A 461373-nucleotide genomic window follows, 5' to 3' on the forward strand; every position below is an offset into this window, starting at 1 on the left:
AGAGGCAGTTAACGAAACAGAGATTACTCTTTTTAGTGTGCTGAGACAAAGTTATGAGGAATGGCAACTCGAAAGTAAGCTTGCGAATTTACCAGAAAAACTAAAAGGATATTTGCAACCCTGGATGGATGCTCATCAAGTGGTACTGTATTATTTGAAAAAGCAACCAATCAACCCCAGAATAGTCTTTGAGTTCTTGGCTGAAGAAGAACAGGAAGTTAAAAATTTATTGGGTAGTAGATGGTTTGCTTGGACTTTATCCGGATTTCCTCAAGAAAAAATACAAATGACTCAAGCATTGGGGGCTGAATTTTTTACAAAGAAATCCTACTTGGCGGTGTTGAAATCTAAAATCAAGGCGAATGCTCAATCCAGCTTAATTGCCGCTTTAAAGCCATTACAAACAAATCAGGATTTTGATAATTTTCTATTGAAGCAAATTAAAGGATTAAATACGGATCAACCCATAGATGAATCACTCCAGGCATATGGGCTGCAATTGGATGTAGTAAATGGCTTAATTAATTCCTTAACGCGCATTAAAAACCAAAACAACATTGAGTTTCACCGTTGTATTTCATTATTAACTGATGGAATTAAGTCCATAGCACCTGAAAAGTCTTTTTTAACTGCAGTGCAAATGACGAATTTGCTGGATGCTTTGAGCCAAGGAAAAACATGTTTAGTCGCCTCTCCCTTAGCTATTTTATGCAAAATATTAAACGAAACGCCACAATATACAGCGCAGCAGTTACGTGATGCTTTGAGCGAGGTTACTTATCTAACAAAATACCGGGAAGATCTTGGACAAGAGGTGTATGAAAACTTATTACGTTATTCATTCACTCAGAATTTAACCCAGAAATCCTTATTTCCATTAAAAGGAATGATGGGATTGAAGCCCCTAACGGATGCAGACGCAAAACATTCCGAAACTTTATTCAATGCGCTAATTCATGTTATAAAAAAAGCAGATCCAGATGTTGATGCGGAAATACTCCAAAAAGTGATTGATAAAATCACCTCTATTACCCGGACCAAAACCTCAGTACAGTCATTGGTCCCATTACTCACTTTATTAATAAAAACATGTACCAAAGGCAGCAAGGCTGAGTTGACTCGCTTTTACAACACAGTCGATAAATTGGAAGCCACAGAAGATTCAGACTTAAATAATTGGGCAAAAATATTGCTTATATTGGGTGAGCGTGCAACTGAGGAAAATATTCATCAACTCTTGGATGTACTGGCAGGGCTTGAATTAAATCAACAATATCTACAGGAAATTACAACATTATTTGATTATCCGCCTTACCCCGAGATAGAGCCATTTATCAAAATATTAAATGGGTACGTTCAGGATCTTAGGGCTTATGTTGATGCATTTGATAAAGATCCAAAATCTGGGCGTTCCTCGCAAAAAAATGCATTTGATATCGTTCTAAAAGACTCTGAACAAGTTCTTGATGAGCAATTTGAGAGCTCACAAGTGAAACAAGTCATTACCAACATTAAAGATATTTTTGCAGGAATTTCTTTAAGTAGCCAGGAACAATATGATTTAGCCCAACAAGTTACCTACATCAATGCGATAGGAAGAGATAAACCTCTAACTCTAGTTGTGGGCGATGATCCAACGACGAAACAAATTAAAGTCTATAAAAATTTAACTAAAGTCAGCCGCGTTGAGTTGCGTGAATTATCAGATACATTGATTGCTGCACTTAGAAAACCGGATCTTGAGGCTCATGAGAAGCTAAAAGCCCAATTAAGATTGCTTGCTGTGTTGCGGGAGCAATATTCCCGGGCTACAGGAAAGTTTGTTGACGCCACACAGCTTATTGCCATTTTAATGTCATTAAAAAATCAGCAAAGCAATATGTTGTTGGAAATTGATAATGAGGAAAGGAACAGTATTGCAGCTGCATTATTTGCAGTAATGCAATGGGTTGATGCTGATGGCGGGACCATTGATGTGTGTGCTCCCAGCCGTGATTTGATGGCTCAAAGTTATAAAGATCATGCCAAAGATTTTTTTACCTCTCTGGGTATTGCTTCAAGTAGTATTGAGATAGGGGCTCCCAAAGGAACCTATAAAGTGGGCGGGATAAACTATTCCACTATAGGTGACTTGGCATTATATCGTTCTCGGGCCAAAGCTGAGAATGAAAACTTAACCGCTTACAAGGCTGGTCATCGTGTATCAAGTAATTTAATTCTTTATGGATCTGATTTTTCAGAATTAGATGAAAGGATTTTATTTAATCTTGCTATTAGAGCCGAGGGTAATGAGGGTAGCGACAATAATCCTTATGCATGGATTTATTTCTTAGTGAATGAATTTATTAATCAGCAACAATTTAAAATTCTTCATTTGACTAACGGTTGGAGCGTGGATCAGGATATAGACCAATTAAAAGAATTTTTATATGAGTATGCGCCAACAGGTTTGCATAAGGCACAGTTAAACGCCTTATCAAAGGATAAGTTTAGTTTATGGATTAATTCAGCTATAGCTGCTCAACGTTTCGTTGAAGGCGAAGATTTTGTTATTCCGCCTTCTGATACAGCACAGCATTTTGCTATTCCCATAAATCAAAAAACGCACCAAAGCGGTTTAACCTTTATGGAGCATCAATTTTTGCATGCTCGGTTACAAAAAGCATACCCCGATTGGGAATTCGCTATTGCTCCAGAGATGCGTTTTGTTGATTCTGTTTCAACTAAAGAGCTCATTGATGACTATAAAAAGCAAGGACGTATTGTTAGTATTTCTAGAGCTTTAGAAAGACAAGATGGTTTAGTTGAACAATGCAGCAAGTTTGATATGAATGTTGCGTGTCAAATACCACTTCATCAAAAAAATAAACGTAAAGAAGCAGCTGCAAAAGAAACTGCAAATAAAGAAGTTCATTTGCACGCGCTTAATGAAGCTATCAAGCAAGCAAGAAATGGACAGCCTATTGTCATTCTTGCTCGAGACGCCCATGAAGTAGAATTCCTTGAAGGGAAACTAAAAACACAGTTTACTGAAAAAAATATTGCCGCATTTAAAGATGCCGGCCAGTTACATGAAAACTGGGTAAAGAATCAGTCTGGTAAGGACAATACGATAACTATTGTTACCTCAACACTCGGACGAAAATCCTCTTTTGATACAAAGCATTCTAGAGGGCTTTTGACGATTCAGACTGAAATGGATACTCCTCAAGACACACTGCAAATCATGAATCATATTGCAGGAGAGGATAAGCCAGGCAGGCACATTGTAATTTATGAAGAGTATGGAGCATTTTTGTCGCAATCTTGTTTTTATCAGTCCGAGGAAGGCCGGGAGAACATGCTTGCTAAATTAGCAAAGCTAAAAAGACAACGAAATGAGGACATTGCAGTTGAGCGTTATTACATTCAAACGATTTCTAGTGTACAACAAGTTGTTCTACAGCAATTCCAGGAATGGAAAGAATTTTTGCATCTTGTTTATCCAAAATCTGAATGGAGAACATTGGATGCCGAGTTATTGGCCCAAAGAGATGATTTAACTCTTGCTTTGAGCGAACAATGGACTGAATGTCTTGAACATTCTGATCCCCAAAAAAAATATCCCAATCCTTATGTGCGTCGTAATCGTAATGCAAATAAAGAATTACAAACTGGAGCACTGGATGAAGCTGTAGCTGTGTATGAAATTGCTGTAAATATGATTTGGGATCAGCAACGTGTGTTTCTTAAAGAAAAGGTTATGCCTTTCATTGCAGAAGACTCAGTCAATGCGTTGCGTTGCCATTACCTGGAAGGAGTGTCATTGAGTGAGCAATTGCAGCTTCATCGATTGGCAGAACATGAAAGCAAAAAAGAGATGTTTGCTCAGAAGAAAAAGACGCGTCGTTATGTTGAATCTGGATTGGAAGTAAACGGAGCGATGCTGCGGTTTGCTGATGGTAATGTAGAAGCCTATCGCAATGCTTTTGTTAAAAGTCAAGTAAAATTATTTGCTGCAGACATTAGTCGTATTATAAAAAATAATTCTTATTTAAATAAAACCACACGATCATTATTGGTTAAGCAAATTGAGCGTGCAACGAATTTAGATATTCTTGTTGATCTTTTAGTTGATTATACGAATTATCTGCCTGAAGATCGATTTGCTGAAAAATACGCCCTGCAACCAATAATTCAAGAACTGTTAAGGGTGTATCAACAAGCCGGTCTTGAAGAAACAAGCGAGTTGCAGGATTTAAAAACAATCTATTTGGATCAAGTGGCAGTAGAAATTGTTGACGATTTGGAAAGTACTCTATCTTGGGCAATGAAAGAACATCGCGGCTTGGGATATTTCCTTGAGCGTTCCGCTGTTACTGTTGCTGCGGATGCCATATTGAATGCCACTCACATTTTAAAAGGTGCTAAAACACTTCCTGATAGGCAAATTGCAATTAAGAATTTGTATAAAGTATTGACAAAACATGAAGCGCAGCTGGAGGGTTTATGGATATTCTCTTTTGGCCTCCATAAGAACACACATACATTAATAAAAGAAACTTTGGCTACTCTGGATGGATTAGTGGCGATGAGTTCAAATGAAAATGAACTGGATGCTGATTTCATACATGATTGTAAAGAAGAGTCTCTGTATGAAGTGATGAAAGGAAAATTGGATTGTTCAATTCAAAATGTTGAGAAGGAAGAGCCTCGTTTACAAAAAAATAAGGAATGGAATGCGATTAAAAACGCATTAAGTGTCATGCAAGCTGAAAACAACACGATTTATGGTTTTTATGAAATGCATTACTTTCTCGCGAATAAAGTAGAAGAGTTGGCGAGAAAAGGTTCTAAGTTGCAAGAGTTTGTCATTCGTCTGCGAGGAGAGGTTCGCAATCTTTGTGGACGGTTTAGCGAGGACCATAAAGAATTACTTAATACAAGCAAGTTTTTAACACGCAAAGCGGATCATCTTAAAGAAAAACTTAATGGGTTAAATGGATTTGATGTCAAAGAGGTCAAGCTCAAAGAAGGGCATAATGGCTTTAGTGATTATTTTGATTTGGTAATCGAAGGTGCTGGTTCACATCCTTTATTCCATAATTTTACACAATATAATTCACGCGCTCACGTGCTAATCGAAGAACGAAAAGCTTTGGAATTAAGACTAGTCCAAGCTAATGAGCAACTATTAACGTGGGACCGATTGATAAAAGAGCAATTACCTCTGCTTAAGTTTGGAGCGAAAATTAAACCGGATGCGGAGCAGTTTCCTAAGCAATTTCAGGTTCAGGTCAATGAAATTCTGGTTTTAAAAGAATGGGTCGCAGATCAAATGCCTAAAGATTTAAGCTCTTTTTCTGAAAAAGTCCGCAGTAGTTTTCTCGATAGAGAGTTAATCAAAACATTTAAGTTTCCTGATTTACAAGCAGAAGAAATCGATAAAATTCAGGATATCATGTTAAGAATTGGATTTAGGGATTTGCATGAGCGGATAGTTGAAGGAATGAAGCCAAAAACTACTTGGGGTAGTATTACTTCTTATGTAGCAAGCTATGTCTTTACTCCAGAAGATATGGAAGATTGGCGTTTGGATTTTAATGAATTGCTCAGAAGACCGGAACGAGATTTGAGCGATGCATTGGGGCTGGATATTAAAAATAAACAGAGTGTATTGGCTGCTCAGCTTGGTAAATTATATCAACAAACAGGAGACCAAGTAGAGTCGCTAAAACAACAAGTTGCATTTCTCAATGAGAAAATTGATGAGGAAGAGAAAAAAGGTGGAATGTATGTTATGCGGATTACTAACCCATCTGAGCTTTTGGAGTTTGAGAAGCAACTATCGACTATTCAAATGATGCAAAAAGCGAAACCTGTTCCCCAGCTGGAGCCGAAACCTAAGACATCGGTAGAAACGACACATCCACAAGTTGATTTCTCGGATCAGCTAAACAAAATAGTGGAATTGGTTATGTAACGAATCGTGTAGCGCTGAGTAAAAAGCGCTACTTAGGTTACAGGAACAATCTATTAGCCCCTGACTTCCCTTCCGCAATGAACCTGGTAAGCGGTCTATTGAGTATCGCTCCATTCAAAACGCAATCTCTTTTATGTTTAAATATTGAACTATAATCAGATCTAGGTGATATTGAAATTTGGAACTGCAATGTTATCTCCAGAGGTAGTAAAGGTTATTGATACTATTAGTGAAAAAATTGAAGCCAATAATTTTGAATCATTAACCTTCGAAGATATTAAAAATGCATGTTTTATGGTGATGGGACAGATAGAACATTTGAAAGCCAACAATCAATTCCCTACTGCAGATAATTCCAAAGAAAAAGAACTGATTGCATATAAACGTATCGTGATGCACTTAGTAGAATGGCAAGCACGATTCATAGAAATGAAGAAAAGCAACGTGTTGGGAAATTACATTGCGGATTTAAATTTTTTACGGGAAATGGTCCATTCAATACCTGATGTATTAGGTGCGGTTTATAAAGAAGAAAGGGAAAAAATTAACTTTTACATTTCCAATATACTCGGCAACATAGATAAGCTAAAAAATAAATTGCTTGAAGTAAATTGCTTTGATGTTGCGCTAACGGCACATACGCAATGTGCTTATGAAATTACGTGCTTATACTCTAAGCTTCTCGAAATACACTATACAGCAAAAATGCGTTATTCAGTGGTTATTAAAGGCTATTTTGAAGCAATTCAGGAAACTTTTGATTTTTATTTACAAGAAATAACCTATTTTCGTGATCTTGAAATTACCAATGCTAAATGTTTGAGCTACTGCGTGATGAATTATCTTCCCAAAAACGTACGGCACTGAACTGAACTAGACTTTTATCACACACCTTACTCCAGAGGATAGGGTTATCCGCTTTGGGTTTCTTTGTACTTCGTTTTCTGTACCAAGTTTCTGAAGAAATATACAGAGCCAATCACTCTTAAGTCTCATGCACTCATCCCCATGATTTTGTAGGCAAATAATTTACATATTAAACATAATAAATGCATTAGATATAAAAAATACTATACTTTGATAAAATATGGTCATAAATCGGATAGTGAATGATGGGACTCCTTCATATATCACCAGATGAACATTTAAAACGCGTAATGGGTAATCCAAGTGATTTAATCTTAAAGCAACGCGAGTTATCGGAGGCAACTTATCCGCTTTTGGTTTCTTATTTAGAATGGCTCAGAAGACTTAATGCGATTCAAAATAAAAATGATGTAATTCGTCAAAATGAACAATTTTTTGATGAGTTCATCTACTTGTGCGAACATAATTTACTCTTTTTTCTAACTGTAAGTGGTCGTTTTGATATCATTCACGAGCTTTTCAAAGATAAGGATTTATTGGCAAAAGAAGTTGCATTGCTTGAAGAAATTGAAGAAGAACATGCTCTGACCGCAGCAGCAAATCTACAGAATTTTGTGTTTATCCCCAGAAAAAAAGAATCATCAATACTCGAATCCGAACCACCTAAACCATTACCTCTTCCAACATCTGAATGGGAAAAATCGCTTTATGGCATAACTAATATGAGTTTATATGAATATTATGAAGAGGAAATGAAACGAATTACTTATATCCATCATATAAAACAAATTAAACTCATAGATACATCTTATGAGGAACATATTGCCTTGATGCAAAAGGCAGTAAACTTAATTTCCCAAGATGAAAATATTGGTGAAGAAACAAAACAAAAAGCGATAACACTTTATAATAAATTAATTGCAATAAAAAATGAAATGGAAATGGAGTATCCTGAAGGGCCTCTAGTGGATGCAGGTTCATCAGAGATAGAGGTCATTGAGAAACAGTACCAAGTGAAACAAGAAAAACTTAAAGTTGCACAGGAGGTTCTTGAGTCTTTTTTTGAAGAGGCTCGTCACGAAGTGCCACAATTGCAAATGATTTATGAGGAACATCAAGAAATTGTCAGAAACTTTGAAAATGAAAGCCAAGCAATTCAAACTGAGTGGAAGCAAGAGATGGAGACGCTATCTACTCATTATGAGAATGCACGTGTGCATGCTTTAGAAGATATAGACAGTAGTTTGAGTTTAATCATCGATGAATTAAAAAAGTGTCCTGTTGACGAATTAAATGAAGAACAAATCAACACATTGGATGCTACGTTGATTCAATTGCAAAAGTATAAAGAGAAACTAAAAACAGTTGAACATTATGAGTCTACCCAAATTTTATTAAGCGCATGCAATAAAGACTTAGATACAATAGCAAGTATCATTAAACCTGTACTATCAGAGGAAGCAAAAAAACGTTTTGACCTCAATATAACCTTAATGAAACACCTGTTTGTTGCACCACAAGATCGCACTGAGAACTGGATTCCTACCTCAGGTAATTCGTTACAAGAAACGATAGATACGGAGCCTGAGTTTTCTCCTAAACTTAACGCTACTACTCCTTTACCTGCAGAGCAAGGCAATGACGTAAAATCAAATACGCCTACTATTGAGATTGTGAAGATAGAACAACCTCAAGCAGAAATTTCTAAAGGTGAAAAACTTGAAACTGTTCATTTACCTGAAGAGCTAGGCATTGACGTAAAGTCAAGTACACCAGCTATTGAACTTGCGGCGATAGAGCCGCATCAACCAGAAGTATCGGAGGGTGGAAAAACTGATACGATTCAGTTACCTGAAGAGCGAAACCATGTAACGGATGCAAGTAAACCTGCTATTGAGTTTACCAGTACGGAACGGCATGAGTCTGAAGAGCCTAAAAAGTCAGAACCTATTGAACGATATCGATTTTTTATGAATTCGATAAGGGATGCTAGTGAACTTATTGAATTTGATCCGGAGAAACAGCGTAATTATGAATCTGCACTGAAAAAGCTATCCAGTGTTTTAAGCGACTTGCATGAAGAGGTCGAGCCAGAAATTTCAGAAAAAATAAAAAAAATCGAAACTCTTATTAACGATGCAAAATCAATGGGATTTGCTACAGTAAGCCCATCACATATTCAGAAGATTTGTGATGCGTGTGATTTAGGCATTGATTATGAACCCTTGAGTCATGTAAAGGATAATCTTGCCTCAATGTTTCATTTCAAAAATAGCCACCAAAACAGTGTGGGAATGTAGTACATTTTGCCCAATAATCGGAATATTATATGACAGCATGCCCTTTTTTTGGTATAATCTGGCCAATTTTTTATGATAGGGAGAGAAAAAAATGCCGTCAATTTATGAAGATGCATTATGGGAAGCTGTAAGTAAAAAAGAATATGAAAAGGTTAAAACACTGATTACCGACCATCCAGAGTTGGTGAACGCAGTAAATTCCAACGGCAGGACTCTTCTTATGAGAGTGGTGCTTGCTCTGGTTCCACCATTAGACCTAATTCAATTTATTGCAAAACATCCTGATCTCAGTTTCGAAAATAAAAGTCCAGAGGCCACCCAAACAACTGTTGGGGCAATTTTATCTACAGGACGTCCCGATATATTGGCCATTTTTGCTCAAGATGCACGCATTATTTTCGATGGTGATAAATTAGCCTATACAACAGCCAAGAAAAATTTGGAAAGTGCAACAAAAGGCAAGATAGAAAACTATACGAAAATGTTTACTATCATTCGTGATGCGACCATACGCCATGCTATTGCAACCGATGACTCCAGTTTGCTTGAGCGATTAGAAAAAGCGGGAGATAATCTGTCCGAAGCGTTGAGCGATGGAAAACTTCCTGTGCGTCTAATCACTAAAGAGAATCCTGCTCCTAAAGTGAAATCATGGTTTCAATCCCAAATTGGAAAGAACGGGCCGAGTATCGGAACTCATGTTGATTCATTTTTTGCCCAAACCCTTGAAATGCAAAAAACAAAAGAACAAATTGATGAACTTAACCGTCGTAAAGTGGAAGATAATATCAAATTGCTCGATCAGACTTATACGTCCACTTTAGACAGTATGGAAAAGGTTGTAAGCACCATGAGCCTCTCAACCTAAATTAATTTGATTGAACCTGGGTGAGCGCGAAGCTAAGTAAGTAAAATACAAATGTCTCTACAGTCCAAGGGCTTGTCTGCAGGATCGAAAAGGGAGTCACGAAATAGAGATGTATTTAATAAATGCCTACGTACCGCGCGCTTTATGCGCGGTATCCAGAATGATCTTGCGTTACTTTCAAAATCTATTTCTTCTACTATACTGTCTATGGATATTGCGCATAAAGCGATAGGTAGATTACCTATAGCGTTGATAAAAGGGCTAGGAAATCGCCCATACTTCTTCATTCTGATTTATCTTGTAAGCTATCAATAAATTATTTAATTTGCTTGATTAAAAAAAATTACAGGGGTAATTATACTGTGTGGTATCAACACGATGTTGAAGGCTTAATCCTTCATTTATATGTTCAGCCAGGCGCCAAAAAAACAGAGATTGTCGGGATTCATGAGGGTGAGCTTAAAATTCGCTTAAATACGCCCCCAATTGAAGGTCGTGCCAACAAAGCATTGTTGAAGTATATTGCACAAATATTTAAGGTACCGGTAAGAAATGTTATATTACAGCGCGGGGATAAATCAAGACATAAAATACTTAGGGTTATCAGTAGTGAGGTAACACCTGATAATTTGTTTTGAATCGTAATGTAAATTTTGCGATAGTAAAAAATAATAAACAATTAATCATTTAAACACTATGAAAATTGAACAGTTTTCCATCTCCTTTAATACCTCAGGTCGAGGCACGCAAGATATCACTGATGAAATAAAAAATATTATTGCAAAAGCTTCAATACAACAGGGTTTATGCCATTTATTTCTCAAACATACTAGCGCCTCTTTAATGCTTTGTGAAAATTATGATCCTCAAGTTCGTATGGATCTGGAACATTTCCTGGTTCGGTTAGTTCCTGATGGTGATCCTCTTTTTAAACATGTGATTGAAGGTAAGGATGATATGCCTGCACATGTTCGGACTGTGTTAACGCAAACAAGCTTAACTATTCCCATGCAAAATGGAAAATTAGCTTTGGGGACGTGGCAAGGAATCTATCTTTATGAGCACCGCTATCTATCACAAAAACGTCATCTGGTTATTACGGTTGTAGGAGACTAATCAAGCGTTTTTGATATACTATGGTCAACAGACCTTAATTAATTTTTTTTGAATTGGAAGAAAATATGCCTCATATACCCCAATGCCCTAAATGTGATTCAGAATATACTTATGAAGATGGTAGTCAATTCATTTGTCCAGAATGTTCCTATGAATGGTCAAAAGATGGTGTAGAAGAGCATGTACATGACGAGCACCGAATTATCAAAGATGCGCATGGCCAGATCCTCCAGGATGGGGATACAGTGACAGTAATTAAAGATTTAAAAATAAAAGGATCCTCCCAGGTAGTAAAAGTTGGCACTAAAGTAAAAAACATCCGCTTGGTTGAAGGGGATCATGATATCGATTGCAAAATTGAAGGAATTGGCGCCATGAAATTAAAATCTCAGTTTGTGAAGAAGGGATAAACGGCGATGCATAAACCACTGCACATTACTTTTTTATTTTATGAAGGGATGACTGTTCTGGATGCAATTGGCCCTTATGAAGTACTAAGTCGTTTGCCAGAAGTTGTGGTGCAGAGGGTTGGTTTAAATTGCGGACCAGTACGTGCATGTTCGGGACTCACTCTGATTGCTGAGCATGCATTAGCCGATATTTCACATACCGATGTCCTGTTGGTTCCAGGGGCGGGTAATGCAACCGCATTGCGTGAATTTCCCGAAATTCTTGCATGGGTTAAAGCAACTCATGAACATACATTATGGACTACCTCGGTCTGTACTGGAAGTTTGATCCTTGGCGCAGCAGGAATTTTATCGGGAGTTAATGCAACCACGCATTGGGCAGTAATGAATCGATTGAAAAATTGGGGAGCAATACCAACTCAAAAGCGATTTGTTGAAGATGGAAAAATCATTACAGCAGCTGGTGTTTCCGCAGGTATTGATATGGCTTTATATCTTGCTGCAAAACTTACTGATGAAAACGTAGCACAAAGTTTACAACTTGGTTTGGAGTATGATCCTGAACCACCTTTTAATTCTGGCTCACCAGAGAAAGCACCAGAAACACTGGTCCAATCTCTTCGTGAACGTTTGTTAAAAAATAGGTTTGAATCGGAATAATTTAGGGCATGACATAGATTATCAACGCAATTAATCCAGCAATTGCAATGATTGGATGAACTATTACTGCCAATTTGGGGAGCGGTTTCCCTTTCCTGGCAAGCATCACCAAGGTCAAGCCACCTAATGCTGCAACAATCAAGATAATTAAACTTGCAATAAGCAGGGAAGATTGACCTGACATAAATGTAAGCATGTGCACGATCATAATAAGTAGGCCTAATCCTGCAAAAACTCCATGCAGAGCTTTTACTTTTTGATTAACAGGCCTATCTTGCAATATCGCGGTCAAAAGAAAAAAACCACAGATCACTGCAGCAAGAAATAAAACAATAGCGAGTTTTAACATACAATCTCCTGTTTAATAAATCATATCTAATAACATTGGAGCCTGGGTGCAACGAGCGGAACCCAGTTCAGAAATGGGGCACCGCTCGCTGCTGCCTCCGGGCTACAAAATACAAATTGTTTTATTCAGGTGTCACATAGTTTTCTTTTAACTTAGGGAGATTTAGAAGTTCATTTTCTAACTCTTCGCCCAAAGTATCTTTTTTCATAGAAGGAGAGAAATTGATGATTGGCGCAGGATTTTTCAGCGCTTCCGTCAAGCTGATAAATTTATATCCATTTTTTTGATACATTTCCAAAACATCACCTAACGCATAACTATTTAGAAGATTTGCATGGATTAATAATATTTGTTTGGCATTTTTCCCTTGAGAGCGTTTTTCAGCCTTTAAAGTTTGCTTCCATATATAAGCCAAATAGCGGGGTTTTAATTTTTGAATGTAATTTACTCGAGAACGATATGGAACTTTATAAAGCATCGCATTAAAGTCAAAATCTTTACTGTCAATGGTCACTGGGGCAATTGTGTAATTATGTTCTTTGAGGTAATCATATACTTGTTGCTTTTTGGCTTTAGCACCTTCTGCCAGATAGGGATAGCGAAAATATTTGGGCTGGGTCATGATTGGAGTAAGAATTTTATCGGCGCGATCCAAATCAGCAAGGTATTTTTCGGCACTCATTTGATTCAGGTTATAATGTGAATAAGTGTGATTACCTAACATAAAGCCTGCTTGGCGAAATTGCTCAAGAAAATCCCATTGACCTTTTTCTATAGCTCCTGCAATCACAAAACCTGTAACTGGGACTTTATATTTTTGAAAAGTTTGTACAATTTGCGTAAAACGCTCTGTTGAACGCTCACGATTTCCTGGAGTATTCATTCTTGAGGCAACCAGAGGCAAATCATCTATAGTAATTGCAATTTCTTTTTCATCAGCAAAACAAACTGAAGAAAACAATGCAATAAAAAGAAAAAGTAATTTAAGCATCGACAGTCCTTATCAAACTCTAGTAACAAGATGGTAACATAATTCGATGAATACGTTAAAAGAAGATTAGTGTAAACTCTATTATGGACTGAGCCAAATGATTTAGTATAGAACCCTGAGCTATCGTGAGTTTTTGCTTAGAAACTTTGATGCATGATCCATTATTCAATAAAAAGTGCACTTACTTAACTACGTCCCACCCCACGAGTTGTTTGCAAGGTTGTTCACGGGATTTTATCAATCTCAAATCGCAACCTGAAAAAAAGATGACTGTTGATAATCAACCCCAAGTGAGCGATTTGGTACTTTGGTCGTTAAAAATTCTGGCATTTGTAAACATTAAGTGCATATTCTTTATGTCTAAAGGGATAGGTAGGGGTCGGTATTTTTTGACAGTGATCAAAATATTGGTCCAAGCAGCTCTGCCGGTCGTATCGATCGATATACCATGCTTCTTTTAATGTTTTATCGGCAATTTTTTTATTGATGTCAGTGCCCCATAGAGCATATTGATTTTGCGCGGTATCACAACCTAAAGTATAAATGGTCGGTTTATTTTGGAGGAAAAAGAGCATACGTGCCGCAAACCAGCCTGATGTAAAAATCGTGTCGGGTAATTGAGGGTATGTAGCATTAAGTTTTTGAATTAAATGATAAACAACAAGTTTTTTTGATTTAATCACATTAAATTTCGATGTGTTATTAATTAAAATGAAGAGACTGATTACGGCATAAAACATGATCAATAAAATGGCAAATCCACGTTTATAGGCTGTGGTGGCCCAATATCCCAATAAAATTGCACTACTCATTAGATACGGTGTCAGCCAGAATTCCCGGATCCCTGCCTTAGTGGCGGTATATAAGTAAAAACAAAGAAAAGTAATACAAACAATACGGCACAAGGTCACAATTAATGCCTTTTTCTCATCCATTTCTTGGTTTCGTACTAAAAAGGGAGGAAGAAGCATAATGTTGAGTGAGGGTACAAATAGGGTAAAAAATGTTTTTATCGCATGGTAAATGGGGTTTACCTCATGATGGAGTTTATGAGCGGTTAACTGATAGATGAATGATTGCCAATGATTTTGATAATTCCAGAGGATAACGGGACTAAAAATAATAATGGCTAAGATTGTAGCAAAATAGAAATGCTTTATTTTAAAAATTGAGCGGTAAGTAAAAATTGTAAAAATAAGCAGGGAAAGAATTAAAACAATTCCGGAATATTTGGATAACATCATTAATCCGGCACTGATCCCGATTAAATAGAGAGCTCTTACGCTGCTTGTTTGGATAAATTTTATAGTGAAATACAGAGTTGAGGCCCAAAATAAAGCAAGGGGGGTGTCATAGGTGGTTTGCTGTAAAATATCCAAGGTGACAAGAGGCGAAAATAGCCATGATAACATGGCGATAAAGCTTGCTTCCTGGGATAAAAAAAATCGGGAACTCTTGTAAATAATCCAACTGCTGAGAGCCATTACGGCGATGCCTACACTGCTCAAGGCAAACAGATTATTTCCAAACAATGAAGTTGCAAGCCTAATAAAATAAGCAATCATGGGGGAGCCATCATAATAGGATATCGCCAAATGGCGGCTCCAGTCCCAATAATAGTAGGTATCAAGAGATAAGATGTTAATGGGGGCTATCAATAACAGGATGACAAAATAGAGGGTTAAACACAGGTAAACACTTCGCGAGTTAAAAAAGTCCCACGAGATAATCTTGCTATGTGCCTCCTCCTCCAGCGTATCTCTATTACCCAGTTGAATGCCTAAAGGTGAAATTATTTTCCTCAGATTCTTTATCATGAACAAGTTCACCTTTAGCTAGGGACAAGTTTTTCCGCCCAGATATGACGAGAATAAGTATAGTAATTTAAAAGGGATATAAAACCTATGCCAATACCCATGATTATATTTTCGCGCAATGGGCCACTGCCAAAGCAAAGAACTCCAAGCCGCAACCAATAACTTTGCAAATTAATGATAAACACTGAATAAATAGTGAAAAGAAGGAGGCGTTTTATTTTTAAAGACCAGGGTAACTTATGTTTCACATTAAAAGTAAGCCTGTTATTCAAAATGAAATTATTAATAATTGCGGTACATACTGCAATTTGCGACGCTTCGAAAGGAGAAAACTGAAAATATTCACGCAGTACATTGTAGGTAATAAATTGTACAAAAATACCCAATGAGCCAACCAGACACATTTTTAAATAACGTTTGATTTCTTGATAACGCAAGGTAAAAATAACGCGTAATGAATCGACAATACTGTTTTTAGGTAACTTGCTGTATCCAATATTGCGGTCGATAAAATCAATAGGGTACTCGCGAATTTTTGCTTTATTTTTATGTAAAAGCCAAAGCAATTGCATTTTATATGCATAGTGATTCGTGAGAAATTGTTGGGGCAGAATTTTTATAAGCTGTTGTCGGCGAGTAGCACGAAAACCGCTGGTAAAGTCTTTATATTGGGGAGTAAGCACTGCCCTGGCAACATAATTACCCAGAATGGAGAATAACTTGCGATGTAATTCCCAGTTTTTCGGAATACTTCCTCCATCCACATAACGGCTTCCCAGCACACAATCACAGGTTTGCAACATATCCAGCATAGGACGTATATATTTGGGTTGATGGGAAAGATCTGCATCAAACTCAAAGATAATGTCCGCATTCAAAGAAACTAATGCAAAATTCATGGCTTGCAAATACGCAGACCCAAGTCCAGATTTGGTGGGTTCAGTTTGTAAATGTAATTTCGAGTAATTTTTCTGTAATGAAGCAACGATTTCTTGCGTATTATCCGTAGAGGCACTATCAAAAATTAAAATATGTATATCATAGTGATCAATGAGTTCTACTGATGTAAAAACTTGTTCTACTGTTGTTTGAATAACGGACGCTTCATTGTGCGTCGGAATGATAATAACTACTTTCTCTTTTTCTAATGAATTCTTTTCAATGGAATCAGAGGGATTATTTGCATCAAAAATCAACTTTATATCTCGGATTGATGGATATTTGAGGCAATGAGTGTATCAATTAGTTTTTAGAAAAAAAAGAGGTTATTTCCGTTCTGAGCTCCTTCTTTTGATTTTGCTCATTTTTTCTATTTTTAACTGTTTTTTTGCAAAAAATTAACACTATTGTTTTAATCTGTTATTGGTAATCCATAGTACAATTTAGCAATTTCTCTCAATTCCTCTCAATGAGTTTATGGGAAAATCAAAAATTGGTCTCATAAAACATACTTTTTTTAACGATTCATTTAAAAAAAACGATTTTTCTTTTAAAGAAGAAACGTTTCGTTTAGATCAATTAAAATATGAGTTTTCATCTTTATATCAAGTGCTGATTTCTAATAAATCGCAATGGACAGAAGAAAATCTCATAGTGCTTTATATGTACTTTTTGTGTGATTTGCTGATTTCTTATTATCACCTGGATTATGTTGGTTCTGATTTGGAAAAATTAAAACAATGCCGCAAAAAAGTAGAAGCATTTTATAAAATAGACCCGATACAAGAAAAGCAAAAATCGATTGCGGGTTTCTCGGAATTTATACGAGAAGAAGTAGAAACGAGCATCCGCGATTTTCTGTCTTCATTAATTAGAATTTCCAAGCTGCGCCAATATATTGGTACTATAAATACCAGGCGTTCCCAATTTTCCTACAGCCGCGGTTTAGCAAATTATGCAATTATTTATCTGCAGAAGGGTTCTATTTCTGAGTTGATTCAAGAGATAAATAAAGTTTTTGGCAATAAATACAGTTTTATAGAAGGCATTAACTTTTTAAACAAATCCCGTGAAGCCATTACTGATTTGGGTATTTCGCTCTATGCACTTCGCTTCTTCATCAATTTAACACTTATGATCAAACATATTGTCGAGTCGGCAATGAGCGATGAATTATCAACAAGAAAAGTGCTGAAACAAGAAATGGAAAAGCGTGGCTTTACAATGGCTAATGACTTGGTTTGGGCCGTAGTGGGTTTATTGACTACATATGATAAATTTTTTCACGTTGCTGAGACAGCTGTCCCGCTCATCACACTTGCTTTTTTGACATTTGATACACTTTTACTTTTAGCTCAATGGATTTTTGAAGCGAGTCTGCATCATGGGCGTATGCTTGAATTACAGGAGCAATTAAAAGAGGCAACAGTCCCGGAGCAAGCAGTGATTCAGCGTCAGATAGATGTTTTAAACGATGAATGGGAGGCTCAAAGTACTTATTTTGCAATTAACGTTTTAGGAGCAAATATAATTGCCACCTGTTTTGCAGTAAGTTTACTCTGCACCGGTCCGCTTGCTTTAGCCGGGCTTGCATTATTTAGTATGCTGGGCAATGCATTCTATAACACTTCCGAAGAATATAAAAAATATCAAAAATCCTCTATTGCCGTGCGGCGTGAATTGGCAAATGGTGCTATTCTGGATGATGAGCATCATCACCAACTTTTAAGAAGACTCAATGAAGTGTGTAACAGAAATTACTGCGAATTTTGGAAAGGATTGGCATTCAATGTGGGCGGAGTCGCATTTATTATCACTGCAGCCGTAGCTTCGTGGCCAGTTGCTGTAGGCTTAACGCTTATTTATGGGGCTTACCGATTGAACAATGCCTATCAAAAACAACTTCATAATCAGGAGGAGGAGCCTCAAGATATTTACCGGCTTTTAAATCTGGAGCAATCAAATAAACCTTTTTTAGAATTTGCCTTTTAACCCGCTTTTCAAGATCCATTCACTCAATTGATTGATGCACTATTTCTCACTCTTGTTATTTTTATATCGGCTTATATTACAAAAAATACCAACTACACTATATATAACATTATAATTTTTAAGGAATAAAAATTATGACCATGACCACAGGGCTATCAGGAAATGAGATATTTTGTTTGCAACTTAAAAATTATTCTCCTGGGTCGATTGTTGTAGGGAATAGTGTTCATTCCTTGGGAATTATAGGGAGTGTCGGTTCGGGTTTTAAAGCAATGCTAGGTGGTGAATTAACCCAGATTACTTCCCTTATAGAGCAAGGTAGAGAAACAGCATATAAACGCTTATTAGAGGAGGCAGTGAGCAAAAATGCAACAGGGATTACAGGAGTTACCAGTCAATTGATTCTCCATGGGGCAAATGTTGAGTTTTTATCGATAGGCTCAGTGATTTATGCAGAAAGTGGCGCGGATAAGGAAAAGTTTTCAACTTCAGCGGATGGTCAGGAATTATATGCCCAGCTTGATGCGGGTTATAAACCTATTTGTTTTTCTTTTGGTAATGTTGCCTATTCTATGGGTTTAGGCCGAGGGTTAATCGGTAGTTTAAAAACCTTAGGACGCGGTGAGATCAAGGAATACTCTGATATTTTTAATAAAACAAGACACTTGGCATTAAATCGTATCGCTGCTCATGCGCGACAATACAAAGCAAATGCGGTATTGGGCATTAAGACCACCGTTTTGCCTTTTGGCGGTGTGAATGAAATGCTCATGATAGGAACTGCTTCTCAAAATCCTCAATTAATAACCGACGCAAATCACGATGTAGTTACCAGTGATATGACAAATATTGAAATGTGGAATATGGCTCGCCTAGGATATGCTCCTGTTAAATTATTATTAGGCACATCCGTTTACTCCTTAGGGTTAGTGGGCGGGATTACTTCAGCAATTAAAGCGTTTGTGCGGGGTGAAATTAACGAACTCACGCGCATGATTTATCATGCGCGTGAGAATGCATTAGCAATTATCAATGAAGAAGCCCAGTCTATAGGTGCAGATGATGTCGTCGGGGTTAAAACCTATGTGTATCAATTAGGTAATGGTTTAATCGAATTCCTGGCTATAGGTACTGCTGTAAAAAAAACCAATCGCATTAAAACCGAATCCGAACAATTGCCTCCACAAGCGATTGTTGTGGATAAAGATACTTTTTATGATTCAACCAATACAGACAGTATGAATGTCAATATAAACACAGGAGCAAAGCCAATTAATAGAGGGAATCTCTCTTTGCTTGTTCCTTTATTCATAATTATATTTTTTATATTGATTCAATTTTTTATTTGAAGCTATGTTCAGATAGTTTTTTGATGTAACTGACTCTGGATTCTTTGTTGGCTCAGCAGAAAAAAATCGTTTAAGTTCCCCCAAGACGGGACAATTTCAAACTGAATTATTACAGTTAATTGATTATTAATGAATTTTTAATTATGACAAATTGTTCTAACATCTCTTGAAATTATGGGCTATTATTAAAACCCAAAATAAATAAGGAGATTATCATCATGTCACAAAATTCTATGAATCAATTCTGTTGGAACGAATTAGCCACTGCAGATGTGAAAAAGGCGAAAGAATTTTACAGTAAAGTATTAGGATGGCAATTTAAAGAAATACAATCTGGTGAAATGACCTATACCCTGATCAAAGCTGACGATAAGGAGTTTGCAGGTATATGGCAAATCCCTACAGATCAACAAAATGAAATTCCCCCCCATTGGATGGCGTATATTTTAGTGAAGGATGTGGCGGATACTTTAGCAAAGGCAAAACAAAATGGAGCTCAAGAAATAAAAGGAGTTACCCATGCTGGAGATATGGGGCTTTTTGCGATTATTAAAGATCCTACAGGGGCTCATATTGCATTTTGGGAAACAAAATAAAAGATTTTAATTTGGGTCTGTTTGCAGCCTCTTATCGTGTAGCCCGGGTGCAGGCGCAGCCGTAACTCGGGTTTTGCTTTGTTCCCAGGCTACAAGATACTGCAAATTTTTTGACTCTAACTTTTATTCTTTTGATTGAGTTCTTGCCAGAGCTTGTATATTTCGATTGCTTCACGGTGGGCGTGATAAGTCATTGGCAAATTTCTTTCCTGCCAGGGTTTCGCAAATTCATCATAAAAATTATCCAAGGTGAAATATTTACGATCGTCAATATAATATTTTTTATAATCATCTCTTAAAGTAATAAATGTTACCTTTAACGGACTGCAATAATACATCGCGGCCAAACACATGGGGCAAGGATGAGCTAGAATATAGAACTCACAATTAAGAAGATGTTCTGTATGCAGTTTCGCAGTCGCTTTTCTTATTGCCACAATTTCTGCATGCGCGGTAGGGTCGTTGGTTTGGGCTACCAGATTGGTTCCTTCGGCAATAATTTTACCCTTTTCTACAATGAGACAGGCAAAAGGCCTTCCGCCTTGCTTCACATTCTCTTTAGCTAATTCAATGGTTTTTTTAATAAAATCCATTTTTTAAAGTCCTTAGAGTCAAAGTTATTTAAGAGTATAGCCTCTAATATTTAACCCAATCTTGTTCAGGAGGGTTCTCCAATAACAGTTCATAAGTTTTGAAGACATCTCCATCCCGAGATAAAAGAATTGCTATAGACCTGGTTTTTTCAAAATGAGCAAAGATAATCATCATCATGACTGTGATTGGTACTGACAGGAACATTCCTAATATTCCCCATATTGCTCCCCAGACGGCTAATGCAACTAAAATAACTAATGGGCTTAAGTTCAATGAATTACTTAAGTAACGCGGTTCGATTAAATTCCCTACGATAAATTGAATGGTGCCCAAACCCAGAATTATTTCAGTAAAAGGAATCCAACTGGTAAATTGTATTGCTGCTAAAGCGGTTGGGAAAGCAATGGCAATAATCGCACCGATATTAGGAATAAAATTGAGGAAAAAGATAAGAAGCGCCCAAAATTCGGCAAAATCTAATCCTACCCACTTCATGATTACCCAACTGGAAAGCGCAGTAATGAGACTTAAAATGGATTTTAGGCCGAGATAAGTTTGGGTGTTATTCACGATATGGCTAATGATGTTGTTCATCAGGATACGGCCTTCCAAAGTAGGGAATAGGGCATCAATTTTTTTTAGAAAAAAATGTTGTTCGACAAATAAAAAAACAACATACAATAAAATGAGTACCATAGAACCCATAAGTGTCGTAAATACCCCATAAACGTTAACAAAAATCGTTTGGAGGTTCAGGCTTTTGATCATAGTATTCATACTTGCCAATACTTTTATATTAAATTTTTGATCAATATTGTTGAAAATTTTTAATAAATTTTCTTGATAGCGCCCGGATGCTGCAATGACATTATTGACATTATCCGTAATGATACTGGTAAAAATAAAAATACATGCGGTAACTATTGAAAAAGCGAAAATCATACTCAGCCAATCGGGGAGACGGGGGCCTACAGAGGGTATGCGTTGAATGATGTTACTTATGGTATTAAGAAGATGCCAAATAAAAACTGCAATCACAAAAGGAATCAGCACATGACTCCCTACAATCAGGAAGTAGCCAACGATCCAAATAATAATCAATCCCGCTGTAAAGAGAAGCGTTTGGCTCATAGGGTTAACTCCTAAAGAATGACTAGGCTGAGCTGAATGACGTGGATTATTTTTGATACATTTCGGCGCATGAGACAATTCCTTTTGGATTTAGTTATTTATTCACTGATAATAGCATTGATTAGGTAGGATAAGAATTTAAAAATAAAGATTAAAGAATTGATTTTTGGAATGCGAAGATTTACAGAGTCCCGGGCGCATCATAGCGAAACCCGGGAGCTATTTGAAATTTATTCTTATCAGAAGAGTCCTAGACCGCAAGTATCCTCAGAACCGTCACTTCGAAAAACTTCTTTAGTGAGTTCACTTTTTCTGTTGTTATAATTTGTACTGAATTCCGCTTTCAATCCAAGAGCATTTTTCTCGGTGTTAAAATATGACTCAACTCCAAAATAATGTTCCAGAAAAGCATTGATGTATGCTCTGATCTTGTTCAAAGCGCCAGGAGCAGCCATTAATGTGGGCTCGTACCTATAGATGGCTGAGCGACAATCATTAGCAAAATCTCGAACGCGGTGTTGGAATAGAAACAACGGTATCCCTTTTTTAAAATCGTTATCAAACTGTCTTTTGCTATCATTTAATTGGGCTTTTAATTGCTGTACCGCATTGAAGATGTCTGGATGAAGTGGTTCTTCACGATCCTTAGCTAATCTTTCTACGTGGGCTAATTCATCAATTAACTTTCGAACTGTAGTGTAAATTGGCGGGTTGTTTGTCGCAACCTCATCAAATGCAGTGTTTGCCTTGTCATAGTATTTTTTAAAAAAATTAAACCCCATTTTAGTTACCCTCTTTAGAATCTTATTTCTTTTTTACTTTCCACAAAAGCAGAAAGATAGCTAATTTTAACCATATAGACTAGAAAATGATAGTCAAAGTCAAAATAAAATCATTTGCTGATTTACTAAGCATCTAACTGTTCAAAAATTGAATACAAATATTTGCTATAAGTTCAGGATTATCCATATGTACATGATGACCGCCTTGGACCTCATGAAGAGTTAAATTTTTTATTGATTGCATTCTATCTTGAAAAATGTTTTCAGGATAAGGTACTCCTTGCTTGGCGCGAATAAGGCAAGCGGGGGCGGCCAGGGTATGAAACATCGCCCTTATTTCGTCTTCATAAGGAAGCGTAAAACCAACACAGCGTAATCGCTTATCAAAAGTCCAATGCCATCCTTCCTTACTGTTTACAGTACCTCGAGAAACTAAAGCTTCAGCAGCTTGATAACTAATGGACCCGACTTTCATACGATCATGGATTGCTGCGATGCGATTATCAAATAGAGTGCGTTGGTTTTGATTATAGGATAAATAGGTCGCCACATCTTGGGGGAGGTTTATTGTGGCCTGTTCTATCAAATTGACTGTTGGTCCCAAAATATCAAGAAAAATTAATTTTCTGACACGTTCGGGTTGGGCAATTGCGATTGTTGTTGCCAATAAGGAACCCAAAGAATGTGCGATAATATCAAAGTGCTCCCAATCCAATGCTTTGATTAGATGCAACATCAATAACGCATCATTTTTCCAATGGGGCATAACGCCTGGAGGGTAATGGCTGGAAAATCCCGTACCTGGATAGTCAACAGCTACAAGTTGCCTATGAGGTATTAAAGGAGCTAATAGATCAAAGCTTGCTGCGTTATCCAGCTTCCCATGCAAACACAAAATGGGATTAGGTTTTTCGGGATGCCAAATTTTTAAGGCAAGCGTAAAGCCTGGGATATGAATCGTTCTTTCTTGATAGTTTTGCATAAGCAGTCATAGGTATATCCTTGAGCTGAGCGGCGATTATACCTTTAATTTATCTTTTGTGTAGCCTAAGTACTAGGGCTGCATTTTGAATCGAAGAATTTCATTGCAAATGTGCTGGATATTCATTTCTTCGGTATTAATACACAACTCACACTGATCTTGAAAATCAAATCGTTTTAACCAATGAAGTGCTGATCCCTTTAATCGATCCCCTCGAGCTTCTTCTCTTTGGCTAATTACGGCTTCGGAAGCATAAAGATAAACAAATAAAACGCCATATTTTTCCAATGTTTCTTTATAACTGTTAAACTCATCCATGGTTGTAATAAAAGAGTCAACAATAATATTGAACCCTTGCTCGGCAATGAGCTTCAGGACGTTTGGTATGGTTAAGTAGAGTTTTGAACATAAAGCTCCAGGTATAATTTCATAGGTGCCATCGGGATATTGTTGCGCATAGCAAATATCATTAGGCACACCTACTTGAGGGTTATCAGGATGCAATCCGCCAAATTTATCACCCAGCATGCTTAAATACCCATCTGTACTAAAATTAAGCCAGCCATTATCAAGTCGGTTTTGCAATTCTTGGCAAAGAGTTGATTTCCCTGAAGATGAAGTTCCACAAACTATAATAATCATTTTTACCTTGACGTAATGAGATGTATCGTCTCGCCTATATTAGGGCTATATAAGGATTTTGTGCAAATCTAACTTAGACTGCAACTTATTTTTCTTGTTTCGAGCAGGAACGATAAGTTTTTTAATTAATGCTCAAATGATGCTAAAGTATGCCGTGATTTATTTAATCCACAAAGGAAACAGAGGAATGTTGATGTTAGAAAAATATTTGCATAAAGGCATCGATTTTAAAAGAACAGAAGAAACATTAGATGTTGGAATAAAGTTGGCGAAGCAAGCAAATGAAGGAAAAAGTGATTCTAGTTTAGTACAGCAAACAAAAGAAAAAGTTAAGGAAATCATTTCCGAGTACACTAAAATTTATACCTCATCCTCATTATGGGCCGTCAGGCAAACCCAATTAATGCAGGAGTTACGGGAAAAGATAGCAACAGAACAGCCCAAACCTGATGAGTCCGAAATATCTAATGGCATGAGTTTGAAGAGATAAAACAGTTGGTTATTTGAGTGAATAAAAGGAGAGAAGTATGCCGCATCATAATTCGATTCGTCCTGAAGATGTATTGCCTGATGGAGTGGATAGCACATCCATCAATGGCAAAATAGTAAGAAAAGGTACAATTGCTGCTTTTTTAGCAAATGTTGCGATTTTCGAAACACAAGACAGTACGGAAAAGCAAAAGCAGGACGCTATGAAGGCAATGAAAGAATTAGCCCCAGGAGTAATTGCTATTGGTTTGCATCAACATGTTGTATTTAAAAATAGAGAAATCGAGCAAATTCTTATAGATGCTGAATAATAACTAAGGGCTATGTTGATCAATCATCTGTAGCCAACCTCCCGCGATGTGTTCGCGGGATCCAGGACATGGAGAATAAGGTTGGAAAAGAGCGATGCGATGCGTTTATACCCGGGTAATATTCTATACTATGTATTGAATTCGCTCATTTATCATTAATTTTATGAATCCACCAAATCATCAAAACCTAGCTTGGGCTCATCCGCTCGTACAGGATTGGTTTATCCAGAAAGTAGGTCAACCTACTGAACCACAGGTGCAAGGATGGCCTTTTATTTTAGCAGGTCATGATACGCTTATTTCCTCACCAACGGGTTCAGGGAAAACTCTGGCTGCATTTTTAGCGTGCTTGGATGGGTTGGTTCGCAAAGCGTTGTCCGGAAATTTACACGATAGGACTGAGGTCTTGTATGTTTCACCGCTTAAAGCGCTCAGTAATGATGTGCAAAAAAATTTACTTATGCCGCTTGAGGAAATTACTGAATTAGCCAGGGAGCGCGGTATGCATTTGCCAGAAATTCGAGTGGCAGTGAGGACAGGAGATACACCCACTGGCGAGCGCCAAAAAATGCTGAAACAACCGCCGCATATTTTAATAACCACACCGGAATCCTTTTATATTTTATTAACTGCTGAAAAAAGCCGCATCAATTTGGCTAACATTCATACGGTGATTGTTGATGAAATTCATGCTTTAGCAAGCAACAAACGAGGGACGCACTTAGCTTTATCTCTTGAGCGTTTGGAAGCTCTCACTTTAAAACCCTTTATTCGCATTGGATTATCTGCGACCCAAAAACCTTTGGAAAAAGTGGCACATTTCTTAAGCGGTGCCAAAAAAAACAAAGTCAAATTAGTCAATATTGGGCATGCACGCCAACTTGATTTGCAGGTTGTGGTGCCAGACAGTGAGTTAGCTGCCGTTGCTTCCAATGAAATGTGGGATGAAATTTATGAAAAAATTGCTGCTTTTGCACGAGAAAATCGCTCTACCTTGGTATTTGTGAATACACGAAAATTAGCGGAACGGGTTGCCCATCATTTGGAACAACGTTTAGGTGAACACAAGGTTTTAGCACATCATGGAAGTTTATCGCGAAAATTGAGGCTTGAAGCAGAAACAAAATTAAAAAAAGGTGAGCTGCAGGTATTAGTTGCTACCGCCTCTTTAGAGTTAGGAATCGATATAGGGAGTATCGATCTGGTATGCCAAATCGGATCACCGCGTGCCATTGCTACGGCATTGCAACGCATCGGTAGAGCCGGACACTGGCATGCCGCAATTTCCAAGGGGCGAATTTTTGCGACGACGCGTGATGAATTGTTAGAGTGCGCCGCATTGGTTTATGCAATACGTGAAGGGGATTTGGATCAGCTAATCATTCCACAAGAGCCCTTGGATATTCTGGCTCAACAAATTGTGGCTGCATGCGCTACTCAGGATTGGGAAGAGAAAGCACTCTTTCACCATTTTAAAAATGCTTATCCATATCAACATTTAACGAGGAAAAAGTTTAATGAAATTCTTACGATGCTATCAGAGGGAATTGCCGGTTCGCGAGGACGTTACGGATCGTATATTCATAGAGATCAGGTAAATCATGTCATAAAAGCTCGACGTGGCAGTCGCCTTGCAGCGATTACAAGTGGAGGAGCCATCCCAGACAATGGATTGTTTACGGTTATTGCACTGCCTGATAATGCGATGGTCGGTACTTTGGATGAGGATTTTGCAGTAGAAAGTAATCGTGGAGATATTTTTTTATTAGGGACAAACTCCTGGAAAATACTTCGTATTGAAAATGGGCGTGTACTTGTGGAAGACGCACATGGTGCTCCACCTAGCGTACCTTTTTGGTTAGGCGAAGCGCCTGCGCGAAGCATTGAGTTATCATTACAGGTTTCGCAGTTGCGGGAAAAAATAGATGCATTGCTGCCAGAAAAAAGTCCACAAATTGTTGATATAAAACATTACCCCGAAGTTAAGGCAGCCATTCAATGGTTGATGAGTCATTGTGGCCTGGATCATTCTGCTGCAGAGCAGGTACTGGAGTATGTCCGTTTGGGGCGACAAGTCCTAGGGGCGGTTCCTACACAAAAAACAATCATTGCCGAACGTTTCTTTGATGAAAGCGGTGGAATGCAGTTAATAATCCATGCACCTTTTGGTGCTCGTATTAATAAGGCTTGGGGATTGGCATTACGCAAGAAATTTTGTCGATCATTTAATTTTGAATTACAAGCTGCAGCTACCGATAACGGGTTAAATATCGCTTTGGCAGAGCAACACAGTTTTCCTTTGTCTGATGTGTTTCATTTTTTGCATACAAACACATTAAAAGAAGTTGTGATCCAAGCGGTGTTGCAATCCCCTTTATTAGGTGTGCGATTTCGCGCAGTGGCCGCGCGTTCCTTGTCATTATTGCGTTTTCGCGGCGGCAAAAAAATTCCTCCAAACATTCAACGTATGCTTGCAGATGATTTATTGGCAGCTGTTTTTCCAGATGCAGCCGCGTGTCAGGATAATTTGGGCGGCCGGGATGTCATGTTGCCTGAGCACCCACTCATCGAAGAGACTATGAAAGATATTCTCACCGAAGCTTTAGATATCGATGGATTCGCTGAGGTGATTCATGCTATTGAATCCAGGCACATTACGTGTCTTGCAGTAGATACTCCAGTGCCTTCCGTATTTTCTCATGAAATTTTAAATGCCAACCCCTATGCATTTTTGGATGATGCTCCTTTAGAAGAGCGGCGATCACGAGCGGTCGAAATGCGTCGCGTACTCCCTGAGGCTCTACTGGAAGAGGTGGGTAAACTGGATCCCAAAGCCGTAACTGAAGTACAAGAACAAGCTTGGCCAGATATTCGTTCTGCAGATGAGTTGCATGATGTCTTAAACACCGTGATTGTTTTTCCAGAAATAATTCATTTGTCCGAGTACCAAGCTACTTTACCAATATGGAAACACTATTTTATTGAATTACAGCACAAAGGAAGAGCGGCATTGGCCACGGTTGGGAGCAAGAATTATTATGTATCTGCTGAAAAAAAGAAGACTTTTCAGAGTATTTTTCCGCAAGCAATGTTGGTTAACGAGATGATTGATATTGATGAAGAGCCAAGTTCACAAGATGAGGCCATTCTGAAAACTTTACGTGGTTGGTTTTTGCATACAGGTCCAGTCACCCAAAAAATACTTGTTGAATGTTTGCAACTTTCTTCACTGGATGTGGAACATGCTTTATTAAAACTGGAAGCCAGTGGTTATTTATTGCGCGGAAATTTTAGGGCAGGGTATGCTGGTGAAATCGAATGGTGTGAACGTCGGTTGCTGGCACGTATCCATCGTTACACTACTGAATCTTTGCGGAAACAAATCAAACCCGTGACCCGAGCACAATTTATGGCTTGGCTACTCAAGTGGCAACATGTAGCAAAAGGAAATCAGATGCGTGGCGAGAGCGGATTGTTGGAGGTAATCAAGCAACTGCAAGGTTTTGAACTTGCTGCAAATGCATGGGAGTCTGATATTTTTCCTGCGCGTGTCCACGATTATGATTTGTTGATGCTCGATAAACTGTGTATGAGTGGTCTTGTAGGTTGGGGACGCATATCGCCTCATCCCTCTGTAGTCGTAATCGAAGAGGAGACGAAAAAATCAAGACGCCTATCCCCAACGCGAAATGCACCGATTACGTTTTTTGTCCGCGAAGAATCCGATTGGATCCCACCGCATGCCCTAGTGGATAATATTGAGGAGGTGAATAGTTTAAGCCATCCTGCACGGAATATTTATCAATTTTTACAAAAATATGGGGCTTCATTTTATGCAGACATCGTTCGCGGTACGGGAAATTTAAAAGTTGAAGTGGAAAATGGTTTATGGGAATTGGTTGCAGCGGGCATGGTCACAGCAGATAGTTTTGATAATATACGTACTCTGATGAGTACAAAACGTAAATATCATAGTCGACATCGACGCAGACCTCTGTTTCCCCTCAGTACAGGTCGTTGGTCCTTATTGCATGTACATGCACAAGCTGACCATGAAAAACGCGTGGAAGCCGCGGGTTGGGTTCTGCTAAAACGGTATGGTGTAGTATTTCGTGATTTACTTGCACGGGAAAAAAATATTCCGCGTTGGCGAGATTTGTTGATTTTCTTGCGACGTCTTGAATTACGTGGTGAAGTGCGTGGCGGTCGTTTTGTTGATGGATTTTTAGGTGAACAATTTGCATTACCTTATGCTGTGGACTCGTTACGAGCTATGCGAAATGAGGAGCTTGATCCGATATCACAAACCATTTCATCTGCGGATCCTTTAAACTTAATAGGAATTGTATTGCCAGGTGAGAGAGTTTCTGCTGCGATAAAATCGGAGATACAGCTAATTGGAGGACAAGTTGCTTCACACCTGTAGTGAAGCTCAGTCGATTTGTAATAATCTTACCTACGTCCCGCGGTGTGTGTCTGCGGTATCAAGCTTTGGCGGCCATTCACGGAGATATTGTGTTGATTTTTCCTGAAGCTCGGATCTGGATTCCGTGCATAAAGCGCGGAACGTTGGCTTTTTGATTTTCGAACGCAGATATTCTTATTCGTTTTCTACTTCATTCCAACAATGTAGATACGCATTTCATGATTTTATTTCGTGGCTATGTAAGAATTTAACGCCCTTATGTAAAAGTTCAAGTTTAATTCTTTTAAAATCAAGTTTATTTAGGGGGCGAGTAGCATCTTCAATTAAATGACATGTGAAACCTTCCTGAAGCGCATCTTTTATCGTGAAGTAAACGCAAATATCGGCACATAAACCACAAAAATAAAGTTCTTGGATGCCTTTTGCGTGAAGATAACCACCTAAGCCAATGTCTCTTTTATGGTCATTATCAAAAAAACCGCTGTAACTGTCGATTTCAGGATCCATGGCTTTTCGAAAAATAGCAGCTACAGGTCGTGTATCAAGTGTAGGATAAAATTCTGCACCAAAGGTTCCCTGTACACAATGATCAGGCCATAGTATTTGCACTATTCCGTGCAACATAATGGGTCCAAAAGTTTTTTTTCCAGGATGATTGGAAGCAAAACTTTTATGATTTTGCGGATGCCAATCCTGAGTGGCAACAATCAAATCGAACTGGGGAAGTAGCTGATTAATTACTGGGACAATAGAGTCCCCTTGTGGAACTGCTAGGGAACCACCTGGCATAAAATCATTTTGTACATCCAGAATAATTAAGGTTTTCATTCGTAAGTTATTTTTTATATTTTTTAATTAGTTCATTTCGTTTTATTTTAAGTTTCTTACTTAATCCTACCTGATAGGAGCTTGGTTTTTCAAACCGTTTGTACTCCTCAGGTAGCTGGCATAACCGCTTCCTGCTGTATTCTGCAATTTGTTCCAGTGTTTGCGATGGAATTAATCGCTTGCCATTTTCCATGACTTTTTGCAATAAAGGTTCTTGCTGATCATGATCAAGAGACAATAATTTTTCGGTTTCAAAAGGAGCATAAACTCCATCTAAATTCGTCTCATCCATTAAACCAACAACATCAAAACCTAAAAAAGTGTTTCTTTGTAATAACCTGAAAACCTGCTTTTTATAAGGCAAAGTGATTTTAGTTTTTGATTCAGAAAGTTTAAGGCGAGGTTTTTCATTAGCAAAAGCCAGTTTATATACGCCGTCCAAAGCAGCATCCGGAGCGCCAACAACTAAATTTGTGCCCACCCCAAAAATATCAATAGGTGTTTTCTGGTCACGAAGGATTTTTATTCTCGTTTCGTCCAATTGATTAGAGGCTACAATTTTCACATAATGTAAATTAGCTTCATCCAACATGTGACGTGATTTTTTTGCCAAATCCTCCAAGTCGCCGCTGTCTAGTCGAATGGCTTGCAATTGATGGCCATGTTGTTCCATTTCTTTGGCAACACGAATTGCATTAGGTACGCCACTTTCCAGAGTGCTGTACGTATCAACTAAAAGAGTACAATTGTCAGGCCAGACTTCAGCAAAATCACGAAATGCGGCTAATTCACTATCGTAACTTTGGATAAATGAATGCGCCATAGTTCCGGAGATAGGGATATCGTAATCACGTCCTGCACATACATTGCTTGTTGCATCAAACCCTCCGATAATTGCGGCGCGGCTGGCATAATAGCCTCCAGGACCTTGAGCCCTGCGCAAACCAAAATCAATTAATTTGCAATCGCCTGCAACGTGGCGAATACGGCTTGCTTTTGTTGCAATCAGCGTTTGAAAATTAAGTATGTTCAAAAGAATTGTTTCGATGAGCTGTGCTTCAATCATATTGGCTTCAATCGTAACTATGGGGCAAGCTGGGAACACTAAATCTCCTTCAGATGGAGCATAAACAGTTCCATTAAAGCGAAAGTTTTTTAGATAATCGAGAAAGTCGGGATGCATTCCTTTGCTTTGTAAAAAATGAAGATCACGTTCGTTGAAATGATAGTTTTCCAATAGTTCCAATAAGTCTGCTAAGCCAGCAAAAACGGCATATCCTGAACCCAATGGTAGTTTTCTGAAAAAATAATCAAATACAGCAGGATTGTTTTTATGACCTTTCAAAAAATAAACTTGCGCCATAGTGAGTTGATATTGATCAGTATAACTTCCAGTAAAATCAAACATTAGGGTAAGTATCCTTGTTTTGCGGCAATAAAAATCCAGGTCATTGTAAAGCTCGTTATATTGACATAATAATTGGTGAAATACACTTCCATGAAGCATTAACAAGAATAATGTGGCATGCGGTATGTTGCTCTAGATTTAAAATAATTATTTTGTTATATATTTAGAAAAAATGACAATAATTTGCATTAATTGTTGACCCAAATTTGTCGTGTTTCAGTTTTTCCAGTTCATAATTTTTTTGCAATTACTTTCTTAAAAATAACTGCTCAGTAAAGACATGGAGTGAAAAGGATGAAAGTCTATGAGTTAAAAACACACATTGAAGAACTATTTAAAAGCAAGATTGCTCCATTACAAACCCCTGGAGCAATCATTGACTTCATCGCAAAATTAGTTGAGATACTTGAGCCGCTCGAGAAGGAGAGTGAATTCTCTCCTGAAATGATGCCTCCTGTTAAAAAACTGATTGATCAATTTTGGAATTGGGTTGTAGGTAATTTACCGTATGATCAATGGAAAGTGGGGCCTTATGTCACTCCTTGGCTTTCTTTCCAACAGCTTTTAGTTAAAGAGGGTTTATTAGCTACTGATTTTCATCATCCTATTTTGTATGAAGCACTTAAAAATCAGTTTAATTACTTGGCAGGAAATCGCTTGGAAATAACGGAGCTTATGCCTTTACTGATTCGTGCCAGTCGAATGCTTGGTTATAGGGAGTCCACTGAGGATGGTTATCCTTTTGTAAAATTATATGCAGGAATCGCTGCACACATGCCACAAGAGACTGTAAAAATAAAAGATATCATGTTTTTGCTGAGATCGGCTTTTTATTTAATTTATAAAAACTGTACTGTGGAGCAATTAACGTTAATGCCTTTTCTAATTTATTTTCGAAATTTTACCACAGATGAAGAGCGGCGTTCTGAATTAGCGATTTTTGATTATTTAACCCAAAATACAATAGATTGCATCGAGTTTTTTAATACTTATGATGAATACATCGATACTCGATCAATCACTCTAATTGAAGCTTTACGGAATGTATCTGCTTGGATACCCACGAAGCGTACGGATTTTCTTAGTGCTACCAACCGAAGTCGTTGGATTTACCCTTTTATTCAGCACGTACGGCTTGCTCCTGAGAATGATTTAGATGTTGGAGATGATTTAATCAATAGAACACTTCATTTATTAGAGCTGGATTTTGCGACTCGAAAAGATCAATCGTTTACTGGGGCTTTGAGTTTTATTGCTGCAGTCAAAAAGCAAACGCAAGTGCTGACAAATGAGGAAGCAAAACTCGTTCATTCAGCAGCTTTTTTATTTTGTTTGGAAAAGTACATAAAACATCGTAAAGAAGATCCTCGCGGTGACAAACATTCCTTTTTATCACTCTCTGGAGAGACAAAGTGTCACGCAGCTGAAAAAAGAAAGTCGGCAATTCTTGGCAGACCGAGCAAGTTTGGTTTTTTTGAAACCTTAGCCATAAATCAAGGGCGTTTAAAAAAATTGATTGATTTTCTTGAAGAGAGTCCAGAAACAAATTCAGAGGATTATGTTGTGTCGATATAAGCTCAAATTAAATCGATAGGTTTTATTCTACTCACTATGTACTTGATGCCTCAATCTCTCCAAGCTTGGACGAATAGGTTTTGTACAAAAAATTACTTTTATCCCTACAAATGACTTTTGATAAAGTTTTATGAATATTGTATAATTTAATGATTACTTATTGAAAATTAATTCAAATAATTAGGTGTTAATTATGAGGTCCAAACATCTTTTAGATTTAATGTACGATGATGAATTTGATAAATTCGATGAATTCACTGACTTACTTCAACAATGTACCTCTGAAGACTTAAAGCAAGAAGTTACCACTTCTGGTGATAACATTTTATTTAGGGCATTTTACTTTCATGATGCGAGGTATTTTCAAGCATTGCTAGCTAGCAATGCTTGTGATCAATCGGTTTTAGAGTGGGCCACTACGCCAGGGAAAAGAACCATTCTGCATGATGCAATAGAAGAAATTAAAGGTAAAGGAACTTCAGAAATTTCAAAAGTTGGGTTGATTTTAAACCATCCTGGATTCAAAATAGAGTATCTTAAGAAAGAAACGTCTCTTGGGAGCACTCCTATTGAACTGGTGATAAAGCTCCAGCATACCGAAGCCCTAAAACAAATTATTAATCATCCCCAATGTACTGCACCTATCTTTCGTTCTCTTCTTACGCATGCGGTTGTCCATAACAATATTCAAGCTCTAAAAGAAATTATTGGACACCCAAAAAGTCCTGAAGATACCTTTCGTTTCATTCTTCAGGAGGCGATTGTTCACAACAAGCCTGACGTTCTAAGAACAATTATGGAGCATCGTGACTGCCCTAAAGATCTTTTCAGTTTCACCGAAACCCATACGGCTTTACATGACGCGGTTAGAAAAAATCAGCCCAGTCCAGTAGTTATAAAGCTCATTGTTCAGTCCAAGAAAATTGATACTGATTTCTTAAGGATAAAGGATGATAAGGGAAAGACCGCTTTGGATCTCGCCCTGGAAGCTGGCAATGCAGCGGTATTGGAAGTACTCCTCGAGTCTCCCCATTGTACTGTAGATTTTATTAAACAAGAGAATATTAGAGGAAAAGCAAATAAGACCCATGATAAACAGATTATTGATTTAGTTAAAAAACATGAGGGAAGAGACTCTTATAAAAAGATCTACCAATCTGTGAAAAGTGGAGAAGATATTCGACTTCAGCAGGCCGCAGATTTACTCCGTGATTACAGTACTCCATTGCGCTATGCTCGTTTTCACTGGAATAGAAATCATACCAAAAAGGTTGATGAAATTCTTAAGGAAATCGGTAAAGAAATTACCACCATAGACGAATTGGTGGATCGATTAAGTGCACTTCAAGAGACACTACCCAATAAAATAGGTTCCTTGTCAAGACGCATCGAATTCATTAAAAAAGAGTTTGCCCATAGTGAAATCGAAAAAGGTAATGATTTAACCGTGTAAATGGAAGAGGGCTTCTTGAAAAAACAAATTCTAAATAGGAAAAGATGTGACGAAATAAATCAGTAAAAAAGATTCACCAGCGTCTTTGTTGCATTAAGAGGGCTGTTTTATATAAAAATTTTTCCGTTTGAAATTTGCTTTTCCAAAGGGGGTAACATATATTTATTATTAGCTTCAGTACCTTAAAATCATTTTTAAGTTATTTAGAAAAGGAGTTCTTATGCGTGTCATTAATAAGCTTTCACTAGCAACAGTGTTAGGTATTTTGGCAGTTTCACCTAGTGTTTACTCTGCGGATGCCCCTGATATTTCCGGATCCTACAAATGTTCCTATCATGATCCATTTACTACTCCTAATGATGGAACCGAAACTGTAGTGTTCAAAAAAAATGGAGATGTTTATAAAATTTCAGGAATTCCTACAGGGAGTGTATTCCCCTATTATATTGGTAAAGGCATAATGAATAAAAATGTCAGTAATGCGATTGGCTATATCTTTTGGCAACCCAAATCTCCATCCGTAACAACGATTCAACTGTTTACAATCAAACCTGATGGTTCTTTGGATGGTGTTTTTGCAGAAAGCAATAAAGATAAGGGTGGTACTGAAACATGTACTAAGACAGCACAACAATAATAGAGAGTTATTCGCATAAGATGATTATGAGAAAAGGAATTTTATTATGAAAACTGTGATGAAAAGTGTTTATTTAATTACTGCATTATCTCTGCCCACTTTGACGGCCTATGCAGATAATGCCAGTACAAGCAATACCAATGCTTCGACCTCGCCATCGACACCGACTACTGATACTGCGCCAAGCAATACCAGTACCTCGACAAGCAAAACGGGCGCTTCTGCTTTTTTGGGTGATTATCAATGCCAACGTGTTGATGCCGCAAATAATACCGCTTCTTATCCGCTTACCGTATCAAAATCAGGGGATACTTATACGTTACAATGGGAAAATAGTAATGGGGATCCAGTTCTTTACGGCACGGGAGTTATGCATCCCAATATGACTAATGTTGTTGCGACTTCATTTTGGGATCCTAGAAAGCCAGATACAATTGGTATTCAAATGATTGAGATCAAGCCAGACGGATCCTTACAATCCAATTGGGTAGTACAAACAGACAATCAGGTTGGCTCAGAGACGTGTACTCGAAGCAAGTAATTGAATCTTATCATAATCCGCAAAATAAAAAGGGGGTTCCATTAAATGGAACCCCCTTTTATTTGGTGCCAATTGCATTAATTAGTTGAAAGCTCATAATCTATTTCTCATTTTATAATAGAGAATGGCAAGAGGTTCTTTGAGAAAATAACGTGATAGATATTTGTTCTTGGTCCAACAGGTGCTTTTTACTGCAGGTGAGCTGATTACTTTAATCCCTAATTTTTGAGCGACTAGAATGGCTCTGGGGGCATGAAAAGGTTCAGTTACCAACATAATGGATTTAAATTTATTCGTTTGAACTATTTTTTTGGAAAAAAGAAAATTTTCATAAGTCGAAGTTGATGCTGATTCAAGCAGGATGTCTTTGGCAGGAACACCCAAAGAAAGTGCAATTTGTTTCATGGTTTGTGCTTCATTTGCTCCATCTTCGGTGTCAGTACCGCCTGAGAAAAGAAGTTTGGGCGCATAGCCGGCTTTATATAAATCAACCGCATGTTTTATGCGAGCTACAAGACAAAGATTGTATGCGTTATTGCGATAAGCCTTTGCTCCAAGGACTAAAATAACATCCGCCTGTTTTTTTTCATCGTTTTCTGCATTTTTTATAATATAAAGAGCAAAAAAAGAATAAGCAATAATGAATACGAGTAAGACAAAAATACCGATTTGCATGAACAGTTTCATGAAGCCTCTAAATCCATAAATTAAATAATTGGGTTTGGTCCCTTATAAATTTAATCTAATTATTGTATGGATGCTGAATCGAAAGAACAAGCAAAAATCTTTTTACTTAATCATGATTTAGCCAGAAAAATAAGTATTTTACACGCTAAAGTGATGTCAAAAAAGCTGTCATCCCTGCGTAGGGGATGACAGAAGATGCTGAGATGACCGCTTTTAGGATAACTGTGAAATTTTACTTCTTTTTTTATAATCAGTAGTGTTGATGGTAGTGTGGGTATGGAGTGTTGTTTTCCACTACAACGCTCGGTGGAGGTGTCCATCGATAAACATTTTTCCATCTTGAATGATGATGGTGACGATGGAACTTGAATCGTGGATAATCATGATGTGAATGATAAAAAGCGAAGGCTGTTGTAGTGGAAAATAACGTAGCTGTGCTTAATATCCCACACAGCAATAATTTTTTAATCATCTTGTTTTCCCCTCTTAGATTATTATCTGCAGCCTAGTCTAAATAACAAATGTAACAGGGATATAACAAGACACACTGTAATTGTAACAAAGTTGTTACAATGAGGTTATAAATAAAATGCACCCAGCTGCTCCTGTGGTGCATGATTTTTTAGGGACTGGTTTTTAGTTTTTGGGATTCAATATCATGAACCACATCAGTTAAATCAATTTCTTCATTAGGAACGCTAGGCGTTATTCCGCGCGCTATCCCTTTTGCAAGCAAAATAGTAGCGCAGGGGCTAAAACACGCAGTAACAATTATAGTGACAGGTATACATGCAAGAAAAGTTACCGTGGTTGAATAAGATGCTCCAGCTGAACGTAAGATATAATAGATACCAAGATGTATGCCGCTACCCACGGCTGTCATCGCAAGCCCCGTGCCATTTTTAAAAAAACAGTTTGTCTCAATGCGAAAGGAACGGTCATTAACTACCTCTTTTCGTTCTTTTGCATTGGCGAAATAAATATTTTCATGTTCCTTAACCAGGGTCTGTATTGAAGGGTTAACATATTGATCTTCTATTTGAGAAGGCAGGTCTTTATTTTTATATAAAGTAAAAAAAAGATGAGGATTTGTTTTCTTGATTACTTCTGCTGTCAGACTAATAAGCTTGGGAATTTGTTGTGGTTGAATATTTTTTTCATGCATTGTCATAACCTTTTAAACGGATAAAAATTTAATTATATATTAACAAGTTACTATGTCATTATTTTGTTCAAAGTTTTAAATAATAATTTATGTAAAAAAATATGATGTTCTAATGTACCCTTAAGTTATATGATTGGGAGCTGCACGCATATTTCAACATTGGGGAGAAAAATGAAGGATTTTTTTCATGGTATGAGTTATATGTTACGCGGAATTCGTCATCTTTTTACTCGAGGATTGAAACGTTTTGTATTATTGCCTTTAGTAATTAATTTCATAATGTTTGCAGGCTTGTTTTATCTCATTTACCACTATTTGTTGCCTTATGCTTATCATTATCTGGATAAACTGCCTTCTTGGCTAAGCTTTCTCAGCAGCATTTTTTTTGTTATTTTTATCCTGAGTTTTTTCTTGATGTTTTTGTCACTTTTTACGGTATTTTTTAATTTAATCGCAGCGCCTCTAAATGGACTTTTAGCAGAGAAAACCCAACATATTTTTTTTGGAAGTGCCATTCCACCTGTACCATTTTATAAAATCGTGCTTCGCAGTATAAAACGTCAAATTGAGTTTCTGAGCTATTTTTTACCTCGTTTTTTAGTAATAGGAGTTTTATTTTTTGTACCCTTTCTACACCCTATTTACCCTTTTTTATGGTTTCTTTTTAATGCATGGATATTGAGTATCCAATATCAAGATTTTGCTATGGATAATAATCTGATTGGCTTCAAAGAAACACGTAAGAAAGTTGCTCACAATAAAATGTATTCACTTGGATTAGGTTTTTCTATAAATCTGGTCAGTTTTATACCCATTTTAAATATATTGACCATGCCTGCAGCGGTTATAGGGGGCACTATGCTTTATTGTGATCGCAATAAACACTTACTTAAATCTCTTCAAGGCAAGGATTTAATTTAAGAAACTCATAATGCCTTAGTCCGACAATTTCTGAATTAACTCAAAATTAATTTATTCATTGCAAGGGTGGGTCAAAATGCCCCACCCACTTGCTACGTCCCGCGGCTTATCCCTGAGAGATGGTCACAAAAAGTGACCATTCTCTCAGGCATAAAGCGCGGTACGTAGAGAAATTTAAAGCAGTACGTAGAGAAACTTAAGTGGTACATGATAAATTCAAAAAACTGACGATCATTCAGGGTCTGTTTACCTGCGGTATCGTCAGTTTTGAGAAACCTCCACTAAATTTTTCGCCTACCTACCGCGCTTAATTTCTTCGTCTACGTACCGCGCTTTATGCGCGGTATCCAGGGGATCTTGCTATAGAAATGCTCAGCGGCATCTTAAAATATCGTTCTGGATACCGCGCATAAAGCGCGGTACGTAGGAAAGCAGTACGTAGAGAAACTTAAGTGGTACATGATAAATTTAAAAAACTGACAATCGTTCAGGGCTTGTCCGCGGGATCCAGGCTGCAAGTCAGGATTAATAAGCTTGAACTACAATTTTCCCTACCGCTTTCCCTGACTCAAGCAACGAATGCGCTTTATCAATGTTCTCGAAGTAAAAAAGATGAGGGTCAATGAGCGGATTTAAATGGCCATCCTCTACTATCCTTGCGATTTCTTTTAAAATTCTGCCATGACGTTCGCGTTGTACATTATGTAATAATGGCAATAACATAAAAACAGCATGTAAACTGGCTGATTTGGCATGTAAAGGTGAAAGATCATGCTGGGATGCTGCTTGAATACTGATGACGTTTCCATATGTGGCAACAGCAGCCAATGATTTATCAAGATTTTCCCCACCAATTGTATCAAAAACTATATCAAATCCCGTACCATTGGTTAAGCGATTAACATATTCTTGAACCGAATCAATCCGGTAATTAATTGCTTCTTTAGCACCCAACGATTTTGCTATATCTGCTTTATCTGAAGAAGATACAGTAGTATATACTTCAGCGCCAGCCCATTTAGCTAACTGAATTGCAATATGTCCCACTCCACCAGTACCCGCATGGATCAATGCTTTTTGTCCTTTCTGGATATTTACTTTTTCAAATAATGCTTCCCAGGCAGTGATTGATACCAAGGGTAATGCAGCAGCCTCAACCATGCTGAGTTTCTTTGGTTTTTTTGCAATTAACTTGGCATCAGCAAGCATGAACTCAGCCAAAGCACCACTTTCATTGAGAAAACCTCCTGCACATCCATAAACTTCATCACCCGCTGTAAACTCAATAACTCCTTCCCCCACTTCTTCTACGATACCTGCAACGTCACTATGCAGAATTGCTGGGAATGGAGGTGAAATCTGCCTGTATTTACCTGAGCGAACTTTACAGTCAACAGGATTAACACTCGTTGCAATAACGCGAATGAGCACATAGCCTGGTTTAATTTGGGGTTTGGGAAGCTCAATTGTTTCAAAAATTGAAGAATCACCAAAAGATGATATAACTTGTGCTTTCATAGCGTCCTCCTAACTTGATGCACCAGACGTTTTATTAAAAATTATGAAGAGAGAAAACTCATCTTCATGCATGCAGAAAATAACATTCTAAAAAAATCGCAGAACATTTTCCAGCAACTGTTGATTATCTTATTGATCTTTCTAATCAATAATCCGTTTTTTCCCATTTATTTTTCTATTTTAGGCTTTAGCACTAATAACCTGGGATTAAAATAGCAGTATAGTATTCATTAAGCATCAAGTTTATGATTAATAAAATTTAAAAAGGATGTAAACCATGTGGCGGACACGATTGACTGAAAAAATTGGTTTAAAATTTCCAATTATACAGGCCCCTATGGCAGGCGGCGCTACTACTCCTGAGTTAGTTGCTGCAGTAAGTAATTCAGGCGGCCTAGGTTCGTTAGGTGCAGGATATATGACTCCTGCTGAGATAAGGCATGCTCTAAAAACAATTCGTAAATTAACGAACAAGCCCTTTGCAGTGAATCTTTTTATTCCAGAGGCGCATTATGCTTCTGGGGCGCAAATTCAAAAGTCCTGTGCGGATATAAAACAGTCCTGTCATGAATTAAATATAGAGATTGAGCCAGTTACAACACCTTACGCCCAATCTTTTGAGGAGCAAATCAATGTAATTCTTGAAGAAAAAATTCCTGTTTTTAGCTATGCATTTGGTGTGCTGGACTCTGAATGGATATCAAAATTAAAGAAAAATCACACCATTTTAGTCGGTACTGCCACAACCTTAGCTGAGGCGCGTGTACTTGAGGAAAGTGGCATTGATGCAATTGTTGCTCAAGGAAGTGAAGCAGGAGGCCATAGGGGAACGTTTATAGGTAAAGCAGAAGATGGATTGATTGGTTTGTTTAGCCTGGTACCTCAATTTGTGGAGCAAATCAAAATTCCTATTATTGCGGCGGGTGGAATTATGGACGGAAGGGGAATCGTTGCTGCAACTTATTTAGGTGCTGAAGGCATACAAATGGGAACTGCTTTTCTCGGTAGTTTTGAAGCCGGTATTCCCGATGTCTATAAGCACGCTTTACTGACACAGCAACAAGATAATACTGTGCTTACCCGTGCCTTCTCGGGAAAGTTAGCCCGGGGAATACGCAATCAATTTATTGAGCGCATGGAGGAAAGAAAAATCAATATTCTTGATTACCCCATTCAAAATGCTTTAACAAGCATGATGCGAAAGAAAGCAAAGGAACAAAACGACATTGATTTTATGTCAATGTGGGCTGGCCAATCGGCACAATTATGCAGAAGTACGAGTGCAAGTGAATTAATAAGAGCCTTGGTCCTTGAAGCAGAAGCTTTGAATACAGGAAAATCTGATTAATATGTTAATGAGGACTTTTTTTTGATCTTTTGAGAATGGAAGGAGAACTCCCAGTAAACTGTCCTGGGAGTTTATGGAAACTTTAGAAATGATAACTGTTAGTAGACTCAATTTCTTGCATTTCATCTGCTTTTGGGAATTCTTTTCTAAATTCCTTATCAATTTCTTGTCTTTGAAATTTATAGCCATTCTTTGCATCATCTAGGTTTGCATGAAGTTCACTATTGTTTGAGAAAAATGAATGTTTCTCTGAATAAGCGCGGGAAGCCGAGGTGCATTTGGCAAGTTGTTGATACATCTTGCAATAACTTTCGATTTTACGAACAATGTATTGATTGTCCAAAATGTCGACAGAATACTTCTGGGAGTTTACTAATTGTGTTTTAAGATCAATCAGTAAAATAACATATTTATCTCGTGTAGATGAATTTTGAAACGTGATGCATTCAGTATCAATACAATCAAAAATTTTCTTGTGATCTCCGCTGGATAATGCATCCAATACTTTTTTAAAGGAATCACGACGTTGATAATAATCTTTACCTTTAGTTTTACTTAATAAAGATGTTTCCTTCCCCAGAGCATGCAAATGCTGGTGTATCGCTTTTAACCCTTGGACGAAAGGCAGAGGATTAGGTTTCTCGGATAAATCCATTGTCTGGATAGGTGGAAATTCTTTTACCTTTTCTGCATAGCAAGCAGAATATTGTTCCCAAGTCAGCCTTTTCTTTTTAATCGTGCGCATCGTATCATCATAGGTATCGAGTTCTTGTTTTTCCATGAAGAACTCGCCTTGAATATCCTCAATAAGACAGTCTTTAGCCAAAACATTACGCTCATGCAATGCTTCTACTACTCTGTGCAGGCTATATCCTCCTGGTCTGTAATGGCCGCTGGCATTGGTAATTTCAGTGATCTTGCCATTTTGAACAGAAATTTCTCCAGCACAGGCAACAGCTTTCCCACGAGTAAATGCAGGATGACCAATGCGTTTTCCATCTTTAGATTGATTGTCTTCGTGTACAAATAAATTCCCCTGCGTATCCATAACGAAAATATATCGCTTTTTACCGGTTGAAAGCGGCTCCGTTGTTCCGCCAAGGCAAAGTTCATTTTTGATATTTGCGGTGAGCATATGGGAGAGTGATTCTTCATAAGAAAAATAATAATTATTAATATTTGCTTGAGATTTTTTGGCTTCATTAAACTCAACTTCTACGGTCAAATCTTCGCGTTTTGGTTGCTGTTTTGCCCACTCATCATGAATGGGCTCCAGTGCGTTTCGGACAGTTGGGTACAAAGTACCCCATGGACGATGTTGGGGATCTAAGTGTTCTTTTTCCAATCTTTCTGGTAATGCTAACCCTTTTTGCTTTAACAAAGCATCTACATCTCGGTTTACATCAAAAATGGAGTCTTCTGCGATGAAATATGGGCGGGCTTTTGATTTTTCTTGATTAGAAATGTCCCTTGATAAGAGATGCGGTATCTTGTCAAAACTTTCTTTAACGATAATGCTCTCTGCCCATACATTGAATTTTCTACCTTGTCTTAAGAGCATAAATGCTTCATCCCTTATAGCTTGGTAGTGTTCTTTAGTAGAATTAGAGGTTGTAAGAGACGCTTGGCGGCTTGCGTATTTATAAATTTCAATTAATTCACCACGGTTATGTTTGATAAAATTATAAAGCGCAATAATTGTTTCGGTATTTGAAATATTATCCAGGGAAAACTGCTGGAGAACAGGAAGTAATTTAAAATTAAATCGGTCATGATATTTTTTTATTTGGTAATCCAGATAGGTATCTTTTGTACCATGAGTTCCTATCTTTGTTATAAAGTCAAAATTCTTAGCTTTAAGTTGATTTACAAATGAAGTAATTTTCATTGTTCTCTCCGTCGATTGTTGGACTATGGTGTTCATGGTACCAACAAGGATTTAAAGAACGCTTAAACAACGTACGCAAATTGTGTAAAATACGATCAACCCGGTGTCTTCGTCACTCATCGATTTGATGTATTGTGGTGCTGAGATATAAATTAAGCCTGTTACCGGCTTAATTTATAATCACGCTTGAATGGATCAAGGAGGTATCCGATTGTAAAAAAACAGAGTTGAGGAGTTTTACATGTTCATTCCATTGCCATCAACATCCATTTCAAAATCCTTATCAAACTCCATAGAATTGTCTTCCTTTGACTCCTCATGTAAGGATTGAGCAAAAAAACCTCTTCCTGACTGGGTGGCTGACACTGATCTTTGACTTTCTTGAAGCGAAGAGGGAGTTGTAAAAGAAAACTGTGTTTCTTGGATACCCGGTTTCTTCCGTAGATACTCTACCTGTCCTTGCAAATGTTGAATTATTTCATGGTCACTTTTTTGGGGTACTTTGATCGTTTGTAGTGTTCTAATGGCGTGTTTATATGTTTCAATGGTATCTGTTATCCGTTTGTTTTGAACATGGGATTTGGCGAGCGCTAAAAGTTGCATTGCCATATTACGATAAGCGCTATCACTAGGGGTTTCATTGATTAAAACAGGGTTAAAGGGATGTTTATCTGCTGATAAAGAAAGTTGGTTTAACATACTTTCTATACTGTGATCAATTTGCTGCATTTCACTAATGGATATTGCTCCAAATTGTTCAAAGAGGGACTGTTCCTGCCTTGCAAATTGTCCTTCAGCAAGCAGATGCTCGTGATTTGCAAATTTAGATGAAGCAAGATATGACTTTGTTGAGAGTTTCTTTTCATAGTATGCATGAAATTGTTGGAAGTTAATTGCCGGATCACCGATTCGCTGTTCATCAATAGTTTTGTTTTTTATCAGTCCAAATGCTTTTATGGCATTTGACATTGCTTCATCTCCTCCAAGTTGATTGACCGACTCATAACAGGCATCGGCTAAATCAATATACAGTTCGGTTAATTTTCTATAACTTTCATCATTTAATTCAGTATGCAGAAGTTGTTTTATAGCATCCAGGTAACATTGCCCTGCTTTTACATATTCCGTTTTATTAAAATAGAAAGTCGCCAGATCATAATAGGCATTGGTGAGATCATGAAAGTCAGCTGGTGTCTTATTGATGATTCGTAAAAATGCATTGATCCCTTGTGTGTATTCATCGATTATTATTTTTTTTGCAGCATGTTTACGTTCTAGATATTTAGCATTTGTAATTTTTGATTTGGCATATTTTCGGTATTCTTCATCCATAATTTAAACCCTCCATTTAATTTCATCGATTGACTTCACAATCACAGTATCATCAACAGATATAAAAAAACAATGAGCTCTGCTTGTATATGAAAATGAGGGTATGTGAATGAATTTGTGTGGTGTCAAAGAGAAATCCCGAGCTCTTATGGACACTCGGGTTATGATTTTTGTATGAGATTTTTCTATTACTCTACAGTGATTAGGGTTGATAATTCGCGCAGAGCAATGAAGAAAATTGTGTAATCAATACTTGAACTACCAAGCAGCATTTCCAGTAATTTTTCCCATCGTTGGTGGATAAAAGGGTTTTTTTCGAACCAATAGGCAATGAGCTCATCCGAGTTTAGTGTTTTTTGATTATTCATTAAAATGACGATGGTCAGACGCCGTTGCAAATTATCGAGTTCATCACGTAAAGACAATCGTGCCAGACTATTCCAGTGGCCTTCACGAGAATCATTACCAATTTGATCACGGAACCAGACCAGACTGAATTTACTGCCTACTTTAAAATAAACTTCAGCGGTTTTGCCTAAGTCAAATTTATTTTGTGTTGCTACTTCCACTACATTTAATACAGTATACATAGCACGCGTAGCAGCGATTTTTTTTGCAGCCTCTTCAGGCAAACCAATATCTACAAACTGAATCACAATTTGATTAAGATATTCTTTAGTGACACCCGCCATTAAATCAGGAATTGATTTTTCAAGTTTCGCTATAGATTGACTGTAATGAGCAATATTATTGGTAATTCCACCGGCTAGACGTTTATGATGTAAGAACCACCGAGTTGCTAAATTCATTAATTGTCTGACGTGGTGTAGTAACTCATATTGAGTGTGTACTGTTACTTTATAATTAAGTGAATCAATCAATCGATGTAAGTCGTCAATTCGATAGGCTTTTGCAGCAATAATATAAGCACGAGCAATATCTGCTATTGTTTGTCCAGTCTCAACTTGCAAGCGGTACATGAACGTAATGCCCATACTATTAACAATCTGATTGCTCAGTTGTGTTGCGATAATCTCACGTCGCAAACGATGTGTTTGCATGGCTTTGGCATAAGATTTTATCAGCATTGAAGGAAATCCCGTCTCGAGTATGGTTGCAAAATAGGGATCATCCGGTAAATCAGATTTTAATAATTCACCCGTAATATAAATTTTTGTATAGGCCATAATAATGGACAATTCGGGTCGAGTCAGAGCTTGGCCTGCAGCTTTACGATCCAAAAGATGTTTCTCATCAGGAAGAAACTCAACACTTCTGTCTAAGTGCACCACTCCTTCCAGTTCTTTAATGTATGCCTGATATAAACCACTATAAGCTAATGCATTCGTAGCAGAAAAACTCAAAACCAATGCTTGATTGTAATTATCTTGTAAAACGAGCTCTGCAACTTGTTCCGTCATTTTTGTTAGCAATTGATTGCGTTTTTTCTCAGTCAGTATTCCCTGAAGCATTTCCTTATTCAGCAAAATTTTGATATTAACTTCATGGTCAGAGCAATTTACCCCTGCTGAGTTATCAATTGAATCAGTATTAATCAAGCCGCCTTGAAGCGCAAACTCCACTCTCCCAAGTTGAGTAAAACCGAGATTGCCTCCTTCGCCTACAATTTTGCAGCGTAATTCATTACCATTAACCCGACAAAATTCATTCGTTTTGTCGCCAACATCCGCATGTGATTGAGTTGACGCTTTTACATAAGTACCAATACCCCCATTAAATAATAAATCAACGGGTGCTTTTAAGATTTCCTGAATCAGCTCATTAGGTGTTAATGAATCAGCTGTAATCGAAAGTGCTTTTTTCACTTCAGGGGTGATGGAAATGGATTTGCTTGAACGTGGATAAATTCCTCCACCTTTGGAAATTAATCGAGGATTGAAGTCTTCCCATGATGAGGTGGGCAAATTAAATAAACGTTGACGCTCTGCAAAGGTTTTGGGGCCGTTAGGATTGGGATCAAGAAATATATGGCGATGATCAAATGCAGCAAGCAAAAGAGAATGACTGGTGTAAGTCAGTCCGTTACCAAATACATCACCACTCATATCCCCAATACCAACAACAGTAAAGTCCTGCTCCTCTATGCGAATATCCAATTCGCGGAAATGCCGTTTAACAGACTCCCATGCGCCGCGAGCAGTAATCCCCATTTTTTTATGATCATAGCCTGCAGATCCTCCGGAAGCAAAAGCGTCTCCAAGCCAGAAGTTGTATTCTTTAGCAATACCATTTGCAATATCAGAAAAAGTTGCTGTTCCTTTGTCTGCTGCTACTACAAGATAAGGATCTGCACCGTCATAACAAACCGTGTTTTTGGGTGAAACAACTCGGTCATCTTCAAGATTATCTGTCAGATCGAGTAATCCTCGTATAAATGATTGATAACAGTAAATGACTTCTTGTTTTATCTGTTCTCGATCGAGTGCATTGATTGCTTTTTTTAAAATAAAACCTCCTTTAGCTCCAGAAGGTACAATCACAGAGTTTTTTACTTTTTGAGCTTTCATCAAACCAAGCACTTCTGTACGAAAATCCTCGGGACGGTCAGACCAGCGAAGACCCCCACGAGCTACTTTAGCACTGCGTAAATGTATGCCTTCAAATCGTGTTGAATAAACAAAAATTTCGTACATGGGTTGTCCGGGAGGTAAATCAGGCACTTTCGCTGAGTTGAGTTTAAATGACAAATAGTCTTTATGCTGGCCTTCGGAACCTAACTGAAAGTAATTGGTACGTAGTGTCGCTTTGATTAAAGACCAGAAAAAACGGATAATGTGATCTTCATCTAAGCTGGTAATGGCATCGATATCGGTTCGAATTTCTTTTTCCAGTTCGGCCTTTTTATTTTTATTTGTGGTATTTTGTTTTAGACCAAATTTTAAATAAAAAAGTTGAATTAATTTTTTGGCAATTACGGCATATGTGGAAATGGTTTTTTCAATGTATTGTTGGCTAAAGCGAAATCCAATTTGTTGCATGTATTTGGCATAAGCTCGAATAATAACAATCTCTCGCCAGGATAATCCTGCGCCTAAAACCAGTTTATTAAACCCATCATTCTCACAAATTCCAATACTTATTTTTATTAGGGCTTCGTTAAAAATATTTTTTACTTGATCGAGGGTGAGTAGATTGGAGTGGGCATAGGTAACATTAAAATCACTGATCCAAACAAATTGATTGGGTGCGATGGAAATTTTATACGGTCTTTCTGTGTATGTCCTTAAACCCATATTTTCAATCATAGGCAGGATATCGGACAGAGGAATTGGTCTGCCATATCGATACAATTTAATATGTAATGGATATTCGCCGCGTGGTGATTCGAAAAAAACAATTGTTAATGGGTCCTGCAAGGAAAGCTTCTCAATTTGCATGAGGTCGGTGATTGCTTCCTCAACAGTATGTTGTTCACAATAACTCATTGATAGTGATGGGAGGTATTTTTCGGAAAATTTTTTTCCTTTTTTACGGCCTAATTGTTTTATTAGTTCTTGATCCAACTGATCTTTCCATGAGTTTTCCATTTTTCAATCTCACAACGGTTCTCTATTGCTATTCAATAAGTATAGGTCATGAAAATGATTTGCATGTAATCGAGAAAATATCTTAATGAAGCAGCGTCTACTCCTTACAGCATGTGGTTAATAAAATGTTAATCATGTATTGATATAATGCAATAAGTATATATTTTATTCTTCATGAATAGAGGTTTGGATCTATTTTTTAAGAGTAAGTTTAGGAAGACAGAAAAGAAAATGAATTTTTACAATAATCTAGAATCTTTTATTTTTGCTTATGAATTAGGCTCCTTTTCTAAAGCGGCTAAAAGGCTAAATATAACACAAGCTGCGGTCTCACTTCACATTAAGAACTTAGAAGTTTATCTGGGGGAAAGGCTCTTTGAACGAAATGCCAAATGTATTATACCGACTCAGACTGCTAAGAAGCTTTTTACTTTAATTTCAGAACCTTTCGATAAAATTAGAGGGGTAATAGATAATTTCTCAAAATATACAAATTCAATGAGAGGGGAGATACATATAAGCTGTATCAATGAATTTGCTGAAAATCTGTTAATTAAAACGATCGGTGTATGTCTTGAGCATGGAATTAAATTAAAAGTTAATTACATCTCTAACGATTCAATGATTATTAATGACTTACAAGATAATACCATTGATTTTGGTATTACCTCGGTTAAGTATGACAATCCTAATCTAGAATTTATTAAATTATTTGATGATGAACTTGTGTTTGTTGGAACAGAGCGCTGGGAGAAGTACCTAGATAAAACGAGCGAAGCTGCTTTTAACAAAAGCCTTAAATCCATGAGGTGGCTTGTTTATGAGGATGCGATGCCTTTTATTAAAAGGTATGCTGAGCTTGCACTGGATATATCTCCTAATGCCATTGATCCTTCTCTTACATTTGTTGATGTAATGGGATTAATTCGGTCGGTAAGAAATGGGTACGGAGTAGCCTGTTTGCCAAAGTCTTATATATTACCTTACTTGGAAGATAAATCGATTGCTCAGTTGCATTATCCACAAACAGCGCCTCGATATACTCTTTATCTGGTGTATAGGGCTAAAAGTTTGTTGCATAAACGTATGAACTTTTTTAAAGATGCCGCTACTAAAACAGTGCCATGCACAAGTTATGAAAATACTTGATTCCAAGAGCTTCTCTGAACATCCATAAAAATTATAGATAATATTCCTATGGCTCTATTTTTTATTGGCAGGAATATAAATGGAGTATTGTACTATTGAGAGTTGTTGGCCCTAAATTTTTTCTCGAAAAGTCAAATACTTATGTCCAAGATAAGTGGTAAACGCAGGAGAGGCGAGTCCAATTGCGTGCGCTATTTCTAAAGATTTAATGTCCATAGCAGGCAAAAAATAATGAGCAAACAATAAGCTAACAATCAAAGTTTGCGACATGCCAATTAAATTAATCAGAATAAAATAAATAATGGATCGAGTTAATGTCTGCTGGCTTGTCTTAAATACAAAGAATTTGACAAGAATAAACGAGACAACCATTCCAGTAATATAGGCTAAGAGAATGGATGTTGAAAAACTGAATGAATAGCTATAGATGATTCTGCTACAAAAGTTTACGGTAACCGCTATTGCTCCCGCTATGATAAAAGCAATAAATTGTTTTGATTTTAAATAATAGAACACAGAGCAGTCTCTTTTCAATTGATGTATTAAAAAATAATAGACCTTATTTATTCATTTGGGATGTTTGTTGTAGGGCTATGATCCATTGTTCCTACAGTGGGTAAGTCATACTGAATGCAGCGAATGCGTTGGGGCACGTGACAGGAGGATAGGGATCAATACTTCCACAGTAGAGGGTTGGTATGTAAAAAGTAGGGATCAAGATATAGATAATCCTACTGTACTCATCACAATCCAGGTGCCGCGGCGTGTGCGCGGCATCCAGATTTATCAGAGCATCAAACCTGAATATTAGACGAGTTAGTTCTTGTTTAAACTATTCCAAATCTTTTTTCCTATCCAATAGACAATCAGGCAGATAAAAATCCATAACACAATTAACGGTAAAAAATACACAAAAAATTCAATCAAGCCGTAAGTCACAGTACGTAATTGATCTACTAAGGCATGATAGGAATCAATAAATGCTTCTGTTATTTTCCATTGTTTTTGTTGCTCTGTCTGAATTATTGGATTCATATTCAAGTTAATATTGATTAATGAATAAGCCACTGATTCTTTGTAATATTTAAGTTGTCCTTGGATTACATCAATTTGTCCCTGTACATCACTTAATTGTTTGAACACACTAAGAACATCTGATGTTTCTTTTGCTTTGGCCATAATTTTGGAAAGCTGCTCTTTAGCAGTTTGTAAGTTGTTAAGCTGGCTTTGTAGATCGACGAATTGTTGCGTAATGTCTTCGCCCGTTATTGATTCTTGGGTAACTTGTGTTGCTAATGATTTCAATGCAGTTAATGCATTATTTAAACCTTGGGCAGGTACTCTTATGCTGATATTTGCAGTGGTATTATTCGCATCATTATTATCTTGCATTAAATTGGAGCTTACGACGTAACCTCCTGAGTTTTCCGCTAATTGAGAGATTTTTTCCATTGCTGAGTTAATGTTATCCACTTGCAAGGAAATATTCGCGTTACGAATAATCATACCGCGCATTACATTTTCTGGCTGGCTTGCATTAGACTGATTTTTAACTTGCATTGCCATCGAGCCAACAGCGTAATCAGGCCTCCCAACTGCCGCTTGCATTGGCATAGGACTTCCTGCATACATGGTTTGGCCACTTCTGCCAAAAAACCATTGAGCGATAAGAAATAATAGGGCTATTGTGCCAATGAAGGCTAAAAAATAAAGGATGATTTTTTTCATTATTATTCTGTACTCATAAGTGAACAGGTCATATAAAGTGTGGCAAAGGTTTTTTAAATTGTAAAATAAATATACTGGTTATATTTCTGCAGTGTTTAAGGCAATATCTACTACTCCATTTGCTGCAAACATACTGATGAAGTGTGAGTAAGCTTGAGCTTTATTTCCATACTCCGATGAGACAGAAAGAATCTCTTCAGTATAAATAGCGATATCCTCTACGATTCGTTCACATCGGTAATAAGCTAAAAGTGCTTTATTGATCTCCGTTTCGCCATAGCCTCTATAGAAAAGAGTTTCTTGATAGGGTTCATTCCAAACATTGGCGATTCCACCGCCTATAAACATCAGGTCGCGCTCTTTTGGCGCCATTATCGGCTCATCCCAATCTACAATGTAGATAGAATGATGAGGACTTATTAATATATTGCCAGCATGGATATCAGAATGACATAAGACCAATTGAGGGGAGTCGTTTTGTATCTTTTGCGCGAGATGTTCTGCGCGGTCTACTAAGTTAACAATCACCTCACGGTTTGTTCCCATGAATGAGACCAGCTTGAACGCGTACTCATCCACGGCCGATGATTTTTCAATGTGCTCCCAAATTGCTTGTACACTCTTTCTCCATTTCGGTGCATACGATTCGTGTCGAAGTTGTTGTTGAATAAGTGCCGGTACATCGATTGCATGAATTTGCTTTAAAGTGCTTCCAAGTGTAATCCATTGTTCTTTTGTCAAGGCCTGATTAAAACCATTTTGCCCGTGAATAAAAGGATAAACAATGAGACTAAATCCATCAGCATACAAAATGGGTTGATTTGCAACTGTGTTGATGGGTCTAATAATTTGCGGGATACCGTTTTCGTATAAAAGCTCCAGAATATCAATCGCTACATCATGATGATAACCTTTTTTTAGCTTGACAAAATACGACTGATTTTTTGTTTCTGCTTTATATACTGAAGCATTCATATCCGCACCGATGGGGAGATAGGTTAGCCTAAGTGTATCGATGTGATAATCAGTTTTTAGGTGTTCAATAATTTTTTGGTTCGCCAGGGATAGTTTTTCAAGCATTTTTGACTACCAAGCAAGGATTCATCTAATGCTATTCGTATTAATCTCGAAGATCCAGTTATTTATAGCGCTGTTTAGTAAGCAACCAGCAATTTATTGAATTAAAAATTGCTGGTTTGCTTTCGGGTATTTCGGGTAGCCTAAGCCTGAGAATCCTTATTTTTTATTGACGCTTGTCACAGAAAGCAACGCATACTTTATGCTCTTGGACTTCACCGCCACACGCTGAATAACATGCTCTATAGGTAGGTTCACATCGACATGAGTTGGTACAGCTGCTGCCTCGATCAAAATCATTCACGGATTTATTAACCGGTAAACCCATTTTTTTGCGCTCTTCTTTATATTGCTTGTACTCAAACATCGCGTTTTGTTGTGCCCTCATACGGCAATTGTCATTATCCACACGACAACTTTGTTCGCAATCATTTTTACCTTGAATACATTGGGCTGTGCACATTCTTGCGATATCTGATTTTGGGGGAATAAAACTGTATTCTGTATTATAGATAGGACCACAGGCAGTTAACATGCCCACGAGAACCAGAATGGAAAAAATGAAGAACTTTTTTTGCATATTATCCTCTTTTGATGAGTTATGTGAAGCAATAGTTCTGGCATAGTGTTCATGATGCATGCAGACGAGTGTCATACAGAACAAATTAGATGTATTTTATTCATGCCCAATTGAAAAATCAAGCTGAGATCCTCTTTGCAAAGGTTTGGACATGGTTTGCGATCTTAAAAAAGTGTTGTTACTTTTAATCAATTTTTGATATATAATTAACCAACTTATTTCATCGATGTTCCTATTTTTGTACCATCAATATTTAATTGAAACAATGTCTATGAATACCTCATTTTTATTTGGCTTTTTAACGGGTTGTCTTACTACTGCTGTAGCTGGATGGCATGTACAAAAATTCATGAATAATAGAAAAAATACCAAAAATATAAAGAATAAAAAAATATTGGATTTGGATAAGCTTTTTAATGATTATTCTCATTTTATGAATATCATTAAAAATGATGTGACTCATCCAGGCAATAAGGATATAAGAGAGTTTCTTGTGGTTGAAAAAGAGGCAATATTGAATTCGTTTGTGCCTCGATTTCGCTATGAATTGTCTACCGATATTCTCCCTGCTTTAAATAGATTAGAAGAATTGGGTTATATTGAAAAAATAAAAAACAATTGCCTTCATTATAAAATTGAAGAAGAGTTTATAATGCAACTCAAATCAATTAGGGACTCTAATTAACACCCATTACTTCAATGGGTGCATTTAACTTTCAAAGTAGTGTCACATTGAAGCCTCAGTAACCACAGCCGGTTCTGCCGACTTTAGATTCTTCTGACTCTTGATATGTTTATGAATCAAATAAATGAGTACCGTTCCCAAAAGAGCACAGGCTGGTATCAACATCAAAGCATGATGATAGGAGGAAAGGCTGTATTGTTTTACCCCGCTCGCAGCCAGGTTCCCTTCCCAGTACCAATCCATTATTTTGCCTATTAAGGTATGAAAAAATGATCCGCCAAGCATATTGATGCAATTTAAAAAGGCTATGGTTATTCCTAAATGTTTGTTGGAAACAAGAGCGGATCCTGCCGCAAATACAATGACTTGATAACAACACATAAGCCCAATAGTGAAGAATAAAGTTCCAAGAAGCCACCAATTGGTTACGTTTCCAGAGAGAATCACCAAAAAAGCTAAGGCTAATCCGATTCCACAAATTCCTATAACTGTATAATCTCCTATTTTTTTACTAAGAAACGCAAGCAAGGGTCCTCCAAACAACATACCTACAAAAATCAATGAGGCAAGCAGGGCTGCATCAGATTGAGCGAAACCATAGGCAATAGTTAAAAAGGATACTCCCCAAACATCAGCAAACCCTTCAAGGGCACCAACCATTAACAAATTGGCTAGGGCAAGAATCCATAATAATTTTGAGGTGAACACAACAGATAAATGAGATAGATTTAACTCATTAGATTTTTTTGCTTTAAAACTTTTGGGTGTACGCAAGACCAAATAAGCGAATACACCTACGCTTATAGAGCATAGTGCAAGCACTAACCCTATCCGTTGACTGCCGTAGGTCGAAAGCAATTGAGTCAATGGTTTGCCGCCATAGACCGCTCCTAAAAGCCCAACACTGAAAGAAAATCCAACCATTTGGGAATATTGGGTGCCACTAAACCATTCAGAAATAACTTTGGATACGCCCAAAAAACCAACAGCCGAACTGGCCCCGATTAAAAATCTGCTTAATAAGGCCAGATAAAAATTATGAGTAGAGGTAAAGAGTAGGGCACTTAAACCACAAAGTAGCGCAAAGATAAAAACTACTTTTTGAGCTCCAAATTTTTCGAGTAATAATGCCATGGGAATTTGCATTCCTGCATATCCATAATAATAAAATGCAGCTAAGAGGCCAAAACTGGCTGCATCAATTGAAAATCGATTCATTATTTCCTGCATCATCAATCCTGGCCATAGACGCAGTATAAATTGAAGCGCAAAAAACAATAATGGAAAAAACCACATAACAAAGGGCAAGCAATTGTTTTTTAGGTTAAACGAGTTAGTTTGAGTCACGATACCCTCCAGCATTAATATTCAGTTATTTCAAACTCCCGATGTTTACCCCTAGAGAGGTTCGGGAATAAGAAATAGCTGACCGCTCTAGGGTAAAGAGGGCAAAATAATAATATCTACTGAGGAGTTTGCTGTAAGTAAAGAATCATGGCATAGCGGTAACTTTGCAGTGAAAACTGCAGAAAAGTTATTGCTTTTGTTCGTATTACCCTGATTCATAGTGATATTTGATTAAAATTTTATCTACACAGAGTAACATATCAAATAAAACTCCATTGTGTCAATTTAATTCTTTTAATGTATAAATTCTGGGTTGATTTATTTTAGAATTTTCGATCAAGGAGTAATAGGAGATTAGCCTATAATATAGATAAATCATCACAGGAGGAAATATCTATGAAACACATCATACTGTTTTTATTCTTCTTTCTGATGATTTCATTGAATAATGCGTTTGCTCGAGACAGCATAAAATGGACTCTTTCGCCCAATGGCTTGGGTCCTATTAAGATGAATATGACCCTCAAGCAAGCAGAACATGTCACTGGGGAAAAATTTAATTCTACTAAACCTGATCCCAATCAAGCTGAAAATGAAAGCTGCTTCCTGGTCACATTAAAGGGAATTGATGATGTATCTTTTATGATTTCGGGTAATAAAATTGTGCGTATCAATATTACTTCCCCTGCTTATCACACATCAACGGGAGCAAAAATCGGTGATACTGAATCACAGGTACGCGCTCTATATAAAGGTAAATTAACGACAGAGCCGCATCATTATGATCCAAAGGGGCATTATCTAACCCTTTTTGAAAAGCCAGATAATCGCGGCATTCGATTTGAATCAAATGGTAAAGTTATTACCTTAATCTATAGTGGTAATCACGAAGAAGTTCAATATGTTGAAGATTGTCTTTGATTGAAAAAAGCGGGAATTCAATAGGACACTTTTGCGTTCCACTTGTTCCCGTCCAAAATGATAATCATGCTCAAGTCGAAAAATAATAATTGATTGTGCTTTTGCAGCCCTGCCTACGATTAGGATACTGATTAAAATTATTTCACTTTTGCATAAGATAATGCAGTCATTTCATGAATACGTATTTTTTATGTATTATCAAAAGATTATCTAATTTATATAAAAAGGACTGCCATTATGATAATTGAAAAACAAGTTATTCTAGGAGGGATCCTTCTTGGAATTGCTGCCGGAATAATGCTGTTGGTTCGAGGTAGAGTCCTTGGTTGTAGTGGTATACTTTTTCGTGCATGGAACTTTGAAACTTATAGGCCAAATATCGATAATATTTCATTTATTGCGGGATTATTCTTAAGTGGAGTTCTCTTTAATTTTCTTCAGACAGTCCCCAATCCTATTGCTGTTTTTAAAACAAATCATGAGCTATTGATGCTTGGGGGAATATTGGTTGGTGGAGGCACTTATCTGGGGAATGGTTGTACTAGTGGACATGGACTATGTGGAATATCACTTTTACGCAAACGTTCACTAGTTGCTGTGAGTATCTTTTTCCCGGTTGCAATAATCACATCCTGGCTAATACACTAAGGAGTTAAAATATGAATCCTCTCATCTCATTAATCGCTGGCCTAATTTTTGGGTTAGGTTTAATTTTAACGGGTATGTATAGTCCAGATATTATTATTGCAGGTCTAAAAATTGGGGCTGATACATTTAAAATTAATTTATATGTTACTTTCTTTATAGCCTTATTGGTTACTTTCCTGTTGTTTCAGTTGCGAAAATGGTTGGCAAAGCCCTTACTAAACAACTGTTATGAGTTACCTACAAAAGAAAAAATTGATTGGCAACTTATTCTTGGCGCGGCTGTTTTTGGTTTGGGCTGGGGAATTAACGGACTTTGTCCCGGACCGAGTATTGTGGGGCTTGGAATTTTTTCATGGCCATTTTATTGGATAAATTTTGCAGGAATTATTATTGGCTTCTTACTTACACGTTTTTTTATTAAGCAAATGACTCATTCGAAATGACGGATTGAGAGTTATAAATAATCGTTTTATAAGAAGCGGAACCCTCGTTTGGCGTTCTTCAAAAACTCTGCTTAAAAGGAGAAAAAAGTTTATATTATTGTATTAATTGCAATTTTTTTACACGACGGCTTTCTTCTTTTGATTCATTGCTTTAAAATTATCCTGAAAACAATATTTGCTATTAGGTAAGTGAATATTGTTCATTATATTGACTTCATAAATGAGGCACTTTATGTGGCGTAAACTCAAAAGATTTTATCTGGCGATAATTTTACTCACGGTAAGTCCTATTCTTTCTGCTAGGGCTATTATTGATGCTGATGTTTTCCAAACTTTAAAACATTCCAAAACTTCTACTCAAACTCCTTTGTCACTTCTGGTTTTTTTACATAATCTTTCAGAAAAAGAATCGTTTATAGAAGAAATAAAAAAAATTCAGGATGTGCGCGTTCAAGATGTAGGGTTCATGCCTGCAGTAGCAATCCAAGTTCCCAGGAATCGTAACTTACTTTATCAAATTGCTAATTTTGATGCCGCAGCACAAATTTCTTCACATTTTGCCGCTCAATCGGAGCTGGAAGTGACTGCTCAAGTTTTGAAACTTGCACCTTCATCTTTTTACCCTAATGTAAGTAATTGGTGGGATCATGGTTATACTGGTCAAAAAGGAATTATCGGTATAATCGATACTGGCGTAGATCCTTTGCACCCCGCATTATCCACTAAGCGATTAATAACGCATCAAGAGCTTGGTTCCGGCTATTCTAATCTCATTAATGGAGTAAAAGAGCCGCATGCAACCGGTGTAGCCTGTATTTATGCCAGTAATCATGAAAAGTATAAAGGTATGGCTTATGGTGTTTCTACAATTATTTCTGGATTAGCAGGAGAGGAAACAGCCGATCCATCAAGTATCATGCGCACTATGGAGACTTTGGATTGGATGTTGCACCGTTCTGAACTTAAACCTACGCTTATTAATTACAGCATGGGGAATGGACGGCTGGATTTGAATTGCCCTGCTTGTCCAGAGTGGAGTGGGCTTGCAAAAATTATAGACTATGTGGTGAATGCTCAAAAAATTCTCTGGGTAAAATCAGCCGGGAATGCAGGATATATAGAACCCGCACATCAATTTACCTTTGCCTCCACCCTAACTGTTCCGGGCGATAATTATAATGGGATTACTGTCGCCAATATGAATACGCTTGTTTCTGAAAATGAGACCGTTGTAAAAACTGCAGATAGAAGTAAACACCATATTAAGGACACCAGTAGCCGAGGTCCTACACCTTTTGGTAGACGTAAACCGGATTTAACTGCACCTGGCCATGATACTATGACTTGTGCCCCTGATCCCAAGGTGTATGGCTTTATCTATTCCAATGCAATGAACTACAAAGATGGCTATCGTCTTATGGGAGGGACCAGTTCTGCAGCCCCGCATGTAGGTGCTTCGGCATTGTTATTACAAGATGCAGGGATTCAGAATCCTATGGCCATCAAAGCGCTACTCATCAATAGTGCAGATACCTGGACTGATGCAGGTACAGCAGATTCTGGACATTCTAAAATTATGGGTTCAGCCTGGAATAGAACTTATGGCTGGGGTTATCTCAACATGGAAAAAGCATTTCAACAAAGAAACAATATTATTGAAAGTGAACTCACTGTAGAAAACCCAATATGGGAATACCAAACCATACTTAAACGGGGAGAAAAAGTTACTTTAGTTCATGAACGACGTGTGGGATATACTTCTGAAGGAAACGAATGGAAGCTCAGCCATCTGGAGCTAACTCTTATCGATGTAGAACATCAAAAAGTAATTGATAGCGATACCAGTCCTATAGACACAGTACATCAAGTTGCAAATTGTAAGCGGGAGCCGCAGGAAACAAAATGCTCCGCGGAGAGCAAAACGATGAGAGTTTTAATAAGGGTTAAGTTATTGAATAAAATTATCGATGGCAGTTCAAGCGAACCCTTTGCAATTGTAGTTCCTCCACAAGAAGAAGCTGATATCACTTAAGTGATGTAAATCCTAACGAATGAGTCAGAATATTCTTATCTTTCAACAGAGAAAAAAATGAAGCTTACTTATCTTCTTGAATTCAAATTTATATACACTATGATAAATATATGCCCCCAATTATTTGTTTGCGAATCAATTTTTTTCTCTTTTAGGCATTATTCAAGAAGAAATTTTTACACAAGAGAAAAATTAGAGGGCACGCTCTTATGATTCGCAGATAAAGCGATGCTCACAAGGCGACACTGGGAAATGACTCAGGGTAAAAATATATTTAGGATTTAAATTATGAGAGTTAAATTTTTCAGACGAGTTGCCTCAAATAATGAATATTATAGCGCTTTGAAAGAAGCGCACAGAGCACAAAAACCCGGGTTAATAAGTGGCGCCTTATCAGGTTACAGTTGGCGTTATAAAAGCATGGGAAAAACTATAGAGGTGATAACAAACCTTGAAGAACAAAAAAAGTTACAACAACACGCAACAGATAATTTAAAACGTTGGGCAAAAACAAAATCCAGTGCTCCTTTGAAAGTTGAAGTTGTACCTAAAGATTGGGGATCTGCAACTTTTGAGGCAACGAAAGAACATGGTGAACCTTATTCTGTATTGAATATGGCGAATTCACTCTACCCCGGAGGATCCGTACTCGGAGGAGGAAATGCACAAGAAGAAAATATGTGGCATCGAACCACATGTGCGCTTTCATTGATGGATAAATGGATTGAGTTTGATAAAACTACCTACTCATTTTTATATACTGAGGAAGGAAGAAAGCTGGTTGAGGCAAGGAAGAAAATGACTGAGGTGGAAATCACTATTCTAAAAGAACGTTGTCCCGGAGTCTTTTCTTCTGATGAACTTTATAAAACCTTATTTAGTAAAAAACCCAGAGTGTGCTTTAGAGGCGAAGAACTATATTTTGACCCATCATCAGCAGATGAATACCTATCAAGAGGATATGAGCCTAATCCTGATCTAAGTTACCTGTTTCTTCCTGCATCAAGCATTTTTCCTTTTTATGAATTGAGATCGGCTGCTCCCGAACACTTTTCTGAATCACAATCACAAGAACCTAAAGTATTAAAAGCATATGAAGATAATTTGCGCCGACGAATTGCAGCACAATTGGACACACTAATTCTTGAGGAACGACCTTATGCGATCTTCGGTGCATGGGGTTGTGGTGCGTTTAAAAATGATCCCGAACGTGTAGCAAAAATTTATGCTGAAGAAATTGAAAAAAGGGCTAGCTTTTTTCAACATATCCTGTTTCCCATAATTGATACCAAATCAAATTCCCAAAATTTCGATATATTTTCAGGAGTCCTCACTGGAATAGCACTTGGTGAAAGCAGCGCACCTCGCAATACGAATAAAGTTTAAATATTTCTCTTTGAAGTACCAGGGTTTGGTTACAATTTCGCTATCTTGGCCAAAATGCTGTTATTTTATGCGATCCGATACTCACATACTTTGTGTATGCTCCGTTTCGGTGCTCTAAAGTCGCAGCATTTTGGCCAACAGAGTAGAATTGTAAACGAACCCTAGAGCTTAAGGGAATACGTTAAAATGGATTAAAAATGTTTGGCTTTCCTTCGCTATATGTAGTATTAAAATAAAAATAGATTTAAATATGCAATTGGATCAAACTGGACACTTAGCTTTCTGAAAGTACTGCTGAAAAATAAGTAGCGTGCGCACAGACATTTGCGTGCCTGCCTATTAAAGAGTTCCTAATTATAAGGACAAAAAATGATTTTAATGAACTCTTGGAATTTCTTAAAGGAACTATTTAATAATTGGAGCCGTGATAGGGTTTCCAGTAAAGCCGCAGCACTTGCTTACTATACATTATTTTCCCTTGCTCCAATTTTATTAATTTGTATTTTCATTGTAGGAACAATATTTGGTGAAGAAACTTCTCGCGAACAAATTTTGGCTCAAGCAAGCAATTTAATAGGAAAAGAGCCTGCTTTACAAATCCAAGAAATAATTCGAGATAGAAATCATTCAACTCCTTCTTTTTTAACAAGAGTAGTCAGCTTTATAGTTCTCTTATTTACTGCCTCAGGAGTTTTTATTGAAATTCAAGTGGGGTTAAATGAGATATGGGGTGTCAAAACAAATCCTGATGCAGGATGGTTTGTAAAATTAAAAAGTCGTTTTTTTTCTTTTGTTATTGTTTTAGGAATTGCTTTTTTATTATTAGCATTCTTAATTTTGAGTACTGGCTTCACGCTCTTAAGTAAATATTTAAATTATATGAGTACAAATATTTTAGTGGATTTAATAATAAATCACTTAATCTCTTTTTTTGTTCTCACATTATTATTTGCGATGATATTTAAGTTTCTACCGGATGTAGTATTAAATTGGCGCGATGTGTGGTTAGGAGCATTAATCACTTCTTTATTATTTAGTTTCGGAAAAATTCTCATTGAATTTTACCTGATACAATTTCCTAATTATTCAATATTTGGCGCTGCTAGCTCTTTAATTATTATTTTAATTTGGGTGTATTATTCATCCCAAATTTTCTTTATTGGTGTGGAGATCACAAAACTAGTTTCTATAAATAAAGGCAAAAAAATTAGAGCAACGAAAAATGCCATCCTTAAATAAAAAAATGCAGTAGGGCAAAGAGGGCTGTTGCTTTGCGTATCCATGAAGAAACGGTTTGGTATTACTTTACTGACTGGACCTCAGATGAAAAATTAAAGCTAGAAAATGGCGTGTTACACAGCACACTTAATGATACTCAATCACGCGCTCTTGAGTCGCACCTCGAGGAAACAACCTACACTCGAGTCATTGATATTTGTGCTTACATTGAAAAGACGTATGGCGCGCTACACGTATCAGGTTTAACTAAATGGCTGCACCAACATCGCTTCAGTTATAAATATCCTAAGTTGCAGAAACGCCCGTGAATATCAAAAATAGCCCAATCACTTCGGGGCTGGATTAATGATGATTTTCAGACGATAAATCCAGTACCTTCAAGTTGAATGGGTTATAAGGTTTTTCCACAAGCAATACTGTTCGCATAATTGGGAATACATTAATCTGTCCCTCGCATTAACGCTCAAACAGAAATATCCTCATCAATCTTAGACCAATGTACGCCTAATTATGCGATTAGATATTCTTGAGTTGACGGCAATTTCATCGCATAAGGATTATTATACGATGCGAGTTCTTACAACCAGGTTTCATTGGAAAAACAATTCGAGTGCAGCTGAATTTGTTTTATGTTCTAACAACTAGGTTTATAAGATTCATCTACCGCAAGTTCATTACTCATAGGCTCTCTTATAGATACGTTTATGCCTTGATCTAGTTGCATACTCTTTTTGAATTCCTTGAGCATCTCGGACTTAAATAAACAAGTATGCTGACCTGATCTTTCTCTTAGTGCCGTCATGGTTTTAGAGAGTGCCTCAGAAAAATTTACATGTGCACTTTTAACAGCACAATGACTGTTTGGTGATGGTTCTTCGTAATAGCGAGCCCCTGGTTGTTCTGGTCGACTTGGATGAGCTTCAAGCACCTTTGGTTGAATTTTACTTTGATGAGCTTCAACTTGATCGGGTGTTAAACCTCCAACCTCAAAATGACAATTTTTTAGTCTCAAACTGACAGTACCTACACTTCCTTCTAACTGATGTTGTACTCTATAAAATTGGCCTCCTAAAATATCATTTTTTAAGTGCTCAGGCATGCCATCTGCATCATTTATATGTGTATATTCATTAAATGAAAATCCAAATGCATGCGAAAATGCTATTGCATGAGGAGGAAATATAATGGAGCCTTCCTCTAATTTTAAAGGTGCTGACTCTGGCTCCGGACTTTTTAAATTAAGTTCATTTAATGTCATCCTCATTATCGGGCCAAATACTAATTCACGTTCTAATGGGTGCATTACATTAGCTACTACGAGTAAGTCTTTCATGCTATTAACTTTAATTTCAGGGACTTCTCGATTAAAAATTTCGATTAATTTTTGAGAGCCGGGAAATTCAGACATGCTCTCTATCACTTCCGGATCTTGAACACAAAGCGTATGAATAAATCCTTGAAAAAAACAGTTTGCTCCGGAACCAGTTGTGTAAGCAGTTTTTGTAAGCGATTCTATTAACTCGGATTCATTCATCGTGCATTTAATTTATTTAAATTAATTATTATTATAGCATACTTGGAATAGCTCCAGAGCTTCAAATCTTTTAGACGGGAGTTCGAATTCAGTTGTATGAATTTTAGGATTACTTTAGATTAAATTGTACCTAATTCAAACGACACGGGGCATTCCAGTTTGCATTTATCCCTTTTCTGTAATTTAACCCTTTATTCGAGATTGTGCTCATTTTCGCATGACCCATGATGAATCCCATAAATCTCCTTTTGTACCCTATCATCCAGGAATCTTATGAGTTGGTGTGTTGGTTTTTATTTATCTTCGTGATACAACTTCATAGTTTTTATTTCCTGGCTTATGGACATCAGATTTAACAAAAAGGATTGGTTCATGATGAGAAAAGCTGCTTTATGTCTTTTGCTTATACTGAGTGCAATGAGTTTACCTCTGTTAGCTAAGGATAAAATAATAAATTCTGCATTCCAAGGGAATGAGTGTGTTGAAAATATAGAGTCATGTGTCAGCGATGGCGGTATATTTATGGATCAATGTTCCATACATGATCGAGATATTCCGCAAATTCTATCTTATCTCAATGAGCACCCCGAAATTACCCGCTTGAGCCTCTCCGATAATCAGATTGGCTATCAAGGAGCAGAATTGCTCTCAACGAATACTCATATTCGTTATCTGTTTTTAAATGGAAATCGTATCGGCTCATTAGGGGCTGAGATATTGGCAAAAAACACCTCCTTGGTTTATCTCCTTTTGGGAGACAATCATATTGGTCCCTATGGAGCTGAAGCTTTAGCAAATAATACTACCTTGTTTTTTCTTTCTCTTGACGGTAATCCTATAGGTTCTTCAGGTGCTAAATCATTAGCAAAAAATAAATCACTGATTCATCTTTCGCTAAGAAAAGCTCAAATTGGTGCAGCAGGTGCAAAGGCATTGTTTGCGAATAAGACATTGAAAAGTTTATATCTAAGTAGTAATCATTTAGGTAATGAAGGTATAGAATTTCTTGATAAAAACCAATCCCTCAAATTTATTGATTTAGAAGACAATAATATTGGTAAAGATGGGGCGAAAATTATAGCAAGAAAACCTAATTTGCTTTACCTCATTGTTGATCACAATCCTTTACATAATGAGGGAGCCATTTTTTTAGCCCAGGCCAGGGCCCTTGAGTGGCTTTCAATTGTTGATTGTGATGTGGGTCGAGAAGGTGCTCAAGCTTTATCTGAGTTAAATCATCTTACCCTGCTGAACATCGACAATAATTTAATCGATGATGAAGGCATTGCTGAGCTTGCAAAAATAAGTTCTCTGAATAATTTATATGCGGGTAATAATCTTATTGGAGATTATGGAGCAAAAATCCTGGCAACAATGATACAACTGCAAAATTTGGGTTTAAGTCACAACTATATCGGTGATGATGGCGCATTGGCTTTAGCTGAAACAGCAACCCTGTATACGTTAGATGTAGGATTTAATCACATCACTGCAATTGGAGTAAAAGCATTAAAAAACAATGAGGTACTGACTTATTTGAATACTCAGGGGAATCCCGGGGATGAAAAGTAAGTGCAAGGAACGCATCTTGCGAGAAAAATCCGACCATTCGCTCCTCCTGCCTACGTCCCGCAGCTTGTCCGCGGGATCCAGCTTCGATGGCCATTCATGGATGCCGCCGACAAGCCGTGCACCTGGGTGATATGTCTATTGCAATGTAGCCTGAATGCATTGACACGAAACCCAGGCTACAGGTAACAGAGGTACTTATTTTGAGATTAATTGCATGATTGCATCAATTGCTTTATCCAAGCTTAATTGTTGTGTTTCTCCGGTAGCACGGTTTTTATATTCGACACAATTTTGTTCCATATTTCGTTCACTTAGGATGATACGATGCGGGATACCAATTAAATCGTGATCTGCAAACAATACACCGGCTCTCTCATTACGATCATCAATTAATACATCAACCCCCAGCTCTTTTAGACTTTTATATAAATCATCTGCCTGACTTTGGACTTTCATTGATCGATGCCCATTTAAAGGAATTATGACTACCTGGAAGGGGGCAATATTTTGAGGCCAGATAATTCCCTGTTGATCATGATGTTGTTCAATGGCTGCTGCAACCACACGGGTGATACCTAAGCCATAGCATCCCATTAACATGGTTTCTAATTGACCTTGTTCATTAATCACTGTGGCATTCATGGCTTTAGCGTATTTATCCCCTAATTGAAAGACATGCCCAACTTCGATGCCTCGGCAAGAACGTAGTATCCCTTTACCATCCGGACTGACATCTCCTTCTTTTACATTACGCAAATCAGCAGCAAGGTACTCGCTGATATCTTTATCCCAGGCAGCATATTGGTAATGTTTATCTGCCTGATTCGCGCCACAAATAAAAAAATCCATAGCAAGTGCATGATGATCCACAATTACCGGAATGGATAAATTGACTGGTCCTAATGAGCCAATTGGTGCTTTCAAAGTTTTTAAAACAGTTTCTTCATCTATAAATTCTAAGGGGGAATGGACCGAAGGATGTTTTATTGCTTTGACTTCATTCAGCTCGTCATCACCTCTTAAAACCAAGGCAACCATAGGGTGCTCTCTTCCTTTTACAATCAAAGTTTTGATGGTTTGACTGCTTGCAACATCTAGGAATTTTGCCACTTCTGCTATGGTTTTTGCGTTTGGGGTATCTACCAAAATCATTTTTTGGCTGGTAGGGGTTGCCTTTTCTGGTTTTAGGCTGGTAGCTTGTTCGATATTTGCTGCATAATCCCCTTGGTCACTGTAGAAAATCAAATCCTCTCCAGAATCAGCCAATACCTGGAATTCATGAGATGCGGAGCCGCCAATAGCTCCTGTATCTGCTTCAACTGCACGATATTTGAGTCCTAGGCGATCAAAGATACGGCAATAAGCTTGGTACATATCTTTGTATGTCATCTGCAGGCTTTCCAAATTTAAATGGAACGAATAAGCATCTTTCATAATAAATTCACGAGCACGCATTACACCAAAACGCGGTCTGATTTCGTCACGGAATTTGGTTTGGATTTGATAGAAGCTTGCTGGCAATTGCTTGTAGGATTGTAAGTCATTACGCATAATGTCAGTAATGACTTCTTCATGGGTAGGGCCAAAACAATAGTCTCTACCATTAGCATCCTTCATGGTAAGAAGCTGTCCGCCAAAAGTATCCCAACGTCCAGTTTCTTGCCATAGTTCAGCAGGTTGAACTGCAGGCATGAGCAGCTCCATGGAATTAATGCGATTCATTTCTTCGCGAACTATGTGTTCTACTTTGCGTAGTACTTTTAAACCTAAAGGCATCCAGGTATAAAGGCCTGAGCCCAGTTTACGAATCATTCCTGTTCTCAGCATCAATTGATGGGAGACTATCTCCGCATCGTTTGGCGTTTCTTTTAGAGTTGTTAAAAACCATTGAGACGCACGCATTTCTACTCCTGAATAGTATTGTTCTTAATGGAACAGCATTATACAGAAGTTTCCGCTCAAAAACAGGTGAGACAACGTTATACCTCTTGCCAAATTCGGTGAGCAGAGTGAAGTGAAATTTATTCGGGGTTCTGCTTTGGTATATAAATGTGCCATAAAAATTATACCCCCATCTTGGCTTCTTCTAATAATCCATTTAATTTAGAAGCTAGATGTTCATAATTTTTTCCACCCAGCTGACTCAGTTCATACTCATAATTTTTAAAATGAACTTTACCTGTTTGAACATTATAAACGGCACCAACCATGGAAATATCATTTTGTTCTATCATTTCATGCAGAATGGAACTGCGCTCATAAATTTTTTGCATGGTATTGGCTACGTTTAACTCAGTGACGTTATTCATAAATAATGGATTTTTACTGTTACGACTTGCTTCTGTTTCGCTTTCAGCATTGATTGCGGGTTTTATTTTATTAAGCAATTCCGTAATATGACCTTTTTCAACTCCATCACATGCAGATTGAATGGCGCCACAACGGGTGTGACCAAGAATAATAATGAGTTTGACGCCAATAACATCACATGCATATTCAATACTAGCCAGAATATCATTGTTTACCACATTCCCGGCAACGCGCACGCAAAAAATATCGCCAAAGCTCATATCAAAAATTGTTTCTACAGGTACCCTAGAGTCAATACAACCAAGAACGATGGCAATCGGATGTTGTCCCTTGGCAGTATGCTTAATGTCCAGTTGGTTCGAACGGTGGATCAAGTTATCATTGAGGAAACGTTGATTTCCTTCATATAAAATATTTAATACTTGCGCTGGTGACAGATTCGATTGTACGTCATACGTTGTGACATTGATAAAATCAATATAATTATGAATTTTATAATGCTCCTTAAAGCCAATCAGATTCAAGGAGATTTTTTTATTGGGGGCTTGTTCCTCTTTGAATTCTTTTAACAGCTCGGAAATTTCCTTATCAATGTACTGAGTATATCGTGCATCAATAATTAATTGCGATTCTCTAGGTATGGAAGCAAGTTCTGCAACCAGAGCTGCCTTATTAAGAAAGGTCATTTGTTGTGGAAGGATCAGGCGATTAATTTCTCCAGTAGGATGCATTTCCTTAAGAATGTTAATCCGCGCCTGACTGTTTGATTTTAAGATATAGAACAAACTGACGGCCAGCCCAATTAAAATACCCGTTAGCAAATTAAATACAATAATACCAATCACCGTAGCAATAAATGGAATAAAGCGATCACTACCTTGAGCATATATAGTGCGATAAATAGAAGGTTTATTCAGTTTATAACCTGTATAAATCAAAATGGCAGCTAACGAGGATAAAGGTATTTTATTTAACGTACTTGGTATCAACAGTACTGCAAGGAAAATAAAAACCCCATGCAAAATAGTAGATATTTTGCTCTTAGATCCGGCCTGGATATTAATGGATGTTCTAACGATTACAGAGGTAATTGGAATTCCGCCAATTAAACCTGCTGTCATGTTTCCAACTCCTTGAGCAACTAATTCTCTGTTCGAGGAAGAATAACGGCGTTTTTTATCCAGCTTCTCTCCTGCCTTAAGGTTCAATAAGGTTTCAAGAGAAGCAACAATGCCAATGATAAAGGCATAAACATAGACTTTAGGGTTCGTCAGGGCGGACCAATTGGGGTATTCCAATTGGCCAAATAGATCATGAAAACCATTTGTTTGGGGAATGTTAACCAATTGCGGCGAATCTTGAACCAGGCTTGAATCGGTCCATTGAAACAATTCATTAAGTAGTACCCCTAAAATAACTACAAGAATAGGGGCAGGTATTTCTTTTAATACTTTATTTTTTGTCACATCAAAATAAATTAACGTAGTCAGTGAAAGTACCGTAATCAACATTGCCCCAGAGTTGACATGGTGGTATAGAGCAAGAATAGGGCTTAACGTGATTTCTTCCGTTGTTTCTAGTAAATGTGTTTTGAGTTCATTAAAATCTGCAGAAAGTGTGAATGCCAGCGGCAATTGTTTGATTATTAACAAAATACCGATCGCACAGAGTAGGCCCTGAACCACATTAGAGGGAACGTAATCTGCTACAAATCCAGCTCGGAAACTTCCTATTATGATTTGTAGTAAACCGGCAAGTAAGAGAGCAACTAAAAATGAGTTGAAATCCCCAATATGGGCTATGGCAGTAACTACCACAGCAGCCATACCTGCAGCAGGTCCACTGACACTCACATGCGAGCCGCTTATGCAACCGACAACAACTCCTCCAATAATTCCACTTAAAATTCCAGAAATAAGCGGCGCCCCCGAAGCGAGAGCAATACCTAGACATAAGGGGATGGCAACAAGGAATACGACTATGGCTGCTACAAAATCAAATTTAAAATAACGCTTTGCATAGATTCGAAATATACGTGAGTCAACCGTTGCATTTGTAAACATGGATCTATTTTTCCTCTAGTAACAAAGTAAAGTAAATTATTGATGAAGGTTAAATTATTTTAATTTTAGATTATAGTGTTATTTAATAAAACATTATTGTAACAAAAATGTTATTAAATTGTTACGGTTTGGTTAAGATTTTGTGGTTCTTATTATCTCATTGGCTTATATCGATACATTGTGTGTATTTAAATGGTTCATTAAATGATCGGATAATTTAAGGATGAAAAGATCGAAGGAATTTTTAATATTGGAGAGAATGCAGGGGAATGTTAACTCTAAGCCTGGATTTCATTTCTGCACCCAGGCAACTGAACGTTATTTATACTTCAATAGGCTCAAACTCTTCTGTACTAAAGAGTTCGTCGGTATTGGTTGTTTGATTTGTAATCAATCCATGCTCAAGGTTTCTAAAATCCCACATATCTTGATCCATAAGTTGGCTGGGTTTGATGCTCTGCAGGGCATGAAGAATATTACTTGGAACTTTGGGGTTTTCTTCAGCAAGCTGATTAATTAAATTTGCTACTTTTTTGCGCATTAAGTTTTCCTGTGAACCACAAAGAGTACACGGGATGATGGGATAGGATTGTTCCTTGGCAAACGCAATAATGTCTTTTTCTTGCACATAGCATAATGGGCGAATCACTATATGCTTTTTATTGTCGCTAAGTAATTTAGGTGGCATGGAGCGAATATCACCATTGTAGAGGATCGACATCATTAATGTACGAACTAGATCATCGCGATGATGGCCTAGAGCAATTTTATTGAACCCATGTTCTTCAGCATATCGATAGATAATGCCGCGGCGCAAGCGTGAGCACAAAGAGCAATACGTTTTACCTTCAGGTATTTTTTCTTTAACGATACTGTAGGTATCCCGTGTCAGAATTTCATGAGAGATGGAGCGATCAACCAGCCATTGACGCACTGCAGTATCATCCCAGCCAGGTTGGGCCTGATCCAGGGTAAAAGAAAATAGTTCAAATTTATTCCCGGAGCGGCGTCGCAAGTGATCCAGAATCGTTAAAAGGGTAAAAGAGTCTTTACCACCTGATAAACAGACCATAACCCGATCGCCACGCTGGATCATGTTAAAATCTGCAATTGCTTTACCCGTATAATGGAGTAATTTTTTTTCAACTTGAGAAGGATTGGACATTATTAAAAACCTGAATAAAAGTTGTTATTTAGTGGTCTTGCTTTCAGCTGGCGGTAATCTGCTAACCCGGGTTGTTGCTAACCATGAATTGATCAGTTCGAGATCATTTACATTGAGTGTTCCGGCAAGATATTTTAGAGTTAAAACGGCATTAATTAAATTATATTGGTCATTGGCAAGCTGATTCTGCGCTTCAAACAGACGTTGTTGGGCATTTACCACATCCACCATGGTACGAGTACCTACTTCAAATTGAGCTTCTGTGCTTTCCAATGAATTTTGTTGTGAAATAATAGTTTGTCGATCTGCCTTTACTTTGCTAATTCCGTCGGTAATTGTGTTAAAAGCAATTCGGCTGTTTACTACCACATCTCGATAAGTTTGTTCGACCTGCTCACTGGTAGCTTGAAAATTATGTTTTGCTTGTCGTGTTTGTGAGAGTACCAGTCCTCCTTGGAATGCAGGAAAGTTCAAAGCTAAACCAATACTGGATTGCTTTTGATTTGCAGGTAAGAAAGGGCTGGATGTATTGACTTCATTTGTTGTTTCTGTCGACTTTCCCTGGATGGCGATGGTAGGCCAATTTCCTGCAGAAAGCGCCTTCATATTTTGCCGGGCTACTTCAAGATTGTATTTCGCAGACCATAATTTATAGTTTTGCCTGAGGCCTGTATCGATCCACTCGTCCACATCGTTAGGTTCTGGCTTAACAAGGGGAATGGTGCCATTTCGCAGCGGTGCTATGGACTCATAAACATGATTGGTTAATTTTCTTAAGTTTTCGCTTTGATTTTCTTGGTTGTTGCGTGAGGCAATAACTGTAGCCACTGATTGATCATAGGCTGCTTTTGCTTCATATACAGAAGTAATGGGATCAAGTCCGACCTCAAAACGTTGTTTCGCTTGTTCATACTGGCGCATGTTTGCACGTTTTTTTGCTTCGGCAAAATTTAATGTATCTTGGGCAAACAGTATATCAAAATAGGCTTTGGCCGTTCTAAGAATTAAATTCTGAGCTGCATCGTTAAACGTGGCTTGTGCTGCTTTAACAGATGATCGTGCTTGTTGTACTCTGGCCCAGGCTTGATAATTGAAAACAGCCTGTGATGCAGAAAATTGCCATGCTCTGGATTTATAATAGTCGTCTTGGATAGTAAAAAAACCATCATTCACATGGATGAAGTTTCGAGTTGTTTGTGCCGTAAGGCCTGCTTGAGGAAGCAATGCAGACCAGGCTTGAGGTAGCGCTTCTTTATTAGCCATATAAGTATCATAGGCATTTTTGAAGACAGGATCATTTTCAAGAGCTTGATGATAGATATCCATTAGGTCTGTTGCAGCAAATGATTGCGACATCAGACCCAAAGTCATGAGATAGCAGATCAACAATTTTTTCATTTAAAGTAAATCCTAAAATACAAATTCTTTGGGCTTTGATTTATTGATCAATAAAGGGATGTTTGTTTCAAAAAGCAGTGATTCATGCCAATTTTCATGGTGATCCAATTCATATAATCGACCTTGCATTACAGGAGATGTTCCTTCAATAACAAATAATTTCCCCCCGGGAAGTACCTGTAAACGTTGGGTCTCGGTTATTTTTTCCATTGCCCCGGTGAATATGACCACATCATAAGGAGCATCTTCTAACCAACCTTGGTTGGCATCCCCAGTGATTAATTCAACATTATCGCAGTGATGCTCTTTTAATTTATGAGCGGCATTATTCGTAAAATCCGCATAATAGTCTATGCTAATTACTTTTTTACACAATTTACTCAGCATGGCGGTAAAAAAGCCACTGCCTGTACCCACTTCTAAAACTATTTCATGGCCTTGTAAATCAAGAGCCTGCAAAATTTGTCCTTCTTCTAAAGGGGTGAGCATGCGTTGACCATGATTAAGAGGTATCTGCATATCTGAATAAGCAAAATTCATAAATTGTTCGGGAACGAATTCATGTCTAAGTACTACATCATACAAATTAAGTATGGATTCGTCTAAAACATCGCCAGTTCGAAGTTGTTGCTTGACCATGTTAATGCGCGCGCTTTGATAACTCATTTGTTCTACCGTGTTGGTTGTTCTATGTTAATATTGACTATTAATTTGCCATAACCCCGCTTTGCGATGTGTTCGCGTTGATTTCACATTTGGGGATTTCAGAATTCCGCAAATATGCTGCGAAACAAGGTTGTGGAAGCGAATTGTCAACACACTTTAAAAACTTTGGCACAATCTTAGCAAAAAAACAGCGTATGTGCTAAGAAATAATGCTTGAATCCCGAATTTCATGGTGACTCTGTTTAAAGTTTGCTATGATCCACTATTTTTAATAGTTTTCTTAAATAGATTTTTGATTACCTCAGTGGATTTCTTATGAAGTGAGCGATCTGGGGAATTTACGATAATTCAATGAGAGGAGAATGCAGTGCTTGAGCAATTTACTGATTATTTGCAAACTGAAATAGCGACACTTAAAAAAGAAGGCTTATATAAATCAGAGCGGGTTATTTCCAGTCAGCAACAAGCCGCTGTCACAGTAAATCATGAAGAAGTACTCAATCTCTGTGCTAATAATTATTTGGGTTTGGCCAATGATCCTCAACTTATTGCCGAAGGGCAAAAAGCACTAGCTCAATACGGCTATGGTATGGCTTCTGTGCGTTTTATTTGTGGTACTCAAACGCCTCACAAACAGCTTGAACAGAAAATCAGTCAATTTTTAAGTAAAGAAGATACTATATTATATTCTTCGTGTTTTGATGCGAACACAGGTCTTTTTGAAACTTTATTAGGAGAAGAAGACGCGATTATTAGTGATGCATTAAATCATGCCAGTATCATTGACGGTGTTCGGCTCTGTAAGGCTGCACGCTATCGATATGCTAATAACGACATGAACTCTTTGGAAGAGCAATTAATCGCCGCTAAAAAAGCACGATTTCGCCTAATTGCTACAGACGGTGTTTTTTCTATGGATGGGATTTTGGCAAATCTACCTGCAATCTGTGAGTTGGCAGATAAATATGATGCCATGGTTATGGTTGACGACTCGCATGCGGTTGGTTTTATGGGTGAAACTGGCCGTGGGACTCCTGAGCATTTTGGAGTTAGTGATCGCATTGATATTATTACAGGTACTCTGGGCAAAGCTTTAGGTGGTGCATCAGGCGGTTATACTGCAGCAAACCAGACTATAGTGGAATGGTTGCGCCAACGTTCCAGACCTTACTTATTCTCAAATACCTTAGCACCAGTGATTGCACATACTTCGTGTGTTGTTCTGGATAATTTGATGAAAAATAACCATTTGGCTGAGAAATTAAAACGTAACAGTCATTATTTTCGTGAAGGTATGACTCAATTAGGTTTTAAATTAATCCCAGGGGAACATCCAATTATTCCTGTGATGTTGGGTGATGCAAGCTTGGCAGGGCGCATGGCGAATCGTTTATTAGAGTTAGGTATCTATGTGGTTGGTTTTTCTTATCCTGTAGTACCTAAAGGGTTAGCACGGATTCGCACCCAAATGTCAGCCGCACATGAGTTACATCATTTGGACAAAGCGATTAAGGCATTTGAAACTGTAGGTAAGGAATTTTCTGTTATATAAAGCAAGTCATCTTTTCTGAATCGCGGGGAAGATCTTATTTTTGAGGTACTTTTATGAAATCATTAGTCAAGGCGAAAAAGGAACCTGGAATTTGGATGGAAGAGGTCGCTATACCGGAATATGGCGTCAACGATGTATTAATTAAAGTAAAAAAAACAGCAATTTGTGGCACTGATATCCATATTTATTCCTGGGATGAATGGGCGCAAGCAACTATCCCCGTACCTATGACTGTAGGGCATGAGTTTTATGGCGAAATTGTTGCAGTAGGCCAAGAAGTACAAGGACTTCATGAAGGACAACGTGTTTCTGGTGAAGGGCATATAACCTGTGGTTTCTGCCGAAATTGCCGCGCAGGTAAACGTCATCTTTGTCGTAATACTTTAGGCGTGGGCGTCAATAGACCAGGCTGCTTTGCAGAATATTTATCCATACCTGCGAGTAATGTGATTGTTCTTCCTGATAATATTACTGCGGAACAGGCTTCAATTTTTGACCCCTTTGGAAATGCTACTCACTGTGCTTTGGCTTTTGATGTCGTTGGTGAAGATGTATTGATTACTGGTGCTGGGCCAATTGGTATAATGGCAGCTGCTATTGTAAAACATATAGGCGCGCGCCATGTGGTTATTACGGATGTAAATGATTATCGTTTGGAGTTAGCCCGAAAAATGGGGGTGACTCGCGCAGTAAATATTAAGTACGAAAAACTGTCTGATGTAACTTCTGAGTTAGGAATGCTCGAGGGGTTTGATGTCGGTTTGGAGATGTCAGGGAACCCTATGGCCTTAAATGAGATGATGAAAGCAATGAATCATGGTGGGCATGTAGCTATGTTAGGTATTCCTCCTCAGGAAACAGCTATTGATTGGAATCAAGTTATTTTTAAAGGTCTCGTGATTAAGGGTATTTATGGACGTGAAATGTTTGAAACTTGGTATAAAATGATTGCCATGTTGCAAAGTGGATTGGATATCTCGCCAGTCATAACGCATCGTTTCCCAGTTGATGAGTACCAACAGGCATTTCAAATTATGGCCTCGGGCCAATCGGGCAAAGTAGTCCTTGATTGGTAGAAAATGATGCAATCAATAACTGAAAGTTAAGGATTAAATTAAGAATAGAGTTGTAGCCTGGAGCAAGGGGAACATCACCATTGCCATGAAGATGGAAAAGGCCTACATCCCGCGGCGTGTTCGCGTGATCCCGAAAACGAGCCAGAGTATTGTATGCTGGATACCACGAATAAATTGCGGTATGTAATATCCAGGCAATAAAGAGTTTAAAAAAGACGGAGTAGTTATGTCACAATATATTTTTACCATGAATCGTGTCAGTAAAATTGTTGAAAATCAACGTTTTATTTTAAAAGATATTTCATTAAGTTTTTTTCCTGGCGCTAAAATTGGTGTTTTGGGATTGAATGGTTCTGGTAAGTCAACTTTATTACGTATTATGGCAGGTGTTGACACTCATTATGAGGGAGAGGCACGACCACAACCAGGAATTAAAATCGGTTATCTTGAGCAAGAGCCCCAATTGGATCTGGATAAAACGGTACGGGAAGTTGTTGAAGAAGGCGTTAAGGATATGAAAGAAAAACTCGCCCGCTTTGACGAAATCAGCATGCGTTTTGCAGAGCCAATGAGCGATGATGAAATGAACAATTTACTTGCTGAGCAAGGTGAATTGCAAAATGCCATTGAAACAGGTGGCGGTTGGGATTTAGATAGAAAACTGGATGTTGCTGCTGATGCACTGCGCTTACCTGATTGGGATGCTGTTGTAGGCAAGTTATCAGGAGGTGAGCGTCGCCGAGTCGCATTATGCCGTTTATTGCTTTCCAACCCTGATATGTTGTTACTTGATGAACCAACTAACCATTTGGATGCAGAATCCGTAGCTTGGTTAGAACATTACCTTGAGGGGTTCCCGGGTACAGTAGTTGCGATTACCCACGATCGATATTTCTTGGATAATGCTGCAGAATGGATATTAGAACTGGATCGTGGAGAAGGAATACCTTACAAAGGCAATTACTCTTCATGGCTTGAACAAAAAGAAGCACGGCTAGAGATGGAGCAAAAACAAGAAGATGCTCATATGCGTGCAATGAAAGCAGAATTGGAGTGGGTACGTACTTCACCTAAAGGACGTCATGCGAAAAATAAGGCACGCCTCGCTCGATTTGAAGAAATGAATTCGAAAGAGTTTCAAAAGCGTAATGAAACAAATGAAATTTATATTCCACCAGGTGAGCGTTTGGGTGATCTGGTTCTTGAAGGGGAGAAAATTACAAAATCATTTGGTGATCGAATCTTAATTGACAATCTAGATTTTAAACTTCCTAAAGGGGGTATCTTAGGGATTATTGGTCCTAACGGAGCAGGTAAGTCTACATTCTTGAAAATGATTACTGGTCAGGAAAATCCTGATGAAGGTGAAATTCGCATCGGTGATACGGTCCAACTGGCTTATGTAGATCAGATGCGTGATGAATTAAATCCCAATAAAACAGTTTGGGAAGAGATTTCTGATGGACACGACATCATGCAAGTAGGGAGTTTTCAAATGCCTTCACGTGCCTATGTGGGACGTTTCAATTTTAAAGGCTCGGATCAGCAAAAGAAAATGGCTCAACTTTCTGGAGGGGAGCGGAATCGTGTGCATTTGGCAAAATTACTGAAAAGTGGCGGGAATGTATTATTACTTGACGAACCCAGTAATGATTTGGATGTCGAGACTTTACGTGCTTTGGAAGATGCAATTCTCAATTTCCCTGGTTGTGTTATTGTGATTTCGCATGATCGATGGTTTTTAGATAGAATTTGTACCCATCTGATGGCTTTTGAAGGTGATTCCCAAATTACCTTTATTGAAGGAAATTACAGTGATTATGAGGCGGATCGAAGACGTAGGTTAGGTGATGCAGCAGATAGACCATCACGAATTAAATACAGAAAATTAGAGTCGTAAGGTTCAAGGTAACTACTCCCTCTTGCCGACGTCCCGCGGCTTGTCCGCGGGATCCAATGATGTTATGAGATTCCTGGATCCCGCGGACAAGCCGCGGGACGTAGTGTGGTAAGTAGTTATGTTCAAGTTTTAATTAAGTGGAGATAAAATGAATAAGTTGTTTTGGGCAGGTTTGTTACTGTGTGTCGGGGGGTTAACATCCTGTGTCGAGAATGATCCATCTACTTTAATTACTGATGATGCAGGTTATGTGCATCGGACGGTTCATTATACAAAAGATAAACGAGGTCGTGATTATTATCCTCAGAAGATTCAGGCAACAGGTGAGAAGCGCTTTATTTTCGATCCGAACGTCTCTGCATGGGCTGCTTATGATGAAGAGGGTAATCGTTTACTGACCGGCGGCGGATCAGCAGGTATTGATGTATGTGAAGAAAATTCAAATCAATCATGCAGGACGGTTACCGGAACTTTTAAAGTTTATAATCGGAGAGGGGTTGATTGTAAGTCCGGGGAATATCCTGTAGATACTAAAGGCGGTGCAAAGATGCCTTATTGTACCTATTTCTATCAAGGATATACCATTCATGCTGCATATGAAGTTCCTGAACATCCTTCAAGCCATGGTTGTGTCCGTATTTTCCCAAGTGCTGCCAAATGGTTAAGTGAAAACTTTTTCCAAATAGGTACAAAAGTCATTGTATTGGAATATCCGAGTGAGCCTGGTGCTAATAAACCAGCTGTTAAATCCGCATAAACTGAGTTAAGTTAAGCTATCTTAAGCTAATCTTATTCTAGCCCTTGGGTGCAACATGCTTCACCCGAGGTTGCTTTCAATGAGCACATCTCTGCCTACGCCCCGTGGCTTGTCTGGGGGATCCAGAAGATCTGCACTAAAACACTGAACCCCACGGATAAGCCTCGGGGTGTGAGCACATGTGAGCAAGAACCGGTTGCTTGCATCCAGGACTTTCATAAAATGAACTATTTTTATTTGAGCCTGGCTGCAAGCAGCCAGGCTACGCCTTTTCTCACTAAAAAGACAATATCAAATTAAGGAGTGTTTGCTGGAAGTGAGGGTTGTGTGGATCGATTCTCTGGCAAAGTAGGCTGTCCAGGAGTAGCTGGAGTTTGGGTTGCCGAAGGATTTGCAGAAGTTGGCTGTGTTGAGGTAGTAGGAGGTGCAGGTTGAGTCGTTGGATTTGTTGGGGTGGTCGTTGTTGGTGCAGTTGTTGGGGTGGTCGTTTCTATATTTGGATTCATAACAGTAGCTGGATTAGGATTAAAATCAGACGGTAGTTGTTGAGTTACTGTCCCTCTTGGGGCAGCAATCATTTGGGTAATTCCTAAATCTCCAGTTATCTTACGGCCTATAGTTACGTCAACACTGAGTAATTGTGTTACTTTTTCTTTATCATTCTGGTAAACAACTTGCAGTGGCAAATTAATTTTCCATTGATTATCTTTGGCTTCTGTTACTACAATTTGCCCCATTACTTGACTGCTTACTGTCAGTTTTTGGGATTTAATGGCTTCCAAATTACCTGATTTTTGTAGCGCTGTGTTAAAGCCAGTCCATCCTTGTTCCGTAAAACAGGGCTGCAATTTTTGCAGTTGGGAGTCCAAATTATTTGAATTAAAATCAAAAGCCTGAGTAACGGCTTTTGTCGCCCATTTAATAACCAGTGATTGATCTATCGTTTTGGTTTCTGGAGGAATTTTATACTCACAATTGATAGGTGCTGCTGGTGCTTGTGCAGGTTGTACCGATGGTATATTTTGGCCGGGAGGTGTAGGTGTAACAGGGGCTTGCGGCATGGCGCCAGGTGTTTGCTGAGGTGGCGGCGTTACTGGCTGAGTAGTAGTATCAGCATGTACTTGAGTACCAAGCAGGGCAAAAAGGGTACTCCAGAGTATTGTATTCTTCATGAAATCGACTCCTAAATAGTATGTAGCAATTCTGCGATAATAAGGGCCGCCAGTCTAGCAGTTTTTTGTTCGTGATCCAAAGGCGGTGACAGTTCAGCAACATCAAAACTAACTACTTTGCCACTTTGGATAATGTATTTCAAGAGTGGTAAAATTTGCCAAGGAGTAAGTCCCAAGGGTTGTGGTGCACTGACGCCTGGGGCAAATGATTCGGCTAAAACATCCAAGCATAAAGTTAGATAAATATGATCTAGATTTAGCATGAAATCATCAAGAAAAGCCAAGTGCCAGGCTAAGCTATTCGCATATAACTCTTCCGCAGTCAGATAATTAACATTAAGTTCATCAGCTCGTTCAAAAAGGGAGGGCGTATTTCCCATTTTTTGGATTCCAATACAGCAATAATGAAATGGTTGATTGTTTTCTTTACAGTAGGCTGCAATTTGCGAAAAGGGAGTTCCCGATGTGCCTGGTTGGTTTTTTTGATGAGGTCTTAAATCAAAATGTGCATCAAAATTTATAATCCCCAATTTGGCATAATGAGGCGCTAATCCTTGATAATGCCCCCATGCAATTTCATGTCCTCCCCCCAAGGCAACCGTTTGATGCCCTTGTTGATGGCAAAAACTGATTAAATTGGCAAATTGCGCTTGTGCAGTTTCTAGTTCATCCTCTGCACAAAAAATAGTACCTAAGTCAAAAAGAGGTTTATCTATGGAGCAGGGCAGTTTTGCCAATTGCGTTTTGATCTGATCGGGTCCTAATTTTGCCCCAGGTCTTCCCATATTGCGACGAACACCCGCATCACTGGCAAAGCCAAGGAAAACAGTTTTTTTCTCTTTTGTAATGAGATCAGTCTGTTGCGCAGGAAAAATAATTTTTTGAAAGAACCGTTCTGCATTATTCGTATCTTTTCTACCTTGCCAAAGCGAAGGATTGGCGCGTTGGTAATTGGTAAGATGTTCAAACATTAAATTCTCCCTATGTTCATATTAGGATCTGTTCACAAGTGCTTACTTCAGGATAAAAAATGCCGTGACTTCAGGATACAAAACTACAATTTTATCTTAGGTGCTTTTTATAAAATAAACATTCTTTTTCATCCTTTAAATCTTTTTTATAAAATTCCATTCCCGCTTTATGAATAACACGTTGTGAAGCAAGATGATTTATCGGTGTAAATGCAATAATTTCATCCACTGAATGTATTTTTTGTTTTGCCCACTTCAACAAAGTAATTAATGCTTCAGTAGCCAAACCTTTCCCCCAGAATTTAGGCAAGAAGACATATCCCACTTCAATTTCTCCACTAGGAATTGCTCCAAAACCACACCGACCAACAAATTCGCCAGTAAGTAATTCAATTGCAATAAATACCCCAAATCCATTTAACATAAAAAAATCCATATTCTTTTTTATATTTGTTTTAACTTGTTCCGCATTTAGAGTTCCACTCGGGAAAAAGGCTCTTACTTTAGCATCGCTATCAAGCAGTAAATAATCATCAAAATCACTTTCTCTGAGTAATCGATAGCCTAGCCTTTCTGAAGTAAAAATAAATGGTTCATTGTTTTGAGTCATAAAATTTATTCTTGCCTTATTTAAATAAAAATCAAATTTTAACTGTGTATTTCAAATGCACTTAATGGCCATTACTTTAGAAAAATTTGCATTATAAGTCACAGTACAGCTTTTTGTTCCAGCAGGAAGCTTACGAATCAGTTGAACTTTTGTATGTGCATAGTCACATGCAGTCCAAGTTTCTTTTTTCCCAAATGTCCAAGTCAGTTTTTTAGCTTTAGAGTTTTCGTGATTAGGTGCAAGGCTTGCATTTTCTTTAGGATGGCCCGAATAAAATGTAATACGCTCAAATTGATGAACACCATTTAAATCATCTGTAAATACATCCCAATCTTTTATTTCATGGTGTAACGATTGATTTGTTTGAATGACCTGTGGGCATTGTAGCGTAGCAGCATATGCTGAGTGATATAAAATGCCTAATCCACAAAGAAAGTTGATACACACAGGAACTCTCATTAATGACCCCAGGTATTATTTATTAAATTCATTATAACATGATGGCGCGATTCCAGTTCTGCCTTTCTTTTCTAGCTCAATTGTTTTTTTGCCAAAGTTCTTAATGTCCTTCGATCAATTTTTCCCGTAAAACCATAGGGCAGTTGGTCCATAATAATGATTTGAGAAGGACGTTTGCCTGTCGGGAGCGATTCGTTAGTCCAATCCATTAATGTTTGAGCAGTCAATGGGTTATTCTTAATTTTTAGCACTACATAAACAATAATTTTATCATCATTCTTCCTACTAGGATTAGGTAAAGCAATTGCAGCAGCTTCTTTAACCGCATCATGTTGATAAAGAATATTTTCAATCTCCATGGGAGAAATCAATTCTTTTCCGCAGCGAATAATGTCTACTTTACGACTTACAAACCAGTAATAACCCTCGTTATCTTGATATGCAAGATCTCCTGTATGAAACCAGCCATTCTTTATAGTTTTCGCGGTCAAAGCAGCATCTTGCCAGTAACCGGAACACATGCTCTCACCACGCACAATAATTTCGCCTGGTTTATGTGGCTTTAAAATAGGTACCCCTTTTTCATCAATTAAGCGCATTTCCATACCTGCTATAGGAAATCCAATCGAACCGGTTTTCTTTTTTCCATAAGGGGGATTCATGGAATAGATCTGAAGTTCGGACATACCACATCCTTCGGTAATTTCAATGTGGAATCGCAAGTTAAATTGTTCCTGGAGAAAAACGGGTGTTGCATCACCACCTGAAAAGCAAAAGTTGAGTGTGTTGATTTCATAATCCAAAAGTTTAGCTTGATTAATGAGCTCAAGATAAAGTTTAGGAAACCCATAGATTTTCGTAATTCGATGCAAATGAAGTTTTGCTAATGCTTCCTTAGGATCAAACTTGGGTAATAGCACTACAGTAGCTCCAACAGCGTGAAAAGGTAAAATTTGCGAGCCAAGACCAATCAAATAGCATACTGGAAACATCACTAATGTTTGATCGCTATGATGAATCTGAATTTGCGTTATTTGATTTTGTGTACCGTGGCTCAAGCTTTGTTGACTGTGTACAACCGTTTTGGGTAATCCTGTAGTGCCCGATGTAAAAAAAAGCAGGGCTGGTTTTTCCAATTCAATTTCAGTTGTTGAAACGGGCGCATGCATAGGTAAGAGTAATTCTTGAAAGTCAAGGACGCCAGGATAACGATTTGCTTCCGAAGTAAGATAGCATTCCTTAATTTCTTTTATTATTTTTTCATCGTTGAGCAGCTGTGTATAATAATCTGACGTGGTTATAAAAATACTCGCTTCACTGTGTTTCAACACGTAATGAATCAGCTCATTATTAAATTGAATATTAACAGGAACTGCTATAGCTCCTATCATAAAGCAAGCATAGTAACATAAAATAATTTCAATGCTGTTTGGTAGAAGAAAAGCAACACAATCTCCTTCTGAGATCCCTTTTTCTAAAAAAGAGGCCGCAAGATGATGAGTTAATTCATAGAGTTTCTGGTAGGTATAACATTGTTGATTAATCACCAAGGCAATTTTATCAGGAAATTTTTCTGCTGAGTCACTGAGTAATGTACTTAATCGATACATAGATTATCCATTATTCCTTTTGAGAGATAATCAAATATTTACTAGCTGCCCAATCCATAAAATTATTTCATTTTGAAAGATGGGTCCAAGTCATTCAGATCAGCTTCTTCAATATCGTCAATCTCATATAAAGCTTGGGTCACTTTATCTCGTGTTATTTTGTTTTTAACTTCACCAAAAAAAGAATAGAGCGAATTGGTATTTTTAGCAGATTCATCAGATTTTCTAATTTTATCTATTTCATCTTTAAAATCTATATAAGAGGAAAATGAGTCTGCGTCCATCTTCATCATTTGGGCTATTTTCGAAGGAACTTTATAATAGGTGCCATTATACTCGACAAGTGTTCCTCCACCTGCTTTTGTTTTTTCTTGCCAGTATGCGAGGTGTTCATGATTGTGTCTATCTAAATTTAACTTTTCTTTCAGTAGGGTAATTTTATCTAATTCTCCCGCACGAGCTTCACTTAATTGGGCTTGATCCTTTATTTTGTGGATTGCCTTAAGCATAGAATGAGATATATCGATACCTTCAGCATAAGCTCTGTTTTCTGAAAAAAATTCTTTAAGTTCACTTTTAAATTCGCTCTCGCAGTCATCGATATTTAGATTCGTTATAAATTCTCGAAATCCTTTGCTTTTTAAAGCCTCCGTTCTGAGTAAGCTTATACGCTCTTGAAGGAAGTTGTCGATTTCCTCTTTTAACTGAAGATCAGATGGAGCATTTACCTCTTGGATCTTCGTGAGAACTTCCGGGGGATAAACTAATATTCTTAAAATTTGAAGATATACTTCCTTTTTGAATTCTTCATTTTTTCTTAATTCATCTTTTATTTCTTTCTTGAGACCTCCCGCCCATATTGTGGGTTTGAAGGTTTTTGGCGCCAAGATATCATCAAGATCCTCAAAGCTAAAATTGACTTGATTGAGATCATTTTGCATTGACATAATTCTTCTGACAATCGGCCATAAGGAAGAGTCATGATCGATTTTAACGCTTGTTCCGCCAGAATTTACACCAATGTTATCAGCCTTTAGATCAGTTTCAGCAAGAACTAGCGCACTAACGAGAATGCGAGCTAGAGTTTTATAGTCAGTAGGTTTTCCTCCTTGTTCCATAATTGATTTAAACGTTTTAAACCCAGGAACTCCTTCGGAAGCTACATAACGTTTATCTAATTTGTCAGTTACTAATCGTGTTTTAGGTTGGGTATTTCCAATCCAAAAACGATAAACTTCCCCAGAGATAACCTCAAGTTCTAAAGGCTCATCAGGGGAATAGGCTTCTTTGACAAACCAAGATTTTTTATTACGCTGACTATTAGGGCGAGTCTCTTTCGCTTTCTTTTTGTGAATCCCCGCCGTATGTCCGCCAGATGTATCTTTAGCACCTTGTGACTCAAAGTTTTCAAGTGATTTTTTTAATCTATCGTCTTTCGAGATCATATTTACTAGTCTTGAAAAATAATTAACTTCAATATAATTATATCAGATAAAGTATATTTATTGGTCACTTGGTGATAATATTGATCACTTCGGGTAAAAAAATATGATCAACAATAATCAAAATGGAATAATATTGACGCTTAGTCTAAAATGGTTATTTTTTTGATCATTTAGGGCTTAAACATGGGATCCGCCTCACTTCACCCTTATCATTCTATTGAAGAAATGAGAACCGTATGGAGAATCGCCATGCATCTCATGTACATTACTACGCAAAAGAAAACTCATTCGGCTTTGGATTGTTCATTATGCGTGAACCAGGAAGCAAAAATGGAGACAGTTAACCGATTGCAATTGACTCTTGCCGATACAACTTCAGCCGATTTAACATCATTAACTCTTTTCTGTTTAGGTGTTTTAAATACCATTTCACAAGAAGATGAAATAACTTTTCAACGTGGTCTTGAGTATTTAAGGCAATCTGTTTCGAACAAAAATAAGCATGCAGCTTATTACTTAGCTCTAATCCATGCCGGGCGTCATCAAGATAAGATCACTTTAACTCTTAGAGATCAAGAAAAAGCGATCCAGTATTATCTTATTTCTTTTAGATTAGATTATTATGAGGCGTTAAACGATCTCATGTTGAGTTTAAGAACAGGGACAGGAGTCATTTCTAAAGATAAAGCTCGTTGGCATCAATTGTTTATTCAATTATTTATTGAGGCGGGACAGAATAAAGATAATATTCTAATATCTCATTTAATTCGTTGTCTTGTGCAACAAGATTATGTTACTTCAAATAGTGAGCATTTCTTATTTCTTGCTGCTGAGATTATCAATTTTTGGATGAAAACACCTTATTGGAATCAACGTTACACAAAGCTTGTTGAAGGCTACCTGCAACAAGAAAGAACAAAGGAAAATCAAGGAAGCCTCTATTTCTTTTATAAACTCGGGTTTTCCCAATCGCAAGGAACTTATTTCTTTAATTCCAAAGTCATTTTGAATGAAGATGATATCCATTTCATTCAATCCATCCAGCAATTAGATCATGAATTTGAAAATAGAGAAACTTCCGCGCAAGGAGAAAGGATGGAACAATTCAGGACCTGTACTATTTTATAAGTTAGAGAGGGTAGTTTCTAATTGGCTAAATGATTCCATGATTTTTGAATGCTCATTGAAAAATGAATAGGGATTTCCATTGGAAAAAATGTGATGAGTCACTTCACCAATTAAAAAGAGAACATGTTTCAACTCATGATGTCCTCCCCATCTCTGGATTAAATCCTGCTTTGCTTGGCGAATTAATTGAGAGCATTGGTTATGAAAATGAAGCATTTCTCCACGTTCACTTTTTTCTGCATCAATTAAATGATAGAGCTCCTGTTTTATAAGGGATATGGAAGCCAATGAGCATTCAGCCTCTTCCTTAAATTGGGGGGAAAGATTTCTGATTTTTTCTTCTATTGTTTTTACTGCTTCGTATATAGTGAAAAATTTTTTACTCTTACTGAGTATTAGGGGATGATCCTCATTCCACTTTTTGATTGAAGGATTTGTGGCAGTCATCAAGATAGAGCGTCTCAGAGACCTATTCTTTTCCAATAAATTAATAAGGCGTTGTTCATCTCCATATCGCATACAATAGGTATCTTTTGGCTCAAGCGCTTTGCCTATTAATGCATCAATAAACTCTGCGATGTAAGAAGTAGGATTGGTCAAAGGTAGCAGAAGAGAATCCGTCAGATTTCTAATGTTCCGTTCTTGTCCTGAACTCAAAGTCCAATGTTGAAATTCTTTTTGATCAAGGAATGGAGCACAAAAAAAATCCAAGTTGGCTTTAATAAAATTAACTGCTTGTTGAGTGTCTTTATGCATTTGTTTTAGAAAAGTGAAGATTGATATATTTGCACTCATTATAAAGTTCCAGAGTGCACAGCGCTAGAGCATAATGACCTAGAACAAAATTAATTTACAAAGATAAATTAGCAGCTAGATGACAGTCATTGCACGAGTTTCATTTGTCAATGAACAATTAGGTTTATATTGTTAAACTCCTACACGACGCATGCGCATAAAATTATGCCAAGTTTATTCAATGTCTGGTATTATCTGCGCATGGCAAATCAAAAGAGTAAGAGGACATTGTGATTGTTATTACCGGTGGAGGAAGTGGGATAGGAAGATCATTAGCTTTTTCTTTGGCAAAACGAGATCAATCAATCTTAATCGTAGGTAGAAGAGAAGATTTATTGCAGGAAACAGCGGCTTTTTCTTCACAAATCCAATATATCTGCGCTGATGTCTCAACACTTGAAGGTTTAGAGTCGATCAAAAATCGCCTGAATCATGTGAATCAAGTGAGTGCCCTGGTTAACAATGCAGGAACTTTAAATCCCTTGGTTCTCCTTAAGGATGTTGCGCCTAAAGACTGGAGTCATGCATTTAATACCAATTTGAATCCTGCTCTTTTTCTCCCGCAAATGATCTATGATAAATTGACGCATGGCCGTGTTTTAAATATCAGTTCTGGCGCTGCTTATTTTGCAATTAAGGGATGGGGGGCGTATTGTACATCTAAAGCCGCCTTATCGATGTTAACCAGATGTTGGCAGTTGGAGTCTGATTCAATTGCTTTTGCCAGTGTTATGCCAGGAATAATTGACACAAAAATGCAAGAGATTGCTCGAAGTAACGAAAATCCTGCTTATGAGCAGATAAATTTTTATAAGCGCTTACACGATGCAAATCGCCTAATTTCACCGGATACAGTTGCCGAATTCTTGACTTGGCTTTTATTGGATGTGGATAAGAACACTTTTATATCCAAAGAGTGGGATATATATGATACCGAACATCATAAAGCCTGGCTTAAACCGCCTCATCAAGTTCTTTATTGGGATTTTTAATGTCTGCATGTGAAAAATTATTATTAAATGCAACTACCATTGATGCTCATGGAAACCAGTTAACTGAGCAAGCTATTGCGATTAAAAATGGTCTTATTGAATGGTGTGGGCCGCAAGCACAAATGCCTTCGCAATTTTATGAACTGCAACATAAAGAAGAATGTCAGGGACAATTAGTTACTCCGGGGCTTATCGATTGTCATACTCATTTGGTTTATGCGGGGAATCGATCAACCGAGTTTCAAATGAAACTGGCGGGAACGAGTTATGCTGAAATTGCTAAAGCAGGTGGTGGAATCTTATCTACAGTACATCACACACGAGCAGCGTCAGAGGAGGAATTGCTCCAACAATCCTTACCAAGAATTCTTGCCCTACGTGCTGATGGCGTGACAACAGTCGAGATTAAGTCAGGTTATGGCCTGGATTTGCCTAATGAATTGAAAATGCTGCGAGTAGCAAGACGTTTAGGTGAGCTAACCGGATTAAGGGTTAGGAAAACCTTTCTTGGCGCACATGCAATAGGCCCAGAATTTCAAGGAAACAGCCAGGCTTATATCGATGTTCTTTGTCACGAAATGCTGCCCGCATTGTTTGAAGAAAATTTAGCAGATGCGGTGGATGTATTTTGCGAGTCTATTGCTTTTTCACTCAAACAAACAGAACAAGTTTTTACGGCAGCACGGAAATTAAATCTCCCTATAAAATGTCATGCGGAGCAATTATCCAATCTTGGAGCAAGTGAGCTTGCAGCAGAGTTTGGCGCTTTGTCCTGTGATCATTTGGAATTTCTGGATGAGAAAGGAGCATATGCTATGGCAAAGGCAAACACAGTTGCTGTTTTACTTCCAGGGGCCTATTATTTTCTGCGTGAAAAACAAAAACCCCCAGTGGAGTTACTGCGACGAGCTGGGGTGGGGATGGCAATTGCCACCGATTGTAATCCTGGTTCATCGCCAACTACTTCATTACGTTTGATGATGAGTATGGCCTGTCAATTCTTTTCATTATCAGTTCCGGAAGCACTAGCGGCAGTTACAAGTCAAGCGGCAAGAGCATTAGGTTTGCACAAAGCGCTTGGTACACTTGCTAAAGGTATGCAAGCTGATTTGGTATTGTGGTCTGTTAGTGACAGTGCCGCTCTATGTTATTATTTTGCCTATCCCTTATCACATCGTATGATGATTGCGGGGGAGTGGGTTTCTACAGAGAATAATTACTAGGAAATAAAATGATGTTGAAACCATTAAAAACAATTTTCTCTTTATGTTTTATCGTAAGCTCTTTCGCTGTTTGGGCTGTAAATCCAGTATCGATTAAAAAAGAGACGCCTGTTTATATTCTTGATATCAAATACCCACAAGAATTTAAAGACCCCCGTATCAATGCTGCAGTACTGAGTTTCATTGAAAAAACCCAAAAAAGTTTTTTTAAAGAAATCACGGATGATGCGGATATTCCTGCTGATGCACCAGGAAAAACAGGTTTAAATGTCACTTATTCTTTGCCCTATAATACGAAAAATGCCTTAAGTGTGTCTTTTAATATTTCGATTTATCACCGGGGAGCTGCACATCCTTCAAATACAGTGGCGGTATTAAATTTCATTAATGGTCGTCAGGTTAATTTATCTGAGTTATTTCGTCCTGAAGTAAATTATTTAAAACCTATTGCCAGCCTCTGCAGCAAAAAAATTACTGAGAAAAATATTTCCGATAAGAAATGGATTGAAGAAGGTACGAGGCCTATAGATAAAAATTATAAGATTTGGTCTTTTTCTTCAGATGGAATAAATATTATTTTTGATACGTACCAGGTCGCGGCTTATGTCTATGGTCCGCAGACGGTAAAAATACCTTTGTCACAAATTTCTTCTTTACTCAATCCTGAAATAATGCATAGTGTTTGGGGTCGTTAATGGCTGATACTCCTTTTATAGCTGCTGATAAAAATGTAGCAGAACTTACTTTTCGAGTTATTTTTCTTGCAATAATACTGACTGTTTTATTGGCAATGTCCAATGCGTATCTTGCCTTGAAGTTGGGGATTTTGACTTCTGCATCCATTCCGGCTGCGATTATTTCCATGGGGATTTTGCGCTTTTTTAAAAACTCAACCATTCTTGAGAATAATGCAGTGCAAACCGCAGCATCCGCTGGTGAAGCTGTGGCAGGAGGGATTGTTTATACCATTCCAGCCTTAATTATTATTGGTTTTTGGAATCATTTTGATTACCTTACTAATTTTTTCATTGCGGTTTGTGGTGGGGTTTTAGGGGTATTATTTTCCATTCCGCTGCGTCGTATTTTAGTCCATGATCAATCTTTAAAGTTTCCCGAAGGAAGGGCCATTGCGGAAGTATTAAAATCGTCCGTTGAAAAAACGAGCCTTAAGGACATATTAATTGGGGGAGCGGTAGGTTCTCTGGTTGAATTATTCCAAACAGGATTTAAAGTAATTGCTAACAGTTGGGGTTATTGGTTTGTGGTAAAACGATCGCTATTTGGTCTTGGCGCGGGTTTCTCCGCTACGATGATAGGTGCTGGTTATCTTGTTGGCCATGATATGGCGATTAGTATCTTTTTGGGTGCAGTGATCTCTTGGTTAGTTGCATTGCCTGTTGTCAGCCACTTTAATCCTGAATTTGTAAATCATTATCCTGCTGAGCAAGCTGCAACTTTTTTATGGAACAGCGAAATGCGCTATCTGGGCATAGGTGCTATGTTGTTTGCAGGAGTGTGGACTTTTTTAAAATTAGTTAAACCACTCTCTAGAAGTATTCATACTTCACTGAAAGCATATATGTCTAAAGGGGGAAAGGTTGATACTGAGTTGCCGCGAATTGATAAGGACATCCCACTACCTTATATATTGATAGGAACTGGTGCATTTGCCGCAATCTTGTTTCTCTTTTTTCAGTTTGTTCTGCCTCTGGGACAGGTAGGATTGGATAATCAATATTCACCAACTCTAGTTTTTTTTGCTGTACTTTATGTCTTATTTATAGGTTTTATTTTTTCGGTTATTACTGCCTATTTTTCAGGTATGGTAGGGGTTACGGCAAGTCCTGGGAGTTCAGTGGTCATCTCAGGAATGCTTTTTGCCGCATGGCTGTTGTTAGTCGCTATTGATCGTTTATTGCCATTACCCTTAAGTGCGCAACAAATCCAGGCAGCTGAAGCAATTACGATTATTATTGGCGCTGTAGTTACCGGCATTGCGGCAATAGCGAATGATAATACCCAAGATCTCAAAGTGGGACAGCTTGTCGGGGCTACACCATGGAAACAACAATTGATGTTATTGTTGGGGGTGGTGATTTCTTCTTTAGTTATTCCACCGGTAATGCAGTTGTTATTTAATGTATATGGAATTGCGGGGGTAATGCCTCATCCTAATATGGATATAAGTCAATCGTTACCTGCCCCAACCGCCGCTTTAATGGCTGCGATTACGGAAGCTGTGTTCAGAAATTCATTACCATGGAGCATGATGTTGATTGGTTCTGTAATTATTCTGATTAGTATTTTTCTCAATTATATTTTTAAATTACGCCGTTATTTAAATTTATCTATTTTAGGAATCGCCATAGGAATGTATTTACCACTTTCCTCTTCATTTCCACTTTTCATAGGCGGTATGATTGCATTGTTCGTTCAGGAACGTTTGAAACGCACGACTCCTGTTAAAGAAGAAGCGATGATCCGCAAACAACGAGGGACTCTAATTGCTTGTGGTTTGGTAGCTGGTTCTGCAATTATGGACGTGTTGCTTGCTATTCCTTTTTCAATCTTTCAAAGCCCAGATGCTTTGCAATTGGTCGGTCCAGGTTGGGAAAATATAGGTGTATATTTGGGAGTGTTATCTACTTTGTTGCTTGCTTGCTGGATCAGCCATAGGGTTGTTGGGAAAGATAAAGAGAACGTCTCAGCTAATGGTTAATTTAACAAGCTGACTGCTTGACAGCCAGGATTGATGAGGAATACGAGCATGATTTCAAGCAACCTGGCTTGTATCTTTAATCTGTACCCAATTAGCCGACGTATGCGCGGTATCCAGACTTGCCCCGCTTTCAGAGATCTTTCTCTTCATTGGATTCTCCCTGGATACCGCGCATAAAGCGCGGTAAGTAAGTTGTTTTAAAATTATTTTAAAACAGAATATTTTTATAGGGACTCTACCCGGGTTTTATGTTGTAACAGCTTTTCTTTAGTTTGCTGTGCCTGCGCCAATTTTTCACGTTCTTTAGCAATAATTTCTGCAGGTGCTTTATCAGTAAATTTAGGGTTATTTAACTTACCTTCAGCAAGCCCGATGTCTTTTTCTAATTTAGCTAATTCCTTTGTTAAACGTGCCAATTCCGCGTCTTTATCAATCAAATCAGCCATAGGAATGAGTAATTCAATTTCACCCAATACCGCAGTTGCAGATACAGGTACCTTTTCATCTGCTCCCAGATAATGAATATGGTTTAATTTACTCAGCGCTTTTAAAGTATGCTGATATTTTTCCATTCTCTCTTTAAGCGCTGGTGTAATATTACGAATATAAAGCGGAATAAGTTTAGCCGGTGAAATCGACATTTCACTACGGATGGTGCGTACAGCTTGAATCGCTGATTTTAGCCATTCTAATTCTTCTTCAATGGTATCATTGATGAATTCATGATTCACTTGAGGGTAAGCGCTAATCATAATGCTTGTGCCATCATCAGTGGTTAACTTTGTAGTACGCTGCCAAATTGCTTCTGTAATGAATGGCATTAAAGGGTGCAGCATTTTAAGAATTTGATCAAGAACGTGAATCAAGGTTCTGCGAGTGCCTCGTTTTAAAGCACTCAAGGCATGTTCATCTTGTAATACGGGCTTGGATAACTCCAGATACCAATCGCAATATTCGTGCCAGACAAATTCGTAAATCGTGTTTGATAGCAAATCTAATCGATATGTTTCAAAATAATGATGTACTTTGCTTATGGTGTGTTGCAAACGGGATAAAATCCACTGATCTGCTGGAGTATACTGAAACGCTCCATCATCGAAATCTATTTGTTCCTCATCGGTATTGAGTAATACGTACCGCGCAGCATTCCACAGTTTGTTGCAGAAATTGCGATAACCTTCTACTCGACCTATATCAAAGCGTACATTACGACCTGTAGATGCAAGAGAGCAATAAGTAAAGCGAAGGGCATCTGTTCCATAGGCACTAATGCCTTCAGGGAATTCTTTACGTGTGTTTTTGATTATCTTGTCACGAACTGATTGCAACATGAGATTAGAAGTTCGTTTTGCAATAAGTGATTCGAGATCAATTCCATCAACAATGTCCAGTGGATCAAGCACATTACCTTTAGATTTGGACATTTTATGTCCTTCACTATCTCGAATTAATCCAGTAATAAAAACTTCTTTAAAAGGAATTTTTCCGGTAAATTTTAAGCCCATCATAATCATACGGGCAACCCAGAAAAAGATAATATCGAAGCCGGTAACGAGTACCGAAGTGGGGTAGAACTGTTCTAATTCTGGGGTACGTTCAGGCCAGCCCAGAGTTGAAAAAGGCCAAAGCGCAGAAGAAAACCAGGTATCCAGGACGTCTTCATCTTGCTTTAGCACCGTTGAATCTTTTATTTTATATTTAAAACGTACATCGTTTTCACTATACCCAACATAAACATTACCATTACTGTCATACCATGCAGGTATCCGATGTCCCCACCATAATTGACGGCTAATACACCAGTCTTCAATGTTGTCCATCCATTGAAAATATGTTTTGGTCCAGGTTTCTGGGATAAATCGAATTTCACCGTTTTTCACAGCAGCTAATGCTGGCTCAGCTAATGGTTGAGTTTTTACATACCATTGGTCGGTGAGCAGGGGTTCTATAATGACATGCGATTTTTCGCCACGAGGTACTTTTAACTTATGGGGTTCTGTTTTAACTAATAAGCCAGCTGCTTCCAGATCTTTAATCATTTGTTCTCGGGCTACAAATCGGTCCATACCCTGATATTTTAAAGGAGCATTCTTATTAATAGAGGCTTTTTTGGTTAAGATATTTATAACAGGAAGGTTATGGCGTTTACCTACTTCATGATCGTTAAAGTCATGGGCGGGTGTAATTTTAACGCAGCCGCTGCCAAACTCTTTATCGACATATTCGTCAGCGATTATGGGGATGGTCCGATCACAAAGTGGTAGATGAACTTGTTGCCCAATAAGATGTTTGAAGCGCGGATCTTCAGGATGTACTGCAACTGCTGTGTCGCCTAACATGGTTTCAGGACGAGTCGTAGCTACAATAAGTGATTCTTTTGAGTTAACAACTGGGTAGCGAATATGCCAGAGAAAACCATCTTCCTCTTCAGAAAGTACTTCAAGATCAGATACTGCAGTCCCTAACTTAGGATCCCAATTCACTAAACGGGTTCCGCGGTAAATTAGTCCTTCGTCAAAGAGTTGCACAAATACCTTTTGTACCGCAGCTGATAATCCTTCATCCATGGTAAATCGTTCACGGCTCCAGTCTACTGACGCACCCAAACGTCTCATTTGTTGCGTGATGGTATTACCTGATTCGTTTTTCCATTGCCAAACGCGTTCTAAAAATTGTTCGCGGCTAAGATCTTTTCTGGAAATTCCTGAAGCCTCAAGCTGACGCTCAACAACAAGTTGCGTTGAAATTCCTGCGTGGTCAGTACCAGGTTGCCATAAAGTTCTATCACCTGACATCCGATGATAACGGGTCAACGCATCCATAATCGTATGCTGAAAACCATGTCCCATGTGTAGGCTACCTGTGACGTTAGGAGGAGGAAGCATGATGCAATATTTTTTACCGTCACCATGAGGTTGGAAATAATGATGATTTTCCCAATTTTTATAGCATGCTTTTTCAATTGCTTCAGGGGAATAGATTTTATCCATGATTAAACCTGTACTGATAAAAGACGAAATATTATCACAAATTCAATCGTAAGTTGAGTTAATTAGAGGCAACAATGTAAGCTGTTTAAATTTATTAATGGGATACGTAATAACTGTCTTGAATTTTATTTCAAGACAGTTATTACGCTTACTTATTAAAGTGACTTGCATAGTTATATTTTCAAATTCCATTAGAATGATTCATATTGGCATTGTTGAGTGTTTCGCTCTGAGGACGATGAAGATTCTGCTGGAGCAAACAGACCAAATTGACTGAGTCCTTGTGCGCTGCTTTGATGTTCATCCTTTTGCTCGTTATTCGCTTCAAGGTGCTCTTCAAGCTGGAGGTAGCCGAATTTAAGAAGATGCGCCCGTTCATACTCTTTATCCTTATTTAGGGTAAATTTATTCTTGATATAAGGTATAAAGGAGACTATTTGCTCTTCCTCATATTTATTTTTTAACGAATTGATGAAGACATCCAATTTTTCATAAGGGATATCAATCGCTTTTAAGGCTTCCCAATCTTCATTAGTTCTCTCTTCTAATATGATGCCTTTCTCCCAGGCGATTTTAATGGCGTCGCGATTGCTATCATGAATGCTGTCTTTAAAATGCTGGCGAACAAATTCACGAATTTCTTGTTTGATGATGTCCTCGGTAAGGAGAATAAAAAAAGGATGGCCGAGTACGGATTGGAATAAACGACGTTTCACCCCTGAAAAGCAACTGGGTCTGTCGCCTTCGAGATCATCAAATTCCTCCGTGACCTGGTTTTCGTCAGCACCAGCGATGATACGTGTTTTGTCCCAATTATGTGCGCGTCCGATGAGAGCGAGTTCATTGATGAAGTGTTCCAATCTTGATTCAAAGGTATGATGGTCAAGGCATGGCATGGTTTTATCGATAACTGCTAAATAAAGCAGGCCGATGAGCGATTGGTATTCTTCAAAGGTGGACCACTTTTCCTGAGTATTATCCGGATTGACATAAACATAACTGGCATGTTCGTGCATCCAGGGGTTGGGTTTGGATAAATAACGCCATGCAGAATGCACTTTATGTTGATAATAGGCTTTCAGAGCATCTTGATAGGTTGATGCATCGAGATGGAGGGCTTGTAATGCTTCCCAGCCCAGGGGGAGCGTGATTGTGGTTTGGTTTCCTTGTTGCTCGATGGTGAGGGTTGCTGGATTGTTTTCATATTGTTGTGCGAGGGTAGTGTATAAATCCTCCATCACCGCAGGGACACTGGCTTGCTTGAGCATAGGCTGATAATGCGTAATAGCCTTCTCAAGTCGTTTCTGCTCCCCTTGAGTCAACGCAGTCATAGAGGATTCTCTATTTTGAGCTAAAGCCTGCAAATCAAGCCCATTGCGTTGCTCCACACGGTAAAAGTTGTTTTGTGCGGCAAGTTCGCGCACGGCGGGAATTCCTAATAAGAGTTCCGCCGCAGTTTCATTGCCCAAACTGAGGGCAAGACGTAATAATTCATTGGGGTGATTAGGTGTGATTTCGGTATGGGCTAATGCTTTCACCGATGGGATGCCTATCAAGAGTAGAATGTCATCTCTTCGTGCAGGGTCATTTTGGCGGATGAGATTTCTTAAGACATAAAATAAGAGTTTTGCTTCCTCAGAGGAGGTGATATCAAATACTGCATAAGCATTTTCGTGCTCGATGGTATTTTTCAGGGCCTGAAGGTCAGCAAGCTTTTTTGTTATAAAAGGAGTTACATATTCACGATACTCAATCTGGTGCTGTTCGGCGTAGGCAAAGGCATTGGCGTGAGACAGTAAGAAATTGATGATAGGAAGTGGGTCTTGTATTGAAGTAGCCCAAAGAAAAATATAAATGCTGTAATCTGTAATCATTTCTTGAAATTTTCCAGGAACTTTTTCAGCCAGGAATTGAAGGACGGATAAACTACCGTTTTCTATGGTGCGATGAAAAACAGAAAAAATGTTATCACCAATTATTTCTTGCAATTTTTCCGGGACTTTTTCAGCCAAAAATTGAAGAACTGATAAATGACTTTTTTGGAAAGCGCAGCTAAAAGCAAGATAATTCTCAGAAGCGAGCATCTCTTGCAATTTTTCCGGAGCTTTTTCAGCTATGTATTGAAGGACATATAAATGACCGTATCGGATAGATTCGATAAAAATGTAATTGTTATCCGCAGCAATCATATCTTGCGATGAACTGGAATATTTTGTCATTAAATCCTTAAAATAACTCTCATTACCCCATAAAACCGCAGCGTGAAGCATCACTTTATCCGACATCCCTAACATATCTCCTATATGCTGAAGGGATTCTGAATTAAATTCAGGATGACTGAACGCAATCCCTAACCATAGACATAGTATTTCGCTTTTAGAGACTGGGAGGGGGATTGCTTTTAGTCGATCAATTAACAAATGCTCATCTTTCGTTTGCATTAGGGGAATTAAACAGTCAGGGAGTTCTTCTAAAAAAAGTATATCCCAGAGGGTTTGCGGGATTAATTTGGCTTGTGGATGCTGCATTCTTTCTTCATGCGTGGAACATTTCATTTTTATGACCTTGTGAATTATGTGATGAATATGATTTATGATTAACCAATATGCGCATAATAAATGCTCAAAATATTTATTAAAAATTGATTATTTATATGTGAGGTATACAAATTTCTTATGGAGACTTAGGGAGGTTGTTATCCGCAGCAATTTCTGAGGGAATTTGAAAGACTTGCATGTCTTTAAACATGCAAGTCTTTTACCACTTGTTCAAATCTTTAATGCTTGAACTGACTAATCTGGATAACCAATGTACTCCTTCGTCATATTGACTCTTACTGTGCATTACAAGGTAAATAGGGGTTGGTTCCAGATTGAACGGTAGAGGTTGCATTTTTAAATTAAATTGTTCTGAAAAAATATTAATCAAAAAACTAGGGGCCGTGGAGATAACGGTGTCGGAATTGGCTACTGCAAAAATAGCGGGCAAAATATTTTTTACAAAGAGCATGTCATTACGTACTTTTTTCCTTTTATGTAAATATTCCGCTGAATGGCTGTATCGGGCTGGATTAAAACTAAAGGCAATATGTTTACTGGTCAAATAATCTTTTAAAGACATGGGCTGGTTTATTAGTGGATTATTCTGGCTCGCAAAACAAATAATTTCTTCCTCATATAATTTTTCAGCTTTAAGCAACGAGGGGAGTGAGTTTTCATTAATAGCCCCAATGGCGATATCGACGTTCTCATCAATAAATAGAAGAGGGTTATCAGCCATGGACTCAATAGTGGTTTCAATAACAATATGGGGTAGTTTTTCCAGGGCTGAAATTAAGGAAGGCAACAAGATTAATTCAACATAATCCGGTAGCGCAATCTTAAATGATCTCTTTGAATGAAGGGGAGCGAAGCGTTCACTAGGGTGCAAGATATTTTTTAAATCAAACATTACTTGTTCTAATTGTGGTTGCAATTCTTTCGCTTTTGGAGAAAGAAGATATTCCCCTTTAGCGGGAATGAGCAGCGGATCCTTAAATAGTTCTCTAAGTTGCTTCAAAGAAGTACTCATTGCAGGTTGACTGACGAATACTTTAGCAGCAGCACCACTGACACTTTTTTCAGTTAATAAGGCATCCAGATGCAATATTAAATTTAAGTTAACTCGTTTAAAAGGCGTCACAATTTTACCCTTTTAATGATTCTCCCTTATATGAAGTATAAGAAATTTAGAATTGATTACAAAAGATTGAAGACTTAAAGTTAAGTTGGTGGCTGTTAAAATTATCCCGGGTTTGGCTATGCCTCGCCCAGGCTATTATTTTAATGATTATGAGTAGGTACTTGAACATCTGGAATTTTTGCTTCATCAAACTGAGGTTCGGATTTTTTGGAACGATGGTCTTCAGCAATGTAAGTATACAAAGTTGGAACTACAAACAAAGTGAATCCCGTTCCGATGAGCAAGCCAGTTGCAATAACCAGTCCAATATCAAAACGACTTACTGCGCCTGCTCCACTGGCAATCAAAAGAGGTAATACACCAAATACCATCGCAGCAGTTGTCATGAGAATGGGTCTTAATCTGATTCCAGCAGCCTCTTCTACTGCTGCTCGTTTATCCAGATTTTTTTCACGTTGTAAATGGTTGGCAAAATCAACGATTAAAATTCCATGTTTAGAAATTAATCCAATTAGGGTAATCAAACCGACCTGGGTGTAGATATTGATACTTGCCAAGCCCAAATTCAAAGGAATTAAGGCACCACAGATGGACATAGGCACGCTGATTAAAACGATTAAAGGATCGCGAAAACTTTCATATTGGGCTGAAAGTACCAAAAAGATAATGATGATTGCAAAAACGAACGCAAAGAGCAGGGCGCTTCCTTCTTGGATAAACTGTCTTGACTCACCACCATAATCAGCGGAAAAACCTTTAGGCAAAGTATCATTGGCGGCATTTTGTAAGAACGCTAGACCTTCTCCTAGTGTTTTTCCAGGCATCATGACTGCTTGAATGGTCGCTGAATTCATTTGTTGGAAATGTGACGCTGCGTTAGGTGCCGTTTTTTCCTTGGCAGTGACTACGGTTGAAAGGGGAACCATGGTGCCGTTCATGGTTTTTACATATATTTGTCCTAATTGCTCGGGAGTCATACGAAATGATCGGCTTAATTGGGGTATTACCTGATAACTGCGGCCTTCTAAGTTAAAATAATTCACATAACCGCCTGACAAAGCACTGGTTAAACTGCTTCCAACTGCTTGCATATCCAACCCCATTTCTGAAGCTTTGGAGCGATTAATGTCCAATACAATTTGTGGCTTATTGAATTTGAGTGAATTATCGACATAAATAAATAAACCACTTTTTTGGGCTTTTTCGGTCAGTTTATTGGAAACATCGAGTAAGCTTTGAAAGTCATTCGTTGTTTTGATGACGAATTGTACTGGTGTACCGCCCCCGCCGCCTGGAAGAGGAGGAGGAACAATTGCAAAAGCATTTAAGCCTGCAACTTGTGATAGCTTATCTTGCAAAGGTTGTTTTAAAGCAAACTGGCTTTTACTGCGTTGGTTCCATGGTTTCAATACCATTCCAGAGATGGTTTGGCTGCTGTTGTTTACGGTAAAATAATTTTCTGTTTCGGGGAAGCTTTTATAAATCGCATCAAATGGTTTGGTGAAGGCTTCAATATAATTAAGTGTCGCATATTGAGGGATCATCGCCATGACAAAAAAGAAGCCTTGGTCCTCATCAGGAGCAGTTTCTGCTGAAGTATGAGTATAAAGATAAGGCAGCATAATGATAACAACCCCTGCAAAAAACAGCATAATTACTCGGGTGTTCAGTAAACTGTGTAATGCATTTTGATATTTTACTTTAAGCTTATTGAAAAAATTATCGAGAAAATGAACAAACTTACCACTACCAATCTCTTTAGATAACACCCGTGAGCACATCATGGGAGAGAGGGTTAAAGCAATGATTCCAGAAATGATTACTGCACTGGCCAATGTAAAAGCAAATTCTTTAAATAAAGCTCCCGTCAGTCCACCCATAAACCCAATGGGTGCGTACACTGCAGCAAGTGTAATCGTCATTGCAATAACAGGGGTGGCTATTTCCCGAGCCCCAATCAATGCAGCATCAAAAGGAGTTTTTCCTTCCTCAATATGACGATGAACGTTTTCTACGACCACAATTGCGTCATCAACCACCAAACCAATAGCCAAAACAAAAGCAAGTAAGGTAAGTAAATTGACGCTGTATCCAAGCATAAGCATCAAAGTACATACCCCAATTAATGAAAGGGGAATAGTGACGATAGGAATGAATACTGAGCGAATCGATCCCAGGAATAGAAAAATGACTACGATAACAATTACGCCTGCTTCAATAATGGTATGAGTCACTTCATCCAAAGATGCTCTAATAAACTCTGTTGCATCATAAACTATTGTTCCTGATAGAGACGGTGGAAACTCTTTGATGACTGAGGGAAGTATTTTTCTTACATCGCTAATTACAGTAAGAGGATTTGCTGTGGGTGTTGGGGTAATGGATATAAATACTGCTTTTTTTCCATTGAATGTGACTGAGGTATCATAATCCTGTGAGCCTAATTCAACTTTGCCGACATCGCGTAAACGCACAATAGATCCTTTATCGCTTTTGACAATTAAATTACTAAATTGCGTCGTATCATTCAGATCTGTTTTCGCAGTGACACTGATTGCTACATATTCACCTTTAGTATTTCCGGCAGCTGTGAGGAAATTATTTTTAGCAAGTACGGCAGAAACATCTGAAGGGGAAACTCCCAGCGCGGCCATTTTAATTGGATCAAGGAAAATTCGCATGGAGTAAGTTGCGCCACCTAAAATTTCTGCTTTTGCTACCCCATCTACAGTTTGCAATTGCGGTTGTACGACACGAGTGGCGTAATCCGTGATTTGCTGAGGGGTCATTTCTGTACTGTCCAAACTGATGTACATTAATGCTGTGGAACTATCAGATGCTTTTAATATAACCGGTTGTTGGGATTCTTTAGGAAGTTGGTTCAGGGTTTGTTGCACTTTGCTCATTACATCAGTAAAGGCTACTTGCGGATCAAAATTTAATTTAATATTCAAGGTGATGGTGCTTAAACCTTGCGTGCTTGAAGAGGTCATGTAATCAATCCCTTCTGCACTTGCTACCGCTTTTTCTAGAGGCGAGGTAATGAATCCTGCAATAAGATCGGCATCTGCTCCCGGGTAAGCTGTCATAATGGTAATTACGGTATTATCCATGCGAGGATATTGACGAATTTGCATGTTATAGATGGAGTTAATACCAAAAAGAAAAATGAGCAAACTAATTACCATGGCAAGTACAGGCCGCTTGATAAAAAGATCGGTAAATTTCATAACTGTTCCTGATTAAAAAAATTTTTGTAATAGGCCTATACTCAGGCTCACTGTTATTAAGTTAAGAAACCAAGTCTCTTGTCTACATCTCGCGGCTTGTCCGCGGGATCCAGTGATGTCGCATTATTTCTGGATTCCGCGGACAAGCCGCGGAACGTAGGATAAGCTCAAGGTAAACTTAACTTCATGGCATTTCTGTTTCGCCGCATTTAGGCTACGTTACGCGTTCAACTGATTTTATTGTTCCAACATATCCGGATTACTGAGTTCATTTAATTTGACATCATTATTGATTACAACAGGCGTACCGTTTTGTAATTTTATTTCTCCGGCGCTTACAACGAGTTGTCCTTCCTTAACTCCTTTCTTGATTACGGTATAATTTCCACGTTGCTCACCTGTGGTGACAAAAACGCGCTTGACCGTAAGCAGATCGGAACCATCTGGGTTTTTCTTTCCGTCTGCATTTTTTTCTATAATGTAAACTGCATTACCGTATAAACTGTAAGATACAGCCGTTGAAGGAACAATGACCGTTTTAGGTTCAGGGGGTTGGCTTATTTCAATCGAAGCAAACATGCCCGGTACAAAGGTAAAATTATGAATTTTATTTTTACTGTTTAAATCGGTACTGCAAGAGACAATTTGTTTATCTCCCATAGGCTCTTTTCGGGTTTTTATTAATGGAGATTTTTTGGGATCTTTAATTGCTGCTGTAGGGCAATTAGCAAGAGTACCCTGAACTAACATATTGTGTGTATTGACATCCACTTTAGCATTAATTGCAGTGACCTTAGCCTCGAAAAGAGCATTAGGGAATGCTTCTACGGAAAATGTAATGGTTTGATCCGGTCGGATACGTTTGTAGAGTTGTTCTGGGAGATAAAATTCCAGATACAAAGGATCAAGTGCTTGCAAGGTAACAATTGTTGTTTGCCCAGGGCTGATAAATTGCCCAAGGTTGACTTGTCGTATACCTAATTTTCCAGCAAAGGGAGCAGTGATATGTTTTTGATTGATTTGTGCTTGGGTTTGATCCAATTTTGCCTGGGCTTGATCAAGATTTGCTTTGGCTTCATCAACATTGGAAATTGGCGAGGCACCTCGCTTGAATAAATCATTTTGGCGTTTATAACTTAAGGTTTTCAGGGTTAATTCTGCTTGATTAAATTTTAATATTGCTTGATCAATGCTGTCATCAATCGTAATTAAGGGAGCGTCTTTATCAACGTACTGCCCGGATTCAAAATCAATTTTTACTACGTTTCCTGAAGCTTGAGAACTGATATCAACCCCATTAGATGCAACGAAATTACCCACCGCATTAATCGTCGGTTGCCAGTCTACTGCCTGGGCGACAGCTGAAGCAACGGAGACAGCGGGAGGTTGATAGTTTGCAAAGAAACGCTTAATCAATACTCCCTTGATCAGGTTAAAAGCAATGATTCCACCAAAAACAATCAATAAGGCTATCCCCATGATGATCATTCGCTTTTTCATTAATGCTCCCCTGAAATACTTAAACCTAGAAAAAACAATACGTTTTTAAAATTTGCCAAATATAACATGAAAGATGAATTTATTATCCTTATTGTGCTTATAAGTTTCAATTTTATTTATTTCATGGTTATAAAAATATCCTATTGACTAAATACAACACTTTGCTACTATGCTGCTTTCATCACACAAAGGAGAAACCATGAAGTTGAAGTCCTTGTTATTTGCTCTTTGTTTTTGTTTGATTGGTCAAGTTTTTGCAGCAAATGCACATTTGCATCCAAAAGCTACCGAAGCTGACAAAAATCATAAGTCCGCTGGTAAATCAACGATGTATCCAGGTTATTGTGAAATTGAAATCATCAATAACAGTATCGACAATGTCCGTGTATACGGTACTTTTGATGATGGGGCTCCCTTAAATCCTTTCACAATATTCTATTATGATGCACCTCATTACATCGACTTGTATTATTACGGTTACTGCCATTCTGGTATGAATCTTTTAATCCAAGGCCCTTATGGCACTATTTATTCAGGTTGGACTAACGTAAATAGTACTGTACGTATCGTTAATTACATGAATAAAGGTGTTAAAGGCGATAAAGTTGAAATTACTGCAAAAAAATAAGTAATTTATAAAAAATAGGCAATAGCTTATTTGATGATAGGGAAGTTGCATCCAATTGCACCTTCCCTTTTTTATTTGTGTTTCAGGAGTTGTTCATGAAGCGTTTTATCCCTTGTCTTCTGTTGTTACCTTTTTTGACTGCGTGTGAAATGACCCAACCGGAATATTATGAGGCCGGTTATTATCACTCAGTTCCTCCCCGCTCTGAAATTTATGGTTTCGATGAACGTCCACATGATTATCGTCATCCTTCCCGTCATCATCGAGGTCATACAAAAACAAAAGAGGCTTCTACTCAAGTTAAGACACATGGCCATGGTCATCATGCCAATGAACAGAAACAAGTTACTGTAAATAATGCCAAGCCAAACAATGTTCATGGACATAATAAAAAAAATAACCAAGTGGTTAAGCATCCTTCAGAATCTGGACCCACAGTCATAGTTAATGATTAATTTCAAAAGACTTATTCGATAGAATCAGAATCTAACCTTCCCCGGTTATGGATTTTGCAGCTGGGGACGAGTTTTTAATCAAAATAACAGCATTATTTTCGATTTGTATTCACAATTCGTAACCAAGTAAATTTTGTGGTAGTCTTATGACGTTTTTTCTTTAGGGAGTTTTTGGATGCGTAACTCACTTAAAATGCTGTTTTTGGGACTTTTATCTATATTTATCATAGCATGTGTTGCATCTCCAGGTAGTGAAAGCACAGGAGAGTTTTTGGATAGTTCGACTACCACTGCTAAGGTGAAAGCAACGTTAGTGAATCAATTAGGGCGTACAGGTTTAGCTATACAAGTTAAGACCTTTAAAGACGAAGTGCAACTCAGTGGTTTTGTTGCTTCCCCAAGATTGAAACAAAGAGCAGGGATTATAGCTGCGAGCGTGGATGGTGTGAGTAGAGTACGTAATGACATCATCGTTAAACCTTAACATTTTCCCAAGGATTACTCATGTTTAACCAAAGCTATACCATAGAAAATTTTGATGACGAATTATATCAAGCTATTGTTGATGAACAACGCCGGCAAGAAGAGCATGTAGAACTTATTGCATCGGAAAATTACGTAAGTCCGCGCGTTTTGCAGGCCCAAGGTTCCGTATTAACGAATAAATACGCTGAAGGATATCCAAGTAAGCGTTATTATGGTGGATGTGAGTATGTTGATGTTGCTGAAGAGTTAGCCATCGCCCGTGCAAAAAAACTTTTTGATGCGGATTACGTTAATGTTCAACCACATTCAGGTTCACAAGCCAATGCCGCAGTAATGATGGCTCTATTAGCTCCTGGTGATGTTATTTTAGGTATGGCATTACCTCATGGGGGGCATTTAACTCATGGTTCCAAAGTTAATTTTTCAGGTAAGCTTTATGAGGCAATACCTTATGGCGTTGATGCCCACACTGGTTTAATTGATTATGATGTTTTAGAGGGTTTGGCTCTGGAGCATAAGCCCAAATTGATTATCGCGGGATTTTCCGCTTATTCACGTACCCTTGATTGGCCCAGATTCAGAGCAATAGCAGATAAAGTAGGCGCCTATCTAATGGCAGATGTTGCTCATGTTGCTGGTTTGATTGCGGTAGGTCTTTATCCTTCCCCAGTTCCTTATGCAGATGTAGTGACAACTACTACGCATAAGACACTTCGAGGACCAAGAGGTGGGATGATTTTATGCCGTGCCAATGAAGAAATAGAGAAGAAATTAAACTCCTCTGTTTTCCCTGGTAGCCAGGGCGGCCCATTAATGCACGTAATTGCTGCCAAAGCTGTTTCTTTTGCTGAGGCTTTATTGCCTGAATTTAAAACCTATCAACAACAAGTATTATTGAATGCCAGAACCATGGCTTCAGTACTTATGGGACGTGGATACAAGATTGTCTCCGGCGGTACAGACAATCATTTATTATTGGTTGATTTAATTGATAAGAACATCACGGGTAAAGATGCGGATTCGGCTTTAGATAAAGCCAATATTACCGTGAATAAAAATACGGTTCCTAATGATCCTCGTTCTCCTTTTGTAACCAGTGGCTTACGTTTGGGCACCCCAGCAGTAACCACAAGAGGATTTAAAGAAAAAGAAATAACGCTTTTATCCAATTGGATAGCAGATATTCTTGATGATATTAACAATGAAACGACTATAGCAAAGGTTAAAGAGCAAGTGTTGCTTTTATGTCGTGAGTTTCCGGTTTATAGATAATTATGTTTTGTCCTTTTTGCCATGCAGAAGAAACTAAAGTAGTGGATTCACGCCTGGTCGCTGAAGGTGCTCAGGTACGTAGAAGGCGAGAATGTCTTGTATGTCATGAACGCTTCACTACTTTTGAAACCGCTGAATTAATCATGCCGTTAATCGTTAAACGTGATGGTAGGCGTGAGCCGTTTAATATCGATAATTTACGATCAGGTATGTTACGCGCTTTGGAAAAAAGACCGGTAAGTGTCGATGCACTGGAAGCATCAATTATTTCGATTACGCAAGAAATTCGCCGTAGAGGTGAGAGAGAGATTGATTCTCAGCTCATTGGTGAACTGGTCATGAAAGAATTATATGGTTTGGATCATGTTGCTTATGTACGGTTTGCATCTGTATATAAACGTTTTAAAGACGTCAGCGATTTTAGACAGACAATTGATCAGATGAATAAAGAATAGGTTCTCGTTACATTTCGCTAGCTTGAGCCAAATGACCTGATTTTCGGGCACGGAAGCAGGGCAAACACGAAGTATGTGCGCATCGGATCGCAGAAAAATAGGACAGGTTGGCCAAGAGGGTAGAAATTTAAATAAGTCCTGGTAGTGACTTTTTATCCCCTCTCTTAATGTAATGAGAGAAGGGTTTTATAGATGTTTAAGAAGAGTTCATGAGGTTAAGGTGGAAAAGCAGTCAATAAGCGGTAAAAGAAAAGCCCGAAAATTAGCACTTCAGGCTCTTTATCAATGGTTCATGTCCGGAAGCGAATTGCATGAAATTGAAGCACAATTTCGTGTTATTAATAATATGAATAAGGTGGATGTAGATTATTTTTGCCGTATTTTGCACGGTGTGCCTGCTCATGTTGAAACTTTGGAAGCAAGTATTACTCCTTTTCTTGATAGAGAGATCACAGGACTCAATCCAATAGAACTAACTGTACTGCGTATTGGTTCTTTTGAATTACTTTATTGTCCTGAAATTCCTTATAAAGTTGTTCTTGATGAGTCAATATCATTGACCAAAGAATTTGGTTCCCAGGATGGATATCGTTATGTTAATGGCGTATTAAATAGTTTGGCACGACAGGTGCGTTCAATTGAAATCAATCATGGATGAATTCTCACTTATTGAGCACTTTTTTAAACCACTTGATTGCAGACGAGATGATGTATTATTAGGTATTGGTGACGATGCGGCCTGTGTACACATCTCTCAAGGTATGAATCTACTGGTGAGCACAGATACTTTGGTTTCAGGGGTACACTTTCTCCCACAATGGAATGCTTATGACATTGCTTGCAAGTCAGTTATGGCTAATGTTAGTGATATGGCTGCTATGGCAGCAGATCCTTGTTGGATTACTCTTTCTTTAACCTTGCCTGAATTCAATCAACAGTGGCTTACTTTATTTGTGCAAGGATTAAAAGATTCACTTCGCCAATTTAATATGACTTTAATAGGTGGTGATACAACACGAGGCCCTTTATCAATAACGCTCACTGTTTTTGGTACTGCACCAAAAGACAAAGCGATACCACGTAGTGGAGCTAAACCTGGAGACATAATTGTGGTTTCAGGGGAGTTGGGGGCAGCAGCCTTAGCAATTAAATTTCTTGAAAATCAGAAGATATCTAAAGAAGATAACTCTGAATTAATGAATAAACTACTGCATCCCAAACCTCGAATTGATTTAGTTGATTTTTTACGGCGTTATGCAACTGCAGCTATAGATATTTCAGATGGACTTAGTGCAGACTTAAATCATATTTGTGTCGCAAGTAAAGTGGGTGCGTGTCTCAACGAAGAGGCAATTCCAGTACATCCCTTACTGGATAAGTATTGGTCTGATAAAGCAGTTGATTTGGCATTGACTGGTGGTGATGATTATGAGTTATGCTTTACAGTACCAGAGCATCGATTGGCTTCGTTGATGAATGAGTGCAAGGAAGTTCATTTACATTGTTATCCTGTTGGAGTAATTGAAGCGACACCCGGTTTAAGAGTGAAGGATGCGAACAATCATTGTCATGTGTTAAAACCAGCAGGTTACTCACATTTTTAGTGGGCTGAAGGCAAGAACTGTCACTTGATCATCTCTCTGCCTACGCCCCGCGGACAAGCCGTGGGGCGTAGAAATAGAGCTTGACTGGTTTTCGGGGATATTTAGAAAGGCAAGAACTAGGGTGGTCTATGGTACATTAACGTATTTGGATACAGCCTTTAAAATGAGCTAAGTATAGAGAAAAAGAAAATGAAACAAATAAATTTAACAAAAAGTGTTTTCCAAGATCCTATTTACTTCATCGCTTTTGGATTTGGTAGTGGTTTAATGTCTACTGCTCCAGGCACCTGGGGGACAGCGGCAGCAATACCTCTCTATTTGCTACTTATGGGAACTAATTGGGTAGTTTATCTTTTTATTACGCTAATCGCATTTGTATTGGGAGTTTGGGTTAGTGAGAAAGTTTCGCAGGATTTAGGGGTGCATGACTATAAAGGAATTGTTTGGGATGAGGTTGTAGGGTATTTATTAACTATGTTTTTGGCACCCAAAGGAGCAATCTGGATGCTCTGGGGATTCATTTTGTTTCGAATTTTTGATATTTGGAAACCACAACCCATAGGTTATATTGATCAAAAAGTACGCGGCGGGTTTGGGATTATGTTGGATGATGTATTCGCTGCTGTGCCTGCTTGGTTAATAATGCAACTTTTAGCATGGAGTTTTGCGTAAATGAATGAGAACCATAAAGAGCTCATTAGTATGGGTTTGACTGTTGGAATTGTAGTTCTTAGTTTATTCATTATTCATCGCTTTATTCCATCATTGATCTGGGCTTCCATAATTGTTATTGCTACCTTCCCTTTATATGAAAAATGGCGTTATTTTTTTGGGAATAAAGATAATTTATCTGCCTTACTCTTTACAACTTTAATCGGCTTATTGTTTCTACTTCCATTAAGCTGGTTATTGGGTTTGTTGATTAAGGAGTTACAGATATTTATTAATTTCTTGCAAGATATAAATCAACAAGGTGGTGCAGCCCCTAAATTTTTAAAAGACTTTCCATTTATGGGAAATGATTTGATTACCTATTGGGATAATTATATTGGTAAGCCAGGGATGATTAAAAGCTTGCTGTCTAATGTTCACTTATCGTTAACTCCAACGAGCTATTATGTAAAACAAATAGGCTCCAATTTAGCGCATCGAAGTGTTCAAGTAGGTTTTACCCTTTTGAGTTTGTTTTTCCTTTATCGCGATGGCGATCGATTAATATTGCAGATTTATCAAGTTGGGGAATCGTGTTTAGGGAAAAGATGGTTTCGTTATGCAGACAGACTCCCTAGGGCATTGAGAGCCACAGTAAATGGAACAATTGTTGTTGGGTTAGGTGTGGGGGTCCTAATGGGAATTTGTTATGGCCTGGTTGGTTTTCCCGCACCTACTCTTGTCGGATTTATTACAGCACTTGCAGCAATGATTCCCTTCGTTGTGCCTATAGTTTTTATTACGGTAGCGATTATTCTGTTTTCATTTGGTAGTATGATTGGCGCAATCGTTGTTCTGGTTTGGGGGACTTTAGTGATGTTTGTGGCAGATCATTTTGTCAAGCCTGCGTTAATTGGTGGTGCAATCGAGTTACCTTTTTTAGCAGTGTTATTTGGAATTCTTGGGGGAGTAGAAACTTTAGGTCTGCTTGGTTTGTTCGTAGGGCCTTTAGTTATGGTTTTATTTATGACTTTATGGCAAGAACCGCAAATACTGGCTTATTCAAGAATCCATCAACCGCCAGAAAAAAAATAAGCACCCAGCCCCAACTAGGGGGAACGGCTGTATTTGGTACCTCGTGCGAGAAAAACCGCGCGTCAATCCAACCGTCCTAGTATATATTTGAATAAATCCAAGTCAGATTTATTACTTATAATCGCAGTTATTAAAACGATAAACAACGCCAGCACTGCCCATTTGCGCCTGTAATGTCCGACCAAAACTACCAGAACTTGCTGTTGCCAAATAACGATAGGCAGCATTTAATGCCCAGTTTTCTGAAAAATTAAAAGTGAGCCCGGCAGTTCCTTGATAAGCAAATGCATGTTGATGGTCGTCAAAAAGAGTTATGCCAAAGGGGCCTGTACCTTCTAAAGAAGTTTGAATGTAAGCATATCCAATACCAACTCCTACGAAGGGAGAAATTGTGGGTAGGATAACGTCAGGAAAATCATAATAAAAATTGAACATGCCTATATTGGCATTAGTGTTTCCTGATACCCCGATTTGATCGATGAAATCAACCTGAAAGTTTTGGGTGTTGGCACGTAAGTAAGTGTATTCCAATTCATAGCGCATAGGATTGCTTTGATAGCCTAAACGTAATCCAGCATTAAAACCACTTTCGTAATCAACGTTATCAAACTGAAATCCCAAAATGTTTTTAGATACATTTCCATTTAAATGAGTATATCCGCCAAATGCGCCGGAATACCATCCATTGACTGGAGTTGCTGCTGCAGCGATACCACTTGCTAATAATGCGGCTGAAAAAAATGCAAATTTCATAACATCCCTTTGTTATTATTTTTTATCGAATCATGTTAACGTGTTACTTTAATTTTGCAAGTACTCGAAGCGCATATTTTAGAAAAGAGAGGCGCGTAGGTAATTTTTTATTATCAAAATTCAATCGACACATTTTTATGGCAGAATTTAAAACAGAGTCTATACTTCCAATTGGCATCATTTGTATAAAATATTTTATATAAGATGCTGCGATGATTATGCCCATCGAGATGCGGCTGTGACAAATACTTCGTGAATGCACAAGTTTTAAACCTGAAATAAGTCCAATTTTGCCTTTAAAAAATAAGTCTAAGTCTTCGGTTGAAGGAGTGATGTTTGGGGGAAGATAATTATTATAACCTCGCATGATGTAGAAAAATTAACATGACTATACGCATGCGATCAATTTAGCATAATAATTTTCTGCTTGTATGAAATTAATATTAATGTAAAGATAAATTTTGCATCATGAAAAGGAGTTTCAAAATGCCAAAAAAAAAACCATTAAAAATATCTAAAGAATTTGTTGAACAGGTAGTGGCTATAATTGCAAACGAGTCAGAGGAAGGACGCAAAAGAATAGTTGCCATTGCTCAAAGAGCAGAAAAAAAATACGAACAACCTGTGAAATCATGGATAACAGGTTGGGTTTATCAATACACTAGAACTCGTGGTGAAAAAATAGGCCACTCAATTAATGTGATGAAAGACTTCCCTGATGCTTATACTCGGTTGCAAGAATTAAAGCTCATGATAAGTGACGGTGAGTGGAATGTTAAAAGCTCCTATAATTATTTTCTCTTTCTTGAATTGATTGACGCAGTCCCGGATTACCAGCCTTTGGAAGATCATTTAATGCCTAGCTTCATCATGGATCTGAAGGACGAAGTATTGACAGAGATTAATAGCTTTATGGCTCAATATAAGGCTACATTAGAAGATAAGAAAATCCGAGATATTGAGCGTCAAGCAACTCAAGAAAGCGCACGCCAAGTAACTGAAAACGTGTTGGTTTTTAATAATTTAGCCGCTGCGAAACAATGTCAATCCACGCAACAAGGTAAAATTGCTTTTTCTGTAAGTTATAAAAATGATCAATGGCATATTTCTTGGGTCGATGTAACTGGTGATGTTTATCCGCTTACTCCAGGCGACGAGTTAGCTAAAAAGCTGGAGTCATTAGAAGAAAAAGATGTGGAAAAATTAAACAAAGTACATTTAAAACAGATTATACGAGAGTGTCTCAAAGCAAGAGAACAAGCAATAAAACAATATCTCGCTAAAGTTCAATTAGTTATCAATCCAGAAAACCCCAAAACGCATAGTGCTTTGACTAACGATGACCTCATTGCAAATAGGGTGACATCAACTTTTGTTTTACGACGTACAAAGAGTGAAACAAGTCTTTGCTGGATAAATAGTTTGGGAGTGCCGCATAACATTAATTTAACTGCTCATTCAAAGCTGAATTCCTGGTTAGCTGATCATAAAGGTCCCTTACTTGAAAGCGATGTGCAATTAAAAGCTTATTTACTGCAATTAAATACTGCTCACTCAATTGCTGCATCGAAACTGCATGAAATGAATAACAAGTTATCTCATGTGTTGCAAGCAAACAGTATGTTATCTCAAACGTTGCAAAGGAAAGACGAGCAGGGAAATCCGGTGGTTGATAAAACCCGGGAATCTAAAGGCAGAATAGACCTAAAACAATTTGCCTTGATCGAGCAACATATGAAAGCCCGTTTAGAAAAAGCAGCCACTGATAAACCTACTCTATCTAAACCGGAAGTCGTTGAAGAACCCATCCAAGATCTTCCTAAAAAGTTAGATAAAAGCAGGTATGCGGCGCTTTCACAATTACCTACATTCTGGCAACAACGCAAAGTTGCTGAAGAACAATCAGAAGTATGTGAAACTAAATCTTTAGGCCTTTGTTAATGTCTTATGTTCCGACGCAAAGCAATGCTGCATTTTAGTGATTTATTTTGAATCTTTTCCTTACGTCCCGTCCCCAAGGCTTCTGCGCGGGGTTGTGGGCAGGACGTAGGGCAAAAGATTGGACCTTAAACTAAAGGACAATACCGCAAAATTTAAAAACCATTGGTGATTGGGTAACGCCAATCTTTCCCAAAAGCGGTTGGGCTTATTTTAATTCCTGGTGCGGATTGGCGGCGTTTGTATTCGTTGCGTTTAATTAAGTGAATTACTTTAGTTACGGTTTCTGCGGCAAAGCCTTGCTGAATTATTTCTTCGGGAGTTAAATTCTTCTCCATATAGGCCACAATGATTGCATCTAATGTTGTATAGTCAGGCAAGCTGTCCTGGTCGGTCTGATCGGGTCTTAATTCAGCTGATGGAGCCCGGGTTAGAACGCGTTCTGGAATGATTTCAGAACGACTATTACGGTAGCGCGCAAGAGCATAAACTTGAGTTTTAAGTACGTCTTTTAATACGGCAAATCCACCGGCCATGTCTCCGTATAACGTAGCATAGCCTACGGCAGATTCACTTTTATTCGAAGTGGTAAGTACCATTTTGCCCGTTTTGTTAGATAATGCCATAATCAACACACCACGAATTCGTGCCTGAATATTTTCTTCAGTTGTATCGGGGCCTCGCCCTTTAAATACTGGTTCAAGAGTGGTCATTAGGACATTAAAAGCAGATTCAATCGATAGGGTGGAATGTGATACGTGCAATTTTTCTACTTGCGTTAAAGCATCTTCATTACTCATTTGCGCGGTGTAACGTGAAGGCATAAGCACCGCATGTACTCGATCTGCTCCTAAAGCATCCACTGCTACAGCTAACGTTAATGCTGAATCAATACCTCCTGAAAGTCCAATCAGAACTCCGGGGAAATGATTTTTATTCACATAATCTCGAGTACCACACATTAATGCTTCATAGATTAATGGCTCAAACTCAAGAAGGGGAGACAATGCACCTTCAACATGATTTGCTTGGATCGTTACGGTACGTAAATCCTCTTTAAATGCAGGGGAGCGCGCACAGACCCTGCCTTGTGAATCAATTGCTAACGATTGACCATCAAATAACAGTTCATCCTGACCCCCAATTTGATTTACATAGATTATGGATATGCCGCGTTTTGCGTATGATTTTAAGAGGTCCTCTCGTTTTTGATATTTACTGTAATCAAATGGAGATGCATTTAAAACAAGTAAGACAGAAACTCCTTTCTCAATTAAATCTTCTGCGGGACCTGGATACCATAAATCCTCACAAATAATCACGCCTATTTTGTATTGATTTACGTTCAAAATACATGGATTTTTTTCACCGGGGGTAAAATAACGTGCTTCATCAAAAATTTGATAGTTTGGTAAATATTGCTTGTGATATTCTGCAACTTTTTGTCCTTTATAAAAAATACTCACGCTATTGTACAGGCATTGTTCTTTTTGACTTGGGTGTCCTACAAGGACATAGCAATCGTTTGTTACGGATTGGATCTGTTTTAAATGTTCAGTAACTGCTTGTTGAAATTCCTTGCGAAAGAGCAAATCTTCAGGGGGATAACCTGTTAAAGCCAATTCTGGAAAGAGTATTACATTATGATCAGCTTGGTTGCTTTTTATAACCTCTATTATTTGATCCCTATTGGATGCCAAAGCACCTACTGTGGGATTGATTTGTGCCATAAGTACAGTAAGCTTGTTCTGCATGATATATACTCTAAAAGACTCCAAGGTGTGATAAACCAGGAACTGTTTCCATTTTCTACTATGTTGGCCAAATTGTCCTGATTTTACTGCGCTCCGATGATCTCAACACTTTATCTATAACCCTGTGTTTCGGTACGCGAAAATCAGGTCATTTTGTCTTAATCTAATGAATTGTTCAACAGCTCCTAAATATAAAAAACCATTAATTTAAAGATAAAAATGTTAATTAATTTAAAAATTGACTAAAATAGATCCTTTGTCCAGTAAAAAGCACGCCTATGTTAAATGAAGCACTCTCAAAAATGCCAGAGGTCTTTGATGCCAAAATATTATTGCGAGGCCAAGAATATTTTGAAAATGGACATGTGCTCAATATCCGTTTTAGTGACGGTCTATTAAAAGGTCGAGTTAAAGGAAGTTCGAGTCAAATTTATGATGTACATATGGATTTGAAACTCTGGCCAAAAAAACTCGCGCATTGCACTTGTAATTATCAATATAATTGCAAACATGCCGCTGCGTGTCTATTTGCCCTACGTGATAGAGAAAAAGTAAGCTCTCCTTCTTTTGCGGGTAATAAATTAGATAAAAAGCTTGATAGCTGGCTGAAAAATTTGCGTGCCCAAGAAGCTGCAATTGTAAAAGCGCCCGAAGTGACCCATCATTTAGTCTATCTCATAGAACTAAGGCTCGATGGCTATGAGCATCGAATCGCGATTAAGTTAGCTTTAGCCAAGCTATTAAAGCGTGGTGGTTATGGAAAAATGATCCCGTTTAATAGTCTCGCTGATTCTAAAAAACAGCATTTTATTGGCGACGATAATGATTTGGTAGCACTCCTTCTGTTTAAATGCGGTATTTCAGGTTGGTTTGATACATTAACCATTCGCAATAGTGAATTATTAGAACGAATCATCGCAACTGGACGCGCTTTTTTTATACAAAACCAGGACGAGCCAATTCATTTGGGAGAAGCTATTCAAGGGACTTGTGAATGGGTGTTATCTCATAATGGTAATCAAAATTTATTGTTAATGCATGAAGGGAAGGTACTTGAACCTTTGCTGTTGGATGAAAGTTGGTATTTTAATCGTTCCGAAGAAGAAATGGGACGTTTAATTACTTCATATCCAATAAAACAATTGAGTTATTTGTTGAAAGCGCCTCCAATTCCAATAGAACAGGCAGAATTACTAGCAAACAAAATGGCTAAAACATGTCCTGAATTTCCCGTGCCGCAGATTTTTGTAAAGCGAGAGGTTCGACAAGTTACGCCAGTACCTGTACTTATTCTAGATGCCATTAATGAATTGGATAATGAATCTTCCTGGCTTTATGACACTGAAGAAGAACTGCATGCTTTATTTACGGTGCGTATTCTTTTTGATTATGCAGGTTTAATGATTGCAGGTTCTGAAGAATGTAACACCGTCGTATGTCAGCAGGAAGAACTTTTAATTGAATACCCACGCCATAAGAATTTTGAGCAATCAAAATGGGATGAGCTGCAGGAAATACTTCCGTTAAGAACACCCACAGCCTGGGAAAATGATCAATGGAAAAAAGTAAAACAGGCTGATTTTGTTTTGCGGAATATAAATATTTTGGCAGATTTGGAATTTGTTTGCAGTCAATTGATACCCGAGTTAAAGAGCCGCGGTTGGCGGGTCGAATGCATTAGTCCAATGTATCACGAAGTGATTCGCGCTGATGATGTAGAGTGGTATTCAGACCTGCATGAAAATGCAACCGATTTTTTCTCATATCAATTGGGAATTTTGGTTGAGGGTAAACCAGTCAGTATAGTACCTTTGGTAGCAGATTTAATTCATCGTTACAGTGGTAATGATTTGGATAATCTTCCTGACACACAATTAGTCAAGCTGCCTTTACATGACGGACGTGCTTTGCAGTTAGAAATGGGGCGAATTAAACCTTTGGTTCGTCTTTTATTTCAATTTGGCGTACGCCATATAGATGAAAATCAACATTTACAAATTAACAAATATCAACTTATTTTAATGCGTGAAGCTGAATTAGCTATTGCGGCAACCAGAACACGTTGGCAAGGCGCTGAAACTTTAAGAGATCAAATAAGACAATTGTCTCAATTAACCCATATTCCTGAAATACCACCACCCGCTGGCTTGCATGCTCAACTAAGGGATTATCAACGCTATGGTTTAAACTGGTTGCAATTTTTGCGAACAAGCCATTTCAGTGGCATTCTAGCTGACGATATGGGATTGGGTAAAACAATACAAACCTTGGCTCATTTGCAATATGAAAAAGAACAAGGTCGTATTAATGCAGCAACCTTAATTGTTGCGCCAACTAGTCTTGTGGGGAACTGGGAGGCTGAAGCCAAACGATTTACTCCATCATTAAAGGTTTTGGTTTATCATGGTTCCGAGCGTCATCAGGATAATTTTAATGACTATGATATCGTGGTTTCTACTTATGGACTAATTCATCGAGATAAGGAGAAATTTGTCACTTATTCTTTTTATTATCTGATTTTGGATGAAGCACAATTTATTAAAAATGCACGTACGAAAACGACGCAAATTATTCAGCAATTACAGGCTACCCATCGCTTATGTCTGACAGGAACGCCTTTGGAAAATCACTTAGGCGAGTTATGGTCTTTGTTCCATTTTCTGATGCCTGGTCTATTAGGTGATGCAAAGCAATTTAGGCTCTGGTTCCGCACGCCTATTGAGAAATATGCCGATTTGAATCGACGAGAGGTGCTGACGAAGAGAGTACAGCCTTTTATATTGAGAAGAACAAAAAATCAGGTGGCTCGTGAATTACCTCTTAAAACAGAAATGACACGTACCATAGAAATTATTGGCCCGCAGCGCGATCTATATGAAGCAATCCGTATGAGTATGGAGAAAAAAGTTCGTGATGCGATTGCAAAACAGGGCCTGGGTAAAAGCCATATCCTTTTGTTGGATGCACTACTGAAATTACGGCAGGTTTGTTGTGATCCAAGATTATTGTCTTTGCCTGAAGCAACGATTGCGCATGGTACTTCTGCAAAACTAGAGGCATTAATGGATTTGTTGGATAACTTGGTAGGCGAGGGAAGACGGGTCCTGGTTTTCTCACAATTTACTTCCATGTTGCAATTAATCGAAGAAGAATTGCATGCCAGAAGTTATGATTATTTAAAGTTAACGGGTCAAACCGTACATCGGCAAGCAATGGTAGAAAAATTCCAGGAAGGAAAAATTCCAATTTTTCTTATCAGTTTAAAAGCTGGCGGTACTGGACTTAATTTAACGCGCGCCGACACGGTAATTCATTATGATCCCTGGTGGAATCCTGCAGTAGAAGACCAAGCTACAGATCGAACCCATCGAATAGGTCAGGAAAATCCCGTGTTTGTCTATAAGCTAATTACTTCGGGTACAGTAGAAGAAGCTATTTTAGGAATGCAAGACAAAAAGAGACTATTAGTTGAAGGCGTTTTATCTGCTGAGCCGGCCAAAGCAATGGCTTTAAGTGAAGAAGATGTGGAGCAGTTTTTTACGCCACTAGATTAGGGTCTGCTTACATTTCTACTATCTTGGCCAAACTGCCCTGATTTTCTGCGTTCCGATACTCACATACTCATGTATGCTGCGCTTCGGTACTCGAAAGGCTATTTTGACTCAAACTAGCGAAATGTAAACAGACCTTGGGGTTGCAGCGGGTTATCCCATTTATAAAAAATTACTTCTTAAGGCTAGCATAGTTTTCAATCATAGCATAAGCTATTAAATGATTGTAAACATGGAGAAAATTATGAACTTATGGAAGCTAGCTTGTGGTTTTTTTGTTGCTGTGTTTTATTTACCTGCAGCACTTGCCGCATCGCCAGTAGGTACCTGGGTCACAACTGATGATAAAACGGGTAAGAAAAGAGCTGTTGTCACCATTAGTGAATCTGGAGGTACTTTAAGTGCGGTTATTAATAAGGTATTTCCGCAACCTGGTGATACTGGTATTTGCCAGAATTGTCCTGGGATGTTTAAAGGAAAGAAGGTTGAAGGATTGACTTTTATGTGGGGATTGAAGAAGGAAGGAGATAACGAGTGGGGTGGTGGCTCTATTTTAGATCCTAAGTCAGGGAAAATCTATCGCGCCAAAATCACTGCCCAAGGAAATAAACTTTTAGTCAGAGGATATCTGGGTATTTCTTTATTAGGACGTACCCAAGTTTGGAGAAAACAATAGCCTATCAGTATAATTCATCCCGAACAGCTTTGTTCGGGATGACATCCATGTAAAAGAACATTACAATATACCTCGTTCCAAATTTCTCATTACATCACGACCATGTACGATCTGCAAAACTCCAAAAAAACAGTTGATCCATTAAAACGTCCCCCTCATTCTGTGGAAGCAGAGCAATCCATTATTGGTGGATTAATGTTGGACAATCAGGTTTGGGATAAAGTCAGTAATAAATTATGTGAAACCGATTTCTATCGCACCGAGCATCGAATTTTATTTCGAACAATTTCCAATTTGGTAAAAAAAGATCAACCTTTTGATGTAGTGACTCTGCTTGATGCCTTAAAGTCTTATAACGAATTAGATGATGCGGGTGGGGAAGCCTATTTGTTCGAACTGGCTAATAATACCCCCAGTGTTGCTAACGTATCTGCATATGCCGATATAGTTCGGGAAAAGTCGGTACAGAGACAGCTTATTACTGTAGCCACCGAAATTGCTGATTCAGCATATAATCCTGGAGGCAGGCAAGTGCCTGAACTTCTTGATATGGCAGAAACTAAAGTGTTTGCTATAGGTGAGCAAACAGGCGGTGATGGCGGACCTGAAAATATAAAATCAATTTTGGTTCGTGCGGTAGAAAAAATTGATGCACTCTATCACAATGGTGATGCAATTACCGGGCTTGCTACAGGTTTGTCTGATTTGGATGAAATGACTTCAGGATTGCAACCTTCTGACTTAATTATTGTTGCTGGTCGTCCTTCCATGGGTAAAACGACTTTAGTCATGAATATGGCAGAACATGCCGCGATTAAATCTGGAAAACCCGTACTGGCTTTTTCTATGGAGATGCCGGCAGATTCTTTGGCAATGAGGATGATGTCCTCTTTAGGGCGCATCGATCAGCATAAGATTAGAACGGGTAAACTGGATGATGATGATTGGCCTCGCGTGACCTCTGCAGTACATATGCTTTCGGAAGCCCCTTTATTTATAGATGATACACCCGCTTTAAGTCCTGGTGAAATGCGTGCACGAGCCAGGCGGTTGGCCAAGGAACAAGGTAACTTGGGGCTAATTGTGGTAGACTATTTACAATTAATGAAAGTGCCTGGGTTTTCAGCGGATAATAGAACGGCGGAAATATCTGAAATTTCACGCAGTCTTAAGTCGCTTGCAAAAGAACTACAAGTACCAGTGATTGCTTTATCCCAGTTGAACCGAAGTTTGGAACAACGCTCAGATAAACGTCCTGTTATGTCTGATTTGCGTGAATCGGGTGCGATTGAGCAAGATGCTGATTTAATTTGTTTTATTTATCGAGATGAAGTCTACAATGAAGATAGTCCTGATAAAGGAACAGCCGAAATCATTGTGGCCAAACAAAGAAATGGTCCAATTGGTAAGGTTCGTGTAGCTTTTATTGGTAAATACACTCGTTTTGAAGATTTAGCTTATAATGGTTATCAAGGGGTAGATTAAGGTGTCCAGACCTACCAAACTGGTGATAGAGCCAAGCGCTTTGCATCATAACTTAACGCGAATAAGACATTTTGCTCCAGGCACGAAAATAATTGCTATGGTTAAGGCTAATGCCTATGGTTGTGGGGTACATATTGTAGCACCCATATTGGAAGGACACGTAGATGCTTTTGGTGTAGCTTGTATTGAGGAGGCCCTGGTTCTTCGTAAAATAGGAATACGGACTCATTGTATTCTTTTTCAAGGTATATTTAGCCCTGATGAATTTAAGGCGGTAGCACAGCATCAATTTGGATGCGTTGTTCATCAACCGCATCAGGTACAGTGGCTTTTAAATACTCCTCTAGATACGCCAATTAAACTCTGGGTTAAAGTAAATACTGGCATGCATCGTTTGGGTTTTAAAACTCATGAGCTGCAAGGAGTAATGGATGCATTGCACTCTTGTCCTTGGGTGGATAAAGAGATCGGCTTGATGACCCATTTAGCTTGTGCTGATGAGCCTGAACGCATAGAAAATCTTCAGCAAATTTCTTTGTTTGAACGTATTTCTGCCTCAGGGTATAGTCAACGCAGTATTGCCAATTCCGCTGCCATTATTTCTTTTCCGCAAACTCATATGGACGTTGTCAGACCTGGTATTATGCTTTATGGTGTATCACCTTTTGCCAATCAGACTGCAATTGATTTGGGTTTACTTCCTGTAATGCGTTTTGTTTCAGCAATTAGTGCCGTTCATCATAATCCTCCTTTGGCTCAAGTTGGGTATAGCGGTATTTGGAAAAGTGAAAAGCCCTCCATTATTGGTATTGTTGCTGCGGGATATGGTGATGGTTATCCACGACATATTGCGGCAAACACCCCAGTTTGGGTTCAAGGCAAAGAGGTTCCTATTGTTGGGAGAGTATCAATGGATATGCTTGCTGTAGACTTAACGGAGCATCCGGAAGTAAAACCTGGAGCGCCTGTGGAACTTTGGGGTACGCATATTTTAGTTGAGCGAATCGCACAAGCAGCAGGAACTACGGGTTATGAATTATTATGTCAGATTTCAGAGCGAGTGCGTCACGATTAAATGAATTGTTTTTGATTGCACTCCGTACGCATTGTACCAAGGCATAATGATGCGGAATTAGGATTGAGAAAGTTTATTTATTTATCATAAACCTGCGTTTCATTTCGCTGCATCCAGGCTAAAATATTTAGATTTTCTTTAACTATGGATAATAACTGAGCGTGATGTTAGAATTACAACCGATTTCTATAACCTTTTAATTGGGTGATATGTTATGAAAAAAATAGCTGTTGCATCATTGTCTTTATTATTGGTTGGTTGTGCATCAATGAATCATGAAGACGTAGGTACTATCTCAGGGGGAGTTATCGGCGGATTGATTGGAAGCCAATTTGGAGGTGGCCCAGCAGCGAAATTGGCTGCAACAGCAGGTGGTGCTATTGCTGGTGCTTATTTAGGTGGTCAAATTGGTAAATATATGGATAAAGTGGATAGAATGGAAATGCAACGTGCCTTAGAAACTGCACCTACTGGCAAATCAGTACATTGGTCAAATCCAGACACTGGAAATAGTTATACAGTACAACCTACTCGTACTTATTATCGTGAGCGTTTGCCTTGCCGTGAGTATCTAACTAAGGCAATCATTGATGGAAGACCACAAACATTACGTGGTAGTGCATGTCGTCAGCCAGATGGTACATGGCATGTGGTAAACTAACCACGTATACCTATGTAGGCTGGGCTAAACATAGCCCAGCCCAGATTCTTCGAGCTTCGTGCTGGGGTTCGCAAGCTCAGCACCAGCCTACAACAACTATTTTACTTTTTTAGTCTTTTTTACTTCCACAGCCTCTACTTCCCCATCTTTTTTCTTATCACAACAGACGCATTTGCAGCAACTAAATAAGTTGTATAACCAGCCTATCAGAAAACCTGTAATGAAGGCATCAATGAAACCTATAACACCTCCCAATAAACTTCCCATTATCGAAGGCTCATATCCAGGATATAAACTACCTACAGCAGTTACAAAGCCATGTCCATAGGTATAATAGTAAGCAATTAATCCTATTATTAAAATAGATATTCCCCAGAGAACCCCAAGTGCAAGGCCAAGAGCTACAGGGCTTAATTTGCAACCTTTCATGCTCGTCTCCTTTTTATAGTATCGTCCTATAAAAACCGCAGCCTGGGTGCAGCGAGCGAAACCCAGGAATTTATTTACTAAACCCGGGTTTCGCTTCGCTGCACCCAGGCTACAAAGCTACAAAATTGCAATAAATTCAACTGCCTTTCTCAAAGTATAGACTACAACATTAATTAATTAATTAATAATTTTTCACAAATCGAAAAATATAAAATTTCTAATTGGTACAGATCGTTTAAGGAAACACATTCATTCACTTGATGAATTGTGGCATTCACAGGCCCAAGTTCTACTACTTCAACACCATAGGGTGCGATAAAGCGGCCATCAGATGTTCCGCCACTGGTAGAAAGTTCCGGTGAATTTCCAATAAGTTCGAGTATTGCTTCCTTACAGCGTTCCAGTAAGGTACCTTGGGATGTCAAAAAAGGCTCACCACTTAAACGCCATTCAATAATAGGATTCAGATCGTGCTCTTGAAAAGTAGTAATCACTTTTTCTTTTAATGAGTGGTGTGTGTGTTCTGTTGAGTATCTAAAATTTAGATGTAAAATCAATTCTCCCGGAATTATATTTGCAGCATGACCTCCTGATTGGAGGTGAGTAATTTGCATGGATGTTGGCGGAAAATAATTGTTACCCTGATCCCAGAGCGTTGCGGTCAGATTTGCTAGTGCGGGACTAATTTTATGGATTGGATTGTCCGCCAAATGGGGGTAGGCCACATGCCCTTGTTTTCCATGTAAGGTAATTTGGGCGCTCAATGATCCACGCCTGCCAATTTTGATCACATCACCAACACGATGAGTACTTGATGGCTCCCCGACAATGCAATAATCAATGTGAATGCCTTGATTCTCCAGGAGTTGCATGACATAGGGTGTGCCCATATCATAATCATTACCTTCCTCACCACTGGTAATAAGAAAACCTAATCTTCCCTGAAATTTGGGATAAGTGTTTATAAATCGTTTTGCCATAAGCAGCATGCATGCAAGGCTACCTTTCATGTCAGCAACACCACGCCCAAAGAGCATTCCATTTTTATTTTCCACTGTAAAAGGATCAGATAACCATTTTGTTACGTCACCCACAGGAACTACATCGGTATGACCAGCGAATACGAGAAAAGGGCCCGATTCTCCATAAGAAGCAAAGAAGTTGGAAACAGGCCCTTTATTCATACGTTGGCAAGTAAATCCTGCTTGTTCCAAAAAATGGATCATAAACTCCTGGCAGCCTGCATCTTCAGGTGTAATAGAGGGAAAATGAACAAGTTTTGTTAATATTTCTTGTAAGTCTGCCTCCAAATTTGGTGATACTCTATTTTTCTGCCCAGCCATGCTAACTCGCTCTTAATAGTTCATTAATGCTTACTTTTGCTCTTGTTTTGTCATCTACCTGCTTCACAATGACTGCACAATACAAACTGTAGCTTTTGTCTTCACTGGGCAGGCTACCAGCGACTACCACTGATCCTGCCGGGATACGACCGTAAGTAATTTCTCCCGTGAGCCGATTATATATTTTAGTACTTTGTCCCAAGTATACCCCCATAGACAATACGGAATTTCGTTCTACGATCACCCCTTCGACGACTTCGGAGCGGGCTCCGATAAAACAATTGTCTTCGATAATGGTGGGGTTGGCTTGTAAGGGCTCCAAAACACCACCTATACCTACTCCGCCTGAAAGATGCACGTTTTTACCGATTTGGGCGCAGGAACCCACAGTTGCCCAGGTATCAACCATGACGCCCTCATCAATATATGCGCCCACATTGACATAAGATGGCATTAAAACACAGTTCTTTGCAATATACGCCCCTTTGCGAACCATGGCATGGGGTACCACGCGCACCCCTGTTTGTTTGAATTGTTCTTCGGTATAGTTATTGTATTTGAGAGGTACTTTGTCATAAAACTGACAGAAACCGGAATCAATCACTTGATTGGGATAAAGCCTAAAAGATAAAAGAACTGCTTTTTTTATCCATTGATTAACTACCCATTCATTATTTATTTTTTCTGCTACCCGGTACTGGCCGTTGTCCAGACAAGAAAGTACTTCATTCACCGCCGCAGTAAGTTCGGGAGATGCATTATCAATTGATAATGTTTGGCGTTGCTCAAAAGCTTGTTCAATTAGAGTTTGTAAGGTTTGCATCTATTTTTCCTGTATCTTTTGTAGCCTGGGTGCAGCGCAGTGAAACCCTGGAATTCTTAATCAGTTGAGCCCGGGTTTCGCTGCGCTGCACCCAGGATCCCAATTGCATCCTGGCTTTAATATGCAAGCGCATATTCCAAATCAGCTTGTAAATCCTTCACATGCTCTATACCTACTGAGAGTCGAATAAATCCATCTTCTATACCCAAAGCCTTTCGTTTTTCTGGAGGTATAGACGCATGGGTCATAATCGCTGGATGCTCTATCAAGCTTTCCACACCACCTAAACTTTCGGCGAGAGTAAACAATTCACAACGTGCAAGAAAACGCTTGGCTCCATCGATACCACCATCAATTACCATGGAAATCATGCCGCCAAACCCGTGCATTTGTTCTTTAGCTAATCCATGCTGGGGGTGGTTTGTAAGGCCTGGATAAATAACTTTTTTTACTCTGGATTGCGTGCTCAACCAATTTGCTAAATGATGCGCATTCTCGCAATGTCTTTCCATTCGTAAGGAAAGTGTTTTCAGACTTCTTAAAACAAGAAAACTATCAAATGGACCTGCAATTCCGCCGCAGGAGTTATGCAGGAAAGCAATTTTATCCGCTAAATTAGGATTATCACCAACCACTACGACCCCACTGACTACGTCTGAATGACCATTAAGGTATTTAGTTGCTGAATGCAGTGCTATATCAAACCCTAATTCTATAGGTTTCTGAATCCAGGGGGTCGCAAAAGTGTTGTCTGCAACTGCTATGAGATTATAACGTTTGGCTATCACTGCTATTTCACGTAAATTAGCCAGTTTTAGCATGGGATTCGAAGGCGTTTCTACCCAGATCATACGAGTTTTTGGGGTAATTGCGGCCTCTATATTGCGAGTATCCGACATGTCTACAAAAGAAAAGGATAATCCAGATGTACGAGTTTTCACCTTATCAAATAAACGAAATGTGCCTCCATAAAGATCATCCATGGCAACGACATGATCTCCGGCATCTAATAAATCAATAATTGTGTTGATTGCAGCCATTCCAGAAGCAAAAGCAAAACCACGTTCACCTGACTCCAAACTGGCAATACACCCTTCATAGGCTCCACGCGTAGGGTTATGTGTCCTGGAGTACTCATAGCCAAGATGTTCACCTGGAGCAATTTGTTTGTAAGTAGATGTTGCATATATGGGGGTCATAACCGCACCAGTACTTGGACAGGGTTCCTGGCCAGCATGAATGGCTCGAGTTTCAAAGTGATGCTTTTTCATTGGACTATCCTTAAGGGCTGTGAATTTCTTATGTCGATTACTTTCTTCCATTTATTATAAAGTGATCTGTTCAGAGTGGTTTATGTAGGATATTCTAGTGGGGGTTGTATGTATAGGCAAGTTCTACTTTTGCGGGTATAGAAAGGGTATAGCGAAGTGTTCATGTACAGGCAATTAATGTGTCAGGGGTCGTTTTGACAATGAAATTTGATCTTCAAGCTTTATTTTCAGCAAAATACGCACAATGGATTATTATTGCCTTAATTTCACTATTTTCCATACTGATTATCGCTGAGTACGCTTCTTTAATCTTTTCCCCTATAACTCGTCAAGCGGTACCTGAAACCACAAAAGAGATACCGGTGATAGCAAAACAGAATTCCTTTGATGCGATTTTACATTCTTCCTTATTCGGTGTGTATGTTTCAAATAATTTATCCAGTATTAAAAAATCCATGTTGAATGTTACTTTAGTAGGGATCTTATTTGCTAATAAGATAGAAGACTCCCAAGTAATCATTCGTTCTGCGAATGGGGAGGAAAGCACTTATAAATTAGGTGATACGATACCTGGGGGGGCTGTGATCAAACGTATTATGGCTGCTGGGATTTTAGTTGAACGTAATGGTAATTTAGAGAGTTTAAGTTTACCCAAAAATGAATTAATCTTTGAACCAGTAGCAAAGCCTTTGGAAGGGGAATAAAAATTTATGAGACGTTTATTTAATCGATTAATCGTTGTAATTTTTATTTCTGCTCTAGCTGGATGTGCTGTTACTAGCGCGATGAATTTGCGTGAAGGGATTGATAGTTTCAGGGTTGAAGATTACCGTAGGGCTTTTATTCGCTTAAAACCATTAGCTCAGAAAGGGCAGCCTGATGCGCAATACGCTGTAGGTTATATGTATTATTACGGCAAAGGAGTAGTAGAAGATCGGAAAAAAGCGTGGTTTTGGATCAACGCCGCTGCTAATTTAGGCCAACCCGATGCAAAAGTAGCGATTCAAATATTAGCTAGTGGTGGTTCATTAAGTTAAATGAATTTGTAGCCTGGATGGAGCATAGCGAAACCCAGATTAGTGTGGTGTCTTTTAGCAGTTTGAGATAGGGTTAATGCCACATGACTTCCAGTTTAAAAGCTATCTCACGGAACACTCATTTTTTACATCAATGTTGTAATGAAATGTTAATATTTTGCTGGTGGGCTGAGCTAAGCCTAAAGAATTTATTTGTTCTTTTGCAAACCACTGCCCCTGTTTCTCAGACAATGTATTACCTAATGCTTTAGTTTTTATGCTGAGTGCATTAATTTGCAAATGAAAATGACTAAAGCGATGTTTAAATGTCATGAGTTGTCGAGGCGGCTCTCCTGATAAATCATAGTTCAGACGTATAAAGTCAAGTGGACAATCTTCTTCGTCCACACTGGGTAAACACCATAAACCACCCCATAACCCTACAGGAGGCCTTTTTTCTAAATAGATGGAGTCTTGTTCATTGTATAAAACCAGGAACTGTTGGTTTTGAACGGGGATGGTTTTTTTTACTTTTTTCGTGGGATACAGATGTTGTTCTTCATATTTCAGTGCCAGACAATTATTCTGTAAGGGGCAATTAGGACAATTTGGATTTTTAGGGGTACAACACATGGCACCTAAATCCATAATGGCTTGGGTGTAATCAGCGCAGTTTTCCTGTGGCATGCATGAATTAGCCAGTTCCCACAATGTTTTTTTTACTTGCGCTTGTTCGGGATACCCCTTAATCATGAAAAAACGGGTTAAAACACGTTTTACATTTCCATCAAGAATAGCGACAGGTTGATTAAAAGCTTGGGATACAATGGCTGCTGCAGTAGATGGGCCAATTCCTGGCAACTCTTTTAATAATTGATAATCATCAGGTAAAACACCACCATGGGATTGCATCACTATTTTTGCTGTTTGATGAAGATTCCTGGCGCGGCTGTAATAACCAAGCCCTGACCACAAAGAAAGTACTTCATCATCATGTGCTTTCGCCAAAGCATTTATATTAGGAAATCGTTGCATAAAACGTTCAAAATAAGGGATAACGGTTTGTACTTGAGTCTGCTGAAGCATAATTTCAGAAATCCATACTCTGTAAGGTGTTCGAGGAAGTTGCCAGGGAAGATTATTCCGTCCATAAAGGGCATACCACTGCAGTAAGGGTTGACTCATTTTTTTGTATAAATTTTGTTTATCCACGCGCGTAATTCTTGATGGTTTATTGTTGGCGTACTGTAAAAAAAGTAATGGCGCAGGTCAATGAGTAGCGTTCATTAATATCCATTTAAATGATCCGTACTCGTGGTCTGACCTCAGTATTGTATTCAGAATCTTTAGTTTTGTGCAGAGAGTTGAGGAGAATGTCCAGTTTCTTGTTTCTTGGCTGGTTGATAAAAGAAAGAACTTGGGTCAGTAGTGTAAAACTCATTATTAAATTGTACTCTTTCCTCGTCATTCACAAAAATACCAGGACCCAATGCTCTCATAATTGATAATACGGTGTTATTTTCAATCAAATGAGATTTTGTGGGTTCCCCATTATCTAGATTCGTTTGAATTGATAAAACCGGCCTCAGAATTTCAATACACTGTGCAACGTCCTTTTGAGTTTTTAAATCCCTAATACTATGAATAATATTAGAAGGATAAGCATAAATATTTGTATCAGCATAGACTTCACGAATTTGTTGAAACGTTTCCTTATGCGCCCAGCTTTGCTTTAGAATGATTGCATCATTGATCATCTCTTTAACACGTGTAAGCCCATATTTCTTCATTAGATTCATAAGTAAATCATGCAATTGTTGAAATGATTCATCATCATAAATATCCATAGAAAATTGATTTATATTTTTTTTCTTTAAAAAGTCAATAAAGCCATCGACAAATGATGTTGGATTAGTTTCGCTATCTGAAGCAAAATAGGTTTTAATTAAAGTCCAACAGTCTGCAACTTGTGGACTTAGGTCGACGATAATTACTTGCGGTACACTATTTACTTTTTCTCCTAAATCACAGGCCAAAGCAATAGCGCCAAAAATAGAAGTTCCTACAAAAACAAAAGGCTTGTCTGTTTTATACGGTTCCAGATCTTTTTCTTTAATGGGATCATTTCCTAACCAAAATGCAAAGCATTCATTTAATTCCTGAGTCGGTAGTTGTTTGACTTTAGATAAAAGTTGAACTCGTTTTTTCTGATTTTCTTCAATTTGATCAGTTGTTTGTAATTTGCTCTGCATGTTTGTGAACCCCAATAATCCAACAAGTGGGGATATTATATGTCAGTCGGGGCATAAATTAAACACAGCGATCTAAATTAAATCTAATTAAATACTTGAGTATCTTTTTTCGTGGAAAAATAATTGCGAAGATGGTGTGTGTTGTTACATGGAAAGTTAATTCAATGATGAGACAAAGATTTTCATGCGGTGTTGCCATGAAATAAAAAATGGATGGTAAAGATAGCCCATGAACTTTATGTATATTATGAAAAAATTAAAGTTGACTCGCTAAGTGCCGATATATGGTCTATCGTTTTAAATAGGGGTCCTTTCTGTACTCAGGATGAGTAAATCAGCTGAATCATTTGCTAAATATTGTAGCGAATTCACTTAATGCATTGACGATGTGAGTTTTTTTAAGATTTTTTTAATCTAAAAATGGGGCGGTTTTCATATAGTAGAAACGTAACAGCCCTCCAGAATTAAATGCCACAAAGAAAAATAGATCTTAAAAAAGCTTGCAGGTTCAATGCATATGAGTGCGTGCTGTAATTTGTTGGTGAGTGATTTAGGTCAAATCAAGGAGAGATCGATGCACTACGGCCAACATGAAATCGTGGTATTAAAACCTACAGCTGTCTTTTTATCATTTCTTGCTTCGCAATTGCCTGAAACCAAGTTACCGGATCTTAGATTATTGCAAATTGATAACACTGCATATCTGTTGCACAAACAAAACTCTGATGATGCAACTCTGGATGAAATAGAAAAGCATTTTTCAATAATGTTTCGTCATGAAATTTGTCGTTGGCTAGGCGATAAAGCACGCAATGAAATAGAAACCAAATTTCTTGATTTTCTTTGTTGTTTTAAATTTGAATTGCACAACCATATTGTGTTGATGGATCCTTCAATAGAAACAAGTCATCAATTATTGTTCATTAAACCGCGTGTGGCTTTACTTAGCTGGATTAAAAAAACCATGGAAGACCAAGATAATTTGGTTGGTGTTATTGAAAAAGTAGAGTTATCGCATCTGGAGGAAAATGCTACTGCTTTGGTGAAAAATTTTTCTAATTTAACCGACATAAAACCTTTTATCAAAGAAAACTATATTTCCATTTTTGCAGCAGCGATGAGTCGCATGTCAAGTCAGCCCGATCAATGGCCAAAGATGGATTCACTCCAAACTTTTAGCCAGTATTTTTCTATTGAAATTCATACTCAATTGATTCATTTGTCTAATTAAAGGAGTTGACTATGGAGCCAGTCAGTATAGCGCTTATTTGTACTGCAGCATTGGGAACTGTTGTTATTTTGGCTGCGTTTATAAGACAAATCCTGTTAAGCCGAGACAAGCAGTTAAATGATAAGGCACAAAGTAAGGCATTGACCCAAGAAGTAAAGGAACTGGAGCAAATCCGCGCACAAATGCAAAATGAGAAGCGATTTGATTCGCATTACCAAGTGCTAGGAGCGAATAAAGATGCAATTAGATATATAGATACTAAAATAGAAGAGATTTTACACAAAAAAACAGAGTTGGTTGAGCGTTATGCCCAAGTCATTGTTAAAGAGTCAGGCTCGATAGTCAGCGGGGCAGTTTCATCCGAGCGTAAAGCCGTCTGTGATCGATTAAGAGAAGAAATAGATCGTGAAATAGCATTCTATGATAGTGAACTCAAGGAATTACAGGAAAGAAGAGGTTCTCTATGGGATGCGCATACTGACTTTCAAAGATATCTTTTAAACCAGGAAAAGTCACGAAATGCCAGTTTGGATAGTGTATACAAACAGCATTCAGCACTTTTAGAAAAAGTATATTTACGTCATATCGATGATACTGAAATTGTGGCCGTCAAAAGCATGGAAGCATCAACCATAACTTTTAAAGACATGCTCATGATGCCAATACAATTTTTGATGCAATATTTTGGAGTATCAGTAACTCCCGGAATTTCGCTGATTCAAACGCGAGTAGAAAATGTGGCGCGAGCAAACGTAGATAAAGTTCAACATGAAATAAATGATCCAGTACCTGAGAAACAAGAAGATGTAGCGCATAAAGAGGCTAAGCCGTCAAATAAAGTACACAAAGAGGACCAGCATGATGATGTTCATCAAGAGGAAAAAGACAAAGATCATGAGAAAACTAATTCAATGACATTTGCTTGAAAATTATTCTTTTGACTCATTTGATGACATTTTTGTGGTTATATATTACAATTCGCTTGCATTTGGGAGGAATGCACGATTATGGTCCTAACTTGTGGAGATATATTGATGGAAAGACAACGGTTTTTATGGTTTATTACTTTTATGCTATGTTCAATTCTGGCTTTACCAGGACATAGTACAAGTGTAAATTCACTACTTCCTGATGAACAAAATACGGTACAAGTTTTTCATGAGGCTTCCCCAAAAGTAGTTTATGTTCACAGATTAACAACAGTAACCAATAGAGGTTCGCTACAGAAAAGACAAGTTCCTGATGGGGCCGGCTCTGGAATTGTTTGGAGTAACAATGGGTATATGGTTACCAATTTTCACGTGATTAAGGGTGCAGATAAGTTGGCAATTACTTTAGGTAAATTGACTGTACCCGCTAAAGTAGTTGGAGCAGAACCACGTAAAGATATTGCTGTATTAAAGATTGAATCACCGCAAGCTTTGGCTCTGTTAAAAGAGTTTAAACCGTTTGAAATTGTACATCTTAATGATCTCATGGTAGGACAAAAGGCAATTGCGATTGGTAACCCTTTTGGTCTTGATCATAGTTTATCTAAGGGGGTGATTTCTGCTTTGGGTAGAAAAGTTCCTGGCATCGGCGGAGTTACAATTCGTAATATGATTCAAACAGATACGCCAATTAATCCGGGCAATTCAGGTGGTCCATTATTGAATAGTGCTGGACAGTTAATTGGTATGAACACGATGATTTATTCACAATCAGGTTCGTCTGCCGGAATTGGTTTCGCTGTTCCTGCAGATGATATTGATCGTATCGTGACGCAAATTATTAAAAATGGGCGAGTCGTATTGTCTGGGATTGGGATTCAAAGTGTTCCACCGAGTATTGCTCAGCGATTAGGTATACGCAAAGGAATATTAATTGCAGATGTTATACGCAATACCCCTGCAGACAAAGCTCATTTGCGGGGTACTCACCGAGATGCTTGGGGGCATATCGAGTTAGGTGATATTATTGTTGCTTTGAATGGACATGCGGTTCCTAATTATGATGTTTTATACAATATGCTAACTGATATAAAAGTTGGGGAGCAAATAACGGTATCCATTCAGCGAAATAACAAGCAGATGGATGTAAAAATGAAAACGATTGATATCGCTGGGGTTTAGAGATTTACTGTGAAATTCCTCTGCTGATGTACTTACAGCCTGGTTTGTGATTCATCTCACTCAGGCTGTAATTTTTTCTTAGGGTCTGTTTGCATTGCTACTATCTTAGCCAAACTGCTGTGATTTTTCTGCGCTGCTGCGCTCGGGTACACGAAAATTATGCATTTGGGCTCAAGGAAGCGAAATGGGACAGACCCTATGCTTTAAATTCAAGATGTTCAAATTATTCACCAAGGAGAATAAGGATGTTACTTAATAAAGAGGATTCACTCTTATTATTAATTGATGTACAAGAGAAATTAACACCAGCCGTATTAGATAGTGAAGCGTTTATTGCACGTTGTGAATGGCTTTTAAAATTAGCTCGGCGAATGAATGTTCCCATTCTAGTGAGTGAACAATATCCCCAAGGTCTTGGTGCAACTTTGAACCAATTTCAATCCTATTTTAATCAACAAAATGGTGTTGTTGATAAAGTAAACTTTTCTTGTATGGGTGAGCCTAAATATGTGGAGCGCTTAAAACAATTTCATAAAAAACAATTAATTCTTATCGGCATTGAAACTCATGTTTGTGTCTTACAAACTGCGCTGGAAATGAAAGATGCTGGATATGATGTTTTTGTTGTTGCCGATGCAGTAAGTTGTCGTGGTGAACAAAATATGAAATATGGATTGAAACGAATGAAACAAGCAGGGATTCATTTGGTTACCACAGAAATGGTGTTTTTCGAATGGTTAAGAAAGGCAGGGACTTCTGAATTCAAGCAATTGAGCAAGGAGTTTTTTTAGGGTCTGCTTACATTTCTACTATCTTGGCCAAACTGCCCTGATTATCTGCGTTCCGATGCTCACATACTTCATGTATGCTGCGCTTCGGTACTTAAAAATCAGCGCATTTTGGCTCAAGCCAGCGAAATGTAAACAACCCAAGGCTTCAAATCTATAATTTTAGGGAGAATCATAGTGAATTTTACGAATCAAATCGCCTTGATTACAGGCGGTGCCTCTGGTATGGGAAAAGCAAGTGCTCAATACTTACAGAAGCGTGGAATGCGGGTTGTGGTATGGGATAAGCATACAGAGGACCAAAGCGACACTGATTTATTTATCAGTTGTGATGTAACCAGTGATGAATCGGTCGAAAAGGCAATGCAACAAACAATAGAGCAATTAGGAGCACCGAGAGTTTGTGTCAACTGTGCAGGCATTGCTCCAGCTAAGCGTATTGTTGGGAAAGATGGTGCTATGCCTTTGGCTGCCTTTAAACAAGTGATTGATGTAAATCTTATTGGTACTTTCAATGTGATGAGAGTTGCAGCGCATGCAATGAGTACTTTGGAATTAGTACATAGTTCCCAGGAGCGCGGTGTGATTATTAACACAGCCTCTATTGCAGCATTTGAGGGACAAATTGGTCAAGCCGCATATAGTGCTTCCAAGGGTGGTGTTGTGGCCATGACCTTACCCGCTGCGCGAGAGCTCGCTCAGTTTGCCATTCGCGTCAATACCATTGCACCTGGATTAATAGCGACACCAATGCTGTTGAACATGCCACAAGAAGTACAAGATAATCTGGTGGGAACCATGATTTTTCCCAAGCGTTTTGGTAAGCCCGATGAATTTGCTTCGTTAGTGGCGCATATTATTGAAAATGGAATGATAAATGGTGAAGTGATTCGTTTGGATGGTGCTCTTCGCATGAGGTAACCATTCATTTTTAAATGGGGTTTCAACGAGTAGTTGTCGTTCGACTTGAGGTATCGTCACTATTTCATTTTAAATATCTCTACGTACCGCGCTTTATGCGCAGTATCCAGAACGATCTTTAAGATGCCGCTGAGGCATTTCTATAGCAAGATCCCTGGATACCGCGCATAAAGCGCGGTACGTAGGCGAAAAAATTAGTGGAGGTTTCTCATCAAAAAACTGACGATCCCTTAGGGGGTGAGTTTTTGAAGATTTTAAGTTTCTTGATGATGTGTATTCTCTTTTGCTGATTGAATCGTTCCATTGGAAGTATAAACACTGATTGCATTCGCTTGATTTCCTGACAGTGTATTGACAATTTCTTGACGAACATAAAGGTTGTTGGCTATTATTTGTCCATTTACTGCATTTAATTCACGGCAGCGTGTTAATAGTTCAGCAAGCTTAGTATTTAATTGATTGATTTGATTTGTTTCCTCAACGGTACACTCTTTAAGAAACTCAGTTAAAACTAAGTTCATATCTTGATTAGGATTCGTATAGTTAATAAGTTGTAAGCGTTGTTTGGCACTTTCCTCTAACTTATTTGATAATTCCTGTTTTTTATTGGCAAATTCTTCAAGTCTATTAAATTCCCGAGATGTTAGTATTTCCTTCTCCTCGGCCAGCAAAGAATTGAGTGATTCTATCCAATTAATTTCTTGATCCAGGTGGCTACTCAATGTTTTTATCTTATGATCCATATAATAATTGCCCTTAGAATTTATGCAGGTTCTACATTTAACATTTTCATGGCAATTTTGTCACTATCAATCTGATAGTTTCCGAGCGCTATTTCAGATTTAAAATATAAAACTCGAGCCTCATTGATTTCAGAAACTTCCTTAAGGGAGTTTTTTATAGCTTCTAATTGTTTTGACGTATCACTAATGTTGACATGTGATGCGGGATCGTCAATCAAACTTTGGATTTTTTCTTGATGTTTCATTTTTAAACGATTTTCTGTTTCTAGAGTTTTTACAGGAACTGCATCACTGATTTGATTAAACATAATTTATCCTCAATCACGTTCGACTTCTAAATGTATCGGCTATTTTGTAAAAATCTTTAGTAAATTTTAATTATAAAGGGCACGTTTGCGTTACTAATATCTCGGCGAAACTCTCCTGATTTTTGTGCTCAGCTGCTTCATACACGCATGTGTGCTACAACGATCAGAATCAGGCCATTTTACTCAAGCTACCAAAATGCAAATGGTCCCTAGTTATTAAATAATAACATTTACTTTCTTTGAGTCAGTAATCTGAGCTTCAATAATTTTTTTAGAAGAAAGATTGCGTACTTTAATGGTTTCACCCAGCGAGCCTTCTTCCAAAGCAATACCATCCATACTTACAGTTAAATTGCTATCACTAGCAACAATAGAAACATGTTCTCCTTTATTAATCAATTTCGCTGCTTCTATATTATATGGGCTAAGCGGGTTATTGGGGCCAATATTTTGTTTGCATATTTGTCCTATTAATAAATCCTGGTTAGTAAAATAGCCATGATTTAATCTTTGTACATCCATTTCTGCTTGATAAATATCATCTTTAGCCAGTCGGGTTCCTTTAATAAGAGCACGTTTTGCTACGTAGATCGTTTTTAATACTGTTATTTTAACAGGAACGTATAAAGACCAATGATTGTCATTTTCTTGGCATTTTATTCCCATAGTACGGGTATTTAAAATAGGAGATTGGTAGGGATTAAAAACTACTAATTGCTCATCAGCACACGCTTTGAGATTTAAACGGGAATCAATTTTATCCGCTGTAACGCGAATTATTCCTTCTTTATAGGAAGAAAGCTCATTACGTATGTATTGTTCTATTTTGTTCGTTAGTATTTCAGGAGACTGCATTGCTTCAGCATGTAATCCTGTACTTGCAAAAAATAGTAAAACACTTAGTATGCACTTTTTCACAAATAATCCCTTTTTAAATGACTTCTTCCAACTGCAAATATTATGCCAATTTTCAGGAGAGTATTCCATGATGATTCATTTCATTGTATATGCCGTGATTTTATTGATATTCCAATCACCGGTTCATGCAGAAAGCCATCACCCCCAAGAGTTCTTGAAAGCAATTAGTGGTACCAAAGATGAAGGCGAACAAATTTACAATCATTTTTGCGTCAATTGTCATGCGAGCAAACCATTAATTCCTATAGGAGCTCCTAGAATTGGTGAGAAAGCAGATTGGAAAATACGTTTAAAACAGGGAATGGACGCGCTCTTTAAACATACTGATGAGGGGTTAAACGCGATGCCGCCTCGGGGAGGATGTTTTGAATGTACTGATGCACAGTTAATGAATGCTATCCAATTTATGCTCCCAAAACAACCAAAAAAGTAATCATTAAATAAGCGCTGAGTAAATAAAAAATACACAATGTAAAAAAAATTTATAAAAAAACCTAAACCTATTTTTAAATCTCCCGATAAATATAAAAAAAAGAGGGAGAAATAAAGTGAAAAAATATCTAGTGTTAGTTCCAGTGTGTGCTTTAGCAACATCCTGTGCTTCCATGGATAGATCAGTCCCTATCGTTGATGATGCAGGACACACGCATTATACGATGAGTATGAAGTCTGACCACAAGGGTTCTAATTACTTTCCTGCGAAAAGACCAGCAACAGGGAAAAAAGTGATTGTATTCGATCCTAGAGCAACGGCGTGGGCGGCTTACGATAAAGAAGGTAATAGGGTAAATACCGGTAGTGCTTCGGGGGGTAAAGATTTTTGCGAAGATGCAGGTAAACCCTGTCGTACGGTAACTGGAACATTCCGCATCTATTCTAAAAAAGGTGAAGAATGTACTTCCAGTATTTATCCATTAGAAACAAACGGCGGTGCAAAAATGCCCTATTGTATGCATTTCCATGGAGGTTATTCTATTCATGCAGCGTACGAAGTACCTAACTACAATGCAAGCCATGGTTGTATCCGTGTTTTACCCAGTGCAGCAAAATGGTTAAACCAGGATTTTGCTGATATTGGTACTACAGTTATTGTTAAACCTTACTAGTCAATTTGACATTAGATAGTAATTTTTGATGCAAAATTGACCTTAATAAAGGTGATAATCTCCACTACTGCCCTGCATTTGCAGGGTTTTTTTTATAAAGATACTCTGACGATGCCAATTTTTAATAATAAAAATAAAATCCTAACTGAAAATCAATTATATCGTAATTTAATGGGGCCATAATATTTGAGCTATATTTAATAGAAACAGTCATATAAAGTAAAATCAAAATGAGCACAGAAAAATTACCAGATGATTTGATAGAAAGGATTCTTAGAGGGCAAAATCTTGCAGAGGAAATGTCAAAGAAAGTGCAGATTACGCCCGAGGCCCCGGAACAAAAAAAATTTATACTTAGATTACTTATAGAGAAGATTCCATTGCTTTCTGGTTTATTACAAAGTTTAGGAAGTTCCGGGACTGCAACTACAGCTCTAATCAAAAGTCTGGGTGATACGTCTCAAGCTTTGCAGGGAGCGAGTGCTGGCTTCCACTATGCCGGCCTAGGAGTTGCAGCTGTTAATTTTGTTCGTATTCCTTTGATTTATTTCTTTGCACTTATTGCTAGAGAGCGCCCGCCTTTTACGCTATCTAATAATGCGCGTTGGGCTTATTCCGCTTTATTATTGGGTTTGACCTTAACTGCTATTTTGGTTCCTGCAGCAGCCCCTCCTATTGCCTTGGCTATGGCCAGTTTAACTTTGATACTTAGTTTGGTTTCTATAGGGCATATGATTTATAAACGTTACACCATTCAAAAATCGTTACGAGAAACTACAGAAAAAATAAAGACCAAGGAGGACTATTTAGAGGATATGCGGAAAAATGCTCAAGTGTTGATCTTGAAATTAAAAAAGCTGGATAAAAATGCTCAGGATTATGAGGAAAGGGCCAAGGCTATTTGTAAAGAGATTGAAGACTTAAATGCTAAGCATCAGGTTGCAAAAGACGAACTACAGGAGCTTTACAATAAAAAGCTGGAGGATGAGCAAACACTTAAAGGTCTGGGAACTGCTGCATTTATGGATAGAGGTGTCACTGCAGCCCTTACTTCCGTGGCTATTATTGGTTTAGCACTGAGTCTATTTTTCCCTCCTGTTGGTCTTGGTATTGTTGCTGGCAGTGCAGGGTTAGGTGCTCTTTATGTAGTGGGGCGGGTTGCTGTTTCCCTGCTTGCTCCAATAGTTAGTTCCCAAATAAAAAAACTAGGACTGTGGAATTCCAAAACAAATGAAAATGAGGAATCCCCGGAGCCTTCTCTTAACCCAGACGATTCATTAGAAAATCAATCCTCATTATCATTAACAGATGAATACAAAGGTCCTATGAATAATGAAACTTCTCCATCAGCTGAAGCAAAAAATGAGGATTCTACTTTAAAAGCAACGAGGAAACTATTTGGAATACACGCAAGCAAGAGGTTGCAAGAATTAAAAGACGATGCCCTTGAGATGGAAAAACTAGATACTCGATTATCAGCAATCGTTGAAACTCAGAATCATCGAGAAACTTTAAAATTTTTTCAAAATTTAGCAGTAATTGCCCAAATGGAGGAATGTCCTCATGGTGATTTAAGATGTTTATTCGACAAATTTTCTAGCATGGATAAAGTACTCCCCTTACTTGAAGAAGCGCTTGATGAAGTAAAAGAGGGTACGCTGATCATATCAAAAGAAGAAAAAGCTGCCTTATATGCTTCTGAACCTTTAATAGCTATTTTAAAACAAAGTAAAAGACTGACCGATTTAAGCTTTTTAGTTTCACCAAAACAAGACAATGCATCGCCGGAAGAAGACAAACAATTTAATATGGAACAGCAACAATAGCCACTCACGTAGAAAACTTACCCATCTAAATTCTATTGTAGAACTAAATCAAAACACTTTCTTTTTTTACTAAAATTTTTAATTTGCGAATTTCATTTTTTCTAGCGAACAACTTGCTAATATGAACATCGCAATTTACTATCATGTTTTTTAAACTGGATGCTTGGCATTATGATTCTTTGTATTGATGTTGGAAATTCTCATATCTATGGTGGAGTTTTTGATGGAGAAGAGATCAAGCTTCGTTTTCGTCATACATCTAAAATAAGTACATCTGATGAATTGGGCATCTTTTTGAAAAGTGTTTTGCGAGAAAATAATTGTTCTCCTGAAGCAATTAAACAAATTGGTATTTGTTCTGTTGTCCCTCAAATTGATTATTCATTGCGTGCAGCCTGTGTTAAATATTTTTCTTTAGAGCCTTTTTTGTTACAGGCGGGAGTTAAAACGGGTCTAAATATCAAATATCGTAATCCCATAGAAGTGGGTGCTGACAGAATTGCAAATGCAATTGCAGCAACACATATCTATCCAAACCAAAACGTAATTATTATTGATTTTGGCACTGCAACTACTTTTTGTGTCATTAGCGCACAGAAAGTATATATGGGAGGCGCTATTTTGCCAGGAGTTAGACTTTCAGTCGATGCTTTATCCAAAAATACAGCGAAGTTACCCGCTGTAGAAATCATAAAAATTGAAAATTCAGTCGGACGCTCGACCATAGAGAGCATTCAATCGGGTGTTTATTACGGTGCTATTGGTGCTTGCCGCGAATTGATTCAACGCTTGAATCAGGAGGCTTTTGAGGCGGAGAAAGCATTGGTTTTGGCAACAGGTGGATTTGCTTCCTTATTTGAAAAACAGGAATTATATGATCGCCTCGTTCCTGATTTGGTTTTGCAAGGGATAAGATTGGCTGCTTTAATGAATAATTAATTTTAAATAGATTATCAGCAGAAAGAAAACTCATCTTTGTTGTTTCTTTTTTATTCTTTTCTTGGGTAAGTTACAGATAATTTCAAAAAAATTAAATTACAAAACATAAGAAATGTACTTTATACGCAGACGCCTCGTACTTGGCTCATTCCAGCGAGTTTCGAAAAGCCTTTCAAAATATGTTCATTATTTTTAAATAAAGATCTGTTTTTAATCATTTTTCCCATGCGCCTTAAATAAATTATCTAAAAAGTGGGTTTTTATCTTGACGCATGGAGAAATGTGTTTCTATAGTGTATAAAAGTGGGGTAAAATAATAAAAAAGTGGAGAATTGTGGAAGATAAAAACTTCCGCATAAAAGAAAACCATGTTTCGTGGAATAAATGCCATTACCATTGATACTAAAGGGCGCTTAGCTATCCCTACGCGTTATCGAGCCGCGCTGGGAGCTGAAGAAAAAACTCCTTTGGTAGTGACTATTGATACTGAGGAAACATGTTTGCTTCTCTATACCGCAGCTCAATGGCAGATCATTGAAGATAATTTGCAAAAATTACCTAGCTTTAATGCTGCGGCACGCAGAATACAGCGTTTACTAATTGGTCATGCGACCGATGTTGAAGTGGATGCAAATGGCCGGGTGTTATTACCCACAGTTTTAAGAAATTATGCGCAATTGGAAAAAGATGTAGTGATGATAGGTCAAGGTAATAAATTTGAAGTATGGAGTAAGGATCTTTGGGAAACCCGACGTGAGCAATGGTTGGCTGAGGAAAGTTCCGGAACTGGTGGGTTACCCGATGAAATGAAAACGTTTTCTTTGTAATGGAAACAAAAATGGCAACGCATCAATCAGTATTACTTCATGAATCAATAGAAGGTCTAGCCATTAAAAGCGGTGGGATCTATTTTGATGGCACTTTTGGTCGTGGAGGCCATAGCAGAGAAATTTTGCGACATTTAAATGATCAAGGTCGTTTATATGCCATAGATAAAGATGTGGAAGCGATTGCCTACGCCAGAGATCATTTTAGTCAAGATAAGCGTTTTCATATATTTCAAGGTTCATTTGCACGAATTCAGGAGTTTGCTACTGAAGTGGGTGTCTTGGGAAAAGTAGATGGTATTTTGTTGGATTTGGGCGTGTCTTCACCACAATTGGATAATCCAGAAAGAGGTTTTAGTTTTATGCAGCAAGGACCTTTGGATATGCGTATGGATTTGTCTCAACCCATAAGTGCTGCACGGTTTGTTAATGAAGCCGAAGCAGAAGAAATGGCTTCTGTTTTCAAGCTGTATGGGGAAGAACGTTTTGCAGGACGTATTGCAAAGGCAATTGTTGCTGCCAGAAACATTGCGCCTATTTCTACAACGTTGCAATTGGCAGAAATTGTGAAGGAAGCAAATCCCAAATGGGAAAAACACAAACATCCAGCAACACGCGTGTTTCAAGCAATACGCATTTATATAAATCAAGAATTAAACGATTTAAAGAGTTGTCTGGAGCAATGCGTTAATGTTCTGGCTCCCAAAGGCAGATTGGCGGTGATTAGTTTTCATTCCCTTGAGGATCGCATCGTCAAACAATTTATGCGCGATAAAGAACAGGGAGCCAAACCCCCTCCTGAGGTGCCCATTCGTTACGAAGTCCTAAAGACAAATTTTAAAAGAATAGGTAAGGCGATTATGCCACAAGAAATAGAAGTAAAAGAGAACGTCAGATCTCGAAGTGCTGTACTTAGAATAGGGGAGAAATTAGCATGAACGCTGCAGCGAGAGTAATCAATCAAGGTACTTTATTTAATGGTCAACTGGCAGATATGCATATGTCAAAATCATTATACATGCTGATTATATTATTAGTTGCTGTATTAGTGAGTGCTTTGGCGGTTGTATACAGTACCAACTCATATCGGGTGACTTTAAATAAGGTGGAACAACAAGAACAGTTAACACACTATTTACAGCTGCAATGGGGACAGTTACTTCTAGAACAAGCAAGCCTGGCTAGACCGGCGCGCGTAGAAGAGCTGGCCACTGAAAAATTACAGATGCTTTTGCCAACATCTAAAAATACTTATTGGTTACAAGCACAGCAGTAGAAGTTTTTGTTTTAAACGAGTACCATTGCCATTTAGTTTTAGTAACGTAGCCTAGGTGGAGACAAGGCTATAACCTGGGAGTTCTTGTGCAATATAACCTGGGTTATGGTACTTGCCTCCACCCTGGCTACAGATGGATAAATATCCATGAAAAACTCAACTCATTTAAACAGACTGATTGTAGTATCTACTTTTTTTTTATTGCTCTTATTCATTTTGATTTGGCGTATGGTGGATCTGACTGTACTCCATCGTCAATTTCTACAAGGCCAAGGTAATGCTCGTAGTTTACGTGTTGTAGACATTCCTGCTCATAGAGGAATGATTATGGATAGGAATGGTACCCCTTTGGCAATTAGCACTCCTGTGGAATCGGTGTGGGTAAATCCCAAAGAGTTTTCACCCGATAAAGAACAATTTATGTCCTTGGCAGAATATCTGAATTTAACTCCCCAGCAGCTAAGCAGAAAAATAGTAGATGCAGAAAATAAAGAATTAGAGTTTCTCTATTTACAAAGACAATTACCGCCTCCATTAGCTAAAAAAATAAAAGCATTAAAAATCCCAGGCGTTAACTTTCAAAAAGAATTCAAACGTTATTATCCTGATTCAGACAGTATTTCTCAGTTAGTCGGATTTACCAATGTCGATGATCAAGGCTTGGAAGGAGTTGAGTTTGCTTATCAAGATTGGTTGAAGGGTGTTGTTGGCAAGAAAAGGGTAATTAAAGATCGTTTAGGAAGAGTTATTGAGGAATTAGGTGTAATAAAACAACCTCGCCCTGGGCGTGATATGACTTTAAGTATTGATCGCCGTTTACAATATTTGGCCTATAGCGAACTCACTAAAACAGTTGAAGAATTTGCTGCAAAATCGGGTTCTGTTGTAGTTGTTGACACGGAAAATGGCGAGATTTTAGCTATGGCGAATGTTCCATCCTATAATCCCAATTCGCGGGGAGGTTACGATAAAGATACTTATAGAAATAGGGCGGTTACCGATACGTTTGAACCGGGTTCAGTCATTAAGACATTTAGTATCGCCAGCGCTTTGGAAACCGGTCTATTTACACCATCGACGATTATTGATACGAATCCGAGTTGGATGATTGTTCATGGTCATACAGTTCGTGATGTTCATAATTACGGTATCCTTGATGTAACTGGTGTATTACAACATTCAAGTAATGTCGGGGTAACAAAAATGGTTTTAGCCAGTCCTCCAGAGCAATTAATTGGATTGCTGCAGCGTTGTGGTTTTGGACAACGAACTGAAAGTACTTGTCCGGGAGAAAGTGAAGGGGGTATCGTTCATGTCAAAGATGCAAATCCTTTTGTGTTGGCTACTGTGAGTTTTGGTTATGGCTTGTCGGTAACCGCGTTACAATTAGCCAAAGCGCATATGGTTTTTGCAAATCTAGGCAAATTGATTCCAGTAACGTTACTGCATAATGATCCACCAACTCCAGGCGTGCAGGTAATGAAACCCGAAACAGCACAACAGGTTTTATCCATGATGGAGGCTGTTTTAGGTAAAGATGGTACTGGAAAATCAGCAAGAGTGCCTGGTTATCGTGTAGCAGGAAAAACAGGGACGGCACGTGTAGCAGGAAAAGATGGTTACAAAGATAGAAAATATACCGCAAGTTTTATAGGAATTGCGCCAGTTTCAAAACCAAAATTTGTTGTGGTCGTTATCATTCATGAACCTTCTCGTAAAAGTTATTATGCTGCAGCAGTTGCAGCTCCGTTGTTTGCTAAAGTTATGTCAGGAGCTTTACGATTGTTTAATATACCAACTGATGAGTTGGTAGGATAAAATTCGATCATAAGGTAAAGGTTTTGTTATAATGTAGCCTGGGTGAAGCGCAGCGGAACTCGGGTTCGGAAATACTGCATCTCCGGATTCCGCTGCGCTTCACCTGTCTCTTGAGCGCATCTCCGCCTACGCCCCGTGGCTTGTCCGCGGGGTCCAGTGTTTTAGTGCAGATCTCCTGGATCCCGCGGACAAGCCGCGGGACGTAGGAGAGCAGAACAGGACTGGATTTTCAGAGATGTGTAGAAGATTCAGGCGCTTCACCCAGGCTATTTTTAGAATTATTAGGAATCAAGTGATGAAACTCTCACAATTATTGAAACCATGGATGCAACACATTAATTCAGATTGTACTATTGCCGGTTTAGAAAATGACAGTCGTCGTATTCAACCAGGGGATTTGTTTGTAGCTTATGCTGGTGCAGCAGCTGATGGTCGTTTATTTATAAATAAGGCTGTTTCTGCAGGCGCGGTCGCTGTTGCTTATGATCCTATCCATTTTCCCAAGAGTTGCGTATTACCCGAATCAGTTCCTTGTGTTCCTGTCCCTGACTTAGCGACACAACTTGCACCCATTGCAAAACAGTTTTATGAAGATCCTGGTCGTTTTTTAACTGTAACTGGAGTGACTGGAACCAATGGGAAGACAACCATCGCCTATCAATTAGCTCAGGCTCATCATTTATTAGGACAGGGAGCAGCCTACATAGGCACTATTGGTCAAGGCAATGTTGATAAACTTCAATTATTGGATAATACAACTCCTGACTCACTTTGTTTACAAAAGCTATTACATCACTATAAAAATCAAGGTCTGAGACAAGTATGCATGGAAGTGTCCTCTCATGCACTGGCACAACATCGCGTAGATGCTGTTGAATTTAAGCAGGCTATATTTACGAATCTAACGCTTGATCATCTGGATTACCATCTCAATATGGAAAATTACGCGAATGCCAAGGCATTATTATTTGCTAGAGAATCATTAAAATGGGCAATTATTAATCAAGACGATGAATATCAAAAAATAATTTCTGCTGCTGTTAAGTCCCATGCTAAAAAGTTAACTTATGGGATACATCAAGATTGTGATGTGAAAGCTGTAAATTGGCTTATGGATATAAAAGGTACCGAAATTGAAGTGCATTCACCTTGGGGACAGCATCAATTCAGGATAAAGTCCCTAGGCCAATTTAATATATATAATAGCTTGGCCATATTTAGCAGTTTATTGGCTTCTGATTATGCACCTGCCCAGGTTGTCGAAGTGATGACTCAATTAAAAGCAGCTCCTGGGCGAATGGAAATTGTTGCCAATGCGCCCTATGTGCTTGTTGATTATGCACATACTCCTGATGCTCTAGAGAATGCTTTAATTACCTTAAATCAATTAAAAAAAGGTCGACTATGGGTGGTATTTGGTTGTGGTGGCGATAGGGATAAGACCAAGAGGCCGGTGATGGGAAAGGTTGCAAGTAAACTTGCTGATCAAATCGTCATTACTAGTGATAATCCACGTACAGAGGATCCACAGGTTATCGTTGATGAGATAGCACAGGGTATTTCAAATTCATCGAATGTCATTCAACTGGTTAATCGTGAAGAAGCAATTGCATATGCTTTAAATAAAGCAGAGGAACATGATGTTATTTTAATTGCAGGAAAAGGACACGAGGCCTATCAACAAATTGGCACGATAAAACATGCTTTTTCAGATCAGGATGTAGTAAAAAAATTAATGCAGAGGTAAATAAGATCTGGAGGCAATTCTACTATCTTGGCCAAAATGGTGGGATTTTAAGCGCTGAGATACTCCCATACTTCATGCACTCTAAAACGCATTATTTAGCTCAATCCAGCGAATTACCTGTAGACCCTAAATAAACTATAAACGAGGTGTTATGGTTACACATTGTTCCGGCATCCGCGATTCTTCTCGTGTCTTTTGATCACATCACTGCCTACGCCCCGCGGAGTCCGCGGGACTGGTTTTTCAGCGATGTGTAGGAGATTCAGAATGCTTCTCCGGCTACATTCTATTTATGTATATATCGTTTGAACTTCATCGGTGACATTTCTTCATAGCCTTTGATTGCTACTGCAAATAAATTCGGATCGCCTGTCTCATAGATACAAACTAAATCATCATCGCCTTTACCTGACTCAGGAATCCCTGGGGATGTTAAATCAGCTAAAATATCATTGGTGATATCGATTGTATCTTCTTCAGAGTCAGCTTCTACCGGCCCAATAGCGAATCCCCAGCTGGAAGAAGTATTGTAGTTATTGACTGCATAGCCAATATAATAATTGTAAGCGAGTTGAGAAGCCATCGTGATGCCTACAGCTTGAATATCACTCAGTTTAGGACAGACTGGTTCATCAGCAAAAGCAGATCCTGTGAGGACCATTGCAGCTGCAAAAGAAATTAATTTGGTTTTTAAAGACATAATAAAACTCCTTGTTAAATCTAATTATTCCAAGTTGATCCCGAGCTGGATTTTTTTATCCAGACCGAGCAAATATCTATTTTTACTTATGAGCTTTTAGCAAGTGTTGTTTTAATTTCATTGGGCTAATTGCGTAATCTCTAATGGCAACAGAATAAACATAGGGATTGCCTGTGTCATACAAACAAATCAATGTGTCATGATCCAGTTCCAAAGGAAATCCAGGAGTAGCCATATTATTTAAAATTGCATTTGTCGCATCTAATGCATCATCTTCTGCATCTGCTTTTACTGGTCCGATAGCAAAGCCCCAGGTAGCTGAATTGAATTGACTGATAGTGAATCCCATGAAATAGTTATTACCAATCTGTTGAGCCTCTGAGATTCCTTCTGCTTGAAGATCACTCAAATCGGGACAGGTATTATTTGCGAAGGCAGAACCAGCAAGAACCAATGCTGCTGTAAAGGTAGAAAATTTTACTCCTAAAGACATTTACATACTCCTTTGTTTTTTTTGTAAAAATCGGAAAAAGAGTATCATTTGATTTACTAATTTACAATGGGACAAGTTTAGGACCTATTTACATTCCTGCTATCTTGGCCAAACCATCCTGATTCTCCATGCTCCAATGTTCGAAAACCTGGGCCATTTTGACTCAAGCTTGCTAAGTGTAAAGAAGCACTGGATTTAAGCGTATTATTATGTAAACAATTTGAAATTATTTGGTTGTCTTATTTCTTACATACCCAATAATAATTTAGTTTTATAATTCAACATTGACTCCTCGAAATACTGAGAGAAATCGTGACGTGTTTGATGATTTTTACGCAAATTTAAGAAAGCGACTTTTTTATCTGAAGCATGCTTTAGGGATAATGTTTCTTCAAGAGGGTTATAAATTTTTAATATAAGCTCATGCCATAAGTTGTCTTTTTCCAAGACCAAGTCACGGGGCAGTGCGGGGACTGCAAGTTGTGGGGGAGTCAGACCAGCAATTTGGTGCAAAGCGACGCTCACCATAGCAACCGCAGAGTATTTTGCCTCAACACTATGACCTGCAATATGAGGGGTGCATATTGTGGATTGATTAATAATCCGTGTATCGATATCCGGTTCATTAAGATACACATCGGTGCAATAGATTAATGGTTTTGAGGAATGGAGGAGTGCTTCCTCATTGACAATTCCACCACGAGCGGCATTCACAATGACACAGCCTGATTTTAATCGAGCAAGAAAATCCTGATTAATCAAATGAGCACTGGGATAGGGGGGACTATTATGTAATTCAGCATGGATGCACAGCAGATCAACCGAATACAATTCCTCGATAGTACAACTTTGAAAAGCGGGATCACGTTCTGCTTTGAGTGGATCGTAAGTTAAGATTTCAAAACCAGCTGCTTGCAAACGTACAGCAACTTGAGCTCCTACTTTTCCCAGGCCAATAATGCCTGCTTTATTCCCAAGAAAAGGTTGTTGTTGCTCCAGAAAAGCAAGACAGGCAACGACATAATCAGCAACAGCTCGTGCATTGGAGCCTTTTGCATCAATAATTTGAATGTTTTGAGAATTTAGCCAAAAGTGATCCAGATGATCCGTTCCACTGCTTGCAGTAGCAACGTAGCGCAAACAATGATTTTTTAATAAAAATTGGTTTACTTTTAGATTAGCACGGCAAAGCAGAACATCTTGTCCCACAAGTAATCCCGCAATCTCATCAAAATGATGATATCGCGTTAGGCGAAAGGGCATAGGAAAAGCCTGATCTAATCCTGGAAGAGAGGCATCAGCAAGGATATTCATAATAAGTTGACGTTCATATTTTAAAAATGGCACTGAGTGTGATGAGTCCCAGATTAATTATCGGAGTTAATATCATGCCTAAAACTCCGGTAAACACTAAAATAATAAGGATAAAAAATCCAAAAGGCTCTATTTTAGCATAAGCCATAGCTTGTCTTGGAGGTAAAAGGCTACTGACTACTCGACTACCATCCAAAGGTGGAATAGGAAGTAAATTTAATGCGGCCAAAATCAAATTAATAAATATTCCTGCTTGGGAGGTAGCATAAAGAAAAAGTATAGCCATCGATGTGCGCGGGTTGAGAATGAGTGCGAGTTTGTCGCAAGCAGCCCATAAAAATGCCATGAAAAGATTGGAAAATGGTCCGGCAAGAGTGACCAGGATCATGTCGCGCCGGGGATGGTGAAATTGGTTCGCGTTAATTGGGACAGGCTTTGCATAACCTATAACAAAATTAAATTGTGTTAGCACACCAATTAGTAGAGGCATGACTATGGTACCTATGGGATCCACATGACGAAGAGGATTTAAGCTTAATCGACCAAACATTTTTGCCGTCGTATCGCCACATCGATATGCAACATAAGCATGAGCTGCCTCGTGCAGGGTAATGGCAAGCAAAATGGGGATAGCCCAAATACATATTTTTTGGATCAAGGTAAATTCTATCATTGAAAAACTAAGCAGTAATGAAGGTATCGTGATTCTAGCGAATAGTTGCTTCCAATAACAAGTAAAAAGGAAATTAAAAGTCCTTCTTACAGATGGATGTATTTAATTTTTTTTGTCAAATCAGTATGTTAATTGTTGATTAAATTGGAGTCAGAAAGTTGATTGGTTGGTCTATGCATGATATATTTTGCCCGAAATTTAACTAGTCTAGGAGACAAAATGCCAACATTAAATAAATTAACGCCCGAGCTTAAAGATGCTTTAGGGAAAATAAACGATTTAGTATCTCGATATGAGGCGTTAGGTGAAAAAAGCGAAAGTGAATCTCTTAGAGATAATCAAAATGCAATCCAATATGTTGATGACGTTATTAAAAGATATAATCTGCTTAAAAAAACAAGCCCTAGCTCGTCAGTTTTACAAGCAAAAAAAGAATCTTATTTACCTTTATTGAAAGCGCATGCTGCTGAAGTCGGCATACTCGCTTTTTCTAAGCCTGGAGATCTTGCATCTCGACTTAAAGAGCTGGATTTTGAGCCCAGTAAGATTGATGAAATAACTAAGGGTTTAGAACAAGCAGGCGGTGATGATGATTTAGTGGCGATTCTTTTATCATCATTAGTAACCAGTGAAACTTTGTTAACATGCTCTGATAATGGTCATCATCACGGCCATCCTCACACAACAGTGACATCTTATGGTGGTAGTCATCATCACGGCCACTGGTAATTAAAAATAGGAGAGCGGCATGTTGTTGATGAAGGATTGTGCTATAGATCCAGGCGATATAGTGTTTGTCGTCTCAAGTAGTAGAAAACCTTTCATACGTCTAAAACAGGCCGCTCAATCCATTACGACTCCTGGCAACAAACATGGGCATATGGAGGTTGTTACAGTCTTTGTTTGTACTGGCAAGAATGAACACGGGATCATATGCCACAATTATGAGCGACAACTTTCTTCGTCACCGGATGTATTTATTAGAAATCTTCAAGATAAGACCGTAGAGGAACTAACGGTTCTGCTCCTCAATTATTGCAGTAAAGAATTCACATCCGTGCAAATGAAGAACGCACTTGAAGGTGGCGTTAAATGGATGAAACTTTGGGCTTCCAAAATAACAGGAAATGAGGAGGCAGAAGATCTCATCAAACAATTTCTGGTTGCATGCAAAGAGAATAAAGAACGATTAATCCAATTATTGGTTACGTTTTGGCGCGCATCGGGACTAGCAGAAACTCTACTGACAGTTAATTCAAGTTTGTTGGTATTCAAACATACCGACAATAAACAAAGACAACAATTCCTTGAAGCATACAAGGCTCAAGTGAATATTACCAAAAGATTACTTGAACAAGGAAAAAGCCGCACCAGCTTTTGGGCCGTACTTAAATCACTTTTTCAATGGTCAAATAAGCAGGATAAAAAAGATAGAGAAAAGCGCGTTCCTTCTAATGACACTTTTTGCTCCCACAATGTGATGCAAGTTTTAAATCAGGTGAATCCCGATCTTGTAAATAGAGGAAGACATGTTCTGCCCAAATCTTTGGAGGCCGGTCTTCGTGAAGCTACAAAAAATATAAATCAAGCAAACGATGCTGTGGATCAAGAGCAATTCGATGATTTTGAAGCAATGATTGCAGCACAAAAACTCCCCCCATTTAAATTACAAATTTTACCCGTCTCAGGCAAAGAATTGATGCGTACCTTATTAGATGTGGTAGATAATGAAATTCAGCGCATTGAATCCAGGTGGTGGAGTAATCAAAAGAATAGAAAAAAAGCATTTGATTTGAAAAAACTTCTTATGCCTTTTCGTGATCCCAAACTCCAGGATTATCCCATTGAATTACAGGTTGATGAGGCTTTAAAGCTTATCGCCACATTACTTCCTACATTGCAAACAAAAACAGGATTTTTGGGCGAATGGTTTCCCTCAACTTCTTATACTAATCTGAGGGCATTTGCTCGTACTCAAGGCATTTTTGATGGAGATATCTGTGCAGCAACAGAGAAACTAAAGAGTAATCCCAGTATTCAAGGAAAAGCTCAAGAAGAAGTAGTTGAGGTTCTTGAACCAGTGCCTACCGGTCAAATTTATATTTTTTCTGATTGGTCATTTTCCAGCTGGTCAACAAGTAAGCGTGAGTTGATGTTAGCGCATATGATTGAATTGCTTGCTGCTGGGCATGCGCTATATACCTGGGAAAATGGACAATTGGTTCAAATGAACAAAAAGTCCTTACAAAATGCCATAAATGGAGAGGATTTTGATGATTTACTGGCGTCTAAATTAAAACCGGCAACGCGTGCCACAGTACTTGAGCAAGTACAACATCAACAATTAGATACACAACAGATACATTTCCTGGATTATAAGGTCTGTCGAGACTTGGCAGATGACCATCAATCCATGGAAACACAGCTTAATCAGGTAGCGTCGATATTCTCGCCCAAACTGGACGAGTATCATTTGAATCAAACGAAACAAGCTATTCTCGAAGTTGAAATAGCAAATCCTTTATATACTGAAAGAGAACAATTGGAGTTGCAAAGCCTAAAAAAACGCATTATGAGCGAGAAAGAAATAAAACAAAAAACGTATCAAAGCGGTATTGATACAAAAGCTTTTATCGCTCAGCCACAATATAGAAAACCCATATTTACACCAGTTGATTCACTGACTTTTACTCCACCAACTAAGTATTATCGTGATGAAGTTTATCCTGATCTGGTAATTCATGAAAACCCATCTTCTCCATTCCAATATTTTGAATTAGCGGGCATGAATGCTACGGAGAACTTGGTTAAGTGTCGCTATGAGTTTCATGCTGAGGGAATAACAGAAGAACTCATTAAAAAAAGAAAAGAGGAATCCGATCGTGTCCTTTTTAAAGGAAAAAAAAGGTTAAGTTTGACAGAAAATTGGCAAGCCCTACCTTCCTTGCATCCTGGTGAAACCTTGCGAGACATCGCAATTCAAGGATTAAAAAAGGATGATTTTGAAATAAACTATTCTAATAAAAATCATTTGTATTATATTCGCTTACTGGAACCTGCCGCAGAGCCTAGAGAAGCGTTTGTCAATTTATTGTTACGCATGCCCAAACATTATAGGGCACATCCTGTTTTTAGCACGTTAACCGCACACCCTGAGCATCAAGAAATACATCGTTTATTAATGAAATACCTTAGGTATGGTAGAGATCGCGGAGAGTTACGCAATTCCATTGGAGTTACCGTCCATAATGGCAAGGAGTATCTTGAAGAGGCAAGAAAGTTAGGTGTTGCAAGTTGCCGTTTAAGAGCAATTGCCTTTAAAGAAGAAATGAGTCGTTTGTATCCTGAGATTCCTGTATCTATTGATGTTAATCCGGATCATTGTTTTATTGAAATGGAATTGGATGGTCAATGGCAAAGGTATTGTCTCGGTGGATACAGGGATACCCCAACTTTGATGGAATCAGTCAAGGAAGATACTTTAAGTTGTCGATTCTTTACCGAAAACACAAAGCAGCAATCTCACCCACCTGTCGAGGAAGTGAAGTTTGTTAATCGTTTGTAACCTAGGTGCAGCGCAGCGGAACTCGGGGAAACTGATGATAAGTAACCCGGGTTCCGCTGCGTTGCACCCAGGCTACAATGTAATACAGGGAAATATATAAAAGTAGGGACTTCATGATTAATCTGTTTGATGCGCATTTACATATTATTGATTACCGCTTCCCGTTGGTTGCGAATCAATCTTATTTACCTGATGAATTTACGGTTGTTGATTACCTAAAAATTACAAAACCGCTGCACATTCTTGGTGGAGCAGTGGTATCGGGATCTTTCCAAGCATTTGATCAAACCTATTTGGTACATGCGTTACATGTCTTGGGCCCAAATTTTGTTGGGGTGACTCAATTACCTACTACAGCAAGTAACGAGCAAATTATTGAATTAGATCAGCAAGGAATTCGCGGTATTCGATTTAATCTGCGACGTGGTGGTTCAGAAAAAATGGAGCATTTAACTGACATGGCACATCGAGTTTATGAGATTGCCCAATGGCATGTAGAATTGTATGTTGATTCCTCTGAACTCGTGGAATTAACTGATTTGCTACTCAGTTTACCTGCAGTCAGCATAGACCACCTTGGGTTATCAAAAAGCGGACTCCCAGTTTTATTTAAGCTTGTTGAACAAGGGATCAAAGTCAAAGCATCCGGGTTTGGCAGAGTTGATTTTGATGTCGCAAGCATCCTGAAAACAATTGCATCGATTAATCCCGATGCGTTGATGTTTGGTACCGATCTTCCCTCAACGCGCGCACCACAACCTTTTAAGAAAAACGATATTAACCTTATTTTGGATGTCTTTGATGACCGTATAGCCAATAAAATTTTATTGACAAATGCCGTTGATTTTTATCGTTTACAACTCAAGTTTTAAAATGTAGCCTGGGTGAGGCGCAGCCATAACCCGGGAAGTTTTATATCTAGATCCCGGGGTTACGGCTGCGCCTTCCCCCAGGTTGTTTTTTGAAGGATTTCTTAGCCGCTATATCGAAGTTCGAGAAAATCGGGTTATATCAAAGGATAATAATTTAAAATAATCATAGGACATATAGAATTCGCCGTCGTCCCCTACAGAGGTGCCCCAAGAGTTTCTTAAGAACAATAATCCTTTATGCTTCACTCCGTGATTATCCACGGCAACTGCATTATCATCATATCCAGTAATGACCATTTCATGAGCTGCTTCGACATAATCAACGTCTGCAATTATTTCTGGCGTTAAAACCCACGTATCTTTATATATCCATGTTTTATATTTGCCGACTGCACCTACAGTACCTAAATCGGTACGTGGAAGAAGTACCGCAAAAACCAATCGGTCACCTGCAGATAGGGCTTGCTTGACATCATTTAAGTTCTTTGCTGGATCGGTTTTTTGAAATACATCAGACCAATTGACTTCCTTGCCAAAGATGAACTCGCTAAGTGAACTAAATTGTTCAGGATCCATAAACGATTCGGGATCATGATCTGTGTATGTTGGATAGTATTTCATGCCACCACAACCGAATTTTAGTTGTTTTATTTTGTTAACGATTCCGTACTGTTCCATCTGGTCAATTACATAACTCGCATAACTTCCATCCCAGCCGCTTAAACCGTAACCGTGTTTTTCCAAATAACTACCCAACTGTAAATGACACAATTGACTAATATAATCACCTTTGGTCATGGTGGCATCAAGCGCAGCAGTTACTGCAAAAGTGACACAGGTTCCATGTATTCCTTGATCCAAGACTGGTACATTATTCATACCTAATTGAACATGATTAGGTATTGGTGAGGCTGCTCTATTTGAGGAAGCATAAGCAAACTGGTGGGTATGTGCTAATGCATCTTGGGCACGGTTGGTCAGCAGGTTTCTCACTTCGTCAGAAAGATGTACTTGCAGTAATTGGATGCTCTTTTCTTCGTTCACAAGACTTTTGCGCGACAAATTTGCAGGTGCTTGCTTTAAGGTCTGCTTCAGAGTGCCAACCACTGTAATATCCTGGGCATACGCTCCATTAATTACCAGCGCAGCAAAAATAAGCGCTTGGGTTGACCTCTTGAAAAATTTTGTTAAATCCATGCTAATTCCTTCCTGCTGCTAAGAATAAATGTTGAATTGTTATCCTTCTTGGCTTTAGTGTCAACAATATCAATGATTTCAAATTAAGCTCGAGACAGCTAATTACAATGAATTATCTTATGATAAAGATTCTTTATTAAGATTTATTGAATCGTTACAATAGGAAAAAAATTTTGAGGTTATAAGGACATGTCATTTATAAATAGAATTTTTGGAAAACCTCTTTCTTTGAAGTCCAAGAAGCAGCAAGAATTGTCCATATTAACTGGGGTACCTGCAATTGGATTGGATTCATTAGCTTCAACGGCCTATGGGCCAGAAGCCGCACTCGTTATGCTATTACCAGCAGGAATAATCGGGTTACATTATTTTTTTCCCATTTCCCTATTAGTTGTCGTTGTTCTTTTGTTTTTATATGTATCTTATTTACAAACAGCTGCAGCATATCCCGAAAAAGGTGGCGCATATACTGTTGCGAGTGATAATTTGGGCAAGAAATATGGTGTAGGAGCAGCAATTTCATTGCTGCTTGATTATTTATTGAATGTTACGGTCGGTATATCGGCAGGCGTTGGTGCTATCTTGTCAGCAATCCCGGCATTGCATCCCTACACACTGACTTTATGTCTCGTGATCTTGCTGATGCTCACTGTATTGAATTTGCGAGGAACTCGTGAAACAGGGGTACTTTTTTTAATTCCCGTAGTAATTTTTATATTATGCATGTTAATTGCTCTATCGATGGGATTAGTCGATACTTGGATTAGTAGTGGGCACCCACAACCTTTAAATCCTCCCAGGAAAATGCAAACGAGTGCAACTGAAGCAGTAACATTTTGGATGTTGTTAACCGCTTTTTCCTACGGACTAACTGCGATGACGGGAGTTGAGGCAGTAAGTAATGCAGTCTCTTTATTTCGCAAACCAAAAGTTAAAAATGCGCAATGGACGTTGACTATAATTGTTGTTACCCTGGCACTATTTTTAATATTCATAGGTTATCTTTGTCCTGTTTATCATATTGAAGCCATGGATCAAAATCAGCCAGGTTATCAAACCGTATTGTCACAACTCGTTGGGGCAGTTACAGGAAAAGGTATTTTTTACTATATTTCTATTGCCAGTATTTTTATTGTTCTAACCTATTCAGCACAAACCAGTTTTACAGGCTTTCCGAGAATATGTCGTTTACTTGCAGAAGATAATTATTTACCTCATTTTTTTGCTGAGCGTGGGAGACGCCTGGTTTTCTCGGCCGGGATTATCATTTTAGCAATTTTTTCTGCTGTCATTCTGATTGCTTTTAAGGGAATTACGAATAATCTGATTCCATTATTTGCAGTTGGTTCTTTTAGTGCATTCCTTTTTTCTCAGATTGGCATGGTAAAGTATTGGTCGCGTAAGGAAAATCGAAATGAGCGATATAAATTAATAGTTAATGCGGTGGGTGCTGTAATCACAGCACTCGCACTTTTTATTATTCTTGTCACAAAATTTATAGAAGGTGCCTGGATAATTGTTGTTCTTGCGCCTACATTAGCAGTTTTAATGTATCATATTAAACATCATTACGAAAAAATTGCTCGTAAAATTGAAAATCCGATAAAGATAAATCCTCGTTCCTTAAAGTCCCCTGTGGTTATTATTCCAATACATGGTTTGGATTTAATCGCAGAAAGAGCAGTTCAATTTGGAATACTGCTCTCAGATGATATTACCGCGATTTTTATTGATGCAGAATATGAAGACGTTGAACGTTTGCAACAACTTTGGCATGAACTGATTGAAATGCCTGCTAAAAAAGCCGATAAAGGGATTCCTAAATTAGAAATTATTAAATCACCCTATAGGCGTATTTATAAGCCAATATTAAATTTTGTGGATAAAGTAAGAAAAGAGAGGAAAGATAGGCTGATTGCTCTTATTATACCCGAGTTAGTAGAACCAAGGTGGTATGAGCATTTATTACACAATATTCATGCCACAGGATTACGCGCTTTACTGTTTTTAAAGCGAGATCCTAATGTGATTGTTATTACCATTCCATGGTACTTACGTGAAAAATGAGGATTTGATTGATGTCACAATTTGAAAAGTTCTTTAATTTTATGAAAAAGCCTTGGGTTATTATTCCCTATGCATTTTTGGTTATTTTAGCCTATTATTTTGTAGACAAGCCTTTGGCAACTTATTTTTACCAGTTGGATCTTAGAGTCAATATTCCCATTTTGGTCCTGTTGACCGCCTTGGGAAAATGGGTCATTTATAGTATTTTGTTTTTTATTGCGGGATTGTATTTTCGATACATTCAAGTTAATACTGTTTATGAAACCCGATCTTGGTATTTACTGGGTTGTGTACTTTTAGCCAATTTGGTTTGTTTGATTTTGAAAGTGGCGTTGAGTCGTGCTCGCCCTGAGTTGTTATTTTCCAGTAATGAATTTGGATTTTATTGGTTTAAGTTGAGTTCAGATTATTGGTCTTTGCCTTCAGGACATACGACAACGGTTATTAGTTTAGCAGCAGGATTAGGGGTGCTCTTTCCTCGATGTTTTTATGTGTTCCTTGTTGTTGCTCTTTTGGTTGCTGCCTCAAGAATTTTGTTATATTTCCATTATTTGAGTGATGTGATGAGTGCATTTTATATTAGTCTGTTGGTTGTTGGCTTTTTTACGGAATATTTTAAACGGAAGAATTGGTTTAATAAAATGGATTGTACTATGCGATAACTAGGATTTCAGAAAGTTAACGAGTTTTAGCAGTATCGATCCTAAATAGCCAATCTAGGGAGAGGTTATGACTATAGAGACTGAATTAAAAACTCTGGTTAGCATCTATGCCAGTTATGATAAAGAAAAAGATTGTTATACAAGCGATTTGAACCAGGAGGCTCTTTTACGGTTGGACGCCGATTTTATTAAATTAATCAATAAATCATTGCTTAAAGATGGTCCGGATAAAGGAAAAATAAAAAAAAATTATAAAATTTTATCTTTAAATTTTCATCCGGACCTTATGGGAAAATTCAGTTCGGAAGCAAAATGGATTGAGAGTACTCTGTCTGAAAAGCGCAATGATGGAGCTTGTTTTAAAACATTATCGCTTTGCTATGGTAAGTTAATTTCGCCTCAGGATTTTAAACCGATTAAATTTGATGAAATTGCTACTCGCGAAGATCTTAAAAAATGGTTGGAAAACTTAAAAAATACTTCCAGGACATTTACTGAGCGTCATTTCTATGTGAGTCTTCTGGGATTACTTGATCAATCTACCGGATATTTTGATGAAGTAGGGAAAATAAAGCCAAAGGGGATTCGTGCGTTAATTTCATTTCTCCCAATGATTTTTATTAGTTTCAGCACTTTTGTCTTTGCCGAAGAATTATTTGCTGTTTATGCGCTTTATTTTGCTTTATTGAAAAGTGGTCAATTTATGGCAGGCAGCAATTCAACAGAGTTGCAAAAGCTGGGTAATACCTTGCAAAAAATCACTATAGTTTCTGCCACGACCACAACTACCTTATTAGTTCGTTTAGTTGAAATGACTTTTTGGGCATCTCGCCAGTGCTATGAGATGAGCTTGCAAATAGGTTCTACACTTCTTACGCCATTACTTTGTGCCCCTTCAGAGGAGAAATCTGGCAATTCTGCAATAGATGAAAATTTATGTCGCGAATTGATTCTTGCAAGTCAGAATCAAAGTATCAGTGATAATTTTAAAACGCCTGAATTAAAAATGATTGCAGCGCCAATTGAATCCTATCTCGGATTATTAGAACAGCAATTTTTTAGAAACTGGAGAGCAGGGGGGGAAAAACATCGCGCATTAGATGCATTTTTGCTTAGAATGCGTGTAATTGATAAAGACGATGAATTGAAAGTCGAAGAAAAAATTGCAAAAGCCTCTAAAGCATTAGAATTAGTTAAGAAAGATCCCAGTGTTTACACTCAAGGAGGAAAAACTGCCTTGGCAGTTGATCGTGCTGAACGTGTGATTAGTCTGCTCAAAGATGACTCTGGGATGCAACTTGCTGTAGTAGTATGTCCTTCTACAACGTAACAGCTGTATAGGCAGGTATCTCGTTTAATGTCTAAATTTTAGGCGTTATATTCATGGCCTTTACCATTGTCAAATTCAGGGTAAAATTGAAATACCCCTTGAATTTGGCAGGGTATCTCTGGCAAGATGCGTAAGTTTTGATTATCCAGTGAGGAATTATGAAAATTCTCGTGGCAGTGAAGCGTGTAATCGACCCCTATGTGAAAATTCGGGTCAAATCGGACCATTCCGGAGTTGAAACACAAAATATTAAAATGGCAATGAATCCATTTGATGAAATTGCTGTTGAAGAAGCATTACGTTTACGTGAAAAAAACTGGGCTACAGAAGTTGTAGTAGTAAGTATTGGCGGTGAGAGTTCTCAGGAAACCTTGCGACATGCTTTAGCCTTAGGCGCTGATAGAGCAGTTTTGATTCGCACCCAAGATTCATTAGAAAGCCTTAATATTGCAAAAATATTAAAAAAAATTGTCGATGATGAAAAGCCTGATTTAGTATTAATGGGTAAGCAAGCCATTGATGGTGATAATAATCAGACACCCCAAATGTTGGCCTCTCTATTAAATTGGCCCCAGGCAATGTATGCCTCCAAAATTGAAGCAGGCAGCGACTACCTTCAGGTAACCCGGGAAATTGATGGGGGGCTTGAAACAATTCGCGTGAATTTGCCAGCGGTAGTGAGCACGGACTTGCGTTTGAATGAACCTCGATACGCAAGCCTTCCCAATATTATGAAAGCAAAAAAGAAACCTTTAGAAAACTTGGAATTGGATAGTCTGGGGCTGTCGCTTAAAAAACACGTTGAGGTATTAAAAGTCGCTGAACCTGATGCTCGCAGTGCAGGAGTGAAAGTTGAATCAGTGGCTGAGTTATTGAATAAACTACAGCATGAAGCCAAAGTGCTTTGATAAGGGGAACGTGATGGGCACTTTAGTACTCGTTGAACATGATAATCAAACATTACATCCATCTACTCGTAATGTTCTAGCTGCGGCATTGGAACTGGGTGGCGAACCGACTTTACTCGTTATAGGACATCAATGCAAAACGGTAGCAGAACAAGCGGCAATTCTTGCAGGAGCGCATGCTGTTTGGTGCATTGATAAACCGTGTTATGAACATCCGTTGGCAGAGCAAATAAGTGATTTAGTTCTTTCATTTGCGCATTCATTTAAAGCCATATTAATGCCTGCAAGTACCTTCGGTAAAAATATCGCTCCACGTGTTGCAGCACAACTGGATGTGTCTCAAGTTTCTGATGTGAGTAAAATTCTCGATAAAGATACCTTCGAACATCCAATATATGCGGGTAATGCGATAGAGACTGTACGAGTTCTTGATTCAATCAAGGTGTTGACGATTAGAGTAACGGCTTTTAATCCAGTAACTACAAATCAGGCGAGTTGTTGCATTGAGCAAATCGATAAAGAATTTATTGCAAAAAATAGCCAATTTGTTAAACATGAGCTAAGTAAGTCTGAACGCCCTGACCTAGGAAGCGCTAAAATTGTTGTTTCTGGGGGAAGAGGACTTCAAAGTGCCGAGAAGTTTAAGTTGATTGAAGAATTAGCTGATGTACTTGGTGCTGCTGTTGGAGCATCCCGTGCTGCTGTAGATGCCGGGTTTGTTCCTAATGATTACCAGGTGGGGCAAACCGGAAGGATAGTTGCACCAATGCTTTATTTTGCTGTGGGAATTTCTGGAGCGGTACAGCATTTGGCAGGGATGAAAGATTCCAAGATTATTGTTGCAATTAATAAGGATGAAGATGCCCCTATTTTTCAAATCGCTGACTATGGTTTGGTTGGTGATTTATTTGAACTTGTGCCACAGTTAATCGCACAATTAAAAAACCGTTAGAGGGAGAAAGTATGTTAGTAGGTGTTCCAAAAGAAATTAAACCTCAAGAAAATCGTGTAGGTCTTGTTCCTTCTAGTATTAGGGAAATTATACGAGTAGGCAGCTCTGCTATTGTAGAGAAAGGTGCTGGATTGGGAATTGGGATTTCTGATGATGATTATCGACATGCCGGTGCAGAGGTTGTTGATAGCGCGGATGAGGTATTTTCTAGAGCTGAACTCATTGTAAAAGTAAAAGAACCACAACCCATTGAGTGCAAGCGTCTTCGCGAAGGTCAAACTTTATTTACCTATTTGCATTTGGCCCCAGATCCTCACCAAGCACGTATGCTTAAAGAATCTGGAGTTACTGCTATAGCTTATGAAACAGTGACTGAAGACAATGGGGGACTGCCTTTACTGGCACCTATGTCACAAGTGGCTGGACGTATGTCGATTCAGGCAGGAGCGCATTGTTTGGAGATGGCTCAAGGTGGTAGCGGCGTTTTACTAGGCGGAGTTCCTGGAGTAGCTGCGGCAAATGTCGTAGTCATTGGTGGAGGAGTAGTTGGTACTAATGCCGTACGTATGGCAATGGGTATGGAAGCTCGAGTGACAGTACTCGATCGCTCCTTGCAACGTTTAAACGAGTTGGATTTCCAATTTGGATCTAAGATCAATACCGTTTATTCTACTGCGGATGCCATAGAAAGATATACAGCCAGCGCTGATTTAGTCATTGGTGCGGTATTAGTACCTGGAGCAGCAGCTCCGAAATTAATGACGCGCTCAATGCTTAAATCAATGCGACCTGGTTCGGTACTGGTGGATGTAGCTATTGACCAAGGTGGATGTTTCGAAACAAGCCGACCTACTACACATCAAGAACCTACATATGTTGTTGATAATGTGGTGCATTATTGTGTTGCAAATATGCCGGGTGCAGTGCCAAGAACATCAACCTTTGCTTTGAATAATGCAACGTTACCTTTTGTTTTAAGCATTGTAACAAAAGGCATGAAGTTGGCTTTATTGAATGATAAGCATTTACTTAATGGGTTAAATGTTCACCAAGGTAAAATTACTTTTGATGCAGTTGCCCGTGATTTAGGCTATGAGTATACGCCTGCAGGAATCGCATTGGCGGGTCGATAAACTTTAGACTTGGTCTATCTACAATCTTGGCCGTAAGGCCTTGATTATAAATAGACCCTTTTTATTTAACATGGTGGTCCGGTTTTTTATTATACCTAGGATTACATTTTCTCTTCCGTCCCCTCCTACCCTATAATTTATGTTAATGATTTATCAATAAATTGATAAACTCAAGTTCTCTTTCCTAGGCATGAGAGTAATATGAGAGTACTTATTTCTGGAGCAGGTATAGCAGGATTGACTGTTGCTTATTGGTTAAAACGCTATGGTTTTATGATCACCATCGTTGAGCGTGCTCCAGCATTGCTCACCGGAGGTTATAAAATCGATGTTCGTGGAGCAGCACTACATGTTCTGCGACGAATGGATATTTATGAGGCGGTTGTAGCAGAAAGTACGGATATGCAAGGTGCATTGCTGGTTGATAGGAATGGGAAAGTAATCCAGGAAATGAGTGGTAATGAGTTTGGACATCGAGTTGGCGATGATGTGGAAATTATTCGTGGAACTTTATGTCAGATTCTCATGGATCAGGTGCTTGATTCAGAATTTATTTTTGGGGATAGTATTCAAGAGATATCTCAATTTCCTGATCATTTAGAAGTTAAGTTTCAAAATAATAAAGCTCGAGAATTCGATTTGGTTATTGGTGCTGATGGGCTTCATTCAAATGTAAGACAGCTTGTATTTGGTGACGAATCACTTTTTTCCCAGGAGTTAGGTTTATATCTCTGTGTATTTACCGTTCCCAATTATTTAAATTTGGATCGATTAGAAATGCAATACTCAGAGTTAGGTAGAGTTGCGTCAGTTTGGAGCGCTTCAGGAGAGCCGCATGCTAAGGCGTGCTTTGGATTTATTTCTCCAGAGAAAGTTGATCTTCGTAATGTAAAACAGCAGCACCAAGTGCTTAGGACTGTTTATGAAGGGATTGGCTGGGAGATTCCTAAATTTCTGAAAATGATGCCTGAGTCACCGGATTTTTATTTTGATGCGGCAGCACAGATCCATATGGATCATTGGTCACAGGGCAGGGTAGTCTTATTGGGTGATGCTGCTTATTGTGCTTCACCTATGTCGGGTCAGGGGAGTAGTCTGGCTATCATTGGTGCTTACATTCTCGCTGGGGAGTTGGCAGCAGCAAAAGGTAACTATCCGCTTGCGTTGCAAAATTATGAAAATCAAATGCGTCCTTTTGTTAAGCTCAATCAGGAATTAGGGATTAAGGCTGCCCAAGTAATGCGTTCTCAAGAGAAGAGTAATTTACTTTCCTGGTTACTCGAACGGCTTATGAAAATTGCACCAGGTTATTTAATTAAATTTTTTATTAATCGTTCAACTCAGCGTATAAATAAAGCTGCAAATTCAATTACTCTTAAAGATTATTAATGAAACATTAAACTTTATTGCCTCGTAGTTTTGGAGCCTGGGTGGAGGCGAAGCCGTAACCCGGGAAATTTATGCCAGGAATTCCCGGGTTACGCTACGCTTCACCCAGGCTACATCGATTAAAACAATCTATCTATCAACAAAGCTGCTAATTTAATTAACCTTAAAGATTATTAATCGAAACATTAAGTCAGGTCGGCTCGTAGTACCGTAGGCTTGGTTGACAAGCCTGAAGTGTCGTCAACTTTTTTGATTAGCGATTTAGATGTATTGAACTATTATTCAAGAAATACTTTATGTACTTACTACGTCCCGTGGCTTGTCCGCGGGATCTAGGAAATTTGCAATAGACGCTGGATCCCGCGGACAAGCCGCGGGACGTAGAAACAAAAGATTTAGAATAAACTATCCTCAACAGCAGGCAGTTGTTGCTGATCATTACTCGCATTAAAGACAGGTGTTGGATCTTCTTCCGCAGGAACTTCTTTATTACGAAAATACTCGATGATCCCATTTGCCTGATTAGGACGCGCCAATAAACCACTATTTGGATCAATGCGAACTGCGACTACATCCTCAGGTTGTCTCATTTCACTTTCAGGTTTTCCTTTCAATGCAACTTTCATAAAGTCGATCCATAATGGCAAAGCGAGCCCCGCAGCATATTCATGTAAGGATTTGGGATTATCAAAACCTATCCATGTTGTTACAACGAGGTCGGAATTAAACCCAGCAAACCAGGCATCTACTTGATCATTCGTTGTACCCGTCTTACCTGCTATGTCTTGGCGATTGAGCACACGAGCTGCACGGGCAGTACCATGCTGAATCACATCTTTTAAAGCAGTATACATTAGAAAGTTAATGTCTTCGGGAATAACTCGCGGAGCTAGCGTTGAATGGTCCACACTGTTGTCGCAGTTATTACAAACAACGGTTGGTTTGGCTTGCAATAATATCTTGCCATCTGTATCAGTAATGTGATCAATGAGGTAAGGTTCAACTTTATACCCGCCATTTGCGAAAACAGCATAAGCAACAGTCAGATCCATAGGGCTAATTGATAAACTGCCTAAAGCCAGGGATAACCCTCTAGGAAGTGCTTTCCTATTAAATCCAAAACGAGATAGGAAGTCGATGGTGTAATTGATGCCAATGTCATCAAGGATGCGTATGGACACTAGGTTTTTAGATTGGACCAAGGCTTGTTTTAACCGTGTTGGTCCGTTAAATTTCAGGTTCACATTATGAGGACGCCATAAGTTTGGCTGACTTGGATCATCAACGACAATAGGCGCATCATTAATCAATGTTGCCAGAGTATAACCATTATTCAAAGCTGCAGCATAGACAAAAGGTTTAAAGCTGGACCCTGGTTGTCTGCTGGATTGAGTTGCCCGGTTAAATTTGCTTTTTTGGAAATTGAATCCACCCACGAGTACCTCTATGGCACCATTTTTAGGATTAAGTGCCACCATTGCTGATTCAGCTTCAGGAATTTGTGCCAATTCCCAATGGTCTTTTATTGAATGAACATAAATAATATCGCCAACAGCAACAACTTGCATGGCTTTGGATGGAGATTTACCTACCCAACCATTTTTAAGTGCTGGTCTTGCCCAAGATAAACCGGCCCAAGGGATAAGAATGGTTCGGCCACTTTGCAATGTAGCTGTTGCCTCATTTTCCCGGACTTCGGTAATAACCGCCGGAAGAAGATGGTTAAGTTCCGGATATTTTTCCAGGTTTTTTTGAATTGAGTGCAAGGATTTGCTGTCTTTTTCACCAATTGTAGCAACAGGTCCTCGATAACCATGCCGGTGGTCATAAGAGATTAAATTTTTTTCGACTACATCATTGGCTGTATTTTGCAACTTTCCATCAATAGTCGTGTAAACTTTATAACCCTTAGTATACGCATCAGGGCCGAAATTATCGTATAAGGATTGACGAATCATTTCAGCAACATAAGGTGCTTTCACTTCGATAGGAGTGCCATGATACTTCGCTGTAATTGGTTGGTTTATCGCATTTTGATATTGCTCTTCATTGATGTAATGCTCTTCCAGCAAGCGTTCTAATACATGGTCGCGCCGTTTTTTCGCAGCTAAGGGGTTTGCAATGGGGTTTTGAGTTGAAGGTGCTTGGGGTAGTCCAGCAATCATTGCGAGTTCTGCCAGATTTAATTCTTTAAGCGACTTGCCAAAATAAACCATTGCGGCAGCACCAACTCCATAAGCACGATTACCTAAATAGATTCTGTTAAGGTAGAGTTCGAGAATTTTTTCCTTACTCAATTCTCTATCTATTTTAATAGCAAGCATAATTTCATTAAATTTGCGCAAAAAGGTTTTTTTACGACTTAAGAAAAAATTACGCGCAACTTGCATGGTAATGGTACTACCACCTTGAGATTTTGTTCCAGTTTTAACCATACGAACTGCAGCACGTCCAAGACCTAAAACATCCACACCAGGATGCTCAAAAAAGCGTTGATCTTCAGTAGCAATTAAAGCATGGATCAGCATGGGCGGTATTTCATCATAAGTAACAGGAATTCGTTTTTTTTCGCCATATTCCTGAATAAGTAAACCTTCTTTGCTGAAAATTTGTAAAGGTACCTGTAATTGCACTGTTTTCAACGAATCTACGTTGGGGAGTTGGCTTTCAAGATAGAGGTAAAATAGACTACCTGCCACGATTAAAACAAAAAACAGGCTCATCAGCGCCCATAGACCTTTACGCCAGAAGTATGCCATTTTCATAGAGTTCATAGTGTTTTAATGAAATTTGGCGTGTATTATACAGTGATTTTTTGTATGATTGCGAGTTTTGTGCAAAAAAGTGGGTCATTTTTGGTGTTTCATTGAATTTTAAAGAGAAAAATTCAATGAAACACAGTAATTGTATCGTTATTCTATAGACAAATTATGCATGTTGTCCTCAAAATTTTCCGGCTTCGGTATACTTTGTGACGAAGTAGTCGTAGGTTGCTGTTGAAAAAATCGAGGGTTAGTTCCTGATTGAAGCATACTTAATGCAGCAAGACTTCCATAGAATGGGGTGTAAGGAGGGAAACGTCTGGCTTCTTTAGCTTTTTGCAATTCCGCTTTAGTTTTTTCCAGGTCCTTAGTTAATTCTTCAATAGTTGCCTGCTGTACTTTATTTATTTCGGTTAACTCCTGTAACTGGGGTTCTAGTCCAGATTTTTGTTTATCTGCCAATTGTTCTAACTCTGATCGTTGCTCTTCTATTTTTAATTTTTGACTCACTAATTCTAATTGTTGTGCTTCTAATTTTGATTTTTGACTCTCTAATTCCAATTGTTGTGCTTCTAATTTTGATTTTTGAACACTTGACTCTAATTTTAGAGTTTCTGTCTCTAATTTTAAGTTATCTTTCCCTGACTCTTCGGTAGCTTTTTTTAATTTATTACGTTGAGACTCTAGAAATAGTTGCTGTTCCAAACAGATGTTTGTAGCAATATCTTTGAGTTCATCATTAGAGTCATCGGTAGTCATATGAAGTACAAAAAGAACCTCATCGATGAGCAGTTGGCCTGAATTACAATATTTGCCTCCCACATACCGATCATTCAATAAACCAAATAACTCTCGAGTTAGAGAACCTTTGGAATTATTTAAAGTTACTGAATGTTTGAATCCCTTTTTTATATTTAATAATTGGCGAAAATCGATGAATAATTGAGTTAATTGTTCTTGCAATGTCTGAAGCTCTTCAGAATTGAGCGGAGTTTTTCTATCGAGTTGTTCTTTTAGATAGGAAATTTCATTTAAAATGAAAGAAAGGAATTCCTTGCGAGCCTGATAACCTCCTGTGCACGCATTGATCTTGCCTTCTAAGTATGGAGCAAAATTGATCTTTGTATCTTGAATTATTTCTACTGCGCGTTCATGAGATTTTTTTCTACGCGTTGTAGGTTCCAGTGCAGCAACAAGTTTATCTTTAGTTGCTATATTATCTTGGCTGTCATGATAACGAACTATGACGGTTGTCAATGCATAAATTAACTCTTCTAACCTAGTCATGAAAATCTCCTTTTTCAATACATAAAATGCGAAATCCCCTTACAAGTTGGTCTTTCACTATATTAAATGTTTTTGGGAGGCGCAAGTTGTTATAACTAAATGGTGAAAATGACAACTTGACATCATTATGGTAAGTTTAATAAAGCAAAAAACATTGTAACTTTTTAAGAGGTTACGTTAACATCACCATATAATCCTAAAGGAGTTTTTTTGAATGCATGGAAGATTCAAAGGAATAAGAAACATGCTCAAATTGTTTCAGTCTAAGCATCGTTCAATTCTCGGAATAGATCTTACATCAACAGCGGTTAAAGTCTTGGAAATTTCAGGTCAGGAAGGTGCATTTGTTGTTGAAAATTATGGACGGGAAGTATTACCAGCAAATGCAATGGATGGGAACACAATTAAAGATGTTGATGCTGTTTCCCAGTGCATTAAAAAAGTAATTGACCGCTTGCAAACAACATGTAAGCAAGCTGCGTTAGCTGTTCCTGATTCATCAATAATCAGCAAAGTGATACAAATCAATGAAGGTTTAAATGATGAGGAGATGGAAGAACTCATTGTTACAGAAGCGGATAAATACATTCCTTATCCCATAGATGAAATTAACCTTGATTTTGAAATTTTGGGGCAGTCTGAAAAAAATTCAACCATGTTAGATGTACTTATTGTTGCATCACGAGCAGAAAATGTGAATCAACGTGTTGAGACGTCCATTCACGCAGGTTTAGATGCTGTAGTGATTGATGTAGAATCTTATGCGGTGGAGAGAGCAGCACAACAACTTGCTAAGGATTTACCTGCATCGGGACAAGATAAAACCATTGCCATCATTGATATTGGTGCCTGCTATACACATTTATTTGTATTGCAAGGCATGAAATTGGTTTATTCGAGAGAAGAAAAATTTGGAGGCAAACAATTAATAGACTCGATTGCTGAATATTATGAAATGTCTTTGGAGCAAGCTGCTCTGGCTAAAGAAAATGGAGAATTACCTGCAGATTATGAAAAAAAGGTTTTGGAGCCTTTTAAAGAAAATATTTTGTTGCAAATCAAACGTACATTGCAGTTTTTTTATTCCACAAGCCAGGATGGAGAGGTAGATCATATTTTGCTGGCTGGAGGGTTAGCCAAGCTGCCTGGATTAGTAAGTTTGGTTCAGGAGCGATTAGGGATGAGTACCACGATTGCCAATCCTTTTTCGTATATGACTCCAGGAAAAATGGTGAATCTGGACTCTATAAATAATGATGCTCCTGCACTCATGGTAGCGTGTGGTCTGGCATTAAGGAATATTAAGTGAGACTATATGACACAAATTAACCTTCTTCCTTGGCGAGAATTAAAGCGGGAGCAGGAAAAAAAGCTGTTTACAATGATGCTGCTGGTGTGCATTGTAGCCTCGGGATTTATTGTATTTTTAATTAATTCGTATGCTTCAGGATTGGTGAGCAATCAAGTCACGCGAAATCAAATGCTTCAGAAAGAAATTAATACTATGGATGCGCAAATAAAAGAAATAAAAAATTTGCAGAAGGCTAGAGAAATGATCATTTCCAGAATGTCTGTAGTCCAGCATTTACAATCCACGCGAACATTAATGGTTCATTTATTTGATGAATTGATCAATATAACCCCGTCAGGAGTCTATTTAACTCAGGTAGAAGGGAAAAACGATGTTATTACCGTTTCCGGGTATACTGAATCAAATACTTTTGTTTCTATGTTAATGAGAAACATAGAAAATAATGAATGGGTTCATAATCCTATTCTGAGTGAAATCAAGAAAGAAAGTAATGAAAAAAAGAAACAGCAATCTGCTTTGCATGAATTTAAATTAACTTTTGTGCTTGCTCCTCAATTCCAGATCGGGATAATACTATGAATAGCCTTAGCCTGAATGAATTAACTCTGGAAAATGTTGGGCAATGGCCGGTAGTGGTTAAAAGTTGTGTTCTTATGGGAGTGAGTATTTTAATTATTGCTCTGGGTTATTGGCTAATCATACAAGACAACTTCACTCAGTTTAATAAACTAAAAGGGGAAGAGGCTACTTTAAAAACAGATTTTGAAAACAAGCAACGCCAATTATTTAATTTGCCAGCCTATCGCATGCAGTTGCAACTTATGATGGAGCGTTTTGCATTAATGCTCAAACAACTTCCTGAAAAAAATCAGATGCCTGGTTTATTGGAAGATATTTCTAAAACAGGAGTGGCATCCGGCTTGAAGTTTGAATTATTTGCGCCACAACCTGAGGTAGTACATGATTTTTATATTGAGCGACCAATAAAAATTTCAGTAGTAGGAACTTATTTTCAATTGGCAATGTTTATAAGTCGGGTCGCTGAGATGGATCGTATTGTAACCTTGCATGACTTCAGTATTGAAGGGGTGTCCTCCAAAGATAAAAAAGTAGTTTCGGAGGATGAATTGGTGATGAACATCACAGCTAAAATATATCGATATCGCACACAATGATAAACCGAAAACAAAAAATTGGTTGTATCTGTTCATTGTCTTTATTACTGGTTGCTTGTGCCGGAAATAATGATGATCTAGTGCGTTACATTAATGAGGTAAAACACAGAAAAACACGACAGATTGAACCAATCCCTTCCTTTGCGCCCTTGCCTACGTTTAAATTTCCTGATAGTGATAACAGGCGTAATCCATTTAAGCCTATAGTTCAAAAAAAGGAGGAGGAGGTTGATGTTAATGCGCCGGATAAAAATAGGCCGAAAGAGCCTTTGGAAGCTTATCCTTTAGATGCTTTAAAATTTGTAGGCACTTTAATGCAAGGAAATGAAATGTGGGCATTGATCAAACTACCTAACTCAGACATTACTCATGTAGGAATTGGTAATTATATGGGCCAGAATTATGGCCGTGTTGTATCAATTAAGAATAATTCAATTCAATTAATAGAAACAACACAAACATCAGGAAAGTGGGAGAAACATAACATCACGCTTGAATTATATACTGGGAAGTAGGAGCAAAAGTGCGGAGAATTGTTGCTTTATTTATTTTAATGACTATGAGCTTTGGGATGGCTTTTGCCCAGAATAATCCTTTGATATCAGTCAAGGTAATTCCTTTACCACTGGGGAAGTTGCGTATTGATTTCGAGTTTGCGCAACCTATAAAGCGAGAGCCTGCAAGCTTTGTGACCCCAAATCCGGCACGTATAGTCCTTGATTTTATTGACTCTAATCTGGAGTTACCTTCCAAACAGAAAACAAAAGAAATTAAATTAGGTTCTCTCGATAAATATACTATTGTTGCTGTGGGCCCCCGTGTCCGGGCTATATTGGATTTAAATTATCCAGTGCCTTATTTAGGCTCAATTTCTGGAAATGTATATACTCTTATTTTGAATGGCAAAAGAGAGGAGTCAATCCAACCTCCTAAAGAACTTCTAATCACCAATCGTCCAGTCAGAACAAGTTATGAAATCAATCATTTTGATTTTCGAGGAATTGAGCGGCAAGGCGGTCGGGCGATAGTAGATGTTTCCAGTACCAGCGTCCCGATTGAAGTAGAAGAGCATGGTAAGGATATTTTAGTTAAATTTTTAAATACGAAAGTTCCTCAGAACTTAAGGAAACGTTTTGATGTTTCCGATTTCCGCAGCCCGGTACAAATCGTTACTTTTCAACAAAAAGGTAAAAACGCACATATGCTATTGGCGGGTACAGGCGCTTTTGGCCATTATGTTTCTCAGGTTAATAAGCAATTCATGGTTGATGTAGTTCCTTTGACTCCAGAAGAGGCACAACAGGCTAAATTAAAAAAGAAAGTTTTTTCTGGAAGAAAAATTTCTTTAAATTTCCAAAACATCAGCATACGTGCTGTATTACAGTTGCTGGCAGATTTTACTGGAATCAATATTGTAGTGAGTGATAAAGTTGAGGGTAATATTACCCTTAGGTTAAATAATATTCCCTGGGATCAGGCTTTGGATATTATTTTGACGACACAAGGTTTAGCGAAGCGTCAGACAGGGAATGTGATATTGATCGATTATAAAGCTTCTTTTGATAAAATGGAGGCAGAAGAGCTTAAGACCCAACGTGCTATTCAGAAGCTAGAGCCGGTACGTTCAGAGCTGATTCAGATCAATTACGCCAAAGCCACCGATCTTGCGATTTTGATTAAAGACAAACAAAATTCCCTTTTATCGGACAAAGGTCGCGTAAGTGTTGATACGCGAACAAATACCCTCTGGGTTCAAGACAGTGGAACTCGGATAAATGAAGTCAGGGAGTTGATTACACAGTTGGATGTGCCCGTCAAACAAGTACTTATAGAGGCACGTATCGTCGAAGTGACTAAAGATTTTGCTCAAGATCTTGGTATTCGATGGGGAGTTTCCAGGCCGACTCATTTAAGTGGTACATTGGCTGGTGCTAATCAGTTGGCGCAAGGAGTTGCTCCGGCAAATGTCGTACCATTTACAGACAGATTAAACCTGGATTTAGTTGCTGCTCCAATAACGGGCGTGCCTCCGGCTTCTGTAGGTATTGCATTAGCTAAGCTTGGCGATAATATTTTACTTGATCTCGAACTTTCGGCCTTAGAAAGCGAGGGCCTTGCCGAATTGATATCTAGTCCGAGGCTTATTACTGCAAATCAACAGCCTGCGGTAATTGAATCAGGGCAGGAGATTCCCTATCAGGAAGCTACTTCAAGTGGGGCGACAGCAGTAGCATTCAAAAAAGCGGTATTAAGTTTAAAGGTAACCCCGCAAATTACTCCTGATAGTAAGGTACTTATGGAGCTGAAAATTAATCAGGATAATGCATTACCTAACCTAACATTTAATGGAGTACCTGTAATTGCAACTAAAGAAATTCAGACGAATGTGCTTGTCAGCAATGGACAAACTATAGTACTTGGCGGTATTTATCAGCAAGATAAGAGCAAAACTATTAACAGAGTACCTTTTTTTGGTCAGTTGCCGGTAGTTGGGAATTTATTTAAAAATACACAAATTGCCCTTAGAAATGATGAGCTGCTTATATTTATAACACCAAAAATAATCACAAACTCATTATCGATTACAACAATTGAAGGTAGAAAACCAATTCGTTTTGATGAAAAATAAGGTTTATCAGGAGTTGAGATGAACTGAGGCATTCAGTTTAAAGGTAGAGACTCCCTATGATCCACTAGGATAAAGGCCTGGATTCCGTACTCTATGCGCGCAGAATCCAGCTTCGGTATTTATGCGATTAAACAGATGTTATGCATAAAGCATCGCAAGTAGGCCAAAAGGTGCGGTTTTATGTTTAATAATTAGGCGCATTGCCTCCTGATCAAGGAATCTCATCTCAACTTAGGTGTTTTGCCGCACCAAAACTACAAATTTTTAGCGCTATAGCATGATTCTACAGACTTATTTTTTAATGAAGTGATATAATATAAATGATTAAGAGTAAATAGTTATAAAATATGCTCATTTGTTGTAGAATGATGGGCGGGAATTTCTAACTGCGAAAAATACAGTTAGGATTGAGCCCCAAATACCCCCACTTTGGCAAATTACCATACTTTAGATTAATGCTAAAATGGGAAGTTATTTTGGACTCGATCTTTAATTAATGACATTTCAGTTAAAGAGGTATGTAATAAAAAATGAGCATAGTTAAAGTACGAAATATTTTTCTCATCGGACCCATGGGTGCAGGTAAAAGCACTATAGGTCGTGCTTTGGCAAAGGAGCTCAAGTTAGAATTTTTTGATTCGGATGAAGTGATTGAAGAGCGTGCTGGTGCCGATATATCTTGGATTTTTGATATTGAGGGTGAAGAGGGTTTCAGACGCCGTGAACAAAAAGTTATTGAAGAGTTAACTCAAAAGACCAACATTGTTTTGGCAACAGGTGGTGGAGTCGTAATCACTCCCGAAAACAGAAATGCATTAGCAGGGCGTGGAACTGTAATTTATCTTAAAACCTCATTACAGCAACAATTTGAACGAACTAAGCGGGATACCAAGCGTCCATTACTGCAGACAAATGATCTTGAAGGAAGATTGGAATTATTGAGGGATGAGCGCGAGCCATTCTACAATGAGTTAGCTGATGTTAGTTTTGAAACAGATAAATTAACGGTCAAAGCGGTTGCAAATAATATAATAAAATATATTTATGGCGAACTTTGAGGTTTATGAGCAAGTTGATGTTTCTTTAACTGAACATCAATATCCCATTATTATTTGTCGCAATGGTTTGCAAAGCCCGGATTTTTTGCACACTATCGTAAAATCTTCGCAGATTCTAATTGTTACCAACCAGACCATAGCTCCGCTTTATTTAAAGTATATTCAAGCTGCTTTCGCTGAAATTCAAAGTGATGTTTTGATTTTAGAAGACGGTGAGCATTATAAAAACCAAAAAAGCTTATTTGCTATTTATGATGCATTAATCCAAAACAAACACCATAGAGATACGACACTTGTCGCTTTAGGTGGCGGTGTGATTGGTGATATGACTGGATTTGCAGCATCAACCTATCAACGGGGAGTAAAACTCGTTCAAATTCCCACAACTTTATTAGCGCAAATTGATGCTTCTATAGGTGGAAAGACGGCAATTAATCATGCTTTAGGTAAAAATATGATCGGCAGTTTTTATCAACCTCAAGCAGTAATTATTGATTTGAATACATTAAACACTCTTCCGGAAAGAGAGTTTCGTGCCGGTTTGGCGGAAATGATAAAATATGGGTTACTTGCCGGAGGTGAGTTTTTCAAATTGCTCAGTGATGCTATCCAGCAGGGATTAACCGCCAACAGTTTGCAGCTACCCCAATTAATTGCTGAATGTTGCCGTATTAAAGCCCAGTTTGTTGAAACCGATGAAAAGGAAGCTGGACGGCGAGCCTTATTGAATCTTGGGCATACTTTTGCTCATGCGCTGGAAACGTATACTCATTACCAACAATGGTTACATGGTGAAGCAGTAGCGATTGGCTTATACTGTGCCGCAGTTTTATCGTATAAAATGCATTTAATTGATAAGCAATTGGTGGAACAAATAGAACACATTCTGCACCAAGCGGGTTTGCCACATAAAATTCCAAGAACTGTTAATTTGAAAAAACTCAAAGATTTAATGCAATCGGATAAAAAAATTAAAAATAACTGTTTACGCTTTGTGCTGATAAAAAAACTTGGTGATTGTTATCTTGACGCCAGTGTAACAGAGGATTGTTTATATAATGCACTTGATGCGGCTGTAGAGGAGAATAAAAATGAATGAGGGAGTAATTCAGTCTGAGGTAGCGGCTGTGATTCAACCAAGAGTATTGTTTAAACCGGGATCTTGGCTCGCTAAGATTGATTTCATTAATCATTTAATTCTTTTCAACAATGTGCTTATTACGATTTTATCAGAGAAAGAGGGGGGCAAAACTTCCTTTAGTACTTTGCTACAAAGTAATTTAGATCAACAAATCAAATCTGTTTCTATGACAGTGAAACCTCCTTGCAATAGAGAAGACATTATTCAGGAAATTGCAAGCCAACTACATCTTAATCACGATGAAAATACAGATATTAGCTCTTTAGTTGCACAAATTAATGAGCGTAAGGCACATGTATTGCTCTTGATTGATGATGCACAACATTTGCCTGAGTCTCTAATTAAAGAAGCAATGTTAGCAATAAAAAATCAAGAGGATTTCAGTTTCTTCCATCTTTGCCTCATATCGGACTACTCGATTGTCGCAACACTTAATAATTTAGTCGCTTCGTTTTTTGAAAATTTAGTTCATAGCATAGAATTGGGATCATTAAATGAAAATGAAACAAGGACATATGTGTTACAACGTGCCATGGCTGCACATTTGATTAGTAAACCTTTAACTGATGCACAGTTTAAGCAGTTTTATCAACTTACCAAAGGAAATGTAGCAAAAATTAATAGTAATTTGGAATCATTTATATTTAAGTGTACTGCCCAAAAGAAAAAAGAACCACGGAAACTGATAAAAAAAGTAAGTATTGCAGCCAGCCTTGCTGTGATTACAGGACTTATGGGTTTTTATTTTTCTGGAAACCATGATTTTTCATCTTTTTATCATTTTGTGACTCGTCCAGTACAAGATAAAGGCACAGAAGCTTTGCTAGCGAAGCAGCAAGTGCCTCCCCAAGAAGTATTAGTGAGCCAAATCCCTTCTTGGGAGGATTCTTCAACGCGACAATTGGTCTATGCTGCGTTGCCCAAAAAACAAAGTTTGGATGATCTCAATGATGAGATGTCTGTTGATACTGTTGCTATTATTGATAAGGTCGTTGTGATTCCTAAATTACAAATGAAAAATTTAGCGGAGCAAGAGCCTAGAATTCCTGAATCTGAGTTTAAACGGGAAAGTCCGGAATCTGATCTTACACGGGAATCAAAAACAGTCGAGATTCCAACAGCAAAGCAAAATAAAGAAGATCGGTCTTCCAGTTCAAATACAAGCACCCCTCTTTATACCATACAGGTTGCTGCCAGTCATAATAAAAAGGATATAGAGCGTTTTCAACAGAATAATAAATTACTCGCTCAAAATGCCAAAATAAGACATTTCACTAATGCAAAAGGTATTTGGTATATCCTGACTGTAGGGGAGTTTGCAAGTAGGGCTGAGGCACAGCGTAATATAACTAAGTTACCAGCAACTTTAGCTAAATTACATCCTTGGGTTAGACCAGTATCCAATCTTAGCTAATCATAAGAGCGTAGCCTGGGTGCAGCGGATCCCGGGTTTCGCTGCGCTGCACCCAGGCTACGTTCTATTCCTACAAGCTTAAGTGTGCTTGTTTAATGACTCAGTTATTTGCTCAATACGTTCTTCAGCAGCTGCATAGACTTGCTTAAAAAGATCAAAAAAATCAGGAAAAGAAAGTTGTTCCAAAGAATGCGCCGTCACTCCATGAGGGGTACTAACGCCAGCTCTTAATTGGGCAAAGGAGCGTCCAGATTTTTTAGCTAATTCTGCAGCACCCAACACAGATTCCAAGGCAATTCGTTTGGAGAGCTCTTCGGGAATGCCTCTACTCACTGCTGCTTTTTGCAATGCCTCAAGAAATAGAAAAACATACGCTGGAGCACAACCGATAGGGGCTGTAAGCGTATCAAGCGTGGATTCCTTCTCAACCCAAAATGTGTAACCTACTTGATTAAAAAGAGTTTCAATTAATAATTTTTGTTCCGATGTTGTAAAAGAATTAGCAAATAAAGCAGATGTTCCTTTGCAAAATTCAGTTGGGGTATTGGTCATGACACGAATAACTCCCAAGTCTTTCTTGTTGAGCCAATGAGTTATGTTATCAATATCTGTTACACCAACTAAAGAAATAAAAATAGGTTGTTTTAGCTGTATGGATGAGCTAATTTCTTGACATACATTCTGCATAAATTGAGGTTTTACAGCAAGAATAAGTATATCGGCGTTTATGACTGCGTGGGCATTGTTTTTTGCTGACAGCACCCCTAGTTCTTGAGCCAAACGTTCTGATTTACTGGGATCACGATTGCTAAATATTATGGAGCTTGCAGGATGTCCACTTTTAATGAGACCACGCGCTACAGCACTTCCCAAATGACCTGCACCGATAATTGAAATGGTTTTATTTTTAAACATATTGTCTTATATTTTAAATTTTCCTTAAAAATACCAAGATGCATGGGCTTATGTCAAGAATGGAGGGAGACAAAGTATATGTAAAATAACTATTTTACATTGAATATCTTATATATCCTGATACACTAAAAAATTAAAAAAAGGATTTAATCCTATATCTGTCATGCCTGCTTTGTACGAAAGGATTTTGATAAAGTAAGTTGGGCATATCAATTTATCAATTATTTTATATGGACAAAGAATAGTAATGATAGAAACAGTTCAGGTGCGAGAAAAAATTCCTGTAAAATGGCGTGATATTAATGGTTGGAACTATTATTTCTTATTGAAGTTCGCTCTTTTATGGGGTGGATATTTAAATTTTCATCCTTTTGTTAATCTAGTATTTTTGGCTTTTTTATTATTTCCTTTACCATCAATATTTCTTCACCGCTGCCGTAATTGGATAGCTATTCCAATAGGCATCGTACTCTTTTATCACGATACATGGTTGCCGGGTTTAAGTTCAATTATGAGTCAGGGTACAAATCTTTTTGCTTTCAGTTCTAATTATCTTCTTGAGTTATTAAATCGTTTTATTAATTGGCAACTGATAGGTATGGCTTTTATTCTCTTAGTTGCTTACCTTTTTCTTTCTCAATGGATTCGTATTACTACGTTTACAGTAATCGCGTTAGTTTGGTTAAATATTCTCACCCTGAGAGGACCAGCTATTAATCTTTTGCCGATAGAAAGTAAGACTGCTACGACGAAGGTACAAGTTGGAGCCGAGACCACCCTAAGCGAGACAGCAGAGCTTAACAGTAAATTGCCGCCTACCAATGAAAATCTCAATACATACCTGAATCAATTTTATGAGCAGCAACAAGGATTACATACCATCTTTCCAAGTTCTCTTCCCGCCGATGCACTGCCTTTTGATATCATATTTATTCAAGTGTGCTCTCTTGCGTGGGCAGATATAGATGCGGTGCATTTAAGGGATCATCCTATATGGAGCAAATTTGATATTCTCTTTAATCAGTTCAATTCAGCCGCTTCATATAGTGGACCTGCTGCAATACGTTTATTACGTGCAAGCTGTGGTGAAACATCCCATGCTGGCCTTTATAAGCCTGTAGCCCAAGATTGTTATATTTTGGATAACTTAGCCAAACTTGGTTTTTCTACTGAGATGATGCTTGACCACGAAGGTGAATTTGGTAATTTTCTCAAAGAGATAAAAGAGTATGGCGGTTTAGATGACGTGCCTTTAATGTCACGAGCGGGCATTCGTCCTGATCTTGTTTCATTTGATGGAAAATTGCTTTCAGATGACAGTCAATTACTGGATAAATGGATTAAGCAACAGAAGGATTCAGGTAAGAAACACAATGCTACCTATTTTAATGAAATTTCGCTTCATGATGGGAATACATTTATTGGTGAAAATACTCCTGCACCTTATGAGGCACGGGCAAAGAAACTTTTAGATCAAACGATGAATTTCTTTACCGCATTGGAAAACTCAGGCCGTAAAGTAGTTGTAGTTTTTATCCCAGAACATGGGGCTAATCTTGTTGGTGATAAATTACAAATGCCAGGTTTACGCGACATCCCTAGTCCAGCTATTACTCATGTTCCTGTTGGAATTAAATTTATTGGTTTGAAAGCAAAACCTGCTCAGATACAAATAAATGCGCCAAGTAGTTATTTGGCTATTTCAGAATTAATTGCGCGTTTAGTTGATGGAAAGATATTTAATCAGGAAAAGGTAAATTTAGATACACTAACCAAAAATTTACCCAAAACTCCCTTTATTTCATCCAATGAGGGTGTTACTGTGATGAAATATCAAGATAAGTTTTATATTTTATTAAAAGGTGACAATAACTGGGTTCCTTATCCTTAATCTACTTATCTTGGGTGAAGAGACTTAGATACTGTCTTTAAACGTATTTAGAGCTAACTCATTTGGTGATGAAGCATGAAACTTATCGAGACCAAAAGACACAAGAACTTCTTCATTAAATCGTTCAATTTCCAATTGATTAGTAAGGCCTGCCTCAATTGTGCATGTGGAAATTCGGGTGTTCATCTCATTTAATGAAGAAATAATCATTTTAACTGCATTTACATCATCATTTTCCATTGATTGACGCAATTTAAAAAGGTCATATAGAGTTTGGTGATATAAATTTGGGAGGATCTATCTTAAGCAAAAAAACTGCTGCTTAGAATCTGCATAATCCGCATCAAGCACTTGTTCTGCATATTCAATCAAGGAAAGAAAGTTATCAATAAATTTACTTTGATATGCTTTCTGTAATTTATCTGCTACCCCATCCTCTGGAATAGCATATAATTTATGCCAATTTATATCATGTGACATTAAATTGTTTTCCAGAATTAGGGGCAACGTGTTGCAAGTGATTCAACTTCTTCCACCTTTCGATATCAGCGATGATAATCGCCCTCATAGTTGGAATAGCATCTGCTGCTCTGCTGGAATTGATGTAAAAAATTTATTTCTTTGTGGTTCTTGGGGGATATCCGCTGCACATCGTAAGACACTTGAAGATGAGCTCTATAATGAGCACTCTTGGTTGCAGGTAACCGGGAACAAGCCGCGGGGGCTAAAACACCTTTATCTAAAATTAGAATAAGGTATTAAGGGAACGATAGGCATGTTCATATCACCTTGCCAGCCTTCAACTGAGTAACGAATGAAAAGAGCGGCATGGCTTGGTGTGTAGTCTGTTGATTGTTGAAGATCTAACCATCCACCGATAACAAAATGAGAACCGAGTCGACGTTCTACCAATGCAAGTACAGAATAACCGTAACCAGTACTAGGACCTCCAGTTTCGAATGAATTTTGTGAAGGGTCAAAATTTGGAATTAGATTAGGTAATGGATAGGCAATAATATCTTGGTTGTGCGCTCGTGACCACGTTATAGAGCCGCCTAATTCATAAGTCCAGTTTGCAGTGCGTCGGCGATAATTTATTGGAAGTGTAAATGATACATAAAAATCAGGGCTAAAGTACCCGCCTTGTCCAAGATTATATCCAAAGAGATTTTTTTCATAGTGCCAGACCATGTTTGTGATTCCAATAGAAAGACGACGGTTTTCTTCATTAATGATTTTATAATAATAACCATCTAATAAAAGGATACGTGTATTAGGAACAACGTTTTTTCCGGTGAGTCTACTGCCAATGATATTAGCCCAGAGACCATGTGCTTCGCCGCGATCGTAACTTAGTGATAAAGTAAGTCCAGTAGCAACTACTCCTCCCCATATGATTCCGGTGTTTGGATCGACAGTGCCCGAAAAAGAAAGCAGAGAGTTTGTCATAGGGCGCTGGGATGCGGTGATTGTCCAGCCTATATGGCGTATTTTACCGTTGTAATTGATGCCACCAATCCAATTTTTTACCGGAAATCCTATAGGTGTTTGTCCAATATCAAATCCCCAGATGGGATTTTGCCATCCTCCATCCCAGCCAATACCTTTAGTCGCCTGTTTAATATCTGTTGTGCATCCATTGATAGCACAAGTCCCAAAATCATCATCATAGACCCCATCAATTGGAGAAAAGCTTCCCGCACCTAAATTGATTCTATCAGCTCTAAAAAATGCACGACCGTTTGAGTATGCCCAATCTGCCTGTGCAATGGTATCTTCGGCACGTAAATCAGAAACTCCGGCTGAACCCGGCAAACGCCAATAATCTTCATGTACTGTGATACGCGTTTCTTGTTGCCGATAAAGTAAAGCTGACTCGGATCGAATACTACGTTTAAGCCAATCATCTTCGACATGATTACGGGTTAACCAAGTATAGTAATCGTTGCTGGCAGGCCATACTGAAGTAATACTACTTTGAACCATCGCCTTTTTATAATCTTCCTGAGCTAATTTAGGCATACGAAGTTCTGTTTCCAAACGGGCAGCATCGCGAAATATAAGCGCACTATCCTGACTGGGTGCTGCATGAATACTTTCTTGTTTGAGCTGGTTGAAAATAGTTAATGCTTTTCGAGAATTTCCTACAGCACTCCAGGCATTCGCTAACCTTCTTTGCATGTTAAGATTAAAATCCAATTTGAGTTTTTGCTGCTGCTCCAGCAACTGATACGCTTCATTTTTATTTCCCAAAGCGATAAGTGATTCTATTACCCCAAGATTCGCATCGGGATTGAGAGGTTCATGAGTTTTCACCTCTTGATAATAATTCAATGCTTTTGCAAATTCACCATCAAGCAAGGCCCAATCTGCTATAGTGAGTTTGATAGGCGTGGTCTGTGTTTGACGCATTAAATAAGCTACTGCACCTTGCTTATCGCCACTTTCGCGTAATTGTTGGGCATGTTGTAAAATCAATTCCGTGGTTAGCCGTTGTGCCAATTGACGCATGCCTTCATTCCATTGCTTTTGTGGAATAGTATGAAGATGGTTCAGCGCTTGCTGCAACTGGTCTATACTCGATAAATAAAGCGCATAAGCATATACTTGAATCGGATTTTTTCTTTGTTTTGCTATCAACCGCTGAAATAAAGCATGTGCTTTTTTGGTTTCGCCAACCTGATTCAATGCCAAGGCGAGATGATATGTTAACCAAACATTATCCGGGTCAATTTTTAGTGCTTGCCAATACTTTTCTATTGCTTGTTTCCATTGGTTCGCTTTTTCAAGACGTTCTGCTTGCTCTTGTAATAAAGCGCTTTCCAAACTACGTTGGGCGTCTGTAAATTTGCTTTTTAGATCTTCAGGCAAACTATTCAGGTAATTCAAGGCCTTTTGTAATGATTGACGCCTGTAAATGCCAATAAGCCCGAAGACTGCGCTGCCCTTTCCAGGGCTAATGACCAAAGCTCGTTTAAATGCTTGTTCTGCATTGACGAAATTTTTGCGGGCAAATGCTACTTCACCTATCCCAACCCAAGCATCATAACTCCTATCATCTAAAAGGAGGGCTTGCCGATAGTGTTTTTGCGCCAAATCAATATTACCTGCCTGAAATGCAGTTTCGCCACTCAAAACCCATAATTCTGCAAGCCTGTCTTTGAGAGCATAAGACCAATTATCCTGATTGTAATTATTCGAATACACTTTATGTGCATTTAGAAAATTATACAGTTCTTGCAAATGGTTAAATGCATTTTGACGCTGAGCGGGTATTCTTGAGACGATACGCCAATATTCAGTACTTAATTCGAGTGTGGGAAAAACTCCGTGAAAAAGAGCATCATATTGAGCTTTAGCCAAATCGAGATGCCCAGACATTGCCATTATTCTTGCTTGTTGCAATTTTAATTTTGCCCCAGGCCGTGTAAGGAATAAACTCATTTTGGCTTTTTTGTATTCAACAGAATCAGGGGCTTTTTGTTTTAATTCCTCAAGTAGTTCTTCTGCTAAAATCAGGTTCTTTTGACGTATTGCAAGTCTGATGCGTGCTGAAAGAACTTCAGGATCATTGGGGGCGATCAATTGCAAACGATCTAGAGAGCTTTTTACAAAATCATCCCTGTAATACGTCTCCCCCCAAATCACCTGATCCAATAAAATCTGTTTTGGATTGATATCAATGGCATAAACTTTTAAAGCCATTAAGCTAAACAATAATAAACTGAATCTGGCTATGAACATTAACTAATCCAATTATTCTGTCGAACTATTTCCTTGGAGCTTTCGACTCCGGGTTGATCAAATGAATTTATATTCCAAATTACCCCTTGAACAAAAATTTTATGTTCGTATAAAGAAATCAGCGAACCAAGAGTTTTTGGTGAGCATTCGCTCAAAGAGAGAAGATTGACAGGCATTTCGCCGGCAATGTAGCTGTGAGGATTTTCTCCGTGATTTCCACCTTTGGTTAATACTTCTTTATGGGCATGACATATTTTGTTAATTACCTTACCGTCAAACGTTTGATCGTTAATTAAATCAGCTGCTATTTTATGTGTTCCTTGACACAAAAGCTGGTAGTAACTATGTTGTGCATGATTACCTAGGCCACCCCAGATAATGGGGCCGGTCGCATAATCAACGGTACGGCCTTGTCTGTTTATCGATTTACCATTACTTTCCATATCGAGTTGCTGAAGATAGGGAACAAAATACTGTAAGTCTTGAGAATAAGTCATGACCAGCAAGTTATTAATGTTTAAAAAATTAATGTTCCATATACCTAATAATGCCATAAGGACGGGTAAGTTTTTTGCAAAAGGCTCAGTGCAGAAATGCATATCCATTTCATAGGCCCCAGCAAGGATTTCTGAAAAATGTTCGAAACCAATTGCAATACAGGAAATCAAATTAATGGCTGAGCAGAAGGAATAGCGCCCTCCAACCCATTCCCATATAGGAAGTATGGTTTTAAAACCCATTTTTTGGGCTTTTTCAACTTGTGCGGTGACGGCGATAAAATGTTGATTAAAGTGCTGCTCCTGATTTAGCCAAGATACCGCTTTTTGATAATGAGACAAAGTTTCTGGAGTAGTAAATGACTTCGAGGAAATAATAAATAATGTTGTTTCTGGGTTTAGTTTCGCAACAGTACGTGAGAACGCATTGGGATCAATGTCGGAAATAAAATGAAATCCTAATTGGTCTGTTACTAAATCACTTAATGCATTAATACAAAAAAAAGGGCCAAGCATAGAGCCGCCAATTCCTATATTCACTACATCAGTAATGGGTTTTCCGGAATAACCATGCCACTCCCCATTTCTGATTTTTGTGGAAATTAGTTTCATTGTATTTCGCACATGAACTATTTCAGGAATAATATTACGTTCATTAACCAATATGACTTTATTTTCTGGAGCACGAAGTGCTGTGTGTAAAGCAGGTCTGTTTTCTGTATTGTTAACAGGTTTTCCAGCCATCATGGCATGAATATGTTCCAGCAGATCACACTCATGGGCAAGCTCAAAAAGTGAGTCTAGAATCGGGGGGTTAATATGTTGTTCACTGTAATCCAGAGTAATGTTCTCGCTGGATACACAATAATTTTTGGTTTCAGAACTTTGATTAATGTATGTTTTTGCATACTTTTCGAGTTTTTTCCATGAGTTCATTTTCGTAAGTTGTTCCATATACATCCCCAATTAATAAATAATCTAATCTAAAAGCCATTTGGTAAAATTTTTCCCTTCAGTTGGATGCTCCTTTCCCAAATCTACATTAGCTTTAAGAAAACCAAGAATACTTCCGCAATCATAGCGTTTTCCCTCATAGGGAAGTGCTAAAACAGTTTCTTCTTTTACTAATCCATTAATTGCATCAGTTAATTGGATTTCTTTATGTTTTTCATGGGGTAGCTTCCTGATTTGCGCAAAAATACTAGGGGTCAGGATGTAGCGTCCTACAATTGCAATATTTGAAGCAGCAAGATGCGGCTTAGGTTTCTCCACCAGATGATGTATGCTCAAAAGACTTTTATCCCAAGGTGCGCCTTGAATAATTCCATAACACTCTGAGAGTTCTTGAGGAATATTTTCTACTGCAACAATGCTATGACCGTATTGCTCATACATTTGGATTAATTGTTGGATAACTGGTGTTGTACTCGTCATTAAATCATCGGCAAGAATTACAGCAAATGGTTCATTGCAAATGATTTGTTCCACACATAAAACTGCATGCCCCAGACCAAGAGGTTTGGCCTGACGAACATAAAAACATTCCATATCAGCAGGGGTTACTGATTGAACTATAGATAAAAGTTCATTTTTATCATGAATGCTAAGTTCATCCTCGAGTTGGTATGCAAGATCAAAATGATCTTCAATGGCACGTTTATTATGGCAAGTCACAAAGATCATTTGGCGTATGCCGGCAGCATAGGCTTCTTCCACTGCATATTGAATTAAAGGTTTGTTTACTACAGGTAACATTTCTTTAGGGGCTGCTTTTGTTGCAGGCAAGAACCGCGTCCCAAGGCCGGCAACAGGAAATACTGCCTTACGTATCGGTGGAAATGATGCATTCATTGTTAATCTATCCATTTCGTAACAATTAATGTAGATTGTACGGTTCTGTAAGTATGCACTTAAAAATTTTTGATTTATATAGTTTTTATCAAATTTTTGAAAAGGTTAGGTAAGTTTCAATAAGGTTATTATGTATTCTTTAAACTGGTCATACGTTAATGGGCTGCCAAAGTCCATTGCTCGTTTTAAATGCAGCCCAGAAGATTTTCAGGTGAATGAATTTTTTGCTAGCCCATTTTCTGGAGAGGGGGAACACATTGTTCTTAGAATAGAAAAAACTGGGGTTACTACAGAAGAAGTGGTTAAATCTTTAGCAAAATTGGTGCGTAAGCCAGTAAAATCAATTGGTTATGCTGGATTAAAAGATAAGCAGGCACGTGCTACCCAATGGCTAAGTATCCATGCTCCTGGTGAGCATATTCCGGAGATTGCCCAACTTATGGCACCGGGTTGGCGTATTTTGGAATGGACGCGACATCATAAAAAATTGAGGCCAGGATTTTTAACTGGAAATCAATTTATTGTGCGTTTGCGCGAAATCTCCCATAAAGAAGATTTGCTAGAGCGCTTCGAACGAATTAAACAGCATGGTGTTCCTAATTATTTTGGAGAGCAACGATTTGGTCGTAATGCTGATAATTTACTGAAAGCCGAAAAAATGCTCGTTCAAGGACATAGAGTTAAAGACCGATTTCTTCGGGGTATTTATTGTTCTGCGGCACGCTCATGGATTTACAATCTGATTTTGTCTCGTCGTGTTATGGAACAATGCTGGAATACACCTCTGCCTGGTGATGTGATGCAGCTTAAAGGATCAAACAGTATTTTTGCTATTGATCATATTGATAATGAATTACTGCAAAGGATTAAAGATAAAGATATTTCTCCCGCGAGTCCTTTGCCTGGAAAAAGTAAAAACAAAATTAAAGATGAAGCATTGCAATTGGTTAATGAAATTTATATTGATTGGCAGCCATGGTTGGCAGGCTTGGAACATTATGGCTTAGAGGAAGATTGGCGGGCTAATATCTTACATGCAGAACAATTTACCTGTGTTATTAAGAATGATCTGGCGGAATTATCGTTTAGCCTGCCTGCGGGGTCTTACGCCACTGCGGTATTACGGGAGTTGACGCTTTATCAAAATGGATAAACGCTATATTTAGAGGTAATTTTTGTTGATTTGATTCTCGCAGCACTATTTGTTTCTATTTCTCCTTTCTACAGTCTTTTCTAAAACAACTATACTTTCTTTTATAGTGCAGGAGAAAGGATTTGTTCAATGGGTAATGAAGAACTATTCAAAACTGCGATCAAGCAGGGAAATTTAATCCAATTTGAAAGACTTTTGTCCAGTGTTGATGAAGAGTATTTTCTAATGACTGATGAAAACGGTAATACACTGGCGCATCTTGCAGCAATATACGATCAGCCTGAAATGCTGAAAATGCTTATGGCAAAGTCAGAGGAGTTCAATAGTTCAATATTAAAAACGTTCAATGATAATGGATTCACTCCTATAGAGTGTTGTTATTTACATTCATCAATGAAGACAATGCCATTATTACAATCTAATCCCCAATTAAGCAATTCATCTAAGCTGGTTGTCTTACAGCAGTACGATAAGATGAAGGGATTACCCCCAGGTGGTTTCCGTAGGGAGGGACTTGGTAAAATTGCCATCGTTGCGAGTGCATTAGGCGATGTAATGGCATTACAGATTCTTTTGGGCATAACACGAGATAAAGAAAGTTTACTTCGCCACCAAACAAAAGATGGCTGGTCTTGTGTGCATTTCGCTGCATATAACAATCGAGTAGATGTACTTAAATTATTTCCTGAAGAATTCGTTGTAAAAGTGACGGACAATCAGGGGAATAATCCTCTTATGGTTGCTGCTGGGAGAGGAAATTTAGAAGTTGTTGAATATTTACTTCAAAGCGGTTGTGACCCACACCAAAAAAATAAGCTTGGGGAAAGTGCAGTCACGTTTGCGGCTGAAAACGGACAATTAGATGCACTTAAACTTTTGGAAAAAGTGGGTGCTGACCTCGCAGTAGTGAATGATAGGGGTGAAAATGCCTTGTTCTTAGCTGCAAAAAATGGACATTTGGCATGTGTTTCTTATCTGTTGGAACGTGGTTTACTTGCAGATTTGAAAAACAATCAAGGTAAAACAGCTTTTCAACTTGCGCTTGAGTCATCTCAACTTGAGATCGCTGGTTTACTTGTGGCACAGAGCACTGCAAATGAAAAAGATCAAGCTTTAATTGATGCCGTAAGAAGAGGAGATTTAGTATCAGTACAATGGTTAGTGGAACACGGTGCTTCTTTATCTGCTACAGATAAATCCCAAATGACTCCTATGCTATTAGCGGCACATTTAGGTAATATAAAATTAGTCGATTATTTTCTTAGTCTGGATCCTTCACCCGTTCATGATGAGGATAGTGAGGGTGATAACGCTTTATTCGTAGCAATAAAAAGTCGTCAGGATTTTCTAGTTGAACATATAGTCGCTCGTGGTCTTTTTCCACTGGAAGAAAGAAATGCCAAAGGAAAAAACCCTTTGTTAGCAGCAGCTGAAGTTAATTCCGATGTATTGGTCGAGTTCCTCCATAAAGAAGGTGGTTCATTGGAGGCTCAAGATAATGAGGGAAATACCGCTTTTCATTTGTTATTGGCCAAAGGATATTTGGGTGATGCCATGAGTTATTTTCATACTCATAGTCCTGCTTTGATACTAAAAAAAAATCATAAAGGAGAATCACCCTTACACACAGCAATAATCCATAAGCGAACTTATGAAATAGAGAAAATGCTTGGTTTAGTTGCTTTAGAACCTAAGATAAAAAAGGAGTTCATTGAAGCAAAAGATGAGCAGGGAAATACCCCTTTGCTGTCAGCTGTAGCGTGCCAAAATTTTGAGGCAATCCCATTACTTTTGGCAGGGGGAGCTGATGTTTTGGCCAAAAACGATAAAGCTCAATCGGTCATCACCATCGCTCCATTAAATACGTTTCCACAGGAAACCCTCAAATTTTTTTTTGAAGCGCATCAGATTGATTATAGGGAATATAATGGTCGACGCAGACTTTATTTTATCTTTGGTGGAGAAAAGTTGAATGAGGTTCTTAAGTTTCCTAATGCGGATGTTCAATTTGGTTCTGGCTTATTTGATGAAGGGGTTCAGGTTCTTAATGTCTATTTAAAGGCGTTTATTCATGAGAAACATCCAGAATATTCTCTACAGTTCGAACACTTATTAGGTGTGTTAGATAAACTCCAATCTGATGCAACAGTTGGGAATATATTAAATCGCCTCAGTAGGGACAGTATGGCTTTTCAGGCAACTGGTTTTAAGGGGCATGGCGTTCTTGCCACTTTAAAAGATTTGCCAGATGGAAGGATGAAGCTCTCGCTTGCTGAACGAGGTGCTCGCGTAGGGGGAGCTCCCTTTTTAAATGATGAAAACAAGAAATTTGCGGCGGTCCGATCAATTATTGTGCCAAAGGAAAAACGTGAGGAAGTGATTCAGCTTTTATATCAAGCAAAAAATGAATCTCAGGCAAAAGGAGTGAATATCCTCTTTAACCAAATACCGGAGATTGTGGGTGAGCCCTATCAGTTTTCTTCCATTTACCAGAAAAAATTCATGGATATTTGTTTTTACAGTAATCCCAAAACAGGTTTGTATGAACAATTTATTGAGATTCTTGGACCAGAGAATGGCAAATCCTTTTATAAGGAATTTGAACTTTATATGCGCGAACAGGAGTTAGATCGATATAAAGAACTCCGTCGACTAGCACACCCAGATGAAAACCTACAAGAAAATCCAATTATTGTTAAAGCACAGGAACTTATTGATAAAAGACATGAGACACTTATATCGTCTGCAACACAAAACCTCCATACTTAGGGTCTATTTACAATTCTAGTTTCTTGGTCAAAATCTTCCATTTCAGTGCAAAACCGCAGCATCTACCTTAAGATAGCAAATTGTAAACAAACCTTATGAAGGCGAGTTCTAAAATAGCATAACCTGATAGATAAAATTGATCTTTTTATCAAAGCAAGCTATGTTTAAATGGGGAAGTCCGATTTATACACAGCTTATAAGGGTGTACTATGAACAATCAGATATCAGATCCACATGGACTGAGATCTTTTGGGCTTCAGGATGATTTGCTCATACTGAGTAAGATATATTCTTTAACTCAGTTAATGTACGTAGATATTTCAAAACAAGAAATTATCAAAGAAATAATCGAACGCTGGAAAATATTGAAAGAGTTTAGTGAAATTGGCTCAAAAAGATAAATAGGACAAGAGCATGCCAGTAATTGCGTTACAAGGAATCCGTGGAGGGATAGGTGTAACCTCCATTGCTGCGGGCCTGGGTTGGGCTTTAGCGCAATTGAAGGAGTCAGTATTGGTAATTGATTTTACAACGGATAACTTATTGCGCTTGCATTTTAATATGCCGTTTGAACAGGCAGAGGGCTGGGCGCGCACTTATCATGACCACGGTGATTGGAGTGAAAGTATTCACTCTTATAACAAACGCCTGAGTTATTTGCCTTTTGGGAAAATAACCCAAACTGAGCGTATTAACTTGGAAAATGAACTCCAGAAAGATCCTGATTTTTGGAAAAATAATATAGATAATTTAGTCACAAGAAATGATTACCGCTGGATTTTACTTGACCTGGCCTCTGATACTACCTTACTCACTCAACAGGTATTGGACAGAGCAGATATCGTATTCTTATTGTTAAACCCAGACATCAACTGTCACATTCGTTTGCATCAGCAAAAAAATCCAGAGCAGTGTTATTTTTTAATGAATCATTATTCTGCAGCCAAGTTATTGCAAAAAGATTTATATGAGTTATGGCAAAGGCTGTTAACACATTTTTTACCAATAGTACTTCATAGTGACGAGGCACTTGCAGAAGCGCTCGCATCTAAAAAACCTGTAGGAGAATGTCACGCACATAGTTTAATAGCTCAAGATATAAATGCTTTAGCTAAATGGTGCATGAGCAATGATTTTGGAACTACAAAATGAGCAAGATCCTGCATTTGCTTTTGTCACACCCTGCATATAAAAAAGTTGAAAGGATTTACCAAGGTTTTTTTCATCATCAAACTTCATTTTTTACTACGATTTGTATTATTTTACTCCAAATAACCGCATGGACTTTTCTACGATTGGAATCACCCCGTTGGCAATGGGTGCGAAGGAATCATTACGCTTGGTTTCCACATATTTCCCGAAAACATCCTCGTCCAGGAGACATATTTCGTTATTTCATTCAAAGCCTGTGGCTTATTGTGTTTTATACAGAACAAAAAAGAAGAACAAGTCACAATTTTTTGCAAAGAGGTATTAATTATTATTACTCTTGGATAGAAGGACTGCCGGATAAGATCGAAGAGAACAAAGTAGCAGAACACACTGCGAAGCGTTTTAACCAAACAAAAAGTATTGTACGCCGTGTGTTGTTTATTATATTAGGCATTTTTTCAGTCCTATTATTATTGATTTGCATTACCCAGCCGTTTCAACCACTGGCACAATTAATTTTTGTGATACTTCTATGGGGAATGGCAATGAGTATTCGTAAAGCTCCTGGTCAAGTAGGAACTATTATGCTGGTTGTCCTCTCTGTGATTGTTTCATGTCGCTATTTATGGTGGAGGTATGCCTATACTTTAGTATGGGATGATACAGAAAGTGCTGTTTTTGGAATCTTGCTTATCTTTGCTGAAACCTACATTTGGCTGGTTATGATATTAGGATACTTTCAAAGTATTTGGCCACTACATCGTAAGCCGGTACCACTACCTGCTGATCAGTCTATGTGGCCCACTGTAGATATCATGATCACTACTTACAATGAAGAATTAAGTATATTAAAACCTGGCGTTTACTCGGCTCTGGGCTTGGATTGGCCTAAAGAAAAACTGAATATCTATATTCTGGATGATGGAAACCGTCCTGAATTTAAAGCATTTGCCGAGGAAGCAGGAGTACATTATATAGCACGTCCCTCTCATGAACATGCAAAAGCAGGCAATATTAACTATGCTCTAAAACAAACACATGGTGAATTGGTAGCAATTTTTGATTGCGACTTCATAATTACCCATCCTTTTTTACAATTGACTGTGGGCTGGTTTTTAAAAGATCACAATCTTGCGATTTTACAAACCCCGCATCACTTTTTTTCACCTGACCCTTTTGAACGCAATTTGAAATCGTTTCGAAAAACACCCAATGAAAGTGCTTTGTTTTATGGTGTGGTACAAGATGGGAATGATACATGGAACGCAACTTACTTTTGTGGATCGAGCGGCATCATGCGCCGCTCTGCATTGGAAAAAATTGGTGGCCTGGCAGTAGAAAGCGTTACCGAGGACGCACACACCTCCTTGCGACTTCAGCGTCTTGGTTATAATTCTGCTTATATTCGTATTCCATTGTCAGCAGGCTTGGCAACCGAAAGTCTTGCAGGTCACGTAAGCCAGCGTATTCGTTGGGCACGCGGTATGGTACAGATTTTACGTATGGATAATCCCTTGTTCGGTAAAGGGTTAGCCTTTGGACAACGCCTTTGTTATTTTAATGCCATGTTGCATTTTCTTTCTGGCATTCCTCGGTTAATTTTTTTCATCACGCCAGCGGCGTTTTTGATTTTAAATGCGTATGTAGTCTATGCATCTGGGGTTATGATACTACTTTATGCTGTACCTCATATTGTTCATGCAGTATTGACTAATAATCAAATTCAAGGTCGGTTTCGTCATTTTTTATGGAATGAAATCTATGAAACAGTAATGGCTTGGTATATTGCGGTTCCTACAACTATGGCTTTAATCAATCCATATAAGGGAAAATTTAACGTGACGCCTAAAGGGGATATTATTTCAGAAGAGCATGTAGATTGGCTGACAGCACGACCGTATATCGTCTTATTGTTTATTAATATTGCAGGTTTAATCACGGCCGCTTTTCGATTGACTGTGGACCCCGCTGCTACAATTTTAGCTGTTCTTATTACTTCAGCCTGGTCTTTATATAATATAGCTATTCTTGGGGGTGCGCTGGGAGTAAGTATTGAGGCAAGACAACGACGTAGAGCGCCTCGCGTGACATTTATTATGCCAGCAGCAATCATGCGATCGGATGGACATGTATATCAATGCATCCTTAAGAATTATTCTGATAGAGGAGTAGGTATACAAATGGAGGAGCAAGACTTGTTTCATACAGGAGAAGAGATAACTCTTCTCCTCAAACGAGGAAAAGACGAATTTGCTTTCCCTGGAACTATTGCCTTTACATTTTATCGCAATGCGGGTATCAAGTTACATGAGCTATCTCTCAGGCAAAATATCGATTTTATTCAATGTACTTTTGCGCGCGCTGATGTTTGGTCATTATGGCAAGAAGAATTTAGTCAGGATAAGCCCCTGAAAAGTATGCGTGATGTATTTGCACTGGATTTGCGTGGTTATTACGATATCATAGAATTTACACCCAGTAGAGTTCGTAAGCTACTTATAGACTTTACCCAGGCAATTATTTGGTTGGGGACATTTTTTCCACGACGCCCTAGGCCTATACCAAAGAGCAACCTCTAGGCATCGATTGAAATTGGAATAAAATTTAAAACTAATGGATGAGATAATGATAAGAAAAATAATTTGGATTACATTACTGGTTTTTGGATTTCACTTACACGCTGCTCCTGCTGATACAACAAATCCTGGTCAGATTGCAAAACCTATATTATCTGTTCCGGCCAATGTCCCAACACGAAAAGTTAAGTTATATTTTAATAATTTAAATCAGCAGCAAGGCAATTTTACTTTAGGTAACTTTACTACAGGAAGAAATATCGAGTTTACCATGCGTAAAGATGAATTGATATTTCAAGCAGCTTTACATTTGCAATTTATCCCTTCACCCGCACTTATTCCTTTACTTTCACAACTTAAAATTTATCTAAATGACGAATTGGTCGACGTGATCCCAATTAGTACTGAGCAATTAGGTAAATTGAATTCCATAGATATACCCATCGATTCTCGTTTTATCAATGATTTTAACCGTCTCCGCCTTGAATTTATCGGTCATTATAAAGCGATTTGTGAAAATCCAGCACACAGCTCCATATGGATAGATATTGACAAGAACAGCTATCTTGAGTTGAATTTTCAAAGCTTACTTTTGAAAAATGATCTCTCACATTTTCCAGCGCCTTTTTTTGATTCACTAGATAATAATCAGTTAAATCTGCCCATTATATTTTCTGGACAACCTAATTTGGCGCAACAGCATGCTGCAGCAATTCTGGCGTCATGGTTTGGAAGTAAGGCTTTATGGCGTGGATCGATTTTCCCTGTTTCGTTTAACCAGGTGCCTACAAGAAACTCCATAGTATTTGCAACGAATACACAAAGACCTAATTTCTTGAAAAATTATAAAACAGTGCAAGCTCCTACAGTCGAAATGATAAGCCATCCCAATAATCCCTATATCAAATTACTGTTGATTTCGGGGCGTGATGATAAGGATTTAGTCACTGCTGTTCAGGGCATAGCGCAGGGTAATGTCCTTTTTCGAGGACCAAGCGTTATTATCGATAACGTAAAAATGTTAGAACCTCGAAAGCCTTATGATGCGCCAAACTGGATGCCTACCAATAAGCCAGTAACTTTTGCAAAATTAAAAGAGTTTGACGAGCAACTCCAAACAAAAGGGTTTACTCCTTATCCTGTCTCCCTTAGATTTAATGTACCGCCTGATTTATTTTTGCATCATACCAGAGGTATACACCTACTCTTAAAGTACCGTTATTCATTGCCACCGGCCGCAAGCAGGTCACAGCTGGATATTAGCCTGAATAATTCTTTTATAAAAAGTTATGTGCTGGAGCCGAAGGGAGAGAGGGCCTTTTCAGGAAATATGGCAGTAACACGTAAAGAACTCTATATTCCAGCAAAATTGGGTGCAAATAACCAATTTACCTTTAATTTTGCATATGGAACGCAAGTGGCTGGAGGAATGCAAAATGAACAATGCATCACTTATCAGGTAATTAATAATCTAGGAGTTATTGATGATGCTTCAACTTTAGATCTTTCCAATTATTATCATTATTTTGCAATGCCTAATCTAAATGCGTTCATGAGTTCAGGTTTTCCTTTTAGTATTTGGGCTGATCTGTCACAAACGGTAGTTTATATTGATCCCCAATCAAAACCTGAAGCAGTGACTTCTTTACTGAATGTTGCGGGTAACATTGGGGCAGCAACCGGTTATCCTATCCTAGCGATGACTTTGACAGATAACTGGTCGCGAGTTAAAAATAAAGATGCTGATCTTTTAATTATTGGCACCTTGCCTAAAGACCTTCGAGATAATGATGACCTTAATCTGCTGATTAATAAAACCCAAGATTGGATTAAAAAGCCTTTAAATAGAAATGCAATGCCAGACATACATCGACTGACTCCTTTCAGTGCAGCTGAAAGTAAAACTACTGTCACTGCAATGGGTTCTGTGGCAGCTATTGTCGGTATCCAATCCCCATATTATAAAAAACGCAGTATTATTGCTTTATTAGCTGAAAGTCAGCAAGGTTTTGATTTACTGAATAGGGCCTTAACTAATAATAAAAATGTGGACAAAATCTTTGGTTCAGTGGCTGTAATCCGTGACTCTGGAATTAATAGCTTACGGGTAGGTAATCAGTACTATCTGGGATATCTACCGTTTTTGGATCGCATTTGGGACTCGTTGCAAAAACATCCGGTTAGTCTAGCACTTTTATCTCTTTTGGCAGCTGTGATTATCACATTCTTGCTCTGGAATGGTTTGTTAGTGCTCATCAGACATCGTTTGAAAGGCACTCAAAAGGATAAAACGTGATTTTTAAATTAAAAATTAAGAAATGCTTATTAATTATTATTTTATTTATGTTGGGTATTTGTAATGCCATGGCAAGTACCCAATGGCCAATTTGGGAGAAATTTAAGCAGTACTACATCAGTACGGATGGACGAGTCATTGATCCACAACTTTCGGAAAGAAAGACTACTTCTGAGGGGCAAAGTTATGCATTATTCTTTGCTTTAGTTGCTCATGATCAGCCTATGTTTGATAAATTATTACACTGGACGGAAAGCAATCTTGCTGCAGGTGATTTGGGAAAGCATCTACCTGCATGGGAATGGGGACAAAATACTCAGAAAAAATGGACTGTTTTAGACCGTAATTCAGCGGCAGATTCCGACTTATGGATTGCTTATGATTTACTGGAAGCAGGGCGCTTATGGAACAATAAGCGATATAATTCTCTTGGTAAAAAGCTTCTCCAACGTATCCAGAAAGAAGAAGTAGTTCAAATTCCAGGATTTGGACTCATGCTACTTCCAGGTAGATTTGGGTTTAATTTTAAAAACTACTGGCGCCTTAATCCCAGTTATTTACCTCCTCAGTTATTTGCTCGATTTGCTCAACTCAATAGCAAATGGAATATCCTTGAGCGTAATAGCAGGCGGTTATTGTTAGAAACTTCCCCCAAAGGATTTGCGCCCGATTGGGTTATTTGGAAAAAGAATCATGGCTGGCAGCCTGATCTAAAGTCTCCTAATTTAGGTAGTTACAATGCGATTCGTGTTTATCTTTGGGTAGGGATGTTAGCTCATGAGGCACCTCAAGCAGCAAAATTGATAAAACACTTTTCGCCTATTATTGGACTGACGCAACAATTGGGGGCTCCACCAGAGAAAATTAATATTCTGACGGGTGAAACAGAAGGCAAAGGCTCTATTGGTTTTGCCGCTGCACTGTTACCATTATTAGCAAATAATCCTTCAGAGCTTGCAGTGCAAAGACAGCGTATGGACGCAGAAGAACTGACTGCTGACAGTTATTACAGCTCCGTACTGAGACTTTTTGGTCAGGGCTGGGATCAAAATCGATATCGTTTTAACGCTCAAGGAGAATTGATATTACCTTAACAGTCCGGAGGCTGTGGCGGTCAAGTTAATTCTTTTATAACCATTCTGTTTTTACCTTCATTTTTGGCTTGATAAAGTGCTTTATCTGCTAAGGCAATTAAAGTATCAATTTGCAATTTATAATTACCTTGAGTAGAGACTATACCCATACTCAAAGTGATGTGTTTCATTATGGATTTTTTTTTAGATTTCTTATTATTAAATTGATCATTGAATGAATGACATACGCTGAGGCCTTCTTGAATAGTTTGGTTGACCAGAATGATGAAAAATTCATCACCACCAACACGAAAAATTATATCATTGGCACGACGAAATCCTTTTTTTAATAGTTTAGCAAAATAAATTAAAAAATTATCCCCGGAAGTATGCCCCAAATTGTCATTAATCAGTTTAAAGTTATCTATATCAATGGATACTAAAATTATTGAATAATGATTACGCTGCGCTTTATCCCATTCTTTCTGTAAAATAGATTGAAAATAACGCCTATTGTATAAACCGGTTAACGCATCTGTTATCGAGAGCGTTTGTAAATCATCAATTAAGCTTTCTTTTTCTCTGGATAATAGGAATATTTTATTTAATGAAGAGTGATTCATTCTTGCAGAAACGATCAACATTATTAAAAAAAATAAAAGCATAATTGCAAGAGTAATTCGCTCTCCTTTATCTATCCAATAGTTGTAGGCGATTAGTTGAATAAAGATAGGAATGACGTAGGCATAATAAGCAGGAAGATAAACAGTCAATGACGCTATTGCACCAGCACTTAATCCACCTAGTGCTAAAATAATAATAAATTCTTGTACAACTGATATGTAAGAAAACATAAGGCAGTAAAAGACTCCCCATGTAATTCCCATAATGAATGTGAGTAAAATAAAATAGATTAAAATATGGGAATTTTCGTAGTGTCCTAGCCCTTTTTTGAGAAAGTAATGACAAAAAAACCATTTAGCTGCGCTGGCCAGGATAACAGGTGATATCCATATAACTTGTTGCAAAGGAACGTTCACATACAGAAGCTCTAAAGCTAATAATATTGCTAAAACTATATTAAATGGTAGGGATCGAAGTGAGCCTTCAAAAAGAAATACGATTTCCTCTTTATGGGGTAAGGTCATTTAAAACCTCAGGTACAATCCTTTGTATTTATAGTATAGCTCACGATATTGCGCATCTAATTTGCTGCCAATTCACTGTATCCGCTTAATACGTTAAGGAATTGATGTCCATAATGAGCCAATTTATGTTGACCTACACCGGGCACTGTAAGCAACTGTTCCAAATTTTGAGGTTTTACTTCAGTCATAGCATGTAAGGTTGCATCGCTGAAAATCATAAATGGCGGTTTATTTTCTTCATCTGCCAACCGGCGTCTTAATGCACGAAGCAAGTCGAATAACGGCGTGTTTATCGTTTCAATTGGGTGTCGTTCTTTGGTTTTCTTTTTACCCCGTTTAAGATCAGTACTAGGTAACGTAAGCGAGATTTTTTCTTCGCCTTTAAGTAAAGGAATGGCTTTGGGTGTTAATTTAAGAACATTAAAATGATTCATGTCCTGTATACAATAGTCTTTATGAATGAGTTGCCAGGCCAGGTGCTTCCAGTAGTGGGCAGATTTGTCTTTACCAATGCCAAAGGTACTTATTTGTTCATGACCGTATTGTTTTATTTTATCTGAAGAACTGCCGCGCAATACGTCTATGGTATGCGTTAAACCATAATTTTGCCGTAATCGATAAATACAGGATAAGAATTTTTGCGCATCTTCTGTTGCATCAGCGGTTATTGGCGGATTTTCACAGACATCACAATATTGGCATTCCGTGTCACAAGGTTCATCAAAATAGCGTAATAAAATTTGGCGACGACAATAGGACGCTTCAGCGAAAGCAAGCATGTGGTTGAGCTTATTGGTTTCAACTCGTCTTTGTTCATCGAGTGGGTTATTAATAATCCAGGAGCGTAATCTTGCGCTATCCGCTGGGTCATAAAGTAACAGTGCTTGGGCTGGTAATCCATCGCGTCCGGCACGTCCCGTTTCTTGGTAGTAACCTTCAATATTTTTAGGTAAATCATGATGGATAACGAAACGAACATTCGGTTTATCAATTCCCATCCCAAAAGCGATCGTGGCAACAACAATATCAATACGATCATGCCTGAATAAAGTTTGGACTTCTCGGCGTTCTTTATGGGGAAGTCCTGCATGATAGGCACGAGCTTTGAAACCAATTTCTTGTAATTTTTTGGCAAGATTCTCTACGCTTGTGCGGGTCCCACAATAAATAATTCCTGATTGTTGTTCTACTGTTTGCAAAAATTGATTTAATTGCTTCACAGCATTGGTTTTAGGGACTACTTTATAATGGATATTGGGTCTATTAAATGAAGCAATGTATTTTTTGGGTGAATAGTTTAATTTATCAACGATATCCTGGCGTGTTTGTTTATCAGCAGTTGCAGTTAAAGCAATAATCGGAATATCAGGAAAATGTTTTTTTAAAATACCTAAAGCAGAATATTCGGGGCGAAAATCGTGCCCCCATTGAGAGATACAATGGGCTTCATCAATGGCAAAAAGTGCTATATGGCATTCTTGTAAGCGCTCCAGGAATGACGTACTAATTAGCCGCTCAGGAGCGATATACAGCAAATCCAATTCATCCTGATGTAATTGCATTAATACGTTTTTTGCCTCTTCACTGGTTAAAGAGGAGTTATAATATGCAGCACGAATCCCCTGTAATCTGAGTGCAGCCACTTGGTCTTCCATTAATGCAATCAATGGAGAAACAACAATACCTATTCCTGGTCTTACTATGGCAGGTATTTGATAGCATAAGGACTTTCCACCTCCTGTTGGCATTAAAACGAGAACGTCATATCCTGCAATAACATCATGAATGATGTCTTCCTGGGGTGTTCTAAACGAGTCAAAACCAAAATATTCTTTGAGTACGGCAAGTGAGTTATTACGAATTACAGGTGCTGCAAGAGTTTCCATGTGTTTATTCTTATTCTTTTCACGACCAGGAAATTTGCAATCATATCATTATCCTTAAAAAAGCAGTAGATCTCTAGCACGAATGCCTATTGCACTGAATTTTAAAGAGTTTTTTTCCAATAGCAGTAGCTATGCCTTCGTCAAAAAAAATTTAAAAAACTCTTTAAAATTCAGACACACCAGTCATTCCCACTACGAGATCTACTGTTTTTTTAAGGATTAGGGTTTGGAAATAAAAGCATTATCTTTTATATAAAAACGCAGTAATTTTTCTGCCCAATCTTTTGCATAATGAACCCCAATTCTTGGTTTTTCAACAATGGTAAACGGACTTTGGTTTTCTGCTTCTGCAATGTAAAAAATATCACCGGTTAAATCACATTGGTTCAATTGTTTATCTATATGCATTGCTTTGGAGAGCAATCCGGGCCCTTGCGTTCTTCCTTGAATGTTTTTGATGGGTTCAACACCTCGTAACAAGATTGCAGAACCTGTACCCTCAGTTTCTGTAACGACATTGGTACAATAATACATCCCATAAATTAAATAGATATAGGCATATCCAGCTGGACCAAACATGACTTTCGTTCTTGGGGTAAGGCCTTTAGAGGAATGGGAGGCGAGATCATGTTGTCCTAGATACGCTTCTACTTCAACAATTCTTCCTATATATTCAAGTCCGGATTGGTTATGGACAAGGTATTTCCCTAAAAGCTCTTTGGCAACACTAATTGTATCACGTTCATAAAATGTTCTAGGTAATTTTCGAAGCATATCTCTTTCATGGAGGATAAAAATTCGCAATAATAATACATTTGAATAAATTTTCTAAGGACAGTTTATGGATTTTGAATTCACAGCAGAACATTTGGCCTTTCGTGAGATGGCAGCTGATTTTGCGCGCGAGAAATTGGCTCCTATGGCTGATAATTGGGATGAGCATCATTATTTTCCCATGGAGGTGTTACGTGAGGCCGCCGCATTAGGAATGGCTGGGATGATGGCGCGTGAGGATATTGGTGGGGCACAATTAACACGGTTAGACTCCGCATTATTGTTTGAACAATTAGCAACAGGTTGTATCAGTACAAGTGCTTATCTTTCCATTCATAATATGGTTACTTCTTTAATTGATCGATATGCTGATGCTGAGTTACGAATGAAGTGGGGACCTAAATTAACCTCCATGGAGGTGTTCGGGAGTTATTGTTTGACAGAACCTGAATCCGGTTCTGATGCTGCCTCTTTAAAAACCAAGGCTGTGATAGATGGAGACTATTATGTTCTTAATGGCTCCAAAGCCTTTATTTCGGGTGGTTCAGTAAGTGATGTATATTTATGTATGGTTCGTACTGGTGATGAGTCGCATCATGGGATAAGTTGCTTGTTAATTGAAAAAAATACGCCGGGATTAAGTTTTGGGAAATTAGAGAAAAAATTGGGATGGCATAGTCAACCTACCTGTATGGTGTATTTTGAAAATTGCCGCGTACCCATTGCCAATCGTGTGGGTGATGAAGGCATGGGATTTAAAATTGCATTGAATGCTTTAAATGGAGGGCGGATAAATATTGCCTCATGCTCATTAGGAGGTGCCCTTGCTTGCTTACGCTTAACTCAAAACTATATGCATGAGCGTAAACAATTTGGTAAACCGCTCACCGAGATGCAAGCATTACGTTTTTATTTTGCCGATATGCTTACCGATTACGAAGCAGCGCGTTTAATGGTTTATCGAGCAGCAAATGCGATGGATAAAAATGATTCTCAAGTCCCTCTATATTGCGCCATGGCGAAACGTTTGGCTACGGACGTTGCCTTCCGTATTTGTGACAAAGCAATGCAAATCCATGGGGGATATGGTTATTTACGTGATTATCAAATTGAGCGAATATTCAGGGACTTGCGAGTGCATCAAATTCTTGAAGGCACTAATGAAATCATGCGAGAAATTGTAGCGAAGGCAACTTTGGATGAGGAGCACTTTTTGTGTTGATTGATGTGCTTGGAGTTTGTAGCCTGGGTGCAGCGAAGCGGGACCCGGGTTTTAGCGCTGCATACTATCCCGGGTTCCGCTTCGCTGCACCCAGGCTACGGTATGTTCTTACAGAAAAGGAGTAATGAAATGAATTTAATTGAACAAGATTTAGATAGCCAGGGAATTTTGACTTTAACTTTGAACAGACCCGAAAAGTTAAATGCTTTAAACTCCGAAGTATTAGATGCTTTAGAAGAATTATTCCATTATGCAAAAATAAATCCAAAAGTTAAGGCATTAATAATTACTGGCCAGGGTAAAGCCTTTTGTGCCGGCGCAGATATTAACCGATTGGCTGAATGTACTGCACAAACAGGATATGAATTTGCTTGTCGTGGACAAGAGGTCTTCCGTCTTTTAGAAACTTTAGGTAAGCCTTCATTAGCTGCAGTAAATGGATTTGCCTTTGGTGGCGGGTGTGAATTAGCAATTTCTGCAACATTAAGAATCGCTTCAACTAAAGCTCAATTCGGTCAACCAGAAGTAAAATTGGGGGTTATTCCTGGCTATGGCGGCACACAACGATTGGCCCGTTTAATCGGTAAAGGACGTGCTTTAGATTTATGTTTGACCGGACGATTTATTAATGCAGAAATGGCATTACATTGGGGATTGGTGAGTGATATTGTAGAACCTGAGGCTTTGTTGGAGCATGGAAAAACATTATTGCGTGGAATTTTGAGTATGGCCCCTCTTGCGGTTGCAAGTGTTATCGAGGTTATTGATCATGGTTATGATTTGCCTTTAACCGAGGCCTTGCATCTGGAAGCAATTCACTTTGCTAAAGTATGTGCTTCTGAAGATAAACAAGAAGGGGTAACTGCATTTTTGGATAAACGAGCAGCTGAGTTCGAAGGAAGATAATCATGACTGATGAAGTACTTTTTAATCAAGAAGGTTCATTGGGCGTTATTACATTAAATAGACCCAGCGCGCTAAATGCACTGACTTTAAATATGATTCTCAATATACAAAGACAGTTAAGTCTTTGGAAAGACGACGATACGATTCATGCGATAGTCGTGCGTGCTGCCTCAGGAAATGCATTTTGTGCTGGAGGAGATATACGTTCGCTTTATTTTTCCGGACAAGTAAATGATGCAGAGCAAATGCAATTTTTTTGGCACGAATACCGATTAAATCATTTTATTCACCATTTTAGTAAACCTTACATTTCTCTAATTGATGGCATTGTTATGGGAGGAGGGGTAGGGATTTCCATGCATGGAAGTCATCCTATAGCCAGCGAACGTTTCGTATTCGCTATGCCTGAAACAGGTATCGGTTTTTTTCCTGATATTGGTGCAAGCTATTTACTAACACGGTGTCCGGGATATTTGGGTACTTACTTAGGCTTGACCGGGAATCGTCTTGGTGCACACGATGCGGTGAAAGCTGGATTGGTTAAAAAAATAGTGTCTTCGGAACAAATGCCTGCTTTGTATGATGCATTAATGAATGAAGATTTATCAATAGATGCTTTTGAACGTGTCAATCAATGTTTGCAGCGCTTTTCTGTTGTACCTGCTACTGAGGAGGTCAGTCAAATTAAGCCATTGATTGATGTTTGTTTTGCGCACCCAACAATTGAAATGATTCGCGCCTCCCTACAAAGCGCCAACACAGTATGGGCTGAAGCAGTTGATAATACTCTAGCCCAAAAATCTCCCCTGAGCCTTAAAGTTACGTTAGCTCAATTACAAAAGGCAAAGGGGCTTTCTTTAGCACAATGCCTGCAAACCGACTATGACATCGTAAGTCATTTTATGCATGATTATGATTTTTATGAAGGAGTCAGGGCGTTATTGATTGATAAGGATAAAAATCCTCAATGGCATCCAGCGCGTTTGGATTTAGTTTCAGAGGAAATGGTTCAGAAATACTTCGAACGTTCTCATCCAGGTTTGGAATGGGTATAATTTCTTTTGGTTTTTTGTAAGACAAATTTGGATCGGTGTTGATAAATCTAATTTAACTACACCGATCTTTGAGATCATTCATAACGATAAATGATGGGATTAAAATCCAATTTTCATCCCTGGTCCGGATGCATGCAGTTCACTATCATTTTCAAGAGAAACATTTATATCATTTTTACTTTGCTCTTGTCCTTGCTCTTGTTTTTTTGCTTTTTTGTTAATATAAGTTCCGGCGTGATAAATACTACTACCTACTGTAGCTGCGCCAATAGAATAAGCTGTGGTTTCAAGAACTGGTTTGAAGAACATCCCAAGACGTGACATCATTTTATCATCCTTTTTAATAGTGTTAAAAGCTGCAATATATGGCTTAAAATTATGCATTGCAGCTCTCTATAATACACTATTTTTGCATAGAGCAAACTATTTTATAAAATTTAATAAGTTTGCTCTATGCAATTTTTCCTAAACACTATTGTGGTTTGCTACCAGTGTCTTTTTCCTTTTCATTAGTTTCTTGAACCTCTTCAATACGAGGAGTTGTTTGTTTGCCCCCAAACATACTGTGCTTGGATTTCCCTGGTGAAGTGGGTTGATATTTTTCTGAAACAACTTTTGCCAGTGGTTCCGAACCCAGAGTTTCACCAACACCAGCAACCAGAGCAAAGATAACCCCTGTTAAGCCCATTCGCATGGGAACTTGTTTAAGAGCCATTGATCCAAAAGTTTTTAATGAAGCTTCTGGATTGCTGATGAAGCAGTAAAATAACTCTTTGGTTAATTTAATTGTGCTTGCATTGTGCAGATGTCCATCTTTAACTGTAGATTGTACCAGTGCATAATCTTTAAATGATGTAAACGGATAAGAGAAAAAGGCAGCAGCCATACCACTGAACATTCCAGAAGTGAAATGAGCTACGTTTTTATCTTGAATCGGCAAGCTTTTTGCTATTCCTTCTTCAAGCACACATAAAGCAGCAAAATTAACCATTCCAGAACCATATCTGGGTATAAATCCGCCCATCATTAGTTTCCATGCGTTATTAGGAGTTTTCCATACAAAATCAGTAGGGAGTAGACCTGGAACTTTTTTCAAGGTAGACAATGATTCAGGTATCTGGGTTACCAGGATATCGCCTAAAGCCATTGCCATAACATAACTGTAACTAATAGCGTATTTTTTACCCTCTTCTTTACCGATCTCATGTGCCCCTTCTTCTAATGGTTTGCTTCCACCTTTAGCGCCGGTAACGTAACCAGTTCGAACTAATGATCCTGAAATTGAAGCTCCAGTTCCAGCATACAATAGTTTTGCGACACTCCATATTCCTCCTGTATAAGGAGGTATCATTGTACCGCTCTTGGATAAATTAACTAACATCGTTTTTACCGGACTTTGAACAGCTACGATGCTTAAGCTTGTTGCTAATGCAACGGTTGCAAAGTTTGTTCCATTCCAAAGTTGTTGGTGCACTGTTTCCTTTGATGGTACGAATGACCAAGCGTAGCTAGGTAAATCCCATACCGGTGAAGGCGTAGTTTTTTTCCCGGATTTTTGGCTTTGTAAATTATGTTTTACCACATCAAGTGGAGTGATGAACCATGAAGTAGGAAAGAAATTGGGCATACTCCATACTGGCGTAGTTCCAGATTGTTGTTTCACTTTTGGAGTTTGCATTCTTTGCTTTACTATATCGAACGGTGTGCTGAACCATGGCATCTTGCTTAGATCAGGAAACCATGGAGCAGGGGTTAGGTTTGGAAAATTCCATACCGGTGAAGCACCAGGTTTTTGCCCAGTTTTTGAAGCTTGTAGTTTTTGTTTTACTACGTCCAGGGGCATTGTTAATCCTGGAATGGGTACTATGGGTAAAGACCATATAGGTGTCGTAGTTTTTTGTCCTGTTTTAGGAGTTTGAGTTTCTTTTTTAGTCTGCATGATAATACTTTAAGTCAATTGTTAAATAGGATTTGTATTATAAGGAGCAAAAATTAACTGAACCTTAAGAAAAATGAATAATTAGAACAAAAAAAAATCGTGAGGATTATTTTATGGGCACAAGGGTGCCCAAATTGAGCAAAAACTCCCAGAATTTTGCTTGCTTTATTGAGGCTGGCGATGAAAAAAAGTCTTTTATTTATAGACACTTATATCGAGATACATCTGTAGGTGCAGAAATAAAATTTTAATCTGGGAGATAGAGTATATTTATTTTAAAAAATTTAATAACAAAATTGCTTCAATGTAACAATTATTTTAACCAATCGCTGAGAATATCAATAATTTTCTGTGCTTGATCCTCGCTGGATATATTAAATTTGGATTTTTGCCAATATTGATTATTCCGTTTTTGATAACGTCGAATTGAAAATTTAACGGGTCCATAATCATTTTGGGCGTTATCCCAATCCTGATACTTAAACATAATCGTAGTCCAGGCGCCTTTACTCAATACCTTCTTATCCAGCTCTTTAACGGTGTCTGTCCCATTTTCACTAAATGCAACAGTGATTTCATCTATGCTTGCAGTCATTTCAAAACGTACCTCAATAAGTAGTCCAAAAAAAGCAGTGGCCTCATCAATTTAAATAGAGTTCTGCCCTAAAATTTTGAGAGTTTATCTTATTTTTTTAACTTGCCATAGTGTTGAACTGTGATTTGCGAAAAAATAGAGAACAGAATGAATTAAGTAATGATACATCCGATCACATTTTGCGGACTATTGAATGGATTGCAATTTACCATTAACAAAAGTCATGGTAACGGCAGGTTGGTACTCCCCAGGCTGATAGAGCCAAACTTGAGGTTTTTCCGCTGTTGGGACAACTTCATTGATAAACGTATTATTTACCATAGAAGGAGAACCACAGGAATAATACACTTTTTGTACTGGATCCCCTGCCTGAATGTTTGCTCCCTGACAAATAGATACCGCATTACTATCTGAGCCATTTAATTTAATAGAACGTACTTTTTGATTTACAACATCGACTTCCAATGTTGCGCCGCCGCTGCCGGTGGGGACGTTCCATACTCCGTAAAAGGCGGTTTGAGTTCCCATATTATTATAAATGAGCTGTTGCATGGGAATTTTTTGTATAAGAGGTTGATTTGACTCTTGTTGGCTCACTGGTTGGCCACATGCTGCTATTACTTCATCAGGTGTCATTCCTAAATTAATGTACCCGTGGTTTTGTGGGCAATAATAAGATTGAGTATCAGCAAATAAACTAAAAGGTAAAAGGATTAATCCTAAGCCAGTGCTACTGAGGAACGTCAATTTCATAATTCAATCCTGATAATCCTCTGCTTAAAATTAAGTATAGCCGCTTTTATAATAATCTCCAGGGCAGATTTGCGTTAATGAATAAGGTAATAATTTTCAATAAAACCAGGATGATAAAAGGAGAAAAATCAAAACCAGAAATATCCGGGATAATCTTTCTACCGAGTCTTAGCAAAGGTTCTGTTAACAAACGTAAGAAGTCAGCAATTGGACCTTGCCATTCTGGATTGATAAAGCTCATGATGACCCGGATAAGTATGGCATAAAATAAAATATCGCAAGGTTGAATGATTAAGTCAGCAATTATATAAATGAATATGAATACAATCGGGATTATTCCATTTAAGGCAAGGAGGCTAATGCAGATAATTTTTAGTAGTTCAACTAAAACCAAGGTGATAATGGCTGGGATATCATATTTTTGTCCGGGTTTATAAGGCTGTTTTGATATCAGTTGAATTGGGTTGACTATAGGGTTAGTTACTTTATAAATAAGTTGGCTTACGGGATGAAGTGCGCTGACACGTAAATAACGAAGCGCGATGCGAAGCCATAAACTGAAAATAACTAGTGAAAAAAATAAAGAAACAATAAATAGTGTTACGGCAATAAGACCAGACATATTTTCCCCTATCCTGCATTTATTACAACTGACTTATTTGGATTATATCGCGTCGCTTTATTTTTGTCGCTCACCAAATAATGCCCGGCCAACACGTACTATAGTAGTTCCTGCTTTAATCGCAGGGACTAAATCATCGCTCATTCCCATGGATAATGTATCCATATTGAGTCCGAGCTCCTGATTTAGTGCATGCATGAGTTGATTGAGTTGAATAAATAGGTCATATTGTGTTTGTGTATCTAGTTGGGGGGGCGGGATAGTCATCAAACCTCTTAACTTGAGGTGAGGAAGTTGACTGATTGCCAAAGCCAGTTCAGCAGCATCTTCAGGAGGAATTCCTGATTTTGTTTTTTCATCTACTAAACTAATTTGTAAACAGATGTTGAGTGGATCTAAATGAGTTGGACGATACTCATTGAGATACTGGGCGATTTTCAAGCGGCTAACACTGTGAACCCAACTAAATGAAGTGGCAATCCCTTTGGTTTTATTGCTTTGAATGGGGCCAATGAAATGCCAGCATATAGGCATGTTTTTTAATGCATTTATTTTTTGTTGTGCTTCCTGGAAATAGCTTTCTCCAAAATGGATAACTCCAAGATGAAATAATTGGCTAATCGCCTCGATACTTTGTTGTTTGCTGACAGCAAGTAATAGAACGCCCCCGGGTTCTCTGCCAAAATCCTGTTCAGATTGCCTAATTAATTGTTTTATTTGATATAGATTTTGCTGAAGACTCATGATTATTTAGGTATATGTACAAACCTTAACAATAGCAAAAGAAACACTATTTGCCGAGTATCACTTCGTGAGTTAATCTAATAGCATCATAATTTTGTGGTTGGACGGTACTAAGGGTTCAACCTATTATTGATTAATAATCAGGACGAATTAAGCAATGGATATAGCAGAACTATTGGCGTTTTCAGTAAAAAATAAATCATCAGATTTGCATCTTTCTGCAGGATTACCTCCAATGATTCGTGTGGATGGCGATTTGCGCAAAATCAATTTACCAGCCTTGGAACATAAAGAGGTAATAAAAATCATCTATGATGTGATGAATGACCGGCAAAGGAAAGAATTTGAAGAATTTTTGGAAACTGATTTTTCTTTTGAAATAACTAATCTAGCCCGTTTTAGGGTGAACGTATTTAATCAACTGCGTGGGGCAGCAGCTGTTTTTCGTACTATTCCTTCTGAAATTTTAAGTATGAATGATTTAGGATTACCGGCTATTTTTGAAGAAATGGCCAGTTATCCTAAAGGATTGGTACTTATTACTGGTCCAACAGGATCAGGAAAAAGCACGACTCTGGCTGCCATCATCGATTACATCAACTCAAATCGTTATGATCACATTTTAACTGTGGAGGATCCTATAGAGTTTGTACATCAAAGCAAAAAATGTTTGTTAAATCAACGCGAGGTTCATCGAGATACACTGAGCTTTAATGCTGCTTTACGTTCTGCATTACGTGAGGATCCTGATGTGATTTTGGTGGGCGAGTTACGCGATCTGGAAACGATTCGTTTAGCAATGACCGCCGCGGAAACCGGGCATTTAGTTTTTGGCACCTTACATACTAATTCTGCAACCAAAACCATCAATAGGATCATTGATGTGTTCCCCGCTGAGGAAAAATCCATGGTGCGTTCGATGTTATCTGAATCACTGCAGGCTGTAGTCGCGCAATCCTTATTGAAGAAAAATGGTGGTGGGCGAGTTGCTGCTTTGGAAATTATGATTTGTACCGGTGCGATACGAAATTTAATTCGTGAAGATAAAGTGGCACAAATGTATTCTTCTATCCAAACAGGTCAGGCAAAAGGCATGCAAACCTTAGATCAGCATTTAACTGAACTGGTGAAAAAAAATATAATTTCTACTCATACCGCACGTGATATGGCAATTGATAAGGCTTTATTTTAAAGAGTTCCCTCCCGTAGTCTGGAGAGTGCTTAAATGTTTTACTTATTTTTGTTCTAGGTCCCTTTAATATTTGCTTGAAGGTAGATTTAAGCAATGGTACTGACTTAAGGAAATCCAGGCATATAGGCTGGGCTGTAAAAGCCCCGCCTACATTTTGGTGCCAGAATATATTCCTTAAGTTAGTTAGGTGCGTTTACGCATTTTTTTGTAATTCAATTAATTGAGGAATACCCATTTCAGCAAGTGCAAGCATATTGTTTAATTCATCACGATTAAAATGTTTGTCTTCGGCAGTACCTTGAATTTCTATGAAATGTCCTGCTTCATTCATGACGATATTCATGTCGGTTTCGGCAAGTACGTCTTCAGCATAATCCAAGTCAATTACAGCCTGGCCGCGATAGAGTCCCACAGAAACTGCAGCGATAAAATTAAATGCCGGCATTTTACGTATTTTTTCTCGCTCTACCATCCAGTTTATTGCATCTCTCATCGCGACACAGGCGCCTGTAATAGCCGCTGTTCTTGTACCCCCATCAGCCTGAATTACATCGCAGTCTAAAGTTATCGTATTTTCGCCCAGGAATTTTAAATCGACACAAGCTCTTAGCGAGCGACCAATGAGACGCTGGATTTCCATGGTTCTGCCGCCTTGTTTGCCTTTGCTTGCTTCTCGTTCCGTGCGACTGTGCGTTGCGCGCGGGAGCATACCGTATTCAGCGGTAACCCAACCTTGATTTTTTCCTTTAATAAAACGGGGAACTCCGTCAGTTACCGATGCATTACACAATACTTTGGTCTGTCCAAATTCAACAAGAACTGAGCCCTCAGCATGGTTTGTATAGTTTCTGGTTAATTTAACAGAACGTAATTGATTGGCTTCTCGATTACTTGGGCGCATTAGATAATCCTCGATAAAATTAAGAATTATAACGCTTAACTTCTCACGATGCATCCTAAAGTATGTGTGATGTGATAAAAATGCATAATCGTTAATCCCTAGCATTGTCTCAGGAAGTATTACTGGAGCTTTTGAAGTGTTTGTTGACCATCCTTTGTGATCGATAAAAACACTGATGCAAAAAGGGGGTCTTTTAGGTTAAATCCACAAGTATTGTATCGAGGGATAACACTCATGAGTTGGATGAATGAGAAGATGGACGAACTTTTGTCCCAAAATCAGCAAAGAAAATCAATCTCTTCGCCAAAATAAGTAAATTATTTAGTCCCAGATTGAAGAAATAACTCGGGACAATTAGCTGATTTATATTTAATTTTCATGAGAATATTTTATCTTTATATTTAATTAATTATCAAATTGGTGTAAAATTGATCACTTGAATTTATGAGCTGATATCACCTCCAGGCAGATTGTCTCTGTCCAATTGCTTTAAATTGGAGTATATTCGCGCAAGGTAGGATTTTTTTATTGGTATCTATATGCTTCAAAGTATGACGGCTTTCTCGCGGGTGCAAAAGCAAATCGAAGAAGGTCATTTTTGTTGGGAAATTAAGTCTGTTAATCATCGATATTTAGATGTTTCATTTCGTTTGCCTGAATCGTTCCGATTTATAGAGCCACAATTGCGCCATTTGCTGCGCGATAAGATCAATCGCGGAAAATTGGAGTGTCAGCTGAAATATCAAGACACAAGTGCTAATAATCAGTCTATGCTTATAAATATAGGCATGGTAAATGCATTAGTGAATTTAAGTGGGAAGCTTGCTGAGTCGCACCATTTGCCGAATGATTTAGGTGTTAGTCGTGTCCTGTCCTGGCCTGGCGTGATTCAAGCAAGTATGCCCGATGTGGAGGTGTTAGGAGAACATGCACTTTCCTTGTTTAATGAGGCAGTCGAGCAGCTAAGGCAAATGCGCGCCACAGAGGGGAGCGCATTAAAAGCACATGTGGAAGGACGATTAAGTGAATTAGGTCAAGAGATTAAGAGGGCTCGATCGATAGTATTAATGCAAACAGAACAAGTGAAAGACAAGCTATTGACCCGATTGCACTCAGTGAAACTTGAAGTTCAGGAAGCGCGTGTAGAGCAGGAAATTGCTTTGATTTTGACTCGTATTGATGTTAGCGAGGAATTAGATAGATTACAGACTCATCTTGATGAAGTGAATCGGATACTAAATTGCGATAAAATAGCAGGCAGGCGTCTTGATTTTTTGATGCAAGAATTAAATAGGGAGGCGAATACGCTAAGCTCAAAGTCTGACTCTGTGGAATTGACTCAGAGTGCAGTGGAAATGAAAGTGTTAATTGAGCAAATGCGTGAGCAAATTCAAAACATTGAGTGAGTATTATTGTGGGTGATTATTCGGGTAATTTATTTATTGTTGCAGCACCTTCTGGGGGAGGTAAAACAAGTTTAGTAAAAAAGTTAATTGAAACTCTTGATGATATTGAAGTATCCATTTCGCATACAACACGAATGATGCGACCTGGAGAACAGCATGGAGTGGATTACTTTTTTATTGATGAAGAACAATTTATACATATGATTAATGATGGTGCTTTTTTAGAGCATGCCCAAGTCTTTAATCATTTATATGGAACATCGATGGAGCAAATTACTAACCGTTTGCAAAATGGCATTGATGTGGTTCTGGATATAGACTGGCAAGGAGCAGAGCAGATTAGACGTTCCTTTCCGAATGCGGTAAGTATTTTTATTGTCCCGCCGTCATTGGATGCCTTAAAACAACGATTATTGAATAGACGGCAAGATAAGGACAAAGTGATTAGTGACAGGATGAAAAAAGCGCAGGATGAGTTGAGTCATTATTCTGAGTTTGATTATTTAATCGTTAATGATAATTTTGAAAAAGCAGCGATGGAATTAGGTGCAATTGTGATTGCAAACCGTCTACGTATTGGGCGGCAGATAAATAAACAATCAAAATTGCTTTCTTTCCTGTTATCATCGCAGTAAAATGCAAGGTTTTGCTACTGGAGAATGAATTATGGCGCGAGTTACAGTTGAAGATTGTTTAAAAAACGTTGCAAATCGATTTGAACTGGTTATGGTGGCCACTAAACGTGCGCGTCAGATTGCAGTTCGAGGAGATCAACCTATGGTTGAATGGGAAAATGATAAACCTACAGTAGTGGCTTTGCGTGAAATAGCAGAAGGCTTAATTACGCCAGAAATTTTGGATAAAGAATAATTTGGAGGATGGCCCCCTGTTCACAATTTGTTAGATTAGCAAGGCTTTGAGCCAAAGACTAGAATTGTAAACAGAGGGCCTAAGAAAAAAGATTGATGTCGCTTGGGTGAAGTGAAATGGCCCCAAGTTTTAAGTGACTAAAATTTCCCAGATTCGTTTCACTTCACCCAAGCTACGAATCATAAAGGATTGTGATTTATACGGGACACCTTAAATAAGGTGAATTATGGGTATAGGGGTATGGTCATGTTAGATACTAGGGAGTACTGCGTGAGCTACTTTAAGGAGCTCGATGAAGAGCTGAAATGCTATCTTGAGCAGTCGCAAATAGAGAAATGTTACCAAGCCTATCTGGTTGCTGAAAAAGCGCATCAAGGGCAGATGCGGCGTTCTGGCGAACCCTATATTACTCATCCTGTTGCCGCAGCTCTGATTCTCGCCCGAATGCGTCTTGATTATCAAACAATTATGGCGACTTTGCTTCATGATGTGGTTGAAGATACCTCAGTGAGCAAAGATGATTTAACACGCCAATTCGGTGAAGAAATTACCTCCCTTGTGGATGGTGTTACCAAACTGACCAAAATCAAATTTGAATCAAAGGCAGAGGCCCAGGCGGAAAATTTCCGTAAAATGGTCTTGGCCATGGTTAAAGATATCCGTGTCATTATAGTTAAGTTAGCCGACCGTTTGCATAATATGAAGACGCTAGGTGCAATGCCTTATGCAAAACGTAGACGTATAGCCATAGAAACTCTGGAAATTTATGCCCCAATTGCGAACCGTTTGGGGATGCATTCGATTTATGTAGGACTTGAGGATTTAGGATTTCAGGCTTTATATCCTATGCGTTACAGAGCTATTAAATCAGCAGTTGAAAAGTCTCGTGGTAATCGACGTGAATTGACCCAGACAATTGAGCGTGATTTGCAACTGGCTTTAGCGCAATTAAACATTCCTTATGAACAAGTATTCGGCAGACAAAAACACTTATACAGTATTTATAAAAAAATGCGCCAGAAAAAAGCCTCATTTACCGAGATTACCGATGTTTTTGCTTTTCGCGTGATTACTGAAGATATTGATTCCTGTTACCGTATTTTAGGCGCCTTACATTGTACTTATAAACCTGTCCCGCAACGCTTTAAAGACTATATTGGCATTCCTAAGGCCAATGGATATCAATCCCTGCATACCACTTTGTTTGGGCCTTTTGGGGTTCCTCTCGAAGTACAGATTCGTACGCGTGACATGGATAAGGTCGCTGATAATGGAGTAGCTGCACATTGGATTTATAAATCGTCTGGCCTTGAAGTAAACGAAGCGCAACTGCGTGCAAGAGAGTGGGTACAAAGTCTATTGGAAATGCAACGCAGCACTGGAAGTTCGTTAGAGTTTATTGAAAACGTGAAAATCGATTTATTTCCAGATGAAGTATATGTTTTTACTCCTAAAGGCCATATTATGGAGTTACCCAAAGGAGCGACGCCGGTTGATTTTGCCTATTCGGTCCACTCGGGAGTGGGTAATAGTTGTGTTGCGGCGAAAGTAAATAGAAAATTGGTGCCATTAAGTATTCCTTTATCTAATGGGCAAACGGTTGAGATCATTACGGCACAAGGTGCTCATCCCAACCCGACTTGGTTAAATTTTGTAGTTACTGGAAAGGCGCGATCTAATATCCGTCATTTTCTGAAGAGTCAACAAAATACGGAATCAATTAGTTTAGGAAAACGTCTTCTTGAGCAGTCATTAAACGAATTATCCAGTGATTATGCAAAAATTCCGCCAGAATCCTTACAAGCACTATTAAGTGACTTACATTATAAAGCGATGGATGATTTGCTCTATGCGATTGGCGTAGGCAATCAAATGGCTATGGTAATTGCCAAAAGATTGGTAATAACTCAAGACACTAATGAACTGGATAAAGGAATTAAAACACGTCCCTTGGCAATTAAAGGAACAGAGGGAATGGTGGTTCATTTTGGTGAGTGTTGTCAGCCTATTCCTGGCGATAATATTGTTGGGAAATTCCAACAGGGTCGAGGAATTATTGTTCACAGCAGTGATTGCGCCACTTTAAAAAATTCACGAACTAATCCAGAGCAATTTGTTGCTTTACGTTGGGATGAGAAGGTTGAAGGTGAGTACTGGGTTGATATTACAGTTGATGTAGTCAACGAGCGTGGTGTCTTGGCAGCTCTGGCAACTGCAATTGCTGAAGCAGGATCCAATATAGGTAATATCAATGTGGATCCACGAGATGGACGACATAATGCCGTTACATTTTCAATTAGTGTTATCGATAGAACGCATTTGGCTCGGGTAATGCGCAGGTTACGGGCAAATAAAGTGGTGATGCGTCTTTATAGAAAAAAACAAGGGGATAATTAATGCAACCGGTAAATACAAAATTGGCTCCAGAAGCTATTGGAACTTATTCACAAGCCATTAAGTGTGGGGATACAGTTTATCTTTCAGGACAAATACCACTTGATCCGGTAACTATGGAATTATGCAGTGAAGATATTAAATTGCAAATTACTCAGGTTTTGGAAAACTTGTCCGCAGTTTGTGAGGCTGCAGGCGGTAGCTTGGCACATATAGTGAAATTAAATGTTTATCTTACGGATTTGCGTCATTTTCCTTTAATTAATGAAGCAATGAGTCGTTATTTTTCATCACCATATCCAGCAAGAGCGGCGATAGGAGTCTCTGCATTGCCACGTGGTGTTCAAGTTGAGATGGATGGTATAATGGTTTTATCTTCGAAATAATTTATTGAAAGGTAGCCGGGGTGCATAAAAAAGTTGTAACCCGGGTTTATTTGGTTTGCAATCTTCAGGGTTTCACCTCGCTGCACTCAGGCTACACGTTTATAATCAGAGTTTATTTATGAGTATTATTTCCCTTCATAGTGTCTCCCTCAATATTGCGGGTAATCAGTTATTGGATAATGCTGATTGGCAGATCCAACCTCAGGATCGTATTGCATTAGTTGGACGAAATGGAGCAGGTAAGTCCACCTTGCTTAAACTTTTATTAGGAGATTTAGTTCCTGATGGCGGTCAAATCAATCAGCTTTCTGGATTACGAGTCGCTGGATTGACTCAGGAAGTTCCAATTACTGAAGAAGAATCAGTCTATCATTTTCTAGTGAAAAGCCTAGGTGAAGTAGGGGAGGTTTTATCGCGTTTTAATGAATTATCTCAGTTGGGTGATGTGGATAAATTAGTTTCGTGCCAGCAACAAATGGATAATTTACATGCTTGGGATAAATTACCACAAATTGAAACCATGGCCAGTCGTTTAGGCATATCCACTAACGAGCGCATGAATAACTTGTCAGGTGGTATGAAACGGCGTGTGCTTCTGGGCGCGGCACTTATTGCAACTCCAGATTTATTACTATTGGATGAGCCTACCAACCATTTGGATATTGAGGCAATAGAATGGTTAGAAGCTTACTTAAAAAGTTTCAAAGGAGCTGTACTCTTAGTTACTCATGATAGGGAATTTTTAAGTCAAGTATCCAACCGGATAGTAGAAATTGATAGGGGAAAACTGTATCAGCATGATTGTAACTATGAAACTTATCTGGACCGAAGGGAATCCATTCGTCTTAGCGAGCAAAAGCAAAATAATTTATTTGATAAAAAGCTGGCGGAAGAAGAGACATGGATCCGTACAGGAATCAAAGCACGACGAACCCGAAATGAGGGGCGAGTTCGCGCATTAAAGGCACTGCGCGAGGAATATAAGGCACGTCGTAATCAATTGGGCAAGGTCAAATCATTCTCTCTCGATGTAACTCGCTCGGGTGCAGTGGTTATCGAAGCAAACCAAGTGAACTATAATTTGGGTGATAAAACAATTTTACGTGATTTTTCCTTACTACTGACTCGGGGGGATAAGCTTGGAATAATTGGACCTAATGGATGTGGTAAAACGACTCTAGTCCGTCTATTGCTTGGGGAATTAGAACCAGATTCTGGGCAAATAAAACTGGGTACTTCTTTGAGCGTGGCTTATTTTGATCAATTACGTCGTCAATTGCACGAAGATCAAACCGTTATGTTTAATGTGGGTGATGGCGCGGATTATGTAACAATTAATGGCAAACAAAAGCATGTTGCCAGTTATCTGCGTGATTTTTTATTTTCACCCGAACGTTTTAATCAACCGGTTTCAGTACTTTCTGGGGGAGAAAGAAACAGATTATTATTAGCCAAACTGCTTGCCAAACCAGTAAATTTGTTAGTAATGGACGAACCTACCAATGATTTGGATATAGAAACTTTAGAGCTCCTTGAAAGTATGTTAGTTGACTATCCTGGAACTTTAATATTAATTAGCCATGATAGGGCATTTATTAATCAAGTCGTTACCAGTGTTCTGGTTTATGAAGAAGCTGGGCAATTTAATGAGTTTGTTGGGGGGTATGATGAATATAAAATGCATAAAAAACAACAACAGCGAGAGCAGACAGTAAAAACACCGGTTGCGAAAAGAAATCCTGTAACAAACAAATTAAGCTTTAATGAGCAACGTGAGCTGGCGCAATTACCAAAAAAAATTGAACAGCTAGAAGCAAAAATAGCCGAATTACATTTACAGATGGCTGAGCCCAAATTTTACCAACAAGATGCCCAGCTGATTACAAAAATTAATCAAGGTCTGGCCGAAGATGAGGATTTACTAACACGACTTTATACGCGATGGGAAGTATTAGAAGATGTTGAGAAAAGGAACACATAAATGTTATTAACACTGGCTTTGGTTGTTCTTTTAAGTTCAATTCTGGTTTTCTTTTCAGAGGAATTTATTAAAGCCTTTAACAAGCTCTTTGCCATAAAAGGAGCTAAATTGTTAATCCCCATGTTTGCTGCTTCCTGGCTAATTTATACGTTTACGTTTTGGTGTTTGTGGGCAATTTTTTATCTGCGTGAAATGTTGCATGAAATACTGAATTTTCTAGTGCGTATCATGCCTTTTCAGCAGGGAGCGGTCTCCGCGGTACTGATATTCATGTTGACTTTTCTTTCAGTAGTTCCAGTTCTTATTCTTGATATTCTTTCACGAAGAAAAAGATTCAAAGGGTATCAGTATCCTTATGTAACAAGTGGGGTAATCTGGATTCTATCTGTTTTCTTGTTAATCATCATATAGTTAGTCTGTAAAGAAATGTAATTTTTATGTAAAGATTTATTAATTTTGTTAATAAAACCTTAAGTTTTCTTTTTTATACTTCTTGCGTCAAAGTTTGGAATTTAATAAAAATCAAAAAGGAGACTAATGTGGCATTCACCAGCAAACAACATCATCATGATCGAGTGACTCTTGATTCTTATCAGCATGGTCATGAACCTCAACCCCTCTATCCTAAGGTAACACCCTACAATCCCTATGTTGAAGTAACGACCTCACAAAAACCTCATGTAGAGGTCCGTTCTACTGGTCGCTCATACAATAGATATCAACAAACGCATCATAATCATCATCACAGTTATTCTTCTACTGGCCGTGGTGGACGTATCTTATTTATTGGATTTTTTATTCTTTTGCCCATTGTGGTTGTTGCGGCAATACTGAGCTCGACTCTTGGTGCAATGAGTTTAACTACGGCTTCTCTAACTGCTGCTGGAGCGGGTGCTGCAGGTGCAATTGCTTTTAGTGCTTCGACTTTTGGGATCGGTGCACTGATACTCTATGGTGCTCTGGGTTTAGCTTATTTATATTCAAGTGCTAAAGAATGCTATAGCAGCGACAAAAACGTGTTTGATATGATTAAAGCGCATGTTGTAAATGAAGATGGAGTGGGTTTTAAAGGAGTTATGAAATCTATAGGCTCTGTATTGTGGTCTCCATTTTTACTCATTGGTGGTTTGTCGGGTATGGCAGTTAAAGGGGCAATGAATGCTTGTGTTTCAAGTCGTTCGGTGCCGCCTAAAGTGGAACACACCCAAATGACAGAGTCCTATACTTGGATGTCGACCAATGAGTTGGGTGCACAACATAAATCTAAGAGTAGTTCCAAGCAAAAAGAGGAGCCACCGGTTTATTCTCAAGTATTTACTGGAACTCCAGAAAGAACCGAAAAAGAGCATCATCTATTAGACTCTCAGGTTGGTTTTCCTGTTTATCCTACTCTTAACTTTTCTAGTACTAATTAGTAGTGTATTAGCTGCTGCGTGCAGATTTTTCAATCAAAGTGGGTTTGTATAGTTTTTTGGGTTCTGTAATAACGAACCCGAAAAACCAAATAAATCTTCTAAAAAAATTAAGAACCTTGAATTTTAAACCTCTTTGAACTGTGTACAATACTAAGTAAATAGGGCGTTCCCCTAGTGGTGCGTCCGTTTTTCCCGCCAAAATAGCCTATAATTTAATCAAGATGCTTTTCTGGGGGGCTTATATGGCTTCTAATCGATCGGAAACTCCTAAGCGAACAACAGAAACTGTTGCTTCAATGTGGCAAGAGCTAAATGAAGCAGAACAAACACTTATGATGGGGCGACTGCAGCAATGGTTTGCAGATATTGAAAAGAACAATGACCCCAACAATACTGGAACAACTCCATCTTTAGCAACTCAATTTCTTTCGCGTTTTGGACTAAAGAATGCCTCAGAGGTGTTTTATTTTCTTAAAACTGCCGGGGGGAAAGAAGCAGTTACTATGATAGCTAGAGAACTGATGAAAAAAGAGGATCAAATTCAATTGATCAGAGAACAAAATGAAGAGGTACTACGAAAGCGACAACATATAGTTTTTCTTCTTATGGGATTAATTGCAGAGCGGGAAGCTTTAGCTAAAAATGTGGATCAACTATTTAGACTGGAAATAGAAAGGCACCTTACAAAGGATAAACATACTGAACATAAAGAAACAATTTCTGGCCATTCTCAAATAGAAATTATAGACGCTATGATCTCCAACTACCTTATGACTATTCACGCTTTAGATGTAGAACTGAATAAATTGGAAGAGCAATTAAATCAGGTTGAAAAAGAATTGATTGCTATTGAAGAGGAAGAAGAGCAGATCGAAGCTTATCATGACGAGCTTCATACACATATCGATATACTGGATAAGTATCTGGAACTGCCTATTTTGAGTCATCCTCAAGAACCTCCTGCTGCTTTTATGGAACGAAGACGTACTCTTTTGATGCAAGATCTTGAAAGATATAGAGAACAAGAGGCATTACATAGAAATACACTATCTGAAGATCCTAATACTCAGGAAATGGCACGAAACCGTATTAGCCGACACATCAGAACAATTGAGCATGAACTCCATTTTCATCAAGCTCACCTAAGCCAAACAGCCATAAACTATGAGGAATTATTTCGTTTAGCTCTAGAACAAACACGATCTAAAATACAAGAACTTAAATCGCAATCTACTTCAGGACCGTTGGGCGCTGAAATAGAAGGTTTACAATTACGTGAACAAGGATTGGTTTCCGCGTTAAAGGTTATGAGAAATAAGAAAATACTCCTTAACGATAAATTGGAACAAGTTTTTGATTTTTCTCAAGCCCGTTTTATTGTCAAACATGAGGAAGCAAAATGCCTGATTCAAAAAGATGATGGCTCATATGCTCTAATCCCTAAGGATATGGATCCTAAAAAATTGACTCAGGATCAATGGGAGCAAGCTAAGCTAAATTTTGATCAAGAAAAAGAGCGCATTCAAACTCCCCGCTTTAATTTTATGGAAAAGATACAAGAAAATTTGCAAAAACAAATTCAACGCAAAGAACAACACTTAACTCTAAGAGAAGTATTACAAGCCCAAAGATCAGAAATGCATCGTGCCAGAGAAAAAATGGGAGAAACTTTAAGCTTTGCTCAAACTAAAAAAGCAACATTATTAGGCAATACTCCTCGTTTGTCGCAAAGAGTTACTCCAAAATCTGATCCTCATCCAAGCTATACACAAATGATAGAAAAATTTGAATCTTTGGTATTAAAAGCGCCCCAAAAAGAGGATATCGAAAAAGCTCGAGGTGTTGTCAAAAATTTATCAATATCATCTGAGAGCAAAGGAAAGCTTGATGAATTAATCGAACAAGTCACACCAGAGAGGGTTATGGAGCCGCAGCAACGGCTTCAATGGCTATACAGCGCCAAACGAATAATAACAGATACATCGTTAGCTAAGCCTGAAGTGGATCCGAATAAAACGATTAAGTAATATGTTTATGGATACACTCTTCTTTAATTTTTTTATCTTTACACTCCCGCCTACGTTGCGTGGCTTTTCCGCGGGACGTCGCATAGTAGAGTAAGGCAGGCTTTGCAGCAATTTGTAAATTCAGCTTTAATTTCCAGGCAATATTTTATGCAGTAGAGATGATGAATGTTTACATTCCGTGTATAATGATGGCAATTTATTTTCAGGTTGCCCTATGAATAAACAGGATTTTTACTTTGATTTACCTCCGGAATTAATTGCACAGTATCCTTTAGCTAAGCGCAGTGATTCGCGTCTTTTAACTTATAATCGTCAAAAAGGTGAATATGGTCATTATCAGTTTCGCGAAATAGCTGATTTTTTAAATCCTGGCGATTTACTGGTTATGAATGATTCCAAGGTGATCCCTGCTCGACTTTACGGTCATAAAACTACTGGCGGAAAAGTTGAGTTATTAGTGGAACGTATTACGGGTGAATTTACTTTTCTTGCTCATATTAAAGCCAGTAAAGCATTAAAGCCTGGATCAATTATTAAATTAGAGCAAAATAGAGAAATCGAAGTCCTTGAAAGAAAGGATGATTTATTTATATGTAAAGCAAATAGGGACGTTTTGCAATTATTGAATGGAATAGGTCATATTCCATTACCCCCCTACATTACGCGAAATGATGAAATTTTGGATCAGGATCGTTATCAAACAGTCTATGCAAAATATGAGGGTTCTGTTGCAGCACCTACTGCGGGCTTACATTTTGATGAATCTGTATTATCCAGCTTACAAGCAAGGGGAGTTGCTGTAGCTTATCTCACTTTGCATGTAGGGGCAGGAACATTTAGACCCGTTCGTTGTGACCATATCAAAGACCATAAAATGCATAGTGAGCAATTCACAATTAGCCCGGAATTATGTGCCGCAGTACACGCTACAAAAGCAGCTGGAAATCGAGTAATTGCAGTCGGTACGACTGCTTTGCGTAGTCTTGAGAGTGCAGCACAAAATGGAGTATTAACTGCATGCAGCAGAGATACGGATATCTTTATTTACCCAGGATATGAGTTTAAGATTTGCGATGGGCTAATGACTAACTTTCATTTGCCTGAGTCTACCTTGCTCATGCTGGTTTCAGCTTTTATCGGCCACAAACAAGCAATGATGCTTTATCAAGAAGCAATCGAAAAAAGATACAGATTTTTTAGTTATGGTGACACCAGTTTATTGCTGTAAATCAGGAGATCAGGAATGTTGGCTGCAATACAGAATTTTATACCTGTTTTAACTTCAGATGCAGGTTTATGTCTTACAATGGCAAATTGGCACGAAGTAAAAATTACAGCGGCATCTTATTCTTTGGAGCATTTGTTGTATAAGCCGGGCCAGGATGTACTCGAAAAAATATCTGATTTAGCCCGTTACTTGGCTTGTCCTGGAACAGTGGTTATTAATGCAATGTCGCTTATAGCCAATAAGGAAAAAGTTTATGTGCTCAAGTCACCTTATGATGGGTCTAGAGTCAAAGTTTCCTTGGAGAAGTTAATTGAACTTATCCATCATTTAAAACCTAATGCAGTTATTTTACCTCAAAATATCCTGCGCGATTTTCCACAAATTTGGGATAATTGGGATGAGGCAATTGTTCCATTTATTGATGTTAAAGAATTAGAAAAACATGAGATAGTGAAGCCACATGGGGTTTATTTTAATGTTGTGGATGAGCTGAATTGGGAGCGATTAGATCAATGGTCTCATTTAGCACGTTATATTATAGGACGTTTTAATCCTGAGTTAATCAAACGTTTACGTGATAAGGGAATCGAGTTTATTGAGACAGATGAGCCATCACAAGCAGCGACTCAAGGAAAAGTTTACAGCCAGACAGGAACCGTGGATTTAACTGATTCAAAAATGCAGATGCAATTTGAAACGATTGATGCAGAGTGCTGTTGTCCTACATGCTCCCAACAATTTACCCGAGCTTATTTGCATCATCTATTGCAACATACTCCCTTATTATGTCAGCGATTTTTAATTCAGCATAATGTATTTTATGTGCAAAATTATGATGTTTCGTGATGGATTTTACCCATCCCCCTAGCCCTCTTCCCATGTTCCGTCAGGTGGATGAGGAATTTTTTATAATGTTTGACAGTTTTTTCCATACAAGATAGCATTACCAACAATTTGATGGCGCGGGGTGTCGTGATACACGTCTGAGAAATACCCGTTGAACTTGATCTGGTTCGTACCAGCGTAAGAACGCCTTAAATCTGTATTCATTTTAAAGTGATTGCTCTCTTAAAGAGTCCTCTCTTAATTTTATGGGTTCTCTGAATACAGGTTAATTGCTTCAATTAGGCTTTCAATCGATATCTTTTGCCATCCTTTATTTTATTAATTAATACAAGGAGCCCATGGCATGAGTGCATTATCAACAAGAACAACTCTATTACTCAATTGGTATGCAAATCCTTACCACACCCCAATTTTTGTTGCCCATTCATTAGGGTATTATCAGCAAGAAGGCATAAAATTAGCAATTTTGGAACCTAGCGATCCTAGCGATGTAACCGAAATTGTGGGGATGGGGCATGTTGATTTTGGGGTAAAGGCGATGATCCATACCTTGGCTGCACGTGCAAAAGGTTATCCTGTTACTTCAATTGGAACATTGCTGGATGAGCCTCCAACAGGTCTTATCGCGCTTAAATCCAGTGGTATTAGCTCCTTTCAGGATATTGTCGGCAAACGAGTAGGGTATATTGGCGAGTTTGGCAAAATCATTATAGATAATTTGGCAAAGCTAGCCGGCATTGATCCCTCAAGTTATGAGACAGTGCGTATTGGCATGAATGTTACTGATGCGATTTGCCGCGATATCATTGACACGGGTATTGGTTTTATTAATTTTCAGAAAGTTGAATTAGAGCATTTACGCGGTGAAACTGTATTTCTGCGCCTTGATCAGCTTGCAGGCTTAGGGTGCTGCTGTTTTTGTTCCATTCAATTTATTGTGCCAGAACGCATGTTAACGAATCCTGAAATCCTTAAAGGATTTCTCAACGCCACACAGCGTGGAGCTGCCTTTACCACCGAAAATCCGGATGAAGCTTATGAGCTTTTATGTCGTATTAAACCCCAATTGCGAACCCCGATGTATCATACAATATTCATTCGTAGCCTACCCTTTTTCTCACGCACGCTTTTAAATGTGGAACGTGATTGGAATAAAGTAGGGCGATTTGGCAAACATTTGGGAGTGATTGATGAGTCTTTTGCGGTAAATGCTTGTTATACGAATGAGTTATTACCTAAGATGCCTCATTCTGATTTGGAGCCTATCGCGTGTTGCGTGAGTGAATAAAAAGTTTTGTCTACGTCCCGCGGATTATCCGCGGGAGTAGGGGGGAAACTGCGATGAAAAATGCTGCTGTTGTGGGTGCTGGAATAATGGGGTGTTTGCTGGCTTTGCGCTTACAAAAGGAAGGCTGGATAGTAACATTATTTGAAGCAGAAACTTCTTTCAATAATTGCAGCAATGCAGCAGCAGGTCTTTTGGCACCCATGTCGGAGCTTGATAAGGCGGAACAAGTTATTTTCAATTTGGGGATGGAGTCGGTCGAAACATTATGGACACCCATTCTCAATCAATTGCCAGAACCCATATATTTTCGTCAAAAAGGAAGTCTTGTAGTACATCATCCACAAGATAGAGCAGAATGGCAGCAGTTTAGCGCCAGAATTGTCAGTAAATTAAGTAATTCGTGCTACCAATTGCTCAATGAAGAGGTACTAAGACAGTTTGAGCCAGAACTCAGTCAATTCCAACGAGCCTATTATTTTCCTAGAGAAGCACAGCTCGATAATCAGACTCTGTTGCCAGTACTTAAAAATCATCTTTGCGAGCAGGGGGTTATTTGCCGAGATCATACTTTTGTTTCTGCTGTCTCTCCAGGGAGAGTAGAGGCAAGGAAGGAATCACATCAATTTGATTTTGTTTTTGATTGCCGAGGTTTGGGGGCAAAAACCTCTTTTCCGCATCTGCGGGGACTTCGTGGGGAGCTTGTTTGGTTGCATGCACCTGAAGTTCGGTTACAAAGACCTGTTCGACTCTTACACCCTAGGTTCATTATTTATATTGCACCGCGTCCTGATTCTCATTATCTTATCGGTGCGAGTGAGTTGGAAACAGAAGATTCCAGTCCAATTTCGGTACGTACATCGCTTGAATTATTAACTGCTGCATACTATGTGCATCGGGGTTTTGCCGAAGCACGAATAGTTAAGACAGTGACGCATTGCCGGCCGACTTTAGTGCATCATCAGCCTCGCATAAAATATGCGAAGCAATTTATTGCTGTTAACGGGCTTTATCGTCATGGATATTTGATTGCTCCGGCATTAGTAGAGGAAATTCTACGTGGATTAAACAGCAATCAAAAAGACATTTGTTATCCTGAGCTTTGGGAGGCTTATTTATGATTATTTATGTAAATGATCAACCATTAACACTTGATACGTCCTGTACACTTCAGGAAATGCTTGCGCAGAGAGAAGAGATTGCGGCGCATGTAGCAATCGCAATTAATAATCAATTTGTTCCCAAATCTATGTTTTCTAGCATCATCTTGTGTGAAGGAGATCGTATCGATCTAATTGTACCGATGCAGGGAGGATAGCTATGTGGTATTTAGCAGGTAAACCCCTATCAAGTCGTTTGCTCTTGGGAACAGCAGGTTATCCATCACTTGAGGTAATGACACATGCCGTTCGGGCTTCTAAAGCCAACGTGATTACTGTGTCATTAAAAAGACAAATGCCTGGTGAATCTGGCACAGATTTGTTTTGGCAAACCATTCAATCTTTAGATTGTTATTTACTTCCCAATACTGCGGGTTGCCGCGATGCACAAACAGCAATTACTACAGCTGAAATGGCACGTGAACTTTTTCAGACCTCATGGATTAAATTAGAAGTAATTGGTGATGATTACAGCTTGCAGCCTGATCCCTTTGAATTGTTGCACGCGGCAACCGAATTGGTAAAACGAGGATTTGAAGTTTTCCCATACTGTACGGATGATTTGGTTTTATGCCAGCGTTTAATTGATTGTGGTTGTCGGATTTTGATGCCTTGGGCAGCTCCTATAGGTTCGGGAAAAGGAGTGCTCAATCCCTTTGCTTTGGAAACTTTACGCAAACGATTACCAGATGTCACATTGATTGTCGATGCCGGGATTGGCAAGCCATCTCATGCGACACGTATTTTAGAGTTAGGTTTTGATGCAGTACTGTTGAATAGCGCAGTTGCTGCAGCAACTCATCCTATAATTATGGCTGAAGCCTTTTCACATGCAGTCATGGCAGGACGAGGTGCTTTTGAAGCAGGCCTTATGCCTGAGCGAATTACAGCACAATCGTGTACCCCCCTGATCGATACACCATTTTGGCATCAAGAGTCTGCATTATGAGCACTGTCTGGACCAATAGTGACAATGAAGCGTTTAGACGAACTGTCCGAGGGTTGGGCCTTGAACTTCAATCACAGCAATTTGATGAAGATGTTCAACCAGGTGCTATTAAAATTAATGGGGAAATTTCTTCTGAGGATTTTCAGCTTCTCAATCATTATTCCGGTCCAGTGGTTTTCGATGTTACTTTATCTTTAGCCCAGCATAGTGTCGAAAAGAGTTTAAGCGAGGCAGGGTTTTCTTTTGCAGATGTTTTGGTACTGAATACGCTTGAGGCGGAATTTATTTTAAAACGAAAGATTAGGACGCATCAATCCATGCAAGAAGGTGCTCATGAATTATTAACCCTTGGCGCGCAAAGTGTTTTTATCTTGGGAGAACATTTACGGGATTCTTCATGGGGGCATGATTATTGGACAAATGGTGCCGCTTCATTTTGGCTGACTCAAAATCGTTTTTCTGATACAGAATACACAGAACTCCGCTCCATTCTCTCAGCAGCAATTACCGCGTCATTGGCTCTTGGTCATTTGCTTGAAGATGCACTCATCATCGCAAAAATGTACGTACATCGAGCAGTTCGTCGAGCAAACGCCGGCGTGTATTATGGTGGTTTTCCGGAAGAGGAACTGGATTTACCTTACCTTTCCTCCAAACCAGTGTACGAAATACCCACTTCATTTAAGCCATGCCATCGATTAGGCCTTTATCCCGTGGTTGATCGTTTCAGCTGGGTTGAAATGCTGTTGAATCTTGGAGTTAAAACCATTCAATTGCGTATTAAAGAAAAAACAAAGACACTTGAAGAGGAGATGCGGCGAAGTATTGCCTTGGCGAAAAAGCATCATGCCACTTTATTTATTAATGATTACTGGGAAATGGCTTTAGAGTTGAATGCAGAAGCAGTACATTTAGGTCAATCTGATTTGGATACGGCGGATATTGAGGCAATTAGAAAACAAGGACTTCTACTGGGAGTGAGTACCCATTGTTACTACGAAGTCGCACGAGCACATGCTCTTTGTCCCTCATATATTGCCATTGGTCCTATTTTTCCGACTACGAGCAAAGAAATGCCTTTTACAGCGCAAGGTATTGCGTCCCTACAACGCTGGAAACGAACTTTAAATTATCCTTTGGTTGCAATAGGTGGAATTAATATTGAGCGCATGCCTGATGTGGTTGCTACAGGGGTTCACGGTATAGCCCTTATTTCGGCAATTACAAAAGCCACAGATCCAAACCAGGCAACCCTAAAGCTTTTGAGTTTAACAGTAGAATGAGTGCCTAAATATGTCTGGTTCATCCGAATTAAAACGTTACGCACAGCAAACCATATTAGAGGAAATCGGTATTCATGGACAAGAAAAATTGCAAAAAGCGCGTGTATTGTGTGTGGGCGCGGGAGGAATTGGTGCAGCTTTGCTTCCTTATCTTGCAGGCGCAGGAGTAGGAACTCTCGGCATTATAGATGACGATCTTATTGAAGAAAGTAATTTGCACCGACAAATACTTTATCAAGAAAAGGAGATCCACCAATCAAAAGCAGCTATTGCAAAGTTAAGATTACAGGCTTTGAATTCAAAAATTAACGTACAGTCTTATGAGTTTCGATTAAACGCTGAGAATGCTGAGGAAATTATTGCCAAATATGATCTTGTTGCTGATTGCTCAGATAATTTTTATACCCGCTATCTGACTCACGAAGTGTGTTTTAACCTGGAAAAACCTTATATTTATGCCAGTGCTTATCAATTTAAAGGGCATTGTTCATTATTTTATGGTAAACAAAATCCCTGTTTACAATGCTTGTTCCCAGCGATTCCTAATACGATTGTAAATTGTCAGAATGGTGGTGTTTTAGGAACTCTTCCTGGATTGTTAGGCATTCTTCAGGCAACCGAAATTATCAAATGGATTACTCATAGTGGGGTTTCCTTGTTGAATCGTTTACTTTGTATCGATTTTCTAACCATGGAAATGAAAAATATTCATTTGGTTAAAAATGAAGAATGTCAATTTTGCGTTTACGGTAAAACCATTGTGGAAAAAGAGTTTGCTCCATGTGCATTGCCCACAGAGATACAATTTTCTACCGTATCATCACTAACTTTGCCCAGATTCTTGCAAGAAAATCCTGGAGTATTATTGTTGGATGTTAGAACAGTTGCGGAGCATAATATGAAAAATTTAGGTGGGAAATTAATTCCACTGGTTGAATTACCCACCCGTATAAATGAACTGGACCCTTCACAACCTATCTTGATTTATTGTCAGTCAGGTCAAAGAAGCAAACAGGCTTTCAGAATTTTACAGCAAGCGGGGTTTTCTGTTTTGTATCATTTGGAAAATGGAGTTCAGTCTTTATTCGATAAATAGTTGAGATAAAAAGAGGAGCTAAGAGCAAAGTATGGATCATTGTAAGTGAACGCGACCGAAAAGATACTTGCAAAATGATACAATTAAAATTTTCTCAATCGCTGCGATTCACTCACTTTTTTTCCTTTTTATTCATTATTCAGATTAAAATTTTTGATCACTTCCCCTGTATATTTGTATTTTATTGTAGATATTTCTTTCTCTATGGTTAAATTAACTTTATATATTGCATCATTAATCGCTTCAGTCATAAGCAAACACGTTTTAGTTCTGTTGTCCATCTCAGAATAGCCAGGATCAAAGGAAAGTCCCAAAATCTGATGCTTTCCATCTACTTCTGCTTTAGCATATCCTCCACTGGAAATTCCTTGAACAACCAATGATTCTAATTCTTCCAGTTTTGCAGCAATTTCTGCTTCCATTTGAATTCCTTTCACCCTAATTGTTTTCAATGTGTCTGCTCCAAGAGCTTTCAAAATATTTTCATCTACTGTAAAAGTACGTGCTGATTTCATTATTCTATCTCCAATATAGGTGTGATTTTACTCTGTTGAATTACCTAACTTGATTGTATTTGCCTTTTCTGATTTTAGAGCCTCTCCTAAACCATGCTCTTGTAAGATCTGAGGTATACTCGAAGTCAATTGCACGGATACCACCGAATTATTGCTAACACCTCGGCCAAAATTATCGAGAGCACGTTTTGCAAGTACCTCAGCAACCGCTTGCAGGTCTTCTTTATCTACAGCTCCTCCTCTTTCGTGGAGTATTTTAATAATTTCTGCGGTTGCATAAGTGGAAGCTGAATAGCAATTGGATGAATAAAGATCACAATGTTGTGGATCACAAATAGTCTTGTTCGTTCTTTCGATTACTTCTTTTATTTCCTGACCAGTGAGTACTACAAATTTCGAATCGGGTAAGTCCTTCTCACTAATTTTTCTTAATCCAATTGAGGAATGATAAAAGGGTGATTTTTGTGTAATATCCGCAAAGCCTTGTTTACGCGCAAAGCCCACTTCAAATAAATCGTCGTCTTTGATCGTACTTAAGTCATCACTTAACATCTTCTCTGGTGGAACACGTACACAAGCTGCCCCTTCTTCTTTTGAAAACAGCTCTACTTTAAAATCACTGCGTTCAAATAAGTCATAATGTTTTTCATTATCTAACTGAGTTCCCATGCCTTTAATCCACAAAGAGGTAGCATTTATTTTGTCATGTAAATGTCCTTTAGGTGTTTTTTCAGTATCTCGCACATAACCAGGACTTTGCCTACCAAAAATGAGCCAGTTCTTTTCCTGGGCATCAATAATTGCAGGGGTGATTTCTGGTACCGTTTGCATTTTCTTCATTTTTTGCTGAAGACTTTGGTACTCTACTGTCTGTTGAGTAAGATATAAAGCACCAGCCCCCATTGTGGCTGCACCAAGATATTTAGCACCTCGTAAAAACATTATTAGCTCCTAGGTCCCAATTGTAAGCACATGGGTTTATTATAGACTAAAATGTATTTAATTAGATCATTATATATTCGTTGACGATAACTTACTCCTGTGTAAATATAATTAAATAAAATACAGTCTGTTTTGAATTGACATACAAGGGAGTTGCAAGATGTTTACAAAATTACTGAGGAGTCATTTTTCATCCAATTCGGCGAGACCCTCACTGAGTAGATTCGCTATGTTTGCGACCAGAAATCAGCCTAACGGATTGTTGATTGGAAGCAATCTACAAAGAACAATTGATGTGGAAAAATCAGTTTCACTCGAGCCAGAGCCCATAGATCCCGAAAAAATGCGCCCGTTGGAGGATTCATCCAAAGAAGATCAATATGAATTAATGTTTGCAACCAAGCCAGGACTTCCAATCCCTCATCTCCCCATCAGCCATTCTGCTATTGCTTTAAAGAATTGGAAGGATGGTTCTTTTTCCGTATACGGACGTCAAAGTCCCTGGGATTTTTCAAAATGGTTGCGAGATGGAGTAACTTTTCATACGCAAAAAGATAATGAAAAGAAATACTTGAGCAAAGGATATAATTTTATTGGTTATCCCACTGGGGTAACTTTTAGTCAGGTGGAAATCAATAAATTTCTTGATTCAGCGGATAGACTTATCAATCAAAATCAAATGTGCAATATGTATCGCTCCAATTGCTATTCCTATTCAACGACAGCATTAAGCTTTGCTATTGAAACCTTATTAGAGCGTCCACACTTTAATTCTAAAGATGTCAGTGGAGTAATCACTGTTTTAGAGCAACATCCATTACAGGACCATTTTTCTATTGGTGTTCAAAACAATCCAGTTGTGGTTGATAAGCTCAGGTCAGTCCTGTCCTCAGTTCAAAATAGAATTACGCTGTTAAAAACCCCTTCAAAGACAGATAAACAGTTGGCCGGTCAAATCGACACGCTACTTGCCAGGCTTGGAAATGAAAGTCGGGAAGAGAGCACGTACAGTATAGGTGGTTTTATCTAATCGCAAAAGAATGAAAAGCAAAAATATTCTTGAGCCCTCAATAGAATCTTTTCTGAACCATTTAAAATTCTATTTACCTTCGTATTGGGTTTAATAGTCTATATTGCGGTTTTTGAGATAAGTCTATTCCTGAGCGTTTTTTCTGTTGATGAATATCCAGTGCTCAGATAGGTCATCGTAAATAAAAGAACAAACGCGAGCTTAAAATTGTCCAATAAATCTCTTTTTTGAACTGTTCTTAAAAATTGTAGTGCAAAATAGGAACTAATATTATGAAAAACTGTTTTAATTTCCGCTTTGATTCATTTACCTTAAGAGCAATTCACTATATGATGTCACGCGATTATCAATCGTAGATTAAAGGAGACAGTATGAGTTTTTTTATTAGCGATGCTCTGGCTGGAGCGGGGACAGCAGCGCCTCAAGCAGATGGATCTTTTTCGCTCATTATGATCGCCGCTATTTTTGTGTTGTTCTACTTTATGCTGATTAGACCTCAAAACAAAAGAGCAAAAGAACACCGCGAATTAATAAACCGTTTAAAGAAAGGCGATGAGATTATTACCTCAGGCGGTATGTTAGCTAAAGTAGTGAGTCTGGACGATCAATATATTAAGGTCAGTCTTGCAGAAGGCGTAGAAATTAATTTACAAAAAAGTGCAGTAAGTACTGTATTGCCCAAAGGCACTATAAAATCGCTTTAAGAGAGCATAGGGACACGGAAATGCAAAATAAATATCCTCTGTGGAAAAACCTAATGCTGATTATTATTGCGGTTGTTGGGTTTATTTACGCTATACCTAATTTATATACAGAAAACCCTGTAGTACAGATTTCATCTGAGACCCCTGTGGATTATGATGAATTAAAAAATCAGGTAGAAAGTATCTTAAAAAAAGATAACCTGCCTTTTAAATCGCTCATCGCTCAAAATGAAGGGGTTGAGGTTGTTTTTTCATCAACTGACTCTCAGTTATTAGCTCGCGATACCATCAAAAATGCTTTGGGTTCTCAATATACTGTGGCTCTGAATTTAGCTCCATCTACACCACGTTGGTTGGATGCAATTCATGCTGCTCCAATGAAACAAGGTCTGGACTTACGAGGCGGAGTGCATTTTCTGTTAGAAGTTGATGTAGACAGCGTCATTAGCCGTCGTTATGAAGGGATAATGAAGAATATTAGCCAAGAGTTACGTGAGCTTGGTATTCGTTATACAGGTATTCGGTATATAGCAGACAAAGGTGTTAATTTACGCTTCCGTGATAGTGAGTCCATGGAAAATGCTTATTTGGGCTTAAAGGAAAAAATTCCTGATCTCATTTTGGTAAAAAACAAAACAGGCAATGAAATTCTAGCATCGATTTCACCTGTCGAATTAAACAAGACACGCCAAAATACGATTGAGCAAACAATGAGTATTTTACGTAACAGGGTTAATGAGTTGGGTGTTGGTGAAGCAGTTGTGCAACAACAGGGGGCAACCCGCGTTGCGGTTGATTTACCTGGCATTCAAGATGCGGCACGTGCCAAGCAAATTCTTGGCGGAACTGCGACTTTACAATTCTATCTCGTAGATCAGGATAATGATCCGCAAATCGCGAAACAAACAGGCGCTATTCCTGTCAATGATAAATTACTCATGATGGATGGCCGTCCTATTCTGTTAAAGAGACAAGTCGTGTTGAGTGGGGATTCAATTACCTCAGCAGTTTCTAGTTATGATCAGCAAACAGCTACTCCCGCGGTGCAAATACAACTTGGTGGGGGCGGTGAAAGTCTGTTTACTAAAGTTACGCGTGAGAATATCGGTAAACGTATGGCCATTGTTTATGTTGAAACAAAAAACACCCTACAAACTGTAAACGGAGAAGAAAAAAGAGTCACTCATAGAGAGGAGCGTGTTATTAGTGCGCCAGTTATCCAAAATGCTTTGGGAAATAATTTTCAGATTACTGGTCTCACTGACAGTAAAGAAGCGAGTAATTTGGCTTTGTTGCTTAGAGCCGGAGCTTTGCCTGCTGCGATTTATCCAATAGAAGAGCGCACAGTAGGTCCAACTTTAGGTAAAGAAAATATCCGTAGAGGTCTTATTTCTTTGCAAGTTGGTATGGGCATGATTCTAGTCCTGATGTTGGTTTATTACCGGTTTTTTGGACTCATCGCTAATATTGCTCTGTTGCTTAACCTCCTTTTGCTCGGTGCTTTATTGTCTATGATAGATGCAACGCTGACTCTTCCGGGTATCGCCGGAATTGTATTGACGGTAGGTATGGCTGTAGATGCTAACGTACTGATTTATGAGCGAATTCGAGAGGAATTGCGGAATGGATTATCACCTCAAGCGGCAATTAGTGCAGGATATGATCGTGCATTTTCTACAATTCTTGATGCGAATGTGACTACGTTAATTGTAGCAATTATTTTGTTTGCTGTGGGTACAGGACCAGTACGTGGATTTGCAGTAACGCTTTCTTTGGGGTTATTAACCTCTATGCTCACAGGTATCACTTACACCCGAGGAATTGTAAATTGGTATTATGGTGGCAGGGTTGTTAAGAAACTGTCTATTGGTATTTAAGGCGAGGCTCAGATGGAATTTTTTAATCCAAATTCAAATGTGGACTTTATGGGGGCTCGCCGCTGGACGGCGACGTTCTCCATATTAATTTTTGTGCTTTCTATAGGCGCTTTAATGATTCATGGCTTGAAGTGGGGGCTTGATTTTACTGGTGGAACTCAAATTGAAGTTTCTTATGTTTCTGCTGCAGATTTACCTTCGATAAGGGAAAGTCTGAATAAGGCAGGGTTTAAAGAAGCTCAGGTTGTGAGTTACGGTACTTCTAAGGATGTATTAATTAGTATCGCTCCCAGAGAAGATAAAGAGCAAGCTCGTCTGGTTGATCAAGTTATGAGTGCTCTACCAGGGGCTGTTAAGCAAAGAGTTGATTTTGTTGGGCCGCAAGTAGGGCAAGAATTAGCAACCAAAGGAGCCTTGGCTGTTCTCGTTTCTTTGTTAGCGACAATGATTTATATTGCCATGCGTTTTGAGTACCGGCTTGCAGTGAGTTCTGCTGTCGCCCTGATCCATGACCCTGTATTGATATTGGGCATTTTTGCTTTTTTCGGCATTGAATTTGATTTGAAAGCACTTGCAGGTTTGTTGGCAGTTATTGGTTATTCTCTAAATGATACCATCGTGGTATTTGATAGGGTACGCGAGAATTTTATTAAGGTTCGTCGTTCGAGTCCTATCGAAATTATGAATATTTCGATTAACCAAACATTATCACGTACCATCATGACTTCTGTGCTCACACTTTTTGTAGTAGTTGCGCTTTTTATCTATGGAGGCGAAGCCATACGCGGATTTTCTCTGGCGTTGATCATTGGTATTGTAATCGGTACTTATTCTTCAATTTATGTTGCTGGGGCTTTAGCTGTAGCAATGGGACTTGATAAAAAAGACTTTATGCCTAGCCAGCGCAAAGAAGTTGATAGTCGTCCTTAATAAGTAGCCTGCTCTGTAATCTGGATGCGGCATCTCTACTCCAACGTCCCTGGCTTGTCCGCGGGGCGTAGGACGGGAGTGATCAAACGACTGGGCAGTACCCAAACTACTCGTGGCAATTACCAATAAATGCATGCATTCAATTTTGAGTCAGAGTGTAATCCTGAGTAGGCAGCCCAGCTTTTACTTATACCAGTGAAAATGATGATTCCGAGGCTACTTCATCATCATTTTTCTGAGTTTCTTCTTTTTTCTCTGGCTCTTGTTGTATTTCGGTTGAATCCTGTGTTTTAGCACGAGCAGCTAATTGTTTCTTTAATTCCTCAATCACTTCAGGGGGAATCTGTACCGGTTTTTCAGAATCTTTTATTTCTTCTCCTTCAATACGAATTTCACCTGATTCAGTTATTTCAAGAATTTTTTTGGTATACCCTTGGGGTAATGCATTCTCCGGGACTAACTGAATGGGGATACCCGAAACTATTGTAGCTCCATCAACAATTCGTATCCCATCAATTGCGGCAAGTTGTGATGGTTTACTGTAATAACGACTTATTAGAGAACAAATAGACCAAAGTAAATTATATGCGGCGTCAAAGGGAAGGCCTACCCCTATCCCGATGCCTTGTCCCAGATATCCTCCCGCTGTGCTCATAATATGGGCTAAGCTGATAGTACAAAAAGAAGTGAGAAGTTTTGTCGCAATCACTGGTGCCAAGAGAGCAACTCCGGTTGGTCCGGCGGGACTAAAAACTAATAAAGTACTTCCAACCAGTGCTGTTAATTGAACGCGGGGAGAGATTGCGGTGGTCGAATTGGTTATTCCCTCCGCCACTACGACACCTACAGTAGCTCCTGCATATGCCAAAGCGGTGCCGAAGAAGGGTTGGGTGATTGAAATTACAGGGAAATTTGTGTATTGATCTTTAGGTGGTTCTTTGGCACGAGTCATTTCTTTTAAAAAATCTGTGAATTCTTTCCATTCTTTCTCTGTAAAAGGCTTGAGCCCATCTTTTTCCAGGACTATATTAGCATGTTCAAGAGCATGTGGTGTTTTAACGAGTCGATCTGCCGTCAAGTAACAGGCTTCTTTATCTTCATCATCCAGATAATTAATAACAGTAATTCCAAAATAGTCTTCTGTTAAGCGATAAAGTGTGGAGTTTCGTTTTGAACTTCTAATTTGTGATTGCACGTACAAGCATGCAGCGAGCATAAATCGAGATGCGATCATCTTGGCTTGACGTTGAGCTGGAGTTTTGATGTCTTCTTCGTTAACCAAATGTACTTTAAGTATTGCCCTTACTTTTTCAAGGAATGAAATTTGCTTTTCCCTACTGGCTACATCAGTTCCTCCAAAAAAAATCGGTGTACCTATCATTGACGGTTTTTCGCTCAAATCAATTTTCTTTTCTGCTTCATAATCTTTACGTAAATTGTCAAATTTTGCGATACATCCTGGCGCAAGAATAAAGTGCATGATATCCCCCTTCCATTGGCATATTTTTTTGTGTGATACACGTGTAATTCCTTTTGCATATTTTATCTTACTTCGTAATTGTATAAATGCAATGTTATTTGATTATTTTTTACTAAATTGCTTCAATATATTGAACGTTTTTATTTTATTTAGTAATTAACATGTTGAAATGATGCATTTTTTCAGGATTATGATACTTTTAGCTTAATGACAAAGAGTTATTAGGAAACTCACTATAATGAGAGAAGTGCGGAGAGACGCGGAGCGCAGAGCCAGAGTGTGCACGCCAGTACATGAGGATACGAGCACCGCATCGACGAAGCAATTGTTTCTCTGTAATAGAGTTTCAAAGAGGTTTATTGTACGTTGTGGGTGCAAGTAGGGTACTTGGGCGATGCGAAGCATAATCCAAGCAACGAGCAGATGAAGGATATATTCGGAGTCCTGCTTACTTCTCCCAGACTGTATTTTTACAGGAACAGAGAAGGTGATTGAATTGATAAATGATATGAAAAAAGTGAGTTTCATGGAAAGGCTGAAACATTTATTTCTGCTTCTTCGTGTGTCCCACTGGGCCAAAGCAGTCTTTGTGATGCTGGGTTTTTGTTACACACCCATTCCTGGATATTTTATACCTGCTTTACTTGCATCTTTGGCTTTTTGCCTTATTTCAAGCGCGGTTTATATTTATAACGATATTGAAGACCGAATTGAAGACAGTTTGCATCCTCACAAACGACATAGGCCGCTGGCGAGTGGAAAAGTTTCTCTAGCCGAAGCGATTTTTATGTTGTTTTTATTGCTGCTTACGGGGCTTACTTTGGGATGGTTGATCTCTAAGAAACTGGCGATTATTCTCTGTATTTATTTAGTAATTAATATTGCTTATAACCATCTTTTCAAACTGATTCCCATCATCGATGTACTTTGTATCGCTGCAGGATTTATGCTGCGTGTGTTAGCGGGTACTTTGGGAATTGGCTTACCCATTTCCGCCTGGTTAATTATTGCAGTAACTTTGCTGAGTCTTTTTATCGCTTTGAACAAACGACAAATGGAAATGCAATTAGGCTTAAAGCATGCGACACGTAAGGTATTGAAGAAATATAATCCTTTGCTACTTCATTGGCTGATTGTATCCATAGGTCTTGCCAGTTTCATTACTTACCTTTTTTACATTGTTTATGTTCGAGATGAATCGTTTTATTTTATATTAACTGTACCTTTCGCAGCAATTGCATTGTGGCGTTTTGCCTGGCTAGCACGGCAAAATATTGAAAACGATGATCCGGTTATTGTTTTTTTGAGTGATCAATTGTCACGAATTAATCTTTGGTGTTTTGTGATTTTGACCTTTATGGCTTTAGCTCAATGAAAGTTGGGGTGCGTTGGTATGACAGCATCCTGATTTTATTGTTTTTTTATTTATTTGTTCTTCAGATACAAGCGATTTGGCCATTTACTATCGATGATATGTACATCTCCTTGCGATATGCGAAACATTGGGCGGCTGGAATGGGTATCGTTTGGAATGTGCATGCTCCTCCTGTGGAAGGATATTCCAATTTTAGCTTTGTCGCACTGGCTGCTTTAACCATTCTATTAAAAGGTAACCCAGTCATTGTCTTAAAAATGGCTGGATTAGTGGGGCTGTTTTTTACATGTTACTTCGTTTATTTAATTAGCCGATTTTGGTTTACCAGACGCGAATCACTTCTTCCTTGTCTCGCATTATTATTTTATAAAGGACAAATTATATGGGCAACTAGTGGCTTGGAAACCACTGTATACGAATCACTTGTATGTGGCGCTGTATATTGTTGCTTTAGAGGCATGGGGTACAATCTTTTTCCTGATTCACGTCAAGGAGCTGTGAATTCTTATTTCGTAGGTGCTGGGATTTTTCTTGCTTTAGCGGGAATGACAAGACCAGAAGCTCCTGCGTTAATGATTCTCTTTTTTATTTTGATTTGTTGGGATAGGCCTATAAAAGAAATACAACGCTATTGGCATGGAGTTATTCTTTTTTTGTGTTCCTTAGTGCTGTTCTATGGGCCTTATTTTTTTTGGCGTCTCATCTATTTTGGGTATTTTTTTCCTAATTCGGTTTATTGCAAAGGAATATCTGGGGAGCTTACTTTTTCTTTGGATGCCCATTACCTTAAATTAATTTGGCCTTTAGCATTTTTAGCTGTACCTGCCTGTGTTAAGTCCAAAGATAAACGACATTATTTTTTATGGTTACCCAGTCTTATCTACCTAATCATGTTAATCGATTCAGATCCCGTTGTAGCTTTTGATAATCGACTTTTTTTGCCTGCTTTTGCTTTATTTCTTCCGCTGCTCGTACAAAGTACTCGTGTGATAGTGCACTTTTTTAGGAAAAAAATAGACTTTATTTTTGCAGTGTTGTTTTATTCAAGTTTCTTTGTAATTTTGTTTCTTTTTATTCCAGCAATGCGTTTGACAGATTATCATTATTTTAGTCAAAATCCGGTTAAAGGCGAACAATTGCGCGGCAAGGTAGTCGATTGGTTAAACCGTCATGCTTCGGCTGGAGATTGGGTTGTTTTAGCGGACAGCGGGTTAATTCCTTATGCTAGCAACCTGAACTATATTGATTCATACTGTTTAAATAATTTGGCGATGGCCCATTATCCTGCAAAACACCGGTATGAGCAATTTTGTAAGGAAGTTTTGCGCAAAAAGCCAGCAATTATCATTTTAACTTCGCTTATTAAACAAGACGAAGTAATATATACACCGAGTGATGTTTGTTTAAAAACTGAGTTGAGCAAATATTTTAATTACAAATTAAGTAAAACTTATGTAAGTATTAGCCCTGACGCGATTTATCGCTATGAAATATATGAAAGCTCCTCTATTTCTTCACCAGAAGAGATAAATTTAGATTAGGGTTTACCATGGTTGTAGTGATTTTTTGGTGAGATACTATTCAACATAGTGTACTATCTCACGATAATAAGATAATAAAAATGAGTAAAGGATGAGCTTTGTATGAGACATAAAATGTCAGTGTTGTTGCAAAAAATACATAAAAAAACCCCCGTTTTTCTGTGTGACATTTTTGCTATTCCTGCTGCGTGGTATACAGCGCATTGGTTGCGTTATAACATGCAACCCTTTCCTAAAATATTGATTTCGTCGCATTCCATTATGGCATTGGGTTTGCTAACAGTGATTCAAGTATTTTGCTATTTTTATTTCAAGACATACCGTGGATTGTGGCGCTTTTTTTCATTAAACGATGTAGTTCGAATTGTAAAAGCCACCCTGACTACTACAGTGTTGGGAATTTCCGTTTTATATGTCACTTCAATGCTGCATGAACTTCCTCGTTCTGTATTTCCATTATATTGCATGATCTTAACTACTATTCTTTGCAGCTTCAGGTTGTTGAGGAGGATTTATTGGGATAAGCGATCCAGAGGCAATAAATCAACTGAAATTAAACGTGTGCTTATTATTGGTGCAGGTATGGCTGGCGAGGGACTTGCTCGTGATTTAAAACGTTCCAATCGATATAAGCCTGTAGGTTTTATTGATGATAATTTAGCAAAACGTGGCTTAGAAGTTCATGGGATCCCAGTTCTCGGAACCTCCAGCCAAATTACTGAACGTGTTCATAAGTATAAGATTGATTTGATTTTTATCGCGATTCCTTCAGCAAGTTCTTCAGTAATGCGACGAATTGTAACCTGTTGTGAGGAAAGCCAAACGCCTTTCAGCACACTTCCTAGCCTTAATGCTTTAGCTTCAGGAAGAGTAGAGGTAAATGCATTAAGACCTGTCAATATAGAAGATTTGTTAGGCCGAGATCAGGTTAATTTACAATGGGACCGACTATCGGCAGGTCTTGCAGGCAAAAGAGTATTGGTTACGGGTGGGGGAGGCTCAATCGGATCTGAGCTATGCCGTCAAATTTTAGCCCTTAAACCCAAGAGTTTGGCTATAGTTGAAAACAGTGAATTTAATTTGTATCAAATAGAGCTCGAACTGAAGCAAAATTTTCCAAATATTCCTTTAGAGCTTAAGTTGATCAGTGTTACTGATGAAGTAGCAATTAATCATTTATTTACGAATTTCTTACCTGAAATAGTATTTCATGCTGCAGCGTATAAGCATGTCCCTCTTTTGCAAAATCAAATACGTGTTGCTGTGATGAACAACGTACTGGGCACTCAGATTGTTGCAAAGGCTAGTGTCGCGGTTAATGTTGAAAAATTTATTTTAATTTCTACTGATAAAGCCGTAAATCCGACCAATATAATGGGAACTACCAAACGGGTTGCTGAGATTTATTGTCAGAATTTGAATGGAAGATCTAGAACACAATTCATTACGGTTCGTTTTGGAAATGTTTTAGGTTCGGCAGGAAGCGTTGTTCCGTTATTTCAAAAACAATTACAAAGCGGGGGCCCAATCAAGGTGACTCATCCTGATATGCAACGGTATTTTATGACGATACCTGAAGCATCCCAGTTAATTTTGCAAGCCATGGTTAATGGAAAAGGCGGAGAAATTTTTGTTTTGGATATGGGTGAACCTGTTAAAATCAGCTATTTGGCTGAACAAATGATTCGTCTGGCTGGGAAAGAACCCGGGAAAGATATAATGATTGAATACACCGGATTACGCCCAGGAGAGAAATTATTTGAAGAGTTGTTCCATGAGTCGGAGCAATTGGCTTCAACAGAGCATGAAAAATTATTCAAGGCAAAAGTCCGTGAGCTTAACTGGGACGAATTAATCCAAACAATGCGTTTATTAAATACAGCATGTGAAGAAAATCAGGCTGATGAGTTATTTATTCTATTGAAGAGTTTGGTGCCTGAATTAAATACGACCAGCGTGATACCAGTAGTCTAATCTACTGTTGCTGTGTTTTATTGAAAAGAGGTTTTAAAATGATTATTTCTTACGATGATTTTGCTAAAGTTGAATTACGTTCGGGCACTGTTGTTAAGGTTGAAGAATTTCCTCGCACTAAGAAACCTGCATATAAAGTTTGGGTGGATTTTGGTAATGATTTAGGCATCTTACAAACCTCTGCTCAAATTACTGTGCATTATACTCCTGAAAGTTTAATAGGACGTTCCGTAGTAGGATGTGTCAATTTGGGTGAAAAAAATATCGCGGGTTTTACTTCTCAATTTTTGCTGGTTGGATTCTCTGATGAGAATGGAGCCATAAGTCTAATAACTACCGATCCTAAAGTCCCTAATGGACAAAAATTGCATTAAATAGACTGTAACGCGTAGCCTGGGTGCAGAGTAGCCGGATTTTAAAAGAAATCGAATTCTGCTCGTTGCCTAAGCTACAATACCAAAGGTCATAGTCATACTACGTCCTGCGGCTTGTCCGCGGGATCCAGTACTGTGTTCGGCACGTAGCGGGAATCCTGTGTTTCGCTGCAGCGTTCACTAAGCTACATAAACTTCACATATTAAACTGGGGGGAAAAGGTCCTGAAACTTAACTCGAGATTTCAGATGTAATGCTTTTTTCCTTTTCTTCGATAAATCAAAAAGCTTATAGACAATTATAGGCACAATAAAGCTAACCATCCCTATATAAAAAGCAAGTTTATAGGTAGGATCTTTATTCAGCACCAGGAAAAACAAGGCAAAACACATAAGTACGATTGCAAGGATTCCTGTATAAGGAGAATAAGGCGTAACATAGCGAAGATTGGCTGTTGTATATCCAGCTTGATATAATCTGCTTCTAAAACGAATTTGTGATGTACATAAGGATATCCAAGCCAGGGTTCCAGTAAATCCAGATACTAGAAGCAGGGCGATATAAAGTTGGGTTTGTCCGAAAAAGTAACCCACCCCTAAAAGAATCCAGATGGTAATCAAGGTTGCAATGATTGCATTTTGAGGTACCGAGTTGCTATTGAATTTGGAAAAAGTGTGTGGCGCCATACCATCGCGTGCTAATGCATTGAGTGCACGAACCGTTCCATAAAATCCTGAGTTAGCACAAGATAAAGTAGCGCTTAGGGTCACGAAACTGGTTACCGCGCCTGCCCATTTAAGATTGTAATAGTTTAAGGCATCGGCAAATACAGAATTGGATAAACCGGCTTTTTGCCATGGGAAAATTAGTACCAGGCAAAATACGGGAATGATGTAGATAAAAAGAATTCTTAAAGTTACATTTCGAATTGCGTGGGGAATCATTCGCGCGGGGTTTTCAGATTCTCCAGCAGCAAGACCAATGATTTCAGATCCCTGATAGTTTACCAGCAAAAGAACCATCGCTGTTAACAGGGACATTACTCCATTAGGAAGAAGTCCTCCATCGTCTAAAATGTATCTGGAGCCAATAATTCCACTGGATTCTGGGCCATGGATTAGACCAAAGAAAATTAAAATAGCTAAAATTACAAAGCCTAATAAAGCCAAAATCTTAATCAAAGCCAGCCAAAATTCGATTTCACCAAATGTATCTACTTTAGCTAGGTTAATGTAGGTAATAAGTAAACCAAAGCAAACAGCCCATATATAACCATTTACTCCCGTAAACATTTCCATGATTATCCCGCCCGCAACGCATTCCGCGGGGATATACGCTACCCAACTAATCCAATAAGACCATCCTACGCCACAGGCAACAGATGGAGATATAAAATCAGCGGTATACGTTACAAAAGAGCCCGAAATGGGGATAGCGACAGCAAGCTCGCCCATGCAAAGCATGGTTAGGAAAATGATCAACCCACCTAGTATATAGGCTAGAAAAACAGCAGGGCCAACCAGGTTGATTACTTCACCTGTGCCTAAAAAATAACCTGAGCCGATAATTCCCCCCAAGGCAATAAGTTGCACATGGCGGTCCTTTAATCTTCGACTATAACCACTGTCTTTTACAGGTTTATCTGTTTCCATCTTACTCTTTTTCACGGGCTGTTTGTTTCTCACAGGTTGCCATAATTTTGGGTGACGCTATGTTATATTCATCTTTAATAATTTAAAACTAAATTTTTCCTATTTATACTAATTTTTTTAAAAAACTGATATAAAAAATTAACCAGCAGGACATTATAAATCATTTTTTATCTAATTGAACTTTTTTTTGCTAGTTTAATGAAAATTATTACAGGGAAAACCTCAGTTTGAGGCTTATTGAGAGATTAAATCAATAAAAAAGATTATAATCATTGGTTTTTCTGTGAAAAAAATTAATTATCTATTTTTCTTCTGAGATTGATTAATAACCACAAGCAGTTGCATCATCATTTAACTTAAGTATACTTTTCAATACGCCGCTGTAGCTCAGTCGGTAGAGCAGTTGATTCGTAATCAAAAGGTCGGGAGTTCGATTCTTCTCAGCGGCAGTAGTGAAATCAATAAGTTACGCCAATAAAATGCAATTTCTATAAATTAAAGAATTAAAAACGTTCCTCTAAACATTCCTTTATACTCTTTGCTAGGTTGTTATTATCCCTAAATTGTATAATTACTAAACAGCCTATTTTCAACCCCTCTTTTTTAATTCCCAATCAGAAGAATAAAATTAAAGCAATATTCAATTTTAAACTTTTAGGGGGCAAAATACATGGAGTAAATAATGTTCTAATTGTTTATTATTGTTCTTTGTTCAGTTTGAATAAAAATAAAGTTTTTACAGCTAGCACCATTGTCACTTTCGTCACTTTATGAAAAGGCGAAACTACAAAAGGAATTAGAATTTTTTCCTATAATTAATAATGGCATATATATAAATACTTGGGGAACTTACTAAACTGATTAATGATAGATTAATTTTTGTATAGTCAATTGGCGTAAAACTTGACTCAAAACAAAAGATGAATTGAGTGCTAAAATTATAAGCATAGTTAAAGCAGTCAATAATAAGCCTAAAGGATATATTAAATGGGTTATTGTGCAAAATTTAAGGGATGGGATGCTGTTACATTATCCGATTTAATTATTGCTTATAGAAAAGCAAAGGCAGATTGTTTTTTTGAGAATATTTTCTCTTCAGGAATAAAATTTTCTGAGTATGAGCGTGATCTTTTAGCTAACTTAAATAAATTGCTAGAAAAATTACGGACAAACGAAGGTTTTATGAATGATTCCTTTTTGTTGGGAGAATGTCGAATTATTCCCAAAAAACTTATAATTGCTCCAAAAGAATCTAACAATGGACATGCGCATTTCTCTGATCCAATTAGAGCATTTAAAACACTTAAAGAACAAAATAATATTACTCTTGAATTTAGAGTTATCGGTGATTTTCCTGTTGATACTCATATTATTTCAGCACTTTGGATAAATATGATAGGACATAAATTTGATGCATGTCTGGATGCATCATCCTATGGCTCAAGATTGCGTAGAGTTAGAAATGAAAAAATATTAGATAAAAATGCATCTAAACCATTCCACATAACCGCTATAGGGTCTTTTGAACCATATTTTGTGCCATATCAAAAATGGAGAAAAAATGGATTACAAGCAATACGATGGGAGCTTGAAAAAGAACATAAAGTAATCGCAGTCTCCTTAGACTTAAAAAATTACTACCATTATATTGATCCGACATTTTTAGCTTCTAGTGAGTTTCAAAAAGATATAGGTCTCAACATTGAATCTTATAATAAAGAGTTAGATAACGACTTTACAAACCAAATATGTGAGTTATTAAAAAATTGGTCAAGTAAAGCTTCTAAATATATGAAAGAGTTTTTAGGTGAAAATGAGGCTAATGAAATCACTGGGGGTTTAGCAATAGGTCTTACTGCCTCTCGAATCATATCAAATGTATTATTACGTAAATGGGATAAATTAATATTGGAGAAAATAACACCTATATATTATGGCAGATATATAGATGACATGTTTCTGGTGTTACGAGATCCAGGAACAATTAATGACACACATGAATTGATGGAGTATCTCCAAGAGCGTATAGGGAAGGATTGTTTAAGTTGTAATGATAAAAATTGGAGAATTATGTTTGGTGATGATTATCAAAAAAACTCTATTTTTCAACTTCAAGAAAAAAAACAAAAATTATTTATTTTAGATGGTCAAGCTGGTTGTGACCTTTTAGATAGCATAGAAAAAGAGATTTATGAATTATCTAGCGAACGTAGATTAATGCCAATGCCAGATCAATTAGAACAGTCAACAGCAGCGCGCGTATTATCTGCAGCAGGAGATTCAGCAGAGCAAGCTGATACATTAAGACGTGCCGATGGATTAACCATTCGACGTTTAAGTTGGTCACTACAAATGAGACATGTTGAAATTTTAGCGAGAGATTTATCTCCTGACTCGTGGAAAAAGGAAAGACATGAGTTTTATCAATTTGCCCATAATCATATTCTTAGAGCAGACAAAATTTTTGATCATTACATTTATTTACCTCGATTATTAGGTTTCGCTATAAACTTGAATGAATGGGAGCAAGCAGAGATCATTGTTAATCGCTCATTTGATTCAATTGAGAGATTAGCAGAAATTTCTGACTCCAATAAATTGGTAATTAATGGTAATCTATGTAATAACATCAAAGCAGAACTTTGGGAGAATGTTAAGCACAGTCTAGCATTGCAATTTATTGAAGCTGTTGCTAAGTATTATGATTTAAATATTCTATTTAAATATAAAAAATCAAAAAATATGTCAAGGATAGAAGAAACTTTTTTAACTAACCTTCGGGAAAAATTTCACTATCCTGAATATTCCATTAATAGTAATGCTGATTTTTATAATATAATTCCACTGATTGCAATATCTGATTTGAATAAAATTCCATATAAGTTATTAAAAGATAATAAAAAACTATTAAAAGAAATTAACTTTGAAAATGAAGAGGAACTTTTCAATGAATTCGAAAATACTGGTTTACTAGAAATTAAGTTTCTAAAGGAGTTTTTAACATGCTCTCAAATGTTATCCATAAAAAAAAATCGCAGTATTAAAAATATTTTTAAACCTTTCTTATTTCCCACTAGACCATTCACACCAAAAGAAATTGCAGAACTTGTTCCCAAATGTATTCAAACAGAAAGCTCAACTAACATTCTGCCCTCTATGATATGGGCTAAATATGTAAGAGTTTTAAGCGGAGTATGGGTTAAGCAATCTCTATTAGTAAATGACATAGAAAGTTCGAATGAACAAAAAGAAAAAAATATTAAACAAAAATATCGTAAAATAAATGTTGGATCAGAAAAGAAAAAAAGCGTTATTATTGCTATAACAAGTTTACTAACTGAAGATGAGTGTTGGGAAAATGCTGCCTCAAGTAAGCCAACTTTAACACTTGAGAGATATAAACGAATTTCTAAATTAGTAAATGAAGCAATACATTTAAAACCTAAGCCAGATTATCTAATATTTCCTGAACTATCATTACCTATAAAATGGATTTCAAGTATTGGTAATCGCTTAACAAGTTCCGGTATTAGTTTAATTGCCGGCACAGAGTATAGACCTATTCGAAATAATAAAATTTGCAGTCAAGCTTGTCTCGATCTTACTGATGACACACTTGGATATCCATCATCAATAAGAATATGGCAACAAAAAAATTATCCCGCAGCAAATGAGGAGAAGGTACTTTTATCAAAATTTGGAAAAATTTGGCAACCAACTTCATCTAATTCTAAACCCATTTATAACCATAATAATTTTCATTTTGGTGTAATGGTTTGTTCTGAGCTACAAAATTCAAAAGAGCGAATATCCTTTCAAGGTGAAATTGATGCTTTAATGGTTCTCTCTTGGAATAAGGATTTAGAGACATTTTCGTCATTAATTGAGTCAGCTGCTCTAGATATCCACGCTTATCTCATTATGGTTAATAACAGAAAATACGGTGATAGTCGGGTCAGAGTTCCAGCAAAAGAATCATTTCTGCGAGATATTGCAAGATTACGGGGCAGTGAAAATGATTTTCTAGTTACAGTGGAAATTGATATTAATAAATTAAGAACATTTCAAAGCCGTGTTAAACGCTGGCCAGAGGAGGATGATCCTTATAAACCTGTGCCAGAAGGTTTTAATATTTCAAAGAGCCGCGAAAAACTTCCTCCAAAATAGTAATTAGCAGAAGTGGCTTAGTTATTTACAACCAAGATTTCAATTTAGTTTATGCTTACTCACCAAAATTACAACTGTATCGCTCCTATCAAAAACTATAGAGGTATGCATTGACGAATATATCTATTGAGTAAGGTTAACAAAGTCAATAATTTTTTATTATGCTTAATAAATCCTGATTGAAACGTTTAGGCTTTGCCGAGTGCTATTTTGATTTTATTTTGTAATTAGCGAATAGAGCGTAGTGAAGTTTTTTCTTGACAGGGGATTAAATACCTCGTAGCATCGCGCCAAAATGATCAAAATAAGATCAATTTTGAGTAGGCTATGTTCTGCTCATATTAAATAAATAGGTGTATATACCGCGAGTTTTCAAATATAAAGTCAACTCAAAAATACAATAATTATCGGTAGTCACTATTTTAATTTCTTTTTGCAGATGTAGAGATAATCCATGAAATTAAAGGTACTGTTATTGAGTGTGTCATTTTGTCTTATGCAACTAAGTACCTCTTCATACGCCAAACGATATAGCTATCATTATAGGACGCCTAAATACGGTTCTCAGTATAGAACACATAATGTCAGACCATATTTCAAGAAAAATGGTACCTTTGTTCAGAGGCACAGGGCAGGAAATCCTCGCTCTGGTGTGCATTGTCATAATAATGTTTGTTACTAACTAATTAATAACTCAAGTTATGTTTTCAAACAAAAAAATATTTTTCCTAATTTTTTGCCTTGTTATAAATAAATCTATTTACTCAGTAGGAGTATATACAGGCCAAGATTTCCTGCGGGCCTGTGAAGGGAAGGAATATATTCAAAATTTAGAGATATGTAATACAGCCATAGCACAGGCCTTTTCAGCTTATATGGTTTCCATAGAATTATTTGGTGGTGAAGAGCTAGCAAAGTGCTACAGAAATTATTATCCATTTTTAGAACGCAAGTCGGTTAAAGATGGTGTTGAATTTTTATCTGAGCAATACAAAAAAAATCCAAAGCTAATACAACAATTAGTTGGTTTTGGTTTTTCGGTGGTTATGTATTCTAGTTACCCAATACCAAGTAAGTGTTGAAATTAAATTAATAGGTGTATGTGTATGAAAAAAATAAAAATGATGTTTATTTCTCCAATAATCATTTTGGGAATATCGCAACTTCAAAGCTGTGCCGTTGCAGCAATAGGTGCTGGAGTAGCTGCTGTTAAGTATGCAAATGCAAAAAAAATAGAAGCAAATGAAGGCTGCAAAAAAAATTATAACGATTATTTAAAGGTTGCTAAAAAACCAATTCCACTCTCAGAGTACTGTACTAATAAGTGACATAATAATGCCAGAGTGAAATCATTAAAAAAACAATGGAAGAATCAATAATAAAATGGAGAACGTTAATTTCAACTAGGAAACTCGGTGAAAAAATGAAAAAAATAATACCAATTATTTCTCTAATTATTATGTTGTTTGGTTGTTCAACTGGCTACCATCCTGATGGGTTAACTGGAGGGTTTAGTGAGTTACAAGTAGCTAACGATACTTATGTTGTCAAGTTTCAAGGAAATGCTTATACAAATATGGATCAGGCTTTTAAATATGCTTTGAGACGTTCTGCTGAATTAACAAGGGAAAAGGGATATAAATATTTCAAGGTTATTAGTTCATCTTCAAATGTAAATAGAAGTTTTTATCGAACACCAGTTACTGCCAATACAACATCGAATTCGAGAAGCTCAATTTATGGTAACTATGGTTATGGGAACTATAATGCTTATGGAAATTCCACAAGGAATACTACTACAACATTTTCTGGTGGTGATGTGTATACAATGGAAAAACCAATAACATATATTGCAATAAAATTATATAAAGATAATGCTAATGGACTATTGGACGCAGATATCATTTTGAGTAATTTTAAAAAAGAGAATTGACTTATTCCTTATCCAAAGAATAACTCATGTTATTAATAATAAATAAATTTATCGATTGCTAGCCAATCTCTTGCGCAAGCTTTCGACTCTCTTTAATCACCTGACTAACTACTTTTCTTATTGCCTTAGCTTTGACTGTTGTGTGACCGTGTGATAGGGCATTTTTATTACCTTGAGGTGCACCACTACCGGAAGCACCACCATGCATACGACAACGTTTTTTATTACTAACAGCAGGGGCTTTGCAGGATGTTCCTTGTCTGGTTTTAGCTCCACACCGCGGCGAGAATTGAAAAGGATAAGAGGAAGTATTATCTGCTTGTATGGGGTTAATTTCATTTTTCATTATCTACCCCCTTTGAATGAGCGGTTACCTGACCTACAATTGCCTGCCCACCTTCATTGATATGCAAGTGTTCTACCACTACTTTTTGCTGACTATTTCCCTGTAGCTTATGTAACAAGGAGACTTGCTGTATAAATACGTTAGAGAGCTTAGCTATCGCATTTATATAATACTGGCTTTGCTCAGGATAATGCATCGATTTTCTGGCGTAGATAAGAAGTTTTTGCTGCAACTCGTGCACTCCCAATAATTGTGTAGCCAGCATGTGTTGTAATAAATTTTGTGCGCCAAGGGAATGAGCAAAGCATTCTACTATTTGCTGAGCGTTATTTAACTTTAACTGTTTTTCTTCTTCACTCAAATTAGTAAGGTCAATTTGGGTTTCTGCATAATTTAACTGCACATTAGAAATGATTTTTTCCTCCACACCTTTTGCAAAACAGTAAATTTGATCCTTAGGTTGGTTCATTAGGTTTTTATCTTTAGTGTTATGATTCATTTTGCATTCCATTTTATTTCTTGCATCCTTCAATCTGATGCATAATTTAATCAATGTTTTTGTATTCTATCTTATTAGTGAGGAAAGCAACCTTTCCTACATTTTTTTTCTGCACAAGAATTTTGCTCATCCCCAGTCTTTTTTGAAAATTTAATTGATTAACAGGAATAAATCCTCCATCCTGACAAAACATTCGATATTGAGCGTACAGGCGTTTAATTGGTTCATAATTCATAAGATGAGGGAAATAGCCCTCTTCCTCTAGAAAAAGCTTCACACTATCTGATTCTTTTTCATATTTGTCACGAGCAAGTTTTACCGTTTCGCTCTCTGTAAAATGTTTTTTCTGTAATAGTCTTCCAAGTCCCTGAAGTACCCAATTAAATACGCCAGATAATTCATTTTTAATTATTTTTTGTGCTAATTGTTTATCTTGCTCTTGCTCTGGAATAGTTACTTCAAATGGTATAATTATAAATCTCCTGAAATATGCTTCCGTTTGCTCTACATCTTTGGGCAATTCGTTGCAATTAAATATAAGTTTTGCATATTGCGTTAAGGTAAAAGGGCGGCCATAAGGTAATCGTGCTTCTACAGGCTCACCGCTGACTAATTGTTTAAATATTGAAGCTACAAGCTTGCCATTTATTTCACTGGCGTAATTAACCAATTTATTTGCAATCATAGCTCTAAAGTAGCCGTTTTCATTGGTAAGACTTTGTAATGAGAATTCTGATGTATTTTGTTCTCCTAAAAGGCTGCGTACAATTTCATAAAACACCGATTTACCATTAGCACCAGAACCATATAACAATAGTGTTTTTTCTAATTTCAATGTACTTGGCCGGATAAATACATAACCTAAATACTCCGCTAGGATATTTTGTAACGCTTTTTCAGGGAGAACTTTATTTAAATAAGCATTGAAGATCGGCGCTTTTGCTTCTGGATCATATTCAAAGGGTAGTTGATACGTCATGAAGTCGCTTCGATTAAAAGGATTTAACTTATTACCATTTGGAGTGACCTCAAAAGTTCCATTTTTTAGGTTAATGTTAATGACATCTTTTGGTTGTTCCGGTTTTGGCAAATTAGCGGCAGCCATAAACTGCTTATACAGCTGATCTTTAAAATTAAAATGTTGAGCATGAACATTACGAAGTCCCATTTTTGAAGCTGCGTTACCTAAAAAGGTCTTTAATTCATCTTCTTCCACTAAACTCCAATATTCGCTGTTGAATAAATAAAGAAAATCATGTTGTTTGCATAACCCCCAGTTATTATTTTTTGCAAGCATTAAAATTTGATCGATAATAATAACTTGGATTTGACTATTCTTTAGTTTTTCCCCTTCTTTAAGTTCAGCCAATTGTGCAAAATTTACTTCAGTTACTTTTTCAAGCAGTTGATTTAATATGGCTGAGTGAGGCATAGGTTCTGATTTAGAAACGGCTGCTAAAATCTGTTCACGTATTATTGCTAAAGCTTCTGTAGCATCTAAGCTACCTGATACCAAATGAACAAATAGATCATTCATATCAGTGGGCTTTAATTCACTTAATCGCTTTTCTGATAGATTTAAAGTTTCGAAATCAGGTAAGACGTAAGATACCGCCTCAACGTTTGCGCAGACTTTCTTTGCAGCTTTGACACCTGCATGACGTAATTTAACTTCAGCATGCCATCGGTCATCATCCGCAATAATAAGCAATTTTGTTTCTGGATATTTTTTACGAAGGATTTCAGCAACATTTTGCAGGTTATTGCAGTTGAACGTTATGGCTACAGGTAGTCCGCTAGCTTCATAAACAGTAAAGCCAGTACCAACACCTTCTGTAAGAAGTATGGCTTTGCTGTTTTTTGTGGGGTTTCCAATAGGGAAGTAAGCACCATTACGTTGACCACCCTCCAGAGGCCTTTTTTGGTATTTGGTTTTCTCTTTATCAAAATAAATTCGCTCTATGTTTACTAATTCATTATCAGCGTTATAACAAGGCACCAATAAAGTGCCTTTATAACATTCTGCTTGCTTTGTGTTTTCACTTTCACAAGTTATAACTCGCAGTCCATAATTTTTGACTTGTTTTAATTTCATATAACCATGTTCAGATGCTTCTTTTTCACCCGCTACAGAAAATACTCTCTGAGCTAAAGTTGCAACTGCAACATGTCTTTTTTTAGTTTCGATCTCGTTTCTTTTTCTTTCATCTGCTAATCGCTGTTTATAAGTTATCCATTCTTGCTGCGATACTTCATGTTTTTGTTTTGAACAAAAATCATCTTCGATACCGCAATGCCAGCATTTAAAGTATCCTGAAGGAATACCATCGGCATAAAATTTATACCTGGCGTCCGTTGAATTACCATGAGGACATTTTAGGTAATGAAAAGAGCTCGAATCACAATTAACTTCCCCGTCCAATGGATGACCATTGGACGCCAAGAAGTCACTAAACTTCTGTTCTGCTATGGATGATGAGGCAATCATTCATTACCTCCTTTACTTATAGCATCACTTAATACATCGATCTTTTCCGATAATTTATTGTTCGATTTGATTAAATTAATATTATCTATGCGTTTTGCATAATTTCGTTTAAGATCTTTGAGGTAGCGTTCTTCTAGAGATTGAACGAGACTACTTTTTTCTTTGGCCATCGCTGCGAACGGTGGCTTTTGATTCGACCAATACATTATATGACTCCTTTAGTTGTTCTAGCTTTTTCTTGGAACCATTGTTCTACTTCTACGAGATCCCAACCAACAGAATTTTTCCCTAATTGAATCTTTGCAGGGAACCTTTTATCTTTTATCCACCTATCAATTGTGCTTCGACTGATATCATCATTAAAAAGCGTTCTTAATCCTGGCCAACGAATCACGCCACGTATGGGTAATGCTTTTGTCATATTTATTAACCTTATGGTTATCCAAGGAACTTAAAGAGTATCAGAATCTTGATGTTTTTGTATAATAATTGAGCATGACGAGGTTTCGTCGAATTTAATAAAAATAATAAAACTGCGTCATGGAACGGATAGGCATAAAATAAATTACTCATTCTGTATCTTTTATATGGTATCTGGATTCGTTTCCATCTCTTCTAGTAACTTGGCGAATGAAATACTTCCTTTGGTTTTATCTCCATTTACGATTTGGTAAGCATATTTTCCAATCGTTTCATAGTTATCTCCTAGTTCAATACCGATTTCTGCTAAAAGCGGTTTTGCTTCCAATAGAAACTCATAAAAATTTCCGCTATAACGTTCGTACTCGCCTGAACCATAGAAAGATTTTCTATTTGATTTTACTGCTGGCATTTGACCTGTTCCTTCATAAAAAATACCGCACAATTTAGAGATATATATCTGGGTTTTCGAATACCGTTGAGGAATAATTATATTCCAGTGAAGAGCATCAGTATGCTTGTTGATGGTATTTTTTGTAGAGTTAATCGTCTCTTGATTTCGCAAGGAATTCTTTTCTAAAGGAATCAAGGATTTTTCCAAATCACGTACTGTTTTTCTAATTAATTTTTTATCATGCTCTTTCGATTTCAGCTTAAATTCTTCTCTTATTCTTTCTCTATATTGAATACATGAATGAAGTTCTCGAAAATGCTTCACCAAATCAAAGTTAGGATTAAAAGAAAACATTATTTTTAATTTGTTTACAAATTGTTCCCATGTCCATGGTTTGTCATCGCTCATTTTATGCCCCTAAAATTAATAATTTTGCTGTCTTCAACCTCATAAATAACTTCATTAAGCTTCTGCGCCCATGCTTCCAAGGCATTTAGCTTTTCATTATCATACCCATGTCGATCATATATAGCGGTGACACTACTCTCGACATGGTTTAATATTTTGCTAACTACTAATCGTGGAATTCCCATAGAAGTGATATGAGAAGCAACAGTTCTTCTGAGATCATGGGGTGTCCATGCTTTCACGCCAATAAAAGAGCTACGACGTACAGCATGATCAATAGAGGTACCCCTTATATGGGTATCTTTTAATTTTGCTGGGAAAAGAAAATTAGAGTTACCACTTAATTGTTTTGTTTCTTCTAGTAATTTTTTAGCGAATGTAGTTAAAGGCACTCTATGAGCTTGACCATTTTTTGCTTTTGCTGCTGGAATAGTCCACCATCCGGACTTCATGTCAATTTCAGACCATTCCGCTGAGATGATTTCTCCTTTGCGTTGCCCTAGAACAAGTTGCAATTTTAGTACGAGTTTAGTTTGCTCTGACATTTTGATGTCGTGCGTCGTATTTTGATTGGGTATTTTTTCCAATGCATGCCACAGGATTTTGATCTCCTCGGCAGATAACACACGATCACGTTGATTTTCTTTTGCAACTGGTTTAACGGAAGTGCAGGGGCTTATAGTGATAATGTCTCGTTCTACAGCAAAATTAAACATACGACGAATACAAGCAAATCCTCTGTTTGCTGCGATTGGGGCACCTCGTTCTTTTATTTGATCAAGCAGAAGAATAACTTGTCTTTTAGTTATTTCATTTGCTTTTAACTTGCCCCAAAAGGGTTTAACTTCTTTGTATAAAAATCTTTGATCTTCTTGCCAGGAGCGTTTTCTTGGTTTAGCCCAAACTTCAATATATTCCTCTATCAATGCATTTACTGTAGATGCATCGCGCTCTGCAATTTTTACATTTTTCTTTTCAAGCGCAGGGTCTTTTCCTTCTTCTAACATTTTTAATGCTTCGCGATGTAGTTTTCTTGCATCAGCTAAAGAGCAGTGAGGATATTTCCCTAATGTCATCCGTCTTTTACGTCCATGAAAATGATAAATATATATAAAACTTTTCTCACCAGAAGGAAAAATTGTAATTCCAAAGCCATTCCCACTTTTTTCACGAATATCGCGAGGCTTTATTTGTCCTTCCTCTGGTTTAAACGCATTAATTTCTTTATCTGTCCATTTCATATTTAAACCTTATAACTTTATTTAGTGACAAAAGTGACAGATGTGACACCTGTAAAAACTTTTATTTTTCGGAAGCATACATCTAATGATTCATAATGGGAAGAACGTTTTATTAAAAAGTTCCTTTAAACGTTCCCTTTATATGATGGCAATTGGCGAAGTGTGATGATTAACGATGAATAAGAAAAATCATTATACTTCAATGGCTTGTAGTAATTTTTGAATATGTTTTTATTTTTAATGAACTTTGATGAAGTCTCATGAAGCAGGTATATGGTTCGATTCGTAATCAGAAGGTCCGCAGTTCGATTCTGCGCAGCGGCATTGTAAAATCAATAAGTTAAGAATGTCTTTTGAGGGCGAGTTTTAACTCCAAATGCGACAATCATTTTTAAATTGCTGTATAAACAGTTCATTGGGCGTTTTATAGCCGATACCCTTCCTAGGGCACCGGTTCATTTTGGCTGCTATTACATCAAGTTCCTCTTGTGTTATTAGGTTAATTTTAGCATTTTTTGGTAAGTATTTTCTTAATCGACCATTCATATTTTCATTACTTCCTTTCTGCCATGGTGAATGTGCTTCGCAATAATAAACCTCACACTTCATATGCTCTTCAAGATATTGGTGCTCAGCAAACTCAGAGCTCTGATCAAACGTAATTGTTTTCAGCATTTTTTTAGGTAATCCTTCAAACTTCGTAGTGATCTTTTCCATAACAACCCTGGAGTGTTTACTCTTATTTTTTATGAGGAAAACCATTCTGCTAAGAGTTTTCTATCAACGATTATGTGAGGCAGGAAAAGCTTAAATGACCGCTTTAATCGCTTGTATGCGTAAATTACTCATCATTATGAATGTTCTGATTAAGAAAAAACAATATTGGACTTTTGAACAGACGCAACTGTCTTGAAAATTTTTTTCAAGACAGTTGCTACTTGATGTGAAGTGTTCACTGATTTGAACCATGCCGATTTGATATACTTCTCCAAATGCTCCATCGTGGTTGATGATCAGTACTGGGCCGAATTAATATCCATTGATTGTACATTTTTTTCTGGAATCCATCATTTTTCTTGAGTGTAAGCCAATAATTTAAAAAATTTAATAATTGAGGTGAGTTACGCTGTACCATATACGCAATGAGAAATGGTGCAGGAACGCCTGAAGGCACAACAGAAACATAATCAGGATGTGCCAAGACCCACACTTGAGTTTGAGCTTGGCTCCACAAAATGGCATCAATCAGATTCTGCTCGAAGGCTTGTGCAGGCGCGTTACCGCTTATATTTGGCAAGATCACAATACGCGCGTTAGGAAAGTTTTTTTGAATTAATGGAATTAAAACGGGATCATTAAATACACCGATCCTTAATTTTTCCATATTTTTTATCTGATCTGCAGTTTGAAATTGATTTTGCTTATCTTTAGGTACAATTAAAGAAACTGGACTATGAAAATACGGTCGTGTGAACATGCTGCTTGTCAATCGTTGTTCAGTTGCGTAAATGGCCGACATGGCAATATCAAACTTATTGGCTGTCAGGTCGCGAACTAAATATTGCCAAGTAAAAGGGATAAATTCGAGGCGAGAGTTCAATGCCTTGGCAAGTGCATAAGCATAGGCGATATCATAGCCGACTAATTGATTTTGTTTGTTGTAAAAAGCAAAAGGACGCATATCCGCATTAAATCCCACTCGTAATACGCCGGTTCTTTGTATACGAAATAAAGCGTCTTCTATACTTTCTTTCGATGAGATATTTTTTTCATCAAAAGATGGCATGATGGTTGCCTGAGTATTAGCAACAAGTGTTCTGCTTAATGAAAATGAATTCAATCGCGTATAATTTTTTTCTCCCGGGTTGGGAAATACGCTTTTTAAAGCAAAGGTAAGCATGAAGAGTAACGCATAAGCGACGATGAAATGACCAGCTATTTTTTTATAGTTTATTCTTGCATATCCAAAGAACACGAAAGTACCAATGATAGAAATAAAGGCAAAACCCATGACAGACAATAACACTTGTCCATAGCGAATAAGTGGCAATAAGCTCATATAAAGATTAACTGTATCGATAGGCAAGCTCACCCAATTAGCAAGAAAAGCAACAGAGTTAATAGAACTCGATGGTGATCCAATTGATGAGAGATATGAAACAACAGGCAGAAAGATATATTGCAAGTTATTAATTGGCGAATTGAAATAGAGTGAGGCAAACAAGATGAAAAGATATACAAAGAAATTGCCTAATTGTGCGAGAGGATAATTGATCAGTAAGATTGTTTTAATGATATCTTTGTTTTCTTTCGTATCGACCTCATATTTTTTATGAGCAATAAACTTTTCTGTAGTTTTTTGTATATAGGGTAATGCAACGACAGATAATGTCGTGATGGCAGATATAATAAGTGCATCTCGAAGTTCAGGCAGGATTTCTTTATATCGAATATTAGTAAAAGAAGAAATCGTGATGGGGATGATCCAGAAAATAAGCAATAAAATACCAATAAGAAATAAAATCAAAAATATGCTGAGATCATATAATTGGTTGAATTTTATTGTTCCAGAAATATAAGCCAATAAGGCAAAGGTAGCAATAGGAGCGAACTTAACCAGCCGATTCCAAAATAATAGGCAGGTGTCGCTTATTGTTTCCAATACACTAAACAGGGTTGATTTATTTGGTATGAGCTGAAGTATGAATCCAAATAAGATACAAAAAATTACAACAGCCGGAATATAGTTATTTGTTAAATCATAAAATAGATTTTCTGGCAGTAGAAAATCTAAAATTCCTGATTGTTGAGGAGCGTTTGTTTGTTCGTAGGTTGATAATGTGGTCCCTAATGGTATTGCTTGGGCTAATATAATCAATGTGCCATAGGTAAGTAACAATAATAAAAAATAGACCCATATCTTTTTTAATAGCTTGATTGAAAGCGAGGGCGATAAATCTCCAAGGCTGACTAACAGTGTGGACATAATATAAGGGAACACAACGGTTTCCATTAACATTGTATAAATTCTACCTATGGGTTCAAAAATGACTGCCTTATCTCCGATCAGCAATCCTGTCAGAACACCAACAATAACCGCTATGATTACTTGTAGTGGTAGAGAGATAGAAAAAAGTTTTTTAAAAATCATTATGATCTAATCCTTGGTGTTATTTGTCCTTTCTCACCAAGTTATTTTAATGATTTAAATCACAGAATGCATGCAATAAATATTTTATTAACCCGCAAGTTATAGCGTCTTCCAGTGAGCTAGGGAATAGTTTCTAACCAAGGCGAAAAAAATCAACTAAAACAAGTAGCAACTGTCTTGAATTAAAAATCAAGACAGTTGCATTTATTCGAAAATCCAACATTGTTTTTTCCTAATCATGGCATTCATTATAATGAGTAATTTTCTCATACAAGCAATCAAAGCTGTCATTTTGGAGTTTCCAGCAAGACATAATCTATTATAGAAATTCTTTATTTGATGGGTATGTTTTATAGCGACTAGAGTAGGCATATAAAGCGCCGTTCTTACAGAACCTCCACCACCCCAGATGGTTCGTTTACCTTTTAAAGTACCGCTGTCTCGATTAAATGGCGCTAAACCGGCTAAAGCAGCAATTTGCTTTGGTGTTAATGTCCCCAATATTATTGGCGACCATTTTCTGTTGCTGCTCATTATAAACAACGTTAGGTTTTGGCTCCATTTTATCTGTCTTAGCTAATCTTCCTGAAGCTTTAGCGAAATCCCTTATTTGTCGTGGATTTACAACACAGATCTTTAGATTGGCTTTGCTCAGCTCCTGGCTTAGAGGGACTCATATCCACCCGTCGATTCTATAACAATCAATGCATCCGAAAATCGTTGTTGTATTTTACTAAGTAACTTCTGAATGCCGCACATATCATTTGTAAATTGCATATACTTTTTGTTTGGAAGGATAAATATATCTAAAGTTGTTTTGGAGGCATCAATACCGATATAGATTTTTTCTTCTTGAAGCATGATAATAGAGCCTAAATAACTGGATTAAGAGATAATAGATAGGTTTATATTTTATTGCCTACATAAACTTTTAGTTTAACTGTATAATAAAAAATAAACTAATTTCCATTTGATGAATAATATAATTCAATATCCAATTTGGTTCTCCCTGCGGTCCAAATTGGAGACATAATGAAAGGTTATGCTATTTTTGTAGGCTGAATATCAATAACATCAGCAGATTTAGAGACTCCCATACACTTCAAAACATAATCAGTAACAAGCTGCATGGGTTTTCTTAATCGTTCAACATCAACAATAATGTATCCTGCGGTCACATCATTACTCATCTTATGGTTCATTAAACGCTTTAAAGCATAAGCAGGGATATCCAGACTTTCTGCAATGGTAATGAATGTTCGTCTCAAATCATGTATTGTGAAATGAACACCCGAATTTTTTGTCACATGTGCCATTTGTTTGCGTGGTTCAATAATATGGCCTGCGGCTCCTGGTCCTGGGGAAAACATAGTCGTTCATTGCTTTTGTCTTTCTAGCGATCAACAAATCATAAAGGGGAAGGGTATGGGCTTCATTGTTTTTTGTTTTATTAATAGTAAATGTTTTCGCTTTTAAGTCGATGTCAGACCATTTTAATGTAGTACCCTTGCTGGATATTGCAAATTTCTTTGTAATTTCATACCCTTGAGGACATTTATAGTTGCCAGAATCTTCAAGGATGTACAAATGATACTAAGAATAATCGCCACTTTAGTTTTGCTCTTTGCGTTCTCCAGTTTGAGTTGGAGTATAGAAAAGAAAGGCTTAATAAACATTCCTGGATTATATCTTGGACTATCCGTAATTAAAGATACTGCATCTTATAATTTTGAGCGAATCGAATCCAGCAATGCCCTACCTTTCCTCGATTTTGATCATTTTGACTGGCATGGTTCAGGTTATGGAGGTGAACTTTTTTTGGGGTATGGGAAGAGATTTATAAATAATTTTTATCTTGCTTTAGAAGGCTTTTATAACGCCAGCTCCAATGAGGGGAATATTGAATTCACTGATTCCAATGCACTTTACACTCGAGCCCTTCATGGAACATTTCGCCAAAGATGGCAATACGGTATTGCAGCACGGCCAGGATTTTATTTAAATGAACACTCCCTATTATATGGCCGTATAGGATATTTGATAAGTAATATACAACTAAGTGGGGGCATCACCCAAACTGGAGTATTAGGTAATTTTTCCGGAAAATTTTCCTCAGATAAAGATTGCCAGGGCCTACAATTGGGTTTGGGAATGGAAATAGCAGTGAACTCCAAACTCAATGCCCGAATCGAATGGGTATGGAACACCGTGCAAGATTTTGCTAATCAATCATTGATCAAAGACTCAAATTTAAACCCATATACCACGTTTAGAACAGCATCTAATGTGACATTGGAGCAAATTAAAATAGGCTTAAGATGGTAATCAAAATTAGGAACGCTGTGAATAGTTCGAATCATCCTTTGGTAACTCTCAAATCATATGAATATGTTCAGGTAAAATTACATAACCTCAGCTCGATATAAGTATTCCCAAATTTTTCTCAAGTGCATGGATTTTTAGGGAAGGTTTTCTCGTTTTGAGCATATAAGCTGCTAACCATGATAAGAGGTTAATAACAAAATTATCAGGCTTATGATGTCTCGTGTGTTCAATTTGGCAAATTGATTTTAATTGTTCAATAACTGTTTCGACAATGCTGCGTTGTCCAAGGAAATATTTTTCAAAAGGTGAGAGCATTTTGGATTTCATATTTCTGCGTACCTTTGTAGCTTTTCTATCGCTTTATTATCTTAGAATTAACAACATAGTGTGCCCCCATCTGCTTGGCTTCGGCTTCTTTATCAGGAAAACGCCGTTACTTCGCATCCCCATTTATTGAGAAACTGTAACGCCATATGGCCAAGTCCTCCAATACCGATCACTCCTTCACGGTGAGTGGGACGAACATCAGATGAAGTGTCGTATTTTTGTTTTGAAAAGTGTCGTATTTTTGCTATAATCATGTTATAAGAAACTCTCGGAAAACAGAGCCATGTCACGCGTATCACTTAGAAGTAGAATTGAGAAAAAGATCGGCCGATCTAAACGGCAGGTTTTTTTACGCTCTGATTTTGAAAAATTAAGTGATTATGATCAAGTGGGCAGAGCATTAAAAGAATTATCCAGAGAAGGAAAGTTGCTCAAAATAGGTTATGGTTTGTATGCAAAAGCTAGAATAAATAGAATTACTGGCAAACCTATGCTTGCTGCTGAAGGAGGGTTTACAGCCATCTCTAGAGAAGCATTAACTCGACTTGGTGTAAAGTGGCAATACTCCAATGCAACGAAATCTTATCTCACGAACTCTACACAAATACCCGCAAATGCTGAGTTTGTCGTAAAAAGCAGGTTTAACCGTAAAATAGGAACAGATAAATTTACCCTAAAGGTTGTTAGCCCTTAATGGAAGAAATAGACCCTACGATTTTTGCAGATGTTGCTGATGCTCTTGGTATAGAAGAACCAGTTCTCGTAGAAAAGGACTACTATGCTATTCAATTATTAAAGTTGCTTCATTCTATCAATGATCCTGGATATTCAATTGTTTTTGCAGGTGGGACTTGCTTATCCAAGGCTCACATAGAAATATTTCGTATGTCTGAAGATGTGGATATCAAGTTAATACCATCCTCGGATGTTCAAAACGAAACGAGAGGACAGCAACGAAAATTACGTGGTTATCTTCATCAGAAACTTTATGCATTGTTAGATGCGCGCACAATATTTGAGTTGAGTGAAAAAAGAAAGCGCGATGAGGGCAAATATTTACAATTCCATGTGAAATATCCTCGTTTTCATCCTACCATAAGTGCCATTCGTCCTGAGACCAGTTAGAAATAACGGAATCATCCCTTCTTGATACAACCATTAAAGCACCAATTTCTTCAATGTATTCGAAGATACTTAAATTACCTCCAGAAATTCCTCAATGTGATTGCGCATCTATCGAACTTACAGCAAGTGAAAAACTAGTGGCTTTACTCAGAAGAACCGCGTCTTATGAAAGAAATCCTTCAAGAAATGAAGATGATACATTGGTTCGACATATTTACGATCTCCATCTCATAAATCAATCTAATGCAGATAAGAACGAAATAAGTAAATTAGTCAAGGAAGTCATTGAAATAGATATTAAAGAGTTTGGTAACCAGCACCCTCAATTTAGAGATGATCCTTACAAAGAACTCCTATATGGTTTTGAACGGATTCAAGAACAGGAGAAGTTCAAAGTGAGATATCAAAACTTTATTGGTCCTTTAGTATACAATAAAAATCCTGCTAGCTGGGAAGAATCCATGAAATCACTGAGTGAGATTATTACGAGTTTAATAAAAATATAGATATGCTCTACATAATGTTCTACTAGTACCATTGCAAATTTTGAACGTGGAACGCTGATAGCCCAGTAAAATCAAGTTGTCCTCTTAGTTCCACTTGTACCACTCAAAATTATTAATATATTGTTCAAATGTTTTTGTCATTTGTTTGAAGGGGACAATTTCTCTTCTCAGCAATTTGGAACGCGCTGCGTGCCAAATTTAATAATCCGGTTGTCTCCCATAAATCTCCAATATTAGATGAAGTATCCGAAGTTCCGGAATGTTCATTTAATTTAATTAAAATTTCAAATTAATGCAGTTCAGAATTTAACTTTTTATAAATTGCTATTTAGTGGTCAAGGATTACTTGACTACTGAGCTCTCCTGTACGACCCAATAGAGATTTTGAATTGAAATTCATATTCGATTTTCAATTTTCCCGAGAAAAGAATTTTCTAAGGGCGCAATATACATTGCTTTGCAATGTTAAACTTTTGGAATCAAATTTAATATTTAAAATGGTAATCTCCCACATTACAAACTAATGCAAAAAACCATTTAATTAATTCACTAAACTTATAAAGAAATTAATGTTGAGTAATAAAATCATGATTTATTAATCATTGATGTGCTATATTATGATTAATAAAAGATGAGGTTATTAATCATGAAATGGAATTGGCAGCTTGATAATTGGCCTAATTTTACTTGGGACTCAGATAAATTAGTTGTGTTTGAACAGTCTTTTACTGAGAGTGCTGGGATTATTATTGGTTCCTCACAACATATTTCTCAAGAAGGTAAGCAAAATTTATTTATCGATTTAATGTGTACTGATGCTTTGGATAGCTCTGAAATTGAAGGGGAGCATTTAAACAGAGATAGCGTTCAATCTTCTATAAAAAAAGAGTTAGGGTTGTCTACAGAAATTCCTAGAGCGAGCATGGCAGAGCATGGGATCGCTAAAATGATGGTTAATTTATATCAAACGATTCCTAGTCCACTAACACATCAGGTTTTATTTGAATGGCATCAATTTTTAATGGGTAATAGCCATCATTTGGAACATATTGGGCAATATCGTAAGCATGAAGAAGCAATGCAAATTGTTTCTGGCCCTGATTATGATCGAAAAATACATTTTGAAGCGCCTCCCTCATCATCTGTTCCAGCCGAAATGGATCAGTTTATTGATTGGTTTGAACGTAGTTCTCTCACCGGTTCAATTCCTTTACCCACATTGACCCGAGCAGGAATAGCTCATTTATGGTTTGAGAGTATCCATCCTTTTGAAGATGGAAATGGAAGAATAGGGCGAGCTATAGCAGAAAAAGCCTTATCGCAAGGATTTTCAAAACCAGTAATGACGGTATTGGCTAAAATATTATTAAAAAAGAGAAAGGAATATTATCAACAATTAGGTTTGGCAAGTAAAACCTTAGACCTAACATCTTGGCTGATATGGTTTGCTAACATCGCTCTAGAAGCGCAACAAAGTACTTATTTGTATATTGATTTTATTATTAAGAAGGCTGTTATTTTAAGGGAAGCGGAAGGGAAAATTAATCCAAGGCAAGAAAAGGCTTTATTGAGATTATTTCATGCGGGGCCTGATGGATTCGTAGGTGGTTTAAGTGCTAAAAATTATATGAGTATAACAGGCGCACCGATCGCTACAACAACCAGGGATCTAAACGACTTAGTTAAAAAAAATATTCTCAAACGAACTGGCGAACTTAAAGCAACTCGTTATTTTTTAAATCTCGATAAGACTTAAATGGAATGATTTGAGATTTGGTACGCAGTGTGTACCAAATTTAAGTGTCTAGCAGTGAATTCCAAAATAGAACTTACTGGAACGTGTAATTTGGCCGGATGCCAATAATATCAGCAGATTTAATAACACCCATACACTTTAAAAACGTTTGTACTCTGTCTTCATTAGTTGTATTAAAATAAACCGCATCTTCTCCATGCGGCGTATCATTAACCATAAAAACTTGAGTATGTCCAACAACGCCAACTTGAGGTAGCACTTTAACGAGTAAATTGGCTGTTTCTTCATTTTTAACACACAGCATAATCAAGGTATTAAAATTTCCCTCAGATACATCTGCCTTAGCTTTGGAGCCAAGTGCAACTTCCATATCCTGGATAGTCTGAGCATAAGCGGTCACTTGAAACCCAGCACCTCCAGCTTTATTAAGAATCTTCACAAAAGAATCCTGGCGCTTGCACTATTAAATGATTTTAATTAGTATCAATCAATAATACGAATCGTGTTGTTGATAACCCATTGTAAATACGTACTTTTTAGAGTCAATGGGGTATTTCCGTTTGATAGCAAATGAACCTAAATGAACTTGAAAAAAATTATTGGCAGTAGGATTACACAGGCTAGAAAGGCAAATGGGTTGACGATTAAAATCCTAGCTGAAAGGACGGGATTAGGGGCTGCTAGGATTGGGAATTGGGAGCAGGGAACTCGAAGTCCTGGACCAGAGGAAGTTATAGTTCTATCTAAAGAAACCCTATCGCTTAGTGCATTATATTAAAGGGCTCCCAACCCATAATGAACTAGATACTTGGTTTTTACATTTGAGAATAGCAAGCGGAGGTCGGGCCCTTGGCCCGACAATCAATCTTTATCCTTAATATGCTTATAAATAAGGAAAAAATGTTGGGTGATGCGCCCAACCTACGCTTGCTAACATTATATGGATTTAATTGATGTTCAATATGATTCGGAGCTAAATACTCAAAATCTGACAAAGAATCAAAGGTGAGCTAATCTATAATAATCACCATGTACTATTTATATTCACTATGGGCAAGATTATTATAATAGGTGAATCTCATCTTGATTCTATTGCTGAGCTTGTTACCTTACATCTGATGTCTCATTCAAATGTGAAAATATCTGCATTAGGATTAGAACTTCCAGACAATTTAACAACAATCGATGAAACAATACATAGTTTAGAAAAAATTGTTGAAGAGTATTCTGCCATTCTTCAAAAGGTTAGTTTGGACAAACACTCCCCGCTGTTAAATGAGCAATTATCTACGGTCGAGTTTATGATTCAACAAGTGTATCAATTGCAACTCAAGCTTGAGATGTTAAGACAGCTTAAGAATTTCACGTTTAATTTTTATGCTATTGATAAAGTTTTGCAGAAACTGCCTGAACAAGACCTTCAAGCCGTAATGACTGATCCCGAGCGAGATGAGACTATGGCAGCTCATATTGTGGATATGGCTCACAATAATGAAGATATTTCTGTCGTTATTGTGGGGCAAGCTCACCTGGAAAAGCTACTTCCTATACTAAACCAACGGCTCACACAAGAAGTTTTATGTGTCCATTGCTTTAGTAGCATGAGCTATGGAGACAGAGTGCTCACGGAGTTACTTGATAAAGCCCCACCTACGCAAACATCCTGGAAAGATGAAGAAGGAATCTATCATTTAGATTGTAGAAATAAATCGATCGAAGAAATAACCGATGAACTTTTGACGATAAGTGACACGCAAAACTTATCCCCGCCGCCAGTATCCTCCAAAAAAATGATTAGTGGTGAGGGTGCACTTGAGATTGAGAGTGGGCAATCATTAAATTCTTTATTTGATATTTTAAGGCACAAGCCCAGCTATACATTTACCCCCGAGTTTTACAATAATTTTTTATTGGAAGATTATTATGAAGCGATTTCAAGGGACCAGCCTTCTAAAATACCAGGAAATCTACAGGAATTTATTGATTACCTTGAAATAAAGCATAGTCCTGCTGATCCCCGGCTATATCACTTGTATCGCTTATTGGCTTTAAAACAATTAGGTCTTACTGAGGATCCGCTTTTCAAAGAATCATTAAATATTCTGGAACGTCTCTTGAATCAGCAAAAAGTACCTCGCCTTGGTGAAGCGTTGGATCAGGCGACTGTACTGGCACAACAAATGGTTAAAATTATAATTCTCTGTAAAAAGGGAGAGGAAACAAAAGACTCAGCTGTTAAAAAAATTAATCAGTTATTAGATAATTATAAAGAATTGATTGAGAATTATATGGATGAAGGAATCACAAAGGAGGAGGAGCAAATATTGTCAGAGCAAATGGGAAAAATTACTCAACTAAAACAGTTCTTGCCCATGATAATGCAAAATGTAACCAAGTTAAATTCTCTGCAATTAGAAATGGTGCAGAACGTACTCTCACCACCACAACATTCTTTTGCTGACGAGGACTCCCATGAAAGTTATTATGAGGCTATTACATACTTCAGCCAGGGAATGCTTGCCCTCCACCAACTCTCTTCACAACCCCTCTCAAGTGACTCTAATCGATTTATTATTGAACATTTAACGAAGGCGGGAGAGTTAGGATTTGCCCAAGCTTATGTTGAACTGGGGCATTTCTACAAAAAAGAGGGGGATTTTACAAAAGCATTTAATAATTATCTCAAAGCAGCAGCTCAGGGTTCCAAAGCAGGATATGCCAATATTTCTTTATTATTGGCTGAGTATCAACATGAAAAACCTTTGGCTTTCTTTATGTCCTCTGCGTTGCAATTTCTTGCTGCACGAAGCCAAAAGGTGAACAATAATTATAATCTGGATTTCCAAGATCTTGAGTTTATTGATGAAAGACAACAAATTGTCGCTAATCAATTAAGTACAAAAATAAAAAACAGTGTATTTCGTTCCTCTTTGGAGCCAGAGAAGGAAAAAAGCCATTTTTCTTTACTTTCTGCCTTACATAACCCTTCACGCTCGAACCAATTTTTTAGGCAGCCACCTTATCCGACGAAACTACTTGATGATTTTGAAGCAGGATTGGACTTTTTTCTAGGGCAAGCATGTCAAAATTTATATAGAAAAGACAATGGAGAGTTTTTATGTGAGGAATATGCTTCCATCGCGACAAGCTGGTTGAATATCCTTGATAAATATGAAAATCCACACGAGAGGATGATTGCTGTAGCAATGTATTTCACCGAGTATTGTAAAAATTCCCCTCTAGACGGTAGCGATCCAGTATTGAAATTCATCAATTTAGCTGTCGAAACATTCAATAATGCCATGACTTCAGAAAGGACCCAGTTAGCTTCTGAAAGCATTGAAAACCTAAAATCAGGCAGGAAAATAGCTGAATTAGATCTGACCTCAAAAAATTCTACTAAAAACGAGGTGCTAATGTAGGGGTTTTACAGCAAGCCCGTATTAGGCGCAGCCGTAATACGGGGATTATTGGCTCATTAATCATGTCAATTGGATAAAGACTTTAGTTAACATTTAGCAAGCGTAGGTCGGGCTCTTGGCCCGACAATCAATCTCCTTATCCTTAATATGCTTATGATAAGGAAAAAAGGTTGGGCGATGCGCCCAACCTACGCTTGCTGTATGGTATTAATTTACATGAACGCAAGCTATAATTTTTTTAAGGTGACCGGTTTATTTCATCCCACTTCTGAGTTGTTTGTAATAATTTGGAAGGTATTCCTGTAAATCATTTAGATGATTAAAAACGAGTGCAAAAAAGGTTCATGCACTCGCTGTTCTATTCATTAAACACCTGCCCCACCTTTTTGTTTTTTCTTGATACATAAGTTAAATATGAGGATAATTTATTATGCAATATCCATTGTCAAAATGAGCAAGTAGTCTTATAATTGCACACCTCCAGTTTAAATTTAAGTTTTATATGACTCAAAAAATTACTCTATTTAAAAAATCGTATTTCAAAAATCTAATTGAAAAACAAGAATTTTTAACCCATCCTTATGCCGCTTCTGTGTGGGATGATATGGTTACTCATAAAGATACAAGAAAGGAAATGAAAAAGGATCCTGATTTTAAGGTGTTCTCTTCATATATTACGTCTCGATTTGCTTATGAACACGCTAAACTATTTGATGCAAAGTTAAGAGGAGGCGCAGCAAAGGAACGTGCTGATAAAATTGAGGCTAAGCTCCAAGAAAAAGCAAGTGTTGAAGAACAAATAGAATCTCTAATAGGCTTAGAACAGTTGATTAAAGAGGATATAAACCAACATTCTTCTCAAGAGGATAAAATTAAAGCGATTCGTCGATGGAAGGATGCAGCAGTACTTTTATGGAAAAAAGAAAATTACGAAGGATATTCTCTAGTGTGTCAAGCCTTAGCTTCAATTGATAAAAAATTGAAAGATCTTGCCAATGACGATACAAGTGCTGAGGAGCATTTAGAAATTCGGGAAATATTAGGATTTTATATTAGAGAAGATATAACAAAGCACGAGTCCCAAAGTGCTCAAATTAATGCTTTTCATCGATGGATGGAAACAGCGCTTATTTTAATGAAAAAACAGGATAATCCTGAGGGATATTTATTAGTACGTGATAATTTAAGATCAATTGATAAAGAGCTTGATTTGACAAAAAATAAAGCTTTTAAGCCGTATCTTAAGATGTACCAGCAACTTTTCCAACCTAATGCCGCTTTGGATGCCGCACTTATCGATTATGAATTGCGAAAAAAATATGTTGCACTTTCATTAGAGGATTTTAGAAACCCTAAGGGATTAGAATGCTTTAATAAGGCTAGCCCAAATCTTAAAGCGTACCTAAATTTTAGAGAATCTTTACATAAAAAGCTCATAAAGGAGATTAATGAAGCTAAAGGAGACGATAAAATTAAAGTATTTTGCCACTGGGTTGATATCCTACTTGAGCTAAAAAACAAACACAATTATGAAGCACTTGTTTATTTAGGAATCTACTTACAAACTGTAGATAAAGTAATGGAAGAAGAAGGTTTTCCTAAATCTTATCGTGAAAAGTATGAACAAATAGTAAGAGCATCTAATCCCTCAGGTCTTAAAGATAGAATGGATCAAGATCAGTCTCCTTACAAATTTACATCCATTTTTTCTGTGTCCAGGAAGTTAATTTTAATTGAGGGAAATATTGAATCTCTAAAAATGAGATTGGAGGAGGCAGTTGGGGCGGCAAAAAAAGAACTTAATCAATCATATGCAACTTTGTGCGCTGAAAAAAGTAAGGGCATTGAGCATATCCCTGGAGAGATAAAAAATTCCGAGAAATCTCTTATAGGTTCTTCAACCACTCCGAAGCATTTGCAAACTAAATTTGATGAGGTTCGGGAAGCATTTAATAAGGAACAGGAAGCATACGGAAATAGTCGCGAAGTAACAGCAGTAATATCACCCTCCTAATATTTGGCAGCAAGGTAGATTGTGTCTCTTAGCACAATCTACCTTGCTGTACTTTATCGCAATTTGTTTTAGCGAGGTAGGTCGGGTCAAAATGACCCAACCTATTCAATGACATGCCCTAATCATTACTGCAAAATATTTGTTTTTATCTTTTGCGAAATTTATAAATGAAAATTTTTATTGGCGATGGAGTCATTATCTAAATAAAGAACGTAAAATAATTTTTCTTAATATTCTCGAAGACTTAATGTTAATTTCAGTGTTTATACCTCGATGTGGGATTTACAGCTTATTTTCTTGCGTCTATGATAATTGTACGTAAATCAAAAAATAAATCATTTATGTCACCACGAGGCGGAAAAAGAGCGGGGGCAGGGCGTCCCAGGGGTGAGCCTACCAAAGCAGTTCGTCTTCCGGTAGCTCAGATTGCTGAATTAGAGCAATTAAAAAATCATCCTGATTACCAATTGCCGGTATTCGCAAGTAAAATTCAAGCAGGATTTCCATCACCTGCGGATGATTACATTGAGGGATATCTCGATTTAAATGCCAAATTCATTAAACATCCATCTTCCACATTTGTTTTACAAGCTACAGGGGATTCCATGGTGGATGCGGGTATTTTTTCAGGGGATTGGTTGTTAGTGGATAGAAGCCTGGATCCCTCTGATGGGCGTATTGTAATTGCGGCAGTCAATGGGGAACTCACAGTAAAGCGTCTTTCAAAAAAAGGGAGTAGGGTACAATTACTTCCTGCCAATCCCAAATTTAAACCCATTGATATTACAAAAGACTGTGAGATGGTGATTTGGGGTGTGGTCACTTTAGTGCTTCATGAGCTGGCCTAACATGTTTGCTCTAATCGACTGCAATAATTTTTACGCCAGTTGCGAACGTTTATTTCGCCCGGACTTAAGGGATGCTCCCATTGTGGTGTTATCCAATAATGATGGATGTTGCATTGCGCGTTCAAATGAGGCTAAAGCATTGGGCATCGCAATGGGTGAGCCTTATTTTAAGATTAAAAATTTGTGTGCACAGCATGGTGTGGAAGCATTTTCTTCGAATTACACCCTTTATGGCAACATCAGTCATCGAGTGATGTGCACCATTGAAGAAAGCTGGCCACATGTAGAAATTTACTCGATTGATGAAGCCTTTCTTGATTTAAGAAGTTTACCTGTCGCTCATCATAATACTTTTTGCCAGGATTTACAGAAGAAAATCTTAAAGCACATAGGAATACCCACTTCCATAGGCATTGGACCTACTAAAACATTAGCAAAAGTGGCCAATCATTTATGTAAAAAGGTCTTTAAGATTCCGGTATTTAATATCACATCGAATCGTGAGCAATTATTAAAGCAGATTTCAATAGGGGACGTATGGGGAGTAGGGCGGCAATGGGAAAATAAATTAATCGCCAGAGGTATTCATACTGCCTATGATTTGGCAACAACCAATACGCATCTTTTAAAGAAGAGTTTTAATGTGGTTCTAATGCGTACCGCAATGGAGTTGCAAGGAATTGCTTGTGGTGGTTTAGAGGGTATAGAACCTAAGCAAAGTATCATGTCGTCTAAAAGTTTTGGACAGATGCAAACACAACTCGGCTCAATTGCGGAATCAGTAAGTAGTCATTGTGCACGCGCAGTGGAGAAAATGCGTCAACAACATTTGGTGGCGCAACGTATGTTTGTTTTTGTGCATACCAACCGGTTTCGAGAGGATTTGGCACAACACGTTCAATCCATAGAGTTTCGTTTTATTAATCCAACGGATGATTTGCGGTTAATTACCAAAATCGCCAAGCGATGTCTGCAACGTATTTTTAAACCAGGGTATTACTATAAAAAAGCAGGTGTATGTCTTGAGGATTTAATTCCTACAAACCCACGACAGCGGGATCTATTTCATCAGCCAAATGATGAGCAACTCCGCCACACGGAACAATTAATGAGTATTTTTGATCAAATCAATCAAAAATATGGAAGAAGCACAATTCATTTAGCCGCTGAAGGTTATTCAAAACCCTGGGACGCGCGAGCAGAACTTAAATCACCTGCTTATACCACTCGATGGTCTGATGTTCCTCAAGTTCGTATGTATTGAAGAGTTTTATGAATGAATCAAAGGATAAGAAAATGAATCCGATAAGAAAAATCATTCATATTGATATGGATTGCTTTTATGCTGCAATTGAAATGCGTGATTTTCCTGAGCTTGTGAAGAAGCCAATCGCGGTAGGAGGAGCGGCGGACCGAAGAGGGGTTATTGCAACGTGCAATTATGCGGCACGAGCATTTGGTGTGCGTTCAGCCATGCCAACAGCACAGGCATTGAAATTATGTCGTCACCTCATCTTACGACCTGTACGCATGGAGGTTTATCGAAACGAAAGTCAGTACATTAGAGCTTTATTTGAAGAATATACCGATCTTATTGAACCTTTATCTTTGGATGAAGCCTATCTTGATGTGACGGAGTCCACCCATTGTAAGGGGAGTGCTACGTGGATGGCACAAGAGTTACGTGCGCGAATTTATCAGGAGCGGCAACTTACCGCAAGCGCAGGAATTGCGCCAAACAAGAGCTTGGCGAAAATTGCCAGTGATTGGCATAAACCCAATGGGCAAAAGGTGATTAAGCCCGAAGAAGTGGCTTCATTTATGATTGATTTACCCGTGCGCAAATTATTTGGCGTAGGCCCAAAAATGGAAGAAAGGCTAAAAACATTGAATATTAAAACATGTGGGGATTTGCAAGATTATTCAATGGACTATTTAATTAATGAATTTGGTGTTATGGGGCAGAGGCTATATGATTTAGCACGGGGAATTGATGAGCGCCCAGTTAATCCTGAGCGAATTCGAAAATCCATTAGTGTTGAAGAAACTTATTTGCATGATTTACCAGATGTAAAAGCGTGCTTCGCTGCTTTACCTGAATTAATGATTCGACTTGAAGCACGAATTCAGCAAGCTGGAGCATTGTCTTCAATACACACTCTTTTTGTTAAATTAAAATTTAATGATTTTCAGCAAACCACAGTGGAGTGCGTGCATGAGCATCTCGATTTAAATATTTTATGCCAACTCATACATGAAGGTTTTTTAAGAAAACGTATGCCGGTAAGATTGTTAGGTATAGGAATCAAATTGAAGCAAGAGAAGATTTATGAAGGCATTCAACTACCCTTATTTTAATTTATTGGCATTAATACGATCTGCTTAAAAGCAGTATGAAAGAAACAAAAAAGTAGCGGTTACAACTCATCAAGCCTTAATGATTGTTTGAGGGTCCAAAAACTCTGCCAAGGATCTTCTTTTAATTTTTTTAAACGTTTGGGTAACGTTTTAATGGTAAAGCTATTTTCTTCTTTATGATTGCTCAATTCATCCCAGGATAGTGGGGTTGCAACAGGCGCATGAAGTCTTGCTCGAGTAGAGTAGGGGCCTATAGCGGTAGCCGTACGCTGATTGCGTAAATAATCAATAAAAATTTTGCCACCACGTTTTGATTTTGTCATTTTGCTGATGTAGTTTTTGGGATTTAATTTTTCTAAAAATTGGACAAATATGTGGGTAAACTGCTTGACTTCTTCCCACTCGTATTCAGGCAAGATGGGAATGACCACATGCAGTCCTTTTCCACCAGTACTTTTTACAAACGATTTCAGCTTATATTGATTTAAATGGTCGCGAACATCGAGTGCTGCTTTAACTACATCTGCCCAAGGGACATCAGGAGCTGGGTCTAAATCAAGGATAATGATATCGGGCTCTTCTAAATGTTTTATGGTGCTGCCCCATGGATGTATTTCTAACACACCCATTTGGACAAGACTTAATAATCCTTGTTGATCATTTAAATAAATGTATCGTTCATGCTCCTCGTCTTTGGGATCATCGATGGGGTGAAGTGCTTTTTCAGTAGCCTTATTATAATGGCGTTGGTAAAAACACTCATTGTAATGGGACGGACAACGTACTAAGGTTAAAGGTCTTAAAGTTAAGTAAGGGAGAATATAATCGCTTACTTCTTCATAATAGGTAAGTAGATCTTTTTTCCTAATCCCATCTTCAGGATAAAGAATTTTATCGGGGTTGGTCACGGTAAATGTCGATTTTTTGGTGGTTTTATGTGTGCTTTTTTCTTTTTCAACCTGTTTTACGGGAAGTTCAGATTCACGAACTATTTCAATGGCTTTTTTATCCAATCGCATTCCTTTAAAGCTCGGATGACGTAAATGGCCGTCTTCAGTCCACTCTGTAAATTCTACTTCACACACTAAAACAGGTTCTAACCAATGTGCTTGAGAGAAACCAGGAGGTTTGCTTGTGAATGGGTTGGTTTGCCCTTTATTTTGTAATAGCAGTTGGTTGATTTCATTTAATGATTTGCTACTAAATCCTGTTCCTACATTCCCTGCATAGTCCAACTTACCCTCTTTATTGTATATGCCTAGAAAAAGTGAGCCAAAATGCGCTCGTCCTCCTTTAGGGGGAGTATAACCACCAATGACGAACTCCTGTCGTTTAAGGCATTTAATTTTTAACCAGTCTTTGCTGCGTTTGGAAAGGTAGGTGCCCTTCACACGCTTTGAAATAATGCCTTCTAAAGCATGTTTGCATGAATATTCATAAAGCTCTTTTCCTTCTTTAATGATATGGTCACTGTAATGAAGGCGAGGAATATTAGCAGTTAGAATATTTTTTAAAATGGATTTGCGCTCTATTAAGGTTAATTTTCGTAAGTCATAGCCTTCAAAATACAGTAAATCAAAAAGAAAATAGATGAAGGGTGCTTGTTCTTTATTCTTAATTGAATTTTGTAACAGTTGAAAATCAGAACGTCCTTCAGCATCTAATATGACTACTTCTCCATCGAGAACAATTTGCTTAAAAGGAAGGAGAGCTACAGCATCGGCAATAGGTTGTAAATCCTGGGTCCAATCTTTATTATTACGTGATTTTAATGTGACCTCAGATCCATTTTTAAAGGCTAAAATCCGATAGCCATCCAATTTAATTTCATGGGCCCATTGATTTCCTTCAGGTGTTTTGTCAACTAAAGTTGCAAGTTGTGGCGCAATAAACTCGGGGAAATTCGTTTTGCTTATTCCTTCAGGTAAAACAATGGTCGGTTTTGTTATCGCTCTATGTTTTGTTTTTTTTGATTTGACGGCTTTAGCTTCGGAGTTTTGCCAGACATGGGTGTAATGTTCTGCAATTTCCTCTATCGAATGGTTTGATTTAACGCTTTTCGTTAAAGCGCGCGTAATATCATAGTCATTCTCTTCTTTGGCATACTCATCCTGATATTTAATTAAAAACCAATGCTTCTCATCTTTAAAACGAATTAAATCCCAGCGTCCTTTTAATTTTTGAGCATGGAGATTAAAACGCAGGTGGCCTTTTTCATAGGCTTTATAGGGATCATCATCCAAAGGTTCCCATGTTCCTTCATCCCAAAGCATCACAGTACCACCACCATATTGCCCTTTAGGGATAATGCCTTCGAATGAGCCGTATTCAATGGGATGGTCTTCCACATGCATGGCTAAACGTTTCGTTTTGGGGTCAAGACTTGGGCCTTTAGGTATGGCCCAGCTTTTTAAGACACCATGCAGTTCAAGGCGAAAATCGTAATGGAGATGGCTTGCTGCATGTTTTTGAATTACAAAGAGACGAGAGTGGTCTTTAGTAACCTTGCCTTTGGGTTCTGGAGTTTTGGTGAAATCTCTTTTTTTATGGTATTGATTAAGGCCCATTACGCACCTTCTTATTTTTTAGCACTTTTTTTAAGTACAGGGGATTTGTCTGATTTTTTCTTTTTCATACTTTCTTTCAACAGAGATACAAAATCCACTACCGCATCATGACTTCGAGTGGGTTTAGTCACTTTCTTGCCTTTTTGGCTTAATGATTTAATTTGTTTATCCAACCATTTTTGCATCGTTTCGCGGTATTCATTATGATATTTTTCTGGCTCCCAAGAGGTACTCATATCATTGATTAAATCTACCGCCATCTTTACTTCTTTGTCCGAAATTTTATAGTTTTTTATATTTTCTTTTGGAACATTTAGTTCTTCTTCGGAGCGTAAATCTTCTTTAAAATGAATAAGGTATAAAAGAAGGGTATGGTCATGGGGAAGAATAATACTTAAATATTCTTTAGTCCGTAATATGGTTTTAGCGATACCTACTTTATTTGTTTTTTTTAAAGCTTCACGTAAAAGTACATAAGCTTTTTTATTTTTTCCTTCAGGAATCAAGTAATAGGGCTTCGTGTAATATAAGCTATCAATTTCTTTACTATCCACAAATTCTTCGATATCAATGGTCTTAAAGAGTTCGGGGCTTGCTTTTTCAAACTCTTCTTCATTGACAATAATGTAATTGCCTTTATCGTATTCATAACCTTTAACAATTTCATTCCATGGCACTTCTTTTCCTGTTTCTTCATCTACTCGCTGATAGCGTACCCGTGCATTCGTTTTGGAATTTAACAAATGAAAGTGAATTTCATTATTTTCTTCTGTAGAAACCAATGAAATTGGAATAGAGACTAATCCAAAAGAAATATCACCTTTCCAAATTGAGCGCGCCATCCGTATCTCCTTCTTTTTTACATGAAAACGGCCTTTAGGAATAACACTGCTGATTGTTTAATTTTAGACCAAAAATGAATTTTATAATGAAATAGGATCCCTTTTTCCAATAAGTAATTGATTTAGTTTTGCTATGATTAGGTTATCGATTTTTTTTATTTAAAAACCTTATGACCAACCGTGCTGCCATAAGATGGTGTCTTAAAGGGTCTGGAAATCCCCCAGTAATACAATACATGCTTTTGGACAGTAAACTTGATTATTTAATCTACCCAAAAGAATGTATTGTATACGATGTAAAAGATACTGTTTACCAAGTTATTGAAGACATAGAGAGTCATTCTCTCAATACTCCCCTGGAAATATATTATAAATCCATCAATGAGGGATATGGTCGGCATCGAAGAGACTCAGGACAATTCCATCGTTTTCTAAAAAAACTTTTAAATAGGAAAAACTTATTAAAAGCAAATCACCGCTTGGCTTTTGTATTAAAAAAAGAACAGCTAAAACTATTTAAAGACGCCCTTTATTTCCTAGACATTGATTCCAAAAGCCGTGGTAATGCCTTTATAGTCTATTTATGGATGATTGCTTTGAAGGCGACTCGTAGCCGAGTCACTCACGTTATCAAACAAATCTGGAAGGCTCGATTATCGATTCACCGTATGAATAAAATGCATGAAAAAATGTTCGAAGAATTTTATTCTCTTATTCATCATAATAAATAAATGATAGGCATTTTCTTAAGGGGATTAATATGGAGAACAGCAAGCGTAGGTTGGGTCATTTTGACCTGATGGGTCGTCAGTTTTTCATTTTAAATTTCTCTACGTACCCCGCTTTATGTGCGGTATCCAGAACGATATTTTAAGATGCCGCTGAGCATTTCTATAGCAAGATCTCCTGGATACCGCGCATAAAGCGCAGTACGTAGGCGAAAAAATTAGTGGAGGTTTCTCATCAAAAAACTGACGATACCTCAGGTCATTTTGCCCCAACATTCTTTTAAGCATTTTGCTTTATCAAGTCTGATTAAGTTGATTTTTCTTAAGTACATTTGCTTCTTCGGGAAGCGTTTTAAAGCCCCTATTTTGGAGGACACTAAGGGAACAAAATAATCTTTAGCATTGTTTTCAATAAAAACCAAAACCTTCTCATTCTTTACTTAGCCGGGTAATTTGTCTGTCATGTTCCTAGCGTACTGAATTTGACTCATAAGTTTGATGTGATAGGATTAACTATTGTCAATAGGCGATTTTTTAAGAAAATGGCCCACTCGGCTCAATTATTTAAAAAACCGAGAATACATTGATAAAAACTGAGCTAATCGAATAATCGCACTCTTATTCCTCCTATTAGGAGACTAGTTAGGCTAAGAAAGATCACTCTGTTTTTTTATTTAGGGATAGCCATGATATTAAAAAATTTATTGATTGCCAGCGATTTCTCAAAACATGCCGATTGGGCTTTGCAGCGTGCTCTTGATTTAGCAAAGACAAATCAGGCTCAGATTCATTTCCTCCATGTTGTAACATCTCCATTAAGTCGTATTGTGCAGTCTTCAGATACGGAATTGCAGCACAAATTTTTGGCTGAAAAGAAAGAAATCGAAGAGCAGATTTTAAAGAAATTAAAAAGTAATACACTTAAACTCTTTACCAACACGGCAGTGGTATTGGGTAGGGCTTCTGATGAGATTGTCCGATATGCTGATGAAAACCATTGTGAATTGATTGTTGTTGGTGCCCATGGACGTTACTATATTAATGAGTATGTTTTAGGCACTACTTCCGGCTCCGTCATTAGCCAAAGCCATGTTCCTGTGTTGCTGATAAAAAAAGTACCTGATTTTGCTTACAATCGGATAGTGATAGCAACAGACCTTACAGAAGCAAGCAAAGAAACAGTACAATTTACGTTTAACCGCTTTCCCAAGGCTATTTTTCAGTTGTTACACATCATTAATATTCATAACCAAGAATTCTTCAATCCAACCGACATAAGTGAAGAATTTGTAGACCCCAAACAACCTAAAACAAAAGGTATTTTTGAAAAACTGGATGATTTTCTAAATCAATGTCAGGTCGATAAAAGCAAGTTTGAGAAAAAAATTATAGGCGGCTACTATGCTGATTGCATTATTAGACAAGCCCAAAAATGGAATGCTGATTTGTTGGCATTTGGCACACAGAGTAAATCGAGATTGCATTACTTATTTATGGGGAGTGTTGCAAAACGAATTCTTCATCTTAGTACGGTGGATATGCTTGCTGTACCTCCAAAAAAACCAACGAAATGACTGACTTTAAACACAATTAATAGCAAAAATTATAGAAAAGGATAAGATTTAATCCAATGGGCTTTCCGAGTAGGATTAAATCTTATCTTAGTTTGGAGTAGAGATAGAGTTTGTAAATTGTTTATCTAGCTTTCCACTTTTATTGATACTTTTTGTATATTTTTATTATTCTCATTGTTTTTAATTTAAAATTGTTCTTATTCCAATTTTTAATTATTTATCTACAATGGTTTGCTTACGGCATCTGTAAATAATTTTACCAGTAACAAGATCGATGATTTCTCCATTAGCTCCTGAAGATTCTAAATCACATTGTACGCTCAAATGAACCTTCAACGGATCAACTTTTATTCCCGTAATTTTAGATATTATGTGATTCCCAATTTTAACTCGAGCTTCGTAGATATCTTTCACCGTAGATAAGAACATATAGATGACCTCCATTTAACATTTTGATCAAAAATTAGACACGCTACTTTAAGTATAGCTCAAAATCTCATGAGATGTGTGGGGCAAGGAGGATGAATAAAGATTTACTACTTAAGTAAATGATTTATTTTGCGTTTTTGGTGCTAAGTATTTCACCTACTCTGTCAAAAGTGGTCGTGTATTACCGGAGTAGGGGATTGTTGCAAAGTCTGCTTGTACCATTTCTAGGCAGTAGACAAAAAATGCAAGACCAGATCCCAGATATACTGACAAGTGATATAATTTAAAAATAAACGCTTCCGTTATTTGAGTATTATTTAGATGATTAAAGCTTTTCCAAATGAATTTCGTTTCTGTTTCAAACCAATGAACAAATCTCAACATGAACTTATTATGGAATGGATTCATCAGCCACATATTAATGAATGGCTTCATGGGGATGGTCTAAATAATACGATTAAAGACATTGATCAATTTTTAAATGATGGGAAACCGTGGGCTACTCATTGGATAGCCTATGATAATGAAATCCCCTTCGCTTATTTAATTACTTCTGAAATTGGGAAATCAGAAGAATATCTTTTTGGTGCGGTTACATTAGATTTATTCATTAGCAGGATTGACTTAATATCCGTGCTAATTCATAAGGTTTCGCCAGAAATGGTGAGTGTCCAGACGGAAAGGTTAAGATTCTTTCATTATCAAACCCAAAGCGTTTTGCTATATCAAGTTGTGATTCAGGATGCACAACCTTGTCATGATTGCATAAAATATAAGTACTTTTATTTAAAGATTTCCGGTTAGCAACTGCTCGTTGAGGAGTAAGGTCGGGTAGTTTATTTTTAGGTTTAATACGTTGGCTTGCAAATATTTGATCTTCAAGAGTGCAGTCATGATAAAAAATATTTTTAGAAGCTTCAGGGTCAATAGCGCTCCACAATGGATTTTCTGTATGGATGAATATAGAAGGGAGCTCCGAATTATTATATGCAACAGCCATATCAATTAAAGATTTTCCTTCTCTCGGAAGCCAAGCTGCCAGATAAAAAGCATGATGGATTTTATGTACATATTTTTCTACAAGGGGCGCTGCGAGCAATCCTGCAAAGGAATGTACTACCAAACAAAATGGATTATTTATTTTATGGATCTCAGCTTCAACACTATCTTTCAAAATTTCAAAATTAATATCGTTAATTTCTGAAAATCGAGAGCCACTTCCAGGCAAATCAAATCGACTGACTGAATGACCTTGTTTGTATAAATGAGGAACTAATTTGTCCCAACACCACATACCATGCCAAGAGCCATGAACTAACAAATAATGCATATAATTCATCCAGTTACTATCTACCAGTCAGGGTGTTAGTATATTTTATTTTTGGTACTCTCGCTGCAAATTTAATCAATTGGATTAGACTCGATTATTTTGAGAACATAGAACATAATCGAAAACCCCTTATTAGAATGAACTAATTTGGGGCTTTTTCATCATTTAGACAACATCAACACTAATCTTATCGTTATCAATACGTACAGGATATATCTTCAGATTTTTAGGTTTGCTAAGCTTGCCAAGTACCGTTCCAACAGCAGGTGGCCAGGGTGACCAGCATTCAGGTTGGCCTGTCTCAAGATTAAAGGCGCTTTTGTGAAAAGGACAAACGATAGTGTTTTCATCCGTAATGACACCTTTAGTCAAAGGTAATTTGAAATGGGGGCATTGTGAGGCAATTGCATGTACAGTGTCATTATGCCAGATCAATAAAATTTTATGACCATCAATGGTTTCGCAGTGACGTCCCTGTTGTTGCAGTTGATTTAGTGAAATTGTTTGTTTCCAAGACATGGTAATTATAATCCCTCGTAGTTTTTTAAAATTTTTCTAGTAAAATGAAAAACACATTGAAAATTAGCATCGGCTATAAGATAGTTTTTAATTGAAACTAATACAAGATGTAATTGTCTCTAATCAATCTGTTCCATTATTCAAATTAGTTACATTAATTTAGAGGGTAAAAATAAATAATCACGACTTTTTCCTTAGGGAACCCGGCCTGACAGTCAACTGATATTCATCGAGCAGGATGCAGACCATCGGCATTAAGCTGAATGAATAATCATTTGATAGATTAAAGATTGTCACCTCGCAAAGTTTACGCCTAGATCAATTGCTGGAGAAACAAATTGAATATTTTGCTAGTTATAGGGCTTTTTATAATAGGGCTTGTATTGGTGATTTATTTTGCTGAGAAATTGGTAAAGGGAGCCGTGGGGACTTCTGTCAGTTTTGGAATGTCTACCTTTTTCATCAGTGTTGTTTTTATTGGTTTCGATCCAGAAAATCTGGCCGTTGGTGCAGCTGGGGCTTTTAATGAAATGTCTGGTATTGCTTTAGGTTCCATCATCGGCGCCACCATGGTAGCGATTGCATTAGCCTTTGGCATCACTGCATTAATTGTACCGATGACATTTAAGCAAACCCCAAAACGTATTCTTATTTTACCTAATCTAGCTATTGTTCTATTGGGGTTATTAGCATTGGATGGTGAACTTTCGAGAATTGACGGGTTGATCCTATTCGTCAGTTTCATTCTCTCTGTAGCCGTTCTCTTATGGTTCAATAAAAAAGGGTATGACATCAAACCATCCCATGAACTTTCTGAAACTATAAACTCAGTCAAAAAAGAAGAACGGTGGAAATCTTTAGGATTACTTCTCTTCTCCCTTGCAGTTATTATTGTGGGTAGTGAGCTCATCGTTATGGCATCCAAAACCATGATTAGTTACTTTGGACTTTCCGGCACCTTTTTCGGAATGATTATTCTTGCATTTTTGGTGAGTATTGAGGAAATCGCTCGAGAATTGCCTGCAGCACTTAAAGGAAGAGTGGAAATTAGTTTTGGTAACGTGGTTGGTTCAATTTTTGCGTTTTTTTTATTTAATGCAGGCATTATTTCCATGATAAAACCGATTAAGGTCGATCAGCACACATTAATTTTCTATCTGCCTTTCTGTTTGTTCACCATGATCGTAATTTCTCTTTTCATGTTAACACAGCAGATATCACGATGGATGGGAGGAGTCTTGGTTTTTTTGTATCTAATCTTCGCTGCAGGGGGATATTTTTTATAAGAATTTCAATAATCGCGCGGTCGTTTTTTATAATGGAAATTTATATATTTTCTCAAATTTATCGGTATTTGTTTCCTGGGTATTTTCACGGAAAGTATTTAATGCCAGCCTAACCCGGCAACTAACGCGCAAAAAAGGACAACAATCCAGGCTGGAACACGCCAAAATTGCAGCAGGATGAAAGCGGTCATTGCTAACAAATAATCATTCAAGGAAAAAATCGCACTTGTCCAAACAGGTTGATAAAAGGCCGTTAATAACAAACCTACCACTGAGGCATTGATTCCAAGTATGGCTTTTTGCATTGATGGATGTCGACGCAAGTTTTCCCATAAAGGCAATGCTCCGACTATGAGTAAAAATGAAGGCAAAAAAATAGCAACTAAGGCAATGAGTGCGCCAAGCCATCCATTTGGGGTATTTGTTGATATGGCACCAAGGAAGGCTGCGAAAGTAAAAAGAGGACCAGGTAATGCTTGGGCTGCACCGTAGCCCGCAAGAAAAAGAGAATTATTAACCCATCCATTTGGAACAACCTTGGCTTGTAAGAGAGGTAAAACCACATGTCCCCCACCAAAGACCAAAGAACCAGCACGATAAAAGGCATCAAACAGTTGTAAGGGATAGTTTGTGATATAAAAAGACAAAAGCGGTAATAAGGTGAGTAAGATAAAGAAAGTAAGTAATACGATAATCCCTATACGTCTACTGAGTTTAATAGTTAATTCACTGGTGGGAAGCGATTTTTCAGATGATAGAAAAAAGAAACCAAATAGCCCCCCAATGATTATCATCAATATTTGCCCACTAGCATAAGGGATAATACTTGAACCTATACAAGCCAATGCCGCAAGGCTTACTCTTATTTTATCCGGACATAAAGAAACGCTCATTCCCCAAAGTGCTTGAGCAACTACAGCTACAGCAACTACCTTTAATCCATGTATCCATGGTGGATTATCATGAATGCCCATCTTGATAAGAGTTAGACCAAATATCACCATCAGCAAAGCAGAAGGTAAAGTAAATCCAAGCCAGGCAGCGACAGCACCACGAACACCTCCTTTGGACAGGCCTAGTGCGATACCAACCTGGCTACTCGCGGGTCCTGGTAGAAATTGGCATAGCGCAACCAAATCCGCATAAGCATGGTCACTCAGCCATTTTAATCGACCTACAAACTCATCACGGAAATAACCAAGATGTGCTATAGGACCACCAAAACTGATACATCCCAATTTAAGAAAAATCAGGAAAATTTTTGCTATTGTTACTGGTTCTTTTTTATGCTCTTGGTCAATCAATAGCTCTCTCCATACCCAGATAATATGGATCCTTTTTTGGGAATCACAGAAATCATTGTGGTTTGGCAACTATTCTTATCTGCTTTGAGGATAGATACAATTGCCATATGAATTGGCTTGTTGGGAACTTATCTCCATTTTAGAATTAGAGGGGGCTTGTGAGTAGTGGGTAATGTATGTCCTGATGGCCAACCCAGAATAATTGGAGCTACGGCAGTCATTTTTTTAGGTATCTCCAACTCTTTTTTCCATTCTGGTAAATTTAATGCTGGAACTGCAAACCCAACAACACAGGAAGAAAGGCCGTAAGTAAGCGCAGCAAGCATTAAATTTTCAGCCGCTAACCAGCAGTCAGCACTGACAAATTGTCCTTTAAAAGTACTATATATAACAATTAAAGTATGTGCATTATAAAATACATTGAATTCTTTTTGTTGCACTACTTGCAAAACATGCTCTTCTTGTAAGTCTATATTTTTCTTTTTCTCCTTTATTGTTAACAGCTTGGCACTTTCTGAAATACGATCTAATAAAGACTTATTCTGAATTACTACAAATCCTCTGGATTCTTCATGAAGCGCTGAAGGAGCATGTATTGCCGCATCCAGGAGCTGATGAATAATCTCTGAGTCGACTTTTTGAGGTAAAAAATTACGGACAGCTCTTCGATTATATATTGCATCTATTACATCAATTTTGTAACGATTGACTGATTCTGCATTTTCCATGGCCTGCTTTTCCTTTTTCAGTGTTTCACCTAGGTTATTATAGCAAAATTTAGAAGCTATATGATTGATATACCAAGCTTAAATCGTTATGTCGAGTTCATTTCATTATCGCACCACCTATCAGGACATCTGCCATTTTGAATGGCAGTCTCAGCTACTTCATTGCTGTGTCGAATTGCTCCAATTGATTAATTCTTTTTTTAATTGCCCAGCAAGTTGTTCAACTGCACTTTGGACGCATGGAGAAAGAGTAGAGTCTAAAACAATAGCATCTATTTCAATTCCATATAAAATAATATTGTTGGGCAAGGTATTGAGGGCACTGGCTAACTGAAGCGCTTGCCAAACGCCTATGCCGTGAGTTGAGAATTGATTCGCTGGCTCCAAAATATCATCCTTATTAAACCGATGTATCGTTCCTATTACATTATTTGATTTTATTGCGTCAATGAGAAAGACCGTGTGAGCATTATTTATTAATTCAAGCAGACGAATTCCTGGACGATCGTGACTTTCTATCATCACATATGGGGCGACCTTGGAAGGTAAGACGATTTGCTGCTTTAAGATTTCTATTACTTTCCACCCAGCCTGATCATCCCCAAAAGGGGAGCCAATACCTAAAACTTTTATCAGATTCACTCTCGGCTCACTTTAATTTTTAAAAAATGTGTGGAACAAGAAATGCAGGGATCATAATTTCGTATAATCATTTCGCTGTAAGAGCGTAACGAATTTTCATCTTTATCCAAACCTAATTGATCTAAGGAAATAGCGAGATCTTCCTCAATGCGCGCTTGGTTTTGGCTGGTAGGCGGGACAATGCGGGCTGTTTTAACATGGCCTTTTTTATCAAATTGATAATGCTGCCATAAAATACCTCGTGGTGCTTCCGTACACCCAATGCCTATCCCGGAACGCGGTTTGATTTCCTGAGGGGAAGAGTCTTGGGGCATTTCATACCGTTCCAAAATACGAATGGATTCTAAAACACAGTAATAAATTTCAACAGCCCTGGCAATGATACTTTGGTACATATTATGAGAAGGGAAATTAATTTTTAAATTTTGTAACAATAGATGTATGGGTATTGGCAAGTGACCAAAACAATTATTGACTCGTGCTAGTGGTCCCACTAAATAAGGTTTATTTTGCAATAAACAATGTAAGGCATTGGAGTAGGGAACTTGGCTTTCTTTGAAGTAGGCATCGAACTCATCAATGCTAATATTTAATCCATGATTTGATACCAAACTGCCTTCGTTAAAAGGGTATTCAGTAGGATGATACAATGAAACATAAGTAAAATCGTGCGAATTATTTGGCAAGGTAAGCTTAGCAAGCCAGCAAATTAATGCTTCACAGTCTTCAATTCTTGCTTTTGCATTTTCTAATAGTAAATTTATTTCCGAAAAGGAGGGTGCCTTATAAAATCCACCCACGCAAGCCCCAACAGGATGAACAGAGCGACCACCCAATAGTTTAATTAAATCATTACCAAATGCTTGAAGACGCATACCTCGGCGTACTTCTTCTGGATGGACTTTTGCCATTTCGGGCGCTGATTTGAAACCTAAAAAATCGGGCAGTGCTAAAAAATGAATATGCATGCTATGGCTTTCTAACCACTCGCCGCAATAAAACAAACGACGCATGGTGCGCACCCAAGAGGTTGGTTGAATACCAAAACAATTTTCTATTGCTTGGGTAGCACTCATTTGGTAGGCAACAGGGCAAATACCACAAATGCGTGCCACAAAATCCAGCACATCAGTATAACTTCTTCCTTCAAGAAATTTTTCAAACAACCTGGGTGGTTCATAAATTTTCAATTTTAATGTTTTAATTTTATTGTTATGAATTTGCAGTTCTAGTGCTCCCTCACCTTCTACTCGCGCTATGATGGGAACATTAATTGAGATATTTTTACTCATTGGTGATTTTAATTCCCTTAAAATAGTTTCCTGCTGTATTAAATGCAGGAGCTTGATTATTAATATGGAAAAATTTTTGGGAAACGGCTTTTTTACTCATTCCAAGATGTTCAAACCAATTACCCAGAGAGAGGGGGTTGGCGTTGTCTTTTGGTCCATAACAGGCATAACATCCTCGTCCAATTGATGGACAAAGAGAGCCGCAACCTGCTTGGGTTACTGGTCCCATACAAGGTTGTTTTTGGGTCACCAGCACACATACATTTCCTTTACGTTTGCACTCCATGCACTCAGAGTCTCGCTTGATACGTGGGGATGCATTGGATAATAAAAAACGAATGGCCTCTAATACTTGTTTTCCATTAACCGGACAGCCCCATAATTCCCAATCTACTTTGACATGATGGGAAATGGCAGTTGAAGTGCTTAGGTGGCTAATATAATCTGGCGATGGGTAAATATTGCTCACCCATTCTTTGGAGTTATTCACTTGGCGTAGGGCCTGAATACCCCCTGCAGTAGCACATGCGCCAATGGTAATAAGGTATTTGCTGTTTTCTCGGATTTTTTTGATTCGCACTTCTTCTTCTGGCGTTGAAATACTGCCTTCTACAAAGGCTATGTCTATTGTGGCATCAAGATCTACTGCTCCTGCTTCAGCAAAATGCTCGATATCAACCAGCTCTGATAAAGTAAGCAATGCCTCTCCAGCATTTAAAAATGCCAGTTGACATCCATCACATGATGTAAATTTATGCACTGCCACACGTGGTTTCATAGTCGTTAAAATCCTGGTACCTTAAATAATTCCTTAATTTCTGAATAAGCAAAAATAGGACCATCTTTGCATATAAAAAATCCACCATATTGACAATGACCACACTGTCCAATCCCGCATTCCATATTTCGTTCCATACTCAAATAGATGTTATCTTCAGAAATCTCTTTCTTCTTAAGCAGATTGATCGCCGTGTGCATCATGATTTCGGGTCCACACATCATTACTACAGTATTTTCTGGAGTTAGATTGATTTTATCAATCATATCCGTTACATAACCAACGCTCCATGGCCATTTGGGGCCTGCTTGATCTGCCGCAATATGAATTTTAGTATCCGGTGCTTTTTCCCATACCGCATATTTTTTTCTAAAAATAAAATCATCACTGTGTTTCACACCTTGTAAGATACTTAAATTACCGTATTGTTTTCTTCTTGCTAAGATATAATCAATAATTGACACGGAAGGCGCGCATCCAAGCCCTCCTGTGATCACAATAATATCCCTATTTTGTGTTTGCTGAAGAGGCCAACCGCGGCCATAAGGACCACGAACCCCGATTCTATCTCCTTCTTGCAATTTCTGTAATGCTCGGGTCACTCGACCTACAGCCCGGATGGTGTGAGTCAAAATATGTTTTTTTTCGGGATCAGATACAATGGAAATAGCGACTTCGCCAACCCCATAAAGGTAGAGCATATTAAATTGGCCTGGATAAAAATTAAATGTGTCATGAAGTGATGCATCAAGAAAACGTAAATGCAGGGTAAAAATGCTAGGTGACTCCTGGATACGTTCTATAATTTCAGCTTCAAGGGGTACATAAGGATCATTGGGTTGAATCACTTTGTTTACTCCTTACATTGGATTCACCTGAAATCGCTGCTAATTCTTCAGTAATGTCAATTCCGACTGGACACCAGGTCATACAACGGCCGCAGCCCACGCAGCCACTTGTATCAAACTGATCAAACCAGCTGCCTACTTTATGAGTTAGCCATTGCCTGTATTGTTTTCGAGTATCCTCACGGATTATTTTTCCATTCAAATTACTATGGCCTGTTGTAAAACAAGAATCCCACTCCCGTTGATGCTCACTTTGGGTACCGTCTAAGCTCGGTTTTTCTACTTCAGTATGGCAAAAACAAGTAGGACATACCAAAGTGCAATTCCCGCAAGAGAGGCATCTTTCTGCTACCTCATCCCAGCGGGGGTGATTTAAATTGGAAAACAATAAATCACGTAATTCACGTTTGTTATTTAATGGGATTCTTTTGGTTTGCATTGCACCGGCTTGCGCAACATTTTTTATTGACTCATTGCATTGGGCAGGTTTAGCTTCGATTAAATCCAAATTGCTAATAATTTTTTCACCACGCTCACTACCTGAGATGACTACAAATCCATCAACAATTTCAGTCATAAGAATATCGAAAGGGTTCCTCACTTCAGGCCCGGTTCCTGCTGAAACGCAGAAACAATTTTCAGAGGAGTACGTACAATGTACGGCAACGATAAATAATTGCTCACGGCGTTTTTTATAGCGTGGATCAGGATGTGCACTCTCAATAAATACTTTATCCTGAATATTCATTGCTACTAAATCGCAAGATCGTGCGCCAATGAGTGCAACGGGTATTTCCTCTGCTTGATGTGGTTTAAACGTTAATTTTCCCTCTGTGTTACGCTCTACTTTCCATACTGTTTCCTGGGGTTTAAATAATACGGGCTTTATCGCTTGAGGCCCATTAGCAAAAGCAAAAGCTTTGTCTTCTGGAATTTTTTCTAAAGTGTAACTACCTGGAGTTTGAATATCGCGCATACCCCAGGGCAACTGATCTGCATGTTTGAGTACATCATAAACAATAGCGCCATCTCGCATTTGAGGGCCAACACAGGAAAAACCAGCATCTTGTAATACTTGAAAGAGGTTTTGCAATTGCGTGTAAGGTAAAAAATACGATGTCATAAAAATTCCTTTAACAAATTCGTGGCAATTGCTCTCCTGCCAGCCAATCAATAATTCTCATCCCGCCTAATTTTGTTTTTAGTTGAACAAAATGACGCTCATCTTCAATGACTTCACCAATATCTTCCGCATAGAGTCCTAAGGGATGTGAACGCATTGCTGCCAATAGTTTGTTTGCATTATTGGATGGACAAATAGCAATTAGCTTTCCTTCATTAGCAACATACAAAGGATCCAGACCTAGTAATTCACAGGCACTAGCGACTTCAGTACGAATTGGAATTTTGTTTTCATCAATCCTGAATCCAACATTTGATTGTAATGCCAATTCATTTAACGTTGTGGCAAGTCCTCCGCGGGTAGGATCACGTAAACAATGGATATTGGGTACAGCATGGGTCATGCAACGCACCAAATCATGCAACGATGCTGTATCAGATTGTATTTTTGTTTGAAATTGCAAATTATTACGATGTGCCATAACCGTAATGCCATGATCACCAATATAGCCACTGACAATGACACGATCCCCCGGTTTTGCTTGGTTACCTGAAATATGAATTCCTTCAGGGATTACCCCAATTCCAGTGGTAGTAATAAAAATACCATCTCCTTTTCCGCGCTCAACTACTTTAGTATCGCCAGTAATAATTGCGATATCTGCATGCCTTGCCGCATGAGCCATGGACGCTACAATTTTTTGTAAATCAGCAAGTGGAAATCCTTCTTCTATTATGAAGCTGGTCGATAAGTATAATGGCTTTGCACCAGACATTGCGATATCATTGATTGTCCCGTGAACAGACAAAGATCCAATATCACCTCCGGGAAAAAATAAAGGCGAAATAACATAAGAATCTGTGGTCATGACCATTTGGCCAGGTGATACTGAAAAACAGGCTTGATCATTTTTTTGAGCTAACCATTCATTATCAAAAGAGGCTAAAAATAATTGATCGATTAATTGAGCCATAATTCGACCACCGCTGCCATGAGTTAAATTAATTATTCCTTCTTTAAAATTAAGTCTGGGTGTTTTAATTTTTTTGGTTATTGTGGCTTCAGTCATCATGCATTTATCCGTCCATAAGCATATACAGCAGCACATGCCCCTTCAGAAGAAACCATACATGAGCCTAATGGATTTTCTGGCACACATGCTTTAGCAAATAATTTACATTCCATCGGTTTTCTAACCCCTCGAAGTACTTCACCACAAAGACATTGTTTGTGTTCTTGAGAGACAGAATCAGGTAATTGAAAACGTTGTTCCGCATCAAATTCAGCATATTCTGCTCTAATTTTTAAAGCACTTTTTGGAATAAATCCAAGGCCGCGCCATTCAAATTGATCACGTAATTCCAAAACTTCGGCCATAATTTCTTGAGACATCGCATTGCCTAAATGATTTACTGCACGTGTATATTGAATTTCTACTTCGCAACGTTTTTCATTGAGTTGTTTTATTAACATTAAAATGGAGTGTAACAAATCCAAAGGTTCAAAGCCTGAAATCACAATAGGTTTATGATATTTTTTACACACTGCTTCATAGGGTTTACTTCCAATAACTATGCTGACATGTGCTGGACCAACAAATCCATCTAATTTGACTTCGTCGGATTGCAGTAAGCTGTCCATAGCGACAGGCGTCAAGACATGATTGCAAAAAACACTAAAATTAGAGAGTTTCAATTTTTTTGCCTGTTTTATTACCAATGCCGTTGGCGGTGTTGTTGTTTCAAAGCCAATGGCAAAAAATATCACTTCTTTTTGGGGATTTTCCTGGGCTATTTTTAAAGCATCATTTGCTGAGTAAATCATTCGAATATCAGCCCCTAATGCTTTAGCGTGTAATAGAGTTTTTTGCCCAGTACCAGGAACACGCATCATGTCTGCATAAGTGCTAAGGATAACATTAGGTAAAGAGCTTAATGCAATCGCTTTATCCGTGATGGTCATTGGTAGTACACAAACAGGACAGCCTGGGCCATGGATCATCTCAATGTTATTGGGCAGCAAGCTTGGAATCCCATAGCGATGGATGGCATGGGTATGTCCACCACAAAACTCCATAAATTGATAGAATTGATTGGGATTCACTTGAGCAGCAATTTCTTTAGAAAGTACTTTCGCAAAATTGCCATTTCTAAAGTCTTCGATGTATTTCATATAGAGGCACCCTGGGCCATTTGTGCAAATAGGTTTAAGGTTTTTAGAGCTTCTTCCTCGTCTAATCGTGTTAAGGCATACCCGACGTGGATAATAACGTAATCACCTTCAGTTACCTTGTCTAATAAAGCTATTGAAATTTCTTTGACGATACCGCCTAAATTAATTAAGGCTCTTTCTTCATCAAGAATTTGTGTAATTTGTGCGGGTATTGCTAAACACATAAGATTATCCTTTTATTCCACCAATCCAGGCCTGCCCCAAAGAAATGCCACCATCATTGGGCGGCAGTTTTCGTGGTAATAGAGAAGTGATCCCGTATGTACTGAGTGTTTTGATTAATCCCTCAGCCATTACTTGATTCAAAAAGCAACCGCCACTTAATACTACAGTATCAATATTTTTTTCTCGACTTATTTTTTTAATCCATTCTGCAAGACCAGCTATGAGTGTTCCATGAAAGAGATTGGCCCCCATTATGGAATTGTTTAAGTCCAATAACTGTTCCAATGTGGGCATCATATCAAAATAATGATCGTTCATTTGCCAGCCATTAGGGATGATGTGTAAATGAGTTACCAGACTTTCCAATTGCATTGCAGCGTGTCCTTCATATTGTGATATCAGTTGTACTCCTAATAAAGCACTTGCTGCATCAAATAAACGTCCACAGCTGCTGGTACTGGGGCTGTTTATTTTTTTATCTAAAAGCTGGTGGATCAAATTGGCTTGGGGGCAGTTTGGAAATCGTTTGACAATTTCCTTGCTTCTGCCTAAAAAATGTAAAACACTTGCACCCATTCTCCATGGTTCACGTGCTGCGATGTCTCCTCCAGGTTGTAAAAGAGGCTGGAACGATCCGAGCCGTACAAATGAATCATGATTCAGTAACAAGAGTTCGCCTCCCCAGGCCTCCCCATTTAAACCATATCCATATCCATCCAATGCCAAACCAAGGACTTGTTTTTGGATGCCATGTTCTGCAATAACTGAAGCCAAATGGGCGTGATGATGCTGAATTGCAAATGCAGGTATGCCATATGATCTCGCAAATCGAGTCGTATAAAAATCAGGGTGTAAATCATGGGCAATTCGTTCTGGTTTTACATTTAGAAAACCTAATAAATGGTTTAATGATTCATGAAAGAAACCAATTGTTGCCTTATTATTTAGGCTTCCTATATGTTGTGAAACAAAAGCCTCATCACCACGAGTAATACAAAAAGTATTTTTAAGATGTCCCCCAACAGCGAGGGTGGGAGGGATAGCATATGGCAGCTGAATGGGAACAGGTAAAAAACCGCGAGCACGTCGAACATGCAGAGGAGCATCATGAATAAGACACATTACTGAATCGTCGATGCGCATGATAATTTCTCGATTGTAGGTGACAATTTTATCTGCAATAGTTCTAAGCTCATGTGCGGCGCTGATATCTTCCTTAATGAGTGGGTCGCCACCTAAATTGGCACTGGTAACTACTAAAATCATAGGTTGATATTCATCCAGCCAATCACAGCCATTTTTGTTGCCGGCAAATGCATTAAAAAGTAAAAAATGCAAAGGAGTATAAGGGAGCATGATTCCAAAGTGATTTAAATTTGGAGCAACCCCCGCAAGTTCAATCTTTTTTTTGAGTAAGACTATAGGTCGTTCGCGACTTTCCAATAAAGCTCGAGACTGTTTACTGAGTTCAGCAATGCCCGCAACACTTGTGCTATTAGCCAACATCAGGGCAAATGGCTTTTTGTCACGTTTTTTTCTTTCTCGAAGTTTGAATACAGCCGTTTCATTGCTGGCATCACAAAGAAGTTGATAGCCACCCAGACCTTTTAAAGCAATTATTTCTCCGTGTAATAGAAATTGTGCGATTTCTTCTATGGATAATGAAAGTTGGGGGCCGCAGTGAGTGCACGCAGTAGGTTGGGCATGATAGCGTCTATTATCAGGATTTTGATAGTCTGCTTCACACTGTTGGCACAGAGGGAAAGCGTCCATGGATGTATTGCAGCGATCATAGGGAAGATTTTGTGTAATCGTGAATCTAGGGCCGCACTGAGTACAATTTAAAAAAGGATAGCGAAAATAGTGGCTCAGGGGATCAAAGAGCTCCTTTAAACACTCTGAACAAATGCAGGTATCAGGAGAGATAATCGTATTCGACTTACCTTGTTCACTTTCAATAATGTTAAATGTATTTTCATTTGTTTTAGCAGGGACTGTTTTAAGTTGAATGTATTTTATTTTAGCAAGTGGAGGTAAGTTGACTTTTAAATAAGAGACAAATTGGTCTGCTAAGATTCCTTGAATCTCCAATAAAACACCCACAGCGTTATTTTTTATCCAACCGGTTAACTGGAGTAGTTTAGCTATCCGATATACATAAGGCCTAAAACCAACTCCCTGAACTTGACCTTGAATACTAATCTGCAGGCGCTTCATTTTCATGAGTGTTCGTTCATATCATTTTTTGTTTTAACCAGCGATACCAGTCATCCAAGCCGTGTCTTTGAGTAGCAGAGAGAGTGATTATATTCACATTGGGTTTGATCCGACGTGCATATTCAATACATTGCTCGATTTTAAAATCTACATAAGGGAGCAGGTCGGTTTTAGTGATGAGTATTAAATCGGCACAACGAAACATCTCCGGATACTTAAGTGGTTTATTATCCCCTTCGGTCACTGAAAGTATGACTACTTTAAACTGCTCACCTAAATCAAATAATGCGGGGCAAACAAGATTACCTACATTTTCAATAAATAATAGTGACTTTTCTTCTATAGGAAGATCTTCTAATGCATGGCTCACCATGTGCGCGTCCAGGTGGCAGACTTTTCCAGTATTTATCTGAAGCGCACTGCCGCCATGTGCTTGAATTAATTCAGCATCATGGTTTGTTTGTTGATCACCAACAATAACAGCAATGTTTAAGCTGGCTTTTAAATCCTGGATTGTTTTTGCCAAAAGAGTCGTTTTACCTGAGCCTGGGCTAGACATCATATTGATTGCCAAAACATTTTTATTGATCAAATAGTTTTTATTCTCCAGGGCAAACTGTTGATTCCTGGCTAAAATATTTTGCTCAATATGAATTAAATGTTTGTCATGAGTATGATGCTCATGTTCATGTTCATGTTCATGTTCATGTTCATGTTCATGTTCATGTTCATGTTCATGGTGATCAAACGCATTATTTTCTTCAGAACAACCGCATATTCCACACATTATTCTACCACCATTGATTGAACACGTAATTCTTCACCTTGAAGAATCTCTAATGAATGACTACCGCATGCGGCGCATTCCTCATAATACTGTCGCAAAGGAACTACTTTTTTGCAAGACTCACAGAATGCCTCTGCTGGGACATCAATGATTTCAAGCACTGCATTCTCCGCTACAGTTCCTTTACTTGCGATGTTAAAACTAAAAATTAAAGCGTTTTTTTCAACCGCAGCAAGCTGACCAATCTCCAAAATTACTTTTTTTACTTGAGCATGCCCTTTTTTAGCTGTATTTTCCTTAATAATCTCAAGAATGCTTTGGCATAACCATAATTCGTGCATATCAATACTCTATGAAAAATATATTGTGAGGCAGTTCATTATGCCAACAATGAGAGTAAAAAACGCAATGATTAACCCAAACATGCGTGACAATAATAAAGACATTGTATCAGCGCGTTGGAGCAACGTTGAGATAAATAAACCATTCAGTCCATCTGACGTCATCATTCCAAACATAAACACAACCCCTAATAATCCTGAAAACAAAAATCCTGCCATTGTTTTAGCTGAAAGTGAAAATAAAACGACCTGACTTACTGTATCAAAAGAAAAAGCAAAGAGTATCCCAATAAATACAATATAGATGGGATTAATATTTTTCTTGATTATTTTCCTGGATAAATAATTTTTAAAACTGGTAGGTATTGGTGATTTTGCTGGGGATTGAAAAACGTTCCAAAGAGTTAATGAGCCAAATACAAAGAGAAAAGTAAGGGAGATGCCATCGCCAACCCCGTTCAGCCATTCTGGAATATAGGTTGGCGTAAATCCATTACCTATGATTAGACTGATTAAAATGACTACCATGCCATGTCCCAAGGAGAATAAAAAACCTACGATTTTAGAGAGGTTCCGATGTGGACCAACGATTCTTGTCATCGAATCTATAGTTGCCAAATGATCCAGATCAAAACCATGGCGAACTCCTAAAAAGTACGCCATTATAACTGAAAGCCAGAGTGTTTCTTGCATCAATATTCTTCTTCTTTTTCAAGCGCATGCATCCACATGCTTACAATTTAAATATTTTCTGGATAGTTTATTCTGCATCATTCGTTAAATCTATTTTAATTTTTGTGCCCCATGTCAATCTTAATGCATTAAGAATGGCAAGAATATCAATTAGTTCCTGTAAAACCGCACCGGCAACAGGATTAATAAATCCCATCGCGGCAAATATCATACCAATAAGACTCAGAACCATTCCTCCAAGAGCACTTTGTAATGCGATTTTACGGGTATATAAGCTGAGGTGGATTAATTCGTCTACTTTTCTTAATGTATTTCCCATAATTACCGCCCCAGCTGCTTCAGCTGTAACACTACTGGCTTGCCCAAAAGCAATTCCAACTGTAGCAGCTGTTAATGCTGGTGCATCATTAATACCGTCTCCCATAAAAACCGTTGGAGCCTTTAATCGTTCCTGCCGAACAAGAGCAAGTTTTTGTTCAGGACTTTGGGATGCATGCAGCTCAGTCACACTTAATAAGCTCCCTAAATAACTCACTTCAGATTCACGATCTCCTGATACAAGCATAATTTTTTTAAATTGATGATAGGGTGCGAGATGGCTGATAAATGATTTGCTATCTGATCGGGGAGCATCATGAAAATGTAATGCGGCAGCATATTCGCTATCAACTAAAACAATGCACTCTAAACCAGGTGTTGTCGGAGGAAGTAAATTGGCATATTGAGGGTGGTTTTCTAATAATTTTTTTCGTCCGGTAATTTGAATGAGGTGTTGATTAATAGTGCCTTGTAATCCCTGTCCAGGTTCCTCAGAAACATTTACAGAGCTAAGTAGCGTTATATTCTCTTTTTTTGCCGCATTTAATACAGCATTTGCTAGCGGATGTTTAGAATATCGCTCTATACTTGCAACATATTGCAGAATTGGTGCTGATTGATAATTTGCAGCAGGTATAATATCTGTTAGAGTAGGTTTCCCATAAGTAAGAGTACCTGTTTTATCAAAAATAGCAGTTTTACAGGTGATTAATCGTTCCAAAACGGTTGGATCTTTAATGATAATTGCTTGTTTCGCTGCTCTTGAGATGGCACTGATCAACGTAATCGGAATAGCTATTAATAATGGACAAGGTGTAGCAATCACCAGAACAGAAAGAAAACGTAATGAGTCGCCGGTAAAATACCAGGCAGCAAATGCAAAAGTAAGTGCAACTGGCGCAAAAATCGCCCCAATTTGATCTCCTAAACGCCTAATCGAAGGCCGTTTTTGCTCCGCCTCTTCAAGCACCTTAACAATAGCGGCAAATCGTGAATCTGAAGGGAGGGAGGTTGTTTTTACTACCAACAACGATTCCCCATTAATAGCTCCAGATAAAACATGGGTACCTGGCGCTTTTGATATTTGATAAGGTTCCCCAGTCAGGTAGGACTCATCCATGGAGCCATGTCCTTCTATAACGATACCATCTGCCGGACACGTTTCATGAGGATAAATTAATAGTTCATCATCGATATGAATTTCTTGTAATGGAATATCTTCCACACCTGTGGCTATTTTTCGATGAGCAATTGATGGCATACGTTCTACCAGGGTATGTAATACTGAAGAGGCTTTACGCATTGCGAAAACTTCTAAAGTTTGACCGCTCGCTAGCATTAGGATAATTAGGGAGGCGGCAAGATATTCATCTAAAATAACACTGGTTATTAAAGCAATTGCTGCTAATAGGTCGGCACCTAAATTGCCCTGTAATAATTTAAACAAAATTTGTAAAAATAGGGGTATTCCCCCGATAATGATGAGAAAGAACAGTGGAAACAATGAGAATGAGGGAGCAAAAAAACGCATAAATAGATGTACACTAATAGCAATTAATGAAAAAAATGCAATATACGATTGCCAGTGATACTTATATTGGATTGAAGCCATCATATTCCATTGAATTAATTAAATTTTTTAACATAATTCAACAATCCCTTTTGCAAGAATGTTAGAAACATCTATTTGGTTTGTTGAATGTATTACAGTATTACAAGTAATGAGTTGTTTTGCTCCTGCACGTAAGAGCATATTTTCTGTTTGTTTATTAAAAAGAGCATGAACACCAATACATATTGGATTTTTAAAGCCATTGTTTATCAGTTGTTTTAGCGATTCAAACATGCTTGCTCCCGAAGAAATGATGTCATCCACAAGAACAGGAGTATTCTCAATGTTCTGTATCTTAGGTAAAGATACAACAACTTGTTTATCACCCAGACGTTTTTTTTGAGCAACTACAAAAGAAAGATTGCTGAAATTGGCTATTTCAGAAACCCATTGCTTACTTTCTTCATCAGGTCCTATCAAAATAGGATTTTTAATATGGGAAGATATCCATTCAGAAATATTTTTTGTAGCATGTAGTGTTAGCAGCGAAGGCATACTGTATATTTCAGAGAGCTGATGTATGCGATGTAAATGCGGGTCAATAGTAATCATTCCATCGATGCAGCTTGAAAGTAACTGAGCAAAAATAGTCGATGTAATCGCTTCACCAGAATGAAAGCGTTTATCTTGCCGCATATAAGCGAGATAAGGTGCTACTAAGCAAATTTTATTTGCTCCAAGCTCCTTAAGAGTTCTAGCCATAAATATAAGCGCTAGTATTTTGCTATTAGGATGAGCAAGAGTACAGACTAAAAAAACCTTTTTATTTTTAACATCTGAATTAATTCGAACATAAGATTCGCTATCAGGGAATTGATGTATTTCTGCTTTGCCAATTTCAATAGACAGTTTATTGCTTAACGCTTGGGTCAGTTTTTTGTTTCCTGGTAATGAAAAAAGAATAGGCTTGTCCATATTATTGCTCTTATATTTTTTCAGGTGTGATTTTAATAATATTGGGCATGGATAAAGCATTGGTACATGCGTAGTTCAATATTCCTTTAGACTCTGCATGAATTCGATACAACAATTGTCCTTTTTCCACTTGCGTACCTAATCTTGCAAAAAATTCAATACCTGCTGCAGGCTCATAAGGAGCTCCTGCCAATTTCGCTATTTTAGCTAGATCCCGATTATCAATTTCAGTAATAAATCCATTTTGGTTCGCAACAACGTCATGTGTAAATGATGCAGTAGGAGGAACTTTAAAACCACCCTGGGCTTCACAAATTGCTAAGAATTTTTTTAATGCAGTACCACGTTCCAATAGGTTTATCGCTAACTCTGTGGCTTGCTGAAGGGGTATTTTTTTCCCCAACTCAAGTAAGATCGCAGCAAGTGTAATTGCTTTATTTTTTAAATCGATAGGAGCATCCTTATCATTATGTAATACAGCCAAGATATCTTTTGCTTCTAACGCTGGGCCGATACCTTTTCCAATAGGCTGATTTCCATTTGTTCTTAAAGTAATAACATTCAAATCAAGAGCATCGCCTACCAAAGAAAAATATTTTTGATATTTGAAAAACTCAGACTCAGAACGAATTTTTGCTGTCGGCCCAACCGGAACATCTATAAGGACATGCGTAGCACCAACGGCAACTTTTTTGGAAAGTACAGAGGCTATCATTTGGCCCATTGGATCAATATCCAGAACTCTTTCTACCCGAATAAGAATATCATCGGCCGGACTTAAACCTAATGCATCACCCCAAACTATGCATCCTCCTTCACGTGCAACTACCTTTTGTATTTTCGAAAGAGGCAGATTTACTTCTGTCATCGTTTCAATAGTATCGGCAGTACCCGCAGGAGACGTAATTGCTCGGGACGAGGTTTTGGGAATAATGAGTCCCGCTGCAGCTACAATAGCTACAACAATGGGAGTTGTTCTGTTGCCAGGAATACCTCCTACGCTATGTTTATCAAGAATGATAGGGTCGTTCCAATGCAGTTGCTTACCTGTTTTAACCATGGCTTGTGTTAGGTAAATAATTTCTTTAATACTGAGGTTATCATTACCACAAGCAGTGATAAAACTCGACAAATGTATATTGGAATATTTGCCGGCTACAATATCGCTGATAATTTCATAAAGTTGAGAGGCTGATAACGCGTTCCCATATATTTTAGAACGCACATAATCTATAGAAGGTACAGGAAGTAGATGAGATATGTTAATAAAGTCTCCTTCTTTTGCACCAATGTGTTCCCAAGCGTTTTCAGAAAGACTGGCCTCACCCTTTTGTAAGATATCCGAATGAATAATATTCAATGATGCAATTATGGATTTTTTATTTAAGTGAACAATCACTCGTGCTTGTATTTCAAATCCTTCCGAGATACAAATAAAACAATCTGCACGTATAAAAAGAATAAAATCCTGTCTCGTCTCAATCCCTAATTTGACTAACTTCAGTTTACTTAATCTATTATTCGAGTTGTTATTCATCTTAATTTTTCTTTATCTAAATAGTTAGGGATCACACAATTCCAATGAAATTTTTGTTCAATTTTTACTTTAAGAGATTCGGCAGATTCTTTTTCACCATGGGTAATAAAAATTTTCCTGGGCGCGTTTTTTAAGTGCGCCAACCAAGACAGTATTTCAACATAATCTGCATGTGCGGATGTGTTATCCATCTGTATTACCTCAGCATGAATTGGAACCATTTGTCCGAACATTTTTATTTCTTTCTCACCACGAACTATTCTATCACCCCGAGTACCACCTGCTTGAAAGCCACTGAAGAGTATGGTGTTCCTAGAATTGGGAGCAAAATTTCGGATATGATGTACTACTCGACCCCCGGTGGCCATCCCGCTAGCAGAGATTAAAATCATGGGCATTTTCTGTTGACTTAGTGCAATAGACTCTTCTGTGGTACGCACATATTGAGCAATACCACATAGTTCAGCACATTGCTGGACGGATAATCGATTTTCATTTGCATGACGAGAAAAGATTTTTGTCGCATCTGTAGCCATCGGACTATCAACAATAACAGGAATATCTGCAATTACTTTTTTTGATTTTAATTGTTGGATGTAATACAACAAGCATTGTGTGCGACCGACCGTAAAGGCAGGGATTAATACGATACCGCCTCGTTTTACTGTGCGGTTAATTATTTCTCCAAGTTGTTCCTCAGGATTCGTTTTCTCATGTAAACGATTACCATAGGTGGACTCGACAACTAAATAATTTGACTCTAATGGTGCTTGGGGTGGATTCATAATAGGATCCTGTGCTCGACCAAGATCACCTGAAAAAAGTACAGATACATTATGATGACAAATTCGTATAAAAGATGCTCCAAGAATATGACCTGCATAATGAAAGCTTGCATAAAAATCATCATCCATTTTAAACTGCTTACTTAAGTCTATAGGATGAAAATAGTTGAGTGAAAATTCAGCATCTTCCCGAGTATAAAGGGGTAGGGAAGGATGATGTTTGGAATAACTTCTTTTATTTGCATAAAACGCTTCCTCTTCCTGAAGATAGCCGCTATCAGGCAATAATATTTTACATAAATCATATGTCGCCTCAGTACAAATTATTTTCCCCTGGAATCCATTTTTTACCAGTAATGGAATATATCCACTATGATCAATATGAGCATGTGTGAGCAAGACATAATTAATATTTTGAGGCTGGATAGGTATCGATGCCCAATTCCGTAAACGTAATTCTTTATAACCTTGGAAAAGACCACAGTCGACAAGCACTTTCATATTTTTAGTTTGCACTAAATATTTTGAACCGGTGACTGTTTGGGTCGCACCTAAGAACTGAATTTCCATGAGCCATCCTTTACTTTTATGGATACTGTCAATTATAGGTTGGTTTTGGAAATCTATGAACCAAAAAAACATAAAAACCAATAAATTGAATATTGGCCATCCTATTCTCTTTTCTCTGATTAATAAGCTTTTACTGGTGAAACAAAGCCAGGTGGTTTTAACGCAAGCAACGAGCAGCTAATTTTTTGTAGAATATTTTCTGCTGTATTGCCAATAATAAATCCTAATATCCCAGTACGTGCGAGTGTACCCATTACTAAAATATCAAATTTTTTCTGAGCAATAATGGATGGGATAAGTTCCTCTGGTTGTCCTCTAGAAATTTCAATCTGATATTCTCCAGAAATTTGCGAGCGTTTGATCAGATCTCTTAATAACAGTCCATGAGAAAATTTTTCTTGAGCGACCATTTTAGTGATTTCAGCTTCAGGGATTTTTATCCAACCGCTATCACGAAAGTAATTTTCCAGTACAAAATCCCAGCAGGAAATAATGTGTAACTTGGTCTTATAAAAGGAACTCATGGAATGAGCAAATTCTAATAAGCGAAGTGATAAATTTTGGGTGGCAGGTTCCTCATCTTTTGGATCTATAGCGACGGCTATTCGAATATTTTGTTGAGCATGTTTTAGAGGACGATGCAGTAATGTAGCACAAGGGCATTTGCGCAATAGTGCCATATCAAGAGCTTTAAACCCTTTTCCTTCTGGCGTTTCAGCTTCTTTAATGAGAAGGTCATGAGAGTTTTGCAATACATAGCGAATGATTTGGATATCAGGCCTACTGGTGCAATTGGCTTCGATCTGGATAGGGATATCCTTTAAAGTGAAGTCTGATTTGGCCGATTGAATGGTTTTATTCATCTTGTCAATTAAGAATGCTTCATAAGAGGGTTTATATTCACTAAGCGTATCAGGAAAAGGAGGGCAAATAATTAAGATACGAAGTTCTGCCTTATTTTCAAAAGCCAGTCTCAATACCAATTGTAAGGTTTCCATCTCATCTTTAATTCCATGGCTGACAAATAAAATATTATGAAATTGGTTCATCTCTTTTTTTCCTCCTTGAGAGAGCTCGCTGTGGCTAAACTACAAATGCTTTTAACCTATTTTGACTGCCATACCATTCAGATTGCTCAATAAAACTTCATGAAAGTGATCCCAAAAAATAATGATTTCTGTGTCCTTATGAGATCTAAATACCTAACCATTATAGAAATTATAGTATTTAAAAGTCTTCGCGTATTTTTAGAATGGGAGGAGAGGAATTTTTGATTTGCCTTCAAAATGCTAACCTGAAGTTGTTTACATATGGGGTAATCGAGCGTTTGCAACAAGAGATATCTGCCTGGTAATGAGTTCCAAATGGAACTTGCTGTAAATATTATTATAAGAGTTTTCAATTTCTCCGACAAAGCGGTATTCACTTTTGATTGCTGTATGAGGACTCTCATTATAAGAGCTTCGGTCGAGAGCCTCCCTTAGAAAACCTTTTCCTGTTTGTAATATTCTAATTTTATTTTGTCAACATTATGACAGCTTTTATTATGATTGCAGGTTTCATAAAAATTGTTTATTCTCCATATGTTTACTGTGACTATAATAAGAAACCAAGGACTGAGAATAGCTGCTGATTAGGGCCTGGGAAATTTTCCAATATCAGTTTTTCTAGTGCAGTACGGCAAAGTTTGATTTGCTTAAGGGACAAAATAGAAGTGGGGATTTAATAAAAATGAATGGATTTTATCCATACATCTAACCCATATCAAATCTAAATGTACAGTGAAGATGGACAATAAAAATAAATGGATTTAAAACGATCAGTAATTTTTGCGCTAAGCTTACCTCTTATTATTTTCTTGGTTTCTCCTCTTGTTTTTTATTTTGGGAACCATTTTGAATTTACAACGAACCTGGCAGATACGTTACCGCCGCTCGTATTTATTTGTGTTGGCGTTACAACAATTTTACTTGGGTTGTTACTGGTAATTTCCCGGTGGCCAGTGCTTTATGCAATTATTTCAGGGCTGTTGGTGGGGCTTGCGTTATCTGCCTGGGTGCAAAGTCAACTTTTTGCCTGGAACTTTGGTCCGTTAGATGGAAATGGAGTGAACTGGAGCAAATGGAGTACCCACGCCAATGTAGAATTGTTAGTCTGGTTATTTCTTGTTGGTGCTGCTATCACGTTGTCTTTTCGCTCAAGAAATAAATTACTTATTTTGGCTCAAGGCAGCATGCTGTTAGGTGTCCTGTCACTAATTACCGCCTGGGTGAGCTCGGATTACCATCCTAAGAAAAATGATGACCAGGCAGCTGCAAAGAGTCTTTTTTCCTTCCACAATAAGAATAATAAGCTCCTGATAGTCCTGGATAGTTTTCAATCTGATATTTTTAATGAGATAGCACAGAATTGGCCTGAGGAAGTGGCCTTTTTGCGCGGCTTCACTTTTTATCCAAACACGGTTGGTGGTTATCCAAGCACCATTGCTTCTTTACCCTTAATTCTTACGGGGAAATTTTACAAAAATGAAATTCCTCTGAAGGATTGGACGAAGGCAAGCTATACAATCCTAAATATAGCGGATTATCATATTGAGAAAGGGTATGGAGCCAGTATTATTTCAATCATTCCAAATAAATATTTTGAGGGTATTAAAGCCCAAAAAGCGTTCATGGCATCTGTTGGGGAGGAAACATGGGCGGGGATTAGTAAACAACAATTACTATTGCTTAATGGCGGTCTATTTCGAATTGCACCAACCAAACTAAAACCCGGACTTTATAATAAAGACAACTGGCTTTTCTTGAAACTAACCACTGATGATACATTACCCCAAGGTAGAAATGGTGATGATTTGCGCTTTTTGAACGCACTGGAAAAAAACGCCAGGGTTAATTCTAATAAAGAGGGTGAGTTCAAAGTGTATCATTATGCAGGTGCACATGCTCCTTCCCAGGTTAATGAATTTTTTAAATATGAAAAAAACATGCCTAGCACAAGGGAGTCTTATGTGCGTCATGCACGTGGAGTTTTGCGATTTCTGCACAGCAATCTTAAGCTGCTTCACAAATTAGGTATTTATGATTCTGCTGAGATTTTGGTTATCGGCGATCACGGGAGGGGATTTTGGCCAGCAGATATTCACGGTTCTGCAGATACATTAGATGACAATATAAATACATATGCACTTGGTACAGCGCGTCCGCTTTTTTTATATAAACCAAGTACGTCGCTCTCGCCGCTCACCTACTCCAATAAACCGCTTCATTTAGCTGATATCGTATGTATCCTTTCCTGGAATGATGGTAAGTTTGCATGTGGAGCCGATCGTTTATCAAAATTAGATGAAAAGAAAAAACGTACTTTTTTATTCTATAAATGGAGCAATCCGTATTGGAACAAAGCGTACCTTCCGCCAATGTCAGAGTATGTTATCGATGGTGATGTAAGAAATATACAAGCGTGGGAAAATCTTAATCGAGAGTATGCTGCGGGTTCCGTAAAGAAACTAATTAAATTTGCTGAGTATAAACTAGGTATGCCCCTAAGTTTCGCACAGGGAGGCAATGTAGCGAAATTTTTAAAGCAAGGCTGGTGTGGGCAAGAGAAGGAGCATCGATGGACCAATGGATCTCAAAGCCGGCTAGGCCTTTATGTAAAACAAGAAAAATCGCAGTCCTTATCATTGCGACTGCATGCTAAAGCCTTCCCGACCAAAGATAGAAAGCCACAACAAATCAAAGTTGTAGTCAATGGATATGACATTGCTTCCTGGACAATGCTCGAGCTGGATTGGTTCGAAGCGACTATTCCCGCAAAAATAATAAGCAATGGATTATTGGATATTACGTTTGTTATCTCCGAGCCCACTGCTCCCAGCGAAATAAGTGAATCTCCAGACCGTCGTAAACTGGGAATTTTCGCTCAAGAGATAATTATTGATGAAATAAGAAGAGCTTAACATATGAAATATCGCACAAACGATCACAATTACATACCTCATCAAGCATCTTTTCGGGATCCCTCTGGATTTATTTTTACCCATCAGGGAAACATTCACAGGCAGGTAAATTTAATTTACCGCCCTCATTACGATCATTTGATTCACTCAGGATTATATAAGAGGCTAACTGATAAAAATTGGCTTGTTTCACATACAGAAATGGAGCCAGATCCATTTTCCGAGGACGCTTACAAGATTTTACGTCCCACGCCGCTTCAGTTTATTTCTTATCCCTATGAATGGTCGTTCAGTCAACTTAAGGATGCAGCACTACTTACGCTTGATTTACAAGAGCTCTCACTCGAGTATGGGATGACCATCAAGGATGCCTCTGCATACAATGTGCAGTTTGAACAAGGGCATGCTGTATTCATTGACACGCTTTCTTTTGAACTCTATGAGGAAGGGCAGCCTTGGGCGGCTTACAAACAATTTTGCCAACACTTCCTGGCACCTCTGGTTTTAATGGCAAAAAAAGATATAAGGCTGGGGCAACTGTTGCGAGTCTATATTGATGGTATCCCTCTTTGTCTGGCAAGCTCTTTACTCTCAAAACGTTCCTGGACAAATCCTGGACTGTTAATGCATCTTCATCTCCATGCGAGAATGCAAAAGTTATATTCTCAAACGAATAAAACGAAGCGACGCTCAGGCAATCAACGAGCAGCTCAACTCAGTAAGAAGGGATTTATTGGCCTCTTGCACTCTTTGCGACATACAATCCAAAAACTTGACTGGAAACCCGTGGGAACGGAATGGGCAGATTACTATCAGGCAACAAATTATTCGGATTCGTCATTTGCAGAAAAGAACAGAATCGTGAAACAGTATTTGCAATTGTCCAAGCCGAAAGTAGTGTGGGATCTTGGGGCAAATACAGGACATTTCAGCCGTTTGGCTAATGAAATGGGAGCAACAACAACGCTTGCTTTTGATGTTGATCCCGCAGCAGTAGAAATAAACTATCGAAGGATCAAAGAGCAAAAACATCATTCACCATTGCCTCTCTTACTGGAGTTAACAAATCCAACCCCAAATTTGGGTTGGTCTAACAAGGAACGAGATTCTTTGATGGATCGGGGGCCTGCGGATTGCATTATGGCGCTCGCATTGATTCATCACCTGGCAATATCAAACAATATACCCTTGGAGCGCATCGCTGCTTTTTTCGCAGAAATAGGTGATCATTTGATTATTGAGTTTGTACCCAAGTCAGATAGCCAGGTTAAACGCTTGCTGCAATCCAGAAAAGATATTTTTGAAAACTATACACGAGAATATTTTGAAAAGGCGTTTAGTACTTATTTTTCAATAAGCTGCATTAATGAAGTATCAGGATCTGAACGAATACTTTATTTGATGACAAAAAACAAAGAGATCAGCCCGAATTAAGGAGGATATAACATGAGAAATACTTCAATATTAAGTGTATTGACTACATCTGCGCTAACATTTTTGTTGTTAAATAGTTCGCCTGCCTACGCATATTTGGATCCAGGGACTGGAAGTGTGATTTTACAGGGGATTATAGGTGCTATCACCGCAGGTATGGTGATACTAAGAATTTATTGGCATCGATTACTCAGCTTCTTAGGTTTTAGAAAGAATGAGAGTGAAGAAAAGATTAATGAATGAGAATTTCCAGTAAAGTTAATAAGGAAACGATGTCATTCGTAATTATTAACTGAACGCTATTTGGATAATATGGATGATCACCATCCGGATTAGGCTACGGCAAAATCAGAATTATTGTATAACCTTGACGGCATAAGACAAGGACAAGGGGAATGTAATTTTTCTCAAGAGGAACGGGTAGATCGCATAAGCATTCAAATCTATAAAAAAAGCGAGTCTTTTGGGTATCACTGATACAGAGGCTAACTTACAGACAATTACTAAAGAAGTAAGCCAACAATTTAAAGGTTTAATCCACAACGTCAGCTGTTTGTTTGCAATGGTGATTCATTTACCTTGAAGGGAGAATCCTCGTTGCAAGCACCTGACTTGTATCTTTAAATATTGGTTCACACTCAAGACGCAGTGGCATGGCTCAACTCTGCATTTGTTTACTCCACTTAAGCCATAAAAATCCAGATAACAATCTAAACTTGTAATTATTTCCCCGTAGAAAAATAGCTTATACTGATTATTCGGATACTTATTTAAGCTAAATTTAGCTCAAATTAAGATTAGGGCTTTTACATGGAACACTATGAAGCAATGGCATGCATTAACTATTGAAGAAACGGAAAAATTACTAGCGAAAGAAACACATTATGGCATCAATGAGCTTAAAGATATTGAGTCAGTCTATTGGTACCACATATTAGTTCGACAGTTCACTAATATTTTAATTTTAGCTTTACTGCTAGCAACAATTTTATCCTTTATTCTAGGGGATATGATCGATGCAATCGCAATTCTTGTCATTATTATTTTTAATGGTCTTTTAGGATTTATTCAAGAGTGGAAAGCACATACAGCCATCCAAAAATTAAAAAAAATGCTTTCTCCTAAGTGCAGAATTATTCGCGATGGGAAAGAGGAAATAATTCATGCAAATAAACTCATCCCAGGTGATCGTGTACTATTAGATGCTGGAAATATTGTGCCTGCTGATATTCGGCTAATCAGGGCAGTAAACCTTATGGTTAATGAAGCTGCTTTAACAGGGGAATCAGCGCCAATAGCTAAAATTACTAAACCTTTGCCAAAAGAAACTATTCTTTTAGAAAGAAAAAATATGGCATATATGGGGACTCATGTTGTTAATGGGCATGGACAAGGCTTAGTTGTTGCCATTGGCATGAATACGGAATTTGGCCGCATAGCTAAAATGACAGGGACTATCATTGAAGAAAAAACAACGCTTCAAAAACAATTGTCCAATCTTGGACGACAATTTGGATTTTTAGCCTTGTTTATTTCAGCTACAGTTATATTAATTGGAATGTTGTTTGGTCATGACATAATCAATCTGTTGTTGACAGGGGTATCCCTGGCAGTGGCTACTATTCCTGAAGGTCTTCCTGCTGTGGTCACTATCGCTCTTGCTGTAGGAGCACGAGCTATGTCACATAAGAAAGCTTTGCTTCGCCAACTTCAGGCAGCAGAAACATTGGGGGCTGTTTCGGTTATTTGCACAGATAAAACAGGAACACTCACCAAAAATGAAATGAAAGTTCAGAAAATTTGGTTGCAGGGTGAATTCATTGATATTACTGGAACAAGTTACGAACCAAAGGGCGAATTTATAGCAAAGGGACAATCAATAGACCCAAAATCGATCCCGGGATTGATTGTGTTGCTTGATACAGGGCGCAAATGCAATCATGCCCGCATTCACCAAGAGGAAACAAGCTGGAAAGCAATAGGCTCGCCGGATGAAGCGGCCTTAATTGTCGCTGCCTTAAAATCAGGCCTAAGCCAAGAATATCAAAGCCATTTTATTAATGAGTTTACATTTGATTCAACCCGAAAGCGAATGTCTATTATTGAAGAAACAGAAGAGTGTCAAATTGTTCATGTAAAAGGAGCTCCTGAAGTGATTTTACCATTGTGTACTCACTATTTGACACGCGACAATGAAATCAAACTTATGTCTCAATACCAACTCATAATAGAGAAAGCGTACAATAATTTTGCCGAAGAAGGGCTTCGTACCCTGGCACTAGCACGGAAAGTAATACCCAAGCAAGCTGAGTTAACAGTAGATGAAGCAGAAAGTAATTTAACATTTCTTGGAATTGTTGGTTTAATTGATCCACCACGAAAAGAAGTTCCTGATGCTTTAGAGACCGCAAAAAAAGCGGGTATCAAAGTTATTATGATAACGGGTGATTCGCCTGTAACCGCACATGCAATCGCCAAACAGATTGGTCTAAATATTCAGAAAATTGTTACGAGTAGCGAATTAGAAAAAATTAATGATAATAATTTAAATCTTTTATTGAAAGAAGACATCCTTTTTGCAAGAACAATTCCTAAAGACAAATTGCGTATTGTAAGTTTATTACAAAAACAAGGACAATTAGTAGCCATGACTGGTGATGGTGTAAATGATGCACCAGCGCTTAAACAAGCTGATATTGGAATTGCAATGGGAATACGTGGAACGGATGTTGCCCGAAGTGTAGCAGATATTGTCTTACTCGATGACAATTTTGCTTCAATTATTGCTGCAGTAAAAGAAGGCAGGCGTCAATATACTAACATCCGAAAATTTGTGCTTTTTCTCGCATCATCGAACATCGGAGAAGCCCTGGCTGTCCTTATTAATATTATGCTGAGCGGCCGGTTAATTATGGTCCCTATTCAAATTCTTTGGATTAACTTAATTACTGACAGTGCTACAGCGCTCTCATTAAGTGTTGAAGAAGCTGAAAAGGACATTATGAGTACACATCCACGACAAGCGAATCAGTCAATTTTGGATCGCACGTCTTTCTTTTTATTAGGTTTATTTGGCTCCTATATTGGGATTGTAACGTTTCTTATTTATAAGTTCTATTCATCGCAATCTTATGCTTTAGCCAATACTATTGCCTTTACAACTTTAGCAGTTATGTCTAACATCCATGCCTTGAATTTCAGAAATTTATATAAACCAATTAAAGAGATAGGATGGTTCTCAAATAAATGGATTTTAATTGCAATTTCAAGTATGTTAGGACTTCAAATTGCGGCCATTTATACACCTGGATTACAGCGTATTTTACATACTGTACCAATATCTATAATGAACTGGTCTGTGATTATAATATGTTCCTTGCCACTTTTTTTGTTACCAGAGCTTTATAAGTATTTAAAAAACCTGAAAGATAACTCTAAATAATTTTTCTACTTTTTATAATCTTAAAAAGGGGCTAGAAAAATGCTCAGTAAGAAGCACCTTTTTTCCACTTTACTAAATTTATTCATAATAAACTCTAATATAATGAATTCAGCGTATGCTGTTGGCAAAAGAGTTTGAAATAGGGCTATAATGATTGAACGGATGTAATTTTCACAGGGAAGGTTCCAAATGAGAAAGCTATTTCAATGGTTCGTTGAATTTCTTGATGCTATTGTTGGTGTTTCGGAAGATAAATCCAATAATTGCTATATAAGTGTTTATGAGGCTCGGGAAAAATATGAAGCCGGTTTGATTAGTATGCACGAGTACAATGAAACCCTTAAACGCAAGGATTTAATTTAAGAAACGCTTGTCCGCGGGACGTAGGGATAAACTGACGATACCTCAGGACACCTTGGAGTTTCTGAATTAGCTCAAAAATTAACTTCTTAATAGCAAAGCTAGGTTGGATCTTTAGATCCAACACTAATCTAAGTTGCACCATAGAGTGTTGAGTCAAAATGCCCTGAGGTATCGTCAGTTTTTTTGATGAGAAACCTCCACTAAATTTTTCACCTACGTACCGCGTTTCATTTTTTCGCCTCCGTACCGCGCTCTATGCGCGGTATCCAGGGGATCTTGCTATAAAAATGCTCAGCGGCATCTTGAAATATCGTTCTGGATACCGCGCATAGAGCGCGGTACGTAGAGAAATTTAAGCGATACATAGAGAAATTTAAAATGAGAAACTGACGTTACCTCAGGGCAAAATGACCCAAACTACTTGTTGTTGTTTCCTGGGTGAGGAGGTTCAATAGCGGCAATATGAATTACTCGTTTCATTATCAAATGCTGTAGAGCTGTAGGATTCAACTGTATTCCCTTCGATTATCCCATAAAAGAAATTATTGAAGAATGCAGCAGCTCCCGTCTTCCTTGGGTTTATTCTCTTCATCTTTCCTCATGCCCTTGACAACACTTTTCATCTTTTGCTGTATTTCCTGCTGCTGAGGTTCTGGGGACTTTGGACTAGGTTCTAGTTGCAATTCTTCCTGCTGCTGAGGTTCTGAGGGCTTTAGACTCGGTGTTGCTTTGGGGGTGAGTTCCAGCTCCTCCTGTTTTTTCAGTTCTTTCTCCCCTCGAGGCTCTTCTCTAGTAGGAAGAGGTCTTGTTTTGGGATCGAACTCCACTAAAGTATATGGTTTGATACTATCTTCCTCCTTGTTCAAGCACTCTTCTTGATTTTTAGCCATATCATTGTAAGGTTTGCTTTGGCCTACAAGTATAATAGGTTTTCCGTCTTTTGACCTATAAATAGCTGCAGCACCATATTTATAGGAAGGATCCGCAGGATTTACATCTTTTTCCTGTTGCACTAAAATTTTGGGTCCTTCCCCCTTAAAATGTGCGCGTAAGTTATGAGCGAAAGTTAAAGCTTTTCCAGTATTTAATGCCACTCCTTTTTCGAAAATTTGTATTTCTTCGATCTCTGAGGCGGGTATCGTTTCTAGCAACCCATTTCCTCCTGGGACACTTCCAATTTGGATGTTGCTTATAAATGGGGTATTACCATGATAAAGCCCAACATCGCCATTTTTAAATATAAATACAGCTGGAAAACATGAATCTAATGAATGAGTGAATAAAATCCTCTTATCGTTTGCCTTTAATATTCCTATAGTTCCACGTTCTGCCTCTATTCCTCCTCCTTGAGCTGCTTCACTCATCGCCAAAGCAGAAGTATGATAAGTGCCAGGCGATAATTCATGTGTTGATTTGATTTGGGGACTGCTATCAACCCCGGTTCCAATTGATAATGTGGGCATTGTATACTCCAAAAAAGCAAACAATCTATCGATAATAATAGATTATATAGTACTCTTTTGCTTTGATATGATCGAATTATATTGCTATGGTTCACTGTTCCAAGAATATTTTTTTAAATCAACACGACCATTGATAATAACAATGCCTTCTTTTTCTAACAGTTCTTTCTGCAGTAAATAGTTGGGGTCCCCCCTAGGAAATGAGAGTACTCCTCGGGATTTCAGGACGCGATGCCAGGGAAGATTATGACTCATTGTACAGGAATGAAGAAGCCATCCAACTCCACGTGCCCCTCGCGAGTGTCCTGCCAGTCTGGCAATATCCCCATAAGTTACAACTTTACCTCGAGGTATTGATTTAATTAACTTAAGTACTTCTTTTGAAAACTCAGTTTGTATGTTCATTCTTCCAAAAGTTAGTGCATCTATTTTTCTTTTACAGGGAGTGTACCTTATTTGTTGAAAGACGAAAGCTATTTTCAATTTAAGAAAGTGGTGGTGGGGTCTATTGGAAAGCAGATGCAGCAACCGCATTGAACTAAAAATTCAAAACTGCTGCTTTGTTTTTTTTATTTGATCATAAAATAGAAAATTGGTTTATAATTGCGCATCTGCCGTCTAAAGCGCGCAAACCTTGTTAATTTTTTGTTAATTTTTCTAATTTAGAATGTCGCAACAACTGAGCGTGCTGAACTACTGTTATGAAAATTTATAGTAAAATTGATTACTTAGGATTTCAGGAGGTTTATACTCATGGAGATGTGCTCCCAAAGGATATAGAAAAACCAGAGAAAGAACCATTTATCATCCTAACATTACCCGCAGACACCTCGAATATTTCTTATCTAATCCAGAATTTTCCCCTGTTTAAAAAATTGGGATACTGTGAAGTCCGAGATCAGACACAAATTTTAACAATTACCAGCAAAAGAAAAGTTGGGATTGTTATCAATGCACTTCTTTCAAGTCCTGACTACAATCACAGTCAAAATGGTGCTTTACTCGAGCGTTTAGGGTTGTTACAACAAGAATTGGCTAAAACAACCAAAATTTACAATCCACCTCATAAAAGTAAAGAGCGCGCCCAATATCATTCTGCTCCTATTGAAATTATAAGAGAAACGGATGCACCAAAACCGTCCCATAGCGCTGAGAAAGTAAAAAAAGTGGATAAACTCCCTATAGAAATTCTAAAAACGGAAGAGTCTGGAAGAAGAATTACTGAAATTGAAGCCTTCAATGGCATGTGTTATCGCCTTTTATTAAATGACCGTACACCTAGAGTTAGAAGTGTCCATGACAATCAAGGTAATCGAGTGGGGGTTATTTCTAGGGAAATCGATAATTTTCAATCCTTACATGATTACTATTTAAAGCAAAAGAAGCTAATGGGTAACTTGCGTTCTCCCCGGCAGATAGACCTGGTTAAATCAGGTATTGGTAGAATATTAGGTGCTGCCTATACTGAGGAAGAGAACGATCTGCATGGGGGTAATATTGGCTATGATCCAATCAATCTAATATCCTACAAAATTGATCATGATCAAGCAACCTGGCCAATCACCTCAAAATACAAAAACATAAATCCTAATAAACCGCTTTACAAGGGTAACGAACGAGCCTATGGCATAAAACCTAGGGATGCTTTTCCTATAACTCAAAGAGATATTACAAACTTCCCGCATTTACGCGATGCAAAACCGCGTAATTTTCCTGATGAAACTGACAGCGGCATTTTAGACCTGGGAGGGATTGAAGATAATCCTGATTTTATCAAAGATGTTTTTTCGGTTTTTCTTAAAAGAGCCTTATTCAATGAGAAAATTTATCGAGCCATTGCAAATGAAACGATTGGAAATCCCAAATTGCGAGAAGAATTGGTAGCTCACAAAACACGACGTAGTGAACTACTAAAAGCAGAACTTATAAAGAATAAAAAATTTTTAAAATTTCTTATCGAAAATCCTGATTTAAAAAAACAAATCATTGATGAGTTTCGAGAATATAATGCTAACTATAGGGAAAATAGTCCTTTGCGTCTTGATCTTGAAGATTTAGGAAATAAATTTGATATTCTTGTTGAGCAAACATCAGAGCAAATAAATGTGCCAGAAAGTGTAGAACTATTTAAAAGATATTATATCCCGGATCAAGATGTAAATGCATATGAGTATAAAACAGCTCTTAGAGATTCATCGCTACGAAAAGAAGAAACAAAAAGTCATCTCAAATCGGGGCTTCATGTTAATGAGGCTGAAGCTGAATTTATTTTTAATAAACTCAAGAGAATATGGTTAAGTGATCCTATAAATTCTCCAGAGAATATTATTGAAAGGAATGCAGAAAAAACTCTTGCGAATATTTTAGCAGATATCATTAGACTCGATGGTAAAATTGGAATTTTCGGTGGTGAAACACGTAGACTAGATAATGACCATGAAATTACCATATCCAGGGGTGCTGCAGCCATTTTTGATCTGTATCAAAAACATCAAAATGGTGAACTTCCTACAGCGGTTGAAACCTTAGAGGTGATTATTGGACAAGCAGCCATTGCAAATGCTTATCAAGGCCATACCTGGTTTAATCGCCGTCAGCCTGAAACATCGGATTTTTATAATAAGATTGTTGCTATTCAGCATAGAAGGCTTACTGAAGATGTAAGTCATAAAATAAAAACAGAAGACCAACTCTACGGGGTCTGTTTCTAAAGCATTCATGGATCTTACTTTTACCTTTTGCTAAGATGAGGCGAATTTTCAATAAAGTTTGGATACTATGTTGGAAGACGCTATCCCTGAAGAAATTCAAGATATGATATATTCTTTCTTCAAGGAAAGAGAGCTTTTCATCACAAGTCAGGTATCTAAACGTTCTTTAACAATTTCAAGGCGCCGGCTTTTGGAAGAGTCTTATTCTTTGATTCAAAACTTAATAAAATTATCTTTGGAAAGCACTTCTTTATCGAGCTTATTAATCAATCTGCATGGCGCCTATAATGAATCATGCAAATTTGAAAAAATGTTCATCGCATTCAAAATTAAATTTAAAGAATTATCAGATGATAATTTATTCAATATAAGGAAAGGTATTATTGACATTTCTCTCCGTTATATCAAAAAAAAAATGCAAAACCAGTCTGTTGAATATGATAAAGAAACTCAAAAGCTTATGACCCAATACGATGCCTCAATAAATAAGGCGAGTATGAGTAATGAATCACGTTCCACCATGTATGAAATCGTTTACGCTAAAATGGAAGAGCAAACAAACCGATATAACGATTTTTTACAAAGGGAGTTGGCACTCTGGCAGACTCGCCTTGAAGAAATCAATTCGAAGCATAAAGTAATTTTGTGTGTTTTATGACGTATATCCTGCTTTTTGTAGCTCTAATCCAATGCAATAAAATCGGAGGGTTCTCTATCAATAAACTGTTTTATCAATTGCTCCCAAAAAGGTCGATATAAAGCATTAAATAAAGGATGTGAATCATCAATGGGAAAACAGGGACCATGATTCACTTCCAGTAACCAAAGCTTAGCATTCGCCTCAACCATAAAATCAATACCAAAACAGGCAATCCGAGGCTGACTGTCTTGCCAAATGGTTGCAAATTGATTTTTCAAGGTCTTTATTACGAGCTGGCAGATAGAAATAATATTTGATTTATAGGGTTGGAAGATTGCCATCTCATCACTTAATCGTTGAATGACATTGAATCGTTCATCACTGAGATGTTCATTAGTAAGATGCGCTTCCAGCTGGCTGAAATTATCTTCTTGATAAGGTTTTAGGGCAATATTTAAATAGCCGCTGGGAAAGAGTGCTGATCCTGCATGGGTAGATACAACTAATAATTGTCGAATGGAAAATTTATGACCGGATACGGGCCCTTGAATGAGTAACGGTTTAACGATATAACGCTGCAGAACTTGGGGGCCTCCCATACGCTGATGTGAGAGAAAATGTGCCTCAACATCATTTAAATCATGAAATATATGAATATGTTGACCGTTATTTAACATGGAGGGTTTTAATATCCAAGGGCTATTGGCAGATTGTGAACTATCAATTTTAGCTAATACAGAAGGCCAAATCTGATCATCAATATAAAGGGTCTCAGGCATCAAATATTCGAGTTGATTTGCTTGTAGAAAAGCTGCCAGCAGATGTTTGTACTCCAAGGTTTCGCTAACCATAGATGGAAACTGAAGCCAGGATTCATTGACGGACGCCAGCGCTGAAAATCTGCTTGGCTTCCATCCACCAGCTTTCAAAAACCGTGCTAGATTAGCATGCGTTGGTGACGTTTCTGTTACTAAATGAAATTTTCTCATAATTTTTCGTCAATTCTGACATTTCATAACAAGTATAGTCTTGATTCAATGAAGTTTTGCTGCAAGGTTTAGGGAAACTGTATCGTTTAAGAAACAAGGATCATTTTTAAAAGAGTTATTTTATTCCAATTTGTTATACGGCATATATATTCTATTTGAACCCTATCTGCGATTTTTTTAGTCTTTTCTGGTGCATTTCGCTCTAATATTGTGAAATAAAATATTAAATTAGTTCTATATAGGAAAAGTTTATCATAAAGTTTCCAGCAGATTCTTTGAAGAAAAGAAAAATCATAACTTCGAATTTAATACGTAAATTCGATCCATAGCGCTTTCTTCGATAAAATGAGGCGTCATTCGAATTAGGTAATCCCTTATTGCTTGCAATATTTTTGATTGTATATGACACATTTTCCCTATCTCCCATGATTTAGTTACTATATATCGTACTTTTTTAATGCGAGTTGCATTATATGCAGATAAAGCATGTTCATTTAAACCATGTTTTTTTAGAGATAATGTTAAAGTCAGTGCATCTTCTATAGCTTGTGCGGCTCCTTGTCCTAAATTAGGTGTCATCGCATGAGCAGCATCTCCAAGTAAACAAATTCTATTATAATTCCACTGTTTTATTCGTTTTAATTCAGATATATCGGTTTGAATAATTTGCTCAGGCTGCATGTTTTGGAACAATTCAACCTCGGAAGTCAAATACTTCTCAGCAAAAGTTAATAACATCTGATATCTCTCATCATTAGGTATAAAACACGATTGTTTTGCATCAAAAGTGAGATACCAATACATTTCTTTCTCACTAATCAATGAATATCCCAATCGATGGCCAGGTGCCCAAATCTCATACGCCTCATGCCTCCCCTTAGTAATTCCAGATAAATTAATTACTCCTCTAAAACTACTTGTTCCTGAATACCTTATCGGAGTGTTTCCGAACACTAAATTTCTTATGGTTGAGTGGATTCCATCAGCACCAATAAGAATCTTTGCAGTAATCTTTTCTCCGTTTTCAAGAATGACGGACACATTGGAATCGTGGTGTTTTAGGTTTTTAATATGTGAATTAAATTGTATTGACTGAAAGCCTGTTTTCTCGACTAAGAAATTTAATAATCGAGCACGATGCAGGGCCAGTAGTGTAAATTTATATTTATCTAAATAATTATTTAAATTTGTTTCTCTGAGTTTACCCGAAAAAGCAGAAATTAAATTAATCTGATTAATGCAATAACCTAGAGGAAAAAGATCCTTGAGTATTTCTATTTGCTCATAAACTTGTAATGCATTCGGAGGGAGCCAGATACCTGCTCCTATAGCACCAGGCTCCGAATTACGTTCCAAAACTGTTGTTAAAAAGCCAGCTTGCTTGCAGGCTATTGCACAAGTTAATCCCCCCATTCCAGCTCCAATAATCAAAATGTCTACATTTTTTGAAGGCATAAAAAATATCCTGGCGTTTTAAGTTCTCACATTAAGGCTTTAGTCTCTAAATAACAGCATTTCTGATCCAAGGCAAGAATGGTTATTTCATGAACAATTATCGCCTATACTTAACATAGTGTAACCAGCAAAGAGGTAAAAATGCTTGGGCGCAATGATTCAAATGGTGTCACTGTTACGAGGCAAGTGAAGAAATTGATTCCAGATGCCTCATATAAGAGTTCAGATTTTTTTGACAAATGTGAGGAAGAACCAAATTTCAAAGTAGAACAAGAACAGATCACGATTCAAGCATCGGAGACTCCACCTCCAACGGTCAAGGTGGAGGATTTAAATATTCCAGAAACTTTATTAAATGATTTGTCTGCTGATGAGATAGTAACTATTTCGAATCAACTCATAAGTTTCGCTTACGATCCCTTGAAAGTCGCACATCATCTTAAAGATTTAGACGATGAGTTGGGGAAATCAATGCAAGAACGTCAAATTTTACCCTCACAAGAACACATTCTTCCTGATTCTTTGATTGCAGGAAGAGGAAACTACATACCAGGTCCTCCGCCATCTACCTATAAACCTTTAAAAAAGGGAGGGATTCTGGATACGTTATTATTAAAACGCGAGAATTTGCGTGATGTAAATAAAAATGGTTTTATTGTTAAATTTATTGGTTTTGTCAGTAGTATGATCGCTGACCGGGTAGTCTCAAGTGGTCAACTTTTTAATGAAAACAAGCAAGTTAATCGTGTTCTTTTACATGGATCTTATTCACATCGATTACTGCTGGAAGCATTTGCACAGGCTATAGAAAAAGGTGAGATTGATTTAAAGCTTAAATCAGGAAAAAAACTTGACTTTGTTCAATTATTAAGTGTTTTGGTTTCTGTAAAAACAAAAAACTTCCAAAGTCTCTGGGAAATGGCGGTAGATTCTATAGAGGATTCTGAACGCTCTTCCAATGATCCATTGGATTCAAAGCAATTTAGTTTTAGTTGTCGATCTCCTTTTGTTTTAAATTCTCTATTGCTGTGCTTTGGTAAGGAGCTTGAATTACCTAATCTTCAAACGTATTTACTGGACAGTCATTATAAAGCGGCATATGAAATGGTTTTACGTTCCAAGGAAAAAATGGCAAAAAGGGAAAGATTGGATAATTATTCACAACTTGATATTCCGAATGAAAGAATATATGAACGTTGTATGGAATATTTTTCTACAATGACTGAAAGTTATGGAGAAGTAGGAGGAATCACCCCTTTTACCATAGATGAATTAGATATGCTGTCCGATAGTCGTTATATGTCATCATTCTGGGGACCCAGCGTGCGGATGAAAATATCATCATCACAACAACAAACCGGGAATTACACCAGCTGGGCGAGTTTTTTTCAGAGTAAAAGCCCGATAGAGGAACATGTTTCAAGTAAATCTAAAAAACACGAAAGTCCTAAATCAGAGAAAGAGGATGATGACGAACAATTCAAAAAGAGAAAAATAAATCCACAATAAAAGCCGACTTTCATGATAACTATGCAATATCCCATGAATACCTCTCAGGCATAAAGCCTGGAACGATACATTCTACTGCTCTGAATTTTAAATTCGCGAGTAAATACATTTTTTATCTACACACGAGCAAAAATTAAAAGCTTATTGGCGGTTAGTCTGAGGCTGGAGAAAAGGAGCTCACTCACCGATTAATGAGAAATATATGTGCTAATATTAGAGCGAATGCACTCTAAAGGGAGTTATAAATGACTAATATGGAATTAAAGAGTTTAAGTACTCCTGATGAACTTCGTCAATTACCCAAAACAAAAATTGAAGTTGTAAATTTTGAAGAAGTTACCGTCATGCGGGTAACTTTTCAGCCAGGATGGAAATGGTCTGAATGTATCAAACCAACTGTTGGAACGAAAAGCTGCGAAGCTCCCCATATTAATTACATCATCTCTGGACGAATCGTTGTAGCAATGGATAATGGCACCCAAAAAGAAATGGGTCCTGGCGATGTGGCCGTTATTCCGCCTGGGCATGATGCATGGGTAATTGGGCATGAGCCATGTGTTGCGATTGACTTCAGTGCGGGAAAAATGTACGGAAAATCTTAAAATTCAGCAATCGAACCCAAGCTAAAAGGATTGAGTTTTTTATTGCAAGGAGTATCAAAATGAATACACGAATTGATTTTAATAAATTTCCTGGTGCGATTCAGGCGATATTGGGTCTCGAAAAGTATGTGAATAGCAGTGACTTAGAAAAACCTCTTCTTGAACTGGTTAAATTGCGTGCTTCACAAATTAATGGATGTGCTTATTGTGTCGACATGCATACCACTGATGCAAAAAAAGAAGGGGAATCAGATCGTCGCCTCCATGCTGTAGTTGTATGGAGAGAAACTCCTTTTTTTACTCCTCGTGAACGAGCAGCATTGGCTTGGACTGAAGCCGTGACTTTATTATCAGAGACACATGCTCCTGATGATATTTATAATGAAGTCCTAACATGCTTCAGTGAAAAGGAACTCATTGATCTTACTATGGCAATTATCACCATTAATAGTTGGAACCGTATGGCGGTCAGCTTTCGCAAATCTCCAAGCTAAAAAATTGCAAAAGGTAAAGCCTGGGCCAATATGACACATTCATGCTCCCTTTATCGACGACCTCCCGTGCTGAAAATGGAGCAACTTATACTATTTATCTACTTGTATTGAAATATACTTTGGTAGATTAAGAAAAATAATTGAAAAGAAAACTATACTAACCAAATGGATTCATATGAAAAACTTCTGTAATGACTACTGGCAAATTAATCATCCTGAATGGATCATCAAGTTGTGGTAAAACAAGTACCTGTCGCGTATTGCAAGATATGCTTGAGGAGCAATTTATTTTATTAGGCTTAGATGTCTATTCTCAATCCACACCACCAAAACAAAATAACATGATGACAATTGAGCCTAATTACTTTTCTGCGAAAAAATACATGAAAGAAGGTCTAGAATATTATGAGATAGCAACCGGGCCATTATTAGATAGGGTGATCGTTACTTCTTATCGCTCAATTGCGGTCTATCTGGAGGCTGGAATTAATGTGGTGTCAGATCAATTATTTTGGACCCCGCAATGGTTTCGCGCTGCATTAGAGGCATTTATCCCCTATCATGTCTTTTTCGTGGGCGTTTTTGTTTCAGATGCTGAAGGCGAGCGTCGTGAATTGCAACGTAGCCAGGGTGCTGGATCTCATGATATTGTGGGTAATGGCCGGCCTGGTGGATGGAATCGTACAAGTGCCATGGTGACTCACAAGGATATGCTTTATGATTTCTCAATAGATAACACTGCTCTGTCTATTCAGGATACGGCACAACAGATCAAATCTGCATATGAATCAACTCCTAATCCTATGGCTTGGAAAACGCTTTTTCAAATGTTTATATCGGATAAAAGTAGCTAGAAACATGGCCGAAAATAACTTCTTTGTTCAATTGTTACGATTCTTATTCTTAAGGTAATTAAATAAAAAAATCACAAAGAAATAAATAAATAGTGGTTTAATAAAAAAATTAAATATGACGATTAATTGTAAAAACAAACTGGTTGAACTCCATAATATTTGCACCAGTTTTAAAGTATCCAGCGGTTGATAGGGCTTAATATATAAAAACAGCGTTACATGCTTAATAATAAAAAAGCCAAGTATGGTGCAAAAAGAAGCAATGACATGCCTTACCGAATATAGAGCATCAAATCCTGAGGTTTTTTCACTGTTTCTTCCTTTATTCAAAATCATTTATCTCCTTTATTCTGAGGTAAGATGTAAATATTTTGGGGCAATTTCATAAGGTAGATGCAGCACGTTCCACAGGTACTTAATCACCAAAGACTGACCTCTTTTAAATCAAAAACTTATAGAGTTTATAACCTAGAAGAATCGCAGAATTTAATATAAAAAATAAAATAAGCGTATAAATAATTATAAAAAAAAGGGCGCTTATTAAAAGAAATCCATCTCTTTCAATTAATCCTGTGGCAATTGCAATAATGGCAAAAGAAAAAACAAGGTGTACATAAGGAATGGGAAGTATTAAAAAAATGCTTAAAAGGAAGAGAAAAGCAATAAAAAAATATTTTATTGGATTTGAGCTTAGAAATATCCACCTTCTTTTAATGTATTTTTCAAGGAACTGCACATAAGGAATTACTTTTATTATTCCTTCATTAATATCATCGGGTATTTTTTTATTTTTAAGTTTTTGAGGAAGCCATAATTTATTGTGTCGAACCAGAAGTTGAAGCGTTATTAAAGCTATAGAAATGCCAAATATTAAAGAAAAACCTGGAATAAATGCTAAAGGAGTTGCAGGAGGAATCGCTAATAAAATGATCAAAAAGAAATGATCTTTTTCTTGAAATTTATTTAATGTTTTGCCAAGAGTATGGTCTTTTTCTTTTTCCTCTTTAGTTAATTTTTTCAATCGATTGGATATTTTCATTTCAGGCTCAACTCATGCTTTTTACTATCAAATAACTGTCTAATCCAATTTTCTTAGATTACGGCAGTTATTTGATAATTTGCAATGGGTTTATAAGGGGGGAGCAACCTGTTCCCTCTCTTCTTTTTTACAACACATTCCATAGCAAGCACTAATACAGCTCGATAAAGCACCAAGAAAGAATAAAATAAAAAGAATCCAACCGCTCCAAGCTAAATGTTTCGGGTTGGCATTCATTATTTTACCTGCAAGGGCATTTTGTTGAGGGGTTAGTGATACATTGACATCTGCTGCAGACATTTGGGTAGAGGCAAGGGCAGGGGCCAAATTTTCTTCATGAAACGAAACATAATGAGTCATTGGGATGATTAACAGCGCGCTCAAGATTAAAGCCAAACTCCAAGTAATAAACCCATAAAGTACCCCAGCATGACAATAACAATTATAGAAGCGAGCTAAATAACCCGCAACAAATCCTGCAGCGCCCATTGAAACAATCACTCCAATTAATAAACCTAAAACGCCGCCGATAGCTACAGCAGTAGCGCCATTAGAACCTGAGGAATAGGCGCTTAAACCAATTGCCATGCTAAAAATATTAAGTAAAAAGCCAAGTCCCACCCCAACAAATGCACCAGCAATAATAGCTGGCCAATGAAGATGAGTCATAGTGGTTTTGTAACATCTTTGATTGTCCGTAATCATAGGTGTATCCTTAATTTAAATGTGAGAAACTAACCAAATTAATACTAATATACTGACTGGAACACCTAGCAACCATGCAATAATATATCCCATTTTACTCTCCAAAAAGTATTCTCAGTTAATTTTTTTATTTTCCTTAAAATTTATAGAATAAAAAATCACTACGTGTTTGTCTACCTATTAAAATTCGTTTATGGATTCCTACCAGATCATATCCCTCCTAGTGAACTGCATGGCTTTTTTGATGCGAGGTTTTTGCATGTTTTTTATGAGATAAACCTTTATTTTTAGTTGCTAAGGTATGAGGTTTTTTTGTTTTACTTACTTCCCCAGTAAGTCTTTTTATTGTTCTTTCTGTTTCATTCGGAAGGTTAAACCAGACAGAAAATAGCTGGCTCATGTAATTCATATAATTAAGGTTATTTCTTAGCAATACGTTCATCTGTTTTTCCATGAGCTCGTAAGGGGTACGAATTTCACCAAATTCTTGGGGATGAATATAAGCAAAATCGAGAAACATTTTTTTACTTAATTCCATAGTTAGGGGTATGGCGGATGATAAATGACTGTTCATATCTTCCATGTCTATCTCCTTATAAAAACTGTTTAATTAATTATCATAGAAGAAAAAAAACTGAAGTCAAAAAATGAAGTAAATCGAGTTACAGGGGTATTTCACGTCCACTATTAGAGCAGAACAAGGTTGTTTGTGGACCTTGAGTGTAAAAGATCTAAGGGTAAATCCTAGTGCTTATAATTAGAAACATTGATCTAATAATACTAGATAAATAATGTTTATCAGCTAATTTTAAATAAAGGTCAAGGAGAAAAAAAATGAAAAAGATAATGATAATAATAGGATTATGCCTTTTAGGGTCATCTTTCGTATATGCTGAGCAGACGATTCGCATTACCGTAACTACCAATGATCAAAATGCTGCAGGAATAGGATATCTGGTGAATGGTAAAAAAATAGGCGGACCGGGAAAATCTTATACGGGAAAAGGTCCTAAAAATGGTAAGTATTTGTTTGGCTATAGAATAAAATCTGCTCAGGGAAGGGATGTTTCTTGTGGCTCTCATAAATTAACAAGAGATAGCTATGTGATTTTACTCGCAAAAAAAAATAAGTGTCGAAGCATAGTAAGGCGCTGATACACAATAACTAAAAAAGTTAATTAGAATTATCCAAATGGTGGCCTTTGGATTTATTTGCCCATATCATATATAAGATAATAAGTTTGTTGCTTGATAGGCACTAAAAATCTTTATTACGGTGTTCATAACAATTTCTGTCTATCTGAAATAGCGGTATATTTCACTATTAGTTCAGGAGAGGTGATTTTTATGGGATCAATTTATTGTTTCTTCTTACACCATTCTATTCTGATGCCGGCTCTTCGTAATAAGGCCAGAGTAGGTTTTTAGATACTGATATCAATTCCCCCAGTAAGACCATATTTGCTTTTTACTTGTGTGCCATAGTAGCTTTGTAGTAGTGGAACGTTCACACCAAGATAACAGGAGATAACGTGCATGTTGACCCTTAAGCCGGGTAATAAAAAAATACTATGCCCCCCGCTGTTCTGATCAGTCAGACCGGCGATATTATCTTTTGCAATATATTCACCATTGAACTCCATGATGCCATCGATGTGCAATTTAGTCTGTTCATCTTGATAAAGTTCTAAAACGGTTGCAAAATTATAGTCAAATACCGATCCTAGCGTTGTTTCCTGAGCTCCCTCGGTACTTTGGGTATAAATTAAATTCGAACTTAATGAAAACCTTTTAAATTGTTTGGAAATAATAATTCCTGCAAATGGGATCCAGGCACCACTTCCAGGCTGATCTGATGCGGAAAATAAAATGCCATTGTTATCTCTTACGGTGGTTTTACCTGTGGGAGCATTAATTCCCGAGAGCAACCCCAGTGAAACGGGATGCTTGTTTTCTTCAACCAATCGCCAGAGCGAAAAGAAATTAGCATCGCCTAATCCATAGTTATTTCCTAAATTAATCACGCTGCCAACCTGTGTTTCCTCATCAAAGTTCGCAGCGCTGATGGAAGCGTTAAACACATAAGGAAGGCTTCCGCCAATGGTTAGATTGCTCCCAAAGCCATAAAATATAGAAAGGTAATTAGTCAATGCGGACTTTTGGTTTTCGGCTAAAGGATGTTCCAGCAGCACCTGATCAGAAAGGAGGGCATTGGGATAGTATTCTGTCCGTAGACTTATACCTATTTCGCCTTTAGCCATGGTATCGGCGGTTGATGTAGTTATTGGGCTGCCCAGTCCAACGGAGTAATTGATTGATTTTTGAGGAAAAGTAGCTGCATAAAGATTTAAAAAAAAGCAGCAGTACAAACAGATTATCCGTTTTAGAATTATTTTCATTTCGTGAGTTTTTTAAATTTCATTGTAACTTAGATGTTGGTAATGCCCAATAGGTTACTCCATATGATAAAAAATAACTTCAGTTTCCATTAGATCTAATTGATCGAAAACAGTCGGAATCTCTCCAATGGAAAAAAGATTAGGTCATTGGTGATTATGCTCTCGATCCACTATTATTTAAGAGATTGTGATATTTGCCCATTAAAAAATCAAAAAATTCAAATCACTTTATAAAATGGATTATTTTTAATGATAAGGAGATAATCATGAATCCTAGATCAATTAACAAGTTAATTGAACGAGCAAAAAAAGACCCTAAATTTTTCCATTCCCTGGTAGTTGATCCAGAAAAAGTATTAAGTTCTCTTGATTATTTAGATAGAAAAAGTCGTGCGCACATTGAAACTACAAATGAAGAAGAGTTCTTCTCTCGCATACTTGACCAGGAATATGTTAGTTCATATGGAGTTAGCTGTGATAATGCTCGTGGTGGCGGTGCTCGTCGTGGTTTTACACGCGTTAAAAAAGCAAAAGGAGCAGTGTGTCTGAAAGGAGATTGTAATTATACTTGTGCGTATAGTTGTGGTGGATCTTGTGGCGGAACTTGCAGTACAACGTGTGCTTTATTTACAATAATTCATATTTAAATCTACGGCCTTACAAATAGTTGTGTGGCATCCAAGAATTGAATTTAATACGACCAATACGGTAATCTACTTGTCTTTTTGTGCTATAATTTTCATGACGCATTAATTTTTGAGTTTTTTGCTATGCCATCACACTTTGAAATTATAGAAAATTACTTAAAAGAGAGAACACTATATAAAACCCCCCAACAATTATCTCAGGTAATGCCAACAATCTATGCATCAGCACTGGCAGATAAAAAGGCTGCAGAATTACTTCTTAAAGAACCCAATCGATTTATGCAAAATTTAAAACAGCATATCAAGCCTGAGCAATTACGTTTATTTTTACTTAAATATCCCGATTTAGAAGCATCCTTCCAAAAAATGGCTGGGTTAAGTGAAGATGAGATGAATCTTTTGAGGAAGCTCAATAAAGCGGAGCAGCCTAAAGTCGATGGCGCTCCTCCAGTAGTTCGTTCAGAAATGAATAGAACAAAACTTGCTGTTCAACATAATGAGCGCATAAAGTTTATTCATGGGCAGCCGCATATTAACTATCAAAATAATGACTATCCTGTTGCTACGAGGGACCTGCGTAATTTTAATCAAAGAGTATTCTCCGCAGGAACGAGTTCCAGTCGAGAAATTCTTATGCTTGTTCCAGATTCTAAAGCGTTAAAAGATCTCTATTCTGAATTACGACAAGCGATTAAACAAGGCGCTACGACTAAGGAAATTTTAGAAGAAATTTCTAAATTAACTCAAAAAGCGTTTCCTATATCTCAAGACGCTCGTTTAAGTGAATTTATAGCGGAACAACTAAAAAAAGGAAGTCCTTTTATCTCATTAGATTCATTCATGCAAGCCGGTATTGGATTATGTCGTCACCATTCTTTATTAAATGCTTATTTGATGAGTAGATTAGTTGAAGATGGTATTCTGCAAGGGCAAGTGATCCATCAACGGCATTCTTTCCCAAATAGAGGAGTCCACACATGGAATCTATTTCGCGATACCAAAGATGGAAAGTTATATTCGTTGGATTCATTATGGAAAAACGTTACCTCACTAGCAGACAATCCTGGTGATTTAAATAAGCTATATCGTCTTGATGTTGAATCGGGTATTCAAGCAGCATTTGGGAAATTTCAATTACCTAGTAAACAAAAAGCTGAGGCGCCAAATCATTCCCCTCCCAAGCCCATTCCAGCAGTAAACCATGCTCTCCTGGAGATCCTACTCGAAACCCCTCAATATTTAAAAATTAAAAATGATTTACCTTATGATAATTTTAAACCACCTGAAGATGATCTGGAACAGCTTATAAAACATGATTCTGTAGATAAACTTTTTGATAAACCAAAACAAAATCCAGTGAATGAAGAAATCATGCTTATCAAAATAAAACCAGAGAATGAATTAGAGAAAATTGATGACTCTGAAGAATACAACAATGCTAAGTCATTCAAAATCTAAACTGTTAAATTAATAACAATTAGTTTGATCCAAATAAAATCATACTAGATTTCCTAATAAAAAGGGTTGCTATACTATTTTGATAACTTTTCTAAAGGAATTTATTTTTAACTCAAGATGAAATGGTGAACACTATCACTATTGCGACCCGAATGCGGGATGGTGCTTTAAACGTGTTCTAAAAAATCTGCCTTTAGATACTTCTCTTAAATTAGTTGCACCTTCAGGTTCCTTTACATTACATAATAATACGTCTATCCCTGCGGTGTATGTTACTGGTGGCATAGGGATTACTCCTGCACGAAGTATCATTATGCAAGCAACTCATGATCAATTACCTCATCAGATTTTTTTTTCTATTCCAACCATACTCCCGAAGAAGCTGCTTTTCTTGATGAATTGAAGTCCCTTGAAGGTGAAAATCCAAACTATCGCTTTATCCCAACCATGACAAAAATAGCTCATTCAAGTAAAAAATGGGATGGTGAAAGAGGGCATATCGATAAGACCATGCTTAAAAAATACATTAATGATTTATCCAAGCCTATTTATTATATATCTGGTCCAGCAACTATGGTTGCTACGATGCGAAGTAGGTTAAATGGGGCAGGTGTTAATGATGACAACATTCGTACAGAAGAATTTTCAGGATATTAATGTCGATTAGGGCATTCATATTCTCTTAATATACGGTCAATTACTTAGCAAATTTTCAGTTTTAACTTATTGAAAATTAAGTGATTAATAATTTATCTTTTGATTTTTTTTATGATATAGTTGCTAATTTTTGCAGCGCGAGAACAATAATAATGCCTTCAAATCAATTAGCTCTATTATGCCAACACATTGAAAAGCAAAAGACCGATCATTTTGGTAAGTTTTATATGTATGTCAGCTTGTTAAATACTCTGACAGTACGAGATAAAACGTTTACTGAAGGTTTGCCTAAATATTCTGGCTCTTTCTGGCAAAAAAATCATCTGAATATTGGAGGAGAACTACCTGTTGAGTTTGCTGGACAACTCAACTTATATGCTCGTGAGTTTAGTAATTTACAACCTAACTGGACAAAAACAATTCATAATATTGTTATGGCATATCTTCGCAAAGGAAAAATCACTGATCTAATCTATATTATCGATCAAATGCTAAATCATCTAACAGCAATGCACGGTCCGCAAACCCATAATGGCCAAATTTATAAGGACATTCAGTTTGGTAAAAAAAAGGCCGGTTTAAATCAATTTATTGAACACGTTTCGGCCTTTAATCAGCAATTATTGTCTGTTGCCGACAATGGGTGTAATACTGGATTATCCGTACTGGCGGCTGCCACAGGAGCAGTATTGGTTTTAACTTCAGTTTTTTCTATTGTACCGCTTATCATTGGCTTACCGCTCGTTATCGGGGGGGCTGTGGGTACCTATTATTTCGCGACTCAAGCAATGGCACAAGTAGAACTGTTGCAAACACAAGTAAAACAAATATCTGAAAAAATGAAGGCATTTCCCAAAGACACTAGCTTCTTTGGCGATAGCAATTATGTTTCTTTTTTTGCCTCTGTAGTTAAGCCCTTGCCTTATGTAATCGCTACAGTTGGGGAACAACTCATGATGGATGCAGCTCAACAGAAAGAAGTAGAAGCGTACCGTAACAGTTTGGATGATGCATTTAGCTCTTACTCTATGTAATTGTTTCCGTCTCCTACCTTGTCGCAATATTTGGAAAAACTTGGTTGCAAAAAGCAACCAAGTTATCACGGTTAGTTAATAAGATAATTGAGCTTTGGTTAGCTGCTCATTTTCTTGATTATCCTCAACGTCCTTGCTTCTGAAAAAAGTATTGCGTACAAAGCTATAACCGGACCGAGTGATTTTGCTTCCTAAGAAGCTAGCGCATACTGAAGTACCTAGGGCAATTGACGTTTCGAGGAGACTGATTGGGTTGGTTAATAAATTGATACCTACGACAGCTCCTGTAGTGATGTAATTCGATTTATCTTTACTATAACCACCATAAGCATGGAGCACATATCCTGCTAAAGGTGTTGCAATGGCTATATATGCCGAAGAACCCAGTGCCATAAGTAAAAGAGCCCGAATGCCTTGGTTAATCCAATAAATCTGATCGGGTTGATAGTGTAAATGCTTCAAATAGTCTGTTGCTCCCTCATTAACTAATGTGATTAACATGGAGATCAAAAGACCTTGTTGCGCTGCATCGGTGATTAATTGGATTAATTCTGGAGGAAAGAGATCCGATAAATTCAAGGAATGGACAAGGTCACTGATAGGCGTTGAAGTGTTCAGTTCAACCGGAGGAGTTGTATGTTCTGAATTAAGAGGAGCGATTAAATTAGTACTGGAGAATGCTTGCTGATTGGTCATGAAGCATTGATCTGGAGTACAGTAAGGTGTAGGGCTCGTTGGAGTATTAAAAATACTATAAAGCCATCCAGATTCTGATTTTTTATCCTTTTTTTTCTTTTTATTATCCCCCATTGTTTCTCCTTAAAAATTGTAAATAGAGTACAGAAAGTTAAATCTTCGAAGCGATACCTTTCCTTTTTTTGCGACTCAACTATAAATGCTAAATACTGATTCACCAAGATTAAACTAATAAAATTCGCTATCTTTCATTAGGCTGGGCTAAATTTTGCGAATTATTTTTCTTATGTAAAAGCAGGGGATTACACATGTTTACATGTATTTTATTGTTTGAATTGGGTATGATAGCTCTATTAATAAAATAAATAATGAGTCAATGATGAAAAAATTAGTTGTTATTATGGCATTACTTTCACTGAATGCATTTGCTGTTGATCCTGTAAATCCAAATTTATATGCAAATAATAATTGCGAAAGCATACACGATCCTGCAGAGAAAAAAGATTGCTTTAATATTGAAAAGAAAAATGAAGCGGAAGAAAATTTTAGAAATTTCCAAGAAAATAATCCTGACCCCTATCAAGAAGAGTTCTAAATAAAAAGAGAAATAATAAATAGGGGTAGTGCATTAAATTGAACGATTTACTACATGATTTTCTAAGCTCTATTTAGAGCACTGCACTACTTGCTACTTATGTTTCTCCAATCAATTAAAATCAATGCTTAAAATTTCCATTTGGCATGCATAACAGACTCGGATTTGTCTAAAATCAGACAAAATTTAGAAAATTACTAACTAAAATTCTTCATTCTATCAAGACAATATATAAATATTTTCTCAAAAAAACCTGTAAAAAGACCATTTTATAGGCTATATGTATATATGGTGATCATTTTGTATATGCTTTAAGGAGAGACATAATGAAAGTGATAATTGCATCTTCGGCATTATTTATGTCCTTGAGTTTGGTTGGTTGTAATACGCTGAATCAAGCCAGTCAATACAGCAATGCAACAGTAGGTGCTGGTGTAAAATATGGTGCTAACGTGGTAGGTACAGGTGTGGGTTATGTAGTCGATACTGGCGCAACTGTAGGACATGGGATTGGTAAGGTAGTTGATACTGGAGTGGGGGTTGTGACAGGCCATCCAGTTTCTTATCACAAAGTAAAAAAACATCAATAAACATATTGTTTAGCATAATGGCCATATATAAAAAAGGTCATATGTTATGAGTTAATCCTAAGTGGCTCTTCATTAAATTGATTTAAGAAGAGCCTATAATCGAATAATTTACTTAGAAAACATAAGAGAAGCTTGTCCTTGCAATTTCCTAAAGCATTTGTGCCTTAATTTGAGCAATAATATACTGGATAAAAGGGTCTTAAATCCTAAATGAATACCTTTATATGATTAGATGCGCTTATCCCAAGCAACTTATAAGAAGAATGATAAGAAGAATAATTTTTTAACATAGGGTATCAGTTGTTTAGACAGATAGCACAATCATGTTAAGACTGAGCTATCTGGAGAATTAAAGTACTGCTCTAGCTGTTGGATCAGCAGGGGTTATAAGGGACCGCAAATCGAATTTTGGGGTTCATCTTTTAATGTTGTTTCTGGTTTCTTAGCTCCTTGAGCATAAATACTATATGGATTAGGCCACGTAAGTGCTTTTGTATTGAAACTTGATTTGCCCGCTGAATTTCCAAGTTTCAAGCCATCTAAGTATTGTTTAAACACAGGGTAATTTGCTTCATATTGCGTATCTATTATCGGAAATACGATATGCTGAAAATGTTTGGCTCGTTTTTCTATTTCATCACGGTAGATTCTGGCAACAATATCCGGCTTATTTTTAAAACTTCCACATCCCCAGGCTCCCAGGATTGCATCAGTTTTCCCTTTAAGTATTAATGTATCTAGCTGAGCGCCTATACGACGTCTTAAGTCACTGGTGTATTGATTTAAGAAATCTTTATTCTCTAAGTTAATTTCTTTACCAACAAGCTCAGGAGCGGCTGCTCTGAGTTCATAAAAGGGGAATATTCTATCTTTTGGGAGAAAGGTATAGCTCAATATACTGTCAGCAGTAAATTGTTTTTTTGAGGTGAATTCATCTGAATTTGTTGGTACTAAAATCTCCGGTCCTCTAAAGCAAATTTGGGGTTGCTCACTCATAAAAACTTTGAAGGCTTCAGGAACTTTTATTCCCCGTAGTAAACCTAATGATTCCAATTCCTCAGGACTCATTTTCTCCTGCCCGTTCAATAGCCTTCTGGTATTTTCATCATAAAGAAAACATTTTTGTACCTCATCATAATACACACCTTTTGACAATAATGAGCGGGCACAAGATGAGCGATGCCACATATTTTCTTCCTGGGCGCTTCCTCCTTCGAGAGCAGCCCCTCCAGGAAATAAGGAATTGGCCATATTAAGAACTGGGTATACTTTTCCATGCTTTTTAGTCACTTCCAACGCGGTGTCTCCAAAATCCCTGGGAACCACTTCAACTTTTTGGGGCGGTGCGGTTTTTTCTTTTTGCCATGACTTTAAATTATCAAATGCATGGGATTGCAATTCATGATACATCTTAGGATCTGTAATGTGGTTTAATGTTTCTCCCATGCTTTTATGACGCCAACGATCGCCGGAAAAAGTACCCCATAAAAAACTAGGTTTATGTGAGAGATGAACGTCCTTGATTTTCGAAAAATGGTAGGGTCTAGCGTGACGTAATTCTCTTAATGCTCTCATAGATAACTCCCTTAGTATTTAGTCTCATTCAGACATTTACGAGACAGATCCTGTGATTTTGATATAAATTCATCAACAATGATCCATATTTTGCATTATTGTTCTTTTTATACCAGTGTCGTTATCTCATATATTGATCTATCTGGTCAATAAAAATCTTTGATTGAATTGGGAACAGCAAGAAAATAAGGAAATAGTGTTCTTTGTGCTTAAAAATGTTTTGCAAAAGTAACGTTATTGAATATTTTCTTTATATTCAATAACGTTACTTACTATGTTTGAAAGTTACATCTAAATTTTCTTGAATAGATCACCATGTATAATACCATCCAGGGCGATAGGGATAATTTTTATATTTATAATATTTATATGGATAATACTTGTGGTGCTTATATTTATATTTTTTATGGTGATGATATCCGGCAGGATAGTAATACCAATGATGATTTTTATAATACTTATGATACTTATGATGTTTATGATGTCCATGATGGTAAGCATAGTCATTATATGCCAAAGCAAACGGGCTTACGCTCATGAATAATACTATTAAGAGCACCTTGAATATCTTAATCATAAAAACTCCTTTTTTATGTCTCGTGAGTATATTTTAGCTTTAATTTGCATAAAATGGAAAAAAATTAAACAATTATTTGAAATTCACTCTGTTGTTTCTTGCGAAAAGCGCTTTCTAAAATCAGGACATAACGGATGTTCATGGAAAATTTTTATAAAATAAAATTTGGACTAAAATATAAGAAATAATTAGATGATTCCTGGGGGGACCCGAGGTAACGTCAGTTTTTTGATGAGAAACCTCTACTAATTTTCGCTTACGTACCGCGCTTTATGCGCGGTATCCAGGGGATATAGAAATGTTCCGCGGCATCTTAACATATAGTTATGGATACCGCGCATAAAGCGCGGTAGGTAGAGAAATTTAAGTGGTAGAAATTTAAAATGAAAAACTGCTATCCCTCAGGGGGCTTTATTTTAAAATATTCTTAAGAATGATGATTTATCTATGCTCATAGGGTCCGGGAGTGTAAATTAATAGAACATAATTCCGGAGAATTAAGTAAGAGATGAAGTTCCAATTTTCTTAAAGGAAAATTATTTTGGAAAAAGAGTGTTCCTATCTTCAGCTTATTCTAGTGATGTTATTTTCCATTTTTTGCGTAAATGGATGGTCTTCTTCTCAGAGACTACCGCTTTTGAGCGATTTTATGCGAATTAAGACAGTCAGTGAACCTGATATGTCACGAGATGGAAAATGGGTAGTTTATACAGTAGAAGAAAATGTTAGCAAAATAGATGCAGTAAGCAATATTTGGGTAGTATCCTACGATGGTAAAATATCAAAGCAACTAACGAATGATAAAAAAAATAGCAGTTCTTTACCCAAATGGAGTCCTGATGGCCAATGGATTGCTTTTTTATTAGAGAATGATGAAGCGAGCAGCCTTCAATTATTTAACAGACAAAGCGGACAAATTATACAATTAACAAATCGCCTGTATGATGTGAGTGATTTTGCTTGGTCTCCTGATTCCCAAAGTATTGCTTTTATCGCCAGTGAATCAAAGGAAAAGGATACCAACAATGCCCCCATAGTCATCACAAGATATCTTTTTAAAAAAGATACAGAGGGTTATCTTGGCGAAAAAAGAGCGCATCTTTATCGCGTAGCGCTCCAAAACAAACAAATTGAGTTATTGACTCCAGGTCTTTATGATGAATGGGCCCCAGCCTGGTCTCCTAATGGAAATTACATTGCTTTTATTTCTAAACGAGGAACTAAACCGGATAGGAGTTACAATTCAGATGTGTATGTAATAAGCAACAAACCTGGAAGTAAAGCGATACAATTGACCCGTTTTCCAGGAGGTGCAATGGATCCTGATTGGGAATCCACTCCCGCATGGAACCCTAATAGCTCTCAAATAGCTTTTTTAAGCTTTAATAATAAGTCACCTATCTATGCTCCCACGCAATTAGCGGTTGTTGGATTGGCCAGTCATAAGGAGCAGATTATTGCCCCTATAGATCGCTGGTTTACCAAACCTAAATGGTCTGAAGATGGTAAAAAAATATATGCGCTGATTGAGACAAGCAGAACTACTCATCTTAGTGAAATTGATGTCGCTACCGGTGCTGTCAGAGAATTAACTAAAGGTGAGCAAGTTGATAGTGAATTTTCAATAGGGCAACAACATATAGTAATTGTTTCCTCTGATGATCAACATCCACCAGAACTGTTTGCAGTAGAAAATACGTTAAGACCATTAACCCACCATAATCAAAAACTTTTAGATGAAGTACTATTTCGTCCCTTGGAAAACATTGAATTTAAAAGTTCTGATGGAACCTTAATCGAAGGTTTATTGCTCAAGCCTGCATATTATAAACCTGGAAAACAATATCCCGCATTTTTAAATTTACATGGAGGGCCTGTTTACCAATTCGGCCATGAGTTCAATTTTGACTGGCAGTGGCTCGCTGCTCAAGGATATACCATTATAGCTCCTAATCCGCGGGGAAGCTCTGGAAAAGGATTTAATTTTTCCAATGCCATTAAAGCTGACTGGGGAAACCTAGATGTCAAAGATGTCCTTGCTTCTGTGGATTATGCAATTAAGAAAGGTATCGTCGATCCCAATAAATTGGCTGTAGGAGGCTGGAGTTATGGAGGCATGCTTACTAATTACGTTATTGCAAGTACTCCACGTTTTAAAGCGGCGATTAGCGGAGCTGGAACCGGTAGTATTTTGGGAAACTATGGTCAGGATCAATATACTTTAGATTATGAGTCTGAATTAGGAAAACCTTGGTTAAATACTCAAATTTACCTAAAGCTTAGTTACCCTTTAATGAAGGCAAATAAGATTAAAACACCTACTTTGTTTATGTGTGCCAGTTTGGATTTTAACATGCCATGTGTTGGTTCCGAACAATTATATCAGGCCTTAAAATCACTGAATATACCGACACAATTGATCATTTATCCCGAGCAATACCACACGCTTGATAGACCGGATTTTCAAATAGACCGTTTGCAACGATTTAAAGATTGGATGGATTTATATCTTAAAAAGACTAATTAATAAATTAGGCTACTAGTTATAAGGTATTGCATTCTAAATTGGATTTCATATGAAAAACATCAACTAAAACATCTTTAAAATGTGTTCTTTTCAAGTGCTCCATCCCAACTTTTTGTACCACCTTCTTTGAAGCAATATTATCTATTTGAATAATAGAAATTAAATGTGTCAGGCCTAACTGTTTAAATGCATAGTCTCTTATAGCTTTGGCTGCTTCAGTAGCAATTCCTTTACCCCAGGAAGCCCGCTCGAGCCGATATCCAAGTTCAATATATAATTCTCCATCAACGGTTTGCTCTAATAAGCCACAAAAACCAAGGAGATTTTTATTGTCTTTCAGTGTAAGTGCTAATAGGCCAAAGCCTTGCTCTTTATATGAAGCTATCCATGACATCATTTGCTGTTGTACTGTTTCTCTATCAAGAGGTTTTCCTGTACCTATAAAACGCATTACTTCTGAATCCGCACATATTAACGAAAAATGATCTAAATCAGCTAAAGTAAAGGGACGAAGTAATAATCGTTCTGTTTCAATTTTAAGATTGGGATCAAATGTTCTTACTGAGGTAGCTTTCATTTAAAATTCTTTTTATGGAGGTTCCCTTAATTCTAAATTGTCTATTTGATTTTTTCATCCCCTATCCCGGCAGCTAAAAATTAAACTAATTTAATTTATCCTAAAATAGGACGAGCTGAGTTTAAAAATGCGATGTGCTTTAGTATCATGCGCGCTAATCTTGGGTAGGGTATTAATTATTCGAGGGATTAAAATGAGAACTCCAATTACAATTCGTTCTGCGGCTATAAAATATTATCAAACAGCAAAAGTTAAACTGGATAATTCAGAAATTGACAGTAATGAAGTCAAAGAAGCAATCGAAGATTTTAATAATGCAATCAATAAAATTATGGAATTACAAGAAATTGCCAAAGTAGAAGGGTTAAACAGCCAATATTATTTTACTGCTGAAGATTATAGACTTTTAAGTCTTGCTTCTATTGGTATCGCACGCTCCTATGATAAAGTAACCAACGGAGTACAACGAGGTGATATTGACTATAGATTAGAGATGGCAACCCGTTATTTAGAGTTAGCAACTAAGGATCTCATTGCCGATCACCTAACCCAAAATAAACAAGAATCGCCACATGTGGCGCTTTCCATGTTAAAAACATCCCCGTCATCAAATTCTTTAGTACACGATACATTAGAGTCTTCGATCAAATACGAATTGAAATGAAGTTTCTTAAACTTCTATAACTAAAACTGGTCAAAGTAACATCCTATAGACTATAAATATCTATAGGGTACATTTTGCTTCTAGAGTTTTTATGGATAAAAAATATAATATCCTTTATGTTGATGATGAAACGAATAATCTTACCGCTTTCGTCGCAACATTTCGTCGTCAATTTAATGTGTTTACAGCCACTTCAGGACGCGAAGGTATGGATATTATGCGCCAAAATAATATTCAAATTGTTATTACAGACCAAAGAATGCCAGAAATGACCGGGGTACAATTTTTGGAATCGATTATTCCTGAGTATCCCAACACCATTCGTATGATTTTAACGGGTTTTACTGATGTTGAAGCAATTATTAAGGCGATCAATACAGGTCGAGTATTTCGCTATATTACTAAACCCTGGGATCCAATTGAGTTAAAGATAAATATTGATACCGGCCTGAAGATGCTGGGCCTTGAAGAGGAGCGTTTGTCTTTAATTGAAAAACTGAATCAAGAAGTTCTTTATCAAAAACGGATTTTAGAATTGTTTCAAAAATACGTACCTAAAAATATAGTCGATGAAATTTTAAATGATCAGGGGGATAACTCACTTATTCGCGGTGAATACCGTATTATTTCTGCCATGTTTGCAGACATACGCCAATTTACCTCGATATCAGATAAGTTGGGGCCTGTGAAATCTGTGGATGTACTCAATGCTTATTTTGAATTAATGAGTCAAAAAATACGGGACTATCATGGCAGTGTTAATAAATTAATTGGTGATGGAATCCTAGCTTTATTCGGTGCACCTGTTTCGCATATCGATAACCAGTTGAATGCGGTACTTGCAGGATTAGCAATGCTCGATGCGTTGAATGAGTTTAATGACAAATACCGTGGTGAAATAGGTCGTGATATCGCTATAGGAATTGGTATTAATACGGGAGAGGTAATCGCAGGTAATGTAGGTACTAGTGAACATATGGAATACACTGTGATCGGCGACACCGTAAATATTGCATCACGCATAGAGTGCCTTACTAAAGACAATCCCAATACTTTATTGATTAGTGAAACGACTTATAAACCTATTGCAAATGAAATTCTGGTTGAAGAAATAGGGCCCCAGGTAATTAAAGGTAAAGAGGGAAAAATCAAGCTTTATAGAGTGCTTGGTAAGAAAACATGAACCTTAATTCCATAAAAACGTGGCGGTTTTGGTATCAGAATATAATTACAGTTTTTTTATACACCATAAGCGGGTTTGCAAGTAATATTTGGGTCATTCCAAATACAATGGTGACACCCCTTTGGCTTCCCTCAGGCGTTGCACTATCTATGGTTCTTTGGTATGGGAATCACGTTTTTTTCGGGGTAGTTGCTGCTGAAATAATTGTTACTGCGGTACTAGGTAATTTGCTGTCCTGGGAGAACTGGGTTGCGTCTACAATCATAGGAATTGGTGCTGGATTACAGGCAGTCTGGGCCGCTCAATTTATTCAATATTATACTCGGACTAAAACCCCATTTTATACCGTCAGAGATGTTTTAATTTTTACATTCGGGGGTGATTTCCTCTTTTCCCTTGTCAGTTGCACCATTGGTATTATTTCGCTGACGCTATTTGGCTTAATTAAACCAGAACAAATTCTGAATAATTGGTTTGTTTGGTGGATTGGGGATGCTGTAGGTATTATTGTGATCACACCGCTTATCCTGACCTGGTACCAAAGTAAACTCACTTTCAATGTGAAGCTATTTCTTGAGTATGCGCTCTTAGTCGTTTTATTAGGTTGTACTATGAGTATGATCTATATGTTGCATTATCCTTTAGCTTATATCTTGCTGCCTTTCTGTGTATGGTCTGCCGTACGTTTCAGTACTCGATTAGCAACAATCATGGCATTTTTAATATCGATTTCTGTGCTCTGGCTTGAGATACATGGCTATAAGGAATTTGATTTTGCTAATATTTCAACCAGTCTATTATTTTTACAAGCGTTTGTTGCAGTTATATTCTTTACTACCTTAATCTTGTCCGCCGTGATTACGGAACGCAAAAAAGCACAAGAAGAACTACTGCAAGCAAATATTGAGTTGGAATCACGTGTGGAACAACGTACACGCGATCTTAATGAAAAAAACATCCAGCTCAATCATGCGTTAGATACGTTAAAACAGGCAGAGACCCAACTCATTCAATCGGAAAAAATGTCTTCTTTAGGGGTATTAACTGCAGGAATTGCACATGAAATTAACAATCCGGTTAATTTTATTTCTGCCAATATTGGCCCATTAAAAAATGATATCGAAGACATTGTGCAATTGTTAAATAAATATGGTGAAATTACTCCTGAAACATTAATAAAAGAAAAGTTACAGGAAATCGCAAAATATAGCGACGACATTGATCTGTCTTTTACCCTACAGGAAACGCATAATTTACTTGATGGCATTGAAGAAGGCGCACGACGTACAGCAAATATTGTGAAAGATTTACGTACTTTTTCTCGGCTTGATGAAGGAGAGAAGAAGCACGTTAATATTCATGACAACATCGACTCTACATTAACGTTATTGCACAATCAATTTCGCGATCGAATTACCATCAATAAAAACTATAGTGATATTCCCGAAGTAGAATGTTTTCCAGGGAAAATCAATCAAGTATTTATGAATATTCTTACAAATGCAGTGCATGCAATCCCGGAACAGGGAGAAATTACTATTACAACCAGTAAGAGAAATGATCGCATTTTAATTAGTATTCGTGATACAGGGACTGGGATGAGTAAGGAAACAATAGCAAGGATTTTTGAACCTTTTTTTACTACTAAACCCGTTGGCAAAGGGACAGGTTTGGGTTTGTCCATTTCATACAGTATTGTTCAAGAACATCATGGAACTATTTCAATTAACAGTGTCAAAGGAAAAGGAAGTGAATTTATTATTACTCTGCCCATCAAATAGCTTTCACTGAACTGGGTATAAAGTGATGAAACGTTCTTTCTTAAATCTGCTGTGTATTTACACAATGTTTTGCTTAAACTATTTACCAAAATATTTATTATAAAGAGTTAAATAAGTTCCATCAGTTTCTATTTGTAATAAGGCTTTATTAATTTTATCAATGATAGGAGCATTCTTTTTAAGCGCAATTATTCCATATCCATTTCCCGTAACAATAGGGTTCCCTATAAGTTGAAAGCCATCTATGGTTTTGTTGAGTAATAGATATCTGGCAACATGTTCATTCAATAAAGCGGCATCAACCTCTCGATTGCTTACAGCTTGTATTAATGCCGTAACTTGGGAATATGTTTTAATGTTTTTTTGGGATGTATAATTAGGGAGAATATTATACTGGAACGAAGTTGCTTGAAGCGCCCCAATTTTTTTATCTTTAATATCCTCTGTTGAATTGATATTTGAACCTTTTAATACTACAAATTGTCCTCTACTTGTCATATAAGGCAGACTGAATATGTAGTCTCCTGACTCAGTCGAGGAAATAGGACTTGGTAACGTGGTAATGTCTATAACCCCATCATTTAAATCTTTGAACTGTGAGTTCAAATCGGTTCCTTTGAAGGTACAGGTTGCATTAATGCGTTTGCATATTTCATTCATCAGGTCGATACTGAAACCAAAAAAGTGATTGTCTACATCTGCTGATGAAAAAGGAGGCGCAAATTTTAAAACACCCACAATGAGTTGATCGCTGTAGGCAAAGATACCGTGGAACAAGAGGGTTATAAAAACAATTTGCCTAATTAGCTTCATGCTATTTATCCATCCTTTGCATATTAAAACTCTAGTTTGTCAGGAGCGGGTTGTCAATTAGCATTGTTTTTTTATATTCATATACGCAAAGAACTGAATCAAATCATCCAGATCCTTGTCGGATAAAGACTGTTTATCTGAACCGCTCATTCGTCCTTGTGGAAGTGAACGAACTGATTTGGGATCACGAATAAATTTTTTTAATTGGGTTATGTTCGGATAATAATCTAATGGATTTTTCGGACAGTTCAAATCCGGACCAATCTTACTTTTTCCAAAGTGATTCATCATGTGGCAACCTTCACAATGACTAATATAAATTTTATATCCATTAGCAATGGATGAATTTGTTGTTTCGGGAGGAGCAAGAACCTGTTGATAATTGAATTTTCGAATAATCTTTACCGTAATAACACTCCATGCCCAATATTCATTTGATATATAGGAGCGTTTAGGATAAAGCCAAATAATTTCATAAGGACCTGCAGTAAGTCCCGTATGATTATCAATTATTGGCCATTTTGACGCAGGTTCTATAGCCAACATCGCGATGGAGGCATTCTTACTGCAATCCATGATTTTAAGTGCCGGTACATAGACATGAAAATTATCTTTGGCTATGAATTCGACGATATCGTGTTGTCTAATGTGAAAGGGGGCAAGCAGTTTGCATAAGGGGATCACTTTATGATGCATGATTTTGTTTGGGTAGGCTCGATCATTGTTAATAGTGACTTGGGTAAGATCTGGATGAGACAACAAAGCAGAGTTAGTTAGAGTGAATGATTGTTCCGGAGTAATAATACGAAGTGTGGCATATGATGATTCGGTTGCGGTAAAAGCAGTTTCCCATATCAGCCAGATACTAGCCAATAAAAGAATACATTTCAGTCCCTTCACGTTAACTCCTGGCTTTTAATTGTTTTATTTAAATACAACCAAATTACTTTTACACAGATGTGGAAATTTTTCCAGAAAAATAAAATAGGTTTGTTGCCACGACTTGATCCAATTTTGCAGAACCGTAGCTTGGCCGCTTCCAGCTGAATCTTACCAACCCAGCTCTACTCCTACCTCCCGCGCTTTATGCTGCGGTATCCAGAGGATCTTGCTCTAGAAATACTCAGCGGCATCTTAAAATATCGTTCTGGATACCGCGCATAAAGCGCGGTACGTAGGAAAGCAGTACGTAGAGAAATTTAAATCATGATAAATTTAAAAAACTGACGATCGTTCAGGGTCTGTTTACCTGAGGTATCGTCAATTTTGAGAAACCTCCACTAAATTTTTCGCCTACCTACCGCGCTTAATTTCTTCGTCTACGTACCGCGCTTTATGCGCGGTATCCAGGAGATCTTGCTATAGAAATGCTCAGCGGCATCTTAAAATATCGTTCTGGATACCGCGCATAAAGCGCGGTACGTAGGAAAGCAGTACGTAGAGAAATTTAAATCAGTACGTAGAGAAACTTAAGTGGTACATGATAAATTTAAAAAACTGACGATCGTTCAGGGTCTGTTTCCCTGAGGTATCGTCAGTTTTGAGAAACCTCCACTAAATTTTTCGCCTACCTACCGTGCTTAATTTCTTCGTCTACGTACCGCGCTTTATGCGCGGTATCCAGAAGATCTTGGCTAAACACTGGACCCCGCGGACAAGCCTCGGGGCGTAGGCAGAGATGATCAAGAGACAGTATTTACTCAGTGGATTAATTTGAGTTATGTATTTTGATGGATCCCTGTCTACGCGGGATGACAGTCTACTTATTTCTTTAAAGAATATACAAGCTGATTTAAAAAATTTATAAATCGAGTCTGGCGTCTTGATTTTTACATTCACACTCATCATAGTGCAGACCTGACCTTTGAGGGGATTTACAAAAACATCATAGTTAATACATTTTTAAGCAAGGAGTATGATAAATGGGCTACAAATTTCGCTTGAGCTTTGCGTTTTTATTGAGTGTGCCGTCGCTCTTGTTTGCAGATGATACCCTTATTTTTGCTGTTGATATTATTCGACATGGTGACAGAACACCAATTGTTCCACTTTCAGCTGTAAATTACCAATGGCAGGAAGGTCCTGGCCAGCTAACTGCTGAGGGGATGCAGCAAGAATATAAAATGGGTATGGAGTTCCGTAAAAAATACATTGAACAGGCACATTTATTGCCCGAGCATTACGAACACGGAACAATGTATGTACGTTCTACAGATTATGAGCGTACGCTTATGAGCGCTGAGTCATTATTAATGGGATTATATCCGCCCGGTACAGGACCAAATACTTCGGAGTACTCTCTTCCCGCTTTACCGTATGCTTTTCAACCCATTCCTATTTTTAGTGCGCCGTCTAAATATGATGAGGTGATTGTTCAACAGGTAAGTTCTGCAGAACGAGCAAAATTGATGGAGCAGTATGTGTATTCAACAAAAGAATGGCAAGAAAAAGATAATGAACTCAAGAGCAAGTATCCTCTCTGGAGTGCTTTATCAGGTGTTCCAATTAAGAGCTTGCCTGATCTTGAATTACTTGGCGACGCTTTATATATTCATCAAATACATAACGCACCGATGCCCATTGGATTGAGCCCCCAAGATGTTGAATCAATTATCAGTGCGAGTAATTGGGCTTTTATGGCTCAAGAAAGGCCACATCCAGTAGCAACTGCTTACAGCACCAAACTTATGACCCATATCGCTAATTATCTCAACAGCGGCAGTCAGAAAAAATCCAAACTCAAATATGTTTTGTTATCTGCGCATGATACTACAATAGCGAGTGCACTGAGCTTTTTGGGGGCTCCTTTGGAGACAGCACCCCCTTACGCTTCCAATCTCAATTTCTCACTTTATGAAAGTGATGCAAATTATTACCTGGTAAAAATCACTTACAATGGAAATCCTGTTTCAATTCCGGCATGTGGTGGGGCTACTTGTGAGCTGCAACAATTTATCAAATTGGTGAATAATTCTAAAGCAAAGGGATGTTAGGAAATAGGGTTGTATCGGTACATAACGACTAAAGCCTATTCATTGGTAATACTAGTAGATGCGAAATATTCACTGCTATTTTATTGAAAATGACTTAGGATGCGATTGTTCAGTTATCCGACAGTCATTTCTATGTACTGGCATTGCAGCCATAATCCAACTCAATCTGTAATAACTTTAGACATAGTGATTAAAAAGTAATATACTTTTGAGTATACTCTTTTCAGTATTATCTAAGGATAAGCCATGCCTTCTAGTAACTATTCAGATGAATTAAGTACCTTAAGAAAAAATATATCTACTCTTAACGAAATATACGATGAGAATCAAATAAAAGAATTATTTTTAGAGGCTGTGCGATTAGGGAGTATAGAGCTGGCTCATCAACTGATTAATCATGATAAAAAGAATAGGTTTTTAAAATTTGAGCGAGACCCATTCAGCAAGGGTGATTCAATTCAGGAAATGCTCCTAAAAGTTGAAAAATTAGAAGAGCTGGATTCGAAAATTCAAAGATTAAATATTAATTCAGATGAGATGGAATTGAAGCAATTAATGACTGAAGCGGTTGAGTTAGGTTCATTGGAGCGATTAAAAGCCATTCATAAAATAAAACCAGAAATAAGACTTGCTGAAATTGAGGTTGAAAAACAGGGTAAAAAATTAAATCTATTATTTTGTACTGGAACTAATCCTTCTCCAGAGTTAATTAGTTTTCTTATAGAAAATAATGTGCCAATTAGCGTTCATGCAGATGCAACGCAAAAAAAACCTAGTTATTTTATAGATAGCCTTATTAATAACAACCGAAAAGCAAGTTGGGAAGCAAGACGAGAAGCAATTAAACAAGCATTAATTCAGTGCCCTCAAATTCTCTATTCAGACTTTGGGTTTGCGAACCCCTCTCTTATAGCAGAGGCCTCAATGAGGCAAGATTCAGATTTTATAAAATTTCTACTCACTCAAAATTATCCTGTAAATAGAGATGATTTAACCTATATTCTGAGAAACTTTGAGGACATTAGCCTCTATGAATCTGCGGTTCAAAAATTTTTATCCCAAGATAACAAAATAGAAATTTTATCTGTTTCCTTTAATTCTTTAGAAGACTATATGCGGTTACCTTTAGGAAACAGCTTCTCACTCAATATATTTCAACATCTATATGAAAAATCTAAACCGCTGATAACTAATTTACCTGGACTAATGCAGCTTGCTATTAATCAGGGAAATGAAAAAGCTTTAGATTTTTTAATTCAGGAAAATAAAGGGGTTATACCTGAGGATATTAAAGTTTCTCTTTTTGAAAAACATAATGTCAGATATATATTGCAGCATAACCTTACAGAGGAATATAAAAAATTTATTAAAAATCAGGACATAGACTCTGTATTAATGAAAATGTTTATGATTTCTGGATTAGAGGATACATTAAAATTAGTTGAGATTTTAAAAAGTAGTTCAGAGTTTTCTAAAGAAAACAGTAAATTAGAGAAATTTAAAGACGATGTTATTAAATGTGGAAATTTATTTTTTAGAAACATTTCATCCACCGCCAATTCAACCTCAGCAAGACATGCCCGTCATGATAGTGATCGAGCAAAAAGTCAATTTAAATTTGGTATGCTCCTTAGTGAAACAATAGATAGTGCACGTGGAAAGCCATCAGAGTTTCAGCAAGACTATACCCAAGTAATGGATTTTTTTGCTAGTGAAAGAGCATCTGTAGCACGGGCGGGAGGAGCAGGTCGCGAGGCGGCACATTTTGAAATAGTAAGAACAAAGAAAAGTATAGAAGCTGATTATGATCCTGATGTTATGGCTCAGCAAGGTAGAGCCCCAGTTACTTCACTTATGGGAAATGGAGATTATGAATTAGCGAAACCAATAATGAATGCAGTTTTTAAGGCGATAAATGATGGAAGCGCAACTGGAGTAAAAAAATTAACTGATACAAGTTACCAATTAACTTATGAAGCTAATGGAAAAACTTATGGTTTGACTACAGTAAGTTTCGGAGGAATACAGCATCAAACATTAAGAAATGCAAACAGTTTTCATCAATGTTTATGGATACATACAAATCTTGTTGCTTTAGGTGAACTAGAAGGCCAGATGGCCAAGCTGCATCAAGAGCTTTTTAATATGCACATAGATAAAAATGATCCAGAAAGCATAAGTAAATATTATGATAAGCTGGCTGAGGCATATTGGTTGGGTTCTAATTTAATGCGTACGGCAAGGGGTAATGCAAGTAACATGACCAGTTGGCTTGAGTTTATGAATCGCCATCATTCAATGCCCTCTTTATACACTAAAATGGATGTTCCCATGCTAGATAATGTTGCTATTAGTATGCCGTTAACCCAATTTAAAAGAGACTTTAGGGCATTTTTTGAAATGGATAGCAAACTTTATTTAGCTGCCAAACAAGAGTTTGATGAGAGAATAAATGAATTAACAGCTTATTATAAAAAAACCTTTAATACCGAAGATGAATTTGATACGAAAAAGATGGTTTTTGATTTACAAATGAAAGCATCACAAGCACCTGAAAAAGAGAGGAAATCTATAGAAGAAACTTTAAAAAAATTAAATTTTTATGATGATAATTTTGCGAAAAAAATTGATTTTATAAAAGATATTAAGGCATTTGTTGATGGGATTCCATATCATGCAAATCAAGAGAAGAACAGGGCTTTAAATACTATAAAAACCGGACTTAAAAATATTAAAAATAGTTCTGATATAGATGAGATTATTGAGAAGGTTCATGCTTATATTGCTAAAGGTGAGCTAGCACGTCAACATGTTTTCTTTAATAAAGCCAATAAGGCAGGTGTTTTAGCGGTAGCTCTTCTGAACAAATACGATTTTTATGATCGAGGCAAAGTGGTATCAAAGTTAACTAGTGAGTCGCAAAAAAAACTATTTCTAGAAGTTTCAGAGCCCTCAAAGCTAGTAACCATCCAGAAAAAATTTGATAAAGAGCAAGAATCTAAACATTCTAAATTCATATTATTTAAAGGAGTGCTCAGCTCTATATCTACTGATAAAGAGGATAGCAAAGAAGATAAGCAGAATACGCCCTAAGTGAATAAACGTAATTCTGACAGTTGTTGAAGTAGGGCCAAGTTATATTCATAATACTTGGGTGCCTAATTCAAATCTCTTGCTTGGAAAACAAACGCCAAAAACCACTTATTGTGGAAAAGCCTGAGTTATAAATAAAGAAAGTCTGCTAATAGTTATCCAGATAAAGAGAGTATTATTCACCTAAAACTACTAAATCCATCGGACCATCAACCCCCTCTACACGCCTTGATTTACGTTCAATTCTGATTGTTTCATTTTGATAATTTTGTTTCAGTGCTTCTGTCAAAGTGTACACGTCAGTTAATGCCTTTGAATGTTCCACTTTGTTGTGCTTCTCCAATTTAGCTGCCAGGTTTGCGGTTTCTCCAATCACCGTATATTCAAGTCGGTCTGCGTTTCCTATCACTCCAAAAACAATTTCGCCAACCGCAAGTCCTATACCGACATCGATAACAATCTCTCCATTTTTTTTACGTGTTTTATTCCATACAGGCAGTATAGAAAGAATTTCGTCTACAGCTCTTAAAGCATCTGCTGCATAAGTACCTGAAGGAGTTACCGCACCAAAGCTTGCCATGATGCCATCTCCCATAAACTTATCGATGGTACCGTTATGTTTTTGAATAATAGGAACGAGTAAACGCTGATATTCTCCCAGCAACCTGATTAAATCACTTGGCGCAAGTGTTTTTGACGCTTTGGTAAAGCCGCGCATGTCGGTAAACAAAATAGCTGCTTGTCGCGTTTCGCCATATCCTGCTTGTAACACTGACTCGGAATGCGTGATTTTTTGAGCAACACCTATATCAAAAAAGCGAGCCAGATCTTTGGCTGCACTGGTTTGTTCTACCGCTTGCCAAAGTATCTTTTTGGCACGATCGAGTACTAATGCCAAAACAATAGTGACCAATAAAATAGATAAAAGTACATCAAACACAGCACCGAAATAGACACTGCGTGTAGATGCATAGGTTACATAATCCCAAGTGACAACATTCATGCCTGTGTTGGATAAAGTTTGCCAAACAATAAGGCTCCAGCCTATTACTGCACTAAAACCTGAGAGTAATACCCATTCGGGTTGGAAACGCAATGCGCGAAGTGCGATTAAAATGAAAACATAATTGATGTGGGTATTTTTTAAATTAATAGCAGGGGAGGTTTCGTATTGTAAGTAGTAAGTCCAAATAATAAATAACAACAAGAACATTTCTGTGATTACAAATAATCCAAGTACGACAGGTGTTAATTGATTCGTATAAGCAAACCATAATCGCGTTAATATCAGAATTGTAAATAATGAGAGACCCAGATTGGTAGAGTGTACCGGCGCATTAGGGGTATAACCCACCGGAGTTAAATAGTTTATAACCATGAATAAAAAGATTACCCCTAATTGTACCCCTCCTACAAGTAATTCACTCTGATACTGTTGGGCCTTTATCTCGTCGCTGATACGAGACGGCAGTTGTATATGGTTAAACACTCTCTCCTCCTGCAATACGGTCACACAGTCCTTTAGGTAGCATAATGTATTCTTCTGGATCACTATCCGTTGTTGCTTGAGCGGCACAAGAGTGTTTCGATGTTGCGCAGTCATTTTTACCTGCGCGGACTATGTGATAACATCGTTCAAATTCTCCGGTTTGACTCTTTCCAGACAGCCAATCGGTGTTTGTATGTAAAGAAATGAGCGAAGCGCCTACAGCAGCAGCAATAACGGCACTATTTTGTATCTTGCGTTTATTCATATTTGTAAGCGACCCTTGGAATTTTATAAATACCGTTCTTTTATATGCGCAAAATAATAGTCGGGATTTAAGGTTTCACCAGTTGCTTCATGCAATAGTTCAGGATAGGTTAATAATTTTCCTTTTTGATGAATGTTTTCCCTTAACCAAAGTAATATAGGTTTAAAGTTACCTTGCTTTAACTGCTCTTTAACATCAGGAATTGATTTTTTTACTGCCGAGAATAATTGAGCGGCAATTAATGCCCCAAAAGTATAGGCGGGAAAATATCCAAAAATTCCTGCTGGCCAGTGTACATCTTGCATCACTCCATTTTTATTATCACCTTTTGTTGATAATCCTAAATATTTTTGCATGGATAAATCCCAGATTTCAGGTAAGTCAGCAATACGAATCTCGGAGGAAAAAAGCTTCTGTTCTATTTCATAACGGAGTATCACATGTAAAGGATAGGTTACTTCGTCGGCATCAACACGAATTAAACCGGGTTGTACTTTTGTATAATGATAAAAAATATTTTCTTCAGTTATATGTTCTACATCCTTGAAGTATTTTTGGGCAATAGGGACTAGAAAATGGAGGTATTCCAGGCTTCTGCAAATCTGCATTTCAATGAACAAGGACTGACTTTCATGAACTGCCATTCCTAAGGAATGACCAACCGGTTGTGTACTCCATTCTTTTGATAAGCCTTGTTCATATAAGGCATGACCTGTTTCATGGGTAATCGCCATTAAGGAAGATAAAAATTCCTGTTCGTTGTAGCGTGTTGTAATCCGCACGTCACTTGAAATACCGCCACAGAAGGGGTGATGACTCACATCCAGTCTGCCATGATTAAAATCAAAGCCTAGACGCGTCATTACTTCCATACCCAGTTGCTTTTGCTTTTCTACAGGAAATGCTCCTGCAATTGTTTTTATTTGTCGTGTTTTTTGTTTTTCAATAATACTGGGAATCAGTTTTGGTAATTCATCCTTTAAAGAATTAAAAATTGGAGTAATCGTATTACAGTCTAAATCTGGTGAATACTCATCAATTAAAATATCCAGAGGGGACTTACCAAATGTTTGTGATTTAATCTCTGCAATTGTTTTTACTTTTTGAAACAATTTTTCCAGAAAGGGCTTAAACGATTTCCAATCATTTTTTGCTCGTAATTCTCGCCATGCCTGGCCACAAATTAAAGATTCATTAGTAAATTCTTCGACTAAATTTACGGGAATACAGGTTGCCTGCAGATATTCTTTTTCAATCCAGTACAAATTTTTTTGCTGCCATAATGATAAACCTTCAATATCTTTTGCTTGGTTTAGCAAGTCGCCTACTTTTTTATTGGTCAACCAATCATGTTGTACCGCACTTAATGTAGCTAAAGCTTCTGCTCGGGCTTTGCCTCCGCCAACTGGCATCATCGATGCTTCATCCCAAGAAACAATTGCGGCTAAATTTTCAAAATCATAATATTTTTTAAAATGTTGTTCTAATTGTTGGTATGCGTTCATGAATGGCTCTCTTTATTCTGTTTTGAATTGCGCAATTAAAATTAAATATATATCCATATTCAAATGAATCAAAATAAATTCATGCTTCTCTCAATAAATAAAGGGAATTATTTTTCTCTTAACCTTTGTTTTGTATTGTGCATATTCAGGATATTTTTTACTTAATAACGTTTCCTCTTTATTTGATTTGAAATGAAAAAAAATGATTAATCCAAGTGAAGCGATAAAGGAGAGTGGTGAGCCCCAAAAAACTGACCAACCAATAGCAAGGGTAATCAATCCTGTATAGATTGGATGGCGAACCATTCCATAAATTCCTGAGGTAACTAACCGAGCGTTTTCTATTGGGGTGACAACCGGTGTAAACGCAACCCCTAATTGTTTCACAGCAAGTATAAAAATCAAAAAACCAATAATGAACAATAAAAAACCAATTGTCTGTAATGCTAAACTATGGAACCGTGCAAAAGGTGTAAGGACAAGAATTACTAAACTAATCCCCGCTTGTATGGCTACATATTTATCCATGTATTTTGCGATCATAATGGTTATATACTCAGAAGTAGCGATTTTTCTAAATACTTATCAAGCAAGTATATTATAAATATTAATTTGAGACGATTGGGGGCAGGGAGCCTGAGGTATCGTCACTTTTTTATTTTACATTTATCTACGTACCGCGTTTTATGCGCGGTATCCAGCAGATCTTGCTTTAGAAAACTCAGCAGTATCTTAAAGTATCGTTCTGGATACCGCGTATAAAGCGTGGTATGTAGGCGAAACAATTTGTGGCGTTTCTTATCAAAAAAAGGGGTCAATACCTCAAGGTGTGATTCCTTTTAACTAGGTCATTTGTTCCAAGCCGGGAAATATATCAAAATAGCATGTTAAACAAAATGGCCTTGGATAGGACAAAAGACGTAGGTGAAATTGTTTAAGAGTAAGTTTCAAAATATTGACGGGATCAATGTGTCCTTCTTAACCAAAAACCATATATTGTGCATTGTTTTTTCCTTAAATTTTTGTTTAAAATCAGGGCATTACACCATGCTCCTAACTAAAATCGATGATTCTAAATAAAAAATGAAAAAAACAAATTAAATTGTACATTTGCTCTACCAAAATTTGTAAATTAACTGTAAACTTGCTCCCTGAAAAGACATGATCGTAACAAAACGAACTCTTTTCGAGAGGTGCTTTACTATCGGATTTTTAATTATTTTAATTTTTAAGGAGCAATGATTATGCCTCAAACACCACCAGGCTCGCCTAAAGTTGAAAAAAAAGTTGAAGAAGAAAAAAACTTAGAAAGTTCACAGGAAAGCAGTTTTGAAGAAAGCTTTGAAGAAGATTCTGAGCAAAGTGTCGAGGAAAATGCCGAACAATATTCTGAAGAAGAAACTCCAGAAAGCAACCATCCACAACAAAACGAACAACCAAGAAATCCTAATACTTTATTTGGTTTTACTCCTAGAATTCAACGCATAGCAATTTTTGTTTGTCCACATGGTCACGTGCATATGGTGCCAGCAGAATTAATGCCACTCCTTTCGCTCGTATCGATGATGAACGCTTTAGGTATTAGTTTAGACGAAGAAAACGAACTGGAAGAAAGCGTTGGACAAGAGGCTCAACCCGAAGCAAAAAAACCAGAGGGTACAACAGAGCAGCATGACGAAGTGAGTGAAGCAAAAAATCCAAAAGAAGACGGCTCAGACGAAGAAAACGAAGAAGAGCGCGGCTATAGTTACTTTATTTAAGCTCAAATTCCGCAGCCTTAGCTGCGGAATTACCAATCGGACATTTGCTCAGATTCCTGCCTGGTAATATTTTTTTAATTTCCATGTTCTTTTTATTTTCCAGAATAATCAGGATTGATAATCCACTTCAACATCCTATATCATCTCATTTCATCTGAAAAGCGTCTCTGAAATTTAAAGAAAGGAATTAATAATGCAGGGTATAAAATGGATATTAGTTGGTTTTTTTACTTCAATGGCCAATGCCAGTTTACCTTATTTCCCCCTCGATTTTCCTAGAGATGAGGCGGCTCATTATCAAAATATACCTTATTCATTTGATCGCCTCATTGAATGGTGGTATTTCAATGGTAAATTGGTGACTGATGAGGGTAAGCATTTAAGTTTTGATATTGCTTTATTTAATCCGGCTATCAATGTAAAAGGGCGTGTTTATACACAGCCCATGCTGCATATGCAGCTTGCGGATTTGGACAATAAAATAGGCTATGGGGTTGCTAAAGACTATTTCCTTAATGAAGGTAAATTTGCTACGGATACATTGAATATTACCCTAAAAAATGATTACAGCTTACAAAAGAAAGTTCAGAAGGGTAAGGAAGTCTATTTGTTACACGCTGAGGGCCGCCAAAATAATACGGTTTTAAAATTCAATTTAATTTTGGAGCCAAATGCCCCGTTTTTTTTGATCAATGAGAATGGGCTGATGCCAATGGCTGATGACACCAATTCCTATTATTATTCCATACCCCATTTTAAAACAACGGGGACTCTTAAACTGAACGACACGACGTATCAAATTAATCAAAACCCCGGCGATTCTTGGATGGACCATCAATGGGGCGATTTCAATCTGGATGCGAATGGTTGGGAATGGTTCGGGGTTCGCCTGAATAATGGAATCGTTGCTAACATTTTCCTTATTTTCAATTTCAACGGCAACAATGTAATCGGTGGTTTAGCCAATGTCATTCTTCCTTCTGGAGAAAAGCGATTTATTTCTTATCAGGAGATGGAAGTGATTCGTGAGGATTATTGGCTTGATTCAGAATTATCCATTCTTTATCCCACAAAATACTGGATTAATATACCCGGTATCGGTCTGTCATTTACGAATGTTGCAGCTTTTCCCGAACAGGAAAAACACGGTTATTGGGAAGGATATTGCGAGATATCAGGGAGCTACAATCAACAAGAAGTTTCGGGCTTTTCTTATACAGAAATTGTTTACCAGAATCCAGCTTTATCTTTTTCCCCACGGCTGAGAGCATTTGAGAATGAATAATTGATCTATCAAACAGTGAGTAGTTCAAGGCTAACACGATATTAAAGTGAGAATAAATGAGATTATTAATAAAGATGATTAAAAAACTTCTTTTCTTTCCATTCCTAATGATAATTCTCTTCATCGCCATTTCAGTGAATGGTGCCCCTGAGTCTAAAGAAACTCAGCTGGAGATAAATAAACTGGCTGAAATCGATAAAATAGGTACTAAAGTAAGTGCTACACAATTGCCTGCTCCTTACGATAAGTTGTTAACCCAGCCTCTAATGACAAAAAGTATCGAAAAATATTACGCACGTAACGCCATTATAAAAACAATATACGCAAATATGGATCAATCCAACAATACATATAGACGCTCCATCGTAATGTTTGTTGATAGTAACAAAAAACGAAATAACCCGAATGTTGCACAAACCAAACAAGAAGTGGTGGCGGTTGAACTCGCTTTTATCACTATGAACTTTAATGAACTCCCAAAGAGCATGATAAAAGAAGTTCTGCATACGAATACTCCTTTTGGCAAACTGCTGGCCAAACATCATATACAAATACTTACTCAAGATCGAAATTACTATAAGATCAAGTGCAACAGCACATTGGAATCGTTAATCCATTGCAATTTAAATGATTTTATTTATGGGCGTGCCAATACCATTATTAGGGCAGATAATAAAAATTGGATGGCACATGTTGTAGAGATTTTACCGAACCCTATCGCAGCAATTTCCCAAAATAAGGGCAAAAAAAGAGTTAAATAACAGTTTATATCAGTGTGTATTAAATGTTTATTGTGATATTATCCAGGCCAATAAGTTATTACATTAAAACCTTTGATATTTCATAATACTACTGATCTCATTGGGATCTTTTTAGTTAAAAAATAAAGCAAAAGGAACTTGGTGATTTATGTGGAATCAAAAAGCGACAAAACCCTTCCTTATTATTTATATTGGCTTCTTATTTCTTGCAACTTTTTTTCTTGTTCCTACCATCACCAGTTTTTATTATTACGCTTGGGGAAAACACTTGGCTTGGTCTTATTTTGATGGGCCGCCCATGATTGCCTATTTGTTCCATATTTCTCGAGCGATTTTTGGTGAGACATTCTTTTCAATTAATATTATTGGCTTTTTGTGCTTGATCGCAGGTGCCTATTATATATACAAGATAGGTTGTCTCTTGCTCGATCAGCGAACAGGATTAATCAGTGCGCTGATATGGGTTGCTTTGCCTACTACTACAGAAAGTGTTTTTGTTCGTGTTTTATATGATGCGCCATTAAATTTATTTACTATTCTGTCTTTTTATTCTTTTGCTCGTTACATTTCATCCAAGCGAATTTTTGATTTATATCTTTGTGCTCTATTTATTGGCGCTATGCTTTTATCTAAATATACGGCTGTAGTTAGTGTGCTGGGACTGTTGTTGTATGTCGTATTCTCAAAGCAGAGGCAACTGTTTAAAAGTATCCATTTTTATCTTGCCAGCGTTGTCATTATTCTCATGGTTGTTCCCGTGATTTATTGGAATGTGAATCACGATTGGGTATCAATTACTTATTTATTAAATTTTCACAGTCAAACTCAAAATAATACTACGGCAGCTCATAGTCTCTTAGTACTGTTAGGCTCATTATTTGTTAATTATTCAGTTTTTCTATTATTCGCTGCATTGGGTTGGTTCAAGTATCGACAAACTAAAAACTCATCCAATAACCCGGTTTTGGAATTGACTTATGCTGTATTGCTTGTAGGGCTATTGTTCTGGATTATCGCAACTTTATTCGGTGGTGATGCCCGAGCGGTTTACTTAACCCCGCTTGGGATGAATCTTGCCTTAATCACTGGATTTAATGTGGCACGATATCAGTATCAACGTATTTTCATGATTATTTATCCCTGCTTTTTGTCTTTTAGTATTGTTGTAATCATCGCTAATTCATGGCCAATCGCAACCTATCTGAAAAAAGGTAGAGCTTATACGGTATTAAAAAAAGCGATCAATGAGCCAGAAATTATAAAAAAAGGACAGCCAGTTGTTACAGGTTATTTTGCTAATGCCGCAGCTTTGAATTTCTTTATGCCTAGTGGGCCTGTCTATGCCATTCCTTGCGGTGATATTAATCAATATCAATACTGGGGAAAAGCTTTTTTAGATGCTTTATCAAAAGGAAAAATTGACAAAATTTCTTATGTTGACTTTAGAGATACAAAACAATGTGCAGAACGATTTTTTAATCATTGCCAATCAGTGGCGACATTGTCTCATCATAAGATGATTCCGGTAATCCATAAATTGACCAAGCCTATGTATTTGTATGTCTATGAATGTTCGTCACCTCGTGTTCAAACTTCTAATGTATAGATAAAAAATGAATAGGGTTTTCACTACCGCCTTAGCTTGGGGTATGTTTGAATTTATTTTCTCATCCTGGTTTTTTTCAATTGCACTTGTAGTTTTATAACGTAATAATAAACTCGCATTCTACCAGTCAAAAACAGATGGTGTTTTGAATTAAGCTTTATTTTTTTAAGGAAGAGGAATGAAACAAAAATTACTCATTGGATTCACTGCAGCTGCACTCTCTTTTGCAACTCTATCGCATGCAGATTTTACTTTTTATTCTAGTGCTAATAGTTGCGAAGATGTACCTGGGAATTGGACCGGTTCAGGTAAGGCCTCTAATTGGTTAATCGAGTGTATTTATAATGGAGCGGGAACAGTTAGTGCTCTGGATAGTGCTGGGAATTTTAACATCGAGGTCAGTGCGGACAAACGTTCAGGAAGTATTTTGTGCCCCGACCATCATACCACAAAGCTCAAGGGCGTTTGTGTTAATGGAACGGTTACTATTATTACAGAATTCGGTAACTTAAATGGTATTTTCACAAAGAACTCAGGCAATGCAAAAGGAAAGCTAAATGTTTCTCCAGGTGTGGATGTTGATGTAGCAATTCAGTTTAATCGTGCAGATTAAAAGAGCAGGGAGCGGCTGTATTTGGCGCATCTTGCAACCTGCACTCAATCCAACCGTTCGAATAAACCTCCACTAGAGAGGCAAAAGCTCCTAATTTAATGATTTTTTTAAAGCCACTATATGCTGATATGCTTCATTTATTCGCTCTTGGCTGATTTCTCCGGATTGGACTTTGGCCTCAATTATGTTGATGACTTGAACTGGATCTTGCGCAGGAGTAGATAGGTTGTTACCGAACATCAGCATATCTGCGCCAGCATTAATCGCCAGTACTAAAGCTTGCTCCAGTCCATAATTGTCGCTAATTGCCTTCATCTGCATATCATCAGTGATAATAACCCCTTTGAAATGCAGTTGATTTCGTAGAAGATCCGTTAATATCTTATGGGATAGAGTCGCAGGTAATCCAGATGGATCGAGTTGATGATTCACAATATGTGCTGTCATGACCACACCACACGCTTCAGGAGAATTCAGTAATTGCTCAAAAGGAATTAATTCATAAGATTGCCATGTATCGGTAACATCTACAAAACCCAAATGTGAATCTTTGGTCGAACTGCCATGTCCTGGAAAGTGTTTATAAGCACATTGAATTTTTTGAGATAAGAAATGATGTGTATAAATGCTTGCATAGTGTGTTACTTGTTTGGGATCACTGGAAAAACTTCGATCTTTTTTTCCAATCACAGGATTGTCTGGGTTGACGTTTACATCCAGTTCAGGAGCAAAATCCAAATTAAATTCCGCCTTTTTTAAAGTTTGAGCCATAGAATCGGCGATGGATTCAGCTTCTTTAGTTTCTCTTTTTCCAACTTCGGCAGCAGATAGGGTTGGAGGAAATCCATATTGCTCTCCCAATCGATTTACTTGTCCTCCTTCATAATCTACTGAAATGATTAGAGGTAATTGCGGTCGATGATGTTTCAAATTACCTTGTTCGGCAAAATAGTGCAGTTCGTGATTAAGTGTCTTTACCTGTTCCGGACTTTCAATATTTTTATCAAACGTTTTTGTGCGAAAATTGTAATCAAATAAGATAACTCCACCAATATTATTATCTTCAATTGTTTTTACTATTGCAGATTGTTCAGTAATTTTTTTCCCATCAAAGCCGACAAGAAGCATTTGGCCAATTTTATCGCGCAAACTCGCTTCAGATACAACACCAGCGAGAGCGCTTGTGGAAAAAAATAAAGCAAAAAGTAATGAGTAAAAATAGTTCATATGTGGCCTATATATTTACCAAGTGGAGTAAATTCTATCATTTGTCGGTGTTTTGCGCAATCTGAATCTTATTTTATCTATAATAGCTTAGTATACCTGGATGACGGGAGTTGCTATTATTTCTCTCTTTATCTAACAAATACTATAAGGTATAAACTATGACTGCTGCGAGCGAGTACTTTAATAAAAATTGGCAACGGTATCAAAGTGCTATTAAAAATAATACATTATACCATCGTGAAATGGTGCAGGCGTTACAAAAATTTCTCGCAACTCATATAGGAAACCGTCCTTTTTCTTTTACAGATGTTGGTTGTGGGGATAGCAGTACGGTTGTTTCCGTACTTACTGGAACCTCAATAATAAAATATATTGGTATCGATGCAGCACCAGATGTTTTAAAAATGGCGGAAAATACACTTACATCACTGGATTGTGAAAAAGAGTTCATTGCGGATCATATGATTGCTGCGCTTCCTCGTATATCCGCCCCTGTCGATGTGATTTTTACCAGCTATGCGGTTCACCATTTATCTCTGCTCGATAAAAACACCTTTATTGCTATGTGCCAACAAAAACTAGACCCTAATGGTTTTTTATTAATAGTTGATGGTGTTCTTAAGCCGGATCAAACACGGGAGCAATGGCTGGATGCTTTAAAATCACGGATGTTGGAAAGCGACTCCGAGATCACTGAGGATGAGATTATTGCACGAATGGAGCATCCATGTGCTGATGATTATCCCGAAACAATGGATACATTTGCCCAAATCGCCCGTCAGCAATCGTGGAAGAATTTTCAAGTTCTTGTAGACAAAGGAATATTTGCTTTTATGGCATTTATTAAATAATTTTTTATCTACATGGATGAAGTAGAAACTGGGGCATGGCTATTTAAGTAAATAGTTGCGCCTTTTCTGTATTAATATAGATTTTATCTATTACTCCTATAATCAGTGAAGCTGGACCGGAAGCGCTACTTGAAGTTGGGCCAACGCATTCGGCATAAAAACGCACGGCATTTTTAGCGGCTAAAAATGGATCTTTAACCACAGAATGAAAAACGCTAATCATCGCAGAAAGTAAATTACCTATCCCGGCGACTTTTTGTACCAGAGCCGAATCGAAATTAAATTGATCGATTTGATTTGAATTGACAACTAAATGTCTTTTCCCACTGACAACTACAGTGAGCATATATTTTTTTGATAATGACTTGGCGTTTTCTATTATTATCTGATCTCCCATAAGATGGTTATTATCCTGAATTAGCAGTTCTCCAGTCAGCAAACTCGCAATTTCATTAGGGTAGCCGCGGATAATGGAAATTTGATGTGTCTTTATTAAGCGTGTCGCAACATCTGTTCGGTAACGGCTTGCGCCAGCTCCTACTGGATCTAAAATAACGGGAATATTCATTTGGTTTGCTATTTTACAGATGTGATTGCTCAATTTAACAAAAGTGTTATCTAACTTGCCAAGATTGATTATCACTGCTTTAGAAATCCCTAGTAACTCCTCGACTTCCTCTTCTGCGCCACACATTAATGGGAAGCCGCCAATACTACGTATTCCGCTTCCCACATACCCCATAGGAAAATAATTGGTGATGGTTAATATAAAGGGCTTATTCTGCCTTATTTTTCTTAAGGCTTCATTTACTTCTGCTGTCATGAAAAAGTCCATTTTTTCAATAGTTTTAATTGAATTTACTTTAGCGCACTTTTTGAGTTACAACCACTGAATTTATGAATTCAAGCCATTCTCTTGTTGTTCTTACTTACTGCTGTCCCGGAGAGGCAGACACTGCTCTCATACTTTGGTGAAAGGTGGGTTTATGTGCAGCAAGGTCTAGGAGCAATTGACTTTGAAAAGGGGATTTGCTTTTTCAAGTAAGCTCAACTAAGTTTAAATTCGAAGGAAAGGAAATTTAATCTCAAGGAGAGTATAAATGTCAAAACATAATCATAATAAATTTAAAAATGAGTCACAAGATGCACGTCGTCATGATCAACAGCACTCTACTCATCCTGATAAAATAAAACAGCCTCAGGAAAAGTCTAAATTAGAATCTCATTCTAATAAAAAGAAATAAAATAAAAAATTAATCTAATCCTGGGAAGGTGAAAACCTAAACTTAGGGTATATAAATAATCGCATAATACTTATAAAAAATAGGCCATATCATTTAGGAAAATGGTAGGGCCTATTTAGTGATTATCTATAACAACGTAATTGACCCCAAGCATTTCGCCAGCAGCCTGGATGGTACGGAGCTGGTGATGAATTGGGACCTGGAGCATTTAATACACATCCACCATACATGTTCCTATGATATCCCTGGCCGCATCCTTGGGCTGCACTGGCGATGGACGTATAACCTACTGCGAAGAACAATGAGCTTACTATGATACCTGTACGCAGCATTTTTGAAATGCTTGAACTTGTATTCATTACATCCTCCTTGGTTTTACTTTTTTACTCAGATTAAGTATAGAATCTATTTTTTAATTTGCATAAATTTATATCATTTGTGTTGATTTAAATTCAAATTGATGTATATGGGCGCTTACCTGTTGTTGTAAATAGAGATGAAAATTTTTTGGAAAGATGTCATTTGTTGATGATATGTTTCGAGCCCTTTATCATGCATCCTCCCATAGACTTAATTGCTTGTATAAAAAATCTTCTTTTTTACAAAACTTATTTATCTCCAAATGAGGATCAGGGGCGACATTGAGTTGAAATCGCTTACAAGCAAGATGAAATCGAGTCTTTAAGAGATTGGCATATTCTCCTTCGCCACGCATGCGGACACCAAATCGTGCATCGTACTCTTTCCCACCGCGCATTTGGCGAATAAGACTCATCACATGTTCCGCTCTTTGGGGAAAGTGTTCGCTGAGCCATTCTTTAAATAATTCTTTTACTTCATGAGGAAGTCTGATTAACACATAACTTGCCTGTCTTGCTCCAGCGTGTGCGGCAGCTTGCAAGATTTTTTCCAGTTCAATGTCATTGATCATAGGAATAATAGGTGCAACCATGACACGAGTAGGGATTTTGTTTTCAGTGAAGCGTTTTATTATTTTTAGCCTGCCTGATGGTGCTGTAGTCCTGGGCTCCATAATTCGCTTTAGATCGGTTGAAAGAGAAGTAATACTGATCGCAACCTTAACCAAATTTTGTTCTGCCATATCTGATAAAATATCCAAATCCCGTTCTATAAGCGCATTTTTAGTAATAATAATGACAGGGTGACGGTGATAAACTAAAACTTCTAAAAGACTTCGGGTAATAGTAAGTTTTTTTTCTGCGGGTTGATAAGGATCGGTATTTGCCCCTAAGACAATAGGTTTACACGTATAACTTGATTTATTTATCTCCTTTTCCAAAAGTTTCGCTGCATCCACTTTATAGAAGATTTTAGTTTCAAAATCGATTCCCGGTGACAAATTGACATAGGAATGGCTGGGTCTCGCATAGCAATAAATGCATCCATGTTCACAACCCCGATAGGGATTAATTGATTGTTCAAAGCCAAGATCAGGAGAATCATTACGGCTTATTACTGATTTAGAATGCTCGGGTAATAAAAAGGTTTCTAAAGGGGGAAGAATATCTTCTTCAATGTCCCATCCATCAGCAAAATGTTCGCGGGTTTGTGGCTCAAATCGGCCATCTGGATTGCTAAGGGCACCCCGATTTTTAAGTGTTTGCTCAGGTTTCATAACCGCGTGAATAGATCAAATGCAGTTTATTGTATCATAATGTTCAAACAAACAGAGGGAAAAAAAGATCCATAGAGGTTGAATTACTCTTTAGGTCGGTTTATTACAGAAGCCGTCATTCTTGAAATACAAGTTAGTTTTCCTTTTTCATTAAAAATCTTAACTTCCCAAACTTGAGTAGACCGTCCCAGATGTAGGGGAGAGGCGATTGCTGTGACTTCACCTTCTTTTACTGAGTGAATATGATTGGCATTAATTTCCAAGCCGACACAAAAAAATTGATTGAGATCAATAATGGCGTTTGCTGCAGTACTGGCTACTGTTTCGGCTAATGCAACATTGGCACCACCATGCAGAATTCCTATAGGTTGTTTGGTACGTGTGTTTACAGGCATGGTTGCTTTTAAAAAATCGTCACCAATTTCAATAAACCTGATGCCAAGAAATTCAGACATTGTATTTTTCCCAAATTGATTGAGATCTTCTAGAGTAATTTTTTTAAACCATATTGCCATTTTTATCTCCTTGGGGGTCCGATTGCATTTCTACTATCTTGTTGGCTAAATGGCCTGATCCTATGCGTGGCGATGCTCACGTATTGAGCTTCAGTACTCAAAATTCCAGTCATTTTGGCTCAAACTAGCGAAATGTAAACATACTCTATAAAATAAGATAAACTTTATTTACCCAAAAACCAATAAGAAATTTTATGATGAATCAAGCATGTATGAGATGTTATATCTCGGGAAAAGTTCAAGGGGTATGGTATCGCGCTTCAGCACAAAGAGAAGCGAAGAAACTGGATATCACGGGGTGGGCGCAAAATCTGGATGACGGACGCGTAGAAGTATTTGCTTGTGGGACAGTTGAAAATCTGAAATTATTTTATGCATGGTTGAAGGAAGGGCCGCAGCTTGCTGTCGTAGATGAATGTACTTATGAAGAGCTCAGTTGGCAGGAATATGAAGGATTTGATACTTTTTAAGTGTAGCCGAGGGGCAAGCCATAACCCGGGATTCGAGGGGCTGCACCCAGGCTATACAGAGTGTGCTTTGATAAAATGTTCTATAGATTCAATTAATCGAAAGACTTGATCCGGTACAAATATTTCAAGTTGGGCAAAAACATGAATCATTCCCTTAAATTCTTCTAATTCAACGGAAACTCCTAAGGCCTTTATTTTTTTCGCAAACGCAATTGCTTCGTCAAATAAAGGATCGTATTCAGCAGCTGCAATATAGCAGGGTGGCAATAATTCCAAATGTTTAAAATGCATTGGTGATGCATGAATTCGATCGCTACCATTTTTGAAATAATTATCAAAATACCATTTTACTTTTTCTCGTGTGAGTAAAAACCCTTCCCCATTACGTTGATATGAGTCATAGTTCATAGAGAAATCAACAGAAGGATAAATCAATACCAATCCTCTAATTGCAAGATCGCCACATTCTTTCATTTGATGGCAAACAGAAAGCGCCAAATTTCCACCAGCACTATCACCCGCTAAAAAAACATGCTCCATATTCACTTGAAACTCTTTAAGTAGCTCAACTTTGTGTTCAAAAGCTGCTATACAATCGAGTAATCCGGCTGGGTATGGGAACTCAGGAGCTAAACGGTATCCAACAGAAAGAACTACGGAGTTACAGGTAACAGCAATTCGCCGACAAAGCGCATCATGAGTTTCTATGCTCCCTGATAAATGCCCACCGCCATGAAAATAAATAATTAAGGGTAACTTTTTTTGTGGGGCAGGGTGATAAATTCGTGTCGGTATCTCATGATCAGCAAGACGAAGCACTGGGTTGCTAATTAGGGGGACAAATAATTTAGGTAGAGCAAAAGCCTCTGCTGTCTTTTCAGCGAGATCACGTACTTCCTCGGGTATAAAAATAGCTGGTCTTGTATTGGACAAATCCAAAAAATTTTGTAGTGATTGGGGTATCTGACCATGCGACATTGTTGCCTCCTGCTCCAAATTATAGAATTAAATAGTTAATCTACAACCTCATAACACAGCTCTCTACTGAGAAAGAGTTGCTTCGTCGATGCCGTGCCCGAATCCCTATATGCTTGTGTACTCTCCAGTTCATTACTCAGCATCTCCTCGCACTTTGTTCTTCTCAGGGAGTTTGGACGAAGTCTATTGTATTATTAGTCTTTGGGATTTTTATTAATAATAGTGCCACAACAAGTAACCAAACAAAGCTTAAAATAATAATAAAACTTAATAAAGGATTGAGCATCAAATAGCCCATTACGATAACACTGAGTGTTGCAAAACACATATTAACAAAACTCATCATGGCTGCTGCACTGGCTTTGTCCTTAAGTGCATTGGAAGCAACAAATGAGCCCCCCGAAAATAGAAAACTGCTAAATAAATATAAGCTGGCTGTAATAAGAAAAAACCATAATGAGGACTGTTTCCCAAAATACCACATGATCAATAAATTAATTATTCCCACTGCAACGCCAAGAAAACCAATGGAAATGAGTTGGTTTGCTGAAAAACGAGTGAGTAATCGTTTGGCTAATAATCCACCTAAGAGCATTCCTATTATGTTCAGGATATTCCAATACCCATATTCAGCCGCCGAGAGTTTCAATATCTCTTCTGAAATTTGAGGTCCAGCAGCAGAAAAGCAGTAGGATATAGCAGAGCAGCAACCTACTACTAATGAAAAAATTACCAATTTCGCAGAAGCAAGTGCAGCATAATAATCGCGGACAATAGTCAAGATATATATTGATTTAGGATGAATCAATGTTTCGCTAAATATACGGGTCCCCCATAACATGATTAAACCATGTACGAGTAAAATCCAAAAACATCCTTGCCAATGAAAAAATTCAGTAATTATCCCACCTATGACTACAGCGATACCGATACCTAGTGCAAAGGACAAAACTGAATAGGCCATGGCCGTTTTACGTTGCGCTTCAGGTAACCATTCATTAATTAACATGAACGTACAGGCAAGTCCACTGGCAGCACCCAAGGCAGTTATCAACCGTCCCCCTATGAGTAGCCAATAGCTTTCTTGCAATAATGCGAGCAAACATACAACAAGTCCAATTAGGTTAATCACCAAACCTACGCGTAATGCTTTTAAACGGCCAAATCGATTAGCAAGAGGTCCATAAATCAATTGACCAACTACATAACCAATCAAAAATGCCGAGACTATCCACTCAATAACGCCGGGGCCTAAAGCATATTCAGTTTGGATTTTTGGTAAAGCGGGAGTGATGATAGCCGCCGAAACTGATGCAATAGAAATGTAGTTGAGCAACCAGAACAGATTAAATGATGAGGTTTTTTCTGTCGCACCCATGACTATCCTTAATGTATACTTTTAAATTAAGGGATTCATTGTAAGTACTTCTTTATCTGAGTCAATCATTCTTTTTTATGAGTTATCTCATTTAGCCTGAGGAATCATTGTCATTACTACGTCCTGTGGCTTGTCCGTGGGATCCAGTTTTATTGCAAAATCCCTAGATCCCGCGGCCCTGAGAGATCGTCAGTTTTTTAAATTTATCATGTACCACTTAAGTTTCTCTACGTACCGCGCTTTATGCGCGGTATCCAGAACGATATTTTAAGATGCCGCTGAGCATTTCTAGAGCAAGATCCCCTGGATATCGCGCATAAGCCGCGGGACGTAGTAAGTAATTGAAAATGACTCAATAGATCAAGGTTTCTTAAAAAAAACCGACGATCCTCAGTTCATTCAGATGATTTAAAATAATTTTGAGTTGACATTACTCTATAGGTGCTTTGCGAAAGGTACGGACGGTGTTCTTTGTCTGATTATCGATAATCTCACCGCGTATATCATCAAAGTGTCCATTGACTTGAATTAACATCCAGGTATAAAGCTGATCAATATCGTTTCCTGTTTGAGTCGCGATTCTTTCCTCCTTACAGTAGACATTTGCAGTAAATTGCTCGCTCATTTTAAGAATCCTTTGATCCAAACATCATATATATAAGTTTAGCTTTTTTTAACTGTTTCACCACGTTATTTAAAGATATATTGCACTATAATTTATATAGGAGAGATGTTTTTCAGGAGATGGTTATGTATACCAATTTTTTAGCTTCAGTACTAGGTTGGTATTTGGTAATTATGAGCTTGCTTTTACTTGTACGACGTGAAGTTGTAGTCACCGCCATGAGGGAATTGATGGGGCAACGAGCTGTCATGTTAGTTGTTGGTATAATCACATTAGTTATTGGATTATTAATGGTTCTAAGCCACAATGTATGGGTAATGGGCTGGCCAGTCATAGTAACAGTCTTTGCTTGGCTGATACTCATTGGCGGTTTGTTTAGGCTCTATTGTCCAGATACTGTGTATAAAGTTTGGAATAAAATGATAAATAAATCGGGAGCGTTTATCACAAGCGGGGTAATTACGTTAATCATCGGCCTATTTTTATTGTACAAAGTTTATTTTGGTTGATGAAATGATGACCCAAAATATATAGGTTCGGAGAGTCGCGGAGAACTCGAACCTATACTTATATTTTGGCTTTCATTTTAAGAGTAAAAAAAGACTTTATTTTGATTCCTCAATTAGTTCTTTGAATGTTACAGATAAACTGGTATAAAAAATTGTAGTTGTACTTTCAAATCCAGAATCCGTACCGAGAACTAACCATACCTCACCTTTATCATTGGTTCTGGTTGTGTAGTTGGCGAGCTTAGTTTGTATTTCTTCTGTGGGTAAGTAAGGTAATGTCTTTAATCGATAAACAGAATTTGCAGTGTCTACCCCAAATGATCCAATAGTGAGCATATCTTTTCCATCAAGAGCTTGATTTCCTTTATCCAAATTGATTCTGTAATGATTAAGGTCATCCACATATCGAAGGGGTTTATGAGATACAGCTCCAATTTTTACATAAACCGAATCACCCGGGGAGCCTCCTACACCCGTAGAACCATCAGGAGCATTCGAGGCAAATTCTAAAGAAAAACTGACGCGGTAGGTTGTATTAGGTTTTAAATCCTTTACCTTTTTATAAGCATACATGAATAAATCATCACTATGATTATTGCCTGAAATTTTTAATGCATGAAGGGAAGTATTAATTTCATAAGGTAATTTAGCGTCGTTTTTAAATTGAAGTTCAAAGAACTTTTCTTCGCCTTTGGGATAATCAGCGAAAGAAACCTTAAAATTTTCTTTTTTGGAGAAAGTATATTTATAGGATTTTAACTCCGGACTATTTAAAGAAAATCCTGAATAAGAGGTGACTAGAAAAAGAAAAAATAAAACAGGTTTTTTCAAGATTTATCCAATTTCTGGTTGATAATGCTGCATTTTAAAATTAAACCGCCAATAGAGCAATAAAACACTGATGACTGCACCTAATGACATACCCCACCAGAGGCCAATGCCTCCCCATTGCAGAGGAATTGCAAACAAGTAACCTATAGGTAACGCAATTCCCCAAAAGCCAATCATTGAAATGATTAAGGTATAACGTGTATCTTTTAACGCACGTAAAGCGCCAAATAGCGAGATACGGGCTGATTCGAATATTTGAAATACGGCACTAACTGCCAGAAGTTGGATTGCAAAATGTAACATTTCCTGGTTACCAGGATCATGAATATCAAAATCAATAGCGATAAGTAATTTAGGAAAAAACCAATAAATAAGTGCGGCACTAAACATAAAAAATACAGAGGTAAAAGTACCGATATAACCTACATGTTTTGCGCTAATTACATCCCCTTCCCCCAGTAAATGCCCCATGCGTACAGTGATTGCCTGGGCTATTGAAAAAATAATAGACGTCAAAATACATAAATATTGTAATGTGATTTGATTAGCTGCCAACAATTGATTACCCAGTGAACCCATAATTAAAATCAAAACAAAGAAAAAGCCAATTTCAACACAATACATCATTCCTAAAGGAGTCCCAATTTTGAGTAGCTCAATCAAATAGAATGGTTTGACGTAGGTAAAGAGCAGGCGAGTATAGGGTTTATAGTTTTTATTTGTAAAAATATACCAAGAGAAAAATAATACGGTAACCCACAAACCTATAGTTGTACCCCAACCTGCACCTGAAACCCCCATGGCTGGCAAGCCAAATTTTCCAAAAATTAGAGCAAAACTAAACAAAATATTTAAAGAGACATTTAATGCACTAAAGAACAGGGCAAGCCGAGTTTTGCCAAGTCCAATAACAAACTCCATGAGTACCACAGTAATAAAATTCGCGAATAATCCCCATGTAAGTGCATGCAAATAGGATTCAGTCAGTTTCACTAAAGCTTGGTTTTGGCCGAGATATAAGAGCAGGGGAGAAATATGCCAAAAGAAAAAACATGCAGGAATGGTCAAGATACAGGCTAACCAAAATCCATCTCGAAACACTAAAGAAATTCCATGTCTATCTTGAGCACCATGTCGATGAGCTACCAAGACATTAATTGCATTTAATATACCGATAACAATGATGTTAAACGTCCCAAATAGCCAGGCAACCAGTGAGCCTGCTGCTAATGCATCTTGGCTAACATGAGCTAAGAATATAGTTATAAAAAAGTAAACAGAAGATTGCAATAATCCGGTGAGAATTAGTGGAATAGCTAATCTTAATAAGGATTGAAAATTATTTTTAAATGCTCTCACAACTAGTTACTGCCGTAGTTTATCCTTCTCGTTATAGGAAAATTATACGAGAAGAAATTAAATTGATATGCTAAATAACCTAATTATAGTTGTTTACAATGCGTTTACCTAGTACATATCTTTTTCCCTACTTGCAGTGCTTATGCACGGCATCCAGATCGATAGTATATGAAGACAGGAGCTGGATTCCGCACATAAAGCGCGGAACGTAGAGTATTGGATTTTCAGAACCAAGGCATTTTGCTTTTATCTCATGTCTATTAGAGCGTTTTACCTAACAAGTAAGAGAGGTTGCTTTGGCTGATTTAGGACAGTAATCATCATAAAAGCATTTTATGTCTTCATATAGTTCTGTTAATTCTTCTATATCATAAATTTCCTTTTGCGCTCGTTTGTTTAACTCGTCGTATTTTTCGATGTACTCTTCGAAGAGACACTTTATCTCCGAATCATGCATGCGTTTATCTCTTTGAATTGTTACAATAAAATCATCTAATTCAGTTTTTATTCCCTCATATTCATGTTTATTTCCTAGAACTTTCACTTTGGATTCGGATTTATTGAGTGTTTGATACAACAGATAAAATGCAAGGAGTCCGATAGGAATTAAGACAATTAAGCCAAGATAAAAAGCGGCGGGAGGTGTTTCATATTCCTGAGCTTGGCATACAGCCATATCCTGCTCGCTGCAGGCGGCTATAGCTTGGGGCGGCACTGGAGGGACAGGAGGACATACTGACGTTTCATAAGTCCAGTTGGGTTGAACACAATCATCAAATGCAGAGGTTTTTGAGCTCGATTCGAAGAATGATGGACGTAATTGGGAATGGTGATGGGATTTTGACTGCGATGTTCGTGTCGGCAACAATCCCAGTTTTTCCGGTTCTTGTGGTGGTTGCAGACCCTTGAGTTTGTATTGGAATGTGATCCAACGATGCATTGAATCCATCAGTTCATTTAACTCCTGAGCTTGTCCAGCAAGTGTTGCAAAGTCAGTGCTTTTTACTTTATGACCACTTAAATGGCCAATAACATAATTGACTTGCTGTTTTAATGCTTGATTGGTTTTTGCAAGATCGGTTTTTGTTGATGGAAATTGTGCCAAAGTATCTTGATTTTCTATGAATGTGTTTAATTTTTCTTGCTCAGATGTTAACCATTTTTTTAGAAGCGATAAATTTTGTTCTTCGTGAATCGCTTTGTGATAAGCAAGCGTATTTGCATGAATAATTTCTTCTATATGAAAGGATGATTCATCAATAAAATGTTCAATTTGTCTCAATAATAAAGATAGTTGCTCCTTAAATTGAAAAACCGTATACACTTCACCTGCTTGTCCCAAGAGGTCCATTGTTTGCGTAATGACTTTTTGAAATTGGTCGAGCTCATTTAAATCAGTTATCGCTTTGGCATAATGATCTAACACTTTATCTTGCATGTTGATTAACTGGAAATTGGGACAATCTTTAAGCTCTTTACCCGTTAACTGCAAAATAGATATAGGTCTTTCTACGACAGCAGTTGAACTTTTCCCGCATTCTTTTACAGCTTGAGTGGGATAGGCTTTTAAATCTGCCGGCTTATCGATTGCAAAAGTATAAGGGTGAGGATTAACTTGATTCGTATTCAGAGCAAAATGGAGTATTCTGTTGCGTTCAGTAGATAATTGCTCAATGGTTTTGGATAATTCACCAAGGCGATCTCTTAACAATTGAGATTCAATCCTATGCGTTAACTGTGGGTGGATTTCATCATCAATTGTGCTGCGGAAATTAGCTAAAAAGAGTCGATCTGAGCCTGCAAAGGGGGAAATGTTTTTTTCAATAGTACGCACGTAGCGAGTGACATGCTCCAATTGGTCTCTTGTTTGTCTGATATTTGAATTTTGACTTATTCCTTTCAAAATATGATTCAGATCCAATAAGAAAAAATTCATAGGTTGATTTAAATGAGTTTGAGGTAACGCCTGATTCCTTAATAATAAATAATCTCCGGTTCTTTGCATTAAGTCATATAAAGCAGTCCATTGGAGGCGCTGGCTATCAATAGGTTGAACGTGGAAGTCATCTCGGGTTAAAACGTGACGGGTCCTGAATGCATTAGAGTAAAACCAGGAATGTTCATAAACATTGATTAAGGCCTGGGAGTCATCAGCGAACCAGGAGCTTGGGTTCGATAAATAATCTGGATGAATTCCTGAATTACTGCGTGTTTTAAGAATCCAAGTTCTTTGTTCTAATTCTTCCTCAGTATAACAGGATTCTGAATGGACCCAAAAACGAGATTGATGCTGTTGAGACTGATATGAGGTGTAATACTCCCTTTTTTCCTTTGCCATACTTCTCACTCCTTGAGATAGAATAACCTAACGTTATTGTACGGTTGGTAGCTAAATAGAATATTTTTGAACCAATTAATTTGATAACACTCTTTACACAAATATGCAACATTCGCGAAATTGATATTTGCAAATATGGTGCAACATTCTGTTTTTTGTTAAATTACATTTTTAACTTGAACGAGTCACTTATGCCTTCTTTTGATATTGTCTCTGAAACAAATATGGTTGAATTACGTAATGCTGTGGATAACGCTTTGCGTGAGATGGGTACTCGCTTTGATTTTCGAGGAGTAGAGTCAAGTATAGAACTTAAAGATTTGACCGTGACATTACGGGCTGAATCCGACTTTCAGGTCAGACAACTAGAGGATTTATTCCGTAATCACTGCAGTAAACGTAATCTTGATGCTTCTGGAGTGGATATAGAAGATGAACCAGTGCATAGTGGAAAATTTTATTCCTTGAATATGACGTTTAAACAGGGAATAGATCAGCCTACAGCTAAAGACATCGTGAAATGTATTAAAGACTCCAAAGTTAAAGTTCAAGCTTCTATTCAGGGTGATAAAATTCGGGTTACCGGTAAAAAACGTGATGATTTGCAAGAAACAATTGCGCTTTTAAAAAAATCAGATATCAAATTGCCACTGCAGTATGAGAATTTTCGAGATTAGGCCAGTATATGTAGCCTGGGTGAAGGTCTGTAGGACCAAAACCGGGTTCCGCTACGCGCACCCAGGCTACTTTTAATTTACAATTTCATCAATTTTTGCAGAAATCCTCGCTAATAAATAAGAATCATTTTTTGCAAGACTACGGGCTACTTTAAGTTGAGCTACTGCTGCTCTTTTTTGTCCTTCAAGAAGTAAGCACTGAGCCTGGGTAAAATAGGCGTAGCCTTTTTGATGTGATTGCGCTTGGGCTCGAGCTAACTCACGGCATAAAACAAGATCCTGTTTGTATTTCCTGCTGCCTTTAAGCAGGATGCTTGTTGCTTTTTCATGCTGATTTGCAGCCAATAAACCTTGGGCGTATGCCATAAGTGCCGCATAGTTGTCCGGGTAATTTTTTTGTATTTCTTCCAATCGGGAGAGTGCTGCTTTATGTTGGGACAATCCTGTTTCAGTTTGTGCCATAGCAATTTGAAAATACAGATTGTTATTTTGTACCAATAAAGGCGTTAAAATTGCAGCTGCTTTTGCATAATCATTATTATTGATTAAGGCAAGGGCATGACCATATTGGCAAGCATAAGCAGGCGTTTTTTTGTTACATTGATACGCATAATAATCAAGTAACATTTTAGGATCGCGGATGACTGAAGTGCGGATTAATTCTTTAACCAATGGATATTCGGGAGAGTCTATGTATTTTTTGTGCGAAAATTGTGCGGTTCGATTTTCTGATTCAGCGATTCTATCCCCATCAAGAGGGTGAGTGCGTAGAATGGCAGGTACATTTGCAGTGTAATAATAACGAGAGTTTTCCTGCATTTTTTTAAAAAAAGCGGCCATACCTTGAGGGTTATATCCCGCTTTAATCAGCATATCGATTCCAATTCTATCCGCTTCTTTTTCTTTAGAACGGGTAAAATTGATGTTATCTTGGGAAAATCCTGTCATGGCGCCCATCATTCCCGCCATTCCAACCGTGGGATTGATTACACCTAAAGCTGCAGAGGCCAGTATGGTGGCAAGCATAGGAATACGCATTTGTTTTTGATGTTCAATCATCCTGTAGAGATGATGCAAACGCACATGCGCGATCTCATGGGCCATGACTCCCGCAAGTTCACTTTCACTGCTTGTGGTTAAAATAAGCTGTGAATTAATCCCTATATGTCCACCAGGACCTGCAAAGGCGTTGATTTCATTTGATTTCACTATAAAGAAATCAGGTGGTTTAATACGACCCGCATGAGCAAGATTTTTCCCAATACGATTAATGTATTGGCTTGCCAACGGGCTTCGTTCCACACTTTCCGACTGATTAATTTGTTGTACGAATTCTTTTTCTAATTGTTCCAGCTCACTCGTTGAATAGGGGGAAAGCCCCGCAGAGAAAGCGGGGTGAACAAGAAAGGTTGCTAACAGTATCCAACAGATGTTTTTCTTAATTTTCAATTTAATCATTAGGCTACTCAAAAATTGAATAATTTGTTATCATTCACGCATCGTAACGACTCATCTCTTCTCGTTATCCGGAGGCTTGTCCTTGGGAAGACGTCTATTTAGCGCGTGAGCAGTTACCATGCATCTTAGAAAGGTACTAAACAATGCACAAAAAGTTTTTGCTCGCAGCACTTGAACAGGCCCGACTTGGACAAGGCCATTGCGCCCCAAATCCCTGCGTTGGCGCTGTTGCTGTGCAAAATGGAACTATTATAGCACAGGCATGCCATAGAGGTGCAGGGACCCCGCATGCAGAACAATTATTGTTAACACAGATTCCTCCTAAAATGCCAGGGGTTACTCTATATATTTCGCTCGAACCCTGTAATCATTGGGGAAGAACGCCGCCATGTGTCGATGTAATTATTAATCATGGAGTGGAAGAGGTTGTTTTTGCTTATTTAGATCCCAATCCTGTCGTTGCTAAAAATAATTCTTCAGATAAATTACGTGCCCATGGCATAAAGGTAACGTATTATCCTGTCGATGAAATTACAGAATTTTATAAAAGTTACTCCCACTGGACTTCCACCAAAATGCCAAGGGTAACGGTAAAAATAGCACAAACATTGAATGGTAAAATTGGCCGCGCAGTAGGGGAACGTGTTATTTTGTCAAATACCCAATGCGGGGAATTTACACATCAAATGCGTGCTGCAACGGATGTAATTCTTACTACGGCTAGAACAATACAACTGGATAATCCTAAGATGAATGTGCGTTTAGGCCAGAAAGAACAAGCAAAACCAGTTGCAATTATTGATAGACAGTTGGGTCTTAATCAACAATCCCTGATTTTTTCAACAGCAGCTCATTGTCATATATATCATTGTAATGAGCAGGAAGCTTCTTATCCCAATAGTACTTTGTATTTAATGCCCATGAAAAATGGAGCAATGGATTTAGGTGCTGTGATCGGCCATCTGGGGGAGTTGGGGTATCATGATGTTTGGGTTGAAGCCGGAGGCGCTCTTTTTGGTGCGCTGCACCAGGAAAAGTTAGTTCATCGAACTTATTTATATATCGTTCCAAGTATTTTGGAGCACGATGCAATTTCAGCATACCAGCAGAGTGGGATATTTGACCGAGCGCATACTATTTCTTGGCATGCTATGGGTGACAATATGATAGCATGTCTGGATTGGCAGGAGGATTAAATGAACACTGGATCAAATGAGGTCGCGTTATGAAGTATTCATTAGCTACAGTAGAACAGGCAGTGGAAACACTCAAAGCCGGTAAAATGGTTATTTTAATGGATGATGAAGATAGGGAAAATGAAGGAGATCTGGTCGTGGCTGCAGATTATGCAACGCCAGAATCAATTAATTTTATGTCTCGTCATGGTTGTGGATTAATCTGCTTGTCTATGGCTGATGAATTGATTGATAAATTACAATTGCCAATGATGGCGCAAAATAATAAATCACCTTATGGCACAGCATTTACTGTATCCATAGAGGCAGCAGAAGGTGTCTCAACGGGGATTTCAGCTAAAGATAGGGCTCAAACAATTAAAGTCGCAATTAATCCAGAGAGCGGTCCAGCTGATATCATTTCCCCAGGGCATGTTTTTCCCTTACGCGCTAGAAAAAAAGGCGTTTTGGAACGACAAGGTCAAACAGAAGGTAGTGTTGACTTGGCAAGGCTTGCTGGCTTAACTCCGGCTGCGGTGATTTGTGAAATTATTAACGATGATGGTACCATGAGCCGCCGTGATGAATTAGTTTCATTTTCCAAGAAACATAATATTCCTCTGGTTACGATTAAAGATTTGATAGAATATCGAATTCGCCATGAAGTGTTAGTCAGCGCTGCTGCGTCTACACGTATTCCTTTGCAAAATAAAGGTGACTTTAATATGACCGTATTTGCAAACGAACTGGATGATGCAGAACATTTTGCTTTGGTAAAGCCGCCTCTATTTGCGAATCGAGTGCCTTTGGTGCGTATTCATTCGGAATGTATTACAGGTGATATTTTTGGTTCTTGTAAATGCGATTGCGGTCACCAATTGGAAAAATCTTTGGCACTGATTGCTGCTGAAGGTGGTGTTTTAATTTATTTACGCCAGGAAGGACGAGGAATTGGCCTGGCGAATAAGCTAAAAGCTTATGCCTTGCAGGAGCAAGGTTGGGATACTGTTGATGCGAATCATCAACTAGGTCTTCCTGTTGACAGTAGAAATTATGCTATTGCTTATCAAATGCTCAAATATTTTGGTATTGATGCAATAAGGTTATTAACTAATAACCCTTCAAAAATTGCTGCTGTGGATCGTTATGGAATAAAGGTTATGGAAAGAGTGCCTTTAGAAATAGAACCTACTAAGGAAAGTCACAGATATTTAAAAACTAAAAAAGAGAAACTGGGACATTTATTGGCGATAAATTAGGTTCGATATCCTGATTTGATGTAATTCCCAGCTATTGTAGCCTGGGTTAGGCGAAACCTTAACCCGGGTTTTAGAGAACCCTAGGGGCCGCTCTAATTAACTCAGGCTACAATATAACCGATTTTCTATTTTTCTATGAACAGTACTTAATTAGCAGGATACAAGGTCAATTATGACAAATTTTATTTTTATTACAGGTGGAGTGGTATCTTCCTTAGGAAAGGGTATTGCAGCTGCGTCGCTTGCTGCAGTTCTTGAGGCGCGTGGTCTTAAAGTAACATTGATTAAGCTTGATCCCTATATTAACGTTGATCCCGGGACTATGAGCCCATTCCAGCATGGTGAGGTTTTTGTGACCAATGATGGTGCCGAAACGGATCTGGATTTGGGACATTACGAGCGTTTTGTAAATACAACGATGACAAAGCGTAATAATTTTACCTCAGGAAAAATTTATGAAAATGTCATTAAAAAAGAAAGAAGAGGTGATTATTTAGGGGGCACAGTTCAGGTAATCCCCCATATTACTAATGAGATCAAACGATGCATCAAATTAGGTGCCGATGGTTTCGATGTGGCAATGGTTGAAATTGGCGGGACTGTAGGGGACATCGAATCATTACCGTTTCTTGAAGCAATTCGCCAAATGCGCATTGAACTAGGCTCACAAAGAACCTTATTTATCCATTTGACATTAGTGCCTTATATTGCTACTTCGGGTGAGACAAAAACAAAGCCAACGCAACACTCAGTGAAAGAATTACGCTCTATAGGTATCCAACCTGATATTTTGATTTGCCGCTCGGAAAAAGCGTTGCCTATGTCTGATCGCGCTAAAATTGCATTGTTTACCAATGTGGAGAAAGAAGGGGTTATTCCGCTTGAAGATGCGCCAAGTATTTATCAAATTCCAAGAGTATTACATGAGCACGGACTCGATGACATTGTTGTGAAAAAATTGGGTCTCGAGGTAAAACCTGCCGATTTAAGTGAATGGGATCGCGTGGTGGCAATGCGGGCCGTTCAAACCATGACTGTAAAAATTGCCATGGTAGGCAAATATATTGAATTGAATGATGCATATAAATCCATTAATGAGGCTTTGCTGCATGCCGGACTTCATACTCAAACTAAAGTTGAAATTGTTTATTTGGATGCTGAGTTAATTGAAAAACACGGCGCTTCGCTTCTGGAAGGTATCGATGCCATTCTTGTTCCAGGTGGTTTTGGGGAGCGTGGTGTTGAAGGCAAGATTAAAGCAATCCAATATGTTCGAGAGCATAAAGTTCCTTTCCTGGGTATTTGTTTGGGAATGCAAACAGCAGTCATTGAATTTGCCAGGAATGTTGCGGGTTTAAAAGAAGCGAACTCCACTGAATTTAATAAAGATACCCCATATCCTGTACTTGGATTAATTAATGAGTGGATGGATGCAGATGGCTCAAAACAGCTTCGTGATGAACAGGGTGATTTAGGCGGTACAATGCGCTTGGGCGCGCAAATGTGTCAATTGGAAGAAGGTACGCTAGCACGTAAGGTCTATGAAAAGCCACAAATTGTTGAGCGTCATCGTCATCGCTATGAAGTTAATAATAAATATGTTGAAAGCCTGGTGGAGCATGGATTAATTATCTCTGGACGCTCAGCAGATAATTCTTTAGTTGAAATGGTCGAGTTATCGGATCATCCCTGGTTTCTGGCCTGCCAATTTCATCCAGAATTTACATCGACTCCAAGAGCAAGCCATCCATTGTTTAAACAGTTCGTACTTGCTGCTCGTGCGAAACATCAAGGAAAAAATCAAGAATGAAATTATGTGGATTTGAAGTAGGTTTAGATAAACCTTTATTTTTAATTGCAGGACCTTGTGTCATTGAGAGTGAAGAACTGGCTTTGGAAACAGCAGGTTATTTAAAAGAAATATGCAGTCAATTGCAGATTCCTTTTATCTATAAATCCTCGTTTGATAAAGCAAACCGATCTTCTATGTCCAGTTATAGAGGCCCTGGTTTTGAAAAAGGATTGTCCATTTTGGAAAAGGTAAAAAATCAGGTAGGCGTTCCTGTTTTAACTGATGTTCATGAAGACACACCCTTGTTGGAGGTATCCAGTGTGGTTGATGTGTTACAAACCCCGGCCTTTTTATGCAGACAGACCAATTTTATTCAGAAAGTTGCATCAATGAATAAACCGGTTAATATCAAAAAAGGGCAATTTCTCGCTCCGTGGGAAATGAAGCATGTGATTGCCAAGGCAAAAGCATGTGGGAATGAGCAGATTATGGCGTGTGAGCGCGGTGTGAGTTTTGGGTATAATAATTTGGTTTCAGACATGCGTTCTTTAGCCATTATGCGTGAAACTGGATGCCCTGTGGTTTATGACGCGACGCATTCCGTACAATTGCCTGGAGGAAATAACGGTGTCTCTGGAGGGCAACGCGAATTTGTTCCTGTTCTTGCGCGGGCTGCAGTCGCTGCAGGCATTTCGGGTTTATTTATGGAAACCCACCCTGATCCGGATAACGCCTTGAGTGATGGTCCAAACAGCTGGCCTTTGGCTAAAATGAAGCCTTTACTGGAGTCTTTAAAGGCGCTGGATACAGTATATAAAAATACAGGAGAAATTGAGTAATCAATTTCTCTTAATCTACCATGACATAGGCATTATGGGCTATAATATTCTTAGGTAAATTTTTTTCGAGAATATTATGGGTAAGGTTAATAAATGGGATCAGATTAAAGCAAATGCAGAAAAAGAAGCACCAAAGGTAGATATCAAATCTGATCTTGATTTTGATCCAATTGATACTGAAGAAGAATTGAGAAAGATTGAGAAAATGACTCATGATGCAAACGATACTCAACGTGAAATGGAGGTTCTTCGTAACACTTCAGTTGGTGCTCCAGTAAGACTACCAGCACAAATCTCAGGCCAAGAAAATAATTTAGGGGCAGATGATACATCTTTCGAAATTGATGCTCCTAAACCTAATACCCCAAATCCTTAATCATTGCATATTATTCTTATTTGGAGCAGATTTTAATTTCCTGCTATTTCTTAAATTGTGCAGCCATTGTTCTCTATGCTCATTTCCCATATCGGCTTTCTTAGTCACATAGTGCAAAAGATAGATGCCTTGATCATCTTTGAGAAACATTTCCAGCTCATCTTGAACCTGATTTTGAGGTTTTTCTATCCTCATTTCAAGTATTACCCTGTCTTCCGTATCTTCATGGTAATTCACAATAGGCTGGTACCCTAAAGATTTTACATTTTCAACCATGGTATTTGCGAATTGTTTCAGAGTCATTTTTTTCTGCAATCCGGGGAAAAACTGACTTGTAACTAATTCATTCCAATCATTAATATTATCGCCTGCAGGAATGTATTCAATTGTTGTCCCAATTGAATTTTTATTTCCCCACGCCATTTGCCAAGGGCGATCATCAAATACAATGTTTAATTGTTCATAGTTCTTTATTTCAGGATCTACAGTCTGCGTATCAGTTTTTGTTGTATCACAATAAAGAACACCTTTATAGAGGTAGTACTGTATGCATTGAGTATCATTTTTTGGTGTTACTTTAACTAAATTGTCTAAAGAAAAGGAAGCTGCTGATGCGATTGAGCTCATACTAACGAAAGTCCAAAGAAATAGAATCAGTCTGCTGATTTGCTGCATGATGGATCTTTTTTAGGGGGCGTTTATAAAGAATAGCTTATAAATATGAAATAGTTAAAATGAAAATGGTACAGAGTAAACTGTTCCTACGTACCCGCTTTATGCGCGGTATCCATGAGATTTTGCTTTGGCAGCAGCACTCAAAAGTATAGAAAAGTATCGTTCTGGATACTGCGCATAAAGCGCAGTACGTAGGCGAAAAATAGTGAAGGTTTCTTCTGCAGCGTAATATGTTCAGTATAAGAGTTCGGAATATTTGCTCCTATTCTTAGATAACTCCCTGCGTATTTTATATAACTCACTATGTATTTATATAATTCCCTACGTATTTTATATAATTCCCTACGTACCGCGCTTTATGCGCGGTATCCATGAGATTTTGCCTTGGCAACAGCACTCAAAAAGTATAGAAAAGTATCGTTCTGGATACTGCGCATAAAGCGCAGTACGTAGGCGAAAAAATAGAAGGTTTCTGGTTAAATTTTGTGAGGACCTCCCAGGCTTTATGCGCAGTACCCGGGATCTTGCATTAGAAGAGCTCAGTGGTATCTTAAACTATCGTTCTCGATACCGCACATAAAGCGCGGTACGTGGAGAAATTTAAATAAAAAAGTGACGATAGTCAGATTAACAGACTCCAGTGAGTTAAGTAAGTTCGCCCATAGTAGATACCGCATGGTAGCCAGCATCTACATGGACTACTTCACCAGTAATACCCGAAGCGAGATTAGAACATAGAAATGCCGCAGTATTACCGACTTCTTCAATAGTAACATTTCTATGGAGCGGGGTAATGTTGGCATAAGCACTTTGGATTTTACGGAAATCTTTAATTCCTGCAGCAGCAAGCGTTTTGATGGGACCTGCAGATATGGCATTAATACGGATACCTTTAGAGCCTAGGCTTGATGCTAAATAACGTACAGAGGCCTCAAGGCTGGCTTTGGCAACGCCCATAACATTATAGTTGGGTACGGCTTTCTCAGCTCCGTAGTATGTTAACGTTAAAAGAGAACCTTCGGTACCTTCCATCATGGGTAAAGCAGCTTGTGCTAAACCGATTAGACTGTACGCACTGATGTCATGAGCGATTTTAAAACCTTCACGAGTACAGGACTCTACGAAATCGCCACTGATTTGATCGGCTGGGGCATAAGCAACAGAATGGATTAAGATATCCAAATGATCCCAATGCGTGCGAAGATTAGAAAAAAGAGCATTGATTTCTTCATCATAGGCTACGTCGCAGGGAAAAGTCAGTGATGAATTGAATTCTGCTGCCATTGTTTCCACACGCTCTTTCAGCCGTTCATTTTGATAAGTAAATGCTAATTCAGCTCCTTGCTCATGAAATGCTTTGGCAATACCATAAGCAATCGATCTATTGCTGGCCAGACCAATAATGAGTGCCTTTTTACCTGCTAAAAATCCCACCATTCTCTCCTCAAATTAATTAGTGTGTGACGCTAACAATTCACGCATCTTGGCTTGAATCATTTCAATAGCAATCCTGTTTTCTCCTCCGCGAGGAACAATGATGTCAGCGTAGCGACTGGATGGTTCAATAAACTGCAAGTACATAGGACGTACTGTTGTTTCATATTGATGTACTACCGATTCAAAAGTTCTATGCCGTTCAACCACATCTCTTTTTAAACGTCGGGTTAAACATACGTCTAAAGGAGTGGACATAAAAATTCGAATATCCATTATTTCCCGTAATTCTTTATCGCTAAAGAGTAAAATGCCTTCAAGAATAATAATGGCATGTTGGCCAATTGTTCTGGTTTCAGGCAGGCGCATGTGTTTGGAGTGGGAATAAATTGGAATTTCGACAGGTCTTCCATCCCTTAATTGACGTAAATGTTCGCAAAGCAAAGAATGATCAAAAGAATCGGGGTGATCGTAGTTAATTTTTTCTCTTTCAGGGAAAGGCAAATGGCCATTATCTTTATAGTAAGCATCTTCAGAAATAACCACTACTTGTTCTGAGCCAAGCTCATTAACAATGGTATTCGCTAAAAGACTTTTTCCTGATGCAGAAGGGCCAGAAATCCCAATAATTATCGCTTGCTTATTCATGATGATATCGTTAGAAATTTCGTGCAAATACTAAAGCTTTTTTGTGTTAAATTCAATCTTTATATTAGGCTTTACATGCAAAACCACTGGTTTTTAGAGTAATAAAACACACTCATTTCTTTTAATATAAGTTTAGCTGATCTGATAGGCAAACAATGGTTATATTCTATATTATTTCCATAAAGCGGAATCTCATACACTTCGTTGAAAGATCAATCCAGCTCTAGTCTGATATCCCGCCGACAAGCCACGGGACATAGACGAGCTGTGCTCAAGAGACAAGTCAGATTAAATGTCTCTCGATAAAGGCATTTTTAATTAAAAGCCTGTACTACTTCTTGCAAAGGTTGACCCACAGCCGCAGATGGATTTTTTATCATAAGAACAGCGGATAAAGTGGGGGCAATATCTGGAGTGTAAGTCGGTCGAAAAATGCGTTGTGCTTTAAAATCCGGGTGGACGAAAAGAAGAGGGACATAACTGTCATATTGCCAAGGACTTCCATGGGCAACGCGATCGATACTTTTATTACCATAGGATTGATTGGGGGGTTGAATCAGATAAATATCCCCAGACCGATCCGGATAATACATTTTGTCGACCTTAGCACTAAGCCAGTCTTTTTCTATATCAGTAATGGGTAATGCATACGCTTTGAATATTCCGGGTTGCCGGGTTAAAACATGGGCAAGATAATTCTTTACTTCATTAAGTTTCAACTTATGCTGATTTATGACTTGATGATTGAGATAGATGTAAGGCGGTGTAATCGACATTAGAGTTTGCTCTGGAAGTGCATATTGTTCCTTTAATACAGTACGAATGTAGTGCTCCATTTTAAGGATATCAATGGGATTAATTTCATTCATATGATGCGCCTTGAGATAGGTTGGCCCATCATTTACGCCATGATCTGCAGTAAGAACAATAAGGGTATTTTTTAGACCCACTTGTTTATCAATGACTGTAAAAAGATGTGCTAAAGTTTTATCCAATTCCAATAAATTGTCTTCGGACTCAAGACTATTAGGACCAAATTGATGGCCTATCGCATCAACTCCCGAGAAACTTATACCCAAATAATCGGTTTTACCGGCAGATTGTCCTAATCGTTCTTCGGTTAAAAGATGTTCTGCGAAATCTGCAGTTAATTGGTCGGCCTTGGGAGTTCTAGACAAAGATTTAAAAAACTCAGGGCTTGGCGCTTGTGTTACATGGTGTGGAAAACTTTGACCAAAAAGCTCATCTTCATGATGGAAAACAGGTGAATTGGCATTTTGATATTCTGCTTTGGCTCGGCCAAGTATCCAATCATAGTTTTGCGGCTGATAGTTCTCGTTCCACTTCTTAACCCATTGAGGGTATTGCGTATAGTAATAAGTGCTGGTGATAAAACCACCATTGGTTGTATCAAACCAAAAAGCTTTGCCTGCATGACCTGCAAGAGTTATTGCTGAACGATCTTTTAAGGATACCCCATAGGCACGCCCTTTTTGGGAGAGAATGACTTCATCGCTTAAGGTTGAAGTATATAAGTTCTTAGGAGAACGTCCTGGAGTGATAATACGTGTATGAGGTGTATTTAATATATTGGTTTTTAAATCTTCCATGCAATAGACCAGTTGTTGGGATTTTCGGTCATACCACTCATTATTTACGATACCATGTAAGGCTGGAAAACTTCCTGTTGCTACAGTCGCATGCCCTGCGCACGTTGTTGTATTAGCATGAAGATGATGGGTATTATGATAATCAATGGCATGACTTAATAAATAATTAAATCCTCCATGACCAAATTGCTGCTGATGCTGTTGGATTAAATCGCCGCGTAATTGATCAATGACCAGTTGAACAACCAATTTGGGTTGATTGATTTGCGCATAGGTATTTAGGCAGCTTAGAAAAAGAAAAATAAAGTAGATGTATTTTTTCATAACTCATCCTGCAGGACAAAAGTGTAAATTAATCAACAGGGGAGTAAAAAGCAATCAAAATAGGTAAAATTTAAAGGTCTATCCCCAATTTCCTAAGTTTTTCCGTATTGCCTGAAACAGAAAAAAGGTATTCCATCAATCGAGGATATGCTTAGAAATATTACTGTATGTTATTGACTTTAAAGATTAAAAATTAATTAAGCAGTAAAAAGAAAATGCATGACTGGCTTTATGAATTAGTTTAAACTTCCCGTTGGAGTAAATTTTACTAATCCCGATTCATGGAGTTTAAGGAGAGCAGAAATGGGTTTTCAGTATGTTGACTATGATACATTATCGAAGTATATCAGGGAGAGTATAGCAACTGAATTAAAAAGTCATAAACTGGATGCAAAAAATTTACCAAAAGCATTAAGGACTCTTTCTATTAAACATCCTGATCGAGCAATCCAGTGTAGGTATTTACTTGCAGTACTTAATTGTCTTGATAAATCCGGTAACCCAGAAAAGACAAGGATACTCAATGCAGCCGCTTTTTATGTTCGTGAGCAAATTTTTGATAGTTATCAAGGAACTGTAACTGCATTTTTCCTATCTCCTGAGAACAGTACTTTATATAATGCATTAACAACTTCACTCAATCTTACCCTGGAAAATTTCCCCGACTCCAAAGATTTGCTCGATATGTATGAAGCTCTAAGTAAATTTATGCATTCCCATGTATATATAGATTCAGATCCTAGTAAAGGGTACCTGGATTTAAGTAAACAGTCCTTCTCAAGTCAAAAAATTAAGAATTATAAGGTAGAAAAAGTGCTGAAGGACTTGGTTAAAAAAGTGGCAAATTTCACGTTGGAACAGATTGAACAGACTCAAGAAAAACAGTTGAAAGACTCAGATAAAAAAGCAAAGAACCGCATAGGTCTATTTGCAGATAAAACGATTCCCTCAACCCCATCTGAGATTGATGTAGAGCAGGTAGTGATCAGTACACCACCATAATGAGGCTACGAAATTTTGTAGTCTGGATACAGCAAAGCAGGATTTGGGTTATTTGTTTCAAACATCCGAATTCTGCTTGCTGTGCCTAGGTCACATTATAATTGGAGTTCGGATGTTTTCTGCTGCTCTATAGGGTAACCCGACATTGCCCAATCGATAATACCACCATCAACCGAATAAACTTCTTGATACCCTAAATCCATTAAGGATTGTGCAGCAAACAAAGATCGCACTCCACCTTTGCAATGCAAATAAATGGGTTGATCTTTATTGGGGATTGTCGCTGCAATCGACGATGCAATGATGTCTTTAGGAATGTGGAGTGCTCCAGATATATGAAACTCTTGCCACTCTTCCAATTCACGGACGTCAATTAAACAAAGATTGGGATTATTCGCCATCATTTCTTTTAGTTGATGCACATCGATGGTTTTAATATTAGGTTTGGTCATAGCGAACCTCTCTTATAGTCGGTCTTGTAAGTGTGGAGTGATGCAGCAACCAATAAATTGTTGCCGTGATCACACCACCTATTAACGTTGCAAATGCCCAGGTCGCTGCAGAAACCAAAACTGGTTTTTGGCCCATTCGATTCATGTTTCCAGCATCATGGGCGACAGCGCCAGCAAAAATCAAATGTAAAATACCATTGATGAGCATCATGATATATAAAAAAGTTTGTATTTGCGTGGAAAATTGTTGCACTAGCTCGTTGATCATGAATAAGATTCCTTTAGTTTGTTAATGGACTTCTTCGAAAACTCGAATCAATGTTTGTTGGACATTTAAGTCGAACAAAACTTATTCCGTTAGCAATATCATGCAATTAAAAGATTATATTGAGCACAAAAATCTAACTTGCTATATAATAACAGAAAATCAATAAGATCTTTTATTTCTGTGTTAACCTCGGTAACATCATCGAAAAAAATAAAAAGAGAGTAATCATGAATGTTCATGAAATCCCTGTTCCTCATTTGACTACAGCACATTCTGGACCATTGTTTCATGTGGAAAAAATTGTTTTAAATCAAATAGCAGCAATTGAAGCTTGGTTTAGACACCAATGGAAAGAAACTCCTCCGCCATTAACTTCATCAGTTGATTTGCGGCATGCTGGATTTAAACTGGCGCCTGTAGATACTAATCTATTTCCAGCTGGTTTTAATAATTTGAACCCTGAGTTTCTTCCATTATGTATTCAAGCAGCACAATCAGTATTAATCGATTATGTTCCTGATTGCACCAGAATTTTACTGATTCCTGAAAGTCATACCCGCAATAAGTTTTATTTAAAAAGTCTTAATGTACTACGAACTATTTTTATAAGAGCTGGATTTGTAGTTCGTATCGGCAGTTTAGATCCTGAGCTTAAAGAACCTACAGAAGTCGTTCTTGACAGTGGAGAAGTGCTCTTGTTAGAGCCCATACAACGACAGGGAGATCGAGTAGGTCTGGCTAACTTTAACCCATGTTTTCTCATGCTGAATAATGACCTATCCCAAGGCGTTCCTGAGATTTTGCAAGGAATACAGCAAAAAATAAGGCCTACAGCACAGTTAGGTTGGTTTTCGCGATTAAAATCAAATCATTTTAATTTTTATGATGAGATTGCTACAGAATTTTCCGAGTTAGTAGGTATGGACTCCTGGTTAATCAATCCTTATTTTAGTGCCCTAGAGGGTTTGGATTTTATGGCTCAAGAGGGTATAGATAGGTTAGCAATCGAAGTAGAGAAAATTCTCACTTTAATGAACGATAAATATGCGACATATGGAATTAAAGAGAAGCCATTTGTTGTTATTAAAGCAGATAATGGCACTTATGGCATGAGTGTGATGATGGTGCATGAGGCTGAAGAAGTTCGCCAATTAAATAGAAAACAACGCACTAAAATGTCAGCCAGTAAAGGCGGTCGTAAAGTAGACAGAGTCATTATCCAAGAGGGTGTATATACTTTTGAAACAATGCCAAACGGTGCTGTTGCCGAGCCTGTAGTTTATATGATTGGCCAATTTGTAGTCGGTGGATTTTATAGGGTCCATCAAGAGCGGGGTATTGATGAAAATCTGAATGCGCCAGGTATGCACTTTGAACCTTTAGCTTTTGCACAGGCGTGTAATATGCCTTGTGATGATTTAACTGAATTAGATGAATCCAATCGTTTTTATGTTTATGGGGTAATTGCTCGATTGGCTGCACTTGCTGCAGCAAGGGAAGTTGCAGCTATTGGAGGTGAATAATGAAGCTTGCTGTACTGCTGGATCCGTTACACCAATTGAAACCCTATAAAGATACCACTCTGGCTATGATCAAGAGAGCACAAGAGCTGGGTTGGTCTTGTGTTGTTTTTACTCAAGAAGATTTATTCTGCAGGGAAGGGCGCGCTTTTGCACACGTTTATGATTTAAGCATAGGCGATGTGCAAAGTAAGGATTGGGCGACAATTAAAGGCTTATCTGAAAAACCCTTAGGCGAATTTGACGTCATTTTGATGCGTAAGGATCCTCCTTTTAATACAGAGTATATTTATACTACATATTTTCTGGAGCTCGCAGAACGTGAAGGAGTTCTTGTAGCGAATAAACCACAAAGTTTACGGGATGCAAATGAGAAATTTTTTACTTTAACTTTTCCTCAGTGTTGTCCAGCAACACTTGTTTCGCGAAATATGAAGCAATTAAAATCTTTTTGGGAAGAGCATAAACAAGTTATTTTTAAGCCTATGGAAGGAATGGGAGGAAATTCTGTATTTCTTGTTGAGGAACAAGGGAAAAATTTGGCGGTTATTTTAGAAGTTTTAACTAAAAATCAGACGCAAACCATTATTGCTCAAAAGTACATTCATGAAATAAAACAATTGGGTGATAAACGTATTTTATTAATTAACGGAGAACCTGTTCCTTATGCATTGGCACGTATTCCTGCGGAAGGGGACTTGCGAGGAAATTTGGCGGCAGGTGCGCGAGGTGAAGTGGTACCTATTACAGAAAGAGACCGATGGATTTGCGAGCAAATAGCGCCTACCCTTAAAGCTAAAGGTTTATATTTTGTTGGCATTGATGTGATTGGTGATTATTTAACAGAAATTAATGTGACAAGCCCAACGTGTCTGCGAGAAATAGAAGCAGAAACACAACTCGATATCGCGGGTGATTTTTTACGTTGTCTTGAGAAGATATGCCGAGCCTAATTACCTTACAGCTTCTTCAATGACTCAGTAGGGTCAATATAATCACCGCACACTGTTAATCGTGTGCGTGAACTCACTCCCCAAATTTTAGACATATAGTTTTGCTATTCTTAGTTTGTAAATCTGAGCTTCACCTTGTTTCATTCGGCTTACTTGCTTGTTTTATAGTCTCTTTCTGTGGGGGCAAAATGACCCAAACTACTTGCGTTCGCCAACATTTCAACCCGATAATGTACCGTTTAATGATACACGCATAATAGTTTATAAACGTTCGCTGGGATTCTATTTATGACACTTCTAGATTTGTTAAAAAAAATGTATTTAATCAAAGACGTCATCCAGGGAAGTTTTAATCCCCAGAGTGAACTTTTTTCTTACATACAAAGCTATCAAGACAAAGAGTTAATCTTAGCCTTTTCTACAGAACTCAGATCCTTGTTAGTAAGGACCCATCCGATTTTTGATAGAGATGCGAATAATCGTCTAACAACACGCTTTGCATTATACCTTGAAGCCTTCATGAAATTAACCCAAGGTGATTTAAAGCCGATGCTGACCTATCTTGAGAAACACAACGATGTGATGTCATTTTTATCTAACCATTGGAACATACTTGAAAAACTTTATTATGGATATAAGAGTAAAGGGAAAGATATAATCATACTTGAAGAGTATTCACTTTTATTAGATGAGGATTATAAGGTTATTAGAGTAGAGCTTAAAAAGGAAATTGAACTAAGCAATGAACCCATTAAGAAAGAATTTTTGTATGGCTTTTTTCAAAAAATAAGGGACAATAAAGAGATTTTTTTTGGAAAAAGCCAACAAGAGCGCGAAGAATTTATAGAGATAATGGGCTCTTTTTTCTCTTCTTTCCGTATTTAAAAAGTTATTAATTAACACGAACTTCATAATTACTATTGGATGAAAGTCGAAACAGTTTAGAAAACTTGGGTGCTTGCAACTGAATTTATACGCAGCTCTGGGAAACCAGTCCAACTCTACTCCGCGGTGTGGGCAGAGATGTTATGAAGAGACAGTTAGACAGCCTGGTTGCTTGCAACCAGGAATCTATCTTCATTTTATTCATCTACATAATCATTACCCATTTCTACAGCAGCTTCCTGATCTGCTTTTTTATCATCTACATACAAAGCCCCGGTATCTGGTTGGGCACCGCTGATAAGATGATTACGATATTGTAGGTAGGCATCTCTCATAAAGGCATATTTATCCAAAGCCTCATCCATTATTTGATCAGTATCTAACAGTTGTGCACGTAAATCTACTGCACGTAAAGCAAGCAAACTGTAAACTACTGTATCTTCATTGATGTAAACATATGGGCTGTATAATGCAAATTGAAATAACCATCCTGCTCCATCTCGAAGAGTACTTGGACCTAACAAGGGAAGAACCAGGTAGGGGGAATCTTTATCGCCCCATTTGGCTAATGTAAGCCCTAAATCATTAGAATGAGGGGGTAGGCCAAAAGTTTTGGCTACATCAAATAAGCCGCCCACACCTAAAGAGGAGTTTATAATGAATCGCCAGGAGTCTCGAATTGCCCACTTTCCCTCTGCTTGTAGAAGATCATTTCCTACGGTTGGAATAAGATCTAAATTGTTGTAAAAATTATTTACACTTTTACGAACAGGTGCAGGAAGGACGGTTCGATATACTTTTGCGGAGGGTCTTAAGATTGCGTTGTCTAAGGCGGTATTAAATTTATATACTTTTCGGTTAAAAGGTTCAAAAGGGTCCGTGGGAGTAGTTCCCTTCCAGACACAACCAGTTAAAACGATACTGCTGATAAAACTGATAACTATTGAAATTAATCGCATGATTTTTTTTATTATTTAACTTAATGAAAGATGTTACACGAGTTTGATGTTCTTGCATACAATCATAGTAGCTTGTTGCTTTAAGGCTCCGCTTGAACAGTTAATATTAGAATTTTAATAAAAAAGTCACAGGTCCGTCATTGCACAAATGAACCTGCATATCAGCACCAAAACATCCACTTTGTGTATGAGGATATAACTGAGCGGCTCGCGTCAGGAGATTGTCAAATAATTGTCGACCCTGTTCAGGCGGTGCCGCATTTGAAAAACTGGGACGCAATCCTTTTTGAGTTTCGGCCATTAATGTAAATTGAGGTACTAATAATAAACCACCCTGAACTTCTTTAAGACTTATATTCATTTTACCTTGGCCGTCGCTAAAAATACGATAATTGATGCATTTATCTAACATTTTATTGAGGTTATGCTCTGTATCATCGGGTTCAAATCCACAGAGGACCAAAAGCCCCAGATCTATTTTTCCAACAGTTTCACCCCCAATATCTACGCGGGCGTGTGTTACTCTTTGAATTACAATCAACATGCATCAAGTCCTTGCCTGGAAATTTCTTTACTCGCATAAATTAGGGCATCAATTATCCCCGATTCTCTATCTGAATGTCCTGCATCACGAACTATTCTTAAATTGGATGCTGGAATTGCTTGGTGAAGCTCAAAAGCACCAGCTAGCGGAGAAATTAAATCGAAACGACCATGTACGATGTAAGTCGGGATGTGCCTTATTTTATGCACATTAGCCATTACTTGATTTTCTTCAATGAAAAAATGGTTGTTGATGTAATGGGATTCCAATGTAGCAAGGGCCAGAGCAAAATGTGGGTCACTAAATTGATCAATAACATATAAATGAGGTTGCAAACTACTGCAACGTGCTTCCCACAAGGCCCATGATTTTGCTGCACTCATGCGCGCCAGTTCATTAGAGCCTTGCAGGCAATTGGCATAATATTTGGGAATTTGATCCAGCATGTTTTCAGGAACACTACTAATAAATTCATGCCAATAATCAGGATAAACCAGGTTGGCACCATGCTTGTAAAACCAATCAAAATCTTGTTGTCTTCCTAAAAAAATTTGATGCAGTTGTAGGGCCTTAATTTGTTGAGGGAACTTTTGAGCGTAAAGTAACGCAAGCAAAGAACCCCAGCCGCCGCCAGATAATACAAATTCAGATAATCCTAAAAAATCTCGGATGGCATCAATATCATCCAATAATAAACTGGTGGTATTGTCACCAATTTCCAAATGAGGGGTAGAGCGTCCGCATCCGCGTTGATCAAAAAGTATAATGCGATAATGTTGTGGGTCAAAAAAACGCCTAAGGTAACCATCCCCAGACGAAGCACCTGGGCCCGGATGTAATACTACAACCGGAATCCCCTCTGGATTTCCTGTTTCTTCAAGATAGAGCGTATGCAATTCACTGACTTTTAATTCATGTTGCGCATAAGGTTTAATTGATGGATAGAGCGAGTGCATTTTAGTCCTTTTAGGAAGTTTTGTTTTTTGCATATTGCATTATTTTGCGCTGCGAAGCGCTTGAAAGCAACAAGTATTCACTTTAAAACAAGGTTTATACTTATAGTGAGTATAGCTCTCCAATTCTTCTTTCGCTTGCGAGAGAGTGGGATCTATTAATAGAATACAGCATCTTTTTTTTCCTGGACTTTATTTATGACACTTGCTGCAATTCTTAAAGGATTGAATGAACGACAACGTGAAGCAGTTACTTCTCCACTCGGCAATACGCTGGTCCTCGCTGGGGCAGGGAGTGGTAAAACGAAAGTTTTGGTCAGCCGTATTGCCTGGCTCATTGAAGAAGAACATATTTCACCGCATGGGATTCTTGCAGTAACTTTTACAAACAAGGCTGCTGGTGAAATGAGGGCACGATTAAGCAGTATGTTAAGTGCACCTGTACTGGGATTATGGGTTGGAACTTTTCATGGACTGTGTCATCGTTTGCTCCGTCGACATTATAAAGAAGCTCATTTGCCTGAACTATTTCATATTTTAGATTCTGAAGATCAAGCACGTCTGGTAAAGCGAGTAATTGGTTCATTAAATCTCGACGCGGAGCAATGGCCAGTGAAACAGGCTCAATCCTTTATTAATGGACGCAAGGATGAAGGGATACGACCTCAACACGTACATACGTTGCCTTATGGGCCAGGTAAAACGTTGCTCAACATCTATAGCGCATATGAGCAAGCCTGTCAGACAGCGGGAGTGATTGATTTCGCGGAATTGTTATTGCGGACTCATGAGTTATTGCGCGATAACCCAGAGATTCTTGCCCATTATCGTCAACGTTTTCAAGCAATATTGGTAGATGAGTTTCAGGATACCAATACAATTCAGTATGCATGGATACGTCTTCTTGCTGGTGAGCATGCTGCTGTTTTGGCTGTAGGTGATGATGATCAATCCATTTATGGTTGGCGTGGAGCCAAGGTTGAGAATATTCAGCAATTTGCTAATGATTTTAAAAACACACAAATTATTCGATTGGAACAAAATTATCGTTCAACAGCAACGATACTCGATGCAGCAAATGCATTAATTACGCATAATAATTCACGGATGGGAAAAGACCTGTGGACAAATGGAGCCACTGGAGAAAAAATTCTGCTCTACAGTGCTTTTAATGAGCTTGAGGAAGCGCGCTTTGTCTGCGAACGAATTATGATGGAAATCAGTCAAGGTATAAGTGCTGATGAAATTGCTATTTTATATCGCTCCAATGCTCAATCCAGGGTTTTAGAGGAGGCGTTATTACGTGCTGGCATTGCCTATCGTATTTATGGTGGATTACGTTTCTTTGACCGTGCCGAAGTAAAAGATGCCTTGGCTTATTTACGGTTATTGGTTAATCCCGATGATGATACTGCCTTTGAGCGCATCGTTAATTTCCCCACCCGAGGTATAGGTGAAAAAACGCTTGATGAACTGCGTCATTATGCCAAATCAGAACAGTGCTCTTTATGGCTGGCAGCAAAAAAAGTATTACAATCAGGTGGAATGGCACAACGGGCAGGTTCTGCACTATCAAAATTCATCGAGTTAATCGAACAGTTGCAACATAATACAGCAGCAATGGAATTAGACGAGCAATTATCGGTAGTAATTCAGTTGAGTGGATTGTATGCTCATTTCAGCAAAATCAAAGGGGATAAATCGGAGTCCCGACTGGATAACTTACAAGAATTAATCAATGCTGCAAAACAATTTCGTTATGAGCAAGAGGAGGAAGAAGAAATTCCTTTAGTGAATGCATTCTTGGCACATGCTTCTTTGGAAGCTGGAGAAATGCAGGCGGGAGAACATGAGCGTTACGTACATTTGATGACTTTGCATGCTGCTAAGGGCCTTGAGTTTCCCATTGTATTTTTAGTAGGCATGGAGGAGGGGGTATTTCCAGGAAAGCAGTCTTTAGAAGAGCCTGGGCGTTTGGAGGAAGAGCGTCGTTTATGTTATGTGGGCATGACACGTGCGATGCGCAAACTGGTTTTATCTTATGCTGAAATAAGACGACAATACGGGCGAGAAGAATACCATCGGCCTTCACGGTTTTTAAGGGAACTACCTCAAGAATTACTTGATGAAATTCGCGTCAAGGCGAAATTTCAAGCACCAGTTATATCCCGAAATAAACCCTCCATTGTGCCGGAAACTTCAGGGTTGTCTTTAGGCCAAAGTGTGACTCATGCAAAATTTGGTCAAGGGGTAGTCCTGGCAGTAGAAGGAAGTGGGGCCCATACTCGTGTTCAAGTGAAGTTTAGCGAGCATGGGGTTAAATGGCTTGTTTTAGCTTATGCTAATTTAGCTGTTGAAATGTAGTGAGTTAGTCTGGTGGGCAAATTGGATTTAATTCGATATAATATTGGGTTATGCTTCGCTATATTGCCATTAAGTTAGGAGAAGATAGTTCTTCCTACGTCCCGCGACTTGTTCGCGGGATCCAGCTACAGAGTCAGATTCATGGATTCCGCGAACAATCGCGGAACGTAGGCCGGAGAAATATCCACTTCACTTAATGGCAGCGATGTCCATTATTAACCTTTATAATTCTGCGATACAAAAATTAATGCAATAACACATTAGCTAGGGGCTTTTTACAATCCGCCATTTGGACTCAAGATAGTAGAATTGTAAACAGACCCTATTGAATTTTCTTCAAGCGGATGCTAGGGTGCCGATTGGAAAGTTGTTGGTATTATGTTAACTATTAAAAAAGGGGAACTGTGTGAAATTTACAAATTTATTAACAGTAGGAGCGCTGGCAGCATCTTTAGTATCACCTGCAATTATGGCAGCAGATACCAATAATACAACTCCTATGTCTGATGCACAAAAAAAGGAAATTGAAAAAGTAGTGCACGACTATTTAGTAGCGAATCCAGAAGTGCTTTTGGAAGCGTCACAAGCGCTGCAACAAAAACAACAACAAAATATGCAGCAACAAGCACAATCTGCAATTAAAGAAAATACAGATCAGTTATTCCAAGGAAAAACTACTGTTGTAGGCAATCCTAAAGGTAATGTGACCATAGTAGAGTTTTTTGATTATCAATGCATTCATTGCAAAAAAATGTCACCAATTATTGACAGCCTGATTAAGAAAGACAGTGATTTGCGCGTCATTTATAAAGAGTTCCCCATTTTTGGTAAGAGCTCTGAGTTAGCTTCCAGAGCTGCTTTAGCTGCGGGTATGCAAGGTAAATATCAAGTGATGCATAATGCATTGATATCTATTGACAAACGCTTAAATGATCAAATCGTTATGTCTACTGCTAAGTCTTTAGGCTTGGATATGAAAAAATTTAAGACTGATATGCAAAGCAAGGAAGTAACCGCTATTTTAGACGCAAACCGTGAATTAGCAGAAAAGTTACATCTGATGGGAACTCCAGCATTTATAATTGCCTCAACTCCAAATGGTCAATTTAAAGCGGGTTCTGAGCCATCATTTATACCTGGTGCTGCCAGTGAAGAGTCGCTACAAGAGTTAATTAAGAAAGCAGCAGGTAATTCATAAGTACAGTAGCAACCTGGGTGAAGGTGAGTCCCTAACCCAGGAATATCTCTTCTCTGCAAACAATTCCCGAAGTTCGGGTTTCGGCTTTTACCTAGAATATGTTGAGATCTTCATGACAAAACCATCTACATTTCAGGACATTATTCTCACTCTGCAGCAATATTGGGCTGCTCAAGGATGTGTCATTTTACAACCTTTTGATATGGAGGTTGGCGCGGGTACTTTTCATCCGGCAACCTTCTTGCGAGCAATAGGACCTGAACCTTGGTCGGCTGCTTATGTACAGCCCTCTCGAAGACCTACTGATGGTCGTTATGGGGATAACCCAAATCGTGTACAACATTATTACCAATTTCAGGTAGTACTCAAACCTTCTCCTTTAGATATACAGGATAAATATTTAGATTCATTACGTGCACTCGGAGTGGATCCCTTAGCGGATGATATTCGTTTTGTTGAGGATAATTGGGAGTCACCTACTTTAGGTGCATGGGGTCTAGGATGGGAAGTTTGGCAAAACGGAATGGAAGTATCCCAATTTACCTATTTCCAACAGGCTGGTGGCTTGGCATGTTCACCAGTAACTGGTGAGTTAACTTACGGTTTAGAACGTTTGGCAATGTATATATTAGGAGTGGATAATTTATTTGATCTGCCCTGGAGTAATACAGCCAATGGCATAATAACTTATGGCAACGTATTCCATCAAAATGAAGTGGAGATGTCTGCTTATAACTTTGAGCATGCTAATGTAGAAGAGTTATTTAAACAATTTGATTATTATGAAAGTGAAGCACAAAAACTAATCGCGTTACAATTACCGCTTCCGGCTTATGAAATGGTAATCAAAGCATCACATTCATTTAACTTACTTGATGCGCGCAAAGCGATATCCGTTACCGAAAGACAGCGCTATATTTTACGTGTAAGACATTTATCAAGAGCAGTAGCGCAGGCTTATTACCAGGCGCGTGAGGCTTTGGGCTTCCCGATGCTTAACCAAAAGGTGTGTGATGGTCAATGATTTTATTTTTGAATTGGGTTGTGAAGAATTACCTTCTGGTTCAGTTTGGCCTTTAGCTGATGAATTTGCTAATCAATTATTGGCTTCTTTGGATAAAGCGCAATTAAGCTATGGGCAAGTTAAGCGTTTTGCTACCCCAAGACGTATCGCGATTACTATTTTGGATTTGCAAGAAGAGCAAAAATGCCAGAGTGTTACCCGTCGGGGTCCCGCGTTACCTGCTGCTTACGATAAGGAGGGTAAACCAACACCTGCTTTACTTGGTTTTGCCAAATCATGTGGCGTAGAAGTAGAGCAACTTTCTCGAATCGAAACCGAAAAAGGGGGGTGGATTGTTTATGAAACGCAAAGCCAGGGTAATAAAACCAAAGATTTGTTACCTGTTTTAATTAGTCAATCCCTGGCTGCCTTGCCTATTGCTAAACCCATGCGCTGGGGAGCAGGGGATGAAGAGTTTGCTCGCCCTGTACATTGGGCAGTGATGCTTTACGGTGATAAAGTAATTGAGCATGCTCTTTTAGGAATTAAAAGTGGTCGCACTAGTTGCGGACACCGTTTTCACCATCCACAACACATTGCAATTAACTCAGCACAAAGCTATGAATCCCAAATGAAGGAAGCTTTTGTTATTGCTGATTTCGTAACTCGAAAGCAAATGATTAAAAAGCAAGTTGAGGAATTAGCAGCATCCATTCAGGCTATTGCAATCATGCCTGAAGATTTGCTTGATGAGGTAACTTCAATTGTTGAATGGCCTCAGGCTTTAATGGCTAATTTTGAAAAAGAATTCCTCGAAGTTCCTGCTGAATCATTAATTGCGTCGATGCAATCCCATCAAAAGTGTTTTGCTTTAAAGGATAAACAAGGAAAGTTACTACCCCATTTTATTACGGTTTCGAACATTGCGAGCACCAATCCAAAACAAGTAATTTTAGGGAATGAAAAAGTGATGCGAGCACGTTTAAGTGATGCAGCCTTCTTTTTCCGACAAGATAAAAAACAGCCTTTAAGTCAGCATATTTCAGGTACAGAACAGGTTGTTTTTCAAGCAAAATTAGGAAGTTTACAAGATAAAGCGTTACGAATTGAAGCTCTAATGACTTATTTGAGCCCTGCTATACATTTGAACTTAGAACAGGCACAACGTGCTGCACAGTTGAGTAAATGTGATTTGTTGACAGGAATGGTTGGTGAGTTTCCTGAGTTACAGGGATTAATGGGATATTATTACGCACTCAATGATGGTGAAGATCAAATAGTTGCCCAAGCTTTAAATGAACAATATATGCCACGTTTTGCTGCAGACAGTTTACCGGAATCTGATTTGGGTTTGGCTTTATCTTTAGCAGACCGGATCGATACTTTAGTTGGTATTTTTGGTATAGGCCAAAAACCTTCCGGAGTAAAAGATCCATTTAAATTACGCCGTCATGCTTTAGCTGTTGTCCGTTTACTTAGTGCAACACCAGCACAACTCAATTTAAGTACATTAATTGAGCAAGCAATGATTCATTATGGCACTCCGATATCCGTTGAGCCTAACCTATTGAATGAATTGAAATCTTTTATTCTCGAACGGTTACAATCTCATTACCAAGGCCAAGGATTAAGTATTGATTTGGTACATGCCGTACGAGCTCGCCAAGATGACTGGTTGTATGATCTGGACAAGCGTTTGAGTGCGCTGCAGTTGTTCGTAAAACTCCCTGAAGCAGCTTCTCTTTCTGCTGCATGCAAGCGGGTGAATAATCTGCTTTCTCAAGCAGGAGGACAAACTTTGTCACCTGTTAATGAACAACTTTTTGAGGAAGAACCGGAGAAGTTTTTATATATCCATATCAATCAAATTGCACGCGCGGTAGAACCTTTATATCGTTCTGCTGATTATGGTCCATTACTTAAATTACTTGCCAGCCTTAAAGAACCGGTAGATCTTTTCTTTGATAAAGTAATGGTGATGGTGGAGGACCCAGCAATAAAAGCAAATCGTTTAGCACTTCTCGCTCGATTGCAGGAGCTATTGCAAGGAGTTGCTGATATTTCATTATTGCAGATGGGGTAATTGATGCAGATGTAGCCTGGGTGAAGCGCATGAATCTTCTACACATCGCTGAGAAACTATTCCAGTTCTATTCCGACGTCCCGCGGCTTGTCCGCGGGATCCAGGTGATCTATGCTAAAACACTGAACTCCGTGGACAAGTCGGGGAGCGTAGGCATAGATGAGATCAAGAGAGCAGGTGAAGCGCAGCGGAACCTGGAAAAATACGATTTATTGCCCGGGTTTACTGCGCTCCCCCTAGGCTACAATTCAATAAATCAACTATGATCAATATTTCTGTAGTAGGCTATGAGCACGAGGATCTGCACGATAAAGCACAAGCAATTGCAAAACAATTGAATTTTGTTTTAGAAAAAAATGCAAATCTTTGTCTCTATGTTACTAAAGATAAACTGTCATTAAAAATACCTGGTTTTTCCCCAATTTTTGCTGAATTCAGTGCTGCTTTTTGGAGTAAAAGAAAGTCTGAGGGAAAAAAGCAAGGATTAGTTCGTGCCTGCAAACCCTCTCCGGGGCTTAAAATTATTGATGCAACTGCAGGCTGGGGGCGTGATTCTGCCATTTTAGCCAGTTTTGGTGCTGAAGTATTAATGCTTGAACGTCATCCAGTTATGGCTTTTTTATTATCAGATGCTTTAGTTCGCAGAAATGAGTTAGAGCAACGTCCACTGCATTTGATGCTTCGTGCCGTAGATGCTTATTCCTATTTGAGCTCCTTAGCAGAACAAGACTATCCTGACGTGATTTACATTGATCCCATGCACCCAGAACGTAGTAAATCAGCATTGGTAAAAAAAGAAATGCAAGCGTTACAACAAATAATAGGCGCTGATGAAGACGCACTCGAACTCATTCAATTGGCGATAACTCGGACCAAGCAAAAAGTAGTAGTAAAATGGCCGCAAAAAACAAAACCTTTATTGCCTGCACATGCAGCGGTAGAGGGAAAAACAGTGCGGTTTGATATTTACTTTTCTAAGCCAGGGTAAATTTTATCCTGGGTACAGGGCAGCGGAAACCTGGTTTCTGATATAAATCTCCCAACCTCGGTTTCCGCTGCCTTGCACCCAGGCTCAAGCTACACGGTTAACCATATTCAGAAAGTTCTTCTCGGAGACGTTTTTCTTCAAATAAGTCTTCTATTCTTCTTCTTCGTTCCAATTTAGTCGAAGGATTGGTTTCCGTAGTTAGGAGTGTGTCGACACCGAACTCTTCCGTATCGTTCACGTCTTCTTCAAATTCACGAGCATCCATAGCTATCTCCTTAGCCTAACCCGTAGTTAATCTTACAAAATAACAGAAATTAAGTTGGGGGAATAGTGGAATTTTTTGACCATATTTTGGAGAAATTACCAGAGAATGAGAATCCTAGTTTTAATTTTAAAAAATCAAAACCAGGATTGTAGTTAATGACCGAGAATACCTTGTATCTCTTGCTCGCGTTCGGCTTCTTTTCTACTTATTTTTTGTTCTTCTGCCTCTATCTCTTCCTTGGTTTTTCCTGTCATTTTTGCCTGAATCCTTCCCTTATCGATTTCTTCACGAAATTGTCTGGTGGTTACTTCTGGAGGTTCTTTCTTAGGCTCTTCTTTGACTAATTCACTGAGCTTTTGACGTCTTTGTGCTGCCTTTTCATGAAGCATTTGCAATTCCTTAGCAGAGAAGATGTCTCTTGGATCAATTTCCTTGCCCGTGGATTTATCTATTAGATGAATGCCTTTTTTCCGCTCTTTTTCATCTACTTTCTCTTGTCCAGGTAGTGGCGCTGGATCAAAGCCCGCTTCAAGTGCTGCTTCATAGGCTTGTTTCGCTCTGTCTTTTAGGGTTTTCTTATCGTCGAAATTAATCGTCATGGTGATTGAGTCAAACCCAGAAGCTCTTACTGCTTGAGCCATAGTCAACATGTCTACCTTAGGATTTTCTTTATTGCTTAAATAGTAAAAAGGAGAAAAGATGCGTGATGACATCTCTACAGTCCAAATACCGGGTTCGCCTTCTTTTGTTCCCTTTTGCTGTTTTATCTCAGATCCAGATAAGGAAATGATAAAATCTAAATCGTTTGGATCTATGGCGGAAATTGTTTGATTTTCAAAATCTACATAAGCTGTTGTATTTCTTTCTGGCAGGGTTATACCTCGTTTTTTACGATTCTCTTCCCTTGCCCGCTCCATTTCCTTATCCATTCTGTCTCTATCGGATGCACTGAGTTGATCTTGCCAGCTTTCCAACATACCAGAGAAAATAACACGTTTATTTTCAAGAGCAGAAGCTTTATCGAGTATAGTCAGGTTTTCTTTAGCAGAGTCGTTAAATGCAGAAAGTTGCTCTGCATGTTTTTTTTCCATCTCTGCTATTAAATCTTTTTTTATTGTTTCTACTTCTTCAGTAGTTTTGCCTAAGGCTTTTTTGATTTTTTCTGAGAGCGCACCGGGGAGCGTACTATCTAGTGCAGCTTTAAAATCCTCCAGTTCTTTTTTTTGCTGGGCTTCTATCGCCTTTCTGCCTCGCTGATTAATTTGTTCAAGATAGCCTCGGGTTTTATCTACTGTAAGCTCAGGAATTTGGTTGATCCGTTTTTTAAAGAACTCCATTGAGTCTTTATATGTCTCTTGAGCATCTGTATAAAACTCTTTAGGTTTCAATAGGTTTTCGAATGCTGTTCTAACTTCTTGTTTCTCAGGAGGATTATCTCCTTGGATTAATTTTGCAAAAGTATCTTCCTCATTTGGACCTACTTTTGTCGTAAAACCTGAAGAATTTTGGAGTCGCTTATCAGCATGAGCCTTCAAAGCCTCTGCTCCAAAGGTAAGATTTTGAGTTAATCCAATAGAGTCGCGATAATTTTGTAAAATTCTTTCCTGTTCTTGTTCAGAAAATTGATCCAAGAATCGTCTAGATTTAAGTATATTATATAATGCTTGTCTCAATGAAGGCATAGAATGGTACCTCAGAAGCTCTCTTTTTTATAAAGTATAACACTTTTATAAGTATAACACCGATTCATTAAGAGAGAATTAGGGTCCGAATGGTAAAAATTGTTAAGATAAGGTAAATTGAGCTAATTTTTGAACATAAAACTGCCCTTTTTGGCCTATTTGCGTCCTACCCTCATGAATGACGAGCTTCGCTTCACCTGAATCTTATAGGCATCTCTGAAAAATCAGTCCATCGCGACACCAACGTCATGCGTTTTGTCCCTGAGAGTTCGAAACAGGAAAATACATATTCTACATCTACAGTGATGCATGAAAGACTGTCATCCCTGCGTAGGCAGGGGACCCATTTACAATATACTGGGAAAAACAAATTAAAAAGTGAAAAGAAAATGGAACATTGCCTTTAAGTGAGTGAACCAATCCTCAGTGGCTTATTAATTTGAGTAATGAACTATTTTGATGGATGGGTCCCCTAAATTCGCAGGGATGACAGCCTTTTTGACTTCGATATAGGGTCGACCATTCCTTAGACTGGATGGATTCAAGTAACTAATGAGTTCTACCTGGTTAAATTTTCTGAGGAACGCTCAGGACTTGTCCGCGGGATCCAGAAGATCTACGCTAACACACTGGACCCGGGTGTAGCAGAGATGGGATGTGGTCAAAAGAAAGTTCGCTTTACCCGGGCTTTAAAATCTAACATAGAGCCTACCAAGCAGGAATTGCTGAGTCTCCAAATAAAACTTTAGCCTTTTCTTTAACTTCTTCAGAGTTTAACGCTTTAACAAATAGTTCCAGTTGTTCTTTTTTAGGAGAGTTGCTGCGAATGACGATGATATTGGCATAAGGGGAGTTTTTATCTTCAGTAAATAAAGCATCACTTGAAGGATTCAGACCTGCAGGTAAGGCAAAGGTTGTATTGATTACTGCTGCATCCACATCGGGTAAAACTCTTGGTAATTGTGCGGCATCCATTTCTTTGAACTGCAGGTTATGTGGATTTGTTGCAATATCTTTTAGACCGGTATTTTCAGTGGGTTTTAAGGTAATCAAGTGTGCTTTTTCCAATAATTGGAGTGCTCGCATTTCATTGCTGGGGTCGTTGGGGAGGGCAATTACTGCTTTTTCAGGCAGTTGCTGTAATGAAGTATATTTTTTAGAATAAATTCCCATGGGGTAAACAAATGTTCTACCTATTGCCTCTAAAGTATATCCATGGGCTTTAACAGAACTATTAAGGTAAGGTAAATGTTGGTAGACATTCGCATCCAAGCTTCCATCTTGTAATGCTTCATTGGGTAAATTGTAATCATTGAAAGTTACAATTTTTATATTTAAGTCGTATTTGTTCTTTGCTACTTCTTTTGCTGTTTCTACCAGTTCAGTTTCAGGACCAGCAATGGTTCCTATTACCAAAGTATTTGGTGACGGCTTGTTACATGCAACAAGACTCAATAATAAAACGCCATAAGCTAAAATCCGCATTTAATACTCCAAAAAAATAATACAGGGTTTATTTCCATTCCTACTATCTTGGCTAAACTGTGCTGATTTTCTGCGTTCATATGCTCACATCCCCCGTGTATGCGGTGCTTCGGTACTCGGAAATCAGACCATTTTAGCTCAAGCTAGCGAAATGGAAGCAGCCCCTAGTTATGTAAAAAACGTTTTGCCAGATAATCTCCGGCCATTTGCATCAGTTGTACCATCACAATCAAAATAATTACTGTCGATATCATGACTCCGGCATCAAAACGTTGGTAACCATAGTTAATTGCCAAAGTACCCAGACCGCCAGCACCAACAGTTCCTGCCATTGCTGAATAATTCACTAATGTAATCGCTGTAACAGTAATAGCATGAATTAACGCAGGCTTCGCTTCGGGTAATAAAATATGCAAGATAATTTGTTGGGTGTTCGCGCCCATTGAATACCCTGTTTCGATAAGGCCTAAAGGTAAGCTACGATAAACATTATCTACCAATCGAGCAAAAAAGGGTGTTGCGCCAAGAGTAAGGGGTACTATGGCTGCATTCATTCCAATTGAAGTACCAACGATGAGCCGGGTGAATGGAATAATTGCTACTAATAAAATAATAAAAGGTATGGAGCGCGCCATGTTAATGAAGGCAGACAATGCTTTATACACTTTAGGCATTGGTTTAATGTGACTGGACGAATAGAGCCAGGTTCCTAAAGGCAAGCCGAGTATAATTGCAAATAAAGTACTGATAGCTACCATATACAGTGTTTCACATGTTGCAATGATTAAATCATATGCCATCGGGAAGGACATAACCTAAAACCTCCACAGTTAAATTGGCTTTTTCACAGCGTTCGATAAATGCCTCAAGTAAAAATTGATGTGCAGTTAATTCAACAACCACAACGCCACAGGTTACCGTATCATAACGATCTATATTGGCCAGCAAGATGTTAATGTCCAGATTTAACTCACGACTTGTTTGACTAATAAAAGGTACTGTTGCTTCTTCACCCTGGAAGAATAGGCGCAGTAAAGGTTTATCGGTTACGTAATCTGCGAGTCTTTTAGTAAGACATTCAGGCAATTGGGGGCTGAGTTGCGCATAAAGCATACTTCGAGCCAGGCTGTCTTTTTTATTAAATACATTAGCAAGGGCGGTGGTTTCAACCAACTCGCCATCAACCATTACCGCCAACCGGTTACAAATACGCTTCACTACATCCATTTCATGAGTAATAAGGATTATAGTGATGCCATAAAGCGCGTTAATTTTTTTTAGCAACGCTAAAATAGAGTCTGTTGTTTCGGGGTCTAATGCTGAGGTTGCCTCATCGCAAAGCAGAATTTTAGGTGAGCAACTTAAGGCACGAGCAATAGCCACTCTTTGTTTTTGCCCGCCACTGAGTTGGGCAGGGTATGCCAGTTTTTTATCGTTTAATTCGACAATTGGCAATAATTCTTCGATTTTATTACGAACGACCTCTTCGTCAATTCCTTGAATGCGCATGGGGAGTGCAATGTTGTCATAAACATTTTTGGAGTTGAGTAAATTGAATTGTTGAAAAATCATTGCCATTTTGTGGCGCGCTAAAGCCAAATCTTTTCTTGAAAGACGCGTCAAATATTGGTTATCAATAATGACATGGCCTTCATCAGGCCGTTCTAGAAGATTAATGCATCTTAATAAGGTTGATTTCCCAGCACCACTTTTACCAATGATTCCGAAAATTTCACCTTCTTGGATAAATAGATTAATGTCACGCAGAACAGATTTACCCGAAAAGGATTTGGATAATCCACTTAATTCAATCATTATTATAACCTGAGATTATGCATGCGGACGGAAGACTTAGAGGAATGTAATCATATCCGCTTTAGCCGTATTTTCAAAAAAGAACTCTTTTTTGAGCGTCCGCAAGCTGAATTTCAAATCGACGCCATTGCAGCATTATACACAAGTTCTTGGTATAAACAAATGCAGTACCTCTAATTTTATTCGAGTTTTAATGTGACGAATGAGTTTTGGAGTAAGCGACGCAGCAGGTGCTTGTGGGAGCAGTGCCACACATCGAATCATGTTGCTTGATTATTTGTGAGGGGTATCCTATTTTAAAAATATATAAGTTTCACTATCAAGATTAATAACCCCTTCGAAATATGCATACAGGAGAAAAATAATGCCTCGTCCTAGTAAGTCACTCCAAAAAAAAGATGGGAAGTGGATATTTGATGGCTATCATTTTGATGAGGATGATCCTGCAAATCAAATGGCTTATCTTTTTGCTGGGCAAGAGGCACAAAAAAGGGCTAAAGCAATACGTGAAGCAGCTGAGAGAATACAAAATCCTGAAGAAAGAAAACAGTTTATAGAACAAGAAATTAAGAAAAGAGCAGCAGAAGTAGATGAAGGATTTCAAAAAGGACTTATAGATATTATTAAAGGATTACCTACTTCAGGTAAAGATAAAAGCGGCAAAGAGGCTGGGAAAGATTTAGCTATCTCCCTGATGAAAGGGCTTGGTTTAAATGTTAATCCTGATAACGTACAAACACATTATTCTTCAGGACCCCCACAATGTTTCAGAATTACATGGGTTAATCGACCAACTGAAGAACTTAAAGATGAAAAGTCTGAAATCAATCAGCTGAGTAAATGTTATGCCAATTCTTTGAGCCCTGAGGCACAACAGGATTTTAACGCAAAGTGGGATACACATAGGATGCATGCAACGAATGATGGTCCAAAAATAGACAAAACTGCCTTTGAACTGGATTCTGCAAAATCGTGGGGTGAGTTTAAAAGTAAAGTAAAACAAGAATATGAGCAATCTGAGAGTTTAAATCCAGATGAACGCGACAATTTAAGCACTGGGCTATAGTAAATACAAAAATAAGTCGTTAAATTGGTTAAGAATTTTCATTGCCATGCAAGGGCTCACAGATTTTTCAAGAGATAATTTTATTCATAGTTATGGTACTGCTGCATTTTGGTAAAAATGCAGCATCTATTTTTTATTGTTGTAATTCTTCGCGATTTTTAAAATAATCTAATGCCTGAGGATTTGCCAGAGATTGCAAATTATTTACAGGTAAGCCATGCACGACTTGCCTGACAGCTACTTCTACTATTTTTCCACTAATTGTTCTAGGAATATCTGCAACTTGCAATATTTTTGCTGGTACATGTCTTGGTGAGGCATTCTGACGAATCGTTAAGCGAATTTTATTTATTAACTCTTCCGAGAGCTTCATATCGTCACGTAATTTAACAAACAGAACGATACGCACATCATCTTGCCAATCTTGACCAATTACAATGCTGTCCACCACTTCATCTATTTTTTCTACTTGTCTATAGATTTCAGCGGTACCGATACGCACGCCTCCAGGATTTAAAACAGCGTCTGATCGTCCATAAATGATTAATCCATTGTGGGCGGTAATCTCTGCAAAATCTCCATGAGCCCATATTCCGGGAAATCGTCCGAAATAAGCGTGTTGATATGCGGTTTTTTCGGGATCATTCCAAAAACCTACGGGCATGGATGGAAAGGGGGCAGTACAGACTAATTCCCCACGTTTTTCACGAACGGGATGTCCATGTTCATCAAAGACATCAACAGCCATACCAAGGCCAAAGCATTGCAATTCACCTCTGTAAATTGGCAGCATTGGATTACCTAAGGCAAAACAAGAAATGATGTCTGTCCCCCCTGAAATAGAACAAAGCTGGACGTCCTTTTTGATTTGTTCATAAACGTAATCATAGTTTTTAGGTAGAAGGGGGGAGCCTGTAGAGAGGATGCAACGCAAATGAGTAAAATCAAACTCTTCTTTGGGTTTAACTCCTTCTTTTTCTACTGAAGAGATGAATTTGGCACTCGTACCAAAAACAGTAACCTGTTCTTCCGCAATGAGTTTGAATAAACGATTGCTCTCTGGATAAGTTGGAGAACCTTCGTATAACGTGAGAGTCACTCCTAGGGCAAGTGCGGAAACAGTCCAGTTCCACATCATCCATCCGCACGTAGTATAAAAGCATAAGTTGTCCTTAGCATGCAGATCGGTATGTAATCCTAATTCTTTAAGGTGTTGTAATAGGGTTCCTCCTGCTCCATGGACAATGCATTTGGGTTTTCCAGTAGTTCCTGATGAGAACATAATGTAAACTGGATGTTCAAAAGGCATGGCAACAAATTCACAATGACTTGCTGGGCGAAGGAAATCCCTCCAATGTTGTGCTTTAGGCAGTGCAGAAATATCGATGGACTCGTTTATATTAGGACAAATTACAATTTGGATGAGTGAGTTAATCGCATCATTCAGTTGTTTGATCTTTTCTGCCCCACTGTGTTTTTTTCCTTGATATTGATGCCCATCACAGATAAACAATACTTTAGGATCAATTTGGCCCAAGCGATCAATTGCGGCTTGAGCGCCAAAATCAGGGGAACAAGAAGACCAAATCGCTCCTAATGAGGTAGTAGCAAGCATGGCGATAATTGTATGTGCGGTATTGGGCATTAAAGCAGCTACTCTGTCGCCGGCAGTAACTCCGATCGCTTTTAAACCTGCTGCACATTGTGCAACCAAATCATGTAGCTGCTCGTAACTAATTACTTGTTTGCTGTTGTCTTCATTGAGGCTAATTAAAGCAGGATGTTTATCTCTGCGTGATAACAGTTTTTCAGCAAAATTAAATTGAGCCCCAGCAAACCAATGTGCGTTTATCATTTCATTTTCATGATTCAGGATTTGGTAAGGTTCTGTATTAAACTGCACATGAAAGAAATCACAAAGTGTTGGCCAAAAGGAGTCAGGATGCTTAACGGACCAGGTATGCATATCTTGATAATTTTCAAAAATCTGACTGTTTTGTTTGGCAGCGAACTCCATAAATTGCCACATTTTACTTTTTTTAGGATGTTTGGGCTTCCATAAGATGTCATTCATTTCATTCTCTCTTATTGTAAGTGCTCAGCCTCAAATCCGACCGTTCAATGAACACAGGAATTTGAGCTATTACCTTTTATTTATCATTTTATTTCAGCCAGACTCTATATAATTAACAGAGGCAGTCTGGGAGAAGTGGGGTATAACGTGATAAATATTCTAATTACAGGGATTTGCTAACATTGCATTCGCGACTTTTGATTGATTTTTACGTCCTAAAATTTTACAGATCATGTCGCCAGCCGTCACAATTTTAAATATATCTACACCTGTATTTATTCCTAAACCATGCATTAAGTATAGAACGTCTTCGGTAGCAACATTACCGCTTGCACCACGGGCGTAAGGACAACCACCAAGTCCAGCAACTGAACTGTCAAAACGGTGGACTCCGTGTTGTAATGAAGTATAAATATTTGCTATAGCCTGACCGTAAGTGTCATGAAAATGCATTGCCAATTGATTCAGTGGCAATAATTTAAGTATTTGTTCGAGTAATAGATGGGTCTGATATGGAGTTCCAACACCTATAGTATCTCCTAATGAAATTTCATCTACACCCAAATCCAATAATTTTTTCGTTACTTCAACTACCCTTTCGGGAGCTACACTCCCTTCATAAGGACAACCAAGGACACAGGAAATATATCCTCGTACCTTGATGTGTTTTTCTTTTGCTAAAATAAGGACGGACTTAAAACGAGAAATACTTTCGTCGATGGAGCAATTAATATTTCGTTGGTTAAATTGTTCGCTTGCTGCAGTAAATACTGCAATTTCTTTAACACCAGCATCCAATGCTTTGAGCATGCCGTGCTCATTAGGAACTAACGCAGAATAGTGTATGGATGGGACTTTATCTATGGCACGGAATACTTCATTATGGTCTGCCAGTTGTGGAATGGCTTTTGCAGATACAAAACTAGTTACTTCGATATATTGCAAGCCAGATTCACTGAGTAAATTGATTAATTCAATTTTGTGTTTGCTGGATACAAAAGAAGACTCATTTTGCAAGCCATCGCGCGGGCCTACTTCTATAATGGTTACATTTTGCGGATAGTCCATAATTATCTCTTTTAATTTTCCAAGGTGGTCATACGTTGCTGTGGTATAGCAAACCTGTAATCATATGCTCTTCTGAGTTAGTTTCGTTTCATCCAGCAATATATTTTAACGACCAAACCTATATTTTAAGAATCTTCTTCACTTAATGACAGCAGTTCTTCTCCTTCATTCACTTGTGCACCAACGGTATAAAATATATCCAACAAAGTGCCGTCAGTAGGGGCATGAATGGTATGTTCCATTTTCATTGCTTCTAAAACGATTAAACGTTCACCTGCTTTTACCTTTTCACCGATATTTTTTAAAATTGCGACCACAGTTGCTGGCATTGGTGCTGTAAGCTGTCCTTTATGAACGTTGGTTTGCGCACCAAGTGTTCCCCAGTTAAACCGCTCAATAGTAATTTGCCCCTGACTCGCATACAAGGTCAAAGATTGTTTTTTATTTTCAACTGTAGCGTGATGCTTTTGTTTCTTTGTTTCAATATAGATTTTATCGCCAGTTAAATGAGCATAAACCAAATGTTCCTGTGTTTTGAATCGAACTTTAAAGTGGTTTTTATCCATTGGCGTGATAAATGCTTCAATCAATTCATCCTGATCTTTATAGCGCCATATCCAATGGCTTGATATTTGGGATTGCCAGGCAAACGCTTCTTGCAATAAGGGATCCCGAAATGTATTAATGTTGTTTAAATAATCAAAACTCACAGCCATGACTAAGGCTCTTTCCTTATCTGTTGCTGGAAGTTTGATTTCTTCCTGGCTTAAAAAATCGGTACTGAGTTTTGCCTGCCTGAATTTGGCGTGTTGACAAATCGCTTGTAAAAACGGAATGTTCGTTTTGACTCCGCCAATAAAATAACTGGATAAAGCAAGCCCTAATCGAGACAATGCTTCATCGCGATTAGCCCCCCATACGATAAGCTTGGCGATCATAGGATCATAGTACATAGTAATTTGTGATGAAATTTGTACCCCTGTATCAATGCGTACTCCATCTCCAGAAGGTTCTTGCAAAAAGTGGATTTGTCCTATTGATGGAATAAAGTCATGATGCGGATCCTCTGCATAGATACGGCATTCGATAGCATGACCATGTGCTTGAATTCTATCTTGGGTTAAAGGTAACGTTTCATTGGCAGCAATTTTCAGCTGCCATGCGACTAAATCAAGCCCGGTAATCATTTCAGTCACTGGATGTTCTACCTGCAACCGAGTATTCATTTCCATAAAATAGAAATGTTCTGAATCATCTACTAAAAACTCAACAGTACCTGCGCCACTGTATTTTATAGATCGAGCTACCTCACAAGCTGCCTCAGCAAGTTTTTGTCGTAAAGAAACAGATAAATTGGGTGCTGGAGCTTCTTCAATAATCTTTTGATGTCGCCGTTGAATAGAACAATCGCGTTCGAATAAATGAACAACATTGCCATGATTGTCTGCCATGATTTGTAATTCAACATGACGAGGATGAAGCACCAGTTTTTCTATAATCATTGTGTCATCGGCAAAACTTGCCATTGATTCACGTTTTGCTCCGGCCAGAGCAGCACTAAACTCAGATTCGTGATGAACAGCACGCATCCCTTTGCCACCACCGCCATTAGCCGCTTTGAGTAGGACAGGAAATCCTATTTTTTTTGCTTCAGCCAGTAATTTGTCTTCTGCTTGTTCGCTGCCGTGATAGCCCGGGGTTAATGGGACTTTGGTTTTTTCCAGTAATTGTTTAGCTAATTGTTTGGATGCCATTGCTTCCATTGCTTCGACTGAAGGACCAATAAAAACAATGCCAGCTTCTTTACATGCATTGGCAAATTCGGGGTTTTCAGATAAAAATCCATAACCGGGATGAATGGCTTGCGCTCCACATTCCTTGGCAATATGAATAATGTTAGTGATATTCAGATAGCTGTCTTTAGCAGGTGCGTCACCAACACAATATGCACTGTCAGCACTTCGTACATGCAGACTGTCTTTATCAACCGAGGAATAAATAGCTACTGTTTGTATGCCCATAGATTGAGCAGTTTTGATAATTCTGCAGGCAATTTCACCGCGGTTGGCAATAAGAACTTTATTAAACATTAGTGCCTCATCTAATTTTTACTTTTATAACCACTTAAACTCATTTAATGGAGTCCGAGTACTTTATAGCCTGGGTGCAGCACAGCGGAACCCGGGAATACATCGTTTACCGATCCCGGGTTTCGCTGTGCTGCACCCAGGCTACTAATTCCAGTTTGGTGTTTCTTTCTTTAAAAATGCATTAAGCCCTTGTTGTCCCTCAGCGGATACTCTTTTTTGAGCGATTAAGGAAGCAGTGTAATAAACAAGTTCATCATTTATTTTTTTATTTGCTACATAGCTTGCCAGTTGTTTTGATGCTCTGACTGCATCGGGTGCATTGTTGCTGATTTGTTTTGCATAATTAAGTGTAAATTCCAACAAGTTTTCCTCAGGAACACAGTGTTGTACTAAATGTAATGACAATGCCTTTGCTGCATCAAAAACCTCAGCACTCATAAATAATGCTTTAGCGCTACGTTCCCCAACGGCTTGCACGACGTATGGACTAATTACTGCCGGTATAAGACCCAATTTAACTTCTGAAAAACAAAAACGTGCTGATTGGGAAGCTATAGTAATATCACATGCCGCTGCAAGACCTGCTCCACCACCAAAAGCAGAGCCATGTACCATAGCTAAAGTGGGTTTAGGGCTTTTATTTAAAGTGTACATCAGATTACCAAGTACCATGGCATCCTTGAGATTTTCTTCTTCATTATAACGTGCCATGTTTTGCATCCAGGCTAAATCAGCCCCTGCAGAAAAATGTTTTCCATTTGCTTTGAGCACTATGACACGAACATTAGAATTGGCAATAGCAGCATCAAGCTGATGTTGCATCTCGCTTAAAAGCTGATTATCAAAAGCATTGTGCTTACTCACACGATTTAAAGTGAGTAAATACAAGTGATCTTGAATTTCAAACAACAAGTCGCTCACCTTGTGTCTCCTTACATGCGAAATACGCCAAAGCGTGTTGATTCAATAGGGGCATTTAATGCGGCTGATAACCCTAACCCTAATACTTTGCGTGTATCTTGAGGGGCAATAACACCATCATCCCACAATCGGGCGCTGGCATAATAAGGATTTCCCTGAGCCTCATATTGGGAGCGTAATTGCTCTTTAAAGCGTTCTTCCTCTTCTACAGGCCAATCGTTTCCTTGCTTTGCCAATTTGTCTCGATTCACTTGCGCCAAAACATTAGCAGCTTGTTCTCCTCCCATGACTGAAATGCGTGAGTTAGGCCAAGACCAGAGAAAATTAGGATTATAGGCACGTCCGCACATGGCATAATTCCCTGCGCCAAAACTACCCCCAACGATTACTGTAAATTTAGGAACATTGGCATTGGCAACTGCGGTTACCATTTTTGCGCCATGTTTGGCAATACCAGAGGCTTCATATTTAGAACCAACCATAAAACCAGTAATATTTTGCAGGAACAATAAAGGAATTTTACGTTGGCAACAAAGTTCTATAAAGTGGGTTCCCTTCAAGGCACTTTCGCTAAATAGGATGCCATTATTTGCAATAATTCCTATGGGATAACCGTATAAGTGTGCGAAGCCACAAACCAATGTAGTGCCAAAGAGCGCTTTAAATTCATCAAATTCAGAACCATCAACAATGCGTGCAATAATTTCTCGAATATCAAAGGGTTTTCGGGGGTCAGCAGGTACTATGCCATTTAATTCTTTGCTGTCATAGAGTGGCTCTACGGTTTCAATCCGCGTTAATTGATGTGGTTTTTTACGATTTAAATTGCTTATAGTGGTTCGTGCTAGATGAAGAGCATGGGCATCATGTTCGGCGTAGTGATCAGCTACGCCTGAATGCCTGCAATGGACATCAGCACCGCCTAATTCTTCAGCACTGATGACTTCACCTGTAGCTGCTTTGACAAGAGGTGGTCCGCCAAGAAAAATCGTGGCTTGATTTTTAACCATAATTGATTCGTCGGCCATTGCAGGAACATAAGCGCCACCCGCAGTACAAGAGCCCATCACTACTGCAATTTGCGGAATATTTTGCGCAGACATTTGCGCTTGATTAAAAAAGATTCGTCCAAAATGATCGCGATCAGGAAAGACTTCATCTTGATGGGGCAAATAAGCTCCACCGGAGTCTACCAGGTAAATGCAGGGCAAATGATTCATTAGCGCGATTTCTTGGGCCCTTAAGTGTTTTTTTACTGTTAAGGGATAGTAAGTACCGCCTTTTACCGTGGCGTCATTGACAACAACAACACACTCAATACCTGAAACCCAGCCGATCCCTGTGATAATTCCTGCAGCAGGGACTACATCGTCATATACTTGATAAGCTGCAAGTTGGGATAGTTCAAGAAAAGGACTTCCAGGATCAAGTAATTGCTGCAATCGTTCTCTTGGTAATAATTTACCATGTTTTAAATGACGGGCACGTGCTTTTTCATCACCGCCTAAAGCAATGTACTGAATTCGATTGTGTAACTCATCCACTAAGGATTGCATGGCTGCTTGATTTTCTTTGAATTCTTGACTACTTGTGTTGATTTGACTGATTAATTTTGCCATGCCTGTTCCTTATCGTAGTACCAAAATATCGCTTAAAACAATGATTGTCCAAATAATCCAAGTAATCGCAATAAAGTGAGGCATATTGCCTCCTTTGATGAACTTGTAAATAAGCGCTGGGACGGCAGTAATCACTACCGGTAATACGACAAGAACTAAAATTTTGCGAACTACAAGCCCCCAGCCTGTTTGGCTGAATATAGGGGTTAATTTCAAATTAACGTAGGTAAAAAACATATCAACATAGACAATAACAAGATGTGCGTATTTTGCGAAGAGTACTACCAAAATACTCAGTAACAGGTAGATAAGACTGTGTCGTAGCATGAACATCCTTTTTTGTAAGGGCTCAGTCCCTATCAGGAACAGCTGTATTTGGCGCAGCATGTGCGAAAATCCAACTGCTTAATATGGGGACATGAGCTATTACTTTTTTTGTAAGAGATCCCCTATTCCATTTATGGAAGAGGGGGGCTTTTTTATTTTTAAATTAATTCAATTGCCATAGCAGTTGCTTCTCCACCACCAATACACAAGGAAGCGACACCGCGTTTTTTCCCTTGATGCTTCAGGGCGTGTATCAACGTTACTAAAATACGTGCACCGGATGCACCAATTGGATGACCTAAAGCACAAGCTCCGCCGTGAATATTAACGTGTTCTGGATTTAATTCAAGTTGTGTTATAGCGGCCATTGCTACTACAGCAAATGCTTCATTTATTTCATAAAGATCCACATCATTTTGTTTCCAGGATGCTTTATTCATGACTTTGCGAATGGCGTCTACTGGTGCTGTAGTAAACCACTCTGGTGCTTGTGAATGACTTGCATGAGCAACAATGCGGGCAATGGGTTGAATACCGCGTTTTTCTGCCTGTCCAGCACTCATTAAAATCAGACTGGCTGCACCGTCAGATATAGAACTTGAGTTGGCAGCAGTAACGGTTCCATCTGCTTTAAATGCAGGTTTTAATTGGGCTATCTTAGCGATTTTTGCAGCATCAGGACCTTCATCCACATTCACTGTAATATCACCCTTACGTGTATTAATTGTTACCGGGGCAATTTCTTCTTTAAAATCTCCATTTTCTATTGCTTGGAGTGCCCTGTTCATGGAACGGGTAGCGAATTCATCCTGCTGCTCTCTGCTAAAATGAAAGTGACTCGCCGTAGCTTCTGCGAAAACCCCCATTAATTTTCCTTTATCATAGGCATCTTCTAATCCGTCGAGGAACATATGATCTTTTAATTCACCATGTCCTAGCCGGTATCCTGAGCGTGCCTTGCTCAATAGATAAGGTGCATTACTCATGCTCTCCATACCACTGGCAAGGATAATATGTGCAGTGCCTGCTCGAATTAAGTCATGAGCTAACATGACTGCTTTCATTCCTGAACCACACATCTTATTGATGGTGGTAGCTCCTGAAGAGTTGGGCAATCCTGCTTTAATTGCAGCTTGTCGTGCCGGCGCTTGACCAATTCCAGCTTGTAAGACACAGCCACTGATTACTTCATCTATTTCTGCTGGGCTAATTCCTGCTTGAGATAGGGCAGCCATATGTGCAATTGCTCCTAATTCTGGAGCCGAAAGAGCTGATAAATTTCCTAGCATGGCTCCCATAGGAGTTCTTTTTGCCGCAACGATTACTATGTCATTCTGTTCCATTTTCATTTTTCCTTATGCTGTTTCTTTAAAAAGTTCTCGTCCAATAAGCATTCTTCTGATTTCAGAAGTACCAGCCCCTATTTCATATAATTTTGCATCACGCAGTAAACGTCCTGTGGGATACTCATTAATATATCCATTACCGCCAAGAATTTGAATTGCTTGTAATGCCATTTGTGTTGCTCTTTCAGCCGTATATAAAATCACACTTGCAGCATCTTTACGGCTGACTATACCTTGATCACATGCTCTGGCAATAGCATATAAATATGCTCTTGAGGCGTTCAGATCAGTGTACATATCGGCTAATTTACCTTGGATGAATTGAAATTCACCTATGGGTTGTTCGAATTGTTTTCGCTCATGTACGTAAGGTAAAACAACATCCATACACGCTTGCATAATTCCTACTGGGCCTGATGCCAGAATGGTACGTTCATAATCCAGTCCACTCATTAATACTTTAACACCTCGATTGACTTCGCCCAAAACCTGTTCCGCCGGAACTTCACAATGTTCAAATACCAATTCGCAGGTATTTGAGCCCCGCATTCCTAACTTGTCGAGTTTTTGAGCTGTCTTAAAGCCTGGCATTCCTTTTTCAATTAGAAAGGCAGTGATTCCCTTGCTTGCAGCGTGTTTGTCAGTTTTGGCGTAAACAACCAGGACATCCGCATCAGGCCCATTGGTGATCCACATTTTGGTGCCGTTGAGAATATATTTGTTGCCTTCTGGACGAGCATGTAATTGCATACTGACTACATCGGATCCTGAATTGGACTCACTCATAGCCAGAGCCCCAACATATTCTCCACTAATAAGTTTAGGCAGATATTTTTGTTTTTGCGAATGCGTACCATTTAAATAAATTTGGTTAACGCATAAATTGGAGTGAGCACCGTAACTTAGACCTATAGATGCAGATGCTCGAGAAATTTCTTCCATAGCGATGACATGGGCAAGGTACCCCATATTGGCGCCGCCATACTCTTCGCTTACTGTAATTCCCAGTAAACCCATTTCCCCTAATTTTTTCCATAAATGATTGGGAAAACTATTGCTTTCATCGATTTGAGCAGCAAGTGGAGCAATTTCAGCACGAGCAAATTGGTGGACACTGTCGCGCAACATGTCGTAAGTTTCCCCGAGTTGATAGTTCGGTCCTGTGTACATAGCTGGCTTCCTGTTGTTATTACTACTTATCTGGGCAAGAATTCTGATGATGCTTGAATTTGACGCATCGTGATGCAGATAAGTGGTCTGTTGATTTTTACAAATGTGTTAGACTATACCCAATCAAATTAAAGATGCAAATAGAATTTCTCAGATCTTTTTTCATATCGGGAAAATTAAGGAAATGATCTTACAATACTTCTTGACGACAATGGCTTTTTTAGGAGCGGAACTTCCCTCAATTTAAAATTAAAGAGAAGAAGATGTGTTTTTCTATGAAATTATTTATAAAGTAGTTTGATGAATTACAGACCGAAATTCCTGCTTAATTTCTGATTCTCATTGGTTTTTCTCATGTGTTCGATATTGTAACCACAAGTTTCTTTTTTATCTTTTTTTATTCCTCTTAAGGATTCACAATTCGATTTATGGTGAAAGCCAATTCGATTATCTCTCCTCAAAGCGATCAAATTCCATTCAATTAGAAAATATTTACTACATGTTTTTTTTATATGGATCCGAATAAGTTTTATGCAAAGCACTAATAAATTCTTAATCCTTCTTTTTTAAAATAATCCTTGCACAAGTTGTCTTAAAATTTATCTGTAGGTCAAAAGTAAATCATAATCATTTCCCTATAGAAAAATACTTAAACATTTTGTGAATTTTTAATCATATTTTTTAGGGGTATAATTATGTTATCAAAGAACGATAAAGAGTTACAAAATCAAAAATCAACGAATGACGATCAACCAAAAAAAGAAACTTCTGTGGAATACGATCCATACGGTGCCAACCAGTTTGATCATGTTGATAAGGATGATATTGACGAAGTTGAGAAAGCAAGAAAGCAGTATGTTATAAGCCAAGGCAAACAGTTCGTGGGTGGATTAGCAGCTGGTATTTATTATACTGCTACGGGGGAGCCAATGGCAAATCCTCCAGCTGATGGTATATATCATCAAGGAAACAGGCAGAAATTTGCTAATAAACTGAATACTGTTTCTAAGGATCCGGATGTGCAAGCCTCACAGCATGCTACAGAGTCAGTTGGCGTGATGAAAGGGCAAAATTACGCTCAGGAATGGCAAGGGGAGCCCATGCCCAAAAAGCCTATTCCTATCTTTGTAAAACAAGTTAAGGGACATGCGGAAATGGATAAGCAAGCAAGAGAACAAGGAAAGCCACATGCATCAACTAATGCACATAAAAATTGGGATATTGAATGCCACGAAGAGCACGAGGACGCTTTTTATGAGTCTGGCTACATTAGCGGTTGGATCTTGCATAAAATAGCAAAGTGGAAAGAAATATTTACAAAAGAAGGAGAAGTGCATACTTCAACAGGTTCTATTGATGATCCAGAATTAAGTTATCATGAATACACAGAGGAAGATTACGACAGAATGCATAGTTCAGCTCAGAGCAGCTATAATAGTGAGTCTGATTCAGAGGAAAATTCTGTAGAAACAACAATAGTAGTAACTGCAGAACAAACAGTAGAGGGAACAATATCAGATAATTCAGAATGTACAGTAGAGGTAACTGCAGAACAAACAGTAGAAGAAACAATTTCAGATAATTCAGAATCTGTAATTGTAGAAGAAACTATTTCAGTTTCACAATGCTCATCTTCCTTTTTCAGTGTACAAAGGGATAATGAAGACGATATGGATTATCTGACAAGACTGGATACAATGTTAAATTAAAATGACTTTAAGAAAAAATAATCAAAGATCTCCGAGTTGCAATGCAACCCAAAGGAGGTCTTTCTCTACCATAAATTGTTGATCCCATAAAACGCAACCAATGGAAACCTATCTCCTCATATAATGAGTGGCAATAATCACTGGTTTATCTTGATCACCTAATTCCGTTATTTCCTTTGCAAGCTCTGTAAACGCATTGCACGGGTGTTCTTTAGGAGGAAAATTGGCGCTAAAAGAATAGCATGAGTCTCCAATTTTGCTTTTGCCAAAAGCAATTGTATGTCGTGCACGACCTGCATTTTTGACAGGGTATGTTACGATGTTATTTGGTCCAGCCTCATCTACTATTTGTGCAAGGGATTCCGAATTCAGATCAGATACTTTTACTGTATCAGAACTGGAAAAGTAGGGAGCCTTCTTATCCACAAAAGCACTATGCAATCCATCCTTGCCGTGCTTGAATAAATCCTCCTGATGTCTCCTTTCTTTTAATGCTGCATCATAAATTTCTTGCGAAGTGCCGTTTAGAAAATCAGGTGTGCTCGATGGAGACCCATCCATCTGGTATTTGGTATAGAGATTGGCTAATTGTGCACAAATACCTTTTTCACCTTCCTCAAGTTTAACATGGCTTAACACATCTGCTTGATTGGTGAAGCCTTGATTTGGGTTAGCCTCCTCTTTTGTTCCAGAAAAAAAATTGTACATTTTCCCAAACATTTAATAATACTCCTTTCAGTTAATACATTGATTAAAGTGATTGCATATTATTCTAATTGTTGTGTGGAAAGACAATGTAATATCTATCTGGAAAAAAATCAATGATCTGTTTATCAATATTAAAAATTATTACACCCTTTAAGACACCCATTCCACCGGGATTGCCCATAGTGATTAGAGTGCCCAATATTCTTGTTATATCAAGGATTATTTTATAAATACCTACGGTAAATTAAGAAGAGCTCGCAAGAAATCGAGAATATTTTGACCATTTTTCTTGATTCCCATTCTCATCAAGTATTTGGTTATAGTAGTTTTTTCTAATATGAATAAATTTATCCAGAGTGGGCAAACTCAAGCCATTGCAGACTTCAATTCGAATATCAAATAGGCTATAAATTTGATCCCATGAGAGATCAAGTTTATTCAGTGGATAATAACTTACTGCGTATTCCGAATTGCAGGCTGATTTCATTAGATTTAATGTATGTAGAGAAGGAATATTATCACCAATAAATAATAGACGTTTGCAATCACGTTTATGATACCTGGAAATTACTACACTATGGGAAGTAAAGCGTGAAAAGTTAGTTAAATGCCTTATTGTTTGGAGCCATGCCGTATGCTTTTTATGAAATAGGACAATATTTCTCTCACCTAAGGTGCGAGAATATCCTTTTTTAGTTGCGCTACCTCCCTCAATATGACCTATAATTATTCGTGGTTCATAAATCACTTTAAACCCAGCAAGGTTTACTCTTAGGCAATAATCACTATCTTCCCAGTAAGCGGGAGCATAGATGACATCAAAACCACCTAAACTTTGGAATAAGTCTTTAGGAGTTAGCAAAAATAGCCCAGAACAGTAATCTACATGCCTCTGAAAGTTAACTTCAAAAATATCAGGCTTTTTATCGCGTCCATATTGATAAATACCTTTCTGTGTTATAAACACGCCTGCTTCTTGGAGTAAACTATTGGGAAGAATAATTTTACCCCCGACAGCGCCAATTTTTTTATTACTATTTAGTGTTTGTAATGCAATAGCAAAAGCATCTATATTTAATTGCCAGATGTCATTGTTAAGAAATAACAAATTTTTGCCTTTAGCAATTTGGGCTCCTTGATTTGCAGCCTGGAGAAATCCAACATTTTGAACGTTTTTTATGACTAAAACGTTATGACAACAATCTAAAAGCTGATGAGTTAAGTCACTTGAGGCATTATCAATAATAATAACCTCAAAAGTTATATTTCTTTGTTGTTGTAATAAACGCAGACACTCAAGGGTAAATTGTGCTTGATTGTAAAGAACTAAAATCACAGAAATTTCAGGTTCATTAGATACTGTAAATTCGATTTTTTCGTTTCTTAAAAAAAATAACTTCAAATTACGATGTAATTTTGCGATTAATTTTTTTCTTTTATAGAGATCTACATACTTCTGAGAAATTTTTTTAAGAATGAAGCTTTTTTCAATAAATTGTAAAAATCTTTCCATGTGATTTGGATTTTTCCTTAAGTTATTTTTTTAAATTAATTATAAAACATTTTGATCTAAGCGACTAGGTATATGAAACGGCTACTGCAGAAGCAGAGCGATAGTGAAAGAGTGATAACAAAAAGCGCCACGTAGTTCGCTATCGGACCACTCGAGAAAATAAATTAATTTTTTTTGAATAGATAAATTCTTTCATAAACCCAATCCATGAGCTATGCACATGCAAGTTGTTATAATATTCTGGAGCTATTTTTCTTAATTGAGAAGTTCTGGACCAGGGGATGCCTGGAAAATCATGATGCTCAACATGATGTCCAAAATTAAAAGTAAGATAATTCAATGGACCATAGTAGGAATACGTTTCCTGTTGTTTATGCGCTACATAATGCTCGGCGATAAAATGAGTTGCCAGGGGATGAATACTCATCCCCACTAAAGTAGATAAAATTAAAAAGCCTAAAAACTTCCAACCAAATAAAAAAATCACTAGAACATCAAACAATAATTGCAGAGTAATATTACTTATCTCCCAGGAAGACATTTTTTGTGGCCATTTAATTATGGGACGAAGGCTGTAAGTAAGAGGTTGAATAAGTAACCAGAGTAGTTTGCCTGGTATGGAATTGAATATTTTTGCTTCAATCAATAAAGGGACATCACCATCTTTTTTCTTATCACCTAGATGTCGATGATGCAAATGATGATATTTTTCAAAACTGATTGCTGCAGGAATTCCTAATGGCAGATTAACTAAGAGTGCAAAATAACGATTAGCCTTTTTTGATTTAAATGCCAAATTATGAGTTATTTCATGAATCGCAGTAAAAAGGGCATGATTTATTGTGGCTCCTATAAAATACAAAATAAATAACCACCAAAATAGTGTTGTTGCTCTGCACCAATAAGCTAATATTAGCTGAAAGGATAATAAAGCCAAACTAATATAAATGGTTTTGGATTCATGACCAAATAAATCTTTAACTACAGGATATTTTAATAATATTTCTTTACGCCGCCGCCTATGAAAATCAGCTTCATTCACAAAAATAAATGAAGAATAACTCTTATTTGTCATGGATTTCCAAGCCCTTATTTATATTAAAATTTTTCCAGATTTTTGTGTATATATAATATAAGCTAGCTAATGTAAGATTCATAGCGATTTAAAATTGCATCTACCGGTCTTGAGGGAAGTAAATGAGCTAATTTGATTAGCATATGCAAAGGCCATGGAAAGACAATGGACGCTTTATTTTTTAGTAATCCTTTTTGTATTATTTTTGCTGCTTTCTCGCTTGACATTAAAAAAGGCTTCAGCCCTGTAAGTCGATCCGACATATCCGTTTTAATATACCCAGGGCAAATCACATTAACATGGATCTGATATCGAATAAGCCAAGCACGTAAGGACTGGCCGTATATATGAAGTGCTGCCTTACTGGCGCAGTAGCTTGGAGACTGGGGTAATCCACGTAAGCCAGCAATGGAACTCATCATGGCTATTTGTCCCTTTTTTCTTTCTATCATTCTGTGGATTAGCGGGGTGACGGTATTCATAGTCCCTTGCAAATTAATAGCAAAAACCTGGTTAATATGCTCTTCCTTTTCTGGTTGCCAATCAGGTTGTAATGTAGATGAGATCCCCGCGTTAGCAATCACTAAATCGATAGGCATTTTATTATCAACATCGATAATAAATTTTTTTAATTGAGCAGCATTTTGGACATCAATACTTTCATAAATTGTATTTGCACCTTGTTCTTGACAACGTTGGGCAACGTTGTTCAGAGCATGGAGATCTCGCGCAACTAAAATCAAATTTATATTGGTTGCAGCATAATGTATTGCTAATTGCTCGCCAATACCACGACTTGCTCCTGTAATTAATATAGTTTGTTTATTCATTCGGCTTATACTCTTTCATATCTTTTCTACGGACTCTATTGCTAGGTAGGTTAGGCATTATTTAATTATTATTTTTTGTTAGGGTTGTAGGTATTAAATATAAAATCCCATAAAGGACTTGTTACTCCAAAGCGTTTCGGGGGGATGTGATGATGATGTATGGCATGATTTCTGCGTAAGTAATAAATTATCCTGTTTTTTGATTTACTATGATGAAGTGTCCAATGTAAGTAATCATATCCTAGATAACTTAACGTGAAACCGAAGGTAAAGCTAAAGAAATTGTTTAATGTAAAAAAACGAGAAAAAATATATAAAAAAAGCAATCCAATGGGAATGCTCATTAGTGGTGGTGCAACCAGTCGCAAAGGGTCATGCGGATCCTTGTGATGAATTCCATGGATGGTATAACTTATTTTTTTTGCCCACTTGGTATTAATTGGCAAATGAAAAAAAAATCGATGCATTGTGTATTCAACAAAGGTCCACAAAAAAATACCCGAAAAAATCAAGATTAGGGATTGCAAGGATACTTGCATATGAAAACTGCAATAAAACAATATGGGGATATAAATAATCGCGGGTATAATTGGGTGGACAACAGAGAAACGTTCTAGAAAGTCCGATTTAAATAATCTTATCCTTTTATAATCTTGCATCTTAAATCCTTATATGCCCTAGAGTCTGATTACATTTCTACTCTCTTAGTCAAACTGTCCTGATATTTTCCGATGCTCACATACTCCATGTTACTGTGCTCGGTACTCGAAAATCAGGCCATTTTAGCGCAAGCTGGCGAAATGTAAACATACCTTGGATTCTGTAACCAATATTTTTCCTTTTGTGGAAAATATCATACTATTCTCTGTTAAACTCCGCCTGATTTGTTTTTGCACAAAACAAATGATTTAAAATTGTTACAAAAGTAAGTAAATCAATAAAAAATAGGAGGGAATTTATATCCCTATAAATGATTAACTAAACAGTTAAAAGCAAGTTAGTGAGATGACGGTCTTGTAATTGTTTGTTATTATCTTCTATATTAACTAATGGCAATTTAGGATGTTGCTGCATTTATTGTTATAAAATCTATCAAGTTTTTATATATGTTTAATTGGATTTAATCATGATAAAAGAAAAATCACGGACCTGGCAAAAGACTTCCATGTTTCTCGGTAAATTTTTTGCAAAATATAGTCCTTTCCCTGCGGGATTTTATACAATAAATTCTTTAATTTTAGCAACGGTCGCTGTTTTTTATTCTTATTCCCATTACTATATTACTGCCATTTTACTTTTTCTTTTAGCAGGTATCTTTGATGTCATTGATGGCTCTGTTGCTCGAGCCCGAAATAAAGCGTCCAATTTAGGCGCATTTGTCGATGGAACCATTGATAGGTTTGTGGATTTTGCTATTATTTTTTCCTATTTCTTTTGTGAAATTAAAGCATTTTATTTAAGTTTGGATCAATTAATCTGTATTACATCCTTTGTAGTTATTTTGCCATCATTTATAGTTGCTTATGCCAATCATCGCGGCGCAGTATCCGATGATAATGAAACATTAATTTGGCGTGTTATGAATCGTGGGGAAATGCTTTTTTTCATGATAGGAATCTTGATTACCTCCTTATTTAGTTCTTATTGGGCAGGAGTTTTGCTCCTGCTTTTAATTTTTCTGTCAACATTTACGATAATACAGACAATTTTTTTGACTATTTATCATGCGAGTAAACATAAATCTGCCTGAGTGGTCATAAGTAAAGTACTAGAAATTGGGATTATTATTCACTTAGGTTGAATTTATGTTAACAGTAGCTTTATTGGTTATTATTTATCTCATTATTTCGACTTTTATTTTAGGGATGTCTAACCCTAGAAAAAAAAAGTTACGCCTTACTTTTATTTCCATTAATTGCATCGTTATATTATGGGAAGCGTTTCCATTTTTTATGCCTATTCATTCAAACTCTTTAAAAATCTTATATGATTGGTCTCCTTTATTATTTTTACCCTTGTTGCATAGAGAAACTGAGGTATTAGCATCTGCATTTAATAAGATTTATTATGATGAAAAACTCATACATCTTGAGGAAAAATATTTTGCTTGGGTACTAAATTTTCATCATAACAATCGTGCAAACTCACTATTTCTTTCCGAGTTCCTGCATTTATGTTATTTAACTTTTTTTATACTGATTTATGGGGTGCCTTTATTTTTTTATCTTAGACAAGAATTTGTACCATTCTATGAGTGTCAATTTGTTATCTTATTGTTACTTTTTTCATGTTACCTAACCCATAGCATTATTCCAGCTTATGGGCCTCGTAACATTTTTGAGAAAATTAAAGATCATCGTAGTCGCGGTTTTTTCTTTCGACTTACTCATAAATTATTACAAGATGGCTCGACCCCTGGCACTGCATTCCCGAGTGGCCATACAGGCGTTGCTTCTGCTGTGTTATTAACAACGTGGTATTTACATACCCCATTATTTTACTACATCTTACCTTTTGGAATGGGATTGATAATTAGTACAATTTATGGAAGATTTCATTATGTTATTGATATGATATTTGGTTTTTTGTATGCGTTGATTGCTTTTTTTGTAGCGACATCCTTAATGTCCTATTATTCATAATATAAGATCAATCAGGGGGAAATTTAAATTGTAGTCTGGGCTGCACCCAGGCTACAAAATACCCGTGTATGAATTCAGACACACTGTTCTTCTAAACTCAGTGGGTTGGCTTTGCTATTCGCATCGTGTTCTTTTCTAACTTTATTTTTGAAAAATACATAGTTTCTCAATAAGCTTACAGTTTTATAGAGTTGTTCTTCTGTATGTAAACAATTCATAAATAATCTTACTCTTGCTAAGTTTTTTTCTACTGCAGGGTAAATAATAGGTAAAGCCAAAATGTGATTTTCTTTTAAGTAATGACTCAGTTGAATTGCTGCTGAGTCTTCGCCGACAACAATTGGAATAATTGGTGTGCTATTGCTTAATCCTGTGGGGATGTTTTGCTCTTTTAATAAAGACAATAACAGCGTATGCCTATCACGCAGCATACTTACTCGTTGAGGTTCTTTCTTCATTACTTCAATCGCTGCTAATGCAGCGGCAGTATTTGCAGGTGATATGCCCGCTGAATAAACAAAACCAGCTGCGGTATACCTAAGATTTTCAATTAATTCATGAGAGCCCGCTATGTAACCTCCACAACTTGCAAATGCTTTACTTAGTGTTCCCATCCAAATATCGACATCTTTGGAATCTAAATTATAATGTTCACGAATACCTTTGCCGGTTTCTCCTAATACACCAATCGAATGCGCTTCATCTATCATTAAAAAAGTATTAAATTGCTTTTTAATGGTAATAAGATCGGGAACATCAGCAATATCTCCATCCATGCTAAAAATCCCTTCCGTGACAATTAATACTTTTCTATATTGATCGCGATATTTTTCGAGAAAATCAATGAGGAATTGGTGATTATTATGTGGAAAGGCAATACGTTCAGCTTCAGAAAACACAGCAGCTTGAATAATACTATTATGTGAGAGCTCATCATGAATAATAAGATCATTTTTGCCAAACAAATGTGTAATAACAGTGATGTTGGTTGAATATCCGGAAGGGAATACGAGACAATCTTCTGTACCGATTAAATCAGCGATTGCCTTTTCTAATTCTCCATGAAGTGATTTTTCACCCGAAACCAGGCGACTGGCAGAAACAGAGGTACCCAGTTTTTTTACTGCAGCAATTACCGCCTCAGTAACACTAGGTTCGCCAGATAAGCCTAAGTAATTATAACCCGAATAATTAATATAATGTTTTCCATCGATTATAGTTGTATTGCTGGATATACCTTCATTAACATTGAAATAAATTTTTTTTAAATCATTAATAAAATGATTATCTAACTTTGTATCAGAATGTTGTATCAAACTTCCTAATCCAAACGATACAGGAAAATCCACAAGACTAAATGACTCACCATTGACTGATGATTTATGCATGAATTGTTTATCTACTAAAGAGTGAATCACCTGTGTGTTTTTAATTTGTTTTAAATCTTTAGCAGGAATGTTTTCCGCCAAAAAAGCGATGAGTTGATTTAAAGTATATTGTTCAAATAAAGGCAGTAATTCAATCTGTTTTCCTATTTTAGTTTGTAAATCATTGGATAATTCCACTGCTGCAATAGAATTTATACCTAAAGCAGTAATTGATTTATCATAATCATGTTCGGACAAAACCATGCTGAGGCGACGCATTAACCAATCGGTTAACCATTGTTTAACTTCCTTGACTGATAAGGTTAGAGAAAAGCCATCGGTTGGATTTTGGTCTTCTTTTTTCCAGAATGCGATATTTTTTAAAGTTTTATCGAGGAATGACTTACGGGTAAGCCAACGTTGGATTTTCCCACTTGAAGTTTTAGGAAGGGTATAAGGTTTTATTAAAACGATAGAATAGGGTACTAACCCAAATTGATCCAAAAGAACGGCTCGAATTTCAGAAAATAATAAGTCAAATTCAACACGATTTAGTGCAACACGTTTGACCTCTTGGACCACAATTAACTCTTGTCTTTCATCCACCTCTATAGCAAAAGCAGCTGCTCCTTGAGGTTCAAAGGCCGCCTGATTCTGAGTAATGGCTTGCTCAATATCTTGAGGATAATAATTTTTACCATGAATAATAATTAAATCTTTGATTCGTCCTGTAACGTATAAATTTCCTTGGTGGATGAAGCCAAGATCTCCGGTTCTTAAATAGAATAGATCAGGAGTATTAGGTAACTGGTTTTCAAAAGTGGCTTTAGAGAGGTCCGCTTTATTCCAATACCCTTTTGCTATGCTTGGTCCACTTGCCCATATTTCACCTATACTGCCTTCGGGCAATTCATTTAATGTATGAGGGTCAACAATGCGAATATTATGATCTGAGAGGCAATGGCCACAATTTACTATATTCATAGTAGAATGATTTAATGACTCTGGTGCAATGGAGATCGTTCCTGATTCAAAATTCGATTTAATTAATTTTAATGAAATATCTGGTGCATTATATTGTTTTGCAGTGAGCATTAATGTAGCTTCAGCTAGACCATAACATGGGTATATTGTTTGTGGCGATAGGCCTGTGATAGCAAATGTATTAATAAATTGCTGAACTGATTCAAATTGAATTGGTTCAGATCCATTGTATATACAACGCAAAGAGCTTAGGTCCAATTGCTTGATTTGAGCTGGGGTAATTTTCTTTACACAGAAATCAAAAGCAAAATTAGGAACACAGGTGAGTGTAATTCGTTCTTGAGAAATAATTTCTAACCAGCGTAGGGGTGAATGTAAAAAGTAAGCTGGCGGCATTAAGATAAGCTCAAATCTTTTATATATTGATGTAAGTACACATCCAATTAAACCCATATCATGATAAGGAGGCAGCCAGGAACACACTTTGTCTCGCTCAGTTTCTTTAGATGGGGTAAAGCTGAGTATCCCCTTAATATTTGCAACCAGATTTAAATGACTGATTAGTACACCCTTGGGTGTGTTTGTCGATCCAGAGGTATACTGCAAAAAAGCAATTTTGTTTTGTTCAACAGGAAACGAGCGGTATTTCTCAACAACTTCTTTGCGCGTGGAATCAATGTCTATAACCGTATATTCCATAAACTCAGCGGCAAGAGTTTGATTTGTAATCACAAATTTCGCTTGTGAATCCTCAAGAATAGAAAAAACACGATTTTTATGCTGATTTCTTCTGGGTGGATATACTGGAACAGCAATGACTCCTGAGTAAAGGCAAGCAAAAAAAGCAACAACGTAATCTAATCCAGGTGGTAACAGGATGACAGCACGCTCATCATAGTAAGATTCATGTTGTTGCAATATATAAGCCAATCGACGAGCTTGTTGATCAAGTTCCTTATAAGTCAATGTTTCATAATTTTTTTGTGTTAAAAATTTAATAGCGATACAATCAGGATATTCTTTTACATGTCCTTGGAGAGCATCAACGATAGAAATAAAATCTTGCATTGAGTTTTATCCATTTTATAAACTGCATACATCTAGTATATTTTTGCTTGGTTGATAAATACTAGTTCCTACTTTCTCATTCGAACACGGTTATAATTCAAATCTACTTAAAAAAGCAGGTTTTAATTTGAGTGACATTCCTTTATAAATCATATAATTCGTTCCTTGATAATGTAGTTACAGCTATGATATGTTGAATGGGAGCTAAAAGTAAATATTTGTTAAAATAGCTGTTTTTGCCAAGTGGAACTATAACGGCGTAAACAAGAACAGCATTACTCCCCCAATTTGCAATTGCATTAGGATCTATATTTTGCATCTTCTATTGCTTCTTGCGCCAAAATTAATGCAAATTGTGCAAAGCGCATGTCACTGCAGTCTACTTTATTGTATGGGCGAGATACCTGATTCACTATGGCAAAGGAGATTTCCGAAATCTTTATGATTATTTCTCAGCGCTGAAATAGCCCCCTAAGCCAGTGATAACGACATGATTAGGTCATACAGCACTGTGCTCAGTAGCTTGTTGCATTAAAGTATCAATGATCACAATAATGTCATAAACGGTTTTAGCTTCTTTTGCTTTATCTGCAATATCTAGGTTAAACTCTTCTTCTAAAGTAAATACTAAATTAACCATATCCAGGGAGTCGTCACAAATCTCATGCAGGGGTTGAGTTATCTGTATATTTTCAGGTGGAAGAATAAGAACTTTTGCTATAACCTGTAAAACACGTTTTTGTACTTGCTGATTCATAAAAATCCTTATTTAGATAATCAAATTTAAATTGTATTAACGAATCTAAATCGCATAATGCTTTTCAAAAACTTAGATTCTATGTGAACAATTTTAAATTGAAAAACTTAGCAATACTGATTGAAGAGATCTTACAACTTCTGCTTTTTTATGCAAGTAACAGGTTGCATAAAATAAGTAAAGAACGCATACTCAAATCCTGCATTTAAATGGAAGTGATAACGTTTTAAAATGGAGGTTTTATGTCAATTGACGTGGTTTTATGCGAAAAATCGAAACACTTTAATGATTTTTTACACGTCCCCTTTCAACTACATAAATACAATGAGAACTGGGTTCCCCCATTACACCATACTACAAAACGTATCCTAGATAAAAAAAATCCATTTTATAAAGAGGCAGAAATTAATCATTGGGTTGCTTACCATAGAAATAAGGCTGTTGGTAGGATATCGGCTATCATTAATAGATTGCATCACAAAATACATGATGAAAAAATTGCTTTTTGGGGCTTTTTTGAATGTGAAAACTCGAATGAAGTAGCGAGTGTTCTTTTTAAGCACGCAGAACGTTGGGTTGTTGGACAGGGCATGCAGGGTATGCGTGGACCAATGAATCCTTCAATAAATTATGAATGCGGGTTACAAATTTCTGCTTTTGATACGAAACCCTATATTATGATGCCTCAAAATCCTGAGTACTATATAAATCTAGTAGAACAAGAAGGATATAAAAAAATAAAGGATCTTCAGGCATGGACTGTGGGTATGGATGAGATTGCATTTGACCCTAAAAAAATACAGATCATAAAAAAAATATGTGATAAATATCATATTACAATCAGAACAATCAATATGAAGGATTTTAAAAATGAAATAAAATTGATCGTTAAAATTTATAATGATGCCTGGGCAAAAAACTGGGGTTACTTACCTTTAGATGTCGAGGAATTTTATTATTTAGCTTCAGAGTTAAAATCTTCAATTTTACCTAATTTAATATTTATTGCTGAGGTAGATGGAGAACCATGTGGATTTTCAGTGGGACTTCCAGATCTGAATCAGTTATTAATTCATGCAAGAAACGGTAAATTATTTCCTTTCAATTTCTTAAAGTTACTTTGGCAATTCAAAGTTAAAAAAATAATTAATCAAGGCCGTGTTCCATTATTGGGTGTACTTCAAAAATATCAGCATCTTCCAATAGGAGGGCTGCTTTATTATGAATACTTCCGAAAAATAAATCAGCTCAACTATCAACAGGGAGAGTTGTCCTGGATATTGGAAGACAATCATGCCATGCAAGCAGGACTTGAGTTAATTAATGCAACACACTATAAAACCTATAGAATTTATGAGAAAAGCTTGGGCAACGTTTCCTGAGTTTTCATTTCCTCAGAACCTATAGTCCTCTCTTGCGGAAGGAATTTAAATCGTATGATGTTATTTTTTCCGAAGATTGGGAAATGAGGAAAAGGAAAAATCTACGCTTTTTAATCGATTGCTTGGAATGGAGAATGAAACAAATATTGCTTGGAATGTCTCGATTGTTATTACATGTCATTTTAGGACGTCGTCCAACAGGAATCGATCGAGTGATAATTTCCTATTTACACTATTATAAAAAAAACGTCCGAGGGGTATTTCAGCTTAAACTTGTTCGTTGGCGATTTAATTTTATTTTGTCGCATTGTGCTACACGTCAGATAATGCACTTGATAGATTCCAAATCAAAGTTTTATCGGGTCAGGATCGCATTATTGTTGATTAAATCGGTTTTGAGGCAACAAAACAAACAAAATTTAGCGGGAAGTTTTTTGTTGAATATTGAGCCTACCCGATTTGATGGTTATCCTCAAATAAGCAAACAAGCAGGAGTTATGAATCTATTTATGGTACATGATTTAATTCCTTTGAAATATCCTGAATATTGTCCCCCCAAAAGACCTAAAAAGTTTTTAGCGATGGTTGCTCATGTAGTAACGTTTGCACATGGTATCCTGACTAATTCGAGATCAACGTTAGAAGAACTGCACGCATTTACCGCATCCAGTCATAAACAATTACCTCCAACTGAGGTTGTATTATTAGGGAGTAATACTTTGTTTGACTCTCCAGCAGTGATGACAAAACAGCTGCTCGCTCAACCTTATTTTGTGATACTGGGAACTATTGAACCGAGAAAAAATCATTTACTGCTGCTCCAAGTGTGGCGTCGTTTGGCGGAACGAATGAAGGAAAAAACGCCTCGATTGGTCATAATAGGCAAAAGAGGTTGGGAGTTGGAAAATATCGTTGACTTTTTAGAACGATGTGAAATTTTACGAGAATTAGTTATCGAACGTTTTGTAGATGATAATGAGTTAGTGAATTATTTAAGTCATGCGCAGGCTTTATTATTTCCAACTTTTGCAGAGGGTTATGGGCTACCCTTAGCGGAAGCTTTATCTTTAAAAGTACCTGTCATTGCCAGTGATTTGCCTGTTTTTAAAGAAATTGCTGCAGATATTCCAGAATATCTTGATCCACTTGATGGGTTATCCTGGTTAGCAATGATTGAAGCCTATACTGACAACAATAGCGCACAACGAGTATCTCAGCTTAAAAGATTATCTCATTATAGCCTTCCCACATGGGCAGATCATTTTACAAAGGTAGATGCTTTTATGGACAGTTTAAGAAGAGAGCCCTTGAATTAGGTTTTAAGAACAAATTATCAAGACATTTTAATTATTGACTTAATTGTTCATTATAATATTCCAAGGTTTCTTTTGCTAAATTTTTCCAGGAGTAACGCTGTACACTTATTTTAGCCTGTTGAATTAACCTCTGACGCAAAACCGGATCGTCGATAAGCCGTTTTATGGCCTGTACTAATGCGTTACTGTCTTTGGGTGGAACGAGCAAAGCGTCATGATTATCACGCACAACACTCATATAACCTTCAATCTTTGTAGTAACAATAGGGATGCCCGCTGCCATTGCTTCAATTAGAACAATACCAAAACTTTCATTACCAATTGATGGAGCGCAAAAAATATCTGCGGTTTGATAAAGGGCAACTAACTCTTCATCACTCACTGTCCCTAAATAGAGAATGTCTTGCAGATCAAAATGATTCAATTCATGGGGAACAGACGCTCCTGTCCATCTTGTTCCAGTGACTATCAGCCGTAGTTTAGGGTAATTTACTTTTAAAAGTTGATAAGCTTCCAATAAATATCGCAAACCTTTTCGTTTATATTGTGCATGGCCGACAAATAATAAATTAATATAATCCGAATCATCTAACAGGGGAATAGATGGGACAGATGAAGAAAACTTATCCAAGTTAACTCCATTAGGAATAATTTTATAATCATAAGGAAAATATTGTTCGATATATTTTGTTGCTGGTTGGGAAACAGTGATTCGTCCATGTAGCCGGTTTAACCATGTGTTTAATATAGGACGAAACATCCGATAAAGCAGTTGTCCTTCTTCATAATATGTATGAAAAGTAGCAAATAAGGGCGTTTTTTTGTGGAACAATGCACTGATACACAAGGGCGGTATTAAAGGTTCTTGGATATGGACTATATCAAAGTTCTCGGAGTTTAAAACTTTATATAAAAAGGAGATTGCTTTTGGACTGAGTAAGATATGCGGGGGGATGTATCTTCCTGTTTTCGCTGCCGAAGGAAAAGAAGTAATCTGAATAAAATTGGGTATACGTGAGGTTATGGAGGGTTTCGAAGATGGTCCGATAATATAAACCGAGTTTCCTTGATTTGTTAACTCATTCGCCAGGTCGCAGACATGATTTTTAACACCGCTAGGGGTAGCATAGTCACAAGTTGATACAAACGCTATTCTCATTTTAGTAGATTCATATTTTTATAAAATAGACAAAGCTTACTTATTAAAAGTCAATTTCTGATTTAACGAAACAATCTAAAAACGATCCACCACTATTAAGGAATATCTCAGATTGAACATACAGTATCATCACAATGAAAGTTTAAAATAGCCTTTTATTCCACTCCTGTCAATGAGATAAATTGCTTATAAGTATCGTGTAAAAAATAGTTAATTTTCTATAGGCTTAATAAAGAGATTTTTTAGTTTAAGTATAAATCCTGCATTAGCTGATTAAATACATCTAAATTTTCCTTATTAACAACTAAACCGTCGTTAATACAGAATCTGGTAGGCTTATCTTTTTTTATTGCATTTAGACTGTTCTCCAGATTGCGGCAATCTAGACGAAAAAAATAATCTTTCTCTTGAATAAGATAAGCTTTTTTAAAATACAAGTTTATGAAGCAAGATAAAAAGACAGCATGTATGTTGTCATCAGTTCTAAAACGAGATTGACTTGTTGCCAAAAGTTTTTCTTTGATTGTATTGTTTGCCCACATTTGTTGATAACTGCTTTTAAATAAAGGAGTACATTGATGTATTGGAAATTGAAAAAAAGAGTAGCCTAAGTTTTTGGGAGGCATATATTTTTTTTTAAAAATTTGATATGCATTAAAATAATGACGATCATGACCTGATATAATCCTCTTAGGTAAAATATTGGGTATGATTTTAGTGCTTACAGCGAATCGAGCTTGATTGTTATCAAAGAAATATTGTTCTGGCACTAGCCGACCAAGAAACATATCATTATTAAAATAAATAAATTGTTCATTAAGTGCCGGAATTCTGTGTAAGTTTGCTTCGATAGCAAGACTATTAAATGTTGGGGAAAATTGATCAATATGTATTTCCGGAGGGCAAATATCGATTTCATCGATCCAAATAATTTTTTTTTTAATGATTTGGGATAATCCATCAATTTTAGGAAATTGATAGCGTTTTTTTATAATAAAGATTTTTTCTATCCAAGGTGCAAACTTTTCTAGGCTTAATAGACTATAAAATAGCTCTCCATAATCTCGGAAGCGAGCCTTGTGAATGGAGCTTGATAAATTTGATGATATATTTTTGTATTGGTTAAATTCATCAAGCCATTGAGGATCATTACAATTTACCCAGGTATATACTGCATCTATTGGTTGATGCATTTTTTTGCTTCTCCTAAAGGTTTACATTTTGTACTATATTTTCAGAGCATTGGCATAGCAATGATCTGATGCTTGATTTATACGCCTGTTTGAATAAGAATTTAACTGATCATTTAAGAGTTCTTATCATCCTCTACTAATGGCCTTCTTTTGTACAACGACCTTTGTTCTCGAGGAGGGTAGATTTCCTCCTAACGCCTTATAAAGATTAATTTGAGTTACTTGAAGTCGAACCATATTTTGTAAGTAAGCAAACTCTATGGAATTCAATTCTTCTTCTGCACGAAGCACTGTATTAAAATCAGAGGAGGCTTTATGATAAGCAGCTCGAGCCAGTTTTAAAGCAAGACGTTTTTGTTCCACTGCACGCTTGAGATGACTGAGACTTTTTTTATGATGCTGAAAATAATCATATTGAGTTTCAACCTCATGCAATGCACGCAATACAGCGATTTGATATTGGATGACTGCAATAACTTTTTCACGTTTTCGTAATTCAATACTATTGAATAAACCAACATTGAATAAGGGCGCTCCAAAAGTTCCAAAGAATCTGGATTCGGGATTTTGTACTGTGAAAAAATTACGTGCAGTAAGAATACTGCCTGCAATAGTTTGTGTTTGCCATCCTAATAACCATCCTACTGTGATTTGAGGCAATAAGTTTGCCATGGTAACACGAATATTAGCATGAGAAGCCGCTACTCGTCGTTCCGCTGCTCTAATATCTGGCCGTCGACGTAATAGTTCAGCAGGAATTCGCAGATTAATATTTTGAGTGATTTGAGGAATTGGTTTAGGTGGTAATAATTTTTTTGCCAATACACCTGGATTATTTCCAGTTAATAACTCTATTTTGTGCAGTAGGGCGGTAATGTATGCTTTATTTTGTTCTAATTCAGCTGCTTGCGTTTCAATTAGTCCATCTTGTTGCGATATATTCAGGTAACTTGCATATCCTGCTTTATAGCGGGACTTGATAAATTGCAGTGTTTGTTTGTTGCCTGAAATATTATGGAGCAATACAGCATTTTTTGTCTGTGCTTCACGTAACTCCAAGTAGGAGGAGGCAATTTCGGAGTATAAATTAATCAAGGCAAAATCCAGGTCTGCTTGCTCAGCTTGTAAATTTGCTTTAGCCATTTGGTTCATTTGGCGCTGTTTTCCAAAAAAATCGGGATTTAAAGAGCCACTTAACGCAATCAGTTGATTGATATCAAATCCTGTTCCAGTAGGAGGGGACGCAGTAAGACCTAATGATGGCAATAATTGTGCTACAGCTACAGCGTGTTGGGCTCTTGCTACATTTACTCTTGCTTGTGCCATTTTTAAATTTAAACTATAGACTGCTTGTTGTTCAATCAGATCGTTTAATAAGGGATCGTGAAAATTACGCCACCACGCCTCTTCGTTGTTTACCAAGTTGGCACGTTGTACTTTGTGACCCCAGCTGGATGGCAGGGGAGTGCTGGGCGGAACATATTTTGGACCTATGGAACATCCATTCAGAATTAGAGTAACAACTAATGTAAAATAAGAAATATAATATTTCATGGGATGATCATGTCTTTTTCTTAACAGCAATATGGGCATCAAGTTGTCGACCAGCAGCAAGATCAGGGTAATCTTTTCGATCAAAAAAGTATAAAGCTTCTTGTACTCGCGCGTTGAGGCGATCATTAGTGATAATGTAGCGATCAAGTTGAATAAAGGTTAAAGGGATCTTTAGTTTATCTCCAGTTAAATAAACGGAGGCTTCAGGGGAGTATTTTTTCGCATCCCGCTCCTCTATAGAAACTCGGACAATCACTTTTTGATCATCTCCTAAGAGTATCACTTGACTTCCTGCTCCAACAAATTCATCAACATGCGCATTAATTTGTAAAACAATGCCATCTTTGGGCGAGGCAATGTAAAATTGATTCAGTGCTAATTTTGCATTTCTAAGATTCGCTTTTGCAGCATCTAAGCCGTTCTGTAATTGTTTGATTTGAATTTTACCCATTTTCACTTCATATTCTTTTTCCCGTAATTCAGCTGGATTAAGAGCACGCTTATCAATACTCTTTAAGCGTTTTAATTGCGATTGGGCATGCTTTAAGTTTTTTGTTTGAATCATGAAATTATTTTCTGCTTGTTGAAGCGCAATCTTACTGACGGTTACATTATGTAGTCCTATGGTGTCATCGAGTGAGAATAAAATCTCTCCTTTTTTTACCATCTGCCCTACTGTGACATTGATTTTTTTTACAATTCCACTTTGAATGCTTGGAACATGAGTCATATCGTTCCCAGAGTCAAGAATCGCGGGGGCAATTATTTCTTCAATTGCAGCAACTGGAACAGATATATTTTGAGCGATTATCATTTTGCGACTCAATAAAAAAGATGAGCATAAGCCAATGATCAAAAGTAACAGAAAACTCCCACCAATAATTTTTCTTTTCATACTGTTTCCTTTCGATAAGTTACTTGATAATCATTTAATCCCTTAAACTCAAGTATTTTATCCGCATGTGACATAATACGATAATCATGAGTAGAAATTAAAAAAGTACATCCATACATTTGAGCGTATTCCTGTATTAGCGAAAAAACCAAGTCACTGCTATCCCTATCTAAATTGCTGGTGGGTTCATCACAAAGAATTAAATGGGGTGCGCGAATTAATGCACGTCCCATCGCTATTCTTTGTTTTTGTCCCCCGGACAGAGTATCTAATTTGGAATGAATATGGATTTCCAATCCTAAACGAATCATCAATTGTTTTGCTTTCTGATGGGCTTTCTCAGGTGACTCCCCATCGATCAATAACGGCAACGCTACATTTTCAAGAGCAGACAAAGACGGAAATAAATGAAGATGTTGAAAAAGGAAGCTGATATGGGCGGCACGAAAAGCAACTTTTTTTTTCGGTGACATTTTATAAAGGTCATTCCCTGATATCGAACAAATTCCTTGATCAGGAGAGAGAATTCCTCCGGCGATCATGAGCAACGTTGTTTTTCCGCATCCAGATGCACCTATTAACATGCCTATTTCGCCTGGATTAAGTGCTAATGAAAAATTATCTAATACAGAAATCGTGGTAGTACCCGTTTGGTAGGTTTTGCCAATACCCATACAATGTAAGACTGGAGATTCACTGGTATCCATTAATTTGAGTCGCGACATAATTCTACCGTATCCAAACGTAAGACTTTTAAGATAGCAAAATAGGATGAAAAAACAATGATTATTGTTGAACCTAATGCACCTAATAAAATGATCTGCCAAGTGAGATGGAATGCAACAGTAGTATCATGAAAAATAAATCCAAATAGGGCTGTTAATATTAGCCCAAGGGTATAGCCCAATCCACCGATAATAGAAGCTTGAAATAATACCATGTTAATTAATGATGAACTGGAAACTCCTAACATTTTCAACATGCCAAATTGATGAAGATGGGTTAAAACAAAATTAGTAAAAATCTGCCACATCATAACAAGTCCAATAATAAACCCAACAATGGCTATAGCAATGAACGCAATAATAATAGGTGTTTTTTCTCGGAAAAATTTATTGGCGCGATCGATGAATTGAGAGGGGGTTAATGGGAGAAGTCCCGTTGCATTGCGAATGGCAAAGGCAACTTGATAGAGATTAGATGAAGGCTTTAGTTTGACTAAAATAAAAGAAGGCTTATTAGAAATATTGGGGATATGATTGCTCGTCATATAAGCTTTAGGCTCGTACATATAAGTACGTAGGGGTTTTGTAATCCCTGTTATGATCCACTTATTTCGTCCTTCAACCAATTTGTCGCCAAGTTGGAGGGATTTTTTATTCGGTCTTTCAAACTGTTTTAACGCATAACCATCAATGATAATTGAATTGGCACGGTGGATTGTGGAGCGGTCGCCTGCAATCATAGTGTCAGGTAAGCCAAGTAGGGTGTCAGGATCTACCCCAATTAGCTCCCATGTTATAGTTTTCGCAGTTTTAGGATAAATCATCGTTTGCCAGGATCGATATATTTGTTTCGCCCAGAGTACTCCAGGAATACTACGAACACGATAGACATCTATAGGCCCAAAACGCACAGGATCAGCAAATGTAAATGAGTTGTCTGTCATAACCCATAAATCCACTCCAGTGATCGCCCGAATTGGTGCTACAATGCGATCAGTTACTCCTTGGTAAATAGCCGGTTGCTGCATGATAATGAAGGCAGAAAATGTAGCGCCAACTACCATACCAATAAACTTGCGTTTACTGTTCACGAGCATTTTAAAAGCGACTGAAAACAAATTGATATGTGTTACATTAAATAATGAGTGAGCTATTCTACGAATCATTTCTCTAAACTTGGTGCTCTGTGGCAACCCTAATATGTTTATCCTTAACCATAACAGCACTTAGTAGTTTAAACATACCCTTTAGATAGCACAAGCTAATTTGAGATATTTAATGAGATGTTTTTCATAAATATTATGGTATACAACGAGTTAACATGTTTTATTTGTACGATGACTTAGGCGTTGTATGTATTTTCATTGAATGCTGTTGTATAGTTCCAATCTGGATGTGTACTTGTTAGGGAATGAAATGGGTCGGTATTTATCAAAAAATCATCCTGCACAGATGTTTTTAATGTTATGGCGTCACCATAACCTTATTTTCCAACTCATTAAGCGAGATATCTTAATGAGATATCGTGGTTCTTTTGCAGGAGTATTGTGGCTAATACTCGCCCCTTTACTGATGCTAGGTCTTTATACGCTTGTGTTTAGTGTTTTTATGCGTATCCAATGGCCAGGTGTCACTAATAATCTAATGTATTCATTACTGATCTATGTGGGTTTAATCATTTTGAATTTTTTTTCTGAATGTATGAATCGCTCACCTATTATGATCGTTAGTAATGCTAATTTTGTAAAAAAAGTGGTTTTTCCTATTGAAGTTTTTCCATGGGTGATCATTGGAACAACTCTATTTCATGCAATGATTAATACGTTAATATTAGTAGCATTTTCTTTCTTTTTACTAGGAAAAATTAACATAACGATTTTGTTACTTCCTTTTTTGTTTCTCCCTTTAATCTTCTTTACTTTGGGTCTGAGTTGGTTTCTTTGTTCGGCAGGGGTATATATAAGAGATATTGCTCATCTGATGGCTTTTCTTTTACAAATTGTGATGTATCTTTCGCCTGTTTTCTATTCAATCAGTATGTTACCTGAGATGTTTCAAAAAATTTTACTCCTCAATCCATTGACTTTCATAATTGAACAAGCTCGAGGTCTTGTTATTTTTGGAACATTTCCCCAATGGACTACTCTAAGTGTCTTTTTTGTAATGAGTATGTGTGTTGCCTATATAGGATTTCTTGGATTTCAGAAAACAAAGGATGGTTTTGCAGATGTATTGTAGCTGAAATAATCTTCCATTATATAAGCTTAAAAGAGCGTCAATGTATATTCGCTACAATCAAATACACTTCCTTTATTTTTAATTCATAGGTATAGAGGCGCTCCTTTTTAATGGAGCCTAATTTTCAAATAATTATTTTAGGCTCTGTTACATTTCTACTATCTTGGTCACTAGCGAAATGTAAACAGAGCCTACTATCGAAAAATTTACGCGGGAATTGTGTTGTGGCATGATTGATACTTTTTATTGCTCAAAAAATCATGGTAAGTTTTTACAATTCCTTCGCGTAAAGAAGTCCGAGCAACCCAGCCAAGTTCTTTCATACGATCGATATTTAATAGTTTCCGTGGCGTGCCATCAGGTTTCTCTGGATCAAATGCGATAGTTCCAGTATACCCAATCACATCCATGATGAGTTCAGCTAACATATGTATACTCACATCCATTCCACTACCAATATTAAAGATGCCTTGAGCGGCAGGATGCTCCATAAGAAATACACAAGCATCGGCCATATCATCTACATAAAGGAATTCTCGTTTAGACCTACCTGTACCCCAAATCAAAAGATGTTCATCGTGTCGCAATTTCGCTTCATGTGTTTTGCGGATCAGTGCGGGTAGCACATGGCTATTATGCAAATCATAATTATCATTGGGACCATAGAGGTTCGTTGGCATGGTACATACATATTGCGTCCCATACTGGCGGTTATAACTTTCACAGAGTTTTATCCCGGCAATTTTAGCTATGGCATAAGGTTCATTTGTTTGCTCTAAGGAATCTGTTAATAAATAGTCTTCGCAAATCGGTTGAGGACAATCTCGTGGATAAATGCAACTGGATCCCAAAAACAATAATCGCTTAACGCCAGCCTGCCAGGCAGCATGAATTACATTGGTTTGTATCATTAAATTTTGATAAATAAATTCAGCACGATAATAATTATTGGCATGAATTCCACCGACTTTCGCAGCTGCTAAAAAAACATAATCTGGTTTTTCTTGATTAAAAAATGCCATGACATCTGCTTGATTTGTAAGATCCAGTTCAGCACGGCTACGAAGAAGTAGATTTTTATATCCTTTCGCTTGCAATTGTCGAACAATAGCTGATCCCACCATACCGTGGTGACCAGCAACATAAATTTTTGATGAAGTATTTATCGTCGTATCTTTATTCGTGATAATCATAAGCTGCAAATCCATGTTGTTTTACTAACTCATCTCGTTGCGCTATTTTGAGATCTTCTAGCATCATTTCAGAAACCAATGATTGGAAGCTGGTTTTGGGAATCCAGCCTAATTTTTCTCTTGCTTTAGTTGCATCCCCTAATAAATTATCTACTTCAGAAGGACGGAAATAACGCGGGTCCACGCATACAATCTTGTTACCATTTTGATCACAACCAATCTCTTTATCGCCTTCACCATGCCAAGTAATGTTAATATTGACAACTTGTGCAGCTGCTTCTACAAATTCTCTGACACTAAATTGTTGGCCCGTAGCTATTACGAAATCTTCCGGTTGTTCCTGTTGTAGCATGAGCCATTGCATTTCTACATAATCCCGCGCATGCCCCCAATCCCGCATTGCATCCAAGTTTCCTAAATAGAGGCATTTTTGTAAACCCAGCTTAATTCTTGCCAGAGCTCGTGTAATTTTGCGGGTTACAAAAGTTTCGCCGCGGATTGGACTTTCATGATTAAATAAAATTCCATTACACGCATAGATACCATAGGCTTCCCGGTAATTAACAGTGATCCAATAAGAATAAAGCTTGGCAACAGCATAGGGGCTGCGCGGATAAAATGGTGTGCTTTCTTTTTGTGGCACTTCTTGCACTAAACCATAAAGTTCTGATGTAGATGCTTGATAGAAACGAGTTTTGCCATTCAGTTTAAGCAAACGAATGGCTTCCAGGATTCTTAATGTGCCAATCCCATCCGCATTAGCTGTGTATTCTGGAGTTTCAAAACTGACTGCAACATGACTCATTGCAGCAAGATTATAAATTTCATCTGGCTGAATCTCCTGAATAATGCGAATTAAATTCGTAGAATCCGTGAGATCCCCATGATGCAAAATAAATCTTCGATCTTCTTGATGAACATCTTGATAGAGATGATCAATTCTATCGGTATTAAATAAAGAGGAACGACGTTTAATTCCATGAACTTCATAGCCTTTACGAAGTAAAAGCTCTGCCAAGTAGGTTCCATCTTGCCCTGTAATTCCAGTAATTAATGCTTTTTTCATTTTTTCCCTTACGAAATACTTTTCTTAAAGTAAAGTTATATTCCATTGCCTTTAATAATTTTAAGCACGTCCATAATTATCGTGAAAGCGAACAATATCATCTTCACCTAGATATTCACCGCTTTGTATTTCAATCATTACCAAATCAATCACGCCTGGATTTTCTAAACGATGTTGATGACCTGCTGGAATGTAAGTAGATTCGTTGGTATTGACAAAAAAAGTCTGCTCACCATTTACTACCTTGGCCATACCACTTACCACTACCCAATGTTCGCTGCGGTGATGATGCATTTGCAGGCTTAGACTGGCTCCTGGTTTTACTTCAATACGTTTAATTTTGAAACGATGGCTTTCTTCCAACACCGTGTACGTACCCCATGGTCGATGAACAGTACGATGGAGCTTATGTGCGTCATGCCCTTGCATTTTAAGTTGTGTGTAAATGTGTTTCACATCCTGTGTGCGGGATTTATCAGCCACCAACAATGCATCAGGAGTATCAATGATAACGAGATTCTCAACGCCAACCGCACCTACAAGACGCTCATCACTTTGAATATAACAATTAGCGACGTCATGCAAAAAAGCTTCGCCTTCAATTCGGTTCCCTTGATTATCTGCTTCCACCAGATCACCTAATGTGGCCCATGAACCTACATCTGTCCAGTTGATATCACAGGGAACTACTGCGATTTCTGACGATTTCTCCATCAAAGCATAGTCAATTGAAATATCGGGTACTAAATTAAAACTCGCTGCATCCAGTTCAAGTTGGCTAAATCCTTTTCCTTCTGCATGACTGGATTGATCGATACAATGTTTGGCTGCAGATAAAATAGCGGGGCAATATTTTTCCATTAGATGCAGCACGCTCTCTACAGTAAAAAGAAACATGCCGGAATTCCATAGAAATCGATTCGTTGCCAAATAAGTTTGCGCCTTCTCGAATGAAGGTTTTTCAATGAAACGAAGTACTTGGGAACCTTCTGCTTCGATATAACCATAAGCAGTGCTTGGCGCATCAGGTTGAATACCAAAAGTGACTAATTGACCTTGCATCGCCAATTCCCTGGCTTGTGCTACCGCATTTTGAAAAGCATCTTGATCATGAATTAAATGGTCTGCCGCCAGGACCAGCATTAAAATATTTTCACCGTATATTTTGTTAATTTGCAAAGCTGCAATAGCAATCGCGGCCGCTGTATTCCGTCCAAAGGGTTCTAGAATAAAAGAAGTTGAAACGGCGTTTTTATTAATCGCCCGATATTCGTCTTCTATCTTAAAAAATAATTCACGATGAGTTACTGTCATTACCTCTTTGACTTCGGGTAATAAGGATGCACGTAAAAAAGCTTTCTGTAATAGGCTTTGCCCATCATGTATTCGGATAAAAGGCTTAGGATGTAATTCTCGAGAAACTGGCCAAAGGCGCGAACCTGCACCACCACAAAGAATTATAGGTATTAACTGCATAAACTTCCCCTGTATTTTTGATGACATGCCTTTGTTCTTTTACTAAATGGTAAATTTAGCTTGCTCGTTAATGTAATTTAATTTTACTAAATTGTCGATGGACTCAGAGACGTTTCTTCTTTAAAAATTTTAAATTGCATAAAAAAATCAAGTACATTAGAATTTGCAAGCATAAGTTAAAGGGACTTAAATAAACTTAACTCGCTGTACAACTCGAGTCTAAATAAGGAAACTATGTCCTCCAAGACAAAAAGCTAGAAAACTGTTTTACTATTTGTCTTTCTTTAACCAAGAAAAAACATTTCTAATGTATTGCGCTACACAATGCGTTGAAGATGTAAATTTGTTGCCAAATGAGAATTAAAAAACTATAGGTGGAATGCAGTAATTAGCTGAAGCGCTAACTGCTTTGCTTTAGATTTAACGAAGAAAGGATGTCGAGTTAAGGATAAATAGCCGAATCAACATCTTACACTAGTATTTTAGTGTTACTGAGCACATGAAGAACAAGACATTGCACTAAGGAAAAACTTGTGTTGATTCGATGGGAATAAGGAGTGATGCCCACTAGGTTTCCAGGTGGAAAACTTATTTTACATCATTTTATTTAAGACTATTAAAGGGATGTTATTATGTTGTTTACCACCCCAATATTTTTATTTTTCTTTTTACCTATTTTTATCTCTCTATATTATTTATGTCCAGCTTATGGTGAATGGCGCAATTTATTTGCCCTGATAGGAAGTATTGTTTTTTTTTCCTGGGGGGAGCCTGTGTATGTGTTTCTTTTGCTAGCTTTTGTTTATTTTGATTATCTTATATCAAAAGCGATATCGGAAACGTCATCTCTATCACTTGCAAGAAAAAAAGTACTTTTATGTTTGGGGATTGTTCTCAATGTAATCATATTGATTGCATTCAAATATACTACGTTTATACTCAAGGATATTTTTTATCCATTGAAATTATATCAGGGAGAGCTGCCTCTAGGCACTGGGCCTTTATTATTAGGAATTTCTTTTATCACATTCCATAAAATCAGTTATTTGGTAGATAGTTTTAAGGGAAGGGCTACGCCTCCGAGAAATTTTTACGATTGCGCTCTGTATATTTTTTTATTCCCTCAGCTGATTGCAGGACCAATTATTCGATACCATGATATAGGTAACCAAATCCAAAAAAGAACATATCCGAGTTCATTGTTTTTAGTGGGATTTTTTCGTTTTTGTGTCGGATTTTCTAAAAAAATATTAATTGCTGATCAATTAGGTTTCGTTGCTGACCGTGTTTTTTCTCTCCCTTTACATGAATTGTCTTTGGGCGCGGCGTGGGCAGGAGCATTTTCTTATATGCTGCAAATTTATTTTGATTTTTCTGGATACTCTGATATGGCGATTGGTTTAGGTGCCATGATGGGTTTTCGTTTCCCCGAAAATTTTAATCAACCTTATTTATCTAAAAGTATCAGCGAATTTTGGCGACGATGGCATATCAGTTTATCCAACTGGATGCGTTTGTATTTGTACATTCCTCTTGGGGGTAATCGAACTTCTAAATTCAGATCCTTTATTAATTTATGGATTGTTTTTCTGATTTCTGGTTTTTGGCACGGAGCCAATTGGACTTTTATAGCATGGGGGGCCTATTATGGTTTTTTCCTGTGCTTGGAAAAATATTGTTCAGAGCTCTATCCCAAACTAAAGGATTATTTTCCCGATTTGTTGCGTTTTGCTATGACCATGGTCATTGTTTTATTTGGTTGGGTACTTTTTAGATCACCAACATTTGCCTATGCTCTTGGTTTTATAAAAGTGATGTTGGGCATTACTACGTTGAAATTCAATCACCACCCCTGGGGTTTATTGATTGGCAATCGTGATTTATTTTTATTACTTCTTGGTTCTATTATCGTATTTTTTAAAGTTCCTGGAATTACATTACGTTTGCCCACATGGTGGCATAGTGCCTGGAGCGATACTATGGTGATTCAGGGTATTAGGGAGCAATCATTTCTATTTGCTGCGACTGTGGTTTTGTTAGCATTGGCAACTATGGGGATGTTTAGTTCAGATTATACTCCTTTTCTTTATTTTAGGTTTTAAACATGAACAGCAAAGAAAAGGAATTTACTCGGATATTTTCAATTATCATCGTAGTGTTGTTATGTCTGCCACTCCTTCAATCAGTTTTTCATGTATTTTATGAAAAACCGTTGTATGGTTATGTGGAAAAGAATTTGGAAAAACCCAGTAGTTTGGTTACGAGTTGGTTTGATAGGAAATGGCAAAAATATTGGGAAAACGTATTTGATGAGAAAGCGGGATTTAGAACGGTTCTGATTCGCGGTTTTAATGAAATTTCCTTTCGTCTTTTTTCAGAGATGCCACGCCTAAATCTTTATTCGACCAAAGAACATGGACTATACAGCAAAATGTCGATTGACCAATTAAATTATGAATATACTTATCGTAAGAATTTAACCAAGTCTTATAATGAATTTGCTAAAAGAATTCAGGAACTTCAACAATTGCTAGCAGCCAATAATAAGCATTTTGTCGTTGTTATTAGTAGCTCCAAAGCTTATGTTCATCCCCAAGGGCTAGGCAAAAGATTATTGGTTTCTACAGATAAAAATCTATTTCGAAAAATAGCGAGTCTTGGTTATGAGTTGAAGAAGCAAGGAGTGAATGTTATAGATTCTGCACCGTTTTTGCGCAAATTTTATCGAAAGAAAGCTATTGAAACTCATGCTAATACAGGATTTCATTGGAACTATTATGCTGGATGCATGGTTGCTCAGCAGTTATTTTATAATGCCGAGAAGACACTCACAGATATTCCTAAGCTTGAGTGCGGTAATCCGATTTATAAAAAACCAGAACTGGTTGATTTGGATGGTTTATGGCTGTTGAATGTATTTTCTAATGTTAATTTGGCAAAACTCAGTCCATACCCTCAACCATCAGCGAAATTTCCTGCAAAGTATCTACCAAAAATCCTTCTTGTAGGCGATAGTTTTATGGACCAAATCATATCTGCACTGGATCGTTCAAAAGCTTATGATGATTTAATTTTTTCACGCTACTTTAAAACCCGGACAGTTCATAAACCAGAACGCAGTTTCTCTTTTAACGATTTTCCGTCATTGACCGAAAAACAGATCCAAGGCGATATCTTAGATGATGTTATGAAGAGCGATTTAATTGTATTACAAATGGTGGATTACAATATTAATGCATTCGGGTATGGGTTTGTAGATGCTTTGTTGGAGCGATTAAATCCTGAAGTTCAACCCCATTCCATACCCCCTATAGTTGAGCTAAAAATTATTCACGTTAATAATGCATATCCTCAAGAGAAGAATGAGAGAAATTGGTGGTATTGGGTTAAGGATAAAATTATCTTCCAACTAAAACCTCTGGATGTATTTTTAGAAATGAAAAATACAAGATTATATTTTGAGTATGATCTTCATGGTGCGCAACAATTGGTCGTTTATCTGAAAGGAAAGGATATTGAACATAAAATTATTATTGATCACCCTACAAACGGAAAGAGGGCGGTCTATGATCAAATACTTGATATCCCTCCTGCATCCCTAACTGAAATTACCATTACGACAAATGGCAATGCCACACGTTTAAATGAAGCCGATTCCAGAGTTGCTGCTTATGCCATCTTTAATCTAAAAACTATACCAATGAGTTGAACAAATATCTCAGATAGTCCCGAAATTATCTATTTTGATAGAATTTTTTCTATAGCAGATCCCCAAGTTAAGACAAGAATCCTAACTAAACATTAATTGTCACGGGGCATATTGATAAATTTCGCATTATCCAAGCAGCTTTTCACTGATTATTTGAACTTAAAGAAGACGCTTTGCCATGCATCAACAATAATTTCTGCTAATTCATTGGGTGATGTTAAAAATCTGATTATTCATCTCCCTACACTAAAACATTGTCTTTTCTTAGTCATTTCTATTGTGAGATAACTCTCAATAATCTCGCGACTTGTACATCTACCATTTTTTGAATCATATCTTGGATATTTACTCTTGGCTCCCAATTTAAAACCCGTCGTGCTTTGGAGGCATCTGCAACCGTCTGTGACGTTTCTAAAGGTCGAATCAGGGCTGGATCGCTGATTACATGTGCTTGCCATTCTTTACCCACATGTTGGTATGCGATAGCACATACTTCAGCTAAAGTGTGTAATTTTCCTGTACCAATCACAAAATCCTCGGGTTTATCTTGCTGCAGCATAAGCCACATTGCATGCACAAAATCGGGTGCATAACCCCAATCACGTGCAATGTTTAAATTACCCAGCGCTAATTTACCTTGTGATACCAGTGCAAGGCCTCGTTCGTTCACATCGGGTGACTTATTAATCCCGAGCTTAGCACAGGCCGCACCATAAGCTATCTTTTGGGTAAGAAAATGAAGAGGGCGACGCTCGCTTTCGTGATTGAACAAAATACCATTAACAATAAATAACCCATAGCTTTCGCGATAGATACGCATCATCTGATGGCTAAATACTTTGGAAGCAGCATAAGGATTGCTTGGATTAAAAGGTGTTTCTTCATTTTGAGGGGATGTTTTAGTGTGTCCAAACATGTCTGAAGATGATGCATGGTAGCATCGTGCTTCGGGGCATAATCGACGCAAAGCTTCCAAGAGATGAATCGTTCCCATGCCATTCGCATTCAAGGTTTGATGTACTTGGGTCCAGGATTGGCCAGGGCGTGATTGGGATGCGAGATGGTAAATCTCATCGGGGCTTGAAACGTCAACTGCAGCAGAAATATCCGCTTCATTGGAAATATCCCCATAGATCATCTGTACGTTGCTTAATGGCTCGGGTATCTCTGAGCTTGCCTGAGATGTTTTACGAGCAAAGCCAAATACTTGATATCCTTTTTTTAACAACAACTCTTTGAGAAAAAAACCATCTTGGCCATTAATCCCTGTGATCAAAGCACGCCGCATAAAGACCTCACTCACTTAAACTATTTTCAGCATCCCATTTAAAACTTTTGTTTTATTTTTTTGCCAGTTTATTTGTAAAGCCGCAATAGAGTCTCTTATTGAATTTAAGAAGTCAATCTTTCGATGAGCGTAATTGCAATTACCTTTTGATTTTATTGATTCTTAATGAACTTTATATTATTTTAAGGGATGGTTGAACCCGAGGCAGATTGGGTTTTAAAGTGGGGAAAAGGATTTGCGGATTGTACTTAAAATGATTTATTACTTTGCAACCATGAATGGTAATTGTCACGATCCTCAAATAATAAGAAATCATAATACATTGAGTATATACCCGTGACTTCTGAAATTGTTATAGATGTTGCTAACGTTAGCAAGCGCTATGAATCTTACTCAAAACCTCAAGATAGATTGAAGCAGGCTCTAATGTCTCGGCTCTGTCAAACAGGCGCATCTTTAGGTATTGTTAAAAATAAAAAACCTACTTACTACCAAGAATTCTGGGCATTACAAAATGTATCGGTTCAAGTGCGTAAGGGGGAAACCCTCGGAATCATTGGTCGTAATGGCAGCGGAAAAAGCACCTTATTGCAAATTATTGCGGGGATTTTAACCCCAACAAGTGGAAGTGTTATCGCTAAAGGTCGACTCGCGGCGCTCTTGGAGTTAGGCAGCGGCTTTAATCCAGAATTCACAGGAAAAGAGAATATCTTTCTTAATGGATATATATTAGGACTCAATCAAACAGAAATTCAGCAACGGTATGAGCAGATTGTCGAATTTGCTGATATTGGTGATTTCATTAATCAACCTGTAAAAACATATTCGAGCGGAATGTTTGTGCGGCTGGCTTTCGCAGTTCAAGCCCATGTTAATGCGGATATCGTTATTATTGATGAAGCACTCGCTGTGGGCGACATATTTTTCCGTCAGAAATGTTATGCTCATTTAGAAAAATTAAAAGAATCGGGTACCGTCATTTTATTAGTGTCCCATTCGATGAATGAAATAGAACAGCACTGTGAGCGAGCAATTTTATTGGAAAATGGTAAACCATTTTTTATTGGTAATGCTGTCGAGACTACAAAACATTATTATTTATTGCATCAACCCGGGTGGCAAGCAGTGCAAGAATCTTCGACAAAGCAAATAGTTCCAGAGCAGCGCATACAAGAGGCTCATTCTAATAAAACAGATATTTGGGATGACAATTCTATATTTATGGATGCTTCTCAACTAAAGCAAGTTACCAATCATATGGCCAAATGCACACGATATGTTTTATGTGATAAGTTGGGGAATCCGTGTACCCGATTTTCTCAAGGTGACGTAGCAGTTTTTTATTACGAATTTCTTTTATTACAGGCTATAGCTATTCCTCTGGGGGGTATTGTCATTCGAAATGATAAAGGCATCATTGTTCATGGTAAAGGTTCTTTAGAACACAATGTCGATGTTTCTTCTGAACATTTCAAAGCAGGGACGCTTATTCGCTGCAAACAAATGATTACTTTAAAATTACAGCCGGGCGAGTATAGCTTTGAATTAGGATTCGCTAGTATTGATTCCAAGAGTTATAAAGATAAATCTTTCCTGAAGCACGAAGAACTATTCAGTCAAATTATTCGAATCTGTCATTTACCCGATGCTGGTGTTCTGAGTGTAAGAATGCGTACTGGCGAACGCTCCGGTCCACCATTAACTCACCATGGAATTGTTGATTTACCAGGAAAATTCATGTTTGATTTTTCGCAACATGATGAAAAATTATCGTTAGCTCAATCAGTTGAAATATCCAAGAAACGAAATATAGCCTATGCAGTATTGGGTAACGATGAATAAGCATCCTTCGGATAGAAGATAGTTAATAGACCATTGGCTCTAACGAACTAAAACTATGCAATAAGCAAAAACTATTATTGATGATTTAGATTTGAATTTGAGATGCGGCTAGCATTATCCACAGGATTCACTGGAGTGTAATTATTTAAGGCTACTCCATGGTCTGCGGACTTGTGGATAATGTGGGCTCTGAGAGTTAGGTGCTAAATTTTAGACCCACTACCCCCTCGAGGGAGTCTTCTACCAGGTCAGGGGAGAATGGGGTAGAGCAAAGATTACGAAAATAGATTAATAAACTCCTTGGAACAGGAGTTCACATAGAAGGGGCTTACGCTTTATGTTAAAAACTAAGCAATTATTAGGAAAACTTCTTTCTGATCAAATTAAGCAAAAATCTCTTAAATCGCCAATCAAAGATGTGGAATTTGCTGTTTATTCACAGTTTGGAGAAGACGGTATTATTCAGTTTATTACACATCATTTAGCAGACGCCATAAAAAATAAGATATTTATTGAAATTGGTGTGGAAGATTACACTGAAGCAAATACTCGTTTTTTACTAGAAAATAATAACTGGGAAGGCATTATTATTGACTGTTGTGAAAAGAGCATTAACAGCATTAAAGCAAGCAATTTTTTCTGGCGAAATAATCTTTTTGCTAAGAAACATTATATTACGAAAGATAATATTCATAGTGTTATAAGTGAATTGGATGTACCTGACGAGATCGGGCTATTTTCATTGGATATTGATGGTAATGATTATTGGGTCCTGAAAAGTCTGATGGAATGCAATCCAAAATTTGAACCGGCGATTATTATTTTGGAATACAATAGTTTCTTTGGCAAGGAACTATCGGTATCTATCCCTTATAAAGAAAATTTTACTTGGAATACAACCTATCCACCAACTTATTTTGGAGCGTCTCTTCGTGCCTATTACGATTTATTGAAAAATCACGGGTATGTTCTTATAGGATCTACTATGGCGGGGAATAACGCCTTTTTTGTGCATAATAATGTTAACCAAGGAAAACTAGAGGCACTCAGTGTTGAACAAGCTTATCGAAGAGCATTGTTTAATTTAATGCCCTGTTACACAAAAGATAAATTTGTAGAACAATTAAAGTCCTTACGCTATTTACAAGTTATTAATCTGAAAGACAATCAACCTTTACGTTTGACCGGAACGGAGCTTACCAGTAACACAGTATTAGAAGAATTTAATTGCATTAAAGATTTTTTGGTATACGAGGATATTCAGTTCCTTAAAAATGCTTATCGTTATTTATTATGTCGAGAACCAGATGAAAATGAATTTCAAAACTTCCTACCTCAACTAAATCAAGGAGTCCCGCGAGAAGAAATACTCCACGCCATTCGATTTTCTGAGGAAGGAAATAAAATAAATGTTATCCTGCTCGATTTAAAGGAGCAGATGTTTGTCTAGCTTAAGCAAATAAGGTTTCCGCTGTTAATGGGAATTTCTAGAGCTCAGAAATAGATTGTAATACTTCTTTTTTTTTCTAAAAATTTTCTTTGATAGCGTGATTAATATGATCTTGAAGCTTTTTGTGGCGTTGTTATTCAGAGTTATTTATCAATTATTGTTTACAAAATTTCCATGTGATGTTTTTATTGTATTCACTAAAAAAAGTAAGATATACTGCAAATAAGAAGTTGTATCGGATTTGGGTTAGGTGATTATGCTCGTGGATTGAACTGCTTTCCCCTGTCTTAAGTATGTTTTATTTTTTCAGATTGACTGAGTATGAGCATATTTTTTTTTGAAAAAGCTTCGGTGGGTATTTAGATTTTATCATGTAGTCAATGCAAGTCACTTTCCTGTATGTTTATCAAAAAAGTCCTATTCTGATACATTTTGCATTTGCTAACTTGGGAAAAGATGTGCATAGGTACATTGAAGAATTATTGATTAAAATTATCTTTCATCGAGGTTCTCCCTCGCACTTGTGCATCATCAAAGGACAATATTAGTTTGCAAGAGCTCTAATAAGAGGCGCAGCCCCAAAAATAAAGGAATCCAAATGAGAAAATGTTGGTGTGGGACTACAAAAAATTTAAGTAAATTTGGACCAAATTATGGATTTTGTCTTGATTGCCAGACTCTGGTTTCACAGGCCGGACTTAATGATGAGGAGTTATTAGTAAAGGATGATGAAACGGATTTTTATGGAAAAAAATATTGGATTGAGCACCAGACCCACGATCTAGAACAAGCAGATATTTTTACTCGCTCCAGAACTGATTTAATCGAAAGAAACTTACATTGGATGCAGACCTTACTTAAATATCAAAGCCCTCCGGCCAAGGTACTTGAAATAGGCTGTTGCCACGGCAGCTTTGTTGCGTTGATGAAACAAGCAGGTTATATGGCGTGCGGATTAGAACTCAGTCCTTGGGTTATTGAATATGGCCAACATATTTTTGATGTTCCTATATTGCTAGGGCCAGTTGAACAAGCTAAGCTTGAGCCGGCAAGTTTTGATGTCATTGCATTAATGGATGTGCTTGAGCATTTACCCGACCCGGAAAAAACAATGCGACTTTGCCTTCAATTACTTAAGCCCGGGGGCTGCTTAATCATTCAAACGCCTCAATTCAAAGAAAATGATGTCTATGAAAATCTGAAAGCTGCTAGAGCTCCTTTTTTACAACTGTTAACGCATGATGAACATCTCTATTTATTCAGTCAAACATCAATCAAGCGTTTGTTCTCTAAATTAGGGGCAAATCATATTGCTTTTGAGCCGGCAATATTTGCTCACTATGATATGTTCCTGATTGTTAGCCGTCAACCTCTTAATCCACATTCTCAAGATGAGATTGAAAAGAGTCTTCTTGCAACTGCAAGTGGAAGGATGACCCTGGCATTATTAGATCTTCGCTCTAATTTTTTAAAGTGTCAGAATTCATTAACTGAAGTAGAGGCTGATCGTGCTGAACGGGGGAAACACATTCAATTGTTGTCCACATGGCTTACTGATGCCCGTCAAGAAGTAGAGGAGCTTCAAGAGTATAAAACAAATGCTGAAGCCCAAATTCACTCATTGACCACATGGCTTACTGATGCGCGTCAAGAGGTAGAGGTTCTTCAAGAGTATAAAACAAACGCGGATGCTCAAATCCACTCATTGACCACATGGCTTACTGATGCGCGTCAAGAGGTAGAGGTTCTTCAAGAGTATAAAACAAACGCGGATGCTCAAATCCACTCATTGACCACATGGCTCACTGATGCGCGTCAAGAGGTTGGAGTTCTTCAAGAGTATAAAACAAATGCGGATGCTCAAGTTCAGTCGTTGACTATATGGCTTACTGAAGCGCGTCAAGAGGTAGAGGTTCTTCAAGAGTATAAAACACATGCTGATGCTCAAATTCAATCATTGACAGTCCAGCTTACCGACGCACAGAATTTGCTCTCCTTACCGCTAATAAAAATTGCTCTTAAGACTCTCAATACATGGAATAACCTTTTTACAAAAGTACAATTTTTTAAGAGAATTAAAAATGAAGCAAGAAAATAATCTGCCAAAAATTTCTATTGTGACTCCCTCATATAACCAAGGCTCTTTTCTTCGGCAATGTATTGAATCCGTTCTCTCTCAAAATTATCCAAACTTGGAATATATTATTATTGATGGTGGATCCCATGATGATTCCTTATCAATTATTCATGAATTTGAGCCTTATCTTACTTATTGGGTAAGTGAGCCAGATAAAGGTCAAAGCGATGCAATAAATAAAGGATTCATGAAAGCATCTGGAGAGTTAGTTGCTTGGCTTAATTCCGATGACTACTATCTTCCAGGCGCGTTTGAACAAGTGGTCAATGCGTATCAAATAAATCCACACGCTCCCTTTTTTTTCGGAGATGGATTTCGAGTTTCGAAAACAGGGGAAATACGAACTCGGTTCTTCCCTAAAAACAGTTTAACTTTTGACCGTGCTGCATTAGTTATGGGTTTGAACTATATCTTGCAACCTTCGACATTTATGAATCGCCATTGTTTAGAACAAATAGGGTATCTTAATGTGGAATTAGAGTATGGAATGGATTTTGATTTGTGGATGCGTCTTTCCACATTAGGTGATCCTCATCCTATCCATGGTGTTTTGTCTGCAAATCGGGAATATAACACCACTAAAACCTCAACAGGTTCATTCAAACGCATAGAAGAACTTCGACGTATCTCAATGCAACATTCGGGACTGGAGATGACTCCAGGCGTTTTGCGTTATATGTTGGATAATCTTTATAAATTTGCAAAAAAAAATGAAGATATTTTTCCTGGATGGTATCAAAAAGACATCATAAAATTTGGGAAGAAAACAGGACAGTTAATGGCACAATTTAATGCAAACAAAAATGGTTTTCCACGAAGATCATTAATAAGCCTTCTCAAAAACAAGATAAAATAAATACATGGAATTACGATATGATTATAGGAATTGAACTTCGCCAATTAGTGATTGGTGCTTCTGGAGGCATTTCTCAGCTAGTGAAAGGGATTTGTGAATCGATGTTTATCCTCTATCAAGAGCATCAATTTTTAGTATTTTGTACTCCTTTTAATAGAGCCATGCTGGAGTCTCACTCAGAAAACATTCGTTTTTTTACTTTATCGAGTACTACTTTTTTCTCTGATTTGGATAGAATTGCGGCTGAAAATAACCTTGATGTTCTTTTTCGTACTTATCCTATGGAAGATACATTACAGTTTCCATTAAACAAGCAAATTTTTTTAATCCCTGATATACAACACGAAGTTTATCCTGAGTTTTTCTCTAAAAAAGTACTTCAATCTAGAAGATCATCCTTTTCAAAAGCACTGACTCAGGCAGGAGCTATCGGCACTATATCAGAATTTGCAAAAAAATCCCTTTATGATTTTCCCCAAACAAAATGCAACGATATTTTTCTTATGGAACCCTCTTTACAAAAAGTCCATAGTCTAACAACAACCGAAGATTGTTTGACTGATAAAGAAAAGGCTTTGATTCCTAAAACGCCATTTTTCTTCTTTCCTGCAAATATCTGGAAGCATAAAAATCATATTCGATTGCTGCAAGCTTTTCGTTTCCTTTTAAAAAATAATCGTGATTTAAATGTGACTCTTGTTTTAACTGGTAATAGAGATGGGTGGAAAAAGCTTCATAAAAACAACAAGGACTTGCCTGTTTTACATCTGGGCTTTATTCGGCCTGAATTTTTTCGAATACTTATGGAACGCGCCCAAGCATTGGTTTTTTTCACACTCTACGAAGGCTTTGGGATACCTTTATTAGAAGCTTTTAATACAGGTACCCCCGTTTTATGCAGTAATACTACCAGTCTTCCTGAAGTAGGGGGGGATGCTGTGATTACGTGCTCTCCTTTAGATATCTCAGCAATGGCTTATGCTATGAAAGAGATTCTGCAAAATAATGAGTTGCGTGAAACACTAGTTCAACGTGGTAAAGCACGATTAAATGCATATTCTTGGGAGCGATCAGCACATAATTTATTTGCGGCTTGTGCTCGAGTTGCAGAAAAGACCAGACAAAAGGTCTATGAAGAATCGACATCAAAAAACTTACCCTTAGTATCTATTATCACTCCCTCTTTTAATCAAGGAAGATTTCTCAAGCGCACCATAGATAGTGTACTTACCCAAGACTATCCTCATATTGAATATATTGTAATTGATGGAGGCTCTACTGATAATTCCGTAGATATTCTTCGTTCTTATACTGATCGGTTTTTTTGGAGTTCAGAGCCAGATAATGGACAAACTCATGCCATTAATAAAGGTATGAAGCAGGCAAAGGGAGAAATTCTTGCTTATTTGAACTCTGATGATGTGTTAACTCCCGGCGCTATTCGGAAAGTTGTTGATTTTTTTCTGAATCATCCGCACTGTGATATGGTTTATGGTCAGGCAGATTATATTGATGAACATGATAATATCATTGGTACTTATAAGACGGATGAATATTCATTTAATAGATTGTCCCAAGACTGCATGATATGTCAGCCTTCTGCTTTTTGGCGACGTCGTGTAGTCGAAGAAATTGGATTTTTTGATGAACAACTCCATTTTGTTATGGATTATGACTTCTGGTTACGTATTGCAAAAGCCAACATGGATATCCAGTTTTTGCACGAAAAACTTTCCTGTTCACGCTTATATCCAGAAACTAAGACCCTTTCGGGGCGTATCAAGATCTATCAAGAAATATTTAGCATATGCAAACATCATATTGGTCATACACATCTCAATTATTACCAGGGATACTGGCACCACTTGATTTATGAGAAAAAAAATGCAATCAGTAAGATAGTTGGCTTATTATCCATTAAAGGGATACATCATCCTATCAGCAAGCTACATTACCATTGGTCACGTCGGACTCAGAGCCTTTCAAATCTGACTAAAAGAATTAAAGAATTTGGAAAAACTTCTCTCAAAAAAATTCGTTTTATCAATAAAACTATTTCAAAATCTAACATTCGTGGTTTTTTTTCGGATAATTGGCTCTCAAAAGAATTTTCATGTAACTCGGGCAAGAGAGCCGTTGGAGAAACTCTCTACATAGGTGGAGTTACGCCAATGGACTCAACCATGCTTATTATGGCAGGTAAAAAAAGAGTAGGTCAGTTTCAATTTACTGCCCATCAGTACCAACAAGTATCTATTCCCAATGAGTTAGTAAATAACAAACGAATTTATATACAATTCACTGAGTCTTTTATCGATGCTGCAGGTAGAGAGCTCGCATTCTTACTTCATGATACGAATTTTTTTTCCGAACGAGATACCTGGGTAACTTGAGTATGGTGAGCAGCTATAAGAGATAAACTGCTTTTAAATATTGTTCTCTTTATTATGAGTGTGCTATCTTGAGCAAACGAAAATGCTTTATTAAATATAGGAATTATAAGGATTAATTATGAAAAAGAAGGATTTTTTTGGAGGATTTTTTTTAGGCATAATCGTGGGCGTGATAAGTTTATCTGCTCTGAAATACCCGGGAATTGCACAGAAGACTGAGGCTGATTCAGTACAGGGTATGCAAAAGATCCCTAATGATAAAACGATGAATGTATCTTCAGAAGATGCGCGTTTGCACAATTTATCTCGAGCCGAGATAAAAATTATTAATGTAAGCAATTCATATCCCGAAGAGAAGAGTGGTGATAATTGGTGGTATTGGGTTAAAGATAAGATTGTTTTCCAATTGGAACCCTCCGATGCATCTTCAGAAATGAAAAAAATAAGGTTATTTTTTGAATATGGGATACATGGAGATCAGCAATTAACCATTTATTTGTGGGACAAGAATGACCCCCATAAAATTGTGCTTAATGCAAAAAACGGAGAACGATCCGTTTATGATAAAGTACTTGATATTTCCCCTGCATCGTTGACTAAACTTACCATTGTGACTAATGGAGCAGCTAAGCCTTTAAGCAAAACCGATTCAAGGCGTGCTGCTTATACTATTTCTAATTTAAAAGTTACCCCAGTATAAGTCGACGAAGAGTTGAGGAGCATTGGCCTTACAAAAACAATTAAAATTAAAAGAATCTAAATCACGTGCGGATAATTAAATTTTTTAAGGAATTAAAATGAGGCAAGAAAATAATCTGCCAAAGGTTTCTATTGTGACTCCCTCATTTAACCAAGGCTCTTTTCTTCGGCAGTGTATTGAATCCGTACTCTCTCAAAATTATCCAAACTTGGAGTATATTATTATTGATGGTGGATCTCATGACGATTCCTTATCAATTATCCATGAATTTGAGCCTTATCTTACTTATTGGGTAAGTGAGCCAGATAAAGGTCAAAGCGATGCAATAAATAAAGGGTTCATGAAAGCATCTGGAGAGTTGGTTGCTTGGCTTAATTCCGATGATTACTACCTTCCAGGCGCGTTTGAACAAGTGGTCAATGCGTACCAAATAAATCCACACTCTCCCTTTTTCTTCGGAGATGGATTTCGTGTTTCGGCAACAGGCGAAGTATTGGCCCATTTTTTCCCCAAGAACAGCTTGACTTTCGACCGTGATGCATTAGTTATGGGTTTGAACTATATCTTGCAACCTTCAACATTTATGAATCGCCATTGTTTAGAACAAATAGGGTATCTTAATGTGGAATTAGAGTATGGAATGGATTCTGATTTGTGGATGCGGCTGTCAGCATTGGGTGATCCTCATCCTGTCGATGCTGTTTTGTCTGCAAGCCGAGAATATGCTGCGACTAAAACCTCTATAGGTTCGTTTAAACGCATAGAAGAACTCCGACGGATCTCAATGCAACATTCTGGATTCGAAATGACTCCCGGTGTTCTGTGTTATCTGCTTGATACCTTATATAAATTTGCAAAAAATAACGAAAATATCTTTCCTGGATGGTACCAAGAAGACATCATCAAACTTTGGGAAAAAACAGGACGGTTGATGGCTCAATTTAATGCAGGAAGTGATGGTTTCCCACAAAGATCGCCATAAGCCTTTTCTCTCAAACATAAAGTAAAATCAATGAGTGTAAATTTTTCAATACAGAAACATGGCGATAGTTAATGAATATATTAGATACGAAAATATCTGAAGTGAAAATTATAGAACCTCGAGTTCATGGTGATGAGCGTGGTTTTTTTTTCGAATCATTTCAAGCTGCTCGATATGCGGCATTACTGGGCATACACGATACTTTTGTTCAGGATAATTTATCGAGGTCGCGTAAAGGAGTTTTGCGAGGCTTACATTACCAATATCAGCATGCTCAGGGAAAATTGGTTTCTGTTTTGGCTGGAGAAGTCTTTGATGTGGCTGTTGATATCCGGTTAGGCTCACCAACTTTTGGATTGTGGGTAGGTGTCATTCTTTCTGGAGAGAATAAGCGTCAACTTTGGATCCCCAAAGGCTTTGCCCATGGGTTTTATGTTTTAAGCCCTACTGCCGATTTTTTTTATAAATGCACAGACTTTTATCATCCAGAAAGTGAATTGTCGATTAATTATCGCGATCCAGAATTGGCTATCAATTGGCCTCTATCTGATGATGTGCGGCTTTCGGCAAAAGATATTCAAGCAAGCCCTTTGAACTTAATCGATCGCCAATTTCTGCCGAGATTTATATGAAAATACTAGTTATAGGGGCTAATGGTCAGGTTGGTTCAGAAATTATTCGGCTGTTTATGTCAACAGAACATCAAATTGTTCCTTTGACGCGAAAAGAATTGGACTGTGTTCAGGTCAGTGAAGTGATCTCAACTCTTTCTTTGATTCAACCTGAATTGATTATTAATGCATCTGCATATACGGCTGTAGACAAAGCTGAAGATGAAGTGATGTTGGCTCATATGATTAATGCAGAGTTTGTGCGGCAGTTAGCTCTATATTGTGCCCCGAAAAAAATAAGCTTAATTCATTTGTCCACGGATTATGTTTTTGATGGTACCAGGAAAGGTGCTTACCGCGAGACAGATATTACTCATCCTCAGGGTGTTTATGCTCAATCCAAATTAGCAGGCGAACAAGCAATTATCTCACAACTCAAGGAGCATATCATATTACGTGTGAGTTGGGTCTTTGGCGTGTATGGAACAAATTTTGTAAAAACAATTTTAAAACTGGCTTCATCGAGAGAGGAACTGAGCGTCGTTGCAGACCAATGGGGTAGGCCAACTGCAGCGCAAGATATTGCCAGGGTAGTACTGGCGATTGTAGCGAAAATAAGTACGCCATCTTTTAACGATTGGGGGATTTACCATTATGCGGGGAAGGGTATAACTAATTGGTATGAATTCTCACGTTTTTTTATTGATCTTGCCAAGAAAAAAGGAATGAGTTTGACGCTCACTCATTTAAGGCCCATAAAATCGGAAGAATATGTGACTAAAGCGGTAAGGCCAAAAAATTCAGTTTTAAATACAACAAAAATCGAACAAATATTAAATATTCAATGCCAAAGTTGGAAGGATTATTTACCAGGAGTAGTGGAGCATCTCATGGAACAAAATATCTCATAACGAATCACTTGGCCCCATTATACTTACTACTCCACGCCAAGTTTGTCTTTTATCATTTTTGTTCAATTAACTGAAGTAAATAAGTTCCATAACTATTTTTACTTAGTTTAAGACCAATTTCTTTAAGCATTTCTGCGCTTATCCAATTGTTTTTGTAAGCGATTTCTTCTAAACAAGCGATTTTCAATCCTTGACGATGTTCAATAGTTTGTACAAAGGAACTTGCGGCTAAAAGACTTTCAGGAGTACCCGTATCTAACCAGGCAAATCCACGTCCAAGTAGCTCGACGTGAAGATTTCCGCATTCAAGGTAGAACTGATTAATACACGATATTTCCAGTTCACCCCGATAGGATGGGCGTACTTGTTTGGCAAGGTTTATCACTTGATTATCATAAAAATAAAGTCCGGTTATAGCATAGTTTGATTTAGGATTTGTTGGCTTTTCTTCAATTAATATTGCTTTCATGTGCTCGTCAAAAGAGACAACGCCAAAGTGTTCGGGGTCTTTTACTGGATAAGCAAAAATAGTGGCTCCTGTTTGACGTGCGGAAATTTCTTGTAATTTTTTTGTAAATCCAAGCCCATAAAATATATTGTCACCTAATACCAAACACACATTATCTTGACCTATAAACTCTTCACCAATAATAAAGGCTTGTACTAAGCCATCTGGACTGGGTTGTAATGCATACTGTATTTTTATGCCAAATTGTTCCCCATTTCCTAAGATTCGTTGATATGCTGGGCGATCTTCGGGGGTAGTAATCACAAGAATTTCACGAATACCCGCTAACATGAGAACTGATAAGGGATAATAAATCATGGGCTTATCATAAATAGGAAGTAATTGTTTTGAGATGCCCTGCGTTATAGGGTAAAGACGTGTACCTGAGCCTCCTGCGAGCACGATTCCTTTCATGTTGATAATTCCTTTTCAGTAACTCGTAATTGTTTCTGTTGTAGAAGTTTGTTTAGAATATTTTGGCACCAACTTTGATTATTTAAATACCATTCCACTGTTTTCCGTATTCCTGTTTCAAAGGTTTCTCTGGGCTTCCATCCTAATTCCCGTTGAATTTTTGTTGCATCAATAGCATAACGTAGATCATGGCCTGAGCGGTCTTTAACGTACGTAATTAAGTCTTTGTAGAAAGAAATATGTGCTGGTTTTTGGGGGACTAATTCTTCTAATAGATCACATACTGTATGAACTACTTCAATATTTTGTTTCTCATTATTCCCGCCAATATTATAGGTAGAACCTATTACCCCATTTTTTAAAACCATGTAAAGAGCATGAACATGATCATTGACATACAACCAATCTCGAATTTGCGTTCCATTGCCATACACGGGTAAATTTTTTCCAGCAAGGGCATTCAGAATTATAACCGGAATTAATTTTTCAGGATATTGATAAGGACCATAATTATTAGAACAATTCGTTATTATTGTTGGTAATCCATAAGTTCGATGCCATGCTCTAACTAAATGATCTGAACTTGCCTTACTTGCTGAGTATGGAGAGCTTGGCGCATAAGAAGTTGTCTCCGTAAAGAATTCATTTTTATTTTCAAGATCACCAAATACTTCATCTGTAGAGATATGATGAAAACGAAATGATTGGCGTTGTATTGCAGGCAATGATTGCCAATAAACGCGTGCGGCTTCAAGCAAACTATAAGTCCCAATAATATTTGTTTGTATGAACTCAGCTGGCCCATCAATAGAGCGATCGACATGACTTTCTGCTGCTAAATGCATGATTGCATCTGGCTGAAATTTAGAAAATAGATGATTTATTTGATCGTGGGAGCGAATATCTACTTGTTGAAAAATATGACGTGGGTTGTTGATGATGCGATTAAGCGAATCTAAATTTCCAGCATAAGTCAGTTTATCAACATTGATTACTGTATCCGTAGTACTTTCAATAAGATATCGAACCACTGCAGAACCAATAAAGCCCGCGCCACCAGTAACTAGAATTTTCATTTTACTACCTTGTAAAACGTTCCTATTATCCTATCTCAAAGAGATTTAAAGGTATTTATCTTATTGATTATTGCCATTATTCTCAATGGGAGAGGAAACTGTCAAGATTAAAATTATTTATTGCATTATGGTTGCATTTCTTAGACTGAAGTTTCACCAAAATTTAAATAAATCGATATCTACAGCATGTCCGAATGCGTTCATTTTGTTCAAAACTGCATGAATGTTTTTAAAAATGCTCCTTTACCTGATTTAAAAAATCGCCTAATCTTAAGCCAAGGAAAACTACCAACGAGTAGTTAAGTCAAAATTTCAGCGTTTCAGGTTATCTATTTAGGAGAGTCATTCATGCGTAAATTAGTACTCTGGGGACATAGTGTTGATGAGTATCGTGAGATGTTTGATTTGTCTCAAGAGGATATGAATTCCAAGATTTTAGAATATGGATGTGGTCCCAGTGCAGTAAACGCCCAACAGTTTCAGGAAGCGCATCAAGCCGTAAGTTGTGATCCTTTGTTTGTTTTGGATAAAGATACATTATCCTCCAAGGCGGTTATGATTTTTGCACAAATGGCAGATGAAGTACGTCGAGAACAAGATCAATTTGATTTCAGCCGCACTGGAGGTATAGAGCAATTACTGGAAAACCGTCGTAATGGCATGAAAAAATTCTTTGCCGATTATGAGCAGGGTAAGGCTGAAGGACGATATTATGGTGCAGCAGATTACCATTTACCTTATCCGGATTTCTCTTTTGATTTTGCATTAAGCGCGAATTACTTGTTTGCTGATTTGGAAGATCAAACAGTCGAATTTCATGTAAATGTAATTCGTGAATTAGCAAGAGTAGCCAAAGAAGTAAGAATTTTTCCCTTAAATGACGTGGAAGGTAAGACCTCTGAGTTCTTAGGTCCCGTATTGCTTGAATTACAAAAAGAAGGATACGGAGTAGAAATTAGAGAAGTAGATTATCATTTGCATAAGTCTGAAAACGCAATGCTGCGTGTTTGGGCGCAGAAATGTGATATCTAAATTAAAGTAAGTTAGGGAAAAGCGCTGTGCCTTTGCCATTAAGTTAAGAAGTACACGATTTTAACCCTACGTTCCGCATGGGCAAGCCGCGGGACGTGGGTAAGAGAGATGACACGTAGTATAACCCAGGAAAATCAAGGTTTTTTATGTATTCAATGTTACGTCCTTTACTTTTTAGTATGGATCCTGAAAGTGCACATACTTTTAGTTTATCTGCTTTGCATTATGTACCTGAGTTTTGTTTTAAAAAGGCTAAGCCTAAACCTACGGCAGCCTTAGGATTACAATTTCCTCATGTTGTTGGTTTGGCAGCAGGTTTGGATAAAAACGGAGAGCATTTGGATGCATTAGCCAAATTAGGTTTTTCTTTTATCGAATTGGGAACAGTCACACCAAGACCACAAATCGGTAACCCAAAACCACGATTATTTCGGTTACCGGGAGCTGATGCAATTATTAATCGCATGGGGTTTAATAACCAGGGTGTAGATGCTTTGGTGAACCATGTAAAAAAAGCACATTATAAAGGAATTCTGGGCATCAATATCGGTAAAAATAAAGAGACTTCGTTAGAGCATGCTGCGGAGGATTACATTCATTGTTTGAGAAAAGTGTATGAATATGCTTCATATGTAACCATCAATATTTCCTCACCGAATACTCCCGATCTTCGCCAATTACAGCAGAAAGAGTATTTTGCCAATTTATTGTCGCAAATTCAGGCGGAACAAATTAAATTATCTGATACATTCCAGCGCCATGTTCCCTTGGTGATTAAAATATCACCAGATGAAGCGCCAGAAACATTAAAACAAATGACTGAAGTGATTTTGAATTATGGTATTGAAGGAATTATTGCGACGAATACAACCTGCTCTCGCAACGGAGTGTCTCATTTACCTTATGCTGAAGAAACCGGGGGGCTAAGCGGTAAACCGGTATGGGAGCTATCTACTCAGTGCTTGCGCTTGCTAAAACACTATGTAGGTAACGACGTAACTTTAATTGGCGTCGGGGGTATCGATAATTGCAGGAGCGCGCAGGCAAAGTTGGATGCAGGTGCTTCATTAATCCAGGTATATACGGGTTTGATTTACCAGGGACCTGGGTTGGTATATGAGTTAGCAAAAGGATTAAAATAAAATAGTAGATAAATAGATAAAAGAATTCTGTGTTCATCTCTTCTATATACGGCGCTTTATGCGTGGTATCCAGGACGATGCGTTGAAGTATTCCTGAGTTCTTTTTTAAAGTAAGATTCTCTGGATACCGCGCATAAAGCGCGGTACGTAAGGCAAAATTCGTGAGATTTTCTCTGGATTCGATGGAATAATATTTAAGATGAAATGTATTACTAAAGATCTGACAGCACAAATGGAGTCTTGCATCAAGCAAACTCATATCGAAGTAACACAGCAGTATTCTCAAGGAAAGATCTTGGAAATTAATGGAGGAGCTGCGTGTTTTTCAGGATTTGATTCATACTTGTCACAGGTAGTAGGATGGGGATTTAATACGAAATTTAAGCATTTTCAGTCTGAAATTGAATGCATAGAACAATTTTATAAGACATTAAATCATAAACGAGTAGATATTGAATTATGTCCTTTTGTCGGAAATGAACTCACCGCATTTTTAAGTCAGCGGGGTTATTGCATCAGTGAATTAAATAATGTCTCAATCCTGGATTTAAAAACATATCAACCACTTGATTGCGCTGCAGGTTCTTTAACAATTAGAAAAATAAAATCCAGCGAAACAAGAGAGTGGGCGAAAAGAGTAGCGCTAGGCTTTGATGCTCCTGAAGCTGAAGATCAATTTGTTCGTTATGCCCAATCTAAGGGAGTCAGTGCCTATGCTGTTTATGATAATGAGTTCATTGTAGCTGGGGCAACACTTGCCATGCATGGCGACTTTTGTGATTTAGGGGTTACCAGTACTTTACCTGCTTACCGAGGGAAGGGGTTACAAAAAAAATTATTAGTAACCCGATTGAATACAGCAAAACAGCATGGGTTGTCTTGGGCAACGGTTACAACAGAGCCTGGGAGCGTTTCCGATTGTAATGTGCAAAAAATAGGATTTCATTGTGCCTATACACGAATCAAAATGACCTTGGAATGATGTTTATTTGCCAATAGATAGCGGCAGCGGTTTTTAAATGTGAACGAATATTCATCCCTGGTTCCATTGCGCTGTACCCAGGCGCATAGGCGCTTTAAGGAATATTAGCACTTCAATGTAATAACAGTTACAATAACCCATGTTTCGATTGAACCACTTGTCATGAAAAAGAAACTTTCTGTTAAAACCAGCATTTTATACAAACGTTTGTTAGCTTATGTGAAGCCATTTTGGGCCATACTGGCATTAGGTATTTTTGCCAATATTTTGTATTCCCTGATTGATGCAGGTTTTACTTACATGATGCGGCCTTTTTTTGATAAAAGTTTTATTAATGTTGATATGGATTTTATTAAAAAAATTCCTTATATCATTCTAATAGGGATTACTTTGAGGGGGCTGGTGAGCTCCGTGGGCAGTTATTGTATGACCTGGGTTGCGCGCGCTGTGGTTAAAGTATTAAGGGAAAAAGTTTTTAACCATATTCTTCGCTTACCTGCGGATTTTTACGATGAAGCAACTTCAGGACAAATGCTTTCTAAAATTCTTTATGATGTAGAACAAGTAGCTCAGGTTAGTGCAGAGGCTTTGACAGATATTGTTCAAAATACGTGTTTAATTATAGGCTTTCTCACTGTCATGATGGTGATTTGC

402 protein-coding genes, 1 tRNA gene, 5 pseudogenes and 1 riboswitch (2 of these 409 cut by a window edge) are annotated in these 461373 nt (G+C 37.7%); of the genes and pseudogenes, 218 read left to right on the plus strand and 190 right to left on the minus strand.

All coding sequences use genetic code 11. The features are described from left to right. From FOLKNPGA_RS05010 to FOLKNPGA_RS05045, 8 genes are all read left to right on the plus strand, one after another. On the plus strand, positions 1-5962 hold the 3' portion of the coding sequence (locus FOLKNPGA_RS05010) for a hypothetical protein (RefSeq protein WP_182351957.1). 2714 nt of this gene lie to the left of the window's left edge; 5962 of the gene's 8676 nt are visible here — the last part of the coding sequence; its start codon lies off the left edge, out of view; its stop codon occupies positions 5960-5962. Positions 5963-6151: 189 nt separating this feature from the next. Beyond that, a complete protein-coding gene (locus FOLKNPGA_RS05015; protein WP_182351958.1) occupies positions 6152-6829 on the plus strand; it encodes a hypothetical protein in 678 nt (225 codons plus the stop codon). A 242-nt stretch (positions 6830-7071) separates the two neighbouring features. Then, complete coding sequence (locus tag FOLKNPGA_RS05020) at positions 7072-9129, plus strand: hypothetical protein (protein WP_255466055.1); 2058 nt, start codon at positions 7072-7074, stop codon at positions 9127-9129. A gap of 91 nt (positions 9130-9220) precedes the next feature. Continuing rightward, entirely contained in the window at positions 9221-9997 is a 777-nt protein-coding gene (locus FOLKNPGA_RS05025) for a hypothetical protein (RefSeq protein WP_182351959.1), read from the plus strand. A 362-nt stretch (positions 9998-10359) separates the two neighbouring features. Then, entirely contained in the window at positions 10360-10635 is a 276-nt protein-coding gene (locus FOLKNPGA_RS05030) for a DUF167 domain-containing protein (protein WP_182351960.1), read from the plus strand. A 58-nt stretch (positions 10636-10693) separates the two neighbouring features. After that, the gene (locus FOLKNPGA_RS05035) at positions 10694-11113 is read left to right on the plus strand and encodes a secondary thiamine-phosphate synthase enzyme YjbQ (protein WP_182351961.1); all 420 of its coding nucleotides are present in this window, start codon (positions 10694-10696) and stop codon (positions 11111-11113) included. A gap of 65 nt (positions 11114-11178) precedes the next feature. Then, positions 11179-11523, plus strand: coding sequence for a zinc ribbon domain-containing protein YjdM (locus FOLKNPGA_RS05040; protein ID WP_182351962.1), 345 nt, complete (start codon positions 11179-11181; stop codon positions 11521-11523). Positions 11524-11529: 6 nt separating this feature from the next. Continuing rightward, complete coding sequence (locus FOLKNPGA_RS05045) at positions 11530-12183, plus strand: DJ-1/PfpI family protein (protein WP_182351963.1); 654 nt, start codon at positions 11530-11532, stop codon at positions 12181-12183. 1 nt (position 12184) lies between these two features. On the opposite strand, the gene FOLKNPGA_RS05050 is transcribed toward FOLKNPGA_RS05045, so the two are convergent. The 4 genes from FOLKNPGA_RS05050 to FOLKNPGA_RS05065 form a co-directional block, all read right to left on the minus strand. Further along, a complete protein-coding gene (locus FOLKNPGA_RS05050) occupies positions 12185-12532 on the minus strand; it encodes a hypothetical protein (RefSeq protein ID WP_182351964.1) in 348 nt (115 codons plus the stop codon). Positions 12533-12653: 121 nt separating this feature from the next. Beyond that, on the minus strand, positions 12654-13523 hold the full coding sequence (locus FOLKNPGA_RS05055; protein ID WP_182351965.1) for a polysaccharide deacetylase family protein: 870 nt from the start codon (positions 13521-13523) through the stop codon (positions 12654-12656). 314 nt (positions 13524-13837) lie between these two features. Next, on the minus strand, positions 13838-15340 hold the full coding sequence (locus tag FOLKNPGA_RS05060) for a glycosyltransferase family 39 protein (RefSeq protein ID WP_182351966.1): 1503 nt from the start codon (positions 15338-15340) through the stop codon (positions 13838-13840). 14 nt (positions 15341-15354) lie between these two features. After that, positions 15355-16536 carry a glycosyltransferase family 2 protein gene (locus FOLKNPGA_RS05065; RefSeq protein WP_182351967.1) on the minus strand — a complete coding sequence of 394 codons (1182 nt, stop codon included), beginning with the start codon at positions 16534-16536 and terminating at the stop codon, positions 15355-15357. A gap of 220 nt (positions 16537-16756) precedes the next feature. Between FOLKNPGA_RS05065 and FOLKNPGA_RS05070 the strand changes: the two genes are divergently transcribed. The 3 genes from FOLKNPGA_RS05070 to FOLKNPGA_RS05080 all read left to right on the plus strand — a co-directional run bounded on the left by FOLKNPGA_RS05070 (position 16757) and on the right by FOLKNPGA_RS05080 (position 20216). Then, positions 16757-18271 (plus strand): hypothetical protein, encoded by a 1515-nt coding sequence (locus FOLKNPGA_RS05070; protein ID WP_182351968.1) that lies wholly within the window; start codon positions 16757-16759, stop codon positions 18269-18271. 134 nt (positions 18272-18405) lie between these two features. Next, positions 18406-19620 carry a heavy metal-binding domain-containing protein gene (locus FOLKNPGA_RS05075; protein WP_182351969.1) on the plus strand — a complete coding sequence of 405 codons (1215 nt, stop codon included), beginning with the start codon at positions 18406-18408 and terminating at the stop codon, positions 19618-19620. Positions 19621-19838: 218 nt separating this feature from the next. Further along, entirely contained in the window at positions 19839-20216 is a 378-nt protein-coding gene (locus FOLKNPGA_RS05080) for a VOC family protein (protein WP_182351970.1), read from the plus strand. Positions 20217-20332: 116 nt separating this feature from the next. Here the strand turns inward: FOLKNPGA_RS05080 and FOLKNPGA_RS05085 are convergent, their stop codons facing one another. The 5 genes from FOLKNPGA_RS05085 to FOLKNPGA_RS05105 all read right to left on the minus strand — a co-directional run bounded on the left by FOLKNPGA_RS05085 (position 20333) and on the right by FOLKNPGA_RS05105 (position 24347). Then, complete coding sequence (locus FOLKNPGA_RS05085) at positions 20333-20809, minus strand: nucleoside deaminase (RefSeq protein ID WP_182351971.1); 477 nt, start codon at positions 20807-20809, stop codon at positions 20333-20335. A gap of 43 nt (positions 20810-20852) precedes the next feature. After that, the gene (locus FOLKNPGA_RS05090) at positions 20853-21941 is read right to left on the minus strand and encodes an AI-2E family transporter (RefSeq protein ID WP_182351972.1); all 1089 of its coding nucleotides are present in this window, start codon (positions 21939-21941) and stop codon (positions 20853-20855) included. Positions 21942-22180: 239 nt separating this feature from the next. Beyond that, complete coding sequence (locus FOLKNPGA_RS05095; RefSeq protein ID WP_182351973.1) at positions 22181-22723, minus strand: hypothetical protein; 543 nt, start codon at positions 22721-22723, stop codon at positions 22181-22183. A 133-nt stretch (positions 22724-22856) separates the two neighbouring features. After that, positions 22857-23705 (minus strand): alpha/beta fold hydrolase, encoded by an 849-nt coding sequence (locus FOLKNPGA_RS05100; RefSeq protein WP_182351974.1) that lies wholly within the window; start codon positions 23703-23705, stop codon positions 22857-22859. 72 nt (positions 23706-23777) lie between these two features. Next, complete coding sequence (locus FOLKNPGA_RS05105; protein WP_182351975.1) at positions 23778-24347, minus strand: AAA family ATPase; 570 nt, start codon at positions 24345-24347, stop codon at positions 23778-23780. A gap of 187 nt (positions 24348-24534) precedes the next feature. Here FOLKNPGA_RS05105 and FOLKNPGA_RS05110 point away from each other — a divergent pair, with 187 nt between their 5' ends. The 3 genes from FOLKNPGA_RS05110 (at position 24535) to FOLKNPGA_RS05120 (ending at position 29573) form a co-directional block, all read left to right on the plus strand. Further along, entirely contained in the window at positions 24535-24837 is a 303-nt protein-coding gene (locus tag FOLKNPGA_RS05110; protein WP_182351976.1) for a hypothetical protein, read from the plus strand. A 37-nt stretch (positions 24838-24874) separates the two neighbouring features. Then, on the plus strand, positions 24875-25147 hold the full coding sequence (locus FOLKNPGA_RS05115; protein ID WP_182351977.1) for a hypothetical protein: 273 nt from the start codon (positions 24875-24877) through the stop codon (positions 25145-25147). Between the two features lie 163 nt (positions 25148-25310). Next, a complete protein-coding gene (locus tag FOLKNPGA_RS05120; RefSeq protein WP_182351978.1) occupies positions 25311-29573 on the plus strand; it encodes a DEAD/DEAH box helicase in 4263 nt (1420 codons plus the stop codon). Between the two features lie 216 nt (positions 29574-29789). Here the strand turns inward: FOLKNPGA_RS05120 and pncA are convergent, their stop codons facing one another. After that, entirely contained in the window at positions 29790-30401 is a 612-nt protein-coding gene (gene pncA / locus FOLKNPGA_RS05125; protein ID WP_182351979.1) for a bifunctional nicotinamidase/pyrazinamidase, read from the minus strand. A gap of 7 nt (positions 30402-30408) precedes the next feature. Further along, positions 30409-31809, minus strand: coding sequence for a nicotinate phosphoribosyltransferase (locus FOLKNPGA_RS05130; RefSeq protein ID WP_182351980.1), 1401 nt, complete (start codon positions 31807-31809; stop codon positions 30409-30411). 294 nt (positions 31810-32103) lie between these two features. On the opposite strand from FOLKNPGA_RS05130, the gene FOLKNPGA_RS05135 reads away from it, so the two are divergent. The 4 genes from FOLKNPGA_RS05135 (at position 32104) to FOLKNPGA_RS05150 (ending at position 36015) form a co-directional block, all read left to right on the plus strand. Next, a complete protein-coding gene (locus FOLKNPGA_RS05135) occupies positions 32104-33384 on the plus strand; it encodes a hypothetical protein (RefSeq protein WP_182351981.1) in 1281 nt (426 codons plus the stop codon). Between the two features lie 193 nt (positions 33385-33577). Next, positions 33578-34837 carry a DUF5617 domain-containing protein gene (locus tag FOLKNPGA_RS05140; protein ID WP_182351982.1) on the plus strand — a complete coding sequence of 420 codons (1260 nt, stop codon included), beginning with the start codon at positions 33578-33580 and terminating at the stop codon, positions 34835-34837. Positions 34838-35057: 220 nt separating this feature from the next. Then, positions 35058-35474, plus strand: a complete 417-nt coding sequence (locus FOLKNPGA_RS05145; RefSeq protein WP_182351983.1) for a hypothetical protein — start codon at positions 35058-35060, stop codon at positions 35472-35474. A gap of 46 nt (positions 35475-35520) precedes the next feature. Further along, positions 35521-36015, plus strand: coding sequence for a hypothetical protein (locus tag FOLKNPGA_RS05150; protein WP_182351984.1), 495 nt, complete (start codon positions 35521-35523; stop codon positions 36013-36015). Positions 36016-36108: 93 nt separating this feature from the next. On the opposite strand, the gene FOLKNPGA_RS05155 is transcribed toward FOLKNPGA_RS05150, so the two are convergent. From FOLKNPGA_RS05155 to FOLKNPGA_RS05165, 3 genes are all read right to left on the minus strand, one after another. Next, entirely contained in the window at positions 36109-36702 is a 594-nt protein-coding gene (locus FOLKNPGA_RS05155; RefSeq protein ID WP_182351985.1) for a YdcF family protein, read from the minus strand. 250 nt (positions 36703-36952) lie between these two features. Beyond that, positions 36953-37174 carry a hypothetical protein gene (locus FOLKNPGA_RS05160; protein WP_182351986.1) on the minus strand — a complete coding sequence of 74 codons (222 nt, stop codon included), beginning with the start codon at positions 37172-37174 and terminating at the stop codon, positions 36953-36955. Between the two features lie 150 nt (positions 37175-37324). Then, complete coding sequence (locus tag FOLKNPGA_RS05165) at positions 37325-37867, minus strand: hypothetical protein (protein WP_182351987.1); 543 nt, start codon at positions 37865-37867, stop codon at positions 37325-37327. A gap of 171 nt (positions 37868-38038) precedes the next feature. Between FOLKNPGA_RS05165 and cysZ the strand changes: the two genes are divergently transcribed. Beyond that, a complete protein-coding gene (gene cysZ / locus FOLKNPGA_RS05170; RefSeq protein ID WP_182351988.1) occupies positions 38039-38788 on the plus strand; it encodes a sulfate transporter CysZ in 750 nt (249 codons plus the stop codon). Positions 38789-39313: 525 nt separating this feature from the next. On the opposite strand, the gene FOLKNPGA_RS05175 is transcribed toward cysZ, so the two are convergent. Next, a complete protein-coding gene (locus tag FOLKNPGA_RS05175; protein ID WP_182351989.1) occupies positions 39314-40306 on the minus strand; it encodes a zinc-dependent alcohol dehydrogenase family protein in 993 nt (330 codons plus the stop codon). Between the two features lie 277 nt (positions 40307-40583). Here FOLKNPGA_RS05175 and FOLKNPGA_RS05180 point away from each other — a divergent pair, with 277 nt between their 5' ends. After that, positions 40584-41654: a nitronate monooxygenase family protein gene (locus FOLKNPGA_RS05180; RefSeq protein ID WP_182351990.1), complete on the plus strand. Its 1071-nt coding sequence runs from the start codon at positions 40584-40586 to the stop codon at positions 41652-41654. An 82-nt stretch (positions 41655-41736) separates the two neighbouring features. On the opposite strand, the gene FOLKNPGA_RS05185 is transcribed toward FOLKNPGA_RS05180, so the two are convergent. The 3 genes from FOLKNPGA_RS05185 to FOLKNPGA_RS05195 form a co-directional block, all read right to left on the minus strand. Beyond that, positions 41737-43542 carry a hypothetical protein gene (locus FOLKNPGA_RS05185; RefSeq protein WP_182351991.1) on the minus strand — a complete coding sequence of 602 codons (1806 nt, stop codon included), beginning with the start codon at positions 43540-43542 and terminating at the stop codon, positions 41737-41739. Between the two features lie 237 nt (positions 43543-43779). Continuing rightward, entirely contained in the window at positions 43780-44874 is a 1095-nt protein-coding gene (locus tag FOLKNPGA_RS05190; protein WP_232890692.1) for a hypothetical protein, read from the minus strand. A 188-nt stretch (positions 44875-45062) separates the two neighbouring features. Further along, positions 45063-48422 carry an NAD-glutamate dehydrogenase domain-containing protein gene (locus FOLKNPGA_RS05195; protein ID WP_182351992.1) on the minus strand — a complete coding sequence of 1120 codons (3360 nt, stop codon included), beginning with the start codon at positions 48420-48422 and terminating at the stop codon, positions 45063-45065. Between the two features lie 231 nt (positions 48423-48653). Between FOLKNPGA_RS05195 and FOLKNPGA_RS05200 the strand changes: the two genes are divergently transcribed. Beyond that, the gene (locus FOLKNPGA_RS05200) at positions 48654-49571 is read left to right on the plus strand and encodes a LysR family transcriptional regulator (RefSeq protein ID WP_182351993.1); all 918 of its coding nucleotides are present in this window, start codon (positions 48654-48656) and stop codon (positions 49569-49571) included. 111 nt (positions 49572-49682) lie between these two features. Here the strand turns inward: FOLKNPGA_RS05200 and FOLKNPGA_RS05205 are convergent, their stop codons facing one another. The 4 genes from FOLKNPGA_RS05205 to FOLKNPGA_RS05220 all read right to left on the minus strand — a co-directional run bounded on the left by FOLKNPGA_RS05205 (position 49683) and on the right by FOLKNPGA_RS05220 (position 52956). Next, the gene (locus FOLKNPGA_RS05205; protein ID WP_182351994.1) at positions 49683-50087 is read right to left on the minus strand and encodes a GtrA family protein; all 405 of its coding nucleotides are present in this window, start codon (positions 50085-50087) and stop codon (positions 49683-49685) included. 300 nt (positions 50088-50387) lie between these two features. Further along, entirely contained in the window at positions 50388-51299 is a 912-nt protein-coding gene (locus tag FOLKNPGA_RS05210; protein ID WP_182351995.1) for a DUF4349 domain-containing protein, read from the minus strand. Between the two features lie 78 nt (positions 51300-51377). Further along, the gene (locus FOLKNPGA_RS05215) at positions 51378-52379 is read right to left on the minus strand and encodes an aminoglycoside phosphotransferase family protein (protein ID WP_182351996.1); all 1002 of its coding nucleotides are present in this window, start codon (positions 52377-52379) and stop codon (positions 51378-51380) included. A gap of 163 nt (positions 52380-52542) precedes the next feature. Further along, positions 52543-52956, minus strand: a complete 414-nt coding sequence (locus FOLKNPGA_RS05220; RefSeq protein ID WP_182351997.1) for a hypothetical protein — start codon at positions 52954-52956, stop codon at positions 52543-52545. A 271-nt stretch (positions 52957-53227) separates the two neighbouring features. On the opposite strand from FOLKNPGA_RS05220, the gene FOLKNPGA_RS05225 reads away from it, so the two are divergent. Next, a complete protein-coding gene (locus FOLKNPGA_RS05225; RefSeq protein ID WP_182351998.1) occupies positions 53228-53641 on the plus strand; it encodes a hypothetical protein in 414 nt (137 codons plus the stop codon). Between the two features lie 42 nt (positions 53642-53683). On the opposite strand, the gene FOLKNPGA_RS05230 is transcribed toward FOLKNPGA_RS05225, so the two are convergent. Further along, positions 53684-55003, minus strand: a complete 1320-nt coding sequence (locus tag FOLKNPGA_RS05230) for an MFS transporter (RefSeq protein ID WP_370529186.1) — start codon at positions 55001-55003, stop codon at positions 53684-53686. A 381-nt stretch (positions 55004-55384) separates the two neighbouring features. Between FOLKNPGA_RS05230 and FOLKNPGA_RS05235 the strand changes: the two genes are divergently transcribed. The 7 genes from FOLKNPGA_RS05235 to FOLKNPGA_RS05265 all read left to right on the plus strand — a co-directional run bounded on the left by FOLKNPGA_RS05235 (position 55385) and on the right by FOLKNPGA_RS05265 (position 61965). Continuing rightward, complete coding sequence (locus tag FOLKNPGA_RS05235; protein ID WP_182351999.1) at positions 55385-55909, plus strand: hypothetical protein; 525 nt, start codon at positions 55385-55387, stop codon at positions 55907-55909. Between the two features lie 237 nt (positions 55910-56146). Continuing rightward, positions 56147-56557, plus strand: a complete 411-nt coding sequence (locus FOLKNPGA_RS05240; RefSeq protein WP_182352000.1) for a YeeE/YedE family protein — start codon at positions 56147-56149, stop codon at positions 56555-56557. Between the two features lie 11 nt (positions 56558-56568). Next, positions 56569-57000: a DUF6691 family protein gene (locus tag FOLKNPGA_RS05245; protein WP_182352001.1), complete on the plus strand. Its 432-nt coding sequence runs from the start codon at positions 56569-56571 to the stop codon at positions 56998-57000. Between the two features lie 232 nt (positions 57001-57232). Further along, positions 57233-59032: a S8 family serine peptidase gene (locus FOLKNPGA_RS05250; RefSeq protein ID WP_182352002.1), complete on the plus strand. Its 1800-nt coding sequence runs from the start codon at positions 57233-57235 to the stop codon at positions 59030-59032. Positions 59033-59320: 288 nt separating this feature from the next. Beyond that, complete coding sequence (locus FOLKNPGA_RS05255) at positions 59321-60418, plus strand: poly(ADP-ribose) glycohydrolase domain-containing protein (protein WP_182352003.1); 1098 nt, start codon at positions 59321-59323, stop codon at positions 60416-60418. A 369-nt stretch (positions 60419-60787) separates the two neighbouring features. After that, positions 60788-61657, plus strand: coding sequence for a YihY/virulence factor BrkB family protein (locus FOLKNPGA_RS05260; protein WP_182352004.1), 870 nt, complete (start codon positions 60788-60790; stop codon positions 61655-61657). A gap of 32 nt (positions 61658-61689) precedes the next feature. Continuing rightward, positions 61690-61965 (plus strand): winged helix-turn-helix domain-containing protein, encoded by a 276-nt coding sequence (locus tag FOLKNPGA_RS05265; protein WP_182352005.1) that lies wholly within the window; start codon positions 61690-61692, stop codon positions 61963-61965. A 326-nt stretch (positions 61966-62291) separates the two neighbouring features. Here FOLKNPGA_RS05265 and FOLKNPGA_RS05270 read toward each other — a convergent pair whose 3' ends face one another. Continuing rightward, on the minus strand, positions 62292-63191 hold the full coding sequence (locus tag FOLKNPGA_RS05270; RefSeq protein WP_182352006.1) for a hypothetical protein: 900 nt from the start codon (positions 63189-63191) through the stop codon (positions 62292-62294). Positions 63192-63563: 372 nt separating this feature from the next. On the opposite strand from FOLKNPGA_RS05270, the gene FOLKNPGA_RS05275 reads away from it, so the two are divergent. Continuing rightward, positions 63564-64763 (plus strand): hypothetical protein, encoded by a 1200-nt coding sequence (locus FOLKNPGA_RS05275; protein WP_182352007.1) that lies wholly within the window; start codon positions 63564-63566, stop codon positions 64761-64763. A gap of 195 nt (positions 64764-64958) precedes the next feature. Here FOLKNPGA_RS05275 and FOLKNPGA_RS05280 read toward each other — a convergent pair whose 3' ends face one another. The 5 genes from FOLKNPGA_RS05280 to FOLKNPGA_RS05300 all read right to left on the minus strand — a co-directional run bounded on the left by FOLKNPGA_RS05280 (position 64959) and on the right by FOLKNPGA_RS05300 (position 72365). After that, a complete protein-coding gene (locus tag FOLKNPGA_RS05280) occupies positions 64959-66665 on the minus strand; it encodes a proline--tRNA ligase (RefSeq protein WP_182352008.1) in 1707 nt (568 codons plus the stop codon). Between the two features lie 161 nt (positions 66666-66826). Continuing rightward, positions 66827-69136 carry a bifunctional SulP family inorganic anion transporter/carbonic anhydrase gene (locus tag FOLKNPGA_RS05285; RefSeq protein WP_182352009.1) on the minus strand — a complete coding sequence of 770 codons (2310 nt, stop codon included), beginning with the start codon at positions 69134-69136 and terminating at the stop codon, positions 66827-66829. 322 nt (positions 69137-69458) lie between these two features. Next, complete coding sequence (gene ttcA, locus FOLKNPGA_RS05290) at positions 69459-70301, minus strand: tRNA 2-thiocytidine(32) synthetase TtcA (RefSeq protein ID WP_232890701.1); 843 nt, start codon at positions 70299-70301, stop codon at positions 69459-69461. Between the two features lie 24 nt (positions 70302-70325). After that, on the minus strand, positions 70326-71699 hold the full coding sequence (locus FOLKNPGA_RS05295; protein ID WP_182352010.1) for a TolC family outer membrane protein: 1374 nt from the start codon (positions 71697-71699) through the stop codon (positions 70326-70328). 12 nt (positions 71700-71711) lie between these two features. Further along, entirely contained in the window at positions 71712-72365 is a 654-nt protein-coding gene (locus tag FOLKNPGA_RS05300; RefSeq protein ID WP_182352011.1) for a protein-L-isoaspartate O-methyltransferase, read from the minus strand. 367 nt (positions 72366-72732) lie between these two features. On the opposite strand from FOLKNPGA_RS05300, the gene FOLKNPGA_RS05305 reads away from it, so the two are divergent. The 3 genes from FOLKNPGA_RS05305 (at position 72733) to ettA (ending at position 76893) form a co-directional block, all read left to right on the plus strand. Continuing rightward, positions 72733-73917, plus strand: a complete 1185-nt coding sequence (locus tag FOLKNPGA_RS05305; protein ID WP_182352012.1) for a glycine C-acetyltransferase — start codon at positions 72733-72735, stop codon at positions 73915-73917. Positions 73918-73970: 53 nt separating this feature from the next. Continuing rightward, positions 73971-74993, plus strand: coding sequence for an L-threonine 3-dehydrogenase (tdh, locus tag FOLKNPGA_RS05310; protein ID WP_182352013.1), 1023 nt, complete (start codon positions 73971-73973; stop codon positions 74991-74993). A gap of 226 nt (positions 74994-75219) precedes the next feature. Further along, positions 75220-76893, plus strand: coding sequence for an energy-dependent translational throttle protein EttA (ettA, locus tag FOLKNPGA_RS05315; protein ID WP_182352014.1), 1674 nt, complete (start codon positions 75220-75222; stop codon positions 76891-76893). A gap of 60 nt (positions 76894-76953) precedes the next feature. Here the strand turns inward: ettA and FOLKNPGA_RS19180 are convergent. Further along, a pseudogene (locus FOLKNPGA_RS19180) lies at positions 76954-77019 on the minus strand (hypothetical protein); the annotation flags it as partial. Positions 77020-77041: 22 nt separating this feature from the next. Here FOLKNPGA_RS19180 and FOLKNPGA_RS05325 point away from each other — a divergent pair. Continuing rightward, positions 77042-77650 carry a L,D-transpeptidase gene (locus FOLKNPGA_RS05325; RefSeq protein WP_182352016.1) on the plus strand — a complete coding sequence of 203 codons (609 nt, stop codon included), beginning with the start codon at positions 77042-77044 and terminating at the stop codon, positions 77648-77650. A 296-nt stretch (positions 77651-77946) separates the two neighbouring features. Here FOLKNPGA_RS05325 and FOLKNPGA_RS05330 read toward each other — a convergent pair whose 3' ends face one another. The 6 genes from FOLKNPGA_RS05330 to FOLKNPGA_RS05355 form a co-directional block, all read right to left on the minus strand. After that, positions 77947-78822, minus strand: coding sequence for a DotI/IcmL family type IV secretion protein (locus FOLKNPGA_RS05330; RefSeq protein WP_182352017.1), 876 nt, complete (start codon positions 78820-78822; stop codon positions 77947-77949). An 11-nt stretch (positions 78823-78833) separates the two neighbouring features. Then, the gene (hutG, locus tag FOLKNPGA_RS05335) at positions 78834-79793 is read right to left on the minus strand and encodes a formimidoylglutamase (RefSeq protein WP_182352018.1); all 960 of its coding nucleotides are present in this window, start codon (positions 79791-79793) and stop codon (positions 78834-78836) included. Between the two features lie 91 nt (positions 79794-79884). Beyond that, positions 79885-80403 carry a GNAT family N-acetyltransferase gene (locus tag FOLKNPGA_RS05340; RefSeq protein WP_182352019.1) on the minus strand — a complete coding sequence of 173 codons (519 nt, stop codon included), beginning with the start codon at positions 80401-80403 and terminating at the stop codon, positions 79885-79887. Positions 80404-80454: 51 nt separating this feature from the next. Next, positions 80455-80862 carry an STY0301 family protein gene (locus FOLKNPGA_RS05345; RefSeq protein WP_182352020.1) on the minus strand — a complete coding sequence of 136 codons (408 nt, stop codon included), beginning with the start codon at positions 80860-80862 and terminating at the stop codon, positions 80455-80457. 71 nt (positions 80863-80933) lie between these two features. Further along, positions 80934-82472: a class I adenylate-forming enzyme family protein gene (locus FOLKNPGA_RS05350; protein WP_182352021.1), complete on the minus strand. Its 1539-nt coding sequence runs from the start codon at positions 82470-82472 to the stop codon at positions 80934-80936. 62 nt (positions 82473-82534) lie between these two features. Beyond that, positions 82535-83917 carry a hypothetical protein gene (locus FOLKNPGA_RS05355; protein ID WP_182352022.1) on the minus strand — a complete coding sequence of 461 codons (1383 nt, stop codon included), beginning with the start codon at positions 83915-83917 and terminating at the stop codon, positions 82535-82537. 249 nt (positions 83918-84166) lie between these two features. Here FOLKNPGA_RS05355 and FOLKNPGA_RS05360 point away from each other — a divergent pair, with 249 nt between their 5' ends. Then, positions 84167-85045, plus strand: a complete 879-nt coding sequence (locus FOLKNPGA_RS05360; RefSeq protein WP_182352023.1) for a hypothetical protein — start codon at positions 84167-84169, stop codon at positions 85043-85045. Here FOLKNPGA_RS05360 and FOLKNPGA_RS05365 read toward each other — a convergent pair. Then, complete coding sequence (locus tag FOLKNPGA_RS05365; RefSeq protein ID WP_182352024.1) at positions 85040-85840, minus strand: hypothetical protein; 801 nt, start codon at positions 85838-85840, stop codon at positions 85040-85042. The genes FOLKNPGA_RS05360 and FOLKNPGA_RS05365 overlap by 6 nt on opposite strands. Positions 85841-86070: 230 nt before the next feature. Here FOLKNPGA_RS05365 and FOLKNPGA_RS05370 point away from each other — a divergent pair, with 230 nt between their 5' ends. The 4 genes from FOLKNPGA_RS05370 to FOLKNPGA_RS05385 are packed head-to-tail and all read left to right on the plus strand — an operon-like array spanning position 86071 to position 90774. After that, positions 86071-86832: an SDR family NAD(P)-dependent oxidoreductase gene (locus FOLKNPGA_RS05370; RefSeq protein WP_182352025.1), complete on the plus strand. Its 762-nt coding sequence runs from the start codon at positions 86071-86073 to the stop codon at positions 86830-86832. Beyond that, complete coding sequence (hutI, locus tag FOLKNPGA_RS05375) at positions 86832-88055, plus strand: imidazolonepropionase (RefSeq protein ID WP_182352026.1); 1224 nt, start codon at positions 86832-86834, stop codon at positions 88053-88055. Before FOLKNPGA_RS05370 ends, hutI begins: the two co-directional genes overlap by 1 nt. 11 nt (positions 88056-88066) lie before the next feature. Beyond that, on the plus strand, positions 88067-88750 hold the full coding sequence (locus tag FOLKNPGA_RS05380) for a DUF3298 and DUF4163 domain-containing protein (protein WP_182352769.1): 684 nt from the start codon (positions 88067-88069) through the stop codon (positions 88748-88750). Further along, positions 88750-90774 carry an OPT family oligopeptide transporter gene (locus FOLKNPGA_RS05385; RefSeq protein ID WP_182352027.1) on the plus strand — a complete coding sequence of 675 codons (2025 nt, stop codon included), beginning with the start codon at positions 88750-88752 and terminating at the stop codon, positions 90772-90774. The genes FOLKNPGA_RS05380 and FOLKNPGA_RS05385 overlap by 1 nt, the downstream gene beginning before the upstream one ends. A 224-nt stretch (positions 90775-90998) precedes the next feature. On the opposite strand, the gene FOLKNPGA_RS05390 is transcribed toward FOLKNPGA_RS05385, so the two are convergent. The 4 genes from FOLKNPGA_RS05390 to FOLKNPGA_RS05405 form a co-directional block, all read right to left on the minus strand. After that, entirely contained in the window at positions 90999-93764 is a 2766-nt protein-coding gene (locus FOLKNPGA_RS05390; protein ID WP_182352028.1) for a valine--tRNA ligase, read from the minus strand. Positions 93765-93955: 191 nt separating this feature from the next. Continuing rightward, positions 93956-96319 carry a hypothetical protein gene (locus tag FOLKNPGA_RS05395; RefSeq protein WP_182352029.1) on the minus strand — a complete coding sequence of 788 codons (2364 nt, stop codon included), beginning with the start codon at positions 96317-96319 and terminating at the stop codon, positions 93956-93958. Between the two features lie 202 nt (positions 96320-96521). Further along, positions 96522-97448, minus strand: coding sequence for a LysR family transcriptional regulator LelA (lelA, locus tag FOLKNPGA_RS05400; RefSeq protein ID WP_182352770.1), 927 nt, complete (start codon positions 97446-97448; stop codon positions 96522-96524). Between the two features lie 137 nt (positions 97449-97585). Next, the gene (locus tag FOLKNPGA_RS05405) at positions 97586-100675 is read right to left on the minus strand and encodes an efflux RND transporter permease subunit (protein ID WP_182352030.1); all 3090 of its coding nucleotides are present in this window, start codon (positions 100673-100675) and stop codon (positions 97586-97588) included. A 96-nt stretch (positions 100676-100771) separates the two neighbouring features. Here FOLKNPGA_RS05405 and FOLKNPGA_RS19185 point away from each other — a divergent pair, with 96 nt between their 5' ends. After that, positions 100772-100840 carry a hypothetical protein gene (locus tag FOLKNPGA_RS19185; protein WP_370529200.1) on the plus strand — a complete coding sequence of 23 codons (69 nt, stop codon included), beginning with the start codon at positions 100772-100774 and terminating at the stop codon, positions 100838-100840. A gap of 72 nt (positions 100841-100912) precedes the next feature. Here the strand turns inward: FOLKNPGA_RS19185 and FOLKNPGA_RS05415 are convergent, their stop codons facing one another. Beyond that, a complete protein-coding gene (locus FOLKNPGA_RS05415; protein ID WP_182352031.1) occupies positions 100913-102175 on the minus strand; it encodes an efflux RND transporter periplasmic adaptor subunit in 1263 nt (420 codons plus the stop codon). 199 nt (positions 102176-102374) lie between these two features. Here FOLKNPGA_RS05415 and FOLKNPGA_RS05420 point away from each other — a divergent pair, with 199 nt between their 5' ends. From FOLKNPGA_RS05420 to FOLKNPGA_RS05460, 9 genes are all read left to right on the plus strand, one after another. Then, the gene (locus tag FOLKNPGA_RS05420; protein WP_182352032.1) at positions 102375-102803 is read left to right on the plus strand and encodes a hypothetical protein; all 429 of its coding nucleotides are present in this window, start codon (positions 102375-102377) and stop codon (positions 102801-102803) included. A gap of 95 nt (positions 102804-102898) precedes the next feature. Next, on the plus strand, positions 102899-103258 hold the full coding sequence (locus tag FOLKNPGA_RS05425; protein ID WP_182352907.1) for a hypothetical protein: 360 nt from the start codon (positions 102899-102901) through the stop codon (positions 103256-103258). 175 nt (positions 103259-103433) lie between these two features. Then, on the plus strand, positions 103434-103742 hold the full coding sequence (locus FOLKNPGA_RS05430; RefSeq protein WP_182352033.1) for a BON domain-containing protein: 309 nt from the start codon (positions 103434-103436) through the stop codon (positions 103740-103742). A gap of 20 nt (positions 103743-103762) precedes the next feature. Then, positions 103763-105016 carry a serine hydroxymethyltransferase gene (gene glyA / locus FOLKNPGA_RS05435; protein ID WP_182352034.1) on the plus strand — a complete coding sequence of 418 codons (1254 nt, stop codon included), beginning with the start codon at positions 103763-103765 and terminating at the stop codon, positions 105014-105016. A 2-nt stretch (positions 105017-105018) separates the two neighbouring features. Continuing rightward, positions 105019-105471 carry a transcriptional regulator NrdR gene (gene nrdR, locus FOLKNPGA_RS05440; RefSeq protein WP_182352035.1) on the plus strand — a complete coding sequence of 151 codons (453 nt, stop codon included), beginning with the start codon at positions 105019-105021 and terminating at the stop codon, positions 105469-105471. A 220-nt stretch (positions 105472-105691) separates the two neighbouring features. Beyond that, a complete protein-coding gene (gene nusB / locus FOLKNPGA_RS05445; protein WP_182352036.1) occupies positions 105692-106129 on the plus strand; it encodes a transcription antitermination factor NusB in 438 nt (145 codons plus the stop codon). Then, on the plus strand, positions 106122-107075 hold the full coding sequence (gene thiL, locus FOLKNPGA_RS05450; protein WP_182352037.1) for a thiamine-phosphate kinase: 954 nt from the start codon (positions 106122-106124) through the stop codon (positions 107073-107075). The genes nusB and thiL overlap by 8 nt, the downstream gene beginning before the upstream one ends. Before the next feature lie 189 nt (positions 107076-107264). After that, the gene (locus FOLKNPGA_RS05455) at positions 107265-107747 is read left to right on the plus strand and encodes a phosphatidylglycerophosphatase A (protein ID WP_182352038.1); all 483 of its coding nucleotides are present in this window, start codon (positions 107265-107267) and stop codon (positions 107745-107747) included. Beyond that, positions 107748-108821 (plus strand): AI-2E family transporter, encoded by a 1074-nt coding sequence (locus FOLKNPGA_RS05460; protein WP_182352039.1) that lies wholly within the window; start codon positions 107748-107750, stop codon positions 108819-108821. A gap of 111 nt (positions 108822-108932) precedes the next feature. On the opposite strand, the gene FOLKNPGA_RS05465 is transcribed toward FOLKNPGA_RS05460, so the two are convergent. Then, positions 108933-109574 carry an outer membrane protein gene (locus FOLKNPGA_RS05465; protein ID WP_182352040.1) on the minus strand — a complete coding sequence of 214 codons (642 nt, stop codon included), beginning with the start codon at positions 109572-109574 and terminating at the stop codon, positions 108933-108935. Between the two features lie 486 nt (positions 109575-110060). On the opposite strand from FOLKNPGA_RS05465, the gene FOLKNPGA_RS05470 reads away from it, so the two are divergent. Continuing rightward, positions 110061-111515, plus strand: coding sequence for a hypothetical protein (locus FOLKNPGA_RS05470; RefSeq protein ID WP_182352041.1), 1455 nt, complete (start codon positions 110061-110063; stop codon positions 111513-111515). A 152-nt stretch (positions 111516-111667) separates the two neighbouring features. On the opposite strand, the gene FOLKNPGA_RS05475 is transcribed toward FOLKNPGA_RS05470, so the two are convergent. Beyond that, the gene (locus tag FOLKNPGA_RS05475; RefSeq protein ID WP_182352042.1) at positions 111668-113266 is read right to left on the minus strand and encodes an NAD+ synthase; all 1599 of its coding nucleotides are present in this window, start codon (positions 113264-113266) and stop codon (positions 111668-111670) included. Between the two features lie 278 nt (positions 113267-113544). Here FOLKNPGA_RS05475 and FOLKNPGA_RS05480 point away from each other — a divergent pair, with 278 nt between their 5' ends. From FOLKNPGA_RS05480 to FOLKNPGA_RS05500, 5 genes are all read left to right on the plus strand, one after another. Beyond that, positions 113545-116820 carry a DEAD/DEAH box helicase gene (locus FOLKNPGA_RS05480; RefSeq protein ID WP_182352043.1) on the plus strand — a complete coding sequence of 1092 codons (3276 nt, stop codon included), beginning with the start codon at positions 113545-113547 and terminating at the stop codon, positions 116818-116820. Between the two features lie 241 nt (positions 116821-117061). After that, positions 117062-117493 (plus strand): DUF2147 domain-containing protein, encoded by a 432-nt coding sequence (locus FOLKNPGA_RS05485; RefSeq protein ID WP_182352044.1) that lies wholly within the window; start codon positions 117062-117064, stop codon positions 117491-117493. 102 nt (positions 117494-117595) lie between these two features. Then, complete coding sequence (gene dnaB, locus FOLKNPGA_RS05490) at positions 117596-118978, plus strand: replicative DNA helicase (protein WP_182352045.1); 1383 nt, start codon at positions 117596-117598, stop codon at positions 118976-118978. Between the two features lies 1 nt (position 118979). Continuing rightward, positions 118980-120053 carry an alanine racemase gene (gene alr / locus FOLKNPGA_RS05495; RefSeq protein ID WP_182352046.1) on the plus strand — a complete coding sequence of 358 codons (1074 nt, stop codon included), beginning with the start codon at positions 118980-118982 and terminating at the stop codon, positions 120051-120053. 214 nt (positions 120054-120267) lie between these two features. Further along, the gene (locus tag FOLKNPGA_RS05500; protein WP_182352047.1) at positions 120268-120714 is read left to right on the plus strand and encodes an RT0821/Lpp0805 family surface protein; all 447 of its coding nucleotides are present in this window, start codon (positions 120268-120270) and stop codon (positions 120712-120714) included. A gap of 96 nt (positions 120715-120810) precedes the next feature. Here the strand turns inward: FOLKNPGA_RS05500 and FOLKNPGA_RS05505 are convergent, their stop codons facing one another. The 4 genes from FOLKNPGA_RS05505 to FOLKNPGA_RS05520 form a co-directional block, all read right to left on the minus strand. Continuing rightward, positions 120811-121143, minus strand: coding sequence for a bacteriophage holin (locus FOLKNPGA_RS05505; protein WP_182352048.1), 333 nt, complete (start codon positions 121141-121143; stop codon positions 120811-120813). Between the two features lie 173 nt (positions 121144-121316). Then, entirely contained in the window at positions 121317-122486 is a 1170-nt protein-coding gene (gene dapE / locus FOLKNPGA_RS05510) for a succinyl-diaminopimelate desuccinylase (RefSeq protein ID WP_182352049.1), read from the minus strand. Position 122487: 1 nt separating this feature from the next. After that, positions 122488-123309 (minus strand): 2,3,4,5-tetrahydropyridine-2,6-dicarboxylate N-succinyltransferase, encoded by an 822-nt coding sequence (gene dapD, locus FOLKNPGA_RS05515; RefSeq protein WP_182352050.1) that lies wholly within the window; start codon positions 123307-123309, stop codon positions 122488-122490. A gap of 116 nt (positions 123310-123425) precedes the next feature. Further along, positions 123426-124580, minus strand: a complete 1155-nt coding sequence (locus FOLKNPGA_RS05520) for a PLP-dependent aspartate aminotransferase family protein (RefSeq protein ID WP_182352051.1) — start codon at positions 124578-124580, stop codon at positions 123426-123428. A gap of 200 nt (positions 124581-124780) precedes the next feature. Here FOLKNPGA_RS05520 and FOLKNPGA_RS05525 point away from each other — a divergent pair, with 200 nt between their 5' ends. Together FOLKNPGA_RS05525 and FOLKNPGA_RS05530 are read left to right on the plus strand one after the other, a co-directional pair. Then, positions 124781-125284 (plus strand): type II secretion system protein N, encoded by a 504-nt coding sequence (locus tag FOLKNPGA_RS05525; protein WP_182352052.1) that lies wholly within the window; start codon positions 124781-124783, stop codon positions 125282-125284. Between the two features lie 6 nt (positions 125285-125290). Then, the gene (locus tag FOLKNPGA_RS05530) at positions 125291-125617 is read left to right on the plus strand and encodes a tetratricopeptide repeat protein (RefSeq protein ID WP_182352053.1); all 327 of its coding nucleotides are present in this window, start codon (positions 125291-125293) and stop codon (positions 125615-125617) included. Between the two features lie 102 nt (positions 125618-125719). On the opposite strand, the gene mutY is transcribed toward FOLKNPGA_RS05530, so the two are convergent. Together mutY and FOLKNPGA_RS05540 are read right to left on the minus strand one after the other, a co-directional pair. Then, the gene (gene mutY / locus FOLKNPGA_RS05535) at positions 125720-126808 is read right to left on the minus strand and encodes an A/G-specific adenine glycosylase (RefSeq protein WP_232890717.1); all 1089 of its coding nucleotides are present in this window, start codon (positions 126806-126808) and stop codon (positions 125720-125722) included. Between the two features lie 134 nt (positions 126809-126942). After that, positions 126943-127848 carry a hypothetical protein gene (locus tag FOLKNPGA_RS05540; protein ID WP_182352054.1) on the minus strand — a complete coding sequence of 302 codons (906 nt, stop codon included), beginning with the start codon at positions 127846-127848 and terminating at the stop codon, positions 126943-126945. A 574-nt stretch (positions 127849-128422) separates the two neighbouring features. On the opposite strand from FOLKNPGA_RS05540, the gene FOLKNPGA_RS05545 reads away from it, so the two are divergent. The 5 genes from FOLKNPGA_RS05545 to FOLKNPGA_RS05565 all read left to right on the plus strand — a co-directional run bounded on the left by FOLKNPGA_RS05545 (position 128423) and on the right by FOLKNPGA_RS05565 (position 132899). Further along, positions 128423-129079 carry a hypothetical protein gene (locus tag FOLKNPGA_RS05545; RefSeq protein WP_182352055.1) on the plus strand — a complete coding sequence of 219 codons (657 nt, stop codon included), beginning with the start codon at positions 128423-128425 and terminating at the stop codon, positions 129077-129079. An 11-nt stretch (positions 129080-129090) separates the two neighbouring features. Beyond that, positions 129091-130005, plus strand: coding sequence for a hypothetical protein (locus FOLKNPGA_RS05550; protein WP_182352056.1), 915 nt, complete (start codon positions 129091-129093; stop codon positions 130003-130005). Positions 130006-130113: 108 nt separating this feature from the next. Next, positions 130114-131190 carry a S1C family serine protease gene (locus FOLKNPGA_RS05555; RefSeq protein WP_182352057.1) on the plus strand — a complete coding sequence of 359 codons (1077 nt, stop codon included), beginning with the start codon at positions 130114-130116 and terminating at the stop codon, positions 131188-131190. Between the two features lie 245 nt (positions 131191-131435). Then, on the plus strand, positions 131436-131981 hold the full coding sequence (locus FOLKNPGA_RS05560; RefSeq protein ID WP_182352058.1) for a hydrolase: 546 nt from the start codon (positions 131436-131438) through the stop codon (positions 131979-131981). 174 nt (positions 131982-132155) lie between these two features. Further along, positions 132156-132899, plus strand: coding sequence for an SDR family NAD(P)-dependent oxidoreductase (locus FOLKNPGA_RS05565; protein ID WP_182352059.1), 744 nt, complete (start codon positions 132156-132158; stop codon positions 132897-132899). Between the two features lie 254 nt (positions 132900-133153). On the opposite strand, the gene FOLKNPGA_RS05570 is transcribed toward FOLKNPGA_RS05565, so the two are convergent. The 3 genes from FOLKNPGA_RS05570 to flgA all read right to left on the minus strand — a co-directional run bounded on the left by FOLKNPGA_RS05570 (position 133154) and on the right by flgA (position 134868). Next, positions 133154-133642: a flagella synthesis protein FlgN gene (locus FOLKNPGA_RS05570; protein WP_182352060.1), complete on the minus strand. Its 489-nt coding sequence runs from the start codon at positions 133640-133642 to the stop codon at positions 133154-133156. 20 nt (positions 133643-133662) lie between these two features. Continuing rightward, entirely contained in the window at positions 133663-133950 is a 288-nt protein-coding gene (flgM, locus tag FOLKNPGA_RS05575; RefSeq protein ID WP_182352061.1) for a flagellar biosynthesis anti-sigma factor FlgM, read from the minus strand. Positions 133951-134166: 216 nt separating this feature from the next. Further along, positions 134167-134868 carry a flagellar basal body P-ring formation chaperone FlgA gene (gene flgA, locus FOLKNPGA_RS05580; protein ID WP_182352062.1) on the minus strand — a complete coding sequence of 234 codons (702 nt, stop codon included), beginning with the start codon at positions 134866-134868 and terminating at the stop codon, positions 134167-134169. 67 nt (positions 134869-134935) lie between these two features. On the opposite strand from flgA, the gene FOLKNPGA_RS05585 reads away from it, so the two are divergent. The 9 genes from FOLKNPGA_RS05585 (at position 134936) to FOLKNPGA_RS05625 (ending at position 144407) form a co-directional block, all read left to right on the plus strand. After that, positions 134936-135301, plus strand: a complete 366-nt coding sequence (locus FOLKNPGA_RS05585) for a cytochrome c5 family protein (RefSeq protein ID WP_182352063.1) — start codon at positions 134936-134938, stop codon at positions 135299-135301. 115 nt (positions 135302-135416) lie between these two features. Further along, a complete protein-coding gene (locus FOLKNPGA_RS05590) occupies positions 135417-135974 on the plus strand; it encodes a L,D-transpeptidase (RefSeq protein ID WP_182352064.1) in 558 nt (185 codons plus the stop codon). 230 nt (positions 135975-136204) lie between these two features. Beyond that, the gene (locus FOLKNPGA_RS05595) at positions 136205-137800 is read left to right on the plus strand and encodes a hypothetical protein (protein ID WP_182352065.1); all 1596 of its coding nucleotides are present in this window, start codon (positions 136205-136207) and stop codon (positions 137798-137800) included. A 171-nt stretch (positions 137801-137971) separates the two neighbouring features. Then, a complete protein-coding gene (locus tag FOLKNPGA_RS05600) occupies positions 137972-138739 on the plus strand; it encodes a type III pantothenate kinase (RefSeq protein ID WP_182352066.1) in 768 nt (255 codons plus the stop codon). A 368-nt stretch (positions 138740-139107) separates the two neighbouring features. Beyond that, positions 139108-139566, plus strand: a complete 459-nt coding sequence (mraZ, locus tag FOLKNPGA_RS05605; protein ID WP_058388522.1) for a division/cell wall cluster transcriptional repressor MraZ — start codon at positions 139108-139110, stop codon at positions 139564-139566. Positions 139567-139577: 11 nt separating this feature from the next. Then, a complete protein-coding gene (gene rsmH, locus FOLKNPGA_RS05610; protein ID WP_182352067.1) occupies positions 139578-140504 on the plus strand; it encodes a 16S rRNA (cytosine(1402)-N(4))-methyltransferase RsmH in 927 nt (308 codons plus the stop codon). Continuing rightward, complete coding sequence (ftsL, locus tag FOLKNPGA_RS05615) at positions 140501-140842, plus strand: cell division protein FtsL (RefSeq protein WP_182352068.1); 342 nt, start codon at positions 140501-140503, stop codon at positions 140840-140842. The genes rsmH and ftsL overlap by 4 nt, the downstream gene beginning before the upstream one ends. Positions 140843-140989: 147 nt before the next feature. Next, positions 140990-142660: a penicillin-binding protein 2 gene (locus tag FOLKNPGA_RS05620; protein ID WP_182352069.1), complete on the plus strand. Its 1671-nt coding sequence runs from the start codon at positions 140990-140992 to the stop codon at positions 142658-142660. A gap of 295 nt (positions 142661-142955) precedes the next feature. Further along, positions 142956-144407 (plus strand): UDP-N-acetylmuramoyl-L-alanyl-D-glutamate--2,6-diaminopimelate ligase, encoded by a 1452-nt coding sequence (locus FOLKNPGA_RS05625; RefSeq protein ID WP_182352070.1) that lies wholly within the window; start codon positions 142956-142958, stop codon positions 144405-144407. Between the two features lie 286 nt (positions 144408-144693). On the opposite strand, the gene FOLKNPGA_RS05630 is transcribed toward FOLKNPGA_RS05625, so the two are convergent. The 4 genes from FOLKNPGA_RS05630 to FOLKNPGA_RS05645 all read right to left on the minus strand — a co-directional run bounded on the left by FOLKNPGA_RS05630 (position 144694) and on the right by FOLKNPGA_RS05645 (position 147587). Further along, positions 144694-145107 (minus strand): DUF4949 domain-containing protein, encoded by a 414-nt coding sequence (locus FOLKNPGA_RS05630; RefSeq protein ID WP_182352071.1) that lies wholly within the window; start codon positions 145105-145107, stop codon positions 144694-144696. Positions 145108-145189: 82 nt separating this feature from the next. Beyond that, positions 145190-145600, minus strand: a complete 411-nt coding sequence (locus FOLKNPGA_RS05635) for a DUF4949 domain-containing protein (protein WP_182352072.1) — start codon at positions 145598-145600, stop codon at positions 145190-145192. Between the two features lie 246 nt (positions 145601-145846). Further along, the gene (locus FOLKNPGA_RS05640) at positions 145847-146914 is read right to left on the minus strand and encodes a 4-phosphoerythronate dehydrogenase (protein WP_182352773.1); all 1068 of its coding nucleotides are present in this window, start codon (positions 146912-146914) and stop codon (positions 145847-145849) included. A gap of 13 nt (positions 146915-146927) precedes the next feature. Next, positions 146928-147587, minus strand: coding sequence for a site-2 protease family protein (locus FOLKNPGA_RS05645; protein WP_182352073.1), 660 nt, complete (start codon positions 147585-147587; stop codon positions 146928-146930). Positions 147588-147806: 219 nt separating this feature from the next. On the opposite strand from FOLKNPGA_RS05645, the gene FOLKNPGA_RS05650 reads away from it, so the two are divergent. The 3 genes from FOLKNPGA_RS05650 to FOLKNPGA_RS05660 all read left to right on the plus strand — a co-directional run bounded on the left by FOLKNPGA_RS05650 (position 147807) and on the right by FOLKNPGA_RS05660 (position 152024). Further along, complete coding sequence (locus FOLKNPGA_RS05650; protein ID WP_182352074.1) at positions 147807-148316, plus strand: coiled coil protein; 510 nt, start codon at positions 147807-147809, stop codon at positions 148314-148316. Positions 148317-148335: 19 nt separating this feature from the next. Then, a complete protein-coding gene (locus FOLKNPGA_RS05655) occupies positions 148336-151152 on the plus strand; it encodes a hypothetical protein (protein ID WP_182352075.1) in 2817 nt (938 codons plus the stop codon). Positions 151153-151265: 113 nt separating this feature from the next. Further along, positions 151266-152024, plus strand: a complete 759-nt coding sequence (locus FOLKNPGA_RS05660) for an amidohydrolase family protein (protein ID WP_182352076.1) — start codon at positions 151266-151268, stop codon at positions 152022-152024. Positions 152025-152132: 108 nt separating this feature from the next. On the opposite strand, the gene FOLKNPGA_RS05665 is transcribed toward FOLKNPGA_RS05660, so the two are convergent. Continuing rightward, a complete protein-coding gene (locus FOLKNPGA_RS05665) occupies positions 152133-153221 on the minus strand; it encodes a C1 family peptidase (RefSeq protein WP_182352077.1) in 1089 nt (362 codons plus the stop codon). 189 nt (positions 153222-153410) lie between these two features. Between FOLKNPGA_RS05665 and FOLKNPGA_RS05670 the strand changes: the two genes are divergently transcribed. The 7 genes from FOLKNPGA_RS05670 to FOLKNPGA_RS05700 all read left to right on the plus strand — a co-directional run bounded on the left by FOLKNPGA_RS05670 (position 153411) and on the right by FOLKNPGA_RS05700 (position 161662). Then, the gene (locus FOLKNPGA_RS05670) at positions 153411-155288 is read left to right on the plus strand and encodes an APC family permease (protein WP_182352078.1); all 1878 of its coding nucleotides are present in this window, start codon (positions 153411-153413) and stop codon (positions 155286-155288) included. Positions 155289-155299: 11 nt separating this feature from the next. Continuing rightward, complete coding sequence (locus FOLKNPGA_RS05675) at positions 155300-155950, plus strand: phosphatase PAP2 family protein (protein ID WP_182352079.1); 651 nt, start codon at positions 155300-155302, stop codon at positions 155948-155950. 67 nt (positions 155951-156017) lie between these two features. Beyond that, complete coding sequence (locus tag FOLKNPGA_RS05680) at positions 156018-157280, plus strand: J domain-containing protein (protein WP_182352080.1); 1263 nt, start codon at positions 156018-156020, stop codon at positions 157278-157280. Positions 157281-157438: 158 nt separating this feature from the next. Then, positions 157439-158188, plus strand: coding sequence for an electron transfer flavoprotein subunit beta/FixA family protein (locus FOLKNPGA_RS05685; protein ID WP_182352081.1), 750 nt, complete (start codon positions 157439-157441; stop codon positions 158186-158188). A 13-nt stretch (positions 158189-158201) separates the two neighbouring features. Beyond that, positions 158202-159140, plus strand: coding sequence for an electron transfer flavoprotein subunit alpha/FixB family protein (locus FOLKNPGA_RS05690; RefSeq protein WP_182352082.1), 939 nt, complete (start codon positions 158202-158204; stop codon positions 159138-159140). A gap of 11 nt (positions 159141-159151) precedes the next feature. Continuing rightward, a complete protein-coding gene (ald, locus tag FOLKNPGA_RS05695; protein ID WP_182352083.1) occupies positions 159152-160273 on the plus strand; it encodes an alanine dehydrogenase in 1122 nt (373 codons plus the stop codon). A 201-nt stretch (positions 160274-160474) separates the two neighbouring features. After that, a complete protein-coding gene (locus tag FOLKNPGA_RS05700; protein ID WP_182352084.1) occupies positions 160475-161662 on the plus strand; it encodes an FAD-dependent monooxygenase in 1188 nt (395 codons plus the stop codon). A 395-nt stretch (positions 161663-162057) separates the two neighbouring features. Here FOLKNPGA_RS05700 and FOLKNPGA_RS05705 read toward each other — a convergent pair whose 3' ends face one another. Both FOLKNPGA_RS05705 and FOLKNPGA_RS05710 read right to left on the minus strand, forming a co-directional pair. Then, positions 162058-164427 (minus strand): penicillin-binding protein 1A, encoded by a 2370-nt coding sequence (locus tag FOLKNPGA_RS05705; protein WP_182352085.1) that lies wholly within the window; start codon positions 164425-164427, stop codon positions 162058-162060. 147 nt (positions 164428-164574) lie between these two features. Continuing rightward, positions 164575-165711, minus strand: a complete 1137-nt coding sequence (locus FOLKNPGA_RS05710; protein ID WP_182352086.1) for a hypothetical protein — start codon at positions 165709-165711, stop codon at positions 164575-164577. Between the two features lie 244 nt (positions 165712-165955). Here FOLKNPGA_RS05710 and FOLKNPGA_RS05715 point away from each other — a divergent pair, with 244 nt between their 5' ends. The 8 genes from FOLKNPGA_RS05715 (at position 165956) to FOLKNPGA_RS05750 (ending at position 174440) form a co-directional block, all read left to right on the plus strand. Continuing rightward, positions 165956-167020, plus strand: coding sequence for a pilus assembly protein PilM (locus tag FOLKNPGA_RS05715; RefSeq protein ID WP_182352087.1), 1065 nt, complete (start codon positions 165956-165958; stop codon positions 167018-167020). 6 nt (positions 167021-167026) lie between these two features. Beyond that, positions 167027-167602 carry a PilN domain-containing protein gene (locus FOLKNPGA_RS05720; protein WP_182352088.1) on the plus strand — a complete coding sequence of 192 codons (576 nt, stop codon included), beginning with the start codon at positions 167027-167029 and terminating at the stop codon, positions 167600-167602. Continuing rightward, positions 167599-168198 (plus strand): type 4a pilus biogenesis protein PilO, encoded by a 600-nt coding sequence (locus FOLKNPGA_RS05725; protein ID WP_182352089.1) that lies wholly within the window; start codon positions 167599-167601, stop codon positions 168196-168198. The genes FOLKNPGA_RS05720 and FOLKNPGA_RS05725 overlap by 4 nt, the downstream gene beginning before the upstream one ends. Next, positions 168195-168713 carry a pilus assembly protein PilP gene (locus FOLKNPGA_RS05730; protein WP_182352090.1) on the plus strand — a complete coding sequence of 173 codons (519 nt, stop codon included), beginning with the start codon at positions 168195-168197 and terminating at the stop codon, positions 168711-168713. Before FOLKNPGA_RS05725 ends, FOLKNPGA_RS05730 begins: the two co-directional genes overlap by 4 nt. Before the next feature lie 8 nt (positions 168714-168721). Beyond that, a complete protein-coding gene (pilQ, locus tag FOLKNPGA_RS05735) occupies positions 168722-170827 on the plus strand; it encodes a type IV pilus secretin PilQ (protein WP_182352091.1) in 2106 nt (701 codons plus the stop codon). A 530-nt stretch (positions 170828-171357) separates the two neighbouring features. Further along, positions 171358-171885 (plus strand): shikimate kinase AroK, encoded by a 528-nt coding sequence (aroK, locus tag FOLKNPGA_RS05740; RefSeq protein ID WP_010653139.1) that lies wholly within the window; start codon positions 171358-171360, stop codon positions 171883-171885. Beyond that, a complete protein-coding gene (gene aroB, locus FOLKNPGA_RS05745) occupies positions 171872-172984 on the plus strand; it encodes a 3-dehydroquinate synthase (RefSeq protein WP_182352092.1) in 1113 nt (370 codons plus the stop codon). Before aroK ends, aroB begins: the two co-directional genes overlap by 14 nt. Next, entirely contained in the window at positions 172977-174440 is a 1464-nt protein-coding gene (locus tag FOLKNPGA_RS05750) for an SPOR domain-containing protein (protein WP_182352093.1), read from the plus strand. Before aroB ends, FOLKNPGA_RS05750 begins: the two co-directional genes overlap by 8 nt. 78 nt (positions 174441-174518) lie before the next feature. On the opposite strand, the gene proC is transcribed toward FOLKNPGA_RS05750, so the two are convergent. Continuing rightward, positions 174519-175355 carry a pyrroline-5-carboxylate reductase gene (gene proC / locus FOLKNPGA_RS05755; RefSeq protein ID WP_182352094.1) on the minus strand — a complete coding sequence of 279 codons (837 nt, stop codon included), beginning with the start codon at positions 175353-175355 and terminating at the stop codon, positions 174519-174521. A 247-nt stretch (positions 175356-175602) separates the two neighbouring features. Between proC and bcsG the strand changes: the two genes are divergently transcribed. Beyond that, the gene (gene bcsG, locus FOLKNPGA_RS05760) at positions 175603-177246 is read left to right on the plus strand and encodes a cellulose biosynthesis protein BcsG (RefSeq protein ID WP_182352095.1); all 1644 of its coding nucleotides are present in this window, start codon (positions 175603-175605) and stop codon (positions 177244-177246) included. A gap of 24 nt (positions 177247-177270) precedes the next feature. Here bcsG and FOLKNPGA_RS05765 read toward each other — a convergent pair whose 3' ends face one another. Continuing rightward, positions 177271-177486: a hypothetical protein gene (locus tag FOLKNPGA_RS05765; RefSeq protein ID WP_182352096.1), complete on the minus strand. Its 216-nt coding sequence runs from the start codon at positions 177484-177486 to the stop codon at positions 177271-177273. 57 nt (positions 177487-177543) lie between these two features. Further along, positions 177544-177726, minus strand: coding sequence for a hypothetical protein (locus tag FOLKNPGA_RS05770; RefSeq protein ID WP_182352097.1), 183 nt, complete (start codon positions 177724-177726; stop codon positions 177544-177546). 28 nt (positions 177727-177754) lie between these two features. Here FOLKNPGA_RS05770 and FOLKNPGA_RS05775 point away from each other — a divergent pair, with 28 nt between their 5' ends. Beyond that, the gene (locus FOLKNPGA_RS05775) at positions 177755-178000 is read left to right on the plus strand and encodes a hypothetical protein (protein ID WP_182352098.1); all 246 of its coding nucleotides are present in this window, start codon (positions 177755-177757) and stop codon (positions 177998-178000) included. Here FOLKNPGA_RS05775 and bcsC read toward each other — a convergent pair. Genes bcsC through galU form a run of 3 tightly spaced genes read right to left on the minus strand, consistent with a single transcriptional unit; the run spans position 177982 to position 183338 of the window. Next, entirely contained in the window at positions 177982-180990 is a 3009-nt protein-coding gene (gene bcsC / locus FOLKNPGA_RS05780) for a cellulose synthase complex outer membrane protein BcsC (protein ID WP_182352099.1), read from the minus strand. The two genes, FOLKNPGA_RS05775 and bcsC, sit on opposite strands and share 19 nt — an antisense overlap. Then, positions 180990-182441: a glucose-6-phosphate isomerase gene (pgi, locus tag FOLKNPGA_RS05785; RefSeq protein WP_182352100.1), complete on the minus strand. Its 1452-nt coding sequence runs from the start codon at positions 182439-182441 to the stop codon at positions 180990-180992. Before pgi ends, bcsC begins: the two co-directional genes overlap by 1 nt. A gap of 24 nt (positions 182442-182465) precedes the next feature. Beyond that, complete coding sequence (galU, locus tag FOLKNPGA_RS05790; RefSeq protein ID WP_182352101.1) at positions 182466-183338, minus strand: UTP--glucose-1-phosphate uridylyltransferase GalU; 873 nt, start codon at positions 183336-183338, stop codon at positions 182466-182468. A gap of 130 nt (positions 183339-183468) precedes the next feature. Here galU and truD point away from each other — a divergent pair, with 130 nt between their 5' ends. The 7 genes from truD to bcsZ all read left to right on the plus strand — a co-directional run bounded on the left by truD (position 183469) and on the right by bcsZ (position 194378). Continuing rightward, on the plus strand, positions 183469-184491 hold the full coding sequence (gene truD, locus FOLKNPGA_RS05795; protein ID WP_182352102.1) for a tRNA pseudouridine(13) synthase TruD: 1023 nt from the start codon (positions 183469-183471) through the stop codon (positions 184489-184491). 129 nt (positions 184492-184620) lie between these two features. Then, a complete protein-coding gene (locus FOLKNPGA_RS05800; RefSeq protein ID WP_182352103.1) occupies positions 184621-187260 on the plus strand; it encodes an ankyrin repeat domain-containing protein in 2640 nt (879 codons plus the stop codon). Between the two features lie 209 nt (positions 187261-187469). After that, positions 187470-187661 carry a cellulose biosynthesis protein BcsR gene (bcsR, locus tag FOLKNPGA_RS05805; protein WP_182352104.1) on the plus strand — a complete coding sequence of 64 codons (192 nt, stop codon included), beginning with the start codon at positions 187470-187472 and terminating at the stop codon, positions 187659-187661. A 13-nt stretch (positions 187662-187674) separates the two neighbouring features. After that, on the plus strand, positions 187675-188412 hold the full coding sequence (gene bcsQ, locus FOLKNPGA_RS05810; RefSeq protein ID WP_182352105.1) for a cellulose biosynthesis protein BcsQ: 738 nt from the start codon (positions 187675-187677) through the stop codon (positions 188410-188412). After that, positions 188409-190991, plus strand: a complete 2583-nt coding sequence (bcsA, locus tag FOLKNPGA_RS05815; RefSeq protein WP_182352106.1) for a UDP-forming cellulose synthase catalytic subunit — start codon at positions 188409-188411, stop codon at positions 190989-190991. Before bcsQ ends, bcsA begins: the two co-directional genes overlap by 4 nt. A 46-nt stretch (positions 190992-191037) precedes the next feature. Then, complete coding sequence (gene bcsB, locus FOLKNPGA_RS05820; RefSeq protein ID WP_182352107.1) at positions 191038-193284, plus strand: cellulose biosynthesis cyclic di-GMP-binding regulatory protein BcsB; 2247 nt, start codon at positions 191038-191040, stop codon at positions 193282-193284. Beyond that, on the plus strand, positions 193281-194378 hold the full coding sequence (bcsZ, locus tag FOLKNPGA_RS05825; protein ID WP_255466058.1) for a cellulose synthase complex periplasmic endoglucanase BcsZ: 1098 nt from the start codon (positions 193281-193283) through the stop codon (positions 194376-194378). Before bcsB ends, bcsZ begins: the two co-directional genes overlap by 4 nt. A gap of 20 nt (positions 194379-194398) precedes the next feature. Here the strand turns inward: bcsZ and FOLKNPGA_RS05830 are convergent, their stop codons facing one another. The 3 genes from FOLKNPGA_RS05830 to FOLKNPGA_RS05840 all read right to left on the minus strand — a co-directional run bounded on the left by FOLKNPGA_RS05830 (position 194399) and on the right by FOLKNPGA_RS05840 (position 198165). After that, positions 194399-195505 (minus strand): GGDEF domain-containing protein, encoded by a 1107-nt coding sequence (locus FOLKNPGA_RS05830; protein WP_182352108.1) that lies wholly within the window; start codon positions 195503-195505, stop codon positions 194399-194401. Positions 195506-195561: 56 nt separating this feature from the next. Then, on the minus strand, positions 195562-197391 hold the full coding sequence (recQ, locus tag FOLKNPGA_RS05835; protein WP_182352109.1) for a DNA helicase RecQ: 1830 nt from the start codon (positions 197389-197391) through the stop codon (positions 195562-195564). A gap of 219 nt (positions 197392-197610) precedes the next feature. Next, entirely contained in the window at positions 197611-198165 is a 555-nt protein-coding gene (locus FOLKNPGA_RS05840; RefSeq protein ID WP_182352110.1) for a DNA-3-methyladenine glycosylase, read from the minus strand. 67 nt (positions 198166-198232) lie between these two features. Between FOLKNPGA_RS05840 and FOLKNPGA_RS05845 the strand changes: the two genes are divergently transcribed. From FOLKNPGA_RS05845 to FOLKNPGA_RS05855, 3 genes are all read left to right on the plus strand, one after another. Continuing rightward, positions 198233-199387 carry an acyl-CoA dehydrogenase family protein gene (locus FOLKNPGA_RS05845; protein ID WP_182352111.1) on the plus strand — a complete coding sequence of 385 codons (1155 nt, stop codon included), beginning with the start codon at positions 198233-198235 and terminating at the stop codon, positions 199385-199387. Between the two features lie 129 nt (positions 199388-199516). Continuing rightward, positions 199517-200293 (plus strand): enoyl-CoA hydratase/isomerase family protein, encoded by a 777-nt coding sequence (locus tag FOLKNPGA_RS05850; protein WP_182352112.1) that lies wholly within the window; start codon positions 199517-199519, stop codon positions 200291-200293. 2 nt (positions 200294-200295) lie between these two features. Continuing rightward, positions 200296-201348, plus strand: coding sequence for an enoyl-CoA hydratase/isomerase family protein (locus tag FOLKNPGA_RS05855; protein ID WP_182352113.1), 1053 nt, complete (start codon positions 200296-200298; stop codon positions 201346-201348). Between the two features lie 99 nt (positions 201349-201447). Here FOLKNPGA_RS05855 and FOLKNPGA_RS05860 read toward each other — a convergent pair whose 3' ends face one another. The 6 genes from FOLKNPGA_RS05860 to FOLKNPGA_RS05885 all read right to left on the minus strand — a co-directional run bounded on the left by FOLKNPGA_RS05860 (position 201448) and on the right by FOLKNPGA_RS05885 (position 206001). Further along, positions 201448-201732, minus strand: coding sequence for a hypothetical protein (locus tag FOLKNPGA_RS05860; protein ID WP_182352114.1), 285 nt, complete (start codon positions 201730-201732; stop codon positions 201448-201450). 88 nt (positions 201733-201820) lie between these two features. After that, positions 201821-203287: a hypothetical protein gene (locus FOLKNPGA_RS05865; RefSeq protein WP_182352115.1), complete on the minus strand. Its 1467-nt coding sequence runs from the start codon at positions 203285-203287 to the stop codon at positions 201821-201823. Positions 203288-203600: 313 nt separating this feature from the next. Continuing rightward, the gene (locus FOLKNPGA_RS05870; protein ID WP_182352116.1) at positions 203601-203882 is read right to left on the minus strand and encodes a hypothetical protein; all 282 of its coding nucleotides are present in this window, start codon (positions 203880-203882) and stop codon (positions 203601-203603) included. Between the two features lie 186 nt (positions 203883-204068). Next, complete coding sequence (locus FOLKNPGA_RS05875; RefSeq protein ID WP_182352117.1) at positions 204069-204635, minus strand: DUF2845 domain-containing protein; 567 nt, start codon at positions 204633-204635, stop codon at positions 204069-204071. 46 nt (positions 204636-204681) lie between these two features. Further along, on the minus strand, positions 204682-205257 hold the full coding sequence (locus FOLKNPGA_RS05880) for a YggT family protein (RefSeq protein WP_182352118.1): 576 nt from the start codon (positions 205255-205257) through the stop codon (positions 204682-204684). 57 nt (positions 205258-205314) lie between these two features. Beyond that, positions 205315-206001, minus strand: a complete 687-nt coding sequence (locus tag FOLKNPGA_RS05885) for a YggS family pyridoxal phosphate-dependent enzyme (RefSeq protein WP_182352119.1) — start codon at positions 205999-206001, stop codon at positions 205315-205317. 157 nt (positions 206002-206158) lie between these two features. On the opposite strand from FOLKNPGA_RS05885, the gene FOLKNPGA_RS05890 reads away from it, so the two are divergent. Then, positions 206159-207193 (plus strand): type IV pilus twitching motility protein PilT, encoded by a 1035-nt coding sequence (locus FOLKNPGA_RS05890; protein WP_182352120.1) that lies wholly within the window; start codon positions 206159-206161, stop codon positions 207191-207193. Positions 207194-207386: 193 nt separating this feature from the next. On the opposite strand, the gene rph is transcribed toward FOLKNPGA_RS05890, so the two are convergent. Beyond that, positions 207387-208094 carry a ribonuclease PH gene (gene rph / locus FOLKNPGA_RS05895; protein WP_182352121.1) on the minus strand — a complete coding sequence of 236 codons (708 nt, stop codon included), beginning with the start codon at positions 208092-208094 and terminating at the stop codon, positions 207387-207389. Between the two features lie 539 nt (positions 208095-208633). Here rph and FOLKNPGA_RS05900 point away from each other — a divergent pair. From FOLKNPGA_RS05900 to FOLKNPGA_RS05980, 17 genes are all read left to right on the plus strand, one after another. After that, positions 208634-209500 (plus strand): YicC/YloC family endoribonuclease, encoded by an 867-nt coding sequence (locus FOLKNPGA_RS05900; RefSeq protein ID WP_182352122.1) that lies wholly within the window; start codon positions 208634-208636, stop codon positions 209498-209500. 5 nt (positions 209501-209505) lie between these two features. Continuing rightward, on the plus strand, positions 209506-210135 hold the full coding sequence (gene gmk, locus FOLKNPGA_RS05905) for a guanylate kinase (protein WP_182352775.1): 630 nt from the start codon (positions 209506-209508) through the stop codon (positions 210133-210135). Positions 210136-210166: 31 nt separating this feature from the next. Next, the gene (rpoZ, locus tag FOLKNPGA_RS05910) at positions 210167-210370 is read left to right on the plus strand and encodes a DNA-directed RNA polymerase subunit omega (RefSeq protein ID WP_010653170.1); all 204 of its coding nucleotides are present in this window, start codon (positions 210167-210169) and stop codon (positions 210368-210370) included. Positions 210371-210616: 246 nt separating this feature from the next. Next, a complete protein-coding gene (spoT, locus tag FOLKNPGA_RS05915; protein ID WP_370529189.1) occupies positions 210617-212767 on the plus strand; it encodes a bifunctional GTP diphosphokinase/guanosine-3',5'-bis pyrophosphate 3'-pyrophosphohydrolase in 2151 nt (716 codons plus the stop codon). Beyond that, positions 212767-213150: a RidA family protein gene (locus FOLKNPGA_RS05920; protein WP_182352124.1), complete on the plus strand. Its 384-nt coding sequence runs from the start codon at positions 212767-212769 to the stop codon at positions 213148-213150. The genes spoT and FOLKNPGA_RS05920 overlap by 1 nt, the downstream gene beginning before the upstream one ends. 118 nt (positions 213151-213268) lie before the next feature. Continuing rightward, the gene (locus tag FOLKNPGA_RS05925) at positions 213269-215131 is read left to right on the plus strand and encodes an ATP-binding cassette domain-containing protein (protein WP_182352125.1); all 1863 of its coding nucleotides are present in this window, start codon (positions 213269-213271) and stop codon (positions 215129-215131) included. Continuing rightward, complete coding sequence (locus FOLKNPGA_RS05930; protein ID WP_182352126.1) at positions 215132-215542, plus strand: hypothetical protein; 411 nt, start codon at positions 215132-215134, stop codon at positions 215540-215542. 128 nt (positions 215543-215670) lie between these two features. Then, entirely contained in the window at positions 215671-216546 is an 876-nt protein-coding gene (locus FOLKNPGA_RS05935; protein ID WP_182352127.1) for a hypothetical protein, read from the plus strand. Between the two features lie 242 nt (positions 216547-216788). Next, a complete protein-coding gene (locus tag FOLKNPGA_RS05940; protein ID WP_182352128.1) occupies positions 216789-218573 on the plus strand; it encodes a hypothetical protein in 1785 nt (594 codons plus the stop codon). A gap of 214 nt (positions 218574-218787) precedes the next feature. After that, on the plus strand, positions 218788-219801 hold the full coding sequence (queA, locus tag FOLKNPGA_RS05945; RefSeq protein WP_182352129.1) for a tRNA preQ1(34) S-adenosylmethionine ribosyltransferase-isomerase QueA: 1014 nt from the start codon (positions 218788-218790) through the stop codon (positions 219799-219801). A gap of 15 nt (positions 219802-219816) precedes the next feature. Continuing rightward, positions 219817-220647, plus strand: coding sequence for a tRNA-guanine transglycosylase (locus tag FOLKNPGA_RS05950; protein WP_182352130.1), 831 nt, complete (start codon positions 219817-219819; stop codon positions 220645-220647). Between the two features lie 107 nt (positions 220648-220754). Then, a riboswitch (TPP riboswitch) is annotated at positions 220755-220848 on the plus strand. A gap of 142 nt (positions 220849-220990) precedes the next feature. Beyond that, positions 220991-221935: an ABC transporter substrate-binding protein gene (locus FOLKNPGA_RS05955; protein WP_182352131.1), complete on the plus strand. Its 945-nt coding sequence runs from the start codon at positions 220991-220993 to the stop codon at positions 221933-221935. A 53-nt stretch (positions 221936-221988) separates the two neighbouring features. Beyond that, complete coding sequence (locus tag FOLKNPGA_RS05960; protein WP_182352132.1) at positions 221989-223053, plus strand: FAD-dependent oxidoreductase; 1065 nt, start codon at positions 221989-221991, stop codon at positions 223051-223053. Further along, positions 223050-223250, plus strand: a complete 201-nt coding sequence (gene thiS, locus FOLKNPGA_RS05965) for a sulfur carrier protein ThiS (protein ID WP_182352133.1) — start codon at positions 223050-223052, stop codon at positions 223248-223250. Before FOLKNPGA_RS05960 ends, thiS begins: the two co-directional genes overlap by 4 nt. Before the next feature lie 2 nt (positions 223251-223252). Beyond that, complete coding sequence (locus FOLKNPGA_RS05970) at positions 223253-224041, plus strand: thiazole synthase (RefSeq protein ID WP_182352134.1); 789 nt, start codon at positions 223253-223255, stop codon at positions 224039-224041. Continuing rightward, positions 224038-225324, plus strand: coding sequence for a thiamine phosphate synthase (thiE, locus tag FOLKNPGA_RS05975; protein ID WP_182352135.1), 1287 nt, complete (start codon positions 224038-224040; stop codon positions 225322-225324). The genes FOLKNPGA_RS05970 and thiE overlap by 4 nt, the downstream gene beginning before the upstream one ends. Before the next feature lie 10 nt (positions 225325-225334). Then, positions 225335-226420, plus strand: coding sequence for a HesA/MoeB/ThiF family protein (locus FOLKNPGA_RS05980; RefSeq protein ID WP_182352136.1), 1086 nt, complete (start codon positions 225335-225337; stop codon positions 226418-226420). A 128-nt stretch (positions 226421-226548) separates the two neighbouring features. On the opposite strand, the gene FOLKNPGA_RS05985 is transcribed toward FOLKNPGA_RS05980, so the two are convergent. Further along, a complete protein-coding gene (locus tag FOLKNPGA_RS05985; protein ID WP_182352137.1) occupies positions 226549-226935 on the minus strand; it encodes a YbaB/EbfC family nucleoid-associated protein in 387 nt (128 codons plus the stop codon). A 27-nt stretch (positions 226936-226962) separates the two neighbouring features. Then, entirely contained in the window at positions 226963-227877 is a 915-nt protein-coding gene (locus tag FOLKNPGA_RS05990; protein ID WP_182352138.1) for a hypothetical protein, read from the minus strand. A 229-nt stretch (positions 227878-228106) separates the two neighbouring features. Here FOLKNPGA_RS05990 and FOLKNPGA_RS18855 point away from each other — a divergent pair, with 229 nt between their 5' ends. The 4 genes from FOLKNPGA_RS18855 (at position 228107) to secF (ending at position 232418) form a co-directional block, all read left to right on the plus strand. Then, positions 228107-228907 carry a hypothetical protein gene (locus tag FOLKNPGA_RS18855; protein WP_255466059.1) on the plus strand — a complete coding sequence of 267 codons (801 nt, stop codon included), beginning with the start codon at positions 228107-228109 and terminating at the stop codon, positions 228905-228907. Between the two features lie 371 nt (positions 228908-229278). After that, positions 229279-229611 carry a preprotein translocase subunit YajC gene (gene yajC / locus FOLKNPGA_RS06000; RefSeq protein WP_182352139.1) on the plus strand — a complete coding sequence of 111 codons (333 nt, stop codon included), beginning with the start codon at positions 229279-229281 and terminating at the stop codon, positions 229609-229611. 20 nt (positions 229612-229631) lie between these two features. After that, positions 229632-231488 carry a protein translocase subunit SecD gene (gene secD / locus FOLKNPGA_RS06005; RefSeq protein WP_182352140.1) on the plus strand — a complete coding sequence of 619 codons (1857 nt, stop codon included), beginning with the start codon at positions 229632-229634 and terminating at the stop codon, positions 231486-231488. A gap of 12 nt (positions 231489-231500) precedes the next feature. After that, entirely contained in the window at positions 231501-232418 is a 918-nt protein-coding gene (secF, locus tag FOLKNPGA_RS06010; protein ID WP_182352141.1) for a protein translocase subunit SecF, read from the plus strand. 187 nt (positions 232419-232605) lie between these two features. Here the strand turns inward: secF and FOLKNPGA_RS06015 are convergent, their stop codons facing one another. Continuing rightward, positions 232606-233898, minus strand: coding sequence for a hypothetical protein (locus tag FOLKNPGA_RS06015; protein ID WP_182352142.1), 1293 nt, complete (start codon positions 233896-233898; stop codon positions 232606-232608). A 487-nt stretch (positions 233899-234385) separates the two neighbouring features. Between FOLKNPGA_RS06015 and FOLKNPGA_RS06020 the strand changes: the two genes are divergently transcribed. The 4 genes from FOLKNPGA_RS06020 to FOLKNPGA_RS06035 all read left to right on the plus strand — a co-directional run bounded on the left by FOLKNPGA_RS06020 (position 234386) and on the right by FOLKNPGA_RS06035 (position 239162). Next, positions 234386-235273: a decaprenyl-phosphate phosphoribosyltransferase gene (locus tag FOLKNPGA_RS06020; RefSeq protein ID WP_182352143.1), complete on the plus strand. Its 888-nt coding sequence runs from the start codon at positions 234386-234388 to the stop codon at positions 235271-235273. Beyond that, positions 235270-236814: a glycosyltransferase family 39 protein gene (locus FOLKNPGA_RS06025; protein ID WP_182352144.1), complete on the plus strand. Its 1545-nt coding sequence runs from the start codon at positions 235270-235272 to the stop codon at positions 236812-236814. Before FOLKNPGA_RS06020 ends, FOLKNPGA_RS06025 begins: the two co-directional genes overlap by 4 nt. A 102-nt stretch (positions 236815-236916) precedes the next feature. Next, positions 236917-238788, plus strand: coding sequence for a nucleoside-diphosphate sugar epimerase/dehydratase (locus tag FOLKNPGA_RS06030; RefSeq protein ID WP_182352145.1), 1872 nt, complete (start codon positions 236917-236919; stop codon positions 238786-238788). 38 nt (positions 238789-238826) lie between these two features. Beyond that, on the plus strand, positions 238827-239162 hold the full coding sequence (locus tag FOLKNPGA_RS06035) for a tRNA-binding protein (RefSeq protein WP_182352146.1): 336 nt from the start codon (positions 238827-238829) through the stop codon (positions 239160-239162). Positions 239163-239365: 203 nt separating this feature from the next. Here FOLKNPGA_RS06035 and FOLKNPGA_RS06040 read toward each other — a convergent pair whose 3' ends face one another. Further along, positions 239366-240814, minus strand: coding sequence for an amino acid permease (locus FOLKNPGA_RS06040; protein WP_182352147.1), 1449 nt, complete (start codon positions 240812-240814; stop codon positions 239366-239368). A gap of 376 nt (positions 240815-241190) precedes the next feature. Between FOLKNPGA_RS06040 and FOLKNPGA_RS06045 the strand changes: the two genes are divergently transcribed. The 5 genes from FOLKNPGA_RS06045 to FOLKNPGA_RS06065 all read left to right on the plus strand — a co-directional run bounded on the left by FOLKNPGA_RS06045 (position 241191) and on the right by FOLKNPGA_RS06065 (position 246914). Beyond that, positions 241191-241263: transfer RNA gene (locus FOLKNPGA_RS06045), tRNA-Thr, on the plus strand. A gap of 538 nt (positions 241264-241801) precedes the next feature. After that, entirely contained in the window at positions 241802-244981 is a 3180-nt protein-coding gene (locus tag FOLKNPGA_RS06050) for an RNA-directed DNA polymerase (protein WP_182352148.1), read from the plus strand. A 701-nt stretch (positions 244982-245682) separates the two neighbouring features. Beyond that, positions 245683-246063, plus strand: a complete 381-nt coding sequence (locus tag FOLKNPGA_RS06055; protein ID WP_182352149.1) for a hypothetical protein — start codon at positions 245683-245685, stop codon at positions 246061-246063. A gap of 24 nt (positions 246064-246087) precedes the next feature. Then, the gene (locus tag FOLKNPGA_RS06060; protein ID WP_182352150.1) at positions 246088-246309 is read left to right on the plus strand and encodes a hypothetical protein; all 222 of its coding nucleotides are present in this window, start codon (positions 246088-246090) and stop codon (positions 246307-246309) included. Positions 246310-246404: 95 nt separating this feature from the next. After that, on the plus strand, positions 246405-246914 hold the full coding sequence (locus FOLKNPGA_RS06065) for a hypothetical protein (protein WP_182352151.1): 510 nt from the start codon (positions 246405-246407) through the stop codon (positions 246912-246914). Positions 246915-246972: 58 nt separating this feature from the next. Here the strand turns inward: FOLKNPGA_RS06065 and FOLKNPGA_RS06070 are convergent, their stop codons facing one another. The 11 genes and pseudogenes from FOLKNPGA_RS06070 to FOLKNPGA_RS06120 form a co-directional block, all read right to left on the minus strand. Then, positions 246973-247260, minus strand: coding sequence for an HGGxSTG domain-containing protein (locus FOLKNPGA_RS06070; RefSeq protein ID WP_182352152.1), 288 nt, complete (start codon positions 247258-247260; stop codon positions 246973-246975). Continuing rightward, positions 247250-247759 (minus strand): hypothetical protein, encoded by a 510-nt coding sequence (locus tag FOLKNPGA_RS06075; RefSeq protein WP_182352153.1) that lies wholly within the window; start codon positions 247757-247759, stop codon positions 247250-247252. Before FOLKNPGA_RS06075 ends, FOLKNPGA_RS06070 begins: the two co-directional genes overlap by 11 nt. Positions 247760-247805: 46 nt before the next feature. Then, entirely contained in the window at positions 247806-250247 is a 2442-nt protein-coding gene (locus FOLKNPGA_RS18790) for a phage/plasmid primase, P4 family (protein WP_220471053.1), read from the minus strand. Further along, entirely contained in the window at positions 250244-250453 is a 210-nt protein-coding gene (locus FOLKNPGA_RS06085; protein WP_182352154.1) for a hypothetical protein, read from the minus strand. The genes FOLKNPGA_RS18790 and FOLKNPGA_RS06085 overlap by 4 nt, the downstream gene beginning before the upstream one ends. Beyond that, entirely contained in the window at positions 250453-250668 is a 216-nt protein-coding gene (locus FOLKNPGA_RS06090; RefSeq protein ID WP_182352155.1) for an AlpA family transcriptional regulator, read from the minus strand. The genes FOLKNPGA_RS06085 and FOLKNPGA_RS06090 overlap by 1 nt, the downstream gene beginning before the upstream one ends. A gap of 162 nt (positions 250669-250830) precedes the next feature. Then, on the minus strand, positions 250831-251469 hold the full coding sequence (locus FOLKNPGA_RS06095) for a hypothetical protein (protein WP_182352156.1): 639 nt from the start codon (positions 251467-251469) through the stop codon (positions 250831-250833). Next, positions 251466-252710: a site-specific integrase gene (locus FOLKNPGA_RS06100; protein ID WP_182352157.1), complete on the minus strand. Its 1245-nt coding sequence runs from the start codon at positions 252708-252710 to the stop codon at positions 251466-251468. Before FOLKNPGA_RS06100 ends, FOLKNPGA_RS06095 begins: the two co-directional genes overlap by 4 nt. Before the next feature lie 366 nt (positions 252711-253076). Continuing rightward, a complete protein-coding gene (locus FOLKNPGA_RS06105; protein ID WP_232890751.1) occupies positions 253077-253427 on the minus strand; it encodes an IS30 family transposase in 351 nt (116 codons plus the stop codon). 235 nt (positions 253428-253662) lie between these two features. Then, positions 253663-255861 carry a cation:dicarboxylate symporter family transporter gene (locus tag FOLKNPGA_RS06110; protein WP_182352158.1) on the minus strand — a complete coding sequence of 733 codons (2199 nt, stop codon included), beginning with the start codon at positions 255859-255861 and terminating at the stop codon, positions 253663-253665. 204 nt (positions 255862-256065) lie between these two features. Further along, a pseudogene (locus FOLKNPGA_RS19190) lies at positions 256066-256722 on the minus strand (transposase). 179 nt (positions 256723-256901) lie between these two features. Continuing rightward, positions 256902-257370 (minus strand): annotated as a pseudogene (locus FOLKNPGA_RS06120) (tyrosine-type recombinase/integrase); the annotation flags it as partial. A gap of 78 nt (positions 257371-257448) precedes the next feature. On the opposite strand from FOLKNPGA_RS06120, the gene FOLKNPGA_RS06125 reads away from it, so the two are divergent. Next, positions 257449-258186: an outer membrane protein gene (locus tag FOLKNPGA_RS06125; RefSeq protein WP_182352159.1), complete on the plus strand. Its 738-nt coding sequence runs from the start codon at positions 257449-257451 to the stop codon at positions 258184-258186. Between the two features lie 87 nt (positions 258187-258273). On the opposite strand, the gene FOLKNPGA_RS06130 is transcribed toward FOLKNPGA_RS06125, so the two are convergent. After that, complete coding sequence (locus FOLKNPGA_RS06130) at positions 258274-258513, minus strand: transposase (RefSeq protein WP_182352160.1); 240 nt, start codon at positions 258511-258513, stop codon at positions 258274-258276. A gap of 283 nt (positions 258514-258796) precedes the next feature. Between FOLKNPGA_RS06130 and FOLKNPGA_RS06135 the strand changes: the two genes are divergently transcribed. The 4 genes from FOLKNPGA_RS06135 (at position 258797) to FOLKNPGA_RS06150 (ending at position 261900) form a co-directional block, all read left to right on the plus strand. Then, on the plus strand, positions 258797-259207 hold the full coding sequence (locus FOLKNPGA_RS06135; protein WP_182352161.1) for a DUF6088 family protein: 411 nt from the start codon (positions 258797-258799) through the stop codon (positions 259205-259207). Beyond that, positions 259207-259638 (plus strand): nucleotidyl transferase AbiEii/AbiGii toxin family protein, encoded by a 432-nt coding sequence (locus tag FOLKNPGA_RS06140; protein WP_182352162.1) that lies wholly within the window; start codon positions 259207-259209, stop codon positions 259636-259638. The genes FOLKNPGA_RS06135 and FOLKNPGA_RS06140 overlap by 1 nt, the downstream gene beginning before the upstream one ends. A 53-nt stretch (positions 259639-259691) precedes the next feature. Then, complete coding sequence (locus FOLKNPGA_RS06145) at positions 259692-260144, plus strand: nucleotidyl transferase AbiEii/AbiGii toxin family protein (RefSeq protein WP_255466060.1); 453 nt, start codon at positions 259692-259694, stop codon at positions 260142-260144. 646 nt (positions 260145-260790) lie between these two features. Further along, positions 260791-261900, plus strand: a complete 1110-nt coding sequence (locus FOLKNPGA_RS06150) for a Fic family protein (RefSeq protein ID WP_182352163.1) — start codon at positions 260791-260793, stop codon at positions 261898-261900. Positions 261901-261973: 73 nt separating this feature from the next. On the opposite strand, the pseudogene FOLKNPGA_RS06155 reads toward FOLKNPGA_RS06150, so the two are convergent. Continuing rightward, positions 261974-262351 (minus strand): annotated as a pseudogene (locus FOLKNPGA_RS06155) (TraM recognition domain-containing protein); the annotation flags it as partial. 129 nt (positions 262352-262480) lie between these two features. Between FOLKNPGA_RS06155 and FOLKNPGA_RS06160 the strand changes: the two are divergent. The 6 genes from FOLKNPGA_RS06160 to dinB all read left to right on the plus strand — a co-directional run bounded on the left by FOLKNPGA_RS06160 (position 262481) and on the right by dinB (position 270542). Beyond that, positions 262481-262678, plus strand: a complete 198-nt coding sequence (locus FOLKNPGA_RS06160) for a helix-turn-helix domain-containing protein (protein WP_182352164.1) — start codon at positions 262481-262483, stop codon at positions 262676-262678. 271 nt (positions 262679-262949) lie between these two features. Continuing rightward, positions 262950-265322 carry a sel1 repeat family protein gene (locus FOLKNPGA_RS06165; protein ID WP_182352165.1) on the plus strand — a complete coding sequence of 791 codons (2373 nt, stop codon included), beginning with the start codon at positions 262950-262952 and terminating at the stop codon, positions 265320-265322. Between the two features lie 502 nt (positions 265323-265824). Then, on the plus strand, positions 265825-267336 hold the full coding sequence (locus tag FOLKNPGA_RS06170; protein ID WP_182352166.1) for a hypothetical protein: 1512 nt from the start codon (positions 265825-265827) through the stop codon (positions 267334-267336). 341 nt (positions 267337-267677) lie between these two features. Then, positions 267678-268184, plus strand: coding sequence for a LexA family transcriptional regulator (locus tag FOLKNPGA_RS06175; RefSeq protein ID WP_182352167.1), 507 nt, complete (start codon positions 267678-267680; stop codon positions 268182-268184). Beyond that, positions 268171-269448 carry a Y-family DNA polymerase gene (locus FOLKNPGA_RS06180; RefSeq protein ID WP_182352168.1) on the plus strand — a complete coding sequence of 426 codons (1278 nt, stop codon included), beginning with the start codon at positions 268171-268173 and terminating at the stop codon, positions 269446-269448. Before FOLKNPGA_RS06175 ends, FOLKNPGA_RS06180 begins: the two co-directional genes overlap by 14 nt. Positions 269449-269480: 32 nt before the next feature. Next, a complete protein-coding gene (dinB, locus tag FOLKNPGA_RS06185) occupies positions 269481-270542 on the plus strand; it encodes a DNA polymerase IV (protein ID WP_182352169.1) in 1062 nt (353 codons plus the stop codon). A gap of 59 nt (positions 270543-270601) precedes the next feature. Here the strand turns inward: dinB and ligD are convergent, their stop codons facing one another. Together ligD and FOLKNPGA_RS06195 are read right to left on the minus strand one after the other, a co-directional pair. Then, on the minus strand, positions 270602-273109 hold the full coding sequence (gene ligD / locus FOLKNPGA_RS06190; protein WP_182352170.1) for a DNA ligase D: 2508 nt from the start codon (positions 273107-273109) through the stop codon (positions 270602-270604). Positions 273110-273120: 11 nt separating this feature from the next. Further along, positions 273121-273951: a Ku protein gene (locus FOLKNPGA_RS06195; RefSeq protein ID WP_182352171.1), complete on the minus strand. Its 831-nt coding sequence runs from the start codon at positions 273949-273951 to the stop codon at positions 273121-273123. A 170-nt stretch (positions 273952-274121) separates the two neighbouring features. On the opposite strand from FOLKNPGA_RS06195, the gene FOLKNPGA_RS06200 reads away from it, so the two are divergent. Both FOLKNPGA_RS06200 and FOLKNPGA_RS06205 read left to right on the plus strand, forming a co-directional pair. Next, on the plus strand, positions 274122-274682 hold the full coding sequence (locus FOLKNPGA_RS06200; RefSeq protein WP_232890757.1) for a hypothetical protein: 561 nt from the start codon (positions 274122-274124) through the stop codon (positions 274680-274682). A gap of 683 nt (positions 274683-275365) precedes the next feature. After that, the gene (locus FOLKNPGA_RS06205) at positions 275366-276253 is read left to right on the plus strand and encodes a universal stress protein (protein ID WP_182352172.1); all 888 of its coding nucleotides are present in this window, start codon (positions 275366-275368) and stop codon (positions 276251-276253) included. Between the two features lie 213 nt (positions 276254-276466). Here FOLKNPGA_RS06205 and FOLKNPGA_RS06210 read toward each other — a convergent pair whose 3' ends face one another. Next, entirely contained in the window at positions 276467-276682 is a 216-nt protein-coding gene (locus FOLKNPGA_RS06210) for a hypothetical protein (protein WP_182352173.1), read from the minus strand. A 321-nt stretch (positions 276683-277003) separates the two neighbouring features. On the opposite strand from FOLKNPGA_RS06210, the pseudogene FOLKNPGA_RS18865 reads away from it, so the two are divergent. After that, positions 277004-277312: pseudogene (locus FOLKNPGA_RS18865) on the plus strand (aminoglycoside 6'-acetyltransferase); the annotation flags it as partial. Here the strand turns inward: FOLKNPGA_RS18865 and FOLKNPGA_RS06215 are convergent. Both FOLKNPGA_RS06215 and FOLKNPGA_RS06220 read right to left on the minus strand, forming a co-directional pair. Beyond that, on the minus strand, positions 277293-278021 hold the full coding sequence (locus FOLKNPGA_RS06215) for an alpha/beta fold hydrolase (RefSeq protein WP_370529190.1): 729 nt from the start codon (positions 278019-278021) through the stop codon (positions 277293-277295). The pseudogene FOLKNPGA_RS18865 and the gene FOLKNPGA_RS06215 sit on opposite strands and share 20 nt — an antisense overlap. A gap of 156 nt (positions 278022-278177) precedes the next feature. After that, positions 278178-278531 (minus strand): Rieske (2Fe-2S) protein, encoded by a 354-nt coding sequence (locus FOLKNPGA_RS06220; protein ID WP_182352175.1) that lies wholly within the window; start codon positions 278529-278531, stop codon positions 278178-278180. Between the two features lie 338 nt (positions 278532-278869). Here FOLKNPGA_RS06220 and FOLKNPGA_RS06225 point away from each other — a divergent pair, with 338 nt between their 5' ends. Beyond that, a complete protein-coding gene (locus FOLKNPGA_RS06225) occupies positions 278870-279817 on the plus strand; it encodes a sodium:calcium antiporter (RefSeq protein WP_182352176.1) in 948 nt (315 codons plus the stop codon). A 98-nt stretch (positions 279818-279915) separates the two neighbouring features. On the opposite strand, the gene chrA is transcribed toward FOLKNPGA_RS06225, so the two are convergent. The 19 genes from chrA to FOLKNPGA_RS06320 all read right to left on the minus strand — a co-directional run bounded on the left by chrA (position 279916) and on the right by FOLKNPGA_RS06320 (position 299753). After that, positions 279916-281121 carry a chromate efflux transporter gene (gene chrA, locus FOLKNPGA_RS06230; protein ID WP_182352177.1) on the minus strand — a complete coding sequence of 402 codons (1206 nt, stop codon included), beginning with the start codon at positions 281119-281121 and terminating at the stop codon, positions 279916-279918. Between the two features lie 128 nt (positions 281122-281249). Continuing rightward, positions 281250-281849 carry a nitroreductase family protein gene (locus tag FOLKNPGA_RS06235; protein ID WP_182352178.1) on the minus strand — a complete coding sequence of 200 codons (600 nt, stop codon included), beginning with the start codon at positions 281847-281849 and terminating at the stop codon, positions 281250-281252. Positions 281850-282008: 159 nt separating this feature from the next. Next, positions 282009-282491: a hydrogenase maturation protease gene (locus FOLKNPGA_RS06240; RefSeq protein ID WP_182352179.1), complete on the minus strand. Its 483-nt coding sequence runs from the start codon at positions 282489-282491 to the stop codon at positions 282009-282011. Next, positions 282488-283783, minus strand: a complete 1296-nt coding sequence (locus FOLKNPGA_RS06245; protein WP_182352180.1) for a Ni/Fe hydrogenase subunit alpha — start codon at positions 283781-283783, stop codon at positions 282488-282490. Before FOLKNPGA_RS06245 ends, FOLKNPGA_RS06240 begins: the two co-directional genes overlap by 4 nt. Then, positions 283776-284561 carry a sulfhydrogenase subunit delta gene (locus FOLKNPGA_RS06250; RefSeq protein WP_182352181.1) on the minus strand — a complete coding sequence of 262 codons (786 nt, stop codon included), beginning with the start codon at positions 284559-284561 and terminating at the stop codon, positions 283776-283778. Before FOLKNPGA_RS06250 ends, FOLKNPGA_RS06245 begins: the two co-directional genes overlap by 8 nt. 5 nt (positions 284562-284566) lie before the next feature. Then, the gene (locus tag FOLKNPGA_RS06255; protein WP_182352182.1) at positions 284567-285409 is read right to left on the minus strand and encodes an FAD/NAD(P)-binding protein; all 843 of its coding nucleotides are present in this window, start codon (positions 285407-285409) and stop codon (positions 284567-284569) included. After that, the gene (locus FOLKNPGA_RS06260; RefSeq protein WP_182352183.1) at positions 285393-286532 is read right to left on the minus strand and encodes a 4Fe-4S dicluster domain-containing protein; all 1140 of its coding nucleotides are present in this window, start codon (positions 286530-286532) and stop codon (positions 285393-285395) included. The genes FOLKNPGA_RS06255 and FOLKNPGA_RS06260 overlap by 17 nt, the downstream gene beginning before the upstream one ends. Before the next feature lie 10 nt (positions 286533-286542). Beyond that, positions 286543-287601 carry a hydrogenase expression/formation protein HypE gene (gene hypE, locus FOLKNPGA_RS06265; protein WP_182352780.1) on the minus strand — a complete coding sequence of 353 codons (1059 nt, stop codon included), beginning with the start codon at positions 287599-287601 and terminating at the stop codon, positions 286543-286545. Continuing rightward, positions 287601-288704 carry a hydrogenase formation protein HypD gene (gene hypD, locus FOLKNPGA_RS06270; protein WP_182352184.1) on the minus strand — a complete coding sequence of 368 codons (1104 nt, stop codon included), beginning with the start codon at positions 288702-288704 and terminating at the stop codon, positions 287601-287603. Before hypD ends, hypE begins: the two co-directional genes overlap by 1 nt. Beyond that, positions 288701-288928: a HypC/HybG/HupF family hydrogenase formation chaperone gene (locus FOLKNPGA_RS06275; protein WP_182352185.1), complete on the minus strand. Its 228-nt coding sequence runs from the start codon at positions 288926-288928 to the stop codon at positions 288701-288703. Before FOLKNPGA_RS06275 ends, hypD begins: the two co-directional genes overlap by 4 nt. A 4-nt stretch (positions 288929-288932) precedes the next feature. Further along, positions 288933-291152 carry a carbamoyltransferase HypF gene (gene hypF, locus FOLKNPGA_RS06280; protein ID WP_182352186.1) on the minus strand — a complete coding sequence of 740 codons (2220 nt, stop codon included), beginning with the start codon at positions 291150-291152 and terminating at the stop codon, positions 288933-288935. Between the two features lie 10 nt (positions 291153-291162). Further along, the gene (gene hypB, locus FOLKNPGA_RS06285) at positions 291163-291933 is read right to left on the minus strand and encodes a hydrogenase nickel incorporation protein HypB (protein WP_182352187.1); all 771 of its coding nucleotides are present in this window, start codon (positions 291931-291933) and stop codon (positions 291163-291165) included. Then, on the minus strand, positions 291933-292274 hold the full coding sequence (gene hypA / locus FOLKNPGA_RS06290) for a hydrogenase maturation nickel metallochaperone HypA (protein ID WP_182352188.1): 342 nt from the start codon (positions 292272-292274) through the stop codon (positions 291933-291935). The genes hypB and hypA overlap by 1 nt, the downstream gene beginning before the upstream one ends. 9 nt (positions 292275-292283) lie before the next feature. Further along, positions 292284-292967, minus strand: coding sequence for a DNA repair protein (locus FOLKNPGA_RS06295; RefSeq protein ID WP_182352189.1), 684 nt, complete (start codon positions 292965-292967; stop codon positions 292284-292286). A 67-nt stretch (positions 292968-293034) separates the two neighbouring features. Further along, complete coding sequence (locus FOLKNPGA_RS06300) at positions 293035-294897, minus strand: heavy metal translocating P-type ATPase (protein ID WP_182352781.1); 1863 nt, start codon at positions 294895-294897, stop codon at positions 293035-293037. A 27-nt stretch (positions 294898-294924) separates the two neighbouring features. Then, positions 294925-295812, minus strand: a complete 888-nt coding sequence (locus tag FOLKNPGA_RS06305; protein ID WP_182352190.1) for a ribose-phosphate diphosphokinase — start codon at positions 295810-295812, stop codon at positions 294925-294927. A 10-nt stretch (positions 295813-295822) separates the two neighbouring features. Further along, positions 295823-297349 (minus strand): thymidine phosphorylase family protein, encoded by a 1527-nt coding sequence (locus FOLKNPGA_RS06310; RefSeq protein ID WP_182352191.1) that lies wholly within the window; start codon positions 297347-297349, stop codon positions 295823-295825. Further along, a complete protein-coding gene (locus tag FOLKNPGA_RS06315; RefSeq protein ID WP_182352192.1) occupies positions 297346-298704 on the minus strand; it encodes an MBL fold metallo-hydrolase RNA specificity domain-containing protein in 1359 nt (452 codons plus the stop codon). The genes FOLKNPGA_RS06310 and FOLKNPGA_RS06315 overlap by 4 nt, the downstream gene beginning before the upstream one ends. A 119-nt stretch (positions 298705-298823) precedes the next feature. Further along, positions 298824-299753 (minus strand): universal stress protein, encoded by a 930-nt coding sequence (locus FOLKNPGA_RS06320; protein ID WP_182352193.1) that lies wholly within the window; start codon positions 299751-299753, stop codon positions 298824-298826. Between the two features lie 755 nt (positions 299754-300508). On the opposite strand from FOLKNPGA_RS06320, the gene FOLKNPGA_RS06325 reads away from it, so the two are divergent. The 5 genes from FOLKNPGA_RS06325 (at position 300509) to FOLKNPGA_RS06345 (ending at position 307904) form a co-directional block, all read left to right on the plus strand. Beyond that, the gene (locus FOLKNPGA_RS06325; RefSeq protein ID WP_182352194.1) at positions 300509-302665 is read left to right on the plus strand and encodes a sulfatase-like hydrolase/transferase; all 2157 of its coding nucleotides are present in this window, start codon (positions 300509-300511) and stop codon (positions 302663-302665) included. A gap of 3 nt (positions 302666-302668) precedes the next feature. Then, positions 302669-304099 (plus strand): SAM-dependent methyltransferase, encoded by a 1431-nt coding sequence (locus tag FOLKNPGA_RS06330; RefSeq protein ID WP_182352195.1) that lies wholly within the window; start codon positions 302669-302671, stop codon positions 304097-304099. A gap of 12 nt (positions 304100-304111) precedes the next feature. After that, positions 304112-304342 (plus strand): hypothetical protein, encoded by a 231-nt coding sequence (locus FOLKNPGA_RS06335; protein ID WP_182352196.1) that lies wholly within the window; start codon positions 304112-304114, stop codon positions 304340-304342. Positions 304343-304919: 577 nt separating this feature from the next. Next, the gene (locus FOLKNPGA_RS06340) at positions 304920-307541 is read left to right on the plus strand and encodes a cation-transporting P-type ATPase (RefSeq protein WP_182352197.1); all 2622 of its coding nucleotides are present in this window, start codon (positions 304920-304922) and stop codon (positions 307539-307541) included. Between the two features lie 189 nt (positions 307542-307730). Further along, entirely contained in the window at positions 307731-307904 is a 174-nt protein-coding gene (locus tag FOLKNPGA_RS06345; protein WP_182352198.1) for a hypothetical protein, read from the plus strand. A gap of 542 nt (positions 307905-308446) precedes the next feature. Here the strand turns inward: FOLKNPGA_RS06345 and FOLKNPGA_RS06350 are convergent. Together FOLKNPGA_RS06350 and FOLKNPGA_RS06355 are read right to left on the minus strand one after the other, a co-directional pair. Beyond that, positions 308447-309367, minus strand: a complete 921-nt coding sequence (locus FOLKNPGA_RS06350; protein ID WP_182352199.1) for a hypothetical protein — start codon at positions 309365-309367, stop codon at positions 308447-308449. A gap of 84 nt (positions 309368-309451) precedes the next feature. After that, positions 309452-309772 (minus strand): MGMT family protein, encoded by a 321-nt coding sequence (locus FOLKNPGA_RS06355; RefSeq protein WP_182352200.1) that lies wholly within the window; start codon positions 309770-309772, stop codon positions 309452-309454. Between the two features lie 296 nt (positions 309773-310068). On the opposite strand from FOLKNPGA_RS06355, the gene FOLKNPGA_RS06360 reads away from it, so the two are divergent. Then, entirely contained in the window at positions 310069-312078 is a 2010-nt protein-coding gene (locus FOLKNPGA_RS06360; protein WP_182352201.1) for a hypothetical protein, read from the plus strand. A gap of 67 nt (positions 312079-312145) precedes the next feature. Further along, complete coding sequence (locus FOLKNPGA_RS06365; protein WP_182352202.1) at positions 312146-312736, plus strand: hypothetical protein; 591 nt, start codon at positions 312146-312148, stop codon at positions 312734-312736. Positions 312737-312759: 23 nt separating this feature from the next. Here the strand turns inward: FOLKNPGA_RS06365 and FOLKNPGA_RS06370 are convergent, their stop codons facing one another. Together FOLKNPGA_RS06370 and FOLKNPGA_RS06375 are read right to left on the minus strand one after the other, a co-directional pair. Next, the gene (locus FOLKNPGA_RS06370) at positions 312760-313707 is read right to left on the minus strand and encodes a tubulin-tyrosine ligase (RefSeq protein ID WP_182352203.1); all 948 of its coding nucleotides are present in this window, start codon (positions 313705-313707) and stop codon (positions 312760-312762) included. Between the two features lie 291 nt (positions 313708-313998). Next, entirely contained in the window at positions 313999-315162 is a 1164-nt protein-coding gene (locus tag FOLKNPGA_RS06375; protein WP_182352204.1) for an FAD-dependent monooxygenase, read from the minus strand. Between the two features lie 141 nt (positions 315163-315303). On the opposite strand from FOLKNPGA_RS06375, the gene FOLKNPGA_RS06380 reads away from it, so the two are divergent. The 4 genes from FOLKNPGA_RS06380 (at position 315304) to FOLKNPGA_RS06395 (ending at position 318621) form a co-directional block, all read left to right on the plus strand. After that, complete coding sequence (locus FOLKNPGA_RS06380) at positions 315304-316671, plus strand: hypothetical protein (RefSeq protein ID WP_182352205.1); 1368 nt, start codon at positions 315304-315306, stop codon at positions 316669-316671. A 245-nt stretch (positions 316672-316916) separates the two neighbouring features. Beyond that, positions 316917-317273, plus strand: coding sequence for a cupin domain-containing protein (locus FOLKNPGA_RS06385; protein WP_182352206.1), 357 nt, complete (start codon positions 316917-316919; stop codon positions 317271-317273). Between the two features lie 59 nt (positions 317274-317332). Next, positions 317333-317767, plus strand: coding sequence for a carboxymuconolactone decarboxylase family protein (locus FOLKNPGA_RS06390; RefSeq protein ID WP_182352207.1), 435 nt, complete (start codon positions 317333-317335; stop codon positions 317765-317767). Positions 317768-317958: 191 nt separating this feature from the next. After that, positions 317959-318621, plus strand: a complete 663-nt coding sequence (locus tag FOLKNPGA_RS06395; RefSeq protein WP_182352208.1) for a hypothetical protein — start codon at positions 317959-317961, stop codon at positions 318619-318621. 27 nt (positions 318622-318648) lie between these two features. On the opposite strand, the gene FOLKNPGA_RS06400 is transcribed toward FOLKNPGA_RS06395, so the two are convergent. The 4 genes from FOLKNPGA_RS06400 to FOLKNPGA_RS06415 form a co-directional block, all read right to left on the minus strand. Beyond that, the gene (locus FOLKNPGA_RS06400) at positions 318649-318957 is read right to left on the minus strand and encodes a hypothetical protein (RefSeq protein WP_182352209.1); all 309 of its coding nucleotides are present in this window, start codon (positions 318955-318957) and stop codon (positions 318649-318651) included. 103 nt (positions 318958-319060) lie between these two features. After that, the gene (locus FOLKNPGA_RS06405; protein ID WP_182352210.1) at positions 319061-319660 is read right to left on the minus strand and encodes an exopolysaccharide biosynthesis protein; all 600 of its coding nucleotides are present in this window, start codon (positions 319658-319660) and stop codon (positions 319061-319063) included. Positions 319661-319750: 90 nt separating this feature from the next. Continuing rightward, on the minus strand, positions 319751-320365 hold the full coding sequence (locus FOLKNPGA_RS06410; RefSeq protein WP_182352211.1) for a hypothetical protein: 615 nt from the start codon (positions 320363-320365) through the stop codon (positions 319751-319753). 220 nt (positions 320366-320585) lie between these two features. Further along, positions 320586-320948, minus strand: a complete 363-nt coding sequence (locus FOLKNPGA_RS06415) for a hypothetical protein (protein WP_182352212.1) — start codon at positions 320946-320948, stop codon at positions 320586-320588. 251 nt (positions 320949-321199) lie between these two features. On the opposite strand from FOLKNPGA_RS06415, the gene FOLKNPGA_RS06420 reads away from it, so the two are divergent. Then, positions 321200-321520, plus strand: coding sequence for a hypothetical protein (locus tag FOLKNPGA_RS06420; RefSeq protein WP_182352213.1), 321 nt, complete (start codon positions 321200-321202; stop codon positions 321518-321520). A 269-nt stretch (positions 321521-321789) separates the two neighbouring features. Here FOLKNPGA_RS06420 and FOLKNPGA_RS06425 read toward each other — a convergent pair whose 3' ends face one another. Continuing rightward, complete coding sequence (locus FOLKNPGA_RS06425) at positions 321790-322764, minus strand: hypothetical protein (protein ID WP_182352214.1); 975 nt, start codon at positions 322762-322764, stop codon at positions 321790-321792. Between the two features lie 266 nt (positions 322765-323030). Between FOLKNPGA_RS06425 and FOLKNPGA_RS06430 the strand changes: the two genes are divergently transcribed. Both FOLKNPGA_RS06430 and FOLKNPGA_RS06435 read left to right on the plus strand, forming a co-directional pair. Continuing rightward, positions 323031-323411 carry a hypothetical protein gene (locus FOLKNPGA_RS06430; RefSeq protein WP_182352215.1) on the plus strand — a complete coding sequence of 127 codons (381 nt, stop codon included), beginning with the start codon at positions 323031-323033 and terminating at the stop codon, positions 323409-323411. Positions 323412-323534: 123 nt separating this feature from the next. Beyond that, positions 323535-324869, plus strand: a complete 1335-nt coding sequence (locus FOLKNPGA_RS06435) for a hypothetical protein (RefSeq protein ID WP_182352216.1) — start codon at positions 323535-323537, stop codon at positions 324867-324869. Between the two features lie 138 nt (positions 324870-325007). Here FOLKNPGA_RS06435 and FOLKNPGA_RS18870 read toward each other — a convergent pair whose 3' ends face one another. Continuing rightward, positions 325008-325154, minus strand: coding sequence for a hypothetical protein (locus FOLKNPGA_RS18870; protein ID WP_232890774.1), 147 nt, complete (start codon positions 325152-325154; stop codon positions 325008-325010). Positions 325155-325268: 114 nt separating this feature from the next. On the opposite strand from FOLKNPGA_RS18870, the gene FOLKNPGA_RS18875 reads away from it, so the two are divergent. Together FOLKNPGA_RS18875 and FOLKNPGA_RS06445 are read left to right on the plus strand one after the other, a co-directional pair. Further along, positions 325269-325526, plus strand: coding sequence for a hypothetical protein (locus tag FOLKNPGA_RS18875; RefSeq protein WP_255466061.1), 258 nt, complete (start codon positions 325269-325271; stop codon positions 325524-325526). 152 nt (positions 325527-325678) lie between these two features. Continuing rightward, complete coding sequence (locus FOLKNPGA_RS06445; RefSeq protein WP_182352217.1) at positions 325679-326560, plus strand: hypothetical protein; 882 nt, start codon at positions 325679-325681, stop codon at positions 326558-326560. A gap of 75 nt (positions 326561-326635) precedes the next feature. On the opposite strand, the gene FOLKNPGA_RS06450 is transcribed toward FOLKNPGA_RS06445, so the two are convergent. Further along, positions 326636-327370, minus strand: a complete 735-nt coding sequence (locus tag FOLKNPGA_RS06450) for a hypothetical protein (RefSeq protein WP_182352218.1) — start codon at positions 327368-327370, stop codon at positions 326636-326638. 262 nt (positions 327371-327632) lie between these two features. Between FOLKNPGA_RS06450 and FOLKNPGA_RS06455 the strand changes: the two genes are divergently transcribed. Together FOLKNPGA_RS06455 and FOLKNPGA_RS06460 are read left to right on the plus strand one after the other, a co-directional pair. Then, complete coding sequence (locus tag FOLKNPGA_RS06455) at positions 327633-327851, plus strand: hypothetical protein (RefSeq protein ID WP_232890777.1); 219 nt, start codon at positions 327633-327635, stop codon at positions 327849-327851. 326 nt (positions 327852-328177) lie between these two features. Then, entirely contained in the window at positions 328178-328441 is a 264-nt protein-coding gene (locus tag FOLKNPGA_RS06460; RefSeq protein ID WP_182352219.1) for a hypothetical protein, read from the plus strand. 384 nt (positions 328442-328825) lie between these two features. Here the strand turns inward: FOLKNPGA_RS06460 and FOLKNPGA_RS06465 are convergent, their stop codons facing one another. Continuing rightward, on the minus strand, positions 328826-330016 hold the full coding sequence (locus tag FOLKNPGA_RS06465) for a poly(ADP-ribose) glycohydrolase domain-containing protein (protein WP_182352220.1): 1191 nt from the start codon (positions 330014-330016) through the stop codon (positions 328826-328828). 315 nt (positions 330017-330331) lie between these two features. Between FOLKNPGA_RS06465 and FOLKNPGA_RS06470 the strand changes: the two genes are divergently transcribed. Together FOLKNPGA_RS06470 and FOLKNPGA_RS06475 are read left to right on the plus strand one after the other, a co-directional pair. Continuing rightward, positions 330332-330556 carry a hypothetical protein gene (locus FOLKNPGA_RS06470; protein ID WP_182352221.1) on the plus strand — a complete coding sequence of 75 codons (225 nt, stop codon included), beginning with the start codon at positions 330332-330334 and terminating at the stop codon, positions 330554-330556. 686 nt (positions 330557-331242) lie between these two features. Continuing rightward, positions 331243-333120 carry a S9 family peptidase gene (locus FOLKNPGA_RS06475; RefSeq protein ID WP_255466062.1) on the plus strand — a complete coding sequence of 626 codons (1878 nt, stop codon included), beginning with the start codon at positions 331243-331245 and terminating at the stop codon, positions 333118-333120. Positions 333121-333136: 16 nt separating this feature from the next. Here FOLKNPGA_RS06475 and FOLKNPGA_RS06480 read toward each other — a convergent pair whose 3' ends face one another. Beyond that, positions 333137-333697, minus strand: a complete 561-nt coding sequence (locus tag FOLKNPGA_RS06480; protein WP_182352222.1) for a GNAT family N-acetyltransferase — start codon at positions 333695-333697, stop codon at positions 333137-333139. 193 nt (positions 333698-333890) lie between these two features. Here FOLKNPGA_RS06480 and FOLKNPGA_RS06485 point away from each other — a divergent pair, with 193 nt between their 5' ends. The 3 genes from FOLKNPGA_RS06485 (at position 333891) to FOLKNPGA_RS06495 (ending at position 337325) form a co-directional block, all read left to right on the plus strand. Next, the gene (locus FOLKNPGA_RS06485) at positions 333891-334361 is read left to right on the plus strand and encodes a hypothetical protein (protein WP_182352224.1); all 471 of its coding nucleotides are present in this window, start codon (positions 333891-333893) and stop codon (positions 334359-334361) included. 91 nt (positions 334362-334452) lie between these two features. Further along, positions 334453-335544 carry an adenylate/guanylate cyclase domain-containing protein gene (locus FOLKNPGA_RS06490; RefSeq protein ID WP_182352226.1) on the plus strand — a complete coding sequence of 364 codons (1092 nt, stop codon included), beginning with the start codon at positions 334453-334455 and terminating at the stop codon, positions 335542-335544. Further along, positions 335541-337325 carry an MASE1 domain-containing protein gene (locus FOLKNPGA_RS06495; protein WP_182352228.1) on the plus strand — a complete coding sequence of 595 codons (1785 nt, stop codon included), beginning with the start codon at positions 335541-335543 and terminating at the stop codon, positions 337323-337325. Before FOLKNPGA_RS06490 ends, FOLKNPGA_RS06495 begins: the two co-directional genes overlap by 4 nt. Before the next feature lie 78 nt (positions 337326-337403). Here FOLKNPGA_RS06495 and FOLKNPGA_RS06500 read toward each other — a convergent pair whose 3' ends face one another. Continuing rightward, on the minus strand, positions 337404-338138 hold the full coding sequence (locus FOLKNPGA_RS06500) for a transporter substrate-binding domain-containing protein (RefSeq protein ID WP_182352230.1): 735 nt from the start codon (positions 338136-338138) through the stop codon (positions 337404-337406). A 57-nt stretch (positions 338139-338195) separates the two neighbouring features. Further along, positions 338196-339038, minus strand: coding sequence for a c-type cytochrome (locus FOLKNPGA_RS06505; protein ID WP_182352231.1), 843 nt, complete (start codon positions 339036-339038; stop codon positions 338196-338198). A 1022-nt stretch (positions 339039-340060) separates the two neighbouring features. On the opposite strand from FOLKNPGA_RS06505, the gene FOLKNPGA_RS06510 reads away from it, so the two are divergent. Together FOLKNPGA_RS06510 and FOLKNPGA_RS06515 are read left to right on the plus strand one after the other, a co-directional pair. Next, the gene (locus FOLKNPGA_RS06510) at positions 340061-341131 is read left to right on the plus strand and encodes a histidine phosphatase family protein (protein WP_182352233.1); all 1071 of its coding nucleotides are present in this window, start codon (positions 340061-340063) and stop codon (positions 341129-341131) included. Positions 341132-341377: 246 nt separating this feature from the next. Further along, a complete protein-coding gene (locus FOLKNPGA_RS06515) occupies positions 341378-344224 on the plus strand; it encodes a hypothetical protein (protein ID WP_182352234.1) in 2847 nt (948 codons plus the stop codon). Between the two features lie 175 nt (positions 344225-344399). On the opposite strand, the gene FOLKNPGA_RS06520 is transcribed toward FOLKNPGA_RS06515, so the two are convergent. The 4 genes from FOLKNPGA_RS06520 to FOLKNPGA_RS06535 form a co-directional block, all read right to left on the minus strand. Then, positions 344400-345713 carry an adenylate/guanylate cyclase domain-containing protein gene (locus FOLKNPGA_RS06520; RefSeq protein WP_182352236.1) on the minus strand — a complete coding sequence of 438 codons (1314 nt, stop codon included), beginning with the start codon at positions 345711-345713 and terminating at the stop codon, positions 344400-344402. Then, positions 345706-345978: a DUF2282 domain-containing protein gene (locus tag FOLKNPGA_RS06525; RefSeq protein WP_182352237.1), complete on the minus strand. Its 273-nt coding sequence runs from the start codon at positions 345976-345978 to the stop codon at positions 345706-345708. Before FOLKNPGA_RS06525 ends, FOLKNPGA_RS06520 begins: the two co-directional genes overlap by 8 nt. A gap of 23 nt (positions 345979-346001) precedes the next feature. After that, positions 346002-347483 carry a carboxypeptidase M32 gene (locus FOLKNPGA_RS06530; RefSeq protein ID WP_182352238.1) on the minus strand — a complete coding sequence of 494 codons (1482 nt, stop codon included), beginning with the start codon at positions 347481-347483 and terminating at the stop codon, positions 346002-346004. A 90-nt stretch (positions 347484-347573) separates the two neighbouring features. Beyond that, positions 347574-348011 carry an isoprenylcysteine carboxylmethyltransferase family protein gene (locus tag FOLKNPGA_RS06535; RefSeq protein ID WP_182352239.1) on the minus strand — a complete coding sequence of 146 codons (438 nt, stop codon included), beginning with the start codon at positions 348009-348011 and terminating at the stop codon, positions 347574-347576. A gap of 716 nt (positions 348012-348727) precedes the next feature. Between FOLKNPGA_RS06535 and FOLKNPGA_RS06540 the strand changes: the two genes are divergently transcribed. The 5 genes from FOLKNPGA_RS06540 (at position 348728) to FOLKNPGA_RS06560 (ending at position 353508) form a co-directional block, all read left to right on the plus strand. After that, positions 348728-349243 (plus strand): hypothetical protein, encoded by a 516-nt coding sequence (locus tag FOLKNPGA_RS06540; RefSeq protein WP_182352240.1) that lies wholly within the window; start codon positions 348728-348730, stop codon positions 349241-349243. Positions 349244-349436: 193 nt separating this feature from the next. Beyond that, positions 349437-350528 (plus strand): lipocalin-like domain-containing protein, encoded by a 1092-nt coding sequence (locus tag FOLKNPGA_RS06545; protein WP_182352241.1) that lies wholly within the window; start codon positions 349437-349439, stop codon positions 350526-350528. Positions 350529-350584: 56 nt separating this feature from the next. Further along, positions 350585-351289, plus strand: a complete 705-nt coding sequence (locus FOLKNPGA_RS06550; protein WP_255466063.1) for a hypothetical protein — start codon at positions 350585-350587, stop codon at positions 351287-351289. 148 nt (positions 351290-351437) lie between these two features. Next, complete coding sequence (locus tag FOLKNPGA_RS06555) at positions 351438-352895, plus strand: glycosyltransferase family 39 protein (protein ID WP_182352242.1); 1458 nt, start codon at positions 351438-351440, stop codon at positions 352893-352895. Positions 352896-353073: 178 nt separating this feature from the next. Continuing rightward, positions 353074-353508 (plus strand): hypothetical protein, encoded by a 435-nt coding sequence (locus FOLKNPGA_RS06560; protein ID WP_182352243.1) that lies wholly within the window; start codon positions 353074-353076, stop codon positions 353506-353508. Positions 353509-353598: 90 nt separating this feature from the next. Here FOLKNPGA_RS06560 and FOLKNPGA_RS06565 read toward each other — a convergent pair whose 3' ends face one another. Continuing rightward, the gene (locus FOLKNPGA_RS06565; protein WP_182352245.1) at positions 353599-354735 is read right to left on the minus strand and encodes a glycoside hydrolase family 3 protein; all 1137 of its coding nucleotides are present in this window, start codon (positions 354733-354735) and stop codon (positions 353599-353601) included. 158 nt (positions 354736-354893) lie between these two features. On the opposite strand from FOLKNPGA_RS06565, the gene FOLKNPGA_RS06570 reads away from it, so the two are divergent. Then, a complete protein-coding gene (locus FOLKNPGA_RS06570) occupies positions 354894-355586 on the plus strand; it encodes a class I SAM-dependent methyltransferase (RefSeq protein ID WP_182352247.1) in 693 nt (230 codons plus the stop codon). A gap of 43 nt (positions 355587-355629) precedes the next feature. Here the strand turns inward: FOLKNPGA_RS06570 and FOLKNPGA_RS06575 are convergent, their stop codons facing one another. Further along, complete coding sequence (locus FOLKNPGA_RS06575) at positions 355630-356409, minus strand: hydroxyethylthiazole kinase (protein WP_182352249.1); 780 nt, start codon at positions 356407-356409, stop codon at positions 355630-355632. 277 nt (positions 356410-356686) lie between these two features. On the opposite strand from FOLKNPGA_RS06575, the gene FOLKNPGA_RS06580 reads away from it, so the two are divergent. Continuing rightward, complete coding sequence (locus tag FOLKNPGA_RS06580) at positions 356687-356830, plus strand: hypothetical protein (RefSeq protein WP_182352251.1); 144 nt, start codon at positions 356687-356689, stop codon at positions 356828-356830. A gap of 122 nt (positions 356831-356952) precedes the next feature. Here the strand turns inward: FOLKNPGA_RS06580 and FOLKNPGA_RS06585 are convergent, their stop codons facing one another. The 3 genes from FOLKNPGA_RS06585 to FOLKNPGA_RS06595 form a co-directional block, all read right to left on the minus strand. Then, positions 356953-357189 (minus strand): GCG_CRPN prefix-to-repeats domain-containing protein, encoded by a 237-nt coding sequence (locus FOLKNPGA_RS06585; protein WP_182352252.1) that lies wholly within the window; start codon positions 357187-357189, stop codon positions 356953-356955. Between the two features lie 191 nt (positions 357190-357380). Next, a complete protein-coding gene (locus FOLKNPGA_RS06590) occupies positions 357381-358466 on the minus strand; it encodes a PA0069 family radical SAM protein (RefSeq protein WP_182352253.1) in 1086 nt (361 codons plus the stop codon). Positions 358467-358549: 83 nt separating this feature from the next. Beyond that, on the minus strand, positions 358550-358981 hold the full coding sequence (locus tag FOLKNPGA_RS06595) for a hotdog fold thioesterase (protein WP_182352255.1): 432 nt from the start codon (positions 358979-358981) through the stop codon (positions 358550-358552). Between the two features lie 194 nt (positions 358982-359175). On the opposite strand from FOLKNPGA_RS06595, the gene FOLKNPGA_RS06600 reads away from it, so the two are divergent. Beyond that, positions 359176-359451, plus strand: a complete 276-nt coding sequence (locus FOLKNPGA_RS06600) for an acylphosphatase (RefSeq protein WP_182352256.1) — start codon at positions 359176-359178, stop codon at positions 359449-359451. 51 nt (positions 359452-359502) lie between these two features. Here FOLKNPGA_RS06600 and FOLKNPGA_RS06605 read toward each other — a convergent pair whose 3' ends face one another. From FOLKNPGA_RS06605 to FOLKNPGA_RS06615, 3 genes are all read right to left on the minus strand, one after another. Further along, positions 359503-360429: an alpha/beta hydrolase gene (locus FOLKNPGA_RS06605; protein ID WP_182352257.1), complete on the minus strand. Its 927-nt coding sequence runs from the start codon at positions 360427-360429 to the stop codon at positions 359503-359505. Between the two features lie 163 nt (positions 360430-360592). Beyond that, a complete protein-coding gene (locus FOLKNPGA_RS06610; RefSeq protein ID WP_182352258.1) occupies positions 360593-361807 on the minus strand; it encodes an MFS transporter in 1215 nt (404 codons plus the stop codon). A gap of 430 nt (positions 361808-362237) precedes the next feature. Continuing rightward, the gene (locus tag FOLKNPGA_RS06615) at positions 362238-362432 is read right to left on the minus strand and encodes a hypothetical protein (protein WP_182352259.1); all 195 of its coding nucleotides are present in this window, start codon (positions 362430-362432) and stop codon (positions 362238-362240) included. Between the two features lie 125 nt (positions 362433-362557). Here FOLKNPGA_RS06615 and FOLKNPGA_RS06620 point away from each other — a divergent pair, with 125 nt between their 5' ends. After that, the gene (locus tag FOLKNPGA_RS06620; RefSeq protein WP_182352260.1) at positions 362558-362941 is read left to right on the plus strand and encodes a DUF308 domain-containing protein; all 384 of its coding nucleotides are present in this window, start codon (positions 362558-362560) and stop codon (positions 362939-362941) included. A gap of 96 nt (positions 362942-363037) precedes the next feature. Here the strand turns inward: FOLKNPGA_RS06620 and FOLKNPGA_RS06625 are convergent, their stop codons facing one another. From FOLKNPGA_RS06625 to FOLKNPGA_RS06635, 3 genes are all read right to left on the minus strand, one after another. Further along, a complete protein-coding gene (locus FOLKNPGA_RS06625; protein WP_232890791.1) occupies positions 363038-363772 on the minus strand; it encodes a hypothetical protein in 735 nt (244 codons plus the stop codon). Between the two features lie 3 nt (positions 363773-363775). Beyond that, positions 363776-365131 carry an MATE family efflux transporter gene (locus FOLKNPGA_RS06630; protein ID WP_182352261.1) on the minus strand — a complete coding sequence of 452 codons (1356 nt, stop codon included), beginning with the start codon at positions 365129-365131 and terminating at the stop codon, positions 363776-363778. Positions 365132-365405: 274 nt separating this feature from the next. Then, on the minus strand, positions 365406-367469 hold the full coding sequence (locus FOLKNPGA_RS06635) for a hypothetical protein (protein ID WP_255666630.1): 2064 nt from the start codon (positions 367467-367469) through the stop codon (positions 365406-365408). Positions 367470-367660: 191 nt separating this feature from the next. On the opposite strand from FOLKNPGA_RS06635, the gene FOLKNPGA_RS06640 reads away from it, so the two are divergent. After that, entirely contained in the window at positions 367661-368146 is a 486-nt protein-coding gene (locus FOLKNPGA_RS06640; protein ID WP_182352262.1) for a YajQ family cyclic di-GMP-binding protein, read from the plus strand. Positions 368147-368218: 72 nt separating this feature from the next. Here the strand turns inward: FOLKNPGA_RS06640 and FOLKNPGA_RS06645 are convergent, their stop codons facing one another. Beyond that, on the minus strand, positions 368219-369604 hold the full coding sequence (locus tag FOLKNPGA_RS06645; RefSeq protein ID WP_182352264.1) for a M48 family metalloprotease: 1386 nt from the start codon (positions 369602-369604) through the stop codon (positions 368219-368221). A gap of 143 nt (positions 369605-369747) precedes the next feature. On the opposite strand from FOLKNPGA_RS06645, the gene ribD reads away from it, so the two are divergent. The 5 genes from ribD (at position 369748) to FOLKNPGA_RS06670 (ending at position 375045) form a co-directional block, all read left to right on the plus strand. After that, positions 369748-370800 (plus strand): bifunctional diaminohydroxyphosphoribosylaminopyrimidine deaminase/5-amino-6-(5-phosphoribosylamino)uracil reductase RibD, encoded by a 1053-nt coding sequence (gene ribD, locus FOLKNPGA_RS06650; protein WP_182352266.1) that lies wholly within the window; start codon positions 369748-369750, stop codon positions 370798-370800. 29 nt (positions 370801-370829) lie between these two features. Further along, positions 370830-372038 (plus strand): 3,4-dihydroxy-2-butanone-4-phosphate synthase, encoded by a 1209-nt coding sequence (gene ribB, locus FOLKNPGA_RS06655; RefSeq protein WP_182352267.1) that lies wholly within the window; start codon positions 370830-370832, stop codon positions 372036-372038. 172 nt (positions 372039-372210) lie between these two features. Next, positions 372211-373848, plus strand: a complete 1638-nt coding sequence (locus tag FOLKNPGA_RS06660; RefSeq protein ID WP_182352268.1) for a CTP synthase — start codon at positions 372211-372213, stop codon at positions 373846-373848. Beyond that, a complete protein-coding gene (gene kdsA, locus FOLKNPGA_RS06665; RefSeq protein ID WP_182352270.1) occupies positions 373845-374669 on the plus strand; it encodes a 3-deoxy-8-phosphooctulonate synthase in 825 nt (274 codons plus the stop codon). The genes FOLKNPGA_RS06660 and kdsA overlap by 4 nt, the downstream gene beginning before the upstream one ends. A gap of 76 nt (positions 374670-374745) precedes the next feature. After that, entirely contained in the window at positions 374746-375045 is a 300-nt protein-coding gene (locus FOLKNPGA_RS06670; RefSeq protein ID WP_255466064.1) for a hypothetical protein, read from the plus strand. On the opposite strand, the gene FOLKNPGA_RS06675 is transcribed toward FOLKNPGA_RS06670, so the two are convergent. From FOLKNPGA_RS06675 to FOLKNPGA_RS06690, 4 genes are all read right to left on the minus strand, one after another. After that, positions 375046-375672 (minus strand): hypothetical protein, encoded by a 627-nt coding sequence (locus FOLKNPGA_RS06675; protein ID WP_232890795.1) that lies wholly within the window; start codon positions 375670-375672, stop codon positions 375046-375048. A gap of 693 nt (positions 375673-376365) precedes the next feature. Next, positions 376366-377157 carry an enoyl-ACP reductase gene (locus FOLKNPGA_RS06680; RefSeq protein WP_255666631.1) on the minus strand — a complete coding sequence of 264 codons (792 nt, stop codon included), beginning with the start codon at positions 377155-377157 and terminating at the stop codon, positions 376366-376368. Between the two features lie 12 nt (positions 377158-377169). Then, positions 377170-377802 (minus strand): uridine kinase, encoded by a 633-nt coding sequence (gene udk, locus FOLKNPGA_RS06685; RefSeq protein WP_182352273.1) that lies wholly within the window; start codon positions 377800-377802, stop codon positions 377170-377172. 314 nt (positions 377803-378116) lie between these two features. Continuing rightward, positions 378117-379736 (minus strand): alkaline phosphatase family protein, encoded by a 1620-nt coding sequence (locus tag FOLKNPGA_RS06690; protein WP_182352275.1) that lies wholly within the window; start codon positions 379734-379736, stop codon positions 378117-378119. Between the two features lie 303 nt (positions 379737-380039). On the opposite strand from FOLKNPGA_RS06690, the gene FOLKNPGA_RS06695 reads away from it, so the two are divergent. After that, positions 380040-380738, plus strand: coding sequence for a hypothetical protein (locus FOLKNPGA_RS06695; protein ID WP_182352277.1), 699 nt, complete (start codon positions 380040-380042; stop codon positions 380736-380738). Between the two features lie 95 nt (positions 380739-380833). On the opposite strand, the gene FOLKNPGA_RS06700 is transcribed toward FOLKNPGA_RS06695, so the two are convergent. Together FOLKNPGA_RS06700 and FOLKNPGA_RS06705 are read right to left on the minus strand one after the other, a co-directional pair. Continuing rightward, the gene (locus tag FOLKNPGA_RS06700; protein ID WP_182352278.1) at positions 380834-381190 is read right to left on the minus strand and encodes a rhodanese-like domain-containing protein; all 357 of its coding nucleotides are present in this window, start codon (positions 381188-381190) and stop codon (positions 380834-380836) included. Continuing rightward, complete coding sequence (locus FOLKNPGA_RS06705; RefSeq protein WP_182352279.1) at positions 381177-381458, minus strand: hypothetical protein; 282 nt, start codon at positions 381456-381458, stop codon at positions 381177-381179. Before FOLKNPGA_RS06705 ends, FOLKNPGA_RS06700 begins: the two co-directional genes overlap by 14 nt. Positions 381459-381685: 227 nt before the next feature. On the opposite strand from FOLKNPGA_RS06705, the gene gshA reads away from it, so the two are divergent. The 3 genes from gshA (at position 381686) to FOLKNPGA_RS06720 (ending at position 384816) form a co-directional block, all read left to right on the plus strand. Beyond that, positions 381686-382981 carry a glutamate--cysteine ligase gene (gene gshA, locus FOLKNPGA_RS06710; RefSeq protein WP_182352281.1) on the plus strand — a complete coding sequence of 432 codons (1296 nt, stop codon included), beginning with the start codon at positions 381686-381688 and terminating at the stop codon, positions 382979-382981. Continuing rightward, entirely contained in the window at positions 382981-383931 is a 951-nt protein-coding gene (gene gshB / locus FOLKNPGA_RS06715) for a glutathione synthase (protein WP_182352283.1), read from the plus strand. Before gshA ends, gshB begins: the two co-directional genes overlap by 1 nt. 288 nt (positions 383932-384219) lie before the next feature. Then, positions 384220-384816, plus strand: coding sequence for a hypothetical protein (locus tag FOLKNPGA_RS06720; protein WP_182352285.1), 597 nt, complete (start codon positions 384220-384222; stop codon positions 384814-384816). A gap of 197 nt (positions 384817-385013) precedes the next feature. Here FOLKNPGA_RS06720 and FOLKNPGA_RS06725 read toward each other — a convergent pair whose 3' ends face one another. From FOLKNPGA_RS06725 to pip, 3 genes are all read right to left on the minus strand, one after another. Next, the gene (locus FOLKNPGA_RS06725; RefSeq protein WP_182352286.1) at positions 385014-385775 is read right to left on the minus strand and encodes a VacJ family lipoprotein; all 762 of its coding nucleotides are present in this window, start codon (positions 385773-385775) and stop codon (positions 385014-385016) included. A gap of 106 nt (positions 385776-385881) precedes the next feature. Further along, the gene (gene dtd / locus FOLKNPGA_RS06730) at positions 385882-386319 is read right to left on the minus strand and encodes a D-aminoacyl-tRNA deacylase (protein WP_182352288.1); all 438 of its coding nucleotides are present in this window, start codon (positions 386317-386319) and stop codon (positions 385882-385884) included. Further along, positions 386313-387275: a prolyl aminopeptidase gene (pip, locus tag FOLKNPGA_RS06735; RefSeq protein WP_182352290.1), complete on the minus strand. Its 963-nt coding sequence runs from the start codon at positions 387273-387275 to the stop codon at positions 386313-386315. The genes dtd and pip overlap by 7 nt, the downstream gene beginning before the upstream one ends. Positions 387276-387470: 195 nt before the next feature. Here pip and uvrD point away from each other — a divergent pair, with 195 nt between their 5' ends. From uvrD to FOLKNPGA_RS06760, 5 genes are all read left to right on the plus strand, one after another. Then, positions 387471-389636, plus strand: coding sequence for a DNA helicase II (gene uvrD / locus FOLKNPGA_RS06740; protein WP_182352292.1), 2166 nt, complete (start codon positions 387471-387473; stop codon positions 389634-389636). Between the two features lie 406 nt (positions 389637-390042). After that, positions 390043-390834, plus strand: coding sequence for a DsbA family protein (locus FOLKNPGA_RS06745; protein WP_182352293.1), 792 nt, complete (start codon positions 390043-390045; stop codon positions 390832-390834). A 112-nt stretch (positions 390835-390946) separates the two neighbouring features. After that, positions 390947-391858, plus strand: coding sequence for a glycine--tRNA ligase subunit alpha (gene glyQ, locus FOLKNPGA_RS06750; RefSeq protein ID WP_182352295.1), 912 nt, complete (start codon positions 390947-390949; stop codon positions 391856-391858). Then, entirely contained in the window at positions 391848-393920 is a 2073-nt protein-coding gene (gene glyS, locus FOLKNPGA_RS06755; protein WP_182352296.1) for a glycine--tRNA ligase subunit beta, read from the plus strand. Before glyQ ends, glyS begins: the two co-directional genes overlap by 11 nt. 262 nt (positions 393921-394182) lie before the next feature. Beyond that, positions 394183-394908 (plus strand): class I SAM-dependent methyltransferase, encoded by a 726-nt coding sequence (locus tag FOLKNPGA_RS06760; RefSeq protein ID WP_182352298.1) that lies wholly within the window; start codon positions 394183-394185, stop codon positions 394906-394908. A gap of 97 nt (positions 394909-395005) precedes the next feature. On the opposite strand, the gene FOLKNPGA_RS06765 is transcribed toward FOLKNPGA_RS06760, so the two are convergent. The 5 genes from FOLKNPGA_RS06765 to FOLKNPGA_RS06785 form a co-directional block, all read right to left on the minus strand. Then, the gene (locus FOLKNPGA_RS06765; protein WP_182352300.1) at positions 395006-395173 is read right to left on the minus strand and encodes a PA3496 family putative envelope integrity protein; all 168 of its coding nucleotides are present in this window, start codon (positions 395171-395173) and stop codon (positions 395006-395008) included. Between the two features lie 152 nt (positions 395174-395325). Then, the gene (locus FOLKNPGA_RS06770) at positions 395326-396855 is read right to left on the minus strand and encodes a hypothetical protein (protein WP_182352303.1); all 1530 of its coding nucleotides are present in this window, start codon (positions 396853-396855) and stop codon (positions 395326-395328) included. A gap of 708 nt (positions 396856-397563) precedes the next feature. After that, the gene (locus tag FOLKNPGA_RS06775) at positions 397564-398340 is read right to left on the minus strand and encodes a MetQ/NlpA family ABC transporter substrate-binding protein (RefSeq protein ID WP_182352304.1); all 777 of its coding nucleotides are present in this window, start codon (positions 398338-398340) and stop codon (positions 397564-397566) included. Positions 398341-398504: 164 nt separating this feature from the next. Next, positions 398505-399152: a methionine ABC transporter permease gene (locus FOLKNPGA_RS06780; protein WP_182352305.1), complete on the minus strand. Its 648-nt coding sequence runs from the start codon at positions 399150-399152 to the stop codon at positions 398505-398507. After that, a complete protein-coding gene (locus FOLKNPGA_RS06785) occupies positions 399130-400155 on the minus strand; it encodes a methionine ABC transporter ATP-binding protein (protein ID WP_182352306.1) in 1026 nt (341 codons plus the stop codon). The genes FOLKNPGA_RS06780 and FOLKNPGA_RS06785 overlap by 23 nt, the downstream gene beginning before the upstream one ends. Positions 400156-400519: 364 nt before the next feature. Here FOLKNPGA_RS06785 and FOLKNPGA_RS06790 point away from each other — a divergent pair, with 364 nt between their 5' ends. Continuing rightward, complete coding sequence (locus FOLKNPGA_RS06790) at positions 400520-401221, plus strand: hypothetical protein (protein ID WP_182352307.1); 702 nt, start codon at positions 400520-400522, stop codon at positions 401219-401221. A gap of 133 nt (positions 401222-401354) precedes the next feature. Here the strand turns inward: FOLKNPGA_RS06790 and FOLKNPGA_RS06795 are convergent, their stop codons facing one another. The 8 genes from FOLKNPGA_RS06795 to FOLKNPGA_RS06830 all read right to left on the minus strand — a co-directional run bounded on the left by FOLKNPGA_RS06795 (position 401355) and on the right by FOLKNPGA_RS06830 (position 411836). Further along, complete coding sequence (locus tag FOLKNPGA_RS06795) at positions 401355-403295, minus strand: acetoacetate--CoA ligase (protein ID WP_182352308.1); 1941 nt, start codon at positions 403293-403295, stop codon at positions 401355-401357. A gap of 159 nt (positions 403296-403454) precedes the next feature. Further along, positions 403455-404363: a hydroxymethylglutaryl-CoA lyase gene (locus FOLKNPGA_RS06800; protein ID WP_182352310.1), complete on the minus strand. Its 909-nt coding sequence runs from the start codon at positions 404361-404363 to the stop codon at positions 403455-403457. Positions 404364-404488: 125 nt separating this feature from the next. Next, complete coding sequence (locus FOLKNPGA_RS06805; RefSeq protein ID WP_182352311.1) at positions 404489-406453, minus strand: acetyl-CoA carboxylase biotin carboxylase subunit; 1965 nt, start codon at positions 406451-406453, stop codon at positions 404489-404491. Positions 406454-406597: 144 nt separating this feature from the next. Further along, entirely contained in the window at positions 406598-407374 is a 777-nt protein-coding gene (locus FOLKNPGA_RS06810) for an enoyl-CoA hydratase-related protein (protein ID WP_182352313.1), read from the minus strand. Between the two features lie 11 nt (positions 407375-407385). Next, complete coding sequence (locus FOLKNPGA_RS06815) at positions 407386-408993, minus strand: carboxyl transferase domain-containing protein (RefSeq protein WP_182352315.1); 1608 nt, start codon at positions 408991-408993, stop codon at positions 407386-407388. 9 nt (positions 408994-409002) lie between these two features. Further along, positions 409003-409320, minus strand: a complete 318-nt coding sequence (locus tag FOLKNPGA_RS06820; protein WP_182352317.1) for a hypothetical protein — start codon at positions 409318-409320, stop codon at positions 409003-409005. A 158-nt stretch (positions 409321-409478) separates the two neighbouring features. Then, positions 409479-410663 carry an acetyl-CoA C-acyltransferase gene (locus FOLKNPGA_RS06825; RefSeq protein WP_182352319.1) on the minus strand — a complete coding sequence of 395 codons (1185 nt, stop codon included), beginning with the start codon at positions 410661-410663 and terminating at the stop codon, positions 409479-409481. Positions 410664-410675: 12 nt separating this feature from the next. Further along, entirely contained in the window at positions 410676-411836 is a 1161-nt protein-coding gene (locus tag FOLKNPGA_RS06830) for an isovaleryl-CoA dehydrogenase (RefSeq protein ID WP_182352321.1), read from the minus strand. A 695-nt stretch (positions 411837-412531) separates the two neighbouring features. Between FOLKNPGA_RS06830 and FOLKNPGA_RS06835 the strand changes: the two genes are divergently transcribed. Beyond that, positions 412532-413545, plus strand: coding sequence for a hypothetical protein (locus FOLKNPGA_RS06835; RefSeq protein WP_182352323.1), 1014 nt, complete (start codon positions 412532-412534; stop codon positions 413543-413545). Positions 413546-413653: 108 nt separating this feature from the next. Here FOLKNPGA_RS06835 and FOLKNPGA_RS06840 read toward each other — a convergent pair whose 3' ends face one another. The 5 genes from FOLKNPGA_RS06840 to FOLKNPGA_RS06860 all read right to left on the minus strand — a co-directional run bounded on the left by FOLKNPGA_RS06840 (position 413654) and on the right by FOLKNPGA_RS06860 (position 418330). Next, positions 413654-414265: a hypothetical protein gene (locus tag FOLKNPGA_RS06840; protein ID WP_182352325.1), complete on the minus strand. Its 612-nt coding sequence runs from the start codon at positions 414263-414265 to the stop codon at positions 413654-413656. A 232-nt stretch (positions 414266-414497) separates the two neighbouring features. Beyond that, positions 414498-415766, minus strand: a complete 1269-nt coding sequence (locus FOLKNPGA_RS06845) for a glycosyltransferase family 2 protein (protein WP_182352327.1) — start codon at positions 415764-415766, stop codon at positions 414498-414500. A gap of 139 nt (positions 415767-415905) precedes the next feature. Beyond that, positions 415906-416841, minus strand: a complete 936-nt coding sequence (locus tag FOLKNPGA_RS06850) for a fatty acid desaturase (RefSeq protein WP_182352789.1) — start codon at positions 416839-416841, stop codon at positions 415906-415908. A gap of 62 nt (positions 416842-416903) precedes the next feature. Next, a complete protein-coding gene (locus tag FOLKNPGA_RS06855) occupies positions 416904-417671 on the minus strand; it encodes an SDR family oxidoreductase (protein ID WP_182352329.1) in 768 nt (255 codons plus the stop codon). 68 nt (positions 417672-417739) lie between these two features. Further along, complete coding sequence (locus FOLKNPGA_RS06860; protein WP_182352331.1) at positions 417740-418330, minus strand: sterol desaturase family protein; 591 nt, start codon at positions 418328-418330, stop codon at positions 417740-417742. Positions 418331-418797: 467 nt separating this feature from the next. Between FOLKNPGA_RS06860 and FOLKNPGA_RS06865 the strand changes: the two genes are divergently transcribed. Together FOLKNPGA_RS06865 and FOLKNPGA_RS06870 are read left to right on the plus strand one after the other, a co-directional pair. Beyond that, the gene (locus tag FOLKNPGA_RS06865) at positions 418798-419421 is read left to right on the plus strand and encodes a CDP-alcohol phosphatidyltransferase family protein (protein ID WP_182352333.1); all 624 of its coding nucleotides are present in this window, start codon (positions 418798-418800) and stop codon (positions 419419-419421) included. Positions 419422-419476: 55 nt separating this feature from the next. Further along, entirely contained in the window at positions 419477-420313 is an 837-nt protein-coding gene (locus FOLKNPGA_RS06870; RefSeq protein WP_182352334.1) for a phosphatase PAP2 family protein, read from the plus strand. 74 nt (positions 420314-420387) lie between these two features. Here FOLKNPGA_RS06870 and FOLKNPGA_RS06875 read toward each other — a convergent pair whose 3' ends face one another. The 3 genes from FOLKNPGA_RS06875 to FOLKNPGA_RS06885 all read right to left on the minus strand — a co-directional run bounded on the left by FOLKNPGA_RS06875 (position 420388) and on the right by FOLKNPGA_RS06885 (position 424489). Beyond that, complete coding sequence (locus FOLKNPGA_RS06875; RefSeq protein WP_182352335.1) at positions 420388-423732, minus strand: aminotransferase class I/II-fold pyridoxal phosphate-dependent enzyme; 3345 nt, start codon at positions 423730-423732, stop codon at positions 420388-420390. Positions 423733-423874: 142 nt separating this feature from the next. Then, positions 423875-424051, minus strand: a complete 177-nt coding sequence (locus FOLKNPGA_RS06880; protein WP_182352336.1) for a hypothetical protein — start codon at positions 424049-424051, stop codon at positions 423875-423877. Positions 424052-424231: 180 nt separating this feature from the next. Beyond that, positions 424232-424489 carry an acyl carrier protein gene (locus tag FOLKNPGA_RS06885; RefSeq protein ID WP_182352337.1) on the minus strand — a complete coding sequence of 86 codons (258 nt, stop codon included), beginning with the start codon at positions 424487-424489 and terminating at the stop codon, positions 424232-424234. Between the two features lie 242 nt (positions 424490-424731). On the opposite strand from FOLKNPGA_RS06885, the gene FOLKNPGA_RS06890 reads away from it, so the two are divergent. Then, positions 424732-425871, plus strand: coding sequence for an N-acetyltransferase (locus tag FOLKNPGA_RS06890; protein WP_182352338.1), 1140 nt, complete (start codon positions 424732-424734; stop codon positions 425869-425871). A 134-nt stretch (positions 425872-426005) separates the two neighbouring features. Next, positions 426006-427187, plus strand: coding sequence for a glycosyltransferase family 1 protein (locus FOLKNPGA_RS06895; protein ID WP_182352339.1), 1182 nt, complete (start codon positions 426006-426008; stop codon positions 427185-427187). A 31-nt stretch (positions 427188-427218) separates the two neighbouring features. Here the strand turns inward: FOLKNPGA_RS06895 and FOLKNPGA_RS06900 are convergent, their stop codons facing one another. From FOLKNPGA_RS06900 to FOLKNPGA_RS06925, 6 genes are all read right to left on the minus strand, one after another. Continuing rightward, positions 427219-428346, minus strand: coding sequence for a glycosyltransferase family 4 protein (locus FOLKNPGA_RS06900; RefSeq protein WP_182352340.1), 1128 nt, complete (start codon positions 428344-428346; stop codon positions 427219-427221). A gap of 242 nt (positions 428347-428588) precedes the next feature. Beyond that, entirely contained in the window at positions 428589-429539 is a 951-nt protein-coding gene (locus FOLKNPGA_RS06905) for a Stealth CR1 domain-containing protein (protein ID WP_182352790.1), read from the minus strand. 126 nt (positions 429540-429665) lie between these two features. Next, positions 429666-431093 carry an efflux transporter outer membrane subunit gene (locus tag FOLKNPGA_RS06910; RefSeq protein WP_182352341.1) on the minus strand — a complete coding sequence of 476 codons (1428 nt, stop codon included), beginning with the start codon at positions 431091-431093 and terminating at the stop codon, positions 429666-429668. A gap of 7 nt (positions 431094-431100) precedes the next feature. Then, positions 431101-431988 (minus strand): efflux RND transporter periplasmic adaptor subunit, encoded by an 888-nt coding sequence (locus tag FOLKNPGA_RS06915; protein WP_182352342.1) that lies wholly within the window; start codon positions 431986-431988, stop codon positions 431101-431103. Further along, positions 431985-432713, minus strand: coding sequence for an ABC transporter ATP-binding protein (locus FOLKNPGA_RS06920; protein WP_182352343.1), 729 nt, complete (start codon positions 432711-432713; stop codon positions 431985-431987). Before FOLKNPGA_RS06920 ends, FOLKNPGA_RS06915 begins: the two co-directional genes overlap by 4 nt. Continuing rightward, positions 432695-433879 carry an ABC transporter permease gene (locus tag FOLKNPGA_RS06925; RefSeq protein ID WP_182352344.1) on the minus strand — a complete coding sequence of 395 codons (1185 nt, stop codon included), beginning with the start codon at positions 433877-433879 and terminating at the stop codon, positions 432695-432697. Before FOLKNPGA_RS06925 ends, FOLKNPGA_RS06920 begins: the two co-directional genes overlap by 19 nt. A gap of 250 nt (positions 433880-434129) precedes the next feature. Here FOLKNPGA_RS06925 and FOLKNPGA_RS06930 point away from each other — a divergent pair, with 250 nt between their 5' ends. Beyond that, entirely contained in the window at positions 434130-434951 is an 822-nt protein-coding gene (locus tag FOLKNPGA_RS06930) for an ABC transporter permease (RefSeq protein WP_232890812.1), read from the plus strand. 206 nt (positions 434952-435157) lie between these two features. On the opposite strand, the gene FOLKNPGA_RS06935 is transcribed toward FOLKNPGA_RS06930, so the two are convergent. Genes FOLKNPGA_RS06935 through FOLKNPGA_RS06945 form a run of 3 tightly spaced genes read right to left on the minus strand, consistent with a single transcriptional unit; the run spans position 435158 to position 438686 of the window. Further along, entirely contained in the window at positions 435158-436144 is a 987-nt protein-coding gene (locus FOLKNPGA_RS06935) for a GDP-L-fucose synthase (protein WP_182352346.1), read from the minus strand. Further along, on the minus strand, positions 436128-437210 hold the full coding sequence (gene gmd / locus FOLKNPGA_RS06940) for a GDP-mannose 4,6-dehydratase (RefSeq protein ID WP_182352347.1): 1083 nt from the start codon (positions 437208-437210) through the stop codon (positions 436128-436130). Before gmd ends, FOLKNPGA_RS06935 begins: the two co-directional genes overlap by 17 nt. A 60-nt stretch (positions 437211-437270) precedes the next feature. Continuing rightward, positions 437271-438686, minus strand: a complete 1416-nt coding sequence (locus FOLKNPGA_RS06945) for a mannose-1-phosphate guanylyltransferase/mannose-6-phosphate isomerase (protein ID WP_182352348.1) — start codon at positions 438684-438686, stop codon at positions 437271-437273. 632 nt (positions 438687-439318) lie between these two features. Here FOLKNPGA_RS06945 and FOLKNPGA_RS06950 point away from each other — a divergent pair. Beyond that, positions 439319-440788: an MBOAT family protein gene (locus tag FOLKNPGA_RS06950; protein WP_182352349.1), complete on the plus strand. Its 1470-nt coding sequence runs from the start codon at positions 439319-439321 to the stop codon at positions 440786-440788. 2 nt (positions 440789-440790) lie between these two features. Continuing rightward, positions 440791-442395, plus strand: a complete 1605-nt coding sequence (locus FOLKNPGA_RS06955; RefSeq protein ID WP_182352350.1) for a hypothetical protein — start codon at positions 440791-440793, stop codon at positions 442393-442395. A gap of 274 nt (positions 442396-442669) precedes the next feature. Here FOLKNPGA_RS06955 and FOLKNPGA_RS06960 read toward each other — a convergent pair whose 3' ends face one another. Beyond that, on the minus strand, positions 442670-443683 hold the full coding sequence (locus FOLKNPGA_RS06960) for a GDP-mannose 4,6-dehydratase (RefSeq protein ID WP_182352351.1): 1014 nt from the start codon (positions 443681-443683) through the stop codon (positions 442670-442672). Between the two features lie 426 nt (positions 443684-444109). Here FOLKNPGA_RS06960 and FOLKNPGA_RS06965 point away from each other — a divergent pair, with 426 nt between their 5' ends. The 9 genes from FOLKNPGA_RS06965 (at position 444110) to rfbD (ending at position 455565) form a co-directional block, all read left to right on the plus strand. Continuing rightward, positions 444110-445525, plus strand: coding sequence for an ABC transporter ATP-binding protein (locus FOLKNPGA_RS06965; RefSeq protein WP_255466065.1), 1416 nt, complete (start codon positions 444110-444112; stop codon positions 445523-445525). Between the two features lie 337 nt (positions 445526-445862). Next, entirely contained in the window at positions 445863-446975 is a 1113-nt protein-coding gene (locus tag FOLKNPGA_RS06970; protein WP_182352353.1) for a DUF4214 domain-containing protein, read from the plus strand. A 598-nt stretch (positions 446976-447573) separates the two neighbouring features. Then, positions 447574-449073 carry a bifunctional 2-polyprenyl-6-hydroxyphenol methylase/3-demethylubiquinol 3-O-methyltransferase UbiG gene (locus FOLKNPGA_RS06975; RefSeq protein WP_182352354.1) on the plus strand — a complete coding sequence of 500 codons (1500 nt, stop codon included), beginning with the start codon at positions 447574-447576 and terminating at the stop codon, positions 449071-449073. Beyond that, the gene (locus FOLKNPGA_RS18880; RefSeq protein WP_232890827.1) at positions 449057-449968 is read left to right on the plus strand and encodes a glycosyltransferase family 2 protein; all 912 of its coding nucleotides are present in this window, start codon (positions 449057-449059) and stop codon (positions 449966-449968) included. Before FOLKNPGA_RS06975 ends, FOLKNPGA_RS18880 begins: the two co-directional genes overlap by 17 nt. Before the next feature lie 17 nt (positions 449969-449985). Then, entirely contained in the window at positions 449986-452361 is a 2376-nt protein-coding gene (locus tag FOLKNPGA_RS06985) for a glycosyltransferase (RefSeq protein WP_182352355.1), read from the plus strand. 118 nt (positions 452362-452479) lie between these two features. Continuing rightward, positions 452480-453061 carry a hypothetical protein gene (locus FOLKNPGA_RS06990; protein ID WP_182352356.1) on the plus strand — a complete coding sequence of 194 codons (582 nt, stop codon included), beginning with the start codon at positions 452480-452482 and terminating at the stop codon, positions 453059-453061. Between the two features lie 97 nt (positions 453062-453158). Then, positions 453159-454043, plus strand: a complete 885-nt coding sequence (locus FOLKNPGA_RS18885; RefSeq protein ID WP_255466066.1) for a glycosyltransferase family 2 protein — start codon at positions 453159-453161, stop codon at positions 454041-454043. Between the two features lie 71 nt (positions 454044-454114). Continuing rightward, positions 454115-454675: a dTDP-4-dehydrorhamnose 3,5-epimerase gene (gene rfbC, locus FOLKNPGA_RS07000; protein WP_182352357.1), complete on the plus strand. Its 561-nt coding sequence runs from the start codon at positions 454115-454117 to the stop codon at positions 454673-454675. Continuing rightward, on the plus strand, positions 454672-455565 hold the full coding sequence (gene rfbD, locus FOLKNPGA_RS07005; RefSeq protein WP_182352358.1) for a dTDP-4-dehydrorhamnose reductase: 894 nt from the start codon (positions 454672-454674) through the stop codon (positions 455563-455565). Before rfbC ends, rfbD begins: the two co-directional genes overlap by 4 nt. A 52-nt stretch (positions 455566-455617) precedes the next feature. Here rfbD and rfbA read toward each other — a convergent pair whose 3' ends face one another. Next, positions 455618-456487 carry a glucose-1-phosphate thymidylyltransferase RfbA gene (rfbA, locus tag FOLKNPGA_RS07010; RefSeq protein ID WP_182352359.1) on the minus strand — a complete coding sequence of 290 codons (870 nt, stop codon included), beginning with the start codon at positions 456485-456487 and terminating at the stop codon, positions 455618-455620. Next, positions 456484-457563: a dTDP-glucose 4,6-dehydratase gene (gene rfbB, locus FOLKNPGA_RS07015; protein ID WP_182352360.1), complete on the minus strand. Its 1080-nt coding sequence runs from the start codon at positions 457561-457563 to the stop codon at positions 456484-456486. Before rfbB ends, rfbA begins: the two co-directional genes overlap by 4 nt. Before the next feature lie 348 nt (positions 457564-457911). Here rfbB and FOLKNPGA_RS07020 point away from each other — a divergent pair, with 348 nt between their 5' ends. From FOLKNPGA_RS07020 to msbA, 4 genes are all read left to right on the plus strand, one after another. After that, positions 457912-458595: a hypothetical protein gene (locus tag FOLKNPGA_RS07020; protein ID WP_182352361.1), complete on the plus strand. Its 684-nt coding sequence runs from the start codon at positions 457912-457914 to the stop codon at positions 458593-458595. Positions 458596-458741: 146 nt separating this feature from the next. Further along, complete coding sequence (locus FOLKNPGA_RS07025) at positions 458742-459737, plus strand: quinone-dependent dihydroorotate dehydrogenase (RefSeq protein ID WP_182352362.1); 996 nt, start codon at positions 458742-458744, stop codon at positions 459735-459737. Between the two features lie 199 nt (positions 459738-459936). Beyond that, complete coding sequence (locus FOLKNPGA_RS07030; RefSeq protein WP_182352363.1) at positions 459937-460719, plus strand: GNAT family N-acetyltransferase; 783 nt, start codon at positions 459937-459939, stop codon at positions 460717-460719. 162 nt (positions 460720-460881) lie between these two features. Next, positions 460882-461373, plus strand: partial view of a lipid A export permease/ATP-binding protein MsbA gene (gene msbA / locus FOLKNPGA_RS07035; protein WP_182352364.1) — the 5' end (the start) only. It continues 1275 nt past the right edge of the window; only the first 492 of its 1767 coding nucleotides appear in the window; its start codon is at positions 460882-460884; its stop codon lies off the right edge, out of view.

This window comes from Legionella sp. PC1000 (genome assembly GCF_014109805.1).
In the GTDB taxonomy this organism is placed as follows: Bacteria; Pseudomonadota; Gammaproteobacteria; order Legionellales; family Legionellaceae; genus Legionella; species Legionella resiliens.

Coding starts and splice junctions, on each gene's coding strand:
- FOLKNPGA_RS06320 (WP_182352193.1), bottom strand. CDS start 299,753: ATGAACCAATTTCATAATATTTTATTTGTCAGCCATGGAATTAAAGAT.
- FOLKNPGA_RS06480 (WP_182352222.1), bottom strand. CDS start 333,697: ATGAAAGCTACCTCAGTAAGAACATTTGATCCCAATCTTAAAATTGAA.
- FOLKNPGA_RS05140 (WP_182351982.1), top strand. CDS start 33,578: ATGAGGTCCAAACATCTTTTAGATTTAATGTACGATGATGAATTTGAT.
- FOLKNPGA_RS06585 (WP_182352252.1), bottom strand. CDS start 357,189: ATGAATACAAGTTCAAGCATTTCAAAAATGCTGCGTACAGGTATCATA.
- FOLKNPGA_RS06635 (WP_255666630.1), bottom strand. CDS start 367,469: ATGGCAAAGGAAAAAAGGGAGTATTACACCTCATATCAGTCTCAACAG.
- FOLKNPGA_RS06935 (WP_182352346.1), bottom strand. CDS start 436,144: ATGATTATCACGAATAAAGATACGACGATAAATACTTCATCAAAAATT.
- FOLKNPGA_RS05715 (WP_182352087.1), top strand. CDS start 165,956: ATGCTCAAATTGTTTCAGTCTAAGCATCGTTCAATTCTCGGAATAGAT.
- FOLKNPGA_RS05640 (WP_182352773.1), bottom strand. CDS start 146,914: ATGAATATCCTTGCTGATGCCTCTCTTCCAGGATTAGATCAGGCTTTT.
- FOLKNPGA_RS05195 (WP_182351992.1), bottom strand. CDS start 48,422: ATGGAAAACTCATGGAAAGATCAGTTGGATCAAGAACTAATAAAACAA.
- FOLKNPGA_RS05340 (WP_182352019.1), bottom strand. CDS start 80,403: ATGACTCAAAACAATGAACCATTTATTTTTACTTCAGAAAGGCTAGGC.
- FOLKNPGA_RS05570 (WP_182352060.1), bottom strand. CDS start 133,642: ATGGATCATAAGATAAAAACATTGAGTAGCCACCTGGATCAAGAAATT.
- FOLKNPGA_RS06415 (WP_182352212.1), bottom strand. CDS start 320,948: ATGGAAGATATGAACAGTCATTTATCATCCGCCATACCCCTAACTATG.
- FOLKNPGA_RS05595 (WP_182352065.1), top strand. CDS start 136,205: ATGAGCACAGAAAAATTACCAGATGATTTGATAGAAAGGATTCTTAGA.
- FOLKNPGA_RS06785 (WP_182352306.1), bottom strand. CDS start 400,155: ATGATTGAATTAAGTGGATTATCCAAATCCTTTTCGGGTAAATCTGTT.
- FOLKNPGA_RS06570 (WP_182352247.1), top strand. CDS start 354,894: ATGACTGCTGCGAGCGAGTACTTTAATAAAAATTGGCAACGGTATCAA.
- FOLKNPGA_RS06235 (WP_182352178.1), bottom strand. CDS start 281,849: ATGGAAAATGCAGAATCAGTCAATCGTTACAAAATTGATGTAATAGAT.
- FOLKNPGA_RS05625 (WP_182352070.1), top strand. CDS start 142,956: ATGAAACTCTCACAATTATTGAAACCATGGATGCAACACATTAATTCA.
- FOLKNPGA_RS06600 (WP_182352256.1), top strand. CDS start 359,176: ATGATGAATCAAGCATGTATGAGATGTTATATCTCGGGAAAAGTTCAA.
- FOLKNPGA_RS05425 (WP_182352907.1), top strand. CDS start 102,899: ATGAAGCGTTTTATCCCTTGTCTTCTGTTGTTACCTTTTTTGACTGCG.
- FOLKNPGA_RS06855 (WP_182352329.1), bottom strand. CDS start 417,671: ATGAATAAACAAACTATATTAATTACAGGAGCAAGTCGTGGTATTGGC.
- FOLKNPGA_RS06510 (WP_182352233.1), top strand. CDS start 340,061: ATGGGCTACAAATTTCGCTTGAGCTTTGCGTTTTTATTGAGTGTGCCG.
- FOLKNPGA_RS06985 (WP_182352355.1), top strand. CDS start 449,986: ATGATTATAGGAATTGAACTTCGCCAATTAGTGATTGGTGCTTCTGGA.
- FOLKNPGA_RS06515 (WP_182352234.1), top strand. CDS start 341,378: ATGCCTTCTAGTAACTATTCAGATGAATTAAGTACCTTAAGAAAAAAT.
- FOLKNPGA_RS06490 (WP_182352226.1), top strand. CDS start 334,453: ATGGATAAAAAATATAATATCCTTTATGTTGATGATGAAACGAATAAT.
- FOLKNPGA_RS06245 (WP_182352180.1), bottom strand. CDS start 283,783: ATGAGTAAAAATATCTCAATTAATGTTCCCATCATAGCGCGAGTAGAA.
- FOLKNPGA_RS06970 (WP_182352353.1), top strand. CDS start 445,863: ATGTTAAAAACTAAGCAATTATTAGGAAAACTTCTTTCTGATCAAATT.
- FOLKNPGA_RS06890 (WP_182352338.1), top strand. CDS start 424,732: ATGTCAATTGACGTGGTTTTATGCGAAAAATCGAAACACTTTAATGAT.
- FOLKNPGA_RS05585 (WP_182352063.1), top strand. CDS start 134,936: ATGATGATTCATTTCATTGTATATGCCGTGATTTTATTGATATTCCAA.
- rfbB (WP_182352360.1), bottom strand. CDS start 457,563: ATGAAAATTCTAGTTACTGGTGGCGCGGGCTTTATTGGTTCTGCAGTG.
- FOLKNPGA_RS06145 (WP_255466060.1), top strand. CDS start 259,692: ATGTATTCGAAGATACTTAAATTACCTCCAGAAATTCCTCAATGTGAT.
- FOLKNPGA_RS06435 (WP_182352216.1), top strand. CDS start 323,535: ATGCCATCACACTTTGAAATTATAGAAAATTACTTAAAAGAGAGAACA.
- FOLKNPGA_RS05095 (WP_182351973.1), bottom strand. CDS start 22,723: ATGGGGTTTAATTTTTTTAAAAAATACTATGACAAGGCAAACACTGCA.
- FOLKNPGA_RS06350 (WP_182352199.1), bottom strand. CDS start 309,367: ATGCCCACATTATCAATTGGAACCGGGGTTGATAGCAGTCCCCAAATC.
- FOLKNPGA_RS06615 (WP_182352259.1), bottom strand. CDS start 362,432: ATGAGCGAGCAATTTACTGCAAATGTCTACTGTAAGGAGGAAAGAATC.
- hutI (WP_182352026.1), top strand. CDS start 86,832: ATGTCTGCATGTGAAAAATTATTATTAAATGCAACTACCATTGATGCT.
- recQ (WP_182352109.1), bottom strand. CDS start 197,391: ATGGAAACTCTTGCAGCACCTGTAATTCGTAATAACTCACTTGCCGTA.
- FOLKNPGA_RS06470 (WP_182352221.1), top strand. CDS start 330,332: ATGTATAATACCATCCAGGGCGATAGGGATAATTTTTATATTTATAAT.
- FOLKNPGA_RS05880 (WP_182352118.1), bottom strand. CDS start 205,257: ATGTCTGGTCTTATTGCCGTAACACTATTTATTGTTTCTTTATTTTTT.
- FOLKNPGA_RS05990 (WP_182352138.1), bottom strand. CDS start 227,877: ATGTTTTTACGAGGTGCTAAATATCTTGGTGCAGCCACAATGGGGGCT.
- FOLKNPGA_RS06550 (WP_255466063.1), top strand. CDS start 350,585: ATGAGATTATTAATAAAGATGATTAAAAAACTTCTTTTCTTTCCATTC.
- rfbD (WP_182352358.1), top strand. CDS start 454,672: ATGAAAATACTAGTTATAGGGGCTAATGGTCAGGTTGGTTCAGAAATT.
- FOLKNPGA_RS05525 (WP_182352052.1), top strand. CDS start 124,781: ATGAAATTTGATCTTCAAGCTTTATTTTCAGCAAAATACGCACAATGG.
- yajC (WP_182352139.1), top strand. CDS start 229,279: ATGAGTTTTTTTATTAGCGATGCTCTGGCTGGAGCGGGGACAGCAGCG.
- FOLKNPGA_RS06050 (WP_182352148.1), top strand. CDS start 241,802: ATGGGTTATTGTGCAAAATTTAAGGGATGGGATGCTGTTACATTATCC.
- rph (WP_182352121.1), bottom strand. CDS start 208,094: ATGCGCCCAAGTAATCGAGAAGCCAATCAATTACGTTCTGTTAAATTA.
- FOLKNPGA_RS18870 (WP_232890774.1), bottom strand. CDS start 325,154: ATGCCACCAGTAACATACACCGCAGGGATAGACGTATTATTATGTAAT.
- dtd (WP_182352288.1), bottom strand. CDS start 386,319: ATGTTGATTGTAATTCAAAGAGTAACACACGCCCGCGTAGATATTGGG.
- FOLKNPGA_RS06860 (WP_182352331.1), bottom strand. CDS start 418,330: ATGCAAGATTATAAAAGGATAAGATTATTTAAATCGGACTTTCTAGAA.
- FOLKNPGA_RS05540 (WP_182352054.1), bottom strand. CDS start 127,848: ATGCAGAGCAAATTACAAACAACTGATCAAATTGAAGAAAATCAGAAA.
- rfbA (WP_182352359.1), bottom strand. CDS start 456,487: ATGAAAGGAATCGTGCTCGCAGGAGGCTCAGGTACACGTCTTTACCCT.
- FOLKNPGA_RS06430 (WP_182352215.1), top strand. CDS start 323,031: ATGAATCCTAGATCAATTAACAAGTTAATTGAACGAGCAAAAAAAGAC.
- FOLKNPGA_RS06545 (WP_182352241.1), top strand. CDS start 349,437: ATGCAGGGTATAAAATGGATATTAGTTGGTTTTTTTACTTCAATGGCC.
- FOLKNPGA_RS05850 (WP_182352112.1), top strand. CDS start 199,517: ATGAATTTAATTGAACAAGATTTAGATAGCCAGGGAATTTTGACTTTA.
- glyS (WP_182352296.1), top strand. CDS start 391,848: ATGGTCAATGATTTTATTTTTGAATTGGGTTGTGAAGAATTACCTTCT.
- FOLKNPGA_RS06660 (WP_182352268.1), top strand. CDS start 372,211: ATGACAAATTTTATTTTTATTACAGGTGGAGTGGTATCTTCCTTAGGA.
- FOLKNPGA_RS05560 (WP_182352058.1), top strand. CDS start 131,436: ATGTTACTTAATAAAGAGGATTCACTCTTATTATTAATTGATGTACAA.
- FOLKNPGA_RS06075 (WP_182352153.1), bottom strand. CDS start 247,759: ATGAATCATAACACTAAAGATAAAAACCTAATGAACCAACCTAAGGAT.
- FOLKNPGA_RS06960 (WP_182352351.1), bottom strand. CDS start 443,683: ATGCGGCGTGCTTTGATCACAGGGATTAATGGCCAAGATGGTTTTTTT.
- FOLKNPGA_RS06405 (WP_182352210.1), bottom strand. CDS start 319,660: ATGAAAATATCCAATCGATTGAAAAAATTAACTAAAGAGGAAAAAGAA.
- FOLKNPGA_RS06025 (WP_182352144.1), top strand. CDS start 235,270: ATGAAAGTTGGGGTGCGTTGGTATGACAGCATCCTGATTTTATTGTTT.
- bcsG (WP_182352095.1), top strand. CDS start 175,603: ATGATAGAAACAGTTCAGGTGCGAGAAAAAATTCCTGTAAAATGGCGT.
- FOLKNPGA_RS05705 (WP_182352085.1), bottom strand. CDS start 164,427: ATGAAAATGGCATACTTCTGGCGTAAAGGTCTATGGGCGCTGATGAGC.
- FOLKNPGA_RS06680 (WP_255666631.1), bottom strand. CDS start 377,157: ATGGTGGGATTTTTAGCAGGTAAAAAGGCACTCATTATTGGTCTGGCC.
- FOLKNPGA_RS05555 (WP_182352057.1), top strand. CDS start 130,114: ATGGAAAGACAACGGTTTTTATGGTTTATTACTTTTATGCTATGTTCA.
- ribB (WP_182352267.1), top strand. CDS start 370,830: ATGAAGTATTCATTAGCTACAGTAGAACAGGCAGTGGAAACACTCAAA.
- FOLKNPGA_RS06205 (WP_182352172.1), top strand. CDS start 275,366: ATGATATTAAAAAATTTATTGATTGCCAGCGATTTCTCAAAACATGCC.
- dnaB (WP_182352045.1), top strand. CDS start 117,596: ATGTACGATCTGCAAAACTCCAAAAAAACAGTTGATCCATTAAAACGT.
- FOLKNPGA_RS05620 (WP_182352069.1), top strand. CDS start 140,990: ATGAAAAACTCAACTCATTTAAACAGACTGATTGTAGTATCTACTTTT.
- FOLKNPGA_RS06805 (WP_182352311.1), bottom strand. CDS start 406,453: ATGTTTAATAAAGTTCTTATTGCCAACCGCGGTGAAATTGCCTGCAGA.
- FOLKNPGA_RS05365 (WP_182352024.1), bottom strand. CDS start 85,840: ATGAGTGCAAATATATCAATCTTCACTTTTCTAAAACAAATGCATAAA.
- FOLKNPGA_RS05635 (WP_182352072.1), bottom strand. CDS start 145,600: ATGTCTTTAGGAGTAAAATTTTCTACCTTTACAGCAGCATTGGTTCTT.
- FOLKNPGA_RS06015 (WP_182352142.1), bottom strand. CDS start 233,898: ATGCACTTTATTCTTGCGCCAGGATGTATCGCAAAATTTGACAATTTA.
- FOLKNPGA_RS06580 (WP_182352251.1), top strand. CDS start 356,687: ATGTCAAAACATAATCATAATAAATTTAAAAATGAGTCACAAGATGCA.
- FOLKNPGA_RS05105 (WP_182351975.1), bottom strand. CDS start 24,347: ATGATTATTATAGTTTGTGGAACTTCATCTTCAGGGAAATCAACTCTT.
- FOLKNPGA_RS05270 (WP_182352006.1), bottom strand. CDS start 63,191: ATGAATGAATCCGAGTTAATAGAATCGCTTACAAAAACTGCTTACACA.
- FOLKNPGA_RS05940 (WP_182352128.1), top strand. CDS start 216,789: ATGGCTTCTAATCGATCGGAAACTCCTAAGCGAACAACAGAAACTGTT.
- FOLKNPGA_RS06950 (WP_182352349.1), top strand. CDS start 439,319: ATGTTGTTTACCACCCCAATATTTTTATTTTTCTTTTTACCTATTTTT.
- FOLKNPGA_RS06030 (WP_182352145.1), top strand. CDS start 236,917: ATGAGACATAAAATGTCAGTGTTGTTGCAAAAAATACATAAAAAAACC.
- FOLKNPGA_RS05970 (WP_182352134.1), top strand. CDS start 223,253: ATGTGGTATTTAGCAGGTAAACCCCTATCAAGTCGTTTGCTCTTGGGA.
- FOLKNPGA_RS05130 (WP_182351980.1), bottom strand. CDS start 31,809: ATGTTTGATTTTACTGGAAGTTATACTGATCAATATCAACTCACTATG.
- dapE (WP_182352049.1), bottom strand. CDS start 122,486: ATGGCTGGGCAGAAAAATAGAGTATCACCAAATTTGGAGGCAGACTTA.
- FOLKNPGA_RS05230 (WP_370529186.1), bottom strand. CDS start 55,003: ATGCTGGAGGGTATCGTGACTCAAACTAACTCGTTTAACCTAAAAAAC.
- FOLKNPGA_RS06790 (WP_182352307.1), top strand. CDS start 400,520: ATGCCTCGTCCTAGTAAGTCACTCCAAAAAAAAGATGGGAAGTGGATA.
- FOLKNPGA_RS06250 (WP_182352181.1), bottom strand. CDS start 284,561: ATGAAACCACGTGTGGCAGTGCATAAATTTACATCATGTGATGGATGT.
- FOLKNPGA_RS06560 (WP_182352243.1), top strand. CDS start 353,074: ATGAAACAAAAATTACTCATTGGATTCACTGCAGCTGCACTCTCTTTT.
- dinB (WP_182352169.1), top strand. CDS start 269,481: ATGAATCCGATAAGAAAAATCATTCATATTGATATGGATTGCTTTTAT.
- thiL (WP_182352037.1), top strand. CDS start 106,122: ATGGATGAATTCTCACTTATTGAGCACTTTTTTAAACCACTTGATTGC.
- FOLKNPGA_RS06165 (WP_182352165.1), top strand. CDS start 262,950: ATGGGCAAGATTATTATAATAGGTGAATCTCATCTTGATTCTATTGCT.
- hutG (WP_182352018.1), bottom strand. CDS start 79,793: ATGTTTGAACATCTTACCAATTACCAACGCGCCAATCCTTCGCTTTGG.
- FOLKNPGA_RS05405 (WP_182352030.1), bottom strand. CDS start 100,675: ATGAAATTTACCGATCTTTTTATCAAGCGGCCTGTACTTGCCATGGTA.
- FOLKNPGA_RS06575 (WP_182352249.1), bottom strand. CDS start 356,409: ATGACAGCAGAAGTAAATGAAGCCTTAAGAAAAATAAGGCAGAATAAG.
- FOLKNPGA_RS06925 (WP_182352344.1), bottom strand. CDS start 433,879: ATGATTCGTAGAATAGCTCACTCATTATTTAATGTAACACATATCAAT.
- gshB (WP_182352283.1), top strand. CDS start 382,981: ATGAAGCTTGCTGTACTGCTGGATCCGTTACACCAATTGAAACCCTAT.
- FOLKNPGA_RS06220 (WP_182352175.1), bottom strand. CDS start 278,531: ATGTCTTGGAAACAAACAATTTCACTAAATCAACTGCAACAACAGGGA.
- FOLKNPGA_RS06610 (WP_182352258.1), bottom strand. CDS start 361,807: ATGGGTGCGACAGAAAAAACCTCATCATTTAATCTGTTCTGGTTGCTC.
- gshA (WP_182352281.1), top strand. CDS start 381,686: ATGAATGTTCATGAAATCCCTGTTCCTCATTTGACTACAGCACATTCT.
- bcsQ (WP_182352105.1), top strand. CDS start 187,675: ATGCCAGTAATTGCGTTACAAGGAATCCGTGGAGGGATAGGTGTAACC.
- FOLKNPGA_RS05050 (WP_182351964.1), bottom strand. CDS start 12,532: ATGTTAAAACTCGCTATTGTTTTATTTCTTGCTGCAGTGATCTGTGGT.
- FOLKNPGA_RS05145 (WP_182351983.1), top strand. CDS start 35,058: ATGCGTGTCATTAATAAGCTTTCACTAGCAACAGTGTTAGGTATTTTG.
- glyQ (WP_182352295.1), top strand. CDS start 390,947: ATGACAAAACCATCTACATTTCAGGACATTATTCTCACTCTGCAGCAA.
- FOLKNPGA_RS05300 (WP_182352011.1), bottom strand. CDS start 72,365: ATGAGTTATCAAAGCGCGCGCATTAACATGGTCAAGCAACAACTTCGA.
- FOLKNPGA_RS05870 (WP_182352116.1), bottom strand. CDS start 203,882: ATGACTGCAAGCATAGATGAAATCACTGTTGCATTTAGTGAAAATGGG.
- FOLKNPGA_RS06260 (WP_182352183.1), bottom strand. CDS start 286,532: ATGACATCGTATTTTTTACCTTACACGCAATTGCAAAACCTCTTTCAA.
- FOLKNPGA_RS06070 (WP_182352152.1), bottom strand. CDS start 247,260: ATGAAAAATGAAATTAACCCCATACAAGCAGATAATACTTCCTCTTAT.
- FOLKNPGA_RS05060 (WP_182351966.1), bottom strand. CDS start 15,340: ATGATAAAGAATCTGAGGAAAATAATTTCACCTTTAGGCATTCAACTG.
- FOLKNPGA_RS06760 (WP_182352298.1), top strand. CDS start 394,183: ATGATCAATATTTCTGTAGTAGGCTATGAGCACGAGGATCTGCACGAT.
- FOLKNPGA_RS06450 (WP_182352218.1), bottom strand. CDS start 327,370: ATGGGGGATAATAAAAAGAAAAAAAAGGATAAAAAATCAGAATCTGGA.
- hypD (WP_182352184.1), bottom strand. CDS start 288,704: ATGAAATACATCGAAGACTTTAGAAATGGCAATTTTGCGAAAGTACTT.
- FOLKNPGA_RS05475 (WP_182352042.1), bottom strand. CDS start 113,266: ATGCAGAACAAGCTTACTGTACTTATGGCACAAATCAATCCCACAGTA.
- FOLKNPGA_RS06460 (WP_182352219.1), top strand. CDS start 328,178: ATGAAAGTGATAATTGCATCTTCGGCATTATTTATGTCCTTGAGTTTG.
- FOLKNPGA_RS05080 (WP_182351970.1), top strand. CDS start 19,839: ATGTCACAAAATTCTATGAATCAATTCTGTTGGAACGAATTAGCCACT.
- hypB (WP_182352187.1), bottom strand. CDS start 291,933: ATGTGTGGAATATGCGGTTGTTCTGAAGAAAATAATGCGTTTGATCAC.
- FOLKNPGA_RS06110 (WP_182352158.1), bottom strand. CDS start 255,861: ATGATTTTTAAAAAACTTTTTTCTATCTCTCTACCACTACAAGTAATC.
- FOLKNPGA_RS05135 (WP_182351981.1), top strand. CDS start 32,104: ATGAAAGTCTATGAGTTAAAAACACACATTGAAGAACTATTTAAAAGC.
- FOLKNPGA_RS05015 (WP_182351958.1), top strand. CDS start 6,152: ATGTTATCTCCAGAGGTAGTAAAGGTTATTGATACTATTAGTGAAAAA.
- nrdR (WP_182352035.1), top strand. CDS start 105,019: ATGTTTTGTCCTTTTTGCCATGCAGAAGAAACTAAAGTAGTGGATTCA.
- FOLKNPGA_RS05330 (WP_182352017.1), bottom strand. CDS start 78,822: ATGAAGAATACAATACTCTGGAGTACCCTTTTTGCCCTGCTTGGTACT.
- FOLKNPGA_RS06765 (WP_182352300.1), bottom strand. CDS start 395,173: ATGGATGCTCGTGAATTTGAAGAAGACGTGAACGATACGGAAGAGTTC.
- FOLKNPGA_RS06975 (WP_182352354.1), top strand. CDS start 447,574: ATGAGAAAATGTTGGTGTGGGACTACAAAAAATTTAAGTAAATTTGGA.
- FOLKNPGA_RS06465 (WP_182352220.1), bottom strand. CDS start 330,016: ATGAGAGCATTAAGAGAATTACGTCACGCTAGACCCTACCATTTTTCG.
- hypE (WP_182352780.1), bottom strand. CDS start 287,601: ATGACTGAAGCCACAATAACCAAAAAAATTAAAACACCCAGACTTAAT.
- glyA (WP_182352034.1), top strand. CDS start 103,763: ATGTTTAACCAAAGCTATACCATAGAAAATTTTGATGACGAATTATAT.
- FOLKNPGA_RS06175 (WP_182352167.1), top strand. CDS start 267,678: ATGTCACCACGAGGCGGAAAAAGAGCGGGGGCAGGGCGTCCCAGGGGT.
- FOLKNPGA_RS06375 (WP_182352204.1), bottom strand. CDS start 315,162: ATGCCTTCAAAAAATGTAGACATTTTGATTATTGGAGCTGGAATGGGG.
- kdsA (WP_182352270.1), top strand. CDS start 373,845: ATGAAATTATGTGGATTTGAAGTAGGTTTAGATAAACCTTTATTTTTA.
- FOLKNPGA_RS06540 (WP_182352240.1), top strand. CDS start 348,728: ATGCCTCAAACACCACCAGGCTCGCCTAAAGTTGAAAAAAAAGTTGAA.
- FOLKNPGA_RS05645 (WP_182352073.1), bottom strand. CDS start 147,587: ATGATAGAATTTACCTTGATCCAAAAAATATGTATTTGGGCTATCCCC.
- ftsL (WP_182352068.1), top strand. CDS start 140,501: ATGAACGCTGCAGCGAGAGTAATCAATCAAGGTACTTTATTTAATGGT.
- FOLKNPGA_RS06875 (WP_182352335.1), bottom strand. CDS start 423,732: ATGCAAGATTTTATTTCTATCGTTGATGCTCTCCAAGGACATGTAAAA.
- mraZ (WP_058388522.1), top strand. CDS start 139,108: ATGTTTCGTGGAATAAATGCCATTACCATTGATACTAAAGGGCGCTTA.
- FOLKNPGA_RS05220 (WP_182351997.1), bottom strand. CDS start 52,956: ATGCAAAAAAAGTTCTTCATTTTTTCCATTCTGGTTCTCGTGGGCATG.
- FOLKNPGA_RS18885 (WP_255466066.1), top strand. CDS start 453,159: ATGAGGCAAGAAAATAATCTGCCAAAGGTTTCTATTGTGACTCCCTCA.
- FOLKNPGA_RS05765 (WP_182352096.1), bottom strand. CDS start 177,486: ATGGAAAATGATGATGTAAATGCAGTTAAAATGATTATTTCTTCATTA.
- FOLKNPGA_RS06130 (WP_182352160.1), bottom strand. CDS start 258,513: ATGAAATCCAAAATGCTCTCACCTTTTGAAAAATATTTCCTTGGACAA.
- FOLKNPGA_RS05150 (WP_182351984.1), top strand. CDS start 35,521: ATGAAAACTGTGATGAAAAGTGTTTATTTAATTACTGCATTATCTCTG.
- FOLKNPGA_RS05685 (WP_182352081.1), top strand. CDS start 157,439: ATGAAAATTCTCGTGGCAGTGAAGCGTGTAATCGACCCCTATGTGAAA.
- FOLKNPGA_RS06195 (WP_182352171.1), bottom strand. CDS start 273,951: ATGGCGCGCTCAATTTGGAAAGGTGATATTTCTTTTGGATTAGTCTCT.
- FOLKNPGA_RS06525 (WP_182352237.1), bottom strand. CDS start 345,978: ATGAATAAACGCAAGATACAAAATAGTGCCGTTATTGCTGCTGCTGTA.
- ald (WP_182352083.1), top strand. CDS start 159,152: ATGTTAGTAGGTGTTCCAAAAGAAATTAAACCTCAAGAAAATCGTGTA.
- FOLKNPGA_RS06475 (WP_255466062.1), top strand. CDS start 331,243: ATGCGAATTAAGACAGTCAGTGAACCTGATATGTCACGAGATGGAAAA.
- FOLKNPGA_RS06705 (WP_182352279.1), bottom strand. CDS start 381,458: ATGATCAACGAGCTAGTGCAACAATTTTCCACGCAAATACAAACTTTT.
- FOLKNPGA_RS05885 (WP_182352119.1), bottom strand. CDS start 206,001: ATGAGTCTTCAGCAAAATCTATATCAAATAAAACAATTAATTAGGCAA.
- FOLKNPGA_RS06100 (WP_182352157.1), bottom strand. CDS start 252,710: ATGAAATGGACAGATAAAGAAATTAATGCGTTTAAACCAGAGGAAGGA.
- FOLKNPGA_RS05720 (WP_182352088.1), top strand. CDS start 167,027: ATGACACAAATTAACCTTCTTCCTTGGCGAGAATTAAAGCGGGAGCAG.
- proC (WP_182352094.1), bottom strand. CDS start 175,355: ATGTTTAAAAATAAAACCATTTCAATTATCGGTGCAGGTCATTTGGGA.
- FOLKNPGA_RS06795 (WP_182352308.1), bottom strand. CDS start 403,295: ATGAATGACATCTTATGGAAGCCCAAACATCCTAAAAAAAGTAAAATG.
- FOLKNPGA_RS06105 (WP_232890751.1), bottom strand. CDS start 253,427: ATGGAAAAGATCACTACGAAGTTTGAAGGATTACCTAAAAAAATGCTG.
- FOLKNPGA_RS06300 (WP_182352781.1), bottom strand. CDS start 294,897: ATGGCTTCAATCCAATATAAGTATCACTGGCAATCGTATATTGCATTT.
- FOLKNPGA_RS05550 (WP_182352056.1), top strand. CDS start 129,091: ATGGAGCCAGTCAGTATAGCGCTTATTTGTACTGCAGCATTGGGAACT.
- FOLKNPGA_RS05505 (WP_182352048.1), bottom strand. CDS start 121,143: ATGAAAGGTTGCAAATTAAGCCCTGTAGCTCTTGGCCTTGCACTTGGG.
- FOLKNPGA_RS06060 (WP_182352150.1), top strand. CDS start 246,088: ATGAAAAAAATAAAAATGATGTTTATTTCTCCAATAATCATTTTGGGA.
- ettA (WP_182352014.1), top strand. CDS start 75,220: ATGTCACAATATATTTTTACCATGAATCGTGTCAGTAAAATTGTTGAA.
- FOLKNPGA_RS05115 (WP_182351977.1), top strand. CDS start 24,875: ATGCCGCATCATAATTCGATTCGTCCTGAAGATGTATTGCCTGATGGA.
- FOLKNPGA_RS05800 (WP_182352103.1), top strand. CDS start 184,621: ATGGGTAATGAAGAACTATTCAAAACTGCGATCAAGCAGGGAAATTTA.
- FOLKNPGA_RS05465 (WP_182352040.1), bottom strand. CDS start 109,574: ATGAAATTTGCATTTTTTTCAGCCGCATTATTAGCAAGTGGTATCGCT.
- FOLKNPGA_RS05175 (WP_182351989.1), bottom strand. CDS start 40,306: ATGAAAGCACAAGTTATATCATCTTTTGGTGATTCTTCAATTTTTGAA.
- FOLKNPGA_RS05665 (WP_182352077.1), bottom strand. CDS start 153,221: ATGGATTTAACAAAATTTTTCAAGAGGTCAACCCAAGCGCTTATTTTT.
- FOLKNPGA_RS06150 (WP_182352163.1), top strand. CDS start 260,791: ATGAAATGGAATTGGCAGCTTGATAATTGGCCTAATTTTACTTGGGAC.
- FOLKNPGA_RS06800 (WP_182352310.1), bottom strand. CDS start 404,363: ATGGACTATCCGCAAAATGTAACCATTATAGAAGTAGGCCCGCGCGAT.
- FOLKNPGA_RS05390 (WP_182352028.1), bottom strand. CDS start 93,764: ATGGATAAAATCTATTCCCCTGAAGCAATTGAAAAAGCATGCTATAAA.
- FOLKNPGA_RS06870 (WP_182352334.1), top strand. CDS start 419,477: ATGTTAACAGTAGCTTTATTGGTTATTATTTATCTCATTATTTCGACT.
- FOLKNPGA_RS18790 (WP_220471053.1), bottom strand. CDS start 250,247: ATGATTGCCTCATCATCCATAGCAGAACAGAAGTTTAGTGACTTCTTG.
- FOLKNPGA_RS05430 (WP_182352033.1), top strand. CDS start 103,434: ATGCGTAACTCACTTAAAATGCTGTTTTTGGGACTTTTATCTATATTT.
- FOLKNPGA_RS06400 (WP_182352209.1), bottom strand. CDS start 318,957: ATGATTTTGAATAAAGGAAGAAACAGTGAAAAAACCTCAGGATTTGAT.
- FOLKNPGA_RS05040 (WP_182351962.1), top strand. CDS start 11,179: ATGCCTCATATACCCCAATGCCCTAAATGTGATTCAGAATATACTTAT.
- FOLKNPGA_RS05380 (WP_182352769.1), top strand. CDS start 88,067: ATGTTGAAACCATTAAAAACAATTTTCTCTTTATGTTTTATCGTAAGC.
- FOLKNPGA_RS06390 (WP_182352207.1), top strand. CDS start 317,333: ATGAATACACGAATTGATTTTAATAAATTTCCTGGTGCGATTCAGGCG.
- FOLKNPGA_RS06725 (WP_182352286.1), bottom strand. CDS start 385,775: ATGCGATTAATTTCAATAGTTATCAGTTTTATCAGCAGTATCGTTTTA.
- FOLKNPGA_RS06085 (WP_182352154.1), bottom strand. CDS start 250,453: ATGTATTGGTCGAATCAAAAGCCACCGTTCGCAGCGATGGCCAAAGAA.
- FOLKNPGA_RS05025 (WP_182351959.1), top strand. CDS start 9,221: ATGCCGTCAATTTATGAAGATGCATTATGGGAAGCTGTAAGTAAAAAA.
- FOLKNPGA_RS06825 (WP_182352319.1), bottom strand. CDS start 410,663: ATGGAACAGAATGACATAGTAATCGTTGCGGCAAAAAGAACTCCTATG.
- FOLKNPGA_RS05160 (WP_182351986.1), bottom strand. CDS start 37,174: ATGATTAAAAAATTATTGCTGTGTGGGATATTAAGCACAGCTACGTTA.
- FOLKNPGA_RS06645 (WP_182352264.1), bottom strand. CDS start 369,604: ATGATTAAATTGAAAATTAAGAAAAACATCTGTTGGATACTGTTAGCA.
- ttcA (WP_232890701.1), bottom strand. CDS start 70,301: ATGTCCAATCCTTCTCAAGTTGAAAAAAAATTACTCCATTATACGGGT.
- FOLKNPGA_RS06780 (WP_182352305.1), bottom strand. CDS start 399,152: ATGTCCTTCCCGATGGCATATGATTTAATCATTGCAACATGTGAAACA.
- FOLKNPGA_RS06455 (WP_232890777.1), top strand. CDS start 327,633: ATGATGAAAAAATTAGTTGTTATTATGGCATTACTTTCACTGAATGCA.
- FOLKNPGA_RS06410 (WP_182352211.1), bottom strand. CDS start 320,365: ATGATTACGGACAATCAAAGATGTTACAAAACCACTATGACTCATCTT.
- FOLKNPGA_RS06125 (WP_182352159.1), top strand. CDS start 257,449: ATGATACTAAGAATAATCGCCACTTTAGTTTTGCTCTTTGCGTTCTCC.
- FOLKNPGA_RS05295 (WP_182352010.1), bottom strand. CDS start 71,699: ATGAAAAAATTGTTGATCTGCTATCTCATGACTTTGGGTCTGATGTCG.
- FOLKNPGA_RS06380 (WP_182352205.1), top strand. CDS start 315,304: ATGCTTGGGCGCAATGATTCAAATGGTGTCACTGTTACGAGGCAAGTG.
- FOLKNPGA_RS05075 (WP_182351969.1), top strand. CDS start 18,406: ATGACCATGACCACAGGGCTATCAGGAAATGAGATATTTTGTTTGCAA.
- FOLKNPGA_RS05385 (WP_182352027.1), top strand. CDS start 88,750: ATGGCTGATACTCCTTTTATAGCTGCTGATAAAAATGTAGCAGAACTT.
- FOLKNPGA_RS05260 (WP_182352004.1), top strand. CDS start 60,788: ATGATTTTAATGAACTCTTGGAATTTCTTAAAGGAACTATTTAATAAT.
- FOLKNPGA_RS05020 (WP_255466055.1), top strand. CDS start 7,072: ATGATGGGACTCCTTCATATATCACCAGATGAACATTTAAAACGCGTA.
- pgi (WP_182352100.1), bottom strand. CDS start 182,441: ATGGAACAACTTACGAAAATGAACTCATGGAAAAAACTCGAAAAGTAT.
- FOLKNPGA_RS05120 (WP_182351978.1), top strand. CDS start 25,311: ATGAATCCACCAAATCATCAAAACCTAGCTTGGGCTCATCCGCTCGTA.
- FOLKNPGA_RS05180 (WP_182351990.1), top strand. CDS start 40,584: ATGTGGCGGACACGATTGACTGAAAAAATTGGTTTAAAATTTCCAATT.
- FOLKNPGA_RS05090 (WP_182351972.1), bottom strand. CDS start 21,941: ATGAGCCAAACGCTTCTCTTTACAGCGGGATTGATTATTATTTGGATC.
- FOLKNPGA_RS05865 (WP_182352115.1), bottom strand. CDS start 203,287: ATGCAGACTAAAAAAGAAACTCAAACTCCTAAAACAGGACAAAAAACT.
- FOLKNPGA_RS06590 (WP_182352253.1), bottom strand. CDS start 358,466: ATGAAACCTGAGCAAACACTTAAAAATCGGGGTGCCCTTAGCAATCCA.
- FOLKNPGA_RS05165 (WP_182351987.1), bottom strand. CDS start 37,867: ATGCATGAAAAAAATATTCAACCACAACAAATTCCCAAGCTTATTAGT.
- FOLKNPGA_RS05655 (WP_182352075.1), top strand. CDS start 148,336: ATGTTGTTGATGAAGGATTGTGCTATAGATCCAGGCGATATAGTGTTT.
- FOLKNPGA_RS06830 (WP_182352321.1), bottom strand. CDS start 411,836: ATGTACACAGGACCGAACTATCAACTCGGGGAAACTTACGACATGTTG.
- FOLKNPGA_RS05325 (WP_182352016.1), top strand. CDS start 77,042: ATGAATAAGTTGTTTTGGGCAGGTTTGTTACTGTGTGTCGGGGGGTTA.
- FOLKNPGA_RS06905 (WP_182352790.1), bottom strand. CDS start 429,539: ATGCATCAACCAATAGATGCAGTATATACCTGGGTAAATTGTAATGAT.
- FOLKNPGA_RS05890 (WP_182352120.1), top strand. CDS start 206,159: ATGGATATAGCAGAACTATTGGCGTTTTCAGTAAAAAATAAATCATCA.
- FOLKNPGA_RS05830 (WP_182352108.1), bottom strand. CDS start 195,505: ATGACCTTACCCCATAAAGAGGAAATCGTATTTCTTTTTGAAGGCTCA.
- FOLKNPGA_RS05350 (WP_182352021.1), bottom strand. CDS start 82,472: ATGTATCGATTAAGTACATTACTCAGTGACTCAGCAGAAAAATTTCCT.
- FOLKNPGA_RS06485 (WP_182352224.1), top strand. CDS start 333,891: ATGAGAACTCCAATTACAATTCGTTCTGCGGCTATAAAATATTATCAA.
- FOLKNPGA_RS06170 (WP_182352166.1), top strand. CDS start 265,825: ATGACTCAAAAAATTACTCTATTTAAAAAATCGTATTTCAAAAATCTA.
- FOLKNPGA_RS06040 (WP_182352147.1), bottom strand. CDS start 240,814: ATGGAAACAGATAAACCTGTAAAAGACAGTGGTTATAGTCGAAGATTA.
- FOLKNPGA_RS06355 (WP_182352200.1), bottom strand. CDS start 309,772: ATGAACATACAAACTGAGTTTTCAAAAGAAGTACTTAAGTTAATTAAA.
- FOLKNPGA_RS06340 (WP_182352197.1), top strand. CDS start 304,920: ATGAAGCAATGGCATGCATTAACTATTGAAGAAACGGAAAAATTACTA.
- FOLKNPGA_RS06775 (WP_182352304.1), bottom strand. CDS start 398,340: ATGCGGATTTTAGCTTATGGCGTTTTATTATTGAGTCTTGTTGCATGT.
- FOLKNPGA_RS06690 (WP_182352275.1), bottom strand. CDS start 379,736: ATGAAAAAATACATCTACTTTATTTTTCTTTTTCTAAGCTGCCTAAAT.
- bcsC (WP_182352099.1), bottom strand. CDS start 180,990: ATGTTCATAGCCAGATTCAGTTTATTATTGTTTAGCTTAATGGCTTTA.
- FOLKNPGA_RS06595 (WP_182352255.1), bottom strand. CDS start 358,981: ATGGCAATATGGTTTAAAAAAATTACTCTAGAAGATCTCAATCAATTT.
- FOLKNPGA_RS06445 (WP_182352217.1), top strand. CDS start 325,679: ATGCCTTCAAATCAATTAGCTCTATTATGCCAACACATTGAAAAGCAA.
- FOLKNPGA_RS05045 (WP_182351963.1), top strand. CDS start 11,530: ATGCATAAACCACTGCACATTACTTTTTTATTTTATGAAGGGATGACT.
- FOLKNPGA_RS06365 (WP_182352202.1), top strand. CDS start 312,146: ATGTTGGAAGACGCTATCCCTGAAGAAATTCAAGATATGATATATTCT.
- rsmH (WP_182352067.1), top strand. CDS start 139,578: ATGGCAACGCATCAATCAGTATTACTTCATGAATCAATAGAAGGTCTA.
- FOLKNPGA_RS05855 (WP_182352113.1), top strand. CDS start 200,296: ATGACTGATGAAGTACTTTTTAATCAAGAAGGTTCATTGGGCGTTATT.
- pncA (WP_182351979.1), bottom strand. CDS start 30,401: ATGAAAACCTTAATTATTCTGGATGTACAAAATGATTTTATGCCAGGT.
- FOLKNPGA_RS05930 (WP_182352126.1), top strand. CDS start 215,132: ATGTTATTAACACTGGCTTTGGTTGTTCTTTTAAGTTCAATTCTGGTT.
- FOLKNPGA_RS06325 (WP_182352194.1), top strand. CDS start 300,509: ATGGATTTAAAACGATCAGTAATTTTTGCGCTAAGCTTACCTCTTATT.
- hypF (WP_182352186.1), bottom strand. CDS start 291,152: ATGAAAATGAAGCGCCTGCAGATTAGTATTCAAGGTCAAGTTCAGGGA.
- FOLKNPGA_RS05420 (WP_182352032.1), top strand. CDS start 102,375: ATGAAGTTGAAGTCCTTGTTATTTGCTCTTTGTTTTTGTTTGATTGGT.
- FOLKNPGA_RS06385 (WP_182352206.1), top strand. CDS start 316,917: ATGACTAATATGGAATTAAAGAGTTTAAGTACTCCTGATGAACTTCGT.
- FOLKNPGA_RS06315 (WP_182352192.1), bottom strand. CDS start 298,704: ATGGAAATTCAGTTCTTAGGTGCGACCCAAACAGTCACCGGTTCAAAA.
- FOLKNPGA_RS06900 (WP_182352340.1), bottom strand. CDS start 428,346: ATGAGAATAGCGTTTGTATCAACTTGTGACTATGCTACCCCTAGCGGT.
- rpoZ (WP_010653170.1), top strand. CDS start 210,167: ATGGCGCGAGTTACAGTTGAAGATTGTTTAAAAAACGTTGCAAATCGA.
- FOLKNPGA_RS05185 (WP_182351991.1), bottom strand. CDS start 43,542: ATGAAAATTACTTCATTTGTAAATCAACTTAAAGCTAAGAATTTTGAC.
- dapD (WP_182352050.1), bottom strand. CDS start 123,309: ATGCAAACCTTACAAACTCTAATTGAACAAGCTTTTGAGCAACGCCAA.
- FOLKNPGA_RS05200 (WP_182351993.1), top strand. CDS start 48,654: ATGAATTTTTACAATAATCTAGAATCTTTTATTTTTGCTTATGAATTA.
- FOLKNPGA_RS05725 (WP_182352089.1), top strand. CDS start 167,599: ATGAATAGCCTTAGCCTGAATGAATTAACTCTGGAAAATGTTGGGCAA.
- FOLKNPGA_RS06670 (WP_255466064.1), top strand. CDS start 374,746: ATGGGTAAGGTTAATAAATGGGATCAGATTAAAGCAAATGCAGAAAAA.
- secF (WP_182352141.1), top strand. CDS start 231,501: ATGGAATTTTTTAATCCAAATTCAAATGTGGACTTTATGGGGGCTCGC.
- FOLKNPGA_RS05920 (WP_182352124.1), top strand. CDS start 212,767: ATGCAACCGGTAAATACAAAATTGGCTCCAGAAGCTATTGGAACTTAT.
- FOLKNPGA_RS05980 (WP_182352136.1), top strand. CDS start 225,335: ATGTCTGGTTCATCCGAATTAAAACGTTACGCACAGCAAACCATATTA.
- bcsA (WP_182352106.1), top strand. CDS start 188,409: ATGAGCAAGATCCTGCATTTGCTTTTGTCACACCCTGCATATAAAAAA.
- FOLKNPGA_RS06930 (WP_232890812.1), top strand. CDS start 434,130: ATGGGTCGGTATTTATCAAAAAATCATCCTGCACAGATGTTTTTAATG.
- FOLKNPGA_RS06310 (WP_182352191.1), bottom strand. CDS start 297,349: ATGAATAACAACTCGAATAATAGATTAAGTAAACTGAAGTTAGTCAAA.
- FOLKNPGA_RS06160 (WP_182352164.1), top strand. CDS start 262,481: ATGAACTTGAAAAAAATTATTGGCAGTAGGATTACACAGGCTAGAAAG.
- FOLKNPGA_RS06500 (WP_182352230.1), bottom strand. CDS start 338,138: ATGAAGCTAATTAGGCAAATTGTTTTTATAACCCTCTTGTTCCACGGT.
- FOLKNPGA_RS06095 (WP_182352156.1), bottom strand. CDS start 251,469: ATGAGCGATGACAAACCATGGACATGGGAACAATTTGTAAACAAATTA.
- FOLKNPGA_RS06335 (WP_182352196.1), top strand. CDS start 304,112: ATGAGAAATACTTCAATATTAAGTGTATTGACTACATCTGCGCTAACA.
- FOLKNPGA_RS05955 (WP_182352131.1), top strand. CDS start 220,991: ATGAGTGCATTATCAACAAGAACAACTCTATTACTCAATTGGTATGCA.
- FOLKNPGA_RS05900 (WP_182352122.1), top strand. CDS start 208,634: ATGCTTCAAAGTATGACGGCTTTCTCGCGGGTGCAAAAGCAAATCGAA.
- FOLKNPGA_RS05650 (WP_182352074.1), top strand. CDS start 147,807: ATGCCAACATTAAATAAATTAACGCCCGAGCTTAAAGATGCTTTAGGG.
- FOLKNPGA_RS05155 (WP_182351985.1), bottom strand. CDS start 36,702: ATGAAACTGTTCATGCAAATCGGTATTTTTGTCTTACTCGTATTCATT.
- FOLKNPGA_RS06965 (WP_255466065.1), top strand. CDS start 444,110: ATGTCTCGGCTCTGTCAAACAGGCGCATCTTTAGGTATTGTTAAAAAT.
- FOLKNPGA_RS05070 (WP_182351968.1), top strand. CDS start 16,757: ATGGGAAAATCAAAAATTGGTCTCATAAAACATACTTTTTTTAACGAT.
- FOLKNPGA_RS06770 (WP_182352303.1), bottom strand. CDS start 396,855: ATGCCTTCATTGAGACAAGCATTATATAATATACTTAAATCTAGACGA.
- FOLKNPGA_RS06035 (WP_182352146.1), top strand. CDS start 238,827: ATGATTATTTCTTACGATGATTTTGCTAAAGTTGAATTACGTTCGGGC.
- FOLKNPGA_RS06885 (WP_182352337.1), bottom strand. CDS start 424,489: ATGAATCAGCAAGTACAAAAACGTGTTTTACAGGTTATAGCAAAAGTT.
- FOLKNPGA_RS06535 (WP_182352239.1), bottom strand. CDS start 348,011: ATGGATAAATATGTAGCCATACAAGCGGGGATTAGTTTAGTAATTCTT.
- FOLKNPGA_RS05950 (WP_182352130.1), top strand. CDS start 219,817: ATGTTGGCTGCAATACAGAATTTTATACCTGTTTTAACTTCAGATGCA.
- FOLKNPGA_RS06420 (WP_182352213.1), top strand. CDS start 321,200: ATGAAAAAGATAATGATAATAATAGGATTATGCCTTTTAGGGTCATCT.
- FOLKNPGA_RS06835 (WP_182352323.1), top strand. CDS start 412,532: ATGTTATCAAAGAACGATAAAGAGTTACAAAATCAAAAATCAACGAAT.
- thiS (WP_182352133.1), top strand. CDS start 223,050: ATGATTATTTATGTAAATGATCAACCATTAACACTTGATACGTCCTGT.
- FOLKNPGA_RS06065 (WP_182352151.1), top strand. CDS start 246,405: ATGAAAAAAATAATACCAATTATTTCTCTAATTATTATGTTGTTTGGT.
- FOLKNPGA_RS06360 (WP_182352201.1), top strand. CDS start 310,069: ATGAAAATTTATAGTAAAATTGATTACTTAGGATTTCAGGAGGTTTAT.
- FOLKNPGA_RS05415 (WP_182352031.1), bottom strand. CDS start 102,175: ATGAAAAAGCGAATGATCATCATGGGGATAGCCTTATTGATTGTTTTT.
- FOLKNPGA_RS06140 (WP_182352162.1), top strand. CDS start 259,207: ATGGAAGAAATAGACCCTACGATTTTTGCAGATGTTGCTGATGCTCTT.
- FOLKNPGA_RS18880 (WP_232890827.1), top strand. CDS start 449,057: ATGAAGCAAGAAAATAATCTGCCAAAAATTTCTATTGTGACTCCCTCA.
- FOLKNPGA_RS05675 (WP_182352079.1), top strand. CDS start 155,300: ATGTCACAATTTGAAAAGTTCTTTAATTTTATGAAAAAGCCTTGGGTT.
- FOLKNPGA_RS06295 (WP_182352189.1), bottom strand. CDS start 292,967: ATGCAAGAAACACTCTGGCTTTCAGTTATAATGGCGTACTTTTTAGGA.
- FOLKNPGA_RS05925 (WP_182352125.1), top strand. CDS start 213,269: ATGAGTATTATTTCCCTTCATAGTGTCTCCCTCAATATTGCGGGTAAT.
- FOLKNPGA_RS06275 (WP_182352185.1), bottom strand. CDS start 288,928: ATGTGTTTAGCAATACCCGCACAAATTACACAAATTCTTGATGAAGAA.
- FOLKNPGA_RS05395 (WP_182352029.1), bottom strand. CDS start 96,319: ATGAAATGTTCCACGCATGAAGAAAGAATGCAGCATCCACAAGCCAAA.
- FOLKNPGA_RS06200 (WP_232890757.1), top strand. CDS start 274,122: ATGACCAACCGTGCTGCCATAAGATGGTGTCTTAAAGGGTCTGGAAAT.
- FOLKNPGA_RS05190 (WP_232890692.1), bottom strand. CDS start 44,874: ATGGATGAAGAATACCGAAAATATGCCAAATCAAAAATTACAAATGCT.
- FOLKNPGA_RS05280 (WP_182352008.1), bottom strand. CDS start 66,665: ATGCGTGCGTCTCAATGGTTTTTAACAACTCTAAAAGAAACGCCAAAC.
- FOLKNPGA_RS05215 (WP_182351996.1), bottom strand. CDS start 52,379: ATGCTTGAAAAACTATCCCTGGCGAACCAAAAAATTATTGAACACCTA.
- FOLKNPGA_RS07025 (WP_182352362.1), top strand. CDS start 458,742: ATGTATTCAATGTTACGTCCTTTACTTTTTAGTATGGATCCTGAAAGT.
- FOLKNPGA_RS06055 (WP_182352149.1), top strand. CDS start 245,683: ATGTTTTCAAACAAAAAAATATTTTTCCTAATTTTTTGCCTTGTTATA.
- FOLKNPGA_RS05960 (WP_182352132.1), top strand. CDS start 221,989: ATGAAAAATGCTGCTGTTGTGGGTGCTGGAATAATGGGGTGTTTGCTG.
- FOLKNPGA_RS06920 (WP_182352343.1), bottom strand. CDS start 432,713: ATGTCGCGACTCAAATTAATGGATACCAGTGAATCTCCAGTCTTACAT.
- FOLKNPGA_RS06345 (WP_182352198.1), top strand. CDS start 307,731: ATGAGAAAGCTATTTCAATGGTTCGTTGAATTTCTTGATGCTATTGTT.
- FOLKNPGA_RS05285 (WP_182352009.1), bottom strand. CDS start 69,136: ATGTTTACAAATGCAACGGTTGACTCACGTATATTTCGAATCTATGCA.
- truD (WP_182352102.1), top strand. CDS start 183,469: ATGTATTCTTTAAACTGGTCATACGTTAATGGGCTGCCAAAGTCCATT.
- FOLKNPGA_RS05680 (WP_182352080.1), top strand. CDS start 156,018: ATGACTATAGAGACTGAATTAAAAACTCTGGTTAGCATCTATGCCAGT.
- FOLKNPGA_RS05360 (WP_182352023.1), top strand. CDS start 84,167: ATGCATCTCATGTACATTACTACGCAAAAGAAAACTCATTCGGCTTTG.
- FOLKNPGA_RS05245 (WP_182352001.1), top strand. CDS start 56,569: ATGAATCCTCTCATCTCATTAATCGCTGGCCTAATTTTTGGGTTAGGT.
- FOLKNPGA_RS05275 (WP_182352007.1), top strand. CDS start 63,564: ATGATGAGAAAAGCTGCTTTATGTCTTTTGCTTATACTGAGTGCAATG.
- udk (WP_182352273.1), bottom strand. CDS start 377,802: ATGAATAAGCAAGCGATAATTATTGGGATTTCTGGCCCTTCTGCATCA.
- FOLKNPGA_RS05860 (WP_182352114.1), bottom strand. CDS start 201,732: ATGCATAATTTTAAGCCATATATTGCAGCTTTTAACACTATTAAAAAG.
- aroB (WP_182352092.1), top strand. CDS start 171,872: ATGGCGAACTTTGAGGTTTATGAGCAAGTTGATGTTTCTTTAACTGAA.
- FOLKNPGA_RS05875 (WP_182352117.1), bottom strand. CDS start 204,635: ATGAAATTGACGTTCCTCAGTAGCACTGGCTTAGGATTAATCCTTTTA.
- FOLKNPGA_RS06675 (WP_232890795.1), bottom strand. CDS start 375,672: ATGAGCTCAATCGCATCAGCAGCTTCCTTTTCTTTAGACAATTTAGTT.
- FOLKNPGA_RS05690 (WP_182352082.1), top strand. CDS start 158,202: ATGGGCACTTTAGTACTCGTTGAACATGATAATCAAACATTACATCCA.
- FOLKNPGA_RS05255 (WP_182352003.1), top strand. CDS start 59,321: ATGAGAGTTAAATTTTTCAGACGAGTTGCCTCAAATAATGAATATTAT.
- FOLKNPGA_RS05250 (WP_182352002.1), top strand. CDS start 57,233: ATGTGGCGTAAACTCAAAAGATTTTATCTGGCGATAATTTTACTCACG.
- FOLKNPGA_RS05460 (WP_182352039.1), top strand. CDS start 107,748: ATGAATGAGAACCATAAAGAGCTCATTAGTATGGGTTTGACTGTTGGA.
- FOLKNPGA_RS06910 (WP_182352341.1), bottom strand. CDS start 431,093: ATGAAATATTATATTTCTTATTTTACATTAGTTGTTACTCTAATTCTG.
- ligD (WP_182352170.1), bottom strand. CDS start 273,109: ATGGGCCTTAATCAATACCATAAAAAAAGAGATTTCACCAAAACTCCA.
- pip (WP_182352290.1), bottom strand. CDS start 387,275: ATGCACTCGCTCTATCCATCAATTAAACCTTATGCGCAACATGAATTA.
- thiE (WP_182352135.1), top strand. CDS start 224,038: ATGAGCACTGTCTGGACCAATAGTGACAATGAAGCGTTTAGACGAACT.
- FOLKNPGA_RS05545 (WP_182352055.1), top strand. CDS start 128,423: ATGCACTACGGCCAACATGAAATCGTGGTATTAAAACCTACAGCTGTC.
- FOLKNPGA_RS06330 (WP_182352195.1), top strand. CDS start 302,669: ATGAAATATCGCACAAACGATCACAATTACATACCTCATCAAGCATCT.
- FOLKNPGA_RS05235 (WP_182351999.1), top strand. CDS start 55,385: ATGAAACACATCATACTGTTTTTATTCTTCTTTCTGATGATTTCATTG.
- bcsR (WP_182352104.1), top strand. CDS start 187,470: ATGAACAATCAGATATCAGATCCACATGGACTGAGATCTTTTGGGCTT.
- FOLKNPGA_RS06395 (WP_182352208.1), top strand. CDS start 317,959: ATGACTACTGGCAAATTAATCATCCTGAATGGATCATCAAGTTGTGGT.
- FOLKNPGA_RS06865 (WP_182352333.1), top strand. CDS start 418,798: ATGATAAAAGAAAAATCACGGACCTGGCAAAAGACTTCCATGTTTCTC.
- FOLKNPGA_RS05110 (WP_182351976.1), top strand. CDS start 24,535: ATGTTGATGTTAGAAAAATATTTGCATAAAGGCATCGATTTTAAAAGA.
- FOLKNPGA_RS07030 (WP_182352363.1), top strand. CDS start 459,937: ATGAAATGTATTACTAAAGATCTGACAGCACAAATGGAGTCTTGCATC.
- FOLKNPGA_RS05085 (WP_182351971.1), bottom strand. CDS start 20,809: ATGGATTTTATTAAAAAAACCATTGAATTAGCTAAAGAGAATGTGAAG.
- FOLKNPGA_RS06880 (WP_182352336.1), bottom strand. CDS start 424,051: ATGCAAAATATAGATCCTAATGCAATTGCAAATTGGGGGAGTAATGCT.
- FOLKNPGA_RS05470 (WP_182352041.1), top strand. CDS start 110,061: ATGCCAAAAAAAAAACCATTAAAAATATCTAAAGAATTTGTTGAACAG.
- FOLKNPGA_RS06945 (WP_182352348.1), bottom strand. CDS start 438,686: ATGCAGTTAATACCTATAATTCTTTGTGGTGGTGCAGGTTCGCGCCTT.
- FOLKNPGA_RS05600 (WP_182352066.1), top strand. CDS start 137,972: ATGATTCTTTGTATTGATGTTGGAAATTCTCATATCTATGGTGGAGTT.
- FOLKNPGA_RS06530 (WP_182352238.1), bottom strand. CDS start 347,483: ATGAACGCATACCAACAATTAGAACAACATTTTAAAAAATATTATGAT.
- FOLKNPGA_RS06425 (WP_182352214.1), bottom strand. CDS start 322,764: ATGAAAATAATTCTAAAACGGATAATCTGTTTGTACTGCTGCTTTTTT.
- FOLKNPGA_RS06090 (WP_182352155.1), bottom strand. CDS start 250,668: ATGACAAAAGCATTACCCATACGTGGCGTGATTCGTTGGCCAGGATTA.
- FOLKNPGA_RS05985 (WP_182352137.1), bottom strand. CDS start 226,935: ATGAAATCAGCACGTACTTTTACAGTAGATGAAAATATTTTGAAAGCT.
- cysZ (WP_182351988.1), top strand. CDS start 38,039: ATGAAGGATTTTTTTCATGGTATGAGTTATATGTTACGCGGAATTCGT.
- FOLKNPGA_RS06915 (WP_182352342.1), bottom strand. CDS start 431,988: ATGAAAAGAAAAATTATTGGTGGGAGTTTTCTGTTACTTTTGATCATT.
- tdh (WP_182352013.1), top strand. CDS start 73,971: ATGAAATCATTAGTCAAGGCGAAAAAGGAACCTGGAATTTGGATGGAA.
- FOLKNPGA_RS06700 (WP_182352278.1), bottom strand. CDS start 381,190: ATGACCAAACCTAATATTAAAACCATCGATGTGCATCAACTAAAAGAA.
- FOLKNPGA_RS05670 (WP_182352078.1), top strand. CDS start 153,411: ATGTCATTTATAAATAGAATTTTTGGAAAACCTCTTTCTTTGAAGTCC.
- FOLKNPGA_RS06720 (WP_182352285.1), top strand. CDS start 384,220: ATGACACTTCTAGATTTGTTAAAAAAAATGTATTTAATCAAAGACGTC.
- FOLKNPGA_RS06555 (WP_182352242.1), top strand. CDS start 351,438: ATGTGGAATCAAAAAGCGACAAAACCCTTCCTTATTATTTATATTGGC.
- FOLKNPGA_RS05240 (WP_182352000.1), top strand. CDS start 56,147: ATGATAATTGAAAAACAAGTTATTCTAGGAGGGATCCTTCTTGGAATT.
- FOLKNPGA_RS05100 (WP_182351974.1), bottom strand. CDS start 23,705: ATGCAAAACTATCAAGAAAGAACGATTCATATCCCAGGCTTTACGCTT.
- gmd (WP_182352347.1), bottom strand. CDS start 437,210: ATGAAAAAAGCATTAATTACTGGAATTACAGGGCAAGATGGAACCTAC.
- FOLKNPGA_RS06605 (WP_182352257.1), bottom strand. CDS start 360,429: ATGTCGCATGGTCAGATACCCCAATCACTACAAAATTTTTTGGATTTG.
- FOLKNPGA_RS05845 (WP_182352111.1), top strand. CDS start 198,233: ATGGATTTTGAATTCACAGCAGAACATTTGGCCTTTCGTGAGATGGCA.
- hypA (WP_182352188.1), bottom strand. CDS start 292,274: ATGCACGAATTATGGTTATGCCAAAGCATTCTTGAGATTATTAAGGAA.
- FOLKNPGA_RS18855 (WP_255466059.1), top strand. CDS start 228,107: ATGTTTGCGACCAGAAATCAGCCTAACGGATTGTTGATTGGAAGCAAT.
- FOLKNPGA_RS05485 (WP_182352044.1), top strand. CDS start 117,062: ATGAACTTATGGAAGCTAGCTTGTGGTTTTTTTGTTGCTGTGTTTTAT.
- FOLKNPGA_RS06305 (WP_182352190.1), bottom strand. CDS start 295,812: ATGGACAAGCCTATTCTTTTTTCATTACCAGGAAACAAAAAACTGACC.
- FOLKNPGA_RS06820 (WP_182352317.1), bottom strand. CDS start 409,320: ATGCTACGACACAGTCTTATCTACCTGTTACTGAGTATTTTGGTAGTA.
- aroK (WP_010653139.1), top strand. CDS start 171,358: ATGAGCATAGTTAAAGTACGAAATATTTTTCTCATCGGACCCATGGGT.
- ribD (WP_182352266.1), top strand. CDS start 369,748: ATGCACAAAAAGTTTTTGCTCGCAGCACTTGAACAGGCCCGACTTGGA.
- FOLKNPGA_RS06495 (WP_182352228.1), top strand. CDS start 335,541: ATGAACCTTAATTCCATAAAAACGTGGCGGTTTTGGTATCAGAATATA.
- queA (WP_182352129.1), top strand. CDS start 218,788: ATGAATAAACAGGATTTTTACTTTGATTTACCTCCGGAATTAATTGCA.
- FOLKNPGA_RS05055 (WP_182351965.1), bottom strand. CDS start 13,523: ATGCTTAAATTACTTTTTCTTTTTATTGCATTGTTTTCTTCAGTTTGT.
- FOLKNPGA_RS05480 (WP_182352043.1), top strand. CDS start 113,545: ATGTTAAATGAAGCACTCTCAAAAATGCCAGAGGTCTTTGATGCCAAA.
- bcsB (WP_182352107.1), top strand. CDS start 191,038: ATGATAAGAAAAATAATTTGGATTACATTACTGGTTTTTGGATTTCAC.
- FOLKNPGA_RS06210 (WP_182352173.1), bottom strand. CDS start 276,682: ATGTTCTTATCTACGGTGAAAGATATCTACGAAGCTCGAGTTAAAATT.
- FOLKNPGA_RS05345 (WP_182352020.1), bottom strand. CDS start 80,862: ATGAGAGTTCCTGTGTGTATCAACTTTCTTTGTGGATTAGGCATTTTA.
- FOLKNPGA_RS05630 (WP_182352071.1), bottom strand. CDS start 145,107: ATGTCTTTAAAAACCAAATTAATTTCTTTTGCAGCTGCAATGGTCCTC.
- FOLKNPGA_RS06850 (WP_182352789.1), bottom strand. CDS start 416,841: ATGACAAATAAGAGTTATTCTTCATTTATTTTTGTGAATGAAGCTGAT.
- FOLKNPGA_RS05710 (WP_182352086.1), bottom strand. CDS start 165,711: ATGACTAGGTTAGAAGAGTTAATTTATGCATTGACAACCGTCATAGTT.
- FOLKNPGA_RS05520 (WP_182352051.1), bottom strand. CDS start 124,580: ATGAAAAAGCATCACTTTGAAACTCGAGCCATTCATGCTGGCCAGGAA.
- FOLKNPGA_RS05730 (WP_182352090.1), top strand. CDS start 168,195: ATGATAAACCGAAAACAAAAAATTGGTTGTATCTGTTCATTGTCTTTA.
- FOLKNPGA_RS06180 (WP_182352168.1), top strand. CDS start 268,171: ATGAGCTGGCCTAACATGTTTGCTCTAATCGACTGCAATAATTTTTAC.
- FOLKNPGA_RS06815 (WP_182352315.1), bottom strand. CDS start 408,993: ATGGCAAAATTAATCAGTCAAATCAACACAAGTAGTCAAGAATTCAAA.
- FOLKNPGA_RS05210 (WP_182351995.1), bottom strand. CDS start 51,299: ATGAAAAAAATCATCCTTTATTTTTTAGCCTTCATTGGCACAATAGCC.
- FOLKNPGA_RS05500 (WP_182352047.1), top strand. CDS start 120,268: ATGAAAAAAATAGCTGTTGCATCATTGTCTTTATTATTGGTTGGTTGT.
- FOLKNPGA_RS05840 (WP_182352110.1), bottom strand. CDS start 198,165: ATGCTTCGAAAATTACCTAGAACATTTTATGAACGTGATACAATTAGT.
- FOLKNPGA_RS05750 (WP_182352093.1), top strand. CDS start 172,977: ATGAATGAGGGAGTAATTCAGTCTGAGGTAGCGGCTGTGATTCAACCA.
- FOLKNPGA_RS05355 (WP_182352022.1), bottom strand. CDS start 83,917: ATGATCTCGAAAGACGATAGATTAAAAAAATCACTTGAAAACTTTGAG.
- FOLKNPGA_RS05455 (WP_182352038.1), top strand. CDS start 107,265: ATGAAACAAATAAATTTAACAAAAAGTGTTTTCCAAGATCCTATTTAC.
- FOLKNPGA_RS05700 (WP_182352084.1), top strand. CDS start 160,475: ATGAGAGTACTTATTTCTGGAGCAGGTATAGCAGGATTGACTGTTGCT.
- rfbC (WP_182352357.1), top strand. CDS start 454,115: ATGAATATATTAGATACGAAAATATCTGAAGTGAAAATTATAGAACCT.
- FOLKNPGA_RS06845 (WP_182352327.1), bottom strand. CDS start 415,766: ATGGAAAGATTTTTACAATTTATTGAAAAAAGCTTCATTCTTAAAAAA.
- FOLKNPGA_RS06215 (WP_370529190.1), bottom strand. CDS start 278,021: ATGAATTATATGCATTATTTGTTAGTTCATGGCTCTTGGCATGGTATG.
- spoT (WP_370529189.1), top strand. CDS start 210,617: ATGTTAGATACTAGGGAGTACTGCGTGAGCTACTTTAAGGAGCTCGAT.
- FOLKNPGA_RS06135 (WP_182352161.1), top strand. CDS start 258,797: ATGTCACGCGTATCACTTAGAAGTAGAATTGAGAAAAAGATCGGCCGA.
- FOLKNPGA_RS05770 (WP_182352097.1), bottom strand. CDS start 177,726: ATGTCACATGATATAAATTGGCATAAATTATATGCTATTCCAGAGGAT.
- FOLKNPGA_RS06620 (WP_182352260.1), top strand. CDS start 362,558: ATGTATACCAATTTTTTAGCTTCAGTACTAGGTTGGTATTTGGTAATT.
- FOLKNPGA_RS06895 (WP_182352339.1), top strand. CDS start 426,006: ATGAAACAAATATTGCTTGGAATGTCTCGATTGTTATTACATGTCATT.
- FOLKNPGA_RS06955 (WP_182352350.1), top strand. CDS start 440,791: ATGAACAGCAAAGAAAAGGAATTTACTCGGATATTTTCAATTATCATC.
- FOLKNPGA_RS06565 (WP_182352245.1), bottom strand. CDS start 354,735: ATGAACTATTTTTACTCATTACTTTTTGCTTTATTTTTTTCCACAAGC.
- flgM (WP_182352061.1), bottom strand. CDS start 133,950: ATGTTTAATCAAATCAGTGATGCAGTTCCTGTAAAAACTCTAGAAACA.
- galU (WP_182352101.1), bottom strand. CDS start 183,338: ATGAATGCATCATTTCCACCGATACGTAAGGCAGTATTTCCTGTTGCC.
- FOLKNPGA_RS07020 (WP_182352361.1), top strand. CDS start 457,912: ATGCGTAAATTAGTACTCTGGGGACATAGTGTTGATGAGTATCGTGAG.
- FOLKNPGA_RS06370 (WP_182352203.1), bottom strand. CDS start 313,707: ATGAGAAAATTTCATTTAGTAACAGAAACGTCACCAACGCATGCTAAT.
- FOLKNPGA_RS05035 (WP_182351961.1), top strand. CDS start 10,694: ATGAAAATTGAACAGTTTTCCATCTCCTTTAATACCTCAGGTCGAGGC.
- FOLKNPGA_RS06640 (WP_182352262.1), top strand. CDS start 367,661: ATGCCTTCTTTTGATATTGTCTCTGAAACAAATATGGTTGAATTACGT.
- FOLKNPGA_RS05530 (WP_182352053.1), top strand. CDS start 125,291: ATGAGACGTTTATTTAATCGATTAATCGTTGTAATTTTTATTTCTGCT.
- uvrD (WP_182352292.1), top strand. CDS start 387,471: ATGACACTTGCTGCAATTCTTAAAGGATTGAATGAACGACAACGTGAA.
- FOLKNPGA_RS05225 (WP_182351998.1), top strand. CDS start 53,228: ATGAATACCTCATTTTTATTTGGCTTTTTAACGGGTTGTCTTACTACT.
- FOLKNPGA_RS06695 (WP_182352277.1), top strand. CDS start 380,040: ATGGGTTTTCAGTATGTTGACTATGATACATTATCGAAGTATATCAGG.
- FOLKNPGA_RS06990 (WP_182352356.1), top strand. CDS start 452,480: ATGAAAAAGAAGGATTTTTTTGGAGGATTTTTTTTAGGCATAATCGTG.
- FOLKNPGA_RS05660 (WP_182352076.1), top strand. CDS start 151,266: ATGATTAATCTGTTTGATGCGCATTTACATATTATTGATTACCGCTTC.
- secD (WP_182352140.1), top strand. CDS start 229,632: ATGCAAAATAAATATCCTCTGTGGAAAAACCTAATGCTGATTATTATT.
- FOLKNPGA_RS06840 (WP_182352325.1), bottom strand. CDS start 414,265: ATGTTTGGGAAAATGTACAATTTTTTTTCTGGAACAAAAGAGGAGGCT.